Here is a 351,577-nt window from a genome sequence, read left to right on the forward strand (position 1 = left end):
AAGAAGAATTACCGTTATTCTCACTCTCTAAATCTTCACGCATCAGATACATGCCATCTAAGCTCGGCTTCGGATACTCTTTTCTCATCTCATGGTGAATCTCTTTCAATACATCTACTTCTGATTCTGTTAGCTTTTCTTTTGTTACAGCGTAAAAGTCGATGTCACTTAATCCTTCTTGGTAAGCTCCAATGGAAATAGAGCCGAATAGATAAAATGACTCCAACTTATTAGGCAGCTTCTTCTCTATTTTTTCAAAGTAAGAATTTAATACTTCCTTTACTTCTTCAGGTATACGTTTTGGTTCATTTCTTGTTTGCGTTTGGGTCATACCGTTAGCCTCTTTTCATGAACACGTTGTATTCCTATATTTTAGCATATTTATCCATTCGCCTCAGAATGAATTGACATGCAACCAAACGGTGTTATATTCTAAACGTACAACCAAATGGTTACATATTCAGACTAGGAGATGAATGTTTGTGACAACACTACCAGATATTAAACAAACCGCAACCTTTAACGCACCCATTCAAAAAGTGTGGGATGCTGTATCGACATCAGAAGGCATGTCAGCGTGGTTCATGCCAAATGACTTTAAAGCAGAAGAAGGTCATGAGTTTCACATCCAGTCCCCTTTTGGTCCATCACCGTGTAAAGTGATCCTGATCGATGAACCGCACAAGCTATCGTTTGCATGGGACACGGACGGCTGGGTCGTCACGTTTCTGTTAGAGGAAAAAGGAGATCAGACAGAGTTCACCCTGATTCATAGCGGCTGGAAAGAAGTAGACGCGATCGTTGGAAAAGCGAATCAAAAAGCGCAAGATGTGCGTGACCGCATGAACGGCGGGTGGGTTGGTATTGTGAATGAAAGACTGAAAAAGGTCGTTGAGGGCTAAGTGGCAGCATCAGCAGAAAAACACGATGTTTTTAAAGCAATTGCTGATCCAACTAGACGTGAAGTATTAAGGCTACTAGCAGAAAATGAACGGCCAATCTCAGAGATTGCCGATCACTTCGATATGAGCCGAACCGCTGTGACAAAGCATCTGCAGATTCTGACGGAGGCTGAACTCATTTCAGGGCGTAAAGAAGGCCGTGAAAAGATTTTTCAGCTGCACCCTGAGCCTTTAACTGAAGTGAAGCATTGGTTGGCTTATTACGAGAAGTTTTGGGGTAATAAGTTGGCTATGTTGAGGCATTTTGTTGAGGATGATAAGAAGTAAAAAAAGCTTAAGGATATTTTTCCTTAAGCTTTCTCTCTTTAGCGCGGCAGCGAAAAGAATTCTCTGCTCTCACTATAGTTCCCTGCAAACCTACCAAGCGGCTGCAATTTCTCAAGATCCACTTTATAATTACCAAGGTAATAATCGTCATTAATATGATAACGGACCATCCTGCCGATCACCAAATGATCGCTTCCGAGCTGAATGATTTGTTCCAGCTGACATTCCATGTGGATCGGCGCTTCTTTAACGCGTTTTGGTTTTACAATCGTGCTGTCTAATGTTGTCAGTCCTGCTGCTTCAACTTCATCTACCTCACTCGGAAGGTTCTCTGACGTTTTCTGCATTTCATTCCCCAAGGTTGAGGTGACCACATTGATCACAAACTCTTTTTGATTCCGTATGTTTACGAGTGTATCTTTCTCCGTTCCTTCTCTTTCACCCACTCCAGGTCCTATCGATATACAAAGCATAGGAGGGTTTCGGGAGGCTACGTTAAAGAAACTGTAAGGTGCCAGGTTGACTACTCCCTCTTTTGAAATGGTCGATACCCAGGCGATCGGTCTTGGCACGACTGAACCAACCAATAGTTTGTAAACATCCTTTTCTGTCAGCTCTTTCGGATCAAATTGCACGTTCACTCACCCTCGCTTTTCTCTTTTTATTAACACTCAACAAAACTAGCAAAATCGCAAAAACGATACATAACAACCCTGTAATAAAAAACCAGCCTGATGTGTAGCTGCCGTTCAAATCCACTATAAAGCCGAAGATAGGCGGCGCTGCAATGACCCCAAGCGAGCCGATCGTGATACTTAACCCACTTGAAATCCCGGCCTGTTCAGGCGGAACGAGTTCACTCGCCAGATTCATCCAGATGCCATTGAACCCTGATACCGCAAAACCAAAGACTGCGATGATCGGAATAAGCAATCCAAAAGGTGTGTTTTCGGGCAATAATGCCAATGTGCTACTAGATAGTGCTGAAATGATAACGATCACGATGATAATAATCACACGTTCCCCTTTAAAAACTCGGTCACTGATCACACCCCACGCGATCCTTCCAAACGATCCGCATGCTTCTGAAATGACTAGCAACAGCCCCGACAGAAACAGTGATATTCCCATCTTCTCGTACGCAAAAAGCACGAGATACGTGTTCAGGCACATCTGCGCGCCGTTCAGTCCAAGAGCACTTAGACTGACAAGCAGAAGAGGCTTGTTTTGAATCATTTTCCACATCGCTTTATAAAAAACAGACAGTCGCTGATCACTTTTCGTTTCTGGTGCGAACGGTGAATCGCGGTATTGGAAAAAAGACAGAATCCCAATCAGTAACAAAAGGAATGCTGCACCGATTACGGCTGTCCGCCAGCCATATGATGCTGCAATCGGCAGCAAGATCACTGCTGATAGTGCAGAACCGAGCGTAACGCCCATCTGTTTAATGCCCATGGCAGTACCGCGCTGTGTTTGTGCGAACCAATAGATGATCCCTCTGTTCGAGACCGGATGCATCGCTCCGTATCCGACACCGCCGATGACCACGAATACGAGCATCGACCAGAAATGTGTAAAAAAGGTCGAGAACATGAACCCGACCCCTAAACACATGGACAATGCGAGCAACAGCCTTCTGGATCCAAGCCGGTCCACTAAGAATCCTGCAGGGATGGAAGCCAGTGCCTGTCCTAAAAAGAGACCCGCTGGAAGCATGCCGATCTGAGCTTTTGAGAGTGACAGATCAGCTCCTATCAAAACCCCGAGCGGGACAAGTCCGCGTCCTACAAAGGCAACCAATATTTGAACAATCAAGAGCCAGATCAGCATCTGCCAATGCGGCTCAAGACGACTACGCTTAACGCTCAAACTCAAATTTGCCATGTCAGCTTCAACTCTTTTTTATCAATTGTATTATGCTTCAAGCTCCAACACTGCAAGTTCTTCCTTTTTTAATGATTTCTCAGCAGTGACCGTAACGAGCATCGAACCAACGATACAAACAACAAAGTTTATCGTAAGCCCGATCACGCCGCCATGGATTCCGAACACCGTCTTATACCCAGTTAACGTTAACAACCCGGCTACAAGAGCACCGATCAGCATTCCCCAGAACACCGGTTTAGCAGCGAGACGTTTCCAGTAAAGTCCGAGAACAAACGCCGGGAATACTTGCACTAAGAGCTCAAACTTTAAGACGAAAATCTGATAAAGAGTTCCTGGTGGATTCCACGCGATCATCAACAGGAAGAAGATCGCGATGATTCCGCCGATTTTTCCGACCATAACTTTCTTGTGCTCAGTAGCTCCTGGATTTACAAACTTACCGTATACATCGTTTGATAACATGGATGAAAAACTCAGTAACACAGAGTCTGCTGTTGAGATAATCGCCGCTACTATTCCGCCGAAGAAGATGATCATCATCCAATAATAAAACCCGTTGATCGCAGCGATTTTATTCGCCATCAATCCTACTAATTGTTCAGATCCGGCTGTATCTAGACCAGGGAATAGCATGATCCCGACGATACCAACTACAAACACAAGACCTGTCGTGATCGGCGGCATCCACGCCATGCGAGCGAAAGACTTCTTCAACGTTCTTTCACTTTCAGCAGAATAGATACGTTGAACGGCATGAGGGTAAATGGAAGCCCCAAGTCCTACTAGTACGAGCATACTGAACCAGTTCACCGAAACTTCCATCTCTGGAACGCCAAGTTTTGCAGGTTCATTGTCTGCGATGAAACGTGTTACTTCAGCAAAGTTCCCTCCCACTAAGTAAAGAGCACCTGCCAAGAATACGAAGATACCGACCATGAGCACGATTCCTTGCATAACATCCGTAAACGCTACAGCCTTCATGCCCCCCATCCACTCATAGGTAAGCATGACGAGAACGAAAACGACAACCGCGATCTCATAAGGAATGGTCCCTCCTGTCATTCCAGCTACAGCTTGTCCGATTGCGACGAGCTGTTCCAACAGATAGTTTCCTAGACCCCAAAGCATCAAGAAGATGCTTAGCAACGTAACCGCCTTCGATTTAAAACGGAATTCCAGCCAATCTGTAGGCGTTACAAAGTTTCGGCGTTTCGACACCACGTATAGTCTTGGAGCGAACAACAGATAGATCCCGATGATGATTGTCATGAAGGAGATCGACTGCAGCCACGAGAACCCTGTCCGGTAACCTGTCGGCGCATATCCTACAATAGTGTTTCCACTATACTGTGTCGCGTAGAGTGTGAAGAACAACGCGATGAAACCAAGATTTCTTCCAGCCAGATAGTAACCTGCTAGACTATGATGAAGATTCGTATCCCCCTTACCAGAGAAATACCCGATGGCAAGCATAATAATCGCGAATACACTTAAGATGATAATGCCATCCATACCAGCGAAGGTTAAATTATCCATGCTTCACATCCTCCTTTCTCTTGGCGTTTTCTTCTTCATCTTCAACGATGTTCCACTGAGAGATACAGAGCCAGCTTAGGTAAGCTCCCATGATAAGGGTGAAAAAGGTAGAGATAAATGCCCAAAGCGGGAATCCAAAGATAAATGGCTCAACTGCTCCCTTCGGAAAATACCAGGGGACGATCAACACAACGTTGATAAACAACACAATCCAGATCCACTTTTTACGGATCGGTTCTTTCACTGACTTGGTTTTCATATCATATCCTCCTTAAAAGAAAATAAGTTCTATGGAGCTGATAATCTATGATGCAGTACAGCCTTAGATGGAAGCCTTTTCATTTTTGTCTATTGTGTAGTAAATACGATGCTTTTCTTCAAAACTCGTAATCTTATCTTTAAATTCCAGTGTTGAACCAATCTCATCAAGACCCTTTTGAAGGAGCCGCTTCCGATATGGGGTAACCTCGAAATACGCTTCAAAACCATGTGAATCTATCACTCTTTCACTCTCTAGATCAACAGATAACTGGTAACCTCGCTTTTCATTCGTTCGCTGAAACAGCACATCCACATCATCTTCAGGTAAAACGATAGGCAGGATTCCATTCTTAAAGCAGTTGTTATAAAATATGTCTGCAAATGATGAGGCGATGATCACCCGAAAACCATAGTCAGCTAGAGCCCATGGTGCATGTTCACGGGAAGAGCCGCACCCGAAGTTCTTTCTAGCGAGCAGAACAGACGCTCCTTGGTAACGGTCCTCGTTCAGGATGAAATCTTGTCGGTCCTCTCCGTCTTTAAACCGCCAGTCATAGAACAGAAACTGTCCATAGCCTGTTCGTTCTGTTCGTTTCAGAAACTGCTTCGGAATGATGGCATCCGTATCGACGTTATCCACATCGAGCGGTACAGCGGTTCCGGTAAATGAAGTAAAAGGTTCCATTAAGACCCCACCTCCTCACGTTCTTTTGTCACCCAATTTCTCACATCTACAAAATGTCCTTTGATCGCTGCAGCGGCTGCCATCTCCGGACTTACCAAGTGTGTTCGAGCACCTTTTCCTTGTCTGCCTTCAAAATTCCGGTTCGAAGTTGAAGCACAACGCTCCCCTTCGAGCACGATATCCTCGTTCATCCCAAGACACATAGAGCAGCCCGATTCTCGCCAATCAAAACCAGCTTTAATAAAAATTTGATCCAGACCTTCTTCTTCAGCTTGACGTTTTACAGTCTGAGAACCTGGCACGACTAGTGCATGTATGGAATTCGCCACTCTGTAACCGCTTACGATTTTTGCCGCTTTTCTGAGGTCTTCAATCCGGCTGTTCGTACACGAGCCAATGAATACTTTATCGAGTTTAATCGAGTCAAACGGCGTTCCTGATTGAAGCCCCATATATTGAAGAGCTTTTTCTGCGGCTCTTCTTTGGCTGATTGGCAAATTTTCTGGCGATGGCACTACATCTGTAATTCCGGCACCTTGACCAGGATTCGTTCCCCATGTTACTTGCGGCACCACTTCATTCGCATCAAAATCAACGGTTTGGTCAAATACGGCATCATCATCTGTGTACAATAACCGCCATTCTGTTAATGCCTCTTCCCATTGTTCTCCTTTTGGCGCGTACTGTTTATCTTTCAAATAGTGAAACGTAACATCATCCGGCTGAATCAATCCGGCACGTCCACCCATCTCGATCGACATGTTGCAGACCGTCATTCTCTCTTCCATTGTTAAGTTTTGTATGGCTTTTCCTCTGTACTCGATCACGTGACCGGTCGCAAAATCGTGACCATATTTACCGATAATAGAAAGAATCAAATCTTTTGCAGATGTTCCCTTTGGCAGCTCACCCGTAATGTTGATCGCGAGTGTCTTCGCCTTATCCTGCTTTAGTGTCTGTGTCGCTAAAACATGCTCCACTTCACTCGTTCCGATTCCAAAAGCGAGTGCACCGAACGCGCCATGTGTTGACGTATGGCTGTCTCCGCATACGATCGTCTGACCGGGCTGCGTGATTCCCAGTTCAGGTGCGATGACATGGACAATTCCTTGATTTTCGCTCTGTAGGTCAAACAGTTGGATACCAAATTCTGTGCAGTTTTCTTCTAATGTCTTCACCTGTTTTTTCGCCACTTCATCCCGAAACGGAAGTGAACGGTCTGTTGTCGGAATACTATGATCCATCGTCGCTAGTGTTCGATCTGGACGACTGACCACACGGTTGTTCATCCGCAACCCTTCAAATGCCTGAGGTGACGTTACTTCATGAATGAGGTGAAGATCGATATACAGAATGGAAGGCTGATCTTCTCCTTGGTAGACCACATGCTTGTCGTAAACTTTATCGTAAAGTGTCTTCCCCACGTTCTTCTCACCTCCGATTTAGATAACGCTCGTTTCTTTTAACCTCTCGACTTCCTCTTCACTGTATCCAAGCCAATTTCTATACACTTCATCGTTATGCTTGCCCATCACTTCAGGACCCACATGGTTTACTTTCCCTGGTGTACGGCTCAGCTTCGGTACGATTCCCGGCATTGGAAACTCACCAAGTTCCGGATGCTCCACGTTCACGATCATCTCGCGTTCTTGATAATGAGGATCTTCCAGGATTTCTTTTGCCGTATAGATCAGTCCAGACGGTACACCTTTTTCATCTAAAATCTCTAAGGCATCTTTCGCATCTAGCGATTTCGTCCAATCCTCGATCAGCATATCAAGCACTTTCATGTTCTCGCCTCTAGCGTGATGTGTAGAGAATCTTGGGTCATCTGCAAGATACGGCTGCCCCATTGCTTCACATAACCGGCGGAATACACCGTCCGCGTTGGCTCCTATCACGATATATGTCTTGTCCTTCGTAAAATAGATGTTCGATGGTGCAACACCCGGAAGGATGTTCCCCATACGTTCTCTGATATAGCCGGCAAATAGATAATCCGGAATAAGGCTTTCCATGACAGAGAAGACTGATTCATAAAGAGCTGTGTCAACTACCTGTCCCACTCCTGAACGTTCTCTTTCATGTAGTGCCACTAAACAGCCTACCGTTGAAAAAAGTGCTGCGAGTGTATCACCAATGGAAACACCGATTCGTGACGGCGGACGGTCTGGAAAACCAGTGACATTCCGAAGGCCGCCCATCGCTTCCCCAACACTTCCGAACCCTGCGCGATGTTTATAAGGTCCTGTCTGGCCGTATCCGGATGTCCGAACCATGATGAGCTTCGGATTGATGGCAGACAACTTTTCATATGAAAGGTTCCATTTCTCCATCGTACCCGGACGGAAGTTCTCAATGATCACATCCGCATCTTTCACCATCTCTTTTAAAATGTTCTGACCTTCTTCTACTCTCAAGTTCAGCGTAATGGACTTTTTATTACGAGACTGAATCGGCCACCATAATCCAACACCATCTTTTGACTGTCCCCAGTTTCTCATCGGATCTGATTTACCCGGTGGTTCCACCTTGATTACTTCAGCCCCAAAGTCCGCTAACAGTCTTCCGGAAAAAGGACCGGCCAAAAGGGTCCCCAGTTCAATGACACGAATATCACCTAAAGGAAGTTGATCGGACATGTTATCCCTCCGTTTGTTTTTTTGAAGAATCATAATTTTCTTAATCTTTATACCAAATTAACCCTTTGTATACAAAAGGTCAATGGGTAATATCAAATTTGTTATTCAATGCTAAACAAATCCTTGATTTAACCACTTTTTCTATTTTAGTTTTCAGAAAATTATTGCAACTCACTTTCCGTTTGTATACAATAGGATTAAGGAGTGGTTATTTATGGATGCCTATAAATATATAAAAGAAGCCATCATACACGGAAAATACGAGCCTGGGATGAGGCTCGGCGAGGAGTCTCTTGCGAAGGAACTAAAGCTTAGCCGGACGCCGATTAGAGAAGCGATAAAACAGCTAGAATCAGAAGGTCTTGTGATTCCTTTAAAGCGCGGCGTGAGTGTGCGCAACTTTACACGTGAAGACATTCAGCAAATCTATGACCTTCGTACACTATTAGAAGGATACGCGGCAAGCCAGGCTGCTCTTCACCGAACAAAGGAAGATATCGAAAACATGAAAGAAGCAAATTCACGATACGAAGAAGCGATTGAGCGCTATAAGGAAGCAGACCTGAATTCTATTAAAGAAATCGTGAACTTTAACCAGCAGTTTCATGAAGCTATCATATCAGCATGTAAGAACCCGCACATCTATTTTCATCTATCAAAAGTAGTCGTGGTGCCGCTCGTCTTCCGTTCATTCTATTGGTACGACGAGTTTGAGCTGAAACGTTCACTCGAAGTTCATAAAACGATACTTTTCGCGATCCAGAATCAGGACTCAGTACGCGCACGTGTTGCGATGACCGAGCACATCTATCAAGGCCGTGATCAAGTACTTGTCCATCTAGAAGAAATCAAGAAAATCCATGTGTTGAAGGAGGGTACTCATGATTAAAATCTGTGAAGTCGGACCACGCGACGGGCTGCAGAACGAACCAAAGCTCGTCTCCACTGAAACGAAAGTTGAACTCATCAATAAGCTCATCGACTCAGGTATACGGATCATAGAAGCCGTATCGTTCGTGAACAAAAAAGTCGTTCCACAGATGGCAGACGCTGAAGAAGTGATGCGTCTTGTTTCAAAACGAGATGATGTACGTTATGCAGGACTTGTATTAAGCCAATCAGGACTTGAACGCGCGCTACATACAGACGTCGACTTCCTTCATGTCGTCACCACAACAAGTGACTCTTTCAATCTACGAAACGCTAAACGAACGGTGGATCAAGCTGTTGAGGAACTAACGAAGGTAATTGAAGAAGGTGCACAAACAAAAGGAGTAGCAGGCGTGCTTGGAACAGCATTCGGCTGCCCGTTTGAAGGTGAAGTTCCCCTCTCAAAAGTAATAAATGTCGCAGAATCCTTCTTAAAAGCGGGCTGCACCGAAATCACACTCGCAGACACAACCGGAATGGCCAATCCCTTGCAGGTCCAGAACGTTGTTTCAGCTTTTCAGCAAGAATTCGGTAAAGAACTAACACTCGGACTACACTTCCATAACACACGAGGACTCGGAATCGCGAACATCCTAGCAGGCTACCAAGCAGGAGTAACCCGCTTCGATTCCTCCATAGGCGGATTAGGCGGCTGCCCATTTGCCCCAAAAGCAGTAGGAAATGTTTGTACAGAAGATATGGTGAATATGTTTAGAGGGATGAACGTCGAAACAAGAACAGATCTTGAGAGCTTAGTAGAAACAGCGAAGTGGCTGGAGAGAAGTATGGAACGGTCGTTGGATGGGATGTTGATGAAGGTTGGGATGCATAGTTAAAAGTGAAGCTCAGGAGGTGTTCTTCTTAAGCATTATCTTTAGCCAGATAATTATACCACTTACAATCGAAATCTTATCAAATTCACAATTATTCAAATTCCATAGCTTAGAAATCATCGCCCCAAATGTATAAAACTGTTAAAATTATTTAAAAAGACTTTGGGGGAAATTAATTTGAAAAAACAAGTATATTGTATAAGATGCAGAACAAGACTACACAAAACTGATTGGGAGATTCTAAAGTATCACAATAAATTGCCAATATGCGATGACTGTGATAACAAATTTGTTTTTATAAATAAAAAAACACCTGATTGGACTTTAATAAATAAAAAGTAAAATAGGAATTATATTTTTTGCTATTTCCCACTAAATAAAAGAGCAACTCATTCTTAATATGAGTTGCTTTAATGTATTTCTAAAAAGTTGACTTTCAAATACCTGGTAATCTCTATCTTATAATCTTCCTGACGTTAAAAAAAGACCATATACATTCTTTCTATGATACTGAATGCTTTCAACGGACGGCTTTAGAAAGTTATCATTAGGGATAAAAATATTTTTACCGTTGTAATTTTTTAAGAAATCACTTTCAAGATTGGGATGTACAATTAACGTGTAGTTATCATTTAATGTAAAAAAACCTTTGTCAAAAGCCCAATGAATATCCCTACTTAAGGCTAATCCGTTATTAGGTAAAAAGAACCCTCCATGACTTTTTGGTCTTATATGTGCGGCTTCTAAATTTAAAAATTTCCCATATTTAATAACGTTCCCAGTCACTGCGCATTTTCCCTTATAAGCCACCATTGTGAAATCTCTAAAGCTAGTAGGAGTAAACAGATCCGATATTTGTGTATCTGAATTTTGTATTTTATTAGTTACACTTGAATCTATAACCGCTTTTAATGGAGATGCAGGTAACATATTAATTTTACTTTCAACTTCCTCAAGTACACCCTCATAAATTGCATGGTTTTTCTTTATGTCGCATGTGTCAATAATTATTTCACATTTATGATAAAATTCAGATTGTGCAGGAGTAACTCTGTCTAAAAAGTAAACAGTTTGTTTTTCATCTTCTCCAATAATTTCATCTTTTTTCATCACAATTATATCATTAGGTTCAAATAAATATTGATTCTTCTCTAAAGCATTATTTGAATATATTCTAAACTCGTCTCTAGGACTATTAGAAGTACTCCCGTTATATTTATCGTTATGATAAATATAATTACAATATACTTTTTCCAAGTTTGATGAATATAGAGGAATGATTGGTAATAACGAAGAGTCATTTTTTATATGTTTAGACAAAGGTGGAAAAAAAGCAAGGACTCTATCGTCTTTAGAAATATATATATATCGCCCACGGGATGGTTTGCCTCCTGGTTTTTTAATACTTCCTAACTCTTGATGTCCTAATTTTTTTAAATAATATGTCATAGATTTTTTTTCCTCCAAATATAAAATTGTCTCATTAATTGTCCAACATATTCATATTCTCATTTTACATGTTTTAACAAAAAAGGAGAAGCTAAATTAGCTTCTCTAAATTGTTCATAATAATATTTCCAAAGCTTCGGCTAATTTCTCTGAAAATTTTGGAGGTACTGCATTTCCAATCATTTTATAGTTGTCTCCAGCACTTGAAATAAATTCAAAATCATCCTCAAAAGTTTGCAATCTAGCAGCTTCTCGTACTGTAATTGTACGTGATTGAACAGAATCTGGATGAATATGTCTTAATCCATCTTTATAAAGATGAGCTGGGATAGTGTTACTTGGTTTATCCCATCTCAATACATGATATTTATGAATATTTGATGTTTTTCCTGTGATTTGTGTATAAAGCTGTTTTAAAGATTCACTGGATATATATTTCCCATAACCACTTTCAAGATCTTCAGCTAATAATTGGAAAGTCTTAATATCTCGCCTGCTGTGAAATCTTGGTATATGATTTGCTACTTCATTACTAAACGAATGTGAATATCTTTTACCATTAATTTTTGTTTCCTCATCTAGTGGAAGTAATTTTGGTAAATTTTCAATTGCATTACGGACTGTTTTAATAGATTCTTTGTATTTAGGAAGGTGTTCTGTATAAAAGTGCTTTAATTGTTCCTGTGCATTTGGATATAAATCTTTTCTTAATCCGATAATGATCACCCGTTTTCTTTTTTGTGGGACGCCATATTCAGATAAATCTATTTGTGCATGCGTTTTTAAGTCGTCAATTATATGATATCCAGAAAGTTCAATTTCCGTTTTTATCAATTCAGTTACAGGAGTACCTCCGGGTTTTGCACTTAACATTCCAGGGACATTCTCAAATACAAATAACTTTGGTTGATATCGCCTTACTATCTTCATATAACTTTCAAATAAATAATTTCTATAGTCATTACGCATGCCATTTTCATCACGTATTCTTCCTGCTACCGAAAAAGCCTGACATGGCGGGCCACCAATAATTAAATCCAATTGTTTTTGATTTAATAATTTATCTAAACCTTCATGACTACCATATTCAGGGTCGTTATTCCACCCACTAACTAATTCCTTTGTCCTTTGGATATCAAATCTCAGCACTCTCCTGGCAGCATCATTTATGTTCCATTTGGTTACCATTCTGTTAATAAGATTTTGGACTTGAGGTTTTTCCCACTCGACAGCAGCTAAAACATTAAAATTATTTTTTTTTTCAAAACCTTCCGAGAGTCCTCCGCAACCTGCAAATATATCGATTAAATTAAATTGACCCATATCATTCACCATCTATACTTAAATATTTTTTAAGTTGAATGCCCAAATGATAGCCTAATAGTGGAGGAACAGCATTACCAACTTGTTTATATTGTTCCGTTTTGTTACCAAAAAACCTGAAGTCATCAGCAAAAGATTGAAGTCGAGCATTTTCTCTCACTGTAGGAACTCTATTAAACTTATAATGGAAGTGATTTCTATGGCCCGTATCAATAGTTTTGGATGGACTCTTACTATGATAACGAGTCCAGGCTTCATTAAATTTTCTGCTTTCCCCAACTCCAGGTGGTAAGTCTTTATGATTCCCTCCTTCTGGAACTTGTGAAATGACATCAATAACCTCAGGTGTATGTTTTGTGCCTACGTGATTAAATAAGTGAATGGAGTTTTTCCTCATTTTTTTTTGATAGGGTGTTTTGGGATCATTAAGATACTTACAAACATCTACACCCAAATCATCATTAAAATCATGTAAATCTCCAATTGCTTCTTCACAAGATATATAATTTCCCGGAATGCAAACAGGTTCTGGAAAATCGAAATTCATGCCATTATTTAATCCTACAATAAATAAGCGTTTTCTAATTTGAGGAATTCCGTAATCTGGAGCATATAAGACTTTGGAATTGATAGTATATCCTAAATTTGAAAATTCTTTAATGATATTTTCTTTTGCTTTTCCGTTATATAATGTAGCTAAGCCAGGAACATTTTCCAACACAAAAGCTTTTGGTTGAAAAAAACCAACTGCATTAACCATCGATTGAAAAAGAGTATTGCGTTCATCATTTTCATCGCGTTTTCCTGTTAAAGAGAAACCTTGGCAGGGTGGTCCACCAATAATTAAATCAATACTTTTATTATCAGTAAGATGTGCCATTTCTAATATTGTAGATCCTTGAAAAAGATCTCCATCCATTGCAATTGCACCATCATGGTTTTCTTTAAAAGTTTTTAAGGCAGATTTATTATTATCAATACCAAGTAAAACATCATATCCAGCATCTAAAAACCCTCTAGATAAGCCACCGCAACCACAAAACATGTCAATGACTGTAGGCCTTTTTTTCTTTCTCAATGTATCCAACTCCAAACAATAATTCATTCATTATATTGTATTTAAACTATTATCTTTTTATATATTGTTGCTGATTAGCGCTACTTTTCAGACCAACTATTATACTTTCTTTAAGTCCACCATATTTTGCTTCATGTAAAAATAATGAACCTAATGAGCGCCTATCGCCAATACTTAATCTATTCCATTCATAACCTTTAAATAAATCTTTGACTAAAAATGATTCCCCATGAATTAAATTTTCGACTTCTTGAATAGCAAATCTCATGCAATCCATTTTTCAATGCTCCTTTATCCTAAGTCATAAACATAAGCATAAGTTTATAATAGAACATACGTTCACTTGTGTAAAGAAAAGTTACTTATCTTCTAACTCAATGATTGCATTATTCCATAGTAATATAGTTTTCAAAATAAGTAAAAATCTTGACAATAATACTATGAATAATCTTACTGTCTCACAATAAATCTGCCAGGACTTCTAAATACCTCTTGATAATGCCAGTTCAGAAAATTCATATTTGCTTCATAGGAAGGATGAATCGGTTTTTTTATCTCCTGATCATGATATTTTAATAACCATTCTTCAAAACCTTTATTACCATGAGCAAATTCAGAAACTATTAGACGCCTTGAATCTGAAACAGTGAAAACACCTCTATCAAAAAGCTTATGATGGAGCGAACATAATGCAATTCCATTATCTTCGCTATCTGGCCCACCCGCATGATGCCACTTTATATGAGCTGCTTCTATACCAACTAATTGCTCTGATAATCTGACATTGAATCGACAAACCGCACAACTATATTCATATGCTTTAAGTACTTTATCTCTAAAAGCACTGTCTCTCTTTCTTTTATTTCTTTTTTGTCAACGTGGAAATCTAGCTCTAAAGCATTTAATATATCTTCATGAAACGTTTCAGGAAAGTGTTGATTTAGAATCATTTGCGCTAATTCATGTATAAGCTCAGGATTCCCGACTAATTGTTGGTATACTTCTTGTGTAAACCCTCCCGATATATGTTGTGCAAGTAATAACCTGTTTGAAAACTCATTATTTTGGATTGATTGATTCAGTTCCCATATTCCGTCATTTTTTAAACATACAAAAGGTTGTTCAGGATGGTATGATTTTCGATCAGGTCCAAACTGTTTAAGTAGGTAACCTAATTTTTCACGTACTGCATTATATGGAATATATCTATCTTTCTTTATATCTACTTGTGATAGTGCATATAACAATAATAAGGGTTTATGAGGAGCTCTTTGATTTCCTTTTTTCCAGATTGCTATATTGTTAAATCGATCCTTTAATTCTACTAGGAGCAAGATAATTACCCACCTTATTAAGAAATATGTTCCTTTACATAATATCATTTAGAAAATGAATAACTTTGTTTTCCCCTACCTATCGAATAAATCCTCTGCAATTTTTCTTTCTGGTTCTCTGTTTAACATTTTTAACATTGACTCTGCAACAGCTCTTGCCATTAACGGTGGTACTGCGTTTCCGATCTGTTGATATTGCGAGTCTTTTCTCCCTTTAAAGATAAAGTAATCTGGAAATGACTGAAGACGGGCTGCTTCTCTGATGCTCAATGCTCTATCTATTTCAGGATGAATCCACATTGATTTTCTTACATTAACAACTGTTCTTGATGGTTCACTATACTTTAACCTTAAGTATACTGTGTTTTGAGTTCTTGAAATATCGGTATAGTTTGATTTTAAATCTTCAGTTAAATTATGGAAGTTTTGTCCTTCTTGTAAATGAGCAAACCTGTTTTTACTAATTTCACGACTTTCAGTAGTTACATGATTCGAAACATTAAATTTAGTAAAACCAACTGTATAGTATTTTTCTAATTTACTTTCACTTTTTAGGCGCTCTTTTAATGGAATAGTAAAAGATTCATCTCTAAATACATTTTTTGATGGAGTATAATTTTTCAAACTATATATTGCATCATAAACTGTTAGAGAGTTTTTAATACGTTCAAGTCTTTTCGGAAAATCAATCTTTAATATATTACTAACCTCATTGTTAACACCTATTATCATGTACCTTTTTCTTTCTTGAGGTACTCCATAATCTGAAGCTGTTAGCACACGATCATCTACTGTATAACCAAGCTCTTTCTTAAATATATTTAACAAATAATCAACGACATCAAAGGAAAAAACTTCTGCTTTTATTTCCATTCCAGAGCCCATATTTTTTTGTACAATAATTTTATAATTAATGTCTTCAGTTTTTAATTCTTTACAATGCAACAATAATCGATTTAGTTTAATTAATGCATTTATTTCATTAACATCGTCTAAAAATACATTTTTTTTATCTGCAAGTGTTAATAATAAATTTATAGTTTTCTTAAAAGTTATTTTATATTTATCCTCGAATTCTCCTAATGCAATTGCCATTTTATTTAATAATACTGAATCTGATTGTTTAGTAAATGAAATATTTCTCTTATACCTTATAGCTCGTTCTATCATTCTGATTTTTGATAACATTTCATCTAATTTAAAGATAGGCTCTGGCCAATAACTTACTTTTGGGAAATCATTAATGAATTGTAAACCAATTGTTTCAAGATCACCAAAATTAGCTAAAATAATATGTTCTTTAACAGTTCTAACACCATACTTTTCCAGAAATTCACTGTTGGTGTCAATTCCACTTTTAGTTACAAAAAATTTATGCTTATCCGACTTCATAGCTTTAACATTTTCCATTAAAAATCCGGCAGGTTTTATTTCCCTAATAACTCTTACATACTCTCTAACCAACTTATTATTACCTGATAACAAATAATTTTTTTGTCTATTTGCATTAGAAAATCCCTGACATGGCGGTCCTCCAATTACAACTATTTCACTTGGAGGGATATTTTTTAATTCTTTTTCTTTACTTGGAAAAAAAGTAGTAATATCCTGACGATATATAATATTATCATTCTCTTTATGATTCTCTTTATATGTATCTAATGCTTCTTTATTCAATTCTACAGCACATACAACTTTAAAACTTTTGGTTTGTTCGAACCCGTTGCTTAGTCCCCCAGCTCCAGCAAATAAATCAATTACTTTTAACTTTTTCATATCAAACTCCTAAAACTGCACATACGAATGTACATTAATGTTTTACAACTAACACCTAAAATAAGCAACGTTTATTATACAATAGAAACATATATTATATTAGACTTTTCTCTTTACTTATTTTACAGTATTCTTTACAATTGCACTTTCCTTTTTAAGGATAAGATTGTTTAAATTGTCTATACATTTAATTGTAATAATAAATTTTATAGGATGCTTTCTTAAACCTAATGAACTAACAATTGAAATAAAGGGTATACCATATAAAAAATGCTCAATAGGTGATGCTAATGAGAGAAAAAATCACTAAAGAACAAAGACGAAAAAATATGCAAGCTATAAGGTCGCAATCCAAGTTAGAAAACATGGTTACACGTGAACTTTGGAAAAGAGGACTACGTTTCAGAAAAAATGTTAAAACCTTATATGGTAAGCCTGACATAGCAATACAAAAATATAAAGTAGTTATATTTATTGATTCTTGCTTTTGGCATGCTTGTGATCTTCATGGAAATATTCCTAAAACAAATCAAGAGTATTGGATTAAAAAATTGAACAGAAACAAAACTAGAGATTTAGAAGTTGAAAAATATTATTTAAATAATGACTGGCATTACAAGAGGGTTTGGGAACATGATTTAAAGAAAGATTTTTATAAAGTTATCAATGAGCTCGAATCATTTATTAATAAGTTAAAAACTCAATGATAGCTGTTTAATCATTTATTGTGCAGTAATGACATTTGAATCTTTTTGCCCTTAGTAATTTAAATTAAAAATTGCTAGCTCTTAAAATTCACCTCAATTGTAGTGGATAAGATTAATGGAGTGAGTTAAAAGTATGCTAGCAATATTATATAATTTCTTAACACGGTTTCAAAGAAGTTTAACAAGCTACTTTAAATAAATTCCTTACTGATTTCCAGAAAAATTTTTAACATTAACTATAAACAACTTCCCATCCTTCTTTAACCGCTTTTTGAAATAAATTATATAGAACCTTTGACTGTTTTTCAGATGGAAAAGAGATTCTTCCTTCTGAATATTTTTTTAAAATATCCCTTTGAGTAATTGTAAGAGATTTATAATTATTATTCGTCATATAATAACCATATAACTGTATCCATTCTTCAATGTTTGTTTGAATTACAAATGCTTGAATTTCTATACCATTGTCTAATTCTTTTAGTTGCTTTTCTGATTTTTGTTCATATTTTACTTCCTCTTTATTTTTAAACATTTTTTTGATAGGTTCTAGATCAATATCAATACGATTAACATCATTCCAACATGACTCTTTTTTACACCACTGTGCTATATTCGCAGCTCCAGGTGGAGGATTCGTTATCCTTTCATATACTTCCTTTGTAATTATTTTCATTATATCTAGTAGTTCAATTGGTAATCGTTGATCATCCCAGACTCTATTAAAATTAAAAAAGAGATTCTTTTTATAAATTATATGGGAGAGTAATGCTATTGAATATGCAACAGTTTGTGCTCTAAAAGCATTTTCATACCATGTAGCTTTTGATACAATTTTTTCAGTTTCTCTAAATAGAATGACCTTTGCTACTGCATCTCTAAAATAATTTTCTGTAATTGCCAAATGATTTTTCTCTAACATATCTGTTACAGAATTTGCAAACTCTTCAAAATTATATTGTGCACCTTTTGAAACAATATGCGGTTTTCTATCCCAAGAATTTTCACTTTTTGCTAGGAAAGTCTTTTCAATTAGTTGGTTTTTTGGATTTTCAATTTGAAATTGCTTTTTCTTTGCTGGAGTTAAATAAGCCTGTTCATTTAGATATTCTCCACGTACTCTTTCATAAAACCAATGTGTACGTTTTTGTGATCCACCGCGAGTGGCAACCCATATACGCTTGGAATAATCCTTCATTTCTTTGTGAAATGGACTATTAGAAAAGAAATCTGATTTATTAACTTTGTTTTGAGTATTTGCATATTGGGATACACTTGATACAAATTCACTTTTTTTATCAATGTTATTAACAACGGATAATTTCATTTGTATTGATACTTTTGAAATATCCAATTTCGAATTTTTTTTTGCTGCATATATTGCAGAAGTGGTTTGGCCGCCATTTACAATTTGGAAATCAGTAATTTTGGTAATAAAACCGTCTCTTGTTTCAACTTGTGTTGCAGTTGCAGTTATCCCATTATTATAGGCAAAAAACATATCTGGTTTATACTGTATGGTATTTCTTATTCCTTTATTAACTCCCCCTCTAAATTGCAAAAAGGTTCGAACATTCTGTTCAAGGAGTTTCTGACCAAATTCATCATAGATTTCAAATAATTGTTCACCATCCATTATTCCTAAATAAGATTGATATTCACTGGATGAGCTAATAACTTTTATGTATGGAATATTTAATTCAATATCATAAGAACCTGAACTATTTTCAGACATAAAGATACTATATAAATAATTAATATCAATAATTTGATGTTCACACACAGTGTCTGATATTAAATCATTAGGTATCTGGGATATACTTTTAGTTAGTTTACCATCTGTTAATACTAGTAAACGAAATTTATCTACTAAGTTATTTTGCATAAAACGATGTATATTAAATGCTAGTGAATAGGCATCGGAGGTTTCTTCTAAATCACTATATAACCCTTCCATACATAACTCTGCAAACTTTTTTAATCTATTAAATTTTATATTTACATGTTGTTTTGTTAATGTCTCAATTTCGTCATTTTGGAAAAATTGAAAATTAATTAATGTAAATATTTTTCTATTTTCATCATAATCATAGCCATAAACTTCTGAACCTGTTTTTATAAATTCTGCCATGGCATATTCATTTGTTAAATCCCCTACTTGCATAAGATCTTCACAAACTAATTCGAAAAATGATTGCGCTTTGAGTAATCCACGACTTTCTGAATCAGAAAGAATTGATTGTAAAAAGTCTTGATGAAACTCTTCTAAAGTTATCACGGCTTACATCTCCAATTATATTAATATTCCGGGAATATTCACTTTAAACTGTGAACAACCTGATAAATCAACGCTATATTTCATGTCTTTTATTAGCGAGGAAACTTGATTTAAAGAAATTTTCGGAAAACCTTCTTTTACTTCAAATCCATTAATTTTTTCTAATTTGAATTTTGATAAATCATCTTTCTGCAGTTCTGATACATAACCATATTGTTCAATCTTTTCTATGAACTCATTTAACACAGTTTCCGTATCTATTTGTGCAGAAATAGTTTCAATTAAATCTGCAATTGTCTTACCATTACTAACTTCGTTTAAACCACAGGCAAAAAGATACAAAGGTGTTTTTTCTGAATTTAATTGTTCCTTAGAAGAAATCCAAACATAGTTACCGGACGACAACCTAAAGGATTTCACTTCTATTGATAAGTTTCCCAATAGAAAATCTTGTTTATCCCCAAGTGCTCCAACCCAACTGTGTATAGCTTGTATATATCCATAGGTAGGGATTATGTAATCATTTAAAATTTTCAGTTCTCCGTATAATCCCATTTGTTCCTCTTTAGACATTATTTTCAGTGAAGTTTTTTGTAATAATTTCTGCCACCTTTCTAAACGTTTTATCACCTTTTCTATTACTTCTTCATCATGTCCCTTCATTACATTAATTAAATCATTGCAAAGTACATAGAACAGTTCCCAATCTTTCTTTTCCTTTAATAACAAAATAAGTTGGTTTGGTGATGTAGTATTGTCAACCTTAATTTGTATACCTTTAAGCTTAAATTCTTTTGGATCAATAAAATCATCATCACACTGGATCATTAGCCCATACTGATTTAACGCATCAAGGATCCAGAAGGCATTGTAATTAATCGATTCTTTGATTCTAATTTTACTGAGAGTACTAAGTTCGAACCATGGATTATTCATCATAGTCAACTTCATCCTTATATGCTTCTTCAAGCTGCGTTCTGTATACATTATTAATTCGAACTTTAATACTATTTGTCTGTTTATTTTTCAAGTCAGGAAAACTAATACCAAAACCAACAGCATTATAATTGTTATTGCATTCTTCATAACTTAATTCTAAAGCATGCAACATGAGTAAAGGTTTCTCTAATTTCTTCCGCATTTCACGTGAGCTTAAATTTTTATGTTCTTTATGCATAACTATACTTTCCGGTCTTGCTCGTGAAAGTTGCCTTTTAGCTACTTCAAAGTATCCCTGTTTCTGCTTTCCATTACGTAATTGACGATTTAATATAATATTACCCTCTTGGAAAATTCCATTTCCATTTCCATTAAACAAAACTACATCCCATTCCAGATTACTCTTTCGAATATATTCTTTTATAAAATCAATCGGCATTCTGGATTTTATACCAAGTGGATCATTTTTGTATAAACAATAATTATTAACAAAGTTTTGAATAATGGTCTTATCAACATTCTTCCAGATATGACTATTATTTTCTATATGCTCCGCATTACTAGCTATTAGCTCTTTAGTAGTTTCCTTTAACAGAACCTCATTTGCTTCAAGATCTTCTTTTAAATTACTAATCCATCTAGTTTCTTTAATTAACCCATCTAAATTCATTTCCAAATACATTTCTTCTGTATTTTTCGACTTATTACGAGCTGTAACTTGCAAGAGGCTGTCTGGATGTAATTGGACAGCTAATCCAAAGTCTTCAGGAGTTAAATTCTCCTCTCGCATATCATTTAACCGATTTATTAAGTCATTCGTAGCTTCGATAATAAAAGCAAATTTATTATATAAATCATCTGTTAAATACACCCTACAGAGATCTTCATAACCAATACGATATCCAAACCATCGTCCCATTTGCATTAATGTATCGTAATAAATCGTTGTTCTTAAGAAATAACTTACGCTTAATCCTTCTAATGTAAAGCCACGAGACAAACTCAATCCACCAATGACAATCACATTTGACTGAATATCATCTCTATATGCTAATGGTGTTTTTGCACGTTGATGTACGTCTACAATTAGTACAGTATCAACTGTTAGACATAATTCTTTTAATATCGTTTCAAAATCAAACTCAATATTCTCTAATTTAGAATAGAAAGTTTCTTTCATGTTTTGTAAATGAGACGAATGCTTAAAAGGATTTGATACCAGTCCGTAAGCTTTTATATGTTTCTTTAATAAATCAAAATAATCTGCTACTAGTTTTTTTATTTGAATATGAACATCTGTGAATCTAGAAATATGAATTAACATACTATTGTGTTTCTTTTGGTTACGCAAATTTCGAATAGCAATATTAATTAAAAATAAGCGAATCGCATCATGTAAGCTTTCGGGTAAACTATTTAATTCTTTGTTATAATCTTTTTTGTGCTTTATCAGAAATGGCATATCTTTTGGTATGGATTTAATATCTTTATCTAATTCAAACATTACTTCATTATTTGGAATTTCAACTATATATTTCTTGTCCTCATTTCCAAAAATCTTCTCAGCTCCAAAATAATTTGATGGTGCATCTAAAGCGTAAATAAAATCACGCGGGAATAAATCTTTTCCAATTTCATTATTTTGTGCCTTATGATCAATAAAAATATTGGCATATGGTGTGGCTGTATATGCAACATATGCACTTTTCTTGAATTTTTGTAATAGTAGACGTATTTTCTCATTTATTACAGTGGGGTCTTCTTCATTTTTCGTATTTATTGATGCATAATCTGATTCATCATCAATAACCAACATTGCTTTATCCACTTGATTTTTATAATGTTTATCTAACCAATCTAAAAGATTAGATAACGGCTTGGTATGTTTTTTTATAACAACTAAAATAGGCAACTGCATATTTTCAAAGTTTGTAGTCCCTCTAGCTTTTGCTGTTTCAATTTTAAAATCATTATCAGCATTTGTAAGACTATCAGGCATTTTTTCCCTTTTAAATCCAGCTAATTGTCCAACACCTTTGTAGTTTGCACCTATAAAAACTTCGTCTAATCTCTTCTGCGTCTGATCTCGAAGGTTATTTTGCCCACCCGCAATTACGACAATAAAGCGATAACCTGCATCCGCAGCTTTACAAATCAAAGAAGCATAGTTTGATGTTTTACCTGATTGAACGTGACCTACAACCATGCCGTATATTGAAAATGCATCTAGATTAGGATCAGCTAAATTGTTCATGACTGCATTCGTATCTTCGCTAATGGTATTAAGTATTTCTGTTGGTAAAATACGTTTCATGTAATTCATGTAGTTTGTTGAATAATAATTATCGCTTTCCAACTGTTTTTTACTCGTCCACCAAGAGAGATCCCTAGTTCTCTGTTCTTCCCCTACAACAAGAATTCCAGATGAAATACGGACAATAAAAGCCTGTTCTAATTCCTTTATTATGTAAGTCCATTCCTCTTCTGATAATTTACGTATTAGTTGCTCATTTTCAATTCCTAGAATAGTCTTTAGAATAGAAGGAGGAGTAATTTCAATGACTTTTTTCCATTCTCCAATTTCTTGCACTATTGTTTCTTCTTGCAATACACTTAGTTTTGTTAGGTTTTCCACAATCTTATCTTTTACATGGTTATACATAATATTTTTTTTATTTTCATCAATGAGTGGCATCTTCAAAATAAGCCTCCTTATTTTTATATACTTCCGTCTTTAATAACTCCTTAATAAAAGCTTCACTAATTCCACTTGACCGCCAACTATCAACAAGTGCTATTATTTCGTTTTCATTTAATAATGTTTCTTGTTTTACTTTCAGGGGATTCATATTTAACTGAGCTACAATCGCATCTAAAGGCAAGTAACCCTCCAACCCCATTAATATGACATTTAACAATTTTTGTTGTTCATCATGAAGCTTGTTCTCAAACTCTTTTAATATTGGGTGACTCCGGTTAATTGCAAAGTGTATTTCATCTTTTTCAGCAACTAGTTCCCAGAAACGAGTAGTTGTCAAGTCTTCTATTTTTTTTCCTCTACCGGTAAAAGGTCTTGATCCCTTTATTGTTACTTGTTGAATGATCCTTTTTAAATCTTTTTTTATTACACTTAAAGGGTTTGCATACGATTTTTTTATATCAATACCCCATGCAAAATCTTGATTATTTGGTATATCTATTTTTATACGGACGAGCTTATGAGCATCGTTTGTTCTATGCATACCCCACCATGTGCCGTAAATAAGTAACCGGTGGGCACGGTATAAATAAAATCCCTGTGATTTTGTATAACCATCTTTCGTAGCGTATTTTTCAAACTCTTGTTGAGACAATTTGGAATGATGAGGTAAAATATATGGCTGCACCATTATTTCCGAATCCAAAAATTTAATCTTTTCCTGTATCAATTGTTGCGTTGCTATATGTTTAGGATTAAACGGATTAAAAGGGTCTAATTGTTGACCATTAACAAAAATTTTTAAAGCTTTCTTCCCAGGTACTATTCCTTCCAAATAGCAATGAAAAACTAGAGATAAATGACTGCTTAAAATATCTATCTTATTAGGAATATCAGACTCTGAAAAAGCGTCGATTCCACGCCATACTACTAATGTTCCTGATTCTTGCTCCTTAAACTCTTTGAATAAAGGTATATCTTCGTACTCAATTATGTCAGGCGTTATTAGTAACCATTCGTTCTTTTCAGATATATACTCCAAGTCCCATTGTTTAATAGAAATCTCTGCGTCTTTTTTAGAAATAACTGTTAAGTCGGTACATTGTGAGAAGGAGGCTGTTTTTAATCCCAATCCAAATCTGCCTAAATCATCAGCCCCTCTTTGTGAATCAGGATCATTTGTAGCTAAACGCATAGCATCAATAAGTTCTTTATTGGTCATTCCGAGACCATTATCTAAAATTGTAAACACTGTTTCAGGATTCGGAATACATGATATTTGTACGTTATTTGCTTTTGCAGTAATACTGTTATCAAGCACATCAGCTACAGCAACTTCGAATACGTATCCAATATCTCTTAAGGATTTAATGAAATTGGAAACAATTGGTTGTACTACTTCAGTTATCAAATTTAATCACCACTTTACATTTTTTATCTTTTTTTAATCTATGAACCTATAAAATATAAACATAAGTTCTATTTAAAAGAGATTTTTTAGGTTGGTCTACAACTCCCAAGAACTTATTAGGGAACTTACTTTTTAGTCAATAAAACAAATCTTCAGTGTATAGTAGACTTCTTAACATGTCAGTCAAGAAGATATACTTTAATTAAATGCTGAGCAAACTCTCTATAATTAAATACACAATTATTATCAATATTTGAAGTTAAGCTGCAAATAACTTCAGTATTATTTAATAGTACCAATAATACTATACCAAAAAAAGCCATATTTAAAAAAACACTAGTCATTGCAACCAGTGTTTTTCTAATACTGACTTTTGATTTAATTCCCCATTTATTCAATCCAGTTTCAATAGAACTAACAATTGTTCGTGAATTTTACTCCATCTTTGATTTAGATCAATCGTATATATCCTTATATTCGTGTCTTTTATTTCATGTCCAACCTGCGTTGGAACAATATATAATTCGTCAAGTTGATCTCCATTAGTTGGATAAAGTATAATTCCTTGGACAACATAATTCTCTGGAGAATGATTTAAATAAGCAAATAATTGATATAAATGAGTGCTTCGGATTTTATTTATATTAAAAGATTTCGTGAAAATTTCAGAATAATATTTCACTTCAATAATGATTTTTTGTTTATGGAATCTGTTAATTAATGATACATCAGTCTTCATTTCTGGTATTATCGTTAAATTTCCACCAATCATTTTCCATTTTATTCTTTCTGCTTTTGGGATAAAATGTTTTTGCTCATAGTGATAAAAATTCAATACAAATTTTTCAAATATAACTTGCATTTTCCTTTCGTCATTCAATATATTTATGAAATCTATTAATCTATCTTCATCTGAAAGATTTTTCAACTCAAAGATTAATCGTGCTAATAATAGCATGTGCTTATAGTGGTGTTTAGTTCTACTGGGTGATAATCGATAGAAATCTTGTCTTTCAAGTTTTTTATTAGAGATTTGTTGTAGATTATGTAAATATGAATAAATTTTTGTTTTATGGACTTTTGTTATATTTTCTAATTTTATTAGACTATATAAAGTAGCTTTAAGAATCTGATTAACTAGAGTATCCTCATCAAACTTATCTTTTTCACAGCTTAACAATGGCTTTCTTTGAATAATATTATTAATAGAATCCTCAAAAAGAATTTTTCCGCTTAATTGATTAGTTTCTTCGCCGTAAAGATGATAATCTTTTGATAATCCCTTCGATATTAAGTTATTTGATTCCTTTAAAAATAAATGTACTAACAAATGAAATTGCGGTAAATCATCATCTTCATTTCCTAGTGATTTAATTAAGTCTGGAATATCATAAGTATAAGATAAAATACAAAATAAGTTATATATTGGTACTTTATATTTTGTCTCACTCATTCATTAGAACCTCAATTATTTTCGCCATTTTAGCTTCGTCATCATAAAAGTATTCTTCGATCAATGGTATTAATTCAAACTCTATTATATTTTGATACCATTCTAATTCATCTCCTAGATTAGTGAAATTAGTAAAATATGAGTGTCCTATTTCAAAACCTTTCCCCAATTTATAATCATATGCTATAATTTCGTTCGCTTCAGTTATATTCTGTACAATTCGGGTTGTAGTCCCTTCACTAATTCCATTTAAATCCATGTAATTTTTAAATTTTATTAAACTTTCACCTTTAAAAGCTGGTTCAATGTTGATAAATGAAAACCGTCTCCGAAATGCAAAATCTAAAGCTGTAAGAGAACGATCTGCTGTGTTCATTGTTCCAATGAAATAAACGTTATCCGGTATTGTAAATTCATTTTTCGAATATGCCAATTGTAGTTTTTCTCCTCTTTTATTATGCTCAATTAACATCAGTAACTCTCCAAAAATTTTAGACAAATTCCCTCTATTTATTTCATCGATTAATACAAAAAAAACATACTCTGGATTTCCCACTACTTTCATTATGAAATCCTTAAACAATCCGTTTGTTAACTTGAAATGTCCATTTTCATCTGGTCTATAACCTTCAATAAAATCTTCATATGAATAAGATTGATGAAATTGTAAAAATAATAATTGCTCAGGTGTTGCTGAAAACCATTTTTGCAGTAATTTTTTAGCTAAATAAGTTTTGCCAACCCCTGGGGGTCCTTGAAAAATTATATTTTTTTTATATTTTAGTAAACGAACAATTTTTTCTTGTAAGGCTTCACTTAAAAATAAATCATCATGGAAAAATGATTGATTTGATATGTTCTTTCCTATTTCATTATCAGATGTAAGCTCTAATAATTTTTCAATATTAGTATACTTAATCGGATTACCAGAGCTAGTATGAATATCACCAACATATATATTAAGTAACTTAGAACGAATTACATCTTCAGCTACTCTTCCTTTTAGTATTATCCTCCCAATATTTTCAGGATTCAAATCTTTTTCATAACCAGTAATTTCATATACTTCTTTTATTTGATTACGAAAAACCGCACAATAATATTTAAAATCTCCTGACTTAAGCTTACTTTCACTTAACCTCCAACTAACACTTGTTGCCTTATATAATTCTGAAGCGGATATCCCCTCCTTGAAAGTTAGTCCTAATTTAATCAATATGGTATCTAAAGTTGTCATAACTTCTGCTCCTTTAATGATTTATTATTCTATATTTTTCCTTGTTAGAGAAAACTTTTAATTGATAATTATTCATTCTATCCACTCACCAATATGTACATTAAATTGTTTATCCTCCTCAAACTGCAAATTATGAGCTGCTTTATCAAATATGGAGAATATAGCTCTTGAATATTTGTCTATGCATCCTTATAACCTACTACATCATTTTGTCTTCCTACTATAAAAAGGCTAGGGTTTGCGCATTGTTATTTTCACTAGAATCAAGTAACCAAGCTAATACAATGGTGACGGCTCTCAAATTAATAAACTCTTTATACCTTTAAACTTTTGATGAATGATCTCAAATTGCTATGAATGATCAAGCTGTGTGATAGAATCAATGACTAAGTCTTTTTCTTCAAACTATTTTATAAATAGATCATAGCAATAAATCTCTACCAAAAAAAGTAATACATAGAAAAGCACTTGCCAACTAAGACAAGTGCTTTTATTTATTAATTTATTTTACCAGCTAAACGCAGTTGCTCTTCTAATAACCTGAATAATTTCGGATTAACAGTTGTTAACTGACCGGCTACATTCATATGAATATGATTAGTATTTTCATTAAACCCGATCTTTAGTGGAACAGATATTGTTTTATTATTATCGGATTTTAAACAACAAGCAAAGTAGTTCCAATCACGTATAGATCCATCTTCATTTAATAAACCAAGATAAGTCCCATCAATTTTCCCTAACTGCTAAATCATTAGCAGAATTATCTTTATCAGAAATCGTATGATGTTAAATAAAATTGAAAAATGTAATTTTGCCAGTTCCGTAATTTTCAGCTACATATGCAACTAAATAAATATCGATACAGTTGGCACCTATTTCTTTAGGTTGGATACTTAAAATATGAGATTTTATTAATTCGATTTGTTCTGCTTTGTAGTGACTTAATAGTTCATCTTGAATGTTATCTATATGATAAGCCTGATACTCCTCTTTTCCCACTGCTTTAATTGTGAATAATCACCTTTTGCAACTTCTAGTTTTTCAAGCATTACCTTAAGGCTACATACTGTTGGTATAACATTAGTGTAGATATCTCTCCCACGAATGTTGTCAGGTAGTACAATACCACCTTTTAGAATTTCCAAACTAACAACCTCCTAAAGGGACTCCAGGCATCATCTTTACTGCACCCATCTTATACTTTTGATGAAATCTATTGTCATAGTATCTCAGTTCTTCGCCATTCTCCTGAAACGGAGTCATGATATACACTGTTTCTACTACTGTTTCATCATTGAAGATGTTCCTTATGCCATCCCTGTATTTGTGCATTTCACCTAGTGCGTTTCCGATGTTACCAGGCACTCGATATTTTGGATCATAGATAAATAGTTTTTCTCCGTGTTGGATGACAATATCAGGTATCATACGCTGTGTGAACGTATAATAGAGTGCTTTTGTGTTTGGAGCTGCAGTATCTGGATTTCTATATTGAAACACACGTTGAAAAGTGATGGTATCACCATTCTTAAGTTTCACTGTGCTTTCTTTGTTTTCTGCCAATGTTAAAAAGATACCGTCAGAAGTTGTTTTGTAAAGTTGTGAGGTATCTGTAAGGGTCCCGCTATTTCTGGCTTGTTTGATCAGCTGCATGTAGCACCACATTTCATATAATGAAAATGTATCTTTTAAAGGAAGGTCATAATCAAAACCGATTTCATATTTCTGGTGCTTATACAGTTTTTCAAACCATGTGTTCCATTTCCGGTAAATCGGATGTTTCCTCAGTTTTTGTGTGATGGTTACCTGGCCATTATGAGGTTTGACTCCTTCTAAACAGGGATGGTTAAGCCAAAACATCACTTTATTTCTTAGCTTATCTGCTTCTTTTTTTAATGTACCATTAGCATAATCGCGATATAAGGAAAGAAGATGTCTTAGTTCAAGAAGATGTTTTTTTACTAAACGATTTTCATAGATGTCATTCGTTTCTTGACGCTTCGAAGTCCAAATCTGTTTAGGAATAAGTTGATTTGCTCTTCCTTGATTCCTCTCCAACCAAAGTGATGTTGATGCATTAACCTGTTGGATTTTTTCACGGTTAATCATTTTACTTTCTTGTTTAAGGACAGACAAGGGATGACTGTTAATCTTCTGAAATAACAGGGTCAGCTCACGAAAGCCTCTTTTTATATATGACCATTGTGTCCAGGACAAGGCACGATCTCTTCCACTTGTATTGAACCCTTTATCTAAGCCGCTGAAATCAAAGCAAACTGCCGCTTCCTCTAAAATATCTCTCAGCATGATTTCATACTGCTCGTTCGTCATTTTTCTTTCATCTGTATAGATATAAGTATTAAAAGGAGAACCATTAATTTCTATAACCACTTCACCTGACTGAAAAGGTGTCTGAATGCTCCCTTTAACTCCAGTCTCAGTTGGAACAAAAGGAAGTGGCATCCCGTTAAATAGGACTACGGGATTGTTATCTCTCTCTAGCTTCCATTCATAAGTCGTTGCCTCTCTTAAATAAGCTTCTTCAATCGTAAGCCAGCCTTCTTCATTTGACTTGATGAAAAACTTAACGCCAGAACTGGGTTGCTCCATAACGTTCCAGCTCCTTTTCCATTCTAACGAGATGAGTATGTGATAGAGATTCTTCTCCAAAATGATTTAGACATTTGTTCCTTAACTCCGAAAGGAGGTCAGAAATCCGTTCATCACCTCTTAGCTTTGGCAGCACTTTTTCACTTATCACACGGTCTAATGCTTGCGATGAATCCAAACTATGCTCTTCAAGTTCTTTGTTTCTTATTAACTTTTGAATCATTTCGTTCATTGTTCTATATCCAAAGTGAAGTTCATATGATTTCAAATCGTCGTGTATGTCACGAAGAACGTCAAATTCGTGGCTGACCATCGATTTTACAGAGTAATCTAGTGTTGACCAAAATTTATTGAAATCCACATCTGATAATGTCATTACAAACGCACGATCCAATACCTTATCAGACAAACTGTGAGTCGTCTCATCCACATTAATCGTTCCCAAAACATATACGTTTGGTGGGATACTGATTTTCTGCGGAATTTCCATTACATCTTCTCTGTTATGAAGTAGAATTTCTTTCCGGGATTCAACAGCACTCAAATAATCGCTTAAATAATACTCAACTCGCGCTAGGTTCATTTCATCCAACACAATAAAATGAGGCTTGTCCCGTTCTTTTTGCGCAGAGAGAAGAACTTGTAAAAATTCCGTTTTTATATATTTTTTTTCAAACGAACTGTAGTAACCAAATAACGCTGTAGCGTCCATCCAATCTGGACGAACAGGTATGATGGTCAAGTATGGATTCTCAGATTCATAATCTAATCCATAAACGGCATTTGCATACAATCGGCAAAGTTGCGTTTTCCCCGTTCCAGAAATCCCATTTAAGATGACAAAGTGCTTGTCATCCAGTGCTGTAAGATTCAGGTGGAAGTCACGAATAATATCAATTGAAAAAGTAAACTGACTTTCAGCAAATGTTTCGTAAATATCCTTAAAGGAAAAGTTACTAACAAATTCCTCTTCTTCATTTGGAGTAATATCACTCTTGACTTCTTGACCAAGCTTGAGCCGTTCACTTGCAACAGCAAAAATAATACTAGCCTTTATTAAATCTTGTTTAAGATATAAAATTTCATTGTTAAATACGTTTGTCTCGTTATTATATGACCCCATGTAATACTTTGAGTCTTTCGTAGGAATACCGTGTTCTTCTAAGAGACTCATAGCTTTTATCAATATCGCAGAATTATCTTTCTTGTGGGCAGAAAACATTTTCCTTATCCACCATTCATTAACCGAGGAACCTAATAATTCTCGTGCATCCGTGTAAATATGAAAATGTCCCTCTAGATTAACAGCTATAACTTGATTAGGAGCATAATTTTGATCTCTATCTAAATAATAAAAATGACCCTTTGTAATTAATTGATTATTATCGTTTATTGCTATGGATTGCCTTCTAACTCTAGGCTTGTACCTTTCTGTTTTACCGAAAACGATGGAATATGATTGGTTTAATACTTGTATAGATCCCTCTTTTGTCCATTCGTTAGAAAACAAATCTAAAATATATTCAGCTTTGTTGCTTAATTCTTTTTCTTCTTTTAATAACTTACGTATTGGAGTAGTTTTTTCCCAGCATGATATTATTTTAGTATTTAAATCTACTTTATTGATTGTTCCTTCCAAAGGCATTTCAATTCCAAAATGAAAGAATGTGGTTTTTTTTTGTTTTTTAATTTCTGTAAATACAGAGTAAAAATCGTCCTTAGGAAATGACTCCTTTATATACCAAGTTCCCTGTGTTTGAACAAGGACGTCATCATCTAAACTCTCTACAGTAGGTATCATTCTACCTGTCTTCATTTCATACCAAACCGGGTAAAAGTCAGTATCAATAGAAATATGTAACTTTTTACTAACTCCATTAAACTCAAGAGTAATCAAGTTTACTTCTTGGTTACCAATCTTTTGATTTAAAGCTATATAATATTTTTTACCTATTGATGAATTTTTTTTTGCTTCTTCATTCTTAGGATTTTTGGCGTCATGATAAGTTGTATTTAAAGTAACTGAATAATCTTTTATATAACGATCATCAGTTAAAAGGTTATTTTCTTCACAAAATTTATCAAAAAACGGTTTTATCTCTACGTGAATATTATCTAATACATTACGGCATCTTTTTGAAGTATCCTCTTCATTAAAGATAGCTTGATAGTTTGAAAGATCGAATGTAGTTGTAGACGTGTCATTCACCATTATTCCAGTTCCTTTCTCTATAAAATAAACTAATTCTATTCATCATTTATCCTTATCTGGTAAGCATTTAACTGATACTGTTACCTCGATACTACTCTTATTATATAATAAATAATTTGTAATATTTTCCATATTTTATTATTCTATTAATATACATAATAGTTAACTGTTTATAGGAAAGGGTTGCAGGAACATTTCTAAAAGGATTTCTTTCTTTTTTAACAAAAAGAACAATACAATACACCAATACAAAGTGTTTTACTTTCTCCTCAGAAAATATCCTTATACCAACCAAATCAGCATGAACTTCAAAGAATAATAGATTCACCATTTCCGGATGGGAAAGCTCCTGTTTATGTTTATTTTGTGTGCAAGAGCATTTGAACGGAACTTTTAAAATTCGAAAGTCAAAACATATAGAAAAACGTATGAATGTCTTTGGTGTAAAGTTACCATTTAAGAATGAACTCATTTATCTAATTAAGACCGGTAATCATCATCAAACAGAAGTGGCTTTTCACAAACATTTTTCTCATAAACGGCTAGAAGGCGAATGGTTTCAGTTAAACCAAGATAATATCACTTGGGTAAAGGAACAAAATTACACGAATGAAATATATAATTCTATTCATTCAAAGCCATTAAATGTGTTAACAAGATATTCTAATTCAGATGAAATTTACTTAACACCTAAACAAATTGACTACGCCAAATCAATGGTAAGCAAACTAGATAAATATGAGCTTGTTATCCATGATGCTGAACTTACTAAAAAAGACCTTGATCGCCTAGTAATGTATTTTAAGTTTAAAAATAAAGGAATACTTGTTAATTTAGTTAAAGAAGGTATTTTAAAAGAAAAAGTAACTACATAATTTTCAAAAGATGACTAATTTGGAAGCCTTTCTTGTTTACGCATTCAACCACTCACTTATATGTACATTTAACAGCTCACCCTGCTCAATCTGCAAATTATGCCCCGCAACATCCAAAACCGAAAAAGAAGCCCTCGGATACTTATCAAGTAAGTTATAAACATCCTTATAACCTGTAACATGGTCCTGCCTACCTGTTATAAACACACAAGGTTTCTCAAACACTTCTTGGTCGATTTTAAACGTATATCCATAAGCTCCTGAGATTTTCTCCAAGAACGCTGAATCCGCGATCTTCAATCCAACTACCACTTCATCCCTATACCGTTTCCACGTGTATTCATTTAACTTCACATGAATGCCTTTGAAATCTTCTCTTTCTTCTTCTGTTAATGTGGCTAGGAAATCCTGATCAACTTCGATGTTCGTTTGTTCTGGCAATGTTCGGTCACTGTGATCCGGTAGAATCATCGGACAGATAAATGCTGCACCTAAAACCCGCTCGGGGATCTTCGCAATGATGCCTCTTATGATATAACCACCGTACGATTGACCGGCTAGTAGGAAGTATTGGTCTGGTAATAACGTATCAATGAACTGAATGACTGCTTCTAGCATCTCATCCGAGTTTTGAATCGAATCATAGTCTTTCGTCTGCCCCATTCCTGGCAGGTCGATATAGATGCGTCTGTATCCATCCCTCTCCTGAAAGATCGGTTCCATGCAGCCTTTCATCAGGCGGTGATCCGGGTAGAACCCGTGAATCATTACGATCGGTGTTCCATTTCCGAATTCTTCATAATAGATGTTGGCTTTCTGTACTTGGCAATACGACATATTTCAACACTCCTTCTCTAAAGGGGGTTCTATGTTATTGAAGAAATTCCTTCTATTTGGGATATAAACGAATATCATATAGGTGTTGTGTTAAAATGGAAAAAGAAAATAAACGGGGAGGGCTATCTCTGAAGAACTATTTGATTCGATTGTTATTTGGGATATTGACTGGCTTCGTTACGTATGGAATTCTAGTAATGTTTGATTTATATGAAGGTGAGAGTTCAAACCTAATCATAGTACTTTCTATAATATGTGGTGGATGGTTTGGGTGGTATGTGTATCGTAATTGGGCGTCTAAAAAACATTGAATGTAAGCAAGTGAAAGATGAAGAATTGAAGGAGCGTTTTGTTTGAAAGCTTATTTTATCCGGTTAGCGTTTAGCATCATGTCGATGGTCATCATTTATGGGATATTCTTTTTATTAGGATGGCACACGAAGAATTTTGCACCTTTCATCATCCTGCCGCTTGGTTTAGCGGGTGGTTATGGTGCGCTATATGTGTATAAAATGATTCAAGAAGCAAAAGCGAAGGGACAACTGTAAAGAAAAGGGACAGGTCGGAAGTCATCGTAACTTCTAACCTGTCCTTTTCTATTATGATGACTTCTTTTCAGGTTTTAGCTAGTGAGCAAGCCGCACATTTTCCTTGCTTGCTTTTTGCTTATAATTACTAATTCCCTTTTAATAGCCAAATTCAATTGTGATAAAATGGAATTATCATTATTTTCTTATTTTGGTGAATTTATCAATTCAATTACAGTGTTATAGGATGTGAACTGTTTGTATTACGATGTAATCATAATTGGTGGTGGGCAAGCAGGCCTTTGTATGGGGTATTATCTACAAGGTTCTAATCTCTCTTTTATCATATTGGAAGCAGCTGTGGAAGTTGGTTCGGCTTGGAGAAATAGATACGATTCTTTAAAATTGTTTACCCCTCGATATTTTAGTTCTTTACCAGGGTTAAATCTTAGCGGTAATCCTAATGATTACCCCACTAAGGATGAAATTGCTGATTATTTGTCTTTGTATGCGAAAACATTCTCGTTACCTATTCAAACAAACTGTAGTGTTAAGAGCTTAACTACATACGAGGAAGGATTTAAAGTGACCACTACTAAAGGGGAACTCACTGCTGGTAAAGTGGTTGTGGCTACAGGTCCTTTTCAAAGTCCACTTGTTCCAAACATATCGCGTTCCTTATCAGATGTTGCATTACAATTACATTCCTCAACATATAAAAATCCTAAGCAATTACAAGAGGGTTCAGTTTTAGTAGTAGGCGGAGGCAATTCGGGTGCACAAATAGCTGTAGAATTGTCTAAAGAAAGAGAAGTAACTTTATCGATAGGGCATAAGCTCAAGTTTTTGCCACAAGACATTGGTAAGAAGAGTATATTTTGGTACTTCAATAAATTCGGAATATATTCTGCAAGTTATAAAAGTATAAGAGGTGCTTTTGTAAAAAATCAACCTGATCCAATTTTCGGAATGGAATTAAAAAAACGAATAAATACCGGTCAAATAAAATTAAAACCAAGAACTGTTTCAGGAGTAAACGATACTATTACGTTCGAAGATAATAGCTCGTTAAGAGTCAATAATATTGTTTGGTCTACTGGGTTTAAAATGGATTATAGTTGGATAAAAATTTCAGAAGCATTTAATCCCAAAGGAATGCCTTTACATGAAAGAGGCATTTCCCCTATTAACGGACTCTACTTCTTAGGTCTTCCGTGGCAATACAGTAGAGGTTCTGGATTAGTCGCTGGAGTAGGACCAGATGCTAATTACTTATTTCACAAAATGAATAACCAATCTATAATAAAAAAGAAGACTTTCTAAGGAGTAAAGTCTTCTTTTGTTAACCTCTAGAATCATTAATTCTATTTTTGACAGTTTGTACAATAAAATGATTTGTGTGAAGAATGATCCACTCTCTCAATCGACCCTCCACATCTCGGACATTCCTCTCCTTCTCGCTCATACACATAGGTATTCTCGCTGTAGCTCCCAGTCTTTGTATCTCCTTCATACATCGAAAAATCCATGTAACCGCCAAATTGAACAGCTCTTGAAAGAACAGGTTTGATGCTATCATACAAACGGATTTTCTCCTCATCAGAAAGGTCACTTGCTTTTCGTAACGGATGTAACCTCGCTTGAAAGCAAATTTCATCAGAATAACAGTTTCCGATTCCAGCGATAAAGGATTGGTCGACTAACAATGGTTTGAGTGCCCCTTTTTTCGGTTCTAACCTCTGTAAAAACTCATCCTGCTGCATTTCAAATGGTTCTGGACCAAGATCACTCAGTTTTTCGTCTAGTTCATTCTGATTCAGTAAGTGTAAATATCCGAGTCGAAGACCAATAAAATTCAGTTCTAGCTCTCCAAAGGACAGAATAATTTGTTTCGTTCAATCTGGACTGTTTTTTGACGTTCCAAGAAACATCAGTCCTCCAAGCATCAAATGAAGCAGCAGAAACTGTCCTGAACTTAGCTCAAAGATCAGATGTTTTGCTCTTCTTTTTACGAAAGTGATATTGGATCCTTTTACAGCATCAATAAATGATTGAACCTCGGTGTTGATTGACTTTTTTCTGTTGATTTCTACATTCGTTATCGGCTTATGTAAGATATTATGATTTAAAAACTCGCGATACGTTTCCATCTCTGGTAACTCAGGCAATGGTTCCAACTCCTTTAATTCTAGTCTCTCTTGTTAGTATTAAGTGGGTTGGATAAATTATGTAAATAAAAAAAGCTTGGTCAACATGACCAGCTTTGTTTAATGCAATAGATTATATCCAATCGTTTCTGTGTTTACGAATAAAATCAATGTCCTCTAGGTAATGGGCCAGATGCCCTTCGTCTATCATTTTTTGAAAAGCTAAGTCACCTTCACTCGCTTTTCTATCAATGGTTTTGCACAACCCTTTTAACCTGAGCAGCACCATCTCCAAATAATTGGGGTCCACTTCCTCACCATACCCCTCAAAAAATAATTGAACTCTCGCTTTCATTCGTTCTGCATGCTGGCTACGATTGTAATTTACGGTTGTACCTGTTTCATCTAAATAAAATCTGCTTAAAGGCACACACGTGTAAAGCGTATACGCGATGTCCCAAAGCCTTGGACCAGGTCCTGCTACATCAAAATCAATAATGCCAGCAGGTCGTTCTTGATCAAAAATAATGTTATAAATGGCAAAATCATTATGACAAAGCACTTCATAAGGCTGAGGTGTGTGATCGATCGGGTGCCAACCTTCTTCTATAGGGAAATCACTTACCGCATCATGATATAGTCGAAGCATGTTAGCTATATCTTTTATCACTTCATTTGACCACATATATTCCTTTAAGGGATAATTCCCCGCTTCTCCTTCTATAAAGGAAAGCTTTTCTCTCCCTTGTTCATCAATACCTAGTAACTGTGGTGCATACTTATATTCTTTATTTTCTAGATGCTTCAATAGCTTATGAATTTTGGCGCTATTGGGTTTCAGATCTCGTCGGACCGTATTCCCTAGACGAATTACATTTGAAATATTTCCTCCAGTTAGTAATTCTTCTTTTTCAAAGTTAGACATTTACGAAGCCCCCATTGTATAGAAAAGTGCATTTTTATGAAAGAACTACAAGTCCTGCTTATAAACGATTCCGTACTCTAAATAAACTTTTAATAAGGTTAACGCTTCTCCCCAACCTGCCGCACATCCAATGCAAGCATTTAAGTCTTTCTCAGAATTCGTATATCCAGATTCATTAAGGGTTACCATTGTACCGTCTTTATAGGGCTCAAGATTAATGGTTACCGTTGAACTTTGTTCTCCTGGTGACCATTGGAACACAAATTTCTGGTTTGGAACAGCTTCGAGTATTCTACCTCCATCTTCTATCGTTACTTGTTCACTACCGAAGTTTGTCCACCTCATGCGAATTTCTCCAGTCCCATCTGGATTGATCTCTAAAGATGTGTCGTCCGTAAACCAAGCATTCCAACCTTGGGCTGTTGAAATAGTATGATAAACGTCTTCTAATGGTACTTTCATATAGGTTTTATGGTTGATTTCTGGCATTTTCTCTATCCTCCGTACACTTGGCCATCTTTGGAATTCTTCTGAAGTTCTCGTACGCTCCAAACAATCTCTCCGTCCTCGTCCCACGTACTGTGGTGTCGTTCAAAACTAAGCTTTTCTAGCACCCGGAAGGATGCAGCATTCCAAGCGCGTACTGTCGACCAAAGCTTGCTACGGCCTGTTGCAACGGCAGCATCTACGATTACGGATGCCGCTTCAGTCGCATATCCATTACCGTGAACTCTTCGGAACAACTCGTATGCAATTTCCGGTTCTTCAAGCGACGAACGGCCAATAATTAACCCACAGTATCCGATATAATCACCTTCATCTCGACGTCGAATAGTGAGTAAGGCAATCCCGCTTTCTGATGCTCGGTTTCGTAAAGTGGTGATATTTTCATGAGCAGTTTCCATAGTCGGCATCCCTTTGCCCCGTTCGGCAACGAGTTCTCTATACCAAGGGGCATCCGAATCCTTCCAAAGACTCAGGATCAGTCGATCAGTTTCCATCTCAAACATCATAGGTTTAAATGTAGCTGTCATCTTAGGTGCAACCTCCTAAACTGATAGTTTTAATCTATGAATGATCCACCGCGTACTTGTTTACTTTTGCCATCTCAGAACTACTTAACATCAATTACAAATGTATACGATACTTCACCATTAGACCATTTGGCTAATACCTCATAGATGTACCGACCTTTACTTGACGGAACAGATAAATTATTGTTTTTTAATAAGACTTCTTTATCTCTATCGTTTTCATACCAATGATAAACGGAAATCTTAGGATGATCTTGAATCTCGATATGAATGTTAGCGCTCGGTTTCACACTGATGGCATTAAAAGCTTCAGCAATCTGGGATGGCGATGCCGCATCCGTTGTTACAGCTTCGGTTTCTGACCCTTTTTTTCTTTCCCATTTATAATTTCCTGATTTCATTTCATATTTATTTCCGTTAACATTAACGAATCCCTTCATATCTGGAGGGAAGTCATCATTCATATGATTTGCTGCTTGCTGATCATTTCCATCTGTCGAAATCGAGCAACCAGTTATGCAGAATGAGAATATTATTATTGCTATTATTAGATGTAATAATTTCAAATACAGTCCTCTTTGAGATTTGACGTTATAAGAAAATACACGTGATTTTTCGCTTGGGATATATTAAAAGCCATTGTTTTGGAAGAGTAATTTCGGTAAATATAAGACTATAATGAAAATGAAAGCGATTATTATCATAAACCAAAATATCTTATTCGTACTCACCTTTACAAACCTTCTTTCTGTTTTAGAATTACTATGTCGTCAAAACTCATAAATGCTCAATGGACTACTCTTTACCCAATGTTTGAGCATAATGCAAGTTTTTGATCGAGTTCATACTTCTGACGCAGATGATGGCGAAAATGCATGCCGACAAGAGATAACCACTCTTGTGCATTCAGCCACCCAAATCCACCATGCTTCATTTTGCAGTTGGGGTTTATCTCTTCTACTTTCAATTCCAAGTCTTTCATTCTATTCATTAATTGATCGAGCTCTAACATAATCACTTCTTTACTTTTAGTATTGTCTGGCGGGGCATCTAGTTCTTCAGGTAATTTGATTTTAATAGGAGGAAATCCACCAATGTTAAATAGATATTCTCCGAATTCAGATTTACCCTGATGTTGCTCTTCAACAGCTTTCTCACAATCTTCTACACTATCCAAATACTCATGAGCAACAACAATCAAATGGTCATACATTTGACCGATCGACCAAACCCTATGCTCAGGTATATGCCTTAATTGCTCTTGTGAATAGTTTTGTAAAAAGCTTTTATAGGTTTCAATTAACTTCAGATCACTCATGTTTATAACCTCCGTTTCATAACCATAATTTCATAGGGTACTTGAATAGCCTTATCCTTAACTTCAATAAAAACAGCACTTCTCCTCCTTGAAGAAATGCTCCGTTTGTTTGTGTGTATATCAAAAGTTCATCGTCAAATATATTGTCTTCATAATATTGCATTAAAGCACCTTTATCCTGTGTGAGCAAAAACTAGTTAATTGATTCTTCTGTCTCCCTGATAATCCACCATTTCTTGTTAATTAATCTCCAATTTTCTATGGTAAATAATCGTGCTAATACTTCTTCATTTTTAACAATTATTTGTTCATAGAACACAACAGCATTTTGGTTATCTTTTAGTCGAATGACTCTATTTTCAAACCTCTTATTTGCACCTAAAAAATGTCGAACTGATTGTTCCATACCATTTATAGCTTCTTGTTTGGTGAAAAAAATTGGTTTCTCGTTATTATTATTAAAAAAAGCTACATAATAATCTTCCGTCATTCTTACTACTGACGTTGTGTTACCTGAGATCATGGCAGAATTCCATTCAAGGATAAATTCATCGTGCATTTTGGTAAATTCATTTAAGTGGTTTTGTGCAGGCATTTTCAAACCTCACTCTTATTATTTTATTCATCTAAAATTATAACATATTTTCCCATTTCTCTTTATCCAAATACTTGAGCAGCAATTGCATATAACTCTTGGTTCCTATTTGGCATTGTGCTTGAATTCTTCATCATTATGGGAGGATCATTAACTTTATTAAAACCACATGTATGTAAGAAAGTCATAAAATCATGTTGACCTGATGGCACATCAATCCTAAGCTTTCCATGATGGTTGCTCGCTAACTCTTTCATGATAGAAGCGGCTGTTTTAAAGTCTGGTGCTACAATCGGTCCTACAATTAGATTTATAGGGCCTTGTACAGATAGACCAAAACCAATAATATGGCTGTTTTGATTTTTCACAACGATACATTGTTTACATTGTTCAATTCGATTGAGCAGAAATTTGCTTCTCTGATCACCAAAGGCAGCTGCGTCTACTTCCATCATTTGATGAAAATCCTCTACTTTGTAAGTCTCTAATGTAAATTCATTACTAACTTCAAACGATTCGGAGACAAAATTTTCACACAAAAACTTATGTACAACATCTACCGTTCTAAAGCCTAAGCTTTCATATAAAGTTTTCCCTTCATCCGTTGATATTAGCATGATGGATGTCTTTTTAGAGACGCTAGCCATACATTGTTGAGTAACTGCCTTTCCTAATCCGAGCCCCCTATAATCTGAATGTACGATGACCATACCGATTGAGGCTAGATTGGTATCGTATGGAATGATTGCAGCACTTGTAACGATTTTACCTTCAGGAGTTTTATGCCCATGGATCTTTCCTGATGACAGAATCGTTTTTATTTCGTGATCATCATAGTCCCATCCAACAGATGAAGAAAGTTCGATTAGACTTGAAACATCATTATCATTAAGTTGCTCTGCTTTTAATACAACTCTATCTTCCGTAAACATGGAGTAGCCTCCTATTACAGTTGTACCCTTATTATAGATGATAATCGTTTGGGTTCGACAAGGATTATATTTCGCACATAACGAAAAAAATCGAACTTGCTGTTAGCCACAACAAGCTCGATTCTTTCTATTCGCTATCTAACTGATATTCCATCTTTACATCACGGTAAGATGATAACGTGTATTGCGTTTGGTAGATAAACTTGTCTGTATTCGTACTGTGCGTGAGAGGATGATAACTTAACGTCCATCCGTATAGATGCGACGTTTCAGATAGCGGCTCACTACGAAGTGCATCCAGTTCTTTCTGTTCATTCACTTCAAATACCGCAAACCCACCAAGTGGCTTAGTCGCAAAATGCTCATGGTAGATGATCTTACCGAACTCTTGATTACTTATCCAATTGTTTAATGAACGATTCGCCTCAATCGCTCTTGCCCCTGCTGGTGCAAAGCCATATACAAGATAACACCTTGACTTAAAACTCATGTGAATCCCTCCTCTATCCTTCATTATGGATAAGCGAAGAAAGGAATTCATTGCATATCGTGCTCAATCATACCGCAATTTTTGATAGTATAGAAGATGGAAGGATGTGGAGTCGTTGGGATTTCATCTTAAGCTCGATCATATCAAGATTCTATACATCGAAGGCTCGAATTGGGGAGACCAACCTCATTCTCATGAAGATGTTTATCAAATCTCTGTGCCGCTTACAGGAGAGATGATTACAGACCTGAACCAAACAACATTAGCACTGAAAGAAGGAGAGGCAATCGTCACGAATCCTCTATCCCTTCACGCTCATCAGTTTGATAATGTTCCATCTTCAATGTTTTTGATCGGATTAGATCGTCAATCACTAAACGCTTGGAACAATGTCAATTTAACAGAAGAGATCACTTTTATAGAGAAGCAAACAATCTCTCCAAATGTTATCAAAAAACAAGTGAAACAGTGGTTTGATCAATATCTCTTTCAAAGTCATGAAGATACGTGTAAGAAAGATATAGAGAACGAGGCATTTCATTTTTTTACGTCCTTTTTTAGAGGAAGTCATTCAACAGCTATGAAACACCAGAGCAATGGCCATTACATGACTCATGTACTCGACTATATTCATACAAACTATTATGAAACCATTTCTGTAGATACGCTCGCAATGATCGCGAACCAAAGTAAATATCACTTTATGCGAAGCTTTAAAAACTATACGCATCTCTCTCCTCATCAATATCTTATACGAACGAGGATCGAGCGAAGTAAAGAATTACTCACAACAACTACTCGATCACTTTTAGATATCAGCTATGAAGTTGGATTTAACAACCCTAGTCAGTTTCACCGAAATTTTGTGAATGTCATAGGCTGCACGCCGTTACAGTATAGGATGAATCATTAGGCAACTCTTTACTTTTCAGTTAAAACTTTCTGACTTGATTGACTATAATTGATTAATTTACTATTAAAATTCCCACTCATTAAACTGTATAAGGAGAAGTATTTATATGGAGATTATATTGGACAACTTAGTCGAAGCCAAGCGTCAACTAGACTCAACGATTCACAAACTAAAAGAAACCGTTAAAACGCTAGAAGGGAAAGAAAATCCAAATCGGTATAAATCTCAGATCACCTTAGCGCAAAGACGTATAGAAGCGTTCGAACTGTCTGTGTTCCTCATTGACAGAGAAATTCGTGATCTGAGCGAAAATAGCTAATATCTTCTGCAACAAAAAAAGGACCCTTAGTGAAAAGGTCCTTTTTTGATTCTTCAGTGTTTGTTCGTTTTTTTTAAAATCTTCGCTACTCCTGAGCAGTTCCATTGTCTAATCGATTGCGTAAAGCACAGCTTTGAGGCTCTGAAACCATTCGAACACTTTCTACCCTGTTTCTACAGAGTTTTCTCCAAGCGCTATCATTATGATATTTAGCCCAATTGCATCTGCTGCACATTTCTCCTCTTGACTGACCTTCAGTCTGACGAAGTTTTACTTTTTTGTGACAGCCACATTCATGATGTTGACGTTCAACACGGTGGTGACATCCGCAAGAATGATGACCTGAATTATTTCCAATCCAACCCATAACTAATCCCCCCTTAGTTCCCGAAGGTATACCTTCGATTATGATATTCTATGAAATTCAACTGAAAGTGCTTGTACACCTATCACAGTGCCTATTCGATCTTGCTATATAAAAGAAAAAAAGGCGTTAACCCACTTCGGATTAACGCTCCCTATATAACAGTTAGGATAATTAGTTGTTTATTACCTTGTTAATAAATTCTGTCTTTCCTTCTGTATATCTTTCACGGTCATTATTATATTCTTGTGCTAAATGACTTTTTAAAATAGCGTATTCATTCACAAGGTGTGGGTTAGTTCTTAACTTATCTCTGAATGTAAGTAATTGATCCCATCGTTCTTCTCCTTCTAACATTAGATGTAAATGTGCTACTCGTTTGTCGTGTTCCACTTTCACAAAGAATCTTCGCCAAGGCTGTTTGTCTAGTTCCGGAGGTACATAATGCCAATCGTGTGCGTTTAGCTTTTCCGCTATTCTATTGATAAACTCCAATGAAGGAATCGTAGCCATTAAATCGATAATTGGTTTTGCTGGCAAGTTAGGTATAGATGTACTTCCAATATGTTTCACCTGGTTAACACCAAATGCTGAAAGTAGATTGGCAAGGTCTTCTCTTTCCCGAATACCTTTTTCCTTCCAGTTAGAATCTGGTTTTTTTACCTCAATTTTTTCATAAGCCCACACTGGAATGTTTTCATTATCGTTACCCATATTCAAACCACCTCTTATATGCCTTTACAATAGTGCTTCTTTTTATAATAAGTTCCATATAAAAAAGCGTTAATCCTTCTCGAATTAACGCACATGTATCTATGCAGTTTGCTAAATAATGCTCAGTTCACCTTCAGTAAGAAAAGCTCACTGTCTTTTACTTGTACCCCTCCACATTAGCTGGCTTTCCTGCCTCGACGACTTCTACCAAATATCGAAAACAATCAGGCTGTGAGCCATCTAAATCATAAAAGTCATATTTCTTAGCGAGGTCTCCGCTAGAGAATGATTGTCCATTTAGTTCATGGCGGTTCTCATCCATCGCTAATGCAGCTACGGCTCGTCCAACAAAACGAGGTGTTTCAGATATGGCAAAATGCGCATCTTTTTCAATTCCATCTTGCCAATTTTCTTCTGTCACCCCAAATACTTCAAGCATGATTTCTGAACGCATCCAGCCAGGTGACACGGAAACCGCTGTACATTTATACGGTGACAGTTCGTGTGACAGCGCTTTTGCCATTCGGTTAACTGACGTTTTAGCTAAATCGTAAAACATGGACACTCTGTAATTGTTCTCATTGTATTCTTTAGTCCCATCTGTCATTTCGATCACAAGTCCCCCTTCGTTCTTAATCAACAAGGGAAGCGCGTAATGACTAGTTACGAGATGAGTATCTACAGCGAGTCGTAGCATGCGCAACCCCTTTTCAAGGGAATGCTGCCACACAGGTGTACTCCATTCAATTAAATTTTCTCCACCCCAGATATCGTTCACTAAAATATCTAATCTACCTTGTTCCTTTTCAATACATTTTACTAACGCTTCAACCTGTTCTGCAACAAGATGATCCACTTGAACCGGGATTCCAATGCCACCTAATTCATTTACTAATTCTGCCGTTTCTTCAATGGTTTCTGGACGGTTGTATTCTGAAACTTCCTTACGTGTCGTTCTGCCCGTGATATACACTGTAGCTCCTGCTGCTCCCAATTCCATCGCAATCCCGCGTCCTGCTCCTCGTGTTCCTCCAGCTACTAGTGCAATTTTTCCTTCTAAAGGTTTCATTTGCATTCACTCCCTTTTTGATCTATCTTTAGTTTAACCTTTAAAGTTGACATCCAATGTCATATTAAAAAAAACAGGAGTAAATAGATGAGAGCAGACCGTTTGATCAGCATCTTATTGCTGCTTCAGAATCATGGAAAGATGACAACAAAGGCATTAGCCAGCGAATTAGAAGTAACAGAGCGAACGATTCACCGTGACATGGAAGCGTTAAGTGTTGCTGGGATACCTGTACTAGCTGAACGCGGCAAACATGGTGGATGGCGGCTTGTTGATCAGTACAGGACGAAATTGACAGGACTAAAAGACAGCGAGCTAAAAACGTTATTTCTTTCTCCTTCTTATCAGCTACTAAGTGATCTCGGGTTTTCAAAGGACTGGAAAGAAGCACGACAAAAGTTGTTAGCCGCTCTCCCAAACTCCCTTCAATCACAAGCGGATAACTTATGGAACAGAATCCATATCGATATAGATCCGTGGAAACAATCCCAACACGAAACGATTGCCCTTAATCTGCTACAGCAAGCTCTATGGGAAGATCGAAAAATACGTATTGCCTATGAAAAAGCAAACAAGGAATCATCAGACAGAATCGTAGAACCATTAGGGCTCGTCGCAAAAGGGCGCACATGGTACTTGGTTGCGGTATCTGATAAAGATATTAAGAATTTTAGAGTGTCCCGAATCAAGTCTGTAGAATTAACGTACGAATCCTTTGTCCGGCCAGGTAACTTTCAACTAGCTGATTATTGGAACGAATCAAAACAAAATTTTGTTAAGAATCTACCTATTTTTGAAGTAGAGGTGGAAGCTTCTCCAGCGATTATTCAACGGATATCTTATAGCGGACGCTTTGCACAAGTAGTGAGCAAAGGCTCACCGAATGGCAACGGATGGATTCCTGTAAAACTTACGTTTGATACAGAGCAAGAAGCTGCGTCATACATTATCGGATTTGGTGATCAAATGAAAATCGTTTCTCCTCACTCAATGATTGAATCTGTTAAGAAAATTGGAGAATCTGCATTATCTCTATATAATTAAGGACTAAACTCTGTAAGTTAACGAGTTTACTTAAAGCAAAAACGTTATTAAACAAGAGAATCTCAAATTAAATAGTAATCTAAAAAGCACTGCAAATGAACTCACCCCTAAATAGGGATTCAGTTTAAGCAGTGCTTTTTACAGCATTTTGAAAACCCCCGTTAATGGGGGATAGGTACGATGCACATATTCATTTCTTCTAAAAAATGAATATTAACTGTAATAACAATATTATTACCATTTTAGTTCAACTAATATTTATCAGTTTATCCTATTTGTTGTTAAATATAGGAAGGTGAATTGTAAAAATATGTAGAAATATATAGATAAATGGAAAATTTAGTAGGTGATAATAATATGCGAAGAGTTGTAGTGACAGGTATGGGAGCTATCACTCCCCTTGGTAATTCGGTCGAGGAGACTTGGAATAAACTAATTCACGGAGAGTCCGGAATCGGAAAACTTACTCGTTTTGACTCAACCACATTTTCCGCAAAAACGGCAGCAGAAGTTAAAGATTTTAGCCTTTCAAACTATATTCAGGTTAACGAAAGACATCGTATGGATCGGTTCACTGAATACGCCGTCGCGTCTTCTATAATGGCCATTCAGGATGCAAACGTGAAACCGGGTAAGACGGTTCATGAAGAACGTGTTGGCGTATCATTCGGTACAGCAATTGGGGGTATCGAAAGTTTTGAAAATACCTATAAAGACCTGCAGAACGGAGGGTATCAAAATCTTTATCCCTTTTCTACAACAACGGTTATTTCAAATATGGCAGCAAGCCAAGTCGCCATTGCAATTGGAGCTAAAGGGATTAACACGTGTGTCGTACTATCTTGTGCTTCTGGTTCAAATGCGATAGGAGATGCCTTTCGAGCGATTCAGCGAGGCGATGCAGAAGTGATAGTGGCTGGAGGTTCTGAAGCCTCACTCACTCCCCTTGGAATCGGAGCGTTCTGTGCAATGGGAGCTATATCCACTAATCCTGACCCTGAACATGCTTGCAGACCTTTTGATAAGAACAGAGATGGCTTAGTGATGGGAGAAGGTGCAGGAGCAATCGTGTTGGAATCCCTTGATACAGCATTGAGTCGGCAAGCAAAGATTTATGGTGAAATCGTAGGTTACTCAACTGTTTCAGATGCTTATCATATTACGAGCCCCGCTCCAGGCGGTGAAGGTGCAGTTCGAGCTATGAATGGTGCATTATCAGAATCCTGCTTGGCGCTTGAAGAAATTGAGTACATTAACGCACATGGAACGAGTACAACTTATAATGATAGATTTGAAACAGAAGCCATTAAAAGCTTCTTAAGGAAAAGGGCTTACGATGTTCCGATTAGTTCCACTAAATCTATGACAGGTCACATGATGGGTGCTGCAGGTGCAGTTGAAGCCATCTTTACTCTTCTTGCTATTGAAACGGGAATAATTCCGCCGACTGTTAATCTACATACTCCTGATGAAGCATGCGATTTGGATTATGTACCAAACGAAGCCCGGGAAACCACGATAAAAGCAGCAATTAGTAACGCACTTGGCTTTGGTGGACACAACACCGCTCTACTTTTCAAAAAGTTTGAAGGTCGACTATAAAGGAGAGATCAGTAATTCAACTCGTTAGAAATTATGGCATAGTATTCGTTTACTCAAGTTTGTTTTTTCTTAGTATTATCTTATTTTCAAACAGGTGGTACACCTGGGGAGCGTTTTCTGTGTTATCGTTGTTCCTACTTTATACAACAAACTCTAAATATCGTTCCACCTTATCCCTATTCATCTTCTTTTCGTTAGGGTTGACTTTGTATATTTTAGGAATGGATTTAATTGCCCAGTTGGGACTTTCCATAGAAACAAAGATTATCTTAAATAGAAGTTTACTATTATTTATAGTCATAGGAGCAGGCATCTCTTTAAAACTCACTAAACAAAAAGTGAATCTTTTTACAGTGATGCCGAACTGGAATGGTCGAATCGTATTTCCTCATCATACGATTAAAACTCTAACCTTTTTTGTGTTTGGAATGCTTGGATCAACGACAATCTTTTTACCTCTTTTATTTGTAGAGAACACAAGCTTAACGCGATCACTTCTTATATTTGCACTGTTCTTTTCACTGATCAATGCTGTTCTAGAGGAAATACTTTGGAGAGGAATATTGTTGTCTTCTCTAAAAGAATACGTCTCTACCTTTTATGCTGTCCTCATTACTAGTATCGGATTCGGTCTGTTACATCTATCTATTGGAATTCCACTTGTCATGAGTCTGCTGTTTTCGTTTGGAGGACTTTTTTATGCTTTTATTGTCTTAAAGACAAATAGTATATATCCTGCCATCGTGTTTCATTTTGTCATAAACATAGGTATGGTTCTTAACGGTTGGATTTTATAAATTTGTTTTAAAAGGAAAGGTTCTTGCCTCAAACTCTAAAACAGAAGTCTAAATATAAACAAATATAAAGAGTACCCGACTTGCGGTACTCTTCTATTCATTATCTACCAGTTTCCTTAAATGCGTACTTATAAAGGGTTCTGAAGTAAACAAAAAGAAAAATAAAAACGATCAATGAGGAAAATATGAATTCATCATTTGAATGAATCCGTAAATATTTCTCTCGTGAAACCATAAACATAAAACCAATCGTGTAGAGAAGGTCAAATACAAAGAAAACTTTCCAAAAGCTCTTTCGAAAGATTACTTTTCTGTAAACATATCCGTAGATACCTAAAAGACCTATCACTATTATGATAAGATCCATCAACTCACGGAAATTGCTCATATCAATCCACAGAACGTTGTACGTGGAAATCAACAAGAAAAACCAAAAGTATATCTTCAAATATGCACCTCTTTCTTCAGGTTCTAGAGAGATTATCCATCATATACCTTTGGTAGCGTTTTGGTTCATGTGTTTAAATAATTTGTTATTTATCTAAAGAAGAGTAAACGTTTATTGAAAGTAACGATTCGTATGTAATTGTATTAAGAGAGACCGATAAAGCAATCGGCGGTATCGGGCTCGTTGGCAGAACAACGAATGCTGAACCCAGATTTTTTGAAAAGATTTGTTCTCCAAACTGTAAAAAAGCATAATAAAGTTTAGCTTTATAAGTTTGTACTTTCCGATAATTCCAAACTTAAAGGGATTTCCGTGATTGGAAATCCCTTTTAATAAGCATCTATATATCACATAATATAACCAGGTCCATCAAGTAATGATTTCTTCAAAAAATAAAAACAGATATGAGAATAATACTAAACACATTAGCAATAAAATGTGAGATCGTACTTATCCAAGCATTGTTCGTTTTATAAAAAATAACACCATAAATCACACTGTTAATGAAAATAAAGACAATATCGTAACTGACGATAACAGCACTACCAACGGCGAAATGGCCGAGCGAGAATATGATTGAAGTCAAAATGATCGTGGGAATGATAGGTATATACTTACTTAATTGCTTTTGGAAGAAAGCACGCCATGCAATTTCTTCCCCTAATGCTAAAATAGCAAGCTGTAAGACGAGTACCACTAGTTTATCAAATGATATTACAAACTCTGTTCTACTATGAATATGGTCAATGAATTCTGGGAGAAAAAGAGCTGCTAAAGTAAAGCAAATAATGTTCATCACTAAAGGTAAAGCAATCCAAAGCCATATTGTTTTCTGTTTTACATATGTACGTATAACTTTTATGTCTAAACCATCAGAATCTCTCTTATCAAATTTTCTATGGATAAAGAAAAACGTAATTCCCACAATCACAGATAACCCTGCAATATTAACCCCAACAAGATTAGAAAATGAAACAATCGTCATAACGATCAATGCCACAAGACTTATACTCTTGTTTGAATTCAAATCTTTGATCTCCTATCCCTTACACCCTTTATGTACAAACTATCTTTTGAAGCAGACTACATAAATGGAAAAATTTATAATAAGAGCGTAACATAGTTAACATTCATTGTGAACGATTAACATTCAATATAACTTACATGGACGATTTTAAAGATAACTTCAATATCGGTATCTACGTTAACCTAACCACTTATTATTGTAAGCAATGACTCCTAGAATGGACCCATACATCCACCAAAAATACCCGCTACTATCTGCTTTTTCAAGATGTTTCTCCCAATCTACTCATGTCTATCGATAAAGCCACTTAGGACGGATTCTTTAAAGTTAGTTAAAATGGATCTCCACACCTCTTCACTTTCAGTTAAAAAATGTCCAGCGTCTTCTAGATAATGAGTTTCTACATGAGGAATCTTGTTAGCCATGTTTCTCACCTCAATGAAAGATGAAAATGTATCTTTCTCTCCATGCCAAATGATTACTGGAGCGGTTAATTTCTCTACTTTAAAACCCCAATCTTTCATTAATAATTTGCTCTCATCAAGTACTCCATCTACTCCTTGTCGGTACGCTTCTTTAGAGTGCAAAACTCCAATTTCAAGAACATCTTCCCTTTGAAGCATTTTGTTGTCCCAATCTGAGAGATAAGAACCACCTTTCTTCAAGTTTTCGATGTACAATTCTGGCTTTTGATCGATCAATTTTTTCTTCGATTTTTCTAATTGCTTAAGTAACCACGGAAAGTACTTCGTCATATAAAAACCGATTCGATTCTCTTTTGACATCGTTGTTGGAGGTTTTCCATTTTCAAATGGTGTTGCCGTACCAACCAACATACATAAGTCAATTTGGTTGGGAAGAGCATACGTTACAGCTGCAGCAAAGGCTCCACCTCCTGAAACACCTAATACAGAGAACTTCCCTAACTCTAAATGCTTTGCTAGTTCTTTCATATCTTGAGCATAATCAAGTAGTTTTGATTTAGGTTTCTTATCAGAAAGACCGTAACCGGGACGATCAGTAGCAATCAAACAAATTCCTAATTCTTTTGCGATCGGATCATCTTCTGTAAACCACACCCTTGACCCTGGTGTTCCGTGAAATAAGAATAATGGAATTCCTTCTAGGTCTCCATATAGGGAATAACCTAATTGCCTTCCGTCAGATAAAACCATGATGTTTTCATTCATAGAGAATCTCCCTTATCATGAGCTATTTTAGAAGTTAGAAAATAAGAGAAAGTAGCCCTTCTATGTCTTTATTTTATCATTGTAATTTGTAAGTTTAATCCATTTATGTGTCTTTTTATGTAATTTTATTTTATTTAATTGCCCTCATCTATTTTACAATTTATGTTAGAATTTTAACAAAAAGGATCAGGGAGGAATTGTTATTCATTTAGTGATGCATTCATTACTCACTTTTGTAATTGTATTCCTAATAAATTGGTTCTGGACTGAGCAAAGTTTCATCTTGAAACCTCTTGTTATAGGCGTGGTTTGTGGTGGGATTTTTTATGTTATTGAAAAGATGTTTAAAAGGAAAAATACTAGTAAAGAAAAGAAGCGTACTGTGTAAACAGCACGCTTCTTTCAACAAAAATATTTAAATACTCGTACGCAGATCCCAAAGCTCTGGGAAGAAGCGTTGATCTAACACTTTCTTCAGATAGTTCACGCCTGATGAACCGCCTGTTCCGACTTTAAAACCGATGATGCGTTCTACGGTCTTCATATGGCGGAAACGCCACTGCTGCAGCCAGTCTTCAATATCTACTAGCTTTTCTGCTAATTCATACAGATCCCAGTACTTTTCAACGTTTCGGTACACTTCTAGCCAAGCTGCCTCTACTGATGCGTTGTATTCATAGCGTTTCGTCACATCACGATTCAAAACTTCCTCGTCGATGTGAAGTCCAGCTTTTGCGAGCGCCTGAATGGAAACGTCGTACAAACTAGGTGTATGAAGAGCAGTCGTTAATTGTTCGTGAAGGTCTGCGTCTTTTTTGTAGATTTCTAAAATATGCGGTGTCTTGTAGCCGAGCGCAAATTCGATCATGCGATATTGATACGATTGAAACCCTGATGCTTGTCCAAGCTTATCGCGAAACTCCATGTATTCTGCTGGCGTCAAGGTTGAGAGTACATCCCATGATTCAATGATCTGAGATTGAATCTTAGACACACGTGCTAACATCTTGAACGCCGAATGAAGGTTTCCGCTCTCAATAGAAGAAATCGCAGAACGCGTTTCGTGCAGAATGAGTTTCATCCACAGTTCTGACACTTGGTGGATAACGATAAACAACATTTCATCGTGATGACCGGAAAGCCTGTTCTGACCGGATAAAATTTTATCAAGGTTCAGATATTCTCCATATGTCATCTGGTTAATAAAATCCGTGTGAATTCCTTTTTCTGTTTCTTTGCTGTCCAATTTGTTCTGTTCTGTCATTCTAATCCACTCCCCCGGACAAGTAACTTGATTGTTATCGCTTTCATTATACATGATTTTACGTAGGACTTTTTATAATTCTGCAGAAAAAAAGACTGTGCACCTACACAGCCTTTCATCTTATTTGTTCTGTTCGAGTATCTGCTTTATCTTTAGTAAATCTTTTTTGTTTGCTTTTTTCATCATAAATGACATAAAAGGAGTGACCATTTTTGAAAATCCAGTTGGAACCCCTTTGTTCTGGAGCGTCATTTTGGTTACTCCAACATTTTCCGTGTTCCACGTATAAGTGGTCTCCATCGGGAAAGGACCATTTGCTGTTGTCATCACTAACTTTTTACCAGGAACATAATCTGTGACTTCATATACGTATTCAAGTTTTCGTCCTAAGAAATAAGCGATAAACGCCATTTTCGAACCTAATTGCAGAGGTTTCATCGTAACCCATTCAATGGCTTTAATGTTGTCGTACCATTGTGGTGCATGATCTGGATCGGCAGCATAGTGAGCGACTACGTCGATCGGACGATTAATGGATATCTCTGTTCTTACATCAACCATAAGAATCTCCTACTTTTGTTCAACGAATTTTTTCAAATTTTCTGCAAGCAGCTCGTTCCAACCGTGGCGATGTGCTTCTTCCCAATGTGGTTCAAGAATTCCAACGGCCTGATGAGAAAGCTGTAGAACTGTCCGATCACCGTCTTCGATCAGCTTGTAAGAATAAGAACTATTTACGGAGCCACTCATCCCTAGTAAACCATTCAATCGAATCTCTTCGTTTCTTTTGTAATACGTAATATTTCCCCATAGAGCTCCCTCACCATTTCCCCAATCTTCATAAAAACGGCCTGCGAGTTTAGGCTCCAAGATCAACTTCGAATCTTTTTCTCCCACTCTAAAGTGCCACCAGCTACTAATGTCTTCTGTTAATGCTTTGAATACTGTTTCTTTTTTCGCTTGAATCACAATTTCTTGCTCGATATGAAAAGAGTCGATCTTGATTTCTTTTGTTTGTTCCATTTTATTATCTTCCCTTTCTTCTACTAAATTTTTTATCGCAAGCAATGAATTCGCATGCGGTGCTTCATATTTACTAACCCATCTGTTATAAAGCTCTTGAAGTGGAATAACGTTCAAATAATTTACTCGTAGTCTGCCTTTGCGACGGATCGTGACAAGCTTTGCGTCAACCAGTACGCCGAGATGCTTCATAATGGCGTACCGAGAAACATCATATTTCTCACTCAGTTCACCCGTCGTGAGTGGCTGACTTTTTAGATGATCTAGTATATCGATCCGGATGGGATGAGATAATGCTTTAAATACGTCAACTAACTCTTCATTTATCATGGGGTTGATACCTCACCTGCTTTCCATCTCTAAATAAGTGACAAAAAGGTAACATGTTTAACATGTGACTTAAAGGTAACATTTAATAAAAATAATGTCTACAAAAAAAAATAAAACCCGGAATTCGTTCCGGGAATTAATTTTATTTTGTTAGTATCTTACCTAATAATTCAACGTGATATTCTTGACTGTTGTCAATCACTGATAGATCTTGCAACATCAGACCCGTTATGATTGAGAAGTAGAATAAAAGTAATTGCTTGGGATCTCCCTCACAAAACTCTCCCATTTCCTGACCTTTTATAACAATCGGAACTAACGAATCTATTGGGTTTGATAAAGAATACTCCTTAAGCATTTCTTTAACGTTCTCAGGAACACCTTCTGATGTTGTATTAGCCTGTTGAATCAACATAAAAGGTAGTTTGTTACTTTCATCTAGAATGGTTTTTGTCATTATTTTGATTTGTTCTTTTGGAGAACCGGGTATAAGGGATGCGTTTAACATAGCCACTCTAGATTCTTCAAGTGCTTCTTGAATTAAGGTCGTAAAAAGTACTTCTTTAGATTTAAAATAGCGATATGTCAATCCTTGACTGATCCCTGCTTCTTCCGCAATCATACTCATTCTCGTTCCACTAATTCCTTTAGCAGCGAATACTTTTAATGCAGCTTTTTTTATTTGATCTTTACGAATATCTCCTTTTTTCTCATTTGTAGACAACAATTGATTCCACTCCCCTTTCATTCTCTCTTTTAATTAACTATTTATATCACAGTGGAAAAGTAACTTTCGTCTGTTCTTCACTAATACGCCATAGTTGTTCCGCAGCGATCTTATCTTGAGCTTGAACGGAAGGTACCTGAATCCTTTTATTTGCGTAATAGCAACCTGTTTGATTCGTAATTTGAGATGACTCAATTAACCACAATAGTGTTTCAGCTCCCTTTTCTGGTGATAGGGAAAAAATTTTCATAACATCCATCGTCATATGAGCAAGTCTTCCATTGTTACGGTTAAAGTTAGTCGCAACCAATCCTGGGTCATAACAATAAGTCCTTACACCTGTGTCTTTAAGCTTGCGACCCAATTCAGCAGTGAACAAAATATTAGCAAGCTTAGTCTCAGCATATCGAAGTGTGGCTTCTCCCATCATTTTTCTAAATGGTCGATACTTGCGCTCAGCGTTTAGATCATTAAAATCAATTCCTCTTTTCGCCATCTTATGACCATGAGAAGACGTCGTAATGATTCGTGCAGAATCACACTCGTTCAATCGCTCAAGAAGCAGCATGGTTAGTAGATAGGGACCTAAATGATTAAGTGCCCAAGTCATTTCTATCCCTTCATCTGTAATTTGATGATTTTCAAAGAGTGCACCTGCATTATTAATTAAAACGTCTATTTTCGTGCACTTTAACAATATTTGATGTGCTAACTCACGAATCGTTTCTTGAGATGACATGTTGCCAATAAATACATCTACATGCATCTTACCATTGGTTGCTTCTCTAATGTCATCAGCAACTATTCTCGCCTTTATCTCATTTCGTGCGATCAAACCTAGCCCTTTTACTTTATGAGCCAGTTCTTTGATTGCCGCTAAACCAATCCCACTTGTTGCTCCTGTTATCATTACGTATTTATCCTTTATATTCCAAACGTTATTCTTGATTTCCATATACGATAATTCAACTCCTTCTTGAAAAGTAAATGAACGATTCATTCATTTCTATCATATGTTATTTCCTCGGAATTGAACACACCTTTTTTCGAAGTTTCTTTCATTTATAGTTAATGAATAGAGGGTCACGTTTCTTGTTCAAACACAAAAAATAAAACCCGGAACGAATTCCGGGTTTTTCTTACAAGGAGGTTACTGATTAACGAAGTCCGCCTAGCGCTTGTGCTACAAGACGCTTAGTGATTTCGCCACCTACAGATCCGTTTGCACGAGAAGTTGTGTCTGGTCCAAGATGTACTCCGAACTCAGCAGCGATCTCTTGTTTCATTGCGTCAAGAGCTCCTTGTGCTCCAGGAACCACGATTTGGTTGCTGTTATTACGTGCCATGCGATTTCCCTCCTTTGGGATAATATGTACGAAAAACTTTTTTGTTTTCCGTTAAATGTAGTATGGGTTAATTCTGAAAACCTATTCATAGAAATATAAATTTTTTTTCAAAAAAAAACAAGAACTCGTCACAAGTCCTTGTTTTTCAGCTCTTTGCTTAACAAATCTTCTTCTATTAATTGTGCTCTCTTTAACTCTTTCGCAGAATGTTTCTTAAAAAAGACTACCGTTCTCCACGCAAAAATCGTAAAGAGGGCAAGCGTAATTAAAGCCGGTATGTACTCAAGTTTGTTCTCTGGAAATACGATTGGCAACATATCTTTGCACCCTTTCGGTAAACAATTACGCTTTATTATACCAAAAACGAACAATAATTGATATGTTACACAGCTCTATTTGTGTTGTTTCTGTTAACGCTTTCTACTTGTTTGCGACGTTTATCTGTGAGTTTGGTAAGAATGATGACAAGAACGATGCCTAGTGCAAATCCTGCCAAAATATCAGATGGATAGTGAACACCAACATAGACACGTTTTAAACCGAGTATGAACGGAAGGATGGCACCTGTCACTAAGATCCACCTTTTTTGATACCGTTGATACAAAAGAACAGCTGCAAACAAATAAAACGATGTGCCCACCATGGCGTTACCACTCGGAAAACTGTATCCGTCCTCTTCTAGCGACGTTTATCTGTGAGTTTGGTAAGAATGATGACAAGAACGATGCCTAGTGCAAATCCTGCCAAAATATCAGATGGATAGTGAACACCAACATAGACACGTTTTAAACCGAGTATGAACGGAAGGATGGCACCTGTCACTAAGATCCACCTTTTTTGATACCGTTGATACAAAAGAACAGCTGCAAACAAATAAAACGATGTGCCCACCATGGCGTTACCACTCGGAAAACTGTATCCGTCCTCTTCTAACAAGCGGTAGTCTTGTGGTCGTTCCCGCTGAAACATGGACTTCACTAGTAAGTTCAGACCATAAGAAACCAGAATACTTCCAATCAGCAATAAACTGTTTCTTATTTGTTTCATTATGATAAGTACGATTGCACCGATTAAGCAGAGTCCAGCCAGCACTTTTGCGTCCCCTAAATGCGTGATAGCTAGCACCATTTCATTTAACCATTCTGTTCTGAGAGCCAAAACCTGTTCTCTTAAACTCGAATCAAAAGTGGTTATGAAACTTGAGCTATAAAACGAAAGACTGACAAAGATTAAAATAAACAAACTCAACATAAATTTCATTGTAATTCCCCCTACTTATTATATTACTTCAGGGCATCCAATATTAGGAATAGCATTTGGGGGGGTTACGGATAAAAATTGATTTACTACGTAATTAATTGAAATTACCTCGTATAAAAATCCGATTACTACGTAATTAATTGAGATTACTACGTATTTATTTACCGATGTCTCTTTCAAACAGACAACGCTCACATTTTCCACCATGAGTGGACGCTGTATTCATCAACTCTCTCACAAAAAAGAAAAAGTCCTCCTAAAAAGGAGAACTTTCGCTTTCTGCTTCACATTCTTTTATATAACGGTTCCACGGATGTTCTCTGCATTCTGTGCTGCACGAACGTTTATGTTCATGCTCACACTCTTCACACATCAACAGATGCGCGTTGCATTCTGGATTTCCGCATTTTACATAGCGTTCTTCAGGGTTTCCGCAGTGATAACATTTGCCGACGACAACCTCTTCCCCTGTTCGGTTTACAGGTACGGAGATCCGCTCATCGAACACATAACACTTTCCGTCCCAAAGCTTTCCTTTGGCTTCTTCATCATATCCGTAGGAGATGATTCCACCTTCGAGCTGTGAAACGTCTTTGAAGCCCTCTTTTACTAAGAATCCTGAGAACTTCTCACAACGAATGCCGCCCGTGCAATACGTAAGAACTTTTTTATCCTTGAACTGACTGAAGTTCTCACGTACCCATTGTGGCAGTTCACGGAACGTTTCCACATCTGGTCTGATCGCATTCTTGAAATGGCCTAGGTCGTATTCATATGTGTTACGCGCATCTAAGATCACGACATCTTCTGATTCCATCGCTTCAAGCCATTCTTTTGGAGAAAGGTGCTTACCCGTAAGTTCGTTCGGATTCACATCATCTTCAAGGCTTAAATGAACGAGCTCTGGACGAACACGAACCTTCATCTTTTTGAAGGCGTGTTCGTTCGATCCCTCTATTTTAAAAACGGTATCTGCAAACCGAGGATCATTCTTCATCATCTTCATATATGCTTCTGTTTGTTCCACCGTTCCAGATACGGTTCCGTTGATCCCTTCGTTCGCAACAAGAATTCTGCCTTTGAGTCCGATCTCTTTACAAAGAGCGAGATGTTCTTCTTTAAACGCTTCAGGGTCTTCGATCGTTACGTATTTATAATACAATAAAATTTGAAAGTCCATCATTACCACCTACTTATGCTTCTTAAAAAACTACCTTTCCTATAATAACAAATTATGAGAAAAAGAAAAATACAGGACGCATCCTGTATTTTAGATTTTATTTAATGTGCAGTTTCTCAAAATATCCGCTGCTTCATGTGCTTCTTCATCTTCCGCCAGTTCAAGGGCTGTTTTTCCGTCCTCTTTAGCAAGGTATGGATCTGCTCCTTTTTCAACAAAGTAAGCGATCATTTCAGGATCGTTGTGCTGAGCGGCTTGATGTAGAATCGTCCAGCCTCCACTCTGCTTTTCGTTAATGTCGGCTCCGTGTGATAATAGGAGACTGATCATCTCTTGGCGATTCTTCATATTCGCTGCAGCGGCATGAAGCGGCGTGTTCGCCATGTTGTTTCCTGACTTCACATGAACATCAGCTCCATGTTCAAGTAGTAACTTCACGATTTCCATATGTCCAAAGTGTGCGGCTAGATGAAGAGGTGACCACCCTTCACTGAGCCTGTTTATGTTTGTATCTTCGTTTTTCAAAAGTTCCTCAACTATTGTTAAATTCCCATCCATTGCTGCTTGGTGCAGATTCATAGTATCCACCCTTTCTAATTGTTGTTGTAAGACTACTTCGACTTCCCGACACGAAAACCCTTTTACATACATTTATTTACAAAATTTTTCTCTCATTCCCAGTTGTTTCGCGGTCGAAATTATGTGAACATTTAAATTGTGAAAGTCGTTGGGGGAACTGGATATTCGGGGGATATTATGCGTTTAAAAATATTATCTTTATCATTGGCTGCTTTTCTTGTAATGACAACTGCAGCACATGCTTCAACACCATATACGGTTCAGCAAAATGACACACTGTGGAAGATCGCACAGCATCAAAATGTAAGCGTATCACATGTAATCGGAATGAATCGTTTGACAAGCCATAACATCTATCCTGGTCAAACGTTATACATTCCATCGTCTTCAAATCTACACAAAGTAGTAAATGGAGAGACTCTTAACAAAATCGCTTCGGCGTCAAATGTTAGTTTATGGGCAATTCAACAGGCAAACCCTCAGATCAAAGAGATCAATTGGGTTTATCCTGGACAAGTGATCGAGCTGCCAGCATCTGTTGCCAAACAACAGCCAGCACCAAAATCCGCAGCTCCTGCACAACCTTCTGTCGGCTCAACTGCTACTCAAGTTTCACAGCTTGTGAATGCAGAGCGTCAAAAAGCCGGCCTTGCCCCATTAACACTTGATGCTGAACTCAGCAATGTTGCTTTGGCAAAAGCTAAAGACATGATTCAGAATAACTATTTTGATCACAACTCACCTACTTACGGTTCTCCGTTTGACATGATGCGCAGCTTTGGAATCGATTACACAGCTGCGGGTGAGAACATTGCAAAAGGACAAACTTCACCTCAAGCTGTTATGACAGATTGGATGAACAGTCCTGGGCACCGCCAAAATATTTTAAGCTCTAACTATGACTCCATTGGGGTTGGCTATTTTGAGGGAGCTTGGGTACAACTATTTAAAAAATAAGGATCTTCCGCACGACTTTCCACTAAAAAAGCATGCAGCGCTTAAAGCCGCATGTTTTTTATTATTGAATGAATCTGTTTTCAAGCATTATTTCTTGAACGACTTGTTGCAAGTCCTTTGGAGTAAGTAAACTTGTATGAAGCAGATGCTTAGAGTCTAGTCTTGAGTTCAAGAACTCATGAAAAAGGATTAAACACCTTTCACCCATTTGCTCTTCTGCATCCCGCAAAGCATCTCTTTTTACTAACGTCTTTTCATCTGCCCAAAGGACAACATACTTGATGATTACGTTGGATTTATCGAATAGAAGTTTTAGCCACTCTGCATCCTTTGGAAAGGTTATGTAATCGATCACAACGTCACAGCCATGATCAATGAAGTTCCTAGTAAGGTGAAGAATGTTATTCCAGATCAAATCATGCTCCTGTTCACTTTGCCAAGGTTTCTTTCTGCCGTTAATATGCATATGACTTATATCATCACCAGAGAGATACGCGCTATTGGATAGACTTTTTACAAGCTCGATCGCAGTTGTTGATTTCCCGACTCCTGCTGGTCCTGATAGGAGATAAACGGTTCTTGCATGTTCTGTTGTCACTGGTGTTCCTCCATACTTAGAACTTTAATTCTAATTCTTCTAAAAGCGCTTTTGCACCATTCGGACTGAGTACGAACTTCCCGCCTGCACACATGGCATTTTGATCTGTCACTTCTCCTGTAATCACGCACGAGTTATTCGGTATGTATTTCTTTAAAATAATGCGGTCATTCTCTACAAAAATCTCGATCCCATCTTTAATGTCTAGATTCATCATACGTCGCAGTTCAATCGGAATAACAATTCTTCCTAACTCATCTACTTTTCTTACAATCCCCGTGCTTTTCATATGCTTTACCTTCCTTTTCTTTCTTCCAAACGAAGTAGTAAATTCTGTAATACATGTCACCTTACTCCAACACTTGGTAAATAATGTTTTTTCGTTGAATTAATCATCTCAAAAACTTCAATAAATAGGAAGAGGATATGAGTTGGGTTAATTTAATGGGCAGAAAGGACTAATTTATGTGTGTAAGATGCGAGAAAATGATATTACTAATTTGTCATGAGTCAAAAAACCTATAACATTTTCCCAAAATAAAAAACCTACAGTCAGATAACTGTAAGCTTCAAGCAAGTTTTTTCTAATAACATGTTATGGCCACACTAACTTTTCTAAAACTATTTTTTAAAGTCAGATAAGGCATTCAATGCTTTTTCAATATTAGACTCAAAATCAATTGCATCTAGCATAGCTATTCCCTCTATAATGATGAATGTTAAAGGCGCTAATTTCTCTTTTTCTTTATCGTCAGCTTGAATGAGCTCAGAGCAGTAATGAATAAAACTGTCCCCAATCTGTTTTGCAATCGAATGGTAAGGCTCTTCTTTTTTAGAAGCTCTTGCAATTAACTCGAGCCAAAGTTGAATGTAGGGTTTCACGACAGGGTTTTTAATCAATTTGTACAGGTGGGGTACTAATTGATTAAAAGGAATAGAAACTGTTCGCGCCTGTTCAAGAATAGTAATCAGGTTATCGGATATTTGAGTTAACACTTCTTTCATAAGCTCTTCTTTGTCATGATAATAATGAAGCAACATTCTGTCACTCGTCCCTGCCGCTTGTGCTAAATTTCTCAAACTTCCCGCTTGTAAACCATTTTCAAGAATTTGCTTTGCCATTTTATCTTGTAGTTCTTGTTTACGTAATTCGCCTTTTTTCATCACATTTCCCTCGTTGCATTTTTTATGTAGTATATGCTACATTTTATTTATGTAGCAAGTGCTACATTTTAAAAATGGGAGGGAGTCATATGATGAAGAACACTGAAGTTGCAGAAGTTATTGAGTCAGAGAAACCACGTTTATTTAGTATGAAACAAACAGGAATTCTAATTGCATTTGGAATTGTCTTTTGGTTTAGTGGAGCAATGGCTGTTAAATTCGGATATTCCGTTGGTTTATTTGGCAGAGAAGGAAGTCTGATTTCCTTCGCACTCGCTATACCAGTATCTTGGCTTTCCGTTTTACTCATCATTAAAGGTGCAGATCTTAAGCCGCTCCAGATTGTTCCTGGCATTGGACTAGGTCTTGCAACAGCTACTTTCTTTGATGGAATCGTTTTGACTTGGGGAACTTGGGTTTACGGTACAAATTCAGATCAGATTAGCTTTGGTGCAGCATGGATCTTATGGGGAGCTTTTACGTTTTTAGCATTCGCATTTTTTGAAGCTTATCGAAAAGGAATAAAGTTGGCGTAGTTGTTAAAAAAAATACCAAATACACTTTAATTGCAGTGTATTTGGTATTACTTCACTCTCAAAATCTGACCTGGATAGATGCTGTAGTTATTATCTAGATTGTTCCAACTTTTAATCTGCTGAATTGTGCTGCCATATTGCTGACTAAGAGCATAGACCGTATCTCCACTTACCACTGTGTGATAAATTGCTTTTTTAGGAAGGTTGAAGCTCTTCACAATTCCATTTACATGTCCACGCGCAATATTTTCAATAAAGGACGCCGTTTTTAGTTTATTGGCGTCATTTACGTTATCAATAAACCCATTCTCCGTTAATAGAGCAGGCATGTTCGATTCACGTAATACATGAAAGTTTGCTGTCTTCTGACCACGATCGCTGAAATTTACGATTTTCAAAATTTCGGCATGCACATTATCTTGATACGTCGTCGTTGGTGCTGTTGAACCCGGATAGATATAATCTTCGTACCCTGTTCCCCCACCCGCATTCGTATGAATCGATAGAAAAAAATCTGCTCCCCAAGCGTTTGCAGCATTGGTTCGGTCTGTTAAAGACTTCGTTACATCCGAAGTACGGCTCATTAAAATTGAAATATTGCTATATTCAGCAAGTAAAATATCTCTGATTCGAATGCCTATTTGAAGAGTAAGTGTTTTTTCTGTGAGGTTGTTCCCCACACCTCCAGGATCAGAACCACCATGACCCGGATCAATAAAAATTTTCACCATTTTCATCACCCCTATTATTCATCATATGTGGAATCTATGAAAAAGGTTTGTACTTTACTAGAGTCTTTTAAAATAATGCTTATAAAAAGGTAACGTACAAACGCCTTTTGTTTGATCGTGTCCAATCAAATAGATTTCTTCCCTCATAATCTATTACATAGAGAGTAATACTTCTCTATATCATGCATTACAAGGATATGGGGTGTCTTTTATGCGTAATTTCTTAAGTCTATTAGATTTGCTGATAAAAAAATCCGTAAGACTCCACAAGACAAAAAAAGAATTGGTTAATAATTAATAGCCTAACTTCAGTTGAAGTTAGGCTTGAAGTACATACTTTTTATTTTTATTTAATCAAAGATGCAAAATTATAATCTTTATCATTAAGAATCAATAGCAATTCATTTACACCTTAAATCCTATATAACGTCATTTTATGAACAATACTCAGAGTATTAAGTACTCTGAGTATTTTTTCTACTTTGATTTTTTAAATTAGCACCATAATTATTTAGATGATAATCCTTTAGAACTGCGTTCCACAATCTCCAATCGCTGTTTGTGGAGTAACCGCGGAAGTAAAGGTAGTACTGAATGAATCGCCAGCAGAATTTGTGGCCAATATGTTCCAAGTCGCAGTGTTCCCCGATAATGTGAAACCGATAAACACATCAAACAGTCCTTGAAGCGTTGAAGTCCCGGATGCTGTTGCTGTACCTTCAAGAGTAGCACCTGTACCATCAATACAAGAAATACGGATTCTCCTTCCTTGAATGAGGTTAAATGTGAAGCTGCCACCTGAGAATGTAATACTAAAGTTATCTACTGCAGGGTTACATCCTGGCCCTGCAATATAACATTGAACTGCAGATACATTTATCGTTCCTGCTACAGTAGATGGTACTCCTCCATTAATAATATTGGCTGTTGCTGGCGCTCCTGTTCCTGCAACTCCTAATTGGAACTTACAAGGACATAGTTCTTCTTCTGGACAACTAAAGTCAATATCTATGGAACTAGCAACGGTTTGACCGCCAACTGTTGCAGAAGCTGTCACGATTGTTGATGTTGGTGCCGTACCTAGAGGAACGGTCACATTCGTTGTAAACGTTCCAGTTGCTGAAGTAGTTGTAGATGGAATGGTTGCTACAGCTTCAGGGAATTGAGTAAAGTTAATCGTTACTCCTGGTTGTGGAACTCCTCCACACGTAAGCGTACCAGATATGGTTCCTGTACAATTAATATCTGGAGCAGCAGTAAGTGTGAGGGTACAGGTACTCGCACAAGAACCTGTCACTGTAATTGAAGTGCTCAAAACTTGTGCTCCAATTGTAGCTGTTCCTGTTATGACCGCTGTCTGTGAAGGAGTACCTGATGCTATATTAACACCTGTAGCTACATCGCCCTGTGAATCAGTGATATCTGATGGAGGATTTAATGTAAAGTTTGGGTTGCTACTACTAAAGTTTACTGTTACCCCTTCAATCGGCTGACCTCCACATGTAACAATTCCAAAGACATTACCTGTACAGTTAAAAGGCAGTTCAGAAGGGATAAGTTCCAGTGTACACAAAGCTGAAGGACACATTACCATCGACGTATCCGTTGTGGAAATCGTTCTACCGTTTACTATAGTAGAAGCTGTGATTACAACGTCTGTTTCAGGCGTACCCACAGGAACATCTACTTCAACACTGAAGTTACCAAACGAGTCGGTAACAATTGGATTTGGTGAAAAGGTGAGGATGGATGGTGCTGATTGAAACGTTACAACTGCTCCTGATACGGGAACACCATTGCAAGTTACTTTACCATTAATCGTGTCATTACATACAATAATGGCGGCTGATAAGATATCTACACGACATCCTATTGTCGGAGAAAGTTCTATACCGACAATACAATCACAATCAAGAACGATGGGTCTTCCAACTGGATCTGTTCCATATACACAATTATTTTTAACTTCCAAGAAAGTTAATAAAATTTGCCCGCCTCTATTAGTAACAATTGTGATATTTTGACCAACTTGAAGACACTTTATAAAATCACATACGCAATCATGTTGTTTGTCCATAATATTTTCCTTTCCATAGATGGTTGCGGATTATCATATGAAAGGATCTTTACTAAGGTGAATATTTACTGAAGAATTAAACCATGCATTTGTTCTCATTTTTTCTCGTTAGGTATCCACATTTCCGTTCTGTTACTTCACGGTTTTGAGACATATTGATCTTATATCTCAATTTCTGGAAAATCCGCATGTTGCTACAGCTGACGAAATTTATTCGAAAAATATCTGCCAAATCTTTACGATAACCATTTCTATTTAAAAGGATATAAAGACCAGCAAATATATCTGGTCGTCGTAAAGAAATTTCTCATAGAAGCGACAGAACCTTGCGTTATGGAATTCGAGAATGATGTACATGTTAAGATTCATTTTAACAATTCTGACGATACTCCTTAGAATTTACAAGTAAACTAGAATTCATCTTAATGAGCGGGAGGAACTAAATTTAAAACAAGTCTATCTGTTGCATTCATAGTCCTCCTAACTATTGAAATACAAATTATCCACGTTTCATAATGACCATTTGTTTGTCAGCAGAAAATCTAGCTTCTTTAATTAACTAAAATCACATAACTTGTCTTTCAGCATATCCTATTACTGTTACTAGCTCTTTTTTTGGTAATATTTTTATTCTTTGAGGTGATTTTATGTCTTGTAGAAATTGTCATAGTTGCAATTGTTGTTGTACGATTGTTCCAGTACCTGGGCCACAAGGGCCACAAGGACCAGCGGGCGCAGCAGGCACGGCAGCTTCCACAGATTATGCATTTATTTATCAATCAACCGCTCAATCGGTTGATCCCCAAGCAGATGTGACGTTTGATACGAACGGAAGCATTTTTGGTTCAATTGCTCATACCGTGGGTGATTCCATTATTACAATCAATACACCTGGTAACTATAAAATTCTCTTTTCTGTTACGGCCCAGCAAGCAAATCAATTTGCCCTATTCCTAAATGGAGGACTTGTAGCCGGCAGCATATACGGATCAAATGATACGGATCAGCAGAATACAGGAGTAGCCATAATTACAGTTACTAGCTCTTCTACCCTTACATTACGGAACTTTACTTCAGCAACATCCGTTTTGCTAGAAACACTTGCCGGCGGAACAGCCAACAACGTCACAGCCTCTATACTCATTCAGAGGTTGTAGAAAGGAGGTTATGAACTTGAAAGATAGACAATCAGAATGTTATCCATGTCTATTCAACCCCACACTCATTCAAGGTCCACAAGGTCCCGCAGGTCCGCCGGGAGCATCCTCGGATTTTGCGTTCATCTATAATTTAAGTGAACAAGCTCTATTGCCGGAAACAGACATTCTGTTTGATAGCAACGGCCCAAACTCTGGCATCGTTACCCATACAGCTGGAACCGCTGAGATCGTAATTAATGTTCCTGGTGATTATTACATCTCTTTTTCCGTAAGTGGTGATATCAAGAACCAGTTTGCTCTATTTAACGGCGGAATCCTTGTTCCTGGCACTATCTATGGTTCAGATGATATTAACCAGCAAAACATGGGACAAACCATTCTTACAGTGGATACAGTACCTGCGACGTTAACCGTCCGATATCATACAAATGTCGTTCCGTTAACGGTGACACTTCAAACGCCAGCAGGTGGAACACAGGCGAATGATACCGCGTCTGTATTTATTCAAAAACTAGGACTTCAGACGACCGTAACGGTAAGTACCAGCGCTGGCCTACTAGCAGCGCTTAACAATAATACGATCAGCCGAATCATCTTAACACCTGGTACTTATGACATCAGCACCAGTGCTGCGGTTGTTCGGACGTCGGCTGTAAGGCTCGTTTCAACGGCCCTTACGACGGTGATCTTTAATACCGATCAGGAATTTGATTTCATTACAATCGGAGAAAACATTGATCCTCAAGCGCTTCGCATTCGAAATATCACGCAAGGAATTAATTATCCAAGTATCCAAGCGGCTATTACGGCAGCTGCTCCAGGTGACACGATCGAATTGTCTCCAGGTACCTATACAGCCTCCATTACCTCAGCCACCCCTCTAACCATCAACAAACCACTAACTTTACGAGGCATTTCAGCTTCTTTAACCGAAGTGAATTTCAGCATCACTGGATCTCTGGACTTTTCGTATTTGATCATCGCTGAGGATAACGTAACCGTGGAAAATATTCATTTTATTGGCCCTACCGGGGCAGGACTTGGTTCAAATGCGTTATTTAGCGTGGCGTTGAGGTCATTTTTACCGTTCCTTCAGTATACAAACGATATTATTCGCTATAATATTTTAGATGGAGGTAGACGTGGGTCTTTCCTTGATGTTGCTAATTTTCAGTACATCGGAAATACAATCATTCATACGGGAGACCGCGATGCTGTCGTGCTTCAATCCAGTACGAACTCTTTGTTTTACGGAAACATTTTCAATGGTGGTGCAACTAGTAGACGAACATTCTCAATTGAAGTCTCAAGTGCGAGCGCCTTTGCTACAGGTACGTTACAACTTTCAAACAATAGTATCTTCAGTTGGTCCCAGCCGTTTCTCATTAACCAAAATGCCATTGCTCTCTCCTTATTCATTACAGAAAATTATATAAACCATGGAGCGAGAAGCGGGAGCACCGTTATCTTCTTTGTCGGAGGAGCTAATACCTTTGCAGGGTATGCGCAAATCTTAATTCAAGATAATACGTTTATTAACCCTAACCCTACACGGCTCGCGGTGTATTTGGATTACAGTGGTGGAGGAACATCTGTACCAACTAATGGGCAAATACAAGTTTATGATAACTTCTTCAGCTATGTTGGTCCTCCGTATGGCAACGGTACGGATATAACCGTAACACAGGTTATCCCGCCACCGCCTACATTCATGCCAATCGGTTATACATCAATCCCTCCATCTCCTGCCTCCATCACACCTGCTGTTTTCGATGTTCAAAGGAATAGCATCTTCTAATCGCTATAATTACCAATATCAATTCCAAACCGCAAAAATTTTTTTTGCCAAATTGACTTTGTCATTTATGTAAAAATGATAGCATTAAAAATGACCAGATTTATCGTCTGGTCATTTTTAATAGAATTAACTTATTATGGTTCACCACCAGTACAAAGAAGAACAGTGATCATTATGGCTAGAAAAAGAAGCATTAATACAATTCCTACTGACCATAAAGCCACTTTTTTAACATTTGTATTCTAAATGCTAAACCCTAGAATAATGGCTAGTATATACCCTATCATATAGTTGGAAAGAAGTATCGTTCACTAACTATATCGATACAATTCAAATACATGATGATTAAAAATGTTGTAGAAATTAATGAGATGAAAGACGTAACTGGATAGAGGAATGATTTCTCCATTATTCATTCACTTTCTTCATGTAGATACACTGTTTATTAAATGGTTTTTAATAAACTTCTTCTTCTCGAAGATATGCAAACTTTAATATACCTCTTGATTATTCGATGTGAATTTTATCCTCAACATTACTGCAGCGATACTACTCGACATTCCAGCTAACAGAAACAGCCAAGTAAACCATTCCAGACCCATAGTCGGAGATCTAAATGTTAACGAACTGGCTAGAAATAATGTAAGACCGAGTAAGCTAAACAATACGCTCAGTTTGTTTGTGTGATTTCTGAAAAGCCAAGTAGCAAGTAACACAAGAATATACAGCAAACTGATTATCATGAGTATTGGAAACAGTGGTTTAAATTTTGCGGCGTAAATGAAATGATCGAATCCAGATATCTCAGAGACATTGGTTACGGTTCCATGCTTCCAGTTTGAAAACATAGCCGAGTACTTCCATTCCCACCACGTATCTCTTAATTCACTTCCTTCATACCATGCTGAAAACGTTGAAAAAAGAAACACAATAACTGCTAAAACAAATTGAATCACATATGACATAAGTTGATTTCCTCTCGCTTGATTATGTACCTTATTTTACCATGCAATTCCTTTCGTCGCTTACTACTTTTTGACTAACTTTTACTCTAAGGCAAATTAATTCTTGAGAGGCAGTAAGTTTCTCACCACTAGCATACATAATATGGTAATTTAATACATATATCATAAACTGAGGTGCAGCCATTTATGAAAAAGTACTTGGGGTTATTTGCAATAATCATTTTTATCGTGGGTTTGATTCCAACTTGGCTTGGAAAGTACATTGGATTCTTTGCAGCTTCTTATGCATGGTTTGCTCTATGGGGCTATATTGTAGCCTGGATCTTAACACTTTTCTCTGGTAAAGGGAAATGGAAAACGGCAAGTATCTTGACACTAACTCTATCTGGATTAATCGTGATCATTACTGTTTTTTTCTTGATCGTAACTTGGAATAAGCCCTAATCTATCCAACTGCAATAGACCAGATTATAGTCTGGTCTTTATAATTATCCGATTTTCTCTGCTAACTCTAAAATAATTCCCTCTGGTCCACGAACGTAGCATAGTTTATAACTGTCTTCATATTGCTCGATCTCACTAAAGGTCTCCATACCCTTCTTTTTCAAAATAGCAACGATCGCTTCAAGCTCCTCAACAGCAAAGCAGATATGTCGAATGCCTAGTGTATTTGGTGAGGGTTGTTGCGTATCTGAATCATCTGACGGCGTATAAAATTTGACTAGTTCTATCCAGGTCTGACCTTCAGGCATTCCTAAAGCTACACAGCTCGTTCTAACTTTTTTTAGTCCAACAATCCTGTCCAACTGATCTCCTTGCATTTCCCATTCCGCTTTCACTTCAAGCCCTATATCTTGGAAAAATGCTTTCGCTTCTGAAAGATTGTTTACGTTTATACTCACATGATCCATTCTATTAACCTTCATAATCAATTCCTCCGATGTTCATTTTTACTCATAAGATATATTCGATTGCACTACTCTTAAACCTTTTCTGAATTGAAAGTACCTATTTGGAAGCTTCCTACGCTCAAAGTTTCCATCCTATTCTAAAATACTTATCTAGTTAAATAGATACACACAAAAACTACTAAAAACAGGTCATGTAAATAGACTTCTGTAGTAAGACCTTATCATCTTTTCTCGATGTTCCCGAAACTCGTATACATATTTCCTTTTCTGCATTATATTGGAACACATTAAGAGGAGGAGAGTTATTATGAAAAAGTTTATCAGTCTATTTACTGTGCTTGTTTTTTCACTCGTGCTCGTTGTTCCATCATTTGCGTCGGCAGCCCAAAAGTTGATTCAACCGATCAACAACGCTTATATCACGGCCGGGTACTTGAATGCTAACTATCAGAAGAAGTTTGGTTTCAAACATTATGGATGGGACTTAACATCCTCTAACAGCAGCAGAGCGGTTTGGGCGAGTGGAACGGGTAAAGTCTTAGCAACAGGCTACGATAACGTTTTAGGAAACACCGTCATTGTGAAATATCCTGCAGCCTACATCCATTCAACGAAAGCAACGAAAGATCTTGTGTTCCGTTATAATCACTTAGCTTCAATTGCTGTATCTAAAGGGCAGAGTGTTACAAAAGATACACGATTAGGGAACTATGGTAATACAGGATTGTATTCAACTGGGCCACACCTTCACTTTGAAATTGATACAGATACGACTTATTATCAATATTCTCCAACGTTAGGATCAAGTTCTAATATTATAAAAGCAGGTACAGCTAGCACGGTGTTATCTCCTAGAAATGTTCTATATACCAAAGTTTCTAGTCCAGATAACCAAAGCATTTACATCATTGGAGATGGCTATCAATCTTCCTCTGAAGATGACCTTCCTTTTAAAAACTAATAGCAAAAGAGACAAAGCAACTCTCGCTTTGTCTCTTTTTATCGTTCACTTCATTTATCCCAACTGTCGTTTGACCTTTTTACTAGCAAAGAAGTAAGCAACCACCATAATTCCGATACACCAAGTAAGCGCAATCCAGATATCATTTCCCACTGGTCCCTCATATAATAGAGCACGAATCGCGTTCACAATAGATGTTACGGGTTGGTTTTCAGCAAAGATCCGCACGACCTTAGGCATCGTTTCTGTTGGTACGAATGCTGAACTGATAAAGGGTAAGAAAACGAGCGGGTACGAATAAGCTGTTGCTCCTTCCATTGAGCTTGCTGTTAAACCCGGAATAACGGCGAGCCAAGTTAGCGCTAATGTAAATAGTCCAAGTATTCCGGCTACAGAAAGCCAATCTAAAAGTCCTGCGTTAGAACGAAAACCCATCAGCAAGGCGACTAAGATTACAATTACAATCGTAAGGGCATTAGAAACCAGTGAGGTTAAAACATGTGCCCACAATACGGACGATCTTTTGATTGGCATGGTAATGAAACGTGCCATTAACCCGCTCTTCACATCTGTAAACAGCCGAACAGAAGTATAAGCCACACCTGATGCGATCGCCATCAGCAAAATGCCTGGTAATAAGTAATTCACATAGTTGTCTGTCCCTGCCTCAATCGCCCCTCCGAATACATAAACAAACAATAGCATCATCATAATCGGGGTAATAGCCACCGTGATAATCGTATCCGGACTTCGCATGATATTACGCATTAATCGACCTAATAAAGTTCCTGTTATACTATTCATTTACACACTCTCCTTTTTACCGATCATGTTGAGGAAAATATCCTCTAGTGATGGCTGCTTTTCAACGTACTCCACTTTCGCTTTCGGGAACATCTTTTTTAGTTCTTGCAGCGTACCGGTCTTGATGATTTTTCCACCATGTAATATCGCAATACGGTCCGCGAGCTGCTCGGCTTCTTCCAAGTATTGTGTGGTCAGTAATATCGTCGTTCCGCCATTGGCAAGTTCTTTTACAGTGTTCCAAACTTCAATACGTGCTTCAGGATCAAGTCCTGTTGTTGGTTCATCGAGAAAAATAACGTCCGGTGTTCCAATCAGACTCATGGCAATATCCAGCCTTCGTTTCATACCCCCAGAATATTGGTCACTGCGTTTGTTCGCAGCTTCCGTTAAGCTGAATCTTGCAAGTAAATGATCTGCGACTTCACCTGGATTGTTAACACCTCTTAATTTAGCAATCATCATAAGGTTTTCACGCCCAGTAAGCATTCCGTCTAAGGCTGCAAACTGTCCTGTTAAACTAATGCTCTGACGAACTCCATCGGTTTGACGATCGACATCATATCCACAAATTATCGCTTCCCCTTCATCCGCTTTCATCAATGTGGAAAGAATGTTGACGATCGTCGTCTTCCCCGCTCCGTTTGATCCTAACAAAGCGTAGATTTCTCCCCTATTCACCTCTATATCTACTCCTATTAAAACTTCCTTATCTTTGAAAGACTTTTTTAAGCCTTTTATAGAAATCGCTTTTACATTCATGTTTTTCCTCCTATTAGATTATGATTTCACTATTCAGTATCACTGATAATAAGTGTTACTTAATACCGAGTAAAAAATAACTGAATAGTTCACAGTACATTCTATTCAGCCATAAATGTTACTCTTTTCCTAATTCCTTCTGAATACTTTGGTTCAGATCTTCACGATATTTAGCAAAATAAGTTTTGGCGTTTGCTACGAGTTCATCTGCGAAAGATGCCACGTCTTGCCCTGTAATGTCTAGCACTGGTCTCCCTTGTGCTGCTCCTGCTTCAAACAGATCAATCAACTCATACTGAATGTGTAGCATATCCATCCCATTTCCAGATGAAAAGTTCCACATATACGTTTGAATCTTTTTAAATACAAACTGATAATCCTCCGGAAGAGCTTCAACACGAGCCATCATCATTTTGTATTCTTTCTTATCACCGATCATCTTTTTAATCCATTCCAACATATTTCTTTCCTCCTTTTGATCCTTTCCATTCATCATGCTTCCGAAACACTTTATGAACTTAGCGTGATTTCAATACATTAATCTTTGAAGATACAAAATCCCATTTTCGCCAGAATGATTCTAGTTCTTGTCTGCCAGCTTCATTCAGCGTATAAAACTTTCTAGGTGGTCCCATATCTGACGGCTTCTTGACGATGTCTACTAATTTCTTCTTTTCCAATCGGACGAGGATCGTGTATACCGTACCCTCCACCACTTCTGTAAACCCTAGATCGTTTAAGCGGCGTGTAATCTCATAGCCATAGGTCTCATGACGGCTGATAATTTCCAACACGCAGCCTTCAAGTGAACCTTTTAGCATTTCTGTTAAATGTTCGATGTCAAAAGCCTCCTTTATTTCATCTGACCTATAATAAGTATGACTTAGTACCGCTTTAAAAAAATAGAGTTAAGTTCACCATTACTATTAAGTGTTACTTATTACCTCTACATTGTATGACTGAGTACTATAAATGTCAACTGTTTTCCAAAAAATAGTTAGTTTATTGAGAATCACCATTAAATAGTGAAAAGACTCGCCTAGATAGGTCGAGTCTTTTCGTGTTTGCTCATTAAATTATATTCAAGAACGACGGGCACGAATTAGCTTTATCAATGCTACCAAGAGTATTATACCTGTAATAATCCATGTAAGAAGAAAGGCAAGACCAAGTCCAATATTAGCTCCTATATATTCATTCATGTAATCATCATAAAGCGCATAAGTCAGTGGAAAAGCAGCAATAAGCATACTGAGTAGAATTAGAAGAATATTCTTTTTACTTTTGTGTTTTACAGAAAGATACATAACCACAAAAGAAAGAACGAGTATAACAAAAGTTAAAATTGTCACCCATGTTTCCATGATTTACTCATACCCCCTTTAATCCACTCTTACTAAATTATAAGAATTCTATCCAAATCATACCTTTTATTTCTTTACGAATGGGGTATTAGCAAACTCAAATCCAATCGTTAAATCATCCTTTAAAATGAGCATCGCACTGAACTTTTTCTTTTCTTTCGCTTTTGGCTTAAAGCCTTTGATGAGACTTGTTTTCCCTTTCGTACACAGGTCCTTCACCTGTTTTTCCGTTATCGCCTTACCAAGTAATTTCCCTGGAAAAGTTTGTTTGCAACCATTAGCATGTTCTGAGCATTTATAATAAGAACGACTTACGCTGATCTTTCCTTTTTTACACCGTGGACATGTAGCAATCGGTTTTTGACTCTCCTTCTTAACTCCATCAATACTCTGCTGGATAGGAGCCGCATTCAATTGTTCAGGTACTTCTTCAATCAATTTATTGAGAAACTTTGTAATGCTTCCCAAAAAAGCTTGAGGTGTCCCATCTCCGTTACCGATTTTCTTCAAATAGGTTTCCCATTTAGCGGTCATGGACGGACTGGACAGTAGATTTCCTTCTATGGACTGACACAGAATTTTTCCTTTTTCGGTTATGTGAACAATGTTCTTTTTCACTTCAATGTATTGGTGCTTTTTTATGGTTTCAATGATTCCACTTCGTGTTGCTTCTGTACCTAAGCCTTCTACTTCTTTTAGGATTTCCATTTCTTCTTCATTCTCCACTGACTTACCACATGTTTTCATCATCGAGATGAGTTGCCCTTCTGTATAAGGTTTCGGAGGGGTTGTCATCCCTTCTTTCATTTTGACGATACTCTCCACTTGCTCGCCTTTTTCAAGTATAGGAAGAGCTTGTGGTGCGTTTTCATCTTTCTTAGAAGCGATGTTTTCTTTATCTTTTGTTCCATAGGTGAACAATTCTTTCCACCCTTTGCTGATCTCCGTTTTCCCAACAGTTTCAAAGTCTAAACCGTTCACGCTCGTTGTAACTTTTGTCTCTTCGTAAACATAGTCATGATGAAACATGGCAAGTGTCGTGTTTAACACTTCAAAGTAAATGTTCTTTTCTTCTATCGATAATCCTTGAATCTTTGCAGAAGTTGGAATCTGTTTTGTTGGGATAATGGCATAGTGCTCTTGAACCTTTGATCCGTCTACATATCTTTTACTAGGTCGTTTAGAGGCGGCTACAAAACGGTTCTCTATAAGATTCTGATAAGACTCAAAGTTCGCTGATAGGTACGCAAACTCATTCTCTGTAATGTATTGTGTGTCTGTTCTTGGATACGATAGGATTTTCTTATCGTACAATTTCTGAACCGTATCCAATACCTTCTTTGGACTGTATTTCCATCTTCTGTTCGCTGTTGCCTGTAACGTCGAGAGCGAGTGCAACTTAGGTGATTTGATTCTCATTTCCTTTTTCGAAACGGCTTTAATGATACCCGTATCTTTTCCTGTAATGTTGTGCTTATCTAGCAGCCTTTGAACTTCTTCTTGTTTCTCACTTTTAATTTTGGCTTTGCCCCGATACTTTCCGTTTGCGGCCGTAAAGTTCCCTTCAATCTCATAAAAAGGTTTAGCCACGAAATTCTCAATCTCAAGGTGCCTTTGGTAGATCAAGTACGTTGTTGGCGACTGCACCCTACCAATGCTCAAGCTATCCGTAAGTCCCTTTTGCTGCAACAGTAACGTATAAAGGCGACTTCCGTTCATGCCAACGAGCCAATCAGAGATCTGACGTGTTTTGGCTTCAGCATAAAGCAATAGATCTTTCTCGTTATCATGAAGATTCGAAAATCCTTTACGAACCTCATCGACTTCTAGAGAATTAATCCATAGGCGTTTAATCGTTTTGCCTCTCACACCTGTCATATGGTAGATGGAATAAAAGATATTCGAACCTTCACGATCCACATCACATCCGTTAATGATGATGTCCGCTTCTTTAAATAACCGTTTTACCGCGTTAAACTGTTCATACTTTCCCGTTGCTACCTTGAATTCATAGCGTTCAGGCAAGATGGGTAGAGAAGACAAACGCCACGTTCCCCATTCAGACTTATATTCTTTAGGTTGCTTCAGCTCAACTAAATGGCCGATTCCCCATGTAATGGTCGCGCCATTCGAAAAGATGCTGCATGGGTTTAATTCGATAAATGTTTTATCTTTTTTCTTTACCGTAAAGGCGTCTGCATAAGCCTTCGCTTGTGATGGTTTTTCTGCTAAAATAACGATTTTACTCATAGGACTTCACCTTTTTACTGAAAAATTTTACTTACAGAAAAAGAAAATAAGGGAAGCGATACACCACCCTTACTCTCGTTTCCTATTATGTGAACTATTTACGTTCAATCCATGGATGACCATTAGGATACTGAATGGTCAATGAATCTCTTAACCATTCTCTACTTACATTATCCAGCGCTGGCAAGACATTCTCTAAATCTAGCTTATCTTTTTCCCTAATCACTGAACTGCCACCCTTATATAAAAGCTGAATTTCTGGTCTTAAATAAGGGACTTCAGCAGAAGTTGTCATTTCAATATCCGACAGCTTCTTTCTTATTGTACCATTTCGTTTATAAATCCAATAATCATTCTCTGAATCTATGATCATCACTTGAAAAGCCCAAGTAGACTCTCCCTTTTTCTTAAACCAGAGATTATCAAAATGAATTTCAAGTTTTTCGTTCTTGTTCCAAGGTGTTAATTTTCCTTTGAATGCTTTGTATCCTTCCCATTTAGCGTACAAATACTTTTGTAATAGTAAGTGTTCAGATCTCAAAATGACCACATCAATATCATCATGTTCTCGGGTCATTCTATCTATATATAAATCTAGTGCCCAGCCACCAGCAATCCACCATTGTATAGGAATTGGGCTTAATATACCCTGGATCTCGTAAACCGAGAGTGGTTTCCAGATTTCTTTGATTTCACTCATTATAAACTCGAACTTTCTTAGAGATTTTTATATTTAGATTTCATTTTAGTATATAACCATATTAACAAAACTGTAATTAGAGCACTTTCGCAAGCTTTAACTAAAAAAACAAAAATTAAGCGACCAAGGTCCTCGAGTTCATTAAGACCGATGTAATGGAGATCCTTTCCATAAAGAGCTGCATGTAATGTCAATAAGAGCATCACTATTGGAAACAGATACCAATAGTACCTCTTAACATTCTCTGGTAATGATAACTCCATACTATCCCACCACTCCCTACCACAACCTATTAATTTAGTTCATTAAAAGTCCTGTTCTGATTTAAAGTATTTGGGCCCTTTTCATAAAGATTCGAAAGATATACAGAGGTAAAAAAAGCTGCAATCATTAATGAAATGCCTAACCAAGTGGATATTGTTTTCTTGGCTATTCCAAGTTTAATAAAGCCCCATAACATGATTCCAACTATCCCTCCAGCCAATAAGGCACCTTGCCAGACTGTCCATTGCTCTGGAATAAAGAATTTTAGAAGTGTACCTGTAAACATAACTAATGTAAACGTGATAGGTCCTTGCAACTTCACTTACCATCTTCCTTTCAAACTTGAAATCTCTTATGCATCCTCAACCTTATTAGTCGTAAAAACCCCTGCCAACAACGTAATCAATCCAATGACAAAGAAAGCAGGTAATAACAGCATCATCATACCCACAGCAGCAAACCCATCACCGACTGCTACACCAACTGGAATAGAAATGAGAAAAGTTAAGAACGGATTAATACCCACCATAATGAAAGAACCCCAAACGATGAGTTTTCTTTTTGTTGTTTTACCTTTAGTAAGACGTATTGCTAAAAATACTAAAAAGACTAAAATTCCTGAGGCTATTACAAATGCCAACTTCATCACCCCCTGTTCTAATCGATCAAGATATTCTCAATGGATATATGGAAGGTCTTCAGTAATTAAACAAATAAAGCCATCAGAATTAAATCTTGATATCGTCCATTCATTTTAATCGCTTTTGCTTTTCTTCCTTCTTCAACAAAATTCAGTGCTTTATATAAGTGTATGGCACCGTGGTTGTCTTCCATGACCTCTAGACAAACCTTTTCAATGTTTTCATTTTTTCTTGCCCAAGAAATTAGTGATTCTATCAGCGCTCTTCCAACACCAAGATTTCGATATTGGGGTAACACGGTCATCGCAAAAGTACCTTGATGTGCAACCTTTTCTTTGTTGCCGTTTTTAAAATCAATCACACCTGCAATCTCATTTTCATATTCAGCAATGAGTTTAAGGTAATTTGGATTTGCTGCGTAATTTTCTAACTCATTTTTGATATCTTCTAGGCTTAACCTTTTAAGATCCTCCACAGTAGTTAACATGTAAGGAGCGTCCACCAATGATTTTGGGGCAACCATTAACATCCTTTCAGCATCCTGTATGGAAGCATCTCTTACCGTTACTTTTCTTCCCCCTTTAATCTTATAGGTATAACAATCAGTTGATAACATATGAAATTTCCCCTTCAAAATGTTTAATTTTCAACTACGATTTCCCCTTCATCTTTTGGAACTTCAAAACCATTAAGGTAAGAAGCCAATCGTTCCTCTGAAATTGGGAAAGAATTCGCATCAAAGCGTTTGTTCCGTATCTTTAACCGCTTTCGTAACTCATCCGGATGAACCTTTAAATAAATCAACATCCATTTACCTCCAGCTTCTTCAATCAGCTTTTTATATTGGATCCTTCTTGAACGATCCCAAAAGCTAAAATCGATGACTACTTGTTGTTTACCGTGTATTAACTGAATGAGCCGCTGACGTAATTTATTTTCTGCTTCTCTTCTGTATTCCTCGAATTTTTCCATAGGAAAGTCAATGCCCCAACGACCATGGGTAGACCATATTTCTTCATCAATTGAAAGGCGAATAAAACCTTTCTTCTCTAACTGTTGTGAAAAAGTAGTTTTTCCGGAACCGGCTACGCCACACATCATAACGACTAAGGGTGTTATTGCATTCTGTTCATCATAAATGGTATCAAACCTAAATTTATTGAACATTTCCTGATCTCCTCATATGTTAGACATGAGTCTATGCTTTAATTCTAAATCTGCATCTCGAATCCCTTCTTCTTCCATTTGGTCATAAAGAAAAGTGCACTTCTAATTTTTAAAAGTGCACTCCGTGAGTAGTAATTCTGTGTTATTGATATGTTGTGTTAGTCGGTTGGGCATCTTCCATATCCATTTATTCTTTTGCTTTCCACTCGTATAGAAGATCAGGCAAGTTTTCTTCATTCTCATGTCCTCTTCCAATAACCTTAAACCCATTCTTTTCATAGAAACGTTGTGCGTTCTTGTTCACTTCAAATGTGTGTAAAGTTAGCCTTTCAGTAGAGTGTTCCTTTGCTCGCTGAAGCAATGTTTTACCGATTCCTAATTGCTGAAACTCAATATGTACATACAGCTGGCTTATTTCTGATTGATGATAAGCGATCATTCCAGCAACCATTTCATTAACGAGCGCTAACTCTACGATAAACTCTTTGGTTAAGATGTTATTCAGAAAATAGATATGACTTTCAAAACTATGAATTTCTTTTACCCCTATTGCTTCATATTTACTATCACGCCACATTTTTACGGTTTGTTCTGCGAATTCAGGTAGATAAGGTAAGATTTTAACTTGATTATTCAATTGTCTCAATCCTTTCTAATCCCTCAAAACAAGGGACAAAGCCTCACATTTTTTCATTGTACAACATAAGATAGCTTAACTTTAATTTTATTGGAGGTAATGAAAATAAACACTAATTGTGTATGCCAGACATTTCGTTGTTTACGTACTGGTACAATTCTTCAGGTTTTGCTGAAAGGTTCTTCTGAGATCCTTCGAATATCCTTTGTTCGATTCAATGGTCATTGTTTAATCGGCTTACTTAATGGTTCACCTATTCTACTTGATTGCGATTGTATATGTTCCATTGGAATTGTTCCTCCTTGTGTTGAACAAACTACAACTTTTACGAATACAACACCTATTGCAATTCCTGACTTATCTACAGCAATTCCATATCCTTCTCAAATCAATGTAACAGGACTAACAGGAAGAATTAGTAAAGTAACCGCTACTATAAATGGCTTTAGCCATACTTTTCCAGAAGATGTTGGATTTTTGCTTGTTGGTCCTCAAGGACAAACCGTTGAACTAATGAGTTGTGCAGGTGGTAGCATAAATGCTGTAAACGCAATCCTTACTTTTGATGATAGTGCCTCTGGTCAAGTCCCGACACCGATCGTTTCTGGTACCTATCAGCCAAGTATTTTTTGTGCCCGCACCTATAGTTCACCTGCCCCAACTCCACCTTATGGAACTCAACTGTCCGTTTTTAATGATACACTTCCTAATGGTTTATGGAGTCTTTTCGTTCAAGATTATTTTTTCGTTGATACAGGAAGTATTAGTGGCGGTTGGACATTAAATATTACATCTTGTGAAATTGTTACAACTATCTAAAAATCTATAAGCATACCAGGCACCTGTCCTTACTATGTAATGAACTGATTCCTGGTATTTTATCTTTATCTGGATAAAACTTAACCAATTCTTTATAGAGAAAGCTCTCACGTTTTTTCTCTATCTCCTTTTAAAGGGGTACTTTAGAATAAAGCGAATAAGTATAAGTACAAGCTTTTATTTTAAAGGAGAAAACAATGAAATTACTTCATTCTATAAAAGAATATGTAGATCAGAACTACCAAACACCTAAAGGATTGATTGGTACATATATTGTAGAAAAGATGGTCAGACAACACAAACCTGAAACTGAATGGACTATAAATTTATTAGAGTTACAAAATCATGATTGTGTCTTAGAACTTGGTTGTGGTGCAGGCTATGCCATACAATTAATCTCAAAAAAATATCTAGTTCAGGAAATTGTCGGTATCGATCTTTCTGCGACCGCCATTCGTTCGGCTACCGCTCGCAACAAAAAAGCGATTAACAATCAGAAGGCTAAAATGGTAGAAGCAAATTTTAACGACCTTCCGTTTCATGACAATATGTTCAATAAGTTGTATAGTATTCAAACCATTTATTTTTGGAATGAGGTAGAAACAATCGTTTCGGAAATTTATAGAGTTCTTAAGCCTGGCGGAATAGTGGTTATTACTTTTTCCAATGGTAAAGAAAATGAAACGTGGAAAAGTGTAAAGAAAGTTTCAGAAGATCAAGTTATGCCATTCATGAACGATATTGGATTTAAGGATGTTTCGTTAGTAAGAGGTCCTGATTCAAGGGGTTTTCATACAGTATCAATTAAAGGAACCAAGAAATAATTATACTCTTAGAGCAAAAGTAAAAACCAGAGGCTAAGATGCCTCTGGTTTTTTGGGTGAGTAGGACTATGGGTTAAAGATAGGCCTTCTAAGAAAATCAGCGATGGGTTTCATTTTAATGAGTATAAAATGGGTAACAAGTGCGATTAGTGCTCCGATCAATGCGCCAGCTAATACATCGAATGGATAATGAACCCCCACCCAAACTCTTGAAAATGCGATCAAGATGGCGAACAAACACCATACATATCTATACCCTAGTGTTACCATCATTAAGGTTGCAGCAATAGATATGGCTGAAGCTGCGTGATCACTAGGAAAAGACGAGTTCGCAGCATGCTCTACCAATTGTACGATGTCATGTGTTATAAATGGCCTCTCTCTATAAAGGAACAACTCAATCAGTCGATTCACTGTGTATGATAATGAGAATGCAAACAAGGCTTGAAATACAATTACCCTATTATTCTTTTTATTTCTCCACCACAGCATAATCAATAATAAAACAAATGCATATTGAACGTATTCGGCAAAGAAAATCATTAAATGATCCATTAGCGGATAGGTTGAAACACGTTCATTAATAAACTTAAACCACTTATAATCAGTGTCTAAAATCATATTATCTCCTCATATAACTTTATTCTTTCATGTTACTTAAAGAGGTAAGGATTTCCAATGATTCTTCTCTAACAGTTTTATGGAATTTTTTTGTGAAACAAAAAAACAGCCTTATAGGCTGCCATTCGTTATTTCTTTTGTGAAGGTGTTGAAATTAATTGAGATATGTAACCATTTAAGTCAAAATCCTTGTTCCCAGCATATTCAGTCAAGTTTACAGTTGTCGTTAGCATTTTAGTTCCTCCTAAAATGAGTTTATTGTTATTAGTAATATTACCAAACTCGTAAACTATTAAACCCATTCTAGTCATTTTTATATAAATTTGCTTAAGCTGATACTCAAACTCCCATCATTAACTTAATTGACAACTTATGATTTGCGCTCCCGCTTTTGGACGTCTGACTAATTCACCGTTACAGTTCATGCAAACATGATTCATTTCAGACGTGCATTTTTCGCAGTACGTACATTCATGAACACATATGTAAGCATCGGACTTATCGTGAAGCTCTAAAGAACATTTTTCACATTGCTTTCTCATTTCTAACATATTGTTTTAACCCCTTTTTGTTGTAATTACTTCCTACATATATTATATTTTTTCCAGAAATGCTTTTACATGGAATAATTACGCTATTTCCAATGATTTTCCTTAAAACCATCGGAAATAAATGAGTTATACTTAATTTTTTAAAGTTGAGGGGATTATAATGGACGAAATTGATAAAGAAATACTTTTACATTTGCAGCAAGATGCGCGAATATCCATAACGGCATTAGGTAAGAAAGTGGGTCTTTCCAATCCTGCCGTTCATGAACGTGTTAAAAAACTCGAAGATAAACAAGTAATTGAGGGTTATAAAGCCATTATTAATCCTGAAAAAATGAATAAACCCATCATGGCATTTATTCTGTACGACAATACGAAATGCAAACCATTTGTTGAATTCTGCAAAGATCATCCTGATGTGATTGAATGTCATCGCCTAGCTGGACAATATAACTACCTCATTAAAGTTGTTACCCAAACCGTAGAATCTTTAGAACGTTTTATAGATGATTCCATGACATTTGGACAACCTTCAACATTGATGAGACTTTCATCACCCGTATCTGATAAACCTTTAAGTTAAATGTACATAAGCATGCATAAGAAAAGACCGATTCAAAAGGTTCTAAAGCACACCTTTAATCGGTCTTTTCTTCTGATTCTTTTTTAAACTACCATCTTAAAGGTAGTTAAGAGAATTCCTATCAAAAATCCACAGATCGCCCCGTTTACCCTGATCCATTGTAGATCTTTTCCTACGTTATTCTCAATAATATTTATTAATGTCTCATTATCCAGTTTTTCAAGGTTTTCTTTAACGAGTTGTCCGATTTTCGCATGATATTTCTCCACCATGAGTGAAAGTTGGTTTTGGATCCAGCCTTCTATATTCATCATCTTAGTTGAATCTTCTTTTAGATTTTGTATTTGTTTCTGCAAAATAGTAATTACATTTTGCTTAATCCACTCGTCATCTTGAGCTTGTTGAATGAGTCTAACCTTCATTTTTTCTAAAAGTGTAGTTAATTGCTCTGACGGATTCCACTCGTCAACGATGGTGTTTTTCCACTCGCCAAGTTCTATGATTAATTCTCTTCGCTCATTCACATTTCTTATCTCACTGTGAATTTTATCAATAATCGCTTTTCGGTATGAATTATTAGGCTCTTGAAGAAGCACGATTCTTTTTAGAAAGAAAGGTTGTAACATATTCCCTAACTTCTCTGCATTAATCATTTGACTAAAAGATTGAATGGCCATTTTCATAAAGCCGTCTACCTTCGTATTATCTAATAATTGTTTAGCAAGGGTCCCAATCTTGTTCTTTGTATCTTCTTTCTTCAACCATTTTTCAGTTTCAATTAATACATAATCGAGCGCTTTAGTATCCAGTTCCCTTTTCAGCACTTCGTTCACCATTTTGTCTAGAGCAGGCTCGATGTCTACACCATGTATATATGCTTTTAACTCTTTTTCTAAAATTGGTGATAGTTTTACCGGATCGATTTCGTTTATAAGATGGATAACTAAAGACTGTCCCCCTTTATGAAAGGAAGGTGATTCTAACCTTTGCTCTAACTCGTGTACTGCCTTTTCTGATATATTTATATCTTTAATTTTATTTTGAATACTCTCTTTAGTAAGCCAGTCGTTCTCTAGCATGTTTATGATCGCTTTAAGCATTCGATCACGATTTTTGGGAAGTAGCGCCGTATGAGGTATTGGGAGTCCTAGAGGATGACGGAATAGTGCCGTAACGGCAAACCAATCTGCCAAACCACCAACTAAACCTGCTTCAAATCCCCCTTGAAGAACTTGTCCCGCTATTGAATCTTGAAAAGGAAAGATAGCCAAAAATCCACCACCCATTACTCCTAATGAAATTTTTGCATAATATTTGGATTTGTTATCTTTTATTTTCAATTGTACATCCCTCAGATTTTACAAGTTATTATGATGACTATTATAAATTATGTGTTCAAAATTCAAAAATGATTAACTATTTTCAAGTTTGTAAAGTTAAGGAGCCTCAAGGGAGATTCTGTATGTCATGAAGCGCTCTAGGAGGAGGACCTGTATAAACTCTTTCGTACACTTGAGCAGCACATTCTTCTGATGTGAATAATGAGGTATCTACTTCTAAATCATATATACCAGGCTCATGAACAAACTGCTGCCAAAGTGCTACAGGTGTTGGAATCTTTCCTTCTGAAGTGTAGCCTATATTCCAAGTCTCTATCCTCCGTTTCATGACGGTTTCAATCGGACACTGCACGCCAATAAGCCATGCTGGCATGCCACTAAGAATATGAGCAGCTTGTTGAAGAATGTTAAGCTTTACAGAATACCCTTCATGGTGACCCACATCAACGATGACATTTAAACCTTCACCACTGAGAGCAACAATTGATTTGTACATGGCAAGATACACCTTTTGTATGACGGGCTCTAAATCTGGCCGCTCACCACCTGGTCGTAAACCAATACTTGGTTGAAATTTTACTGGTGTCATATCCATGATTCGGTCTACCCCAATATTCATCCATACTCCTTCAAAATTGTTTTGAATGACAGAGGCGATGCTGGATTTACCTGATCGAGGTGTACCATTTAAAATGATAATTTTACCTGGGAATTTTGTTTGATCCATACAAAATCTCCTTTATTCTTTGACAGATCGCCTGTATTAAAACAAAGTTGTTAGAGACTGATAATTTAACTTATCTTGCTGAAGCTTTGTTAAACTAGCATCCAGATGTTTATCAATTAAGGAGCGTAAGTTTTCCTTTTCTCCATTTTCAATAAAATGTATCATTTGTTCGTGTTCGAGAATGTCTAGCTCTTCATTGTTAGAGTTTCCATTAAAAACATCATACAGAACCATATAAGTGGTAATCTGGCTCAAAATTTTCTTCATAAACTCAATCAAGTAGCTATTTCCGCTAGCTTTAGCAATTACGAGATGAAATTCATTATTTTTCTCTTGGTACGGTACAATTTTGCGTTCCTTATATGCACTCTTCATTTCTTTAAGTAGTTGCTTGAGCTCTTTGACTTCTTCTGTTGCAAGATTTGAGAAACCAGTCTTAATGGCCATTTCCTCTAACGTCTTTCTCATCTCAAAGGCTTGAACCATTTCTTCAATCGTAGGTTGAACGATGAATGCTCCTTTATTGGGGATTACATTCACCAATCCTTCTGATTCTAGCTTCATAATTGCACTTCGGATTGGCGTCCTGCTTGCATTCACCTTCTGAGCAATAGCATTTTCAAACAGCTGATTCCCCGGCGCGATTTGTCTGTTTAAAATTGCGTTTTTAATTAAATGATACACTTTTTGTTCAACTGTCTCTTTACGCATGTTCAACTACCTGCCTAACCGTTCTTTTCCCTTATTCTAACATAGTTTATATTAGTTTGAACAAAATTGTAGAACAATCTTGTTCAAACCTATTGTCTGTGATATATTATCCTAGGTATTTAGCTTGAACGGAGTGATAAGATGAACCACACAGGAAAAGAAATTACATTGATTATCATTGGATCCCTGTTTTTCGCACTGGGGGTAAATTGGTTCGCCATCCCTAACGAACTAGGCGAAGGCGGCGTTACCGGAATTTCAATGACTCTTTATTATGTATTAGGTTGGTCACCGGGACTAACAAACTTTATCATGAACGGTTTCCTTTTAGCCATTGGATATAAAGTTTTAAATAAACGAGTAACATGGTATACGATGATTGCTATCTTCTTTACCTCCCTTTTCATTCATTTAACTGAAGGCATGGGGGATTCTGTAGATATTATGCTTGGAACTGTTTTTGCAGGTGTATTCATTGGTATTGGTTTAGGGCTCGTTTTACGATCAGGTGGTACAACTGGCGGCTCAACCATTATTGCTCGAATGCTGAATCAGCATTTTGGCTGGGGTGTTAGTACGACTATGTTTGTTTTTGATATTCTTGTCGTAATTGGATCCGCCTTTGTCATCGGGATTGAAAATACGATGTACACAGGAATCTCCATTTATATTAGTACGAAGATCTTGGATTACTTAATTGATGGATTCGATACAAGAAAAGCTGTGACCATTATTTCTGATAGTACAGACGAGATCGCTAAAAAAGTAAGCGATGAGATGGATCGTGGTGTTACCATTATTAATGCAAGAGGTCATTATTCAAATGAAGCAAAAGACATACTTTACGTTGTAATCAACAAACAAGAGCTATTCTTGTTAAAGAAAATGATCCAACGTGTAGATGAAAAAGCTTTTGTTGTGGTTCATGATGTAAGAGATGTGTTTGGAGAAGGATTTACATTTCCAAAAACTTAAGATTCTGTTTTATATAAAGAGTATACAAAACGGCCGATACAGTTTTTTTGAATCGGCTGTTTTTTTATTCTCGTCCTTTAAGACCTACAAATCATGCACAAAAAGGCAATAACAAGAACAAACAAGAAAAAAATCTTGCGAAAACAATCGTATGTAATATATTGTTAAATATAGAATTAAAACCTAATTAAGGAGCCTAAATATGAATCCTATCATACCTAAAGAACCCATTATTCCAGAATTCACCGAAAGTGACGTTGAGTTTTTAACCGCTATTACCTTCGAAAAGAAAGTACGTCCTCAAAAATGTGATGCACTTTTTGTATTTAGTGGTACTCATAGTGGGCATTGGGAGAAAGTCATTGAAGCTTATAATCTTAACTACGTAGACACGATTATTGTAACTGGAGGAAGAAGCTTAACAGGTATTCCCCATCCCGATTGGGACGGGAATACAGATCGTGAAGTATCTGAAGCCCGTGTCATTGCGTCCTATTTAGTAAGTGCAGGAATTCCTATACAAGACATTATCATTGAAGAAAAATCTACTAATTCACTTGAAAACGTAATCTGTGCTCTAGAAGTTTTTGACTTTACGAAGATTCAATCGTTAATGGTGGTTTGTAAAAGTCATGCTACTGGCAGACAAATAAGGACCTTAAAAAAGCATTTACCAAATCAAATTGAGTACATTCCTTTTACATTCAATACTGTTTACAAAGGAACCGAAGTGAACAGAAACAATTGGATGGAAACAGAAATAGGAAGAAAGCGTGTATGGGGAGAATATTTACGGATTAACCATTATGGAATTAAAGGAGATATTCTTCCTTTGGATGTATGTCTGATAGATTAAATCTAGTTTGATACGAATAGTAATAAAGCTCGGTCTATGCGAGCTTTATTACTTTAATTGATCCAGCTCGCTTTCATCGGAGCGGGCAATAACCACATAAGTTAAAATAGATCCGTCACTCGTAAAGAATAAGCCAACGAGAATGTAGTAACTAGCTTTGCTAATACAGCAATCATTATAAAGCGTCTTGTTTTAACACCGCTCACTCCAGCACCGACACAAATAATTTCATCTGGCAACACAGGAACGATGAACAACAAAACGATGATCCACATTTCATTCTTCTTAACAAAACGATGATATTGATCTAATTGTTTTTCATTTACTAATCGTTGTACCATTTTCATTCCAAAAGTTCGAGATAAATAAAACATCGTAAGAATCCCTAACACAGCGCCCATGAATCCTAAGATAAAAGCGGTGAACGGGCCTAGAGCAGCACTTCCCGCTACGACAGTTACGATTTCTGGAACGGGCAAGATAATGGGTTGAGCATAACACACAGAAAAATAGATAAGTTTCGCAAGTTCCAGGTTCTCGGTTAGGATCGTCTCTAACCCTTTGTTATCAAGAGTAACAATCATGCGACTCAAACCATATGTGAGAAAAATGGCCGCCATTAATAAGCTATACACAATCGAGACCGTCTTCATTTTTTCGAAAAATGTGTCCCACTTCAAACTATAAGATGCTATTAACAGGAAGATAACACTACACCCGATGATTAGAAAAATTGTCTTATATGATGGTTCAACTGTAGCTAGTGATTGAGAAAGAAGGTATATGGAAACGAACAGTATTCCTAAATGCATGATAAAGCCATACCTATACGGATTGACGATTTTATATGATAACGTACCCCGTTGTGTTTTTAAATTCATTTAACATCCAACCTCTTTTCTTACTGTTACATTTATTATGTAAAACAAATCTTAAGAAAAGCTTAGGAAAATTCTTAACGATTCTTAACTTTTTCCAACTAAAAAAGCTTATGAAGCATGCTTCATAAGCTTTGATCAAATTGGAAGTTTGATAATAATCGTGATCCAGCCATGCATATACTCCGCTTGTATATGACCTCCATGTAGTTCTACAATCCTTTTTGAAATAGCAAGTCCAAGTCCCGTTCCTTCATGCTCGCTTCGGGCTTTGTCTCCTACTAAAAAACGCTCAAATAATTGATTAATATCTCGTACTTCTGGTCTTTCTGTTTGATTGGACAGCCTAAATTCAGCATGATTGGATTGTATGTCTAAAGTAGCTTTAACAACAGAAGGTTTCGCGCTGTACTTTATGGCATTCATAAAAAGATTGTCATAAACACGGACCATTTTTTCAATATCCATAGAAGTTAGAACTTCTTCTTTTGGTATCTCCTTTATAACAGTTAGGCCTTCCTTTTCAAAGATAGGAATGTATTCCCCGATCAATTGTTCTAATAAACCCGTCATGTCTACATCATTAATGTCTAATTTTACATCAGGACTTGTTAAACGAGTATATTCAAAAAGCTCATTGATTAGAGCTTCAAGCCGCTTTGATTTTGAGTAAGTCCTATCATGATATTCTTTTAATTGATCTTGGCTCGAATAATGCCCCTTTCTCAGCAAGTCTAGATACCCAATGATGGATGTTAAAGGGGAGCGCAGATCATGGGATATATTAGTAATCAATTCATTTTTCGCTATTTCAAGTTGTCTTTCATATTCAAACTTACTTGATAATTCCTTAGACATACTATTAACATCTTCAGCAAGCTTGCTTAATTCATCGTTTCCCTGCAATTCAATCGTCATTCCCAATTTTCCGTTGGCGATTTCATTAATACTTTCTGTAATACGCTTTATATAAATGATTTTGTTTCGTATCAATGCTAAGAAGGTAACAATAAAAGAAAAAATAACAAAAGTAAAAATCAGAAAAACGATAAAATTATAGGTAGTTACACCAATATCTTCAATAGTAAGATATTGAAGATTATAGAGATGCAAAATAATTTGAGAGATGATAATCATAACCACAGTTGACACAATAAAGCTAACAGCAACTGCTACCAGGAGTTTTACAAGTAACGATATTTTAATCCGCTTTATTCTCATATTTTATAGCCGACTCCCCAAACCGTTTTGATATAGATGGGTCTCTTTGGATCTTCTTCAATTTTTTCTCTTATCTTTGTAATATGAACCATGACAGTACTGTCTGACTTATAGAAATCTTCTTGCCATACCGCTTCATATATCTTCTCAATGCTCATAACGATACCTTTATTACGGGCAAGCAGCTCTAGAATAGAGAACTCTTTCGGTGTGAGTCTGACATCATTCCCTCTCACCCATACTTGACGGGTTTCTGTATTGATCTTCAGATCTCCAATCTCAATGAATTCCCTACTTGGATCAGTATCTTGGTTGTATTTTCGATATCTTCTGAGCTGGGATTTAACACGTGCCATTAATTCTAAAGGATTAAACGGTTTGGATAAGTAATCATCTGCACCAGCAGCTAGTCCTTGAATCTTGTCCATATCTTCAGACTTAGCAGAGAGCATAATAATCGGCATATTTCTCTCTTGCCTTATTCTCATACACGCTTGGATCCCATCCATCTCGGGCATCATAATATCTAATATGATAAGATCAAAATCCTTCTTCTCCAATTCTTCTAACGCATCTATTGCATTTTCCGACTGAACTGTGTACATTCCTTCATTTTCTAAATAAACGGAAATCAAATTCCGAATATCACTATCATCATCAACGATTAAGACTCTAGATTGCATAAGTCCCCTCCATCTTTTCTTCTTCTAATGAACAGCATAATACCAAAGCAGGTGGGACATTTCGTATCTCAATACTTACATCCACTTTTGAAAAGAACTGTTCAATATAGGCTTTCATTACGTTTGAATATTGAAACGTAACAAACTTTCCATTCTTTCTTAACACTTTTGAAGTTTTAAACAGGATACGATTTGAAACGGTCTTTGGTAAGCTCGCAAAGGGAAGTCCTGATATGACGTAATCTACAAATGGAATACCGCATTTTTTAAGGTACCAATCAACCTTTTCAGCTGACCCATTGTATATGTAGAGATTATCCACCTCTTTGTATTTCTGTACAAGTATTTTGTAGAATTCCTCATTGCTTTCAAATAAGATGATAATCGTATTAGGCTTTCGATTTTGTAGCAGCTTTTCGGTAAAAACACCCGTACCCGGTCCGTATTCTAAAATGTATCTTGCTTGCTCAAAATTGATACTCTTTACCATTTTATCAGCTAGATAACTTGAACTTGGAAGAATGGCTCCTACTGATCGGGGATTACTTATATACTGTGCTAAAAAGGACAAAAATTTCACAATTATTCACTCCGATTGTTTGAATGTATAGTCATTCTATAATTCAAACCTAAAGAATTAAGAGGAATAATCCTTAAGAATTCTTAAGTTTAAGGCATAAAAAAACTGCATCCCCATTCTTATGGTTGAGATGCAGCCATATTTCTTTTATTATTTTGCTTCTACCGTGTCAACTTTCCAACTGTTTTGCAACTTACGAATCATAATGATCTGTCCAATATGGTACGCATTGTGTGTGGCAGCATTCCCGATGAGTTCCCACCATTTTGCAGGGACAGGAAAACCATCCACTTCCCGCTCTACTTTCTCTTCTGACAAAAGACCTTGCCATCTCAAAAGAACATCCAGCAGTTCTTCTTTTAAATGTGAGAAACTTTGATGTTCTGGAATCACAAAACTTTTGTCATTATCCCCAATTGAAGGTACTGCTTGAACATGCGATTCATTGTATCGGGTTTGCCACGTCTTATTCCAATAAAGAAGATGCTGAGCAATTTCAGCGATACTGTGACAGTCTTTGTTCGGCTTCCAAAAAGCTTCTTCTTCTGATAGGTTTTCAACTGATTCATTAAATGGTTGATACCAGCTGGCATCGTTGGCATTGGCTAACAGTTGATCGGCTAAAAGATGTTTCACATGCACTATACGTTTCACTCTCCTACCTTTTTGACTAACTGTTTTCATTTAAGTCTATACGATCCATTCTCGTTACTTCGTGTCTTTCCTTTATAATATTTAGAGATTATTATAAATTAGGAAAAATTATCAAAAGACGTTAGACGGAGTGTTGCATATGGAATGTTGTTGCGAAAATATGAATATCTATGAATTAAAATTAGAAGCTGATGTTGATACTGATCCTGTTTGGTGTAATTGGTGCGGCTGTAACTTAGAACTTGATGAACTACCTATTTCTTTAGAACTAAAAGAGAAGTTGCGAGATTGGGCTATTCAATACGGAGAATGGATCGATTGGGATAACGATAAATTACGTGAAAATGGTCTAGAGCTCGAAAAAGAGCATAATCAAATGGGTCAATCTCTTTCATCAAAAATACAGAAAGAGCTCAAAGGCACCTACACCGTTCTTTTCTCTCCATCTCATTCTGCAATCCATTATATGAATAAAGAACCTCAGTTATAAACACAAAGAAAACCCGAATTGTTGCTGACGGTTCGGGTTTGTTTTTTTGATTGACTTATGCATTTACTTTATTTCGTATTTTGTCTATAAACTTAAGTGTTTCATCAATAATAAGTTGTTGGTCGTTGTCGAGTGTAGCAACATGGTAGCTGTTCTTTAAATAAATAATCTGTTTGTTTCGGGATGAAATGGAATCATAGATGGTTTGAGAGTTATCAGGTGGAACAACATGATCTTCTGTTGATACAAAAATCAACGCGGGACAAGTGACAGTATGAAGACTTTCTTTTACTTTTTTCATTAACAATACAATTTCTTTTAGAGATTGAACTGGAGTTTTTTCATAGGCAAGTTCTTTCACATCCGGATTCTTTAAGTCTGAACCGATGGCGTCTAGAAATCGATGGTTGGAATGTTGCATGTTTTCCATGTCTTGGATGTCGATCGCTGCATTGATTGGAATGATTGCTTTAATATCAGGATATGTTTCTGCAACATATAACGTAAGTGTTCCTCCCATAGAGAGACCCGTTACAAAAATGGTGTCACAACGTTCTTTCAACCATTGGTAACCTTCTTCAATGGAAGCAATCCAATCATGATATGTAGTCTTTTCCATATCCTCATAATGGGTACCATGCCCCTTCAGCCTCGGACCACATACGGTATATCCTGCCTTTGCGTATGCCTCTCCCAAAGGACGCATACTTTGCGTAGAACCAGTAAAACCATGAGAAATCAATATTCCCACCTTGTTGCCTTCAAAAAAAAAAGGTTGAGCTTCAGCCATTACAGAATGCTTCTCTGTCATACGAATCCCTCCATTTCACTACAACTTACCCTATTCATTCAAGAAAGTAACACCATTACCTGCAAAAATCTCCCTAAGTTATTTAGCTTTTGTTTTCATGATTCTTTGGTTTTGACCAATCTAAAATGAAGACAACGATTACATAAAGCAAGGGTATAATGAGATTTTTAATAATTGCAGTTCTTTATATCTGTAAAAGTCGAAAGCAATTAATGTTAAATAAATCGGTACAAAATAAAATAAATATTTTTGGACTCTCCCCTTCTTCACACCTCTAATATATATTTATGCTTCATTTCGACTTACTTAAATGACTATATATGACCATATATTTTTATTGTAATACGATTACTGGAAACTTACACTTAAAAGAAAAGGAGAATATTACACACTATGACTTTATCACTTCCAAAAGCATTAGAACCTTATAGGAGCGACATCGAGAAAACGGTTGTTCCTTTTGTTAAAATACAAGCTACACGTCAGTCCACCTCTTTAAAAGTCAGCAAAATTGGAGGATCTCCTTACTTGCCTGAAGGAGTCTCTTATCCTTTAGATTCTTCCGGATTACCAATGGCTCTTCTCTGCCAACTTAATTTTGAGGAAATCCCTAATCTCGAACACTTCCCAACGACTGGGATTTTGCAATTCTATCTTTCTAAAAATGATGATGTGATGGGTATGGATTTTGATAACCCGACTAATCAAAGTAATTTCCGCGTCATCTATCATGAGAACATTGAGCCGCCTCACGCAATAGACTCTTTCACTTCGGAAAATTCGATAGAGGAGCACCTTCCTTACAATGGTGAATACCGTTTATCTTTTTTCTTGTCAAAAGAAGCACTTGGTGTAAGTGATTTTCAGTTTGAAGAAAGTTATGAATCTATTGATATGGATCAGGTAACAGGTGAAGAGAATATGTGGGGAGAAGAAACGCTATATGACCTTTTTTGTGAAAGTGTTGAGAACATGGGCCACAAAATAGGGGGATACGCATTCTTTACGCAAACGGACCCACGTGATTATGGAACCCAATTTGATGATTACCGCATTACGTTGCTTCAGATTGATACAGATGACGAAGGTGAGAATGACATCATGTGGGGAGATGCAGGTGTAGGCAACTTTTTTATTACGAAAGAAGATTTAAGAAATAAGGACTTTTCTCGCGTTCTATTCAACTGGGATTGTCATTAATAGAAAAAAGGGCAACTTGGTGGTTGCCCTTTTCTTTTAGAAGCTACTTCAGTACGATATTCCCCACATACTCTGAACTCCCATTTTTTGTACTGAATTCAACAACTAATACATAATGACCAGGATCATTCGTAAAGGAAAATGAATGATCGTTTGGAGTTAAGGACGTTAACTCTATTTTCTTATCACCTTGCCATAATGATACTTCGATCGTCTCATTCGTGTATTCTCCGCCATCTTCTTTGTTTTCTAGTAAGATTAATTCAGCTGATTGGTTAGGCGAAACCTTGATTTCTTTTTGTTCACTAGCTAGCATTAAAGGGTTCTCTACTTTATTCTTAAACTCCTTGTCTTCTGTCTTCCAATTAACATTTGCTTTCTTTAAAGAATATACGTCTTCGTTAACGCTAAGTCTTATCTCTGGTGGTCCGGCATCATAGTCTTCTCCAATACAAGCAGTTAATAAAACAATAAAAAAGATTCCTGCTATCACATTTAAGTATCGTCTCATAATACGCCTACTCCTTCTCCTAGACTGCCGTTTAGATTGATCGTTTAAAGAGTTGATTGAAAATTTGTCTAGCTATCACATAGCAAAAGGCACCAATTGGAACAACCAACAGATCAACCCATATTCCATTCTGATATTGTTCTGGGTTCTGAAAGTAAGCTAAAAACATGATCCCACCGATAAAAATTGAGGGAGTAAAAAAGAATACCCATGGATTCATTATATATTTCATCTTCACTGAACTTAATTGTATGGCTTCATAAATTAGTTCAGCCATCCCTGCTACGAAGAAAATAATGAAGAAACCCCCTAAAACACTGGATAAAGGTGCTATGTTATCGGCTCCTGGATTGTAATGCTCCATGATCATATAAGAAAGCACACAAAAAACGAGGGTAACGAATACGGTGTTCCAGAGAAAACGTGAAATCTTATAAAAGGGATATACTGCTTTTTTCATTTCCCAATTCATTTTTTTCTCGTTTCCGAATGCCTTTATGGCAATCTGTAACGATTCTTGCTCAGAGTATCCCTTTATCATCAACTCATTCATGTGATCATTTAGGTGCTGTATCATCTCTTCTCGAATGTCCTCTTTCTCTTCTAACGGTAGACCTTCTACGATTACATCGATATATTGATCTAAATTCTTCATAACAAGCCCTCCAACGTTTTATCCATAAGCTCATTAATTTGTTTCCAATCTTTTCGCTTTTCCGTTAGGATTTTTCGTCCAGTTGATGTTAAAGAATAATATTTACGCCGATTACCATCAGTTCCTTGTTTCCAATAAGAAGTCACACACTCTTTTTTCTCTAACCTTTTTAAAGCAGGATAAAGGGTTCCCTCGTTCATGGAGAATTCTTCGTTACTTAATATTCGTAAATTCCTTGTCATTTCGTAGCCATAACTATCTCGATCAACTAATAGTGAAAGAAGCAAGATTTCTATGCTCCCCTTCAATAGTTCTTTATCCATGTTCAACCTCCAATATTTTCTAATTATATTGTAATACGATGTACATCGTATTACAAGGGTGTTACCCCAAAAAAACAGGGCATTTTAATAGTACCCCGTGTTTTGTTTAATTGTCCTTTAGTTTGTTAAAATTCTTTACTCTCTCCACTATAGCGAATTTCACGAAATCCTAGTGTCCTCGTTAACTTTGGCACATGTAAAATTAAGAACATCGATCGAGCGGAACTGAAAAGAATAAAAGCTAACCATAATCCATGATTATCTAAACGTGCTGCTAAGAAAAGAGAAATTAAGAAAACGAGTAATGCTAGAATCATAGTATTACGTAATGAAGAGGCTTCTGTTGCTCCTACAAAAATTCCATGAAGTACAACTCCAAAGCTTGAGACGAGCGGAAAACATACGATCCAAGCTTCGTACGTACCTACTTCATGAAGTACTTCAGGTATCGAGGTGAACATTTGGTGTATCTGATCATTGAATAAGTAATATACACTTGAAATGATGAGTGATGAGATAACTGCCCATTGAAAAGTGAGTCTTATCGTTGTTTGATAAAGTGTCTTATCGTTAGAACCTATTGCTCTTCCTGTTAATATACTTGAAGCATTGGCGAATCCATCATATATATACGCCATGATGTAGTGGATCTGAATCAAGATGGCGTTTGCCGCAAGAATCTCTGTACCGAAAGTGCCTCCTTTTGCCGTAAAAACATTAAACACAATTAATAAGCATAATGTTCGAATGAATAGATCTCTGTTCATCCTCATCATTTTTTTATAAGAAGATAGATCGATTGATTTTATTTGGAGAATCTTTTTACGTTGCTTAGCGGGAATCGCTTTCCAAACAATGAATAGACCGATTACGAAAGTAGAGACCTCCGAAATCAATGTAGCCGCTGCAACCCCTCCCACGCCCCATGAGAAGACTTTAACAAATAGAATATCAAGTACAATGTTCGTTACGTTCATGTACATTTGAAGGAACAAAGTTTTCTTAATCATTGCCAGTCCCATCATCCATCCTATGATTACATAATTGAGCAGTCCGAATGGTACACCCCATATACGAATCGCAAAATAATCTGTTGCTAGAGACTGAACGACTGGATCAGATGTCAACAGCGGTAGAAACTGTTCTTTTATCGGATATTGGAGTGCTACTAAAATTGCGCTTATGCTGAGTGCCAGGAGCAAAGGTCTACTGAGTGAACGTAAAATATCTTCCTCATTTTTTGTTCCATGTGCTTGTGCAGCAAATCCAGATGTACTCACTCTCAAAAATCCAAACAGCCAATACATCGTATTAAAGATAATCGTGCCGACTGCCACTCCAGCTATGTAAGAGGAATCATCCAGCTGTCCAACAACAGCCGTATCAACTGCACCAAGGAGAGGAGTCGTGATGGTTGTAAGAATCAGCGGTAGTGCCAATCCTAAGTATTTCGAATGATTCAATAAAGTTCATCCTCCTAAAATAAATAAAACCAGCACTTTGTTTAAACAAGTGTTGGTTCTCTTCCATTACTGGTCTTGTTCCATACTCATCTCTACTAGCATTTTTGTATAAGGATGACGAGCTGTGGAAAAAAGTTCTCTCGTTAAAAATGCATCAACTAAGATACCATCCTTTAATACCACGATTCGTTCGCACATGAATTGGACTGCAGCGATATCATGCGAGATGAATAGAACAGAGAGGTTCAAGTCTCGCTGTAACTTCTTTAACAGATTGAGGACTTGTGCTTGTACAGAAACATCCAGACTTGAAGTAGGTTCATCGCACACCAGCAGATCTGGTTCTAAGCTAATTCCCCTCGCTACGGCTATCCTTTGTTTTTGTCCACCACTTAGTTGGTGTGGATATCTCTCCAGAAGTTCAGGTGACAGGCCCACTTTTTGAAACAAGACTTCGGCCATCTTCTTACGATCATGTCTTACTTCTTTTAAAAATGAAGGGATAGCGTCTGGATAATTTTCTAACGGTTCAACCACAGACTTCCACACAGGAAGTTTAGGGTTTAATGACCCGGCAGGATCTTGAAACACGATTTGAAGGTGACGCCTGAATGCTTTTAAAGCTTGTACTTTTAGCGTGTGGAGGTTATTCCCTCTAAAATGTACATCTCCTTGATCAGGTTTCTCTAGCCCTAAAATGATCTTACCAAGAGTACTCTTACCACTGCCACTCTCTCCAATGATCCCTATGCTTTCACCAGCATTAACGTAGAGTGAAATATCACGTAAAGCTGGTTTTGAGTGATACGTCTTCGAGATTGAATTAACGTGTAACATACCGTTCTTCCCTTTCTGCATTCACCAGATGACAGGCAGCCGAATGGTCTGTTCCTAAGCTACTCATTGGCACTATGTTGCTGCAGGATTTCATAACACTCGGACATCTTTTCGAAAAAGGACACCCCTCTTCAGCTATTAATCCAGGTTCACCAAGCATAGTCGTCAATTCATGTTGAATATGCTTATTCAATCTGAGCCTCGACTGAAGTAATAGATTTGTATAAGGATGGATAGGATCCGCCACTACAGCTCTAGTTTTTCCTATTTCTACAATTTGTCCACCGTACATAACGCCAACTGTTTGCGTCCGGTTAATAATATGTTTCAGGTCGTGTGAGATTAGGAGAATTGAGCAATTCAACTCTTCTTTAAGTTCAGACAGGAGATCTAGAATTCTTTCTCCGGTTAACACGTCTAGAGCAGTTGTTGGTTCATCTGCAATGATCAGTTTCGGCTGAAACATTATGGCTGATGCGATAGAAGCTCTCTGCAATTGTCCGCCACTAAGTTCATCAGGAAAGCTGTTAAATACACGTTCTGCAGGTAAGTGGACTTTGTTCAGCCAATGAATAGCCACTTTCTTTGCTTCTTTTCTACTCATGTCAGTGTGACATCTTATAATCTCAATAAATTGCTTTCCAACTTTTATGAATGGAGTAAAAAAGCTTTGATAGTTTTGTGAGAGGTAAGCAATATCACGACCGCGAATATTTCTTAGCTCTTTTTCACTTAACGACGTGATCTCTGATTGACCAAATATAACAGATCCGCTTGTAACTTCCAGAGACTTAGAAAGCATTCCCAAAATCACGGTTGCCGTCAAACTTTTTCCACTGCCGCTTTCTCCGACTAACCCAAATATTTCACCTTGAGGAATAGAAAAATTTAGATTGCGGATTAACTTTTCCCTGCTGTTACGCACAGTCACAGAAAGGTTTTCCACAACGAGCATATTATTCTCACATGAAGTTGTCGTTTTGTTCTCAAACATTGCAAACCTCCTCTCTATCGACTTTTAACATCCCATTTGTCACGCAATCCTTCACCCATCAAGTTAAATGCTAATACCACAAAAAAGATGGCTAAACCTGGGTAAATCATTAATTCTGGCGCACTCTGAAAATAAGGTCTTCCATCATTTAACATCGCTCCCCATTCTGGAGCTGGTGGCTGCGCACCTAATCCAAGGTAAGATAAGGAAGAGATTGTAAGGATCACTTTTCCGATATCAAGGGTAGCAAGGACAAGTACAGGAGAAACAATTTGCGGAAACATATGTCTTCGGATAATCTTCCACCTAGAGCTTCCCCCAACTTTTGCAGCTAGAACATAATCTTTGTTTCGTTCAGTGATTACGATACTTCTTACGACCCTTGTATAAGCAATCCACTTAACAAAAACAATCGAAATCATAAGATTCGTCAAACTTGGTCCTAAGAATCCAGCGATAGCTATCGCTAAAATAAATTCTGGAAGAGCAAGTATACCATCTGCTAAACGCATAAACCCTGTATCCAATCGACCACCAATATAACCGATTACGAGACCGATTGGAATTCCGATTAGTGCAACAGTCACTACAACAAGAGCCGTTATACCAAGTGTTGACTGGGCACCGACTATGAGTCTTGAAAATATACATCTTCCCATATGGTCAGTTCCAAAAGGGTAAACGCTACTCGGTGGGGCAAGTCGTTCAGACATATTCGCTGTGAAGGGATCATTTGGAACGATAAACGGTCCAATCAATGTGACCAAGGTGATGATCATAAAAAATATAATCCCACACTGAATCAGTAAATTTTGTTTCTTGAAGAAAAATGGAATTTGATTTATTCTAGGCATCTGAATATTCATTTCATAATGCCTCCTCTCTTCGTTTCATTCTTGGATCAATCACATAGTAAGATAGGTCAACGATTAAGTTTGCTAGAACTACAAATACTCCAGTTAATAGGACGTACCCTTGAATGACCGGATAATCCCGATTAAGTATGGCGTCAATAGCTAGACTACCTAATCCTGGCCACGAAAAAAGAATCTCAACCACTACTGCTCCACCTAAAAAGCTTCCTAAACTCAAACCAAATATCGTGAGAACAGGAAGGATAGCCGCTCTAAACGCGTGCAACCACAAAATTCTCCACTCTTTTACACCTCTTGCTCTTGCTGCGTAAACATAGTCTTCAGACAAACTTTGCAGAAGACCTGCTCGTAGCAATCTCGCATAAATAACAGCATAAGTAAAACCTAACGTGAAAGCAGGTAAGATGATTTGAGGATACGACCCGATACCTGAGGAAGGTAGAACACCAAGCTTAAATGCGAAAAAATAGATTAAAATGAGGCCTAGCCAAAAACTAGGAATAGATGCCCCAACTAATGCTAGGATTCGACTGAACTGGTCTGGCCATCTGTTCACATATTTCGCTGACCACACGCCAAGTGGAACTGTAATGCAAAGCATGAGGGTCATAGCGAAAAAAGTAAGTTCAGCTGTAATGGGTAGTCGCGTTAACAATTCTTCGACAACCGGTTTTCCCGTCATATATGATTTTCCTAGATCAAACTGCATTAGGTTGAGCATCCATCTGCCATATTGTATATACAGAGGCTGATCAAAGCCGAGCTTATTTCTAAGCTCAGCTTGATCTTCTTCTGTTACGACCATTTCATCGGCATTTAGGATGGTAAGAACAGGATCTCCTGGTGCCATCTTCATCAATGTAAACGTAAATAGGGATAGAATGAATAAAACAACAATCAGCTGTATAACCCTATTCTTTATAATCGTAAACACATTATTTCACATCCATATTGTGTGTTAGAATATAATACTCCTCTGCCGTAGGCTCCCAGTTCACAATGCGTTTGTTCATTCCAATAATGATATTTGGATAAACTGCATAGCTGTGGGCAACTTCTTTGTTGATTACCTTTGCTGCTTCTTGAGTTAGCTTTGTACGTTCATCTAAATCTGTTGTTCGGTTTAACTCTTGTATTAGAGTGTTGAGTTCAGGAATGTTAATCTTTCCAACATTTAATGCTCCGGTTTCTGTAAATGCCGTGTTAAAGAAGTAGCTTCCGTCTCCTCTTGGAGAGGTATTGTTACTGTACGTCGCTAGATCCCAGTCTTTGTTTTCAGCTAGATGCGTATCTGCATTCTCAACCGTCTTAATGTTAATTTTAATTCCTGCTTTACTTGCGTCAGACTGTAAAAGCTGCGCGATTAAAGGAAGTTCTGGACGAGCTTTATACGTAACTAGTTCAAGAGCTAACGGTTTCCCGCCTTTCTCCATTAAACCTTCTGCATTCTCTTTATAACCCGCTTGTGTTAAAAGGCTTTTAGCTTTTTCCACATTCAATTCTGAAACTTCTTCATCTAGTCCAAACGGTAATGTACTGTTAAATGGACCGTTTGCCTCAAGACCATGTCCTAGCATGATGTCTTTTGCCACACTCTCACGGTCAAGCAACAAATCAAGCGCTTGTCTTACCTTCAAGTCCTTAACGTTTTCGCTTTGACTGTTATAAAGAACAAAATGTGCACGTAGTCCAGGAATAGATTTCACATTAAGTTTATTATCTTTTTTTATCGCATCTAAACTCTCTGCAGGGAGATTGTAAACAACATCAGCTTCTTTAGACTGAAGTGCCAGTGCTCTAACGTTAGCATCTTCATTAAATTTAATCATAGCTGAATCTAGTTTCGGCTCACCTGCCCAATAATTTTCGTTCTTCTCTACTTCAACAAATTGATTAGCTTTAAATTCTTTGACTTTAAAAGCACCTGTACCAACAGGATTATTTTTAAATGCTTCTTCTCCATCCTTATTCGCTGCTTCCATATTTACAATTGATGTATAAGGATTTACTAGTTCAGAAGGAAGCGCAGGATAGGGCTCAGTAGTATTGATCGTAAGTGTTTGTCGATCCGCTTCCATCGATTTAATCTTGAGTGAACCTTCTAAAGATTCATTCGCTTTTAAACTTCTCTCTAATGATTGTTTCACAGATTCAGCATCAAGTTTTTTACCATCTTGGAATTTTACATCATCACGAATGTCAAATACCCACTTTTGATTATCTGCTGTTTCCCATTTTTCAGCTAACCAGCCTTCAATGTTTGATTTCTCATCTAGTTTTAATAGGGTTTCTGTTATTCCAGCACGAATCGGAATAAATCCAGTGTGAGGGTCTAAGTCTGCTGCTTTAAAGCTGAAGATCATGTTAACGTTCTTTTCTTTATCTTCTTGTTTCTCTGTGCTTTTTTGCGTGGTTGAACAACCAGCGATGAATACAAGAACCAAACATAATATACCTACTAAAATATTTTTATAGTTTCTCATTCATTTACCTTCCTTGCCTGTTAGTTTATAATCGTAATCATTACGGTTTGAAAATCAAAAAAATAATGGTTAAAGTATATTGAAAGATGCAATACCTATGTATTAAGTAATCTGGAACACTAAAAAACGAAGTAATCATAAAATCTACTACACCCTTGTACGAGGTGTTCTTTATGCTCGCCCTTCTGTTCCTTGTTAATTGCTACCCCCTCACTCCCACTTTAATCGTCATCATTACGATTTGCATATCGAATTCTATCATTTATTAAATTTGTCGTCAATCTCTGAACGAATAAAACTATAAAAAACCCATCAGTGATGGGTTTGAGAGATTTGTATAAGTATGAGCATATAGAGTGGATATGACGATTTAAGAGCCAGATGACTTACTTCCCGAACCAAAGCCTGAACCTGATTGAGAACCGGTTGATGAAGGAGATGTTGTCACGTTCGTACTCGGCTTTGTTGCTGGTTTAACGGTTGAAGGAGCAGTTGTAGCAGGTTTCGTAAAGGTAACTTTTCCTGCAGGTTTCACTTTGGTCGTATTCGCTAACAAGAATATCCACCACGGAAAAGAGCTTTCATTAGCATAATAGTTGGATTCCAGAGTAGATTCTCCGTTTTCATAGACATCATCTAAGAAAATGATAAGCTCATCCTCTTGATATTCCAGTCCGTTTTCTTCTATATAATTCTCCATTGCTTCTAAGTCCATATCTGGAAATTGAGATTGCAAATGATCTAGTTCAATCTCCTCTTCAACAGAATCATCATAGGTTGGCTCTTCCGAATAAGAGGTTGAGTAGGTTTCATCTTCAGTGTAAGTTGATTCATCTTGAACAGCTATATCTTCTCTAGAACTGCAGGCACTTAACGCAACAGCTGCAGACAATATGCCTCCAATTAGCTTTTTTGTCTTTGTCATTGTGGTTATCCCCTTTTTCGTATGGTCCTCAATGAGATAATGAGGAGTGTACCCCTATTTGAAGTAAAAGCGCACGATTTGAATTCCTTCATTTATAACCTTAGCTCGCCAATTTTAGACAACTTCTCTTTAAACCATATAATTATGTTTTTTCTCTTCAACACTTCGTCAATTATCCAAAAGAATAAAGAACAAAGTATAGATTGCGTGAAGAATATATTCCATACTATATTTTCCAAATCATATCCGTGTTCTCCTATTTGAATGAATATTAAGAATATCAACCCAAAAAGAATATGAAAAATACCTGATAATAAAAGTTTAAAAGTTGGATGAACCCATCTAATCATGTAATCAGACAATATGGAAGAAAATGAACCATATAAGATAACTATTGGTATTATATAAAACGCTATAAATACAAAAATCTACACCTATAATCGCAAAATTCAATAAGGTTATAAAGAAACTAGTTGTCAGAGCAGCTATTCCTTTTCTTATAAGAATTATTTTTCCTCCATTCGTCTAAATCGATTAGTCTAGGTAGCTTTTTTATAATCTTGGATCGATTGAATCTGCTTCTAATGCAATAGTAGCAAGAACACACTCATGAATTCTTTCAATGGAATCCTCTTTTACAAATCTATTTATTCCTTCCATTCCAAGTGCAAATTCCATTAAAGCAAATTTTTGTTTCTTAGTTACGTTACGCTGTTTAAGACGTTTAAGATTTTCGGGAAGCAAGTAGTCCATGCCATAAATGATATGAAGATATTTTCGCCCACGGACCTTAATAGCAGGCTGAAGAATTGAGCCCTTAACATTCTTAGTAATAAAAAATTCAGGTTTAACCACAAATCCTTCATGGCCTTCTTCAGTCATCTCTTCCCACCAACGAATGGCATCCTTTTGGGAAGCTTCATCACTTACGATTTTATATTCTGTTTCGATAAACAAATCAGATATTGTACTAAGTTCCTTGTTCATTTCCATATGCCATGAATGTGGCATGTTAAAGAATGTCTTATGACTGTGAGCTAATACATGAAAAGGTGCAATCTGTATGCCATCAAGTCCATTTGTATTCCAACAATACTTTTGAAATACTTCTCTAAAAGTTAGAGCGTTACTCAATCTCTTATCGGTTTCCAAAATCCAAGATTCTACATCTCTTCCTTGTTCTAAAGCAGAACCTAAGCTTTCTTTTAGCTTACTACGGTCCATAATAGCTGCTTCTGCTACATGTGCGTATTGAGAACTTATGAGTTCATTAGCTTTTAAATTCCAAGGAAGAATCTCTGCATCCAAAAGTACAAAGTCTGTATCATACTTTTCAAAATATCCACTTTGTATCAAGCCTTTGTTTAACCTTTTTAAGATTTCTGCTTGTGTTTCCTTAGAAAAGAAAGGCCTTCCGTTTCGGGTATTGATCGTCCCTAAAGTCTGTCTTCCTAAATACTTTTCTGCTGCCTCGTTATCCTTAAAGAGCAATAAAATTCCTCTACTACCCATGTGCTTTTTTTGTACTACCATCGTTTCTATTCCGTTCGTACGATAATAGTCAAACGCTTCTGCTGGATGCTCCAAATAATCTTCTAGTTTCGAAGGTTCTGGTGTCGGACTCATGGTCGGTGGAATATAAATTAATTCCTCAATTGGTACAGTAAAGTGAGATACTGAATCAATCGCCGACTTGACTACTCCATCCTTTACTTTAATTTGACCAAAATGCTCTGTTAATACGGAATAACCTTTAATAAATCTTGCTATGTTTGGAGGATTTAATCGCATAGATTTCCATGCGGAAAGCGGATTATCAGCCATATCAGAATAATCTTGTTTGGCTTTAATCGATACAAATCGTTTTTCTGGATACCTGAAAGCAGTCAGTGAGCCACCAAATACTACTCCTTGATCAATATTAATCGTATTATTAATCACTAAAGGCTGCACTTTAGGATCATGTCCCCAAATTATTAATTCTTTACTTTGATGTCCAGTAAACCAATCTTTACGAACAGGTTTTAAGTTGTCATCTGAATGAGCCGTATCTCCATAACGACAGAAATCTGAAACGGTAAATGATTGCTTTCCGATGTATTCATCTTTTATTCCTGCATGAGCAGCAACTGCAACTCTTATGCCATTCTTTTTGAACACATAATGAGAAGGAGCGCTTAATAAGAATTCTTTAAGTTCTGTTTTTAGTATGTTCGCCTTTTCGATTCCATGTGTACTCGCATATTGATCAAATTCTTCTGCAACTTTTTCATCGCCATGAGATAATGTTACGCTTCTGCCACCTAGCCATCTTGCAATCTTCCAACCGTGGTTGCTGTCTATCATATATGCTACGCCAGCATCTACATGTTTTTTGAAGAAAATCATACTCTCAATTGATTTAGGTCCCCTGCTCATCACATCACCGACAGACACGAACTTTCTTCCTTCAGGATGGATGAATAAATCGTCACCGTTCGGCTCATAACCTAAAGAATTTAATAATTCGAGCAGTTCATCATAACAAGCATGAACATCACCAATAAAATCAATTCCTCTATCAATATCGACTTCTATAGGATTTGTGTATCTAGTAAGCAATAACTCTTTAATTTCATTATGTTTAACGAAGTACTCATGGTGAAAACCTTCTTTTTTTATAAATCTCTTATTCTTAGAAAAAACTTGGACTTGTTGCTTAATCCTTTTCTTCCCTCTAGGATTATCCCTGCGTTCATCTCTTAACATTAATTCATCTATAGGAGTATCCAATACAATCGCTACTGAAGGAACATGATTTTTTTTGGCCAACTCAATATATTTCAACCGATCATCAGAGTAGAGGTGAGTCGCATCAATTATCGTTAGCTTGTTTAGAGATGCTCTTGTTTCGATAATAGAGTCCATAGATTGAAAAGCTTTTTGTGAGAGAGTCTGATATGTATTCATTAATACATCTGCTTCATCTTTTGGACGATTTCCCCATTCTATAAAGTCAGTATCTCCTATGAGTAAACGAAATTGATCTGAACTTACAACTTCTGAGGCTATAATCAAGCCTTGCTCGATCCAATTATTCATAAGTGTTGTTTTACCACTGTTTGAAGGTCCAATTAGTAAAACGATTCCGGCACAAGGTAACTGTATCTTCATACTCACTTGATTCCTTCCTCCTTTCTTGTAAACGTACACATCTGTGTAGGAAATCCATGCTCTTTATGCTCATCACCTATCCCCTCAATTTGAAGGGAATACGGGTATTCTTCAGACCAATTCTCACACCATTGATTAAACTCTTTCCTTGACCACTCAAATCGGTGATCTTTATGGCGAATTGCTTCGTTCATATCATATACGGTGTTGTAATCACGATTTGGCGTTGTAATGACTAGTGTACTTGGTTGATATTCTCTGAAGATGTTCTTCATAATACTTGGTAAGCGGAACTCATCGATATGTTCAATAACTTCACATAATACCATAACGTCTTTTCCTCGCAGCCTCTCATCGTAGTAGAATAAGGAGCCAAGTACAGGAGTTGGAATTACAAATGAACGATCTTTATCTATCTTTTCAAATCGTTGTAATGCCCTTAATTGTGCAGTTTCCGAAGGTTCAACTGCTAGGATTTCTTTTATGCCATGTAATGTGGCTAATCGAACGGAAAGTTTGCCTTCTCCAGAACCCAAATCTACTATTCTTTCTTTTGATTTCAAATGTTTTACCTTATCAGTTATTGCATCATAACGAAGTTCGTTCAATCTCACTTTTGGTGTTTCAAATTGAACACCCTCTTTTTTCTCTTTTACTACAACAGTTGGTACGTTGACTTTTTTTATCACATCTTTAAAACGAAGAGAACGTTCAACAATATGATCTTTTAAAGGATGATTCTCTAACCAACCTTCACCATAATTATTTAATTTCTCAATCTCTCTTTCATCAATAAAGTAGTGCTTAAAATTATCTAGAACAGGTATGATGACAAACAGATGACGAAGTGCATATTGAACAGTCATGTACCCATTTAGATGTATGTATCTTGCAGGCTTTGTTCGATTCATTTCAAACTCATAATTTGAAACAAGCTCTTCAATTTCTACTGAATATCCTAGAGGTTCAAATAAGTTTTTGATCATTTGATTTGAATAATCAGTAGCTACTGGACCAAAACCTAATTTCATGTCAAATTTATGATCCACCCAACTTAAGAATTCTTCTTTCGGCTTTCCGTTCAATGCAGTTCCCAAAGCAGAACGTATATAGGAGCAAAACAAACTGCTCACTACAAATTCTCTATCATTTATATATTGAGTAATATCATAATGACTTGGACTATTCCTAACTAGTTCTATCGGATCCGGTGTAACAAATATATGTGCTTCCGCTTCGTTTTCATTGGAAGAAGCAAACACTAACCTAACTCGGTTACCTTTTTCGTCTCGATCATATATGTTATTGGGATTCTTTGCTAACAATCGGGATAAATATTCAGAACCTTCTCCCTGTACTTTCAAACTTAGTTGCATAATTCTTTTACCCCCTTCATTCATTTCATTGAAATATTATCCTTTCTATTTTAGCATGTAGTTTCTACTTTTTTACAAATACAAAAGATATAAAATAGAGAAATTCCATAATATGTTATAATTCAATTCAATACATGGTGAACTTATTGATGATGCGTAAACTATGTGAATATCATACATACAATATGAGAACAGCTCATACCGATATTTGTTAAACAGAACGGAGGCCTTGTTTGGATATAATATTTATTACTCTTTTTCTGCTAGGATTTTTGATTATCATTCTTGGATGGTACCGTAAACGGAACGAACAAACTAAACATTATACTTGGCTTAGTTACATTTCTATTGGGTTATCAATCACATTAATTCTGTTGATGTACAATCTAAAAGGAGCGGTTTTAGCTTTCTCAATGGCAATAGGATCACCCATTGCCTTTGTATTTAGCTTAGTTTCACTTTTTATGAAGAATGAAAAGATATTGCTAGCTTCTATTGGATTACTTATATCAATAATTTTGATTGGTATCGTTACACTTGCTGGAATATTTATATTTACACCTGGAAAACCGTAAAGTCTTACATTAACGATAGGACTTCCAAAGATAGAAGCTTCCGTTTAAGTTCCATCAATCTTCGCTGCAAAAAAACAAGTACCTTTTTTCTCTTGGAAGGAAAGTTTTTTTCAGGAGGTAAAGCTTATTAGAGGGATATGTATATTGATGAAGGCACTGATAGAAAGAACATGTGACCATAGTGCATTTTAATAAAAACACCCAATTATTTGTGTTTGCATACCATACTTACAAAGTTGGCAAACGCCTAAGAAGAGGTGAAGCACCTTATGGTTTCATATATGGATTATACATCTCCCTCTACTCAATTTACGTTTGATGTAAATACGAGTCCACTGTTCAAAAAAGACAGCCGAAATTATATCAATGTATTAGGTATTAACCAGTTGAATACTTTAGAAGACGTATCATTATTAGACATCTTTATGAGTACGAGCAATGTTGTTGAGCCTCATTATCATCAGAATGCAGCAGAACTTGTCTATTGTATCTCAGGCTCTGTTCTTGTATCGATCCTGAATCCATTTACCAAACAGTTATTGAACTTCAAGATCACACCTGGCCAAGTGGCAAACGTTCCTCAAGGCTGGTGGCATTATGAAATCGCTTTAGAAGATAACACTCATATTCTAGCGATTTTTAATGCACCGACTCCACAAGTTATTCTCGGTTCAGATATACTGAGATTCACCCCTGCTAATGTTATGGCGCATACGTATTGTCTTGACGAGAATCAATGGAAAGAAACCGTTGCCCCTGTTCAACCTTCTACTTATATAGGACCTTACACGAACTGTCAGCGAAACGGTGAATATACCTACCATGCAAACCATGAACAAACCTATCAGCAGATGCAATATGTTCAACAGCATCCTGAAACTCCGTACGTTCAGCCTTATCGGAATGTTTGGTGGAGGGGATAAAAGGACAGCAAACCGACCCGTAAGGAACTGGTCGGTTTGCTGTGTTTTCATAGGTATTCGTTAAAATCTATTTTGTTGATCGACTGCTTTCTGGAGGTTCTTGCATACATAAATGTTTAATATCGCTATGCTTAACTCTAGATTTCAAACCCTTCTTTTTATTATGTTTATCAACCAAAACAGCTAAAACAATGATAATAGTCAACGGGATTAAAAAGTATAACCAAAACATGAGTCGACTTCCTTTCTCTATTTGCTTCTCAGATTATAAGACTGTTGAAATGATGTAAGATTAGTCATCTTTTGCACGTATAACAATATTGCCATACCTCACAAATCGCTTTAAAGAATTATCTTTGGAAGGTTTTTCTTGGTCTAAATAAAATTCACGTCGTCCATTTATAACGAACAATATGAATAATAGTGTGATACCTGCAAGCCCCAAGAAGAACCAAAACATAACACTCCACCTTTCTTATATAAAAAAAAGTCATTATCAGAGGATGTTATTATAATTATATTAAATTTACTTAATTTTACAAATATTAATGGTAAAATAAGGTTGTTTTTATTAAAAAATTATTGGGGGTTATGTTCAAGGTATGGAAATAATGTACTTAGGTCTCTTTTTAACTCTATTTTTATATATCGGAGTCCCTATTCTTGTCTTAATATTTCTCATTAAAGTTGTGGATTGGCAAGTAGAGCAGATTCGTCAACGTAAGTTAAGGTATGAGTACTATGAAAAGAAAAGTCAAAAAAAAGGGAATCTTGTTTGATTTCCTTTTTTCTAGCCTTCTACATTGCAGCAAACGCAGTGGTATACATCGTATCCATGAGTGCGCTACAGTCTTCTATCGTAACCTTATAGTATGTATAAAAAATTTTAAAATATGGTGATATCCCGCAAATACAAATACTAATCATGGATAAAGTCATCCAACTATTGCTGTTCTTGCGCAATAAATTTGCAACTGGCAAAATCCAAGCAATCATTCCAAACGCCTCCATAAATTTGTCATTACTGTTACATGTTTTCTCTAAATTCTAATGAAAACCCTCTATGTATATTTGTTTAAAGGGTATTAAAATAAAAAGCAGCAAAAATGTTCCAAGCTCCGTGCAATAAAATAGGAATAGAAAGAGAACGAGTAAATTGATAGATAACAGCCAATAAGATGCCAAACACAAAAATTTCTATTGTGTAAGATAAGGACATAGACAAGTGAGCGAAAGTAAATGTTAGAGAAGATACAAAGAGTCCTATAACCATTCCCCTTGTTTCGTACAATTTCCGATAGATAATTCCTCTAAAAAGGGCTTCTTCAAAAACAGGTGCTATTACTCCAGTTCCCAAAAGAAATAAGACTATTTGCCATTTTTCGGCTAATGGGTATTGAGAAATAGGACTTGATAGTATGTCCCACGTACTTTCAAGTTGGATTTGAAATAACCAACTGCATAAGAAAATCATTAACACAAATCCTCCAATGAGCCAAGCGTAATTGGTCCACTTAATTAACGCTCTGATGCTCCAAGAGCTCATTAAATAAGCACGGGTTGGACTGTATGTTATAAGACCAATTATAAAACACAATTCTATGATTGCAGAACCATTATACCAAGTGAAAAACCTGATATTTGATTGCTTATAAAGAACCACTCCCAAAGCCATACAACCAATCATCACAAATAAAATACCCACTACTTGCTTCCAAGTGAGGATTTGTTCATGAACTTGCATTTTTTCTAAACTTGGCTCCAATATTCTTGCCCCCTTTTCTTTATTTGCAATAAAATAATCACAATTAATAATAATCTTATCAATAAGATACCATAAAATGTAAATTATATCGTATCACATAAAAAACAATATTCTTTGTGAAAAAAGCATAAAAAAACACTGTAACCAACCGATGGTTACAGTGCTAAGATGATTATTTCTTCATTAGTGAAACACGAAAAGGATACAGGTTTGCTGTCATGATCTTCCCCTTGACTGCTGGATCATTTTCCATGAATTCTTGTGCTTCTTCTTCGTTTGTATTTTGAAGAATAACAACACCAAACGATGCATCTAGACATGGTCCAGCCAATACCAATTTTCCCTTCTCTAACAAATCTTGAAGGTACAGAAAATGAGATTGAAGCTTTTCTTGTTCCTCTTGTGTTTGATTTTCCATTAAATCTGCTCTTATTGGTTTAATTTGATATAGAAATTCAGTGATTTCCAAATGTATCTCTCCCTTTAGAGAAAGAATTCTATCGGTTTATGAAAAATCCTTTAATTGCAACTATCTTCTTTTTTTAGATCCTTCAGACTTTCTCTGCATGTTTTTCTCGTTTTTTGGAGCAGTTCGTTTAGTTGATGGTCCTTTATTAGCACCTTCTTCTACGATGACTTGTCCTTTTTCAAGCAGCTGCTTTTGAAGAGGTACGTTCATCTTCGCAGTCCATTTTTTCACAGAAGTTAGTTCTGCTTTCGTTACTAAGGAAACGACTGTACCTTCTTTGCCCATACGCCCTGTTCTTCCAGATCGGTGGACGTATTGCTTTACGTCTTCTGGCATTTCAAAATGAACAACGTGTGTAACGTCAGGAATATCTAATCCACGTGTCGCAACATCTGTTGTTAGAAGAACAGGAATCTTTCCATTCTTAAAGTCGTTGATTACTTTTTGACGATCTTGTTTAGTTGAATTACCCGCCAATACACCTAGCTTGATCTTCTTGTACTCAAGTTTTGTTGCGAACTCATCCATCTTCATCGAACTATTGATGAAGACCATCGCTTTAATTCCAGGAGTATGACGAATAAGTTTGCGCAAGTTTTCGACTTTATCACGGTAATCAGACACCATAAACGTATGCGAGACTTCGCTCTTTACTAAGTCTTTTTCTACTTTAACGATAACTGGTGCTACTGCTAATTTTCTTGACCAGTCTTCTGTTTTGTTATTGATCGTAGCGGATACGAATACAAGCTGACGGTCTTTTAAAGTAGCTGCGATTACTTGTTCAACGTCTCCGTTAAATCCAGCTTCAATAATGTGATCCGCTTCATCGATCACAATGGTTTTTACTTCATGCACTTTAAGTTTTTTATTTTGGATCAATTCTTTTACTCGCCCAGGAGTACCTACGATAAATTGTGGTTTCTTTTTCAATTTATCCAACTGACGCTGCATGTTTGCTCCACCAATGAGAGATGCCCCGCTTAGTCCGCTGTTTTCGCTGAACTTCTGACATACATCGTATATTTGCATAGCTAGTTCTCGTGTTGGCGCTAAAAAGAGAACTTGAGCATTCTTAATTTCTGGGTTTAACTTTGATAGTGCAGGCAATGCATAAGCAAGGGTCTTGCCTGTTCCAGTTGGTGATTCGATGATTAAATCTTTGTTTTCTAACTGCTCAGGTATTGCTCGTTCTTGAATATCTGTAAATGCTGAAAATCCGCTTTTGTTCCAAGCGTTTTGGATAAATTCCGGAAAGTTTTGTAGCGATTGTGTCATTTTTTATACCCCTTAAAATATTCATTCATTTCTTTCATTGATGCAATTAATTGTTCAAGTACGGATGAAATTCGCTCAGGTTCTTCTTCAACAACCGGCTTCTGCAATTGTATAGAAATCGTGTTGGTAAATACATGTCTTGGTTGTCCATATATATAAGTAAGTTTTTGCTGAATGTCACCTTTTAAATCTCCGCTTCCCCATTTTTTCAGTATGGATTGAAGTTGTTTGCAATCTGTTTCAATTTCATAAACGGGAGTCTCAATCACACAGGATAACTTACTGCCTGCTCCTTCAGGATTATCGTTTAACTTCTCCATAGCCAGGTCTTCTAGATTTGAAGTTAAGGAAATCGTCCCTCTCATAGATTCCCCGATTGCAGAAACTACAAAATCAATACAATAATTTCTTTCGATGATTGCTTGATCCATTAAATCTTTACGATTAATGATCTCAATTTCTCTTGAAAAATCAAGGTCGTACACAGCTCCTTCGAGCACAACCTTTAGATTATCATAAACAGATGGATGATACATCTTGTTCTCTCCCTAATTTTTAAAAACAATATTTTAGTACGGTACGTGAAATTATCGATTCTCGTTTTCCTCCATTTGATTTTTCATCTGGTTCAATACATAGAGAACAGATTTCACCATCTCTGTGATCCGTTTGTCTTTCATTTTCTTTTGAAAGACATAAACGCCTAAATAGCCGATATTTTCAGCAGCGGTCTTGATCTGAATCGGGTATAGATATTTGGGTTTGTTGGCGATCACCCAGTCTCTCGCGAGTGGCTCCCAGTCTTTCACGCGAAAATGGATGCGATCGGCAAATGGTTTCACCTCTGTAAAAAAGTCCGCTTCCGTTTCTCTCGTTTTGGTTTCTGTCTTATAAATATGAAATGCTTCATCTATATCAGCGATTAGTTCAGTTGTTAATGTATATAAATGGTCCATTAAAAAAGTCCCCCCATTCTTTATATCCTACCAAAGAATGAAGAGACTTACACTTTTTGATTTGTTTTTCGGTCTTTTTTAGTAGCAGAGAGCTTGTCTTTATTGTTTTTTGCTACTATGAAAGTTGATAGGAGTGGAAGGTGCGAGACTCCTGTGGGACGAGCGGTCAGGTGAGACACTTAATGGCGCAACGCGGCAAGTGGCTCACCGGTCGCCCCACGGAAAGCGAGCATCCTGTAACGGAAATCAACATCCCTCCTATATATCTATAGAATAAACAAACTGACAAACCAGTTCTTCTTTGATTTTTCTTTTACGTATAAACGCTCTTCTGGATAATCTTGCTTCAGAAGTGCCACTTCTAGATCTTGCAGACGCGCTTCCATGTTCTCCATCTTTTTAATCAGTTCTTCAAGCTCTGTTGCATGCTGTAGCATCTGATAGGAAACGACTCCATCTGCTTTTTCTTCCACTTTCTTTTCCAGTGCCTCTATCGCTTTATTCAAACGATTGAATTTATCTTCAAATTGGGTTGGTAGTTCCATTGATTGCTCTGTTGAATGCATCGACTGAACTTGTATGTCACTCATCAAAAGTCCGTTGTCTAGTTGAGCTTTAATCTCTTTTAACTGATCGATGTCGTCTTGCTTAAATAGATAATGACCATGCTCATTCTTATCACATTGTATGTTAAAATGTCTGACCCAACGCTGAACTGTTGTTGGATTCACCCCAAGTTCTTCAGAGACCGTTTTGGTTTTCATCAACACCATTTCCATCATGAATCCCTCCCCGTTTTCTTGTGAGTACTATTTTCTAGCATCAACTTCCCATCCCCTTCACACCTGACAAAACTAGTTTTCATTCGGCAAAGAAAGTGGAATACAACGCAATCACTACAATTTCGACACTCAATTTGTTGATTGTTTGTATATTCAGTCGCAACAACTCCAAAACTAAGTGCAGTTCAGGTGATTTAAAAAGGAGGTGCCAACATGAACCAAGACAGCAAACAGCAAAAACAGCAGGATCAGTACACGAACCAAGAAGAAACGGGTACTCAAAAAAGAGAGCAAAAGAACAGCACAGGCTATGGTGACAAAAAGCTGAACGGCCCTGATATCCCTAGCACATAAATCAGTAAAGACGGCTCAAAAAAGCCGTCTTCTTTTATGCATGCAAGATCCACTCTTTTAAGAGGATTCCTATTTTAAGCTGCCTTTGTTTTTGTTTGTACCAATCGGTTAACAAAATGGAATGCAGTGGTTTTACGGGTTCATAAAATTTTTCAGTGTTCATGTTCTTTCGGTACCAATCTCCTGTGTTCGACCGGTTATGCGCGATGATCGGAAACGCAAGTCTTAAGAACGGAGTCTCTCGTTTTTTGTCGGGATAGATGTAGGTTTCAAAATCATGTCTTGATCCGGTATGAGTGACTTTATCAGCAAAAGAAAGAATCTCTTCACTCCACTTTGATTCAAACAAAATGGTGTATAGTTTTTTTCCTGTTTCAATCCTATTTTTCGTCTTTTTAAATCCATGGACGGATATTCCAATCACTTCCCCACTTTCAACAGGAAAAAGCACGGTACTAAAATGCATATAATCTTGAAAGAGATACGGTACCTTTGAAAAGATCCTCTTCTTATAGAACCCATCCTCTATAACTGGCTTTTCGATCACGTGTTGTTCATTAATGATTAAAGACGTACAAATTCGCTTCAAATCTTTCTCTTTCCAGAATTTTTCCCACTCATGAACCATAAATGTAGAAACACCAAAGTATTTGAGCAGATGAAAATATGGCTGACCCTGTTTCTTTGAGTACTCATAGATCAATAGCTGTGGATACGCATCCTGAAAGATCAGCCAGTTAGCCCGTTCATATGTTAGAAATAGATGCTTTCTAGTATCTTTAGACAACATTCTAGGCAACCAGTCCCCTTTTAAGTCACACATGCTATAGCCGGCATTTCTCGAAACAAGACTTGCGAGCATCGCCCACCTTACTTCAGGGTTATGTTTATAAAATGTGGCATAGCTTACGGTACGTGAAATATTGTCACGATTTTGTGAATTCGTACGTTTCAAAATGTGTTGAATAATATCGTCATTATGCTGTACCACGCTCTTCCTCCATGCTTTTTGTCCTATTTTCTATCGTTCGCTTTCGTGTTATAAAATATTTGTGTCATATAAGAAAAAAGAGTAAACTAATGGTTATGAAAGATGTATTTGGAAAAAGGAGGCATAGACCTTTGGCGAAGACAGTAATACTTTATACACAAGAAACGTGCCCTCCATGCTTTGCAGAAAAAGAGTGGCTAAAAGCAAACGAGATTCCTTTTGAAGAACGAGATATTCGTAAAAATGATGCCTATATGAAAGAAGTGATTGACCTCGGCGCTTCTGCAACTCCTGTTACCGTTATTGAAACGGAGGACGCAAAAGAAGTCGTCATGGGCTTTGTAGAAGAAGAACTTTCTCGACTACTAAAAAAGTAAACATCCAACGGCTATGTGTATCGTTTTTTTCATGCGCATAGCCATCTTTCGTTGTAAAGGAGATGAATCATGGGTACCTTTCATTATCCAAACGGTAAGAAAGTGACTTCTATCGTGAAAAAACAATCTTCATCTTCTATCAAAAAGGATATTTCGTACAGCAACAGAGGAATGTCGTTAGAAGATGATATCAATCAGAGCAACGAATATTATCTTTTAACCAATCAAGCGATCATCCATAAGAAACCTACTCCGGTTCAGATCGTAAATGTAGAATATCCAAAACGATCTGCCGCTGTCATTCGTGAAGCATACTTTAAACTCGCTTCCACGACAGATTACAATGGGGTGTATAAAGGAAGATACATTGACTTTGAGGCAAAAGAAACAAAGAATAAGACGAGCTTCCCACTAAAGAACTTTCATGAACATCAGTTACTTCATATGCAGCACATCTTAGATCATGGTGGGATCTCGTTCGTCATCCTTCGTTTCTCTGCAACAGATGAGAGCTATCTATTCGACAGTTCTCACTTGATCACGTTTTGGAACGAACAGAGAGAAGGCAGAAAATCCATTCCGAAGGGTGAAATCGAGGAAAAGGGACATTCTATAAATATCGGGTATCAACCTCGGCTCCATTATTTGCAAGTGGTAGATTCTGTCTATTTCTAGTCGTTCATAAATTGTCAAATGTCGTCGAATAATTGAACGTGTTCATTTTTTATGAAGTTGAAAGGTTGGTAAAACAATGTCAAAAGATTACCGAAGCCGTATGGAACGCAGACAATCTAGTGATGGTTCCAAACCGGCAACTAAAACAAAAACTAAAAAACCTAGACGAGGACGTAACTGGAAGAAGACTCTGTTGATCCTTGCTCTTATATTAGGCGTTTTAGGACTGTTAACGATCGGCGTTATTGCCGCGACCTCTCCTAAATTAGATCCTAAGAAACTAGAAACACCAGTATCCTCTAAGATTATGGATATGAACGACAAGGAAGTTTCTCTTGTTGCAGGTGAAGAAAAACGAATTCGTGTGAAGATTAATGAAATTCCAGAACCTGTACAAAATGCTTTTATTGCAACAGAAGACGTACGTTTCCGTGAGCATAGCGGTATAGATGTACGTCGTATCGCTGGTGCCGCTTTCGCTAACGTTAGGGAAGGCTTTGGAGCAGAAGGTGCGAGTACGATTTCTCAGCAGGTTATTAAGAACACCGTTTTAACAAATGAGAAATCTCTTACTCGTAAGATTCGCGAAGCTTATCTTTCTGTTCAATTGGAACAGAAATATTCAAAAGATCAAATTCTTGAAATGTATTTAAATAAAATCTACTTTGGAAACAATGCTTATGGAATTGCAACAGCCGCAAAAGTATATTTCAACAAGGATGTTGATCAACTTGAAGTGCAAGAAGCAGCTCTATTAGCTGGTCTGCCAAAAGCACCAAGTTATTATGATCCTACTAGAAATCCAAAAGAAGCAGAACATCGACGTAACGTTGTATTGAACTTAATGGCTCAGCATAAGTTCATCTCAAAAGAAGAAGCAGAAAAAGCTAAAAGCATTTCTGTTAAAGACATGATCAAAGAAGGCGAAGTTAAGACTGAAACTCGACCTTATGATGCTTACATTAAACAGGTTATTGATGATCTCAAAGATATTGAAGGTCTTGAAGAAGCAGATATCTATTCATCTGGGCTTAAAATTTATACAAATTTAGATACGAAAGCTCAGCAAACAACTGAAGATGTGTTAAAAGCAAAATTAAATGAAGAGCATGAATACCTACAGTCTGGAGTTGCTTTAGTTGATACGAAGACAGGATCAATTCGTGCTGTTGGAAGTGGACGTGGCGGTCAATTAAGTAATTATTTCTCTTCAAAAATTACGCGTCAGCCCGGTTCTACTATTAAACCTATCCTTGATTATGGTCCTGCGATTGAAAACAAACAATGGAACACAGGTTATATCTTGAAAGATGAACCAGTAGAACTAAAAGACATTACGATTAACAACTTTAACGACCGAAACGTTGGAGACATCTCAATGCGTCAAGCACTCGTTGAATCGAAGAACACGACTGCTGTTCAAGCATTCCAAGAGGTTGGCGCTGAAGAAGCAACAGATTTTGCAAATAAGTTAGGTTTTAATTTAGATCCAGATACAACTTATCCATCCTACGCAATCGGTGGATTCAACGGTGGTATCTCCCCTCTTACATTAGCTGGTGCTTATACATCGTTTGGTAACGGAGGGATCTACTCAAAACCAACTACGGTACGTAAAGTTGAATTCCCTGATGGACGTGTCGTTGAAGTTGATTCAGAACCAAAAGCAGCAATGAAAGATTATACAGCTTATATGATCACAGATATGCTAAAAGATGTTATGGATAGAGGTACTGGTCGTGAAGCGAACGTTAGTGGACTTAACTTAGCGGGTAAGACAGGTACAACAAACTATTCTAAAGAGGATCGCGATAAGTACGGTCTTCCTGATGGGGCAACGAAAGATGCTTGGATGGCGGGCTATACGCCTACTTATACAGCAGCTGTTTGGACCGGTTATGCCGAGAACAAAGACAAAGAAGGTAACGGTCTCTATCTAAACGACAATGAAGCCGATTATTCTAAGCAGATCTTCCGTGATATCATGAGCGAGTTAGATCATAAGAACACCGACTTCAAGAAGCCGAAATCCGTAACGGAAGTCGCGATGGAAAAAGGAACAGGTAAACGCGCAAGTGAATTCACACCTGATTCTGAGAAGATCATCGAGCTTTTCGTTAAAGGATCTGACCTTCCTGGGATCAGTGATAGCTATGAAAAACCTTCTTCGATCGAAGGATTAGAAGCGAAATACAAAGAAGATAAAAACGAGATCGAAGTTAAATGGAAATATGGTAAGAAAAAAGGGGTAACGTTTAGAGTTCTCGCAAGCTATAACGATGGACCGATGCAGGAACGTGCAACGATCAACGATACGAAGTTCGTTGTTCCAGCACCTGCTCCTGGTAAATATTCGTTCCAAGTCATAGCGATCGACAGTGAGAACAACACAGAAAGTGATCCTGCAGGAACTTCGATTACGATAGAAGGCCCTGAAGGTGAAGAGCCACCACCTGGTGAGGGTGAAGGCGAAGAGCCTGGTACTCCTCCTGGAGAAGAGCCTGGAACTGAGCCGCCAACAGAAGGTGAACCTGGTACTCCTCCTGATCAAGGAGGCGGTGAAGGTGAACAACCGGGCACACCTCCAGGACAAGAGCCTGGAACTGAGCCACCTACAGAAGGTGAACCTGGTACAACCCCTACACCTCCTGGACAAGAGGGAAACAGACAACAAAACGGTGGAGGGCTCATCCCTCCTCTCAATCAATAAAGATTAAAAAAATCCGTCAGCTGATTTTAGCTGGCGGATTTTTTTCTATTTGATGTTATATCGATCGATCAAATAGTTCCAAAATACAGGATAACCAAACGAAAGGTTCCAAAAGCTTACTCCTGCAAAGCCGTATTGGTCGACCACATCAAACTTTGCTCTCATGCTTCGAAGATCTTCAAACCATACCACATGCTCTTTTTTCTGTTTATCCCAATAACGGAAATATGGAGCTTCATCTTTTCTGGAGTATTTAATCGCAGCCTGCCGTTTTCCAGCTAGCTGTGTCGCTTGAACCGGATTTAGTGCTTTCGCAAACTCACCACCCTGTTTATACGGTAACGTCCAGTCATAGCCGTACAGATTGATGCCCATCAGGATTTTCTTAGGATCGATCACACTCACTGCATAGTCGAGTACCTTTTTTACAGAAGGAAGCGGACTGACGGCCATCGGCGGACCACCGCTATATCCCCATTCGTACGTCATCAGAATCACATAATCGACGATCTCACCGTGTGCTTTGTAATCATGCGATTCGTACCATTCTCCTTCTTGTGTGCCTGAGATCTTTGGTGCTACCGCGGTCATGACGATGAAATTTTCTTGATGCATCTTCTCTGTGAGCTTTCTTAGGAACTGATTGTATGCTTCTTTGTTTTGTTTTCCTAAGAACTCAAAGTCCACCGAGATCCCTTCATACCCTTTTTGCTTCATGATTCGTAAGGATTCGTTTATCACTTTATCAGTAATCTCTTTTTTCGTTAGAATAGCTGTTCCGACTTCTTCACTAAACTCTCCGTCTTTTATGTTCGTGATCGCCATGATCGGGCGCACGTTTTTATTTTTAGCATCTTTTAAGAACTCGGAATCATTCAGTGGTTTGAATACGCCTTTCTCGTTCACTTCATAGCTAAAAAGCGTAATGTACGTCAGCGCTCTTGCGGCCGCATCAAAATTGGCTTGTGCTTTCGGATTAGGTTCTGCAAACGCGTTCGTGACGATCGTTTTCTTCGTACGCTGTGGAACGTTCAGTTGCGTTCCTGGCCGGAGGTTGCTATCTGTCACACCGGGATTTGCCTGCTGTAGCTGTGCGACAGATACACCGATCCTGTTTCCGATCTCCTCTAATGAATCACCAGGCTGAACGGTATACGTAAACGGTGTTGGAATAAAAAGTGTCTGTCCTACTGTTAGCACGTCTTTTTCTGACAATCTGTTAACCGTAGCTAGCTCCTGCCACGGCAATTTATAGTACTGCGAAAGTCTCCAAAGAGAATCGCCCCGTTTCACCACATGAATCTGCATGATACCCCTCCTAAAAAACGTCTCATGTCATCATCATATGTCCAAGTGTCTTGTCCTTATGTACTGCGCTTTTTTAATATGACACTTTTCTTTTCCCACTCAGAAAATAACTCACTGAGTTGTATGTACGATTGATAGTGATCCAGCTGATCTTCAATGAACGTAAGCCGCTCGATCGCATTCACAGGTATGTGCTTGAATTCCTTTAAATCGTTTTTGTAATTCATCAAATCATCAGGCTGCACGCCATTTCCCATATAGATCGTTTTCAAAAGCTGTTGTAAGAAGTATTTCATTGGTTCTTTTGCTTGTTGTTTGTTACGATTCTTAAAGTGTAACGCAATTTCTTTTGACTTCTCTTTCCACTCTATAAAAATGTTTTCTATTTTCTCATTCATGTAGAACGCCTCCGCTTTTTATCCAAAAAAAAGAGCTTATCAAAAGATAATCTCTTATCTAAAGTTATTGTACCTCTTTAAAAGAGTGTATTCCAAGTGGCTTGTCCGACGATTCCATCTACAGCTAAACCTTTTCTTTTTTGATAAGCTTTTACTGCAGATTCCGTTTGTGAGCCAAAGATGCCATCCGCCGTAATATTTAATGCACGTTGTATTCGGCTTACATTGCTTGAGTCAGTTGAACCTCTTTTGATGACATAGCCCGGATACGGTACAACAGCGCTTCCGTTAGAACTTCCAGGCTTTGGTTTTGTCGGCTGTGATGGTTTTGCTGGCTGCTTTAACACAGCATCTAACTTATTTAACGTGTTCGGTCCAGCGATTCCATCAACTGCTAGTTTGTATTTTCGTTGGAAAGCTCTCACGGCGTTTTCTGTATTTGGACCATATATCCCATCTGCTACAAGCGAGTAACCCGCTCGTTTTAGTTTGTTCTGCAGATCTCTAACTCTTTGACCAGTGTCACCACTTCTTAAAATACTAGTGTTAGCTCCTGGTATTGGTTTTGGAGTAGGTTTTGGTGCTGGTGTTGGGATTGCTTGATTGGATATAGAATCCTCTACATCTTTTAGGAACTGGTCATATGTGATTCCATAACGATTTAAAGCATTATCTGGATCTGTTCTTCGCCCTGGATCTAATTGTTTGTGGCTTGCGATTTTTTCTTGTGGTCTCCAGTTATATCTTTTGCAAAGGTAACCCCAGAACCAGACGTAACGTTTATACGCTTCTTGAAAATTGATTCCGCCTCCCCAGCAGAGTTCCACACCGATCGCTGCATCATTCGATTCTCGACCAAAACGCAGGTTGTCCAATCGTGTTCCATATTGAACATGATACGCTTTTTCATCGAGCGGTATGATCACAAGGATCTCTTTATCATCTATAAAAACATGTGCGCTCGCACTCGGTTGTTGGTTGTTAAAATAGTTTCGGTTGTTTCGGGCGGAAGTCCCTGGGTTTCCCGTATCGTGAGCGACTCCGAAGAATGGCCCGTCAAGCTTCGTACCCGGTCTTGCATTACCTAACTTAATATAGTCATATGTGATTGAATATGACACAAAAACATCACTCCTTTCTATATGGTATGTAGAAAGAAAGTGATTGCTTGTACATAGGGGGTTTTTGTGCAGATTTTCAGACGATTTGTTAGTATTTGAGGGTTTGTTCGGCTGTTTAGACCTTGTGAAATGAATTTGATGTTGTTTTTGAAGCTTTCTTTAGCATACCCGCAATGGTATATGTAAGATGGATTTAGGAAATTTCTTCAATAATCCATGAAATTTCGTACATAATCCGGCGAGTTGGGACAATAATTCGGCGAGTTTTTACCATATATCAGCGAGTCGACAAATCCTGACAACCTCACCTCACTAAAATACCCCCTATGAGTGCCTATCTAACGACAAAGAAAAAACCGTAACTCCACTGGCGGTTACGGTTTTAAGCTATCTTTTTTGTGACAGCTTCTTCTTCTCTTTTTGGTTCATCCGCTTCTTACCTTCTCGGCAGATGGAGAGGAGTGGACACTCTGGGCAGTTTGGATTTTGTGCTTTGCAGTGATATCTTCCAAAAAAGATCAAACGGTGATGAGTTGCCCCCCAAAGCGATTTTGGAATCTTCTTCATCAATGTTTCTTCTACCTGCAGAACAGAGTCTTTCCATTTACAGATGCCTAGCCTCTTAGAAACCCGTTCAACGTGCGTATCAACGGCGATAGCAGGAACACCATATGCTACAGACACTACCACGTTTGCTGTTTTTCGCCCTACCCCCGGCAGCTTCGTCAGTTCATCTCGATCTTTCGGGATCTCTCCTCCGTATTCGGTCAAAACGAGTTCACTCAACTTTTGAATGTTCTTCGCCTTGTTTCGGTATAGACCGATCGATCGGATATCATCCTGCAGCTCTTCTATCGTTACGTCCAAATAATCTTGCGGCGTTTTATATTTTTCAAAAAGCTTCGGTGTGACTTTATTAACGAGCGCATCGGTACATTGAGCAGACAGCAGCACCGCGATCGTAAGCTCGAATGGGTTCGAGTGATGAAGTTCGCAATGAGCGTCTGGAAACATATCCTCGATCTGCTCTAAACAAAATTGAATCTGTGCTTTGTTTAACACGTGTACGTTACCTCCTGTTATAAAAAAGAAAGACCTTAGAATAATAAGGCCTTTTCATGTATTACGATTCCAGCCAGTTGTATTGGGGTCGTTTGATACCTGTATCGTTTCTCGGTTGCTCTTGTTTTCCTGTTCTTTGCAGCTGTCTCACTCTGAATTTTTCACCGTACGTTTTTGCAGCTTCAGGACTGTTAATGCCGTTCTTCTTCCATTCGAATAAAATACGATCAATATACCGGAAGTTCAGCTTTCCAGATAAAACGGACTCTTTTAATGCAGAGAGAATTAATTCTGGAGACTGTTGATCCTCATCCATCCAAATTTTAAGCGTTTCAAGCTCCATTGGAGATAAAGGACGACCGAACTCTTTTTCAAAACGAACAAACACGTTCTGTTCCTGATGCTCCTTATGTACCTCTTTTTGGACCTGCTCTTCTTCTTTTAAACTTTGAAGAAGTCTGTTCCAAAGCGGCTGAAGCGTATAAGCCTCAAAGTAGACGCCTTTTTCTTTATCTTCGAACTGATCCATGCCGAGCACGCCTCTGCCGATCAACGACCGCAGCATAGCAGACACTTCATCACTTGAAGCTGACATCCGTTCAGATAGCTCAACAGGAGTCGGAAAGTAGTTTCCTGATTCTATAAAAACATGAAGCTGTATAAACAACATGCATTCGTTATCGGATAGGCCGATCTTTTTGTACGTTTTGATTAACATATTAGGGATGCTGACCGATCCTTCAGCCATCCATCGTTCAAATAAATTACCGTTCATAACTAAAACACCTCTTGCTACATTATAGCATATAAAACTAGCTTTTTTATTTTCGCTGTACTGGTGAATGTTGAGAAAAAAATAGTTTTGGACGTGATGAGCTAAGACTAAGGGCTTGTCGAAATTTGCAGAACCGCCTTTATTTTCTTTTTTTGACTTAATTGGTTCCGATTTTGACTTAATTTTTTCATTTTAGACTTAATCGCGTCCGAAAACGACTTAATTCTTCCTAAAAACGACTTAATTGCACGTTTCCCACACTTACTACACCACCTAAACAATAAAAAAATCTCCCCGCATAACAGGGAGATTTTATCAATTATTAAGGATATAGACGGTTCAATAGACGTGGGAATGGAATCGTTTCACGAACGTGCTCCGCTCCAGAAATCCAAGCTACTGTACGCTCTAATCCAAGACCGAATCCTGAATGAGGAACGCTGCCGTATTTTCTAAGTTCTAAGTACCATTTGTATGCATCGTCTGTTAATCCATGCTCTTCATAACGTTGTTCCATAAGCGCAAGGTCGTCGATACGCTGGCTTCCACCGATGATCTCTCCGTATCCTTCTGGAGCGATTAAGTCTGCACAAAGTACAACATCATCGCGGTTCGGGTCTGGCTTCATGTAGAACGCTTTAATGTCTTTTGGATAGTTCGTGATGAATACCGGCTTGTCGAAGCTCTCAGCGATCGCTGTTTCGTGAGGCGCACCGAAGTCGTCTCCCCACTCGATATCATCAAAGCCTTTTTCCTTTAACATCTTAATTGCGTCGTCATATGACACACGAGGGAAAGGAGCTTTAACGTTCTCTAGTTTAGAGATATCACGTCCAAGAGTCTTCAGTTCGTTTTCACAGCGTTTGATCACGGATTGAACGATATGTGAGATGAACTGTTCTTGGATCTCAAGAGATTCTTCGTGTTCAACGAAAGCCATCTCAGGCTCGATCATCCAGAACTCGATCAAGTGACGACGAGTCTTCGATTTTTCTGCACGGAACGTCGGACCAAACGAGTAAACTTTTCCAAGTGCCATCGCTGCGGCTTCCATGTAGAGTTGTCCACTTTGAGAAAGATACGCATCTTCTTCAAAATACTTTGTGTGGAACAAGGAAGTCGTTCCTTCTGCAGAACTTCCTGTAAGAATCGGAGGATCTACTTTTGCAAAGTCGTTGTTGTAGAAGAACTCGTTCACGGCATGAATGATCTCGTTACGAATCTTTAAGATCGCGTGCTGACGCTTAGAACGGATCCAAAGGTGACGGTGGTCCATCAAGAACTCCGTTCCGTGTTCTTTCGGTGTGATTGGGTAGTCTACCGCTTGATGAAGCACTTCAACATCTGTTACTTCAAGTTCTACACCTAAAGCTGAACGCTCGTCCTCTTTAACCGTACCTGTTACGTAAAGGCTGGACTCTTGCGTGAGACCTTTTGCTTTTGCAAAGATCTCATCTCCAACTTCACTCTTTACGACAACCCCTTGTACGAATCCAGATCCATCGCGAAGCTGCAAGAAAGCGATCTTACCTGAAGAACGCTTATTAGAGAGCCAAGCACCGATCTTTACGGTCTTGCCTACGTGTTCACTAAGCTTATTAATCGTTGTTTTCACTACATGTACCTCCACTGTACGTTATCAATATCTACCAAAAAAATTATGAAGGAGAACTTTCTAAAAATCAATCATTACTTGCGTTTTGAGTTGATAAAACGTTCGATACGATCCAAAGCTTCCATAATCGTATCAAGGCTTGTTGCATAAGAAAGTCTCACGTTATCAGGCGCACCAAATCCTGAACCAGGTACTAACGCCACTTTTTCTTCTTCTAAAAGTGCCTCTACCCACTCATCAACAGAGTTAAATCCAGTCATTCTTACCGCTTCTGTCGCGTTCGGGAATAGATAGAACGCTCCGTTCGGTTTCACACAAGTAATGCCAGGAATCGTGATCAGACGGTCATACACTTTGTTCATGCGCTCTTCAAACGCTTGACGCATCTCTTCAACAGGCTCTTGTGTTCCGTTATATGCCGCAAGTGCACCGTGCTGAGATGTTGTTGTCGGGTTGGATGTACTATGACTGTCTAAGTTCGTCATCGCTTTGATGATCTTAGCGTCACCTGCTGCAAAACCGATTCTCCAACCTGTCATCGCATGAGATTTAGAGAGACCGTTGATGATGATCGTCTGTTTCTTCAGTTCAGGTGAAAGCTCAGCGATCGACGTGTGCTTCACTCCGCCATAAACTAACTTTTCATAGATTTCATCAGAAACGATCAACACATCATGCTCTAGACAAACTTCTCCGATCGCACGCAGTTCGTCAGCCGAATAAAGAGATCCAGTCGGATTGCTTGGTGAGTTTAGAATCAGTGCCTTCGTTTGTTTCGTGATGACATTTGTTAAGTCTTCTGCTGTGATCTTGAATCCATTCTCTTCTTTTCCTTCTAGATAAACAGGTGTACCGTCTGCTAGTTTCACTTGCTCAGGATAGCTCACCCAATACGGAATCGGGATGATCACTTCGTCTCCTTCATCAAGGATCGCTTGGAACAGAGAGTACAACGAATGTTTAGCTCCTGTACTAACGATGATCTCAGACGTTTCATACGTTAAGCCTTGATCTTGCTTCAGCTTGTTCGCGATTGCTTTTTTCAGAGATAAAAGTCCGCCAGAAGCTGTATATTTTGTGTGTCCTTCTTTCATAGACTCGTAAGCCGCTTCTATAATATGTATCGGTGTATTAAAGTCAGGTTCACCTGCACCTAGTGCGATTACATCGTGCCCTTCTGCCTTTAATTGGTTTGCTTTTGCTGTGATTGCTAGAGTTGTTGAAGGAGTTAATGCCTCCACACGTTTTGCAAGCTTCATACTACTAAATCCCTCCACTTTTTTATTCATCTGATTTCTATTGATCTGATTCTTTCAGACGATAGATCTCGTATCGCTCACCACTTTCAAAATACCCATAAAAGTAGGTGTAACGGTCATTCGTGTCATAATAGACCACTTCCCACAACGGAATACCATCTTCCATGCCTAAACGGCTGTCGACGATCGTCTTCGCATCGTGATTCTGTTTCACATAATTCAGGATCTGTTTCTCTGAAAGCCCTTCTTTCGCGTTCAAAGAGGTAACCTTTTTGTTTTTATCGACCCAAACGATCTTGTTTGTGCCTTTTTTGTTCTTGCCTTCTACTACAAAATACGTCTCGTTCTTATAAAAGTGATCCACATTCGTAATAGAAACGAGGTCCTCTTCTTTCTTAGCGATCTCAACCGCTTCTGCTTCTTTTTTAGCGGGCTTTGCTTGAACGCCATTAAACAGATAATAAGCTTGCCAGCTTGCTAAGATTAGAATGCCAATAATAACAAGTATCCACTTTTTTCCCATATTTAAGCCTTCCTATGTGCGATAGATCGTAAAAATCATCTTATTTTTATTTTCGTCATCTAACGCGAGCCCAAACATTAAATCTTGATGCTTTAATGTTTTGTTCAGTTCAGATACTACTTTATACAAGTCACTCGACTTGTCCACCTTTAGCGTCGAAAGAACTTCAATTTTGCTTTCCACGGTTCTTCCTCCTCTTACATCGATCTTTTCCTTGTTTACTATAGCAGAAAATCGGTGAAAAAGGTACTTTAGAATCCTTTAATGAAAAGGAAAAGTGACTTAGTTTTCTGCTTACTTTGTAAACTTGGTTCCATTAATAAGAGGTAAACACAATCAGACCGACCAGATAGATTATGGTCGGTCACAAATTGAGATTATCATTTTATTGAATCTATTTTTACATTTACAGGAGTTATATCAAGATTTACCTTCACGAAAGAATAATCGTCTTTCTGCCCATCCGTATATCCCCAATAACCTTCTGTTTCTTCGGTCTTACTAAAGTTCAACTCAAATCCCCTTCCGTTATTAAAGCTGTAACTTTTTACACTCTCCGCTCCGGCATTATCAACAAGATTGTAAGAGATATATTTATCTAACATACCGTGTGCACTTAATACACCAGAATGAGGCGGGACGATATGTTCGTAATACTCGTAACCTTTCGTGCTTTCTTTCTTCTCGTTTATGGTTATGTTCTTCGTTTTTAGATCGAGCAAGTCTCCATGATTGATCCACGATAGTTTAATATTCTTGAATTGACTTTGACCAAGATCTGGACTTTTTAGCTGCTGAGACATATCGACTAACGTTACGCCACCTCTTCCAACAACTTCAGCTTTTTTCTCTTCGTTATATATGACAAGAGCGGTGTCTTCATCTATACCATATGATAAATTCTTAGGTTCACCTTTTTCATCTACTACCGCGATCAAGCGTCCAAGGCGTGCTTTGTTATCAAAGTGCTGATCAATGATGCCGTGTTCAAAAAAACCGAGCCCTCGTTCTAGATAACCTGGCCCTCCCTCTTGTTGCAGCATTCCGTCATACGTATTCGTAAATCCGGATGCTAGTGTATCATGACTGCCTCCACCGGCAATCATTACTTCACTCATTATCGCTGCCCCAGCACTCGTCCCACCAAGCACTGCTCCGTTTCTATACGTCTTCCAGATCGCGTTCAATACTTTTGAATTTGTTCCGTTCTTGTTCAATAACGAAGCTGTGATCTTTGTCTGATCTCCACCTACAAACCAAATCGCATCTAATTCCTCAACATTTTCTGCGAGTTCTTGATCGTTCTTATTTAAATCAGCCCATTTTGATTCATCGCCCGGTGTTTTTTTGTCGTCAGTTACAGCGAGTGGAAGAATCTCTATATTTTCTGAAGACATCCCGTATCGGACGAGGTCTTCTTTAAACGCCTTAGATGAAGATAAGCTTGAGCTTGCAGCAGGTATAATCCCAACTCTGGAATCTTCTTTTTGTTTTGCAAGATCAATGAACTTATTATATACGTCGAAATTACTGCTTCCTAAAGAACCTCCAGCAATCAACAGGTTTCCTTTAATCGGTTTCGAGCGATCGATGACTGGTGGTATAAACGAAGACTTTTTGTACTCAGTAAACGCATTCGTATTCTTTTTGAAACTTACCCTTTTAGGGGCTACGTCGAAAGCAACGTTTGTAAATGAATAGTCATCTTTTTGTCCGTCCTTATAACCCCAATAACCTTTTGTGTTTTCCGTTTTTCTAAAAGTAAGCTGAAATCCTTCACCTTTAGAATCGTACAAATAACTTTTTACAGCATCAGTTGTCCTATTATCGATCAGAGAATACGAGAGATATTCTTTCAACCTTCCGTAAGAAGTAAAAACTCCTGTTGCATCAAGTGGCTTGAATTCGTAGTACTCATATTCGTTCGTCTCATCTTTATGGTCACTAATGAAAAATTCTTTAGTAGAAACATTTAAGGCATCACCAGACACGAGATGGCTGATATAAACATCTTGAAAATGAGCTTTATCAGAATCAGTCACCTTCACTTTACTAACATCAACAACAGATACACCGCTTCTTCCGACGATCTTGACTGCTTTTTGTTTGTTGTTCACAATAAGAGCTGTATCTTCATCTACACCATAAGCAAATTGTTTCTTTGATTTTTCTTTTAGAGCTGTCATCACCAATCTACCAAGACGTGCACGTTCATCAAAATGCTGATCTACGATGCCATACTTAAAGAATCCGAGCCCTTTTTCAAGATGCACGGGTTCGTATTCCTTACTTGAATTTAGTTTGCTCTTCCTAACAAATTCATTGTTTAGTGCACCTAAGCTGTCACCACCTGTAATCATCACTTCGCTCATAACGGCTGCTCCAGCGCTCGTTCCTCCAATGACACCTCCTTCTCTATACATCTTCCAGATCGCGTCTAATGCTTTCGTCCGATGCCCGTTCGATTTAACTAATGTATCTGTAATTCGAAGCTGATCTCCACCAACAAACCAGATTGCACTATAATTCTCAATCTTTTTGGCTATTTTTTTGTTGTTTGCGTTTTTTTTCCATTTCGATTCATCTTCTGGTGTACCGCTGAAATCTCGATTTGCTAAAGGAACGATCTCGATCTGATGTTCATGTAAACCATATGTAATAAGATCTGCTTTAAAGCTTTGTGAAGATTTTAAGGAACTACTTGCTGCAGGTATGATTCCGATTTTTGCCTTCTTCTTCCCACCAGCTAAAGTGATAAATTCGTTATACACTTCCTTATTGCTACCGCCTAATGCTCCACCCGCAATCACGAGGTTTCCTTTCCAATCCTCCTTGTTTTTAGCGAAGCTCATTGATGGAAGCGTCAGTGATAAACCAAGCGTCATGGCCAACGTTACAGACATCCATTTTTTGTTCAAGATATTAGTTCTCCTCCATTCACATAGATCTATCTCTTTAAAGAAGATCTATCATAATTTTGAAAATTCAATATTCTTGTTGCAAGATACGTGCCAAAACCAGATAGCTTGTCTTTCAACAAATTAGCGATGAATCAAACTAATTTGGTTATTATTAGGATTTATAAAACGCCATAAAACACCCAAATGTACTTATGAAAACTAAATTTGTGTACGATTTTGTTTTCAAATAAAAAATCACCTCTTTAAGAAAGAGATGACTGCTTTTAAAGTTAATACCTACAAATACTTTTTAAAACCTTTACTGACCGATCCATCAAAACCTTCTCTTTCAAAAAACTGATGAGCTCTGTCTCGCTTTATGCTACTCAAGAGCATGATTCTGTGACAGTCCATCGAACGGCAATAATCTTCAGCATGTTGTAAAAGTTTTCTCCCTATATTTCTACCACGAAAACACTCATGTACGATAATATTTTCAATCACTCCATATGGACGAAAACCATGCAAGGCTTGAAGGCATATGTTTAACGTCAGCGTTCCCAATAATCCTTCATCATCTTCATAAACAAATAAAAAATTGTAGGGAGCATTCTTGATTACTTCGGTCTGTTCTTCTCTGACATTCATCTTTTTACTTTTTGGCACTAACATTCGGTAAAGTTCGAACAATTCGTCTTTATCCCTTTTTTCTGCCTCACGAATCATACAGGATACTCCTTCTATATATTTATGATGTATTTGATTCGTTAAAGGGAGAAAGATGTCCTCTTATCCTCACCTATTTTGCATGAAACAAAAATGGAGGGTAAAGAAAAAAGAAGAAGCAAAAAATCCGCTTCTTCTTACATATTATTCCATCCAATCATCCAGTTCTGACACGAGTTCATCGATCGGTTTGATCGATACCGGCAGTTTTGGCAGCGATTGAATGAAGGATTTTCCGTATCTCGTCTCGATCATTCTTCGGTCGAAGACGAAGACGGCTCCTTTATCTCGGCTGCTTCTTACCAATCGGCCGAACCCTTGCTTAAAGCGTATGATCGCTTGCGGAAGGGAAAGATCATAGAACGGATTTCCGCCTTCTGCTTTCAACTTCTCGCTTTTAGCGGCCATCACAGGCTGATCTGGCGGTGTGAACGGCAGACGGATGATCACGAGACAAGAAAGATCGTCACCAGGGATATCGATTCCCTCCCAAAAACTGTTCGTACCAAACAGGATGCTGTTATCAAAACGCTGGAAGTTCTTTGTAAGACGCGCCCGGCTTCCAGAATCAACGCCTTGCGCGATCAATACGAACTCTTCGGCATCCATCAAGCTTTTGAACGCTCCGTGTGTCTCTCGCAACATCTCGTAAGAAGTGAACAGAACGAGCATGCGCCCTTTCGTTACTTTTGCGATCTCGTACAGAGAAGACGAGATTTTTTTAACGAACGTTTTCTGATCCACTTCGTTAATGAGCGGAATGTCTGTTGGCACCATCAGCTTCGCTTGTTGTTCATATTGAAACGGAGAAGGCAGCTGTGCGCTGATCGGACCAAAGTCTAATAGTCCAAGCCTCTCACTCAAGTAACGGAAACTGTTCTTTACACTCATCGTCGCAGAAGTGAGCACAACCGAGCTTTTTTTGCCAAAGAATTTATCTGCTAGAATCTGATCGATCTCAACAGGCTTCGCAAAAAGTGTAACCGCGTGTCTTGGACCTTTTGACTCTGCTTCCATCCAATACACTTCTTCAGATAACGGGCAAGTCAATAAGTGATGAAGATCTGTCATCTCGTCCTGCAGATCGTTTAAGATGCCTTCTAGGTCGACTAAGAAACCTTTTTGCTGAACCGTTAGATGTTCTTCGTATTGATCAAAGCTCTTCAAAACACGTTTTACAGGCTTCACAAGATCACCCATAAACTGACGTGCCCGTGCTTCCATCTCTAGAACTGGTTCCCAAGCAGCAGCCTCGATATCTTCTTTCGTATAACGAAGCGTTAATTTCGTCAACTCAGTTGAGCGAGACGATTTGGCTTTGCGTAGACAGATCGTCTTGATCTGCTTGAAGATCTCATCAAGCTCGTTCTTCACATCAGAGAATAGTGAATCCCAATTAGCAAGATGATGTTCGTATTTTGGAACTTCAAGAAGATCACAGATCTCTCTAAACGTATTCATCATGCCATCTCCATCCGTCTGAGATAGACGGTCTAAGAGCTTAACGAATGAAAAATAATCTGTTTCTTTTCCGAAATGATCGCTTACGACTTCTTCAACATGGTGAGCCTCATCCAAGACCACTTCTTTATAAGCGGGCAACAGTTGATTATCAGACTTCAAGTCGGTAAACAACAACGCATGATTCGTAATCACAAGATCTGATTCATGCGCGGCTCTCCGCTGCTTGTGATAATAACATCTGGAGAACCAAGGACATCTATGGTTCAAGCAAGAATTGGCATCACTTTTGACCGTGTTCCAAAACAGCTTTCCGCCTGACGCCATCGACAGCTCTTCTACGTCGCCCGTCTCTGTTTCTGTAAGCCAGACGATCAGTTGTGCTTTTGTGAAGTTCATATCGTAATTATCATCGTGATGATCCATTAGCGTATGTTCAAATTTTCTTAAACATAGGTAATGATTTCTTCCTTTAAGAAGAGTCGCTGTAAAATCAAAGGGCATGATCCTTTTTAGCAGCGGAACATCGCGTTCTAACAGCTGTTGCTGAAGCTGTACGGTATGTGTAGAAACGACAAGCGGACGGTCTTTCTCCTTAGCATGTCGTATACCGGGTATGAGATAACCGAGTGATTTCCCTACACCCGTTCCCGCTTCAATCACAAGGTGCTGATTCGTGTGAAGAGCTTCGTCCACGAGTTCGACCATTCTCTGCTGACTTTTCCGCACTTCGTAATGCTGCATATGCTGCTGAAGCTGATCATGAACCTCTTCGTCTTTAAACTCTGTAAAATCATCATCTGAAGATTGTACAAAATCCGGTCTCTTTTTTAGAGCGAGTTTTCGGTAAAAATCAAACGTCTCTTCATCTGCTAAAAAAGCTGACTTCTCCGCGATCATATCCCCTACGATGCTTTCTAAAGAACTCTGCAGTTTCTTTAGAAAAGGTGTGAGCCTCTCGAGTGTTGCGAGGGGGAGATTTTCTAGCTTTTCTAATAGATGAATCAAGAGTCTTGCAGTTACTTCTGCATCACTGTCAGCTTGATGCGGGTTAAGGTGTTCTAATCCTAAATAATCTGCAAGCATCCCTAGCTGGTAGCCGTCTGCTCCTAAAAGAAGCAGTCTTGACATCTCAACTGTATCGATCAACGGCATGGATAGCCGCGAATAGCCTGCATGGTCGAGTTCACCTTGCAGAAACGAATAATCAAACATCACATTATGGGCAACAAAATAAGCTCCTTCTAACATCTGAAGGAGCTTTGGTGCCACTTCTTCAAACAACGGGGCATCTTTCACCATTTCGTCGTTGATGCCCGTCAATTGCTCAATAAAAGGGGGGATGGGAACGCCTGGCTGGATGAACGTAGAGAATCTGTCCGTTATCTTTCCTGCCTCAACGGCGACCGCACCGATCTGAATAATTCGGTCTCCTTTTGCTGCTGAATTTCCTGTTGTTTCAAAATCGATAACGACAAATCGCCGTGTCATAGCCTTCACCTCATTCCCCTGTGGCTTGTTTTATATCGAATTAATAAATAGTAGCCTCAGGTTCAACTCCGAGCATCTCTTGTACACGATTGTTCTTGTCCATAATCGCAACTTTCGGTACATGATGTCTTGCTTCGGTCTCATCATACATTCCGTAGGAAATAACAATAACAACATCCCCTTCTTGTACGAGACGTGCTGCAGCGCCATTTAAGCACATCACACCAGAACCTCGTTTTCCAGGAATAATATACGTTTCAAAACGTGCGCCATTATTATTATTTACAATTTGAACTTTTTCGTTCGGAATCATGTCAACAGCATCCAAAATATCTTCATCGATCGTGATGCTGCCAACATAGTTTAAATTAGATTCAGTCACCGTAGCACGGTGGATCTTGCCTTTCATTAACGTACGGAACATGTTTCTTCCTCGCTTTCTAGTCTACTTAAAATGTTGTCTAAGATGACATTATCAATCAAACGCGCTTTGCTGAACTTTACAGCTACAGCAATGATCAACTTTTTTGATTCTGGTGTAGGAGGAAGAAGTTCAGGATACGAAAGAATCTTGCAATAATCTACAATACCGCTCGTATGTTCCTCCAAGTATTTTATCATCTTTTGTTCGGTCTCACCACTATCACCCTCTAAAAGCCATTTTTTCGCTTTTACAAGAGATTCACTCAGATGAACGGCTTCTTTTCTTTCCGTGTCATTGAGATACACGTTTCTAGAACTCATCGCAAGACCGTCAGCCTCACGCTTTGTCTCACACCCGATCACTTTGATTGGGAAATTAAAGTCTTCAACAAGACCTTCAATGACAGCAACTTGCTGGGCATCTTTTAATCCAAAATAAGCGAAATCTGGAGACACGATATGAAACAGCTTTGTGAGTACTGTTGCCACACCATCGAAGTGTCCTACTCGGCTTTCCCCACAAAGCGCATCCACTCGTTTGTTTACGGAAACTGTTACGACGGATTCGTGAGGGTACATCTCTTTCGTATCCGGAAAAAATAATACATCTGCTCCAGCTTTTAATGCCAATTTCTGATCACGATCAAGGTCACGAGGATATCTGTCAAAATCTTCGTTAGGTCCAAATTGCAGCGGATTAACAAAGATACTGACAACAATCACATCAGATTCTTTCTTCGCGCGTTCGATCAGTGAGAGATGGCCGTCATGAAGATAGCCCATCGTTGGTACGAATCCTATCACTTTTCCCGCTCTTTTTTCTTCAGAGATCCATTTTTGCATGTCTTTAATAGAATTGATCTGTTTCACGATTGAACTCCTCCGTACAGAGAATGAAGCGTTTCAGCTTTCATATTAAAGCTGTGACTTTCTTCCGGAAATTGCTGTTTTCTTACGTCTTCTTTATATTGTAAAAGTCCTTCTACCATAACATCCTTCACGTTTCCGTACGTTTTCACAAACTTTGGTACATGGTGAAAACCGTAGCCGATCATATCATGGTAGACAAGGACTTGACCGTCTGTATGTTTTCCTGCACCTATTCCGATAACAGGAATTCTTAGTTTTTTTGTTACGATTTCAGCCAACTGCTGCGGAACACATTCCAAAACGATCGCGAACGCCCCAGCTTTTTCAAGCAACAGACTCTCTTCGATGAGTCGCTCTGCATCTCTTTCTTCTTTTCCTTGAACACCGTAACCGCCCATCACACCAACCATCTGGGGTGTTAGACCAAGGTGTCCCATGACAGGAACTCCAGCGTCAGTCAACCGTTCAACCGTTTGAACGATCTGTTTTCCGCCTTCTACTTTGACTGCAGAAGCACCGCTTTCTTGAAGAATTCTACGCGCGTTGTTCAGCGTTTCATCGATCGAACCGTGATACGTCATAAACGGCATATCCGTCACGATAAACGTGTTCGGCGCGCCGCGCTTTACCGCTTTTGTATGATGGATCATATCTTCCATCGTAACAGGTATCGTTGAATCATAGCCAAGCACGACCATGCCAAGAGAATCTCCGACTAACAAAAGATCCATCTCCGCTTTTTCACAGATAACCGCAGTCGGATAATCATAAGCCGTTACCATCGTGATCTTTTCGCCATCACTCTTCATCTTAAGAAAACTTTTCGTCGTTTTCATCATAAAGCCTCCCTGTTTTTAATTGGGCTCTTTCCATAAGCAGTTGCTTTTGAATTTTTTTATTAGGTTCTTTCTTAAGGGTTTTTGTTCTCTGCACCTAATTCATCATCGCAAGTTGATTGAAGCGCAAGGTGCGAGACTCCTGGGGGATCAGCGGGACAGGTGAGACTCTTATCAGCGCATAGCGCTAAGAGGCTCACCGCACGCCCCCCGGAAAGCGAGCAACCTGGAGCGGAAATCAACATCATCCAAAAGCAACAAAGCATAACAGAAAATGCCTCTAACAGGGCCAGAAGTGCAAAAAAACCTTCTTTCCAATAGAGGAAGAAGGCATAGGAAAAAATCCTAGACTTTTATTGTTTGCTCCCTCTGTCCCGGTCCTAAATTTGGATCTAGGCAGATATAAGGTTTGTGGTCAAAACTAGACAAGATTAGTGCAGTTCCACATGGATACCGCCTACAACTTTATTTTATCACGGACTTTCCTCAAGTAGAAGGAAATTCGATATCAGCTGAATAGATGGAGTGTACGACGCCATGATCGTCTTCTAAAAGCAAAACACCTTCTTCAGTGATTCCTTTGGCATAACCCGTGATCGCCCCTGTTATGGATCTTGCTGTAATTCGTTTACCTAAACTGAACGCACGGGATTCCCATAATAGCTTGATAACGCCAAATCCGTTTTCAAGATATTGATGGTATAGGGCTTCGATCTCTTGAAGAAGCACCCCAACCACTTCAGCCCGCTTGAATGATTGCCCGCTTTCAATCGCTAGACTTGTAGCGATCTCGCTGATCTCATCCGAAAAGTGCTGTCGTTCTTGATTCACATTGATTCCGATTCCGACGATTACCGAGTGAATAGAATCTGCTTCTGCTTGTAGTTCTGTTAAGATGCCAGCTGACTTTTTACCGCTGATCAAAATGTCGTTCGGCCATTTGATCGCTGCTTCAATGCCTGATACTTTTTCGATCGCTTTTGAGACAGCTACCGCGATAAGCAATGTAAGCTGAGGCGCTTTTTGAAGTGGAATGTTAGGCTTTAAGATCAAGCTCATCCAAACTCCTGTCCCCTTAGGAGATTGCCACGCTCTCCCTAGCCGTCCTCTACCACCGGTCTGTTCGTCAGCGAGTACGATGCTTCCTTCGACCGCGCCATCTCTAGCAAGAGCATGTGCGATCTCTTGTGTACTTTTTACAGATTCTCTGTACGTGATCTTCTTTCCGAATGTGCCGTCACCCGTATATAATGATACTTCTTCAGCAGTTACCGCATCAGGAGACGTGATCAAACGGTAACCTCTCTTCTGAACGGCTTCGATCGTGTAGCCGTTCTTACGAAGTTCTGAAATGTGTTTCCAGATCGCGGTTCTCGAACAATCCAGTCTGTTGCTGATTTCTTGACCTGAAACAAACTTTCCTTCTTGTTCTGTAAGCATGTGCAAAAGTGCTTCTTTCATCATGGCTCCCACCTTTTTACCCAATCCTTTAGTACGGATGAGCTGAGGGCTAGTTCTCCCTCAACGATTTTTTTCTCCATCTCTTCTAAAAGCTTCCCCAACCAAATTCCAGGTTCTCTTTGTGTGATCTCTGATATTTCCTTACCATCTAGCGGAATATCTTTTCTAGATGTGATCGGAATCTCGCTATATCGCTGTTTAAGTTGAGCGATTTCTTCAGCATAATCCTTCTTTTCGATCGCACTTTTTAACGTGATGCTTGATAATGCAGTCTCCAAGCCAAAACGGTACAAATCCATCTTGCTCCAGGAAGTAATACGATAGGCGGACATAAGCTCACCTACTTTTTTGATCATGTGATTTGGAAGTTTCCAGACTTTCAAAAATCCTCTAACATCACTCACATCAGATAACAGCAGGATAGCTGTCCATCTTTGTTCGTCAGATTCTAATTCGTTCCAATCAAAGTCCATAAACTGAGCATTCTGTTTTTCTTGCATCTTAGTAGGCATGTGATCTAAAACAGAGGATTCTTTCATAAACTTCAGTGCAATTCCCGCTTGTACACCTTGAAGCAGTTTAATGAACTCGATCGCAATTCGTTCTGTTGAAATACGACGAAGCAAGTATGCTTGATCTTTGATAGCACGCTTCGTTTCTGCTTCAATCGTCATGTTATACACACTCATGAACCGGCAAGCTCTCATGATACGAAGAGGATCTTCTGAAAAGCGCAGATTCGGATCTCCAACAGTCCGAATCTGCTCTCTCTTAAGATCTTCACGTCCGCCAAAGTGATCGATCAACTGAAAAGATGTATCCAGAGCCATCGCATTGAACGTAAAATCTCTTCTTGAGAGGTCTTCTTTTAGATCATCAACAAACCATACTTTTGATGGCCTTCTATAATCCCTATATTCATCTTCTTTTCTAAACGTTGTAACTTCATAAGATACAGATTCGTGTCTTACGATAACAGTTCCATGTTCGATACCGACCGGAATGGTCTTTGGAAAGATTCGTTGTACGTCTTCTGGTCTTGCCGAGCTCGCGATATCGATATCTTTGATCGGACGGTCAAGCAAGTGATCTCGTACACAGCCTCCAACAAAATAAGCACGGTACCCTTTTTCTTCCAACCGTTTTAATACCGGTAAGGCATTTTGGAACATTTCGTTCATACCGTACGATCCCCTACTAAGGAATAATAAATATCTTCATAGATCGAGACGATTTTGTCAGATAAGAAGTTTTCTTTTACATGTCTTACCGAATTTTCTCTGAACGTCATTAGCTTTTCTTCATCCTGTAACAGTGCGAGCGCTTTTTGTGCTACCGATTCTGGATCACCTAGCTCCACCATATAACCTGTCTCGCCATCGACGATCACTTCCGGTATTCCACCAATATTAGTTCCAATAACAGGTACACCACATGCCATCGCTTCTAGCAGTACGAGTCCAAAGCTTTCTTTTTCAGATAAAAGTAACTTTAGATCACAGATCGAGAACAATTCACCTACATTCTCTTGTTTTCCTAAGAACAACACATCATCTTCAATATCCAGCTCACGTACGAGTTCGCATGCCGTTGTTAGTTCTGGACCATTTCCGATCAATAACAGTTTTGAAGATAGTTCTTTTCGAATGAGAGCAAATGATTTGATCACATCTTCTAATCTTTTTACTTTTCTAAAGTTAGAGATATGAACGATGACTTTTTCATTCTCTTCAATGCCGTATGTTTGTCTCAATTCAGCATTATTGCTTCTTCTGTAATACACTCTTTCATCTACAAAGTTATGTACAGGAATGATGTCTTTGTTGATATTTAAAAGCTCTAAGGTATCTGCTTTCAGCTGATGAGAAACAGATGTAACCACATCTGATTTCTCAATACCGAACTTGATCATCTCACTTAGTGAAGGATCGTATCCGAGTACCGTAATATCAGTTCCGTGTAGGGTTGTAACGATCTTCATCTCATCATTTAGCATCTGTTTTGCTAACACCGCACAAACGGCATGCGGCACGGCGTAATGAACATGAAGAAGGTCAAGCTTTTCTCTTTTCGCTACTTCTGCCATCTTGCTAGCTAAAGCAAGATCATAAGGCGGATATTTGAACACGGAATAATGGTTCACTTCAACTTCATGAAAGAAGATATTCGGATAAAATTTTCCTAAACGAAAAGGAACACTTGATGTAATAAAATGAATCTCATGTCCTTTTTCTGCTAATAGTTTTCCTAGTTCTGTTGCAACCACTCCTGATCCGCCTACGGTCGGATAACAAGTGATGCCGATTTTTAACGTCATAGACTTTCTCCTTATAAATGGTTAGTTATATAAGTTTGTTCTGTAATGAACCCTTCTGCATAACTCACACCAGCTTCAAGACCAAACAGCTTGTCACGGGATTCTACACGTTCGATGTACCCGTTCGTTAGGGGTGTATCGATACTTTCTATCGTTTTTACAAACTGAGATGGATAAGCTTTCAATGCTTCGATCTTTGCATTGTATGACTCAGTTACGTTAACAAAGAGTTGTGGTCTCTCCGCACTGTTGATCATGTAATAAAATATATTCTTTACTTTGTGTGCAGGCAGATGTTTTGGATCTTGAATATTTTTTATTCCGGCAGAAAAGACGGCTTCTTTTACGAGACGTGCACAGTTTGCGTGATCTGGATGACGATCGATCCAATAGGGAGCAAACACATATTGAGGTTTATGCTCTCGAATAACTGAAACCAGTTTTAAAATATATTCTTCCTGCATATATAGGCCGCGGTCAGGTAACTGTAGGTTACTTCTTGTTCTTACTCCTAAAAGTTCTGCTGCTCTTTCAGCCTCTTTTTTCCGGATGTCGACGGTGCCGTTCGATGATAGTTCTGCTTCTGTTAAGTCACAGATGATCACGTCACGACCTCTCTCAGTTTCTGCTTTAATCGTAGCTCCCATGCCGATTTCTACATCATCTGCATGAGCGCCAAAGGCAAGCCAGCTTTCAACGGTCATTTTTTCTCTGACTCTCTTTCATCTATTATTTTTCTCCAATCCAGATCTCCTCGTTCGAGTGATCGAATAAAAAGTTCTGCTGAAGCCAAGTTTGTTGCGAGCGGAATCTGATATACATCACATAAACGCATCAGTGCAGATACATCAGGCTCATGAGGCTGTGCAGTCAACGGATCTCTGAAAAATAGTACAAGATCAAGATCATTTTCTGCGATCAATGCTCCGATCTGCTGATCGCCGCCTAAAGGACCAGATTGGAATCGTTTGATTTCAAGCCCCGTCGCTTCATTTATTTTAAAACCTGTCGTTCCTGTCGCAAACAGGGTATGTTTTTTTAGGATCGGTGCATATGCGACGGTAAAATTGATCATATCGTTCTTTTTCTTATCGTGCGCAATAAGAGCTATCTTCATAGTATCCCCTCTTATTCCATAATATTTTCAAGGCCGTATACAAGACCTTCAATGTTCATAACACTTTCTACCGCAAGTCGTACACCAGGCATGAAAGACGCTCTGTTCATAGAATCATGACGGATCGTTAAGACTTGACCCTCACCACCGAAGATGACTTCTTGATGCGCGACCAGTCCAGGTAATCTTACACTATGAATACGGATTCCTTCTAGTTCTGCGCCTCGTGCTCCTTTAAGGTCCTCTTTTTCATCAGGATGACCTTGTTTCTTTTCATCTCGCACTTCTGTTATTAGTTGCGCTGTTTTTAATGCTGTTCCTGACGGCGCATCCAACTTTTGATCGTGATGCTTTTCAATGATCTCTATATCCGGAAGGTATTTCGCTGCCATCTGAGAGAACTTCATCATTAAAATGGCACCGATCGCAAAGTTTGGTGCGATGATGGCACCTGTTTGTTTTTCTTCAGCCAACGCTGTTAGACGTTCGAGATCTTCATTGGAAAAGCCTGTCGTTCCAATTACCGTGCGAAGACCGTGGTTAAGCGCCAACTCAAGGTGCTTTTTGCCGATATCCGGACGCGTGAGATCTACAACGACATCTGCTTTTACAGCAGCAAGGCAGTTTTCCATATCATCGTAAACAGGTGCTTCCATAGAATGTGGTGCACCTGATAGATCCTTAACTTGAAGTCCGTCATTTTTTGAATCTACTGCAGCCACTAGGTCAAAATGTGGAGTTTCCTCAATCATCTTCAACGCTTCTTGGCCCATCTTTCCTCGAGGTCCAGCAAGTATGATACGAATATTATTCATGAGTAGTCTCTCCTTCTTTTTTAGTCCATCTGTCTTTGTCTCGTGTTTCAAACTTATTCATTACTGTTTTTAACGCATCGTCAAGATCTATATCGAGGGAATTTGCCAGACAGATCAACACAAAGAACATATCTCCAAGTTCTTCTTCGACCGTCTTTTTATCCTCTGTTGATTTCTTCGGTTTCTCTCCATAATGATGGTTCACTTCACGGGCTAGTTCCCCTAATTCTTCTGTTAAACGTGCAAGCATAGCTAAAGGACTGAAATAGCCTTCTTTAAACTGTGATATGTATTGATCTACAACGTCCTGACTCTCTTTTAATGTACGATTGGCCATGATGTTGACACTCCTCATTCAATATTAGTCTTCTTTATGTTATCGGTATTTTTTCTGTTTGACAAATTTCATGAAATTTCGCTTATAATAGGAAGGCATGACTAAAAACAACCTTAGTATCTTTGTAGAAAGTAGGCCTCATATGACTTATCCAATCAAACTAAAAAATATTTTATTTATCTTACTTGGTGCTGCCATCTTTTCGTTCGGAATCGTCCACTTTAATATGACGAACAATTTGGCCGAAGGTGGTTTTACAGGGATCACGCTTATTCTCTATTTTCTTTTCTCGATCGATCCTTCTTATTCTAACCTGGCACTCAACATTCCATTGTTTTTTGTCGGCTGGAAGCTGCTTGGAAGAAATGCCTTCATCTATACGATAATTGGAACCGTTGCCGTATCGGTATTTTTGTTTATCTTTCAACGTTTTTCATTTGTTACGATCAACCTTAAAGAAGATATGACACTTGCTGCTTTGTTTGCAGGGGTATTTATCGGAGTCGGGCTAGGAATCATCTTCCGCTTTGGTGGAACGACAGGCGGAGTGGATATCATCGCGAGACTCGGTCATAAGTTTCTAGGCTGGAGCATGGGTAAAACGATGTTCATCTTTGATTTCGTTGTTATCGTTGTCTCGTTAGTCTATTTAAACTATAAAGAAGCGATGTACACACTACTTGCTGTTTTCATCGGGGCGCGTGTAATCGACTTTATGCAAGAAGGCGCTTATGCTGGTAAAGCTGTCATGATCTTTTCAGATAAAAATACCGAGATCGCAGCAGACATCATCAAAGAATTAGACCGTGGCGCAACCATCTTAAACGGTAAAGGTTCTTTTACAGGGAACATCCGTGAAGTGCTGTACTGCGTCATCGCTAAGAACGAGATCGTCCGCATAAAGCAAGTGATCGAGCGTATCGATCCGCATGCATTTGTTACCGTAAATGACGTTCATGAGGTAATCGGTGAAGGTTTTACTTTAGATGCTGATAAGAATCCAATAGGCAGATAGAAAAAAGCTCCCGATAAAGTATCGGGAGCTTTACTGTTAGATTAATATTAATCGTCTTGGTTCATCCCTAAGAACATGAAGATGAAACGTGCTAGTTCGAGTAATGCTACAAGAGCACCAGCTACATACGTTAAGGCAGCAGCGTTCAGTACTTTACGAGCACCGCGCTCTTCGTTGTTGCGGATCAGACCTGTTGAAACGATCTGGTCCATCGCACGAGAGCTTGCATTAAACTCAACTGGCAGTGTAACGAATTGGAACAATACAGCTACTGACATGAAAATGATCCCTAAAAGGAACATGTTCATTGAGCTTAAAAGCATACCGCCTAGAATCAATAGAAACGAAAAGTTAGATCCGATGTTAGCTACAGGAACTAGAGCATGTCTGAAGCGTAAGAACGCATATCCTTCAGCATCTTGAATCGCATGCCCTACTTCATGGGCTGCAACGGCTGCGCCTGCAATCGAACTTCCGTAATAGTTATCTTCAGATAAACGAACTACTTTACTGCGAGGGTCGTAATGATCAGATAGCATCCCTCTGACTGGCTCTACTTGAACACTGTAGAGTCCGTTTTGGTCTAAAATCTCTCTTGCTACTTCTGCACCAGTCTTTCCTGTGCTGTTACTCACCTTCGAATACTTTTTGTACGTGCTTTTCACTCGCATCTGAGCCCAGATTGGAACGATAAGCAAAATTGCGAAGTAGATTAAAAATCCACCCATCGTTGGCATTCCTCCATATAAAAAGCTTTTGATACTCACATTTTACGTTTTCAGCTCACAGTTTGTCAAAGAAAACGCATGACTCATGACCTACTAACGTTTATCCGGCACTCTCAATCCATCTTGCTGATCACCTTTGTATTTTCTCCATCCTACGTAAGCTAGTGTTGATGATATGATTCCACCGATTGAAAATATTAGCCAAAAGAGCGATGGCTCTGAGTTATCTTTTTTTGCGAAGAACAGTGCTTCAAAATCAGCAGCAGCTGTCTCAAGCTGTTTTTGATGAGCAGGATCTGTAAGAATCTGACTGCGGTTCGTATCAACGTAAGAAACATGTTCATCGAGCTTTTCTAAATCTTCATCTTTCAGGTCAACCATTAAAGCTGGTCTGACCGTTTCGTAACGTTCAAGTAAAAGATTGGCTGCTTGATGAAACGCCACCGAATCATCTTCACTGATTCCCTTTTCCATCGTGATAAAAGGCTCGAGCATCATCAGCCCTGTTTTTTTCCATAACGGTTCATAATCGGTCTGAAGGGCATCCACTAATAAACGAACTTCGGTAAGCTTGTTTAGCTTTTTTTCCTTCGACCACTCGGGATTCTGAAGAGAAGATACAGCATCTCTGAACGTGTATTCTACGAGACGCTTCTGTTCAGGTCTTAAGGACAAGACGTCTTCTATATGAGTGATATTAGCTGATGTAAACTGCAGCACGCCAGCTGCTTCTTCATATCGTTCTATCTTACCAAGCTCCCAGATCTCACTCGTAAGCTCATTTATCTCAGACCATTCCTTCGTCTCTGTATGATTTGATGCAAATACTGGCATAGCAAGTCCAAAAACCATACAAAGAACCATCAATGCCCATCCAAACCTTCTCATCCGTTGTCCCTCCTGTACCCTTATACTTAAAACGTATGAGAGCTGGGACAAGGATAGACCTATTAATAAGGAATTAGAACGTGTTCTACGCTTTTCTCATCTTCCAAACAATGAAGATGGATAACGCAGATAACCAAAAGGTCAAGTATCCGATCATGTCTTGATACGGATCAAGAATGTCATATCGCGGCATCATATCAAACACGTAGTCGATGATTTCGTTATGAAATAGAACGAGTGCAGCAAGCGTTACATGCCAACCCTTGATCTTATAAAATGGAGCGTATAACAGACCTTGAACCGCCATACCGAGGTGTGAAAAGATAAGCATGTAGTTTATAAGATCCAAAGGCGTCCCAACAAAAGCACCACCAAGATTCATCCCCACTGCCCATATGCCATACTTAAAAAGCGTCGCAACGGCCAATGCCTCGATCACTCCATGCTGCTTATCCCTCAAAAACCCGATGATGACAAAGACAAAAAACAGAGATGCTGTTGGACTATCGGGTACGAACGGCAAAAAGTACCACGGTGTTTCTTGAAGCTGATAGAGGTACCAATAGTAACCGTAGATCGTGCCTAGTATGTTGATTAAAAGAAGTGCTAGTAAGAACATTCGATCCATGATGATCGCTCGAATCCAGGCCATAACCACATACTCCTTTATCATTACTGTGTTTCGTTTTCATTCAGAAAAAAGCCGGCCCATACCGAGCCGGCTTCAAACATTTACTTCTGTTCTAGTTTTGAGATGAATTCTGCTAATTGTTTTAGCTCATCATCAGAACCTTTAAACGCATTCGGCGGCATGCCTGGTGGCTTACCTTCTTTAGCGATTTTCATGATTTCTTCAGGCTTCAAACCTGTTCCGATCAATGATGGTCCTGATGCTCCACCTGATAACGTGTTACCGTGACAGCCTACGCAGCTCTGCTTTTGGTAGATCTTGTAACCAGGGTCGTTTTCATCAAAACTTACATCAACGATCTTACCTTGAGTCTTCGCTTTTTCCCAATCGTGTGTCACAACAGATTCCCATGTTAGATATGTAACAGAGATCAAACCTAATAACATTAATCCAGTTGCGATCGGACGTTTAGAAGGACGTCGCTCCAACCCTTTGTCCAGGAATGGCGCAAGCATTAACGCACCAAATGCTAGACCCGGTATAATAACAGTACCGATAAGAACATAATCCCCTGCCGCATACTTGTACTTCAGAAGCTGGTATAAAAATAGGAAGTACCAGTCTGGTAGAGGAATATATCCAGCATCGGTAGGATCTGCTTTTTTCTCCAAAGGAGATTCATGGACGATTGTTAGGATAAGGTATCCGATTAAGAATACAGCTCCTACCATCCATTCTTTTAAAAGAAAGTTTGGCCAGAACGCTTCCGTTTTTCCCGGAAACTCCGAATAATCTTTTGGAATATTCGGCTTGCGCTCAGCAGGGACACGAGAGTCACCGACAAACTTCATTCCTTTACCGCGATGCATATATTTCCCTCCTTTGCTCTTATGAAACTTTAAATCTTATGTTTGTTCTTACAACGGTCCGGAAATACCTTGTTTACGGATCATTAAGAAATGGGCACCCATCAAGCCTAATAATGCTGCAGGAAGGAAGAATACGTGAATCGCAAAGAATCGCGTAAGCGTCTGTGCTCCGATAATCTCTCCACCGGCAAGGAATGTCTTTGCGATCGGACCAACAACAGGAATCGTCATAGCGATCTCAATTCCTACCTTAGTCGCAAATAGCGCTTTCATATCCCAAGGTAATAGATAACCTGTAAAACCTAAACCTAACATAACAAAGAAAATAAGTACTCCAACAACCCAGTTTAATTCTCTTGGCTTCTTATAAGCTCCCTGGAAAAATACGCGCAATGTATGTAGAAACATCATTACGATAACAAGGCTCGCGCCCCAGTGGTGCATTCCGCGTACGATCACTCCAAATGCCACTTCATTTTGCAGGTAATATACGGATTCCCAAGCATTCACGATATCAGGCACATAGTACATCGTTAAGAACATACCTGAAAGAATTTGGATAACCGTGATGAAGAAAGTTAATCCACCGAAACAGTAAACAAACGCAGAAAAATGATGTGCGGGGTTTACGTGTTCAGGTACTTCATGGTCTGCAACATCTCTCCAAAGCGGCGTAATATCCAGGCGCTCATCTACCCAGTCATAAATCTTTTGTAGCATTCATTACGCCCCCTTTCTTGGTTTTGCCTTTCCTAAATAAAGCTTTCCATCTTTCACCTGGCTGTCATATACATCAAGTGGTGCAAGAGGTGCAGTTCCCTTAACATTCGTTCCATCCTTCGTATAACGGCCTAAGTGGCAAGGACAGAAGAACTGGTTAGGGTGCGATGGATCTGTATTCCAGTCTACCGTACAACCTAGATGTTTACAGATTGGAGAAAGTGCGATAAAATCACCATTCTTCGCTTTATAAACCCAGGCAGATTGAGTGACATCAGACTCGTACCAGCCATCTTTTTGTTTGATTTTAAAATCGAAACGCTTTGGTTCGTTCGCAATCTCTTCCACGCTCGTAACCGCTACCAATTCTTGATCTGTTCCCTCTTTCAAAATCGGATCAAGGGCGAAACGGACCATTGGCATAAGCATGCCGGCAGCCATAAATCCACCTACGCCAGTTAATGTGTAGTTTAAGAACTGACGTCTTGAAATATCTTCCTTTGACATTGTTTTCCCCCCCTTATGCTGTAAATGACGGTCCATCCGGACTTTTACACACATATTACTAGGACATAAACATGATAGCTTATGTTGTCTTTTAATGTCAATATGACATGTGGTAAATATTACGAATTTATACTCCTCTGCCAATCGTTGAAAATAAGCTGAAACAACGGTTTTACCTGCTCTTTTATCACTTCTAATTTATACTTCTCGTCCATTGTTTCTAGCGGCAGAGCGGGTACCCAAAACAATTGTCCCGAAAGTTGCTGTTCGAATTCCTTCCAATACACATCGCTAGTCATCAGAAAGATATGTTTGAAATGGCCGGAATTTTTTACGTGCTCTAAGAAACTAGTTAATCGTTCAAGAGCCTGATCATTTTTTACATATGTAAAATTAGGGGATAAGAACAACCTGCCATGCAGCTGACGCTCGATCTCTGACGTTAGCAATTCTGTATACTCGGACATCGTCACACTCGATTTGAAGTCGTGAGAGAAGCTGACTGGTGTTAACGGAATCAGTATCGAATCTACATACTCACCAGATTTTAAGAATACATCTGCGTCTTTTGTTTTCCATTTCATAAAAAAATCTCCTTACTTGGTATGTACTGCTTCTTATCGTACCATATTTCTCTCTAGCATAATGTGGTTGGCAAATAAAATAAGTAGATTAGCAGATGTCGAAATAAGTCTAAGTATGTCGACTTGCGGATAAAGTGATCAAACTTTTGGATTGCAGGCTAAAACTTCTGGATTCAAAGCCTGATTTCGTGGATTGGGTGCAATATTCCATGTTCAAGGTATAAAAATATTGCGCGCAAACGTTAGCACACAAGCCACATAGCCCACAAAAAAGACGACCCTTTTTCTTAAGAGTCGCCTTCACACAACTAGGATGGCTGTTTTTCTAAACTTTTTAGTTCATTGGTCCATTTTGTAAAACTATCATAATCCTTTTGGTCTAGTGCTGCATCGATCTTCGCCATAATATCATTCTTGCGGTAGGTTTCAATCGACTTCTCTAAGACCATTTCCGCCCAGATGCCATATTTTTTGTCCATAGACATGTTCTGTGGCAAGTGTGGGTTCTCTTCTAATACAGAAGCGTACTCGGGCGTCAGACGTGATGCGTTAAAATTAAGCTCAAGATAGATCTCTTCTTCTTGGTTCAAGCGGATGTCGTGAAATGATTTTTCGGCATCAGTCGTTAGAACATTTTGCTTGTAAAAACGGAACGGAACTCCGTCTGTGCATTGAGTTGACATGATTATGGCCTTTGGACAATATTCAGCTTTCTCTACAAAATGTACCTTCTCCATCAGTTGGTCATCACTAACTAAATAGTTTAATAACCAAACACATTCGCGCTTCTTTAACTGATAATGATTAAGGAACCATTTGATAAAATCCTTTTTTTCAAGGACCGAAACGGTGCTGCTCATTGCAATCCCCCCATCATTCAAAAACACGTCATCTTGATAATAAATATATTCTCTCACTGCTCGTAAAATCCTTCTTCACTTCAGAAAGTTTTAAAAATCTTCCAATCGATTTAAAACGTCTTCAATATCGTCTCGTTCAGGGCTTTTGTTCAACAGATTCTGCAGAATAGATTTCGCTTTCTTCTGGTCGCCTTCCTCGATGAGGAAATAAGCATATTCTTCTAAGAACACCGGGTCCTCAGTAAATAACAGAGATGCTTTTTCGTACCATTTTGCCGCTTCCCTATAATCTTCAGTTTCTTTGTTTGCTGTAGCGAGATGCCAGTACATGAGCGGTATCTCCTCTTTTGTTTCAGCTAGTGATTTGTAGAGACTGAGCAGATCATCAAATCGTCCTTCAGAAATGTACTGATCTCCTAACCGCAATAACGGTTCTATACGTGTAGGATTGAGTTCAAGTGCTTGTTTCACCCACTGTTCTCCTTGTTCAGGATTGTGGAGTTTATAAGCTAACCTTGCAGCTTGCAGATAGATATTCTCGTTATGTTCATCTCTCTTTAACCCTTCAGAGATAACGTCATATGCTTCTGTTAGTGCCCCTTCTTCTTCATACGCTTCAGATAGTACACTATAAAGGGTTGTATAATCAGGATCCATGTCTTTTAGTTCCTCAAGACTTGCGATCGCTTCTTTAAACTCACCTGCTTTAAAAGCAGTTACTCCATGACCAAACAAACTGTAAAGGTCTTTATGGTGATCCAGACCTTTTCTGTAGAATGGAAGTGATTCCTCAAACTTACCTGCTCTGCTTAGTGCTTCGGCATATCTTAATGTAACATCTTCAATTTCAGCTTTTTCGTCGATCGCTACTTTTAATAGTGGCAAACTTGAATCAAATTTACCTTGCCTTAAATAAAAATCACCTAAAGCATAAGCGAGCACAGGATGTTTCTGGTCCTTTTGATGCGCTTCTGTCAACTTACGTTCTGCTACTTCTGTCAGTCCAAGACTTTCATAAAGATCCGCTTGAAGGATGAGTGCTCTTAAATATTCGTCATCTTCTTCGGTTACTTGGTCCAAATACTCGATCGCTTTCTCATCCATGCCTTCATCCAAGCAGCATTCTGCAATGGATACGAGCAGCTCTCCATCTCCAGGGTATTTTTCGAGCAACTCATTAAAAAGGTTCATCGCTTCTGTTGTATGACCCCAGTTCAAGTAAACTTCTGCGATTTCAAATTTTTCTGGGTCGCCTGCTTTTTGTTTTAGTTTATCTAATAAGCTCATCCCTTTTTCGACGTCACCATGTTCGACAAGCCTTATTGCATCTTGGATTTCGTTCACTAATAAAACTCCCTTATCCCTTGTATTCTTGTGACTATTATACACGAGATATAAGAGATTCTCCAAAACGACGTGGCTTTACTACAATAATTTCTTTTCCATATCCCTGGTGCTTCTCTGGAACATTCTCTGAAAAGACGATTGTGCCTCTTACGATTACAGCCTGTAACGTTTCATTCAAACCATCCGTACGGTAAATACAATAGTCTGCATCACTGCCAGCGAACAGACCGCCTTTTACAGGGTATAGACCAAGCATCTTTAAACTAGGCAACGAGATCGGTTCTGCTTCACTCAAATCATGAAAAAGTGTTGGAATTTGATGTTTAATAGATAACTCGTTCCATTTTCTTTGCCACGTTTTTTTCAACTTCTGATCCATGTCTGATGGAAAGGTTGGGAAGATCACTGTTCCATAACTAAAATTTGCTTCACTGATCCTCTCCCAGATCACATGTGTTAACTGAGTAAAATCTTTACAGATCAACTCGATGAACGGAATTCTCTGCTTTCGGCAAAAACTTATCATTTGTGGAGTGATTTTTTCTGGAGACATGCTAAGACCCATACAATAGTCTATCGAACTGGATATTAATAAGTGCCTCGTTCGTTTCAACTCTGTTTCAGCTTCATGTAAGTAGCTGACTTCAGCAGATGTTAGAAGAGTGGTCGTACCCATTCTAACTCGTTCACCCAGATTCTGCCTTACCTTTTCAATAGGCAATCTATTTAATGACATAAGAGGACTGATATGCCCAGGAATCATCTTTAAACCATGCATAGACATCTTCATCACATTCATTCTAAGAGGGCCCTGTGAGACGTAGGAGATTTTTTGAGAGTCTACTAGATAGGAAAGAACAGTATCTGTACCGAGCGATTGCAGCGGGCGCTCAATAATATATCGCATAGCTCGCCTCCTTTTTTTCTCTATAGGACAAGTTATGATAGAAACGAGATTTTTATGATAGAAAATATAATGGAAATAAAAAATGAGGACAAAAAAAGTCCTGACATGTAAGCGCTGTCAGGAAAGTATAATATGGATAGGAGTGGAGAGAAACCATATTACATTCATTATAAATAGAGCTTATTTAAAATGCAACACTTTTTTGAAAATTATGAAAATAGCCCGATGTTAGCAAAAATGATCGGGCTATTTTCATAGAACTTATTTGTTTACTTTCTCTACAACAGAGTCAATATACGTTCCTAAATGTTCGATGATCTCTTTGTTTTGTACTTCTTCACCGACTGTGATTCGTATCATAGTAGGAAACCCTAATGCACTTCCTGATCGAACAATATATCCTTTACGCAAAAGATAATCAAACGCTTTATCTGCATCAGATTTTACGTCGATCAGGATAAAGTTTGCTTCAGAAGGATAGTACAACAGTCCTTTATCATCACAAAATGCATAAAACAGTTCAAGACTTTTCCTGTTTTTCTCTTTACATTCTCTAATGAACGTATCATCTTCCAATGCTCCGATCGCAGCAGCTTGAGCGATTCTAGATGTGTTGAAAGGTTCTCTAGCTGGCTCGATATACTGGATGATGGAAGATGCAGCGACTCCATATCCAATTCGAAGCGCAGCTAGTCCATGGGCTTTTGAGAACGTTCTTAAGATCACTAGATTACTGTACTTCTCCAAGTAATCTAGCGTGTTTGGATAATCAGCAGCTGATACATATTCGTAATAAGCTTCGTCACTTACTACGATCACGTCAGACGGTACTTTTTCCATAAAGCTTACAAACTCTGACTCCGGAATATAGTTTCCAGTCGGGTTGTTCGGGTTGCAAAGCCAGACGATTCTCGTATTTTGATCGATCGCTTCAAGCATCGCATCTAGATCATGATTACCTTCGTTCAACTGAACCTCTCTCACTTCAGCTCCTTCAATAACAGCATTATGTCTGTATTGTGGAAAAGTAGGAGCTGCCATCACGGTATTGGTTTCAGGAGATAGATAGGCTCGGCAAAGAATTTGTACCACCTCATCTGACCCGTTTCCAAAAATGATCTGGTCTTGTTTCACTTGAAGTTGGTTCGAGAGTTTTTCTCTAAGCTCAGCTGAATAACCGTCAGGATATACATGAAGCTGTGAGAGCTCCTCTCTTATCTTTTCTTTCGCAAGATCCGAACATCCATAAGGGTTCTCGTTTGAAGCGAGTTTTACGATTTTCTCTAGTCCTAGTTCACGCTTCACTTCTTCTACTGGTTTACCTGGTTTGTAAGGTTTTAAAGATAACAACTGCTGTTTTGGCTGCATTTTCCCACTCCTTTTTAACGACTATAGACAGGCAGCAAAGACTCAATATACGATTTAAACGTTTTAATCGCTTCCTCCCTATTCGTTAGCAGGTCACTCTCTAGTTCCTCGATCTTTTTGACGATCGCACTACCTACGATGAACCCATCACTGCTGCCATCAAACTGCTGGATCTGTTCTCGCGTAGATAGTCCGAATCCTACTAAGACAGGAACACGGCTGTTTCGTTTCGCGGCTTTTAAGAAATCATCCAGTCCCGCTCTAAACTCACTTCTAACTCCTGTCACACCTAATGAAGAGATACAATACAAAAAGCCTTCTGCCTCTCTGCTGAGTTTTGCAAGCTTTTCTTCACGGGTTGTAGGAGAAACGAGCGAAATGAGAGCAAGGTTATGTTCTGAACACATTTCTTGTAGATATCCGCTTTCTTCATACGGCAGATCAGGCACTAAAACCCCGTCCACACCGCTGTTCTCTGCTAACTTCAGGAAACGATTTTCTCCTAATTGTAACAAAAGATTATAATAAGTAAAGATAATTACCGGAATCTTCAATCCTCTTTCACGAAGCTTAGCAACGAGCTTTACGGTTTTTTCAAGATTCATGTTTTGTGCCAAACCTCGCATACCTGCTCTCTGAATAACAGGTCCATCCGCCAATGGATCTGAGTACGGAACACCTAGCTCGAGCGCATGAGCTCCACACTCTTCTAGGGCTAAAGACAGTTCGATCGTTGCTTCTTCACATGGATCTCCAGCCATGATGTACGGAGTGAAACGATAATCTGAAGAATGTTGAAAGACTTCCCATCTCTTGTTCATCTTTATTCGCCCCCTTCTTCAAATTCCATCAGAGTATGAACATCTTTGTCGCCTCTTCCTGATAAACAGACGACTACATGCTGATCTTTTCGCATTTTTTTTGCGAGCTTCAGACTATAAGCTACAGCGTGAGCACTCTCTAACGCACATAGGATTCCTTCGTTCTCACATAAAAGCTTTAAGGCCTGTAATGCTTCTTCATCTGTTACTGCTTCATACGTTACTCTTTTTGTCTCATGAAGGTAGGCGTGTTCAGGTCCTATCCCTGGATAATCGAGTCCCGCTGAGATCGAGTATGGTTCTGTGATCTGTCCTTCGCTCGTTTGAAGAAGCTTCGTCAATGAACCGTGAATCACTCCATTTGAGCCTTTAGATAATGTGGCTGCATGTTGTGCCGTCTCTACACCCATCCCTGCTGCCTCTATACCGTATAGTGGAACCTCTTTCTCGATAAAGGGTGCGAACATGCCGATCGCATTACTGCCGCCTCCTACACAAGCTACAACAGCATCTGGAAGCTTCTCGTGATGAATCTCTTTAAATTGACTCTCTGTTTCATGACCGATCACTTGCTGAAATTGTTTGACCATCTTCGGATATGGATACGGTCCTACAGCAGAACCGATGAGATAAAATGTATCTTCTACCGCAGCAACCCATTCTCGGATCGCTTCATTGGTAGCATCTTTTAACGTTTGGCTGCCGCTCGTGACCTCGATCACTTCTGCACCTAACAGCTTCATACGAAAAACATTTAGTGCTTGTCTTCTAATATCTTCTTTTCCCATATAAACTTTACAAGATAATCCGTACTTGGCTGCAACGGTCGCTGCAGCTACACCATGCTGACCCGCTCCGGTCTCAGCGATGATCTTTTTCTTTCCCATCCTTACTGCTAAGAGCGCCTGGCCGATTGCGTTATTGATCTTATGGGCTCCTGTATGGTTCAGGTCTTCTCTCTTTAAATAGATCGATGCTCCGCCATTGTACTCACTGAGACGATCTGCTCTTGTTAAGGGAGTCGGACGGCCTGAATAGATCGCTAGTTCTTTTTGAAAAAGCTCATTAAATTCTTTATCCTGTATGGCTTCATCGAAAGCCGTCTCTAACTCTTCAAGTGCAAACATGATCGTTTCTGGGACGTATTTCCCACCAAACACACCGTATCTTCCTCTATGATCAGGTACTGTAGCTGTAGTCATCTCATTATCATCCTTTCAAGAGTTTCTATTCTTTTTAAGCTTTTTCTTCCGTTTTCTTCGATACCACCACTCAAATCGATTCCGTGCGGATGAAGTCTTTTTAGTTCTGAAACATTATCTGGTCGGATTCCGCCAGCTATGAAACACGTTACTCCTATCCTCTCTGCTGTTCTCATCATGTTAGGAACTTCTTCCCAAGAAAAAGGAATACCTGTACCTCCGAACTGCCCTTTAGCTACTGAGTCTACGATAAGACTATCTGCCGCTTTTCCATATAACTCTATTTCATTTAAAACGTGTTCACTAAAAGGTAGTGCTTTATAGATTTCTTTGTTGCAATGAACTCTTATTTCCTTGAGCTGTTCAACCGTTTCAGTACCGTGACATTGGATGATGTCTATCGGAACCGTGCTGATTACTTCTTTGATTCGTTGTACGGTTGCGTTTTGAAAAACGCCCACGAGCTTTTTAGATTTTCCATACTTCTCAATCCAGCTGTTCACTTTGGTAGGATCGACTTTTCTTTTACTTTCAGCGAATATGAACCCGATCAGATCTGCTTTTGTTCCAATGAGCAGCTTATAGTCCTCTTCAGACTGACAGCCACAATATTTAATTTGAACAGTCATGATAAAGCTCTCTGATCTTAGTTTCTATCGAATCCGCTCTCATCAATGTTTCTCCGATCAACATTCCGTTCACTCTGTGATCGAATAGGCTTTTAACATCTGAAGCTGTTTTGATGCCACTCTCACTGATAACAAGAGTTTCTTCATTTATAGACGAAAGAAGAGAAAATGTATGCTGGATATCTGTTGTGAACGTCTTAAGATCACGGTTGTTTATTCCGATCATCGAAGGGTTGCAAACGTCGTAAACTTGCTGGATCTCCTGATGTGAATGAACTTCGACCAAGCACTCTAGCCCGCATTCTGTTGCTAGTGCATGAAGCTTCTCTAACCGTTCACTTGGTAAGCAAGCTGCAATGAGTAGAATCGCATCCGCTCCATTCTCAACGCTCTCAATGATCTGCTTTTCATCTATGATGAAATCCTTCCTTAAAAGAGGCAGCGAGACATGATTGCGAATATCTTTTAAATATTGAAGATCTCCTTGAAAGAACTCGGTGTCCGTTAAGACGGATAAGCAAGATGCGCCAGCTTTTTCATATTCAACAGCGATCTCTACAGGATTGAAATCTTCTTTTATGATTCCTTTTGATGGTGAAGCTTTTTTCACTTCAGCGATCAACGCTGGTCTTTTAAAAGAGTTTGCAAGTGTATAAGCAAAAGGTCGATGATCTTTATCGGTAAAATCCAGTTCACCTTTCTTGAATGAAGGGAGAACGGCTATTTCTTTTTCTTTTTGTTTCAATATTTTAGTTAACATGTGCACTCGCCTCTTCTTTCGTCATTTCTTCAAGATGATAATATGCGGATTTTGATCGTAGACACTGTTTGATGATCTCCACTCCGTCTCGAATACTTGAGACTCGTTTTGACGCAAACAGAGCTGCAGCTGCATTTAGGATGACTATATTACGAGCTGATTCATTTCCTGCACCTTGTAGGATGGAACGAATGAGCTCAGCACTTTCTTGTTTGTTCTTTACCGTTAACTCACTTAGATTTCCTCGGTTTAATCCTGCTTCCTCAGGTGTGTAGGTAAACGTTACAACTGTGTTGTTCTCAACTAAAAACATCCGTGTATCACCTGTGATCGAGCATTCATCCAAGCCTTCTTTACCTGTAACAATCAATGCTCTTTTGATCCCGAGCTTATTAATCACTTCAGCGAGCTTTTCAGCAACTTCTTCATTGCTTGCTCCGATCAGCTGATACGTCGGTGCCATCGGATTTAACAGTGGCCCGATACAATTGAAGATCGTTCGAAAAGGGAGTTGCCCCCTCAACGAAGCAACCTTTTTTAGTGCCGGATGAAAATATGGTGCGTGCAAGAATGCTATGTCGTGTTTATTCAGTTGCGAATTGGCTTCAAAGTGGTTACTTGACGCTTGAATGCCTAGAGCTTCTAGCACATCAGAGCTTCCACTTTTTGAAGTGACTGCTTTGTTGCCGTGCTTCGCTACTTTTATCCCTAAGGAAGCGAGTATGATACTGACAGCGGTGGATATGTTAAAAGTCGATGCTCCATCACCACCGGTACCACAAGTGTCCATCAGTTCATGGTGTTGTGAGGATTCAGCCTTTCTTGAGAGCTTTCTGATCGCTTTAACAAAACCAACGATCTCATCTACCGTCTCACCGCGAAAGCTCATGATACTTAGAACAGAACTTGCTTGAGCATCTGTAACATCACCACTCGCTAATTTCTCCATAAAATAAAAAGCTTCATTTTCTGTTAATGTTTCGTGTTTCATTATTTTTTGAATGATATTTAAAATCATATGAACACCCCTTAATCGTTTTGGTTGTTTTGTCTACAATCAAAAACGTTCAAGGCGGAATAGGAAAGGATATGATCATATCTGCACCTCCGTTAAATACGGAGAATGAGGAGGATATAAGAGGTCGATCTATAAGGGAACATGTACATGCTTCTTAAGAAGCATACAAAAAAGCCATGCAGAAATAACCCGCATGGCATATGTACATGTCCATTCTCGGCTCTGCTCCACTCAAACTCTCTCAACTTGTCTCAACTATGCTCTAAACTCTAAACTAAATGACACAATTACATGTGCTCTAAACTTATCAGTTACATTAAACTATTGTAGGAAATCTGTCAACAGATTTACAGCGTTACAATTTTTTTTACTTAAGTTTTCTATAAAAGAACGGTTCTACCGATTCCAAGTCGTATAATCCAGGATTGAAGATCTGCTCGGTACTTCCCACAAATAGAACACCGCCTTTTCGAAGCGCTTTGCTGAATTTTTGATACAAAACCGTTTTTGCTTCTTCCGTAAAATAAATCATCACATTTCGGCAAACGATGAGATCAAAATCAGATTCAAAACGATCTGAAAGCAGATTCTGCTTCTTAAATGTTACTTGTTTTTTGATAGAATCTGAAACGCTGATACCAAGTTCCTCTTTTGTTGTATGTCGGGCAATTTTGTCGCTCGGAACATCTTTGATCGCTTTTTCAAAATAAAACCCTTTTTTTGCTTGGTCTAACACTTGTTGATCTAGATCTGTTGCAAGTATTGAAAACCTTGATAGTCCTTTTTTGTAATCTGATAACAACATCGATAGGCTGTATGGCTCTTCTCCTGTGGAACATGCGGCACTCCATACTTTTAAAGATGACCTGTCTTCAACTAACAGTGGAATGATTTTTTTCTCGAGCACATCCCATCGAGCAGGATTTCGGTAAAACTCAGAAACGTTAATTGTCATGCGGTCTAAAAACTCAAGAAGCAAATCTGAATTTTTTGTGAGTGCACGAAAATAGTCTGCAAATGTTGTAAATGATCGCTTGTCTCTCAGTGCAAGGAGTCTGCGTTTCATTTGCGCTTCTTTGTACAAGGAAAGATCTATTCCTGTTTGGTCATTAATGCTCTGTTTAAAGCTTTCGTAGTCCTGGTCCATATGTCTCTCTCCAATTCAGCTGCCATGCATATTTAATCTCTACACATATATATCGGAAGCTGATACGGATTTTTGCATACTAGATGAATGAACATTACAGATGGCTGGTGCATTTATATTATTATTTTATCCGTAGGAAGTTGTCGATTTTCGTAAATTATAGTCGACTTGTCATTATAATAGGTGAATTGGTGAAATTACGTTGCAAATCGGTCAAATTATTACGAAGAGAGGTAAATTTAATAATGAATTTTGGCAAACTCATATTGTTAAAGGTTCTCAAAATAAAAAACCGGCGCGGCGGCCGGTTAAAACGCTTTCATTTCCATGTAAAATTAAATCCAAACTGCAACTGCTTTATCATAAGAAACAAGTTCTTCTTCTTTGAAGAAAAGACCGATCTCACGGACAGCGCTTTCAGCAGAGTCAGAACCGTGGATGATATTGTTGCTTACTTGTACAGCATAGTCTCCGCGGATTGAACCAGGAGCCGCTTCAGATGGGTTTGTTTTGCCCATCATGTTACGAGCTGTAAGAATAACGTCCTTACCTTCCCAAACCATAGCAAATACTGGACCAGATGTAATAAACTCAACTAGTTCGCCGAAGAACGGACGCTCTTTGTGCTCACCATAATGTTCTTTTGCAAGATCTTCAGAAATGTTCATTAGTTTAGCACCAACAAGTTGAAAACCTTTCTTTTCAAAACGGGATACGATTTCTCCGATTAACGCACGTTGAACACCATCAGGTTTTACCATTAAAAACGTTTTTTCCATGCATTCCCTCTCCTATCATCTATGTATATGTGGGACAAGTTCCCCAGAGAAATCGTACCAAAAATTTTAAAAATTAGCAATCACTCAAAATTTTCGACCAGCGATATAATCTGCTACTTTTAACAAACTATCTCTGGCATCCGTTTCTGGCAAAGACTCGGCAGCCAATTTAGCACGCTTTAAATATTTATCAGATATCTTCGTCGCGTAATCAATCCCGCCTAACTCTTTGATATCTTTTAACAGTTCAGCTAGTTGAGCAGGCTCTTTTGTTTCATAATAAGCATCCAGCTTTTCTTTCATGTCTGGATACTGATAGATCGTGTACAGCACAGGCAATGTTAAGTTTCCTTGCTTCAGATCACTGCCCGCTGGTTTTCCGAGCTGCTTTTCAGAAGCGGTAAAGTCTAAAATATCATCCGTAATCTGAAAAGCCATGCCGACAGAGAAACCAAAATCATACAGCTTTTTTTGAAGAGAGACATCCGCTTTAGAAGTAATTGCTCCAAGCTGACAGCTCAGCGCAATTAGAAGTGCGGTTTTCCGTTTGATCCGTTTGAAGTACTTTCTAATGTTTTGATCCGTATCATACTGTTCATTAATCTGCTCGATCTCACCGAGACACATCTCTTTCATTCCTTGGGCCAAGATTTGATGCGCACGTGGTATTTCGATCTCAGTCATTAGTTTTAAGGCGGATGCGAAAATAAAATCGCCCGTATACATGGCAATCTTATTATCGTATTTTGCTTTTACTGTTTTTCTTCCACGTCTCATATCTGCATCATCCACTACATCATCATGTACGAGTGAAGCCATATGGATCAGTTCAAGAGCTGCAGCCGGCTTTTTCACTTGCTGAATGTTATACGTGCCGAACTGAGCGGAAAGCAGAACAAATACAGGGCGGATTCTCTTTCCCCCTGCTTTTAAAAGTTCAGCTCCTGCCGTATGAATCTGTGTCTGATCGGAACGAACGGATTCTACGAGCTGATCTTCAATCTGCTGCAAGTCTTTTTTTAGAAATGAGTATAAGTCCTTTAACTTCACTTTTGTTTCACCCTATCGCCCGTTACTTATACGAATATTTAATGATAGAGGGCATTGTTTTTAACAATCCGCACTCTACAGCTAGCTGAAAATAAAGGTTGAGTCCCTTTTCATGTTCGCCACTAAATTGATAATTTAATCCACTAAAATAAGAATTCCAGAACTGAAAAGTGCCTCCGTGTTCTGCTATCACTCGCTCGATGACAGGAACAAAATTTTCTTTCTGACATCTTTCTTTGCTCTCTATCATACTTCTTCCCACATACGACAATAGCGAACCTTGTTCGGTTTCCATTTCATTTCGATACGCCATCACAGCAAAGATCATAGGCAAACCTGTCTGCTGGTACCAGATCTCCCCAAGGTCGTATACATGATAAGATCCTCGCTTACGGTATGCGCTTATCGCATCGTCTCCAATCAAAAGACACGCATCATAAGCGTTCAGCATCTCTTCAAAATTCGGTGTTTCTATCTGGTATGTAACCTCAACACCATAAAAACGGTCTAAGATGATTTTTAATAGAGCGACCGATGTTTCTGAGCTAGAAGTTAAGGCGATCCTTTTACCGTTCAACTCTTCGATCTTATACTTTGAAAAAAGAAAGATAGAATTTACTTTTCCGAACGAAGAAACAGAAAGGTCTGGAACTAAGCTGTAATTCATAGCGTTCTTTCCGTATGAAAACGAAGAGATGCCTCCGATATCGACCAGCTGTTTCTCCATTAAAGCGTTTACTCTAGATGGAACTGCCTGCGTTATAGTCGCACCTTGATCCATCAGTCTTTCTCTATCTAAATAAAAATAAAGGGGTATGATGTTCGTGTAGCTGATTTCCCCGATGTTCATAATCTATCAGTCTCCCCAGCGTGTAAACAATTCGTGATGTACGCCTAAGTTATCTAGTACTTTACCTACTAAGAAGTTCACAAGGTCATCCATAGACTTCGGCAGGTGATAAAAACCAGGCATCGCAGGAACAATCTTTCCTCCTGCTTCTGTTACTTTCAGCATGTTTTCAAGATGAATCTTATGAAGTGGTGTCTCTCTAGGCACTAATATCAGTTTTCTGCTCTCTTTTAGCATAACATCTGCCGTACGTTCTAAGAGGTTTCCTGATGCACCATGAGCGATTCCTGAAAGAGTTCCCATCGAACATGGAATGATGACCATTCCGTCGTTCTGATACGAACCGCTTGCGATCGGCGCGTTAAAGTCACGAAGGGTGTGATAATGAAAACGTTCTTTACCGTATGAAGCAAAGTTTTCTTCTATACAGCGTTCACGGTCCTCTGTATCCCATAATAATTCTTCTCTAAACACCTGCCAACCTGCTTCAGTTACAACAAGATGTAGTTTGTGTCCGCTTTTTAATATCTCTTGAGCGAGTCTTACGCCGTAAACAGCTCCACTCGCTCCTGTAATTCCAATTGTAAAAGTTTTCATATCAACAAATCTCCTACTGAAAAGATAAACATGACCACACTCAATACACCGTTCATCGTAAAGAAAGCCACATCCAGTTTGGACAGATCATGAGGCTTAACGAGTGAGTGCTCATAGACCATGATCGCACCTGAGATGAACACACCTAAGTAGTAGATCCAGCCCATTCCTGATACAACGCCAAGTGAAACAAAAGCTATGAAACTAGCAACGTGCAGCCATCTAGCAGTCATCAGACCATTAGCGATACCAAACGCAGATGGAATGGAATACAGACCGTGTGACTTATCATATTCAGCATCTTGTGTGGCATAGATCACATCAAAACCTGCTGTCCAAAACAATACCCCTACAAATAGTAAAAAGGCTTCCGGACTAAGTGTTCCGGTTGCACCGACCCAACCTCCGAGTGGTGCGATCGCGATCGTAACCCCTAAGACGATATGACACAAATACGTAAAACGCTTTGTGTAGGAGTAGATAACAAGAAAAAAGACAGCAAGCGGCAAAAGCTTAACGGATAGCGCGTTTAATTGGTACGCACTAACGAACAACAAAGCTAGTGAGACGAGAATAAAAAGGTATACTTCGCCTCTTTTTAAAAGCTTTGCTGGTATCGCTCTTGTTTTCGTTCTAGGATTCGCTCCATCAATCTCTGAATCTATCGCACGGTTCAGTGCCATAGCAGAACTACGTGCACCAACCATAGCAAGAGTGATCCAAATCCATTCCATCAGTGACGGAACTGATCCCTCTTCAACGAGGTTTCCCATTATTGCTCCAAGAAATGCAAAGGGTAGAGCAAAGATGGTATGTTCAAATTTTATCATTTCTAATATAATTTTAATTTTATTCCACACACTGCAACGCTCTCTTCTATTGCTGTTTTTTCCCTGTATGCATGGCAGCAGCGCCTAAAGCATACGATTTGACCTCAACATTCGACAAACCCGCTTGTTTAAAAAGTTCTTTCAGTTCTTCTTTTGTTAAAAATGCTTCTGTAGATTCTTGAAGCCATGCGTATTCCTGATAGCTTTTAGCGAACAACTTGCCAAATACAGGCATGATATACGTAAAGTAAAACTTAAAAAGCTGTTTGAACACAGGAACCGTCGGATGCGAAGTCTCGAGACAGACTACTCTCCCGTCTGGTTTTACAACGCGTGCCATCTCTTTAAGCGTCTGAAGATAATCGGGAACGTTTCTTAGGCCAAACCCGATTGTAACAAAATCAAAGCTGTTATCTTCAAACGGAAGCTCCATCGCATTGCCATGGATGAAACTAACTCCAGGAGATCGGCGCTTCTTCAGCTTTTCAATCCCGACATTAAGCATGTTCTGACTAAAATCTAGCCCCACTACTTTCCCCGTAGTCCCAACTTCTTCGGCAAGTGCGAATGTCCATTCACCTGTTCCGCAACAAACGTCTAAACAATGGTTTCCAGGCTGTACTTTCATTCTTTTCATCGTATCTTTACGCCATTTACTATGCTGTTTAAAAGAGATCAAATCGTTCATGTAATCATACTGATCAGAAATCTTTTCAAATACAGAGTGAACCCGTTCTTCTTTGCTCAACATCGGATTAACCCTCTCCTAACATTAAGTCATTTTTACTAGCATCTTCCATGCTGTAACCTTCTCTATGAAACAACAGAGGCATTTCAACTGCTTTATTCTTAATTTCCGTCTCGCATGTTTTAAGGAAGTTCAATTGTTCTTCACTTAGTCTTCTTCTCGTGTCCATATTCTGATAGCGTGACACCAGAAGGTATCTTTCAATAAAAGGTATATATGTATGAAGGCCGAACGATTCTGCTGCTTTTGTAAAAAGAAGACTGTCGATCTTTTGTACAGCTTTTAAATATTCCACACTCGTAATTGAAAACTTGTCCCTACTCTGAATATGCAGATCTGCCTTCTGTTCGTTAATTTCTTGAACAGCACTCGACAGTTTTTGAATCAGATCTAAATTTTCACAGTGAGATAAAAGCAAGTAATATAGACTGCTAAAATAGTCGCCAGATAAAACGACTAGCTGACGTTTCTTTTTATTCTCGGTGATGTTCTCTTCTAAAATGTCATCATGACGGTCCAAAGCAGCTTGCATGAGAGTAATCGAACTAAAATACTCTGCTTCTACAGCTTCATCCAATTCAAGTTCACGCAACAGACAGTACGTGATGAATACTTTGGATTCATTAAAGACTGGAGGTTGAAGAAATCTATCCACATAACCGTGCTGCATCAATAAAAGTGTATGCTGTTTTAAACGTTGAATTTGTTCCATGGTGTTCATCAAATCCCTCCAATGACACAGCAAAATTGTGCTTTCTTATTATAACATAGTCGCCAAAATTATTAGGATTCAACCTCTTTAAAAGACATAAAGAAAACTAGGCTTATCTCTAGCCCAGCTTTTTGGCACGTATACCGCCGAAAGTAATCCTTACGATTCTGTATCTACTTCTCCGTGTTTTGTGTAGATCACTGCTTTTCCTCTAACTTTCACAGCTGAAGTATGCTCGGTAAACTGAGCGATCATCACTTCACCTTTATCAAGCTTTTCAGAATGGTGAAATCTTGTTTCTGTACCACGAGTTAAGCCGATCACGTTTACGCCGTTCTCTTTCGCTTTGATCACGAAAAAATCAAATTCTGATTTCATGAAGTTACCTCCTTAGTTTCTGATTAAACTTAGTACTTCTGCACGAGCAGCAGGATCTTTTTCAAAAACACCGCGTACCGCTGAAGTAACCGTCATAGAGCCCGGTTTTTTAACACCACGCATCGTCATGCACATATGCTCTGCTTCAATAACCACGATCACACCATGAGGTTCTAAAGTCTCGAGCAAGCTGTTCGCAATCGTCGACGTAATTCTTTCTTGTAGTTGAGGTCGTTTTGTAACAGCTTCAACAGCTCTAGCCAGCTTGCTTAAGCCTGTTACTTTTCCTCCTTTAGGTATGTAACCGATATGCGCTTTCCCGAAGAAAGGAACAAGGTGATGCTCACACATGGAGTAGAAAGGAATGTCTTTTACAAGCACTAACTCTTCATGATCTTCGCCAAAAATAGTAGCAAAGTGCTCTTTTGGATCTTGATTTAATCCTTGGAATACTTCTTCATACATTTTCGCAACACGTTTTGGTGTATCTATTAAACCCTCTCTCTCAGGGTCTTCACCTATAGCTTCTAATATCATTTTTACAGCTAACTCAATTTTTTCTTTTTGAACTTCTGCCACGCCGGTTGTCCTCCAATTCCATTAACACAATAGAAAAATTTTAGCATAACGAAGAAAGAATAGCAAAAGGAGAAAACCCTTACGCCATGTGAGGAGCGGATCTGATCGAATAGCAAGGTTTGAATTGGATGAAGAATGATTCATTGAGTGAATTGCTGATAAAATGGAATTGTTGCCGATATATTCAAATTCTTGCCGATAAAAATAAAATCTTGCCGATATAATCTCATTCTTGCCGATATATCTTTCCCTTCTTACATTCCATATAAAAAAGACCGTGAAAGATTCACGGTCTTTTTAAGTTGCCCTATGTATCAATTATTTAACAGCGTCCTTAAGGGCTTTCCCTGGTTTGAAAGCAGGAACTTTGCTAGCAGAGATCTCGATCTCTTGACCAGTTTGTGGGTTGCGGCCTTTACGAGCTGCACGCTCACGAACTTCAAAGTTACCAAATCCGATAAGTTGAACCTTATCACCGCCTTGTAGAGTACCAGTGATTGCTTCGAAAACAGCGTCAACTGCTTTAGATGCATCTTTCTTAGAAAGCTCAGCTTGCTCAGATACTGCATTGATTAGATCAGTCTTGTTCATTCCATTCACCTCCTCTCAAGGATATATTCACCAACATTCAACTTTTAAATCATGATTCATTTATTTATGTAAAATACAAGATTTTACTAATTATATCTGTAACAAGCCTTATATTATACGATTACATACAGAAATTCAATCTTTTTTAGGCGTTTTTCGCTATTCAACCCTTAAAATTCCTTATTTTTTGACCTTTTTTTACAAAAAATCGGCACTACCGAGGTAATAAAGTCACTCCCTTAACACAGGTCATTTGTGCTAGTAACATAACAATCAAATACCTCGAGTTAGGCTTATCCACTTCAATACCCCCATCTAGATGAGCAGGAAGAAGTTATGATCACAAAAAAAAGACTCCTGGTTATAGGAGTCCCTAAGTTATAAAATAATGGCAATCAAACCGCCTGAACCTTCATTTATAATACGTTCCAATGTCTCTTTTAATTTATATCTTGCATTCTCTGGCATGAGTGAGATCTTGCCTTGAATCCCTTCTCTTACGATAGAGTTTAGCGATCTTCCAAAGATATCAGAATTCCAGATTGATAGCGGATCTTCTTCAAAGTCTTGCATCAAGTATCTCAGCATCTCTTCACTTTGTTTTTCCGTACCAATAATCGGAGCGAACTCTGATTCTACATCTACTTTAATCATATGAATAGATGGTGCGATCGCTTTTAGTCTTACACCAAATCTAGATCCTTGACGGATGATCTCTGGCTCATCGAGGCTCATATCAGTAATCGCTGGCGCCGCTATTCCATACCCTGTTTGCTTAACCATTCGAAGAGCATCTGCCACTTGATCGTATTCAGTCTTAGCGTATGCAAATTCTTGCATCAGCTGAAGCAGGTGGTCTTTTCCTCGAATCTCGACTCCAACCACTTCTTTTAAGATCTGATCGTATAGGTAATCAGGTGCGAACAAGTCGATCTCAGCGATCCCTTGCCCCATTTCGATTCCCGCAAGTCTCGCGTCATCGATAAAATCATAATCCGCGAAGAACCCAACAACTTTATCTACATCACGCAGACGTTTGATGTCTTGAACCGTTTCTCTTACTGCTTCTTCATAGCTTTCACGTAGCCAATGGTTCTCACGTAGGACCATTACCCAGCTAGGAAGGTTAACATTGACCTCAAGCACCGGAAACTCGTATAACGCTTCTCTTAACACATTGTTAATATCATGCTCCGTCATCGCTTCAACACTCATCGCGAGTACAGGAATATCATATTTTTCACAAAGCTCGTTGCGAAGTCTTTGCGTATCTGGATGGTGTGGCTGCGTGGAGTTGATCAGCATGATAAACGGCTTTCCAACTTCTTTCAGCTCTTCAACCACTCGTTCTTCTGATTCCACATAATCATATCTTGGAATCTCACCGATCGTACCATCTGTCGTAACAACTACTCCGAGAGTGGAGTGCTCTTGAATGACTTTTCGAGTACCGATTTCTGCCGCTTCATGAAACGGAATCGGCTCATCGTACCAAGGTGTATGAATCATTCTTGGGCCGTTTTCATCTTCGTACCCTTTTGCACTTGGCACCGCATAACCTACTGAATCAACAAGACGTATGTTAACATCAAGCCCATCACCTACATTGATCTTCACCGCATTGTTTGGAACAAATTTGGGCTCAGTGGTCATAATGGTGCGTCCAGCTGCACTCTGCGGTAGTTCATCTTGAGCACGTTGGCGTTCTGCTTCATTATCAATGTTCGGCAGCACCACAAGCTCCATAAATTTCTTAATAAATGTGGACTTCCCTGTTCTTACTGCTCCTACTACACCCAAGTAGATATCTCCGCCTGTCCGTTCGGCGATATCTTTGAAAATATCGATTTTCTCCATTCGTTTCCCTCCCGATCCAAATAAAGTTCCGGATGCTAGTCTTGGACAATACATCGTATGATTTTGTCCTATTGATTATGACAAAGGAACGGAAATTTTTATTGGATCCTCGCTTTTCTCGGTTGTATAGTTCCATTAAAACGGGAGGGCGCACTTGAGTGCCTACCGATGAAACTATAAAGCTTGTTTCGTTAAAAGGATTTCCAAAAAAAATCTCTCCGCCTTTTCTATGAATGTATTAGAAAAAGGGAGAGTTCATGCCTATTTTATTAAAAAAATAGGTTTATTATTTTCAACTGTATAGGGAACGGAATAGACAGGCACAAAAAACGAATGAACCGCTAATAGATGGCGAATGTCTTCGTGTTTATCTAATTCGTTCTGGTAGCTTGATATCGCTGAATTTAAATCTTTTCTATAATCTATAAAAATCTTTGCATCACCATTGACCATCAATGGCAGTTTCTTGCCCGTAAAGGGACTCGTGACATACGGATCTTCTTTAAAACCTAACTTCTTATAATCAAGAGTATGCCTGCCTTGTGCTTCTATCTTTTTGAATGGCGGATAGTCATGTTCAGCCATATAGATATTTAAAGCGACTTGAATATCTTGAACCTTATCTGTTAAAACAAGGTCTGCAAGCTTGACCGTCGGCTTAGTCTCTACATCGATCAACACGTACTGAAAGGTCCCACCCTTTTCAAAAGCATTACCTGGAGGTTCTTGCATATATTTTGGAACTAGTTTATTAAAGTCGATCAAGTATTTTTGATAGATATCTGTATCTGCCTCTTTTGTCTTGATCGGCAGAACACCTGTATCTTTTTGAAAACTCTCAACAGCTTGCTGAACCGCTGTAATCTGATCTTGATAAGGTACTCGATTTTGTGTTTTTCTTTCTTCCGGATATAAGCATCCTGAAAGTGTAAATAACATTAAACATAAAGGAATCCACCATTTTTTAGACATCTAGACTTCCTCCTCTACCCTTGTACAGGTCCGCTGAACACAACGATGATGATTAGAATACCTGCAACGATCATGCAGATCCAAGCGAATAACGAAACGACCGTCTGAAATATCCCTTTTAATTTCGCTCGACTAAACATGATAGAGAAAACTGCTACAAACATTAAACCGATGGCTGATAGCGCCACCCACATTTTTAACAAACCTTCACTCATATGTATCCTCCTTGTCCACAGCGTACATTATAGCATAATTCTTGGTATTTCCTTTACTTTTTCGGAAGTTGGAATTTTGTAAGAGTCTAGACTCTGTTATTAACAATAGAAAACTTGATTCACAAGATTACGCCTGATTTAGATAGCTATCCTAGTAGTTGTCGTTAGTCTTGAAAGTAGTGGATATCTGACAAGTTGATGGGAGTGTGGCGTGCTGCCTCCTGCGGGACTGGTGGGTAGATGAGCTGCGAGCAACCTGGAATGGTGATCAACTACCTTCCTTACAACAAAACAAAATAATACAAAAAAACACCCGGGCATGACCGGGTGTTCGACTAAATACTTCCTGTACTGAAGGAACACTCCCATGATTTAGGTGCTTTATCCACTTTATACATTTTTTAAATTCGATCTACTTACCTTCAAACATTTTAGATAATGTTGCCAAGTCAAGAGGGATGTTATTGTTAAGAACAGCTTGAACGATCTGATCTTCTTTTTGTTTTGAGACTGCTACACCAGCCATAGAAGATACTTGGGAAATCAGCATACGAATCGTGCGCTCGTCACGAAGATTTGACCCGCTTACGGATTGAGCAAGTTTAAAAATATCATCCTTTTTCACACTTGTTTTCTTCTCGATCTTATCAAAAAAGTGTTGTTCACGTTCCACCTGAAGTCCTCCTCCCACTTCCTTTTCACCCTTATCGTATGCAAGGAGATGGGAAGCGTGAAAGAAAAAAAGGCGATTGCCTAATTTTTTTTAGACAATCGCCTATTTGACGGAGTGTTTTTAGCTCTTTAAAGAAGATACATCTTCCACTTCATGTGTGCGAGAACGCTGCATCAGATCGTCAACAGCTTGCTTTGCACCCTTACCGTTAAACAATACATCGTACAGCACTTGTGTGATCGGCATCTCCACTTCTTCCCGCTTACTCAATTCGTATGCGGCTTGAGTGGTTCTAACGCCTTCAACGACCATGCCCATATTTTCAAGAACGTCTTCAAGCTTCATACCTTTTCCAAGCATGTTGCCAGCGCGCCAGTTACGGCTATGAACACTCGTACAAGTTACGATCAAATCTCCAATGCCAGTAAGACCAGAGAATGTAAGAGGATTTGCACCCATATGTGTACCCAGTCGAGCGATCTCAGCTAGACCCCTCGTGATTAAAGCCGCCTTCGCGTTATCTCCATAGCCTAATCCATCAGAAAGTCCAGCACCTAGAGCGATGATGTTCTTTAATGCACCACCAAGCTCAACACCAACCACATCAGGGTTTGTGTAGACACGGAAATTTTGATTAATGAACAGATCTTGTACTTTTTCAGCAGATTCCATGTTTACAGAAGATACCGTAACAGTCGTCGGCTGCCTTAAAGAAACCTCTTCGGCATGACTTGGACCTGAAAGTACGACTACAGAATCCAAAACAGTCTCAGGAAGCTCTTCTTCAATGATTTCAGAAATACGTTTATATGTACCAGGTTCGATGCCTTTAGAAGCATGAACGATTGTTACCGGTGAGATCAGTTCGTTCTTTAATTGACCGAGTACTTCTCTCATCGCTTTTGTTGGCGTAACGAGTACGATCGTATCTGCATCTTTCACACATTCGTTCAACTGAGTTGTTGCTTGTATGTTTTCAGGGAGTTCAACTCCAGGCAAATATTTTTCATTCATATGTTTGTTGTTGATCTCACTGACTTGATCCTCTCTACGTCCCCAAAGAGAAACGTTATGACCGTTGTCAGCCAAAACGATGGCAAGAGCAGTACCCCAGCTTCCAGCACCTAAAACAGCAACATTACCCATACATGTCACACTCCACTATTAAATTTTACTTTCATTCCCGCTCCAAATCCTTGCTATATTTCCACGATGCTTCCAGATTGAAACAATTGAAAGGACAAAGCTCGCCAATACTGCTTCAAGAGACAGATTAAATTGGTACAACATAAAGAAAGGAGTAAGAATTAAAAAAACAATAGAACCTAATGAAACAAATCTGGATATCCAAATGGTTATGATAGCGAAAACACCAGCTATGAGTGAAGGCAAGAAAGCAATTGCAGCAAAAACACCGATCGCTGTAGCCACACCTTTCCCGCCTTTAAATCCATAAAAGACGGGATAGTTGTGACCGATTACGGCTACTAATCCACATAAAACTGCGATTAAGGAAGAATTAGTAAACCACAAAGCAACTAATACAACCAAGATACCTTTTAGACAGTCTAAAAGCAGTACTGCGATCGCGGGTTTTTTGCCCAACACTCTTAACGTATTCGTAGCACCTGCGTTACCGCTACCATGATTTCTTATGTCTTCATTTCTCAATACTTTAGTCAGCAAATAACTGAAACTGATACTTCCGATCAAGTAAGAAACAACGAAGAGTACAAACGTCATCAAGAAAAATTAATCGTTTTTCTTTCTAGCAAAGATTTTGATCGGCGTTCCAACAAAACCAAATGTTTCACGAATACGGTTCTCGAGAAAACGTTTATAGGAGAAGTGGAAAAGTTCTGGATCATTAACAAAGATAACAAACGTTGGTGGTTTTGACGCCACTTGTGTCGCATAGTTGATCTTCAGTCTTTTTCCGTTATCCATCGGTGCAGGGTTCATCGCAACAGCATCCATGATCACTTCATTTAAGATGTTCGTTTGGACGCGAAGCGAGTGATTCTCAGCCACCTGATTGATGACAGGATACAGCTGATGAAGACGCTGCTTCGTTAATGCAGATACGAAAACGATCGGTGCGTATGATAGATATAAGAAATGATCACGAATCTTCTGTTCGAACTTTTGCATCGTCTTATCGTCTTTTTCAACAGCATCCCACTTGTTTACGACGATCACTACCGCTTTACCGGCTTCGTGTGCAAAACCAGCTACCTTTTTATCTTGTTCAATGATTCCTTCTTCAGCGTCGATGACCATAAGGACAACGTCGGAACGTTCGATCGCTTTCATCGCACGCATTACACTATATTTTTCAGTCGTCTCATATACTTTTCCGCGCTTTCTCATACCAGCCGTATCGATGATCACATACTTCTGATCTTCACGCTCAAAACTAGAATCGATCGCATCTCTTGTTGTTCCTGCAATGTTACTAACAATAACTCGTTCTTTACCTAAGATCGCATTCACAAGAGAAGATTTCCCTACGTTCGGTCGTCCGATTAAAGAGAAGTAAATCGTATCATCTTCTTTTTCCTCAGCTACTGTTTCAGGGAAATGGCTTACTACTTGATCTAAAAGATCGCCAAGACCGATACCATGTGTACCTGACACACCGATTGGTTCACCCATTCCTAAGCTATAGAACTCATACAACAATTCTTTACGTTCGGGGTTATCGATCTTATTCACACCTAATACGACAGGCTTTTTGGAACGAAACAGCATCTTAGCTACTTCTTCATCAGCAGCTGTAATTCCATTCATTCCATCTACGAGAAATAGAATAACATCCGCTTCTTCAATAGCGAGTTCTGCTTGCTCTTTCATCTGACTCATAAATGGTGCATCACTAATCTCAATACCGCCTGTGTCAATCAAGTTGAATTCTGTGTTCAACCACTCAGCAGAGCTATAAATACGGTCACGCGTTACACCTGGCATATCTTCTACGATCGAAATACGATCTCCGGCAATTCTGTTAAAAATAGTAGATTTCCCTACGTTCGGTCTTCCTACTATGGCTAAAACTGGTTTCGTCATCTAGACACTTCCCTTTTTTCCTGATCAAGTCAATCATCAAATTTTCTTTTTATATGCTCGTTCATTTTCTTGTAATTAGACAAGTCCACTTATTTTAGCAAATTACTTGTGGTTTAGACAACTGATTCTCTTCTAAATCTGCTTAGCTGAAGTAACCCTTTTAAAAGCTGTTCGTCTTATTTTTTTGAACATATCTACCAATACTACCATAAATAAGAGCATCATAGAAGTTGAGGCAAACAAATCCATCACATATAGAGATCCGATTTCAACTTTGCCAACGAGTCTAAGAATGATGAACTGATAAGCAGCATCACCAATAAAAAGACCGATGGCGATCAGACTGAAGTGATCTTTCTTCGATCTTGCTAACGTAATCACTAGAAGTGTCAGGAATATAAGAATCATTAATTCTTTGTTTACAAAGAGTTTAGCTGGATCGTATAAAGCAAAAAGTTCGATCGAAACAAAGGCTGTAGCCACTATAAAACTGCTAGTAACGAAAAAAAAGATCTGATGACTATTTTTGATCACATGAACAAATGCCATCACTAAGAAGAACACAAATGCAGCATTCATGCTTCCAATTGAAAGATGAATGTTGACACCAGACAAAATAATTCCTAACAACGTCATAAAAACACATTGATTCCTTAATTGTCCCTTCTTAATAAGAAAGGTTGAAACTATCCAGCCCATCCACATGAACCAATAAAAAAGTATGCCATCGTTCATCTCATTCACCTCGATAGCATTATTGCCAGAATATGTACCCTTCTAATCGCAAGAAAAAAAGCTCTCGATGAGAATCATCGAGAGCTGTAACTTCATTTGTCTTATTTGTAACCTTTTAGCTGATCACCGATCATATCCGCTAATGAAAAACCTTTTTCTTCTTTAGGAAGGTTTTCTTTCAGGTTCGCTTTTTCCTTTTCATCTTGAACAGCTTTCATGCTAAGGCTCATTCGCTTATCTTGACTGTTCACTTCAAGAACTTTTACAGAAACTTGCTGACCTTCTTTAACAACCTCACTCGGATTTCCGATATGACGGTTCGCTAGTTCTGAAATGTGAACCAGCCCTTCAATGCCAGGTGCTACTTCTACAAACGCACCAAACGTAACGATGCGTTTTACAGTACCTTCAATAACACTTCCTGCTTGAATGGAAGAACTTGCTTCTTCCCACGGTCCAGGCTGAGTTTCTTTGATGGACAATGAAATTCTGTCATTATCACGATCAACAGATAGAACTTTTACTTTCACCGTCTCACCTTCGCTAAGAACTTCTGAAGGATTATCAACACGGCTGTGTGAAAGCTGTGAAACATGGACTAACCCATCAACACCACCGATATCTACGAATGCACCGAAGTCTGTTAAACGCTGCACTTTACCTTCAATGATTTCTCCAGGTGCTAAACGGTCTAAGATTTCTTGTTTCTTCGCTACCGCTGTTTCTTCCGTTACGGCACGGTGAGATAAGATAACTCGGCCTTTCTCAGCATCAAGTTCTACGATTTTCACAGAAAGCGATTTTCCTTTATAATCCGAAAAGTCCTCTACAAAGTGAGACTCGACCATAGAAGCTGGGATGAACGCTCGAACGCCAAGATCTACTACTAGTCCACCTTTTACTACATCATGAACGACGACTTCAAACGTTTCCTTAGAGTTAAACTTTTCTTCAAGTTCGCTCCAAGATTTCTCAGTGTCCACTGCTTTCTTTGACACAAGAAGTTTGTCTTCCGTGTGAGAAAGTACTTTGACAGTGATTCTATCTCCTTCATTCAACACGTCACTTACCTTTTCAATGAAAAGACTTGAAACTTCATTAATCGGTAAAAACGCGTCTTGCTTAGCGCTGATATCCACTAACGCGTGCTTGTCTTCCACTTTTAGTACAGTACCTTTAATGATTTCACCTTTTTCAGCCATGGTAGCATTTGTTAAACTTGTGCTCATTTCGTCTGTCATGTTCGTGCCCTCCTCAAAAATTAGAAAAGTAATTTATTGAACTTTCGGTATGAAAGAACATTAACATCGATCATGGAGTTGTTTTTGCAAAGATGCAAACCTTTGAATGTGATTAATTTGCGCTACAGGATGCTCGCTTTCCGCGGGGTGTGCGGTGAGCCTCTTAGCGCTATGCGCTGTTAAGAGTCTCACCTGTCCCACTGATCCCGCAGGAGTCTCGCACCTTACGCTCCAATCAATTTATCAATGATGCCTTTAAAAAAACAACTCAAAAGTAAATTCTTAAAGATAATTGATTAAGTTATTCATGCTCTTTTTTTAACTGAGCTATATTTTTCATTATAAGCTCTGTCGCTTCTTTTGCGGAAGCTTTTTGCTCCCGAAAATGTGTAAAGTCGATCGGTTTGCCGAATACGACTTTTAGTTTTTTGCCTTTTTGATATTCTCCAACGATTGCACAAGGAACGATGTGTGCCTGTGATTTAAGAGCAAAGAAACCTGCCCCTGCAAGACCTTCTCCGATTTCTCCCGTCTTTGAGCGGGTTCCTTCTGGAAACAACCCTACCACTTTTCCTTCTTTTAAAAGATTCATTCCTGTTTTTAATGCCGTTTTGTCACTCATCCCGCGTTTTACAGGAAAAGCGTTGATTTTTGGAAGGATATGTTTTAAAACCGGTACAGAAAAGAGCTCTGCTTTAGCCATAAAATGCACGTCTCGTGGTGAAGCTACCCCTACAAGCGGCGGATCGTAGTTGTGGATATGGTTGGTACATAAAAGCACGCCACCTGTTTTCGGCATGTTTTCTGCTCCAACGATCTCTGGCTTATATGTTCCTTTGAAATATGTCCCACATAGCCATTTTCCGAAAGAATAAAGCATCATTTTACAAAGCCCTTTCTTTTGCATAATGAAGAATGCTTGAAACTACCTCTTCGATCGTCATACTTGTTGTGTCCAGTTCGATAGCATCTTCTGCTTTTCTTAATGGAGCAACTTCTCTCTCGCTGTCACGTTTATCTCTTAGTGCAATTTCACTTTTTAAGAGTTCAAAATCAGCTTCAAACCCTTTTGACATATTTTCTTCATAACGTCTCTTAGCTCTTTCTTCTACAGAAGCGATCAAGAAGATCTTCAGCTCAGCATTCGGCATAACGTGAGTGCCAATATCACGGCCATCCATGACAACTCCGCCAGATTCAGCTAAGAGCTGTTGTCTTTTTACCATTTCAGTACGCACTTCTTGCTGTCTAGCAACAAACGATACATTATTGGTCACTTCACTTGTTCTGATCTCTTCAGAAACATCTTTTCCATCAAGAAGAACAGCTTGTCCTTGCTCTGTGATCACTAATTTAATATCTGTATCGTTCAATACGATTTCTAGTTCTCGTCCATCATTAAGGTCTGCTCCTTTTAAAAGAGCTTTATACGTTAATGCCCTATACATGGCACCCGTGTCAATGTAAATGAAAGAAAGACGTTCAGCTACTTGCTTGGCTACCGTACTTTTTCCTGCTCCAGCCGGTCCATCAATGGCGATCGATAATAATTTTTTCATGTTTCCTCCTACCCCATACCTATGACAATGCATACATAGCAATAAAAAGCAGGTGAGTTTCCCCTGCTTTTTTCTGTGTATAAATCTGAATATATCAGACTTAATCTATATGTATATTACCATACTTGGTGTTTAACGGTCTATGGTTTCCAAAGTCGGTTGTTGGTCGTTCTTGATGACTCCTTCGTAATAGATACTCTTGTTTGTATACAACTTAAAGGATGGGATCTCAAGTAAAAACTGCGCGGCCACCAGTAAAATAAAATGAACAACGGCAAGTTGGATCAATATCCGTTCAAATCGTTTCATGAATTCGCCACCTTCTTTTCGGGAGTATTTTTCCCCAAAAGAAAAGATCTATGCACTTCTATAGACTAACGCTCTCTTTTTTCTTCATAAGAAGCTGCTGTTCAAAACAGAATCGAATAATATGCTGTCGGTCTCTTTGCGTAATTTCCCCGAATTGAAGGGAAGCTTTCTGTCGTCCGCCCGCTCCATCAAATACTCTTAAAACTGTGCAGTCTAGATCTAGATACAGTTTTTCTCCAGATTGCATAGGAAAAACCACAAGACAGTTCAACTGGTCTTCACTCTTAACCGAATGAACAACCGGAAGAGAAAGAAGCATCCCTCCTGCACTCAGATCGAGAATCACAGAGTTAAAAGGTGGATAAGCATCATTTTGGTTGACAACCGACGTGTCTATCATCGTTTCTACCCTTACAAATTCTCTTCGTTGAATCTTATGTACCTCTTCTTCTTTCGGAGAAGTGATCATCAATACTGGAATATTTTCGATCTTTCTACCTAATAGCTCTGTTCGAAACGTATAGACGTTCCTCTCTTTATCCACAAAAGATGCTTTAAACTGTGTTCCATCAAAGAAATATTCGGTACGGTTTGTTTTTTCGTTACTCGGATAATCAATATATAGATGATCCTCTTTGACATCGAACACTTTGCAGCGATATTTATCTTTTTTGTCGGAAAACAACGGCTCTAAATATAACGGTTCACCCACTGTAATCATCAAACTTCCCCCATACATTGCTTTCTAATCTTTCTACCTTATTATGACAGTTTCAAAATAAAAGAAAAAGCAAAATTTCAAGTTGCGAAATTTTGCTTTTTAAACATTCGATCAATCTGTAATAGTTGTAAGTAGTTGATTTCCACTCCAGGCTGCTCGCTTTCCGGGGGGGGGGGCGTGCGGTGAGCCTCCTCGGCGCTCCGCACCCTTAGGAGTCTCACCTGTCCCGCTGATCCCCCAGGAGTCTCGCACCTTCCGTTCCAATCAACTTGTCAACGAAGCAATTAACACAAACCTTTGTTCACGATACCCATAATTCTCTTTTAGATATCGTTGTAAGATGGCTCTGCTTCTTTAAGCTTTCTTACTTCTTCTTCGTTTCCGTTCTCTGCGTTAATGAAGACGCGGAATGTATCATCGCCTAGAATTCCTAGGAATTCGTAGCAATACACTTCTTCGTTAATATCGTTTCGAATCAATGCTTTGCTTGTTTCTTTAACTTGGAACTTAGGGTTAAGATTTGTTCTTGCTTCTTGTTCTGAAATCTTAAACGTCGGGGTTCTCTTGTCAACGTGTGCAAGAAGGAAGTCTGTGCCTTCGTACCCCATGATGTCTCCATTATCTAACGCTACCTTTACAGATACTGTTTCAGGATAGATCCTTACTCCGTTATCGAGTCGAGCATATGTGAACACTCCGATGTTATCGTATTGATCACTCGTTACCATCTCCATCTGACTCTCCATATGTTTTTTCAGGAAGTCTTCTGCTTGAAGCATCGCTTCATTCAGTGAGATTTTTGGTTTCCCTACATTACGGTCGTAAAGTACATACAGTGGATAACCACCCTTTTTCGTAAGATCCATGTATGTTGTACCTTTTGTATCTGGGTTGTATAGCGTTAACGAGTAAGCATCATACTTTGCATCTTTTCCCGTGCTTTCGATAGTAATCTTCACGTTTTTCTTCAATTGGAAAAAGTCGACTGCAATCTTTTTAGCTTCTTCTTTTGTAATCTTTTTACCTTTTAACTGACTAAGGTCGCGATCTTTCATTTTCTCCATGTTTGAAACTTCAGTTCCAAAGTCTACATCTGAATAACCTTCGACCGATTTGTCAACCGTCTTAAATCCGTCAATAATCGTGTTATCCTCTGGCTGTTTGTTTGTAGCGAGAGCCATCTCTACATCCATCCAACGCAAGTTGTTCTTTTGTGCTAACGATTCTGTTTTTCTTAACTCGTTTTGTATTTCGGTTGAATTTGCGTACAACTCTTTTAGCGTATTATATTCTTTATCACTTAGCGGATTCTTATCTAGATCACGAACTGCTGCTCGATAACTGAACTCGCCCATCTTTGTTAAAAACTCTTCCGTCTTGTTAAATGGTAGTAGAGTTAACGGTAGTTGACCTACATCATTATGAGCTTCTGATGTTAACCTCCACACTTGTGCTAAAGCTGGAGATAGCTGATTTCGTGTATTCATCGCGATTGTTTCGCCAATCTTGTCATGAAGTGAATCCATATGGAAGTTCAGATCATGAAAAGCACGTTGATAATTGTTCTCGGCTTGCAAAAGTACAGCATTTTTTTCTTGATGTTCACTGTAGCCCCAATAGCCTGTTCCTGCTACAGCAACGAACAACAGTACAATTAGGATTGTGCGTATCATATCAGTTCACCCCTTTATTAGTTACAGAAAATGTGCTTTCCGATTTTTTTGATTTGAGGACGAGTCCATATCCAGCCTGATGTAGCTGTATCAGGGTTAAAATAATATTCCGCTTCACCTGTTGGGTCCCAACCGTTCAAAGCATCCATTACTGCTTTTTTTGCTTGTTTATTTGGCGTAAGATAAATTTGACCATCCGCTACAGCTGTGAATGCGCCCGGTTCGAATATCACACCAGATACTGTGTTAGGAAATGAAGCACTGTTCACTCGGTTGATAATAACCGCTGCTACTGCGACTTGACCGATGTATGGCTCACCACGTGATTCTCCATAAACAGCATTCGCCATTAAGTTCACATCGTTCTGTGAATAACCATCTGGTGTATTCTTTGCCGGTTTAACTTGAGCAGGCTTCGCTTTAGCTTGACCCGTTCCTTTTGTGCCTTTAGCAGTTCCAGCTTTTGGCGTGCCGCTTTTAGCAGAACCCCCTTTTGCTTCTCCACTCTTCGCACTTTTCTTCTCACCACCGTAATATGAGAACTTCTTACCTTTATCAATCTGCTTATTTACCCAGGCTTTATCGTATTTAGAAGCTTTAGCTAACTTGTTCTTTGTCGTACCACCTGCTAAGCCATCAATCGGCAGGCCGAACTCATATTGGAAGTTTCGTAATGCCCAATACGTTCTCCATCCAAATACTCCATCGATGTTCCCCGTATAAAAACCTAAATATTGAAGCCGTGACTGAAGTTCTACTACATCTTCACCCGTTGCCCCTACTTGTACGACTTGGTTTGAAAATGCGTGTGCATTGTTCTGACCAAATCCAGCTAATAGGCCAAAACAAAGGGCAATCGCAATAAATGCTCCCTTTATGTAAGCTGAATTTCTTTTCATGAGAAAGTAAGCCTCCTGTGATTTAATCTCCAATTTTCGTGTTATAGAGATATCATTTGTAATCTGTTATTTTTTATTCAGCTTTTCAAAGACTCATGGTTCACAATAAAGAAAACTTGGCTGTCGCCAAGCTCTTCAGGTCTACCTTAGTTGCACTTATACTATCTACCTTAACTTGTTGCCACGTCGAATGACATCGTGCTAACAAGTTATACTTTCTGATAGTGAAATAAAAGAAGACCGATTATACACCGGTCTTCGCATCTGGATTTCTATATGGAGTTAAAGCAGTATTAGCGATTCTTACTTTACGAAGAGCGAACCACCATAGGAAGATCATAAATGGAAACATATAAAAGAAAATATATTTGGTGCTGGATAATAAAAGGAAGTTGAACGTACCGTGCAACACAATGGGCAACAGAAGTGAAAGAGTGAGATAGATCTTCTTCTTTCTTCCTGACGAGAATTTCCCTTTTCCTAAATAAAAGCCCATGATCACTCCGAATAAGGCATGACCACTTACAGGCAGAAGCGCTCGGACTAATGCTTCTTCGATTCCGAACGTATATAGGTAAAAGATGTTTTCTAATGAAGCGAACCCTAATGATAATGCTGTAGCGTATACGATTCCATCATAGGGTTCGTTGAACTCTTCATGCAGATATGCGCCATAGAACACTAAGAACCATTTGAAGAATTCTTCTAGTGTACCACTAACAAAAAATGCTTCAACAAAGGAAGGAACGTTCATCTCTTCCGTAATTCCAAACTGAATAACCATGATCGGAAAGACGAGAAGAACGCCAAATATATATACTTTGACGACCAATGATAACGGTTCGGTCTCATATTTATCTTTTAGATAAAAAAAGGATAATAGAGCAATAGCCGGAGCCACCGCTGCAGAAATTACAGCTAGCATGTCCTGCCTCTTTTCTACTGTTTTTTTATATCGTAACATGATATTTTAAGAAGTGGAATAGCGAACACGAAGAATAAGGAGGGCGGTAATCTTGAAAAAGATTTTATTAATTCATACTGGCGGCACCATCGCTATGGAAGAAAACAAATCCACAGGCGGTGTTAATACGAAAGAAACACACCCATTAGAGGCGACTCTAAGAGAACTGTCTGACTTAGCAGAAATTACGGTCAAAGATTATGTGAACTTGCCATCTCCTCATATCACTCCTACCCATATGCTGGAGTTAGCGCAATTTATTACCACACACACGAATTCTGATCAGTTTGATGGAATCGTCATCACTCATGGTACAGATACACTTGAAGAAACAGCCTATGTATTAGATCTTGTACTGCAAACTACACTCCCAGTAATCGTTACAGGTGCTATGCGTTCAAGTAACGAACACGGTTCAGATGGTCCTTACAATCTGATCTCCTCTGTACGAGTTGCCTGTGAAGATCAATCATTGGGCAAAGGAACACTTGTTGTATTTAACGACGAGATACACGCTGCAAAAAATGTTACAAAGACCCACACTAGTAACATCGCGACATTTCAAAGTCCTCAATATGGACCGATCGGTATCGTAACAAAACGAGGTGTTCTTTTCCATCACACACCGATTCGTTCAGACTTCTTTCATGTGAAGAATTTTTCAAAAAACGTCGTCTTACTTAAAGCATATGCAGGTATGGACGGCAATTTGATCAAAGCTGCAACAAACTCAGCAGATGGCGTTGTAATCGAAGCATTAGGTCAAGGCAACTTACCTCCAGCAACAGTGCCTGCAATAAAAGAACTTATATCTAATGGAATACCTGTCGTACTTGTATCAAGATGTTTCAATGGAATAGCACAAGACATTTATTCTTATGAGGGTGGAGGAAAACACTTAAAAGAAATTGGTGCGATCTTCTCAAACGGTTTAAACGGACAAAAAGCAAGATTAAAACTAATGATTGCCCTTGAAAACACGAGTGAGCAAGATCAGTTGCAAAGACTATTTCTGCAATAACGTAAATTATTAATAAAAGAGTAAGGATTTAATCATTAAAATAAATCCCGATTTATTCCATGCGAACATACAAAAGAACCGACAACTCAAACGTTATCGGTTCTTTTTCCGTTTCTCTATCGTTTCAGCGATCACTTCACCGTGAAACCTTCCATTTTCTATAAAAATCTCATTCGCATTGTTACCTGCAGCAATAACACCTGCGATAAAAAGTCCTTCGACATTTGTTTCCATCGTTTCTTGAGAAAATGATGGACGGCCGGTTTCTTCATCGATTCCTACACCCATCTTTGATAGAAACGAGTGGTCGGGGTGATAGCCTATCATGGCAAACACACCTTGAAACGGATAATATGTTTGAGACTCGTTGTCCCCTTTCGTCACATACAAGCCCTCTTCTGTTATTTTGTTTACACAGGCATCAAAAGTCATCTTAATACTGCCTGACTTTACACATGCTTCAAATTCTGGGAGTACCCATGGTTTGATGCTAGGTGAATAAGTACTTCCTCTGTAGAAGACGTGAGGACGCGCTCCTGATTTTTGGAGTTCTAGTGCGGCATCGATGGCAGAATTTTTCCCGCCGATCACAGCAACATCTAGATCATAGTAAGGATGGCCTTCTTTAAAATAATGATGAACATGAGGCAAGTCTTCTCCCTCGATGTTCAATCGATTCGGGTTATCATAATATCCAGTTGCGATGATGACATATTTGGCATCGTAACTAATCGTTTCATCTTTACGATTGATTGTTTGGATCTTAAACGTTCCATCAGATTGTTTGGTGACCGATTTTGCTTTTTCAAACGTTCGAACTTGAAGATGATTTCTCTTGACCACTTCACGATAATACGTTAGAGCGTGAATCCTCCTCGGTTTTCTTTGTTCATGAACGAAAGGAAAGTTACCGATCTCGAGTTTTTCACTTGAACTAAAAAATGTCTGATGTGTTGGATATTGATAGATGGTGTTAACTACATTTCCCTTTTCAATTACACAATACGAGATCCCTTTTTTCTGTAGTGCAAGAGCTGCTGCCAATCCGCAGGGCCCTCCACCAATAATACATACGTCTATATTCACTTTTTTCATCACTCCAAAAGACACTGTTATTCATTTTCTTAGCATGCCAAAAAAATCTCCTATCATCATATGATAGGAGATTTGGTATGAGTTTGCAAAAATTTAAATCCAGCCTCTGAAGCGTGATGCTTCAGCCATCTTACGAACACCAACCATATAAGCGGCTAGTCTCATGTTTACTTTTCTGTTCATTGCAGTAGTATAAACCGTTTCAAACGATTTTACCATTACTCGTTCAAGCTTTTCTTCAACTTCTTCTTCTGTCCAGTAATAACCTTGGTTGTTTTGTACCCACTCAAAGTAAGATACGGTTACTCCACCAGCACTTGCTAATACGTCTGGAACTAATAGAATTCCTCTTTCAGATAAGATTCTAGTCGCTTCAAGTGTAGTTGGCCCGTTCGCTGCTTCAACAACGATCGAAGCTTTGATCTGGTGTGCATTCTTTTCAGTAATTTGATTCTCAATTGCTGCAGGTACTAAAATATCACAGTCAAGCTCTAAAAGCTCTTGATTTGTTATCGTATCTTTGAAAAGCTTTGTTACTGTACCAAAGCTATCACGGCGCTCAAGCAGATAATCGATATCTAACCCTTCTGGATCAAACAGACCACCATACGCATCCGAGATCGCGATTACTTTTGCCCCAGCATCATGCATGAATTTAGCAAGGAAGCTTCCAGCGTTACCGAATCCTTGAACGACTACACGAGCACCTTCAAGCTGGATACCTTTTTTTGCTGCTGCTTCACGGATACAGATCGTAACACCTTTAGCAGTTGCTGTTTCACGGCCATGAGATCCACCAAGAACAAGTGGTTTCCCTGTGATAAATCCAGGAGAATCAAACTCTCTAATTCTGCTGTATTCGTCCATCATCCAAGCCATGATCTGTGAGTTTGTAAATACGTCTGGAGCCGGAATATCTTTAGTCGGTCCTACTAACTGACTGATCGCTCTTACATAGCCACGGCTTAATCTTTCAAGTTCTCTGAATGACATTGTACGCGGATCACAAATGATTCCGCCTTTTCCTCCACCGTATGGCAGATCTACAATTCCTGCTTTTAAGCTCATCCAGATTGATAGCGCTTTTACTTCTGTTTCTGATACATTCGGATGAAAACGAACGCCGCCCTTAGTTGGACCAACAGCATCATTATGCTGGGCACGATATCCTGTAAAAATCTTAGTACTTCCGTCATCCATCTTAACCGGGATTCGAACTGTCAACATACGAATCGGTTCTTTTAATAACTCATAAACTTCGGAAGAGTATCCTAATTTATCGAGCGCATCCGCGATTACGGATTGCGTGGATTGGAGTACATTGTCATTTTCGTGTTGGTTGTCGGATTTTTGGTCTGTGTTATTTTGGGCTGTCATTTGTTTACCTCCCATATTCGTCACCTCTAGAGTTTAGTCAAGCTTCATCGTCAGTATACACCTTTGCATAAGCAAAGAGAAGAGAAAATTAGTGATTTTCACCTAAAAAGTAAACGCTTTCTTAAGTCACGGACTGTTGAGAAAATAGCTAATTTTCTGCCAATATACCTACACGGCATGTCCACTGCCTTTATTATGTACTCCCCACCCCGTTTAAGAGGTGGAGACCACATTCGTTTCTATTCTCGCACAATCTGATGTTACTTTTTTAAAGATAGCTCGATTAATTTTTCAATCATTGAAGGATAGTCCATTCCGATCTCTTTAGCCGCATCTGGAAACAGACTTGTCGGCGTCATGCCTGGTAATGTGTTTACTTCCAAGATAACAGGTTCTGAACCGTCATGCGGAACAATAAAATCAACACGCGAATACACTTCGCAGCCTAAAACTTCGTGAGCAAGTACGGCTTGTTTTTGCAATTTTGCCGTTGTGCTCTCATCAAGTCTTGCAGGAACATAGTGGATACTTCCACCTTCTGCATACTTAGATTCATAATCATAATAAGCATTCTTTGGCTCGATCTCGACAACAGGAAGTGCTTTGTAGTTGTTATGTTCCCCCATAACGGCTACGGTAACCTCTTTGCCGCTTACAAATTGTTCAACGAGAATCGTATCATCATGCAGAAATGCTTCAGCGATTCCTTTTAAAAGTTCATCATGATTTTGAGCGATCGTTAATCCGATAGTTGATCCTTCTCTATTCGGTTTTACTACAGCAGGAAAGTCAAAAGACAGCTCCAATTGCTTCTCATCATACGATTTTCTAAAAAGAACTTTCTCTTTAGCGATGTTGATGTCAGCATCTTTAAAGAACTGTTTGGATTTCGCCTTATCCATAGCGATTCCTGATGCTAAAGCACCTGATCCTACGTAAGGAATCCCCATCATATCTAAAAGACCTTGCAACCTTCCATCTTCTCCATACTTTCCATGAAGTCCTAAAAATACAACATCAGCTTCAAGTTCTAACAAATCTTTAAGTCGCGAAGGGTGAAAGTCAATTCCAATTACTTCATGACCTTTGCTTTCAAGCGCAGAGATGATCTGCTTTCCTGTTGATAAGGATACTTCTCTCTCAGCAGAAACACCGCCATATAATACTGCTATTTTCATCTTAATGGTCACTCCTAGCCCAAAAGTTTATGTATATATTATATTCCCTGCCGTCATATCGGTTCAGTGGATGTGAAAAATATTAATAATCATAACACGTTTTGTCTCTAAATTCACAATGATATATACATGACATTTTCGTTTATGTTCAATCTATATGCTGTTTGAGTTTTCATGACTGTTTTTGTTTAAATTACAGCTGTTGATAGTGGTTAATTTCCGCTCCAGGTTGTTCGCTTTCCATAGGGCGACAACCTTGCGCTCCAATCAACTTGTTTTGGAGAGGAATAAATACCGAGTAGTCAACAGTATTTTAAATAAGCTTTTTCACAAAAATAAATAAGGACGCAAAAATTTGCGCCCCTCTCTTTTGCAATTACTTAAAATAACGGTACAGTTCGCTTATTGCTTCGGACTTCATTAATTCTTTTCCATACTCAATAACTCTATAGCTCGTAATCGTCGAGGAGCTTCCGAACTCAGCAAGAAGAGCAATGAACAGATCCAGGTCTACTGGATGGACCTCATCTTCTTCAAACTTTAAGTAGAAGTGATTATTAAACGAATACAGAGTACCACCTTTAATCTCTAAAGAATGAAGGCGTTTTGCAAGTAATATAACGTCTTCGAAAGACGAAAACTCGTAGAAAATCTCATCGTTCTCATCTAACGTGACTTGCATCTCTATATAATCTTCATCATATTCTTCTTCAAGTTCATACTCGTTTATTCCTTTTGTAACTATTACGACCATGCCTTGAGCTGGAAGTGAAAAAACTTCAACCGCAATAGGACCATCAGCTTTGAATCCTACCTCATCATCAGCCTCAGTCATCATGTCACGGAAAAGCTGATGAACTTTTGGGATATCCTGCCATATTTCTTCCTTGGAAATACCACGTTCATTCAAATCATCAAAAGTTAGGAAGATTTTTATTTTGTTATAGGTTAACCGTTCTACCCGCATCTCTGGTCCCCCTTACGATCGGCGCTATTATGTCTTAATATCAATATATGAGTTTGCAAAAAGTTGGTGATAAACATCCAACAAATTATAAAACCTATGTTAATTTTTCAACTTCTGAGCAATCCAGTCGTCCCATTCTAACTTCGTATTACCAATTAGGAATGATTCGTATTTCTCCTGCATTTCTGAAGAGATATGATTGATCGCTGCGCCTCCAACACCAATTGAAGTATTCGGAAATTTTTGTCCCAAGCTTTCTGCCCACTCCAAGGTTTTCTTAGAGTTTTCAGCGATCGTACATGAGAAAAATACCATCTTAGGTTCTACTTCTTTCATCACAACCTCAAAGTCTCTTTTTGGTATTCCATGTCCTAAGTATATAACTTCGAACCCTTTTCTTCTTAAAAACAGTGTAAACATCAGAAGCCCTAGTTCATGTTCTTCATCTAATCCGCACGCAGCAATAACCTTTGGTAAATATGGATCAGATGGAAGCCATTGAATAAGTTGTCCAATCTTACTGCGTAAAAAGGATGAAGTAAAATGTTCGTGTGCAACCGTAATTTTCTGTTCTTCCCAAAGGTGTCCTACGTGTACTAATAATGTACCCAAAATATCAATAATGACTTTTTCCAAATTATACATGCTGAAGGCTTGGCTCAAAAGATCGTTAGCTTTCTTCTCCTGAAAGGATAAAAGAGCTTCTAAAATCAAATTACCCATTTCAGCTGCACGATCCGTATTTTCAATAGAAAAAGGAGCTGCTTCTTTATAAAGTTCCCCATTTTGGGCAACGTCAACCGCTTGACTGATCGTAAAACCTTGATTCACTTTATTCACAAGCCATTTCAGTATGTATACTTGCTCGTCGGTGTAAAGGCGATGGCCAGCTTCATTTCGGTTTGGCTTTACGATTGAATAGCGTCTTTCCCAAGCTCTTAATGTTCCTGCTTGAATGCCGAGCATCTTCGAAACCGCTTTAATGTTATATTTCCCTTCACTAGGCATCCGTTCTTCCTCCAATAAATAGGTTAAGAAGAGTATATCGAATAAAACGTTGTAATGTAAACTTTTTACCGTGTTAGGGTTATCAAATGTGTTTGACTTGGTGCACATAAACGTAAAGGTAAATGTGTAGCTCCATAGCCGTTACTCACTAATAGGATATGTGTCAATTCATGATACCATCCGCCTCTTTTCGCTATGCCAAGCGGCCCAATACGAATTTGTCCTCCATGAGTGTGTCCCGTTAAGACAAGCTGGATGTTATCGGCACTGTTAATACGTTTTGAAATATCAGGATTATGGCTGATTAAAATTCTGCATGAAGATTCGCATTCTTTAAGCGCATCCTCAAGAGAGGCAAAACCTAACGATGTATCATTTACTCCTACCAAATCGATGACATCATCATTTCTTTTTATACTGAAGCTAGTATTGTCTAAAATCGTTGCACCTTCATTCTCAATCGTTGAAGCCAATTGCTTCGTATCCACTTCGTAATCATTGTTTCCCCATACAAAGTAAACAGGGCCGATTGCTGAAAGGCGCTTGATATTATCTTCTACCTTCTTCATTGAAACTCCTTTTTCAACGAGGTCCCCACCGATTACAACAAGATCTGCTTTTTCTGATTCTTGTATGATCTTTTCTGAGATAACCCGTTTATGAACATCTGATATAAAAAAGATCTTAAAATTTTCAAATGACTTTGGCAGTTTATCAATTTTGATTGAATCATGAATGACACGATTTCGATGTGCTTCAATATACATATAAAGTAATAGCCCTATACCAGCTATGATGAATAAATAAAAAAAGATCATTGTGCCCTCCTGATCTGGATTTAAATGATCATATCATATTTTCTATAACCGTCCTATGCAGAAAGGATTCGATGTTAATTTTTTGAATATTTAAAAAGATTTGTTGAAAAAATTGTAAATTTCACGTATGATTAATTTACATGATTAACCAAAATAAGAGGAGAGGAAAAAACATCATGACATTAACTAAATTGAAAAATAAATCTCTCGTGACAGACCCAGAGCTGTCTTATAGCATGCGACTCGGACTTCCAATCGAAGTTTATTGTACGGAAAAACACGAAACACTTGCATTCGGAAGAATCGATCATTTTTGTGAATTGACAGTCGTTATTCAAGGTCAGCGCCACGATCGAGAATCATGTTTATTTTTTGGCTGTCCCTGCCAGTAAATCTCTTTATTTGTGAAGAATATTTATATTGTATTCTTGTTTCATAAATTCGAAAACAACATGCCTCTGGTTCCATTGTTCCTCATCACTCCACCATTCTTCATTACGATCTATAAAATCTTTTCTGATCGCTTCAAAATCGTCGTCAGCTTTTTTGTACTTCTTTTTCATCCAGATCATGTAGAAGCTCGCAAAAATAATAAAACCTGTACAGATCCATACCATTTCATCTGAGAATAACAACGTTAATGGATTTGAAAACCTTGAGGCTGTTGGAAGCTTATAGTAGTAAAGGTAAACGAAGGTTGCTAGTACAACAAAAATCATCGATAATCCCCATTGGTTGATGGCTTTTTTCCACTTGTCTTTCTCAGCTTTTCTATCAACAAGCTGCGCTAGCACAATACTCGTTAGTTCATTAACAAAGGGCTTTATCTTCCAGTGATTTAGAGCATTCATCAGCATAACCTCCTGTACACATAACTATGCCAATACAAGCAGATTCATGCTTTTTAAAAATAGCTTTTACCTTTGTTTAGCCCCTGAAAATGTTTGGTTGGAACAACGACACCAACATTCTTTTTTAAGAAGAGCCCTAGAAAGGTTATTCGTAACAAAAAAAGACCGTCTGGATATTCGGAGCCAGACGGTCTTTATTCTTCGATCTCTACTTGCTCAACACCTTCTCGATCTTCACTTTGAACAGGAATATAAAGGTCTTTTGACCACAATTTATAAGTAAGCGTAATTCCGATCAAAAGTATAAAAGCTGCTAAGAGTAATCGAGTGACTAAAAAAGTTGTTTTTCTCTTTTCTTTGTTAGCGTTTTTTTGTTTTTTTTCATCGTCTCTCTTTTTCCCGTGTACTTCACTTCTAGAAGGCAAAGAATGAGCATGTTGAACAGAAGCGATCGTATTGTCTGCTGTTTTGTTTCTTAAACTCTCTGCTTGGTCATTCTTCATCCCGATCCACACTCCCATTTTCGCTGTCTGTGATATTGTTGTTGCTCTTGTTTTGATTAGCTATCCAGCACCCTGAAATAAAATCGATTAAGAAATGAGCTAAAAAAGGCACCCAGATGTTATCTGTCATCTCATAGATCATACCTAGCCAAAAGCTTAATCCACATACGATACTAAAAAGAACAGGTTTTTTTATATACCGAACATGCAGTACAGCGAAAATCATACTGGTTAAAAACAGCCCTAATAACGATTGTAGGACTCCCCGAAACAACCACTCTTCAGCAAAAGCAATGATTCCTGTGAGGAAAAAGATGTGAATGTAAGAGAGAGAGCCGAATATTTTATCGTTGATTCCACCATCATCTAATGATTCCTCGGGCAACCTCTTCTTTAACTGAATCGATAAAAAAGGAAGAAACAATCCTGTACTAAGTGCAAGCACCCATTCGTTTACTGAGAGATCAAGGTCGTTTAGCACCCAAGGAAATGAAACATTAAAGAAGAATGCAAGAGTTAACGCAGCTATCATAAATAAACTTTGTGAAAAATAGACGTTCAACAAAAGTTCTTTCGGTGTAATCTGATCGATCCAATTGTTTTTTACAGATTTCCTCATCCTTTAGTTGTACACTTCCTGTCTTAAAAGTCGTTTTAGTTCATCTTCCCATAATTCATAAGAAGTGTTAAATGACGCTTGTTTTCCATAAAAATGCGAAAGATCTGTTTCACAATGACCGCAGCACATTGAATTTGGTTCTGGTACGGGTTCTCCGAAATATTTCAGCAGTCCGCTTCGTTTACATTCATTATTCGTTGCCCACTTTTCAATCGCCTTTAATGATTCTATTTTATCAGCTTTTCTGCTCTCAATCGTGAATTTTATTTTTGAAATCAACGCATTTTTTTCGTGGACATCAAGATTTTCTTTATGTAGAACGCCTACTTTTTTCAAGTGATATTCCATGAATCTTTGACCCGTTTCAGAGAGTCCAACAAGTTTCAGTTTTTCTGCATACGTAGTCCCTCTTAACTGAATGTGGTCGGAAAACAAATAATCAACTTGTACAGAATCAGGCAGTTCTTGATCAATAAAATGGTATGGTATCTCAAGATCAGCTGGATGATACAATAGGACGGCAACAGATGGTTCCGTGTCTCTGCCAGCTCTGCCGATTTCCTGAATATAGCCTTCGATCGTAGACGGTGTGTGAAAATGAATTACAAATCTGATGTCCGATTTATTAATTCCCATTCCAAAAGCATTCGTACAAACAATGATGTTCAGCTGGGACTCTAAAAACTGTTTTTGAACAAGAAGTCTTTCATCAGCATTCATGCCTCCATGATAAAAAGCGGCCCCTTCTATTTCATGATCTTGAAATCTTTTTACTAGCAGTTCTGCAACATTCCTTGTATTCGTATAGATAATACCTGGTCCTTTAAGCTGCTGAACTAGATTTACCGCTCGCCCCACTTTTTGATCATGATCATCAAAGCATTCAACAAAGATAGATATGTTCGGACGGTTCACACTATGAATATGTATCTCTGCGTTCTTCATGTCTAGGTGATGAAGGATATCGTTCTGTACTTTATGTGTTGCCGTTGCTGTTAATGCGAGGCAAATAGGATCCCCCATCGCTTTCTTCATATCAGCTAACTCTAAATAAAATGGACGAAACTCATGACCCCATTGTGAGATACAATGGGCTTCATCTACTACGAATAACGACCAACTAACTGACAACAGGATAGAACGGATGTAAGAGTTTTGAAGGATTTCAGGACTCACAAAAACAAACTGATAATCTTGTATTCTTTTTAATATGGATTGTTTCTCACTTTGATCTAAAAAGCTGTTGAGAGCGATCGTCCTCTTATAACCAGCTTGTTTAAACTGATCTACTTGGTCTTCCATCAATGACACCAAAGGAGAAATGATGAGTGCTCTTCCTTTTAAAAGATGTGCGGCCATCTGATAGATTAATGTTTTTCCTGTTCCAGTCGGCAGCATACCTAACACATCATGACCTGAAAGCAAGTCATTTATGATCTCTTTTTGTCCAGATCTAAACGATGAAAATCCGTATAACTCTTTAAGCGTTGCTTCCAGTTGCATGTTTTCCACCCTCTTTTGCGAGTACTAGCCTGATTTGAAAATACGAAAGATGAGGAAAGGCATCTTTAAACGGCCGAAGCTTTGTTTCATTCGTCTTACTGTAATATTCTTTCACTTTCAAAAACTCTGTATCACTAATGTAAGGGGTAATCGGAAAATCTTGCACTTCTCTTGCGATCTCTACGAGATGATCTTCTAGAGTACTCAATTTCAGATTTCTAACGATCATGATCTCCTCTAGAGGTTTATTGTTATTTAGCATTTTTAAAGTTAAAGATGCTGATCTAGTTAATGCCGGAGCTTCAGTAAATGAGCCTATTAGAGAGTGCAACATCGGAAAATTCAACTTTTCACTAGCTATCTTGTGTATGAAAGCGTGCAAAATCGCCCTGAAACGGAGTACAGTCTCTTCTTGACTCATGCCTTTTATCCGAGATAATTGCTCGAAGGTACTTCCGATCCTATTGTAGCCAGACAGTTTCTTAACAAAAAGATCAGCAATTTGAGTATCATGTTCTAACAACACTCGAGATAATTCACGATAAAGTTTTTCCGCTTGAATTTTTCTCTCTGACTCTGATCTAGGAAACACAGATTTAACTTTTTGTATCACCGAGAAGTCCCTTACAACTGGTGAATAATTAAAATGACCATATAGAGCATTGGAGAGAGCTTGTACATATAACGTGATAGCTTGCCAGCATGTAGACTCTATCGATGCATATTTTAATCCATTTAAATGATTTAAGAATGATAATCTATCATTCTCACGCACAAGAAGTTGTTCACCCTTTTCAGTAAGGGTGTAAACATGATCTTCAGATTCCTTCATATATTCTTCATTTATCAGGCTTTCGATTGATTCAGTAAAAGTGTCATGGGCCATCCCCTTGAAAGCGGCATAATAACGTTCTATACCAAACCATTGGCTGTCGGACAAAGATTGCGCCGTTTTCTTACCTGTCACCATATAATAGACGCCTGAGCTTTTTCTACTACCATTTACTTTTCGAAAGATATCTAATAAAACGACATGACAAATATCTATAATAAATCACCACACTTTATCATATAATCTATCTTATCAGATTTAAGGAAATTTAAGAGTAAAAGTGTTATATTAAGAGGAAGATTGGGAATAAAAGATATGACGAGGTCCTAATTTTCTATTGAAATGTAGAGGGATACTTATTACAATATGATTAGTAGACCCTTAATTTAAAATGGCTAAATATGTAAGTCGGTATTTTTTCAATTCCTTAGGAGGTATTCATTATGCCAAAGTATACGATTGTTGACAAAGAAACTTGTATCGCATGTGGAGCATGCGGAGCTGCAGCACCAGACATTTACGATTATGACGACGAAGGAATTGCGTTTGTAACTCTAGACGATAACCAAGGAATCGTTGAAATTCCAGATGTATTGTTAGAAGATATGCAAGATGCGTTCGAAGGCTGTCCTACAGATTCCATCAAAGTATCTGAAGAGTCATTCGATGGTGATGCATTAAAATTCGAATAGTTGTAATCTTACCAGGAACCCTCTTTCATTAGAGGGTTTTTATTTATTTTATTAAGGATGATTCTCATTGTCAATTAGTTTTCTTCATTTTTGAAACCGCTATCTTAAAAATCATAGTTGTACCTATCGTCAGAATGTGATAAATTATCAAAATATTGATGCTATTCATAAAGATAGACAAGGGGTGGAACTGTGACAGCAACCGTATTAGTCTGTGATGGAATAACGAGTGAAGGTGTTGAACCGTTAGTAAAACTTGAAGGTGTTGAGCTGATCTTCGGAAAACTTGATGAAGTTACTCAACCAGAAAACATTCAAGGAATCATGGTAAGAAGTGCTACAAAGATTACTGAAGATGTATTGAATCAGCTGCCCGCACTTCAAATCATTGCACGAGCTGGAGTTGGAGTAGATAATATCGATCTGAACGCAGCGACAAAAAGAGGTGTGCTCGTCGTAAATGCACCTGAAGGAAACACCATTTCAACAGCGGAACACACTTGGGCCATGATGATGGCATTAGTCCGCAACATTCCACAAGCCAATCAATCTGTAAAACAAGGTGAATGGAACCGCAAAAAGTATACGGGCCAAGAACTCTATCAAAAAACGCTCGGGATCGTCGGCATGGGACGAATCGGCTCTGAACTTGCAAAGCGCGCGAAAAGTTTCTCCATGAACGTACTTGTTTTTGACCCTTATTTTCCGAAAGAAAAACAAAAAGAACTATCCGTTACTTCTGTTGATCTCGATACGTTAATCCAGCAGAGTGACGTTATCACCGTTCATACCCCGCTTACAAAAGATACCCATAAACTATTAAATCTTGATAACTTAAAATACGCTAAAAAAGGTGCGTTTATCTTAAACTGTGCTCGTGGAGGCATCATCGATGAGGAAGCTCTTCTACACTACTTAGATAACGAACATCTATCTGGCTGCGCTCTTGACGTTTTCGAACAAGAACCTCCCGTTAGCCGCTCTTTAGTCGATCATCCTAAAGTGATCGTTACACCTCATATCGCGGCATCCACGGTGCAAGCGCAGAAAAATGTAGCCTATATGGCGAGTGATGAGATTCGATCGCATTTTTTACATCAACCTTTAAAACACGCTGTTAACTTTCCTTCATTATCAAAAGATACGTATGAGAAGCTGATTGCTTATTATGATTTCTCAAATCTTCTTGGTTCGTTTACGACTCAGTTCTTTAAAGAACCTGTTTCAGAGATTTCGATCGGTTATGGCGGATCATTATCGGATACCGATACTACATCACTTACTCGCAGCTTTTTGTGTGGCTTCTTAAAAACAAGATTAGACCGGCCGGTAAACGATGTAAACAGCATGGTGGCTGCAAAGGAACAAGGAATCGTAATCGGTGAAAAGCATGGGACAGATGATCATGGTTATCCAAATATCATTCATGTAAAGGTTACAGGTCTGAACACAACGTTTACTCTTTCAGCGACACTTGTTAAAGGCTTTGGTGGCCGAATCATTAAATTGAACGGGTATACGGTTGATTTTGTACCACAAGGATCTCTTCTTTACATCGAACATCGTGACACACCAGGTATTATCGGAAAAGTAGGAGCTTTTTTAGGAGAACGCAACATAAATATCGCAACGATGCACGTTGGCCGTAAATCAGCTGGCGGTGAAGCCATGATGGTACTTACCTTTGACACGCAACTTCCAGAATCTACTCAGAAAGAACTCAGAAGTATCGAGGATCTTCTTGTGTGCAAACCTTTAGATCTATAGAAAAGCAAAAAGCTCTGCAATTCATGATGATATACTCCCCTTACAGTAAACAGATTTTTATTTTTTATCTGTCTACCTTTAGGGGAGCATATCAGATTGCAGAGCTTTCTTTATGTGTTTATTATCCTAAATCTACTTCTTTTCTCTCCCCACTTTGAAAAGTCATCAGCTTTTTGTAACCGATCTCTTTTGCAAGCTTTATAGTCGCCTCATAATTCTCTCCAACTTGGTGCGGTTCATGAGCATCTGAAGAGAGTACGATCGGTATCCCCTTTTTATAGCAAAGAGACAGAAGTTCAGGTTCTGGATAGATTCGTCCTACAGGTTTTCTTAGACCTGCAGATGAGATCTCTACACATGTTTTTGAGTCTTTTAACGCATCTGTAATGCGCTCATACTGTTCTAAAAGAAATTCTTGATCAGTCGGAACATATTTAAAGATCTTGACTAGATCGATATGTCCAACAATGTCAAATAGGTTTGATTCTGCAAGTGTTACAATTTGATCATAATACGAACGATACGTTTCATAAAGATCACGACGGTCCCATTCTTTTCGGTATTCTGCAAGGTCTATCCCAAAATCATCGACCCAATGCACAGATCCGACCACGTAATCGAATGGATAGGATTTTATAAATGCCTCCATCTCAGCATGCCGTCCCGGCGTATAATCCATTTCAATCGACATGCGGACGTCCATTCCTAAATGATCTGCACGCTTAAACAGATTTACATAATCGTCCATCTTGTAATAACGTCTTTCTTCCATCCATGGTTTTGATACGATGTTTTTTGTTTCATAAAAGTGATAAGCGTGTTCAGAAATCCCAAACTCTTGTATTCCCTTCTCTTTTGCGGTGTCTACAAATTGTTTTAGATAATCGATCGTCAATGTCCCTTTTTCGAGATGAGAATGGTAATCTGTTAGCATATTAATCTCCTTTTTAAAACGTTTTACCATATGTACCATGAAATCCTTGTTCGTTCAAGTGTTTATGCTCCCAACTTCCCTCCGATAAATAAGACGCTTAAGCACATCATTAAAAAAATCACAGCAAAAAAACGGTTCAGATAGTCTCGCATTTTGTCCTCCTAGGTAAAAGTAAAATCAACTTTATCATCCTATTCAGCTTTTCAACTTTTTGAACCGGTTTTTAAAGAAAAGGCTCAACTAAAGTTCGTTGTTGAGTTTTCGCTTTGGGAACTTACTAAATCTACTCTATATACATCATTCTTATCTAATGAGGCAGGATAATGAACTCGAATAAAGAAGTTTGATAAAGAAAATAACTACAAAAGGGATGTAGAGCATATGGACATACTACTCTTGATCACGATTGGTTTTATAACAATTGGATTTGTTGTTCTTACTTCTATGAAAAAAGATATGGAAAGTAAACTCGCGTTTATTACAGGAAAAATGGAAAACGAGGAAACTTCAGCAAAAGCTAAATCCATCATTTGGTGGATCGTAAGTGCCACAGCTTGGGGAATAGTGAGTATACTTCTTATTGTTTGGTGTTTTCATCATAACTTTGGGTAATTGTTAGCTTCTATACAGAATATCACGAAACAGAACTTCCAAATGATACGAAGTTCTGTTTTTTTTTCAACATTAAACTTTAAGAGAGCTAAAAAAGCTCCCTATTCAAAGGCAGCTTTTTGACTTCCATCTTTATTAATATAATTTTCCATCACATAGAGAAGTGGTTTGTAAAGTACGATGAAGAACACCACGTTACCAATCGCATGATTTAGATCAAATGGGAGGCTCGCCAAGTAATACGGCCAGAATTTCTGCATGATGATTCCACCAAAGAGAACAGACATGATGAAACCAAACAAAAAGCCACAGAATCCTGCATAGATCGGGAGCAACAGCCAAGGTATGTTATGTCTGTATTTGCCTAAATATGCGCTCATAACGGCTATCAATCCCCAGGCAAACATCTGACCGAACGTCCACAGACCATGCCCTAGAAAAAGATTTGTTGTTATCGTGCTTAATATAGCAAGTAACAACCCTTGCACAGGACCGAGTACGAATGAAGCAAGAATGAGTATCGTCGTATTCGGCTGAACATTGGGTATCATTGAGAAGGTGATTCTGCCTACTGTTAATATAGCAGCAAGTAAGGCAATGATCGTAATTCGTTTGACTGTCAGCTTATTCATATTTGTGAAGATCAAATTCTACGACATCGCCAGGTTTTAACGTAATATCCTTAGCACCCTTCATCGCTTCTTCACCGTTTACAGAAAAGAACCAAGATGTTTTGTCCTGTTCGCTTCCGGCCACACCTTCAATACTGCTTATAAATGCTCCATCGTACTGAGTTTCAATCTCAAAGTTATCTTGCATCACGTCCATGATCGTCGCATCTTTTGCAATCTCTATTTTCTTTTCTGTAACCTTTTCTTTTCCGTTATCCTTTGTGATCTGAACCGTTACTTGTTCTTTTTTCGTTTCTTCTTGTTTCGGCTGATCCGCTTTTTCTTTCGTTTCAGTCGTTCCACAGCCCACCAACATCATCATCATTGTTGCTAATACTAAAAGTAATTTCTTCATGATTAACCTCTTTCTGTTATAAAAACACTTTGTTTGATACTAAATTTACTTCACGCAACTAAAAAAATCCCCTTCGGCTACGAAGGAGATTAATAGTATACAGGCAGAAAACAGCAACCGGCCCCGGTACTGTTAAACACCCCCCTATCCTCGTAGGTCATGTCATGTAACAAACAGGCAGGTCTCCTGGCTCTTGATCATCGTCTCCTAACACCTTCCCGTTTTCACAGTGGCGATATTATAGGATTCTCACAATTACAGTGGCGGGACCGCAACGGAATCTAACCGTTTTCCCTATTAAGCTCGTCCAACAAAGGACTGCACCTGTTTAACACGTATGAAATTTTATGAAATCACAATTCCTATTATAAACATATTGGAGAAATTTGTGAAATCCTTTTTTAAAACTGCTATTGTTCCTTATGAAACAAGATTAATCGGGACGTATTGCTAATTTATTTCAACGTTCGAGGAATAACGAAAGAAAATGTCGTGCCTTCATTATTCTTGCTGTGAACGCTGATCTGACCACCATGTGCTTCTACGATGTTTCTTGCTATGGCAAGCCCAAGACCCGTTCCACCTGATTTCCCTCTTGTTCTTGCTTTGTCCCCTTTATAAAAGCGTTCGAAAACAAATGGCAGATCTTCTTCTTTTATACCCGTTCCATTATCTTTAACGAAAAACTTCACGTTCTGATCGCTCACTTCTACAATAAGATTTACAAACCCGCCTTGAGAAGTATGACGAATCGCATTGTCGATCAAATTGGTTAAGACTTGCTCAATCCGGTCTGGGTCGATGTCCATCTCCTCTTGCAAACTTTTGAGATTTTTCTTAAATTCTAGATTTAATTGAATCTCTCTGTCTTTAGCAGGCCCTTGAAATTTCCGAACGATTCTTTCTGCGAAAGGAATGATCGGAAGAGAGCTGTAGTGAAGCTTCATGTGACCTGCTTCTAATCTTGCAAGATCGAGGAGTTCGTTAACAAGTCTTCCCATCCGTTTCGATTCGTCTAAAATGATTCCTGCTAGTTCTTTCTTCTCTTCTTCAGATTCTGCAATATCATCTACGATCGCTTCACTATATCCTTGCAGCATAGCGATCGGCGTCTTTAATTCATGTGAAACGTTCGCAACAAAGTCTTCTCTAAGCTTGTCCATTCGTCGTTCTTCTGTCATATCACGAAGTACAGCTACTGCTCCACGAATCATAGATTGGTCATATAGTGGTGTCATAACGACGACCCACGAGCGGCCTTGTATCGCGATCTCTGTCATCTGTTCACTCTCAAGTGCAACAACTTGCCCAAAGAGCTGTTTGACCGTCTCAGGAACGTTTCCGTTGACCTCTGTCTTCATGCCTGATTCGTAATAAAATGCCTGTAGGAATCGATCAGCAGGAGGATTCGTAACCAGTATGTTCATTTTTCTATCAAAGGTGATCACACCATCAGCCATCGAACTTAAAACACTTGTTAACTGTTCTTTTTCTTGATTCAATGCTGTGATATTGTTTTTTAACTGTCTGCCCATACGGTTAAACGTCATGCCAAGTTCGCCGATCTCATCATGCGTTAAAATCGGCACTTTCATATCAAACTCACCTTTTGCTACAGACGTCGCTGCTTCTCTCATCCTTCTTAGTGGTGCCGTAATTCGAGTAGATAAGAAAAACGCAAAGATCGTAGTTAAGATGATCGCGATCCCCGCTGCTAAAAAGATGAGATACTTTGTATGGTTCGTTGTTTTTTCCACATTCTCGATGGATTGATAGACGTAAACGGCTCCTGCATTTTCTCCCGATCCATAAGGTTCACCGTAGATGATCATCGTTTGCATCGTCTCATCATTTTTATTCAGAACGGGAAAATCTCCGTTTACGTAGATCTTTTTTTCACTCTCTGCGACAGTAGATAACTGATCATTCTCTTTGAAAACAGAAACTGGGATATAAGGTGCATCATCGTAAGAATTCTTAGACATAAAGGATTCCTGATTTTCGTCTATGATCATGATAGACATGGAATATGCTTCAGCCATTTCACTTGTGATGCGTATTGCTTCTTCCTTGTTCTCATCGCTTTCCATAATCAACATCACTCGATCAGCCATCTTCGTTAATTGTTCTTTGGCTTGATCATCGTAAAACGATTCAAAAAACTGCGTAAGAAGAATGGTGAGCAGGGTTAAAACGACCGAGACTAATAAAAGTATCGTTATCCAAAGTTTACCAACTACACTTCTCCAGATCATTCATTCCCAACCTCAAATTTATATCCTACTCCCCAAACGGTCGCGATCATGGATGCTGCATCCGGTGAGACTTTGTTAAGCTTTTCTCTAAGTCTTTTCACATGTGTGTCAACTGTTCTAAGATCACCAAAGAATTCATAGTTCCAAACATCTTTTAGCAATTGTTCGCGCGCATAGACTTTATCTGGAGTCTTCGCTAAGTAGTACAACAACTCATATTCTTTCGGAGTTAAGTTGACCTCTTTTCCGCCAGCTGTTACACGGTGAGCATCGTGATCGATCGTAAGGTGCTTAAACACAACAACGTTCTTTGCAACCGTTTCGGTTTGAAGAAACTTCGTCGGTGACGACCTTCTCAACAGTGCTTTTACACGCAGGATGACTTCTCTTGGACTGAACGGCTTCGCGATGTAATCGTCCGTACCTGCTTCGAATCCTTCTATGCGATTAAGCTCTTCTCCTTTAGCTGTCAACATGATTACAGGAGTCGCTTTCTTTTCTCTTAACTTTTCACAAACCTCAATGCCATCCATACCAGGAAGCATAAGGTCGAGCAATATGAGATCAAAATTGATGGATACTGCCATCTGTAGCGCATCCTCACCGTTTTCGGCTTCATGAACTTCGTAGTTCTCTCGCTCTAGATACATCGTTAATAGTTTTCGAATTCTTTCTTCATCATCAACAACTAGAATTTTAGCTTCTGTATCCATATTCAATCCTCCACATAAAATCAGTTAAACAAGATTTTTTCCTGTCTCTATCATACATGAAACCAAGTACACTAAACAAACCGGACATGCTGTCTATCTATTTTCTTTTAAGTATGTATCAAAGTTGTTTCTTAAAAGTAGTTGATTTCCGTTTCAGGTGCTCGCTTTCCGCGGGGCAGGCGGTGAGCCACATTCGTTCGTTTCACTCTTAAGTGTCTCACCTGCCCGCCTATCCCGCAGGAGTCTCGCACCTTCCACTCCAATCAACTGTCTAAGAAGACAAGGATTTTAAAAATACAACCGTTTAGACAAGAGCGCTTTTAAAAAAAGTCTCTCTAATGAAAGAGAGACTTTAAAATCATTATGCGTATGAATGCAATCCTACAAGAACAAGGTTTACCGCGATCAAGTTAAATGTAATGATCCAGAATCCTAACACACAAAGCCATGCAGACTTTTCTCCGTGCCAACCCCTTGATAGTCGTAAATGAAGAAAAGCGGCATAGAACAAGAACGTGATAAGAGCCCAAACTTCTTTTGGATCCCATCCCCAGAATCTCGACCAAGCTTGCTGAGCCCATATCATAGCAAAGATTAGTGCTCCGAGTGTAAAGATGGGAAAGCCGATCGCAACTGCTCGGTAGCTGATCTCATCCAGAAGATCTGGTTTCATCTTAACTTTTGTCTGAAGAGCTGCTGCTATTCTTTTTCTTAAAATCAGACGAAGTAAGCCATAAAGGATTCCCCCTGCTAAGAGAGACCAAATGAACGTATTCAACTTAACAGAAGCATCAACACCGTTCATCCAAGATGGCGTTGAGAATAGTGGTCCAAACGAATCGTCCAGTTGCTCTCCGTTACTTGGACCTGCAATGGCAGGCATATCATAGACGACTTTAACTGCCTGATTGTTATCATCCATCATTTCAAATGTCGTTTCATATCCAGCACCTTTAAAACCGATCGAAACAAAGATGAATCCAACAACCGCAATCAAACTGTAAAGAATGATCTCTAACCATAAAGTCTTTTTAGACGAGACGGTCTGATCAACTGTACGGATTAAATAAATGAGTCCTGATACGAAAGAAATCGCAAGGATTCCCTCTCCGAGTGCCGCTGTTGTAACATGGATCTTCAGCCAGTCACTTTGAAGGGCAGGAATAAGCGGAGAGATATCTCTTGGAAACATACTGGCATACGCGATAACAAGAACAGCTATAGGCATCGCGAAAACGCCTAGACCGTTCGTTCGATAGATGATGTATAGAATAATGAATGCAAGTACCATCATCATGCCAAAAAAGGTAGTGAACTCAAACAAGTTACTTACAGGGGCATGTCCACTTGCCATCCACCTTGTAATAAAATAGCCTAGTTGAGCTGCAAAACCTACACATGAACTTATGAACCCTATTTTTCCCCACTTTTTTGTATGAACAGCATCTTTTCCTTTTTTATCTGAAATAGACATTGCAAAGAATAGAGTAGAGAACAAGTAAATAATAAATGCACTATATAAAAGTGTACTGCTGATTTCAGCCATCATTAACCCTCCCGCTTGAACAGCATTACTTTGAAGCTGTTTCTTTTTCTTCTAAAGGTGTGAGATTGGTCTTATCAGACAGAAATTCCACATCTTTTTTCAAGCCATACCAGTTCTTATTCGTATGAGCGGCAGCCCATACCTCACCTGCATTTTGTTTGATCCAAATTCTTCTATAGTTCCAATATAAACCTTGTGTAACACCTATCATAAAGATGATTCCACCAAGCGCGATAATCCAAAGTGTATGGTCTTTTCGGACTGTAAGCGCCGTTAAATCTTTCGTTTCTATACCAGCGAATGACATTTTAAACTGGTTCTCACCAGAATCTATGTTTTTCTGAATCCCAACAAACGCTTTTTCTCCGTCAGGTGTTTTTGGAGAATACATGGAGAAAACAAACGCTGGATTATCAGGCAAATTATTAACGGTTGATGGCTGGTTCTGGTCGTTTAATACGAAGTTTGGAAAGTATTCTTCAATCTTAACTTTATAGCCTTTCCCAAGGTCATACTCTTTTTTAGGGTCGTGAAGATCTACTGTTAACTTACCAAACTTATTACCTGTTGCTTTTTCTTCAAGTTCGAAACTCATCTTGTAAAACTCGTTAAGCTTAAAATCCGTTTGATAAAGAGCAAACGAGTCGAACTTAAACGGTTCATTCACTCGGATTTCACCATTCTTAACTTTTACAAGCTCTGGCTGTGCTCCGATCGTATGGTTCTCTTTTGTTTTATAGAGAGTTACGTTACTTTGATAGTTTTTTGCGACTTCTCCATCAACCGAGCTTAGCGCACTATTAAACTTCTTTTCTTCCTTATCATACATCTCAAGAATGAAATCATTGTTCTCCAGATAATATTGCCCATCTTCGGTTGAAGTGCCAGGGATAGAAGCTTTCTCCCCTTCTCGAACCCATAATATATCGTCAACATACATACCTGGAAAGAATCGAAGCATCGCACCTGTTAAAAAGATAATCAGTCCAACATGGTTTACATATGCGCCCCATCTCGAAAACCGTCCCTTTTCCGCAAAAAGGTTACCATCCTCTTCTCGAACTTTATAACGCAAAGATTCTAACGTGTACTTGATCTCATCAAGTTCGACATCATTGCTTTTTGAGAACAAACGCTGATTCTTCATGAATTGATCATGTCGCGTGACTCTTTGTGTCTTTAATGCTTTATAGAGCGGTATACCACGATCAAGACTGGCAATAATGATGGATAGACCTAGCATTCCTAGAAGAAGAATGAACCACCATGATCCATAAAGGTTATGAAACCCTAACAAATAATAGATAAGTCCAAACGTTCCGTATTCGCTTTCATAATGAGTGGCAGGATCAACATTGGGAGGTATGAACGTTTCCTGCGGAAAAATGGTTCCGATTGCCGCTGCTACTAAAATAATAACAATAAGCCAAACTCCGACTTTAACAGACGAAAAGAAGTTCCAAATCTTATCCACAAACGTTTGTTTATAGGTTTGAGATCGTCTAGCACTTCCTTCATACCTCATGCTTGATAGTACTTCAACATCTTGCTTCAACGGTTTACCGCAGGCTTGACAAAGACTTGTTCCGTATGGGTTAGAGTGGCCGCATTCACATGTTATCGTTTGCATCATTTCACCCCGTTACGGCTTTATTTTTTCCATAAAGGAAATAATTTTTTTCTCTGATAATGATTCACTTGTCCGTTCAACTACTTTTCCGTTCTTATCAATCAAAATGGTAGTCGGAATCGGTCCTATACCGAATGCTTTAGTTACTTCTCTTTGCTTGTCCATCGGAACAGGAAAGCTCATACGATATCGATCAACAAAATTTTTAACGGATACGTTCGTTTCACTGACGTTTACTGCCAATATTTCTACACCTTGTTCTTTGTATTTTTCATACTGCCGTTGCATATAAGGCATCTCTCGTTCACACGGTTTACACCACGTTCCCCAGAAATTCAAGAAAACACCTTTACCACGGTAATCTTCTAACTCTACTTGTTTGCCATTCAGATCGGTTAGTACAAAATTTGGAGCCGTATCGCCTTTACTTATGTATGTACCTGACTCTTCATTCATACTGTTGTAGATCGTGTAACCGACCGCAACAACTAAAATGGCAAGCAGAGCAGAGCGAAACCACAACCTATTTTTTTTCAACATCCATCCGCTCCTTTAAGCCGCTTCCATTTTACTATAACTTGAAAAAAAAGCCTATCTACGGCTTTTTTTTGACGTTTGTGTGACAGCCAGATTTCTTAGCTGTTTGATTTCATGTGGAGTAAGTTCTCTGAACTCACCAGGATTCAGGCCTTTAAGATCTAAATAGCCGTATCTTTCACGCTTTAATTTCATGACAGGTGATCCGATCGCTTCTAACATACGCTTGACTTGACGGTTCTTTCCTTCATGAATCGTAAGCTCGATGATAGCAGTTCCCTTTTTCTTATCGATCGATGTTACTTTCACTTTCGCAGGAGCAGTCATTCCGTCCTCTAAGCGAATTCCTCGTTCGAGTTGCTTGATTCTCTCTCTTGAAGGTATTCCTTTTACTTTCGCAATGTACACTTTATCAAGCTGATAGCGTGGATGCATAAGTACGTTCGCAAACTCACCATCGTTCGTCATGATGATCGCGCCTGTCGTATCATAATCCAATCTTCCAACAGGGAATACACGCTGTTCGATAATATCTCTAAAATAATCAGCTACTACTTTTCTTCCCTTATCATCAGAAACCGCCGTAATCACACCAGAAGGTTTATACATCAAAAAATAAACGGGTTGTTCCCGTTGAATTTGAATCTCATTCACTTCAATCTTATCTTTTGTACCTACTTTTGTGCCGAGTTCGGTCACTACATTTCCGTTCACTTTCACTTTGCCTTCACGAATTAACTCTTCCGCTTTTCTTCTGGAAGTTACGCCGCTTTGGGCAATTACTTTTTGCAATCGTTCCATGATTTCACCTCATGTCTCATCATACCTTCATTATTCGTAATTCTCAACCTCAGTAAACGTAAAAAAGAGCCATAACGGCTCTTTTTTGTCGAATTATGAATAAAACAATAGAGAGATTACAGCTATAGATGCTAAAAATCCGATCAGATCGGCTAATAATCCTACTTTTAACGCGTATTTCATCTTTTTTATACCAACCGCTCCAAAATAAACAGTCAGTACATAAAACGTTGTATCGGTACTTCCTTGTATCGTAGAAGCAAGTCTTCCGATAAACGAATCAGGACCGTGTGTTGCAATTAAATCTGATGTCATCCCAAGAGCGCCAGTTCCTGAAATCGTCCTCATAAGCCCTAGCGGAACCACCTCTGCTGGAATATGAAACAATGAAAATAGCGGACGCATTGCCATCATGACATAATCCAAAGCTCCAGATGCGCGAAATACCGAAATGGCAACAAGCATGCCGACTAAAAAAGGGATAATGTTAATCGCAATCGAGAAACCTTCTTTTCCACCCTCCACAAAGGTCTCATATGTTGGCACTTTTTTATAAGTGCCATATAAAAGGATAAAACCGATCAAAAATGGGATAAACCATATGGAAAAGGATTGAACGATCGACATCTATTTCCCTCCCTTAGGTAAAGAGCGGTAATAATAATATCGATCTATTAAAATAGCACCCACCGTTGAAATCGCAGTCGCGATCAATGTCGGCGCAACAATATCAGTCGGCGAAGCCGAGTTATAGCTCATCCTGATCGCGATGATCGTAGTGGGGATGAGCGTAATGCTTGATGTATTTATCGCAAGAAGCGTTATCATCGACCGGCTGGCTTCATTTTTTCCGCCATTTAATATTTTTAGCTGTTCCATCGCTTTAATTCCCATTGGTGTTGCAGCATTTCCGAGTCCAAGCAGGTTAGCTGCCATATTCGATAGAATGTACCCTTGAGCCGGGTGATCTTTTGGAATATCTGGGAAGAGCCGTTTAACGATCGGGCGAAACAACACAGCTAATACTTCCAATAAGCCGCCTTTTTCTGCAATCTTCATAATACCTAACCAGAATACTAAAATACTAATCATACCAAAGCTTAAAGTGACTGCTTCTTTCGCACTCGTAAAAATCGCTTCGTTTACTTTATCCATCGTGCCGTTGATTCCTGCCACAATGAAGCCAATCACCATCATTCCTACCCAGATGTAATTCACCATAGGCGAGTGTCTTCCTTAGCTATAAAGAATAACTTGTTGAATATACTTTTAAATGACGACCAGAGACCTCCCTGATCAGGTTTGATCAATGCTTTGCCATCATAATAAAGAGGAAGATCAGCAATTCTCGTTTCCTTTAAATCTACGAAATACCTACCAACAGGTTTAGGAACTTTTTCTTTTTCCCACTTGCCCGATTTTGGAAGCTCATATAACTGGATGGAAGAAGAGATCTGTCTCATCTCTTCTTTTTGCAAAGGGTACATGAACGTTCGAGCAGCTTCTACTTTTCCTTTATACCCTTTATCTTTGATGCCGGAAATTTCCCCTTCTTTAATCAGCTCTGTCATCTTAAAAGAATGAAATCCCCACTCAAACAAATTCCGATGATCGTCCCAGTCGTTAGGATCGTTTAGTGTAACAGCGATCAGTTCCATTCCGTCTTTTTCTGCAGTTGATACTAAGGTTCGTTTTGCACGTTTTGTATATCCGGTTTTGCCGCCAGTAGAATACTCATAAAGCTTTAACATCTTATTCTTATTCCGCCACACTCTATCCCATTTTTCACCGGTTTGTTCTGATCTGTAAACCTTCGTTGATGACACGTCTTTAAACGTATCATTGTTCATTGCATACTTCGTTAATATGGCCATATCATAAGCGGTGGAATAATGATCTTCATGTGTGTCGAGTCCATGTGGATTCCTAAAACGTGTATGTTTCATTCCGATCTCTTCTGCTTTTTGATTCATCAAATAGGAAAAGCCATCTAAACTTCCTCCTACATGCTCAGCGATTGCAACTGCAGAATCATTTCCAGACCGAAGCATCAATCCATAGACTAAATCTTTTAGTGGGATCTTCTCTCCTGGCTTCAAGTATAAAGATGATCCTTCTGTTCGCGATGCAGCTTCCGTAATGGTAACCGTATCATTCATCTTTCCTGATTCTATTGCAAGGATAGCGGTCATGATCTTCGTGATACTTGCTATTCTCATCGGCCGATGTTCATTACGACCATACAATACTCTTCCAGATGATTGCTCCATCAACACAGCAGCATTTGCTGACACACCGGGTTCAGCTTTTGCTTCTTGCGGGAATGCAGCAAGGATTAGCATACAGATCATAACGAGGAGCAGTGGTTTTCGTTTTAGTGTTCGTTTCATTCATAATCCCGCCCTTTACGTGTTTTGTAAAAGTTTATGCAAACAAGGACAGGTTATGAATGGGATTTACTTCCGCTAATTATTGGGAAGGAAAAAAACGCTGTTTTTGACCATGGCTTTTTTCGTAGTCTGTCAGTTCCATGAGAGCTTTTTCTTCAGCAGGTATCCGCACCCTTAACATGAAGATATTTAATATAGTGAAAAGGATAGCCGTAAAATAAGCACCAAAAATTAGTGGCATGACTAAGAGTTCCAAAGAGACAATCGTATAATTGGGATGTCTCATAAAACGATATGGACCTTTAGCTACTACATTCGCACCAGGTAATAGAATAATCTTCGTATTCCAAAACTCTCCTAAAGACGATATCGCCCATACACGAATCACTTGTGCCATTACAAACAGAAGAAATGGAACAATCCACCAGCTAGGCGGCTGTGCGTTAAACACGTATACTTCTAAAAAGAAAACAACAAAGAACGCAACGTGCATAGACACCATCCACTTATAGTGATCACTCCCTGCTTCTACTGCGCCTTTACTCAAAAGCTTCTTTTCGTTAGATTTAGCGATCCTTACTTCTGCTAATCTCTGTATGATAAGAAAACCCCAAAATAGAAGAAACCAGTTCATCTATTTCCTCCATTCCACTAAAAGAAGTTCAGAAGAAAAACCTGGCCCTAATGCGGCCATCACACCTAGATCTCCTTCTTCTTTTGCAGTTTGCATAAAATTTTTTAAGACATAGAAAACAGTGGCAGATGACATATTTCCATTTTCCCTCAATACATCTCTTGAGATATCTGTTTTCGATAACGGAATCCCGAGCGCATCCACATATGCTTGTAAGACTTTCTTTCCTCCAGGATGAGCGATGAAATGTTTAATCTGTTCTCCGACAAGCTGATTTCGGTTTAAGAACTCATCAACGTTCGGTTTGAGCCACGTTCGGATAACGTTTGGAATATCTCTTGAAAAGACAACATACAAACCTGTGTCCTTTACTTCCCACCCCATCACATCTTCAGAATGAGGCTTCAATGTGGACATCGTATCTTTTATGTAAGGTGATATTTCTGATATTTTGCCAGTATCGGACTCATCACCGCAGATTAGCGCACAAGCAACTCCATCGGCAAACAAGGATGTGCCTACTAAATTGCTCTTGGAAAGATCTTCGTGCTGAAATGTTAGTGAACAAAGTTCTACACTTAGAACGAGGACGTTTGATTTTGGATATGCTTTACAATAATCGTAAGCTCTAGAAAAACCTGATGCACCACCAGCACATCCTAATCCCCAGATGGGAATCCTCTTTGTATGTGATGAAAATGGGAGAATGTTCATGATTCTAGCTTCAATACTTGGAGTGGATAGCCCAGAACTCGAAATGTAGAAGATGGCATCAATATCTTCATAGGACACGTTGAGGCTTTGATCAGACAAGACCTTTTCGATACATTCTGCTCCTAAATTTGTTGCAAAGTCTATGTATAAATCATTTTTCTCTTGAAAACTTCTTTTTTCCTTAAACCAATCTATAGGCATCGCGAAATAGCGTGACTCGATCTCACCATTCTGAAATACTTTGAGCAAACGTTCGATATCTGAAAACGCGTCTTGAAATAGATTTCGTGCAAAATCCATTGTTTGATGTTGAGAAAGTTTATGAGGGGGATTTATTGTTTCCACTGCTGCTATTCTTGGCAATTGATCTCTCTCCTTCGGCTGCTTATCCTTTTTTAGTAATTTACCCTTAAATTGCCTTTTAAAACGGTAACTTAAAAAGATTACTCTGTTTTTTTAGTAAACTTTTCAGTTGTTGGAAGTAGTTAATATCTACTACAGGTTGCTTACTATCCATGCCACTTTGCGCCCCTCATATGGCAAGCATTAAGCTCACACTTGCATAGGAAGAAAAAAATAAAAACAAAAAAACAGCCTAGATTGAATTTTAGGCTGTTTACTTTGTTATTTGTTTTAAAGTATTGAGATGTGAACTTAGCAACTCTTCGTTTGGTTGGATGAAGAGTTTTTTAAATTCTTCATAGTTGTTGATATAGCTCCGTTTGCGCTTTTGGTATGCAGGGTCCTTAAGCAATGCGGTGAGTGCTGCAATCTCTGTTATCTTATAGAAGCTCAAGTAATCTTTCCAAAAGTCATGATGTGTCAATTCCTCAAGAAGTTTCTCTTCAAAATATCGTACATAAAGAAGATGAAAAGTTTGCATTTTTCCGTTACATTCATAGGTCACTTCTGAACGGTTAAAAAAATCCTCAGATGTATTCGGCTTTTCTTTTTCTAACTCCATACCATCAATATGCTGAATCAACAATGCATGACTCCCCCTTGTTATTCGTCAGTAGATAGTGATTCCTGAAATTTTGAAAAGAACAGGTCTGCTTCTTGTTCTACATTCTCTTCCTGAATGTTCTCAGGAAGAGGAGGCAGCTCTTTTACACTTTGCAAACCAAAATGTTCTAGGAATGCTTTTGTTGTACCATACAATATAGCCCGTCCCGTTCCTTCTGCTCTTCCAACTTCTTTCACTAATCCTTTAGCAGATAGTGTCTGTAACGGTTTTTCCGTTTTTACACCTCTTACTTCTTCGATCTCTGACCTAGTAATTGGCTGTTTATAGGCAATGATCGCTAGTGTTTCAAGAGCAGCTTGAGAGAGTGTCGCATGACCAGGCGTTTCAACAAGACGCTCATAAAAGGCAGCATGTTCCGGTTTTGTTACAAATTGAAGGGATCCCGCATATTCAACAATAGACATCCCTCTTTCTGATGAAGAATAACTTTGTTTCAACTCTTCGATGATGGGATCAAGTTCTTTGCTGTCGATCTCCAACACTTGAGCGATTTGTTTTCTGTCGATTCCTTCATCACCACTGACAAAAAGCAAACCCTCTACAATCGCTTTATATTCATTTCGTTCCAAATCGTATTACTCCTCTAACATCGTTATATAAATTTCACTAAAATGATCTTGTTGTTCGCAATTTATTGATTTAACTTTCATAAGTTCTAATATTGCAAGAAATGTTACAACAACATGTTCCCTAGTACTCTTATCAAAAAGGTCTGTGAACTTTTTTCGTCCGCCTACAGAAAGAAGCGAGGATTTTATTTGTTCCATTCTTTTTTCGATTGGAATCTCTTGCCGTTCGATGGTCGTTTGTCTCGGTGCTCGCGTTACCTTTTCTTGAAAGACTTTTTGCATCGCCTGCAACATATCATACAGCGTTACGTTGGTCACCTGTTTTGCCGATTCTTCTTTCTCAAACTGTGAGAGGTCGGCAGGCTGCCGTGTGTATATTAAGCTTCTTGCTGATTCTCTTTCTTTAAGTTCATCAGCAGCATGCTTGTACTTTCTATATTCAACGAGTCTTCTTACTAATTCATCTCTTGGGTCTTCTTCCATCTCGAGTTCCATCTGATTCTCAAAAAGCTCTTCTTCATGCTTTGGTAGCAGCATCTTGCTTTTAATGGCAAGAAGAGTAGCTGCCATAACTAAAAATTCACTTGCTACGTCCAGTTTTAGTTCTTTCATCGTATGTATATATTGAAGGTATTGCTCAGTTATGATGGCTACCGGGATATCATAAATATCCACTTCGTAGGTTTGTATCAAATGAAGCAGTAAGTCGAGCGGACCTTCAAATCCATCAAGCTTCACACTATATTGCATAACATTTCCCCAGTTTTTCAGCGATTTTGTATTATAAAATTATATCATATTTTGTGTGGTACGCGGCTTGTTTTTATTCATGCTATGCATATGGTAAACTTAGAGTCGAGCTTATTAAGGGGCGTGAACGACTAGTGACTTATCCAAAACCATGGATTGAATACTTGGTGCATTTTCATAGAGATCAAGATTACTTTGAGTGTCACGAAGTGCTTGAGGAGCATTGGAAGGACGAGGGCATGAAAGGAGATCTGTGGCCGGGACTGATCCAGCTTGCAGTGGCTCTTTATCACCATCGGCGTGGCAACAATAACGGAGCTAAACGAATGATCTTGAGTTGTAGAGTGAAGCTGCAAAAAGAAGAAGCAGCACTGAAAGAACTCGGAATAGAAGTTGAACCTTTTTTTGAACTACTCGATAAAAGTATACAAAAAATCGAGCAACAGCAACCTTTTGAGTCGATAGCTCTTCCACTGTCAACTGATCTATTGAACGTATGTTTATTAAAAGCTAGTGTGACTGAAGAAGAGTGGTCTTTAACAACTGGAGTGGATGAAAACATCGTTCATAAGCACTCTTTAAGAGACCGATCTACGGTTATTGATGAACGAAATAGACAAAAACTCATGAAAAACAGAAATGTAAAATTGCCAAAAATATAAAAAAAGCTTCGGAGTAATCCGGAGCTTTTCTTATTTGGAACTTATTCTTCCCAAACTTTAACTTCTTTCATTACATCGCCTTGTTTAATACGAAGTACTGTTTCCAAACCTTCTGTAACTTGTCCAAAAACAGTATGAACACCGTTCAAGTGCGGCTGTGGCTCGTGTACGAGAAAGAATTGGCTTCCGCCTGTATCGCGGCCAGCATGCGCCATTGAAAGAGACCCCGCTACGTGCTTATGTGGGTTCCCTGCTGTTTCACAAGGAATAGAATAACCAGGGCCGCCAGCTCCAGTTCCTGTTGGATCTCCACCTTGAGCTACAAATCCAGGGATAACACGGTGGAACGTTACACCGTTGTAAAAGCCTTCGTTTGCAAGTTTTTCAAAGTTTTCTACTGTTCCAGGTGCTTCTTCTTGGTACAGATCAAATACAATTTTTTCGCCGTTTTCAAATTCAATTGAACCTTTTTTCATAAAAAACAGGCCTCCTTCTACTTCATTCAACTACCATTGTACGGTTAAATGTCTGCTCCGTAAACTAATTTACACAAAAACATTCGTTTTTAATGGAACATCATTCTTGATGAGGTCTTCATAAGTTTCCCGCTTCACTACAAGCTGTTCTTCACCGTTCTCTACAAACACAACTGCTGGCCGCTGAATGCGATTATAATTGCTCGCCATACTATAACCGTAAGCTCCCGTACATGAAACGGCTAATAAGTCGTTATCACAAACTTCAGGAAGTTCAATATCCCAGATTAACATGTCGCCACTCTCACAGCATTTTCCTGCGATCGAAACGGTTTGTGTTGGTTCTTCGTTCATCTTATTCGCTACGAATGCTTCATATTTAGCTTGATAGAGTGCAGGACGAATGTTATCTGTCATCCCACCATCAATGGACACATAATGCCTAACTCCTTCGATCTCTTTTTGAGAGCCGATCGAATAGATCGTTGTACCCGCATCACCTACGAGTGAACGTCCTGGTTCAATCCAAAGTTCAGGCAGATCTTTCCCTTCAAAGTGAATCATCTGTTTCTTCACTTCTTCAATCATGGCCGTAACGTATTGTTCAGGAGAAAGCGGTGTATCCTCTGACGTATATTGAATACCAAATCCGCCTCCAAGATTTACGACACTTGGAAAATAGTTAAAGTTTTCTTCCCACTTTTTAAAATGGCCGAACAACTTTTCAATCGCCAGAGTGAATCCTTCTGTTTCAAAGATTTGAGATCCAATATGACAATGAATCCCTAAAACGCGAAAGCCTTCAAATGCAAGTACTTCTTGAAGTGCTCTGTTTCCTTGACCATTCCCTAAATCAAATCCAAACTTAGAGTCTTCCTGACCTGTAATGATGTAATCATGGGTATGGGCTTCAATTCCTGGAGTTAAACGCAGTAAGATGTCTACTTTTTTGCTAAGCTTGCTGCTCAGCATTTTTAATAAGGAGATCTCATGAAAGTTATCTACTACAATACAACCGACTCCAGCGGTAAGTGCAAATTCTAATTCTGCTAAGCTCTTGTTGTTTCCATGAAAATGAATTCTTTCAGGTGGAAATTCAGCTTGAAGTGCCGTATAAAGTTCTCCACCTGAAACTACATCCAGACTTAATCCTTCCTGTTCGATAAGCTGAAACATGGCGATGGAAGAAAAGGCTTTTGAGGCATATGCTACTTGATATCCTACCCCATTTCCCTCGAATGCTTTTTTAAAGCCTCTTGCTCTATTTTTAATCAAGGACAAATCATACAAATATAGCGGTGTTCCGTATTTTTTCGCTAGATCTACCGTATCTAAACCACCGATCCATAGATGTTGATTATCTCCAATTTTTGATGTTCCGTGTAAATTCACAAGTAATCCCCTCTCGTTGTTGATAGAGAATTCAATCCCGACAAATACAAAAGACAGCCGCAACTAAGGCAGGCTGTCAAAAACCGTACCCTCATGTCGGAATAGCTCTCCACTACAGTTGTAGTGACAGTCCGTTGCTTGTTCAGCAACGGCCCAGCATAAAAAGAGATGGAACTCTTTTTACACTTCGGCAAATTGACCTTTCAACATATTTCATCGTCATCCATGAACTCCATATGCTACTCATTCGTTTTGCGCCTCTACCTCATATGAGGCATATTTAATTAGTTATGAATTTAACACAATTTTCAACAATCAGCAAGGGACAGATTAATTAGTTGGCTGTTTTTTGGTGTTCTGCGGATGTACAATGCTAGGTCGAACTTTTGATAGCGGAACAGCTATTCGAACGACAATCTGTAGAAACGCTTTTGGATTAAACGGTAAGAGCGGCCACAAGTAAGGTGTGTTCAAATTTTTGATCGTTGCCATATAGAGAACCAACAATGTGAATCCGATAATAAATCCTGGCACTTTAAACAACATAACCATCGCAATCAAGAAAAGCCGCAGGACTTTGTTTGCGATACTCAGCTCATAACTTGGTGTGGAGAAGGATCCGATCGCCGCTATCGCAACATATAGAATAACTTCAGGTACGAATAATCCTACATCTATTGCGATCTGCCCGATCAATACGGCTGCGATCAGACCCATGGCGGTCGATAGTGCACTCGGTGTATGGATGGCCGCGAGCCTTAAGATATCAATCCCGATCTCCGCAAAGATTATCTGAAGAAACAGTGGGATGTTCGTGTGTTTATTCGGACCGATAAAATCAATGAAAGGCGGTAATAATTGCTCTTCCATCGAAAACAAAAGCCACATCGGTACTAAGAATACTGAAGCCATCATACCTGTAAAGCGGGTCCATCTTAAAAAAGCACCTATAAATGGAGTCTGCCTAAACTCTTCTGCATGCTGTACGTGATGAAAGAGTGTAGTAGGTGTGATGATAACACTTGGCGATGTATCTGTGATGATTAATACATGACCTTCCATCAAGTGCTGTGCAGCAACATCTGGTCTTTCTGTATACCGGACTAAGGGAAACGGGTTCCAACCTTGTTTTACAATAAACTCTTCGATCGTCTTATCTGCCATTGGAATCCCGTCGATCTCAATAGAGTTAAGCTCTTTTCTAATAAGGTCAACGAGGCCGGGATCTGCCACATCTTGAATATAAGCGAGACATACATCCGTTTTAGAGCGTTCACCCACTTGAAGAATTTCGTGTCGTAATCGTTCATCTCGTATACGTCTTCTTGTAAGAGCAGTATTGATGATAATATTTTCCGTGTATCCATCACGGGCTCCCCTTACCACTTTCTCAATGTCCGGCTCTTCTGGTGATCTTCCTGGATAACTTCTTACATCCACAACAAATGCTTCTTCTTCTCCGTCAATGAATATAACGATCAGACCTGAAAGCATGCGGTCTACAGCTTCATCTAACGATTTCGTAATCTCTACTTGCTGATGTGCGAGATGATTATGTACAAGATCTTTTACTTTACTCGGTGCGCGATGACCATGATCCATATCCATTAGTTCGCGGTAGATCATGATGATGAACTCACTGTCGCAAAGTCCCGTACAATAATACAGCTGAAGTTCCTTTTTTAAGACAAAGATCTTTCTAACACCAACATCAAAACTCACACCAATACCCAAACGCTCTTTTAAAAACCTTTCCGTATCTTCAATGTTCTTACTAATCGGTGTTTTATTTTTTTCGGTTGCCAATTGATTCGCTCCTTTCTAAAATAAGTTGAATCGCTTTTACTGTAATTGGAGCTCCCTTTTCAACAGAATCAAAACCAGCCATTTTTCCGATATCCCCGACACCTACTATGAAAGGAAGGTTTAATTCATCGAGGATATAGACGGTGTCACCGTTAATCCTGCCTGTTTCAAGATCTGGAATTCCACTCTTATCAATACCGAACTCTGTTAGTTCTCCATATCGATCCATAGAACAGTGAACTTTTGTCCATTCTGTAAAATGCGTTTTGGAAGCTACGGCCACAGCACCAATCACATCAATATCTTTCTGCTGATGAATATATCTCATCGCTTGTTCTCCTGGACCTTCTCCTTTAAAACCACAGTCATCAAACATTACAAGTACAGGGTCATGTGGTGTTTTTCGGATCATCTCTACAAGCTCTATACCGCTTTTTCGTGTTGGATTTCCCCATGATTGTGATATACAGCGTCCTCCAACTTGTTTAGCCGCATGCTCTACGACTCGTAGTGCATACAGATCTCCATCCGTTATGAAAATGACCCGTTTTTTCACCATATGATCACCCCTTAGGTTCAAAGATGACTGCTACTAAAAATCCAAACAAAACAGCAGATGAGATTCCTGCAGATGTTAACTCAAAGATTCCCATGGCGATTCCGATAAAGCCATGTTCCTCTGCTGATGCCATCGCTCCGTGCAAAAGGGAGTGACCAAAACTGGTAATGGGAACAGTAGCTCCAGCTCCTGCAAATTTGATCAAGTTATCATAGATACCGAAAGCATCAAGAAGTGCCCCAATTACTACGAAGGAAGTCGTTACATGAGCCGGTGTCAGCTTCATTACATCCATCATCAGCTGGCCGACAACACAAATTGCTCCACCTACTAAAAACGCCCAAAAAAACTCCATCTTATTGTCCTCCTTCCGCTCGCTCTAAAACCACGCCGTGAGCAACCGTTGGAATACTTTCTTTTTGCTGAACCATTACCGGGTTTAATAATGCACCCGTTGCGACCATCAAGACTTTCTTTAGATTGCCTTTTCGAATCTCGTCTAAGATATATCCGTACGTAACGACTGCAGAACACGCACAGCCACTTCCTCCTGCAAAAACCTGTTGTCCGCTTCGATAGATCATCAATCCGCAATCTCGATGATTGTCTGACACATCATAACCTTGCTCTTTTAATAACATCTTAACGATCGGTGCACCGACTCCAGAAAGATCCCCTGTAGCGATTAAATCGTACTCATCAGGCTGAACATCCATCTCTTTAAAATGTGCCGCGATCGTGTCTGCAGCTGCAGGAGCCATCGCTGATCCCATATCAAAAGGATCTTTGATTCCTAAGTCCACTACTTTTCCAACAGTAGCCGATGTGATCTTTATATCTGAGACCTCTTTACTCACAAGTGCAGCACCTGCACCTGTTACGGTAAACGTAGCTGTATCTGGCTTTTGCCCGCCGTACTCAGTAGGATATCTAAACTGTCTTTCAGCAGTAGCATTGTGTGAGCTTACTGCAGCTACAATTCGATTCGCATACCCGCCATCTACTAAAGCTGCACCTAATGCTAAAGACTCCATCGAAGTTGAACATGCACCAAACACACCAAGGAACGGTATACCGTTTCCTCTAGCCGTGTAGTTTGACGAAACGATTTGGTTTAACAAGTCACCTGCCAACAAAAAGTTGATATCTTCTGGCTTCATCTTTACTTTGTGCAAACAAGCATTGATCGCATCTTCCATCAACTGACGTTCAGCAAGTTCCCAATTCTTTTGTCCGCAGTGAAGGTTGTTATACGTTTTATCAAAATAGCTGCCTAAAGGTCCTTCGCTTTCCATCGGACCTACTGCTGTGCCGGCCGCATTTAAGTAAATGTTATTTGCAAATTTCCATGTTTGTCTTCCTAATAAATTCATGCCTTCACTCCTTATGTCAAGTGCTGAAAGATGTAGCGGATCATACCGAAAATATAGGCAGATACAGCTCCAAATACGATAACAGCTCCAGCTAATTTGAAGAGATTTGTAGCCACTCCGAGTACTAGACCTTCACTTTTATGTTCTAATGCCGCACTCGTAACGGCGTTAGCGAATCCTGTTACCGGAACGACAGAACCTGCTCCAGCGAACTGACCGATCTTATCGTATACACCGAGTCCAGTTAATAGTGCTGCGATTAGAATGAGCGTAGCAACCGTCGGATTTCCCGCTGTTTCTTGCGTGAAGTTAAAGTAAGTCATATAGAACATTTGAATCGCTTGACCGATCGTGCAGATGATCCCACCTATTAAAAATGCTTTTAAACAATTTAAAACATACGGAGGTTTCGGCTGTATCGATTTAATTTTTTCGGCATATGCCTGCTGTTCTTCTTTTGTTGCCATCGTACAATCACATCCTTAATGATTAATGTAGTACATCCAATGAAACAAAGATCCTGAGATTTTTCCAAGTACAATTGCCATTAATATAATGATGATTTTCTCTCCAAATCCAACTCTTTTCGCAAGAATCGGGAGTACGTTCAATACTTCTGTTAACGCTGCGGCTAACATTCCAACAAAGATCCCCATAAATAAACCGATCGGTATAAGAAAGAAAGCAGAAAACCCAATTGAAGCGTTCTTTAGATTCATCCAACCGCCGATCACAGCACCTAAAATAATGCTTAACTCATAACCTCTAATATATCGATACGTTTTAGAGAGCTGCATCAGCCTTGGTACGATTCCAAGAACAGTGATTAAAGCCACAAGACCAGAGCCTACTGTGATTCCACCGCCAAAACCGATAAAAGCAATGAGCAATACTTTAATTCCCATTGATCTTTTTCTCTGTTTCTTTGTTTTCATGAACGATCACATACTGATCGAGGTCTTGTTGATAATTAAACATCTCAACTTCCAACGGGCTTGGTTCTTCATTAAGTCTTTTTCGGAAGAGATGGTTAAAGAAAAGAATCATGCCTAGACCAAGACCGAACGAATATGGAATCTGAAGTAATAGGGGCTGCTCTTTATAATGCCCCGTTATCATGAAATAGATTTTTTGGTGTACAAGTTGCATACTTACATCTTCATGAAAATTCATGATCGCGAGAGCCGAGCCTGTAAAAAGTAGAAGCCACACCAAGACAAAATACACTGGTGCTAGCTTTTTTTGTTGCATCTGAATCTCCAGAATCGATTGTGCAGGTCCGATAGTTTGAACATCTAATCCAGGGTTTTTCTTTTGAATCGTAGCGATCACACGCATGACATCGATCACAATCAAATGCTTATCTTCAGGGGTTACTTCGTGGATAATATATCCCTTGATGGCTTCTTCTAATTCATCAGATGCTACAATCTGTGCAACTTCTCCGATCGTGACTTTCTGATGCTGAATCACCTGTACACGTTGACGCATACGCAGGTATACGGTTTTATCCAATTTTCACTTCACCTCTTTCTAAGCGCATTTGTGTTTAGTATGCGATGATGGAATTCTTATCATGCTTCACATGTAACAGCATCCAAAAACTACCACAAAAAAAACGTTTAGGGGTTCATTGATGTATCATAGATGTATTTGAAAGTGGTTGATTTCCGTTTCAGGTGCTCCCTTTCCGCGGGGCGACCGGTGAGCCACTTGCCGCTTTGCGCCTCTAAGTGTCTCACCTGTCTAGTTACAGTAGCTAGCCCCTCGAGGTCAAAAGCTAAACGGTCAAGAAGGCAAAATGCGCCTTCATAGCCCATTCAGCTTTTGCTTGTCGGGGCTGAATGAGCCACTTTCACTTTTCAACTGACCGCTCGTCCCGCAGGAGTCTCGCACCTTACACTCCAATCAACCTAATCCGTGATGTTTATATGTAACGCTAAAGACTGTAGGAACTTTTTAGCATGTGTTAGCTTCTGTGTAATAAATTGAACGAAGACTCTTCATGTAACGCCTGAATATAAGGCTTTTTCTAAGCGATTAACTTATAGATTTTTTTATACTTCTTATGCAAGTTGATTGTAGCGGAAGGTTGCCGACTCCTATGGGACGAGTGGGCAGGTGAGACTCCTAACGGCGCGTAGCGTGCCAGCCACTCTGCAAATTCTTCTCGTAAGGCATGCGACGAGGAAGCTCGCTTCGATAGGATTTTCTTGTAGACGTAGGAGCACATATACTTCTTCGAACACCGTTCGCCCCATGAAAGCGTGCAACCTGGAGCGGAGATCAACTATCTTACAAGGACTTTTAACAACAAGCAAAAAAACCAGATAGGACGTTTAAGTCTCCATCTGGTTTTTCATAAATAATAATATTTTCTTTTCAAGCCTCGATACCTGTACTTGAGATATGGCCAGCCGGTCGGCTACTTCAGATTGTGTTTGATCTTTAAAATATCTTAAATAAACAATCAGCCGCTCTCTCTCATCAAGTTTATCCATAATATCTTTTAATGCGATCTTATCAAACCACTTATTATCCGAGTGATCGGAGATTTGGTCTAGTAACGTAATGGGATCACCATCGTTCTCATAAACAGTTTCATGAATCGACTGTGGCGCTCGTACAGCATCCTGAGCCATGATTACATCTTCTACTGCGATCTCTAGAAATTCTGCTACTTCTGAAATGGTAGGTGTTCTCCCAAGTGATTTAGATAGCTCGTCTTTTGCTTTACGCACTTTGTTACCGGTCTCTTTTAATGATCTGCTGACTTTAACCGTTCCATCATCCCTGATGAACCGCTGTATCTCACCGATGATCATAGGCACTGCATAGGTAGAGAACCTAACATCATAAGAAAGATCAAATTTATCAACAGATTTTAATAGCCCGATAGAGCCGATTTGAAAAAGGTCATCTGCTTCATAACCTCTGTTTAAAAAGCGCTGAACCACAGACCAGACAAGCCGCATGTTCTTTTCAACGATCGTATCACGGGCTGACTGATCTCCTTCCTGACTCTGTTTGATCAATCGCTTAATCTCTTCATCCTTAAGAAACGGTTCACTTTTGCTGCCTTTCACCTCGACATCCATAGACATACTCCCTTAATTACACATTGCTTTATTTTTGGTCAAGTATTTTGTCAAATGAATCGTAGTGCCGTAAGACGGTTCTGAGATGACTTCTACACTATCCATAAAATTCTCCATAATCGTAAAACCCATTCCTGAGCGTTCTAGTTCTGGCTTGGACGTATATAGCGGCTGCCTTGCTTGATCAAGATCACGAATTCCCAAACCTTCGTCACGGATCGTAAGGTGGATCGTATCCTCCTCGATAGCCGCTTCAATATATACCATTCCAGTTGCTTTGTTTTCGTATCCGTGAATGATCGCGTTCGTCACCGCTTCAGATACAACGGTCTTGATCTCTGTCAGTTCATCAACTGTTGGGTCGATCTGAGCGATAAACGCAGCAACCGTCACACGTGCGAAGGATTCATTCTGACTTAACGCTGAAAACTGAATCTTCATCTCATTTCTCATTTTTAAGCCACCCCCAAAGCCTGAAGGGCAAGCTCTTCATCTTCTTCAAGCTTGATAATCTTAAACAGTCCTGACATCTCAAAAAGTCGTTTTACTGCTGGAGATATGGCGCATACCACCATCTCACCATTCTGACTTTTGATCTGCTTATAACGCCCTAGTATAACGCCTAAACCTGAACTATCCATGAAACTCAAACCTTCTAAATTTAAGACAATATGGTTTACCGTATGCTTCCTCAAATAATCTTCCACTTGTGATCGAAGCATGTCCGCAGTATGGTGATCAAGTTCTCCGTCTAAGCGGATGCATAATACGGTGTGTTTAAGTTCCAAATTGACAGCTAATCCCACGCTATCCTCTCCTTCTTTTTTGGATAACGTGAATTTTCTATAAAAAAAGACGAATTCCTTCACTCATGACAAAACTAGTGGGAATTCGCCTATAACTGTCAAGAAATCATTAAAGTCATGAGGATTTTGACATTTGTCCTGCTGTTCGTTTGAAAAGTTTCCACCAAGATGCTTTTTTTACCGTCTCTGAAGCTAACACAGGACTTTCTGTTATCAGCTTGTTCCCGTTATATATTTTTAAAGAACCGATCTGCTGTCCCTTTTTTACAGGTAATTTCAAATCTTTATCTACATTTACTTCAGTTTTCACTTTTTTCGCTGTCTCACCCTTCTTCAATAACAGTGAAATGTGTTCTGAAGTAACAACAGGAAGTTTAGACTTTTCCGCTTTTTGTACTTTAACTTCTTTTACAATCTCATGTCTTGCATAAAGCTTTTTCGTTGAAAACTGTGTAAAAGCGTAGTCAAGCATCGAAGTAACTTGAGCATTTCTGTCTTTAGGAGAAGGTGCTCCCATAACAACAGCGATGACTCTCATCCCGTTCTTGTTTGCAGTAGCTGTTAAACAATACTTTGCTTCGTTCGTAAAGCCCGTTTTCAACCCATCTACCCCTGGATAGAACTTAACAAGTCTGTTCGTATTAACAAGCCAAAATTTCTTTTCTGTTTCTTCTCTTAAATAATCTTCATAAAGCCCTGTGAACTTTGTAACTTCCTCGTGCTTAAGAAGTTCTTTTCCCATAAGAGCCATATCATGAGCAGACGTATAATGACCTGCAGCAGGAAGCCCTGTAGGATTTTTAAAGAACGTATCGTTTAAACCGAGTTGTTTCGCTTTATCGTTCATACGATCTACAAAGGACTCAACAGATCCAGCGATATGTTCTGCCATAGCCACTGAAGCATCGTTCGCACTCCCGATTGCTATTCCTTTCACCATGTCTTCTACTCGCATCTCTTCACCTGGTTCAAGGAAGATTTGAGATCCTCCCATGCTTGCCGCATATTCACTTACACGAATCTTATCATTCCAGCTGATCTTGCCTTTATCGATGGCTTCCATGATTAATATCATCGTCATGATTTTGGTCATGCTCGCTGGCGGCAGCTTCTCATGGCTATTCTTTTCGAATAGCACACTCCCACTATCCTGCTCCATTAAAATGGCCGAGTGGCTCTGTTCTGCAAGCTTTATTTTTTCTTTTGCTTTTTCTGCTGCCTCCGCTTTTGGGATTGAAAAAGAAGCCAACAAACAAATACTTAGTAGACCTGAAATAACGCCTTTCATACAGTTCCCTCCATTCATATAGTATTATTTTTTCCATATTTTTTCACTTTATACCGGATCTTCCAACCATTTCGAAGTTCGAGAAAACAAAAAAATGACCCTAGAGTACTAACTCTTGGGTCATTTTTGGTATTCATTATTTCTTAATCTCTTTATAAACAAGTGGTGGAGCTTCTACAGCATCTTTCGAAATCGTATAAGCCTCACGAATTTTCTTCTTCACTTCTTCTACATTTTCAGTATTGCTGTAGATGGTTACAAGTGAATCACCTTTTGAAACTTGGTCACCGACTTTTTTGTTAAGCATTAATCCGACAGCTAGATCGATCTCAGATTCTTTCGTAGCGCGACCTGCACCTAAGATCATTGCCGCCGTACCAATCTCATCTGCAACAATTTCAGAAACATAGCCTTCTTCATCTGCAGCTAACTCAAATGTATGTGCAGCTTGTGGCATTCTTTCTGGATGATCAACCACTGATTCGTCTCCACCTTGAGCTTTTAGGAACACTTTTAATGTTTCAAGTGCTTTTCCAGAAGCGATTACTTCTTTTAGCATCTCACGTGCTTGCTCGAGTGAATCTGCTTTTTTCGCAAGATACACCATGTGAGAACCTAAAGTTAAGCAAAGTTCTTCAAGGTCTTTTGGTCCTTGACCATTAAGCGTATCGATTGCTTCTTTGATCTCTAAAGCATTTCCGATCGCAAGACCTAGAGGTTGGCTCATATCAGAGATAACAGCCATCGTGTTACGTCCTACCGCATTACCGATTTTCACCATTGCGTTAGCTAATTCTTCCGCTTCTTCTGGTGTTTTCATGAATGCTCCCGCACCTGTTTTTACATCAAGGACGATTGCATCAGCACCAGCTGCGATTTTTTTACTCATGATCGAGCTCGCGATCAATGGGATAGAGTTAACTGTTGCCGTTACGTCACGAAGACCATACAGCTTTTTATCAGCTGGTGTCAGGTTTCCGCTCTGTCCGATAACAGCAAGTTTATTTTTATTTACAAGGTCAATAAATTCTTGGTTGTCGATCTCAACGTGGAACCCAGGTACAGCTTCCAATTTGTCGATCGTTCCACCTGTATGGCCAAGTCCTCTTCCCGACATTTTCGCTACAGGTACATCAAGTGCAGCAACTAATGGAGCTAGAACAAGAGTCGTTGTATCACCAACACCACCCGTTGAGTGCTTGTCTACTTTAATCCCTTCGATCGCAGAAAGGTCAATCTGATCACCTGACTCTACCATCGCCATCGTTAAATGCGCGCGCTCTTCAGTTGTCATATCTTTAAAGTATACAGCCATTGCAAATGCAGACATTTGATAGTCCGGAATATCACCTTTTGTATAATTTTGAATAATAAAATCGATCTCCGCTTTTGTTAGTTCTTTTCCATCACGCTTTTTTTGAATTAAATCAACCATTCTCATGTTAATAGCACCACTTTCTTATCACTTCATATGAACATATTTTTAAAAGTTAAATTAAATACTTCGGACTTCACGCAGAGACTGTCTGCTAGATTTCCTTAACGATTCCTTTAACTAAAGAAAGGAAATTGGCTTTTACCATCTCCGTAGTTTCCATAACCTCATCATGTGTTAACGGCTGATCTAAGATACCTGCTGCCATATTCGAAATACACGAAATTCCAAGTACTTTCATTCCAGCATGACGTGCGATGATCACTTCTGGAACCGTAGACATTCCTACAGCATCTGCTCCCCAAACACGAAGCATTCTTACTTCTGCTGGCGTTTCGTATGAAGGACCGGTGTTACCTGCGTAAACCCCTTCTTTTAATGAGATGTTTAAGTCTTTTGCTACACCACGTGCAACGTCCTGTAGAGACAACGTGTAAGCTTCACTCATATCTGGAAAACGAACGCCAAACGAATCATCATTAGCACCGATTAACGGATTGTTACCAAAGTTATTGATATGATCTGTGATCAGCATAAGGTCTCCAGCTTCAAAATCCTTGTTAACACCGCCTGCAGCGTTCGTTACAACGATTGTTTCAACACCGATCAATTTCATCACACGAACTGGAAACGTTACTTTTTCCATCGAGTATCCTTCGTAATAATGAAAACGCCCTTGCATCGCTACTACTTGTTTTCCAGCAAGCTCACCAATAACAAGCTGTCCAGCGTGACCTTCTACAGTCGATACAGGAAATTCAGGAATATCTGAGTATGGTATTATAACTGGGTTTTGAATTTCTTCCGCAAGGATTCCTAGACCAGAGCCTAAGATCAAACCTATTTTTGGAGTAGAAGTAAGTTTTGATTGAATAAAATCTGCAGATGTCTGTAATTGTTTTGACATGTTCATTTCCCCCTTAACTTAACCTTAAAGTTGATTTAAAAAGCTTTGACCGATACTTGGTTTTTTCACATCATAAATCTCAGCGATGGTCGCACCAATATCAGCGAACGTGTTCCCTACGTTAAGTTCTTTACCTTCTTTAATTCCTTTGTAATACACCATCAATGGCACATATTCACGCGTGTGATCTGTACCATGATGAACAGGATCGTTTCCATGGTCAGCTGTGATGATAAGCAGATCGTCTTCTTTTAGCTTTTCAAGAACCTCTGGCAATCGAGCATCAAATTCTTCTAATGCCTGACCATATCCTTTTGGATCTCTTCTATGTCCGAACAATGCATCAAAATCAACCAAGTTCAAAAAGTTTAGACCTGTAAAGTCTTCATCCATGGATTTTACAAGCTTGTCCATCCCATCCATGTTCGATTTCGTACGAATGGCTTTCGTCACACCTTCACCGTCAAAGATATCAGAGATCTTACCTAGTGCGATGCTGTCGTATCCTGCGTCTTCTAACTCGTTCATAACCGTTCTTCCGAAAGGTTTTAGGGCATAGTCGTGACGGTTAGACGTTCTTTCAAATGCTCCTGATTCACCTTTAAACGGACGAGCAATGATTCTTCCTAACATATACTTGCCTTCACGCGTCATTTCTCTCGCCGTTTCGCAGATTTCATATAATTCTTCTAGCGGAACGACATCCTCATGAGCTGCAATCTGCAACACAGAGTCAGCAGACGTATAAACGATCAACTTTCCTGTTTTCACATGCTCTTCTCCGAGCTCAGTAATAATTTCAGTACCTGACGCAGCTTTGTTCCCTAGAATTCCTCTACCCCATTTTTCGGTAAGCATGTCGATCAACTCATCAGGAAAGCCATCCGGAAACGTTTGAAAAGGTTCTTGTATGTGAAGACCCATGATCTCCCAATGTCCCGTCATCGTATCTTTACCATTTGAAAGTTCAGGAAGTTTCGCATAATGTCCGATTGGATTCGTTGCTTTCTGAATTCCTTCCATCGTCGAATCAATGTTTCCAAGACCTAGCTTTTCCATGTTCGGAACGTTGAGGCCGTTCATCTCACGTGCGATGTGCCCTAGCGTGTGAGCTCCTTTATCTCCGAATTTTTCTGCATCTGGCGCTTCACCAATTCCTACAGAATCCATTACGACTAAAAATGTTCTCTTAAAACGTGATTGTTTCATTTTGTCCTCCTGAAATTCGTACATTCACTTTATTTACTATTTCCTTATAGCAGAAACAACAAACAAATTCTTGATGATGTCAGAAGTCTGACATCTTATCAAAAAAAGAAAGCTCACGCCCTCGGATGGAAGGCGGAGTATACATCTTTTAATCTTGTTTTCGTTACATGGGTATAAATTTGTGTTGTGGAAATATCAGCATGTCCTAACATCTCTTGCACTGCACGCAGATCCGCTCCGTTTTCTAATAGATGAGTTGCGAACGAATGACGAAGTGTATGCGGTGTAAGTTCCTTTTCGATATGAGCTTTTCTTGCTAGTTGCTTTAATATCTTCCAAAATCCCTGGCGAGACAAACGATTTCCGTGATGATTCAAAAAGAGTGCATCTGTCTTCTTGCCTTTTAACATGATTGAACGTCCATTTTGCAGATATCGTTCGATTGCTGTTTGGGCCATCTTTCCTAAAGGGATGATTCTTTCTTTGTTCCCTTTGCCGATACAGCGGATGAATCCCATATCTAAATGGACATCTCCTATATTAAGCTGCACAAGTTCTGAAACTCGAATGCCAGTTGCATACAAAAGCTCGAGCATGCCCTTATCTCTTTGTGAGAATGGATCGTTCGCAGCAGGTGTGTCTAACAGTGCTTCAACCTCATCTGTAGATAGAACTTTCGGAAGCTTCCGCTCTGTTTTAGGTGTTTCAATATGTACAGAAGGATCTTGATTAGAGACCTTCTCTCTTAAAAGAAACTGGTGAAAAGACCGAATAGACGCAATGTTGCGCGCTAGCGTCGTGGAAGCCTTACCATTCTCTTTTAAAAATAAAAGATATCCCATTATATGATTACGGTCAATCTCATGAATAGTTTCAAGAGATTCGACTTTTTCGAGATACCGTACATATTGAGTTAAATCTCTCTTATAGGAGTCGATTGTGTTCTTTGAGAGGGCTCGTTCTACAATAATGTATTGAAGAAAATCCTGAACATGATCGTTCACTCTACCCCTCCTTACTCACCGGTCTGATAAAAATAAAAAAGTCTTTTTACAGCGTTTGAGTCCTTATCAGAACTCAAGTTAAAGACTTTAACAGCTTTACCTTTTGGTTCGTCATATCTATGATAGTTTTCATATTCTTGATTAATCCAAAGCAAACCGAAATAAAACACGAGCGTGCAAATTGAAAAAGCAAAGAACACCTTTGTTGTATTCCAAACCATTTTCATCCAGGAAATCATCATGTCCACCCCTGTCCTCATATAGTACAGGTTATGCCCACATGTTCCCCGATTATACATAAAAGTTGAATCTACACATCATACGTTACCCGATTCTTGGGACTTTGTAAATATTCTTTGCCTAATATCTTCTAAATGAGTGTTAATTCCTCTTAGATAATAGTTCCCGATTTCAATGTTATAGAGCAAAATACAAAAAGGAAGCGCTACTCTTCGCTTCCTTCACCTTCATTATTATCCTTAGGATGACACCTGTGACAGATTCCATGAAATGTCAGTCTGTGATCTTTAATTTTAAAATTCCAGCCTTCTTCAACTACTTTTTCCACATCGCCAAGAAGGTCTTCTTGTATTTCGTCCACCGCTCCACATTCGATACAAACGAGATGATGATGAAAATGATCAGCACCTTCTGTTCTAAGATCGTAACGGGATACCCCATCCCCAAAGTTAATCTTATCGACTACCTTAAGTTCGGTTAAGAGTTCCAGAGTACGGTAAACGGTCGCCAAACCAATCTCTGGCGCCTTTTCTTTTACGAGCAGATAAACATCTTCCGCACTTAAATGATCTTCTTCGTTTTCGAGGAGGACTCTCACGGTCGCCTCACGCTGTGGAGTCAGCTTATAACTTTGTGAATGCAGCTGTTTTTTGATACGGTCGATTCTGCTTTCCATACCCTTTTCCTCCTTATGTATGCACAAGATAATTATAAGCAAGGAGAAAAAAGTTGTCAATTTAAAGTCATTTTAATTAACGATTTAAACTTATTATAAACAAATAATTATTCTTTCTAGTTATATTGACCATTTGATTACTTGTTCCATAAGGGCTGGAGTAAAAAAGGCTTCCATCGTTGAAGCAAGTAATACCATGACACCTACACCCGCGACTAATAATGTATATCTTAACAGCTGAGGCAAAAAGGGCATGTGGTGCCTTTTAAAAGCCAGTTGACGGATCATTTTAAAAGAAAAAGCAACTGCAGCGACTGTTACGATAATAAAAGCAGGTATTAATAGTACGTTTTGTGGGAGAACAGATACAAATGATAATAAAAAACCGTACCATCCCATTTGATTCACTAAGAATCCTACTGTAAAACCGATCACGACCCCTTTTAAGAACAGCATAACTAAAATAACAGGCAGCCCGATTACAGATAAACCTAGAATCCACATGAGACCCATATATTTTAAATAATGGCCAAAGCTTTGAAAGAACATGTCTGTTTTGCTCGTAAAGCCACCTTCAGCAGCTTGAACAAAAAAACGTGATAAATACGTGTATAGATCTTGTTTTTGATTCAGACTCAACGAATTAACGATGATTGCCCCAAAAATGACACCCATTAAAAAGAGAACACCAACAAACGCATATAACGTTTTATTTTCTTCAAGATGCCGCTGCATGTAATAGCGCGCACTCTCCATATGTAAGCCTCCTCCACCGAATCTCTTAATCCTATTCTATGAATCAGGGGAGAAGGTATGTCTTATTTTTTACTTTTACTAGGATGATTGAGAATTACTTTTCCGTAAGTTCCGCCTCCACCTATTTGGACAGAGAGTTCTCCATTTCTAGCAGATAGGATCTGTTCTGCTATAGCTGGTTTAACAATTTCCTCCAGCTGACTTTGGGTAGAAGAATGTATGATATCCATGTCTGTTCCAATCGCTTCACGCAGTTTCACTAAAGATTTTGGACCTAATCCTGGTATGAACTCGAGCGGTATCTGATGAATATATGGGGGTCTGTTTACTTTACTTGTTCTTGTACCTTGAAGTTCATTGATCCGGTCGTTGACTCCCTTTATGAACTTCTTACTTCCACATTTAACGCAATTCACACTGTTTGGTGGGTATACTTCAAAACATGTTTCACAAACCGAATTATAGTATTTACCGAGATAAGGATTGAGACCATAATTTGCAATGATCTCTCTACCATTTTTTCCTTGAAGAGCCATTTTAAATTCTTTAAACGATGGTTTCTTTAAGGAGAGCATTTGATATTCACGCGCGATTTTCTCTAATGAATGGGCATCAGAATTGGTTAGGAAGGTGAATGGAGAAAGCTCTTCAAGCCGAGATGCCATCTCGGTATTTGAACTTAAACCTAGTTCAACACCATCTATCAAAGCTGGATCTAACACTTCCATTAGAGAAGAATCTACTCCTTTTCCGTATAAACTTTTGAACGGAGTAAAAATATGGGCTGGAATAAATAACCCACCAGCGTTCTTCACAAACTCCTGAAGTTCAAGAGCACTGCCGTACATCCGTTGAGAACTTAGATGGATGTTCTTCATTCGAGGAGTTAGCCATGCACTTAAACTCTCCATCGTAGCAAGACTCGGCATATATACAAGAACGTGGATCGGCCCTTTACAATGTTCATCGTTTATCTCAATCTCGGCCCCTGGTATTAGTGTTAATCCATTAATCAATAAGCCGCCTTCTTCGAGCTCTTGCAAGTAACCATTTTGTGCAAGTTCTTTTAATTCCTGAAGTACTTCAGGCGAATGACAATCGATGATTCCTATGACATCCATACCTTTTACATGTTTGGCTACGCGTAAAATATTGCGAAGTGTCAGGGATCTTGAACCTGTAATCTTGATCGCTTTTCCTGTTTGAGATGCTCCGATGTGAATATGCATATCTGCAAAGAACGGCAGAAGTTTATTTTTTGACTGCACGGTTTAACTCCATATACATGACACTGTAAGCTGTTTTTGCATCATGAATTTTTTCTTGTTTCATCAATTCTTTCGCTTCATCTACGCTTATTTCAAGTACGTTTAAGAATTCATCTTCATCTGTCATCTGGTCACCTTGTTTTGTAAGAGTGTTCGTATAGTAGAGATGAATCAGTTCATCTGCAAATCCTGGAGAGGTGTAGAAAGAGCCGATGGACTCCATAGATTCGCAAGCAAAGCCCGTTTCTTCTAACAACTCACGCTTGGCGCATTCTAATGGATCTTCTCCTTTTTCAAGCTTACCTGCTGGAATTTCAATGATCGTCTTTTCGAGTGGTTTTCGGAACTGCTCTACCATTAACATTTTACCTTCATCTGTTACGGCTAGTACCGCTACTGCTCCAGGGTGTTTAACAATCTCTCGTTTCCCTATCTTCTTATTAGGTAGTTCTACTTCTTCTATATATAGATCAATGATTTTACCGCTGTATACCTGTTCTTTGCTTACCGTTTTTTCGTATAAGTTTTCCATATTCCACACTCCAATGGTCTATTTATCTTCTTTTCTACATAAAGTCTATCATACTTTGGAATACTGCATTTAATAGGACGATAAGGGAGGCATAGCAGATGAAGATCTATCTTCAACCTAAAGGGATCACGCTTGTGGGCAAGGCTTGGCAGATCAAATATATGCTACAAAATTATAGTAAGCAGCATGAACTTGTTCAAGACTGGATCAACGCCACTTCTCCGAAAAAATAAACGCACCTTGACGGCTGACGATGTGAATTTTTATTCGCATCTTTTTTTGTGCGGAGTTTTTTCTTTTTTCATGTCATTATGATAGGTTTAGAACAGAAACAAATTGAATGAAGTTGAGGTGAAAAGGATGAAAAAAAGAAGACTAGGTTCTTCTGATCTGTATGTGAGTGAACTGAGCTTAGGATGTATGTCACTTGCTCCCGAGTTAGGGAACGAGAACGAGAAAATCGTGAAGACTGCGCTCGATCATGGTATTAACTATTTTGACACAGCCGATTTATACGGGTTTGGGTGGAATGAAGAGTTTATTGGCAAAACACTAAAAGATGTTCGACAAGACATCATTCTTGCTACAAAAGGCGGAAATGATTGGAGTCAACCTGGAGACGGTTGGAAGTGGAATCCTTCTAAAGCTTACATAAAATCCGCCTTAAAAGACAGCCTAAAACGTCTGCAAACTGATTATATTGATCTTTACCAGCTGCACGGAGGGACGATCGATGATCCCCTGGATGAAACGATCGAGGCTTTTGATGAACTCGTGTCTGAAGGATATATTCGTTATTACGGTATTTCATCTATACGGCCGAACACGATCAACTATTTTGCAGAGCACTCGAATATTCAAAGCATCATGATGCAATACAGTTTGTTGGATAGACGTCCTGAAGAACTGTTTCCTTTTCTCGCGTCAAAGGATATAAGTGTTATCGCAAGAGGGCCTGTTGCAAAAGGGTGGTTGAGTGAAAAAGCATTTCAAAAGAGTGCTGATGGCAAGTTTCTTCATCATACCGGCGCTGACATACAAAAAAAGATCGAGAAATCTAAAGATGTCTTAGGTGATAAAAACATCACACATGCAGCGTTGCAATATGTGTTGCAACAAAAGCCAGTGGCAACGGCGTCTGCTGGTGCAAGCTCTGTTGAACAACTTTTAGAAAATATCAAAACCTTTGAATCTCCACCATTAAGTGAAGCTGAGTCAGAGTCATTGCGCTCTATTTTTCCAGCTGAAATCTACGAAACGCACCGAGCATAATCCAATAGAAAAAGTCCCGTTGCAGCGATATCGCTTCACGGGACTTTTTTTATACTAGTTTTAGTAACATCGCAATTCCTTGCCCACCGCCAATGCATAGGCTCGCTATTCCATACTTTTCTTGACGATGTTTCATTTCATAACTCAATGTAAGCAACAGCCTTGCACCACTTGCACCTACAGGGTGACCGAGTGCAATCGCTCCTCCATTCACGTTCGTTTTTTCGCGGTCTAATTGTAATTCTTTTTCTACAGCTAAGTATTGAGAACTAAACGCTTCGTTGATTTCAAACAAACCAATGTCATCGATGGAAAGACCTGTTTTTTGCAGCAGTTTCTGAATCGCAGGTACAGGACCAATTCCCATCACCGATGGATCGACGCCTGTTACTGCCCATGAAACGATCTCTACGAGCGGTTTTAAACCTTTCTCTTTGACCGATTTTTCGTGAGCAAGAATAAGCGACACGGCGCCATCGTTAATAGAAGAAGAATTCCCTGCTGTAACTGTTCCGTCTTTTTGAAAAGATGGCCTCAATTCGCCAAGCAAAGAAACAGATGTTTCAGGTTTGATCCCTTCATCCTCTGTAAAAAGAGCTCCGTTTTTTAGTGGTACTGAAACGATTTCTTTTGTAAATCTTCCACTCTCTCTTGCTTCAGCCGCTTTTCTATGACTGAGACTTGCATACTCATCTTGCTCTCCTCGTGTAATGGAATATTGATCAGCTAAATTTTCAGCTGTAATACCCATGCCACACCCAATGTATTCATCACTCAACGTCTGAAGTAGCATATCATCAAACGTGATTGGGCCAAACTTTTGATTATGAAACCGGTGGTAAAAAGAAACGTGTGGCGACTGTGACATATTTTCAATGCCTCCAGAAAGCGCGATTCCTTCTTCCAGATCACGTAGATTCTGCATCGCTGAAACGACAGCTTGCAATCCAGATCCACATAAGCGGTTGACGAGCATGGCAGGAACGTCTGCTGGCACTCCTGCTCTTAAAGCAGTATGTCGCGCTACATATGCGGCATTCTTGCTCGAATGAATAACATTACCATAAACTACATCCGTTATATCTGCTGGAGAAATGTTGGCACGTTTCATCGCCTCTAGAGCAGATATCTCACCTAAGTCTGTTGGACTCACACCGGTCAAGGATTTTCCATATGATCCGAACGGCGTTCTAGCCCCATCTATAATATAGATAGCCATGTGATTGCACCTCATTATTTAAAAGATTAAGAACTTTGTATGGATCATAAACTTTATCGTGCATGGCATATAGTGAAGAACTTATTAATAAGCGTTTAGCTTAACATCCTCTGCAACAGATAGTTTTGCCTCTGTGGAATTTACTACATCCTCAACAGAATATCCTTCTGCTACTTCTCTTAACACAAGACCTTTATCAGAAACGTCCATAACAGCACGATCGGTGATGATTCGTTCTACGACACCTTTTCCTGTTAGGGGAAGCTGACATTGTTTTAAGATCTTACTGTCACCCGCTTTGTTCACATGTTCCATGATGACGATGATCTTCTTTGCTCCATGCACAAGATCCATCGCCCCACCCATTCCTTTTATCATCTTACCTGGAATCATCCAGTTAGCTAGATCACCATTCTCTGAAACTTCCATTCCGCCTAGTATCGCGATATCAATGTGACCGCCACGTATCATGGCAAACGACTCAGAACTGTCAAAATAAGAAGCTCCTTTAATTGCCGTTACGGTCTCTTTCCCTGCATTGATCAGATCGGGATCAACTTCACTTTCAAGCGGATAAGGGCCGATCCCTAAAAGTCCGTTCTCTGACTGTAGAACGACTTCTTTGTTATCGGAAATAAAATTGGCAACCATCGTTGGCATTCCGATCCCTAAATTTACATAAAATCCTGATTCGATCTCTTTTTCAGCTCTTTTAGCAATTCTTTCTCTAATATTCATAATGGTCTCCCTCCTCTTACCCTTGTTTTACAGTTAGTCGTTCAATGCGTTTTTCTTGTGTTCCGACAATCAACTTTTGAACATATACTCCTGGTGTATGTATGTAATCTGGGTGCAGATCACCGATCTCAACAATCTCTTCTACTTCAGCAATCGTCACTTTTCCTGCCGCCGCAATCATCGGATTAAAGTTACGAGCTGTTTTGTTATAGATCAGGTTCCCTGCTTTATCTCCTTTTGCTGCGCGAATCAAGCTGAAGTCAGCTACAATTCCCTCTTCTAGCAGATATTCCTTATCGTTAAACGTACGTGTTTCTTTTCCTTCAGCAATCGGTGTTCCTACTCCAGCAGGTGTGTAGAACGCTGGAATTCCTGCACCGCCTGCCCTAATTCTTTCAGCAAGTGTACCTTGTGGAATCAAGTCTACTTCTATCTCACCTGATAATACTTGTCTCTCAAACTCTTTGTTTTCACCTACGTAAGAACCTACCATCTTTTTGATCTGTTTGTTTTTTAGTAAAAGGCCAAGACCCCAATCGTCCACTCCACAATTGTTCGAAATGACGGTAAGATCTTTCGTTCCTTTTTCTACTAGTGCTAAGATTAAGTTTTCAGGAATTCCAACAAGTCCGAACCCCCCTACTAAAAGGGTAGATCCATCTTTTATATCTGCTACAGCTTCAATTGCTGAGTTCAATATTGGTTTCATTTTTCTCTCTCCTTTTCATACGATCATTGTCTTTAATCATTCATTTATTTTTCTTCATTCTCAAAAACCGATGCTACCCCTTGGCCACCACCAATACAGAGCGTTGCAAGACCACGTTTTGCATTTCTGCGTTTCATCTCATGAAGCAATGTCACGACAATCCTTGCTCCACTTGCTCCGATTGGATGCCCGAGTGCGATCGCTCCACCGTTCACATTCAATTTTTCTTTATCAAATTCAAGATCCTTGCCAACAGCTAACGATTGACTCGCAAATGCTTCATTTGCCTCAACAAGGTCAAAGTCATTCATGCTTAACTCAGTCTTCTTTAACAGTTTCTTAACGGCTTCCACTGGTCCGATACCCATCACTTCTGGTGCAACACCCGCGCTCGCGTTGGCTTTTACGACGGCAATCGGTTTTAGTCCTAGTTCTTCGGCTTTCTTTCTGCTCATCACAACAAGTGCTGCTGCACCATCATTGATGCCTGACGCATTACCCGCCGTAACCATGCCATCTTTCTTGAATGCCGGGCGAAGTTTTCCTAACTTTTCAGCCGTCGAACTCGGCTTCGGATATTCATCTGTATCAACTATAAGCGGATCACCTTTACGTTGAGGAATTTCAACCGGTGTGATCTCGTCATTAAATTTCCCTTGTTCTTGAGCTTGTGCACATTTTCTTTGGCTTTCCGCTGCGAACTCATCTAGCTCTTCACGAGACAATGAGTGGGTCTCACATAGATTTTCCGCTGTAATTCCCATATGATAATCACCAAATGCACACCATAATCCGTCTTGAATCATGGAATCTACCATAGGAGCGTTACCCATTCGAAGTCCATCCCTTGCTCCGTTCAAAAGATAAGGAGCTTGGCTCATGTTTTCCATCCCGCCGCAAACGATAATATCTGCTTCATCCAGCCAGATTGTCTGACACGCTAGATGAATAGCCTTAAGACCTGAACCGCATACTTTATTAATGGTCATACTCGATACTTCATTCGGCAATCCAGCTTTAATGGCTGCTTGTCGGGCTGGGTTCTGTCCGAGGCCTGCTTGCAGAACATTTCCCATGATGACTTCATCTACTGAATCATGTGGGATACCCGCTTTTTTTAATGCATCTTTAATCGCGATAGCTCCTAAATCTGTTGCGGCAATCGTTTTGAAACTTCCCATAAAGCTTCCGATCGGTGTTCTGACAGCGCTTACAACTACAGCATCTCTCTCCCTTGAAACCATGACTAGTCTCCTCCTTGTAGATCTCTTTTTAAATTTCTGAAAATTCCTTTTTATCATACCATAACAAGTTAAATGTGTTGCAACAGACGATTTTTTTTAGTTAAAATAACATTAGGAAAACGTTTTCAAGAAAGGGGTTTACATTAGTGGACTTACCTGAACGAGTTACGCTTATAGAAGTCGGGCCGCGAGATGGCCTTCAGAACGAGAAAAATTTAATACCTGCAAAAAATAAGATAGAATTCATTTCACTACTAAAAAATGCAGGTTTTCAAGAAATGGAGCTCACCTCGTTCGTTTCACCGAAATGGGTTCCTCAAATGCAAGATGCATCTGTAATTATCGATAGCTGCCTAGACGATCAACGAAACTTTGTCCTTGCTCCAAACCAAAAAGGAATCGACTTAGCTGTTGAATCTGGAGTGAAGCATATCGCGGTGTTTGTCGGTGTCAGTGACACGTTCAACAAGAAGAATATTAACAAATCTACAGAAGAGAGCATGAATGAATTAAGACCTCTGATTCAAGATTTAAAGCGCAGAGGATTTTTTGTTAGGGCTTGTATCTCTACCAGTTTTTATTGCCCGTTCGAAGGAAAGATCGATGAACAGGATGTTTTAAAAATTTGCCTGGACTTTGAGGAGATGGGTGTTGATGAACTGAGTGTGGCAGACACAATTGGTATGGCTAATCCATCAGAATGCTTTGAACTGTTTACCCTTTTAAAACATCATCTGAAGGGTACAACACTTTTAACCGCTCATTTTCACGATACGAGAGGAATGGCTCTCTCAAACATTTTTGCGAGTCTTCAAGCTGGCATCGACCGCTTCGATACTTCAGCAGGAGGCCTTGGCGGATGTCCATTTGCACCCGGAGCTTCAGGCAACGTAGCATCTGAAGACGTTGTTTACATGCTTTCTCAAATGGGAATATCAACAGGTATTAACCTTGATAAACTGCTTGAAGCAGCAGCTTACATATCTCCTCATCTTTCAAAATCTGTTTCAAGCAAGCAGTTTCAACTGTTAAAGAACGTTCCTCAGCATTAACAAAACAAAACACGGGCTTCTTACATGCCCGTGTTTTGTTTCGTTCTATCGTAAAATTTCATTGAAGGATTCAGCATCTCTCCAGGGCTTTTTAATGAAAAGTGGTTGCCTGTTGGAGCATCGATCGTCATCTTTTCAGCAAAGAAAACTGCTGTATTGTACTCCATGAAAAGATCTGGACCATTCGTCTCAATTTTTGTATCGTTTTCTTCTGTTTGATCAACTAGGACTAGGGCAGCTACACCACTCACAACGCAGCCGCAACCTTCTGTATCATGTTTGAGTTTTAAATAACCTGCATTACCTTGCATCTTTTTTTCCAAACGCTCTAATGCTGTGTCAGTAAATACGATTTCCATTTATTTTTCTAACTCACCCTTCTTTTTTAATTCTTTTATTGCCCAATTACACCAGGACAACCAGCTCTCCATGTATCGTATGGCAAATTCAATAGTTAGATATTCACCCAACTCATTCTCTTTGTACGTACCGTTCGGAAAATGATCGTCTAACCATTGCTTTGTCATCTCTAAACCCATTTTATGATGATTCTTACTCGTCTCTAAAAAGTTTATCGCTTTGTCTGTAGGGATAAAATGAAACATAGATACCCTTAACAACAGATCGTCTTTAAGCTTTGGTGCATTTACAGGTTTATTCAGCATCCATTCTAGCAACTGTTCAAAACCTTTATCCGTAATCGCATATATCTTCTTATCTGGATAATCACTTTGCTGTACGGTCTTAGATTGTGTGAGTCCTTCTTCTTCCATCTTTAAAAGTTCTCTATAGATCTGCGTGTGATGGGCTGTCCAAAAATGAATAACTGTTTCTTTAAATTGCTGTGTTAACTCGTAACCTGTTGCTTCATTTTTCGCCAATAAACCTAACAGCGCATACCTTAACGCCATGTGATACCCTTCTTTCTTTCTGTACTGTTTTGCATTGTAACACATTTTTCACAATTTTTTTATCCTTAATACTTGATATAAATCTTATACAGCTATTATATTATAGATAAACATATGTGAAAATACACATATGCAAAATAAAAACATACGTAGGAGAGGAAACAATGAACTGGTTAACACGATTTAGTTTAAAAAATCCAGTAGCAATATTCATCTTTTCATTTTTACTCATTGTTGGTGGAGTCTTCTCGTTCACGAATTTAAAAGTGGACCTACTCCCAAATGTTGAGTTTCCACAACTGACCGTTCAAACCGTTTATCCAGGAGCATCTCCTGAAGATGTGAACGAGCAAGTAACAGACAAACTAGAAACTCAACTGAAGCAAGTAGAGGATGTAAAAACCGTTAAGAGTTCTTCAAACGAAAGTATATCTATCATTAGTATGGATTTCCCTTTCACCGCAAATATGGATGAAGTAGAAGATCAAGTCAAATCCATCATTTCAGAAACGGATCTCCCTGAAGATGTAGAACCAGAGGTAAGTCGTTTCTCATTTGGAACCATTCCTATCTACAATATTTCTCTATTCCCTGAAAAAGAAGGAGAAAACATTCAAGCATTCGTTAATGACGAATTGGTTCCAGAACTTAAAAAGATTCAAGGTGTGAACAACGTATCTGTAGGTGGCGTTAAAGAAACATTCGTCTCGATCACACTTGATAAAGAAAAAGCAAAAGAAGCCGGCATCACCTTAAACGCCGTTAAAGAGGCGATTAACAGCCGTGACCTTTCATTCCCTGCTGGTACCGTAACCGATGACTCGATTACAGTCCCAGTTCGTGTTGAAGAAGTGGTCGATACGGTTGCTGAGCTTAAGAAGATTACAATTTCCTCAAGTCAAGGCGCACCTGCTCAGTCTCCAGGTGGAGCTGGCGGAGGAGCACCTGGTGAAGCAGGTCAACCAGGAGCTGGAGGCGGTGCTCCAGGCGGACAAAGCGCACCTGGTGGAGCACAAGCACCTCAAGCACCAGCAAGCTTAAAGCTTGGTGATCTTGCTGAAGTTAAGGAAACAGATGATGTTAGTGAGATTACAAGATATAACCAAAAAGCTTCACTTTCTATGGCCGTAACAAAGAAACAAGATGCAAATACGGTCGAGGTCGCTGACAAAGTGCTAGAAGTCCTGAACAAAAATAAATATGATGATAAGTTAGATTATGCTGTTGGTTTCGGCCAGGCGGAAGGTATTAAAGATTCTGTAAACACACTTGTTAAAGAAGGATTGTTTGGAGCATTATTCGCTTCATTAGCAGTACTTATATTCCTTCGAAACTTTAGAGCAACAATCATTGCGATCATCTCGATCCCGCTTTCACTGCTCGTGTCAGCTATCTTCCTAGACCGCCTTGATATCACATTAAATATTATGACACTCGGCGGAATGGCAGTTGCCGTCGGACGCGTTGTAGATGATAGTATCGTGGTTATCGAGAATATCTTTAGAAGAATCCGTAAAACGGATGGTGATTACGATCGTGATGAGCTGATCATTGACTCTACACGCGAAATCTTAAAAGCAATCGTATCTTCTACGATTACAACCGTTGTAGTATTCTTGCCGCTTGGTCTTGTCGGTGGTATTACAGGTGAGTTCTTCTTACCGTTTGCTTTAACCGTTGTATTTGCATTATTAGCATCACTGATCGTTGCTGTTACAATCGTACCTATATTAGCAAAATATGCATTTAAAACCGTTAAACCAGAAAAGAACGATGGTCCATTGCAACGTGGTTATGAAAAACTGATCAAAGCCTCATTGAACCATAAAATTCTAGTTCTTTTCACTTCATTCATTCTTTTAGGCGGATCTTTCTTCCTTGCAACAAAGCTTGGAATGGTGTTCCTGCCGAATGAAGAACAAAAAACATTAACGATTAACGTTGAATTACCTGCAAGTACAAATGTAACAAAGACGAACGAAGTGTCTTTAGAAGTTGAAGAGTACCTCTCTAAGCGCGGTACGATTGAAGATGTAACAGCTGGTATCGGTTCTCGTGATTTCCAAACCGGTCTTAAGCGTCAAAATGTTGCCAACTATTTTGTTAACCTCAAAAAAGAAGCAAACATTGATACAGAATTAAAAGAGCTAGAAAAAGATATTAAAGAGATCACAGACGAAAAAGCAGAAGGAACCGTAATCAGCTTGCAGGAAGTTTCAAGCGGCGGGCCTCCAGCTAATAACGAAGTTAATATTGATCTATATTCAAACAACTTAGAAGATCTGCAGAAAGCAGCAAGTGAAGTTGAAGAGTACATGAAGACGATTGATTCGATCAAATATGTATCAAACAACTTCAAAGATACACAAAAACAATGGGCTGTTGACATTGATACCGAAAAAGCAGCTGAAAAAGGCGTATCAGGCTTCGCTATTCTAGGAGCAGTCTCAGATGTAACAAAACCTGTTGAGGTAGGAGAACTTACATTAGACGGCGATCAAAAGAATGTGAAAGTCGAATATGACGAAGCAGTTAAATCTCTTGATGAGATTAAGGATCTAACTGTATTTGGTTCATCCGGTCCGGTTAAAATCTCAGACGTTGCCGAAGTAACTGAGAAAGACACAGTAACTGGAATCCAAAAGCTTGATGGTAAGATTTATGCACAAGTTTCTGCACAAGTAAAAGGAGACAACGTTCAAAAAGTAACACAAGACGTTATTAAAGGCGTTGAAGATAATGTAGACCTTCCTTCATCTGTATCTACAGAAGGTGGCGGAGGAAGCGAAGAAACGATGGATACGTTCAAAGATCTTGGCCTTGCGATGCTAGTTGCGATCGGTCTCGTTTACTTAACGATGTTGATCACATTTGGTCGAGCACGCATTCCGTTCATCATCCTTTCTTCCCTCATATTCGTTCCTGTTGGAGCAATCGGAGGATTATACTTGATCGACGAACCATTATCTGTGAGTGCGATGATCGGAATACTCATGCTGATCGGTATCGTTACGACGAATGCGATCGTATTGGTAGACCGCATCGGACAAAACCGTGAGATTAAAGGTATGCCAGTTCGCGAAGCGCTGTTAGAAGCTGGTAAAACTCGTTTACGTCCGATATTAATGACAGCATTTGCGACAATTGCAGCATTAATTCCACTTGCATTAACAACGTCGTCAGGAACACTGATCTCTAAAGGATTAGCGATCGTTGTAATTGGTGGTCTAACGACTTCTACACTATTAACATTGATCATCGTACCTGTTCTATATGAGTTATTCTTTAGAAGACAGGCGAAGCGTGAAAAAGCTAAATTAAATTCCTAAACAAAAAGAGTACAGCCCGGGTTTTACTTCCGGCTGTACTCTTTTTTGCTTTATGTAAGAGCTGCAAAATAATAGTTGGCATCCCACTGAGCTTGTACAAAAAATTCGTAAGCCATATAGCACTTGTATACAGCATATATACCGAACAGTGCAACGATCCCCATGAGTTCCCTTTTTCTTTTCGCAACCTTTTTATAGAAGATATACCCTATCATTCCAATAAAGATCAGATATAAAATATAGATAATTAAGGAGAATTTTTGTACGCTCATCTCATTAACGGCTTCCCTAAATTGATCTAGCTCTCTTTGATTATTTTTATCCTCTTTAAGCTCACTCTGTTTTTTGCCGTCACCTATACTCCAAGTCAATGTTTCACCATCTGCTTTTATGTTGTAGTGAAAGTCCCCTGCCTTTTTCTCAGCAACTATCTGTGGTGAAGCAAAAACACAAGTTTGGGACAGATTTAAAAGAAAAACAATCATGACAAAAAGCTTAAATGAAATTCGCAATCAAACTCCCTCCCATTTGTAGTCCGCTTCCCTTTATTATCTCCGTGACCTCTATACCTCACATTAGTCGGCCTATTATAGTTTAAAGAATTACCCTTCTTTATTCTAAAGCACTACATACTTTTCCATCATTTTGCACATCGGGACTATAGACCTTGTTTCGTCCACTCTACTAATGGGAAATATATCAGCAATCATCTCGTACAGGAGGCTTCAGATTATGAAACAAATCTGCTCTCAAAAAGTAATCGTTACCGCTAAATATACAGTGAGTAAAGCCATTGAGATTATGCATTCTGCTAAGAGACTTAACAGCCAGCTATTTTTAAGTAAAGATGGTATTACCATTCATGCTACAGGATTATCACAGCTCGTAGCATTCTTTTTAACGTTAAAAGAAGGAGATTCTTTTCTTTATATCGTTGAAGGTGCTGATGCTGAGTCAGCGATGAGTCTGATCTTACCTCCAGAGCAACCTTCTTAATTTCTACAACCCTACCTTTGCCTTCATCTTCTTCTTAAATATCATGGGTAGACCGACAAGGACAAATAAAAGAGTAGTGCCGATCCAAACAACTTTTTTGCTTCCAGACGTCATGGAGGTACCTAAGTACGTGTAAGCAATTGTTCCAGGAATGATTCCTATTGCTGTAGCGATCGCATAGTCTCTAAACTTTACCTTTGTTAAAGAAGTTAAATAACTAACGAGATCGAAATTCAATACCGGAAGCAACCTTAACAATAGAACAAATCGAATGCCTTCTCTTTCAATCTTGTTGCGTACTTTTTCGTAGTTTTCGTTTTTCCATTGTTTATTTTTCTTAAAACGGCCAAGGCGGTTGATCGCGAAATACGTTAGGAGTCCTCCTCCTAGCGATCCGAGATATGTATACAGACATCCCCAATAAAAACCAAACGACAAACCGCTTGTTATGGCAAATATGGAAGATGGAAATAACACAAAAGGCCTCACTGTATAAAGGACAACAAAGATAAAAGGTGCGATCCATCCCCACTGTACGATCCAATTTCTAAATTCTTCAGGACTAAATCCCTTATAATTCTTTTGCAGCCAGAGAAATAAAATGATTAAGCCAGCAACCAATAACGTAAGATATAGCCACTTTTTTGTAGGTTTCATGTTTCCTCCATGTGAAAGTTTCATTTAGTAAGCATTTTTCCTTCTTATGCACATATCCATACATAGTGTGATTGGCAAAGGAGGTCATCTATTATGATTGTAAAAGCTACTCGGCCTATTTATGCAGAGCGTGCTGCTAAACTTGTTGAACTAACAGGCAGTTTTACAGAATCTATCTATTTGCAAAAAGGAGACCGAACAGCTGACGGAAAAAGCTTTCTCGGTATCATCGCGTTGTCTATCTATCCAGAGGATTTTGTTGAAATTATTTGCGATCCACCTAATACTGAGCTAAAAGAAAAGATACTTTCATCCGGACTTTTTGCAAGCTGTAAATCTTAATCTAATTGCTCTTATTATTATCTTATTACACCGAACTCCTCTTTGGCTATTTCTTCCTGACTTATAAACTGTAAATGGCCAACTGAGTGAGTTAGAGACAACTAAAACACTTATTTTGTGGTGACGTGATCTTCGCACCTCAATAGGATGCATGCTTTTTCGCGTACACATGATTAGGATGATTATGTAATCAAATAAAGGCTTCGCATGAAATTCAACCCCATGCGAAGCCTTATTTTTCCTGTTTAAGAAAACTCGTGAAGAAAATGGCTTTTTATAATTCGTTCAACGTTGCATTTAGAGAGTTAATTCTTGTTTGAAGTGGTATTTTCGCTTCATTTAGCATCTTTTTGTAAATTTCCAATATCTTAGTACTGTACGTTGTGCCCGGTATGGCCCATTTGCCGTTCAGCTGCGCCCAAGTCACAGCACTGCCTCTTTGGACATATTGAAACCTAGGATCAACAAGAGGATATTGTGAAGGTAGAGGCTTTGTAGACGTATAAGCAAACAAGTGCTGGATGTGTGCTAGAACGCCTTCTTGAGGCGTCTTAAACACAGCCGGTTCGTTCTTACCTGTCGCACCGATTCCTGCATAGTTATTCTGAGAAGCCTTGACGTTACCTTCAAACCGGAAGTACCCTGTTTCTTGAATAGCCTGAGCGAATGCTACATCCCCTCTGATTCCGTACACTTGTCCGATCTGAACATAAAGAGCAGCTACAGATGGCGCGTTCGGATTGACTTTCTTTACAAACCGATCCATCTCTTCTGCAGATAACATCGATGAGCCTTGTATCGTTAGGCCCTTCGGAGGCTCTGGATTTGGTTTTGGTGGTTCCTCGACTAGGGGCGGCTCATTTGTATTTTTCTCTATCACATAAGCATCTGCTACACCCTCTGAACGAATCTTTTTAGCGAAATTTTCTGCATATTCTCTTTTCTGAAAAGCTCCAGCTTGAACTCTGTAATAGGTTTTGCTTCCGCTTTTTATTTCATCAATAAAGGCAGTTATGTTTTGTTTAGCCAGGCGTGAAACCCGAGCAACAGCATTCTCTTTTTGTTCGAACGCACCTGCGATCACATTGAAGATTTGTGTTTGTGTGATCTGTATCTGTTTTTTTGGAAGAGAAAGACCTTGTGCGATTCCTTTTGCAACTGCTATAGACACGTCATTTTGAAAATCTTCTCTTTGTAAAAGAGCTAAATTTTTCTCATTATCCATGAAAAGTACTTCTAATAAGACAGCAGACTTTTTCGTTTCACGAAGCACGTGAAAATCAGCCTGTTTTTGCCCTCTGTCTCGCACACCGTACTTACTCATTACAGCCGCGACTGATTCATGCAAAACACCTTGTATCCTTTTCGTTTCAACACCTGCACGCAGATGCACATAGCTTTCGAAGCCTTCTCCTCCACCAATGTTTTGGTGGATGGACACAAACAGCTCTGCATTCTTGCTGTTTGCTACATTCGTTCTTTCTTCTAATGATACAGTTGTATCACCCGTTCGAGTCATGATGACCGTCACTTCATAGTTGTTTTGAAGATTAGCTTGTATCTTTTTGGCGATTGCCAGATTATATACTTTCTCAAAATGCTCTTTGTTTACCGCTCCTGGATCATTACCTCCATGGCCCGGGTCAATGATTATGACTTTCAAATTGTCACCTTCTTATTTGTCCGTTAGAAGCGCTTTTTAACAATGAAAATGGCGCTTACTTCTATTAAAAAGGATTTGGCGGTATACTAAAAGAGCCATATGACTATTTTTATAAAATTGGATATTTGACTAAGGTGGGTAACAGAATGGAAGCTGCTTTATTTGGAAGTGTTTTATCTGCATTAGCAACCGGTTTTGGTGCACTACCTGTTCTTTTCTGGTCTCAGGTAACACACCGGTTCCGCGACATACTGCTTGCTCTTACCGCAGGTATCATGGTCGCTGCTTCAACCTTCAGCTTGATTCCTCAAGCTCTTGAACTATCAAACTTAACGGTACTTACGATCGGTATTACACTCGGTACTTTAACACTCTTACTTTTAGAAAGGTTCGTCCCGCACGTTGATCTTGACCATTCGAAGATTTTTAAGGGCATCGATGCTAAAGCGTTTCTTGTTATTGCTGCGATCACGTTGCACAACCTGCCTGAAGGTCTTTCTGTTGGGGTCAGTTATGCTAGTGAGAATACAGGCCTTGGCGGTTTGATCGCATTTGCGATCGGACTTCAAAACGCACCAGAGGGTCTGTTAGTAGCCCTTTTTCTCATTCATCAAAATATGAATCGATTTAAGGCTTTCCTCATTGCCACATTAACGGGTGCTGTTGAAATTGTTACGGCTTTGCTTGGGTATGTGCTCACTTCTTATGTAGAGAACCTTGTCCCTTATGGCCTTTCCTTTGCAGCCGGTGCCATGCTTTTTATCGTCTACAAAGAACTCATTCCTGAAAGCCATGGTGATGGTCACGCTCGATCCGCTACATTATCATTTATTGCCGGGCTCTTGATCATGATTTACTTAACGCAAATCTTTGGATAATAAACAGCAAAAACTTTCTTCAGCGTTAGTTTTTGCTGTTTTTTTTGCGTCTATATTTCTTATGTGTCTATGCGTATTCAACATCCATAATGTCAGTCACTTTTAAGATATGCATCCTTTTCTCTTCATTCAGCACCCTTAACTCTTTTTTATATTCGTCTATATAATGCACATGGCCTAAAAGCATGAGCGCCCTGCCTTTTTCAAAATACGTAAACTTTAGCGCTTGGTTCTCTTCCATCGCAACACAGATTGTCTCATTGAATTCTTCGTACTTTTGTTCATCTAATTCTGGCTTTCTTCCATAGTCTAGACCGTCCTGATGCTCTCTTAACATTTTCACGTGCTCCGGCAGCATCATCGCTGTCCACTTTATATTTCCTCTGTCACGAATCACCGTTCTTCCGCCCCCTTATGCCTTATGTCCACCTAAAAGTCGGCTTCTGTATAACGCTGTTCCTCCTTTTGTGTAAGAAACAGCCCGCAGAAGAGAGTTGGAGCCGTATTTTTGCCGAATATCATCCATAACATAGCCGATCTTTCTTTTTTTTGGATGGTCTAGAGAAAACAAAGTAAGCTGTGTTTCTGTATCTTCACAGACGTTAGAAAGAGCGATTGAAATCTTACGCACCGTCTCTCCCCGATAAAAGGTTTGCAGAAGCTCTAGACACACTTCATACAGCTCCATCGTAATGTTAGATGGCTGATCGATCGATTTAGAACGATGAAAGCCACCGCCACCCTCATCTTTGCTATATCCTAATCCAAAGCTGATCGTCCGCCCTGCTTTTCTTGCTCTTCTCGCACGTCTTGCCACTTCTTCACACATTTCCAAAATGACATGTTTGATCTCCGTTATATCCGTATAATCCCGAAGTAAAATCTGGCTTTTTCCGTAGCTGACCTGGCCTTGCATGATGGGCGCACCGATTTCAGACAGATCGATGCCCCATGCATGATGATAGAGTTGATTCCCCATGATCCCGAATTTTTTCTCTAAAAGTTCGAGCGGATAATGCGCGAGGTCACCGACTGTTACAATCCCCATCCTGTTTAAAGTCCGCTCTACTCTTGATCCGATTCCCCACATCTGGCTTAATGGGGATAGAGGCCATAGCTTCTGTTCTACATCTTCATACCCCCACTGCGCCACTCCTTTTTTCTTCGCTTCAAGATCGAGACAAAGCTTTGACATGAGCATGTTCGGGCCAATTCCGATCGCACACGGCAATCCAAATTCTCGCCAGATATCACGTCGAATTCTCTCAGCAAGTTCTTGTGCGCTTCCCCACAACCTTTCTGTTCCGTCAGCTTGAAGAAAACTTTCATCCACGCTATATGTGTGGATTGACTCTGGTGGAACATATCGGTGCAGCATCTTCGTGATCTCCATCGATCTTTCTAGGAAATAAGCCATCTGCGCATTTACAACGATAATGTTTTTATTCTTTGGAATCTCAAACAGCCGGTTGCCTGTGCGAATACCAAAATCAGCCTTTAGTCTCGGTGATGCTGCAAGCACAACACTTCCCTGTCTCTCCGTATCCCCTACTACTGCCAAATGACATGTCAGCGGATTTAACCCTAAGCGAACAGCAGCACAGCTTGCATAAAAACTTTTCATATCCATACATAAGATGGTGCGCTTAGGCATTTCATCATAGTTCATTCGACATACCCCTTTCATCAATTAGCGAACATCTGTTCTTTATATGTATACCCATTTTAACCGAATGTATGTTCTTATAACAATGGTAATTTTTTCAGCAAATTTTGCAGATTGACGTTTTCGAGCCAAAAGTCTAGGATTTATAAGGAAAGTCAGGTGAAGAAATGAACCGCAGATTGATAAGAAAAATGATCAAACGATCGTTGAAGGATTATTTATGGGAAGAAGAAAATTGTACATTAACAGATGAAGAATGGAGAAATCTCGAAGAAGAAGTATTGCGCCAGATAAATGAGGAAGGTCAAAATGAGGCAATTTACAGCATCATTCAGGACGTTGTGTATGCCTATTTTACAAATAAATAAGCAGGTTCCGTCTTTTAGTGAGGAAACCTGCTTATTTTTGATGCTGGTGTGAGAAGTTTGGACTGTAATCGATGAGGTTTTAAGTGGCAATCCATGAGTTTCGGGCTGTAATCCACGAGTTTCGAACTCCAATCCACGAGTTTTGGACTTCAATCCACGAGTTTTGAGCCCCAATCCACGAGTTTTGAGCCCCAATCCACGAGTTTTGAGCCCCAATCCACGAGTTTCAAACTTCAATCCACGAGTTTCAGGCCCCAATCCACGAGTTTCGAGCTCCAATCCATAAGTTCCATCATCAGCTCCAAAAGTCTTATAACTCTCCATTTTGTTTACATAATAAAATTATTGTAACTTACTTTTGTCGAAACGATTTTCCACCTAGTGTTTCAATCAATTTTGGCATGACTTGATACATCGTACTTCCAACGTTCATCCACCATGGCAGGTTGATCTCACGAACGGGACGCTCCATCGCTTTAACAATTTTGTCTGAGACATGCGAAGGCTGGAGCATCAGTTTTTGAACGTTTTTAACGTAATTGCCAGACTGATCAGCAAGTGTAAAGAAGTTGGTCGCGATTGGTCCTGGGTTGATGGTGGTCACGTCTACCCCTTTGTGTGCGACTTCCAAACGCAACCCGTTTGAGAATCCTAACACAGCATGTTTCGTTGCTGCGTACACGCTGGATTTTGGCGTTGAGATCTTACCGGCCTGAGAAGCAATATTCACGATATGACCACTTCCTCTTTGAAGCATATGAGGCAGAACAGCTCTCGTACAAGCCATCAGCCCAAGAACGTTCGTTGAAAACATTCCTTCGATATTTTTCCATGGCGAATCCACAAACTCTTCAAAAATGCCGTAACCCGCGTTATTCACTAAAATATGTATGTTTTGATGTTCACTAAGGATCGTTGAAAAAACTTCCTCAACGCTGTCTGTGTTCGAAACATCTAAAATATAATAAGGCGCTGTTACATTCGTAGCTTTTAAGATCGCTTCCTGTACCACTTTTAGCTGATCTTCTCTTCTTGCAGTAAGGATGGGCGTTGCTCCTTTTTTAGCCACATCCATAGCAAGGTGAGCGCCGAGTCCTCCTGATGCTCCTGTTATCAAGACCACTTTATTTTGTAATGTACTCATCTTCTAACTCCTGTTCTGCGATAATGTGATATCTTGTTCTCTTCCTCTACTCGCACTCTTCCTTCTGATTGAAGCAGATCGAGGTGTCCTACAACTTCAGATACTACTAATCCGAGTTGCTTTTCATATAATTTTGGAAATAGACGTCGACACAGTTCAAAAACGGTTAACGGCTCATCGCTCAACAGATGTTCAAGCGCTTTTGCACGCTCGGTATGATCGTGTAAGCGTTTTGTGATCAACTGTGCTGCATTCGTAAAAGGCTCGCCGTGTCCAGGGTATACTGTTTTTAAGTTCAGCGTGTATAGGTATTGCAATGTCTCTCGGTATTGAAGCAAGGTTCTTGGCCGCTCCGTTTCGTTCAAAGCCGGCGGTTCTAATAGGGCATTAGACGAAATATGAGGCAACAGCACATCCCCGCCGATTAAGATACCGTCTTCTTCATGATAGAGAGAAAGATGGTCTGGGGCATGTCCGGGCGTCTTTAAAAAGATGAATCCCTCGTGACCAGGCACTTCATCACCAGGTAAAGGCAGGGTGTCTGGAACAAACGCGCTTGAGAACGTACGATACTTTCGCAGCTTTAAAAGTTCTATTCTTCCAAGAGTATCTGGCACTCCAAAAGAATGATAGAGATCGGTATAAAACGTTTCTCCCTGTTCAATAAATTCACGGTCGCCACTAACATAAGGAACGGCTTCTCTAAGCATGAGGGTCGAAACACCACTCTCTTGGATCTCTTTTGATAGACCCGCATGATCAGGGTGGTAGTGCGTGCAGATATAATAATCTAAATCTTTAAAAGTGAGCCCATGATCCTTAAGGATAGAGAGAAGCTGTCGTCTGCTTTCTTCGGTTTTTGCTCCGGAATCAACAAGCGTAACCGCATCACTTTTTAGGAGGACACAGTTTACAGGACCTACATCAAATGGTGTAGGAAGCGTAATCGGGATAATTGCTGTTTTTTGAGTCATCTTTTCCTCCAAATAAAATAACTAGTTGACATACATATAGAAATCATAGCATAATGTTTTTTAAAATATAAAAGAAATGCCAATTATGGCCAATAAATAAATGCGTTGAAAGGGATTAGTACGTAATCTCCTCCGTTTAGAGAGTGGAATCCATAGGCTGCAAGATTTCACCGTAAAGGAATTACTGAACCTGCCCTGGAGCAGTCTGGAGAAATCTGGCGCAGTTCTGCGATAAAGACATCTTGAGCGGGCAAGCAATCATGCCAACAAAGGTGGTACCACGGATCACTCCCATCCGTCCTTTATATTTAGGACTGGGAGTTTTTTTATACTCAAAATTCTGGGAGGGATCACCCGTGGGAACAGAAAAAATAACGTTTATTGGTGCCGGATCGATGGCTGAGGCCATTATGGAAGGATTGATCAAAAAAGAGAAATGGCAAGCTGATTTGATCACGATAAAAAACCGAAGCAATACACAACGTGTAAACGAGCTACAACTTAAGTACGGTGTAGTACCCGCTTCAACGATAGAAGAAGCGATCACTGGTGCAGAGATTATTATTCTTGCGGTAAAACCAAAGGATGCGCACAATGCGGTTAACACCATCAAGCCGTTTGTTAAGAGCCATCAACTGATCATTTCTGTTATGGCTGGCATATCCACTGAAACGCTAACAAATTGGCTTCATCTTAACAACCCTGTAATGAGAGCGATGCCAAACACCTCCGCATCGATCGGATATTCTGCTACTGCACTCTCCTCAGGGATCTATGCAGAGCCATTTCATATTGAAAAATCTCTCGAGCTGTTTGAGACGATCGGAACGGTTACTCTTGTCCCTGAAGAAAAACTTCATATCGTTACAGGCCTCTCTGGAAGTGGTCCAGCGTATGTTTACTATATCGCTGAAGCCATGCAAAAAGCGGCTGAAGAATTAAATCTTTCTGAAGAAGAAGCAAAGACTTTAATCTCTCAAACGCTTTTAGGTGCATCTCTTATGCTTAAACAAACAACAGATTCGCCAATCGAGCTTAGAAGAAAAGTAACCAGTCCTGGCGGCACGACTGAGGCAGGAATCGGTAAACTGGACCAACACGGAGTCCAAGACGCTTTTTTAGCTTGCATCAAAAAAGCAGTGCAACGATCAGAGGAATTAGGAAGAATGAACTGATTTGTTAACGGGCTGTCTCTTGAAAGGAAATACCCTTAAATACACCGTTCGGAGTTAACGTAATCGTTATAATGACTCCTTTTTCTGAAGCACCTTTCCTGATCCACAGCTTAAATCTTTCGACAATATCTTCATTTTGAGCAGTCGTTCGTCCAACATATAAATAATCTACGATATCATAATCGGGGTAGCGTTTCCCTGTTTCGAAAACAGCAAGTCTGCCCCATTTTGCATAAGCAGGTTCTTGTACCCTTGGACTTTCTGCAGAGACCGTAAACGAAAGTGAACTACACACTAGAAAACTGGCCATGATCCAGCAGAATAACTTAAGAGAAATCTTCATCATACCAACTCCTTTTCGTTATTTTGCACCAATTCTCTAGTTTTCTCTGCAGAAATTGACGATTAGAAAAAATTGACAAGCCCTTTACTTACTCTTTATCATCTAAGTAGAAGCTAGAGCTAGATTTAGGGAGGGATTTGTGTGACCGAAGTTGAAATTTCCCAAAGATACCTTGAATTGCGCGTTCAGTTTGAAAAGTTTACGAAACGATCTCTTACTGACAAAGAGCTTGTTTTTATCCACTGGCTGACAGAAAAAGGAGCCACTGTGGAAGAACACAACAGAGAAGAAAAAAAGAAGCGTTCTAGACGCAAAAAATAACTCACCCTTCCTCTTCAAACAGGAAGGGTTTCTTTCATCTGTCGTATGTTGGTCTATGGAGCCTTTCATTTTATCTCCGTTTTCATTTACCTTATACTGTCTATATCTTTTTTATGAAGGGAGCTTACATTCTTGACCTATATATTTGCTCACAGAGGATCTAGCAAGGATTGTCCTGAAAACACGATGGCTGCGTTCAAAAAAGCATTTAAAGATGGCGCTGATGGGATCGAACTCGATGTACAGCTTTCTAAAGATGGTATACCCGTCATCATCCATGATGAGAAGATAGATCGAACGACTAATGGAAAAGGTTATGTTGTTGATAACACTTATGATGAATTATCACAATTAGATGCGGGCAGCTGGTTTTCAAAAAAATTCAATAAAGAATCCATTCCTTCTCTTCAGCAATTTTTAGAATGGATAACACCACTCCCCATGTTTCTTAATATCGAATTAAAAAACAATATCGTAGAATACAACGGTCTCGAGGAAAAGGTACTTCAATTGTTGCATCACTATGGGATGATGGATCGAACTGTGATCTCGTCATTCAATCATTATAGTTTAGTCAAAATCAGAAGATTGAACAATTATGTACAGACGGCTCCTCTATACTCTTCTGGATTATTTGAGCCGTGGGAGTATGTAAAAGCCGTTTGTTCACAAAGTGCGCATCCGAACTATAAATCTCTTCACCCTTACATCATGAAAGGCTTTAAAAGAAATAATATTCCTATTCGTCCCTATACGGTTAACAGTCAGAAATGGATGAAGTATTTTTTTGAGTGGGGTGCAGAAGCAATCATAACTGACTATCCAATCCTGGCAAGAGAACTGTTGAACAGCCTTCCACCACATTCCAAGAGCAGATTTCTTCAAAAATAGTGATCAAACGTTTTACAATGAGAAAGAAAAGTTATGATGCTAAAAAAGCTTGTTCTCAAAGAAAAAGGAGTTGTTTCATATTCAACCGTTATTGTTTCAACCATTGACCATCCGTGACGTAACGTTAAAGAATCGGATCGTCATGTCACCTATGTGCATGTACTCTTGTTATGAACAAGATGGGATTGTGACCCCTTGGCATGTGACTCATTACACGTCTAGAGCAACGGGTCAGACCGGGCTGATCATGACCGAAGCAGCAGCGGTAAGCCCTCAAGGAAGAATAAGTGCTGAAGACTTAGGAATTTGGGATGACAGCCATATAGAAGGTCTGTCTCAACTTGTTTCGTCTATTCAGGAAAACGGCTCAAAAGCGGCGATTCAAATCGCCCATGCAGGACGCAAGGCTATGATAGACGGACCGATCATCGCCCCCTCTGCTATCGCGTTTTCTGAAAAAATGAAGACACCAGAAGAAATGTCACTTCAGCAGATCGAAGAGACAGTTAATCAATTTCGAAGCGCAGCAAAAAGAGCGAAAACTGCAGGATTTGATGTAATTGAGATTCATGGAGCGCATGGATATTTGATCAATGAGTTCCTCTCCCCTCTGTCTAACAGAAGAAATGATTCTTATGGAGGCAGCCAAGAAAATCGCTACCGATTCTTACAAGAGATCATTGCTGCTGTCAGATTAGAATGGGAAGGCCCGCTGTTTGTTCGTATTTCAGCGAATGATTATCACCCAGAAGGAAATACACCAGAAGATTTTGTAACCTATTCGAAGTGGATGAAAGAAGACGGGGTCGATCTTATCGACTGTAGTTCAGGAGCTGTTGTACCAGCAAAGATTCCGACTTTCCCTGGGTATCAAGTTTCTTTTGCAGACAAGATTAAAAACGAAGCTGAAATCGCAACAGCAGCTGTTGGCTTGATCACAACAGGCAGACAGGCGGAAGAAATTTTACAAAACAAGCGAGCTGACCTTATCTTTATCGGCCGAGAGTTTTTGAAAGATCCGTATTGGCCGCGATCAGCTGCACAAGATCTTGGAACAGAGATCGAAAGTCCAAAACAATATGAACGTGGTTGGTAAGAACGATGATAGAAAGCTGGCTCTTTAAAGAGCCAGCTTTTTCTATTCATATGACACATTCCTTTTGAAAAAGTAGTTCAGCCCCTTATACAGTAAAACACAAATTAAGAGCCAGGTTCCTCCAGCCGCGAAACCACCTAGAACATCTGTAGGATAATGAACTCCTAAATACACTCTGCTAAAACCGACTGATCCAATAAAAAGAATCGTAACGCCATATATAAACTTACGATATCTGTACAAAAACGAATAGTTTTGTACGAGAAGATAAGAAAGCAGACCAAAAAAAGCGATGGAGATCATTGCATGTCCGCTAGGAAAGCTATAACCCGTGATCTCAATAACTCGGTCGTACATTGGTCTATCCCTCTCAAACCATTCTTTGAACCATTGATTTTCAAACCGAATTCCGATGAGACAAACGCCTAACACGAACGGTTCTATCCATTTTCTTTCACCGATCAACCAGATTACAGCAAAAAAGAAAAAGATGGCGAATTGATAAGGTCTAGAAGCGATGTTCGTCAAAAACGTAAAGCTATCGTTTAAAGCAGGTTGATGGATAACAGACACATTTTTCATCGCCCAAACATCAAGAACTTCTACTCTTGATTGTTCGTAGATAGATGCAAACAGAATAAAAAGCCCAAGGCAAAGAGCAGTTAACATCACTGTTCTCATCACGCTATTTTTAAATCTCATGAAATGATCAGCTCCTGTTACTTTTTTCCCTTTTTTATGATGCCTTCTCCATGCTTTCTTTCGATCGATGATAATACATCGTGAAGCAGAGCATCTTTTTCGTTCTTTTCGACAGAGAACAGATCAAGCTGATAAGTCGCTTGTTCTTTCTCCACTACTTCTGTAGCAGTTATGCCCAATAAACGAACAGGTTCCTGATTCCAATGTCTGCGAAAGAGTTCGACCGCTGTTTTTTGGATATCTATTGCATGCTGTGTTCCGTTTGCGAGCATCTTGCTTCTCGTGATCGTTTTCCGATCGCTGTAGCGAATGGTGATCGCAAGCGTTAGCGCTACATACCCTTTTGTTTTAAGCCGAGACGATACTTTTTCCGCGAGCTTTTTAAAAACAGGCTCTGTTTCCTTAACAGAGATAAGGTCTTCACTCAATGTCGTAGAACTGCCGATCGACCGATAATCACTTGCCGCACTAGGATCAACTGGACGCGTATCGATACCGTTTGCTCGTTCTTTCATCTTTATACCATTGATGCCAAAACGATGCTTTAGTTCATAATCTACGGCATCTGCGAGATCTTTTATTGTCATGATGCCGTATTTATTTAACTTTTCTTCGGTCTTCTTACCGATTCCGTGCATTTCTCCTACTTTCAGCGGCCATAACTTTTCACTGAGATCTCTCTTTCTAAGTACAGTGATTCCGAGCGGTTTCTTCATATCTGAAGCTGTTTTAGCTAAGAATTTATTCGGACCGATGCCGATAGATGATGGCAAGTTCAGCTCATTCAACAGTCTGGATTGAATCTCCTTTGCCAATTCAAGTGGTTCTTGGCAGTCTGTTACATCCATGTAGCCTTCATCGATGGAAACAGGCTCTACCTTTTCTGTATATTCCTGCAGAAGCTGAAACATGCGTGATGAATACATTTTGTATGTTTCAAAGTTTGGTGGAACAACCACAAGATTTGGACAAAGTTTTCTAGCTTGCCAAAGAGGCATCGTTGTTCTTACGCCTTTTTCCCTCGCTTCATAACTACAAGTTACGATGATTCCTTTTCGTTCTTCTACATTACCGGCTACCGCAACGGGCTTTCCTCGAAGATCAGGGTTTTCAGCCATTTCGACTGAAGCATAGAAACTGTTCATGTCCACATGAAATATGATTCTTCTTTTAGACCCAGGAGACTGATACACATGAACACTCCCTTTATCAAAACTTATCTATTAGTATATGTTAGAACAGCGTTTAAAAACAAAAGGAACGACGGTCTATGCAAAAGAAAAAGACAAGGTATCTACCTTGTCTTGTGAAGCCGTTTTCCAGTATCCTCTACCCATTCAACAAATTCTTCACCATGAAAATGTTTGTTTAAATCTTTATGTAATTGAACCAGATCTCGATAGAAGTCCTTTTTACTTTCATCTTCCATCCATTTTTGAAGAAATCCATAGATTTGGCAGTTAAAGCTCGTGGACTCTTTATGTTTTACCAATCCTTCATCTGTTAAATAAACATAAGATATTCGGCGGTCATCATTCTTTTTCTCTAGTCTCACATAGCCTTTATCTTTTAGTCGTTTGATCACTTGCATCACTGTAGATACATCCCACAATCCGTAATAAGCGATCTTAGAGATCGTAATGTCTTGTTCTAGTGAAACGATCCATAAAATATGTTGTTCCGCTTGAGTTAACCCAATGGCTTTTGCAGCTTTCTGCCAATCTTCTTCTAAAACTTTATACACGCCACGCATATAATTTACCATCATATGCATGTCAGATAGTTGACTCATCCCATTTCCTCCCCCGAAATAAGATTCTTTTAAATTACCAATATTTTCATTTACATGATAAAAATATCTTACATAAATCATAAAGTGACTGTCAACTTTTTGCGACATTTTGTTCTAAAGAGCAACAAAAACAGGCAACAAGGCCTATTAAACAATAAAAACTTGGCGAAAATCCGCCAAGTTTCGTCATTTTTCTTATTCGCCTGCTGTTATTCCGATGACTGCAAGTACCATTTCTGCCGTCTTCGTCAATTCCTCAATCGGCATTCTTTCATTCGTTGTGTGGATCTCTTCATACCCTACAGCTAGATTTACGGTTGGAATACCGTGACCCGCGATAATGTTCGCATCACTTCCACCACCACTGTGAAGAAGTCTATGAGGGCGTCCGATCTTCTCAGCTGCTTTTTTAGCAACTTCTACAACATGATCACCTTCACCAAATTTGAATCCAGGATACATTACTTCGATTTCAACTTCTGCACGTCCGCCTAATTCTGCAGCAGCTGATTCATACGCTTCTTTCATTTTTGCTGTTTGAACTTCCATTTTCTCGTTGATTAATGAACGAGCTTCAGCTAGTACGAAAACAGTGTCACAAACGATATTCGTTTGCTCTCCTGTACCTCCACCATGAAAATGGCCGATGTTTGCTGTCGTTTCTTCATCAATTCTGCCAAGTGGCATGCGAGCGATCGCTTTAGCTGCAATCGTGATAGCTGAAACGCCTTTTTCAGGAGCAACACCTGCATGTGCCGATTTTCCATAGATCTTCGCTCGAACTTTAGCCTGTGTAGGAGCAGCTACAATAATATCTCCAACTGGACCATCACTGTCTAGGGCAAAACCGTATTTAGCTGTGATTTTTGACGCATCCATTGCCTTTGCACCAACCAAGCCAGATTCCTCTCCTACCGTAATGATAAATTGAATATCACCGTGAGAGATATTCTCTTCTTTTAGCACTTTAATCGCTTCAAACATCGCAGCAAGACCTGCTTTGTCATCCGCTCCAAGAATCGTAGTTCCATCTGTTACTACATATCCATCTTTTATTGAAGGTTTGATCCCGTTACCAGGAGTAACTGTATCCATATGAGAAGTGAAATAGATCGTGTCAACGCCTTCTTTATTTCCTTTTAACGTACAGATTAAATTTCCTGCTGCGTGCTCTGTCGTTGATTCAGCATCATCTTCATAGACTTCAACACCAAGCTCTTCAAATTTCTTTTTAAGAACGATTGATATCTCTTTCTCGTGTCTAGTCTCAGAGTCAATTTGAACAAGCTCTAAAAATTCGTTTAACAAACGGTCTGCATTTACCATTTATGTATCCCTCGCTTTTTATAGTGGTATGTTTCCATGCTTTTTGTAAGGTCTGTCTTCACTCTTGTTGCGCAGCATGTCAAGCGCCTGAATACACTTGATTCTCGTATCTCTCGGATCAATAACATCATCTACCATCCCGTTTGCTGCAGCGATATAAGGGTTAGCGAACTTCGTACGATACTCTTCGATCTTCGCGGCCCTCGTCGCTTCAGGATCTTCGCTTCGTTCGATCTCTTTTGCGAAGATGATATTCGCAGCTCCTTGTGGCCCCATAACAGCGATCTCAGCATTCGGCCATGCAAATACTAGATCTGCTCCGATAGATTTACTGTTTAAAGCTACATATGCACCGCCATATGCTTTTCGAAGAATGATTGTTATCTTTGGAACAGTTGCTTCTGAGTACGCATAAAGAATCTTTGCTCCATGACGGATAATGCCGCCATGCTCTTGTTTTACCCCTGGAAAGAACCCTGTTACATCCTCAAACGTGATGATTGGAATATTGAAAGAGTCACATAAACGGATAAAACGCGATGCTTTATCTGAAGAATCAATGTCTAGTCCTCCAGCCATGACTTTTGGCTGATTACATACTAATCCTATCACTTCACCCTTAATCCTGGCAAAACCTACAACTATATTTCTTGCAAATTGAGCATGAACTTCCATGAATGAGTCCTTATCCACCACTTCTTGGATAACCGTTCTTACATCATAGGGCCTGGTTGAATCAAATGGGATGATCTCTGTTAGTTCAGGGCGATCGTCCTCTTCATCCCCCCAAGGTAAGACTGGCGTTCTCTCTTTATTATTCTGCGGAAGGTAAGAGATTAAACGTCTAACATCTTCTAACACTTCTGATTCAGATGGTGCTGTAAAATGTGCGTTCCCACTCTTCGACCCATGAACTTCAGCGCCGCCTAAATCTTCAGAGGAAATCTTTTCACCGGTAACAGTCTCGATCACTTTTGGTCCTGTGATAAACATCTGACTTGTCTTTTCCACCATAAACACAAAATCAGTGATCGCTGGGGAATACACCGCTCCTCCTGCACAAGGTCCCATAATAACGGATATTTGTGGAATCACGCCTGAATAGATGCTGTTTCGATAAAAGATATGGCCATAGCCATCAAGCGACATGACACCTTCTTGTATACGCGCACCTCCTGAATCGTTCAACCCGATAAAAGGAGTTCCGTTCTTTGCCGCAAGATCCATAACTGCAGCAATCTTTTTCGCGTGCATCTCTCCAAGAGCGCCGCCAAATACCGTAAAATCTTGAGCGAACAGATAAATAGGACGGCCATGAATCTTTCCGTATCCCGTCACTACACCTTCTCCTGGTGCCTTCATCCCGGATAGACCAAAGTCATGTGAGCGGTGCTCCATGAAAGGATTCAATTCAACAAACGTACCTTCATCTAGTAAAAGATCGATGCGTTCCCGTGCCGTTAACTTTCCGCGTTCATGCTGCTTATCGATACGGTCATCACCGCCGCCTAATTCAATCTCTGTTTTCTTTTCATAAAGCTCATTAATCTTGTCATAGATGTCCATTATTTTGCTTCCTCCTTACATTTCGTCTTCTCACAAAGCTCAAACAAAACCTTATGTGTAGAAGAAGGATGCATGAAGGCAACTGACGCCCCACCTGCGCCAGGAACAGCAGCGTCATGAATCATCTTGATCCCGTTTGATTTCATCTCATCAATGCGGTCTTGTATGTTTGTAACGCCAAGAGCAACGTGATGTACACCTTGCCCCCGCTTTTCAATAAACTGAGCGATAGGGCTGTCTAAAGTTAAGGCTTCAAGCAGTTCTAACCTCGTCTCTCCGATCTTTATAAAAGCTACTTTCACTTTTTGTGAAGGAACTTCCTCGATCGCTTCAAGTGTTAATCCTAGAACATTCACATAAAACGGGAGCGCTTCATCTAAAGATTTTACAGCGATTCCAATATGATCAATCCGTTCTGGCGCTACTCCTGAAAACACCTCTTCTGTAATCCCATCACGTTCATATACCGCTTGTTCGATAAATTTGGCTGTTTCGATCGTCGGAGTTCCTGGCGTGAAAACTTTTTGTATGCCTTTGGACTCTAAGAAGGGAATGTCTTCCCATGGAATTACCCCACCACCGACAACGATAATATCATCTGCTCCTTTTTCATGAAGAAGTCTCATCACTTCTGGAAAAAGTTCGTTATGTGCGCCTGACAAACAAGATAAACCGATCGCATCCACGTCTTCTTGGACAGCGGCAGCAGCTATTTGTTCTGGTGTTTGTCTTAACCCCGTATAAATGACTTCCATTCCATAATCTCTTAGTGCTTGAGAAACAACAAGAGCTCCTCGGTCATGTCCGTCGAGTCCTGGTTTTGCAATTAAAACACGAATTGTTTTCTTCATCGTTTCTCCACTCCTCTCTATTTTTAGACGCCTGTGTACTCTCCAAATTCTTCTCGAAGCACACCGCATATTTCTCCGATCGTACAATATGATTTCACGCACTCAACGATGATCGGCATTAAGTTATCATCACTTTTAGCTGCAGCACGTAACGAATCCAACTGAGCGCTCACTCGGTTTTGATCTCTCTTTGCTTTCAGTGTTTGCAGCTTTTCTTTCTGTTTCTCTCCTAAAGTTGGATCAACTCTTAATAGTTCTGGCTGAGGTTCATTTTCAATACTAAATTTATTCATGCCGACGATGATTTCTTGGCCATTCTCGATCTTTTTTTGTGTTTCATAGGACGTATGGTGGATCTCTCGCTGCATGTATCCTTGTTCAACCGCTGCAACCGCACCACCCATCTGATTGATCTTTTCAATATATTCGTTTGCTTTTCGTTCCAGCTCATCTGTTAAATGTTCGACGTAATAAGAACCCGCAAGTGGATCAACCGTATCTGCCACACCTGTCTCATGAGCTAAGATCTGCTGAGTACGAAGAGCGATTCGAGCCGAATCTTCTGTAGGAAGAGCAAGTGCTTCATCTCTTGAGTTCGTATGAAGGCTCTGCGTTCCTCCTAGGACGGCTGATAGTGCTTGCGTTGTAACACGTACGATATTGTTATCCGGTTGCTGCGCAGTTAGGGTCGAGCCACCTGTTTGGGTATGAAAACGAAGCTGCCATGACTTCGGATTCTTAGCGCCATAATGTTCTCTCATTAGTTTAGCCCACATTCTACGAGCTGCTCTGAACTTAGCAACTTCCTCAAAGAACTGGTTATGAGCGTTGAAGAAAAAAGCTAACCGCGGAGCAAAATCATCAATCTTCAACCCGGATTCTATCGCAGCATCCACATATGCGAGCCCATTTGCAATCGTAAAAGCAAGTTCTTGTGCGGCATTCGCCCCAGCTTCTCGAATGTGATAACCAGAGATGCTGATCGTATTCCACTTTGGCACAAATTCCTGACAATAGCCGAAGATATCTGTAATCAATCGCATTGAAGGCTTTGGAGGGAAAATATATGTACCACGAGCGATGTATTCTTTTAAAATATCATTCTGTATCGTTCCTGAGAGCTTTTCTGGACCTACTCCCTGCTTCTCAGCAACAGCGATATACATAGCGAGCAGGACAGAGGCCGGTGCGTTGATCGTCATCGAAGTACTTACCTTATCGAGCGGAATGTCTTTTAAAAGTGCTTCCATGTCTTCGATGGAGTCTATCGCTACCCCCACTTTTCCTACTTCCCCTCGGGACATTGAGTGATCAGAGTCATACCCGATTTGTGTAGGAAGGTCGAATGCTACAGAAAGCCCGGTTTGCCCTTGATCAAGTAGATAGCGAAAACGTTTATTCGTTTCTTCAGCAGAACCAAACCCTGCGTATTGTCTCATCGTCCAGAACCTTGCACGATACATGGTAGATTGAGAACCACGCGTGTATGGATACTCTCCTGGAAGCCCTAGTGATTCCATCGGATAATGCTCTTCCTCTGTACCATACAGCCTTCCAACCTCTATATCAGATGAAGTATGAAACCTCTCTTTTCGTTCGGGAAATCTATTCATTGATTGTTCGGTCTTTTCTTGCCACTCTTTTATACGCTGTTGTTTGTCCATTAGAAGCCTCCTGTTTAACAAAGAAAAATAGTCTCAACATAACATCTTTCGTTTTGTAAGCGCTTTTTCCTGCTTGATAGCGCAAATTTTCGACTAAATTTGCAAATTGGTATCTTAGGATTTCTTGTTTCTGCCCTCCAAACAAGATACAATTAAGATGGAAATGTTTATAGGAGGGTAAAGGCTTTGAATCAAAAATTAATAAAAACGATTGTCTATGTAATGATTATTTGTCTCGTTCTAAGCAGTCTTTTAACAGGAGTCGCTTTTTTCTTATAAAAACGTTAACCCCCAGTTCTCTTGAACTGGGGGTTTTACATTATTACTGTTTTATAATCTCATCAAAGCTTTTTGGTGAGTGGATCACTTTTATCTTTGTGCCTATCTTTAGTTTGCTGTAAAGCTTCTGAACATCTTTTTCATACATACGAATACATCCTGCCGTAACATATCTTCCGATGGCAGATGGATTATTATTTCCATGTATTCCAAAGGTACGACCGTCCGTTCCGTTTGCGTCAAAACCGATCCATCGTGTGCCGAGCGGATTCGTTTTGTCACCACCTGGAATATCTTTTTTTCGATAATAAGGATCCACAGCTTTTACGGTGATTGTAAACTCGCCTTCTGGTGTTAGTTCTTTCGACTTTCCTGTTGCTACTTTGTAGATTTCTTTAATGGTCCCATCTTCAACGTATGCAAGTCTGTTGGATGTTTTGTTAATGATTAAATAAGGGTCTCCTAAGGCATGTGCGTCTCCGATCGGCCATATTGGTGAAAATAACAAGATAAAAGCTAGCTTGAGTTTTCCCATCTTTATCACCCTGTCATTTTTTACTTAGTATTTGTAAATGCAGGGGAAGTCATGAGCTGCTTTTTTGTTTTTTTCTTAGCTGCATTTGAAAGTAGTTGATTTCCGTTCCAGGCGCTCGCTTTCCGCGGGGCAGGCGGTGAGCACCTTGCCGCTTTGCGCCATTAAGGGTCTCACCTGACCGCTTGTCCCGCAGGAGTCTCGCACCTTACACTCCAACCAACTTATTCAATGAAGACAAGTAATAAAATGAAACAACCTTTTTTAAAAGTCATGCCAATCTGTAAAAAAATATGAAAAATAAAAAATAATTTCTACTTCTTAAATTTACTTTTGATGATCAAGTAATCCTCGATGTCTTGAAGTAACTGATAGAGCTTTGAGCGTGTTTCGAATTCGTCTCTGTCTTTTGGCAGATGCATCTCTCGAAATTCTTGTCTCATGTTTTCTAGATCATCTAAAAATAAAACCGCTGTATTTCCTGGGTGAACTGCGGCGCTTAGGCGTTCGAAGAAGCTGCCTAGTTTTTCACACTGAACATATGTTTTATCGATGGAAGAAAGGATCGGTAGCATTCGCTGAATGATCTCAAACTGTTTTTCTCTCATCTTAAAGTAGTGATAATACTGGTTTTCGTACCGTAGAAAATGATTTTCAATGTCACGAAAGGCAATGCTTTTTGCGTTAGAGATAAGATCTGCACATTCTGTAATCTCTTTTCCGTCCCATTCGTGCTTATCATGAGCTAAATACAGATGAAATTCATGAAAAATGACTTTGTATCTTTTTTCGAGTTCCTTCTGCATGTTTAACAGTATTTTTTCCACCGAAGGCATGTAGAGATTCATGATTAGTCCCATTCCTATACCAATTACGATGATACTAAATTCGTTGAGCACGATTTCCCATGTGATTTTTTGAAGCGTATATAGATGAAGGATGATAACTGACGATGTGATGATACCTTCCTTCAGGTTTAGGGATACGAGTGTTGGAATAAATAAGATCAAAAGAATGGTTAGCGCGTAAGGATGATAGCCGATCAGTGAGAAGATCGCACTCGCAAAACCTATTCCGAGTATACAAGCGGCAAACCTTTCCCATGAAGAGATGATCGAGCGCTTCTTCGTTATCTTTATACAAAGAATAGTGAGTATACCAGCAGACGTATAAAAGTCTAACCCTAGCCACTCTGCTAAGGCGATAGCAAGGCCTGCTCCGATTGCAGTCTTTACTGTTCGATAGCCAATTGTAAATTTCATAAAATGAATGCCTTCTTTCTCATCTCGTTCTGCATCTTGTACCATTATTCCATACTTCAATGAAATTCAAAAAACGAAAAAGGACTTCAGCTAAGAAGTCCTTTTTTAAGCATTATAGCACTTTTTCTAAGAAAGCTTTAGCTCGTTCTGTTTTCGGATTATCAAAGAAAATAGCTGGCACTTGATCTTCTACTAATTTCCCATCATCCATGAACAGAACACGATCGGCAACTTCTTTTGCAAAGCCCATCTCATGTGTCACGATAACCATCGTCATGCCAAGCTTGACGAGGTTCTTCATTACTTGAAGCACTTCTTTTACCATCTCTGGATCTAGAGCTGAAGTTGGTTCATCAAAAAGCATAACTTCAGGTTTCATAGCAAGTGCTCTCGCTATGGCCACACGCTGTTTTTGTCCGCCTGAAAGGTTAGAAGGATAACTGTTCGCTTTTTCACTCAACCCAACGGTTTTAAGGAGATCTAAAGCCTCCCTCTCAGCTTCACTTTTCGAAATCTTTAATACTTGCTGCGGTGCGAATGTAACATTCTCTAAAACGGTTAGATGAGGAAAAAGATTGAAATGCTGAAACACCATTCCTATCTTTTTACGAAGATGAAGTTCCATCTCGTTAATGTCTCTATCCTCTATCTTAATCGTACCTTCATCATGTGTTTCTAAAAGATTCAAACAACGAAGAAACGTAGACTTACCTGATCCTGAAGGCCCGATCACAGCTATAACTTCTCCCTTTTTTATTGAAGTCGTTATTCCTTTTAATACTTCGTTCTTTCCGAAACTCTTTTTCAAACCTTGAACATCAATCACTCTTAGCAAGCCTCCTCTCCATAACTCGACCAGCCAATGTTAACATCATTACTAATAGATAATAGACAAGACCCGCTAATAACAAGGGTTCAAAAAAGCGATAGTTGCTTGCCCCTACGATTTGAGCTCGTCTCATAATATCAAGCGCTCCGATAACCGATACGATCGCTGATTCTTTTGTTAACGTAATAAATTCGTTCATCAAGGCAGGCAATATGTTCTTAAATGCTTGAGGCAATATGATTCTTAACATCATCGTGCGGTATGGAACACCTAAAGCCATGGCAGCTTCTTTCTGTCCTTTGTCGACGGCATTGATACCTGCACGAATAATTTCTGATATATATGCGGCAGAATTAAGAGCAAATGTTAATACCCCTGCTGAAAATGCGCCAATATCGACTCCTGTCAGCTGAGGTACAGCATAATAGATCAATAGCATCTGAAGAATTAATGGCGTTCCTCTAAAGACCGAAGTATATGCATCTGCAAACCATCTTAAGACTGTGATCTTACCTATTTTGAAAAGGGAAAGTACGGTTCCCCATATAAATCCAAGTACTAACGATACCGCCACGAACTGCAACGTAACCCATATCCCGTATAAAATATACGGAATAGAAGGCACGAGCTGGGCAAAATCCAAGTTCATGCCTACCACTCTCTTTCTCTATTTTTTAACACCGAACCACTTTTCAACAAGCTCGTCCAATGTACCGTCTTCTTTCATCTTCTTTAATTCTTCATTAAACTCTTTTGTTAGCTCACTATCTTTAGGAAAAGCGATAGCCGATCCTGCAGCGTCTGTATTTGGCAATGCGAATGAGGAAAGGTCTTTATTTTTCTTCAAAAATTCGTAAGCTACTGCATCTTCAATAATTGCAGCATCTACACGGTTTGATTTCATCTCTTGTACCAATTCTGTAACTTTGTTTCGCTGAACAACCTCGAATGTATGATCCTTTAATAATTTATCTGCTTCTTTTTCTTGAATGGAAGCCAATTGAACGCCAATCGTTTTGTCTTCAAGATCTTCTACGCTTTTAATCGCTTTATCCTTTGTAACGATCAATTGTTGAGCTGCATAATATTCATCTGAAAAGTCTACCGTCTTTTTACGTTCTTCATTAGGTGTCATACCGGCGATTACAAAGTCAGCTTTGCCGCTGTCTAATGCAGGAATCAACCCGTTAAAGTCCATGTCCTTTATCTCAACTTTATAACCAAGTTTTTTAGCGATATGATTCGCTACATCGATATCAAAGCCTACGATCTCTCCACCTTTTGCTGTTTCCACGTATTCATATGGAGGATAATCAGCAGAGGTTGCCATCACTAACGTCTTCTCTGACGCATCGCTCCCTGTACTTGTAGAACTCTTTTCTTCAACCGCACCACATCCCGCCAACAACGCGAGTACTATGATAAAATAAATGCTAAAAAGATTTCGTTTCATTTGTAGTTCCCCCTGTATAAAACATTTATATTTATTCGTTAGAATGAATATTAACACACAAATATGCAAAATTAAGTATTTTAATAATTCTGAATGTATTTATATGCATTCTCATAAGGTGGTTGGTTATTTTGCAATTTGGTGAAAAGATGAAGGATGTTAGATATCGTAGACGAGAAGCTGTGTATGCCGTAGTCGCGGATAAGAGTAAAAATATTGCCGTTATGGTTCAGAATGGAAAAGGATTCTTACCGGGAGGCGGTATAGAAACTGGAGAAAATCAAATAGTCTGTTTGAAAAGAGAAATTATCGAGGAGACAGGCTATACATTTAAGATGGGGAACTTTTTGGGAAATGCAAAGCAATATTTTAGAACGAGACAAGGGGAACATCTATTGAATGATGGGTATTTTTATACAGGTTCCTTTGGAGAGTATGCAAATGAGCCATTAGATCAAGATCATGAGTTAGTGTGGATGAATATGGATCAAGCTGAGGAGCTATTATTTCATTCGTCTCATGTGTGGGCTGTCAAAAAGAGGCTGGGGTTGGATTAAGAGAGTTCTTGTGGGTCTGAGAACACAGTGATCAATCATAAATACTAGGAATCGATTATAAATCTCTGGAATCGCTCACAAATCCTTAGAATCGCTCACAAATCCCTAGAATCGCTCACAAATCCTTAGAATCGCTCACAAATCCTTAGAATCGCTAATAAATCCATGTTCTATCATTTTATGAACAATAAAAAAAGCTGGCTCAATTTCGAGCCAGCTTCTCTCATTCATACACACTTAAATCCCTACTTACAATATGTTTCAAATGCACTTCTCAGCTTGTTTACGACTTCCATCGGTTCGTGACCTTCAATCTCATGACGTTCTACCATCATTTGGATCTCTCCATCTTTTAATAGTGCAAAAGAGGGAGATGATGGCGGATAGCCTGTAAAATAAGAACGCGCTGTCTCTGTTGCTTCTTTATCTTGTCCAGCAAAAACCGTAACAAGATGGTCTGGGCGAACGTCTTGTTTTACCGAATATGAAGCCGAAGGGCGTGCGATTCCTCCAGCACAGCCACAAACGGAATTAATCATAACAAGTGTTGTACCTTCTTTTTTAAAAGCTTCTTCAACATCTTCTGGTTTAAATAGCTGCGTATAGCCAGCCTCTACCATTTCTTTACGAGCCGTCTCTACTACATCATTAAAAAGATTAAATTGAAAATTCATTCGTATTCAGCTCCTTTCTTTCTTATTGTACTCAATTTCTGACATATAAAAAAGAAAAATGCCGTAACATGTACGGCACTTTTCTTAGGGGGTTATGGGGTTTGGAGGTGTTGATAGTTATCTCTACCCGCAATAAAACCCGCATAAACCTAAAAAATACATTTTTTAATAAATGGATGTGTTTTCTTTTGTCATACCCTCTAAACGTGCTTTTACCGAAGCTAAGAAGCGTCCGCAAACGAGACCGTCGAGGACCCGATGATCAAGAGAAAGACAAAGATTAACCATATCACGCACAGCGATCATTCCATTGTTCATAACAACTGGACGCTTAACGATCGATTCTACTGAAAGGATAGCAGCTTGCGGATAGTTGATGATCGGCGTTGACATCACAGACCCGAAAGAACCTGTGTTATTTACGGTGAACGTTCCGCCTTTCATATCGTCACCAGCTAATTTATTCGTTCTTACTTTATCAGCTAGTTCTTTAACATCGCGTGCGATTCCTTTGATAGACTTTTCATCCGCGTGTTTGATGACAGGTACATACAATGCATCATCTGTTGCAACTGCAATGGAGATGTTGATGTCCTTTTTCTGAATGATCTTATCTCCTGCCCACATGGAGTTGATCTGTGGGAATTCTTTTAGTGATTCTACAACAGCCTTGATAAAGAAAGGCAAGAACGTAAGATTGTATCCTTCTTTTGTTTTAAAATCACCTTTTACAGAATTACGATATTCTACTAAGTTGGTTACATCCACTTCTACCATCGTCCATGCGTGAGGTGCTTCGTGCTTTGAGCGGACCATGTTTTGAGCGATCGCTTTACGGATACCCGATACCGGGATCTCAATATCACCAGGCATTGTATCAATAGCAACAGGCTTTAATGCTGGCGCAGATTGTTGTTGCGGTTGAGCCGTTTCTTGAGAACCAGAAGAAACAGGTGCTGCAGAAGAAACATCTTCTGTAGCTGGCTTGTTACCTTTTGTAGGAATCTCACCGGAATCAATGATTCTCTGAAGATCTTTTCGAGTGATCCTTCCGCTTTGTCCTGATCCCTCTACTTGGTCTAAATCAATGCCATGTTCAGATGCCATACGTACCACTGCAGGTGAGAAACGTCCTCTCGCCGCTCGATCAACGTTTGCCGCAGGCTTACTAGCACTCGTACTCGAAGAAGCTGTAGGTGTTGAAACCGTTTCTGCAGTCTTCTCTTCTTTAGAAGATGAAGCTGCAGGTGCACTTTCCTCGCCTTCTCCTTCTGTTTCGATATAACAGATCAACTCGCCAACAGAAAGAGTGTCTCCTTCGCCAGCAACTAGCTCTTTTATCGTTCCAGAAAAAGATGATGGAACTTCTGCGTTTACTTTATCTGTCATAACTTCTGCTAGTGGATCGTATTTTTTTACCGTATCACCCGGCTGAACAAGCCATTTACTGATCGTACCTTCTGTTACACTTTCCCCTAATTGGGGCATTGTAATTTTTTCTGTAGCCATTAAAGTCCCCTCCTATTGTTAAAATGCCGCAAGATCTCTCATGGCTTTTTCTACTTTGTCAGGATTCACCATAAAGTGCTTTTCCATCGTTGGTGCATATGGCATCGCTGGTACATCTGGTCCAGCTAAACGTTGAACAGGTGCATCTAATTCGAACAAGCAATTTTCAGCAATAATCGCAGAAACTTCACTCATGATGCTTCCTTCTTTATTGTCTTCTGTTACTAGAAGCACTTTACCTGTTTTGGAAGCTGCCTCGATGATCGCTTCCTTATCCAATGGATAAACGGTACGAAGATCGAGAATATGAGCTGAAATTCCGTCTTTTTCTAACTTCTCAGCCGCTTGAAGAGCAAAGTGTACACAAAGTCCGTATGTAATAACGGTAATATCTTCACCTTCACGTTTCACATCTGCTTTTCCGATAGGCAATGTATATTCTTCAGTTGGTACTTCACCTTTAATCAGTCGGTAAGCACGTTTATGTTCAAAGAAAAGAACAGGGTCTTCATCACGGATAGCAGACTTCAAAAGACCTTTTACATCATAAGGCGTAGAAGGCATAACAATCTTTAAGCCTGGTACGTTAGCAAATAGTGCTTCAACCGATTGTGAGTGATAAAGTGCACCATGGACACCACCGCCATATGGAGCACGAATCGTGATCGGGCACGTCCAATCATTGTTTGAACGATAGCGGATCTTTGCAGCTTCAGAAACAATCTGGTTAACGGCTGGCATGATAAAGTCAGCAAACTGCATCTCTGCGATCGGGCGCATACCATACATCGCCGCACCGATCCCTACTCCTGCAATAGCAGATTCTGCGAGAGGAGCGTCGATCACTCTCTCTTCACCAAACTCTTCAATCAACCCAGTCGTTGCACGGAAAACTCCTCCGCGTACACCAACATCTTCACCTACTACAAATACTCGCTTATCGCGTTGCATCTCTTCGCGAATGGCTTGTGTTACAGCATCAATATATGAAATTACCGGCATCTTCGTTTTCCCCCTTTACTCTGCGTATACATGAAGAAGTGCGCTTTCAGGATCAGCATATTTTGCGTTCTCTGCATAATCTGTAGCTTCATCCACTTCTTTTTGAATCTCATCAGTGATCTGTTTTTCTAATTCTTCTGTTAAGATATCATTCTCTTTTAAGTAAGCAGCAAATGTATGAATCGGATCTTTTGCTTTCGCTTCTTCAACCTCTTCACGCGTTCTGTACGCACGATCATCATCATCTGATGAGTGAGGCGTTAAGCGATACGCTACTGTCTCAACTAAAGTAGGGCCTTCACCGCGTCGACCGCGATCAGCAGCTTCTTTAACAGCTTCATAAACAGCGAGTGGGTCATTCCCATCCACTGTTACTCCTGGCATTCCGTAACCGATCGCACGGTCAGAAACGTTCACACACGCGAGCTGTTTTGAGATTGGAACCGAAATCGCGTATTTGTTGTTTTCACACATAAAGATAACAGGAAGTTTATGAACAGAAGCAAAGTTTGCTCCTTCATGGAAATCTCCCTGGTTTGAAGATCCTTCACCAAACGTTGTGAACGTTACTAGGTCTTTGCCTTCCATTCTTCCACCAAGTGCGATTCCAACAGCATGAGGAACTTGAGTTGTTACAGGCGAAGAACCTGTTACGATACGAAGCTTTTTAGAACCAAAATGCCCTGGCATCTGTCGACCGCCGCTGTTAGGGTCTTCTGCTTTTGCAAAACCAGAAAGCATAAGATCTTTCGCTGTCATACCAAACTGTAAAACAACACCCATGTCACGGTAGTACGGCAACACAAAATCTTTCTCATTATCTAAAGCCATCGCTGCACCAACTTGGGCTGCTTCTTGACCCTGGCACGAAATAACGAAAGGAATTTTTCCAGCGCGGTTTAATAGCCACATACGCTCATCAATTTTTCTTGCTAATAACATCGTTCTATACATATGGATTACATCTTCATTGGTTAAGCCTAATTGTTCATGACGTAATTCTGCCATTTGTTTTACCTCCTTAGAAATGGATCGCTTTTCCTTCAACAGCCAACGCTGCTTCACCAAATACTTCTGATAGAGATGGATGTGGATGGATGGTATGAGCCATCTCCCACGGTGTTGCGTCTAAAACTTTCGCTAAGCCGGCTTCAGAGATCATATCCGTTACGTGAGGTCCGATCATATGAACGCCTAAAAGGTCATCGTTGTCTTTATTTGCAACGATCTTAACAAACCCATCACTTTCACCATATACAAGAGCTTTTCCAATCGCTTTAAAAGGAAACTTGCCCACTTTTACGTTAAAGCCTTGATCTTTAGCTTGTTTCTCAGTAAGACCGACACTTGCCATCTCTGGACTTGAATAGATACATTTTGAAATATTATCATAGTTGATCGGCTCAGGTTGCAGGTTAGACAAGTGTTCTACTGCCGTGATCCCCTCGTGGGATGCAACATGCGCGAGTTGAAGTCCTCCGATTACATCTCCGATCGCATAAATGTGGCTCTCTGCGGTTTGGAAGTATTCATTCGTCTGAATGTATCCGTTTTCAACTTTTATGATGGTATTTTCTAAACCGATACCTTCTGTGTTCGCCATGCGTCCAACAGAAACGAGCATCTTCTCGGCACTAAATTGTTTTGTCTCGCCTTTATGTTCAGCTGAAATCATTACGCTTTCGCCTTTTTCTAATGTATCAGGAAGGACTTTTGCACTTGTTACGAGCTTGATCCCTTTTTTCTTGAGAACTCGCGCAGCCTCTTTCGAAATCTCTTCGTCTTCTGTCGGTACGATTCTGTCAGCATATTCTAGTACTGTTACTTCCACTCCAAGATCATTGAGCATAGACGCCCATTCAATCCCGATTACTCCACCGCCGACGATGATGATTGATGATGGCAAGTTCTCCATCTCAAGTGCTTCATCACTAGACATAACAAGATCACCGTCGATCTCTAATCCTGGTAATGAACGTGGTCTAGACCCTGTTGCAACAATTACGTTCTGCGGAATTAGAATCTCATTTTCTGTACCATCATTAAACTCAACTGATATTGTACCTGGCATCGGAGAAAAGATGGATGGCCCTAGGATACGTCCGATTCCTTCATAGACTTCGATCTTTCCTTTTTTCATCAAACTTTGTACACCCATGTGTAGTTGATTTACGATGGATTGCTTACGTTCTTGCATCTTGGAAAAGTTCAAGCCGATTCCTTCAATATCAACTCCAAAGTCTGCAGCTTTTTTGGCTGTTTTGTATACTTCAGCACTTCTTAATAAAGCTTTACTCGGTATACATCCTCTATGTAAGCAAGTACCTCCAAGCTTTCCTTTTTCAACAACTGCAACGGTTTTTCCTAATTGAGCAGCTCGGATGGCAGCTACATAGCCGCCAGTCCCTCCGCCCAATATGACCAAATCAAAGTCTTTTGACATCGTTCATATCTCCTTTTGCTGTTAGTTAATCCAGTGACACTTTAGCAATCGTTTTTCCTCCAGGATAAACCTTTGCTGTTTCTTCTTCTCTTAATACACGAAGGCCACCTTCTGCTAACGCTTGAAGCTCATTCTCTCCCGGCTGAATGATACAATCAGAAATCCATTCAACTCGGTCTGTTATCTTCTTAACAAATTCTTTTCCGAAAGCGAGACCGCCTGTTAAGATGATCGCATCAACTTGTCCATAAAGAACGGTACTTGCTGATCCGATCTCTTTTGCGACTTGATAAGCCATCGCGTCATAGATAAGCTCGGCTTTTTTGTCACCGTTCTCGATTCTTTCTTCAACGGTCCTGGCATCGTTTGTTCCAAGATAGGCAACAAGACCACCTTGTCCAACAAGCTTCTTCATCACTTCTTCTGCGTAATATTCACCAGAGAAGCAGAGTGATACCAAATCGCCTATCGGAACAGTGCCTGCACGTTCAGGAGAGAACGGTCCCTCTCCATGCAGTCCGTTGTTTACATCGATCACTCTGCCATCCTTGTGAACACCTACCGTGATTCCTCCGCCCATGTGAACGACAATAAGACGAAGAGCTTCATAAGATTTATTTAACTGTTTTGCTACACGACGCGCAACAGCCTTTTGATTCAACGCGTGAAAAATACTCTTTCTTTCCATTTCAGGAACACCCGAAATTCTTGCGATCTCATCCATCTCATCCACGACAACTGGATCTACGATAAAAGATGGGATATTCAGACCTTCTGCTATTTCAAATGCTAAGATTCCACCTAAATTCGACGCATGTTCACCAGCGTAACCATTTTTCAGATCCTTGAGCATCGGTTCATTAACGCTGTACGTGCCACCTTCGATCGGTCTTAACAAACCGCCTCTGCCGACTACACAACTCAGTTTTGAAATATTGATGCCTTCGTAGTCTAAAGCTTCTAAGATCGTTTCTTTTCTAAAAGTGTACTGATCAATAACAGAATCAAACGAATGGATAGTTTCTGTATCATGACGGATCGTTTTTTCAAATACTGGCCGTTCGTTATCGAAAATTCCAATCTTAGTAGAGGTTGACCCCGGATTGATCACTAGTATGCGAAATTCTTTTTGATGCACGTTTCAAACCTCCATTGATACGAACTCTTAACGAGATCGGTTAGACAAGATATGTCTTTCATTTAATAAGAACTGACTTCTAGACATTCTCATGCGTTCGATACGCTCTTCTGCAAGTCGATCTGCTGCGAGATATGTTGGAATGTTATCACGTTTAGAGATCTCGATAACACTCGCGATGTTGTCATAGATCGTTTCTACTTTTTTCATAGCACGGTCGCGGTTATAGCCGTTAAGCTCATCTGCTACGTTAATAACTCCACCAGCGTTGATTACATAATCTGGCGCATAAACGATTCCCATCTCATGGATAGCATCACCGTGACGCGTTTCTTTAAGTTGGTTGTTTGCAGCTCCTGCAATAACTTTTGCTTTAATCTGTGGAATCGTATCATCGTTAATAATTGCTCCTAGTGCACATGGAGCAAAGATATCGCAATCTACGCTGTAGATCTCATCGATCTCAACAGCTTTTGCGCCAAAATCTTCAACTGCACGTTGCACAGCTTCTTTATTGATATCTGTAACGATCAATGATGCGCCTTCTTCGTGAAGGTGTTTACATAGTGTATAAGCAACATGTCCAACACCTTGAACAGCGATAACTTTTCCTTCTAGAGAATCTGTACCAAACGCTTCCATTGCTGCCGCTTTCATACCACGGTATACACCGTAAGCTGTTACTGGTGATGGATTACCGCTTGAACCGAAAGCAGGTGATACACCCGTAACGTATTGTGTTTCTTGGTAGATTAGGTCCATATCTTCAACCGTTGTACCTACATCTTCTGCTGTAATATATCGTCCATTAAGTCCTTGAATATAACGACCGAACGCACGGAACATTTCTTCATTTTTGTCTTTCTTTGGATCACCGATGATTACTGTTTTTCCACCGCCAAGATTCAATCCTGCAGCTGCGTTCTTATAAGTCATGCCTTTAGCAAGTCTAAGTGCATCTTCAATCGCTGCATCTTCTGTCTCGTATGTCCACATTCTTGTTCCGCCTAGTGCAGGACCTAGTGTCGTATCGTGAATACAGATAATTGCTTTTAGTCCAGATTGTTTATCTTGGCAGATCACCATTTGCTCATAATCGTAAGTTTCCATATATTTAAAAATTTCCATTGTGTTTTCCTCCTAAGATTTAATTATCAGTGATGACTGAGTTTACAGCTAAAGCGATTGAATAATATTTACTTTCTGCTGAATCAGCTCTAGATGTTAAAACGATCGGCGCTTTAGCACCACAGATCACAGCTCCAACTTTCGCCCGAGCAAAATAGATAAGCGATTTATACAGTACATTTCCCGTTTCAATATTTGGAACGAGAAGGATGTCTGCATCACCTGCCACACTTCCGGTAATTCCTTTGTGAGCTGCAGCTTCCTTCGAAATTGCATTATCTAAAGCCAAAGGACCTTCAACGATACCGCCTGTAATTTGATCCCTAAGATTCATAACAGTAAGACTCGCTGCGTCCAATGTGGCCTGCATAGCAGGATTAACGTTCTCTACTGCTGCAAGAACAGCCGCTTTAGGAACCTTCACGCCAGTGCGAGCCGCAAAGTCGATAGCATTTTGTAGAATCTGTACTTTTTGATTAAGGTCAGGCTCTATGTTCATGGCAGCATCTGTAATAAAGATCAATTTTTCAAATCCTTCTACTTCAAATGCAGCAACATGTGATAACACTTTGCCTGTACGGAGACCAAATTCTTTATTTAAGACTGCTTTTAAAAGAGCAGAAGTTGAGATAAGCCCTTTCATTAAAATATCAGCGTCTCCATCATGAACAGCTTTTACCGCCTTTAAAGCAGCCGAAGATGTATCTGTAGCTACAACTTTTATTCCATCCAACGGAACATCCGAATTTCTTTCTAACCAATCAGAAATTTTGTTACCGTTTCCAAACAGAATAAAATGGGCGAGCCCTTCTTTATATGATTTCAGTATGCTTTCCAAAACCTCCTGATCCCCAGCTTCTGCCACTGCGATGACTGGTTTCTCTTGTTGATTTTTGGCTTGGCTCACCAAGTTTTGTAAACGCATGCTATCCCCCCTTGTTGACCGCTTTATTAACTATGCAATTTTCATGCCAACTTTTAATGAAGTTAAAATATAAGTTATCATGCATTAACTATGCAATAAATTGCAAATACATTGCAATATTTTGCGTGAAATTATTTGCGTAGTTTTTCATCGAGATTATATTTTTCTAATTTATAATAAAAATTCCTAAGTGAGATACCCAGTGATTTAGCCGTCTTCGTCTTGTTGCCACGAAACCTCTCTATAGCTTCTGTTAAAATCTGTTTTTCAAACGCATCGATTTGTTCAGCTAAAGTCTTCTCATCATCAGTCGTATCGGTCATAATTTGCAGATGGACGTCCTCTTTATTCGATGGTTCTAAAGATAATAAAGAAATATGACTACGGTTGATCTGTGAATCCGTATGGCTCATATGGATGATTGCTCTGCCTAATACGTTTTCAAGCTCTCTAACATTTCCCGGCCAATGATACGCTAGTAAAAAGTCTTCAGCATCCTTGCTGATAAAATCAATGTTTCTTCCATAGTCTTGATTTAACTTCTGAAGAAGGTGATAAGCTAAAAGCAATATATCATTGTTTCTTGCTCTTAATGGCGGAATATAGATCGGCATCCTGTTCAATCTATAATACAAATCCTGCCTGAACGTGCCATCAGCGATCATTTTTTCAAGGTTAACATTGGTTGCGGCGATGACACGCACATTGATCGGAATCGCTTTTGTCCCACCTACACGTCTGATTTCATTTTCTTGCAGTACGCGCAAAAGTTTAGCTTGTGTGTTCTGCGACAACTCTCCCACTTCATCTAAAAAGATACTTCCACCATTCGATTCTTCGAAGAGTCCTCTTTTTCCGCCTCTTAATGCACCCGAAAAAGCACCTTCTTCATAACCAAACAGTTCGCTTTCTAACAAAGATTCTGAAAGCGCTGCACAGTTGACACGTATAAACTTATTAAACTTTCTGCTGCTTGCATTATGTATCGCATGAGCAAAAAGCTCTTTTCCTGTTCCAGATTCCCCACGAAGAAGAACGGTCGCTGGTGTAGAAGCTGCAAGCTTAGCCTGATCGATCGCAAAACTCATCTCTTCTGACGTACCAATGATATCTTCAAACGAATATTTCGCTTCAAGTGTTCGAATGATTTGTCTCGCCCTGTTCAGTTCTTCTGTAAGTCCTTTAATTTCTGAAACATCATGTATTACCCCTACACTTCCTTTTAATAGACCATCGACGATCACAGGTGCAACGTTAACAATCACATCTTTTCGGTTCGGTCCAACTCTTAAACGAGCACCTCTCACAGGCTTGCGTGTCTTAAGAACTTGCATATGAATACTTTCACCTTCAGAAATATCAGTTGTTGCAGGTTTCCCAATCACTTGTTCTGCGGTGTAACCTGTAAGCTTCGTATAAGCAGGATTGATCATAATGCCTTTTCCTTCTTCGTCGACAACAGATATAGCTTCTTCCGAAGATTGGATGATAGCCCTTAACATCGTTTGTATGCTTTTTAAATTCGTTACTTCTTCTGCCAAGTCAACGATTTCTGTAATATCTTTAAAGACGGCAAAAGCACCAAGCTTTCGACCTTCATGATTTAAGATAGGTGTTCGTGTTGTATAGATTTTCGTACCATTAGCTAAAATTTGTTCTTGATTCACTTCTTCTATGCCTGAGTCCATAACTCGCGGAAGCTGGCTGTTCGGCATTACTTCTAGGATTGATTTTCCTACAGCTTGCTCTTTCGATAAACCTGTCATTTTTTCAGCACTTTTGTTAAATATAGTAATCGTTAAATCTTGATCAATAACGATCATGCCATCGTGTGTATTGTCTAATATCGTTTTAAGCTGCTGCAAGTGCCCGATGTCTTTTATATTTTTTGTTTCGTTAGGACTTGATAACAGGAATCGAAATTGAGAAGTAGTCAATTTTCCTGACGTAGGATACTTATTCTCATATAACCAATCTGCGCTTTCTTTAAGAGAATCCGAATAAACAATTACGTCAATCTCTTCATTCGGTGCCGAAGTATATGTAAATACCGGGATGTTATCCAATCTGGTCGGCAACGATTGAAGAGGTCCTTGCAAAATAGCTGCAAGTTCAAAAATTTCAGATCGATTGATCTGTTGAACCAAATCAAATTCTTCTTGCGCTGCCAGCAATACGATCCTTTGCAACAATTAGCCCACCTTTTTATTATAACATGCAATATTTTTCACAATTTTATCATAGCTCACTATGAAAGGGTTTGCAAACTTATTTTGCATCGACAATAATTTTAACTTTATGTACAATAAGACAAGTAGAGGAGTGAATTCTTCATGAGCAGATATGCAGCTTTGGTAATCGTATTAATTCCTGGAATCATGGCCGTGATGGGCATCAAATGGATGAGAGACACTTTATTTGGAGTTTTGCAGTTTCCGTTTCCATTCTTGTGGCTACAATTTATCGCTGGTTTGTTAAGCTTCTTAGCTGGCTTAACTTTTGTAGGTGGATTCATCTTTTACAGAGACCGTAAAAGAAATAAAGTTCAGTTAAAATACAGAAAAAAATAACCATCTCTCAACCTTGAGAGATGGTTATTTTTATAAATAAGTACTTATGCCATTACCTTATGTTCGATTCGAAGCTTATCCGCGACCATCGCGATGAACTCTGAATTCGTTGGCTTCGCTTTTGACATGGATACTGTATAGCCGAACAAGGATGAAATGCTATCGATGTTTCCACGGCTCCATGCTACTTCGATCGCATGGCGTATAGCACGTTCAACACGGCTTGACGTTGTATTGAATTTTTTTGCGATATCTGGATATAGAACCTTTGTGATCGATCCTAATAATTCAATGTCATTGTATACCATTGAGATCGCTTCTCTTAAGTACATGTATCCCTTAATATGAGCAGGAACTCCGATTTCATGAATGATACTAGTGATACTCGCATCCAAATTGCGTGGTTTATTGTTGATTGTTGATTGGAAGTTGTTTCGATTATTTCCGGACGCACGCTGTACAGTTGTCTTTTCTGCACCACAGATCTGACGGATCTGACTCGCTAGATTGTCCATATCGAATGGTTTTAAGATAAAGTATGAAGCACCTAAGTCTACGGCTTTTTTCGTAACATCTTCCTGACCAAACGCCGTTAACATGATAACATTCGGCTGAGGCAGATCATCGCTAGCCCTGATCTTCTCAAGCACTGCTAATCCATCTAGATGAGGCATGATAATATCTAGAACTAAAACATCAGGATCTTTATTCTCTAAAACGGACAAACATTCTTGACCGTTGTACGCTACCCCGATTACCTCCATATCATCTTGACTTGAAAGATACTCCCTCAAAAGACTAATCAGTTCACGGTTATCATCAGCTAGACAAACTTTAATTTTTTGCACCATTATTTCCTCCCCATCCAACAATTTCTTGTTTTTCCCAATGTAATATTTCAACAATAAATCTTAAATCCCTTTATTTTGTTTTAAATTTTTTAAAATTATTTTGTTTTTGTAGCAGATATAGCTGTTATCTTCAATTTACTTTGAATTTCGACAGTTATTGTATTTTCCACAAGCATATTTGTCGAATTTTCTTTATATCCCTCATTATACAAAATTTTCATAGGATTGTCTAAATTATCTAAAAGTAAAAAAGCACTAAGCTCAAACCTAATAAAAGTAGTGGGCGAGGATTTCAGGCTCAGGTTACATGTTCACCGAGGCGGGCGGTACCCTCCTTCTAATGCGAGGAGCCTTTAATGTCACACCTGCCCACTCGGCTCAGTCGTAGTTAGTAGCATTCTGCTTCAACTCGTTTTGAAAGAATACTGGATGAACTTACAATCCAGATTAAAATAAAAAAAACCGGTAAAAAATTCTACCGGTTTCGAGTTAACTCGCCTGTTTTGTTTCTTTATAGATATTGACTCCGGCTTCATCAAGCATCCACTCGATATGAACACCGTAACCTGATGTTGGATCATTTACAAACACATGGGTGACTGCTCCAATAATTCTTCCATTCTGAATGATTGGACTGCCACTCATTCCTTGAACGATCCCACCTGTAATCTTCAAAAGTTCAGAATCTGTAATCTTAATGACCATTCCTTTTGTAGCAGGAAATTTTTGCGGAACAGAACTTACTACATCAACGTCAAATTCTCGTACCTTTGAACCGTTAACAACAGTAAGTATCTTCGCTGGACCTTCTTTTACTTGATGTGAAAGGGCGATTGGCAACGGTTTATTCCAGTCCCCATTCGATAATTTATCATTTAATTTTCCAAAAATCCCAAATGGGCTGTTTTTAGATATATCCCCTAAAACTCTTTGGTCATTGGAAAAACGCGCTAGCTTTTCTCCTGGGTGACCATTCGACCCTTTTTCAATGGAAGTAACGGTAGAACCAAGGATTTCTCCGTTGTTTACCTTTATAGGTTTTTTCGTATCCATATCTGAAATCACGTGACCGAGTGCACCATACTTAAATGACGCAGGATCAAAAAAGGTTAGCGTACCCACACCGGCTGCTGAATCTCGAATGTATAGTCCTATACGATAGGACTGGTCATTCTTGTCCTGCAGAGGAGTAAGTGTCTTATGAAACGTCTTACCATCTCGAATGATGGTTACATCTAAAGGATTTCGCGTTTCCCCTGATTGTTTAACAAATGGGCTTACATCTCCCATTTTTTTAATATTTTTTCCGTTGATTTTGGTAATAATATCTCCTACTTGAATATCGGCTATTTCACCTGGAGATTGTTTTCCTGCTGTTGTATTTACGAGATGATGCCCAACAATCAATACCCCGAGAGTATTTAACTTAACTCCTATTGATTGTCCACCAGGCACAACCTTAAGATCAGACAAAACTTTTACATTCATCTTTTTTATAGGAAAACTTGCTGCTTCGAGAGTTGCCATGCTATCACCGTTTGTTTTGGCTTGTATCGAAACTTTATGTTCTCTTTTCATTGCAGTCGTATAAACACTTGTTTCTTCCTGCTTCATGTTTGTTCCAACAGGAAGGGCTTGCATGACATGCTGTCCTTCAAAAAAGGTAATCGATTCCGGCAGTGCTACATACTCACGCACAGGAGACAAAAAACCGATTCCCACTAAACTTCCAAGGAGAATAACGCCGATCATTCGCCGAAGTAAATCCTTATACATCATACACTCTCCTCGCTCCAAGCTCACACCCTCACCATGGCTGTACCTTTAATTTAGCCTACGGACCTTGAGTTTATAACCAAGAAAAAAGAAAAAGCTATTCCTTAAATGGATAGCTTTTTCATGAATAAAGTTTATGATGTCTTTTTGATGGACGCTGCAAGCTCTAACAATTCCTGAGCATGCTGCCTTGTAAGATCTGTAATCTCAACACCTGAGATCATTCTGCCTATTTCATTTACTTTTTCATCCGTTTTTAAGGTAAGAACCTTTGTGACGGTTCTACCTTGCAATGTATCTTTAGAGATGTGGAGATGCGTATCAGACATTGCAGCAACTTGTGGAAGGTGAGAAATACAAAGCACTTGCGAACCAACAGAAACTCTGTAAATCTTTTCCGCTATCGCTTGAGCCACTCGCCCAGAAACTCCAGTATCTACTTCATCAAATATAATAGCGGTAATTCCTTGATTTTCTGAAAAAATGGTTTTGAGTGCTAGTATGATCCTAGAAAGTTCTCCGCCAGACGCCACTTTAGATAACGGTTTAAGCGGCTCGCCAGGATTCGGAGAGATATAAAATTCTACAGCATCCAGTCCTGTTCTCAAAAATTGATTATCCTCAATTCGCTTCATCACGACTTCGAACTTGGTTTTTTCCATATAAAGTTCTTTTAGCTGTTGCTGAATGCTGTTTTTTAAAACTTTTGCTGTCTCTGCTCTCTTTTTAGTGAGCTTCTTCCCTGAGATCTCAAGTTTAGCAATAAGCTTATCCTGCTTCTTTTTGAGTTCTTCGATATGATTATCTTTATTTTGAATAAGTTCTAACTCTTTTTTAATCTTTTCACTATAATGGATCATTTCTTTTACAGAAGAACCATATTTTCGTTTAAGCTTACTCAATTCATCGAGACGCGACTCAATGCTGTTGAGCCTTTCCGGATTGTATTCTAATGAATCAAACATATCTCGAATCTTATATGTAAGCTCCTCAAGGACGTAGAAGCTGTTGCCAAATTGCTCTTCGTCAGCTTTTAATGACTCATCAAGTGCTGCGACTTGCGAGAAATCAGCTAGCGCACTTGAGACTAACTCCAGAGCCTTACCTTCACCATAAAGATTATGGTATGCATCCTGAAGAGAGCCATGAATTCTTTCAAAGTTCGAAAGCATACGTTTTTCTTCTTCTAGCTTAACATCCTCATCAGGAATGAGATTGCTACCTGCAATTTCTTGATATTGATATTCGAGGAGATCTATTCTTTGTGCGATCTCTTGTTCATTCCTAGAAAGCTCAGAAAGCTGTTTATTGATTTCTTTATAATCCTTAAATGTTGCTTCGTAGGCAGTTAATTCTTTTTTAAAATCCTTGTCACCAAAACTATCGAGTAAAAAAAGATGTTTATCAGGCTGCATTAAATATTGCGTTTCATGCTGTCCATGAATATCTACTAATGCCTGTCCGATCTCTTTAAGAACAGACAGTGTAACAAGCTTTCCGTTTACTCTGCAAATGCTTTTTCCGCTCTCCGTTATATCCCTTTTAAGCACAACCATCTCATCTTCATCCGAAATCGTAATCCCAAATTCCTCACATTTATCATACACACGATGACCTGGATGAATATGGAACAGGCCCTCAATCTCAGCTTTTTGAGTACCATAACGCACAAACTCTGTAGAACCGCGGCCGCCGATCAAAAGTCCGATCGCATCAATGATGATGGATTTTCCTGCACCTGTTTCACCTGTTAATACGGTTAATCCTTTTTTAAAAGAAACACTCAAAGAATCAATAATAGCAAAATTACGAATACTTAATTCTGCCAGCAATTACATCACACCTTATTTTAAAAATTACAGCATATCTAAAAAGCGCTGCGAAACATCTGAACTAACTTCTTTAGAACGACAAATAATTAAGATTGTATCATCGCCACAGATCGTTCCCATTAAATCTTCCCAATCTAGCTTATCAATTAACGCACCAATTGCATTTGCATTACCCGGAAGTGTCTTCATAATGATTAGATGATCTGCGTAATCAATACTGATAAAGCTGTCAGTCAGCGTTCTTTTTAATTTTTGCAGTGGGTTGAACCTTTGGTCAGCCGGAAGACTGTATTTATAGCGACCGTCGTTCATCGGCACTTTTACAAGATGCAGTTCTTTAATATCACGCGAAACAGTTGCTTGCGTTACATTAAAGTTTGCTTTCTTGAGCAGTTCCACTAAATCGTCTTGTGTCTCAATATCATGGTTGCTGATCATTTCACGTATTTTAATATGTCGTTGTCCTTTATTCACTCGTGATTCCACCTCAATTTACACTGTCACATTCTGCCTTTATCTTATACTATTGTGCATAGGATGTAAATTTTTCATTAATAGAATAAAAAAAGAGCGAGAAATTTATTCCCGCTCTTTCTTCAATGTTTCATGAGCAGACTTAACAACTTCTTCAATATCTTCTGAAGTTATTGTTCGAAAGTCCTCATTGTTCACTTTTCCATGCATTAAAAACTCAATGTTGCCATCCCCACCAGTAATAGGTGAAAAGGACAATGCAACTGGATTAATCCCTGTTTTGCGGGCAAAGTCAGTAATCTCTTCTATCACACGTTTATGAACTTTCGAATCTCTGACGATTCCTTTTTTCCCGACTTCTTCACGCCCTGCTTCAAACTGTGGCTTGATCAAAGCGATCACATCTCCAGTTGGCATAAGCTGAGTCAGCACAGGAAGTATGATTCGTAGAGAAATGAATGAAACGTCTATCGTTGCAAAGTGAGGAATGCCCTGTTGCAGCTGATCAGGGGTTACATACCTAAAGTTTGTTCTTTCCATCACAGCTACTCTAGAATCATTTCTTAATTTCCAAGCGAGTTGGTTGTAGCCAACATCAATCGCATAAATATAAGATGCGCCATTTTGAAGTGCACAATCAGTAAAACCGCCTGTTGAAGCTCCAATATCCATCCCAATCTTTTCTTTAACATCAAAATCAAAGATCTGAAGTGCTTTTTCAAGCTTAAGTCCGCCTCTTCCTACATAAGGAATGACATCTCCTTTAACTTGAAGAGGCGCATCTTGTTCTATCTTTTCTCCTGGCTTATCCATCCGGTTCATTCCTGAATACACAAGACCTGCCATAACAGATCGTTTGGCTTTCTCTCGTGTTTCACAAAGTCCTCGATTGACAAGCAGTACATCTACCCGTTCTTTTTTCATGTAAGAAGACCCTTTTCTGCCTTTCTTTTAACAAGTGCTTTCACACGCTCAACAAGATCAGGTGTTGTAATACCGATCTCCTCTAACAGTTTCGTTACGCTGCCATGCTCGATAAAGCAATCTGGTATACCCATGCGATCGATGATAACACTTGCCTGATTATCAGATGCATGCTCTAATACCGCACTTCCGAATCCACCTTGAAGGACAGCTTCTTCCAGCGTCAGAATAGGCATATTTTCCGCATAAAGTTCTTTTAGCATTTTTGAGTCAAGCGGTTTGATAAAACGAGCGTTGATCACACGCGCTGACACACCTGATTTCGCCAGGATCTCCCAAGCTTCAAGTGCCATTGGAATCGTCGTTCCAAACGTAAGAATCGCAACATCGTCTCCATCTTTCAGCACTTCCCATGAACCAATCGGGATATTCTCAAACTCTTCATCCATCGGTACTCCTGAACCGTTACCTCTAGGGAATCTGATCGCAATCGGACCATCTTCATATTTAAGAGCAGAGTAAACCATATGCTGAAGCTCATTCTCATCTTTCCCCATCATTAATACCATATTTGGAATATGACGCAAGAAAGCAATATCAAATACACCTTGGTGCGTTTCTCCATCAGCACCAACTAGACCAGATCTGTCTATTGTGAAAACAACATTCAAATTCTGTCTCGCTACATCATGAACAACTTGGTCGTAACCTCGCTGCAAGAACGTAGAATAGATCGATAGGACCGGCTTCATATTCTGCGTCGCAAGCCCAGCTGCCATCGTTGTTGCATGCTGTTCCGCAATACCAACGTCAAACAAACGATCAGGAAACGCTTTTCCGTAATCAGTGAGCTTTGAGCCAATGGTCATCGCAGGCGTTATCACTGCAATTCGATCATCTTTATGCGAGAGCGTCTCAAGTGTTTTACTAACCACACCGCTGTAAGATGGTCCAATCTGCTGCGGTTTGATCTGCTCACCTGATTCAATCTTATAAGGGCCTACACCATGCCAGCTATCCTTTTTATCACTTTCAGCCGGCTCATACCCTTTTCCTTTTTTCGTAAGAACATGGATGATTACCGGACCTTCAGTCTTTTTGGCATATGTTAGATTCTCGATCAGGTCATCTACATCATGACCATCTACTGGTCCCAAATAGGTGTAGCCTAATTCCTCAAAAAACATGCCTGATACTAACAGATACTTCAAGCTATCCTTTACACGTTCGGCTGTGGCAGCCAGTTTCCCGCCAAACGCAGGTATCTTACGGATCAATGATTCTAGCTCATCTTTTGCTTTATTGTATTTTCTAGCTGTTCTCATGCGTCCTAAAACGTTGTGAAGAGCCCCTACATTTGGCGCGATAGACATCTCGTTGTCGTTTAGTACTACGATTAAGTCTTTCTTTTCATGACCGATATGGTTCAGCGCTTCTAAAGCCATTCCGCCTGTTAGAGCACCATCACCAATGACCGCAAGAACTTTATCATCTGTTTTCTTAAGATCTCTAGCGATCGCCATTCCCATAGCGGCAGAAAGTGATGTAGAACTGTGTCCTGTTTCCCACACATCATGTTCGCTTTCAATCCTTTTAGGAAAACCACAGAGACCCTTATACTGACGAAGTGTATCAAACTGAGATGCTCTTCCCGTAAGGATCTTGTGCACATAAGCTTGATGACCTACATCCCAAATAAACTTGTCTTTAGGACTGTCAAAGACTTTGTGCATAGCAAGTGTAAGTTCTACTACTCCAAGGTTAGGACCAAGGTGTCCTCCTCTAACTGAAAGTTTTTCAATTAGAAAAGAACGGATTTCAGCCGCTAATTTATTTAATTGTTCAGTTTCGTACGTTTTTAAAAACTGAGGATCTTGAATTTCTTCCAGGTTCATGGAATATGCCTCTCTTTCCATTAACGCCTTTTCTTCTCTCTTTTAGCAGGCGATAGCAGTTTAATTCTTAATTTTTCCTCTAAAAAATATAATAAACGCCCAACCTGAAAAATAATAAAGGTTGAGTGGTTGATCGCATATGACTTTCCTAACGCTTTACCTCCTACCGTAAGTGCAGCCACTACACTCGTGAAGACGATCGAGATCAGATACTCAGAGTTTGATCCAGACCTATTCCCCATAGAGAGTGTAAGTTCTACTACAACTGCTGCAGATGCTGTTCCGCTAACGATTCCAGAGATATCACCGATAACATCGTTACAAAAATTCGCTACACGATCTGCGTTTCTTGTAATGATTATAGCATGTCTTGCTCCAGGAACCTTCTCAGAAGCCATCGCGTGAAACGGAACTTCTTTCGCAGCTGTGGATGCTACCCCTACTATATCAAAAAGAACCCCGGTTAATACGATTAGAAAGACGATTCCCATCCCTAACGCCCACGAAACTCCATTTAACATGAAAGAGGATATAACTGTAAAAATAGCCGCTAACACAAGAGTGATAACGGCAATGCTTGTACTCCATTTGAGTGTTTTAGAAAAGGAATGCTTCATGCATAACTCCTCACTTTTTGGTCACTTTATGTAATAGGGAGTGGTCACCTTATTAAGTAAAGACTGCGGCTTAGGTCCAGTAGGTTTTCCCAGAAGAGTACGAAATGTCGCCATATTCGCGGTTTCCCTTTACTCTCTTCTTAACGCTGTCACCAAACGTTAGACTAGATTACCACTTAGTCCGCACTATAATCCCTAAAAGGTGTCAGGGCAGAACAGTCTAGGAGTTTTCCTCAACAGCCTCGCGCACATTCCCTAGCCTCTTTTGCAGAGAAGATTTCATATGGTATAAAGCTCATAATCAGCGGCCAACCGATACAGGCTTTTCACACCATAATCCCCTCAAGCTCCACTCAAGGCAGGCTACGCTGCTCGCCTTCTTTTCCTGTGAACAAGAAAAAAAGCTAAGCAGGTTCAAACCCCATTTCGCAGTAAGGTCTTTTGAACACAAACCGCAAATATGGGGGCCTCCGCGGAAGAAGGGTCCTCGCCCACATGCCATTGTGGATCGCCCTTCAACCTTAACTCCCAGCGATGACCCAAGGCTGGGCGCCTCAAGCCAATGCAAGGAACTTCATCGATGTGCCCTTTGGCGGATTTTTAGGCCCGCCTTCAGGAATGGGGGGCTGACTAGAATACTGCACCACTCCAAAGCAAATAATATCATATCATACTTCCAATTTTGCAACAATCTCTTAGTGGTTTCTTTTTATAATGTAGTCAGCGATGGACGCTAATATGCCTGTATTTCCGTTAATCTTGTTTAAATGTTCCAAAGAAATATGTATATGATTTTCCATTTCTTTCTTTGCACCAATAAGTCCAAGAATCTTAGGATAAGTAGTTTTCAAATTAGCCTCATCACTTCCAACGGGTTTACCTATTTCTTCTTGATTTCCTGTTACATCAAGGATGTCATCTTGAATCTGAAAAGCAATCCCGATATGTCGTGCATAGTTTGTCAGGTGCATTAGATCTTCATTAGAAGCTCCCGCTGCAATTCCACCCATGATCACTGAACATTCGAGCATTTTACCTGTCTTCTTTTCATGAATGCTTTCTAACTCCGTTAACGTGAGGTCTCTGTTCTCTCCCTCTATGTCTTCTACTTGACCGCCGACCATACCTGTTGCTCCAGCAGCTTTTGATAAAACTGCAATCATTTGAACTTTTTGGTCAGATGTTAAAGAAGAGTTGTTTGTAATCAAGCTAAAGCTCTCGGTTAATAAAGCATCTCCTGCTAGAATCGCTTGAGCCTCACCAAAAACTTTATGGTTCGTGAGTTTTCCTCTTCTATAATCATCATTGTCCATAGAAGGAAGGTCATCATGAATTAAAGAATACGTGTGAACAAATTCAATCGAACAAACAACATCCTCTATTTCTGCTGTATTCTTTTCAAAAGATTCCATAACAGCAAGAGCCAGGATCGGACGTATTCGCTTTCCACCTGCAGAAATGGAATATAGCATCGATTTTTTTAATGTTTCTGGAGCATCTAGCTTGTTTAAGTATTCAACCATCTGTTCTTCAACCAATGATTTTTTATCTCGAAGATATTGTTCAAACGCTATCAATGATCTTCCTCCTGAATCGCGAATGGTTCTTCTTTTCCGTCTTCATGCAGAATCGTATCCATCTTCTTTTCAACATTCTGTAATTTCGTATGACATAATTTTGAAAGCTTCATCCCTTGTTGATACAGATCGATACTTTCTTCTAAAGGAACATCTCCCTGTTCAAGCTTTTCAACGATTTCTTCAAGCTGCATCATAGCTTCTTCAAATGTAAGTTTGCTTGTTTTTTCAGTCATTCGTGTAAGACGCCTCCGTTCCAGTGATGTGACAATCAATCTGTCCATCTTTTAACTTTATCGTTAGTGCATCTCCAGCCTTTACCTGTGATACGGACTTAACCAATTCGTCTTTGCCTTGTTTATAAGTTAAGCTGTACCCTCTATCCATTACAGCTAGAGGATTAAGGGAAGAGAGCCTAGAAATCTTGTTTGAAAAATCCCTCTGGTGCTGCCTTACGTGACGATTTGTTTCTTTTAGCAATGTCTTATGCAGAGAAACAACTCTTTCGTTTGCCTTCTGAATCTGACCACTTGGTGAAAACAAAAAAAGCTGACGTTTAACCTGTGAGAGATGATTCTGATGCTGATCAACAAAGCTTCCAACTGTACGTTTCAATTGATCCATACACCTATCGAGTTCTTGCTCTTTTTGTTTTATCAATTGCGTAGGGTATTTAAAAGCGTACGATTTTTGAAGGCGTGATAGATGCTGTTGATGACCGGCAACAAACTCATTCATCACTCTTTTCAGACGAACATTTCTTTGGAATAATCTATCTTTCAATTCATCTAGATGAGGCACTGCCATCTCAGCCGCAGCTGTTGGTGTTGGTGCTCTTAGATCAGCTACAAAGTCTGCAATCGTAAAATCTGTTTCATGCCCAACAGCAGAAATGACCGGCAGATGTGATTGAAAGATCGCTTTTGCAACACTTTCTTCATTAAACGCCCACAGCTCTTCGATCGAGCCTCCACCACGTCCTACTATTAGTACATCTGAAGCATTCAAAGCATTCGCTTGTTCGATCGCCCGAACGATGGATGGAGCAGCGCCTGGTCCTTGAACGAGTACGGGATAGATCGTGACAGCAGCTAGCGGAAACCTTCGTTTTATGGTTGTCACGATGTCTCTTACGGCAGCTCCTGTTGGTGAAGTGATCACGCCTATCGTCGAAGGGAATTTTGGCAGTGGCTTTTTATGCATTGGATCAAAAAGTCCTTGTTGTTCTAACGTATTCTTAAGGTTCTCATACGCTAGAAACAAGTTACCAACACCGTCTTGCTGCATCGTTCTGACATACAGCTGGTATTGTCCTTGAGGTTCGTATACAGAGAATGAACCTTGAATTAATACATTCATTCCTTCTTCAGGTTTAAAGTTTAAATGTCTGTTGTTTCCTGCAAACATGACCGCAGAAACTCTGCTGTTTGCATCTTTTAACGTAAAATACAAATGTCCCCTGCTATGGAGCTTAACATTGGATAGCTCACCTTTAACCCAAACATCTTGTAAGTTACCGTCATTTTCAAATAGCCTCTTAATATACCGGGTTACAGCCGATATTGGAACATACCGATTGTTGTTCTGCATTAATGTACTTCCTTTAGCTTCTTTCTCCATTTTGAAGCAAGAACCGTATTGTTCATTAACATCGTAATCGTCATAGGACCAACGCCTCCTGGAACAGGAGTGATATGTTTCGCTTTAGGCTTAATGGCCTCATAGTCCACATCCCCACAAAGCTTTCCGTTCTCCTTGCGATTAACACCTACATCAATGACAACCGTACCTGCTTTAACCATATCTTCTGTAATAAGGTTCGGTTTTCCTACCGCCGCAATTAAAATATCGGCTTGTAATGTTTGTTCACGAAGATTTTTTGTTCTAGAGTGACAAAACGTTACCGTTGCGTTTTCTTGCAAGAAAAGCTGCCCAGCTGGCTTTCCAACAAGGTTGCTTCTTCCTACAACCACAACATGTTTGCCTGAAATATCTTCACCGGTTTGTTTGACCATCTCTAAAATTCCAAGAGGAGTACAAGGTATGAATGCTTGCTCGTCTCCTGCATGCATTCTTCCGATATTAATCGGATGAAACCCGTCTACATCTTTTTCAGGCAGAATCGCCTCAATTACTTTTGATTCACTTATATGTGAAGGAAGGGGAAGTTGAACGAGAATCCCATCAATTTGTTCGTCATTGTTAAACGCTTGAATGTATTGTAACAATTCATTCTCAGAAATAGATTCAGGAAGCTCCGTCAATACCGAATGCATACCGAGCTCTTTACATGTTCTTTCTTTTGCTAGTACATACGAACGAGACGCTGGGTGATCGCCTACTAGAATAACAGCTAAACCTGGAACAATTCCGTCTTGTTTAAGGTCTTGGATCTCTTTTGCAAGTTTCTCTCTGATCTCTCTCGCAATCTGTTTTCCGTCTAACACAGCCATTCTAAAGTCCCCCTCAAAAGTAGTTGTTTGATTATTTAATTAGTTATTGTTAATATCTTTGATTATTTTTCCTAGGACTCCGTTTACGAAACGTCCTGCTTCTTCACCGCCAAAGATTTTTGCTGTTTCGATCGCTTCATTCAAAGTTACGTTCTTAGGAACCTCTTCCATGAACAGCCATTCGTAAGCTGCCATCTGAAGAACGACACGTTCCACGTTTGCTAGTCTTGAAAAGCTCCATTTTTCTAAATAAGGCGTAAGAAAACGCTCGATTTCTTCTTTCTTTTCAACCGTACCATGAACCATCTGTGTTAAGAATTCGTCTGATGGCTCTCCTTCTAAAACATGCTCCATAGCTTCACTAGCTGAGATGTCACTTACTTCAATTTGAAAAAGCGATTGAAATGCCTTTTCTCTGGCAAGTCTGCGTTTCATAATCCGACTTCCTTTCTATTTGCGAACAATTTCTATCTAGCATAATACCATAATGTTAGGACTCGTTACAATCCGAACAATGGACTTACTAACCCTTCCGAACATTCAGTTTTTTTCTTTCCGTTAAAAGTATTTTATCTTTTCTAAGTGTGAATTTTAAAGAAGTAATTTTTTCGGGCTTATTCTAATTCATTCATGCTTTTGAAGTTCATTGATTTCCATTAAAGGATGCTCACTTTCCGCGGGGAAGGCCGTGAGCTATATTCGTACGTCTCCATTATAAATGTCTCAAATAGTAGGCACGTACCTTCCATTCTATACGAAGTGGGGTATCCAGACTGTTCATTCAGTAAATTCACGAGATAATTCTAGAAATTTCGGACTTTACCCGCAAGTTTGGGCTATATCCCGGCGAGATTTGCCTATATACTGGCGAGTTGACATCACTCGAGTACTCTTCTACCACTTATACCCCCACCTCAACTGTAACTTCAATGAGCTGAATGTTTTCATCACAAAATTTGCTCGTAATAAACAACAAGAAAAAAGACCAAAGGGCAAGTAGAACCTCACCCTTTGATCTTTTTAATAATCTACTTCTGGTGCTTCATTCTGTTTTTCTTTTGAATCAAATTGAACACCAACTACGAATACGTTGATATCCGTTGCTTCTAGTGCTGTCATGTCTAGAAGCGCTTGTCTGATATAATCTTGAATTTTTTGAGCTACATCTGGAATCGCAACTCCATATTTCATTGATACGTATACATCAATAGAAATACCTGCTTCTGAGAGTTCTACTTTAACGCCTTTGCCATGCGTTTTCTTTCCAAGTCGCTCTACTACACCACTTGCAAAGCTGCCTCTCATGGAAGCGACACCTTCAACATCTGAAGCTGCAATACTTGCAATAACTTCGATAACCTCAGGTGAGATCTCCACTTTTCCTAATTCTGATGAGTAACTTTCCATTTCAAATGATAGTTCGTTCATCACTTAAACACCTCCGTACTTATTCGCTTTTTGAAGTTAAATCATGATTTTCTAAAAACTTTGTATTAAAGTCACCATTCACAAAAGTCTCATGGTTTAACAGACGCAGGTGGAACGGAATGGTCGTATGAATTCCTTCGATAACAAACTCGCTTAGTGCACGCTTCATACGGTCAATTGCTTCTTGTCTAGTATTTCCGTAAGTTATAACTTTAGCAATCATTGAATCATAAAATGGTGGAATCGTATAGCCAGGGTAAACAGCAGAATCAATTCGAACACCTAGACCGCCTGGTGGAAGGTACATTTCAATCTTTCCAGCAGAAGGCATAAAGTTTTTCTCAGGATTCTCTGCATTAATTCTGCATTCGATCGACCAGCCATCAAACTCGATATCTTCTTGTTTGTATCGCAATCTCTCACCTGAAGCTACTTTGATCTGTTCCTTGATTAGATCAATTCCCGTTACCATCTCAGTTACAGGATGTTCTACTTGGATTCTAGTATTCATCTCCATGAAATAGAAGTCACCTGTATTATGATCAAAGATAAATTCTACGGTACCAGCACCAGAATATTGAACGGCTTCAGCTGCTTTTACTGCTGCATCACCCATCTCTTGGCGTTTAGATGGGGAGATAGCTGGAGATGGTGTCTCCTCTAAAAGCTTTTGAAGACGTCTTTGGATACTGCAGTCTCTTTCTCCCAAGTGAATAACATTCCCATGGTTATCTGCAAGCACCTGTATCTCAACATGTCGGAAATCTTCAATGTATTTTTCAATATACACACCTGGGTTACCAAAAGCAGTTGCTGCTTCTTGCTGAGTGATCGCAATGCCTTTTAAAAGTTCCGTTTCATTCTTAGCTACGCGGATCCCCTTACCCCCACCGCCTGCTGTTGCTTTAATAATTACAGGATACCCAATTTTGTTGCTGAGTTCAATGGCTTCTTCCTTGTCCCTAATAATCCCGTCAGAACCCGGTACGATAGGAACTCCGGCATCCGCCATCGTTGCTCTCGCAACATCCTTAATACCCATCTTGTTGATCGCTTCAGCACTCGGACCAACAAACGTTACATTGCATTCTCTACATAGTTCTGCAAAGTCAGCGTTCTCTGCCAAGAATCCATATCCAGGATGAATGGCTTCTGAGCCAGTTAGTGTTGCTACGCTCATTATGTTAGTGAAGTTCAGATAACTATCTTTTGAAGCAGTCGGTCCGATACAATAAGCCTCATCTGCCAAACGGACATGCAAGGCATCTTTATCGGCTTCTGAATAAACGGCTACTGTTTCAACACCAAGTTCTTTGCATGCGCGTATAATCCTTACAGCAATCTCACCACGGTTTGCTACTAATAGCTTTTTAATCATAGACATACCCTCCTATTCTGCTTTCACAAGGAACAGAGGTTGTCCGTATTCTACTAATTGTCCGTTCTCAACTAGTACTTTTACGATTTCACCATTCACTTCAGATTCAATCTCGTTGAATAATTTCATCGCTTCGATAATACAAACGATGCTATCTTTTGAAACTTTATCTCCCGGCTTAACAAAGGCTTCTACATCTGGAGATGAAGCAGAATAGAACGTTCCTACCATAGGAGAAACTACCTTATGTAAGTTAGCATCTTCGTCTGCCTGTTTTGTTTCTTGTTTAACTTCTGTATTTTCCTTAACTGTTTCAGCTGCTGGAGCCTGTTCTTTTACAGGTGGCGCTTGAGTGACTACGGGCTGAGAAACAACTTCTTCTGCTCCATAAGAAACTACTGATCCACTGTCCTTTTTAAGAACAATCTTAGAACCATCATTTTCGTATTTGAATTCATTGATGCTTGATTTGTCAATAAGTTTAATCAATTCACGAATTTCTTGTATTTTTAGCATGATCTCTACTCCTTTTAACAATCCTATCCAGTTTAGATTTTTTTATTTAGCACCTTCTATTGTGACTAGGTCTTAACACATGTAATATACCACATTTCTTTTTTCGTGGATACATTAGAATCATTTTTCAAGTTAATAGTACACGATTACACCTTACATTGTAAGCGTTTACGGTTACTCTTCACTTTTTTCTATCATTTCCCGTCAAAAAGAAATGCAAACTTGAATGACGCTATAAGTTTCTATCCAATATATCATGAAACCGCAAAAAGAAAAAAGCCGGAATTTCCGGCTTTCTTACTCTTTTAAGCTTATTTATTTGGACGCATGATATTCAACCGCTACTGTTTTCCCGCTACCAAGGTGTTCGTTTGCAACATTCATAATCTCAACAACTTCTTTTTTCGATAGTTTATCAGCTTTTACGATCACTTTGATCTCATTGTTCATCGTGCTCACTAAAGCATCATTGAATCCCATCGATTTGATCAATGTTTCTACTGTTGATTCTTGCATAGTAAGTGATTGAAGCTCTGTCATCTTTGCCCAAGCATCAGCTTGAACCTCAGCTGAAGCGTCCTCAGAACCAGCAACGGCTACATAATCAGCACTCATCTCATCACGAACTTCATCTCGCTCTAGGCGAAGGGCAGTAAACACATCGTCGTTTGCAACACCTGACACAGTCGCTTCTTTACCAGACTTCTTTCCTGCCTCCAAATAAGCAAGATCATCCGTTCCACCAGGTGCTGTAATATAATACACAGACAACACAATGATTAAGCTAAGCATAGTCAGAAGCCAAACAGTTTGTTTTTTCAATAACATTTGTTTATTCCCCCTCAGGATTTTTTGGTCCTACAAAAATTTGATCACTACCTATATCAAAAACTTTTTTAACGAGCTCTATGATCATAGACTTTGTCTGGATGTTCTCTGCACCTTGCGCCAATATAGCCACACCTTTTATCTTTGGTTTTTCTGTTGTGACAATGATCGGCTCTTCTCTGCCGTCATTTGAGATAATTACTACTTTTTCATCTATCTTTTGATCTTCTATCGTTCTCTTACCGCCATTTTTATCATTTTCCGATGTAGTCTGGCTCTGTGTGCTATCATCTGTAACGAACTCTTTTCTCTCAGTTGTGGAAAGTTCTACCATGACGGAAACTTTGCCAACTCCTTGCATCTGTTCTAATAGATCTTTCAGTTCGTTAGAATAAAGGTCTTCATACGTTTTGATATTTTTGTCTGTTACTTCTTTAGCTTGTTTAAATACCGCCTCGGATTTAACCTTCGTTTCTGGCACTAGCCCGTTTAATGAACTTTTTTGAGCAGGGGAGTCTATCATCTTGCTAATAAACATAAGAGAAATTCCCAATAGAAGTAAGACAAGTAAGTACTTTTGTTTATTCCCTGCTTTATCACTCAGCTGCAGCCGTTTTTTTATCTGTTCCCAAAATGAACGTTTCATTGGGATAACTCCTCTCCCCCTTCCAAATGTACATCAACTTGGTCTGCATCCAGCTGCCACTGACTAGCTAAGAACTGGATGACTTCGTTAGAAACTGGTTGTGTGAGAGATTCTTTTCTCTCTGGATCAGAAACACTCACATCCACTTCTGATACTTCAGAGATTTCAGCTTGGTCGTGATACTTGGCTAGCACCACTTTGGCACCCCTTATATCTTCAGGCTCCAACGGCTGTTTACCCATTTCCGTTCGAATTTGAAGATCGACAATCTCTAACTCATAAGTCTGTTTCAACTCCTCTTGAACTTGTTTTTTCATTGGGACAGCCATTTGCTCTAATATATATGCACGTTGAGCGGATTGTATTTCACTTTTATTCTCTTCTATCGAATTTTTTATTTCGTCTTCTTTCGCTGCAGCTGGTAGATCCATGGCGAGAAACACTTGATCCAGATCTGAATTTATTAGTTTGAACAGTGGAGAGAGCATAGCAAGCAGTATGAGCAAACCTACAACCATCTTGATATAATTTTGAAATTGATTGCCAGGTAACAACAGCTCGATGACTCCGGCTAATAGTACAAGAATGATAATATTGGTTATCCACTCCGTTAAGAATGCCATGCTTCCCCTCCTATCGAACCATCAGCGTAACGTTTCCGGCTGCGATTATTATCGTTATAGCTAGAAAGAACATAATAGACACAGTCATAAGGGCAGCAAAGATAAACATGACGCTCTTACCGATGATGCCTAATGATTCAACGATCGGCCCACCTCCTAAAGGCTGAAGAAGGGCTGCAGCCATGCTATATATAAAAGCTAGAATTAAAACTTTGATGGCAGGAAATATAGCTAACAGAAGTAATAATAATGCCCCGATTATGCCAACTGAGTTCTTTAGTAAGATGGAAGCGCTCATCACAGTATCTGTCGCATCTGTAAACATACGGCCTACAACCGGAATAAAATTCCCTGTTACAAATTTTGCTGTCTTGATCGTTATTCCATCTGCTACTGCTGCTGTTGCACCTTGAACACTCATTACACCTAGGAAAACAGTGAAAAAAAAGGCGAGTGCACCCATGCTGATATTTCTTAACAGCTTAGCTAACTGCGTGACTTTGTGATGCTCTGACATCGTTGAAACGATGCTTAATAGTGCAGATAAAAAAAGAAGCGGCAATACAAAATTTTTGATCAAAAGCCCGCTTGTATTTACTAAAAACAAGATGACCGGATGAAAAAACGCGACTGAAGCGATGCTTCCCACAGTTGCCATCAAGGCGAGAAGTAGGGGTATGAGTGCAATCATGAAACTTAACATGTTATCGATCGCTTCTGTTGCATAAGAGATCGCAACATGAAAACTGTTTAAAGCTAAAATGATTAAGACCATATAAATAATTCCATATGCCACTTTTGAAATAGCAGATCGATCAAAAGCGTTCTGGATGGATTGCAGCAACATGCTGAAAACAGTGAGCAAAATTAAGGTTCCAAGCAGTTTCCCGTGAACAGCAAGTTCATGAAACATAAACTTTAAAAGTCCGATCATGTAGCCTTTTATAGAAAAATCTTTTTCTCCTTTTACAAATTCAAGGAAGGTTCCTTTTTGGCTTTCTGGCAAGAATCCTCCGTATTCACGGGAGATGCTATCCCAATATTGTTTGATTTCATCTAGCTGCATGGAGGATACTTGTTGATCTACTATTTTTGAAGTGATCGAGCTCGCTGATGCGGATTCTATGGGGCCAAATAGGATGAAGGAAAAGATTATGAGTAGAAGTAGACTTGTCCGCACCATCACTTTCTGCATCTTTATAACCTGCTTTCTTATTTCGGTATAAGCGTCAGAACGGTTTCAATAATTACTGTTAAAATAGGTATCGCCATCACGAGAATCAGTATCTTGCCACCTAGTTCAATCTTAGATGCTATCGCTCCCTGCCCCGCATCTCGTGTGATCTGTGCTCCAAACTCAGCAATATAAGCAATGCCTATTATCTTTAATAACGTTTCAACATAGACCATGTTTACGTTAGCGTTTATGGCGAGTCGTTGAAGCATCGTAAGAATTTGTCCGATCTTATCAATCAAGAATAAAAAGATTCCTGCTCCAACCATGAGTGTGACCAAAAAAGCAAAATTCGCTTTTTGTTCTTTAAGGACTAAGGCTAAGAAAGCAGCAACTAGCCCAAAACCAACAATTTGGATAATTTCCAATCTGGCCCCCTCCTTAATTCTGAAACAAAAAGACGCCTTTTACCTTCTGAAATAAATCATCTAAAAGAGTGATGACCATAAAAAGGGCAACAACAAAACCTAAAAGAGTGACCCAGTGAGCATAGTCCTCTTTTCCGATCATCTTTAAAACGGTATGAAGCATCGCAACGATTATGCCAAGCCCCGCAATCTGAAACACTGCGTTTACATCCAATCCCATTTGTGAAACCTCCTTGTTACATTAAGAGAATAACGATTAAAAGTCCCATTAATACCCCAAGACTTTTACACATTTTTTCATAACGTTCTTGTATGTCTCTTGCTTCTTTTTCTTCACGATTAAGGTGAGCTAACGTCAACTGAATCTGCTTCTGCTGATGCTCTTTGTCATGCCTGCCAAGCGTTGCGCCAAATTGGCGAAGCACTTCGATCTCACCCATCTTAAAAGAGGTTTCCTTGGCCAGAACAGCTAACTGAAGATCCCAGGCTTCTTGCACCGATAGCTCGCCTTCTGCTAAACGGTCTGATATGGTGAGAAAAAAAGTGGACAATGGTTCTTTTAATGGCCTTCCAATATGCAAAAACGCCTCATGAAGAGGAGTAGATCCGTACATGATCTCGGCCTCCAAGGCTTGTAGCGTTACTTTTAATTCTCTTAACTTCTTTGGCCGTTCTCTTACCCGCTTTGCCCATTCAAAACCAAAGATCGTTGTGGCTGAAAGAATAGCGATCGCACCGATCCAACTCATCATGCTGCACCACCAGATGATCTGTAGATCACGTTTAATGCTCCGTCATAGATTCTCTGAATGGTTCCCGGTCCTTTATCACGGCTCAAAATTACATACCTTTCAAACAAAGAAAGATCTCCTAAAGGTTTCATCACAGGTCGTTTCAGCGCATCTTCTATAGAGCTTCCATGTGCGGTAAAAATCATTTGAACACCCGCATGCATCGCTTCTAAAATCGCTTCACCGTCTTCTTTTCGTCCGATTTCATCAACGATCATTACTTGAGGACTCATCGAACGGATGAGCATCATCATCCCTTCTGCTTTCGGACATGCATCAAGAACATCTACACGCCTTCCAAAGGTATGCTGAGGAACACCTTTTATAGCACCCGCTATTTCAGAACGCTCATCCACAATTCCCACTTTAAAAGAAGGGATATTTTTTTGCTGAACGCCACAACTAACAAGTCTCGCAATATCTCTTAATAAAGTGGTTTTCCCGGTTTGCGGCGGACCGATCAGCAAAGTATTGAGCCATTTTTTTTGGTAGAGATATGAAATTAACGGTTCTGCGATTCCAATCTTCTCTCTTGCAACTCTCACGTTAAACGAACTAATATCTTTAATGGCTTTTACGAATCCATGTTCAGTGATCACTTTCCCTGCTAGTCCTACACGATGACCGCCTGAGATTGTGATATAACCTCTTTTTAGCTCCTCTTCAAGCGCGTAGAGAGAGTGCTGACTTAACCTGTTGAGCAATACTTGTGATTCTTCTGCCGTTATTGGGCCCTCAGTCGGATAGATTGGTTTACCGGAACAAAGGATTTCCATCGGTTGTCCAATTCGAACCCTGATCTCTTCAACAGATTGAAGGACAGATGGTGGCAGTTTTCTTAGCGTATGCTGTAGTTTATCTGGAAAAAGTCTAAAGATCGTCTCCATGACCGATTTCTCCTTTAAGAGGCTAGTACTATAAACGTATGGCAGACATGTAAGCTTTATGCCAATAAAGGTAGGCTTAAGATTAGGAGGAGAGGTAGAGGGTGCTTTTGATAGATTGTTAGTAAATATTACTGAGGAATCCATTCTTTATTATTTATAGTGAAACTTTTCAATGAGAGGCAGTGTTATTGATGATATTTAGCTATTCCAATCAGATTATTGCTGTTTTTAATGCAGCGAACCAACTCAGTGAGCTCCTTACGCTAAAAACGGTGTTTCGGCTAATACGGAGGGGAGTATTTTTAATAAAAGTCCTTAAAATACTTGTATACATTCCAGAAATTTTGGACCTGATTCCACGAGTTTTGTGATTGATTCCACGAGTTTTTGCCATATATACGCGAGTCTACATGATCCGACGATTAACAGATGGCAAATACCCTCAACCCGATCAAACTTTTTAACCAGTTCGTTGCATACTACATCACACCTGCAAACTGCTTATCACATAAAAAAAACCTCACTCCAGAATGGAATGAGGTTTCAATATCATAGACTATGCACGAGAAACGTAAGCTGCATTTCTTGTATCGATGATCAGCTTGTCCCCTTGGTTTACGAAGAAAGGAACTTGCACGATCAAACCTGTTTCAAGCGTCGCTGGCTTAGTTCCACCAGAAGCTGTGTCTCCTTTAATACCAGGCTCAGTCTCTGCTACTACTAATTCAACTGTGTTTGGAAGTTCAACACCAATCGTCTCACCTTGGTAAGTCATGATCTGAACGGTCATGTTTTCAAGCAAGTACTTCAACTCGTATTCGATTTGAGAAGCTTGAAGTTCAATTTGCTCATAAGATTCGTTATCCATGAACGTGTGAGTATCTCCTGATGCATATAGGTATTGCATCTTACGGTTCTCGATATGAGCTTTTGCTACTTTTTCTCCACCGCGGAATGTTTTTTCCTGGATACCACCTGTGCGAAGGTTACGAAGTTTAGAGCGAACAAATGCCGCACCTTTTCCTGGCTTTACGTGTTGGAACTCAAGAACTTGCCAGATTCCGTTGTCAACCTCAATCGTTAATCCTGTTTTAAAATCATTTACTGAAATCATGTTTTTATCCTCCTGAAATACCTTAACTTAACGTTAAAAGGGTTTTAGTAGAGTAGGTAAGTGATTCATTGCCATCTTTTGTTATGAGTGCATCGTCTTCAATCCGAACTCCGCCTAGTCCTGAGATATAAATACCTGGTTCTACTGTAACAAGCATTCCCGGTTCAAGAATCGTGTCAGACTTCATAGATAGAGCCGGACCTTCATGTACGTCTAAACCAATTCCATGTCCTGTAGAATGTCCGAAGTATTCACCATAACCTTTTGAAGCGATGTAATCACGTGTTAACGCGTCTGCATCCTTACCTGTCATTCCTGGTTTAATGCCTTTCATACCTAGCATCTGTGCATCATATACGACTTGGTAGATCTCTTTTAGCTCGTCAGAAACATTTCCGATGGCTACCGTACGAGTGATATCCGAACAATAACCTTTGTAGTATGCTCCAAAATCCAAGGTCACTAATTCACCCGTTTCAATCTTCTTATCTGAGGCAACACCATGTGGTAGGGCTGAACGGTAGCCTGAAGCCACAATAATATCAAACGATGAAGAGATGGCTCCATTTTTTCTCATGAAGAATTCTAGTTCGTTTGATACTTCCCGCTCCGTAAGTCCCGGGCGAATATACTCGATAATATGTGAAAAAGCGGCATCGGCAATAGATGCTGCATCCTTTACTATCTTAATCTCTGATTCATCCTTAATCAAGCGCAACTTTTCCACAAGACCAGATACTGGAACAAGTTCAGTCGTATTGTCATCTAATTGTTTCTCATATGTACGATATGTAGAGTATGTAACATGGTCTTGCTCGAAACCTAGCTTAGAAATTGAAAGCTCCTTCGTTAACTTTGCAACCTCTTGCGGAATCGGATCCGTGTGCATCACAACACGATAACCTTCTGCTTGTTCTGCTGCTTGAGTCTTATATCTGAAATCAGTTACTAAAATCGCTTCGTCTTTCGTGATCAAAAGCACGCCTGAACTTCCTTTGAAACCACTTAGATAAAATCGATTTGAAGAAGATGTAACTAATAGTGCATCAATATCAAACGTATCGAATAAACGCCTTGCTCGTTCTACACGATTCATAACGTATCCCCTTTAAGTTGATTATGAAAAACTTGTAGTGCTAATTTATAGCTATCAAAACCAAACCCTGAAATCTGTCCAATCGTAACTGGAGCAATAACAGATTCACGTCGAAATTCCTCTCGAGCATGAACATTTGATAAATGGACTTCGATTACGGGTACATCCACACTGGCAATTGCGTCTCTGATTGCATAACTATAATGAGTATAGGCACCTGCGTTTAGAACGATTCCGCTAAACTCATCTTCAGCTCTGTGAATGATATCAATGATATCTCCTTCATTATTGCTCTGTTTAAACGAGATATCCAGAAGCAGTTCTTTCGATAAAGAAACAAGTTCCCCCTCTAGATCTTCCAATGTATGCGCGCCATATATGCCAGGCTCCCGTTTTCCCAATCTGTTTAAGTTCGGTCCGTTTATAACAAGAAAGTTTCTGTTTTTCACCTGAAACACCTAGCCTTTGCATAAAAAAATAGAATGTTCATAAAACATTCTATCATAGCGTCTGATCATTTGAATAGTTACGAACTTTGTGTAGATTCCTTGTTTCCCTGGGACTGGCCATGACGTTCACTGTATTCAAACGAGATCGAGTATCCTACAAAAACGCCATATAATATATAGATGCACAGCGTCGTTGTTATCGTATTCTTACCCATCGTGTTCATAGGTTCCAATCCTGGAAAGATCGGATGAAGCAAGAAAAAGACAATCCCCCACAGAGCAACACCGAAAAGGATGCCAGCCCACATGGATTTGATCTTAGCAAACGCATAGCGATATGCAATGGCAACTAAAATCGAAAGTAAAGCTATGATCAAAATACTGATTAGTTGACCTATCCACTCGGTTTTCCACTTACCAAGTGCCCATGGCACTAAAACAAGGGCAGGACCAACTTTTGAGAAATTTAAGTAGTAGGCGATAAATCCGAAAGAAGCCCAGATCAAGCCTCCAAAGAAGCCAACACCAACGACTCTGCTCATGAATGAAGATTGAGATTCTTGTTTATTTTGTTCTAGTTTTGAATCGCTCATTAACGACCACCTCCAACACTACTAGTATGTCCACAAAACCACTGCCCAAACTTCTCACACTCCAACCAATCATATTCCGTGTAAAACATGTATAAAATGGGAAAAATACAATCATCCTTTGTGGAGGAATATCCCGCTTTCCTGTAGAATAGAAAGTACCTACAAAACTTTAGGCTGGGGGTTCAACATGACAAAAGAGAAAAAGCCCGCTTACGGCGGCCAGGCCGTATTAGAAGGGGTTATGTTTGCCGGAAAGCACACATATGTAACGGCAATTCGGAGAAATGATGATACAATCGAGTATTTCGAACTTAAGAAAAAACCTTCTCCAGTACTATCAAAATTAAAGAAGATTCCTTTCTTAAGAGGATTCATAGCCATTATTGAAGCAAGTATGAACGGTACACAGCATTTAAATTTTTCAGCTGAGCGATTTGGTGTTAATCCCGGTGAAGAAGAAAAAGAGGAAGAAGAAAAGCCGTCTAAATTCGCTTTTTTCTTTTCTTTAGCCATTATCGGTGTCTTATCTTTTCTTTTCGGAAAATTTGTTTTTACGCTCGTACCTGTTTTTTTAGCAGAAGCTTTTCGTTTTATCGTGCCTGGGCACCTTGGTCAGAATCTGTTAGAAGGTCTGTTCAAGTTTATCTTTTTGTTAAGCTACATCTATTTTGTTTCTTTAACACCTGCGATCAAGAGGGTATTCATGTATCACGGAGCTGAACATAAGGTAATCAACACATACGAAGCGGGAGACGAGCTTACGGTTGAAAATGTTAAGAAGCATTCGCGGCTGCATTACCGTTGCGGAAGCAGTTTTATTCTATTTACCGTGATCGTCGGTATGTTTATCTATTATTTCTTTCCATCAGATCCGCTGTGGCTAAGAATTTTATGCAGACTTGCGCTTATTCCTGTGGTTTTAGGGGTATCTTTTGAAGTATTACAGTTAACAAATAAACTAAGAGATGTTCCTGTTCTTCGTTATCTAGGTTATCCAGGCTTATGGCTTCAACTCTTAACTACGAAAGAACCTGATGAAAAACAAATCGAAGTTTCTATAATTTCTTTTAATGAAATGTTACGTCGTGACGCATCCTATGAAAGTGAACTAAACGCAAGTAGAATCGTTTAATCATAAGGAGGTGAACCTGTTGCAACAGAATAATAGAAGATTGCATCCTATCATTTGGTTTGTTATTTCACTGGCTGTTGTCGGAATTCTTTATCAACTAGTCACTTCACCTCGCCAATTATTTACAACCATTCTGATCGGAGCAGCAGTGGTCGCCGTGTTTTACTTTATCTTTCGCAGAACCTCATCGGGTGTAAACGGCAAGTATAGAAAAGCAGTCAAGCAATCTCAAAAACGCTATGGCACGAATCAGAAGCCGGCGAAGGCTGCCTCTCCGTTGTTTCCGAGCAAAAAGACTGCAAAGAGTTCCGCTCAGAGAAAGAAAACACGTGAACATCACTTAACCGTGATCGAAGGGAAAAAGAACAAGAAAAAAAATCGAGCCTCCTTTTAAGGATTAGGCTCGATTTTTATATGCTGGATTTGGATACCTCTTACTCGCAATCCAGTTTTGTAAGAATTGTTCAGCACGATCATGACCAAACGTATAAAGTTCATTCTTCGCTTCTGATGACAATTGAAAATCGATGACGGATACATGCTTTACAGGCATAAAGATAATATCTCGTGCATCGTGTGAATCAATGTATCGGTTATCATGCGCTTGCATCATCGTTTCAAACAACGCTTTAAATAGCTGAACTGCATTTTTTACATTGTGAGTTGGAATATGATCATTGAGGTACGAACTCAATTGAAATCCTAACACCGGCCGAACGGGCACCCTATCTTTTCTTTGAAAAAGCCACATCGGAAAGTTACTCAAAACCCCTCCATCAACAATAAAACTCTTTTGCCCAACACGATTGAAAAGTTTGATCGGGTAAAAGAAATAAGGCAGACTGCAACTCATCCTAACCGCTCGTGCCACCGGAAAGCGCTCTGGCAATAATCCGTATTCCTCGAGATCATCTGGCAGTACAATCAGCCTTCCTCGAGAAATATCAGATGCAATAATCTTAAGACTGCCATATGGAATATCAGCAAACGTAACAATTCCCCGTGCGGCTAATAGAGAAGCTACCCAGTTCTCCAAATAATCTCCCTTAAAAAGACCAAGTTTCCAATAAAGCTTCAACCAGTTCATAAAAGGTACAGGCACAATTGTTTTACTTGTATCAAGAAATTTTCTAAAGTCTAATTTATCAATAATATCTTTCATTTCGCCCGCCGTATAGCCTGCCTTGATCAAAGCAGCCATCAATGCTCCTGCACTTGTCCCAGCTACCCTTTCAAAACTGAGGCCACGATTCTCAGCTGCTTCAACAGCACCAATCAACGAAAGCGCCTTGATGCCTCCACCTGAAAACACACCATCAATTCGCATAAACATCTCCTCCACTACTATCCTAATCAGCAGAAGATGTCCTTTATAACCGATTCTTCAAAATAAAGTCTTTTGTCATACCTTTGATTTGTCGGTGTAGGTTAAAAGATTAGATTTACTGTCCACTTCACTAAAAATACTGTCGGGTTTTCTTCATTTACTGTCCACTTCCCACAAAATACTGTCCACTTGTGTTTCCTTACACACCGCACCACACAAAAAATCCAAAATAAAAAACAACCATAAAAATTTATGATTGTTCTTGTTCTTCATTCTTCGCTTGAACTTCTCTTAATGACTTTACCCTTTTATCATCTTCTTCAAAAAACTGAACAAGATCTCCAATTCGATCAATAGCGTTCCAACTTAAATGATGTTCAATACCCTCAACATCTTGGTAGATGTTCTCTTGGTCGACCCCAATAACTTTTAAGAATTCTTCAAGTAACTCATGTCTGTAAACTAAACGTTTTCCGAGTTTTTTTCCGTTCGGTGTTAGAACGAAGCCTCTGTATTTTTCATAAACGACGTACTTGCCTTTATCAAGTTTTTGAATCATCTTGGTTACTGAAGAGGGATGCACTTCTAGGTTCTCAGCAAGATCTGATACCCTGGCATAGCCTTTCTCTTCAATTAGGGCATAGATGCGTTCTATATAATCTTCCATACTTGGGGTTGGCGGCAAATTGTTCACTCCCTATACTAAACCAGCTTGGTCTCTATAAAAAGGATACTATAGAATGGTAAGCGTGACAAGGGAAGGTGCCACTGCATTTTATCAAGTAAAATATTCAATCTTCGCTTGCGGAAACATCGTATGAATATAATTTTCTACCGTTTCACGCAGTCTTGTCGCCTGATCATCTTGATAAACATATTTTCCAATTCCATATCTTCCCCACTTATATTTTCTTTCTTCTTCATTCATCTCAAGCTTTGATTTTGGATAGTTTTTTTCAATAACTCGTTTTGCAGGTTTCGTAAAACGGTGCTGAATAAGCTCAAACGTAAGATCGTTCGTAAGGTGCTTTGGAATTTTCGCTTCTAGAATATCAAAGAGTTCTTTATAGCCTTCTTCCCAATCTTTATGAAGATAAAGAGGTGCCACAATAAATCCTAACGGATACCCTGCTTCTGCAACTTTTATAGCAGCGTTGATTCGCTCCTCAAGCGGACTTGTTCCAAGTTCGAAATTCTTAATCACATAATGTGAATTTACGCTAAAACGGAAACGCGTCCTACCCTGATGTTTTGCATCAAGTAAATGGTCTACGTGATGATACTTCGTTGTAAAACGAAGCCTTCCAAGGTCTGTTGCACCAAAAAATTCAATCGCTCTTTTCAAATTATGAGTAAGATGATCGATGCCTACAATATCGGATGTACATGAGGCTTCGAATCGTGTGATCTCAGGCGCTCGTTCTTGCATATACTTTTCAGCCTGAGCAAAGATCTCATCCGTATTCACATAAGTTCGTAGATACGGCTTACTGCCGAGTGTCGTCTGTAGATAACAATAATGACAATGTCCCATGCATCCCGTTGCAAGAGGAATCGCGTATTCTGCAGATGGTTTCGATGTATCAAACTTCAACGTTTTTCTGATACCTACAACGAGCGTTGATTTTGCTGTTCTATATTTCTGAAAATCATTGTCTCCTGGCAGATCACGAATTTGGTTATGTGATGTTGTTTCTCTGATCTCAACTTCTAGCTTACTAAAACGATCGTACAGTTCTTTACCTAACGGATACTCTAGTGCACGCGGTTCGAAATAGATCAACTGCGGCATAAACGGTTTATTGGCACCAGCCATAGTCATACACCCCACAATTTTTTTCACAAATGATGGAGTTAGTATGTGCTAATAACACCAAAAGAAAAGGGAAGGAACATTTCCAGTTCCTTCCCTCCATTCTTATAATCCGCATTTTAATTGAGCGTTACAATTCGTACACGTGTTACAGCCGCCGATTTCTTTCACTTTCCCTTTTCGGCATACCGGGCAAGTGTTACCCACTTCGTTACCGATGGTTACATCTGTAGAACGAAGGTCAGTAATCGTATCTAAAATAACAACTTTGCTTTTTTCTTCTTCCATACCTAGATCAATCTCAGTCTGTTCAAAAGTCTCTTCTGCTTTTAGTGTAAGAACTTGTGAGTCACGGCTTCCATCAACGTACACCGTACCACCTTTTGCTCCACCTTTATAAAGACGTTCGTATACTTTTTGAACTTGATCAACCGTGTAACCTTTAGGAGCGTTTACTGTTTTTGAGATCGAGCTATCTACCCAACGCTGGATGACACATTGCGTATCTGCATGTGCTTCTGGTGCTAGCTCCATCGCGGCAACAAACCATTCAGGAAGCTCATTTTCGTTCGCTTCTGGATTGCTGTCTAAATACTCCTTAACGATATCAGCTTTCACTTCGATAAACTTCCCAAGACGACCACTGCGGAAGTATGAGAAAGAGAAGTAAGGCTCTAATCCTGTGGAGACACCAACCATGGTTCCTGTGGATCCAGTTGGAGCAACCGTTAACAAGTGAGAGTTTCTAATCCCATAATTTAAGATGTCTTCACGAATATCCTCAGGAAGCTTCTTCATATAACCGGTTTCAGTAAATCGTCTACGCAACTCGTTAGTCGTTTCATCTGAATCGCCTTCTAAGAACGGGAAGCTTCCCTTCTCTTTAGCAAGTTCGATTGAAGTGCGGTAAGCCGTTACGGCGATCGTCTCGAAAATTTGATCAACAAGCTTGTTTCCTTCTTCAGATCCGTAAACAGTCTCGCAATAGATCAAAAGGTCATGAAGCCCCATAACTCCTAGCCCTACTCGACGTTCGCCTAAAGCTTGGACGCGGTTAGGTTCTAAGAAGTATGGTGTTGCATCAATTACGTTGTCCTGCATACGTACGCCAACTTCAACCGTTTGTTTTAGCTTTTCAAAGTCCACCGTTTTGTTTACTTTGTCAGCCATGTTTCCAAGGTTAACTGCAGCAAGGTTGCAGACACTGTACGGTGCAAGTGGTTGTTCTCCACATGGATTTGTTGCTACAACTTTTTGTCCATAAGCGGTAGCGTTCGTCATGTCATTTGCGTTATCAATAAAGAAAATACCTGGCTCAGCAGAGTATGTGGCGCAAATGTTAATCAGGTTCCACAGCTCACGCGCTTGAATTCGTTTGTAAACGCGAATACCATAGCCTTTCTCTTCCCAAACACGAACATCTCCGACTTCATGCCACTCGTTGTTGTAAGCTTCCATTTCTTCTGGCGTGTAAGCTTCAACGCTAGGAAAACGCAACAGATACTCAGAGTCATTTTCTACGGCTTCCATGAATTCTTTTGTAATCGTAACTGAGATATTCGCACCTGTTAAGAACTCAGAATTATGAACGCTATACGTTCCTCCGTCGCGAAGCATTGTCTCAGCATCGCGTAGAACGTCAGAATCAAATCCGCCTGTTCCTGGAATATCTTTATAGCGAAGGATTCCTTCGTACATCGCTTTTTGAGCTGGTGTCAGCGGTGTGAATTTTAATTTATCTTGTGCAACTTGTTTGATCTTCTCGTCATTCGTATTTTCAATCAAGTAACGTAAAATGCGAGGATTTTGCATCTTAGAAATAATGAAATCGATGATGTCAGGGTGCCAGTCGGCCAGCATGATCATCTGGGCTCCCCTGCGACTTCCTCCCTGCTCGACCAGATGCGTTAACTTCGCGATGTCATCCAACCAGGATACAGATCCAGATGATTTTCCGTTTACGCCTCTTGCTAGTGCGTTCTTCGGTCGAAGTGTAGATCCGTTCGTTCCAACTCCGCCTCCGCGACTCATGATCTCCATAACTTGCTTACGATGATCTGAGATGCCTTCACGCGAATCTTTTACATACGGCATCACATAACAGTTGAAATACGTTACATCTGTTTCTGCACCTGCGCCATATAAAACACGTCCAGCAGGTACAAAGTTCATCTCTGAAAGCTCTTTGTAAAACTTTTGAAATGATTCTTTGCGCTTTTCTTCCGTCGTTTCCACAGATGCTAAGCCTGTAGCATTTCTTAGTGCGATCTGCTCGTAGTAAACTTCTAACGGCTTGTCCATCACATCTAGTGAACGTGTGATCAAACCAGATTCTGCTTCTTCAGGCTTCTCTAATACTGCTTTAAACTCATCTTCAACCAATACAACTGCATTTTTATCGTCCCAGTTGACAGATTGAATATAGCCTAGCCCTCTTGCCGGAAATTTCGGGTCCTCTTTTACCGTTAATACAACAAAGTCACCCGGTTTTAACGTTTTCTTCTCAGTGTCTTTAAAGCTGTATCGGTCTAGCATAACAAGCCTAGAAACACCTTTGTGTGTTGTTTTCATCGTAGAAGTTATGGGGTGTACTTGTGGAAATTGAGCTATATCACTGTTGAGAGCATCAATGTTAATACCCTTTTTAACAGTTGCGACTGTGTCCATATTTCTCCTCCTCTATTTAAATCACATACGGATGCATGTCTATATCTTGTATGTATAAGTTCTACCCTTATACTATATATACGTAAACCACATGTCAAAGAAAAAAAATTGTCAAACTTAAAATCATGAGGATATTACAGCAATTCCTTGATTCTTGTAAATTTATGATGATTTTATTAATGAATTGGCTTTATTCTAGATTTGTATAATTTGGTAGTTTTAAAAAGCCGTACAAACACGTGGTTTTCAAAAATTCCTTCTATTTTCCAAAAAAAATTAATATCTTGACATCTTTTTTTCTGATCTTTATAGAGCAAAAATAAAAAATCGAGATCTCTTATTGAGATTTCGATTTTTTTTTATTAACGCCTGAACGTCCACTCATCGTTACGATAACGAGTATCGGCTATGTGCTTTACTTCTGCCCACTGATCGTCTGTAAGTGTGTACGGTACAAGATTTACGTCCAAACCGTCCTCAAAGCCTTTTTTAAAGGCTATCTTCGCGTCTTCAATTGTAACAGGAACATCTAGCAGAGCGTTGACTGCTACTGCTTTCTTCTTAAAAGCTGTCTGCATTCTCTCTCTTAATCTGTCACTTGAATACTTAAATAAATCGAACAATTTGTCTTCGTCTAAATCAAGAAGGATAGATCCGTGTTGCAGGATCACACCTTTTTGCCTTGTTTGGGCACTACCCGCCACTTTTCTACCTTCAACGACTAGTTCATACCACGAAGGAGCGTCAAAACATACTGCTGATCGAGGATTCTTCAACCCTTCACGCTCTTCTTCTGTTTTCGGAACAGCGAAGTAAGCATCTAAGCCTAAGCCTTGAAATCCTTCTTTTATTCCTTCTGAGATCACTCGATAAGCTTCGGTTACACTTTGCGGCATATCTTTGTGTGCTTCAGATACGATGACGCTGTACGTAAGTTCTTGATCATGAAGAACTCCGCGTCCTCCAGTTGGGCGTCTAACAAAGCCTAGCCCGTATTTTTTTACTGCATCCAGGTTAATCTCTTTTTCTACTTTTTGAAAGTATCCAATGGATAATGTAGCTGGATTCCATCCGTAAAAGCGGATAACAGGTGGAATCTTTCCCTCGCTGTGCCATGTTAGAAGCGCCTCGTCCATTGCCATATTAATTGCAGGTTCGCAATTTCCAGAATCGATATAATACCAGTTTTCTTTTTCCACGTTTTTCGTCTCCCTGCCATTCATTCGTAACTAGTGTACCAAATTCGGCGAATGTGTCAAAACAATCGCTTAAAGTCAGATTTTTCTTTTGCCTATAGAGCCGTGCACCGCTATAATTGTGGTAGATTGTTTAAAGGAGTGCAAGCGTTATGGGATGGATAGTTTTAGCAGGTATTGTAGTAGCGTTATTGGTTTATGTGATTGGTATGGGATTATACCAAAAGAGATTTCTAACTACGTTAAATGAGGAAGAGTTTAAAGCAGGTTATCGAAAAGCTCAATTGATCGATGTTCGTGAGCCTGAAGAATTTAAAAAAGGACATATTCTAGGGGCACGTAACATTCCTCTCTCTCAAATGAGACAGCGCTTAAAAGAAGTGCGTAGCGATCAGCCTGTTTATCTATATTGTGAAAGTGGATTCAGAAGTGCTCGTGCAGCCAATTTTCTTAAAAAGAAAAAGTATAGCCAACTTCATCATCTACATGGCGGCTTCCGCAAATGGACGGGCCGCGTAAAATCAAACTAAACATCAAAAGCAGCCCGGAAAATCATCCGAGCTGCTTTTTTGTATGTCTAAACTTGTTTTATATATTTCAAGATTGGCTTTCTTGCAGCTGTTGCTTCATCCAGTCGTCTAACAACTGTAGTGTGAGGAGCTTCTTGAACCAATTCAGGTGTTTCTTCTGCTTCTTTTGATATCTGAATCATTTTTTCAATAAATTCATCGAGTGTTTCTTTAGATTCAGTTTCTGTCGGCTCAATCATGATCGCTTCTTCCACACTTAACGGGAAGTAGATCGTTGGCGGGTGATAACCAAAATCTAAAAGACGTTTTGCAATATCAAGCGTTCTTACGCCAAGTTTTTTCTGGCGGCGTCCAGATAATACGAACTCATGTTTACAGTGCTGCGTAAACGGTAGATCAAAATGAGGCTCAAGTCGGCGCATCATATAGTTAGCATTTAATACAGCATTCTCAGATACTTGTCTCAAACCATCTGGCCCCATCGTCATGATGTACGTAAACGCACGTACATTAATGCCGAAGTTACCATAAAATGGCTTCACTCTTCCGATCGATTGCGGGCGATCATATTCAAACTTATAAAGATCGTCCTCTTTAACGAGAACTGGTTTTGGCAAGAATGGGATCAGATCTTCCTTAACTCCTACTGGTCCTGATCCAGGTCCACCACCACCGTGAGGTCCTGTAAATGTCTTATGAAGATTTAAGTGAACAACGTCAAAGCCCATGTCTCCAGGTCGAGCAAATCCTAATATCGCATTTGCGTTAGCACCATCATAGTATAGCTTTCCGCCAGCTTCATGGACGATCTTTGCCATTTCTAGAATATGCTCTTCAAAAAGACCAAGCGTATTCGGATTTGTAAGCATAAGAGCCGCAACATCTTGATCGACTACTCGTTTCAAATCTTCTAGATCAACAAGTCCGCGCTCATCGGACTTCACCGTGATCGATTCAAAACCAGCAACCGTTGCAGACGCAGGATTTGTACCGTGTGCTGAATCAGGAACGATTACTTTTGTACGATTGAAGTCACCATTTGCTTCATGGTAAGCACGGATCATCATAAGACCTGTCCATTCACCATGGGCACCTGCTGCTGGTTGAAGCGTCACTTCATCCATTCCCGTGATCTCAGCAAGCGATGTTTGCAGACGATACATCATCTCCATCGCACCTTGCACCGTCTCTTCATCTTGGAGAGGGTGGATATGTGCAAATCCAGGGAATCGTGCTACATCTTCATTAATCTTGGGATTGTATTTCATCGTACATGAACCTAGTGGATAGAAACCAGAGTCCACACCATGGTTACGATTAGATAATGCAGTATAATGACGAACGATTTGAAGCTCTGACACTTCAGGAAGATCCGCTTCTTCCGTACGCAAATAATCGGAAGGGATGATAGATTCTACGTTAATCTCTGGAACGTCAAGTTCAGGGATGCTGTACCCTACTCGACCTGGTTTAGACAATTCAAAAATTAATGACTGATGTTCTGTACGCATGCTAATCCCTCCAATACATTTGCAAGCTGATCGATCTCTTCTTTTGTTCTCATTTCGGTAACCGCTAGAAGCATATGGTTCTTCAGTTCTGAATACGAAAGACCCAAATCATATCCGCCGATGATACCAGATTCTAATAGTTTTCTGTTCACTTCTTTAGCTGTACACTTTAACTCAACAACAAACTCGTTAAAGAAAGGTCCTGTGAAAGCTGTTTTGAATCCTTTTTCTTCAAGAACTTTTTTCGCATAGTGTGCTTTTTGTATATTTTGGTGTGCTACTTCTTTTACACCTTGTTTTCCGAGTGCAGTCATTGCAATGGAAGCTGCAAGTGCGTTAAGCGCTTGGTTTGAACAGATGTTACTCGTCGCTTTATCACGTCTAATATGCTGCTCTCTTGCTTGGAGGGTAAGAACGAATCCACGCTTTCCGTCTTCATCAACCGTTTGACCGACCAAACGGCCAGGGACTTTACGCATTAATTTTGTTGTTACGGCAAAATATCCACAGTGTGGTCCACCAAAACCTTGTGCGATCCCAAACGGCTGTGCATCACCGACTACGATATCAGCACCGAACTTACCAGGAGGAGTTAAAGCGCCCAATGCCAAAGGATTTGAAGAAACTACAAACATTCCTTTTGCGCTGTGCACGATTTCTTCTATGTCTTTTAACGGTTCGATCTGACCGAAGAAGTTCGGATATTGAACGATCACACATGCTGTCTGTTCATCAACTTCAGCACGCAATGCATTTAATGAGGTAACACCATCTTCTGTATCCACTTCTACTACTTCAAGATGCTGGCCTTTTGCATACGTGTGCAAAACGGCACGTGATTCGGGGTGTACGGATTTGGATACAACGATTTTCTTTCTGCGTGTCTGAGCTGCTGATAATAATCCAGCCTCCGCAAGTGAAGTTCCACCATCATACATGGAAGAATTCGCAACATCCATACCTGTCAACTCACAGATCATCGTTTGAAATTCAAAGATTGCTTGAAGTTCACCTTGAGAGATCTCAGGCTGGTATGGCGTGTAAGCCGTGTAGAACTCTGAACGAAGAAGCATATGGTTCACGATCGATGGAGTGTAATGATCATACACACCTGCTCCTAGAAATGAAGCATGATCTTTTGTATTCTTGTTTAATGCAGCCAAGCGGCCCATCTCTTTAACTAGTTGAGGTTCTGACAAAGCTTCCTCGATTTGTAAGCGTCCTTTAAATCGAACTTCTTCCGGAATATCCTCAAAAAGATCTTCTGTCGTTTCGATTCCAATCGTTTCAAGCATTTCCTTTTTGTCTTGATCAGTCATCGGCAAATAGCGGAACGTCATGGTTTCTCCCCCTTAAATGTCTTATTTTCCTCGTTTATAAAATGGTGAAGCGACTACTTTTGCTTTTAAACGTTTTTGACGAATCTGTACTTCTACCTCTGTACCAAGCTCCGTGAAATCCTTTTCTAGAAGAGCAAGTCCTAGATTCTTCTTCAATGTTGGCGACTGTGTCCCCGTAGTAACTTCTCCGATCTTCACATCACCTTTAAATACCTCATAATGTGATCGCGGTATACCTTTATCGATCATTTCAATACCAACTAGCTTACGTGGTGCGCCATTCTTCTTTTGATCTGCTAGAATTTCTTTTCCAATAAAATCTGCTTCTTTATCTGTTTTTACAGCGAATCCGATACCAGCTTCTATCGGAGTAATTTCTTTTGTAAGTTCTTGACCGTATAGCGCAAGTTTTGCTTCAAACCGCAACGTGTCACGTGCACCAAGTCCTGCAGGGAGCAATCCATCTTCCTGACCTGCTTCAAGAACAGATCTCCACAATTTTTCAGCATGTTCCGTTTTTAAATAGATCTCAAAGCCATCTTCTCCTGTGTAGCCAGTTCGAGACACAAGAGCAGATATTCCCGCTAGTGAAACATCTTCTTTAAAACGGAAGAATCCGATCTCAGAAAGATTTGTATCCGTAAGCTTTTGAAGAATTTCTTCTGCTTTTGGCCCTTGAATAGCGAGTTGCGCATATTCAGGAGATACATTCACGAGTTCTACACCTTCAGGCTTCTTGCTCATAAGCCATTCGAAATCTTTTTCAATATTTGAGGCATTCACAACGAGCAAGTAATCGTTTTCATCTCTTTTATAGATTAAAAGGTCATCTACTGTACCGCCGTTTTCATAGCACATAGCCGTATACTGCGCTTGGCCGTTTTGAAGTTTCGAAACATCATTGGTCATTGTATATTGTAGAAACGACAAGGCATTCGGTCCTCGAACATCAAATTCTCCCATGTGAGATACATCGAATAAACCGGCTTTCGTTCTTACAGCTTCGTGTTCCTCTTTGATACTTGAGAACTGAACAGGCAACTCCCAACCACCAAAATCAATTACTTTTCCACCGTGTTCTTTGTATGTCTCAAATAACGGTGTTCGTAACAATGTAGCCATGTGAATTCCTCCTTTTTCATACTTAAAAATTTTCGGACTTTTCTGGACAAAAAAAGGACAGAAAGACCCCCTTAAAAATGGGATCCTCTGTCCTGCAACCTGTAAGTTTCTCAAAAAAATCTTTTGAGTTTCTTCGTTGGTGGCTTTCATCTATTAAAAAAAGCACTCTCCAGAGATGCGTCTAGCAAGAGTCTTTTTGCCTGAGAGTTTCACAATTGTTTGCTCCTTCGGCGCCGCTAACGCAGTCTCTCCTCTTACTTTCATTCGCGAGTATGTTATTGTCCAAGGTCGCACATACTATTACTATGTTTACTACATTATTATCCTATCATTTTTACAAAAGGAATGGCAACGAACTTTTTTAAAGAAAGGAAATCCGTTATGAAAATCGACGTTCAGTTTCAGCGAGAATGGCATGATGACTTTTTAAAGCGTGTGGAAGAAGATGGACCTTGGGCCAATTGGGAATTATATAACTTAGCACTTGAAGCCGAACACCACTTAGCAATTCCTGATTTTCTCGGCCTACAAGCTCCAGATCACCTCCCACAGATGACTTTTTTGCCTCATCAGCTGGACGTTGCGACTACCGTTATTGAACAGATGAACGGAAAAGCAATCTTGGCAGATGAAGTAGGGTTGGGAAAAACGATTGAAGCAGGTTTGATTCTAAAAGAGTACATGATACGCCGGCTCGCTAAGAAAATTTTGATTCTCGTTCCAGCTTCACTCGTAATTCAATGGACGAACGAGTTGAATCAAAAGTTTTTTATTCCTGCAATCGCTCAAAAAAAAGCTTATGTATGGGAGCAATGCGATGTAGTGGTATCTTCTATTGATACGGCAAAACGCGCACCACACCGTGACATTGTTCTTAATCAAGACTATGATCTTGTTATCATCGATGAAGCGCACAAATTAAAGAACAAGAAAACGAAAAACTATGAATTTGTACAGTTATTAAAAAAGAAGTTCTGCTTACTCTTAACAGCTACTCCGGTACAAAACAGAGTTGAGGAGATTTTTAATCTTGTATCTCTATTAAAGCCTGGCCATCTAGGAAATCGAGAGAACTTTGACAAAGATTATAAAGAAGATAAATATTCACTAAAAAATGAAGAAAAGCTGAAGCAGCTCGTAAACAAGGTGATGGTTCGTAATCGACGAGAAGAGACTGGTTTAAAATGGCCGAAGCGTCTTGTTCAAACCATTCCTATTACATTATCAAAAACAGAACGTGAACTATACGATGAAATCTCTCAACTTAAAAAAGATTCTTACTTTGACCGAAGTAAGTTTTCTATCGTCACCCTGCAGCGGGAAGCATGCAGTTCGCGGGAAGCTGTTTTTCTAACCTTAAAAAATATGCTTCAAAAAGATCTTTCTAACTCTTTAATGGAACAACGAGTCTTAGAGTTGATGAAAAAAATTGAACTCGTCGATCAAAACTCTAAAGCTCTAAAAGCGTTAGAACTCATTCAATCGATCGATTCCAAAGTCATTATTTTTACTGAATATCGTGCGACCCAATTGTATTTACAATGGTTTTTGCAGCAGCACGGCATCTCTTCTGTACCGTTTAGAGGAGGATTTAAACGAAGTAAAAAAGATTGGATGACTCACCTCTTCAGAACACGAGCACAAGTGTTGATCGCAACGGAAGCAGGTGGTGAAGGAATTAACCTGCAGTTCTGTCAGCATATCATCAACTACGATCTTCCGTGGAACCCGATGAGGATTGAGCAACGGATCGGACGTATCCACCGGATCGGTCAGCAAGGTGACGTTCATATCTATAATTTCGCCACTCAGAATACGATTGAAGAGCACATCTTAAACTTGCTTTATAACAAGATCAATCTATTTGAAAGTGTTATTGGGGAGCTCGATGAAATTTTAACGAAATTCGAAATCAAGAACATAGAACGCCATATCGCAGACATCATGAATACGTCTGAAAGTGAAGGTGAGATCCGTGTGAAAATGGATAACCTTGCTTCCTTGATCAACCTCGATGGCGGGATAAAGCAGAAAGGATGGGAAGAGCATGCAGCAGCACGAGATTCATCGCTTTCTTGAACGCTATTTCGATGCAAATGAATGCCGTATTCAAGAGAAAAACTTTAGTTACATGAAAGTTCAATTGACAACTGAACTTGATAAAGTTTTAATGAACCGTCCGTTCTACTGGCACTATCTCGAAAAAACGGGAGGTACCCCGAATCCGATGACGCTGACTTTAGTGACGGGTCAACAACAAGCACCTGATGGAAAAGGTGAATTTATCCACTTTGGTTCGCCGAGACTTCATCAGATTTTTGGTTCTACGAAGAAGCTCGCTTCATTCATTCGGCTGTATGAATCTGTTCCTCAACAAGGAGCACAGGTTCCCCTGGAACCATGGCTATGCTTAAACGTTAAAGTTACGTATCAATGTGATCAGAAAAAAGATCAAGTACTCTCATATGGCATACAACTAATCAACGGAACCATTGAAGATCATTTTCATCAACGTCTTCAAAAGATGCTGCTAACGAAAAGAATACCCGATTTTTGTTATACGCTCTCTCCTTTTATTAAGCCTCAGAGTGCGATAAAAAGATTGGAAAACAAAATTCAGGAAGTCATTGATGTAGATGATCACACGTGGGCCGAGGATGCCAAAAAAAGATGGAATGAAGATCTAGAACTACTAGAGAGTTTTTATGAAGATTCTTTAACGAAACCTGAAGCCTATCATATTGAAAAAGAAGCACTTCGCACCCAATATGAACCACAGATTATCGTGGACATCGTTAATGGTGGACTTTTCTATCTTGCATAAAAAATAAGAGCCGGGAACTGTATCCCTGCTCTTCCTTTTTCCAGCCTTATTTTTTTCTCTTTCTACGAAACACTAGTCCAAGTCCCATCGGAACAACTCCAAATAAGTAAGTTAATAAAGGCTCACGCTCATTCTTTTTCGTGATACGCCTTTCCTTTCTTACTGATTTTGGCTCGTCCAAGTATTTAACGACTCTCTGTGTAAGGAACTTAATAACATCTGATCCTGCGGCCATTGGCAAAACTCCTTTATTGAAGCAATCACTTCTTAGTTTTGGCCAATTATTGTGTATTTAAACGGCTTAACTTTTCTAAGATTTGTTCGCATACTTCTTCCGTTGTTAATTGATCTGTGACGATCTCGATATCACTTTTTTCATAATGTGAACTTCTCTTGTTAAAAAGTTTCTGTACCTCTTCTTTTGAAGAAGTCAAAAGGATCGGCCTCTTGTTTCTCTCTTCTTCTTTCATCAACCTACTCCAAAGTACTGGAAAGCTAGTCTTTAAATAGATGACGATTCCATTGTTCTTCATATACGTTAAGTTTTCTTCTCTTACGACCGCACCGCCTCCTGTCATAACAACAGCATGTTGTACGGGTAATTGTCGAATAGCAAGAGACTCGTAATTACGAAACGCCTCTTCCCCTTCGTTTTTAAATATTTCTTTTATCGTTTGTCCGCGATCTTTTTCAACCGTTGAATCGACATCATAAGGAGGAACCTCTAACCGTTTTGAAAGCTGCTTCCCTACAGATGTTTTTCCACATCCCATGAAACCGACTAAATATATGGTGTTCAAATTTAACCCTCCACCCATTTTGTAACACTTTTCTGGGTTACATTATAATACACTTTTACCCTTTTTGTAGACTGGCGAATTGTAACAGCTTCAATCATGAACATCACTTCATCAACAGATATTTGCGTGACAATCATCTTAAGTGTCCCCTCGTTCACACTTAGGCTACGTTCTGACGGATAGACCGCCGGACCTTCTACCTCAACAAGTGCTCGATCAACACCTTGCTGAATCAATCGAATTTGTCTAAGATGCTCTTCTTGCATAAAAACAAACTGTCGTTCTGAAGCAACTTTTTCGGTTAGAAAACTAAAGAAAATTAACATGATAAAGCAAAGAGTTAAGATTAAAGGATAAACCATTCCTCTCTCATTCATAACCAATTCTCCGAAAACCACGACGAACTTGATTTCCTTCCTTATCATTCAATGTAACGTTAATAAAACTACCATATATTTCTTCTAATTTCATCTCTTGAATATTCTGCACCCAAACTTCGTGACCTAATCCATTAACTTGTTTTCGAATAAGAGAATGATAACGTGTGAAACTGATCACTTCACCTGTTGATAAAGTAATAAACAATGCGTTGTTCTTCACCTCAACTGTTGCTGCTTCTCTTATTTCCTTTCCGATCATTGAAAAAAATAATGCTGTTTCTTCAGACTGAACAGATTGCGGATGTTTTTGTAGGTGCGTTAATAACAGTGAAATCACCAAAGCAGTTACGATCAATACACCTAGAGCAATTATTGATTCTACAAGCGTATAGCCGTTTTTGTCTGCGGTGATTTCATAATGAACTCGCACACGCGGTATACTCTTTTTTGTTAGAACCTCTGAACGAAATACAAGTTTTGTATTCATCCGTCACACCTTTTCGTGTTTTTAGCTTATATTCTGTTCCTTCAACTAACCACTCACGCTCATCTGTCTCATGCCTAGTGATGCTTCTCATTGCAGCAGCATGATCCGCTTCTGTCATCGCATATAATAGTTGCTCTGATGTTTGTTGTTCTTGATACGAGATATATAGGAAAGGTAAACAGATCGAAAACACTACTGAGATCAACAAAACACCAAACATGGCTTCAATAAGTAAATAACCATTATTGTTTTTCAACATAAAATTTTCCTTTACCCAATTGAAGAACCATCTTATATGAAGTATTAGCAGAGTGGATGTAAATTGTCCCTGCACGACTGATGTTTCCATTCTGGTTAAATTGCACAGCTAATAACATCGAATAGCTCTCAAACCAGATGTGCTTTGGAAAAATCTTTTTTACAGGTTTTTTACTGCCGTTTCCTCGTATTTCATATATATGGTTCTCATTATCGATCGATAAGTTATAGATTCGATTCTCATTTACCGCTTTTTGCTGCATGTGAACGATGTCCTTTTGAAACGTTCGTATAAAGTATTCGGTCTCTCGATTCCTTTGAAAACTACCATACGAGGGATACGCAACAGCACTGATTGTTGCGATGATCACAAGTACGATCATCATCTCGATCAAACTAAATCCTAATTGACTTTTCTTTATGTGCTTAAGCCCTTCATTCACTCCTCACTGCTCACAGTTACGACTCCATTACTATCGATCAGTAAAGGTTTTTTGTCTGGACATGTTACCGTATCAATATATCCCCCATCATGAAGTTCTTCAATTGTAGGCAGTGTATTTTTTTCTGCCTCATACGCTCCAACTTGTCCCTGCACAAGATCGATGGTCGCTTCACAGCCTAATGATTTTACGAGACTGTTATTCTTCGTCATGCTCGGTAAGGCGATAAGCATCAATACTGAAATGATCAAGAGCACGATCATCATTTCAATTAAAGTAAATCCTTTTTCATTTTTCATATTCTTCCTCCTCATAATGCTTCCATGAGTGTAAACATAGGCAATAACATAGAGGCAAACATAAGTAAGACAAAAACTCCAATCCCAGCGAATAGAATAGGCTGTATCTTTTGCAATGACATGTAGATCTTTTCTTCTAACTCCTTAAAGATCCATTCGCCATACGAAATTAATTCTCTCCCAAGTTCACCATGAGCTAATCCAAAGCGAACAATATCAGCTAGTTCTTTCGTGAAATATGACTTCGCAAGCAAAAGATCAGTAAGTTCAGTTCCATTCAAGAGACCTTTCTGAAGCCTCTGACTTTCTTCCTTATAAAAACCTTTGTTTAAGTGATCCTCCATAACAAGAAGAGCATCCGAAACGGATAAACCACTTTGCAGCATTGAGCCGAAGTTCACACTAAAAAAATGAGTATTCAATAAAACAAGAAAATTTCTTAAGATTGGAATTCGCAAGAGTAGATCCATCTGTGTAGAAGGCTTTGCTTTCTTTCTCATAATGATAATAACAATCCATAAAGTGAGGCATAAAGACAGGAAGTATATTCCCAAAAGTGGTATAAACCCTAAAAAAGTAAGCATCCATGTAGTAAACATCGGAGTTTTGACTTCTAACGATGAAAATAGGATTGAAAATTGAGGAAATAAGAATTGATAAAACACAATCCCAATCCACGCTGTGAGGAATAGAAGAAAGAGAGGATATCTGATGGCTTTGTTCAGACGTGCACGCCATTCAGCTTTTTTCTTCATAAAAGTCCCGTTCTCCATGAGACTTCTTGTCAAGTTGCCGTTCGCACTGTTTATCGATAACGAACTTACTACTTCCTTTGGCAATTGTAGCGGTGAAAAGATTTCGATAACCGAACTTCCAGAAGCAAGGATCTCGAGCATATCATCCACTACTTCTTGCTTACTTTGTGGAAGCTGTGACCTGACGAGTTCGATGCTCTTGTTAATGGTGTAGCCTTGATCCAACAAAAAGCCAAGCTTATAAAGAAACGTCCCTTGAGAAGCCCGTTTCCAGCCCCTTCTTATCACTTTTTGTTTCTCCTCCCATCCATCTTTCATAGCTCTCTTTTGTTACATAACCTGCTGCAAAGGCATGATTAAAGGAAAAAGAGAGATTTTTATAAGTAGGCATGTCAACGCTAACCTTACTTAAAGAAGATAATAATTCTTGATTACAAAGCATCTCGTAGATTCCTGCTCTTCTATACGTTCTGAATTTAAAACAAAAATCAACGCAATCGTCTCCACAAAAAGGACACGGTATCGAAATCAGTCGCTGAGATACAATACCCATCAATGTTTGTTGCAGTTCAGTTTCTTGTATGCCAAATTCTCGAAGACGCTCAATACACCCGATACAATCTGCAGCATGCATCGTAGACAGCACAAGGTGTCCCGTCAATGATGCACGAATAACAAGTCTTGCAGTCGATTCGTCTCTGATCTCACCGATCATGATCACATCGGGGTCATGCCTCAACAATGACTTGAAACCTTCACCATATGTCAGACCTGCTTTTTCATTAATTTCCATCTGCAGAAACGAATCTACTTTCCGTTCTACGGGATCTTCAAGTGTTACTACTTGCCGTTTATAATTTTTCTGAAGGTGATGAAGCAAAGAATATAAGATGGTGGTCTTACCGGATCCGGTTGGGCCAGAGAACAATAGTAGACCGCTGGAACGTTTAATAAGGGATAAAAGTTTTTGGAACACGTGAGGAAAAAGTGATAGTTCATGAAGAGTTAGTGTTTCTTGCTGAGGAAGTAATCGAATGACGAGTGATTCATTAAACGCGGATGGTATAGATGAAAAACGAAGATGTACATTTACATTATTGATCAAAACGTCCATTGAACCGCTCTGTGGCTTGCGATGTTCGCCAATGTCCATTCTAGCAGAATATTTAAAATGAGCGAGCACCCTGATATACTCTTCTTGAGAAAGCTTTCTGTGTTCAATCAGCCGATCATCTATACGAAATTGAACGATTCCCCCTTTTTTTATCGGTATAAAATGAATGTCTGTTGCTTTCTGAACTACTGCCTCATGAAGGATTGAATTGCCTAACAGCTTAATCGGCAAGTGGTATCATCTCCCTTTTATTTGGATTGGTATATTAATTCTGTCATAAAACGACAATTCCTGCATTTTTTTAAAAAATGGATGCATATAAATTTCGACAGAGCTCATACTAGTATTGTTGCATTGGGCTATAGCCAAGCGGTAAGGCAACGGACTTTGACTCCGTCATGCGTTGGTTCGAATCCAGCTAGCCCAGCCAAAAAAAAATAACACTCTTTAAAAGCAAAGAGTGCTATATTCAGGACACATGACTAGAGATGTGTTCTTTTTCTTTTGTAGAACATAATTTTTTCATATCTCCAGGACTATACCCCGCAATGAGCTGTTTCCCATCTGTCACTAATGGCCGCTTCAACAGTTTCGGATTTTTACTCAATAGCGTTAATAGTTCATTGGTTGAAAGATCATAGATATCAACATCTAGTGATTTAAAAGACTGACTTCTTTTAGCCAAAATATCTTCTGTTCCATACTTTGTAAGTTTCAATAGCTCTCTAAGTTCTTCAACCGTTGGCGTTTCTTTAAATAGGTGTCTTTCATCAAACGATACTTTATTTTGCTTAAGCCACATTTTTGCTTTACGGCACGACGTGCAGCTTGGGTATGTGTAGAATGTTATTGAACTCATAAGACTCACTCCTTTTGGTTTACATTACCTTTAAAAGAGGCATAATAAACCAAAAAACAGCTAATATTCATGAATTATCTTTTAATTGTGTATTTATCCGCTTACAATTGGCATTTACAAGTGAGTGGAAACTCATATATAATACTAAAGGATACAAGTATTGGCGAAAAAAGGAGGGGATACATATGTCAAGAATGTATAAGGTTTTAGGCTTTTGGACTGGAATCATCGGAGTCATGGCTTATTTAGGCGATATGCAAGACATGGCGTTATTGTTCTTAGGACAAACGATTATGTTCGTTTCTTTAGGGTATTTGAACTTATCTGAGCGTATGTATATTTATATCTTTGGTGCTTATTTAACTGTTTTCTTTGTTGGTTTTACATACTGGTCAACGTTTATGATGACTCCTGGCGCTGGCGGAGGACATTAATCAGTTCTCTAAAAGAAGCTACAAAAAAGCAGACCGTTACGATACGGTCTGCTTTTTTTGTTGTATAACTTGGAATCCATTCGCCAGTGTATGATCGAGTAGGAATGAACGTATAGCCCGATTTCTCTTATGTTCGATGGAGAATGGATCAAGACTTTGTGTATCCTTTAACAAGGATAATAGTCCTTCCTCTAATAAGAAATCTCCTTGATTCTTTAAACGTAATGTAGTTACATCAGAATCTTTACCTGCTTTTATCACTTGTTCCCAATCTATGTGAAACGTAATATCCATCATCCCGGGAAATGCTAACGGATTGTTTTGTATTTGATGACGATAATAGCCCCTAATACTTCCTTCTTTTAAATGTGTAGTGTTCCACTCTTCGCCAATCAATCCATAATCAACAAAAAACAAGCAAGATTCTTTTTCTATCCATTCGTAAATGGTTTTTAGCCAAGTAAGCATGGAAAAGGAAACTTCAAGTTCATTTGTTTTGTTTCTAAAAGAAAAGATTTCATCCAATGTCTTTTGTAATGATGAATTTTCCAGTTGCCGATAAACAAAACATAGATTTTCAGTGTTTTTGTGAAGAGATACTCCTTTTTCATACCATTCTTCTTTTCTTCGTTTAAAGATCCGAAGTGGAAACGCATCAAGAACTTCATTTGCAAATATAATTCCTCTGAATGATGGGTATCGCTGTATAAGTTCATCCAATGAACAAAGAATCGTAATTGGAAATCCAGCCAACTTCTTTTCCAATAAGCTTTTGTGATACGGACTCGGTTCTACAATGACATATGAAACGTGTTCGATTGATCGTAAAGACCAACTCTCTTGAACTTGCCGAGCAAAATGACCGCTTCCTCCCCCAAACTCCACGACGATTGGATCGAGATTATTATCAGCGATCGTACGTACAAATAAATCTGCCCATACCATAGCAAATACGTCTGAAACAAGGCTTGCTGTATAAAAGTCCCCGTTTTTACCGATCTTCACGTTCTGTTTCATGTAATAACCCTCTATCGGATGATACAGGGCATGTCCCATGAACTCTTCCATTGTTATCCATTCATCTGTTTTTAATTTTTTTTGCAGGAAACTCGTGGGTAACACGATTAAAACCCGCCTAAAAATGGATTCGAATCCATTTCCATTCCCACTGTTGTTTCAGGGCCATGACCTGATAAAACGACCGTTTCTTCTGGCAGATTAAGCAGCTTTTCATGAATACTATTGATCAACACATCCTGATCCCCACCATGAAGATCTGTTCTTCCAATACTTCCTGCAAACAATGCATCACCTGAAAAAACAGCACCACTGCTTTTATGATAATACGAAACACTTCCCGGCGAATGACCTGGAGTCGTTAGGACCTCGAATGAAAAACTTCCGATCTTCAAGGTATTATCTTGATTCGTTAAAATGTGGCTTGCTGGCTTTGCTGTAATGCTCTGACCAAAATATTTTGATCCATTCTTTTTTATGTCACTCAGCCAATCTGCTTCTTTTTTATGAACATACAACGGTATATTATATTTTTCACGGACGTCATCGACAGCCCCGATATGATCAAAATGAGCATGCGTTAGTAAAACAGCTAAAGGTCTAACCTTTAATGACTCTAATGCTTGTATGATCCTTCTACCTTCACTGCCCGGATCGATGACTATAGCTTCGTTCTGATTATTGTAGATAATATATGTATTCTCTTGTACAGGTCCTACCGTTAACTTTTTCCACTTCATTGTTTATAGCCTCCAATTGCAAGTTATTACTTTCTATCTTACACTAAAACAAACATTATTTCGGAGGAAACACATGAAAGTATTTTTCGGATACGAAAATATGGATACGCCCGATCCTGTTTCTATGCATGATCAACATGAAGATCTCATCATTACTTCTCAAAAAGATGATGAACTTTTTGAAGCAATACCTTTGCTTTCAATTAAACCTTTAAGAACCACTCTTTTATTTGAGGATTATGGGTTTACATCTGACTCAAAACAAACGTATCTTTATCTTGATATGATAAGTATCTTTTATATTAAAGAAGGGGAAGAGCAAGAGAAGACAATGTTTTTATTTCAAACAGAAGAAGAATTAATTGCAGAAATCATACATAAAAACGATAGATTTTTTGTTGTTGGAAGCCAGCAAGAACTCCTTGTTAAAAAGTGGGCTTCTGCCTATAAACTAACAATTGAGTTCATTTTGTTCCAAAGTGCACTCGACAAACCAGAATAAAACAAGTAAAATAATACAAGGTTATACCTGTGTGAAAGCGTTATACATAGGATTGGTATTACTCCAGAGCAAGGGGGCACAGAATAATGGGATTAGCCATTATATTCGGCTTAGTAGCTATTTTAGCTGCATTGGGATTATTGCGTTCGTTAAAAATTAAAAATTTAATGGCAGCAGGTTTTGCCTTTTTAACGTTTGCAGTTTTTGGCTGGTTTACAGTCATGACTGTTCTGGACGTTTTAGTAGGCAGCGGCGGCTCTACAGGCCATTAAAAAGCTAAAAAACCATCAGAATTCCCTTTCTGATGGTTTTTTCTTTCTTTTAAGCTTGTGCAGCCCCTCATCCTGCCTTACATGTAAAGAGCGGCTAACAGGATCCCTCTTGTATCTTCATAGATCGTATCGAACTGTCGTAAAGGAAGTGGGTTAACCCCTATTCCAAGCTCGATGGTGAATCCGGGTTTCCTGTATTCTTGAATAAACCAATCTTTGTATCCTGCATAACTATCCACATATCTAATCGCTTTATATCCGCTAACCCTCTCAAATTCACTTGCGATCTCTCCTGATATCGGCATAGGTTCTTCCCCTTCAAAACCCCAGTATAATTCTTTTCCCTGTGTATGAAGGGCTACCACTCGATCAAATTGGTGCTTTTCTGTAACCTCTGCCATCACTATTGCTTCTGGTTCACTTAATGGAGCGGTACCAGGATAATCCCTTGGTGCAGGAGAAGTTGGTTTTCTCACTTGTTCAAGCTCCCATCTTGCAGGAAATTGATTATTAAGGTCTACCCCTCGAATATTCGCTTTCCACCCAGAGAAATCTTTGCTTCCTTTATTTAATTTTAAAACAACCTCTTTCCACTCAGAGTTCTCTGGGAGATCGTTCAAAACGAGGTCGACTCCATCTGGATCGACCATAGGAACCGCGTAAAGTGTAGTATCTCGATATAAGTCCATAGCTTTGTATCCATTCAATACTTTATCTGTTGATAGTGCAGCTGCATATTCATTAATAAACCTCATCAGAACTCCGGAAGTAATCCATTCGTTTCCATGAAACGAACCGTTAATATGCACTTTCTTTTTTCCATTTCCTATTACAAGCATCTCTATCGGTTTATCGAGAACAGATTTACCAATCTCCTGTTTTTTTATGAATGGATAAACGTTAAGAAGTTTACTTATATCATGATTTAGTGCAGCTGTATTGTATTTCCTCTGACATTTTATTGATGGATACGGCAGCACTCTCGGAATATTGATGATGTCCTTCGTAAATATTTCCTTCGGTTTCACAGTTGGATTAACTAAATATAATGCATCCAGAGGAATATCATATTTATCTGCTATTGAAAAAAAAGTATCACCATTTTTAATCTTATATTTTTCTAAGAACATTCCAGGGATCTCTATACTCTCCCCTGCGATCATGCTTGCTGCGGTTACGTTAGGATTAGAGTCTTTAATCAACACGTAAGGGATAGATAATAGACGTGAGTAATACCAGAATGAATCGCCGTTACGCATGACAATTTCCAAACAGAGCCCTCCCTTTAAACCTTCCTCTTAAAGATGTATGTTCGCACAAAGCAGTTATGCAATAAAAAAGCACTCAACCGAAGTTGAGTGCTTCTAAATCTTTATTGTTTTTGCTTTTCTTCTTGTTTAACAGCTTTATCTTTTGCTTTATCTTTGTCGTAGAACCTTAATAGATCTCCATAAATGATACGGTCTGACATATCAAGTTCAGTCTTAGCGCGTTCACTGTATGGCTCACAAGCATTGTTTTCACCTTCAACAGGTTCTCCTGTTGCTTTGTCATAACACTTACCATCTGTGAACACATTATCTTTAGTGATATAAGAATTGTCACGAAGGACAGCGAAATCTTCTCTATCTTTAGAGAATAAATCTGAACCTAGCTGAATGTCACCTTTCGTATCAATACCTAACAAGTGAAGGATCGTTGGTTTAAGGTCGATCTGTCCACCAACTGTATCCATTGTTTTTCCTTTTTCACCTGGCATATGAACAATTAAAGGTACTTTTTGCAATTGAGTCGATTCAAAAGGAGTAATTTCTTTTCCTAAGAATTGGCCCATTGCATCATTATGGTTTTCAGATATACCATAATGATCGCCATACATGATAAAGATCGAATCTTCATAAAGACCAGCTTCTTTAACATCAGCGAAGAATTCTTTTAGTGCTTCGTCTGTATAACGGACAGTTGTAAAGTAACGGTTAACTGTTCCATCGCTAGACGTCCACTCTGGAATCATTTCATCTTCCTCTTCTAATGTGAACGGGAAGTGGTTTGTTAACGTAATATATTTCGTATAGAACGGTTTGTTCATCGCTTGCATCTCTTTAAGGTGTGGAATGGATTGTTTAAAGAAATCTTTATCCTTTAACCCCCACCCGATTGAGTTCTCAGGAGTTACCTCGAAATCTTTTAATGAGTAATAACGGTCGTAACCGAAATTATCATACATGATATCACGGTTCCAGAAACTTTTGTTGTTAGCATGCTGTACGGATGAATAGTAACCTTGCTCTTTTAAAATTTCTGGTGTTGCATTGTATTGGTTCTGAGAATGAGTAAAGAAAACTGCTCCACTTGGTAGTGGATATAAAGAGTTATCTAATAAAAACTCTGAGTCAGACGTTTTACCTTGCCCTGTTTGGTGATAGAAGTTCGGGAAGTAATAACTGTCTTTGATCAGATCATTCATAAATGGTGTAATCTCTTTACCGTTAACAGACTCATTAATGACAAAGTTCTGTGTTGATTCAACTGAAATGACAAAAACGTTCTTGCCTTTCGCTTTACCAAACATCTCAGGGTTTGGTTCTTTGTAATTAGCACGCGAATAGTTCTCGATATCTGTAATTTCACTTCCATCAGCAAATGCACGCTGTGCTTTTGCTTTAGATTGGATGATGGAATCGTAGATATGGTAGTTATATGAACCAATGTTTTTAATCAACATTTCACGGTCAAAAGTACGTGTTAATAATTGCGGTCTTTCCGTCTCTGCTATACCAACGTTCACGATGAATAATACGATTGCCGCAGCAAAAGTAATCGTGATTTGCTTGCGTGAAGCACGTGCAGGTCGGTAATCAGCTCGTCTCATGAAATAAGCCAAAATAACGATGTCAATGAATACCAATAAATCAGTAGGTTGTATCAATTCAAATACACTATTACCTAAGTCGCCCATGTTGCTCGTTTGGAATAAGACTGGAATGGTGATAAAGTCATTAAAGAAACGATAGAACACCATATTGGCATACATAATAAAACTCATGATCGCACTGACAGCAACAATCATTCTTCTGTGTGTTCTTCCTTTAAAGTAAAGTGTTATACCTAAGAAAAGAACAATAGAACTGATCGGGTTAATAAAAAGAATTAACTCTTGAACTTTGTTGTCCATTGGCAGTTCAAATGCGGTTTTATAAATGATAAATGTTTTAATCCATAATAAAGCAATTGCGATAAAGAAAAATCTATATTCAGCAAAAGCTTGTTTCATTTTTTCTTTCATATGTTCTCTGACCTCCTCAATCAAAAAGAACTCTCGTTTTCATTTTTTCCCTATTAACTATCTCTCTTTGCATCCGGTACGCATTGATCTTAAGAATGTAAATTCATCTTTTACAAATTTACAAAACCTTAATCAAAGGATTACATAAAGAGTATATTAAATGGTTTCACACAAGAATTCAATACCCTAACGTACTATTTCAAGATTCTGACAAATAGGACAACAAAACTATATTAGTTTTACCCCTTTTTTAAATCCATAAACCATTAGACGAACTTGACTCAAAAAAGTTTCAAAAAAATGAAAACGAACCGCGGTGAAGCGGTTCGCTGTTTAAACAACTTTTTTAATATTTTCCTATGTTAGCCGTTGAACTGATTTCTTTTACAAAGGACTGTATAGAAAAAATTTCCTTCTATTTACCTACAAGCTCTCTGTTTAAAATCAAAATTTAATTAACTGCCATTTACACAAGGATTAATTAGCGATTATGTTTAGCTAACCAAGCTCCTCCGATTACACCAGCATCGTTGCCTAGTGTAGCCACTTTCATTTCAGCGCCCTCTGCAACTCTCTTGAGTGCAAAATGATTAAATTTCTGCTCTAAACGCTCCATTAAAGTATGACCTGCTTTAGAGACTCCTCCACCAATAACGATCTTACCTGGGTTAATGCTGTTTGCAAGGTTTGATATCACTAATCCTAAATGAAATGTCACTTCTTCCAACGTGTCGATTGCTACTTGATCTCCCTTTTCAGCAGCTGCTACAACATCTTTAGCTTTTATATCACCCTTTTGCTCTAATAATGTATGAAGAGAGGAAGAGGTGTCTTGAAGAGCTTTTTCTTTGGATATGCGTGAGATACCTGTTGCTGAAGCTATCGTTTCTATGCAGCCCGTACGACCGCAGTTACATGGTGCTCCACCATTTGGTATAGCAGTTATATGCCCGATCTCACCAGCCATACCATTTGTTCCGTGCATGATATGTCCGTTTACGATAATTCCGCCGCCGACTCCAGTACCTAATGTAACCATCAGTAAGTTGCCTTCACCATCACCTGCACCACGCCACATTTCTCCGATTGCAGCGATGTTAGCGTCATTATCTACGATGACAGAAAGGCCTGTCGCTTTTTCTAGCTCTTCTTTTAACGGATAATCTCTCCACCCGATGTTTACGGCATGGAAGATGAATCCTGTTTTCATATCAATGAAACCAGGAGCCCCCATACCAATCGCCTCAAGCTTTTCTTTTGGTTGTGATAAGTCCTTTAGCTTTAGATGGATGGATTCAGTAATATCTGTGACGATATGCTTTCCATCTTCACTAATATTTGTAGGGATTTCCCACTTCTCTACAATATGACCGTCTAACGTTACAAAAGCGATTTTAATTGTCGTTCCACCTAAATCAACACCAACTAGCCATTTCTCCATCTTGTCTCATCCTCTATTGTAATTTATTATGTGCTGCTCGAATAATGATGATCGCATTCTTGAATTCGTTTACATCAATGAGTTTTTGTTCGTAGAGTTCTCTGACTTCTTCTTGGATCAATTCTAAATCAGCTATCTTGTTTCCTGTATATATGAAGGTTCCAAACCTTTTTAATAGCTGTTGAACATCATACATTGTTTTCATAATTATCACCTTTGTCATTATAACAAATAGTATAAGGAAAAATGCAAGCCTTCGCACAGAATTTATATACAAAAAAACAGCTGTACATGGCAGCTGTCTTTTTAATATCCATTAGCGATCGGGATCTTTCGGATGTAATACGATTGGTCTTCTGTTCTTTAAAGGCATAGGAATCCTTAAGATCACATCTCGGATGGCTTTTGGGTTAAAAGGAATGAACGGCCAGAGATAAGGGATGTGAAAGGACTTAAACGATACAAAGAACAATACGGCTAAAGTAAAGCCTATAATATATCCTGGTACACCTAACAATGCGGTTAATCCTAATAGAGAGAGTCTTAATAAACGATTTGCTAAGCTGAGCTCATACGTTGGAGTAGCAAATGTCCCTATTGCAGCTATTGCGATATAGAGAACTACTTCATTTACAAATAGACCTGCTTCAATCGCTACTTGTCCAACTACAATAGCTGAGACCAATCCTAGTCCAGTCGATACAGATGTCGGTGTATGAATGGTAGCCATCCTGAGCATATCCATACCCAATTCGATGATCACAAACTGCAAGAATAAGGGGACAACCCCAATCTCTTCAGGACCTATAAATGATAAATTTACAGGTAGTAGTTCTTTATGCACAGAAAACAAATACCACAATGGCAATAAAAAGATCGATATCCACACAGCTAAAAATCGAACAAACCTTAAATATGCACCAACGACTGGTTTCTGCCTATATTCTTCTGCATGCTGCAGATGATGCCAGAATGTTGTTGGGGTGATCAAGACAGAAGGAGAGCCATCTACATAAACCAAAACATGTCCTTCAAATAAATGAACCGCTGCAGTATCTGGTCGTTCTGTATACCTCACTAACGGATATGGATTGAGGTGACGGCCACAAATAAATTCTTCAACTGTTTTCTCACCCATCGGAAGTCCATCCGTATCAATTTTTTTCAATGAGTCTTTAATACGTTCAACGATATGGGGATCCGCAATATCATCTATATATGAAATACATACATCTGTCTTCGATCTCCTGCCTATACTCATGTACTCCATGCGGAGTGAACGATCACGAACTCTTCTTCTCGTAAGTGCGGTATTGAATACGATCGTTTCAACAAAACCATCTCTTGCCCCTCTAACAACGCGCTCAACATCCGGTTCTTCAGGTCCTCTAACCGGGTATGTTCTAGCATCAATTTGAAGGATTTCCGAAACACCTTCAACGATAAGAACTGTGGGTCCACTTAATACCCAATCGATTCCTTGATTCAGATCATCTGACGTTGAGATTTCTATATAAGGGAGATACGTCTTCATCAGCTTTACAAGTGGATCCGGATCTAATTGACCAGGCTCTAGATCGGCAAGCAGCTTCATTAAATAATGAAGAATATCATCTTTAACGAATCCATCAACCATAAATAAGGCCATTCTTCTTCCGGCATATTCTAAGTCAAGATGAATACAATCAAAACTTATGTCAACGCCTAGTTGATTTTTCATATACTGAACGTTTTCATCAAAACTAGGTGAAAGAGGTTGTTTTTTTGGCAGATATGACATTTTTTTCATCACTCCTCTGCCTATCATCTTTCACTTTATTTTTCTGTTTCATACCTTGGTCAACAACGATTACTCTAAACTTCTTCATAACTTCATTTCAGTGGCAATGAGTAGATAAAAAAGTAAAACCCTTAGCTAAGGCTAAGGGTTTGCAGACTAAACTAGAGGCGACTTCAAATAGGCGTGAATAAGCTCTGCTGTATTTTTTAATGACTTGATATGTGTACGCTCAAAAGCATGAGATGCATCAATCCCAGGTCCGATAAGACCATGCACAATATCGGCGCCAGCACGAATGGCTGCTGTTGCATCTGAACCATAATAAGGATAGATATCAACTTTATATCCGATATCATGTTTTTCCGCTAAATCTACAAGATGTTTTCTTAACCCATGATGGTAAGGTCCCCCAGAGTCTTTTGCACAGATACTTACGGTAAATTCATCTGTTGCCTGACCGTCACCGATCGCACCCATGTCTACCGCTAAATACTCGACTGTATCAGTTGGAATGTTCGAATTACCACCATATCCGATCTCTTCATTGTTACTGATCAAAAAATGGGTCGTGTAAGGCAGCTTAATGGAATTGGCCTTGATCTGTTTGATTACATACATCAAGATCGCAACACTCGCTTTATCATCTAGATGACGAGACTTCACAAATCCACTATCCATTTGTTCGAATCTAGGCTCGAAAGATACAAAATCTCCTACTGAGATTCCCGCTTCTTCAACATCTTTCTTAGAATGAAACTCTTCATCTACTCGAACGACCATGTTCTTCTCATCCCGTTTTAAATCGTTCATTCCTTTATATACGTGTGCGGCTGTCTGATGCATCATAATCGTGCCGCTAAACGTTTTTCCTGAGTTTGTATGTATAGAGCAATATTCACCTTCAATGGTATTCCAATAAAATCCTCCGATTAGGTCTAATTTTAGACGCCCATCGCTTTTAATCTCTTTCACCATAGCACCCAAAGTATCTACATGTGCGGTCAACAGGCGGTGTTTTGAATCATCCTCACCTCGAATGGTAGCAATCACAGCACCTTTGTTCGTTGTTTTAAATGACACCTGATTTTTTTCTAAGAATGATTTCATAAAATCGATTGCGGCTTCTGTATTCCCAGACGGGCTTGGGATATGTACAAGTTCTTTAATGTAACTCACGATCTCTTTTGTTTGTATTTCCATGACTCTAACCCCTCTCGTTTAACCCCTTCATACTTTTCTTGAACTCGAGCCTTCTAAATTGGACAGGATTGCATAAAATTTAGGAACAAGTTGTCCGAAAGGGAGGCTGATTTGTATGAAGTGGAGAATTTCAATTTATCTGTTAATTATTATACTTGTAATAGGTATCATCTACCAGCCGTTTGTAAAAAAAGAAGCACGTGAAAGCATTACATTCTTTCCGTTAGATAACGCTTTTTCTTTTAAGGAAGCAGACTCGGAGCTTTCATTCGTTAGAGGAACCACTTCAAACTATGACTTGCTTTGGAAGGTAAACTCAGAGACTTCTGAACGTGTTTATTTGAGGCAAGATATTGCAATGATTTTCGAGAACGGAAAACTTAACAACAAGATGACAGAATGGAAAACATCTGCTTCAAAGATTGACCTTGAAAAAGACATTATAAGTTCGATACCGGGGCTATGGGAAGCCATCTCCTTTCATCAAGGTGAAATACATCTTAGTGAAGAGAAATACCGTTCTGTACAGAGAATGAGTAAGGATTATTTATATGCAGCAAAACTAGATCAATCGTTCTCAAGTTTTCAAGTCCCTAAGGATACCGAGCGGAAAGCTAAAAATGAACTCGATGAAAAAACAAATAAATTTCTGCAGCAAACACTCACACAAACAACAAACTTCTATCAGATTGATATCAACGAATATAGCGTGATCTCATTAGAATCGTTAACAGATTATAACAGCAAACCACTACCTGGGTTCTCTCCATCCAAAAGTCAGGAGATTATAGGGAAGCTTTGGGAAGGATTATATAAAAATTACTTTTTAGGCATTACTACAAAAAATGGACAAAGAGTAAGTCCGATCGGAAGTTCGATGCCTTTCATCTTAATCAGTAAAGATAAAAAATATTTATTTGTTTTATTTCAGACAACTAACGGAGAGAACATCCAGCTGATTCAATATATCTCATGATGACTTCTATTAATTCACGGCTAGAGTAACAGTTATGATGAGGATTACTCTCATTCGTAATAGTAAATTTCAACGGATTCCACCATATAGCAGTCCACTCAGCTTGAATGGCTGGAACCATATCTAAGGAATAAGAATCACCAACATAGTATAAGGCGCTTGCTTCCGTTTTCTTCTTTACAAAATGGAAAATCTCAGGACTAGGTTTAGCCACTTTTATTTCCGATGAAATATAGATGTGTTTTTCGGGAATATCAAGTTGCAGTTGCTTTATTTTGTTTCTTTGAACGAAAGCACTTCCGTTAGAAATGATTCCGTACGTGATTTTATAACGAGTTAAGACTTGGAAAATATCCTTTATCCATGAATAGGGTTCTACAAATAAATGCACATTCTTTTCAAACAGCTGTTGAAATTGCTGTATTTCTTTCTTACTAAAATTTCTTAACCTTGCTGCACGTAATGAAGATAATAGGCGTTTACTTTGATATTCTTCTCGAGTGATCCATTCTTTTTCATACGCCTGCCAATAAAAATCACAAAAAGTCTTATAACAAGTGAACCATTTTTCTTCTAACTTCTTATCTGCGTTATCCATAGAAGTAATGCTACGAAATGCAAATAAAGAAGCCTTCTTAAAGGAGGCTTCATAATCGAACAGCGTATTGTCTAAATCAAAGAAGAATGCTGCTTTTTCCGATTGCATGGTCAAATGATTTCATCCATCATTTTAGATCGCAACCCTGGAAATGACATAGCACTGCCAACTAAGAAACGACGAATAAACGGATTGCCAAGAGCGCTATTCATCAAACGGTATCTCATTCTGTAACCGAGTACAATAGCAAGGAATATCAAAAAGCTTTTAATCACAAATCCTTTCATGTGAAAACCTCCTTGCTACTACTTTCTGTTTGGAATGCACTTTTTATTCGTCCCCTAGATTTAAAAGATCTTCTTTCGTATTAACATTCTTGAAAAAGCATGCCTCTTCTTCTTGTACTTCTATATATTTTGTGTGTTTACGGTCTAATAAGGATAAAACCTTTAAGTTTTCCTTCATTAAGTTCTCTTTCATTTGATGAAGACATGATCTCTTGTATACGCCGTTAAGTGGAAACACTTTTCCGTTCAAAACCGGGATGATGCAATCATACTCCGGATGCTCAGTAGCAAATTCCATCCATTTTCCATACATATCGCTGCTCATTCTAGGCATGTCGCAAGGGGTAACCAAATAATAATCTCCCTTTCTTTCCATCATCGCACTGTATATTCCCGCTAAAGGACCTTTTCCTTTAAAAGATTCAACATCGGCAATTAGTTCTGTGGCATAAGGATGGCTGTGCTCTAACTTCTCTATCCATTCTTCACGAACAACAGCTACGAGCTCATCTGAATGTGGAGCGATTGCATTCATCGCTTTTTCAAAAAAAGTGGTAACTCCCCATTTAGCGAACAATTTTGGACTACCAAACCTTCTAGATTCACCGCCTGCAAGAACAACCCCTATAACTTTCAACTTAGGAACCATATGTATAAACCTCCCGCAATCAGACCTCCAATAATCGTAGAGGAAAAATTCACAAGATTGTTTGTAAAAAAGGCATATCCAAATACTTTTACCGTCTTGGCACCACAATGAGTGCGGCTTTCGGTTTCTCTTTTACAAATGGAACAAACATACTTTTGTTCAAACCAAGCCCCGAAAAGGGTATCTGCTACGTTTCCTAAAAATCCAGAAATCGCAATACACATCAGAATCGTAATCGATGTGTCGTAAAGAAAATAAAAGCTAAAGCCAATTAATAATGCTCCTGTCGCTGCTGCAATTGTACCTAGACTTGATACTGCACCTGATAAGCCAGGTTCAACCTTTTTCCATTCTTTAATATGAAACGGTCTTCGCTTCGATAGGACACCTATCTCTGAAGCCCATGTATCTGCTGTAGCTGTCGCAAAGGTAGCCGCAAACACAATATGCCATAACGGATCTGAAAACGTCAGATGACCTATTGCTGCAAGTAGAGCTGCTCCACCATTGGCAAGTACTTGCCAAGCAGACCTTCCCTTTTTGTCTTCGATGTGTAATGCGTCTTGATCCTGTTTTTTGTCTTTCTTCCATTTCGTTAAAAGTGTAGAAGTTATGAAAAAGAGACCGAGTATAATCAAACCTTGCCAACCAAAAGCCTTATTAATAATTACTCCCAATATAAAAGCTGTTAAACTGCCTGCAATCGTTAGCCATTTGAATAAAGCTGACATGATGGAAAGAAGAGCGATACCTACTAGTATGATCATCATCTACCGAAATCGACCCTCTTCCGTAATAACCGTATCCACAGGGATATCATAGTTTTCATGTGGAAGAGAATTCGTAGTCTGTAAGGTGTAAGCAATTGAAAGTTTAGAACCATCATAAGATTGTAAGTAGCGATCGAAATATCCGCCACCGTAACCAACTCTGTACCCTTCTCTATCAAATACTAGACCTGGCACGATGATCATGTTCAGTTGAGACGGCTCTATGTACGAAGTAACATCAACTTTAGGTTCGTATAGATCCATATATACATTTTCTAGTTCTTCATATGAACGTATCTCTCTGAACTCCATCTGTTTATGTTTAGAGTAGCACTTAGGGACGCCGACAATCTTTCCTTCAGTCCATGCTTGGTTTATGATGTAAGACGTATCAAGCTCAAATGTTCTAGAAACGGTGATACCGATACAATTTGCCTTCTTCCATTCGTCCGTTTGAAATAAAAGATTAGATATCGCTTCGCTTTTTACCTTTCTTTCTTCTTTTCCCATTGAGAGCAACAATTGTTTTAACTTCTTTCGCCATTGTGATTTATCCATATATTAAACACCTCTATAACGTGATGTATTTATCTTATCATGAGTCTGATTGCATGAAAAAACGCCTGATCCCTCATTTGCATGGGTCTCAGGCGCTTCTACGTGAAGTTACTTTGTTTCACGGTGAACTGTGTATTTCTTTAAACGCGGGCTGTATTTTTTAAGCTCTAAACGGTCTGGATTCGTACGCTTGTTTTTTGTAGTGATGTAGTTACGATCACCAGTTTCAGTACAAGCTAAAGTAATGTTTACACGCATTGTTGTTTCCCTCCACATCTTTACCAAAGTACATTTTCATGGTTACTAACAGTCATATTCTCTATTAAACCATACCATAACATGATAACAAATTCTTTTCTAACGAGCAAGTGAGTTTTGTGAAAGTTTCTCATAGACTTTGGTATATTCTTTGAGAACATCTATAAATGTAGCATGTGACCATGTGAGAGGAGCCACTGACAAAGCCTCTCCAGTAAACGGATGCAGTTGTTCAGGTAAGACACCTGTAGAAAAACTATGTTCGTGAACCCAGCGTAAAATTTCATGAGGACGTTCTAGGTCTTGAAGTGATTTCGCACATTGCACATGCCATTTTGCAAGCCATAGCGTACAGATCAACCATGGATTCCCAGGCGCTCTTGTCATATCGTGCGTTTGTTGAAAGTAATAATCATTCGTATACCTTGCTATCCCGCCTACACCTGACTTAATGCTTAACTCTTCATTCATCTGCTGCATCGTTCGGACGATTCGTTCATCATCGGCAGGATATACACCAAACGCAAAGAGAGCATACATGCTAGATTCCATCGTGAAATCTTTTTTATAGGCGTTATCATCCAACAGATAGATACCTCTTAAAAACCTTCCTGAGTCTTCATCATACAAATGCTTTTCCATTCCAGCTTTTATTCGGTCTGCACCCTTCTTATACCTCTCCGCTCGGTCATCTTCACCGAATAGCGTCGCAAAAGAATAAGCAGCCATAAGACCCCCATATACAGAGCTTGCTGTAAAGGTAAAGATCCCTCTTCTTTCTTCCCAAAGATCATAAGAAGGCAACGGAAGGTCAAGCTCTTCTTGCATATATTGAAGCAAAAATCTCGCACTCGGACGGACTAATGATCGATAGAGAGATTGAGCAAACTCAATATCTCCTGTTTCTTTATAATGTTCCCAAAATGCCCACAGTACGAGCGCTGTTTCATCTTCTTGAATCGGCAGCTGGCTCGATCCTTCTTTATCGATCATTGGATGCCAAGATGATCCGATCGAACCGTCGGGGTTATATTTATGATGAAGGTATCCTTCTTTTGTTAAAACATCTGCACATCTGCGATAGAAGTTCTTCACCATTCCATGAAAACCCGCTTTTGCGACAGCGGCTGCTATCAGTGCCCCGTCTCTCGGCCACATGTAACTATAATGGTCGCGGTTATAATGCTGAATATCAGAATCATTGGCCGCTATGATATAACCATTCTCATTGGTTTGTGTCCGAATGATCAGTAAACTTCTGTTATATAGATCAAGAAGTTCATCAGAGAGGTTGCACGGATTGATCTTTGTTTTATTTACCCATCTCCTCCAATACACATCGATCTTATCTAAAGTTAAAGATGGACCGATCTCCATGAGGTAATCGTAGAGCGAAAACACTTCCTCTCTACTTTTTCCAACGGTTAGAGCATAGTGCACGTCTCCTTTTCCGTGTGGTGCAACAATGCCTTGTACGGAAAAAGTACTATCCACTGATCCTTGCGCGATCGGGTTTACATGAAGATGACCATCTTCTGCATCTCTCCATGTTCCTTCAGCACTTAAGAAACGCTTGACCCCTGTTGTGTACTGGTCAATCCCCTTTTGATCGAATGAACCTGCAAACAAAAAGTAACGATTCTTCTTATAGTGGATGATCACAGATTTTTCAGGATCAAAGTAAGCTGTGTCTCCCACTTCATTCTCATAGATAGTTAGATCTTGGTGGAAGAAAAGTTTGATCCTTTTTTCTTCATTTGATTCGTTTAAAACGGTGATTCTCCGCATAAACATATTTTCTCTTTGATGCACGGCATCTTCAATCTTGAGCGTTATGCCTTCTTTTGCGTTCTTTGCGTACGAGAGTGTAACGAGCGAGTCAATATGATAACCGGGCTCGATCACCCATTCTTTTGAGGAAAGCCAAGAAAAGGAGCCATTGATACTGGCTCCTAGACGGTTAACATGCCCCTGTACATGATTTTGCTGACCGACGTAAGGAAAATAGATGTCTCTGATCTGCAAATATTCATCTAAATTGATCAATAATTTTCCGTTTCCTAAAACCAAATGTCTTGGCATCTGTTACACCTGCTGATACAACTGTATTTTTTCAATATATTGCGATGCCGCTTGTTTCGCTTGTTCAGGATCCGTATTCTGAGAATACACTGTGAAAACAGGCTGCTCTACGTCTGGAAGAATAAGCGTCCATCCACCTTCAGGATGGAAAACCTTAATACCATCAAGCAATTCCACATTGTTATCACGGATATCTTCCATCAGCCTGCGCATCACTCGGCCTTTCTTATCTTTTGGACAAGGTACATATTCTCGTAGCATATGAACATCTGGAAGCATCTTTACGAGTTCAGATAATGTGATCTGCTGCATTGCCATGATCTCTAAAATATGAACAAATGCGTATTGAGCGTCGTATTGGTAATTAAGGACCCCATCCCCTACTTCCATGATAGAACGTGGGTTAGCTTTCGTTCTGATCAACTTTCCTTTTAAACGTTCGGCGATGGAATCTAGCGCAGATGATCCATACACAGGGATAGCCATCTCTTTTTGTTTACCTTGAGAAAATGCTGTGAAAACATAGAGAGCAAGCATGGTCTCTTCATCTAACACTTCACCAGTCTCCGTAATGAGACGCAATGTTTCACCCGCTTCTCCGATCAAAACTCCGATATTGGCATTTGTTACTCTTACAAAAGATGCCATTTCCTCTGGTTTCGTTTGATATGGCGCGGTAAGGATCTCACAGTTCAATCGATTATAAAGGTTAGGAATAAAGTTCAGATAAGGCTGGTGGTTGTAATTCACCACAACTCTAAACTTTGCTTCTTGGATACCCTTTTCTTGTATTTCTTCTAAAAGCGCGGAAATATAATCTTCATGTTTGTTCGCCTGTACAGCACCTTTTCCAATACGATCAAATGATGCACGTCTATAATCTTCCTGCCAATATGCATTCTCGATCTTTCTTTCAAGATCTGAATGTATTGGAAGTCCTTTTTTATCATAGAATTCGATCATCAGTTGTTTCTCTCCCGTAGGATTAGAGAACCTTACGTAAACACCACCTTCTAAGCGTTCTTCTTCGATAGAGAAACGGACAACTGGTGCGACAGTAGGACTAATATCAAGCGTGTGCACCCCGGAAGAATGAAGTCCTTGTATAAAAGATTGTTTAATCATAACTGAAAAGTCATGCGAATCACTTGCGATGATGATTTGTGATCCATAAGGGAGAACAGCTCCATAAGCTGATGCCAGTCTTGCGATATAATCTGGTGTGATCTCCACGTTAGCGATCCCAGAAACTCCTCTAGATCCAAACAAAGATTTTGTAGCTTTTTTACCCCATACGATCGAGGTGTGAACAAGCGCTTCTTCAAAGATCTCTTTTTCTGGCCAGATTTTAACATCTGGCTTTAGCGTCGCATTTTTACCTATCGTACAATGGTTACCTACTACAGCATGTTCAAAGATAGACGCGTCCTTCTCCACTTTCGTACCGTTCGCGATAGTTGCTCCTCTTAATTCACACTGATCTCCTACAAAAACATCGTTCCATAAGACTGTTTTCTTTAAAGAACTTCCTGAGCTTACTACGCTATTCTTTCCAACAACAGATAGCTTTCCGATATGAGAGCCCTTCCTGATCACTGCTCCATCTGCAATGCTGACAGGAGCCTCGATCACAGCTCCATCTTCAATAAAAACATTCTCACCGATCCAGACACCTGGCTCTTTTTCTTCTCCCGCAAATGGAAGATCCACCAAGCCGTTCAACATATCGTAATGGGATTGGCGATACTGCTGAAGGCTTCCAATATCAGACCAATATCCCTCCGCTTGATAACCAAACAAATTTTTATCTTCTTTCATTAATAGCGGAAACAAATCCTTGCTAAAATCTACCGGAACATCTTTCTCGATAAAATTAAATACTTCTGGTTCAAGTACATAGATACCCGTATTCACAGTATCACTAAAGACTTCATTCCAGCTTGGCTTTTCAAGAAATCGAATGATCTTTCCTTCTTGATTGGTCATGATCACACCATATTCTAATGGTGAATCAACTTGCTTCATGAAGATCGTAGCGAGTGAATCGTTATCTTCATGAAATTGGATACCTTTTTCAAGGTTAAAATCCGTTAACGCATCGCCGGAGATCACGATAAAACGCTCATCAAGAAATTCTTCAGCATTTTTAATGGACCCAGCTGTTCCTAAAGGAGAATCTTCAACAAAATATTGAAGGTTCACACCAAAATCACGGCCATCACCAAAATAGTTTTTGATTGCGTCTGGTAAGTAATGAACGGTAACGGCGATATCTATAATCCCAAATTTCTTAAGAAGTTCGATCCCATACTCCATTACGGGTTTGTGAAGCATCGGCACCATTGGTTTTGGCATATTGCATGTAAGAGGTCTTAAACGTGTCCCTTTTCCACCAGCCATAATTACACCCTTCATTAAACGATACCTCCCACTTTTGATGTTTGATTTTGTTTAGTCATATAGAGATCTGCAGTCTTTTCAGCAATTGAATCCCAGCTGAAAACGGTTCTAGCTATTTCCTCTCCATTCTTAGCGATGTCTTGGCAGCGTTCACGGTTTCTTAGGATATATTCTACAGCCCACACAATACTCTCTGGATCGTTAGGATATACTTTTAACCCTGTCTTTTCATGATCAATAATTTCTCTTAAACCTCCCGTATCAGAAACGATAGTCAGCTTCCCTGCAGCCATCCCTTCGAGCGCAACAATACCGAACGGTTCATAATGACTCGGGAAAAGAGCGGCATCAGCTTTTGCAAAATATTCATTTCTTTCCTCATCGCTTACGAATCCTGCTAGATGTACATAGTCTTCTAAGCTCTTCTGCCTGATCATTTCTTTTAGTTCATCCATTAAAGGACCTTTTCCAGCAATTACAAATTTGATGTGTTTGCCAGAATTCCTTAGTATATCTGCCGCTTCGATGATCGTTTGGAACCCTTTTTCTCTTACAAGCCTGCCAACCGAGAAAAGAAGAAGTTCATGGTCGTCGTGATTCCTTTCAATAGAAGGACTAGATTTAAAAGTGATCTGATCTGGATCTATACCGTTTGGCAGTATGGTTACCTTCTGTTCCGGTATGCTAAAAACCCCTGTTAACTCATTTTTCATATAGTCACTGCAGACGATCAAATGATCAGATCCATCCATAAGCTCCCATTCCTTCTGATTGATCTCGTATTGGAGTGGGGAAGTTATCCCGTTGTTCCTGCCATGTTCTGTTGCATGAATGGTAGTGATCAAAGGAATGTTCAGTTCTTTTTTAATGGCTAATGCCGAAACTGAAACGAGCCAATCATGTGCATGAATGCAATCAAAATCAATCTTCTTTGCGAGAGCCAGCGCTTGTTCAGTGATGGCCATGTTCAAACTTCCTGTCCAATGGAAAAACGACTCAAAATTCGGCTGCTTCCCGGCAACTCGGTATACATGTACACCATTATTCACCTCGTGTTCGGGATATCCCGGAACAGAAGAGGTAATAACATATACCTCTGATCCTTGCTCGACCAATTTTCTTGATAGATCAAATACATGCCTTGCTAATCCACCTACTACCATAGGAGGGAATTCCCATGAAAGCATTAATATTTTCTTCTTGTCAGCTTTTCGTTCGCTATAGTGGGACGCCACGTACTCATCATGTTTATTCTTAAAAAAGTGCCACAAATCGTTTGTAAGCATGAAGGGGTATTGGTTTTCAAACTCTGCTATTTCATTTGGATGATATGTTTTATTTTCAATCGATCGATCTAGTTCATGAAACCTCTCGATATGCTCTTGAAACCTTGACTTTGCATATTCTGCAGCACTGTTACCTTCAATGATAAATGCCCAGTCAGAGCTTGCAGCTAGCATCCATTCACGAACCATCTGATCTGCATATCGTTCAACAACGATGTTTGGTTCTTCATGTGAAAGACGTGCCGCGAGCTGGACCAGCTTTTCTTCACAATGATGCAGATGTCTATACATCCAAGCATTTGATTCGTTCAGCCATACTTCACCTGTTTGGTTTCTGCCCCATGTTGAAAAGCATGGTCTTACAGTCTCTAGATCTTGATAATGTCTAAATAAAAATTCTTGAGGTGTGATCCACGTGATGTTTTGTTCTGTTGAAACTTTCATGGATTGAAGTAAAAATTCTGGTCCTTCAAACCACCAATGTCCAAATAGCTCTGCATCAAATGGTGCAGTTATTAGTTGAGGAGGGTAAGATTGTTCGTTGGTATGTAGATATTCTGTAATGCGATGACAAAAATCATAAGCATGACTCTGCACTTTATTTAATGCCCATTCTCTTTGGTACCAGTCTTTGTTCTCCGTTTTCCCAGTTATTCTCCAATACTTTAAACCGGTATCGACTCGAATTCCTTCAGGATGGATGAAGCTCTTTATATATTCATTGTCCCTCTCATAGGCGACGTCTCGATAAAACTCTCGATAATCAAAATCGCCTGGATAGCCGACAGAAGAATTCCAAATTGTTTCAGAGATACATTGGTTTCGCGAGAACAATGCCACCCCATGCGGAGAGTATACAGGAGCTCCGATACCTTTAGATGGAACAGGCTTACTTCTGAGTAGAGTTTCTTCATCTACAAAAGTAAATTGAATACCTGCATCTGCTAACGCGATATCTACTCCGGGAGAGTAAGCACATTCTGGCAGCCAAAACCCTTTGGGCTTTTCACCAAAATACTTTTCAAAGGTTTGAACGCCTGCAAAGATTTGAGCTTTAACTCCTTGTTCAGTTTGAACATAGGGAAGGAATGCGTGGGTTGCAGAGGAAGTGATGCAATTAACCTTCCCAAGTTTCATATAGCGTTTAAAAGCATCTGTCACTTTACAATCGAATTCTTGATACGTTTCCATAATTCTTTTATATCGTTCTTCGTAAAACCCGATAATTTTTTCTTCTTCCGTATTCGAAGAATGTTTTTTTTCTTTTTTAACAAGTTTTATCGTAAGGTCTAAATGTTCTAAATAACGTTTTTGAATGACTGGATCGTTTAATAACTCCAACAAAGGCGGTGAGAACGATAAGGTCCAAGACAAGGCTTCAGGCTGATCTTCGAGTACCCATAACAACGGGATATATGTCTCAGTAAGTGCCTCAAATACCCATCTTTCCTCTAATCGATTCGCTTCTTTATGTCTCACATAAGGAAGGTGAGCGTGCAAGACTAATGAAAAATACCCGTTAGACATGTTTTACTCTCCTATCTGATTTTTTGATAATATGAATAGGTTGAAAAGTTTTCTAGCCATTCAGGCTCATCAACAATTTGATGTTTCCATCTGTCAATCTTCTCATCATGCAAACTGTTATAGAGTGCAGGACTCGTCTCAGCAGGATTTGATCTTAACAGAGTAAAAAAACTTCCATCAAACGTGCGCGTACCAATATCAACGATATATGTTCTACCAGGTTCCAAGAATTGAAGAAACCAATTGTTAGTCATCGGAGGAAGTTCAACCTCAAACGTTCGATGAGCATTGTGGCCGAAGAAATCAATGTCCGTTACGTCATAAATCTTTAGTACTGAAGGAAGTTCTTCCCAATTTGTGCGAAAATGATGTTCAGCCATATGTTTTGTTGATTCAGAAAAACTCCAATAAACATACAAGCTATCAGGGGTCCTTGGCATCAGATGAACATTAGCCTCTTCATATTCAAAAGGCATCGTCCACTTCTCTTCTTTAAGAACGGGCTGAGATGGAAGTTCATGGTGCGATGGTGTTTGTTGCTGCCGGTATTTGTTCCAGCGATACTGAACCTTTCCTAAAGACATGTTCATTCTTTGAGCGATCTCTTGAAGGGTTAAGCCGTTCTCCTTTAGTTTGACAATATCTTCGATCAAGTTCATCACCTCATCCTAATTAATTATTCTATGAAATGTTTATTTATTACCATATTTTTTATAATCGTATCACTGGATATTTTTATATACAATGTGTCAAAAAAGTCGAAAAATGGCGCTTCCTTATCCCACTTGAGATTTCCGAATATGTAAAGTTTTTGTAACCGGTTTATCTCTCTGATAATTCTGTCTATTTGACAAAGTAAGACAAAAAACGTCGTTTTCATTTCCCTCATTTTCATGCCAGTATGGATTTAAATGAGAAAATAGTCGAATTGTAGCAATTTGTGTAAACTTTTGCGAAAAACCCTATACCACAGCAGAATACTATGTTATAAAAGTAAAGGGTATAGCTTTAAATTAGGGAGGATGTTATGGAGTTTGCTATTTTTGGATTGTTACTAGTTGGTGTTATTCTTTTGATTCTTTCCTTTAGAAAAAACAAGGAAGCGTCAGTTGAAACACAGCTCGAGAACTTTACTATTCAGTTAATGAAAGAGATCTATCAAATAAAAAAGAAATTAAAAGTTCTTGAAGATGAAATGATGATTAATGATAAGAACTAATTTGTGAGGGGTAATGAGTATGACAAGCAAAAACCTTCGCGGATTTTCAGCAGGTATTATCCTTTCAACAGGAATTTTGGCTGGTTTTTATTATACGGCTGATGCTGATAAAACTTCTGAACTAACAGAAGAATCGGTAGCTCAATATCTTTCTGAAAAAGGCGAATTAGCAATTTCAAAGGAAGAGTATACTTCACTTAAAGACACTGAAACCGTTGCGGCTCCGGTTGCAAAAGAAGAACCTAAAACCGCGCCTCCAAAAGAGGAAGAAAAGGTGTATCAGATGACTTTAACAATCACTCAAGGAATGAGTACTGGAGAAGTATGTGATCTTCTACAAAAAGAAAACATCATTAAGAATAGCGATGAATTCTTAAAATATTTACGTACGAACAATTTAGAAGGTGCAGTAAGAGCTGAATCTCATCAAGTAAACAGCAAGATGAGTTTCGATGAGATCGCTAAAGAAATCACAAGTTCTTAATTCCTACATAATATAACAAAGGCTGTTTTCGTAAACTTTGTTGCTTTTGAAAGTTTGATTTCCGTTCCAGGCTGCTCGCTTTCCACGGGGCAGGCGGTGAGCCACATTCGTACGTTTCACTCTTTAAGTGTCTCACCTGCCCGCCTGTCCCGTAGGAGTCTCACACCTTGCACTACAATCAATTGTCAAAGGTGACAAGGAGTTCAAAGCAACAATCTTTTATAAAAGAGCGGTAAAAAAAAGCGAGCACTGAAGTGATCAGTGCTCGCTTTTTTTATTTGTTTAATCGTTTAAACCGTATCTTTTTCCTTTTACTAAAAAGATAATACTCTCTGCAATATTTGTAGCGTGGTCAGCAGTACGTTCAATATACCTGCACACAAACAGAAGCTGACTGATCTGAGAAAGATGTTCAGGATTTTTTGTCATAAGCTCTAATAGTTCTTTAATGATTTTCCCGTATGTTTCATCTACTTCATCATCAAGTTCCGCTAGTTGCTTCGCTAGAGCTACATCTTCTTCCACATAGGCTTTTGTAGCTGTTGTAAGCATAGCGATCGCATGATGTGCCATCTTTGGAAGCTCTTCTAATGGTTTGATGAGCTCTTGTTTTCCAATTCGAATGGTAGACTTCGCAATATTAACGGCAAAGTCAGCCATTCTTTCAATATCAGACGAGATTTTGATGGCAGCAATGATTCGTCTAAGGTCAGATGCTACAGGTGCTTGTTTAGCGATCAATAGAATGGCCATGTCGTTGATTTCATCTTCAAGGACATTGATTCGATTATCATTTTCAATAATCTGTAGGGCTTTATCGAGATCTTGATTCTTTAATGCTTCAACAGAAAGCTCTAATGCTTCCTCTGCCAATTTAGAAATCTGTACGATCGCTTGTTTCATCTCTTCTAACTGAAGCTGAAAATTTTCACGAACAACCATTTATCTCACTCCTATTTCTTTAATTAACCGAATCGTCCTGTAATATAATCTTCTGTCCGCTTATCCGCTGGATTTGAGAACAATGTGCTCGTATCTGTATATTCCACAACTTCTCCATTAAGGAAGAAAGCGGTGCGATCTGAAATACGAGCTGCTTGTTGCATGTTATGTGTCACAATAACAATGCTATAGTCTTTCTTAAGCTCTTGCACGAGCTCTTCCACTTTTAAAGTAGAAATCGGATCTAAAGCAGAAGTAGGTTCATCCATAAGAATAACATCTGGTTCGATCGCTAAGCATCTTGCAATACATAGACGCTGTTGCTGACCACCTGATAAGCCATATGCGTTCTCATGCAGACGGTCTTTTACTTCGTCCCAGATCGCGGCACCTCTTAAGCTTTTCTCAACTACCTCATCTAATACTTTTTTATTCTTGATCCCGTGAATACGTGGGCCATAAGCTACGTTTTCATAAATGGACTTAGGAAACGGATTTGGTTTTTGGAACACCATACCAACTTGTGTACGAAGTTCTTCTACGCCGTATTTAGAATCAAAAATATTCTTGTCTCTATAAACAATTTCCCCGGACATACGGACGATCGGAACCATTTCCACCATTCTGTTCAGCGTTTTAATAAATGTCGACTTACCGCACCCTGATGGTCCGATGATCGCAGTAACCTGCTTTTCAGGAATATCAAATTTAATATCTTTTAAAGCATGATCCTGTCCGTACCATAAGTTTAGATTATTGATCTTAAACACAGGTGTGAAATCCTGTTCTTTTTCATTTTTTTGAACCATTTGTTTGTTGATTGTAATATCCATGTTCTCGTCCTCCTACTCTCTATTAGAAGCGTTTATGAAACTTATTTCGGATTAATACTGCGATTGAGTTCATGATCAGCAAGATGATTAACAGAATGATGATTCCACTTGCTGCAATCATATGAAACTCTTCTTGCGGTCTGCTCGTCCAGTTATAAAGCTGTATCGGTAATACAGTGAACTGCGAGAATATGTTTTCTGGAACAAACGCTACATAAGCTAATGCACCTAATACTAATAGCGGTGCAGTCTCTCCTACAGCACGTGATAAAGCAAGAATCGTTCCTGTCAAAATTCCGGGAAGTGCTGCTGGAAACACGATTCTTCTGATCGTCTGCCATTTTGTCGCACCCATTCCGAAAGAAGCTTCTCGAATCTCTCTCGGCACGGTTCGGATCGCTTCTTGTGAAGCAACAACGATTACAGGAAGAATTAGAAGACTCATCGTCAAACCACCTGCAAGTACACTTGATCCTAAGCCAAGTAGACGAACGAAGATTGTTAGACCTAACAATCCGAATACGATCGATGGAACACCCGCTAAATTAGAAATATTAATCTGAACAAATTTTGTAAAAGCGTTCTTTTTCGCGTATTCTTCAAGATAAATTGCGGTCCCTACACCAAGAATAAAAGAAACGGGTGCTGTTACTCCCATTACCCAAATGGTACCGAGTAGCGCAGCCCATATACCAGCACGTTCAGGCATTCGGGATGCAAAGTTCGTAATAAAATCCAAACTTAGATAAGGTAAACCTTCTGATAAGATTCTGTAGATTAAAACTCCTAGTATGAGTAAAGAAAAACACGTTGCAAGGATAAATAGGAATTTAGCAACCCCGTTTGCTGCTAATCTCGTTCCCATTCTTTTTTTAACAGATTCTTTATTGATTAATGCCATTAGTATTCCTCCCTAAACTTGCGGGAAATGAATTGAGCAAGTAGATTCATGATTAATGTAAATACGAACAATGTCATACCTACTGCATAAATACTGTAATAGATCGTCGTACCATAGCCCGTGTCTCCTTGGCTGACCTGAACGATATAAGCTGTCATCGTCTGGATAGACTCCGTTACATTAATATCTGCAGTTGGTCTAGAACCACCAGCAATGGTAACGATCATCGTTTCACCAATCGCTCTAGAAATTCCTAGTACGAATGATGCAATTACTCCTGATAGTGCTGCCGGAAGTACCACTTTCATCGCTACTTCAAAGCGTGTTGCACCAAGAGCCAACGCACCTTCTCTCATAGAGTTTGGTACGGCATTCATCGCATCTTCAGACAATGATGCGATCATAGGAATAATCATGATTCCTACTACAATTCCGGGACTTAGTGCGTTAAAGATTGAAATTCCACCTGGAATGATCTTATCCAATAAAGGTGTAACGAATGTGAGAGCAAAGAATCCATAAACAATCGTAGGAATCCCAGCTAGCACTTCTAAGATAGGTTTAATAACTTTTCTTGTTTTTGCAGATGCATATTCACTTAAATAGATAGCTGCAGCAAGACCGATCGGGATAGCCACAACCATAGCAATCGCTGTTACGGTCAATGTCCCCATGATAAGAGCAATGATCCCGAAATCTGCATGTTCGTCAGATGCAAAAGGAAACCATCTAGTATTGGTGAAAAATTCTACTATTGAGATTCGGTTAAAAAATGTAAAAGTTTCTGTTAACAATGTAAAGACAATACCTATTGTTGTAAAGATAGATATGATTGCACAGATTAAAAAGAGTTTTGGAACAACCTTTTCCATTACCGCTGATTGACTTCTTGAAGACTTATTCTCCTGAATCATAGAGCGGATTGATTTTTGGTTTGATTTATCTCTGGACACCAATAAGACCTCCTATAATTCGACAATACTAAACAGGTGAAAAGGTGAGGAGATTTCTCGCTCCTCACCCTGATATATGATTCTTATTCCTTTACTTCAATAAAGGACAATTATTTACCTGCAAGCTCATCTAGCTTTTTCATTTGCTCTTCGTATTTTTCCTTTGGAAGAGAAACGTATCCGATCGTATCAGAAGAAGCAAGTTCACCTGAGTTTTCAAGAGCAAATTTCACATATTCATACACTGCTTCGTTATCTTTCAAAGATTTGTTATTAACATAAGTGAACAATGGGCGAGAAAGTGGTGCGTATTCTCCAGATTCAATCGTTTCTGGTGTTGGTTCAACTGGTCCGTTACCACCATCGATTGGAACAGCTTTGATTTTATCTTTGTTTGCTTGGTAATATGCATATCCAAAGAATCCGATTGCATCTTTAGAACCTGTTACACCTTGTACTAGTACGTTATCATCTTCAGAAAGCTGTGCGTCACGACGCATTGGTTTTTCTTCAAGGATTACTTCATCGAAGTAGTCATACGTTCCAGAGTCAGTACCCGGAGAGAAGACTTCGATTTTTTTCTTTGGCCATCCTTCACGAACGTCAGCCCATGTCTTAGCTGGGTTCTCTTCTAAGAAAATCTTCTTTAATTCATCTAGAGTAAGGTGATCAATAAAGTCGTTTTCTTTTGAAACAACTACTGAAAGACCATCTTTCGCAAGTTCAAATTCTGTATACTCAACGCCTTTATCTTCAGCTGCTTTTTTCTCTTCATCTTTAATCGGACGAGAAGCGTTAGCAAGATCTAATTCTCCACGAACGAACTTTTCAAATCCTCCACCCGTTCCAGAAACTCCTACAGGTGCTTGTACTTCAGGATTTGTAGCTTGGAACTCTTCAGAAACAGCTTCCATGATCGGGAATACTGTGGAAGATCCATCAATTTTTATCTTTCCGCTAAGATCTCCACCGCCAGCTGCTCCATCTTCACTCTTGTTTCCACATGCTGCTGCGAAAACTAGGATTAGCGACATTACTGCCAAAAGGTACACAGACTTCATTTTCTTCATCTTGATAGGTCCCCCTAAAATATGATTATTTCGTCTTATCATGTTAGAGAAGTTTTTCTCAGGTCATGACCCCTTTTTAAAAGCTTGTTTCTTTCTTACATGTTCTACAATAAACCTCCAATGTGAAGTACGTTTTAATGAATTGTAAAGGTATTGTTAAGACTGGTTTATCCATGAATATGTTCTTAGTCTTTGCTATCGGATTTAAACTATACAAAAAAAGAACCACGCCAATTA

General features: G+C 39.0%; 378 protein-coding genes, 1 tRNA gene, 5 pseudogenes, 3 riboswitches and 1 other annotated feature (1 of these 388 only partly in view). Of the genes and pseudogenes, 67 read left to right on the plus strand and 317 right to left on the minus strand.

The features are described from left to right. Positions 1-331: the start of an aminoglycoside adenylyltransferase domain-containing protein gene (locus IHV10_RS13000; protein WP_197130238.1), read on the minus strand. It extends 500 nt beyond the left edge of the window; only the first 331 of its 831 coding nucleotides appear in the window; its start codon is at positions 329-331; its stop codon lies off the left edge, out of view. 145 nt (positions 332-476) lie between these two features. Between IHV10_RS13000 and IHV10_RS13005 the strand changes: the two genes are divergently transcribed. Together IHV10_RS13005 and IHV10_RS13010 are read left to right on the plus strand one after the other, a co-directional pair. Further along, a complete protein-coding gene (locus IHV10_RS13005) occupies positions 477-902 on the plus strand; it encodes an SRPBCC family protein (protein WP_197130241.1) in 426 nt (141 codons plus the stop codon). After that, positions 903-1,229, plus strand: coding sequence for an ArsR/SmtB family transcription factor (locus tag IHV10_RS13010; protein ID WP_197130244.1), 327 nt, complete (start codon positions 903-905; stop codon positions 1,227-1,229). Between the two features lie 38 nt (positions 1,230-1,267). On the opposite strand, the gene IHV10_RS13015 is transcribed toward IHV10_RS13010, so the two are convergent. The 7 genes from IHV10_RS13015 to IHV10_RS13045 all read right to left on the minus strand — a co-directional run bounded on the left by IHV10_RS13015 (position 1,268) and on the right by IHV10_RS13045 (position 8,243). Continuing rightward, a complete protein-coding gene (locus IHV10_RS13015) occupies positions 1,268-1,864 on the minus strand; it encodes a flavin reductase family protein (RefSeq protein WP_197130246.1) in 597 nt (198 codons plus the stop codon). Further along, entirely contained in the window at positions 1,854-3,116 is a 1,263-nt protein-coding gene (locus IHV10_RS13020) for an MFS transporter (protein ID WP_197130249.1), read from the minus strand. The genes IHV10_RS13015 and IHV10_RS13020 overlap by 11 nt, the downstream gene beginning before the upstream one ends. A gap of 30 nt (positions 3,117-3,146) precedes the next feature. After that, complete coding sequence (locus tag IHV10_RS13025) at positions 3,147-4,655, minus strand: sodium:solute symporter family protein (RefSeq protein ID WP_197130252.1); 1,509 nt, start codon at positions 4,653-4,655, stop codon at positions 3,147-3,149. Then, the gene (locus tag IHV10_RS13030; protein WP_197130254.1) at positions 4,648-4,914 is read right to left on the minus strand and encodes a hypothetical protein; all 267 of its coding nucleotides are present in this window, start codon (positions 4,912-4,914) and stop codon (positions 4,648-4,650) included. The genes IHV10_RS13025 and IHV10_RS13030 overlap by 8 nt, the downstream gene beginning before the upstream one ends. Before the next feature lie 63 nt (positions 4,915-4,977). Continuing rightward, positions 4,978-5,601 carry a 3-isopropylmalate dehydratase small subunit gene (leuD, locus tag IHV10_RS13035; RefSeq protein WP_197130257.1) on the minus strand — a complete coding sequence of 208 codons (624 nt, stop codon included), beginning with the start codon at positions 5,599-5,601 and terminating at the stop codon, positions 4,978-4,980. Next, positions 5,601-7,025, minus strand: a complete 1,425-nt coding sequence (leuC, locus tag IHV10_RS13040) for a 3-isopropylmalate dehydratase large subunit (RefSeq protein WP_197130260.1) — start codon at positions 7,023-7,025, stop codon at positions 5,601-5,603. The genes leuD and leuC overlap by 1 nt, the downstream gene beginning before the upstream one ends. Positions 7,026-7,043: 18 nt before the next feature. Beyond that, entirely contained in the window at positions 7,044-8,243 is a 1,200-nt protein-coding gene (locus tag IHV10_RS13045; RefSeq protein ID WP_197130263.1) for a CaiB/BaiF CoA transferase family protein, read from the minus strand. A gap of 214 nt (positions 8,244-8,457) precedes the next feature. Between IHV10_RS13045 and IHV10_RS13050 the strand changes: the two genes are divergently transcribed. Beyond that, complete coding sequence (locus IHV10_RS13050; RefSeq protein WP_197130266.1) at positions 8,458-9,132, plus strand: GntR family transcriptional regulator; 675 nt, start codon at positions 8,458-8,460, stop codon at positions 9,130-9,132. Next, positions 9,125-10,009, plus strand: coding sequence for a hydroxymethylglutaryl-CoA lyase (locus IHV10_RS13055; protein ID WP_197130269.1), 885 nt, complete (start codon positions 9,125-9,127; stop codon positions 10,007-10,009). The genes IHV10_RS13050 and IHV10_RS13055 overlap by 8 nt, the downstream gene beginning before the upstream one ends. A 456-nt stretch (positions 10,010-10,465) precedes the next feature. Here IHV10_RS13055 and IHV10_RS13060 read toward each other — a convergent pair whose 3' ends face one another. The 6 genes and pseudogenes from IHV10_RS13060 to IHV10_RS13085 all read right to left on the minus strand — a co-directional run bounded on the left by IHV10_RS13060 (position 10,466) and on the right by IHV10_RS13085 (position 16,966). Then, positions 10,466-11,455, minus strand: a complete 990-nt coding sequence (locus IHV10_RS13060; protein WP_197130272.1) for an HNH endonuclease — start codon at positions 11,453-11,455, stop codon at positions 10,466-10,468. A gap of 114 nt (positions 11,456-11,569) precedes the next feature. Then, entirely contained in the window at positions 11,570-12,778 is a 1,209-nt protein-coding gene (locus IHV10_RS13065; RefSeq protein ID WP_197130275.1) for a DNA cytosine methyltransferase, read from the minus strand. Position 12,779: 1 nt separating this feature from the next. Further along, entirely contained in the window at positions 12,780-13,856 is a 1,077-nt protein-coding gene (locus tag IHV10_RS13070; protein ID WP_231619548.1) for a DNA cytosine methyltransferase, read from the minus strand. 49 nt (positions 13,857-13,905) lie between these two features. Then, positions 13,906-14,133, minus strand: a complete 228-nt coding sequence (locus tag IHV10_RS13075) for a single-stranded DNA-binding protein (protein WP_197130281.1) — start codon at positions 14,131-14,133, stop codon at positions 13,906-13,908. A gap of 173 nt (positions 14,134-14,306) precedes the next feature. Then, a pseudogene (locus IHV10_RS23120) lies at positions 14,307-15,238 on the minus strand (phosphorothioated DNA-binding restriction endonuclease). A gap of 27 nt (positions 15,239-15,265) precedes the next feature. Continuing rightward, positions 15,266-16,966 (minus strand): DNA cytosine methyltransferase, encoded by a 1,701-nt coding sequence (locus tag IHV10_RS13085; RefSeq protein WP_197130284.1) that lies wholly within the window; start codon positions 16,964-16,966, stop codon positions 15,266-15,268. A gap of 290 nt (positions 16,967-17,256) precedes the next feature. Between IHV10_RS13085 and IHV10_RS13090 the strand changes: the two genes are divergently transcribed. Continuing rightward, a complete protein-coding gene (locus IHV10_RS13090; RefSeq protein ID WP_197130287.1) occupies positions 17,257-17,673 on the plus strand; it encodes a very short patch repair endonuclease in 417 nt (138 codons plus the stop codon). 232 nt (positions 17,674-17,905) lie between these two features. Here the strand turns inward: IHV10_RS13090 and IHV10_RS13095 are convergent, their stop codons facing one another. The 9 genes from IHV10_RS13095 to IHV10_RS13135 form a co-directional block, all read right to left on the minus strand. Then, on the minus strand, positions 17,906-19,948 hold the full coding sequence (locus tag IHV10_RS13095) for an AIPR family protein (RefSeq protein ID WP_197130290.1): 2,043 nt from the start codon (positions 19,946-19,948) through the stop codon (positions 17,906-17,908). Positions 19,949-19,963: 15 nt separating this feature from the next. Continuing rightward, the gene (locus IHV10_RS13100; RefSeq protein ID WP_231619550.1) at positions 19,964-20,887 is read right to left on the minus strand and encodes a PD-(D/E)XK motif protein; all 924 of its coding nucleotides are present in this window, start codon (positions 20,885-20,887) and stop codon (positions 19,964-19,966) included. Beyond that, entirely contained in the window at positions 20,877-23,582 is a 2,706-nt protein-coding gene (locus tag IHV10_RS13105) for a Z1 domain-containing protein (protein ID WP_197131147.1), read from the minus strand. Before IHV10_RS13105 ends, IHV10_RS13100 begins: the two co-directional genes overlap by 11 nt. Continuing rightward, the gene (locus tag IHV10_RS13110) at positions 23,569-24,996 is read right to left on the minus strand and encodes an ATP-binding protein (RefSeq protein WP_197130296.1); all 1,428 of its coding nucleotides are present in this window, start codon (positions 24,994-24,996) and stop codon (positions 23,569-23,571) included. The genes IHV10_RS13105 and IHV10_RS13110 overlap by 14 nt, the downstream gene beginning before the upstream one ends. Positions 24,997-25,390: 394 nt before the next feature. Continuing rightward, on the minus strand, positions 25,391-26,449 hold the full coding sequence (locus IHV10_RS13115) for a 5-methylcytosine restriction system specificity protein McrC (protein WP_197130298.1): 1,059 nt from the start codon (positions 26,447-26,449) through the stop codon (positions 25,391-25,393). Continuing rightward, positions 26,442-27,686: an AAA family ATPase gene (locus tag IHV10_RS13120; protein WP_197130300.1), complete on the minus strand. Its 1,245-nt coding sequence runs from the start codon at positions 27,684-27,686 to the stop codon at positions 26,442-26,444. The genes IHV10_RS13115 and IHV10_RS13120 overlap by 8 nt, the downstream gene beginning before the upstream one ends. A 968-nt stretch (positions 27,687-28,654) precedes the next feature. Then, on the minus strand, positions 28,655-28,834 hold the full coding sequence (locus tag IHV10_RS13125) for a hypothetical protein (RefSeq protein ID WP_197130302.1): 180 nt from the start codon (positions 28,832-28,834) through the stop codon (positions 28,655-28,657). 1 nt (position 28,835) lies between these two features. Next, positions 28,836-30,299 carry a DUF2357 domain-containing protein gene (locus IHV10_RS13130; RefSeq protein WP_197130304.1) on the minus strand — a complete coding sequence of 488 codons (1,464 nt, stop codon included), beginning with the start codon at positions 30,297-30,299 and terminating at the stop codon, positions 28,836-28,838. Continuing rightward, complete coding sequence (locus IHV10_RS13135) at positions 30,274-32,511, minus strand: McrB family protein (protein ID WP_197130306.1); 2,238 nt, start codon at positions 32,509-32,511, stop codon at positions 30,274-30,276. The genes IHV10_RS13130 and IHV10_RS13135 overlap by 26 nt, the downstream gene beginning before the upstream one ends. Positions 32,512-32,891: 380 nt before the next feature. On the opposite strand from IHV10_RS13135, the gene IHV10_RS13140 reads away from it, so the two are divergent. After that, positions 32,892-33,386, plus strand: coding sequence for a GIY-YIG nuclease family protein (locus IHV10_RS13140; protein ID WP_197130308.1), 495 nt, complete (start codon positions 32,892-32,894; stop codon positions 33,384-33,386). A 36-nt stretch (positions 33,387-33,422) separates the two neighbouring features. Here the strand turns inward: IHV10_RS13140 and IHV10_RS13145 are convergent, their stop codons facing one another. After that, the gene (locus IHV10_RS13145) at positions 33,423-34,223 is read right to left on the minus strand and encodes an alpha/beta fold hydrolase (RefSeq protein WP_197130310.1); all 801 of its coding nucleotides are present in this window, start codon (positions 34,221-34,223) and stop codon (positions 33,423-33,425) included. Positions 34,224-34,576: 353 nt separating this feature from the next. Here IHV10_RS13145 and IHV10_RS13150 point away from each other — a divergent pair, with 353 nt between their 5' ends. Next, positions 34,577-34,771: a hypothetical protein gene (locus tag IHV10_RS13150; protein ID WP_197130311.1), complete on the plus strand. Its 195-nt coding sequence runs from the start codon at positions 34,577-34,579 to the stop codon at positions 34,769-34,771. A gap of 237 nt (positions 34,772-35,008) precedes the next feature. Continuing rightward, positions 35,009-36,073 carry a flavin-containing monooxygenase gene (locus IHV10_RS13155; protein WP_197130313.1) on the plus strand — a complete coding sequence of 355 codons (1,065 nt, stop codon included), beginning with the start codon at positions 35,009-35,011 and terminating at the stop codon, positions 36,071-36,073. 41 nt (positions 36,074-36,114) lie between these two features. On the opposite strand, the pseudogene mutM reads toward IHV10_RS13155, so the two are convergent. The 9 genes and pseudogenes from mutM to IHV10_RS13200 all read right to left on the minus strand — a co-directional run bounded on the left by mutM (position 36,115) and on the right by IHV10_RS13200 (position 42,191). Continuing rightward, positions 36,115-36,918 (minus strand): annotated as a pseudogene (gene mutM / locus IHV10_RS13160) (DNA-formamidopyrimidine glycosylase). 112 nt (positions 36,919-37,030) lie between these two features. Continuing rightward, positions 37,031-37,822, minus strand: coding sequence for a phosphotransferase (locus tag IHV10_RS13165; RefSeq protein ID WP_197130316.1), 792 nt, complete (start codon positions 37,820-37,822; stop codon positions 37,031-37,033). A 45-nt stretch (positions 37,823-37,867) separates the two neighbouring features. Next, on the minus strand, positions 37,868-38,311 hold the full coding sequence (locus IHV10_RS13170) for an SRPBCC family protein (RefSeq protein ID WP_197130319.1): 444 nt from the start codon (positions 38,309-38,311) through the stop codon (positions 37,868-37,870). Between the two features lie 5 nt (positions 38,312-38,316). Next, complete coding sequence (locus tag IHV10_RS13175) at positions 38,317-38,856, minus strand: GNAT family N-acetyltransferase (protein ID WP_197130322.1); 540 nt, start codon at positions 38,854-38,856, stop codon at positions 38,317-38,319. Between the two features lie 80 nt (positions 38,857-38,936). Beyond that, positions 38,937-39,422: a hypothetical protein gene (locus tag IHV10_RS13180; protein WP_197130325.1), complete on the minus strand. Its 486-nt coding sequence runs from the start codon at positions 39,420-39,422 to the stop codon at positions 38,937-38,939. A 236-nt stretch (positions 39,423-39,658) separates the two neighbouring features. After that, positions 39,659-40,174, minus strand: coding sequence for a DinB family protein (locus IHV10_RS13185; protein ID WP_197130327.1), 516 nt, complete (start codon positions 40,172-40,174; stop codon positions 39,659-39,661). Positions 40,175-40,367: 193 nt separating this feature from the next. Continuing rightward, positions 40,368-40,769 (minus strand): hypothetical protein, encoded by a 402-nt coding sequence (locus IHV10_RS13190; protein ID WP_197130330.1) that lies wholly within the window; start codon positions 40,767-40,769, stop codon positions 40,368-40,370. A 62-nt stretch (positions 40,770-40,831) separates the two neighbouring features. Next, positions 40,832-41,701, minus strand: a complete 870-nt coding sequence (locus IHV10_RS13195; RefSeq protein WP_197130332.1) for a GNAT family N-acetyltransferase — start codon at positions 41,699-41,701, stop codon at positions 40,832-40,834. Positions 41,702-41,828: 127 nt separating this feature from the next. Continuing rightward, entirely contained in the window at positions 41,829-42,191 is a 363-nt protein-coding gene (locus IHV10_RS13200) for a hypothetical protein (protein ID WP_197130334.1), read from the minus strand. Between the two features lie 115 nt (positions 42,192-42,306). Between IHV10_RS13200 and IHV10_RS13205 the strand changes: the two genes are divergently transcribed. Then, a complete protein-coding gene (locus IHV10_RS13205) occupies positions 42,307-43,104 on the plus strand; it encodes a helix-turn-helix domain-containing protein (protein ID WP_197130336.1) in 798 nt (265 codons plus the stop codon). 106 nt (positions 43,105-43,210) lie between these two features. After that, positions 43,211-43,423, plus strand: coding sequence for a hypothetical protein (locus IHV10_RS13210; RefSeq protein WP_197130338.1), 213 nt, complete (start codon positions 43,211-43,213; stop codon positions 43,421-43,423). Positions 43,424-43,508: 85 nt separating this feature from the next. Here the strand turns inward: IHV10_RS13210 and IHV10_RS13215 are convergent, their stop codons facing one another. From IHV10_RS13215 to IHV10_RS13225, 3 genes are all read right to left on the minus strand, one after another. Continuing rightward, entirely contained in the window at positions 43,509-43,790 is a 282-nt protein-coding gene (locus IHV10_RS13215) for a hypothetical protein (RefSeq protein WP_197130340.1), read from the minus strand. A 171-nt stretch (positions 43,791-43,961) separates the two neighbouring features. Beyond that, the gene (locus IHV10_RS13220) at positions 43,962-44,501 is read right to left on the minus strand and encodes a GrpB family protein (protein WP_370629668.1); all 540 of its coding nucleotides are present in this window, start codon (positions 44,499-44,501) and stop codon (positions 43,962-43,964) included. A 157-nt stretch (positions 44,502-44,658) separates the two neighbouring features. Continuing rightward, positions 44,659-45,570, minus strand: a complete 912-nt coding sequence (locus IHV10_RS13225) for an SDR family oxidoreductase (RefSeq protein ID WP_197130346.1) — start codon at positions 45,568-45,570, stop codon at positions 44,659-44,661. An 87-nt stretch (positions 45,571-45,657) separates the two neighbouring features. Between IHV10_RS13225 and IHV10_RS13230 the strand changes: the two genes are divergently transcribed. From IHV10_RS13230 to IHV10_RS13240, 3 genes are all read left to right on the plus strand, one after another. Beyond that, entirely contained in the window at positions 45,658-46,614 is a 957-nt protein-coding gene (locus tag IHV10_RS13230) for a helix-turn-helix transcriptional regulator (RefSeq protein WP_197130349.1), read from the plus strand. A 357-nt stretch (positions 46,615-46,971) separates the two neighbouring features. After that, positions 46,972-48,216 (plus strand): beta-ketoacyl-ACP synthase II, encoded by a 1,245-nt coding sequence (gene fabF / locus IHV10_RS13235; RefSeq protein WP_197130352.1) that lies wholly within the window; start codon positions 46,972-46,974, stop codon positions 48,214-48,216. Between the two features lie 119 nt (positions 48,217-48,335). Continuing rightward, positions 48,336-49,013 carry a CPBP family intramembrane glutamic endopeptidase gene (locus IHV10_RS13240; RefSeq protein ID WP_370629669.1) on the plus strand — a complete coding sequence of 226 codons (678 nt, stop codon included), beginning with the start codon at positions 48,336-48,338 and terminating at the stop codon, positions 49,011-49,013. An 833-nt stretch (positions 49,014-49,846) separates the two neighbouring features. On the opposite strand, the gene IHV10_RS13245 is transcribed toward IHV10_RS13240, so the two are convergent. From IHV10_RS13245 to IHV10_RS13305, 13 genes and pseudogenes are all read right to left on the minus strand, one after another. Beyond that, a complete protein-coding gene (locus tag IHV10_RS13245; protein WP_197130356.1) occupies positions 49,847-50,488 on the minus strand; it encodes a CPBP family intramembrane glutamic endopeptidase in 642 nt (213 codons plus the stop codon). 281 nt (positions 50,489-50,769) lie between these two features. Further along, a complete protein-coding gene (locus IHV10_RS13250) occupies positions 50,770-51,678 on the minus strand; it encodes an alpha/beta fold hydrolase (RefSeq protein ID WP_197130359.1) in 909 nt (302 codons plus the stop codon). A gap of 415 nt (positions 51,679-52,093) precedes the next feature. Continuing rightward, positions 52,094-52,942, minus strand: a complete 849-nt coding sequence (gene kynA, locus IHV10_RS13255) for a tryptophan 2,3-dioxygenase (RefSeq protein WP_197130361.1) — start codon at positions 52,940-52,942, stop codon at positions 52,094-52,096. Between the two features lie 120 nt (positions 52,943-53,062). Beyond that, positions 53,063-53,503 (minus strand): SRPBCC family protein, encoded by a 441-nt coding sequence (locus IHV10_RS13260; RefSeq protein ID WP_197130363.1) that lies wholly within the window; start codon positions 53,501-53,503, stop codon positions 53,063-53,065. 9 nt (positions 53,504-53,512) lie between these two features. After that, positions 53,513-54,295, minus strand: a complete 783-nt coding sequence (locus IHV10_RS13265; RefSeq protein WP_231619551.1) for a metalloregulator ArsR/SmtB family transcription factor — start codon at positions 54,293-54,295, stop codon at positions 53,513-53,515. Positions 54,296-54,437: 142 nt separating this feature from the next. Continuing rightward, on the minus strand, positions 54,438-55,022 hold the full coding sequence (locus IHV10_RS13270) for a TetR/AcrR family transcriptional regulator (RefSeq protein ID WP_231619552.1): 585 nt from the start codon (positions 55,020-55,022) through the stop codon (positions 54,438-54,440). A gap of 46 nt (positions 55,023-55,068) precedes the next feature. Continuing rightward, the gene (locus IHV10_RS13275) at positions 55,069-55,977 is read right to left on the minus strand and encodes an SDR family NAD(P)-dependent oxidoreductase (protein WP_197131156.1); all 909 of its coding nucleotides are present in this window, start codon (positions 55,975-55,977) and stop codon (positions 55,069-55,071) included. Between the two features lie 202 nt (positions 55,978-56,179). Further along, complete coding sequence (locus tag IHV10_RS13280) at positions 56,180-56,368, minus strand: alpha/beta-type small acid-soluble spore protein (protein WP_066395381.1); 189 nt, start codon at positions 56,366-56,368, stop codon at positions 56,180-56,182. A gap of 128 nt (positions 56,369-56,496) precedes the next feature. Further along, on the minus strand, positions 56,497-56,685 hold the full coding sequence (locus IHV10_RS13285) for a hypothetical protein (protein ID WP_197130365.1): 189 nt from the start codon (positions 56,683-56,685) through the stop codon (positions 56,497-56,499). 65 nt (positions 56,686-56,750) lie between these two features. After that, a pseudogene (locus IHV10_RS13290) lies at positions 56,751-57,029 on the minus strand (phosphatase PAP2 family protein); the annotation flags it as partial. Between the two features lie 17 nt (positions 57,030-57,046). After that, entirely contained in the window at positions 57,047-57,628 is a 582-nt protein-coding gene (locus IHV10_RS13295) for a phosphatase PAP2 family protein (protein WP_197130367.1), read from the minus strand. 256 nt (positions 57,629-57,884) lie between these two features. After that, a complete protein-coding gene (locus IHV10_RS13300) occupies positions 57,885-58,808 on the minus strand; it encodes a rhodanese-related sulfurtransferase (protein ID WP_197130369.1) in 924 nt (307 codons plus the stop codon). Between the two features lie 90 nt (positions 58,809-58,898). Then, the gene (locus IHV10_RS13305) at positions 58,899-59,387 is read right to left on the minus strand and encodes an ankyrin repeat domain-containing protein (RefSeq protein WP_197130371.1); all 489 of its coding nucleotides are present in this window, start codon (positions 59,385-59,387) and stop codon (positions 58,899-58,901) included. Positions 59,388-59,564: 177 nt separating this feature from the next. Here IHV10_RS13305 and IHV10_RS13310 point away from each other — a divergent pair, with 177 nt between their 5' ends. Beyond that, complete coding sequence (locus IHV10_RS13310; RefSeq protein WP_197130373.1) at positions 59,565-60,344, plus strand: LysM peptidoglycan-binding domain-containing protein; 780 nt, start codon at positions 59,565-59,567, stop codon at positions 60,342-60,344. Positions 60,345-60,405: 61 nt separating this feature from the next. On the opposite strand, the gene IHV10_RS13315 is transcribed toward IHV10_RS13310, so the two are convergent. The 3 genes from IHV10_RS13315 to IHV10_RS13325 form a co-directional block, all read right to left on the minus strand. Further along, positions 60,406-60,942, minus strand: coding sequence for an AAA family ATPase (locus IHV10_RS13315; protein ID WP_197130376.1), 537 nt, complete (start codon positions 60,940-60,942; stop codon positions 60,406-60,408). A 16-nt stretch (positions 60,943-60,958) separates the two neighbouring features. Next, positions 60,959-61,231, minus strand: coding sequence for an AbrB/MazE/SpoVT family DNA-binding domain-containing protein (locus IHV10_RS13320; RefSeq protein WP_197130379.1), 273 nt, complete (start codon positions 61,229-61,231; stop codon positions 60,959-60,961). 332 nt (positions 61,232-61,563) lie between these two features. Beyond that, a complete protein-coding gene (locus tag IHV10_RS13325) occupies positions 61,564-62,106 on the minus strand; it encodes a TetR/AcrR family transcriptional regulator (RefSeq protein ID WP_197130382.1) in 543 nt (180 codons plus the stop codon). Between the two features lie 89 nt (positions 62,107-62,195). Here IHV10_RS13325 and IHV10_RS13330 point away from each other — a divergent pair, with 89 nt between their 5' ends. Next, the gene (locus IHV10_RS13330; protein ID WP_197130385.1) at positions 62,196-62,642 is read left to right on the plus strand and encodes a hypothetical protein; all 447 of its coding nucleotides are present in this window, start codon (positions 62,196-62,198) and stop codon (positions 62,640-62,642) included. Positions 62,643-62,689: 47 nt separating this feature from the next. Here IHV10_RS13330 and IHV10_RS13335 read toward each other — a convergent pair whose 3' ends face one another. Further along, the gene (locus tag IHV10_RS13335; RefSeq protein ID WP_197130389.1) at positions 62,690-63,373 is read right to left on the minus strand and encodes an N-acetylmuramoyl-L-alanine amidase family protein; all 684 of its coding nucleotides are present in this window, start codon (positions 63,371-63,373) and stop codon (positions 62,690-62,692) included. 526 nt (positions 63,374-63,899) lie between these two features. Then, entirely contained in the window at positions 63,900-65,450 is a 1,551-nt protein-coding gene (locus IHV10_RS13340; RefSeq protein WP_197130392.1) for a hypothetical protein, read from the minus strand. A gap of 647 nt (positions 65,451-66,097) precedes the next feature. Between IHV10_RS13340 and IHV10_RS13345 the strand changes: the two genes are divergently transcribed. Continuing rightward, positions 66,098-66,607, plus strand: a complete 510-nt coding sequence (locus tag IHV10_RS13345) for a BclA C-terminal domain-containing protein (RefSeq protein WP_197130395.1) — start codon at positions 66,098-66,100, stop codon at positions 66,605-66,607. 16 nt (positions 66,608-66,623) lie between these two features. Then, the gene (locus IHV10_RS13350) at positions 66,624-68,408 is read left to right on the plus strand and encodes a hypothetical protein (protein WP_197130399.1); all 1,785 of its coding nucleotides are present in this window, start codon (positions 66,624-66,626) and stop codon (positions 68,406-68,408) included. Between the two features lie 491 nt (positions 68,409-68,899). Here IHV10_RS13350 and IHV10_RS13355 read toward each other — a convergent pair whose 3' ends face one another. Next, positions 68,900-69,373: a YjdJ family protein gene (locus IHV10_RS13355; RefSeq protein ID WP_197130402.1), complete on the minus strand. Its 474-nt coding sequence runs from the start codon at positions 69,371-69,373 to the stop codon at positions 68,900-68,902. A 186-nt stretch (positions 69,374-69,559) separates the two neighbouring features. Between IHV10_RS13355 and IHV10_RS13360 the strand changes: the two genes are divergently transcribed. Beyond that, the gene (locus IHV10_RS13360; RefSeq protein ID WP_197130405.1) at positions 69,560-69,817 is read left to right on the plus strand and encodes a hypothetical protein; all 258 of its coding nucleotides are present in this window, start codon (positions 69,560-69,562) and stop codon (positions 69,815-69,817) included. 44 nt (positions 69,818-69,861) lie between these two features. On the opposite strand, the gene IHV10_RS13365 is transcribed toward IHV10_RS13360, so the two are convergent. Beyond that, complete coding sequence (locus IHV10_RS13365; protein WP_197130408.1) at positions 69,862-70,299, minus strand: VOC family protein; 438 nt, start codon at positions 70,297-70,299, stop codon at positions 69,862-69,864. A gap of 292 nt (positions 70,300-70,591) precedes the next feature. On the opposite strand from IHV10_RS13365, the gene IHV10_RS13370 reads away from it, so the two are divergent. Continuing rightward, positions 70,592-71,245, plus strand: coding sequence for a M23 family metallopeptidase (locus IHV10_RS13370; protein WP_197130411.1), 654 nt, complete (start codon positions 70,592-70,594; stop codon positions 71,243-71,245). Positions 71,246-71,299: 54 nt separating this feature from the next. Here the strand turns inward: IHV10_RS13370 and IHV10_RS13375 are convergent, their stop codons facing one another. From IHV10_RS13375 to IHV10_RS13430, 12 genes are all read right to left on the minus strand, one after another. Next, on the minus strand, positions 71,300-72,049 hold the full coding sequence (locus IHV10_RS13375) for an ABC transporter permease (RefSeq protein ID WP_197130413.1): 750 nt from the start codon (positions 72,047-72,049) through the stop codon (positions 71,300-71,302). After that, a complete protein-coding gene (locus tag IHV10_RS13380; protein WP_197130416.1) occupies positions 72,050-72,811 on the minus strand; it encodes an ABC transporter ATP-binding protein in 762 nt (253 codons plus the stop codon). A gap of 118 nt (positions 72,812-72,929) precedes the next feature. Beyond that, positions 72,930-73,271 carry a DUF1048 domain-containing protein gene (locus tag IHV10_RS13385; RefSeq protein WP_197130419.1) on the minus strand — a complete coding sequence of 114 codons (342 nt, stop codon included), beginning with the start codon at positions 73,269-73,271 and terminating at the stop codon, positions 72,930-72,932. A gap of 58 nt (positions 73,272-73,329) precedes the next feature. Continuing rightward, on the minus strand, positions 73,330-73,650 hold the full coding sequence (locus tag IHV10_RS13390) for a PadR family transcriptional regulator (RefSeq protein WP_197131159.1): 321 nt from the start codon (positions 73,648-73,650) through the stop codon (positions 73,330-73,332). A 243-nt stretch (positions 73,651-73,893) separates the two neighbouring features. Further along, positions 73,894-74,175, minus strand: a complete 282-nt coding sequence (locus IHV10_RS13395; protein WP_137789128.1) for a hypothetical protein — start codon at positions 74,173-74,175, stop codon at positions 73,894-73,896. A gap of 66 nt (positions 74,176-74,241) precedes the next feature. Further along, complete coding sequence (gene topB / locus IHV10_RS13400) at positions 74,242-76,425, minus strand: type IA DNA topoisomerase (protein WP_197130422.1); 2,184 nt, start codon at positions 76,423-76,425, stop codon at positions 74,242-74,244. 94 nt (positions 76,426-76,519) lie between these two features. Then, positions 76,520-77,125: a nucleotidyltransferase domain-containing protein gene (locus IHV10_RS13405; RefSeq protein ID WP_197130426.1), complete on the minus strand. Its 606-nt coding sequence runs from the start codon at positions 77,123-77,125 to the stop codon at positions 76,520-76,522. A gap of 292 nt (positions 77,126-77,417) precedes the next feature. After that, positions 77,418-77,711: a hypothetical protein gene (locus IHV10_RS13410; RefSeq protein WP_197130431.1), complete on the minus strand. Its 294-nt coding sequence runs from the start codon at positions 77,709-77,711 to the stop codon at positions 77,418-77,420. A gap of 30 nt (positions 77,712-77,741) precedes the next feature. Then, positions 77,742-78,029 carry a hypothetical protein gene (locus IHV10_RS13415; RefSeq protein WP_197130434.1) on the minus strand — a complete coding sequence of 96 codons (288 nt, stop codon included), beginning with the start codon at positions 78,027-78,029 and terminating at the stop codon, positions 77,742-77,744. A 65-nt stretch (positions 78,030-78,094) separates the two neighbouring features. Continuing rightward, a complete protein-coding gene (locus tag IHV10_RS13420; protein WP_370629672.1) occupies positions 78,095-78,559 on the minus strand; it encodes a GNAT family N-acetyltransferase in 465 nt (154 codons plus the stop codon). 110 nt (positions 78,560-78,669) lie between these two features. Further along, positions 78,670-79,197: an AAA family ATPase gene (locus IHV10_RS13425; RefSeq protein ID WP_197130439.1), complete on the minus strand. Its 528-nt coding sequence runs from the start codon at positions 79,195-79,197 to the stop codon at positions 78,670-78,672. A gap of 187 nt (positions 79,198-79,384) precedes the next feature. Further along, positions 79,385-79,774 carry a GNAT family N-acetyltransferase gene (locus tag IHV10_RS13430; protein WP_197131162.1) on the minus strand — a complete coding sequence of 130 codons (390 nt, stop codon included), beginning with the start codon at positions 79,772-79,774 and terminating at the stop codon, positions 79,385-79,387. Positions 79,775-79,933: 159 nt separating this feature from the next. Here IHV10_RS13430 and IHV10_RS13435 point away from each other — a divergent pair, with 159 nt between their 5' ends. After that, positions 79,934-80,653 (plus strand): hypothetical protein, encoded by a 720-nt coding sequence (locus IHV10_RS13435; protein WP_197130442.1) that lies wholly within the window; start codon positions 79,934-79,936, stop codon positions 80,651-80,653. 197 nt (positions 80,654-80,850) lie between these two features. Beyond that, positions 80,851-81,477, plus strand: coding sequence for a class I SAM-dependent methyltransferase (locus IHV10_RS13440; protein ID WP_197130445.1), 627 nt, complete (start codon positions 80,851-80,853; stop codon positions 81,475-81,477). 66 nt (positions 81,478-81,543) lie between these two features. Here IHV10_RS13440 and IHV10_RS13445 read toward each other — a convergent pair whose 3' ends face one another. Next, positions 81,544-82,098, minus strand: coding sequence for an undecaprenyl-diphosphatase (locus IHV10_RS13445; RefSeq protein WP_197130448.1), 555 nt, complete (start codon positions 82,096-82,098; stop codon positions 81,544-81,546). Between the two features lie 353 nt (positions 82,099-82,451). Continuing rightward, positions 82,452-82,649 carry a DUF1272 domain-containing protein gene (locus IHV10_RS13450; protein ID WP_231619554.1) on the minus strand — a complete coding sequence of 66 codons (198 nt, stop codon included), beginning with the start codon at positions 82,647-82,649 and terminating at the stop codon, positions 82,452-82,454. A 160-nt stretch (positions 82,650-82,809) separates the two neighbouring features. On the opposite strand from IHV10_RS13450, the gene IHV10_RS13455 reads away from it, so the two are divergent. After that, positions 82,810-83,232, plus strand: coding sequence for an Lrp/AsnC family transcriptional regulator (locus tag IHV10_RS13455; RefSeq protein WP_197130450.1), 423 nt, complete (start codon positions 82,810-82,812; stop codon positions 83,230-83,232). An 83-nt stretch (positions 83,233-83,315) separates the two neighbouring features. On the opposite strand, the gene IHV10_RS13460 is transcribed toward IHV10_RS13455, so the two are convergent. From IHV10_RS13460 to IHV10_RS13470, 3 genes are all read right to left on the minus strand, one after another. Further along, positions 83,316-84,572, minus strand: a complete 1,257-nt coding sequence (locus IHV10_RS13460) for a DUF445 domain-containing protein (protein WP_231619555.1) — start codon at positions 84,570-84,572, stop codon at positions 83,316-83,318. Between the two features lie 106 nt (positions 84,573-84,678). Then, positions 84,679-85,299, minus strand: a complete 621-nt coding sequence (locus IHV10_RS13465; RefSeq protein ID WP_197130453.1) for a chloramphenicol phosphotransferase CPT family protein — start codon at positions 85,297-85,299, stop codon at positions 84,679-84,681. A gap of 36 nt (positions 85,300-85,335) precedes the next feature. After that, positions 85,336-86,010: a GntR family transcriptional regulator gene (locus IHV10_RS13470; RefSeq protein ID WP_197130455.1), complete on the minus strand. Its 675-nt coding sequence runs from the start codon at positions 86,008-86,010 to the stop codon at positions 85,336-85,338. Positions 86,011-86,151: 141 nt separating this feature from the next. On the opposite strand from IHV10_RS13470, the gene IHV10_RS13475 reads away from it, so the two are divergent. Next, complete coding sequence (locus IHV10_RS13475) at positions 86,152-86,985, plus strand: YitT family protein (protein ID WP_197130457.1); 834 nt, start codon at positions 86,152-86,154, stop codon at positions 86,983-86,985. Between the two features lie 202 nt (positions 86,986-87,187). Beyond that, complete coding sequence (locus IHV10_RS13480) at positions 87,188-87,841, plus strand: YdcF family protein (protein WP_197130459.1); 654 nt, start codon at positions 87,188-87,190, stop codon at positions 87,839-87,841. 101 nt (positions 87,842-87,942) lie between these two features. Here IHV10_RS13480 and IHV10_RS13485 read toward each other — a convergent pair whose 3' ends face one another. The 5 genes from IHV10_RS13485 to IHV10_RS13505 form a co-directional block, all read right to left on the minus strand. Next, positions 87,943-88,722: a TVP38/TMEM64 family protein gene (locus tag IHV10_RS13485; protein ID WP_197130461.1), complete on the minus strand. Its 780-nt coding sequence runs from the start codon at positions 88,720-88,722 to the stop codon at positions 87,943-87,945. A 135-nt stretch (positions 88,723-88,857) separates the two neighbouring features. Next, complete coding sequence (locus tag IHV10_RS13490; RefSeq protein WP_197130463.1) at positions 88,858-89,940, minus strand: sensor histidine kinase; 1,083 nt, start codon at positions 89,938-89,940, stop codon at positions 88,858-88,860. Further along, positions 89,937-90,623: a response regulator transcription factor gene (locus tag IHV10_RS13495; protein ID WP_197130465.1), complete on the minus strand. Its 687-nt coding sequence runs from the start codon at positions 90,621-90,623 to the stop codon at positions 89,937-89,939. The genes IHV10_RS13490 and IHV10_RS13495 overlap by 4 nt, the downstream gene beginning before the upstream one ends. Then, positions 90,613-91,203 carry a class I SAM-dependent methyltransferase gene (locus IHV10_RS13500; RefSeq protein ID WP_197130467.1) on the minus strand — a complete coding sequence of 197 codons (591 nt, stop codon included), beginning with the start codon at positions 91,201-91,203 and terminating at the stop codon, positions 90,613-90,615. Before IHV10_RS13500 ends, IHV10_RS13495 begins: the two co-directional genes overlap by 11 nt. Before the next feature lie 150 nt (positions 91,204-91,353). Beyond that, the gene (locus IHV10_RS13505) at positions 91,354-91,848 is read right to left on the minus strand and encodes a DinB family protein (RefSeq protein WP_197131170.1); all 495 of its coding nucleotides are present in this window, start codon (positions 91,846-91,848) and stop codon (positions 91,354-91,356) included. A 148-nt stretch (positions 91,849-91,996) separates the two neighbouring features. Here IHV10_RS13505 and IHV10_RS13510 point away from each other — a divergent pair, with 148 nt between their 5' ends. Beyond that, positions 91,997-92,347, plus strand: a complete 351-nt coding sequence (locus IHV10_RS13510; protein ID WP_197130471.1) for a hypothetical protein — start codon at positions 91,997-91,999, stop codon at positions 92,345-92,347. A 55-nt stretch (positions 92,348-92,402) separates the two neighbouring features. Here the strand turns inward: IHV10_RS13510 and IHV10_RS13515 are convergent, their stop codons facing one another. Then, positions 92,403-93,158, minus strand: a complete 756-nt coding sequence (locus IHV10_RS13515) for an alpha/beta hydrolase (protein ID WP_197130475.1) — start codon at positions 93,156-93,158, stop codon at positions 92,403-92,405. A gap of 393 nt (positions 93,159-93,551) precedes the next feature. Here IHV10_RS13515 and IHV10_RS13520 point away from each other — a divergent pair, with 393 nt between their 5' ends. Beyond that, entirely contained in the window at positions 93,552-94,358 is an 807-nt protein-coding gene (locus IHV10_RS13520) for a YwqG family protein (RefSeq protein ID WP_197130478.1), read from the plus strand. A 43-nt stretch (positions 94,359-94,401) separates the two neighbouring features. Here IHV10_RS13520 and IHV10_RS13525 read toward each other — a convergent pair whose 3' ends face one another. The 12 genes from IHV10_RS13525 to IHV10_RS13580 form a co-directional block, all read right to left on the minus strand. Continuing rightward, positions 94,402-94,869, minus strand: a complete 468-nt coding sequence (locus IHV10_RS13525; protein WP_197130481.1) for a hypothetical protein — start codon at positions 94,867-94,869, stop codon at positions 94,402-94,404. Between the two features lie 31 nt (positions 94,870-94,900). Beyond that, entirely contained in the window at positions 94,901-95,524 is a 624-nt protein-coding gene (locus IHV10_RS13530) for a permease prefix domain 1-containing protein (RefSeq protein ID WP_197130484.1), read from the minus strand. Further along, the gene (locus IHV10_RS13535) at positions 95,521-95,847 is read right to left on the minus strand and encodes a PadR family transcriptional regulator (RefSeq protein WP_197130487.1); all 327 of its coding nucleotides are present in this window, start codon (positions 95,845-95,847) and stop codon (positions 95,521-95,523) included. Before IHV10_RS13535 ends, IHV10_RS13530 begins: the two co-directional genes overlap by 4 nt. Positions 95,848-95,972: 125 nt before the next feature. Beyond that, on the minus strand, positions 95,973-97,310 hold the full coding sequence (locus tag IHV10_RS13540; RefSeq protein ID WP_197130490.1) for an MATE family efflux transporter: 1,338 nt from the start codon (positions 97,308-97,310) through the stop codon (positions 95,973-95,975). Between the two features lie 66 nt (positions 97,311-97,376). Continuing rightward, positions 97,377-98,147 carry an ABC transporter ATP-binding protein gene (locus IHV10_RS13545; protein WP_197130493.1) on the minus strand — a complete coding sequence of 257 codons (771 nt, stop codon included), beginning with the start codon at positions 98,145-98,147 and terminating at the stop codon, positions 97,377-97,379. After that, positions 98,134-99,141, minus strand: coding sequence for an ABC transporter ATP-binding protein (locus IHV10_RS13550; protein WP_197130496.1), 1,008 nt, complete (start codon positions 99,139-99,141; stop codon positions 98,134-98,136). The genes IHV10_RS13545 and IHV10_RS13550 overlap by 14 nt, the downstream gene beginning before the upstream one ends. Positions 99,142-99,155: 14 nt before the next feature. Then, positions 99,156-100,007, minus strand: coding sequence for a nickel transporter permease (gene nikC / locus IHV10_RS13555; RefSeq protein WP_197130499.1), 852 nt, complete (start codon positions 100,005-100,007; stop codon positions 99,156-99,158). 1 nt (position 100,008) lies between these two features. Beyond that, positions 100,009-100,950, minus strand: a complete 942-nt coding sequence (gene nikB, locus IHV10_RS13560; RefSeq protein WP_370629670.1) for a nickel ABC transporter permease — start codon at positions 100,948-100,950, stop codon at positions 100,009-100,011. A gap of 1 nt (position 100,951) precedes the next feature. Further along, positions 100,952-102,499 (minus strand): nickel ABC transporter substrate-binding protein, encoded by a 1,548-nt coding sequence (gene nikA / locus IHV10_RS13565; protein WP_197130502.1) that lies wholly within the window; start codon positions 102,497-102,499, stop codon positions 100,952-100,954. A 370-nt stretch (positions 102,500-102,869) separates the two neighbouring features. Next, positions 102,870-103,424, minus strand: coding sequence for a hypothetical protein (locus IHV10_RS13570; RefSeq protein WP_197130505.1), 555 nt, complete (start codon positions 103,422-103,424; stop codon positions 102,870-102,872). A 552-nt stretch (positions 103,425-103,976) separates the two neighbouring features. Then, complete coding sequence (locus IHV10_RS13575) at positions 103,977-106,577, minus strand: polynucleotide kinase-phosphatase (protein WP_197131176.1); 2,601 nt, start codon at positions 106,575-106,577, stop codon at positions 103,977-103,979. A gap of 2 nt (positions 106,578-106,579) precedes the next feature. Then, positions 106,580-107,953: a 3' terminal RNA ribose 2'-O-methyltransferase Hen1 gene (locus IHV10_RS13580; RefSeq protein ID WP_197130508.1), complete on the minus strand. Its 1,374-nt coding sequence runs from the start codon at positions 107,951-107,953 to the stop codon at positions 106,580-106,582. A gap of 233 nt (positions 107,954-108,186) precedes the next feature. Between IHV10_RS13580 and IHV10_RS13585 the strand changes: the two genes are divergently transcribed. Next, positions 108,187-108,528, plus strand: a complete 342-nt coding sequence (locus IHV10_RS13585; protein WP_197130512.1) for a hypothetical protein — start codon at positions 108,187-108,189, stop codon at positions 108,526-108,528. 269 nt (positions 108,529-108,797) lie between these two features. Next, complete coding sequence (locus IHV10_RS13590) at positions 108,798-109,451, plus strand: cupin domain-containing protein (RefSeq protein WP_197130515.1); 654 nt, start codon at positions 108,798-108,800, stop codon at positions 109,449-109,451. Between the two features lie 1,075 nt (positions 109,452-110,526). On the opposite strand, the gene IHV10_RS13595 is transcribed toward IHV10_RS13590, so the two are convergent. The 6 genes from IHV10_RS13595 to IHV10_RS13620 all read right to left on the minus strand — a co-directional run bounded on the left by IHV10_RS13595 (position 110,527) and on the right by IHV10_RS13620 (position 114,701). Continuing rightward, a complete protein-coding gene (locus tag IHV10_RS13595) occupies positions 110,527-111,216 on the minus strand; it encodes a CPBP family intramembrane glutamic endopeptidase (protein WP_197130517.1) in 690 nt (229 codons plus the stop codon). A gap of 172 nt (positions 111,217-111,388) precedes the next feature. After that, positions 111,389-111,685, minus strand: coding sequence for a YciI family protein (locus IHV10_RS13600; RefSeq protein WP_197130522.1), 297 nt, complete (start codon positions 111,683-111,685; stop codon positions 111,389-111,391). 60 nt (positions 111,686-111,745) lie between these two features. After that, a complete protein-coding gene (locus IHV10_RS13605) occupies positions 111,746-112,963 on the minus strand; it encodes a DEAD/DEAH box helicase (protein WP_197130524.1) in 1,218 nt (405 codons plus the stop codon). Beyond that, positions 112,960-113,499: a hypothetical protein gene (locus tag IHV10_RS13610; RefSeq protein ID WP_197130528.1), complete on the minus strand. Its 540-nt coding sequence runs from the start codon at positions 113,497-113,499 to the stop codon at positions 112,960-112,962. The genes IHV10_RS13605 and IHV10_RS13610 overlap by 4 nt, the downstream gene beginning before the upstream one ends. A gap of 51 nt (positions 113,500-113,550) precedes the next feature. After that, positions 113,551-113,919: a DUF1798 family protein gene (locus IHV10_RS13615; protein ID WP_197130532.1), complete on the minus strand. Its 369-nt coding sequence runs from the start codon at positions 113,917-113,919 to the stop codon at positions 113,551-113,553. A gap of 266 nt (positions 113,920-114,185) precedes the next feature. Beyond that, a complete protein-coding gene (locus IHV10_RS13620) occupies positions 114,186-114,701 on the minus strand; it encodes a MerR family transcriptional regulator (protein ID WP_197130535.1) in 516 nt (171 codons plus the stop codon). Between the two features lie 213 nt (positions 114,702-114,914). Here IHV10_RS13620 and IHV10_RS13625 point away from each other — a divergent pair, with 213 nt between their 5' ends. After that, complete coding sequence (locus IHV10_RS13625; protein WP_197130538.1) at positions 114,915-115,055, plus strand: hypothetical protein; 141 nt, start codon at positions 114,915-114,917, stop codon at positions 115,053-115,055. Between the two features lie 34 nt (positions 115,056-115,089). Here IHV10_RS13625 and IHV10_RS13630 read toward each other — a convergent pair whose 3' ends face one another. Continuing rightward, positions 115,090-116,046 (minus strand): DUF2515 family protein, encoded by a 957-nt coding sequence (locus tag IHV10_RS13630; RefSeq protein ID WP_370629671.1) that lies wholly within the window; start codon positions 116,044-116,046, stop codon positions 115,090-115,092. Between the two features lie 131 nt (positions 116,047-116,177). Here IHV10_RS13630 and IHV10_RS13635 point away from each other — a divergent pair, with 131 nt between their 5' ends. From IHV10_RS13635 to IHV10_RS13645, 3 genes are all read left to right on the plus strand, one after another. After that, entirely contained in the window at positions 116,178-116,423 is a 246-nt protein-coding gene (locus IHV10_RS13635) for a glutaredoxin family protein (protein ID WP_197130541.1), read from the plus strand. A 69-nt stretch (positions 116,424-116,492) separates the two neighbouring features. Next, on the plus strand, positions 116,493-117,098 hold the full coding sequence (gene recU, locus IHV10_RS13640) for a Holliday junction resolvase RecU (RefSeq protein WP_197130545.1): 606 nt from the start codon (positions 116,493-116,495) through the stop codon (positions 117,096-117,098). Between the two features lie 76 nt (positions 117,099-117,174). Continuing rightward, the gene (locus IHV10_RS13645) at positions 117,175-119,808 is read left to right on the plus strand and encodes a PBP1A family penicillin-binding protein (protein ID WP_197130549.1); all 2,634 of its coding nucleotides are present in this window, start codon (positions 117,175-117,177) and stop codon (positions 119,806-119,808) included. A gap of 45 nt (positions 119,809-119,853) precedes the next feature. Here IHV10_RS13645 and IHV10_RS13650 read toward each other — a convergent pair whose 3' ends face one another. The 23 genes and pseudogenes from IHV10_RS13650 to IHV10_RS13755 all read right to left on the minus strand — a co-directional run bounded on the left by IHV10_RS13650 (position 119,854) and on the right by IHV10_RS13755 (position 142,623). Continuing rightward, positions 119,854-121,116, minus strand: a complete 1,263-nt coding sequence (locus tag IHV10_RS13650) for a glycosyl hydrolase family 18 protein (RefSeq protein ID WP_197130552.1) — start codon at positions 121,114-121,116, stop codon at positions 119,854-119,856. Between the two features lie 56 nt (positions 121,117-121,172). Further along, positions 121,173-121,514 carry a YpoC family protein gene (locus IHV10_RS13655; protein WP_197130555.1) on the minus strand — a complete coding sequence of 114 codons (342 nt, stop codon included), beginning with the start codon at positions 121,512-121,514 and terminating at the stop codon, positions 121,173-121,175. Between the two features lie 77 nt (positions 121,515-121,591). Beyond that, the gene (locus tag IHV10_RS22810) at positions 121,592-122,125 is read right to left on the minus strand and encodes a peptidoglycan-binding domain-containing protein (protein WP_370629673.1); all 534 of its coding nucleotides are present in this window, start codon (positions 122,123-122,125) and stop codon (positions 121,592-121,594) included. Between the two features lie 9 nt (positions 122,126-122,134). Beyond that, a pseudogene (locus tag IHV10_RS22815) lies at positions 122,135-122,635 on the minus strand (peptidoglycan recognition protein family protein); the annotation flags it as partial. A gap of 387 nt (positions 122,636-123,022) precedes the next feature. Next, positions 123,023-123,697 carry an endonuclease III gene (gene nth, locus IHV10_RS13665; RefSeq protein ID WP_197130561.1) on the minus strand — a complete coding sequence of 225 codons (675 nt, stop codon included), beginning with the start codon at positions 123,695-123,697 and terminating at the stop codon, positions 123,023-123,025. Between the two features lie 61 nt (positions 123,698-123,758). Next, positions 123,759-124,472 carry a DnaD domain-containing protein gene (locus tag IHV10_RS13670; RefSeq protein WP_197130564.1) on the minus strand — a complete coding sequence of 238 codons (714 nt, stop codon included), beginning with the start codon at positions 124,470-124,472 and terminating at the stop codon, positions 123,759-123,761. A 322-nt stretch (positions 124,473-124,794) separates the two neighbouring features. Continuing rightward, positions 124,795-126,087, minus strand: coding sequence for an asparagine--tRNA ligase (asnS, locus tag IHV10_RS13675; protein ID WP_197130567.1), 1,293 nt, complete (start codon positions 126,085-126,087; stop codon positions 124,795-124,797). Between the two features lie 74 nt (positions 126,088-126,161). Next, the gene (locus IHV10_RS13680; RefSeq protein WP_197130570.1) at positions 126,162-127,346 is read right to left on the minus strand and encodes a pyridoxal phosphate-dependent aminotransferase; all 1,185 of its coding nucleotides are present in this window, start codon (positions 127,344-127,346) and stop codon (positions 126,162-126,164) included. 37 nt (positions 127,347-127,383) lie between these two features. After that, entirely contained in the window at positions 127,384-127,869 is a 486-nt protein-coding gene (locus IHV10_RS13685) for a DUF5590 domain-containing protein (RefSeq protein ID WP_197130575.1), read from the minus strand. A 12-nt stretch (positions 127,870-127,881) separates the two neighbouring features. Beyond that, positions 127,882-128,052, minus strand: coding sequence for a YpmA family protein (locus tag IHV10_RS13690; RefSeq protein WP_082820684.1), 171 nt, complete (start codon positions 128,050-128,052; stop codon positions 127,882-127,884). A 197-nt stretch (positions 128,053-128,249) separates the two neighbouring features. Further along, positions 128,250-130,787, minus strand: coding sequence for a cyanophycinase (locus tag IHV10_RS13695; RefSeq protein ID WP_197130578.1), 2,538 nt, complete (start codon positions 130,785-130,787; stop codon positions 128,250-128,252). Between the two features lie 279 nt (positions 130,788-131,066). Beyond that, a complete protein-coding gene (locus IHV10_RS13700) occupies positions 131,067-131,495 on the minus strand; it encodes a GNAT family N-acetyltransferase (protein ID WP_197130581.1) in 429 nt (142 codons plus the stop codon). A gap of 144 nt (positions 131,496-131,639) precedes the next feature. Continuing rightward, positions 131,640-134,447, minus strand: a complete 2,808-nt coding sequence (gene dinG, locus IHV10_RS13705; RefSeq protein WP_197130584.1) for an ATP-dependent DNA helicase DinG — start codon at positions 134,445-134,447, stop codon at positions 131,640-131,642. Between the two features lie 40 nt (positions 134,448-134,487). Then, entirely contained in the window at positions 134,488-134,871 is a 384-nt protein-coding gene (gene panD, locus IHV10_RS13710; protein ID WP_066395605.1) for an aspartate 1-decarboxylase, read from the minus strand. Then, on the minus strand, positions 134,856-135,740 hold the full coding sequence (panC, locus tag IHV10_RS13715) for a pantoate--beta-alanine ligase (RefSeq protein ID WP_197130587.1): 885 nt from the start codon (positions 135,738-135,740) through the stop codon (positions 134,856-134,858). The genes panD and panC overlap by 16 nt, the downstream gene beginning before the upstream one ends. Beyond that, positions 135,737-136,576 carry a 3-methyl-2-oxobutanoate hydroxymethyltransferase gene (panB, locus tag IHV10_RS13720; RefSeq protein WP_197130590.1) on the minus strand — a complete coding sequence of 280 codons (840 nt, stop codon included), beginning with the start codon at positions 136,574-136,576 and terminating at the stop codon, positions 135,737-135,739. The genes panC and panB overlap by 4 nt, the downstream gene beginning before the upstream one ends. A 486-nt stretch (positions 136,577-137,062) precedes the next feature. Continuing rightward, positions 137,063-138,049, minus strand: a complete 987-nt coding sequence (locus tag IHV10_RS13725; RefSeq protein ID WP_197130593.1) for a biotin--[acetyl-CoA-carboxylase] ligase — start codon at positions 138,047-138,049, stop codon at positions 137,063-137,065. After that, a complete protein-coding gene (locus tag IHV10_RS13730) occupies positions 138,037-139,218 on the minus strand; it encodes a CCA tRNA nucleotidyltransferase (protein ID WP_197130596.1) in 1,182 nt (393 codons plus the stop codon). The genes IHV10_RS13725 and IHV10_RS13730 overlap by 13 nt, the downstream gene beginning before the upstream one ends. Next, entirely contained in the window at positions 139,215-140,354 is a 1,140-nt protein-coding gene (gene bshA, locus IHV10_RS13735) for an N-acetyl-alpha-D-glucosaminyl L-malate synthase BshA (protein ID WP_197130599.1), read from the minus strand. The genes IHV10_RS13730 and bshA overlap by 4 nt, the downstream gene beginning before the upstream one ends. A gap of 11 nt (positions 140,355-140,365) precedes the next feature. Then, a complete protein-coding gene (gene bshB1 / locus IHV10_RS13740) occupies positions 140,366-141,058 on the minus strand; it encodes a bacillithiol biosynthesis deacetylase BshB1 (protein ID WP_197130602.1) in 693 nt (230 codons plus the stop codon). Beyond that, positions 141,055-141,471, minus strand: a complete 417-nt coding sequence (gene mgsA / locus IHV10_RS13745; RefSeq protein WP_197130605.1) for a methylglyoxal synthase — start codon at positions 141,469-141,471, stop codon at positions 141,055-141,057. Before mgsA ends, bshB1 begins: the two co-directional genes overlap by 4 nt. Before the next feature lie 11 nt (positions 141,472-141,482). Further along, complete coding sequence (gene dapB / locus IHV10_RS13750; protein ID WP_197130608.1) at positions 141,483-142,286, minus strand: 4-hydroxy-tetrahydrodipicolinate reductase; 804 nt, start codon at positions 142,284-142,286, stop codon at positions 141,483-141,485. After that, positions 142,279-142,623, minus strand: coding sequence for a nucleotide pyrophosphohydrolase (locus tag IHV10_RS13755; RefSeq protein ID WP_137789064.1), 345 nt, complete (start codon positions 142,621-142,623; stop codon positions 142,279-142,281). The genes dapB and IHV10_RS13755 overlap by 8 nt, the downstream gene beginning before the upstream one ends. 142 nt (positions 142,624-142,765) lie before the next feature. On the opposite strand from IHV10_RS13755, the gene IHV10_RS13760 reads away from it, so the two are divergent. After that, positions 142,766-143,638, plus strand: coding sequence for a YitT family protein (locus IHV10_RS13760; protein WP_197130611.1), 873 nt, complete (start codon positions 142,766-142,768; stop codon positions 143,636-143,638). Between the two features lie 47 nt (positions 143,639-143,685). On the opposite strand, the gene IHV10_RS13765 is transcribed toward IHV10_RS13760, so the two are convergent. The 43 genes from IHV10_RS13765 to prsW all read right to left on the minus strand — a co-directional run bounded on the left by IHV10_RS13765 (position 143,686) and on the right by prsW (position 180,583). Then, complete coding sequence (locus IHV10_RS13765; protein WP_137789062.1) at positions 143,686-144,366, minus strand: zinc metallopeptidase; 681 nt, start codon at positions 144,364-144,366, stop codon at positions 143,686-143,688. A 93-nt stretch (positions 144,367-144,459) separates the two neighbouring features. Further along, entirely contained in the window at positions 144,460-145,254 is a 795-nt protein-coding gene (locus IHV10_RS13770) for a sporulation protein YpjB (protein WP_197130615.1), read from the minus strand. Between the two features lie 85 nt (positions 145,255-145,339). After that, positions 145,340-145,906 (minus strand): DUF1405 domain-containing protein, encoded by a 567-nt coding sequence (locus IHV10_RS13775; protein WP_197130618.1) that lies wholly within the window; start codon positions 145,904-145,906, stop codon positions 145,340-145,342. 80 nt (positions 145,907-145,986) lie between these two features. Then, positions 145,987-146,754 (minus strand): menaquinol-cytochrome c reductase cytochrome b/c subunit, encoded by a 768-nt coding sequence (locus IHV10_RS13780; protein ID WP_197130621.1) that lies wholly within the window; start codon positions 146,752-146,754, stop codon positions 145,987-145,989. Positions 146,755-146,802: 48 nt separating this feature from the next. Continuing rightward, positions 146,803-147,474, minus strand: coding sequence for a menaquinol-cytochrome c reductase cytochrome b subunit (gene qcrB / locus IHV10_RS13785; protein ID WP_066241815.1), 672 nt, complete (start codon positions 147,472-147,474; stop codon positions 146,803-146,805). A gap of 3 nt (positions 147,475-147,477) precedes the next feature. Next, positions 147,478-147,981 (minus strand): ubiquinol-cytochrome c reductase iron-sulfur subunit, encoded by a 504-nt coding sequence (locus IHV10_RS13790; RefSeq protein WP_137789058.1) that lies wholly within the window; start codon positions 147,979-147,981, stop codon positions 147,478-147,480. Between the two features lie 119 nt (positions 147,982-148,100). Beyond that, complete coding sequence (locus IHV10_RS13795; RefSeq protein ID WP_197130624.1) at positions 148,101-148,565, minus strand: YpiF family protein; 465 nt, start codon at positions 148,563-148,565, stop codon at positions 148,101-148,103. Positions 148,566-148,873: 308 nt separating this feature from the next. Then, positions 148,874-149,425 (minus strand): ReoY family proteolytic degradation factor, encoded by a 552-nt coding sequence (locus IHV10_RS13800; protein ID WP_197130627.1) that lies wholly within the window; start codon positions 149,423-149,425, stop codon positions 148,874-148,876. Between the two features lie 90 nt (positions 149,426-149,515). Further along, complete coding sequence (locus tag IHV10_RS13805) at positions 149,516-150,769, minus strand: tetratricopeptide repeat protein (RefSeq protein WP_197130630.1); 1,254 nt, start codon at positions 150,767-150,769, stop codon at positions 149,516-149,518. A gap of 37 nt (positions 150,770-150,806) precedes the next feature. Then, a complete protein-coding gene (locus tag IHV10_RS13810) occupies positions 150,807-151,679 on the minus strand; it encodes a hypothetical protein (RefSeq protein ID WP_197130634.1) in 873 nt (290 codons plus the stop codon). Between the two features lie 261 nt (positions 151,680-151,940). Beyond that, positions 151,941-153,047: a histidinol-phosphate transaminase gene (gene hisC, locus IHV10_RS13815; protein ID WP_197130637.1), complete on the minus strand. Its 1,107-nt coding sequence runs from the start codon at positions 153,045-153,047 to the stop codon at positions 151,941-151,943. A 14-nt stretch (positions 153,048-153,061) separates the two neighbouring features. Further along, positions 153,062-153,868, minus strand: a complete 807-nt coding sequence (gene trpA / locus IHV10_RS13820; RefSeq protein ID WP_197130640.1) for a tryptophan synthase subunit alpha — start codon at positions 153,866-153,868, stop codon at positions 153,062-153,064. A gap of 2 nt (positions 153,869-153,870) precedes the next feature. Then, the gene (gene trpB, locus IHV10_RS13825) at positions 153,871-155,070 is read right to left on the minus strand and encodes a tryptophan synthase subunit beta (protein WP_197130643.1); all 1,200 of its coding nucleotides are present in this window, start codon (positions 155,068-155,070) and stop codon (positions 153,871-153,873) included. Further along, positions 155,067-155,699 carry a phosphoribosylanthranilate isomerase gene (locus IHV10_RS13830; protein WP_197130646.1) on the minus strand — a complete coding sequence of 211 codons (633 nt, stop codon included), beginning with the start codon at positions 155,697-155,699 and terminating at the stop codon, positions 155,067-155,069. The genes trpB and IHV10_RS13830 overlap by 4 nt, the downstream gene beginning before the upstream one ends. Then, positions 155,683-156,459, minus strand: coding sequence for an indole-3-glycerol phosphate synthase TrpC (gene trpC, locus IHV10_RS13835; RefSeq protein ID WP_197130649.1), 777 nt, complete (start codon positions 156,457-156,459; stop codon positions 155,683-155,685). The genes IHV10_RS13830 and trpC overlap by 17 nt, the downstream gene beginning before the upstream one ends. After that, complete coding sequence (gene trpD, locus IHV10_RS13840; RefSeq protein ID WP_197130652.1) at positions 156,449-157,477, minus strand: anthranilate phosphoribosyltransferase; 1,029 nt, start codon at positions 157,475-157,477, stop codon at positions 156,449-156,451. Before trpD ends, trpC begins: the two co-directional genes overlap by 11 nt. A 367-nt stretch (positions 157,478-157,844) precedes the next feature. Beyond that, the gene (locus IHV10_RS13845) at positions 157,845-158,624 is read right to left on the minus strand and encodes a CheR family methyltransferase (protein ID WP_197130655.1); all 780 of its coding nucleotides are present in this window, start codon (positions 158,622-158,624) and stop codon (positions 157,845-157,847) included. Positions 158,625-158,959: 335 nt separating this feature from the next. Beyond that, positions 158,960-159,403, minus strand: a complete 444-nt coding sequence (gene ndk, locus IHV10_RS13850; protein WP_197130658.1) for a nucleoside-diphosphate kinase — start codon at positions 159,401-159,403, stop codon at positions 158,960-158,962. Between the two features lie 84 nt (positions 159,404-159,487). Continuing rightward, complete coding sequence (locus IHV10_RS13855) at positions 159,488-160,453, minus strand: polyprenyl synthetase family protein (RefSeq protein WP_197130661.1); 966 nt, start codon at positions 160,451-160,453, stop codon at positions 159,488-159,490. A 22-nt stretch (positions 160,454-160,475) separates the two neighbouring features. After that, the gene (locus IHV10_RS13860) at positions 160,476-161,303 is read right to left on the minus strand and encodes a menaquinone biosynthetic enzyme MqnA/MqnD family protein (protein WP_197130665.1); all 828 of its coding nucleotides are present in this window, start codon (positions 161,301-161,303) and stop codon (positions 160,476-160,478) included. Between the two features lie 6 nt (positions 161,304-161,309). Next, positions 161,310-161,900, minus strand: a complete 591-nt coding sequence (locus IHV10_RS13865) for a UbiX family flavin prenyltransferase (protein WP_197130668.1) — start codon at positions 161,898-161,900, stop codon at positions 161,310-161,312. Beyond that, complete coding sequence (locus tag IHV10_RS13870; RefSeq protein ID WP_231618319.1) at positions 161,897-162,730, minus strand: UbiA-like polyprenyltransferase; 834 nt, start codon at positions 162,728-162,730, stop codon at positions 161,897-161,899. Before IHV10_RS13870 ends, IHV10_RS13865 begins: the two co-directional genes overlap by 4 nt. A 46-nt stretch (positions 162,731-162,776) precedes the next feature. Continuing rightward, positions 162,777-163,481, minus strand: coding sequence for a demethylmenaquinone methyltransferase (locus IHV10_RS13875; protein WP_197130674.1), 705 nt, complete (start codon positions 163,479-163,481; stop codon positions 162,777-162,779). A gap of 4 nt (positions 163,482-163,485) precedes the next feature. Then, complete coding sequence (locus tag IHV10_RS13880; RefSeq protein ID WP_197130677.1) at positions 163,486-164,199, minus strand: heptaprenyl diphosphate synthase component 1; 714 nt, start codon at positions 164,197-164,199, stop codon at positions 163,486-163,488. A 150-nt stretch (positions 164,200-164,349) separates the two neighbouring features. Further along, positions 164,350-164,568, minus strand: a complete 219-nt coding sequence (gene mtrB, locus IHV10_RS13885) for a trp RNA-binding attenuation protein MtrB (RefSeq protein ID WP_066241872.1) — start codon at positions 164,566-164,568, stop codon at positions 164,350-164,352. A gap of 12 nt (positions 164,569-164,580) precedes the next feature. Continuing rightward, positions 164,581-165,147, minus strand: coding sequence for a GTP cyclohydrolase I FolE (folE, locus tag IHV10_RS13890; protein ID WP_197130680.1), 567 nt, complete (start codon positions 165,145-165,147; stop codon positions 164,581-164,583). Positions 165,148-165,465: 318 nt separating this feature from the next. Then, complete coding sequence (locus IHV10_RS13895) at positions 165,466-165,738, minus strand: HU family DNA-binding protein (protein ID WP_197130683.1); 273 nt, start codon at positions 165,736-165,738, stop codon at positions 165,466-165,468. A 378-nt stretch (positions 165,739-166,116) separates the two neighbouring features. Beyond that, positions 166,117-167,595 carry a stage IV sporulation protein A gene (gene spoIVA / locus IHV10_RS13900; RefSeq protein ID WP_137789039.1) on the minus strand — a complete coding sequence of 493 codons (1,479 nt, stop codon included), beginning with the start codon at positions 167,593-167,595 and terminating at the stop codon, positions 166,117-166,119. 261 nt (positions 167,596-167,856) lie between these two features. Beyond that, positions 167,857-168,567 (minus strand): hypothetical protein, encoded by a 711-nt coding sequence (locus IHV10_RS13905; protein WP_197130686.1) that lies wholly within the window; start codon positions 168,565-168,567, stop codon positions 167,857-167,859. Between the two features lie 14 nt (positions 168,568-168,581). Continuing rightward, positions 168,582-168,782: a DUF2768 domain-containing protein gene (locus IHV10_RS13910; RefSeq protein ID WP_197130689.1), complete on the minus strand. Its 201-nt coding sequence runs from the start codon at positions 168,780-168,782 to the stop codon at positions 168,582-168,584. Between the two features lie 412 nt (positions 168,783-169,194). After that, positions 169,195-169,455, minus strand: coding sequence for a stage VI sporulation protein F (locus IHV10_RS13915; RefSeq protein WP_066395705.1), 261 nt, complete (start codon positions 169,453-169,455; stop codon positions 169,195-169,197). Positions 169,456-169,575: 120 nt separating this feature from the next. Next, positions 169,576-170,601 (minus strand): NAD(P)H-dependent glycerol-3-phosphate dehydrogenase, encoded by a 1,026-nt coding sequence (locus IHV10_RS13920; protein ID WP_197130692.1) that lies wholly within the window; start codon positions 170,599-170,601, stop codon positions 169,576-169,578. Positions 170,602-170,619: 18 nt separating this feature from the next. Continuing rightward, the gene (gene plsY / locus IHV10_RS13925) at positions 170,620-171,198 is read right to left on the minus strand and encodes a glycerol-3-phosphate 1-O-acyltransferase PlsY (protein WP_197131183.1); all 579 of its coding nucleotides are present in this window, start codon (positions 171,196-171,198) and stop codon (positions 170,620-170,622) included. Positions 171,199-171,207: 9 nt separating this feature from the next. After that, entirely contained in the window at positions 171,208-172,521 is a 1,314-nt protein-coding gene (der, locus tag IHV10_RS13930) for a ribosome biogenesis GTPase Der (RefSeq protein ID WP_066395717.1), read from the minus strand. A gap of 132 nt (positions 172,522-172,653) precedes the next feature. Beyond that, positions 172,654-173,256: a YphA family membrane protein gene (locus tag IHV10_RS13935; RefSeq protein ID WP_197130695.1), complete on the minus strand. Its 603-nt coding sequence runs from the start codon at positions 173,254-173,256 to the stop codon at positions 172,654-172,656. Positions 173,257-173,357: 101 nt separating this feature from the next. Next, on the minus strand, positions 173,358-174,497 hold the full coding sequence (rpsA, locus tag IHV10_RS13940) for a 30S ribosomal protein S1 (RefSeq protein WP_197130697.1): 1,140 nt from the start codon (positions 174,495-174,497) through the stop codon (positions 173,358-173,360). A gap of 301 nt (positions 174,498-174,798) precedes the next feature. Continuing rightward, the gene (locus IHV10_RS13945) at positions 174,799-175,380 is read right to left on the minus strand and encodes a lysophospholipid acyltransferase family protein (RefSeq protein ID WP_197130700.1); all 582 of its coding nucleotides are present in this window, start codon (positions 175,378-175,380) and stop codon (positions 174,799-174,801) included. Position 175,381: 1 nt separating this feature from the next. Continuing rightward, positions 175,382-176,056 carry a (d)CMP kinase gene (gene cmk, locus IHV10_RS13950; RefSeq protein ID WP_197130703.1) on the minus strand — a complete coding sequence of 225 codons (675 nt, stop codon included), beginning with the start codon at positions 176,054-176,056 and terminating at the stop codon, positions 175,382-175,384. A 132-nt stretch (positions 176,057-176,188) separates the two neighbouring features. Next, entirely contained in the window at positions 176,189-176,365 is a 177-nt protein-coding gene (locus IHV10_RS13955; protein WP_171005421.1) for a DUF5359 family protein, read from the minus strand. 58 nt (positions 176,366-176,423) lie between these two features. Beyond that, the gene (locus tag IHV10_RS13960) at positions 176,424-177,086 is read right to left on the minus strand and encodes a flagellar brake protein (protein WP_197130706.1); all 663 of its coding nucleotides are present in this window, start codon (positions 177,084-177,086) and stop codon (positions 176,424-176,426) included. Between the two features lie 323 nt (positions 177,087-177,409). Further along, positions 177,410-178,759 (minus strand): germination protein YpeB, encoded by a 1,350-nt coding sequence (gene ypeB / locus IHV10_RS13965; RefSeq protein ID WP_197130709.1) that lies wholly within the window; start codon positions 178,757-178,759, stop codon positions 177,410-177,412. Between the two features lie 17 nt (positions 178,760-178,776). Beyond that, the gene (gene sleB / locus IHV10_RS13970) at positions 178,777-179,658 is read right to left on the minus strand and encodes a spore cortex-lytic enzyme (protein WP_197130712.1); all 882 of its coding nucleotides are present in this window, start codon (positions 179,656-179,658) and stop codon (positions 178,777-178,779) included. A gap of 244 nt (positions 179,659-179,902) precedes the next feature. Then, positions 179,903-180,583, minus strand: coding sequence for a glutamic-type intramembrane protease PrsW (gene prsW / locus IHV10_RS13975; RefSeq protein WP_197130715.1), 681 nt, complete (start codon positions 180,581-180,583; stop codon positions 179,903-179,905). A 91-nt stretch (positions 180,584-180,674) separates the two neighbouring features. On the opposite strand from prsW, the gene IHV10_RS13980 reads away from it, so the two are divergent. Continuing rightward, on the plus strand, positions 180,675-181,643 hold the full coding sequence (locus IHV10_RS13980) for an asparaginase (RefSeq protein WP_197130718.1): 969 nt from the start codon (positions 180,675-180,677) through the stop codon (positions 181,641-181,643). Positions 181,644-181,736: 93 nt separating this feature from the next. Here IHV10_RS13980 and IHV10_RS13985 read toward each other — a convergent pair whose 3' ends face one another. The 6 genes from IHV10_RS13985 to IHV10_RS14010 all read right to left on the minus strand — a co-directional run bounded on the left by IHV10_RS13985 (position 181,737) and on the right by IHV10_RS14010 (position 188,086). Then, on the minus strand, positions 181,737-182,738 hold the full coding sequence (locus IHV10_RS13985; protein WP_197130721.1) for a YpdA family putative bacillithiol disulfide reductase: 1,002 nt from the start codon (positions 182,736-182,738) through the stop codon (positions 181,737-181,739). Positions 182,739-182,831: 93 nt separating this feature from the next. Further along, positions 182,832-184,115, minus strand: a complete 1,284-nt coding sequence (locus tag IHV10_RS13990; protein WP_197130725.1) for a Glu/Leu/Phe/Val family dehydrogenase — start codon at positions 184,113-184,115, stop codon at positions 182,832-182,834. 260 nt (positions 184,116-184,375) lie between these two features. Beyond that, positions 184,376-185,293, minus strand: a complete 918-nt coding sequence (locus IHV10_RS13995; RefSeq protein ID WP_197130728.1) for a D-alanine--D-alanine ligase family protein — start codon at positions 185,291-185,293, stop codon at positions 184,376-184,378. A gap of 376 nt (positions 185,294-185,669) precedes the next feature. Beyond that, entirely contained in the window at positions 185,670-186,260 is a 591-nt protein-coding gene (locus IHV10_RS14000; RefSeq protein WP_197130732.1) for a genetic competence negative regulator, read from the minus strand. Between the two features lie 99 nt (positions 186,261-186,359). Next, the gene (locus IHV10_RS14005; RefSeq protein ID WP_197130735.1) at positions 186,360-187,268 is read right to left on the minus strand and encodes a MerR family transcriptional regulator; all 909 of its coding nucleotides are present in this window, start codon (positions 187,266-187,268) and stop codon (positions 186,360-186,362) included. Positions 187,269-187,333: 65 nt separating this feature from the next. Continuing rightward, a complete protein-coding gene (locus tag IHV10_RS14010) occupies positions 187,334-188,086 on the minus strand; it encodes a metallophosphoesterase (protein WP_197130738.1) in 753 nt (250 codons plus the stop codon). Positions 188,087-188,262: 176 nt separating this feature from the next. On the opposite strand from IHV10_RS14010, the gene IHV10_RS14015 reads away from it, so the two are divergent. After that, positions 188,263-188,478 carry a hypothetical protein gene (locus IHV10_RS14015; protein ID WP_191753949.1) on the plus strand — a complete coding sequence of 72 codons (216 nt, stop codon included), beginning with the start codon at positions 188,263-188,265 and terminating at the stop codon, positions 188,476-188,478. Between the two features lie 6 nt (positions 188,479-188,484). On the opposite strand, the gene IHV10_RS14020 is transcribed toward IHV10_RS14015, so the two are convergent. The 5 genes from IHV10_RS14020 to IHV10_RS14040 all read right to left on the minus strand — a co-directional run bounded on the left by IHV10_RS14020 (position 188,485) and on the right by IHV10_RS14040 (position 192,532). After that, positions 188,485-188,937, minus strand: a complete 453-nt coding sequence (locus IHV10_RS14020) for a DUF2663 family protein (protein ID WP_197130739.1) — start codon at positions 188,935-188,937, stop codon at positions 188,485-188,487. 194 nt (positions 188,938-189,131) lie between these two features. Further along, a complete protein-coding gene (locus IHV10_RS14025) occupies positions 189,132-189,440 on the minus strand; it encodes a hypothetical protein (RefSeq protein ID WP_197130742.1) in 309 nt (102 codons plus the stop codon). Beyond that, positions 189,430-190,059 carry a CPBP family intramembrane glutamic endopeptidase gene (locus tag IHV10_RS14030; RefSeq protein ID WP_197130745.1) on the minus strand — a complete coding sequence of 210 codons (630 nt, stop codon included), beginning with the start codon at positions 190,057-190,059 and terminating at the stop codon, positions 189,430-189,432. Before IHV10_RS14030 ends, IHV10_RS14025 begins: the two co-directional genes overlap by 11 nt. A gap of 3 nt (positions 190,060-190,062) precedes the next feature. Next, a complete protein-coding gene (locus IHV10_RS14035) occupies positions 190,063-191,562 on the minus strand; it encodes a RecQ family ATP-dependent DNA helicase (RefSeq protein WP_197130748.1) in 1,500 nt (499 codons plus the stop codon). Next, positions 191,540-192,532 (minus strand): helix-turn-helix domain-containing protein, encoded by a 993-nt coding sequence (locus IHV10_RS14040; RefSeq protein ID WP_197130750.1) that lies wholly within the window; start codon positions 192,530-192,532, stop codon positions 191,540-191,542. The genes IHV10_RS14035 and IHV10_RS14040 overlap by 23 nt, the downstream gene beginning before the upstream one ends. A 305-nt stretch (positions 192,533-192,837) precedes the next feature. On the opposite strand from IHV10_RS14040, the gene IHV10_RS14045 reads away from it, so the two are divergent. Together IHV10_RS14045 and serA are read left to right on the plus strand one after the other, a co-directional pair. Continuing rightward, positions 192,838-193,086 carry a ferredoxin gene (locus IHV10_RS14045; protein WP_137789014.1) on the plus strand — a complete coding sequence of 83 codons (249 nt, stop codon included), beginning with the start codon at positions 192,838-192,840 and terminating at the stop codon, positions 193,084-193,086. A 192-nt stretch (positions 193,087-193,278) separates the two neighbouring features. Next, the gene (gene serA, locus IHV10_RS14050; RefSeq protein WP_197130753.1) at positions 193,279-194,853 is read left to right on the plus strand and encodes a phosphoglycerate dehydrogenase; all 1,575 of its coding nucleotides are present in this window, start codon (positions 193,279-193,281) and stop codon (positions 194,851-194,853) included. Positions 194,854-194,974: 121 nt separating this feature from the next. On the opposite strand, the gene IHV10_RS14055 is transcribed toward serA, so the two are convergent. Then, positions 194,975-195,787, minus strand: a complete 813-nt coding sequence (locus IHV10_RS14055) for a histidinol-phosphatase (protein WP_197130755.1) — start codon at positions 195,785-195,787, stop codon at positions 194,975-194,977. A 381-nt stretch (positions 195,788-196,168) separates the two neighbouring features. Between IHV10_RS14055 and IHV10_RS14060 the strand changes: the two genes are divergently transcribed. Then, on the plus strand, positions 196,169-196,399 hold the full coding sequence (locus IHV10_RS14060; RefSeq protein ID WP_197130758.1) for a hypothetical protein: 231 nt from the start codon (positions 196,169-196,171) through the stop codon (positions 196,397-196,399). Positions 196,400-196,500: 101 nt separating this feature from the next. Here the strand turns inward: IHV10_RS14060 and IHV10_RS14065 are convergent, their stop codons facing one another. The 16 genes from IHV10_RS14065 to IHV10_RS14140 all read right to left on the minus strand — a co-directional run bounded on the left by IHV10_RS14065 (position 196,501) and on the right by IHV10_RS14140 (position 210,991). Further along, positions 196,501-197,031, minus strand: a complete 531-nt coding sequence (locus IHV10_RS14065; protein ID WP_197130761.1) for an ECF transporter S component — start codon at positions 197,029-197,031, stop codon at positions 196,501-196,503. Beyond that, positions 197,024-197,425, minus strand: a complete 402-nt coding sequence (locus IHV10_RS14070; protein ID WP_197130764.1) for a DUF4430 domain-containing protein — start codon at positions 197,423-197,425, stop codon at positions 197,024-197,026. Before IHV10_RS14070 ends, IHV10_RS14065 begins: the two co-directional genes overlap by 8 nt. A 159-nt stretch (positions 197,426-197,584) precedes the next feature. Further along, a riboswitch (cobalamin riboswitch) is annotated at positions 197,585-197,768 on the minus strand. Between the two features lie 112 nt (positions 197,769-197,880). Continuing rightward, entirely contained in the window at positions 197,881-199,680 is a 1,800-nt protein-coding gene (locus tag IHV10_RS14075; RefSeq protein ID WP_197130767.1) for an ATP-binding protein, read from the minus strand. Continuing rightward, positions 199,677-200,393 carry a response regulator transcription factor gene (locus IHV10_RS14080; protein ID WP_066395787.1) on the minus strand — a complete coding sequence of 239 codons (717 nt, stop codon included), beginning with the start codon at positions 200,391-200,393 and terminating at the stop codon, positions 199,677-199,679. Before IHV10_RS14080 ends, IHV10_RS14075 begins: the two co-directional genes overlap by 4 nt. 361 nt (positions 200,394-200,754) lie before the next feature. After that, on the minus strand, positions 200,755-201,939 hold the full coding sequence (gene ccsB, locus IHV10_RS14085) for a c-type cytochrome biogenesis protein CcsB (RefSeq protein WP_197130771.1): 1,185 nt from the start codon (positions 201,937-201,939) through the stop codon (positions 200,755-200,757). 25 nt (positions 201,940-201,964) lie between these two features. After that, positions 201,965-203,569, minus strand: a complete 1,605-nt coding sequence (resB, locus tag IHV10_RS14090; RefSeq protein WP_305069419.1) for a cytochrome c biogenesis protein ResB — start codon at positions 203,567-203,569, stop codon at positions 201,965-201,967. Between the two features lie 12 nt (positions 203,570-203,581). Beyond that, complete coding sequence (gene resA, locus IHV10_RS14095; protein ID WP_305069420.1) at positions 203,582-204,106, minus strand: thiol-disulfide oxidoreductase ResA; 525 nt, start codon at positions 204,104-204,106, stop codon at positions 203,582-203,584. Positions 204,107-204,160: 54 nt separating this feature from the next. Continuing rightward, complete coding sequence (locus IHV10_RS14100) at positions 204,161-204,907, minus strand: pseudouridine synthase (protein ID WP_197130779.1); 747 nt, start codon at positions 204,905-204,907, stop codon at positions 204,161-204,163. Between the two features lie 93 nt (positions 204,908-205,000). Further along, a complete protein-coding gene (locus IHV10_RS14105) occupies positions 205,001-205,534 on the minus strand; it encodes a spore maturation protein (protein WP_066395796.1) in 534 nt (177 codons plus the stop codon). Further along, on the minus strand, positions 205,535-206,128 hold the full coding sequence (locus IHV10_RS14110; RefSeq protein ID WP_191753936.1) for a nucleoside recognition domain-containing protein: 594 nt from the start codon (positions 206,126-206,128) through the stop codon (positions 205,535-205,537). It abuts the gene before it with no gap. Continuing rightward, entirely contained in the window at positions 206,122-207,297 is a 1,176-nt protein-coding gene (locus tag IHV10_RS14115) for a D-alanyl-D-alanine carboxypeptidase family protein (RefSeq protein WP_197130782.1), read from the minus strand. Before IHV10_RS14115 ends, IHV10_RS14110 begins: the two co-directional genes overlap by 7 nt. A 79-nt stretch (positions 207,298-207,376) precedes the next feature. Then, on the minus strand, positions 207,377-207,931 hold the full coding sequence (locus IHV10_RS14120; RefSeq protein ID WP_197130785.1) for an isoprenylcysteine carboxyl methyltransferase family protein: 555 nt from the start codon (positions 207,929-207,931) through the stop codon (positions 207,377-207,379). Next, positions 207,932-209,008 (minus strand): type III polyketide synthase, encoded by a 1,077-nt coding sequence (locus IHV10_RS14125; protein WP_197130788.1) that lies wholly within the window; start codon positions 209,006-209,008, stop codon positions 207,932-207,934. 253 nt (positions 209,009-209,261) lie between these two features. Next, the gene (locus IHV10_RS14130; protein WP_197130790.1) at positions 209,262-209,633 is read right to left on the minus strand and encodes a hypothetical protein; all 372 of its coding nucleotides are present in this window, start codon (positions 209,631-209,633) and stop codon (positions 209,262-209,264) included. Between the two features lie 17 nt (positions 209,634-209,650). Then, positions 209,651-210,241, minus strand: coding sequence for an SMC-Scp complex subunit ScpB (scpB, locus tag IHV10_RS14135; protein WP_197130792.1), 591 nt, complete (start codon positions 210,239-210,241; stop codon positions 209,651-209,653). 6 nt (positions 210,242-210,247) lie between these two features. After that, positions 210,248-210,991, minus strand: a complete 744-nt coding sequence (locus IHV10_RS14140) for a segregation/condensation protein A (protein WP_197130794.1) — start codon at positions 210,989-210,991, stop codon at positions 210,248-210,250. A 134-nt stretch (positions 210,992-211,125) separates the two neighbouring features. On the opposite strand from IHV10_RS14140, the gene IHV10_RS14145 reads away from it, so the two are divergent. Continuing rightward, positions 211,126-211,653, plus strand: coding sequence for a DUF309 domain-containing protein (locus IHV10_RS14145; RefSeq protein ID WP_197130796.1), 528 nt, complete (start codon positions 211,126-211,128; stop codon positions 211,651-211,653). Between the two features lie 41 nt (positions 211,654-211,694). Here IHV10_RS14145 and IHV10_RS14150 read toward each other — a convergent pair whose 3' ends face one another. The 22 genes from IHV10_RS14150 to IHV10_RS14255 form a co-directional block, all read right to left on the minus strand. Next, entirely contained in the window at positions 211,695-212,129 is a 435-nt protein-coding gene (locus tag IHV10_RS14150) for a peptidylprolyl isomerase (RefSeq protein ID WP_197130798.1), read from the minus strand. Between the two features lie 69 nt (positions 212,130-212,198). Beyond that, entirely contained in the window at positions 212,199-213,521 is a 1,323-nt protein-coding gene (lysA, locus tag IHV10_RS14155) for a diaminopimelate decarboxylase (RefSeq protein WP_197130801.1), read from the minus strand. Between the two features lie 94 nt (positions 213,522-213,615). Beyond that, positions 213,616-213,792: riboswitch (Lysine riboswitch) on the minus strand. Positions 213,793-213,851: 59 nt separating this feature from the next. Next, positions 213,852-215,327, minus strand: coding sequence for a spore germination protein (locus IHV10_RS14160; protein ID WP_137788997.1), 1,476 nt, complete (start codon positions 215,325-215,327; stop codon positions 213,852-213,854). Further along, positions 215,308-215,886: a stage V sporulation protein AE gene (locus IHV10_RS14165; RefSeq protein WP_197130803.1), complete on the minus strand. Its 579-nt coding sequence runs from the start codon at positions 215,884-215,886 to the stop codon at positions 215,308-215,310. The genes IHV10_RS14160 and IHV10_RS14165 overlap by 20 nt, the downstream gene beginning before the upstream one ends. Positions 215,887-215,890: 4 nt before the next feature. Beyond that, complete coding sequence (gene spoVAE, locus IHV10_RS14170) at positions 215,891-216,241, minus strand: stage V sporulation protein AE (RefSeq protein WP_197130805.1); 351 nt, start codon at positions 216,239-216,241, stop codon at positions 215,891-215,893. A gap of 1 nt (position 216,242) precedes the next feature. After that, the gene (gene spoVAD / locus IHV10_RS14175; RefSeq protein WP_144699277.1) at positions 216,243-217,259 is read right to left on the minus strand and encodes a stage V sporulation protein AD; all 1,017 of its coding nucleotides are present in this window, start codon (positions 217,257-217,259) and stop codon (positions 216,243-216,245) included. A gap of 11 nt (positions 217,260-217,270) precedes the next feature. Continuing rightward, the gene (spoVAC, locus tag IHV10_RS14180) at positions 217,271-217,726 is read right to left on the minus strand and encodes a stage V sporulation protein AC (protein ID WP_197130807.1); all 456 of its coding nucleotides are present in this window, start codon (positions 217,724-217,726) and stop codon (positions 217,271-217,273) included. A gap of 15 nt (positions 217,727-217,741) precedes the next feature. Beyond that, positions 217,742-218,164, minus strand: a complete 423-nt coding sequence (locus tag IHV10_RS14185) for a stage V sporulation protein AB (protein WP_197130810.1) — start codon at positions 218,162-218,164, stop codon at positions 217,742-217,744. Next, positions 218,154-218,774 carry a stage V sporulation protein AA gene (locus tag IHV10_RS14190; RefSeq protein WP_197130812.1) on the minus strand — a complete coding sequence of 207 codons (621 nt, stop codon included), beginning with the start codon at positions 218,772-218,774 and terminating at the stop codon, positions 218,154-218,156. Before IHV10_RS14190 ends, IHV10_RS14185 begins: the two co-directional genes overlap by 11 nt. Before the next feature lie 824 nt (positions 218,775-219,598). Further along, positions 219,599-220,357, minus strand: a complete 759-nt coding sequence (sigF, locus tag IHV10_RS14195; protein ID WP_197130815.1) for an RNA polymerase sporulation sigma factor SigF — start codon at positions 220,355-220,357, stop codon at positions 219,599-219,601. A 12-nt stretch (positions 220,358-220,369) separates the two neighbouring features. After that, positions 220,370-220,810, minus strand: coding sequence for an anti-sigma F factor (gene spoIIAB, locus IHV10_RS14200; RefSeq protein WP_066395840.1), 441 nt, complete (start codon positions 220,808-220,810; stop codon positions 220,370-220,372). Between the two features lie 2 nt (positions 220,811-220,812). After that, positions 220,813-221,163, minus strand: coding sequence for an anti-sigma F factor antagonist (gene spoIIAA, locus IHV10_RS14205; RefSeq protein ID WP_197130817.1), 351 nt, complete (start codon positions 221,161-221,163; stop codon positions 220,813-220,815). Positions 221,164-221,278: 115 nt separating this feature from the next. After that, the gene (locus IHV10_RS14210; protein ID WP_197130819.1) at positions 221,279-222,451 is read right to left on the minus strand and encodes a D-alanyl-D-alanine carboxypeptidase family protein; all 1,173 of its coding nucleotides are present in this window, start codon (positions 222,449-222,451) and stop codon (positions 221,279-221,281) included. Between the two features lie 136 nt (positions 222,452-222,587). After that, positions 222,588-223,892 (minus strand): pyrimidine-nucleoside phosphorylase, encoded by a 1,305-nt coding sequence (locus tag IHV10_RS14215; RefSeq protein WP_197130821.1) that lies wholly within the window; start codon positions 223,890-223,892, stop codon positions 222,588-222,590. 88 nt (positions 223,893-223,980) lie between these two features. Further along, positions 223,981-224,793, minus strand: coding sequence for a purine-nucleoside phosphorylase (locus tag IHV10_RS14220; RefSeq protein WP_197130827.1), 813 nt, complete (start codon positions 224,791-224,793; stop codon positions 223,981-223,983). A gap of 24 nt (positions 224,794-224,817) precedes the next feature. Then, the gene (gene deoB / locus IHV10_RS14225; RefSeq protein WP_197130829.1) at positions 224,818-226,002 is read right to left on the minus strand and encodes a phosphopentomutase; all 1,185 of its coding nucleotides are present in this window, start codon (positions 226,000-226,002) and stop codon (positions 224,818-224,820) included. Between the two features lie 113 nt (positions 226,003-226,115). Beyond that, positions 226,116-227,006: a site-specific tyrosine recombinase XerD gene (gene xerD / locus IHV10_RS14230; protein WP_197130831.1), complete on the minus strand. Its 891-nt coding sequence runs from the start codon at positions 227,004-227,006 to the stop codon at positions 226,116-226,118. 11 nt (positions 227,007-227,017) lie between these two features. Further along, complete coding sequence (locus IHV10_RS14235) at positions 227,018-227,248, minus strand: YqzK family protein (protein WP_370568628.1); 231 nt, start codon at positions 227,246-227,248, stop codon at positions 227,018-227,020. Positions 227,249-227,451: 203 nt separating this feature from the next. Continuing rightward, positions 227,452-227,922 (minus strand): Fur family transcriptional regulator, encoded by a 471-nt coding sequence (locus tag IHV10_RS14240; protein WP_144699257.1) that lies wholly within the window; start codon positions 227,920-227,922, stop codon positions 227,452-227,454. Between the two features lie 120 nt (positions 227,923-228,042). Further along, a complete protein-coding gene (spoIIM, locus tag IHV10_RS14245; RefSeq protein WP_066395870.1) occupies positions 228,043-228,678 on the minus strand; it encodes a stage II sporulation protein M in 636 nt (211 codons plus the stop codon). Positions 228,679-228,740: 62 nt separating this feature from the next. After that, a complete protein-coding gene (locus IHV10_RS14250; protein WP_197131189.1) occupies positions 228,741-229,907 on the minus strand; it encodes an endonuclease Q family protein in 1,167 nt (388 codons plus the stop codon). 22 nt (positions 229,908-229,929) lie between these two features. After that, entirely contained in the window at positions 229,930-230,478 is a 549-nt protein-coding gene (locus IHV10_RS14255) for an NUDIX hydrolase (RefSeq protein WP_197130834.1), read from the minus strand. Between the two features lie 98 nt (positions 230,479-230,576). Between IHV10_RS14255 and mciZ the strand changes: the two genes are divergently transcribed. Both mciZ and IHV10_RS14265 read left to right on the plus strand, forming a co-directional pair. Next, positions 230,577-230,711 (plus strand): Z-ring formation inhibitor MciZ, encoded by a 135-nt coding sequence (gene mciZ / locus IHV10_RS14260; protein ID WP_066395881.1) that lies wholly within the window; start codon positions 230,577-230,579, stop codon positions 230,709-230,711. A gap of 127 nt (positions 230,712-230,838) precedes the next feature. Continuing rightward, entirely contained in the window at positions 230,839-231,750 is a 912-nt protein-coding gene (locus IHV10_RS14265; RefSeq protein WP_197130837.1) for an aldo/keto reductase, read from the plus strand. A 49-nt stretch (positions 231,751-231,799) separates the two neighbouring features. Here IHV10_RS14265 and IHV10_RS14270 read toward each other — a convergent pair whose 3' ends face one another. The 4 genes from IHV10_RS14270 to IHV10_RS14285 all read right to left on the minus strand — a co-directional run bounded on the left by IHV10_RS14270 (position 231,800) and on the right by IHV10_RS14285 (position 235,660). Further along, entirely contained in the window at positions 231,800-232,969 is a 1,170-nt protein-coding gene (locus IHV10_RS14270; protein ID WP_197130840.1) for a thiolase family protein, read from the minus strand. An 84-nt stretch (positions 232,970-233,053) separates the two neighbouring features. Further along, positions 233,054-233,707: a CoA transferase subunit B gene (locus IHV10_RS14275; RefSeq protein ID WP_197130845.1), complete on the minus strand. Its 654-nt coding sequence runs from the start codon at positions 233,705-233,707 to the stop codon at positions 233,054-233,056. Positions 233,708-233,723: 16 nt separating this feature from the next. Then, positions 233,724-234,416 (minus strand): CoA transferase subunit A, encoded by a 693-nt coding sequence (locus tag IHV10_RS14280; RefSeq protein WP_197130847.1) that lies wholly within the window; start codon positions 234,414-234,416, stop codon positions 233,724-233,726. A 44-nt stretch (positions 234,417-234,460) separates the two neighbouring features. Then, positions 234,461-235,660 (minus strand): acetyl-CoA C-acetyltransferase, encoded by a 1,200-nt coding sequence (locus IHV10_RS14285; protein WP_197130850.1) that lies wholly within the window; start codon positions 235,658-235,660, stop codon positions 234,461-234,463. Between the two features lie 146 nt (positions 235,661-235,806). On the opposite strand from IHV10_RS14285, the gene IHV10_RS14290 reads away from it, so the two are divergent. After that, a complete protein-coding gene (locus IHV10_RS14290; protein WP_197130851.1) occupies positions 235,807-236,712 on the plus strand; it encodes a hydroxymethylglutaryl-CoA lyase in 906 nt (301 codons plus the stop codon). A 20-nt stretch (positions 236,713-236,732) separates the two neighbouring features. On the opposite strand, the gene IHV10_RS14295 is transcribed toward IHV10_RS14290, so the two are convergent. Together IHV10_RS14295 and IHV10_RS14300 are read right to left on the minus strand one after the other, a co-directional pair. Beyond that, positions 236,733-237,071, minus strand: coding sequence for an iron-sulfur cluster biosynthesis family protein (locus tag IHV10_RS14295; protein WP_197130853.1), 339 nt, complete (start codon positions 237,069-237,071; stop codon positions 236,733-236,735). Further along, a complete protein-coding gene (locus IHV10_RS14300) occupies positions 237,072-237,623 on the minus strand; it encodes a PadR family transcriptional regulator (RefSeq protein WP_197130855.1) in 552 nt (183 codons plus the stop codon). A gap of 164 nt (positions 237,624-237,787) precedes the next feature. Between IHV10_RS14300 and IHV10_RS14305 the strand changes: the two genes are divergently transcribed. Beyond that, positions 237,788-240,952, plus strand: coding sequence for an efflux RND transporter permease subunit (locus tag IHV10_RS14305; RefSeq protein WP_197130857.1), 3,165 nt, complete (start codon positions 237,788-237,790; stop codon positions 240,950-240,952). Positions 240,953-241,002: 50 nt separating this feature from the next. Here IHV10_RS14305 and IHV10_RS14310 read toward each other — a convergent pair whose 3' ends face one another. Further along, positions 241,003-241,464 carry a hypothetical protein gene (locus IHV10_RS14310; protein ID WP_197130859.1) on the minus strand — a complete coding sequence of 154 codons (462 nt, stop codon included), beginning with the start codon at positions 241,462-241,464 and terminating at the stop codon, positions 241,003-241,005. A 220-nt stretch (positions 241,465-241,684) separates the two neighbouring features. Here IHV10_RS14310 and IHV10_RS14315 point away from each other — a divergent pair, with 220 nt between their 5' ends. Continuing rightward, positions 241,685-241,948, plus strand: coding sequence for a hypothetical protein (locus IHV10_RS14315; RefSeq protein ID WP_197130862.1), 264 nt, complete (start codon positions 241,685-241,687; stop codon positions 241,946-241,948). 3 nt (positions 241,949-241,951) lie between these two features. Here the strand turns inward: IHV10_RS14315 and IHV10_RS14320 are convergent, their stop codons facing one another. After that, the gene (locus tag IHV10_RS14320; protein ID WP_197130869.1) at positions 241,952-242,605 is read right to left on the minus strand and encodes a TVP38/TMEM64 family protein; all 654 of its coding nucleotides are present in this window, start codon (positions 242,603-242,605) and stop codon (positions 241,952-241,954) included. 93 nt (positions 242,606-242,698) lie between these two features. Between IHV10_RS14320 and IHV10_RS14325 the strand changes: the two genes are divergently transcribed. After that, the gene (locus tag IHV10_RS14325; protein WP_197130872.1) at positions 242,699-242,947 is read left to right on the plus strand and encodes an HPr family phosphocarrier protein; all 249 of its coding nucleotides are present in this window, start codon (positions 242,699-242,701) and stop codon (positions 242,945-242,947) included. 274 nt (positions 242,948-243,221) lie between these two features. Here IHV10_RS14325 and IHV10_RS14330 read toward each other — a convergent pair whose 3' ends face one another. Beyond that, a complete protein-coding gene (locus IHV10_RS14330) occupies positions 243,222-244,610 on the minus strand; it encodes an N-acetylmuramoyl-L-alanine amidase (RefSeq protein WP_197130875.1) in 1,389 nt (462 codons plus the stop codon). Positions 244,611-244,756: 146 nt separating this feature from the next. Between IHV10_RS14330 and IHV10_RS14335 the strand changes: the two genes are divergently transcribed. Then, on the plus strand, positions 244,757-245,488 hold the full coding sequence (locus IHV10_RS14335; protein ID WP_137788969.1) for a ZIP family metal transporter: 732 nt from the start codon (positions 244,757-244,759) through the stop codon (positions 245,486-245,488). Positions 245,489-245,555: 67 nt separating this feature from the next. On the opposite strand, the gene IHV10_RS14340 is transcribed toward IHV10_RS14335, so the two are convergent. Both IHV10_RS14340 and IHV10_RS14345 read right to left on the minus strand, forming a co-directional pair. Then, positions 245,556-245,885, minus strand: a complete 330-nt coding sequence (locus IHV10_RS14340) for a YolD-like family protein (RefSeq protein ID WP_197130878.1) — start codon at positions 245,883-245,885, stop codon at positions 245,556-245,558. A 15-nt stretch (positions 245,886-245,900) separates the two neighbouring features. Continuing rightward, a complete protein-coding gene (locus IHV10_RS14345; RefSeq protein ID WP_137788967.1) occupies positions 245,901-247,157 on the minus strand; it encodes a DNA polymerase thumb domain-containing protein in 1,257 nt (418 codons plus the stop codon). 164 nt (positions 247,158-247,321) lie between these two features. Between IHV10_RS14345 and IHV10_RS14350 the strand changes: the two genes are divergently transcribed. Further along, positions 247,322-247,522, plus strand: coding sequence for a YqzH family protein (locus tag IHV10_RS14350; RefSeq protein WP_197130881.1), 201 nt, complete (start codon positions 247,322-247,324; stop codon positions 247,520-247,522). Positions 247,523-247,666: 144 nt separating this feature from the next. Further along, positions 247,667-247,873 (plus strand): annotated as a pseudogene (locus IHV10_RS23125) (hypothetical protein); the annotation flags it as partial. A 1-nt stretch (position 247,874) separates the two neighbouring features. On the opposite strand, the gene IHV10_RS14360 reads toward IHV10_RS23125, so the two are convergent. Together IHV10_RS14360 and IHV10_RS14365 are read right to left on the minus strand one after the other, a co-directional pair. Next, positions 247,875-248,666: an SDR family NAD(P)-dependent oxidoreductase gene (locus IHV10_RS14360; protein WP_197130883.1), complete on the minus strand. Its 792-nt coding sequence runs from the start codon at positions 248,664-248,666 to the stop codon at positions 247,875-247,877. Further along, complete coding sequence (locus IHV10_RS14365) at positions 248,663-249,640, minus strand: MBL fold metallo-hydrolase (protein ID WP_197130886.1); 978 nt, start codon at positions 249,638-249,640, stop codon at positions 248,663-248,665. The genes IHV10_RS14360 and IHV10_RS14365 overlap by 4 nt, the downstream gene beginning before the upstream one ends. A 96-nt stretch (positions 249,641-249,736) precedes the next feature. Then, positions 249,737-249,946: a binding site (T-box leader), on the plus strand. Positions 249,947-249,996: 50 nt separating this feature from the next. On the opposite strand from IHV10_RS14365, the gene proC reads away from it, so the two are divergent. Further along, positions 249,997-250,815, plus strand: a complete 819-nt coding sequence (gene proC, locus IHV10_RS14370) for a pyrroline-5-carboxylate reductase (RefSeq protein ID WP_197130889.1) — start codon at positions 249,997-249,999, stop codon at positions 250,813-250,815. A 4-nt stretch (positions 250,816-250,819) separates the two neighbouring features. Here proC and IHV10_RS14375 read toward each other — a convergent pair whose 3' ends face one another. Beyond that, the gene (locus IHV10_RS14375; protein ID WP_231619556.1) at positions 250,820-251,161 is read right to left on the minus strand and encodes a DUF3889 domain-containing protein; all 342 of its coding nucleotides are present in this window, start codon (positions 251,159-251,161) and stop codon (positions 250,820-250,822) included. 138 nt (positions 251,162-251,299) lie between these two features. Here IHV10_RS14375 and IHV10_RS14380 point away from each other — a divergent pair, with 138 nt between their 5' ends. The 3 genes from IHV10_RS14380 (at position 251,300) to namA (ending at position 253,466) form a co-directional block, all read left to right on the plus strand. Then, entirely contained in the window at positions 251,300-251,479 is a 180-nt protein-coding gene (locus IHV10_RS14380) for a hypothetical protein (RefSeq protein ID WP_197130892.1), read from the plus strand. 132 nt (positions 251,480-251,611) lie between these two features. Continuing rightward, the gene (locus IHV10_RS14385; RefSeq protein ID WP_197130895.1) at positions 251,612-252,370 is read left to right on the plus strand and encodes a glycerophosphodiester phosphodiesterase; all 759 of its coding nucleotides are present in this window, start codon (positions 251,612-251,614) and stop codon (positions 252,368-252,370) included. 79 nt (positions 252,371-252,449) lie between these two features. After that, positions 252,450-253,466, plus strand: a complete 1,017-nt coding sequence (gene namA / locus IHV10_RS14390; RefSeq protein ID WP_197131195.1) for an NADPH dehydrogenase NamA — start codon at positions 252,450-252,452, stop codon at positions 253,464-253,466. A 42-nt stretch (positions 253,467-253,508) separates the two neighbouring features. Here namA and IHV10_RS14395 read toward each other — a convergent pair whose 3' ends face one another. The 7 genes from IHV10_RS14395 to IHV10_RS14425 form a co-directional block, all read right to left on the minus strand. Continuing rightward, positions 253,509-254,168, minus strand: a complete 660-nt coding sequence (locus tag IHV10_RS14395) for a phosphatase PAP2 family protein (protein WP_197130900.1) — start codon at positions 254,166-254,168, stop codon at positions 253,509-253,511. A gap of 17 nt (positions 254,169-254,185) precedes the next feature. Beyond that, on the minus strand, positions 254,186-255,361 hold the full coding sequence (locus IHV10_RS14400; RefSeq protein WP_370568823.1) for a DNA polymerase IV: 1,176 nt from the start codon (positions 255,359-255,361) through the stop codon (positions 254,186-254,188). A gap of 101 nt (positions 255,362-255,462) precedes the next feature. Continuing rightward, a complete protein-coding gene (locus IHV10_RS14405; protein ID WP_197130903.1) occupies positions 255,463-255,960 on the minus strand; it encodes a MarR family transcriptional regulator in 498 nt (165 codons plus the stop codon). A 195-nt stretch (positions 255,961-256,155) separates the two neighbouring features. Continuing rightward, positions 256,156-257,286: a M20/M25/M40 family metallo-hydrolase gene (locus IHV10_RS14410; protein WP_197130906.1), complete on the minus strand. Its 1,131-nt coding sequence runs from the start codon at positions 257,284-257,286 to the stop codon at positions 256,156-256,158. A gap of 18 nt (positions 257,287-257,304) precedes the next feature. After that, positions 257,305-258,852 (minus strand): acyl-CoA carboxylase subunit beta, encoded by a 1,548-nt coding sequence (locus IHV10_RS14415; protein WP_144699201.1) that lies wholly within the window; start codon positions 258,850-258,852, stop codon positions 257,305-257,307. Beyond that, the gene (gene mce / locus IHV10_RS14420; RefSeq protein ID WP_197130910.1) at positions 258,852-259,703 is read right to left on the minus strand and encodes a methylmalonyl-CoA epimerase; all 852 of its coding nucleotides are present in this window, start codon (positions 259,701-259,703) and stop codon (positions 258,852-258,854) included. The genes IHV10_RS14415 and mce overlap by 1 nt, the downstream gene beginning before the upstream one ends. 23 nt (positions 259,704-259,726) lie before the next feature. Continuing rightward, positions 259,727-261,367, minus strand: a complete 1,641-nt coding sequence (locus IHV10_RS14425) for an acyl-CoA mutase large subunit family protein (RefSeq protein WP_197130913.1) — start codon at positions 261,365-261,367, stop codon at positions 259,727-259,729. 186 nt (positions 261,368-261,553) lie between these two features. Here IHV10_RS14425 and prli42 point away from each other — a divergent pair, with 186 nt between their 5' ends. Further along, a complete protein-coding gene (gene prli42 / locus IHV10_RS23130; protein WP_197130929.1) occupies positions 261,554-261,646 on the plus strand; it encodes a stressosome-associated protein Prli42 in 93 nt (30 codons plus the stop codon). A gap of 43 nt (positions 261,647-261,689) precedes the next feature. Here prli42 and IHV10_RS14435 read toward each other — a convergent pair whose 3' ends face one another. From IHV10_RS14435 to IHV10_RS14455, 5 genes are all read right to left on the minus strand, one after another. Next, a complete protein-coding gene (locus IHV10_RS14435) occupies positions 261,690-262,181 on the minus strand; it encodes a L,D-transpeptidase (protein WP_197130932.1) in 492 nt (163 codons plus the stop codon). Positions 262,182-262,492: 311 nt separating this feature from the next. Then, entirely contained in the window at positions 262,493-263,485 is a 993-nt protein-coding gene (locus IHV10_RS14440) for an aromatic acid exporter family protein (protein ID WP_231618298.1), read from the minus strand. A 67-nt stretch (positions 263,486-263,552) separates the two neighbouring features. Then, positions 263,553-264,266: an amino acid ABC transporter ATP-binding protein gene (locus IHV10_RS14445; RefSeq protein WP_197130935.1), complete on the minus strand. Its 714-nt coding sequence runs from the start codon at positions 264,264-264,266 to the stop codon at positions 263,553-263,555. Further along, positions 264,259-264,918 carry an amino acid ABC transporter permease gene (locus IHV10_RS14450; RefSeq protein ID WP_197130938.1) on the minus strand — a complete coding sequence of 220 codons (660 nt, stop codon included), beginning with the start codon at positions 264,916-264,918 and terminating at the stop codon, positions 264,259-264,261. Before IHV10_RS14450 ends, IHV10_RS14445 begins: the two co-directional genes overlap by 8 nt. 18 nt (positions 264,919-264,936) lie before the next feature. Then, a complete protein-coding gene (locus tag IHV10_RS14455) occupies positions 264,937-265,722 on the minus strand; it encodes a transporter substrate-binding domain-containing protein (protein WP_197130941.1) in 786 nt (261 codons plus the stop codon). Positions 265,723-265,853: 131 nt separating this feature from the next. On the opposite strand from IHV10_RS14455, the gene IHV10_RS14460 reads away from it, so the two are divergent. Beyond that, positions 265,854-266,279: an NUDIX domain-containing protein gene (locus IHV10_RS14460; RefSeq protein WP_197130944.1), complete on the plus strand. Its 426-nt coding sequence runs from the start codon at positions 265,854-265,856 to the stop codon at positions 266,277-266,279. 245 nt (positions 266,280-266,524) lie between these two features. Here IHV10_RS14460 and IHV10_RS14465 read toward each other — a convergent pair whose 3' ends face one another. From IHV10_RS14465 to IHV10_RS14505, 9 genes are all read right to left on the minus strand, one after another. Beyond that, positions 266,525-266,953, minus strand: a complete 429-nt coding sequence (locus IHV10_RS14465) for a BrxA/BrxB family bacilliredoxin (protein ID WP_144699187.1) — start codon at positions 266,951-266,953, stop codon at positions 266,525-266,527. Positions 266,954-267,118: 165 nt separating this feature from the next. Then, positions 267,119-268,462 carry a dihydrolipoamide acetyltransferase family protein gene (locus IHV10_RS14470; RefSeq protein ID WP_197130946.1) on the minus strand — a complete coding sequence of 448 codons (1,344 nt, stop codon included), beginning with the start codon at positions 268,460-268,462 and terminating at the stop codon, positions 267,119-267,121. A gap of 18 nt (positions 268,463-268,480) precedes the next feature. Continuing rightward, a complete protein-coding gene (locus IHV10_RS14475) occupies positions 268,481-269,464 on the minus strand; it encodes an alpha-ketoacid dehydrogenase subunit beta (protein ID WP_197130948.1) in 984 nt (327 codons plus the stop codon). A 15-nt stretch (positions 269,465-269,479) separates the two neighbouring features. Then, positions 269,480-270,472, minus strand: coding sequence for a thiamine pyrophosphate-dependent dehydrogenase E1 component subunit alpha (locus IHV10_RS14480; RefSeq protein ID WP_197130950.1), 993 nt, complete (start codon positions 270,470-270,472; stop codon positions 269,480-269,482). A 13-nt stretch (positions 270,473-270,485) separates the two neighbouring features. Further along, the gene (gene lpdA, locus IHV10_RS14485; protein ID WP_197130952.1) at positions 270,486-271,907 is read right to left on the minus strand and encodes a dihydrolipoyl dehydrogenase; all 1,422 of its coding nucleotides are present in this window, start codon (positions 271,905-271,907) and stop codon (positions 270,486-270,488) included. 25 nt (positions 271,908-271,932) lie between these two features. Then, positions 271,933-273,045 (minus strand): butyrate kinase, encoded by a 1,113-nt coding sequence (gene buk / locus IHV10_RS14490; protein ID WP_197130954.1) that lies wholly within the window; start codon positions 273,043-273,045, stop codon positions 271,933-271,935. Between the two features lie 27 nt (positions 273,046-273,072). Then, on the minus strand, positions 273,073-274,173 hold the full coding sequence (bcd, locus tag IHV10_RS14495; protein ID WP_197130956.1) for a branched-chain amino acid dehydrogenase: 1,101 nt from the start codon (positions 274,171-274,173) through the stop codon (positions 273,073-273,075). 19 nt (positions 274,174-274,192) lie between these two features. Beyond that, entirely contained in the window at positions 274,193-275,098 is a 906-nt protein-coding gene (yqiS, locus tag IHV10_RS14500) for a phosphate butyryltransferase (protein ID WP_197130958.1), read from the minus strand. 131 nt (positions 275,099-275,229) lie between these two features. Continuing rightward, complete coding sequence (locus tag IHV10_RS14505; RefSeq protein WP_231618327.1) at positions 275,230-276,921, minus strand: sigma 54-interacting transcriptional regulator; 1,692 nt, start codon at positions 276,919-276,921, stop codon at positions 275,230-275,232. A gap of 510 nt (positions 276,922-277,431) precedes the next feature. Between IHV10_RS14505 and IHV10_RS14510 the strand changes: the two genes are divergently transcribed. After that, positions 277,432-277,668 carry a DUF2627 domain-containing protein gene (locus IHV10_RS14510; RefSeq protein WP_197130963.1) on the plus strand — a complete coding sequence of 79 codons (237 nt, stop codon included), beginning with the start codon at positions 277,432-277,434 and terminating at the stop codon, positions 277,666-277,668. 44 nt (positions 277,669-277,712) lie between these two features. Here IHV10_RS14510 and spo0A read toward each other — a convergent pair whose 3' ends face one another. The 27 genes from spo0A to IHV10_RS14645 all read right to left on the minus strand — a co-directional run bounded on the left by spo0A (position 277,713) and on the right by IHV10_RS14645 (position 302,018). Further along, on the minus strand, positions 277,713-278,516 hold the full coding sequence (spo0A, locus tag IHV10_RS14515; RefSeq protein ID WP_197131204.1) for a sporulation transcription factor Spo0A: 804 nt from the start codon (positions 278,514-278,516) through the stop codon (positions 277,713-277,715). 492 nt (positions 278,517-279,008) lie between these two features. Then, positions 279,009-280,295: a SpoIVB peptidase gene (gene spoIVB / locus IHV10_RS14520; protein ID WP_197131206.1), complete on the minus strand. Its 1,287-nt coding sequence runs from the start codon at positions 280,293-280,295 to the stop codon at positions 279,009-279,011. A gap of 134 nt (positions 280,296-280,429) precedes the next feature. Beyond that, positions 280,430-282,127, minus strand: a complete 1,698-nt coding sequence (gene recN, locus IHV10_RS14525; RefSeq protein WP_197130966.1) for a DNA repair protein RecN — start codon at positions 282,125-282,127, stop codon at positions 280,430-280,432. Positions 282,128-282,151: 24 nt separating this feature from the next. Then, positions 282,152-282,601, minus strand: coding sequence for a transcriptional regulator AhrC/ArgR (ahrC, locus tag IHV10_RS14530; RefSeq protein ID WP_144699169.1), 450 nt, complete (start codon positions 282,599-282,601; stop codon positions 282,152-282,154). A 105-nt stretch (positions 282,602-282,706) separates the two neighbouring features. Beyond that, positions 282,707-283,525 carry a TlyA family RNA methyltransferase gene (locus IHV10_RS14535; protein WP_197130969.1) on the minus strand — a complete coding sequence of 273 codons (819 nt, stop codon included), beginning with the start codon at positions 283,523-283,525 and terminating at the stop codon, positions 282,707-282,709. Beyond that, complete coding sequence (gene dxs, locus IHV10_RS14540; RefSeq protein WP_197130972.1) at positions 283,522-285,420, minus strand: 1-deoxy-D-xylulose-5-phosphate synthase; 1,899 nt, start codon at positions 285,418-285,420, stop codon at positions 283,522-283,524. Before dxs ends, IHV10_RS14535 begins: the two co-directional genes overlap by 4 nt. 20 nt (positions 285,421-285,440) lie before the next feature. Continuing rightward, entirely contained in the window at positions 285,441-286,037 is a 597-nt protein-coding gene (locus IHV10_RS14545; protein WP_137788937.1) for a hypothetical protein, read from the minus strand. Positions 286,038-286,732: 695 nt separating this feature from the next. After that, positions 286,733-287,614, minus strand: coding sequence for a polyprenyl synthetase family protein (locus IHV10_RS14550; protein ID WP_370568822.1), 882 nt, complete (start codon positions 287,612-287,614; stop codon positions 286,733-286,735). After that, entirely contained in the window at positions 287,611-287,850 is a 240-nt protein-coding gene (locus IHV10_RS14555; protein WP_197130975.1) for an exodeoxyribonuclease VII small subunit, read from the minus strand. Before IHV10_RS14555 ends, IHV10_RS14550 begins: the two co-directional genes overlap by 4 nt. Beyond that, positions 287,843-289,204 carry an exodeoxyribonuclease VII large subunit gene (gene xseA, locus IHV10_RS14560; RefSeq protein WP_197130979.1) on the minus strand — a complete coding sequence of 454 codons (1,362 nt, stop codon included), beginning with the start codon at positions 289,202-289,204 and terminating at the stop codon, positions 287,843-287,845. Before xseA ends, IHV10_RS14555 begins: the two co-directional genes overlap by 8 nt. Continuing rightward, positions 289,204-290,067, minus strand: coding sequence for a bifunctional methylenetetrahydrofolate dehydrogenase/methenyltetrahydrofolate cyclohydrolase FolD (folD, locus tag IHV10_RS14565; protein WP_197130982.1), 864 nt, complete (start codon positions 290,065-290,067; stop codon positions 289,204-289,206). Before folD ends, xseA begins: the two co-directional genes overlap by 1 nt. Before the next feature lie 39 nt (positions 290,068-290,106). Beyond that, on the minus strand, positions 290,107-290,502 hold the full coding sequence (gene nusB / locus IHV10_RS14570; protein ID WP_197130985.1) for a transcription antitermination factor NusB: 396 nt from the start codon (positions 290,500-290,502) through the stop codon (positions 290,107-290,109). Positions 290,503-291,087: 585 nt separating this feature from the next. Continuing rightward, entirely contained in the window at positions 291,088-291,495 is a 408-nt protein-coding gene (locus IHV10_RS14575) for an Asp23/Gls24 family envelope stress response protein (RefSeq protein ID WP_137788933.1), read from the minus strand. 19 nt (positions 291,496-291,514) lie between these two features. Beyond that, positions 291,515-292,873 (minus strand): acetyl-CoA carboxylase biotin carboxylase subunit, encoded by a 1,359-nt coding sequence (gene accC / locus IHV10_RS14580; protein ID WP_191753868.1) that lies wholly within the window; start codon positions 292,871-292,873, stop codon positions 291,515-291,517. Positions 292,874-292,885: 12 nt separating this feature from the next. Next, a complete protein-coding gene (gene accB / locus IHV10_RS14585; protein ID WP_191753867.1) occupies positions 292,886-293,389 on the minus strand; it encodes an acetyl-CoA carboxylase biotin carboxyl carrier protein in 504 nt (167 codons plus the stop codon). A gap of 315 nt (positions 293,390-293,704) precedes the next feature. Continuing rightward, a complete protein-coding gene (locus IHV10_RS14590; RefSeq protein WP_191753866.1) occupies positions 293,705-294,217 on the minus strand; it encodes a SpoIIIAH-like family protein in 513 nt (170 codons plus the stop codon). Positions 294,218-294,221: 4 nt separating this feature from the next. Further along, positions 294,222-294,863: a stage III sporulation protein AG gene (gene spoIIIAG / locus IHV10_RS14595; protein ID WP_191753865.1), complete on the minus strand. Its 642-nt coding sequence runs from the start codon at positions 294,861-294,863 to the stop codon at positions 294,222-294,224. Continuing rightward, positions 294,860-295,486, minus strand: a complete 627-nt coding sequence (gene spoIIIAF / locus IHV10_RS14600) for a stage III sporulation protein AF (RefSeq protein ID WP_197130988.1) — start codon at positions 295,484-295,486, stop codon at positions 294,860-294,862. The genes spoIIIAG and spoIIIAF overlap by 4 nt, the downstream gene beginning before the upstream one ends. A 10-nt stretch (positions 295,487-295,496) precedes the next feature. Further along, the gene (gene spoIIIAE / locus IHV10_RS14605; protein ID WP_197130991.1) at positions 295,497-296,681 is read right to left on the minus strand and encodes a stage III sporulation protein AE; all 1,185 of its coding nucleotides are present in this window, start codon (positions 296,679-296,681) and stop codon (positions 295,497-295,499) included. A gap of 17 nt (positions 296,682-296,698) precedes the next feature. Then, a complete protein-coding gene (gene spoIIIAD / locus IHV10_RS14610) occupies positions 296,699-297,088 on the minus strand; it encodes a stage III sporulation protein AD (protein ID WP_066396033.1) in 390 nt (129 codons plus the stop codon). A 13-nt stretch (positions 297,089-297,101) separates the two neighbouring features. Continuing rightward, on the minus strand, positions 297,102-297,308 hold the full coding sequence (gene spoIIIAC / locus IHV10_RS14615; protein ID WP_066290831.1) for a stage III sporulation protein AC: 207 nt from the start codon (positions 297,306-297,308) through the stop codon (positions 297,102-297,104). 16 nt (positions 297,309-297,324) lie between these two features. Beyond that, positions 297,325-297,840: a stage III sporulation protein SpoIIIAB gene (spoIIIAB, locus tag IHV10_RS14620; RefSeq protein ID WP_231619559.1), complete on the minus strand. Its 516-nt coding sequence runs from the start codon at positions 297,838-297,840 to the stop codon at positions 297,325-297,327. Next, positions 297,837-298,766 carry a stage III sporulation protein AA gene (gene spoIIIAA, locus IHV10_RS14625; RefSeq protein WP_197130994.1) on the minus strand — a complete coding sequence of 310 codons (930 nt, stop codon included), beginning with the start codon at positions 298,764-298,766 and terminating at the stop codon, positions 297,837-297,839. Before spoIIIAA ends, spoIIIAB begins: the two co-directional genes overlap by 4 nt. Positions 298,767-299,322: 556 nt before the next feature. Further along, positions 299,323-299,880, minus strand: coding sequence for an elongation factor P (efp, locus tag IHV10_RS14630; protein ID WP_197130997.1), 558 nt, complete (start codon positions 299,878-299,880; stop codon positions 299,323-299,325). A gap of 22 nt (positions 299,881-299,902) precedes the next feature. After that, complete coding sequence (locus tag IHV10_RS14635; RefSeq protein WP_197131000.1) at positions 299,903-300,976, minus strand: M24 family metallopeptidase; 1,074 nt, start codon at positions 300,974-300,976, stop codon at positions 299,903-299,905. Continuing rightward, positions 300,973-301,425 carry a type II 3-dehydroquinate dehydratase gene (aroQ, locus tag IHV10_RS14640; protein WP_197131003.1) on the minus strand — a complete coding sequence of 151 codons (453 nt, stop codon included), beginning with the start codon at positions 301,423-301,425 and terminating at the stop codon, positions 300,973-300,975. Before aroQ ends, IHV10_RS14635 begins: the two co-directional genes overlap by 4 nt. 77 nt (positions 301,426-301,502) lie before the next feature. Continuing rightward, positions 301,503-302,018 carry a YqhR family membrane protein gene (locus tag IHV10_RS14645; protein WP_197131005.1) on the minus strand — a complete coding sequence of 172 codons (516 nt, stop codon included), beginning with the start codon at positions 302,016-302,018 and terminating at the stop codon, positions 301,503-301,505. 187 nt (positions 302,019-302,205) lie between these two features. Here IHV10_RS14645 and IHV10_RS14650 point away from each other — a divergent pair, with 187 nt between their 5' ends. After that, the gene (locus IHV10_RS14650) at positions 302,206-303,150 is read left to right on the plus strand and encodes a DUF1385 domain-containing protein (protein ID WP_197131007.1); all 945 of its coding nucleotides are present in this window, start codon (positions 302,206-302,208) and stop codon (positions 303,148-303,150) included. Positions 303,151-303,169: 19 nt separating this feature from the next. Next, the gene (locus IHV10_RS14655; protein WP_197131009.1) at positions 303,170-303,544 is read left to right on the plus strand and encodes an SA1362 family protein; all 375 of its coding nucleotides are present in this window, start codon (positions 303,170-303,172) and stop codon (positions 303,542-303,544) included. 3 nt (positions 303,545-303,547) lie between these two features. Here the strand turns inward: IHV10_RS14655 and IHV10_RS14660 are convergent, their stop codons facing one another. The 5 genes from IHV10_RS14660 to IHV10_RS14680 form a co-directional block, all read right to left on the minus strand. Further along, positions 303,548-304,477, minus strand: a complete 930-nt coding sequence (locus tag IHV10_RS14660; protein WP_197131011.1) for a patatin-like phospholipase family protein — start codon at positions 304,475-304,477, stop codon at positions 303,548-303,550. Between the two features lie 250 nt (positions 304,478-304,727). Beyond that, positions 304,728-305,144: a transcriptional regulator MntR gene (gene mntR, locus IHV10_RS14665; RefSeq protein ID WP_197131213.1), complete on the minus strand. Its 417-nt coding sequence runs from the start codon at positions 305,142-305,144 to the stop codon at positions 304,728-304,730. A 111-nt stretch (positions 305,145-305,255) separates the two neighbouring features. Further along, complete coding sequence (gene splB / locus IHV10_RS14670; protein WP_197131013.1) at positions 305,256-306,293, minus strand: spore photoproduct lyase; 1,038 nt, start codon at positions 306,291-306,293, stop codon at positions 305,256-305,258. A gap of 102 nt (positions 306,294-306,395) precedes the next feature. Continuing rightward, on the minus strand, positions 306,396-308,957 hold the full coding sequence (locus tag IHV10_RS14675) for a vitamin B12-dependent ribonucleotide reductase (protein WP_197131015.1): 2,562 nt from the start codon (positions 308,955-308,957) through the stop codon (positions 306,396-306,398). A 362-nt stretch (positions 308,958-309,319) separates the two neighbouring features. Next, positions 309,320-310,156, minus strand: a complete 837-nt coding sequence (locus IHV10_RS14680) for a lipoate--protein ligase family protein (protein ID WP_197131017.1) — start codon at positions 310,154-310,156, stop codon at positions 309,320-309,322. Between the two features lie 149 nt (positions 310,157-310,305). On the opposite strand from IHV10_RS14680, the gene IHV10_RS14685 reads away from it, so the two are divergent. Then, positions 310,306-310,683, plus strand: coding sequence for a rhodanese-like domain-containing protein (locus IHV10_RS14685; RefSeq protein ID WP_197131021.1), 378 nt, complete (start codon positions 310,306-310,308; stop codon positions 310,681-310,683). Between the two features lie 47 nt (positions 310,684-310,730). Here the strand turns inward: IHV10_RS14685 and gcvPB are convergent, their stop codons facing one another. From gcvPB to gcvT, 3 genes are read right to left on the minus strand one after another with little or no spacing between them, the layout of a single operon-like run. After that, positions 310,731-312,194 carry an aminomethyl-transferring glycine dehydrogenase subunit GcvPB gene (gene gcvPB, locus IHV10_RS14690; RefSeq protein ID WP_197131024.1) on the minus strand — a complete coding sequence of 488 codons (1,464 nt, stop codon included), beginning with the start codon at positions 312,192-312,194 and terminating at the stop codon, positions 310,731-310,733. Further along, on the minus strand, positions 312,170-313,534 hold the full coding sequence (gcvPA, locus tag IHV10_RS14695; protein ID WP_197131026.1) for an aminomethyl-transferring glycine dehydrogenase subunit GcvPA: 1,365 nt from the start codon (positions 313,532-313,534) through the stop codon (positions 312,170-312,172). The genes gcvPB and gcvPA overlap by 25 nt, the downstream gene beginning before the upstream one ends. 21 nt (positions 313,535-313,555) lie before the next feature. Continuing rightward, the gene (gene gcvT / locus IHV10_RS14700; protein ID WP_197131028.1) at positions 313,556-314,656 is read right to left on the minus strand and encodes a glycine cleavage system aminomethyltransferase GcvT; all 1,101 of its coding nucleotides are present in this window, start codon (positions 314,654-314,656) and stop codon (positions 313,556-313,558) included. A gap of 178 nt (positions 314,657-314,834) precedes the next feature. Further along, positions 314,835-314,920, minus strand: a riboswitch (glycine riboswitch). Between the two features lie 117 nt (positions 314,921-315,037). On the opposite strand from gcvT, the gene IHV10_RS14705 reads away from it, so the two are divergent. Further along, positions 315,038-316,735 (plus strand): DEAD/DEAH box helicase, encoded by a 1,698-nt coding sequence (locus IHV10_RS14705; protein WP_197131030.1) that lies wholly within the window; start codon positions 315,038-315,040, stop codon positions 316,733-316,735. Further along, positions 316,704-317,480, plus strand: coding sequence for a YqhG family protein (locus IHV10_RS14710; protein ID WP_197131032.1), 777 nt, complete (start codon positions 316,704-316,706; stop codon positions 317,478-317,480). Before IHV10_RS14705 ends, IHV10_RS14710 begins: the two co-directional genes overlap by 32 nt. Positions 317,481-317,526: 46 nt before the next feature. Here the strand turns inward: IHV10_RS14710 and IHV10_RS14715 are convergent, their stop codons facing one another. From IHV10_RS14715 to comGA, 9 genes are read right to left on the minus strand one after another with little or no spacing between them, the layout of a single operon-like run. After that, positions 317,527-317,715: a YqzE family protein gene (locus IHV10_RS14715; RefSeq protein ID WP_197131034.1), complete on the minus strand. Its 189-nt coding sequence runs from the start codon at positions 317,713-317,715 to the stop codon at positions 317,527-317,529. 46 nt (positions 317,716-317,761) lie between these two features. Continuing rightward, entirely contained in the window at positions 317,762-318,280 is a 519-nt protein-coding gene (locus tag IHV10_RS14720) for a shikimate kinase (protein WP_197131036.1), read from the minus strand. Positions 318,281-318,282: 2 nt separating this feature from the next. Further along, positions 318,283-318,657 carry a competence type IV pilus minor pilin ComGG gene (gene comGG / locus IHV10_RS14725; protein ID WP_197131038.1) on the minus strand — a complete coding sequence of 125 codons (375 nt, stop codon included), beginning with the start codon at positions 318,655-318,657 and terminating at the stop codon, positions 318,283-318,285. After that, complete coding sequence (locus IHV10_RS14730) at positions 318,650-319,147, minus strand: competence type IV pilus minor pilin ComGF (protein ID WP_197131041.1); 498 nt, start codon at positions 319,145-319,147, stop codon at positions 318,650-318,652. The genes comGG and IHV10_RS14730 overlap by 8 nt, the downstream gene beginning before the upstream one ends. Further along, positions 319,074-319,406 (minus strand): hypothetical protein, encoded by a 333-nt coding sequence (locus tag IHV10_RS14735; RefSeq protein WP_197131044.1) that lies wholly within the window; start codon positions 319,404-319,406, stop codon positions 319,074-319,076. The genes IHV10_RS14730 and IHV10_RS14735 overlap by 74 nt, the downstream gene beginning before the upstream one ends. After that, the gene (gene comGD / locus IHV10_RS14740; RefSeq protein ID WP_197131048.1) at positions 319,390-319,848 is read right to left on the minus strand and encodes a competence type IV pilus minor pilin ComGD; all 459 of its coding nucleotides are present in this window, start codon (positions 319,846-319,848) and stop codon (positions 319,390-319,392) included. Before comGD ends, IHV10_RS14735 begins: the two co-directional genes overlap by 17 nt. Next, entirely contained in the window at positions 319,845-320,147 is a 303-nt protein-coding gene (comGC, locus tag IHV10_RS14745; RefSeq protein ID WP_197131051.1) for a competence type IV pilus major pilin ComGC, read from the minus strand. The genes comGD and comGC overlap by 4 nt, the downstream gene beginning before the upstream one ends. 11 nt (positions 320,148-320,158) lie before the next feature. Beyond that, the gene (gene comGB, locus IHV10_RS14750) at positions 320,159-321,190 is read right to left on the minus strand and encodes a competence type IV pilus assembly protein ComGB (protein ID WP_197131054.1); all 1,032 of its coding nucleotides are present in this window, start codon (positions 321,188-321,190) and stop codon (positions 320,159-320,161) included. After that, positions 321,141-322,247, minus strand: coding sequence for a competence type IV pilus ATPase ComGA (gene comGA, locus IHV10_RS14755; protein WP_197131056.1), 1,107 nt, complete (start codon positions 322,245-322,247; stop codon positions 321,141-321,143). Before comGA ends, comGB begins: the two co-directional genes overlap by 50 nt. Positions 322,248-322,371: 124 nt before the next feature. Between comGA and IHV10_RS14760 the strand changes: the two genes are divergently transcribed. Continuing rightward, positions 322,372-322,446, plus strand: a tRNA-Gln gene (locus IHV10_RS14760). 39 nt (positions 322,447-322,485) lie between these two features. On the opposite strand, the gene IHV10_RS14765 is transcribed toward IHV10_RS14760, so the two are convergent. Beyond that, complete coding sequence (locus IHV10_RS14765) at positions 322,486-322,875, minus strand: Spx/MgsR family RNA polymerase-binding regulatory protein (protein ID WP_197131060.1); 390 nt, start codon at positions 322,873-322,875, stop codon at positions 322,486-322,488. Between the two features lie 185 nt (positions 322,876-323,060). On the opposite strand from IHV10_RS14765, the gene IHV10_RS14770 reads away from it, so the two are divergent. Then, positions 323,061-323,309, plus strand: coding sequence for a DUF2626 domain-containing protein (locus IHV10_RS14770; protein WP_066242314.1), 249 nt, complete (start codon positions 323,061-323,063; stop codon positions 323,307-323,309). 36 nt (positions 323,310-323,345) lie between these two features. On the opposite strand, the gene IHV10_RS14775 is transcribed toward IHV10_RS14770, so the two are convergent. Next, positions 323,346-324,431, minus strand: coding sequence for an SAM-dependent methyltransferase (locus IHV10_RS14775; RefSeq protein WP_197131063.1), 1,086 nt, complete (start codon positions 324,429-324,431; stop codon positions 323,346-323,348). A gap of 2 nt (positions 324,432-324,433) precedes the next feature. After that, complete coding sequence (locus tag IHV10_RS14780; protein WP_197131066.1) at positions 324,434-325,066, minus strand: MBL fold metallo-hydrolase; 633 nt, start codon at positions 325,064-325,066, stop codon at positions 324,434-324,436. A 73-nt stretch (positions 325,067-325,139) separates the two neighbouring features. Between IHV10_RS14780 and IHV10_RS14785 the strand changes: the two genes are divergently transcribed. Both IHV10_RS14785 and IHV10_RS14790 read left to right on the plus strand, forming a co-directional pair. Then, complete coding sequence (locus tag IHV10_RS14785; RefSeq protein WP_197131069.1) at positions 325,140-325,568, plus strand: hypothetical protein; 429 nt, start codon at positions 325,140-325,142, stop codon at positions 325,566-325,568. A gap of 86 nt (positions 325,569-325,654) precedes the next feature. Next, the gene (locus IHV10_RS14790; protein WP_066242324.1) at positions 325,655-325,840 is read left to right on the plus strand and encodes a DUF2759 domain-containing protein; all 186 of its coding nucleotides are present in this window, start codon (positions 325,655-325,657) and stop codon (positions 325,838-325,840) included. Between the two features lie 77 nt (positions 325,841-325,917). Here IHV10_RS14790 and IHV10_RS14795 read toward each other — a convergent pair whose 3' ends face one another. The 6 genes from IHV10_RS14795 to IHV10_RS14820 form a co-directional block, all read right to left on the minus strand. After that, a complete protein-coding gene (locus tag IHV10_RS14795) occupies positions 325,918-327,111 on the minus strand; it encodes a M14 family metallopeptidase (protein ID WP_197131072.1) in 1,194 nt (397 codons plus the stop codon). A gap of 101 nt (positions 327,112-327,212) precedes the next feature. Continuing rightward, a complete protein-coding gene (locus IHV10_RS14800; protein ID WP_231618302.1) occupies positions 327,213-329,126 on the minus strand; it encodes an LTA synthase family protein in 1,914 nt (637 codons plus the stop codon). 481 nt (positions 329,127-329,607) lie between these two features. Beyond that, entirely contained in the window at positions 329,608-330,567 is a 960-nt protein-coding gene (locus IHV10_RS14805) for an ROK family glucokinase (protein WP_197131087.1), read from the minus strand. 13 nt (positions 330,568-330,580) lie between these two features. Continuing rightward, positions 330,581-330,772, minus strand: coding sequence for a YqgQ family protein (locus IHV10_RS14810; protein ID WP_197131091.1), 192 nt, complete (start codon positions 330,770-330,772; stop codon positions 330,581-330,583). 111 nt (positions 330,773-330,883) lie between these two features. Next, on the minus strand, positions 330,884-332,347 hold the full coding sequence (locus IHV10_RS14815) for a spore germination protein (protein ID WP_370568840.1): 1,464 nt from the start codon (positions 332,345-332,347) through the stop codon (positions 330,884-330,886). A 156-nt stretch (positions 332,348-332,503) separates the two neighbouring features. Further along, on the minus strand, positions 332,504-333,547 hold the full coding sequence (locus tag IHV10_RS14820; protein ID WP_197131104.1) for a M42 family metallopeptidase: 1,044 nt from the start codon (positions 333,545-333,547) through the stop codon (positions 332,504-332,506). A gap of 115 nt (positions 333,548-333,662) precedes the next feature. On the opposite strand from IHV10_RS14820, the gene IHV10_RS14825 reads away from it, so the two are divergent. Next, positions 333,663-334,523, plus strand: coding sequence for a hypothetical protein (locus tag IHV10_RS14825; RefSeq protein WP_197131106.1), 861 nt, complete (start codon positions 333,663-333,665; stop codon positions 334,521-334,523). Here the strand turns inward: IHV10_RS14825 and IHV10_RS14830 are convergent. From IHV10_RS14830 to IHV10_RS14875, 10 genes are all read right to left on the minus strand, one after another. Then, on the minus strand, positions 334,483-335,229 hold the full coding sequence (locus IHV10_RS14830; RefSeq protein WP_231618333.1) for an HAD family hydrolase: 747 nt from the start codon (positions 335,227-335,229) through the stop codon (positions 334,483-334,485). The two genes, IHV10_RS14825 and IHV10_RS14830, sit on opposite strands and share 41 nt — an antisense overlap. Positions 335,230-335,231: 2 nt before the next feature. Next, positions 335,232-335,408 carry a hypothetical protein gene (locus IHV10_RS14835; protein WP_197131220.1) on the minus strand — a complete coding sequence of 59 codons (177 nt, stop codon included), beginning with the start codon at positions 335,406-335,408 and terminating at the stop codon, positions 335,232-335,234. Between the two features lie 43 nt (positions 335,409-335,451). Then, on the minus strand, positions 335,452-336,057 hold the full coding sequence (locus IHV10_RS14840) for a molybdenum cofactor guanylyltransferase (RefSeq protein ID WP_197131111.1): 606 nt from the start codon (positions 336,055-336,057) through the stop codon (positions 335,452-335,454). After that, a complete protein-coding gene (locus IHV10_RS14845) occupies positions 336,042-336,827 on the minus strand; it encodes a DUF92 domain-containing protein (protein ID WP_197131113.1) in 786 nt (261 codons plus the stop codon). The genes IHV10_RS14840 and IHV10_RS14845 overlap by 16 nt, the downstream gene beginning before the upstream one ends. Then, positions 336,828-337,385 (minus strand): 5-formyltetrahydrofolate cyclo-ligase, encoded by a 558-nt coding sequence (locus tag IHV10_RS14850; RefSeq protein WP_197131115.1) that lies wholly within the window; start codon positions 337,383-337,385, stop codon positions 336,828-336,830. 108 nt (positions 337,386-337,493) lie between these two features. Then, positions 337,494-337,643: a 50S ribosomal protein L33 gene (gene rpmG, locus IHV10_RS14855; protein WP_066242361.1), complete on the minus strand. Its 150-nt coding sequence runs from the start codon at positions 337,641-337,643 to the stop codon at positions 337,494-337,496. Positions 337,644-337,742: 99 nt separating this feature from the next. Beyond that, positions 337,743-339,725 carry a glycoside hydrolase family 15 protein gene (locus IHV10_RS14860; protein WP_197131117.1) on the minus strand — a complete coding sequence of 661 codons (1,983 nt, stop codon included), beginning with the start codon at positions 339,723-339,725 and terminating at the stop codon, positions 337,743-337,745. A 3-nt stretch (positions 339,726-339,728) separates the two neighbouring features. Further along, complete coding sequence (locus IHV10_RS14865) at positions 339,729-342,140, minus strand: sugar phosphate nucleotidyltransferase (protein WP_197131119.1); 2,412 nt, start codon at positions 342,138-342,140, stop codon at positions 339,729-339,731. Beyond that, positions 342,140-344,938, minus strand: coding sequence for a 1,4-alpha-glucan branching protein domain-containing protein (locus IHV10_RS14870; protein WP_197131121.1), 2,799 nt, complete (start codon positions 344,936-344,938; stop codon positions 342,140-342,142). Before IHV10_RS14870 ends, IHV10_RS14865 begins: the two co-directional genes overlap by 1 nt. A gap of 11 nt (positions 344,939-344,949) precedes the next feature. Continuing rightward, the gene (locus IHV10_RS14875) at positions 344,950-345,597 is read right to left on the minus strand and encodes a DUF4912 domain-containing protein (protein WP_197131124.1); all 648 of its coding nucleotides are present in this window, start codon (positions 345,595-345,597) and stop codon (positions 344,950-344,952) included. 368 nt (positions 345,598-345,965) lie between these two features. On the opposite strand from IHV10_RS14875, the gene IHV10_RS14880 reads away from it, so the two are divergent. Then, positions 345,966-346,157 carry a hypothetical protein gene (locus tag IHV10_RS14880; RefSeq protein WP_066396184.1) on the plus strand — a complete coding sequence of 64 codons (192 nt, stop codon included), beginning with the start codon at positions 345,966-345,968 and terminating at the stop codon, positions 346,155-346,157. A 19-nt stretch (positions 346,158-346,176) separates the two neighbouring features. After that, positions 346,177-346,641, plus strand: coding sequence for a hypothetical protein (locus tag IHV10_RS14885; RefSeq protein WP_197131127.1), 465 nt, complete (start codon positions 346,177-346,179; stop codon positions 346,639-346,641). Positions 346,642-346,923: 282 nt separating this feature from the next. Here the strand turns inward: IHV10_RS14885 and phoU are convergent, their stop codons facing one another. From phoU to IHV10_RS14910, 5 genes are all read right to left on the minus strand, one after another. Continuing rightward, positions 346,924-347,583: a phosphate signaling complex protein PhoU gene (gene phoU, locus IHV10_RS14890; protein WP_191753821.1), complete on the minus strand. Its 660-nt coding sequence runs from the start codon at positions 347,581-347,583 to the stop codon at positions 346,924-346,926. 23 nt (positions 347,584-347,606) lie between these two features. After that, positions 347,607-348,392, minus strand: a complete 786-nt coding sequence (pstB, locus tag IHV10_RS14895) for a phosphate ABC transporter ATP-binding protein PstB (protein WP_370568839.1) — start codon at positions 348,390-348,392, stop codon at positions 347,607-347,609. 46 nt (positions 348,393-348,438) lie between these two features. After that, complete coding sequence (pstA, locus tag IHV10_RS14900) at positions 348,439-349,317, minus strand: phosphate ABC transporter permease PstA (protein WP_197131133.1); 879 nt, start codon at positions 349,315-349,317, stop codon at positions 348,439-348,441. Beyond that, on the minus strand, positions 349,317-350,231 hold the full coding sequence (gene pstC, locus IHV10_RS14905) for a phosphate ABC transporter permease subunit PstC (RefSeq protein WP_197131217.1): 915 nt from the start codon (positions 350,229-350,231) through the stop codon (positions 349,317-349,319). The genes pstA and pstC overlap by 1 nt, the downstream gene beginning before the upstream one ends. A 149-nt stretch (positions 350,232-350,380) precedes the next feature. Then, positions 350,381-351,340 (minus strand): PstS family phosphate ABC transporter substrate-binding protein, encoded by a 960-nt coding sequence (locus IHV10_RS14910; protein ID WP_197131136.1) that lies wholly within the window; start codon positions 351,338-351,340, stop codon positions 350,381-350,383. Positions 351,341-351,577: the final 237 nt, after the last annotated feature.

The organism is Fictibacillus sp. 5RED26, assembly GCF_015903895.1.
GTDB classification, from domain to species: Bacteria; Bacillota; Bacilli; order Bacillales; family Fictibacillaceae; genus Fictibacillus; species Fictibacillus phosphorivorans.

Coding starts and splice junctions, on each gene's coding strand:
- IHV10_RS13005 (WP_197130241.1), top strand. CDS start 477: ATGTTTGTGACAACACTACCAGATATTAAACAAACCGCAACCTTTAAC.
- IHV10_RS13020 (WP_197130249.1), bottom strand. CDS start 3,116: ATGGCAAATTTGAGTTTGAGCGTTAAGCGTAGTCGTCTTGAGCCGCAT.
- IHV10_RS13025 (WP_197130252.1), bottom strand. CDS start 4,655: ATGGATAATTTAACCTTCGCTGGTATGGATGGCATTATCATCTTAAGT.
- IHV10_RS13030 (WP_197130254.1), bottom strand. CDS start 4,914: ATGAAAACCAAGTCAGTGAAAGAACCGATCCGTAAAAAGTGGATCTGG.
- leuD (WP_197130257.1), bottom strand. CDS start 5,601: ATGGAACCTTTTACTTCATTTACCGGAACCGCTGTACCGCTCGATGTG.
- IHV10_RS13045 (WP_197130263.1), bottom strand. CDS start 8,243: ATGTCCGATCAACTTCCTTTAGGTGATATTCGTGTCATTGAACTGGGG.
- IHV10_RS13050 (WP_197130266.1), top strand. CDS start 8,458: ATGGATGCCTATAAATATATAAAAGAAGCCATCATACACGGAAAATAC.
- IHV10_RS13055 (WP_197130269.1), top strand. CDS start 9,125: ATGATTAAAATCTGTGAAGTCGGACCACGCGACGGGCTGCAGAACGAA.
- IHV10_RS13060 (WP_197130272.1), bottom strand. CDS start 11,455: ATGACATATTATTTAAAAAAATTAGGACATCAAGAGTTAGGAAGTATT.
- IHV10_RS13065 (WP_197130275.1), bottom strand. CDS start 12,778: ATGGGTCAATTTAATTTAATCGATATATTTGCAGGTTGCGGAGGACTC.
- IHV10_RS13075 (WP_197130281.1), bottom strand. CDS start 14,133: ATGGATTGCATGAGATTTGCTATTCAAGAAGTCGAAAATTTAATTCAT.
- IHV10_RS13085 (WP_197130284.1), bottom strand. CDS start 16,966: ATGAAAAAGTTAAAAGTAATTGATTTATTTGCTGGAGCTGGGGGACTA.
- IHV10_RS13090 (WP_197130287.1), top strand. CDS start 17,257: ATGAGAGAAAAAATCACTAAAGAACAAAGACGAAAAAATATGCAAGCT.
- IHV10_RS13100 (WP_231619550.1), bottom strand. CDS start 20,887: ATGATGAATAATCCATGGTTCGAACTTAGTACTCTCAGTAAAATTAGA.
- IHV10_RS13105 (WP_197131147.1), bottom strand. CDS start 23,582: ATGCCACTCATTGATGAAAATAAAAAAAATATTATGTATAACCATGTA.
- IHV10_RS13115 (WP_197130298.1), bottom strand. CDS start 26,449: ATGAGTGAGACAAAATATAAAGTACCAATATATAACTTATTTTGTATT.
- IHV10_RS13120 (WP_197130300.1), bottom strand. CDS start 27,686: ATGACAACTTTAGATACCATATTGATTAAATTAGGACTAACTTTCAAG.
- IHV10_RS13130 (WP_197130304.1), bottom strand. CDS start 30,299: ATGGAGCAACCCAGTTCTGGCGTTAAGTTTTTCATCAAGTCAAATGAA.
- IHV10_RS13135 (WP_197130306.1), bottom strand. CDS start 32,511: ATGGTGAATGACACGTCTACAACTACATTCGATCTTTCAAACTATCAA.
- IHV10_RS13145 (WP_197130310.1), bottom strand. CDS start 34,223: ATGTCGTATTGCCAAGTACAGAAAGCCAACATCTATTATGAAGAATTC.
- IHV10_RS13165 (WP_197130316.1), bottom strand. CDS start 37,822: ATGTCTAACTTTGAAAAAGAAGAATTACTAACTGGAGGAAATATTTCA.
- IHV10_RS13170 (WP_197130319.1), bottom strand. CDS start 38,311: ATGCCAGAAATCAACCATAAAACCTATATGAAAGTACCATTAGAAGAC.
- IHV10_RS13175 (WP_197130322.1), bottom strand. CDS start 38,856: ATGACAGCTACATTTAAACCTATGATGTTTGAGATGGAAACTGATCGA.
- IHV10_RS13185 (WP_197130327.1), bottom strand. CDS start 40,174: ATGAGTGATCTGAAGTTAATTGAAACCTATAAAAGCTTTTTACAAAAC.
- IHV10_RS13190 (WP_197130330.1), bottom strand. CDS start 40,769: ATGCCTGCACAAAACCACTTAAATGAATTTACCAAAATGCACGATGAA.
- IHV10_RS13195 (WP_197130332.1), bottom strand. CDS start 41,701: ATGTTTACGGAAGATAGAGTTGTATTAAAAGCAGAGCAACTTAATGAT.
- IHV10_RS13200 (WP_197130334.1), bottom strand. CDS start 42,191: ATGAGTTTTAAGTCAAGGTGTTATCTTGTATATGGCTTTGCACCAGCA.
- IHV10_RS13210 (WP_197130338.1), top strand. CDS start 43,211: ATGGAGATTATATTGGACAACTTAGTCGAAGCCAAGCGTCAACTAGAC.
- IHV10_RS13215 (WP_197130340.1), bottom strand. CDS start 43,790: ATGGGTTGGATTGGAAATAATTCAGGTCATCATTCTTGCGGATGTCAC.
- IHV10_RS13220 (WP_370629668.1), bottom strand. CDS start 44,501: ATGGGTAACGATAATGAAAACATTCCAGTGTGGGCTTATGAAAAAATT.
- IHV10_RS13225 (WP_197130346.1), bottom strand. CDS start 45,570: ATGAAACCTTTAGAAGGAAAAATTGCACTAGTAGCTGGAGGAACACGA.
- IHV10_RS13230 (WP_197130349.1), top strand. CDS start 45,658: ATGAGAGCAGACCGTTTGATCAGCATCTTATTGCTGCTTCAGAATCAT.
- fabF (WP_197130352.1), top strand. CDS start 46,972: ATGCGAAGAGTTGTAGTGACAGGTATGGGAGCTATCACTCCCCTTGGT.
- IHV10_RS13250 (WP_197130359.1), bottom strand. CDS start 51,678: ATGAATGAAAACATCATGGTTTTATCTGACGGAAGGCAATTAGGTTAT.
- kynA (WP_197130361.1), bottom strand. CDS start 52,942: ATGACAGAACAGAACAAATTGGACAGCAAAGAAACAGAAAAAGGAATT.
- IHV10_RS13260 (WP_197130363.1), bottom strand. CDS start 53,503: ATGGTTGATGTAAGAACAGAGATATCCATTAATCGTCCGATCGACGTA.
- IHV10_RS13265 (WP_231619551.1), bottom strand. CDS start 54,295: ATGATAAATGAAGAGTTAGTTGACGTATTTAAAGCATTATCTCATCCC.
- IHV10_RS13275 (WP_197131156.1), bottom strand. CDS start 55,977: ATGGAAATCAAGAATAACGTTTGGAATATAAAGGATAAATACGTAATG.
- IHV10_RS13280 (WP_066395381.1), bottom strand. CDS start 56,368: ATGGCACGTAATAACAGCAACCAAATCGTGGTTCCTGGAGCACAAGGA.
- IHV10_RS13285 (WP_197130365.1), bottom strand. CDS start 56,685: ATGTTGCCAATCGTATTTCCAGAGAACAAACTTGAGTACATACCGGCT.
- IHV10_RS13295 (WP_197130367.1), bottom strand. CDS start 57,628: ATGAAATTTATGTTGAGTTTGTTTATTTTAATCTTTGTCAGTCTTTCG.
- IHV10_RS13300 (WP_197130369.1), bottom strand. CDS start 58,808: ATGGACTTTCAAATTTTATTGTATTATAAATACGTAACGATCGAAGAC.
- IHV10_RS13305 (WP_197130371.1), bottom strand. CDS start 59,387: ATGAATCTGCACCAAGCAGCAATGGATGGGAATTTAACAATAGTTGAG.
- IHV10_RS13310 (WP_197130373.1), top strand. CDS start 59,565: ATGCGTTTAAAAATATTATCTTTATCATTGGCTGCTTTTCTTGTAATG.
- IHV10_RS13320 (WP_197130379.1), bottom strand. CDS start 61,231: ATGAAAAGCACGGGGATTGTAAGAAAAGTAGATGAGTTAGGAAGAATT.
- IHV10_RS13325 (WP_197130382.1), bottom strand. CDS start 62,106: ATGAAAAAAGGCGAATTACGTAAACAAGAACTACAAGATAAAATGGCA.
- IHV10_RS13330 (WP_197130385.1), top strand. CDS start 62,196: ATGATGAAGAACACTGAAGTTGCAGAAGTTATTGAGTCAGAGAAACCA.
- IHV10_RS13335 (WP_197130389.1), bottom strand. CDS start 63,373: ATGGTGAAAATTTTTATTGATCCGGGTCATGGTGGTTCTGATCCTGGA.
- IHV10_RS13340 (WP_197130392.1), bottom strand. CDS start 65,450: ATGGACAAACAACATGATTGCGTATGTGATTTTATAAAGTGTCTTCAA.
- IHV10_RS13345 (WP_197130395.1), top strand. CDS start 66,098: ATGTCTTGTAGAAATTGTCATAGTTGCAATTGTTGTTGTACGATTGTT.
- IHV10_RS13355 (WP_197130402.1), bottom strand. CDS start 69,373: ATGTCATATGTGATTCAATTTGTTTTAGCAGTTATTGTGTTTCTTTTT.
- IHV10_RS13360 (WP_197130405.1), top strand. CDS start 69,560: ATGAAAAAGTACTTGGGGTTATTTGCAATAATCATTTTTATCGTGGGT.
- IHV10_RS13365 (WP_197130408.1), bottom strand. CDS start 70,299: ATGAAGGTTAATAGAATGGATCATGTGAGTATAAACGTAAACAATCTT.
- IHV10_RS13370 (WP_197130411.1), top strand. CDS start 70,592: ATGAAAAAGTTTATCAGTCTATTTACTGTGCTTGTTTTTTCACTCGTG.
- IHV10_RS13375 (WP_197130413.1), bottom strand. CDS start 72,049: ATGAATAGTATAACAGGAACTTTATTAGGTCGATTAATGCGTAATATC.
- IHV10_RS13380 (WP_197130416.1), bottom strand. CDS start 72,811: ATGAATGTAAAAGCGATTTCTATAAAAGGCTTAAAAAAGTCTTTCAAA.
- IHV10_RS13385 (WP_197130419.1), bottom strand. CDS start 73,271: ATGTTGGAATGGATTAAAAAGATGATCGGTGATAAGAAAGAATACAAA.
- IHV10_RS13395 (WP_137789128.1), bottom strand. CDS start 74,175: ATGGAAACATGGGTGACAATTTTAACTTTTGTTATACTCGTTCTTTCT.
- topB (WP_197130422.1), bottom strand. CDS start 76,425: ATGAGTAAAATCGTTATTTTAGCAGAAAAACCATCACAAGCGAAGGCT.
- IHV10_RS13405 (WP_197130426.1), bottom strand. CDS start 77,125: ATGAGTGAAATCAAAGAAATCTGGAAACCACTCTCGGTTTACGAGATC.
- IHV10_RS13420 (WP_370629672.1), bottom strand. CDS start 78,559: ATGTTAATGGTTGCCCCAAAATCATTGGTGGACGCTCCTTACATGTTA.
- IHV10_RS13425 (WP_197130439.1), bottom strand. CDS start 79,197: ATGTTCAATAAATTTAGGTTTGATACCATTTATGATGAACAGAATGCA.
- IHV10_RS13430 (WP_197131162.1), bottom strand. CDS start 79,774: ATGTGGCGTGATAGTAAATATGAAGCAATAGGGGTAAAAGAAATTCAT.
- IHV10_RS13435 (WP_197130442.1), top strand. CDS start 79,934: ATGAAAATAAACACTAATTGTGTATGCCAGACATTTCGTTGTTTACGT.
- IHV10_RS13440 (WP_197130445.1), top strand. CDS start 80,851: ATGAAATTACTTCATTCTATAAAAGAATATGTAGATCAGAACTACCAA.
- IHV10_RS13445 (WP_197130448.1), bottom strand. CDS start 82,098: ATGATTTTAGACACTGATTATAAGTGGTTTAAGTTTATTAATGAACGT.
- IHV10_RS13450 (WP_231619554.1), bottom strand. CDS start 82,649: ATGTTAGAAATGAGAAAGCAATGTGAAAAATGTTCTTTAGAGCTTCAC.
- IHV10_RS13455 (WP_197130450.1), top strand. CDS start 82,810: ATGGACGAAATTGATAAAGAAATACTTTTACATTTGCAGCAAGATGCG.
- IHV10_RS13465 (WP_197130453.1), bottom strand. CDS start 85,299: ATGGATCAAACAAAATTCCCAGGTAAAATTATCATTTTAAATGGTACA.
- IHV10_RS13470 (WP_197130455.1), bottom strand. CDS start 86,010: ATGCGTAAAGAGACAGTTGAACAAAAAGTGTATCATTTAATTAAAAAC.
- IHV10_RS13475 (WP_197130457.1), top strand. CDS start 86,152: ATGAACCACACAGGAAAAGAAATTACATTGATTATCATTGGATCCCTG.
- IHV10_RS13480 (WP_197130459.1), top strand. CDS start 87,188: ATGAATCCTATCATACCTAAAGAACCCATTATTCCAGAATTCACCGAA.
- IHV10_RS13485 (WP_197130461.1), bottom strand. CDS start 88,722: ATGAATTTAAAAACACAACGGGGTACGTTATCATATAAAATCGTCAAT.
- IHV10_RS13490 (WP_197130463.1), bottom strand. CDS start 89,940: ATGAGAATAAAGCGGATTAAAATATCGTTACTTGTAAAACTCCTGGTA.
- IHV10_RS13495 (WP_197130465.1), bottom strand. CDS start 90,623: ATGCAATCTAGAGTCTTAATCGTTGATGATGATAGTGATATTCGGAAT.
- IHV10_RS13510 (WP_197130471.1), top strand. CDS start 91,997: ATGGAATGTTGTTGCGAAAATATGAATATCTATGAATTAAAATTAGAA.
- IHV10_RS13515 (WP_197130475.1), bottom strand. CDS start 93,158: ATGACAGAGAAGCATTCTGTAATGGCTGAAGCTCAACCTTTTTTTTTT.
- IHV10_RS13520 (WP_197130478.1), top strand. CDS start 93,552: ATGACTTTATCACTTCCAAAAGCATTAGAACCTTATAGGAGCGACATC.
- IHV10_RS13525 (WP_197130481.1), bottom strand. CDS start 94,869: ATGAGACGATACTTAAATGTGATAGCAGGAATCTTTTTTATTGTTTTA.
- IHV10_RS13530 (WP_197130484.1), bottom strand. CDS start 95,524: ATGAAGAATTTAGATCAATATATCGATGTAATCGTAGAAGGTCTACCG.
- IHV10_RS13535 (WP_197130487.1), bottom strand. CDS start 95,847: ATGGATAAAGAACTATTGAAGGGGAGCATAGAAATCTTGCTTCTTTCA.
- IHV10_RS13545 (WP_197130493.1), bottom strand. CDS start 98,147: ATGTTACACGTTAATTCAATCTCGAAGACGTATCACTCAAAACCAGCT.
- IHV10_RS13550 (WP_197130496.1), bottom strand. CDS start 99,141: ATGTTTGAGAACAAAACGACAACTTCATGTGAGAATAATATGCTCGTT.
- nikC (WP_197130499.1), bottom strand. CDS start 100,007: ATGAATATTCAGATGCCTAGAATAAATCAAATTCCATTTTTCTTCAAG.
- nikA (WP_197130502.1), bottom strand. CDS start 102,499: ATGAGAAACTATAAAAATATTTTAGTAGGTATATTATGTTTGGTTCTT.
- IHV10_RS13570 (WP_197130505.1), bottom strand. CDS start 103,424: ATGACAAAGACAAAAAAGCTAATTGGAGGCATATTGTCTGCAGCTGTT.
- IHV10_RS13575 (WP_197131176.1), bottom strand. CDS start 106,577: ATGAAGATACAGTTACCTTGTGCCGGAATCGTTTTACTAATTGGACCT.
- IHV10_RS13580 (WP_197130508.1), bottom strand. CDS start 107,953: ATGCAACTAAGTTTGAAAGTACAGGGAGAAGGTTCTGAATATTTATCC.
- IHV10_RS13590 (WP_197130515.1), top strand. CDS start 108,798: ATGGTTTCATATATGGATTATACATCTCCCTCTACTCAATTTACGTTT.
- IHV10_RS13605 (WP_197130524.1), bottom strand. CDS start 112,963: ATGACACAATCGCTACAAAACTTTCCGGAATTTATCCAAAACGCTTGG.
- IHV10_RS13610 (WP_197130528.1), bottom strand. CDS start 113,499: ATGTATCATCCATCTGTTTATGATAATCTAAAGGTTGTGCTCGAAGGA.
- IHV10_RS13615 (WP_197130532.1), bottom strand. CDS start 113,919: ATGGACCATTTATATACATTAACAACTGAACTAATCGCTGATATAGAT.
- IHV10_RS13620 (WP_197130535.1), bottom strand. CDS start 114,701: ATGATGGAAATGGTGTTGATGAAAACCAAAACGGTCTCTGAAGAACTT.
- IHV10_RS13625 (WP_197130538.1), top strand. CDS start 114,915: ATGAACCAAGACAGCAAACAGCAAAAACAGCAGGATCAGTACACGAAC.
- recU (WP_197130545.1), top strand. CDS start 116,493: ATGGGTACCTTTCATTATCCAAACGGTAAGAAAGTGACTTCTATCGTG.
- IHV10_RS13645 (WP_197130549.1), top strand. CDS start 117,175: ATGTCAAAAGATTACCGAAGCCGTATGGAACGCAGACAATCTAGTGAT.
- IHV10_RS13650 (WP_197130552.1), bottom strand. CDS start 121,116: ATGCAGATTCATGTGGTGAAACGGGGCGATTCTCTTTGGAGACTTTCG.
- IHV10_RS13655 (WP_197130555.1), bottom strand. CDS start 121,514: ATGAATGAGAAAATAGAAAACATTTTTATAGAGTGGAAAGAGAAGTCA.
- IHV10_RS13670 (WP_197130564.1), bottom strand. CDS start 124,472: ATGAACGGTAATTTATTTGAACGATGGATGGCTGAAGGATCGGTCAGC.
- IHV10_RS13680 (WP_197130570.1), bottom strand. CDS start 127,346: ATGAAGCTTGCAAAACGTGTGGAGGCATTAACTCCTTCAACAACTCTA.
- IHV10_RS13685 (WP_197130575.1), bottom strand. CDS start 127,869: ATGGGAAAAAAGTGGATACTTGTTATTATTGGCATTCTAATCTTAGCA.
- IHV10_RS13700 (WP_197130581.1), bottom strand. CDS start 131,495: ATGATTCGTGAGGCAGAAAAAAGGGATAAAGACGAATTGTTCGAACTT.
- dinG (WP_197130584.1), bottom strand. CDS start 134,447: ATGACACGGCGATTTGTCGTTATCGATTTTGAAACAACAGGAAATTCA.
- panD (WP_066395605.1), bottom strand. CDS start 134,871: ATGTTCCGTACGTTAATGAAAGGCAAGATCCACCGTGCTACGGTGACT.
- panB (WP_197130590.1), bottom strand. CDS start 136,576: ATGAAAACGACGAAAAGTTTTCTTAAGATGAAGAGTGATGGCGAAAAG.
- IHV10_RS13730 (WP_197130596.1), bottom strand. CDS start 139,218: ATGAACGAAATGTTCCAAAATGCCTTACCGGTATTAAAACGGTTGGAA.
- bshA (WP_197130599.1), bottom strand. CDS start 140,354: ATGACGTTAAAAATCGGCATCACTTGTTATCCGACCGTAGGCGGATCA.
- bshB1 (WP_197130602.1), bottom strand. CDS start 141,058: ATGACCGTTGAAAGCTGGCTTGCCTTTGGCGCTCATGCAGATGATGTA.
- mgsA (WP_197130605.1), bottom strand. CDS start 141,471: ATGAAGATAGCTCTTATTGCGCACGATAAGAAAAAGAACGATATGATC.
- dapB (WP_197130608.1), bottom strand. CDS start 142,286: ATGAATAATATTCGTATCATACTTGCTGGACCTCGAGGAAAGATGGGC.
- IHV10_RS13755 (WP_137789064.1), bottom strand. CDS start 142,623: ATGGCCAATCGTACATTAAAAGAGAGTCAGGACGTTGTAGATCAATAC.
- IHV10_RS13760 (WP_197130611.1), top strand. CDS start 142,766: ATGACTTATCCAATCAAACTAAAAAATATTTTATTTATCTTACTTGGT.
- IHV10_RS13765 (WP_137789062.1), bottom strand. CDS start 144,366: ATGGGTGGATTTTTAATCTACTTCGCAATTTTGCTTATCGTTCCAATC.
- IHV10_RS13770 (WP_197130615.1), bottom strand. CDS start 145,254: ATGAGAAGGTTTGGATGGGCATTGATGGTTCTTTGTATGGTTTTTGGA.
- IHV10_RS13775 (WP_197130618.1), bottom strand. CDS start 145,906: ATGGCCTGGATTCGAGCGATCATCATGGATCGAATGTTCTTACTAGCA.
- IHV10_RS13780 (WP_197130621.1), bottom strand. CDS start 146,754: ATGCATCGCGGTAAAGGAATGAAGTTTGTCGGTGACTCTCGTGTCCCT.
- qcrB (WP_066241815.1), bottom strand. CDS start 147,474: ATGCTACAAAAGATTTATGACTGGGTAGATGAGCGCCTGGATATTACG.
- IHV10_RS13790 (WP_137789058.1), bottom strand. CDS start 147,981: ATGTCAAAGGAAGATATTTCAAGACGTCAGTTCTTAAACTACACATTA.
- IHV10_RS13795 (WP_197130624.1), bottom strand. CDS start 148,565: ATGAAATGGAAAACAAAAGACGCAGATGTATTCTTAAAATCTGGTGAG.
- IHV10_RS13800 (WP_197130627.1), bottom strand. CDS start 149,425: ATGAGCAGCACCGTTTCGGTCCTTGAAAAAAAGGATTTTATCAAATGG.
- IHV10_RS13810 (WP_197130634.1), bottom strand. CDS start 151,679: ATGCGATATATTATTGAGCGCCCGCTGCAATCGCTCGGTACAGATACT.
- hisC (WP_197130637.1), bottom strand. CDS start 153,047: ATGCAGCCAAAACAGCAGTTGTTATCTTTAAAACCTTACAAACCAGGT.
- trpA (WP_197130640.1), bottom strand. CDS start 153,868: ATGAACAAGAGATGGGAAGTCTTTCAACATTCTTCAGATTATCGTTTC.
- trpB (WP_197130643.1), bottom strand. CDS start 155,070: ATGACTACAGCTACAGTACCTGATCATAGAGGAAGATACGGTGTGTTT.
- IHV10_RS13830 (WP_197130646.1), bottom strand. CDS start 155,699: ATGACTGTTCAAATTAAATATTGTGGCTGTCAGTCTGAAGAGGACTAT.
- trpC (WP_197130649.1), bottom strand. CDS start 156,459: ATGTTAACTAAAATATTGAAACAAAAAGAAAAAGAAATAGCCGTTCTC.
- trpD (WP_197130652.1), bottom strand. CDS start 157,477: ATGATTTTAAATATCATTCAAAAAATAATGAAACACGAAACATTAACA.
- IHV10_RS13845 (WP_197130655.1), bottom strand. CDS start 158,624: ATGGACCAGGACTACGAAAGCTTTAAACAGAGCATTAATGACCAAACA.
- ndk (WP_197130658.1), bottom strand. CDS start 159,403: ATGGAAAAAACGTTTTTAATGGTAAAACCTGATGGTGTTCAACGTGCG.
- IHV10_RS13860 (WP_197130665.1), bottom strand. CDS start 161,303: ATGAACATCGGGGAAATCAGCTACACGAACATCATACCCCTTTATTTT.
- IHV10_RS13865 (WP_197130668.1), bottom strand. CDS start 161,900: ATGAAAACTTTTACAATTGGAATTACAGGAGCGAGTGGAGCTGTTTAC.
- IHV10_RS13870 (WP_231618319.1), bottom strand. CDS start 162,730: ATGATAAAATTTGAACATACCATCTTTGCTCTACCCTTTGCATTTCTT.
- IHV10_RS13875 (WP_197130674.1), bottom strand. CDS start 163,481: ATGTTGAGCAAAGAAGAACGGGTTCACTCTGTATTTGAAAAGATTTCT.
- IHV10_RS13880 (WP_197130677.1), bottom strand. CDS start 164,199: ATGAACACCATGGAACAAATTCAACGTTTAAAACAGCATACACTTTTA.
- mtrB (WP_066241872.1), bottom strand. CDS start 164,568: ATGAAATCAGAATTTGATTTTTTCGTGATCAAAGCGAAAGAGAACGGC.
- IHV10_RS13895 (WP_197130683.1), bottom strand. CDS start 165,738: ATGAACAAGACTGATCTAATCAATGCAGTATCTGAGCAAGCTGAGCTT.
- spoIVA (WP_137789039.1), bottom strand. CDS start 167,595: ATGGAGAAAATCGATATTTTCAAAGATATCGCCGAACGGACAGGCGGA.
- IHV10_RS13905 (WP_197130686.1), bottom strand. CDS start 168,567: ATGTCTAAAAAATGGTGGATTCCTTTATGTTTAATGTTATTTACACTT.
- IHV10_RS13910 (WP_197130689.1), bottom strand. CDS start 168,782: ATGAGTGAAGGTTTGTTAAAAATGTGGGTGGCGCTATCAGCCATCGGT.
- IHV10_RS13920 (WP_197130692.1), bottom strand. CDS start 170,601: ATGGGTAATGTTGCTGTTTTAGGTGCTGGAAGCTGGGGTACTGCTCTT.
- plsY (WP_197131183.1), bottom strand. CDS start 171,198: ATGACGTTTGTACTCTTCGTTGTTTCTTACTTGATCGGAAGTATCAGT.
- der (WP_066395717.1), bottom strand. CDS start 172,521: ATGACGAAACCAGTTTTAGCCATAGTAGGAAGACCGAACGTAGGGAAA.
- IHV10_RS13935 (WP_197130695.1), bottom strand. CDS start 173,256: ATGAACGATGGCATACTTTTTTATTGGTTCATGTGGATGGGCTGGATA.
- rpsA (WP_197130697.1), bottom strand. CDS start 174,497: ATGACAGACGAAATGAGCACAAGTTTAACAAATGCTACCATGGCTGAA.
- IHV10_RS13945 (WP_197130700.1), bottom strand. CDS start 175,380: ATGATGCTTTATTCTTTCGGAAAATGGCTATGTGGGACATATTTCAAA.
- cmk (WP_197130703.1), bottom strand. CDS start 176,056: ATGAAAAAATTATTATCGATCGCCATTGATGGACCGGCTGGAGCAGGA.
- IHV10_RS13955 (WP_171005421.1), bottom strand. CDS start 176,365: ATGAAACGATTTGAACGGATATTGATCCAACTTGCCGTTGTTCATTTT.
- IHV10_RS13960 (WP_197130706.1), bottom strand. CDS start 177,086: ATGATTACAGTGGGTGAACCGTTATATTTAGAGCCGTTGTTTTCCGAC.
- ypeB (WP_197130709.1), bottom strand. CDS start 178,759: ATGATACGCACAATCCTAATTGTACTGTTGTTCGTTGCTGTAGCAGGA.
- sleB (WP_197130712.1), bottom strand. CDS start 179,658: ATGAAAAGAAATTCAGCTTACATAAAGGGAGCATTTATTGCGATTGCC.
- prsW (WP_197130715.1), bottom strand. CDS start 180,583: ATGCTAGCTGTAATTTCTGCAGCGGTGGCTCCGGCTATTGCTCTATTA.
- IHV10_RS13985 (WP_197130721.1), bottom strand. CDS start 182,738: ATGAAAAAAGTGAATATAGACGTATGTATTATTGGTGGAGGGCCCTGC.
- IHV10_RS13990 (WP_197130725.1), bottom strand. CDS start 184,115: ATGACAGCCCAAAATAACACAGACCAAAAATCCGACAACCAACACGAA.
- IHV10_RS13995 (WP_197130728.1), bottom strand. CDS start 185,293: ATGAAAATAGCAGTATTATATGGCGGTGTTTCTGCTGAGAGAGAAGTA.
- IHV10_RS14000 (WP_197130732.1), bottom strand. CDS start 186,260: ATGCGGGTAGAACGGTTAACCTATAACAAAATAAAAATCTTCCTAACT.
- IHV10_RS14005 (WP_197130735.1), bottom strand. CDS start 187,268: ATGCCTAGTGAAGGGAAATATAACATTAAAGCGGTTTCGAAGATGCTC.
- IHV10_RS14010 (WP_197130738.1), bottom strand. CDS start 188,086: ATGATCTTTTTTTATTTATTCATCATAGCTGGTATAGGGCTATTACTT.
- IHV10_RS14015 (WP_191753949.1), top strand. CDS start 188,263: ATGACATTAACTAAATTGAAAAATAAATCTCTCGTGACAGACCCAGAG.
- IHV10_RS14020 (WP_197130739.1), bottom strand. CDS start 188,937: ATGAATGCTCTAAATCACTGGAAGATAAAGCCCTTTGTTAATGAACTA.
- IHV10_RS14025 (WP_197130742.1), bottom strand. CDS start 189,440: ATGAAGAATGACCAAGCAGAGAGTTTAAGAAACAAAACAGCAGACAAT.
- IHV10_RS14030 (WP_197130745.1), bottom strand. CDS start 190,059: ATGAGGAAATCTGTAAAAAACAATTGGATCGATCAGATTACACCGAAA.
- IHV10_RS14035 (WP_197130748.1), bottom strand. CDS start 191,562: ATGCAACTGGAAGCAACGCTTAAAGAGTTATACGGATTTTCATCGTTT.
- IHV10_RS14040 (WP_197130750.1), bottom strand. CDS start 192,532: ATGGTGACAGGTAAGAAAACGGCGCAATCTTTGTCCGACAGCCAATGG.
- IHV10_RS14045 (WP_137789014.1), top strand. CDS start 192,838: ATGCCAAAGTATACGATTGTTGACAAAGAAACTTGTATCGCATGTGGA.
- IHV10_RS14055 (WP_197130755.1), bottom strand. CDS start 195,787: ATGCTAACAGATTACCATTCTCATCTCGAAAAAGGGACATTGACGATC.
- IHV10_RS14060 (WP_197130758.1), top strand. CDS start 196,169: ATGGACATACTACTCTTGATCACGATTGGTTTTATAACAATTGGATTT.
- IHV10_RS14065 (WP_197130761.1), bottom strand. CDS start 197,031: ATGAATAAGCTGACAGTCAAACGAATTACGATCATTGCCTTACTTGCT.
- IHV10_RS14070 (WP_197130764.1), bottom strand. CDS start 197,425: ATGAAGAAATTACTTTTAGTATTAGCAACAATGATGATGATGTTGGTG.
- IHV10_RS14075 (WP_197130767.1), bottom strand. CDS start 199,680: ATGATCTGGAGAAGTGTAGTTGGTAAACTTTGGATAACGATACTTTTA.
- IHV10_RS14080 (WP_066395787.1), bottom strand. CDS start 200,393: ATGGATACAGAAGCTAAAATTCTAGTTGTTGATGATGAAGAAAGAATT.
- ccsB (WP_197130771.1), bottom strand. CDS start 201,939: ATGGCTGAAATCAGCAGTACACTTTTATATAGTGCATTTATTATTTAC.
- resB (WP_305069419.1), bottom strand. CDS start 203,569: ATGCAAACGATAACATGTGAATGCGGCCACTCTAACCCATACGGAACA.
- IHV10_RS14100 (WP_197130779.1), bottom strand. CDS start 204,907: ATGGAACGATTGCAAAAAGTAATTGCCCAAAGCGGCGTAACTTCCAGA.
- IHV10_RS14105 (WP_066395796.1), bottom strand. CDS start 205,534: ATGTCGATCGTTCAATCCTTTTCCATATGGTTTATCCCATTTTTGATC.
- IHV10_RS14110 (WP_191753936.1), bottom strand. CDS start 206,128: ATGGTGAATTACATCTGGGTAGGAATGATGGTGATTGGCTTCATTGTG.
- IHV10_RS14115 (WP_197130782.1), bottom strand. CDS start 207,297: ATGAAACGAACACTAAAACGAAAACCACTGCTCCTCGTTATGATCTGT.
- IHV10_RS14120 (WP_197130785.1), bottom strand. CDS start 207,931: ATGAACTGGTTTCTTCTATTTTGGGGTTTTCTTATCATACAGAGATTA.
- IHV10_RS14140 (WP_197130794.1), bottom strand. CDS start 210,991: ATGCAATATAGTGTGAAGCTTGATGGATTTGAAGGTCCGCTCGACTTA.
- IHV10_RS14150 (WP_197130798.1), bottom strand. CDS start 212,129: ATGAAAAAAGGTTCAATTGAATTTGAAAACGGCGAAAAAATTGTATTT.
- IHV10_RS14165 (WP_197130803.1), bottom strand. CDS start 215,886: ATGGTGAAAAAACGGGTCATTTTCATAACGGATGGAGATCTGTATGCA.
- spoVAE (WP_197130805.1), bottom strand. CDS start 216,241: ATGGAGTTTTTTTGGGCGTTTTTAGTAGGTGGAGCAATTTGTGTTGTC.
- spoVAD (WP_144699277.1), bottom strand. CDS start 217,259: ATGAATTTATTAGGAAGACAAACATGGAAATTTGCAAATAACATTTAC.
- spoVAC (WP_197130807.1), bottom strand. CDS start 217,726: ATGGCAACAAAAGAAGAACAGCAGGCATATGCCGAAAAAATTAAATCG.
- IHV10_RS14185 (WP_197130810.1), bottom strand. CDS start 218,164: ATGGGAATTAAAGTATTGCTCATTGCTTTTATCGGTTTTGGCGGTGGA.
- sigF (WP_197130815.1), bottom strand. CDS start 220,357: ATGGATGTCGAGGTGAAAGGCAGCAAAAGTGAACCGTTTCTTAAGGAT.
- spoIIAB (WP_066395840.1), bottom strand. CDS start 220,810: ATGAGAAATGAGATGAAGATTCAGTTTTCAGCGTTAAGTCAGAATGAA.
- IHV10_RS14210 (WP_197130819.1), bottom strand. CDS start 222,451: ATGAAAGGCGTTATTTCAGGTCTACTAAGTATTTGTTTGTTGGCTTCT.
- IHV10_RS14215 (WP_197130821.1), bottom strand. CDS start 223,892: ATGAGAATGGTTGATTTAATTCAAAAAAAGCGTGATGGAAAAGAACTA.
- IHV10_RS14220 (WP_197130827.1), bottom strand. CDS start 224,793: ATGTCAAAACAATTACAGACATCTGCAGATTTTATTCAATCAAAACTT.
- deoB (WP_197130829.1), bottom strand. CDS start 226,002: ATGAAACAATCACGTTTTAAGAGAACATTTTTAGTCGTAATGGATTCT.
- IHV10_RS14235 (WP_370568628.1), bottom strand. CDS start 227,248: ATGATGATTTCCTGGATGAAAATGGTTTGGAATACAACAAAGGTGTTC.
- IHV10_RS14240 (WP_144699257.1), bottom strand. CDS start 227,922: ATGGAAAGCAGAATCGACCGTATCAAAAAACAGCTGCATTCACAAAGT.
- spoIIM (WP_066395870.1), bottom strand. CDS start 228,678: ATGGAGAGTGCGCGCTATTACATGCAGCGGCATCTTGAAGAAAATAAA.
- IHV10_RS14250 (WP_197131189.1), bottom strand. CDS start 229,907: ATGCATATTCACATCGGAGCATCTCAAACAGGAAAAGCGATCAAGATT.
- IHV10_RS14255 (WP_197130834.1), bottom strand. CDS start 230,478: ATGGAAAACTTATACGAAAAAACGGTAAGCAAAGAACAGGTATACAGC.
- mciZ (WP_066395881.1), top strand. CDS start 230,577: ATGAAGATCTATCTTCAACCTAAAGGGATCACGCTTGTGGGCAAGGCT.
- IHV10_RS14265 (WP_197130837.1), top strand. CDS start 230,839: ATGAAAAAAAGAAGACTAGGTTCTTCTGATCTGTATGTGAGTGAACTG.
- IHV10_RS14270 (WP_197130840.1), bottom strand. CDS start 232,969: ATGGCTATCTATATTATAGATGGGGCTAGAACGCCGTTCGGATCATAT.
- IHV10_RS14275 (WP_197130845.1), bottom strand. CDS start 233,707: ATGAATATTAGAGAAAGAATTGCTAAAAGAGCTGAAAAAGAGATCGAA.
- IHV10_RS14280 (WP_197130847.1), bottom strand. CDS start 234,416: ATGAAACCAATATTGAACTCAGCAATTGAAGCTGTAGCAGATATAAAA.
- IHV10_RS14285 (WP_197130850.1), bottom strand. CDS start 235,660: ATGGTTTCAAGGGAGAGAGATGCTGTAGTTGTAAGCGCTGTCAGAACA.
- IHV10_RS14295 (WP_197130853.1), bottom strand. CDS start 237,071: ATGGAAATCGTATTTACTGACACAGCATTAGAGCGTTTGGAAAAAAAG.
- IHV10_RS14300 (WP_197130855.1), bottom strand. CDS start 237,623: ATGGCGTTAAGGTATGCGCTGTTAGGTTTATTGGCGAAAAATGAAGCA.
- IHV10_RS14305 (WP_197130857.1), top strand. CDS start 237,788: ATGAACTGGTTAACACGATTTAGTTTAAAAAATCCAGTAGCAATATTC.
- IHV10_RS14315 (WP_197130862.1), top strand. CDS start 241,685: ATGAAACAAATCTGCTCTCAAAAAGTAATCGTTACCGCTAAATATACA.
- IHV10_RS14320 (WP_197130869.1), bottom strand. CDS start 242,605: ATGAAACCTACAAAAAAGTGGCTATATCTTACGTTATTGGTTGCTGGC.
- IHV10_RS14325 (WP_197130872.1), top strand. CDS start 242,699: ATGATTGTAAAAGCTACTCGGCCTATTTATGCAGAGCGTGCTGCTAAA.
- IHV10_RS14335 (WP_137788969.1), top strand. CDS start 244,757: ATGGAAGCTGCTTTATTTGGAAGTGTTTTATCTGCATTAGCAACCGGT.
- IHV10_RS14345 (WP_137788967.1), bottom strand. CDS start 247,157: ATGAACTATGATGAAATGCCTAAGCGCACCATCTTATGTATGGATATG.
- IHV10_RS14350 (WP_197130881.1), top strand. CDS start 247,322: ATGAACCGCAGATTGATAAGAAAAATGATCAAACGATCGTTGAAGGAT.
- IHV10_RS14360 (WP_197130883.1), bottom strand. CDS start 248,666: ATGAGTACATTACAAAATAAAGTGGTCTTGATAACAGGAGCATCAGGA.
- IHV10_RS14365 (WP_197130886.1), bottom strand. CDS start 249,640: ATGACTCAAAAAACAGCAATTATCCCGATTACGCTTCCTACACCATTT.
- IHV10_RS14375 (WP_231619556.1), bottom strand. CDS start 251,161: ATGATGAAGATTTCTCTTAAGTTATTCTGCTGGATCATGGCCAGTTTT.
- IHV10_RS14395 (WP_197130900.1), bottom strand. CDS start 254,168: ATGAGATTTAAAAATAGCGTGATGAGAACAGTGATGTTAACTGCTCTT.
- IHV10_RS14405 (WP_197130903.1), bottom strand. CDS start 255,960: ATGAGTCAACTATCTGACATGCATATGATGGTAAATTATATGCGTGGC.
- IHV10_RS14410 (WP_197130906.1), bottom strand. CDS start 257,286: ATGGTAAATGCAGACCGTTTGTTAAACGAATTTTTAGAGCTTGTTCAA.
- IHV10_RS14415 (WP_144699201.1), bottom strand. CDS start 258,852: ATGGACATCTATGACAAGATTAATGAGCTTTATGAAAAGAAAACAGAG.
- mce (WP_197130910.1), bottom strand. CDS start 259,703: ATGAAGAAAACAATTCGTGTTTTAATTGCAAAACCAGGACTCGACGGA.
- IHV10_RS14425 (WP_197130913.1), bottom strand. CDS start 261,367: ATGGACAAACAACAGCGTATAAAAGAGTGGCAAGAAAAGACCGAACAA.
- IHV10_RS14435 (WP_197130932.1), bottom strand. CDS start 262,181: ATGGGAAAACTCAAGCTAGCTTTTATCTTGTTATTTTCACCAATATGG.
- IHV10_RS14440 (WP_231618298.1), bottom strand. CDS start 263,485: ATGGTACAAGATGCAGAACGAGATGAGAAAGAAGGCATTCATTTTATG.
- IHV10_RS14450 (WP_197130938.1), bottom strand. CDS start 264,918: ATGAACTTGGATTTTGCCCAGCTCGTGCCTTCTATTCCGTATATTTTA.
- IHV10_RS14455 (WP_197130941.1), bottom strand. CDS start 265,722: ATGAAACGAAATCTTTTTAGCATTTATTTTATCATAGTACTCGCGTTG.
- IHV10_RS14465 (WP_144699187.1), bottom strand. CDS start 266,953: ATGAATTTTCAATTTAATCTTTTTAATGATGTAGTAGAGACGGCTCGT.
- IHV10_RS14470 (WP_197130946.1), bottom strand. CDS start 268,462: ATGGCTACAGAAAAAATTACAATGCCCCAATTAGGGGAAAGTGTAACA.
- IHV10_RS14475 (WP_197130948.1), bottom strand. CDS start 269,464: ATGCCGGTAATTTCATATATTGATGCTGTAACACAAGCCATTCGCGAA.
- IHV10_RS14480 (WP_197130950.1), bottom strand. CDS start 270,472: ATGGCAGAATTACGTCATGAACAATTAGGCTTAACCAATGAAGATGTA.
- lpdA (WP_197130952.1), bottom strand. CDS start 271,907: ATGTCAAAAGACTTTGATTTGGTCATATTGGGCGGAGGGACTGGCGGC.
- bcd (WP_197130956.1), bottom strand. CDS start 274,173: ATGGAAATTTTTAAATATATGGAAACTTACGATTATGAGCAAATGGTG.
- yqiS (WP_197130958.1), bottom strand. CDS start 275,098: ATGCGTTTACAAAACTTGGTGAGCCAAGCCAAAAATCAACAAGAGAAA.
- IHV10_RS14505 (WP_231618327.1), bottom strand. CDS start 276,921: ATGATCGTTATTGATCAAGATTTAACGATTACTATATTTAACAAAAGT.
- IHV10_RS14510 (WP_197130963.1), top strand. CDS start 277,432: ATGAGCAGATATGCAGCTTTGGTAATCGTATTAATTCCTGGAATCATG.
- spoIVB (WP_197131206.1), bottom strand. CDS start 280,295: ATGTATAAGGATTTACTTCGGCGAATGATCGGCGTTATTCTCCTTGGA.
- IHV10_RS14535 (WP_197130969.1), bottom strand. CDS start 283,525: ATGAAAAAAGAACGGGTAGATGTACTGCTTGTCAATCGAGGACTTTGT.
- dxs (WP_197130972.1), bottom strand. CDS start 285,420: ATGAACCTGGAAGAAATTCAAGATCCTCAGTTTTTAAAAACGTACGAA.
- IHV10_RS14545 (WP_137788937.1), bottom strand. CDS start 286,037: ATGAAGCATTCCTTTTCTAAAACACTCAAATGGAGTACAAGCATTGCC.
- IHV10_RS14555 (WP_197130975.1), bottom strand. CDS start 287,850: ATGACTGAAAAAACAAGCAAACTTACATTTGAAGAAGCTATGATGCAG.
- xseA (WP_197130979.1), bottom strand. CDS start 289,204: ATGCAGAACAACAATCGGTATGTTCCAATATCGGCTGTAACCCGGTAT.
- folD (WP_197130982.1), bottom strand. CDS start 290,067: ATGGCTGTGTTAGACGGAAAACAGATTGCGAGAGAGATCAGAGAGAAA.
- nusB (WP_197130985.1), bottom strand. CDS start 290,502: ATGAAACGCAGACTTGCCAGAGAAAAGGCATTTCAATCGCTTTTTCAA.
- IHV10_RS14575 (WP_137788933.1), bottom strand. CDS start 291,495: ATGAACGAACTATCATTTGAAATGGAAAGTTACTCATCAGAATTAGGA.
- accC (WP_191753868.1), bottom strand. CDS start 292,873: ATGATTAAAAAGCTATTAGTAGCAAACCGTGGTGAGATTGCTGTAAGG.
- accB (WP_191753867.1), bottom strand. CDS start 293,389: ATGCTAAAAATACAAGAAATTCGTGAATTGATTAAACTTATTGACAAA.
- IHV10_RS14590 (WP_191753866.1), bottom strand. CDS start 294,217: ATGTTATTGAAAAAACAAACTGTTTGGCTTCTGACTATGCTTAGCTTA.
- spoIIIAG (WP_191753865.1), bottom strand. CDS start 294,863: ATGAAACGTTCATTTTGGGAACAGATAAAAAAACGGCTGCAGCTGAGT.
- spoIIIAF (WP_197130988.1), bottom strand. CDS start 295,486: ATGGCATTCTTAACGGAGTGGATAACCAATATTATCATTCTTGTACTA.
- spoIIIAE (WP_197130991.1), bottom strand. CDS start 296,681: ATGCAGAAAGTGATGGTGCGGACAAGTCTACTTCTACTCATAATCTTT.
- spoIIIAC (WP_066290831.1), bottom strand. CDS start 297,308: ATGGGATTGGATGTAAACGCAGTGTTTCAGATTGCGGGGCTTGGCATA.
- spoIIIAB (WP_231619559.1), bottom strand. CDS start 297,840: ATGATGAGTTGGATCGGTGCGATCGCTATTCTTTCAGCCACAACGATC.
- spoIIIAA (WP_197130994.1), bottom strand. CDS start 298,766: ATGGAGACGATCTTTAGACTTTTTCCAGATAAACTACAGCATACGCTA.
- efp (WP_197130997.1), bottom strand. CDS start 299,880: ATGATTTCAGTAAATGATTTTAAAACAGGATTAACGATTGAGGTTGAC.
- IHV10_RS14635 (WP_197131000.1), bottom strand. CDS start 300,976: ATGAATCGTGTAGAACGAGCAAGGCGTTTATTCGATACGTTTGATATT.
- IHV10_RS14645 (WP_197131005.1), bottom strand. CDS start 302,018: ATGAGCGATTCAAAACTAGAACAAAATAAACAAGAATCTCAATCTTCA.
- IHV10_RS14650 (WP_197131007.1), top strand. CDS start 302,206: ATGACAAAAGAGAAAAAGCCCGCTTACGGCGGCCAGGCCGTATTAGAA.
- IHV10_RS14660 (WP_197131011.1), bottom strand. CDS start 304,477: ATGCGAATTGATGGTGTGTTTTCAGGTGGAGGCATCAAGGCGCTTTCG.
- mntR (WP_197131213.1), bottom strand. CDS start 305,144: ATGGAAGATTATATAGAACGCATCTATGCCCTAATTGAAGAGAAAGGC.
- splB (WP_197131013.1), bottom strand. CDS start 306,293: ATGGCTGGTGCCAATAAACCGTTTATGCCGCAGTTGATCTATTTCGAA.
- IHV10_RS14675 (WP_197131015.1), bottom strand. CDS start 308,957: ATGGACACAGTCGCAACTGTTAAAAAGGGTATTAACATTGATGCTCTC.
- IHV10_RS14685 (WP_197131021.1), top strand. CDS start 310,306: ATGGGATGGATAGTTTTAGCAGGTATTGTAGTAGCGTTATTGGTTTAT.
- gcvPB (WP_197131024.1), bottom strand. CDS start 312,194: ATGCGTACAGAACATCAGTCATTAATTTTTGAATTGTCTAAACCAGGT.
- gcvPA (WP_197131026.1), bottom strand. CDS start 313,534: ATGACGTTCCGCTATTTGCCGATGACTGATCAAGACAAAAAGGAAATG.
- gcvT (WP_197131028.1), bottom strand. CDS start 314,656: ATGGCTACATTGTTACGAACACCGTTATTTGAGACATACAAAGAACAC.
- IHV10_RS14705 (WP_197131030.1), top strand. CDS start 315,038: ATGAAAATCGACGTTCAGTTTCAGCGAGAATGGCATGATGACTTTTTA.
- IHV10_RS14710 (WP_197131032.1), top strand. CDS start 316,704: ATGCAGCAGCACGAGATTCATCGCTTTCTTGAACGCTATTTCGATGCA.
- IHV10_RS14715 (WP_197131034.1), bottom strand. CDS start 317,715: ATGGCCGCAGGATCAGATGTTATTAAGTTCCTTACACAGAGAGTCGTT.
- comGG (WP_197131038.1), bottom strand. CDS start 318,657: ATGAATGAGAGAGGAATGGTTTATCCTTTAATCTTAACTCTTTGCTTT.
- IHV10_RS14730 (WP_197131041.1), bottom strand. CDS start 319,147: ATGAATACAAAACTTGTATTTCGTTCAGAGGTTCTAACAAAAAAGAGT.
- IHV10_RS14735 (WP_197131044.1), bottom strand. CDS start 319,406: ATGTTGAAAAACAATAATGGTTATTTACTTATTGAAGCCATGTTTGGT.
- comGC (WP_197131051.1), bottom strand. CDS start 320,147: ATGAAAAATGAAAAAGGATTTACTTTAATTGAAATGATGATCGTGCTC.
- IHV10_RS14765 (WP_197131060.1), bottom strand. CDS start 322,875: ATGAGTTCAATAACATTCTACACATACCCAAGCTGCACGTCGTGCCGT.
- IHV10_RS14770 (WP_066242314.1), top strand. CDS start 323,061: ATGTCAAGAATGTATAAGGTTTTAGGCTTTTGGACTGGAATCATCGGA.
- IHV10_RS14780 (WP_197131066.1), bottom strand. CDS start 325,066: ATGAAGTGGAAAAAGTTAACGGTAGGACCTGTACAAGAGAATACATAT.
- IHV10_RS14785 (WP_197131069.1), top strand. CDS start 325,140: ATGAAAGTATTTTTCGGATACGAAAATATGGATACGCCCGATCCTGTT.
- IHV10_RS14790 (WP_066242324.1), top strand. CDS start 325,655: ATGGGATTAGCCATTATATTCGGCTTAGTAGCTATTTTAGCTGCATTG.
- IHV10_RS14800 (WP_231618302.1), bottom strand. CDS start 329,126: ATGAAAGAAAAAATGAAACAAGCTTTTGCTGAATATAGATTTTTCTTT.
- IHV10_RS14805 (WP_197131087.1), bottom strand. CDS start 330,567: ATGGAGAAATGGCTAGTTGGTGTTGATTTAGGTGGAACGACAATTAAA.
- IHV10_RS14810 (WP_197131091.1), bottom strand. CDS start 330,772: ATGAAAACAATGTATGATGTTCAACAGCTATTAAAAAGGTTTGGAACC.
- IHV10_RS14815 (WP_370568840.1), bottom strand. CDS start 332,347: ATGTCATATCTGCCAAAAAAACAACCTCTTTCACCTAGTTTTGATGAA.
- IHV10_RS14820 (WP_197131104.1), bottom strand. CDS start 333,547: ATGGAAATACAAACAAAAGAGATCGTGAGTTACATTAAAGAACTTGTA.
- IHV10_RS14825 (WP_197131106.1), top strand. CDS start 333,663: ATGAAGTGGAGAATTTCAATTTATCTGTTAATTATTATACTTGTAATA.
- IHV10_RS14830 (WP_231618333.1), bottom strand. CDS start 335,229: ATGCAATCGGAAAAAGCAGCATTCTTCTTTGATTTAGACAATACGCTG.
- IHV10_RS14835 (WP_197131220.1), bottom strand. CDS start 335,408: ATGAAAGGATTTGTGATTAAAAGCTTTTTGATATTCCTTGCTATTGTA.
- IHV10_RS14840 (WP_197131111.1), bottom strand. CDS start 336,057: ATGGTTCCTAAGTTGAAAGTTATAGGGGTTGTTCTTGCAGGCGGTGAA.
- IHV10_RS14845 (WP_197131113.1), bottom strand. CDS start 336,827: ATGATGATCATACTAGTAGGTATCGCTCTTCTTTCCATCATGTCAGCT.
- IHV10_RS14850 (WP_197131115.1), bottom strand. CDS start 337,385: ATGGATAAATCACAATGGCGAAAGAAGTTAAAACAATTGTTGCTCTCA.
- rpmG (WP_066242361.1), bottom strand. CDS start 337,643: ATGCGTGTAAACATTACTTTAGCTTGTACTGAAACTGGTGATCGTAAC.
- IHV10_RS14860 (WP_197131117.1), bottom strand. CDS start 339,725: ATGCCAAGACATTTGGTTTTAGGAAACGGAAAATTATTGATCAATTTA.
- IHV10_RS14865 (WP_197131119.1), bottom strand. CDS start 342,140: ATGAAGGGTGTAATTATGGCTGGTGGAAAAGGGACACGTTTAAGACCT.
- IHV10_RS14870 (WP_197131121.1), bottom strand. CDS start 344,938: ATGTCTAACGGGTATTTTTCATTAGTCTTGCACGCTCACCTTCCTTAT.
- IHV10_RS14875 (WP_197131124.1), bottom strand. CDS start 345,597: ATGAACTTGATCGAAGATATTGTCAAACTAAAGGAGAACGGCTTAACC.
- IHV10_RS14880 (WP_066396184.1), top strand. CDS start 345,966: ATGGAGTTTGCTATTTTTGGATTGTTACTAGTTGGTGTTATTCTTTTG.
- IHV10_RS14885 (WP_197131127.1), top strand. CDS start 346,177: ATGACAAGCAAAAACCTTCGCGGATTTTCAGCAGGTATTATCCTTTCA.
- phoU (WP_191753821.1), bottom strand. CDS start 347,583: ATGGTTGTTCGTGAAAATTTTCAGCTTCAGTTAGAAGAGATGAAACAA.
- pstB (WP_370568839.1), bottom strand. CDS start 348,392: ATGGTTCAAAAAAATGAAAAAGAACAGGATTTCACACCTGTGTTTAAG.
- pstA (WP_197131133.1), bottom strand. CDS start 349,317: ATGGCATTAATCAATAAAGAATCTGTTAAAAAAAGAATGGGAACGAGA.
- pstC (WP_197131217.1), bottom strand. CDS start 350,231: ATGATTCAGGAGAATAAGTCTTCAAGAAGTCAATCAGCGGTAATGGAA.
- IHV10_RS14910 (WP_197131136.1), bottom strand. CDS start 351,340: ATGAAGAAAATGAAGTCTGTGTACCTTTTGGCAGTAATGTCGCTAATC.